Origin of the sequence: Rhodovulum sp. MB263 (assembly GCF_002073975.1) — a bacterium.
Classification (GTDB): Bacteria; Pseudomonadota; Alphaproteobacteria; order Rhodobacterales; family Rhodobacteraceae; genus Rhodovulum.
Genome location: NZ_CP020384.1, coordinates 391,552 through 844,953, shown reverse-complemented (window position 1 = coordinate 844,953; position 453,402 = coordinate 391,552). Strand labels below are relative to the sequence as shown.

The following is a 453,402-nucleotide window of genomic DNA, read 5'->3' as shown; positions in this document are numbered from 1 at the left end:
CATCGCTTGCGCTTCCGGCGTGTCGAGATATTCGGCTGCGTCGAAGCGGGTAGTTTCGATAGGCATGGTTGCTTCCTAAATTTCCTTGGCCATGGTCTTGGCCTTTTCGATGTCCCGGCGCTGGGAGCCTTTGTCGCCTCCGCAGAGCAGGATGATGATCGTCTCGCCCTGCTGGACGAAGTAGACGCGGTATCCCGGGCCGTAGGTGATCCGAAGTTCACCAATGCCGTCGAAGAACTTGGCGTCGCCCATGAGGCCAGCTTCAAGCCGGGCGATCCTGATCGCGATGCGGGCTTGCGCCGTGCGGTCTTTCAGCTTGCGAAGCCATTTCGAGAACTCGGCGGACTGGTGAATTTCGTAACCCATGAGTGAAATATAGATCACGCGCTCGGATCATGCAAGTATAAAGTGATCTAAAGGTCACATGCGCGCTCGCCCATAGCTCGCCCGTTTCGTCCCCCTCATTCCGAAGGGCGAGCAGGCCCGACATGCGGCAATGCCAGAGTCTGGCCGCCAACCATGCACCCCGATCAGACCGGGAGACCGAAATGACCGGAAGCAAGTGCGAATGCGGCGGGCTGATGGTCCTGGTGAGACGTCATCCGTTCAGCAGCATATGGCGGGAGGAGTGCACCTGCGGTCGCTGCGGGCCTTGGCGGTTCCGAGAGCCGATGGTCATCCCGGGCGGTAGAAGACAGCCCGCCAGGCGCGTCACCGGCGACAAGGGCTGAGCCATGGCAGGCCAGTGGCGCATGGGGGCTCCGCGCACATGCTCCATCTGCTTGTCTTCCAGCCAGGTTGCGAGATCGCCTGCGATGTAGGACGAGCCGTTGTCGCTGAGAAGTCGTGGCCGGTGTAGCACGGTCGGCTGGTCGCAACCGGACGCCTCCAGCGCGAGTTGGAGCGTGTCAGTGACATCTTCGACCCGCATGGTCTTGCAGAGCTTCCAGGCGATCACATATCGGCTGAAGTCGTCTAGGATGGTGCTCAGATAGTACCAACCCCATCCGGGGCGCGCGACCGAGACAGGCCCCGGCTGCGGAAGGGAGGCCACCGAGGCGGCTCAGGCCACCTGTTCGACAGCCGCGACCACCTTGCCCACGACCTCGATCAGCTGTGCGTCATCCTCGCATTCGGCCATGACCCGGATCAGCGGTTCGGTCCCGGATTTGCGGATCAGAAGCCGCCCATGCCCGTTCAGGCGCTTTTCGGCCGCGGCAATCGCCGCCTGCACCGGCGCAGTGGCCAGCGGGTCGGCCCCGGCGGCATAGCGGACATTCCTCAGCAATTGCGGCACCCGGTCGAACCGGCGCGCAAGCTCCGAGGCAGGACGCCCGGTCTCGACCATCGCCGCCAGGAACTGAAGCCCGGCCAGAAGCCCGTCGCCGGTGGTGCAATAATCGGTCATCACGATATGGCCGGACTGTTCGCCGCCGAGGTTCCATCCGCCCTTGCGCATCGCCTCGACCACGTAACGGTCGCCGACCGCCGTGCGCTCCAGCCGCAGCCCCTGCGCCGCCAGGTGCCGCTCGAGCCCGAGATTGGACATCACCGTCGCGACCAGCGTGCCATTGCGCAACCGCCCCTGGACGGCCCAGCGTTCGGCAAACAGCGCCATGATCTGGTCGCCATCGGCCACCGCCCCGGTCTCGTCGATGATCATCACCCGGTCGGCATCGCCGTCCAGACAGATCCCCAGATCGGCGCCATGGGCCACCACCGCCGCAGCCGCGGTATCGGTATGGGTCGAGCCGCAGTTCTGGTTGATGTTGAAGCCGTTCGGATCGGTGCCCACGGGCACGACCTCGGCACCGAGTTCCCACAGCACGGTCGGCGCCACCCGATAGGCCGCGCCATTGGCACAGTCGACCACCACCTTCAGCCCATCAAGCCGCAGCCCGTGCGGGAAGGTGGTCTTGAGAAATTCGCCATAGCGCCAGAGCCCGTCATCGATCCGCTTGGCGCTGCCGATATTGGCCGGCTGGCTCAGCGCGATCTCGCCGGCAAGAATCGCCTCGATCTCGGCCTCGGCCTCGTCCGACAACTTGAAGCCCGAGGGGCCGAAGAACTTGATGCCATTGTCCTCATGGGGATTATGGCTGGCCGAGATCATGATGCCGAGATCGGCGCGCATCGACTGGGTCAGAAAGCCCACCGCAGGCGTCGGCACCGGTCCCAGCAGCAAGACGTTCATGCCGGTCGAGGTCAGCCCCGCGGTCAGCGCGTTTTCCAGCATGTAGCCCGACCGGCGCGTGTCCTTGCCGATCACCACCCGGTGCCGGTTCAGCCCGTCGGTGCGGAAATAGCGCCCCGCCGCCTGCCCCAGGCGCAACGCCATGTCCGGCGTCATCGGATGGCTGTTGGCGCGACCGCGCACGCCGTCGGTGCCGAAGATCTGTCTAGTCATGGCCCACCTCAAGCCCCTTGACTGCCGCGTCGAGCCGCATCGCCTGTCGGGTCTCGGCCGCGTCATGCACCCGCACGATCTGAATGCCCTGCGCGATGGCGGCCAGCGCCACCGCGACCGAGCCCGGCCCCCGCGCCGCCGCCAGCTCGGCACCGCCGACGGTGCCGATGAAGCGCTTGCGCGACGCGCCCAGCAGCACCGGACAGCCCAGCCCGTGAAACAGGGCGATCCCGCGCAGAAGCGCCAGGTTATGCGCCAGGCTCTTGCCGAAGCCGATGCCCGGATCGACGACGATGCGCGAGGCCGGAATACCGGCCGCCAGCGCCGCCCGCACCCGCTCGACGAGGAAATCATAGACGTCCAGCAACACGTGATCGTAATGCGGGTCGTCCTGCATCGTGGCCGGGTCGCCCTGGGCATGCATCAGGCAGACCGCCGCGCCCGCCCGCGCTGTCACCCCCGCCAGATCCGGGTCGAAGCCCAGCGCCGCGACATCATTGACCATATTGGCGCCGGCCGCGAGCGCGGCCTCGGCCACCGCCGCCTTGCGGGTGTCGATCGAGACCGGCCGTTTGACCCCGGCGGCACGCAGCGCCGCGATGACGGGGGCGGTGCGCTCGATTTCCTCGGCGACCGAGACATCGGCCGCGCCGGGCCGGGTCGATTCGCCGCCGATATCAAGAATGTCCGCATGCTCGGCCAGCGCCCGGGCATGGGCCAGCGCCGCCTCTGGCCGGTCATGCTGCCCGCCATCGGAAAAGCTGTCGGGCGTGACGTTGAGAATGCCCATCAGCCGCGGGCGGTCCATGGTCAGCCCGGCGACAGCCGGACGCGGCGCGGTCAGCGCGAGGCGCCAGTCCTCGGGGATCGCGCGCGCCGGGACCAGCCGCGGCGGCTCGCCCCGCTCCAGCATCTCGGCCATTGCGAACCAGCCCCAACCTCCGGCCAGTGTCAGAGCCTCGGAGGGGCGGGCGGGATCGGTCTGTACGATGGGACGGAAATAGCTGCTCATGGAGCGTTGATCTGCCAAGCCGGGGCGCTTGGCAACCCGTCAGATCGCGCCTCCCGCGGCGCCGGGCGAAACATAGCGCACATCGAGCCCGGGCGCGGGATGCTCGGGGACATCCTCGCCAATGACCAGTACCGTCTCGGCGTGCAGCCCTGCTGCGAACCAGAGCGCAAGGGCCAGCGCGTCATGCGGCTCGGCAGAGGGGCTTTCGACCGCGTCGAGCACGATCTTCGAGGGCGCCCAGACGCTGATCTGGCCATGCTTCATCGCCCAGTCGATCTCGGTCCGGCTGCCCCGCACCACGCAACGCGGATCGCGCCCGGCCAGCACCCAGGCATTCTGCTCGATGGCCAGCAGATCGATCCGGCGCTGGACCAGCGGCGCCGTCGCCTGCGGCGCGGGCGTCTCGGCCGCCCCGACACACAGCACCAGCGGCCGCCCCCCGGCCTGCCAGCGGTCGAGCCAGGCGGGCAGCTCGGGCGCGGCCAGTGCGGCATTGGTCAGGAACACGACAAGCGGCGCGACCGAGGGCTCGGGCTCGGCCGCCACCGGCACCGGGCGCGGCAGATCGGGTGCACGGTCGCGCACGATCTCGACCCCGAGCGCGCCGGGCCCGCGGTCGAGCTTCTCGATCCGGATATAGGCCCGCATCGCCTGCGGCGCGGCCAGGATGCGCTCGGCGACCCGCTCGGCCAGGGTCTCGAGCAGGTTCAGCCGCTCCGAGGAGAGTTCGGCCGCGATCGCCTCGGCAATCATGTCATAGGACAGCACCCGGTCGACATCGTCGTCCAGCGGCGCCGGATGCGGCCGGACCTCGACCACGACATTGAACCGCACCCGCTGGGTCGAGCCGCGCTCGGCCTGAAAGGCCCCGATCTCGACCTCGGCGACATGGTCGCGCAGCGAGATCCGGTCGCGCAGCGGCCGGGCCGGATCCATGGCCTCGGCCCGTTCAGAAGGATGGGCAAAGGCAAGGCGGATGTCGTCTGTCATCTGGGTCTCCGGCATGCTGGCTTTCCTCATAGGCGGAAACGGGCGCGACGAACAGCCCGGCGGCCGGATGATACGGGATGCAACGGGGCGGGCGCTTCAGTTGGCCGCGACGGCAGCAGGCTGACGGTAGAACAGATGCTGGCCGATCGAGGCCGTCCGCGGCAGGCGTCGCGCCCAGCCCGGATCGACGCTGCGATTGTGGTAATGTGTGGCGCCGCCGGTCAGCGCCCGCGGAGCGCCATCAAGCATCAGGCGCGCGATCTTGCCCAGCCGCCGATAGGCCCGCTGATCCGAGATACGCTCGGCGCGGCCATCGCAGGTATAGGAAAACTGGCAGCCATGCAGCTTGCCGCTGCCCTGATGCACCACGCCGCAGACGCTGTCGGGGTAAAGCGGCGAGGCGACGCGGTTCAGGATCACCTCGGCCACGGCAAACTGACCCTTCACCGTCTCGCCGCGGGCCTCGAAATAAAGCGCCTCGCTCAGGCAGGTCCAGGAGTCGCCGCCCTTGGCAGCGGGTTGGGCATCGAGCCATTTCGGGTCATAGCGCCGGGCATCGCGGACTGTCGGGGAGGTGGCGAGGCGGTTGATCCGGCGCGAACCGAGCCTCTGAAGCCCCGCACGCTCGGCGCCGAGAAGCCGGGCGAGATTGTCGCCCAGAACCGCTGTCGGATCGTTCGACTGCGATCCCGTCATCTCCGACTGGCCCGCCGGAGCGACCAAAAGCAGGGCTGTAGCTGCCGCAATACCTGCGACCCGAACATTTACCCGACCCATTCTGCCCCTCATCGCTGGCCAGGGCCCTCACATGACCCTGGGGCGGGCCTCTACCCTCAAAGGGCCTAAATGTCCATCCGAGGGCCCATTTTGCAATCATTAGGCGATTAATTTGATGATTGCCGTCCTGCGGAAAAATTCGCTTCTGACGCGAAAACTGGCAACCAAGCCGTTGATTCAATAGCGCCCATGTTTTGGGCGTCGCGCTGTGCCCAGCGCCAGCTGTGCGGCGGCAAGTCGCGCAACGGGCACCCGGAACGGCGAGCAGGAAACATAGTCGAATCCGGCCTGGCGACAGAAGGCAATCGAATCTGCATTGCCGCCATGTTCGCCGCAGATCGACAGCACGACCTCGGGCCGGGCCTGCCGTCCGCGTTCGGCGCCGATGCTCAGAAGCTCGCCCACGCCCTCGGTATCGAGCACATGGAACGGGTCTTCGGCAAAGACCCCCTGCTTGACATAGGACCCCATGAAACGCCCGGCATCGTCGCGCGACAGCCCATAGGTCATCTGGGTCAGATCGTTGGTCCCGAAGCTGAGGAAGGCGGCATGCTGCGCGATATCGCCAGCCCGAAGCGCGGCCCTTGGCGTCTCGACCATCACCCCAAGCCGGTAGGCGAAATCGGCGCCGCGCTCGGTCCGCACCGCGGCAGCGAGCGAGTCGATCCGGGTCTTGACCAGTTCGACCTCGCGCATCGCCGAGACCAGCGGGATCATGATCTCGGGCACCACCGGCTGCCCCTTGCGGCTGACCTCGATCGTGGCCTCGAAGATGGCCCGGGCCTGCATGTCGTAGATCTCGGGCACGGCGATCCCGAGCCGCACCCCGCGCATGCCCAGCATCGGGTTGAATTCGGACAAGGCCTTGACCCGTCGGGTCACGTCGGACACCGGCAGGCCAAGCGCTTCGGCCAGCCCGTGGATCCCCTCGCGCGACTGCGGCAGAAACTCGTGCAGCGGCGGGTCGAACAGCCGGATGCAGACCGGAAGCCCCTGCATGATCTCGAAAAGCCGGATGAAATCGCTGCGCTGCATCGGCAGCAGCCGCTCCAGCACCGTGCTGCGGTCCTCGGGGCCGGCAGCAAAGATCATCTCATGCATGACCGTCAGCCGGTCATGTTCGAAAAACATATGTTCGGTGCGGCAGAGCCCGATCCCGTCAGCACCGAACCGGCGCGCGGTCTCGGCATCGGCGGGGGTGTCGGCATTGGCGCGGATGCCGATATCGCAGGCCGCCTCGGCCCAGCCCATCAGCGCATGGAACGCATCGTCGAGCGCGGGCGGCAGCATCTTGGCCTCGCCCAGCAGCGCCTGCCCGTTGGTGCCGTCAAGCGTGACGATATCGCCCTCATGCAGCTTGCGCCCGTCCGATGTGATCAACACGCCGTCGCGACGGTTCAGACGCATGTCCGAGACGCCGACGACGCAGGGAACCCCCAGCCCGCGCGCGATCACGGCGGCATGGCTGGTCATGCCGCCACGCTCGGTCATCACCCCCGCCGCCACATGCATGCCGCGAATATCCTCGGGCGTGGTCTCGCGCCGCACCAGGATGCAGGGCTCTCCGCGCGCGGCACTGGCCTGCGCCGCGGCCGAGCCGAAGACAAGCCGCCCCACCGCCGCGCCGGGGCTCGCGGCAATGCCCTGCGCGATCACCTGCCGCCGCCCGCCCGGATCGACCTGGCTGTGCAGAAGCTCGCTGACCGCGCGGGGCTCGATCCGGGCCAGCGCCTCCTCGCGGGCGATGATCCCCTCATCGGCCAGCATCACCGCGATCCGCACCGCGCTGCGCGCGCTGCGCTGCACCCGTACCGCGTCCAGCACCCAAAGCCGCCCGGCCTCGATGGTGAACTCGATCTGCATCTCTTCGCACAGATTGATCCGGCAGGTCTCGCCGTACCGCTTGAGCCGGGTGAAAAGCTCGGGGCAGCGATCCTCGAGCGCCGGGCCGCGCGGATCGCGGGTCAGGAACAGCGCTTGTTTCTGGCGGCTGACCGCATCGCGCCCCTGACTTTGCGCCAGATAGCGCCCGGTGATGCGCCGCTGTCCGGTGGTGCTGTCGACGAACTGGATCACCCCCGAGCCGCTTTCCCCGGGCCCCAGTCCCAGCGCCATCTGCTGCACCACAAGCCCCAGCCCCGCCTCGGCCGGCGCGCCCTTGGCCTGGCGCAGAAGCCGCGCCGTCGTGCCCTCCCAAGCCCGCGCCATCGAGCGCAGAACCTCCAGCAACTGCCGCGCCGGGTCTTGCGGAAACCGCTCTTCGGTTTCCTCGGCATAGGCTGCAAGGGCCGCCCTCACCGCCTCGGACGAGCATTCCTCGGCCTCGAACAGATCGGGATCGAGCCGCGCGACATGGACCGCATAGGCCTGGATGAACCGCAGATAGAGCGCATTGGCCGGGGTCTCGCCATGGCTTGCGCACAGCGCGGCATGGCGGGCGTCGTTCATGCCGATATTCAGGATCGAAGCCGGCCCGCCCCAGTCGGGGTCCTGCGAGCTGGGCCGCACGGAAACCAGAGGCGCCGCCCCGAAGACCGCCAGCAGCGCCTCAGCATCGGGCATCTGGCCCAGCGCGATCCGGTGTACGGCCTCGAAGGACAGCGCGACGGTACGCGGCACCGGCAGGTCGATACGCACCAGCCGCTGCAGGCACTTGGCCCGCCCGCCATGGCGGTCGGCGGCAATGGCCGCCTCCGGCGTTATCTCGGTAAAGTCAACGATATCCGTGAGTTTCCGCACCGCAGCATCCTTCCCCCCTGCTGCAGCATACGCCGATGACGGCGTCTGACAAGCAAAGCGTCACGACGCGGCACTCAGCCCTCGATCCGGGTCAGATCGGCCACGCGCCCACAGGTCGTCCGGATGCGGTGCAGAAGGTTCAGCCGATTGCGGCGGATGATCTCGTTGTCGGAATTGACCTGCACCGCCTCGAAGAAGGCATCGACCGGCCCCCGAAGCGCGGCCATGGCGGCCATGGCCTTCGCGAAGTCCTCGGCCTCCATCGCCGGACCGATGACCGCCTCGGCCATGTCGAGCGCATCGAAAAGCGCCCCCTCGGCCGGGTCCTCGGCGAATTTCCGGTCGGCCCCGAACGAGTATTCGACCCCGTCCTTTTCCTCGGCCTGGGTCAGGATGTTGTTAGCCCGCTTGAAGCCCTGCACCAGGTTTTCGCCATCCTCGGTGCCCAGCACCGCCTGCAGCGCCCCGGCCCGCCGGACCAGCAGCGTCAGGTCGTCATTGCCGGGCATGGCCAGACAGGCGTCGATCACGTCATGCCGGATGCCCTCGGCACGCAGGTGGACCTTGAGCCGGTCATGGAAGAAGGAGAGGAGGTCGGAAGATTTGCCGCTGAAATCACGCAGGTAATCGGCTCGAAGCCTATCATGTTCCTTATTCTGGCCTTCGATTTCATCTGCCAGCTCTGACAAATGCCGGCTCACCCAGGGCTTATCAGTTTGGAATTTCCTGAGAGCCGCTGCGGCTTCTTCCGCCCCGTAGGATGGAAACACTTTAGTCACGTCCATGAAATGACTTAGACGCCAATCCAGAAAGCCCTCAAGCTGGAGGCGCACGCCGTTCGATACAATCAGCCGGATCACCCCCAGCGCGGCGCGACGCAGCGCGAAGGGGTCTTTGGACCCGGTGGGTTTCTCGTCGATGGCCCAGAAGCCCGTCAGCGTGTCGATCTTGTCGGCCAGCGCCACGGCGACCGAAACCGGCGCGGTCGGGACCGCGTCGGAAGGGCCGAGGGGCTTGTAATGCATCTCGCTAGCCTCGGCGACCTCGGCGGGCAGGCCCGCGGCCTCGGCGTAATAGCGGCCCATCAGGCCCTGAAGCTCGGGGAATTCATAGACCATCTGCGAGGCCAGATCGAGCTTGGCGACCTTTGCCGCCTGTTCCGCCAGATCGGGATCGGCGCCGACCTTCGGCGCGATCTCACGGGCCAGCGCGGCGATGCGGCCGATCCGGTCCGCCTGGGACCCAAGCGCGCTCTGGAAGGTCACATGGGTCAGCGCCTCGCGCCACTTCTCCATGCCGGCCTTCGCAACGGCAAGGTCGTTGCCCCAGAAGAAGGCCGCATCCGACAGGCGCGCGGATAGCACTTTTCCGTTGCCCTTGAGGATGGTCTCGCCGTTATCGGCGGCTTCCCGGTTCGCGACTGTCACAAATCGAACAATCTGCCCCGTTTTCGGGTCCCTGACCGAGAAGAACTTCTGATGCTCCTTCATCGAGGTCTGAAGCACCTCGGGCGGCAGGTCCAGGAAGGCCTCGCCGATGGTGCCCATCAGCACCACGGGCCATTCCACGAGCCCCGCGACCTCGGTCAGAAGGCCCCTATCCTCGACCACCTCAAGACCCTGGGCGAAGGCCGCGTTGGTGGCGTCATGCCAGATCTGCTCGGCGCGTTCATCCTGATCGAGCATGACCTTCGCGCGCTTGAGCCTGACCGCGTAATCCTCGAAGCCCGTCACCCGGAATGGCTCGGGCGCCATGAAGCGATGGCCGCGGGTGGTGTCCCCCGCGCGGATGCCGTCGATCTCGAGCGGCACGATCTCGGCCCCGGCCTCGGTGGTCAAGAGGCACAGGATCGAGTGCAGCGGGCGCACCCAGCGCAGGTTGCCCGCGCCCCAGCGCATCGACTTGGGCCAAGGGAAATTACGGATCACGCCTTCCAGCACCTCGGCCACGATCTCGGACGCGTCGCGGCCGGGCTTCTCGATCAGCGCGACCCAGACCCGGCCCTTCTTGTCGTCGCGGGCCTGAAGCTGGTCCTGCGTCAGCCCGGTCGCGCGCAGGAAACCTGCGAGCGCCTTTTCCGGCGCATCGACACGGGGGCCCTTGCGCTCTTCCTTCAGGTCGGGACTGCGGGCCGAAAGCCCCTCGATGGCCAGAACCAGACGGCGCGGCGTCGACCAGACGCGGGCATGGGCATAGCTCAGACCGGCCTCGACCAGCCCGTCGGTCACCCGCTGGCGCAGCGCCTCGCGCGCCCCGGCCTGCATGCGGGCCGGAATTTCCTCGGAGAAGAGTTCGATCAGAAGGTCGGGCATGGGACGTCCCTAATTCGCGGCCTCGGGCGCATCGCCCGTCCAGCCGCCGGCTTTCGTTTCGACGAAGGCATCGGCACAGCGCTTGGCCAGCGCCCGCACCCGCCCGATATAGGCCTGGCGCTCGGTGACCGAGATCACGCCGCGCGCGTCCAGAAGGTTGAAGAAATGGCTGGCCTTTATGCACTGGTCATAGGCCGGATGGACCATGACGATGCGCTTGCCGCTGCGCGGGTCGTCGGCCGGCTGATCGAGGATGCGGGCGCATTCGGCCTCGGCCGCCTCGAAGAACTGCAGAAGCTTGTCGGTGTCGGCCACGTCGAAGTTCCAGCGGCTGTATTCCTCCTCGGTCTGGCGGAACACATCGCCGTATTTCAGTGCGATCGGCGCATCGGGATCGTTGAAGGGCATGTCCATCACATGATCGATGCCCAGCACATACATCGCCAGCCGCTCCAGCCCGTAGGTCAGCTCGCCCGAGACCGGATGGCAGTCATGGCCGCCAACCTGCTGGAAATAGGTGAACTGGCTGACTTCCATGCCGTCGCACCAGACCTCCCAGCCCAGCCCCCAGGCGCCCAGCGTCGGGCTTTCCCAGTCATCCTCGACAAAGCGGATGTCGTGATAGTCGAAGTCGATGCCGATGGCGGCCAGCGAGCCCAGATACAGCTCCTGCAGGTCGGGCGGGCTGGGTTTGATCAGAACCTGATACTGGTAGTAATGCTGCATCCGGTTGGGGTTCTCGCCGTAGCGCCCGTCGGTCGGCCGTCGCGAGGGCTGGACATAGGCCGCAGCCCAGGGCCGGGAGCCCAGCGAGCGCAGCGTGGTCGCCGGATGGAAGGTGCCCGCGCCCACTTCCATGTCGTAAGGCTGCAGGATCGCACAGCCCTTCGACGCCCAGTAGGTCTGGAGCCTGAGGATGATCTCTTGGAAACTGCGCGGTTTGCCGTCGCTCATGGCGCCTTGAATCCCCTGTCCCGGTGGATGACCGGGCCTCAATAGGCAAGCGATGCAACAGGGTCAATCAACCCGACACGAAAGGGTCTTGTTGACGTGCATTAAACGACGTTCCTGCTAGGGTCGCGACAGATTCGCCGCACCGGCGAAAACGGACTGGACGACAAGGTTTACAAGACTGATGAGATTTCTAGCAACGATCGCCTTCGTGCTCTTGGCGGCGATACCTGCCGCCGCGCAGGACCGCGCCTGGGTGCAGGTCGAGGCCCATCCGACGCTGCGCGAGACCGAAGAGCGTGCCCGCGCCTATGCGGCCACCCTCAAGGACGTGGGCGCCTACCGACTGAGTTCCGGCTGGTATTCGATTGCCGTCGGCCCCTATTCCACCACCGAGGCCGAAGCCGAGCTTGCCCGCTACAAGGCCGCAGGCCTTGTTCCCGCGGACACCTTCATCGCCGATGGCGCGAGTTATGAACGGCGGGTCTGGCCGGCCGGCGCCCGGATGCAGGACCCGGCCTCCGACAGCGCGGCCCCGTCCGCGACCGTGGCAGCCCCGGCAACGGCGGCTCCGGCCGCCGCCGCGCCCGCCGCGCTGCCCGACGAGACCCCGTTCGAGGCCCGCCAGTCCGAGGCCCGGCTTGACAGGACGGCCCGGCTGGAGATCCAGACCGCGCTGAAATGGGAAGGGGTCTACAGCTCGACCATCGACGCGGCCTTCGGCCCGGGCACCCGCCGCGCCATGGCCGACTGGCAATCGGCGCAGGGCTACGAGCCGACCGGCGTCCTGACCTCGCGACAGCGGGCCGAACTGGTCGACGATTACAAGGCACAGATCGCGCGCCTGGGCATGACCCCTGTCGACGAGCCCGAGGCCGGGATCCGGATCGAGATGCCGATGGGCCTTGTGAAGTTCGACCGCTACGAACCGCCCTTCGTGCATTATGCCAGCCGCGGCGACAGCGGGGTCACGGCGCTTCTGATCAGCGAGCGCGGCGACCAGTCGACCCTGTTCGGCCTTTACGACGTCATGCAGACGCTGGAAATCGTGCCGCTGGAAGGCCCGCGCGAACGCTCGTCGCGAAGCTTCACGCTGACCGGAAAGAACGACCGGCTGCAATCCTACACCCATGCCGAGCTGACCGGAGGCATGGTCAAGGGCTTCTCGCTGATCTGGCCCCCGTCTGCGGACCCCAAGCTGATGCAGCGCGCGGTGGCGATGATGAAGGACAGCCTCGATTCGGTGCCGAATGTGGCGCTTGACGACACGCTGGGCGAGGCCACGGAAGAGCAACGCGCCGACATGCTCTCGGGACTGGAGCTGCGCAAACCCGAGGCGACCCATTCGGGCTTCTTCGTCGATGCCAGGGGCGCGGTCCTGACCACGACCAACGGCCTTGAGGCCTGCCGCCGCATCACCATCGGCCCCGAGCTCGAGATGACGCTGGCCGCGACCGATGCCGCTCAGGGGCTGGCACTGCTCCGGCCCGGCCGGACGCTGGCGCCGATCGGCTTCGCCGAATTCGCACCGGGCGTGCCGCGGCTTCGAAGCGATATCGCGGTCGCGGGCTTTTCCTATGGCGAGGTGCTGGATCTTCCGGTGCTGACCTATGGCGTGCTGGCCGATCTCAAGGGGCTTTCGGGCGAAGAGAATGTCGACCGCCTCGAACTCGACGCGCTGCCCGGCGATACCGGAGGCCCGGTGCTCGACGCCTCGGGTGCAGTCATCGGCATGCTGCTGGCCACTCCCGACGGCGCCCGGCAACTGCCCGAGCAGGTGCGCTATGCGGCCGACGCCTCGGCGGTCGGGGCCTTCCTCACGGCCAACGGGATCGACCCCCGCAGCTCTTCGGCAACAGGCGCCCTGCCGCCTGCCGAACTGTCGCGCCGTGCGGCCGACATGACCGTTCCGGTCTCCTGCTGGAACTGACCCCTGAGGGCGGGGGCGGATTTCGGTCCGCCCCCGTTCAAACCTGCCACCTCCAGACCAGTCCCTTTCAGAACAGTCCAGACGCGCTCACTCGGGCCCGCTCATTCCCGCCGGTTCAGCCCCGCAGTTTCAGGCCCGCCAGAACTGCACGGTGAAGATCGCGAAGACCACCATCAGTTCGAGCCGGCCGACAAACATCGCCATCGACAGGATCCATTTGGCGATATCGTTCAGCCCCGCGAAATTGCCCGAAGGCCCGATCTTGTCGCCGAGCCCCGGCCCGATATTGCCCAGCGTCGTGGCCGCGCCCGACAGCGCCGTCGTCGCATCGAGCCCGGTCGCCCCCAGCAGCACCGAGACCACCCCGAGCGCCACCACGAAATAGACGAAGAAGGACATGACCGAGGACAGCACGTCCTCCTCGACCCGCCGCCCGTCATAGCGCGGCTGGAACATCCCGTGCGGCGCGTGGATCGACTTGATCTGGACCCGGATCGCCGAGAACAGAAGCTGATAGCGGAAGATCTTGATCGAACAGGCGGTCGATCCCGCACAGCCTCCGATCAGCCCGATGAAAAAGAACAGGATCACCGGCAGCGCGCCCCAGAGCTGATAATCGGTACTGGAAAAGCCCGTGCCCGAGATGATCGAGGTGACATTGAACACCCCCTCGCGGAACGCATGCTCATAATGATCGCCGTTGGCGAGCACCCGGAACGCCGCAATGACCAGCACGAAGGCGGTAATCACGCCGAGATAGGTCCAGATCTGGCTGTCGCGCAGGATCGGCCGCACCTGACCGGCCAGAAGCTGCACATAGCGCACGAAAGGCAGGCTCGCGAGCACCATGAAGACCGCGGCCACATATTCCGGCACGCCCTGATAAAGCGAGAAGGACGCGTCATGGGTCGAGAAGCCGCCGGTCGACACCGTGCTCAGCGCGTGGTTGAGCGCATCGAAGAGAGGCATGCCGACGACGACGAAGCACAGCATGCAGGCCACCGTCAGGAACAGGTAGATCCCGGAGATCTGCGCCGCGATCTCGACCGCGCGGGGCAAGACCTTGCCACCGGTCTCGAATGCCTCCGAGCGGAAGATCTGCATGCCGCCGACCTTGAGTTCCGGCAGGAACACCATCGCGACGACGATGATGCCGATGCCGCCGAACCATTGCAGCATCGAGCGCCATAGCAGCGTGCCGCGGGGCAGCGCATCAAGCCCGGTAAAGACGGTGGCCCCGGTCGTGGTCAGCCCCGACATCGCTTCGAAGAAGGCATCGACCGGACGCGCCTCGGGCAGGCCCAGCACGAAGGGGATGCCCGCGAAAAGCGGCAGCGCGAGCCAGACCGCCGAGGTCAGCAGGAAGGTCTGGCGGATCGACAGCCCGCCATCCGACCCGCTGGCACAGGACAGCGCCACCAGCCCGCCGGTCAGACCGGTCAGGAGCGCCGATTCCAGAAACGCGCTCCAGTTCGGGTTGCCGTCCCAGAGGTCGAGCGCCATCGGAAACAGCATGGTGGCGCCGAGTACAGCCACCAGGAGGCCGATCACATATCCAACGGGACGCAGGTCGAGCATGGGGCGCAGGCTTGGCCGCAGGACCTCGACCTGTCAAGCAGCCTCAGCGGCCGTGGACCAGCGTCGAGAACAGCTTGGGGTCGAGACTATCGGCCGCGAAGGTCTCGCCTTCGGTCAGGACGCTGACGGCATCATGGCTGTGCAGGCTCTCCTGATGGCTGGCGATCACGCGAAAATCGCCGATCCGCGGCTCGGTCAGCAGCGCCTCGGCAAACAGCCGGGCGGCATCCTCGACGAAGATCGGATTGGCCGCATTGAGCTCGGCGAAGGCCTGTTCGTCCTCGCGCTTGACCATCACCTGGGTCTCGGTCGGCACCGCCTGGCGGCAAAGATCGATCAGGTCCTCGAACCAGAGACAGTCGCCGCCGGGTTCGAGCGCGACCGAGATCCGTGCCACCGAGCGCTGCGAATGCGGCGTGGCCAGCTGACCGCGCTCGCGCCGCGCATGTTCGGAAAGTTCAAGCGAGCAGGGGCAGGTCGAGCTGTAGACATAGTCGAGATGCATGATCTGTCTGGTCACACCGGCGGATTCCACCAATTCCAGCGCGAAGTCGTAATATTGGAATCCGTCAAGTCCGGAGCGCAGCGACCGCACCTTCACCGGGAACGAGAAACGCATCATGATCCGCGCGTCGAAGCTGTCGAGATCGGCCTTGTAGCTGGCCAGCGCGGCTTCGATCACCTGAAAGCTGAAGGTCCGCTCGGCATGGGCATAGAAGCTGCGCATGATCCGGGACATGTTGATGCCCTTCTTCTCGGCCTCCAGACTGACGGTGCCGGTGACCGAGGTTTCCAGCGTCAGATCGCCATTGTCGCGGGTATGGAACCGGATCGGCAGGCGGAAGTTGGAAATCCCGACATGCTGGATCTGACGGCGCGCGCCGCGGATCAGGCTGGCCGGACCGTTCTGCAGATCGGGCAGGCTTGCCTTATAGGCCGCGTCGGCCTCGAACCGGTCCGGATAGGTCCGGCTCAGGGACGGATACTCGGGCACCGGCCGCCCCGGGCAAAGCGCCGACAGGGCCGGATCGAGGGTCTCGATCTCGCTCTCGGAAGCCGCTCCGGCCCAGTCGCGCAACAGCGCCAGGGCACGCTCCGCCTCTGCGCGCGTCGGTTCGCGGTCGATGTCGCGGCTGAAAACATTCATCGGGGTGTTCCCTTCTCGACCTCGCCATGCCTCCAAAATGGGCGCAAAGCGCGGAAAGTCCATGACGATGACCCAGATTTTACGACCGATTCTCCGGACCGGCCCCGCCGAAGACAGCTCCGGCCGGGGGCGTCGCGCTCAGATCCGGTCCAGCGCCGCGCGCAGATCGGCCAGCAGATCGGCCGGGTCTTCCAGCCCGACACTCAGTCGCAGAAGACCGGGCCCGATGCCCAGCGCGGCCTTGGTCTCGTCGCTCAGGCTTTGATGCGTCGTGGTCGCCGGATGGGTGATGATGCTTTTCGCATCGCCGAGATTGTTCGACAGGCGCCAGATCTCGAGCCCGTTCAGAAACCGGAAGGCGGCCTCCTTGCCGGCCGCGAGATCCAGCGCGAGAAGCGTGCCGCCCTCGGGGAAAAGCGCATGCCCCGGATGGCTGGCAAGCCCCGGATAGATCACCCGGGCAAAGCGCGGATCATTCTCGAGTTCTTCGGCGATCAGCCGCGCCCCGGCGGCCTGGGCGCGCACCCTCAGATCGAGCGTTTCAAGCCCCTTGAGCATGACCCAGGCATTGAACGGGCTGATCGCCCCGCCGGAATGCTTCATGTAGGTCTGCACCGGCCCGCGGATCACCTCGCGCGGCCCGAGGATGGCGCCGCCCAGACAGCGGCCCTGCCCGTCGATATGCTTGGTCGCGGAATAGACCACCAGGTCGGCGCCCTGCTCGAAGGCCCGCGAGAAGACCGGCGTCGCGAAGACGTTGTCCACGATCACCCTGGCACCCGCGGCATGGGCAATCGCGGCCACGGCGGGCAGGTCGACCACCTCGAGCACCGGGTTCGAGATCATCTCGAAGAAGACCGCGGCGGTCCCGGGCGTCACCGCCGCGCGCCAGGCCTCCAGATCGGTGCCGTCGACCAGCACCACCTCGACGCCGTAGCGGCCGAGAACCTCCTCGAGGATGTAGAGGCAGGAGCCGAACAGCGCCCGTGCCGCAACCACCCGGTCGCCCGCCTTCAGAAGCGCCATCAATGCGCCATTGACCGCCGCCATGCCCGAGGCACAGGCAAAGGCATCCTCGGCGCCCTCGATCATCGCCAGCCGGTCCTCGAAGATCGCGACCGTCGGATTGCCATAGCGGGCATAGATGAATTCGTCGCGCCCGGCCTTCTCGAACCGGGCCTCGGCGGCTTCGGCGCTGGGATAGTCGAAACCCTGGGTCAGGAAGAGCGCCTCGGACAGCTCTGCATACTGGCTGCGGCGCGCCCCTTCATGAACCGCCCGCGTGCGTTTCGTCCAGTCCCGTTCCATGGCGCACCTCCTGCGCAAAACAAAAAACCCCCACCGTCACAGACGCCGGGGGCAAGCTCCGACCTCTTTAGCGGTTTGTTTAACGTGGCCCGCAATCCGGTGAACAAATCGCCACGAGAGCATTGGGTATGCCCTCTCCGGCAGGGCGTCAAGCGTCGTCATGCAGCTTTAACAGCGGCTTCACGGGGCTGTTTCAGAGTTTTCGTATCGGTTGGCCGCACGGAACTTTCGGAGCGGACGGGATGCCCCTGATCCAGGTCAACGCCACCGGAGAACGGCCCGAACCCCAGGGCGGGACGGCACGGCTTGGTCCGCTGCTCGATCGCGCGCTGGCGGGGCTGGCGCCCCGCGCCCCGGTCGCGGTCCTCATCCACGGTCTCAAGTTCAGCCTCAGCGATCCGGCGCAAAGCCCGCACCGGCATATCCTGGCGCTCGCCCCCGAGGATCGCTGCTGGAAGGCGGTGTCCTGGCCGAGGGCGCTTGGCTTTACCGGGCAAGGCCGGGCCGAGGGGCTCTGCATCGCCTTCGGCTGGGAGGCGGGGCACAATGTCTGGCGGGCCTATGAGGAGGCGCCCCGGGCGGGTCTGGCGCTGGCCCGGCTGATCGAGGCGGTGCGGGAGCGCGCCCCCGGGCGCCGTGTCGATCTTCTCGCCCATTCGCTGGGCGCGCGGGTCGCGCTGTCGGCGATGTCGGGTCTTGCCGAGGGTGCGATCGGTCATGCGGTGCTGATGGCCCCGGCCGAATTCGCCCCGGCGGCGCGATCGGCGCTTGGCTCGGCCGCGGGGCGGCAGGCGCGGGTACTGAATGTCACCAGCGGCGAGAACGACCTTTACGACTGGCTGCTCGAACGCTTCGTGGCGCGGCGGGGCGACGGGCCGACGCTCGGGCGCGGGCTCGGCCGCACAGAGCCGAACTGGACCGATTTGCGCATCGACGATGCGGCGACGCTGGCGGCGCTGGCCCGGCTGGGCCATCCGGTCGCGCCGCCCGAGCGGCGGGTCTGCCACTGGAGCCCCTATGCCCGGCCCGGCATGCTGGAGCTTTACGCGGCGCTGATCCGGGGCGCCCTGCCCTACGATCTGCTCCGCGCCCGCCTTCCCGAGGCCCGGGCCGCGCGCTGGTCACGCCTTCTTGCGCTGCCCCGGGTCGCACTGCCCTTGCCCTTCGCCGGAAACGCCCCATCCTGAGCCGCGAAACGGAACGGGAGACGCGAATGACATCCGAGATCGAGCTTTACTACTGGCCCACGCCGAATGGCTGGAAGATTTCCATCGCGCTCGAGGAAATGGAGCTGCCCTATCGGCTGACCTTGGTCGATATCGGCGCGGGCGACCAGTTCAAACCCGACTTCCTGAAGATCGCGCCGAACAACCGAATGCCCGCCATCATCGACCCCGACGGACCGGATGGTGCGCCGGTCTCGATCTTCGAATCGGGCGCAATCCTGCAATATCTGGCCCGCAAGACCGGGCGCTTCTGCGGCCGGACCGAGCGCGAACGCATCGCGGTCGACCAGTGGCTGATGTGGCAGATGGGCGGGCTGGGTCCGATGGCGGGCCAGGCCCATCACTTCCTGAAATACGCCCCGAGCCTCGAGCCGCCGCAGGACCTGCCCTATGCCAAGGACCGCTACCGGGCCGAGGTCGCGCGGCTTTACGGCGTGCTCGACCGGCAGCTGGCGCAGGCGGAGTTCGTGGCGGGCGATTTCTTCTCGATTGCCGACATGGCGATCTGGCCCTGGGCCTCGAACTGGGAAGGACAGGAACAGAACCTCGATGACAAGCCGCATATGGCGCGCTGGCTGGAAAACGTGGGCACCCGTCCCGGGGTGCAGCGGGGCCGGGCGCTGGCGGCCGAGAAGAAGGCCGATCTCAGCACCGACCGCAAGGCGCAGGCCATGCTGTTCCGGCGGAGCTAGGCCCGACGAGCCAGCACCCGGAGGCAGGCCGGGGCCGGGCGAAAAATCTTCGTCGAAGATTTTTCGTCCCGCTCAGCCCTCGCGCCCTTTCTCCTCGAGGCCATAGCGCTTGAAGAGCCGCCCCTGTGCCATGAAGAAGCCGAAGATCGCGACGGTCAGCCCGAAGGTCTTGAAATTGACCCAGGCATCGGTCGACATCGTGCGCCAGATCGCCTCGTTCAGGACCGCGAGCCCGACGAAGAACAGCATCAGCCTCCGGGTCAGGATCATCCAGCCCGCCCGTTCCAGAGGCACTGCTTCCTCCAGCACATATTGCAGGTAGGATTTCCCGCGCAGAAGCCCGAAGCCGAGGACCGCGGCGAACAGCGCATAGATCGCGGTCGGCTTCATCTTGAAGAAGCGCTCGTCGTTCAGCCAGACCGTCAGCCCGCCGAACACAACGACCAGCACCGCCGTCGCGATCTGCATCTTCGAGACATGCCTGGTCAGCGCCCAGAGGATCGCCGTCGTGATCAAGAGAAGCGGAATGAACCCCGCCGTCGCCAGTATGAAGCCCTCGTATTCGGTGCCGGCGATGGTGAAGGTCCGGTCGCGTAGCCGCAGATAGGCGACGAAAAAGGCCACGATCGGCCCCAGTTCCAGCGCCAGTTTCAGCCCCGGATTGATCTTGCGCTTTTCGGCCATCGGCCTCAGCCTCCCATCTCGACAATCACCGCCCCGGCCGCGATCAGCGCCATCAGCGCCAGCCGCCGCGGCCCCACCTTCTCGCCCAGGACCAGCCAGCCGATCAAGGCCGCAAATACGGTCGAGGTCTCGCGCAGCACCGCCGCCTCGCCCACCTTGTCGAGCCGGGTCGCCATCATCACCGCGCCGAAGCTCAGGAAGGCCACGAGCCCGCCCGCAAAGCCCCGCAGCATCAGCGGCCCCGGCGCCGGGCGCCCGGCCATCTGCCGCCAGCGCATCAGCGCCAGCCAGGGCATCGTGCTCAGCCCGTCGATGAAGAAGAACCAGGCCAGGAAGGTGAAGGGATCCGCCGTCGCCCTGATGCCATAGGCATCGAAGGTGGTATAGGCTGCGACGAAGCCGCCGGTCAGCACCGCGAAGGCAAGCGCGGGTTTCAGCGTCTCGCGATCCGTCGCCCAGTGCCGCAGGTTGTAGACCGCAAGCCCGTAGATCCCGGCCAGAAGCACCGCGATGCCGAACCATTGCATCGGCCGGAAGACCTCGCCGAACAGCGCCCAGGCCCCGATCACCGTGAACAGCGGCCCGGTGCCCCGCACCACCGGATAGACGACCGTGTAAGCGCCCTTGGTATAGGTGTAGCCCTGGGCGAGCTTGTAGCCCAGATGGATCGCGAAGACGCCTGCGAAGATCGGCCACATATGCGGCTCGGGCCAGGGCACCACGAACAGCGCCACCGGCGCGGCCATGACACCGTAGGAGAAGTCGATCGCGCCGCGCGACAGCCAAGGATCGTGCCGTCCCTTCTGCAGCGCGCCGAAGACCGCATGCAGCACCGCCGCCGACAGCGCCAGAACCAGCGCCAGATCATGCCCGGCGGAGGTCCCCTCGACCGAGGCGATCCAGTCGGTCATCGTCGTCCGATCCCTCGCCCTGCCCCCCTGGGCGGGCTATCTGCCCATAGGGAAGGATCAGGAGGAAGGCAGATGCTGGACAATCTCGCAGCCGAGTTTTCCGAGCCGTTCGGCGGAATGCCGACGGAGGTCGCGATACTTCGGCTGGTCGCCGCGATGACGCTTGGCGGTCTGATCGGCTTCGAGCGCGAGCGGCGCGGCAAGCCCGCCGGGCTGCGCACCCATATGCTGATCGCGCTGGCCGCCTGCCTGTTCACGCTGATCGCGCTGCGGATGATCGACGCGGCCAGCGCGGGCGATGTCACGCTCCGGATCGACCCGTTGCGGCTGATCGAGGCGGTGACGGCGGGCGTGGCCTTCCTGGCCGCCGGGGCGATCATCACCAATCGCGGCGGCGTCCGGGGGCTGACCACCGGCGCCGGCATGTGGCTGGCGGGCGCCATCGGGCTGGCCTGCGGCACCGGGGCCCTGCCGCTGGCGGGACTTGCGACGCTGGTCGCCCTGATCGTGCTGGGGGTCGTCCGGCTGCTCGAATAGCGCGCTCCGCCCGGCGCGGCCTCAGTCATCGAGCCCGGCCAGCGCGTTGGCGAAATCCTCGGGCTCGAAAGGCGCCAGATCGTCGATCTGCTCGCCCAGACCGATGGCATGGATCGGCAGGCCGAAGCGGTCGGCCAGCGCCACCAGCACGCCCCCCTTGGCGGTGCCGTCGAGCTTGGTCATCACCAGCCCCGAGACATCGGCAAGCTTCCGGAAGGTCTCGACCTGGCTCAGCGCATTCTGGCCGGTGGTCGCATCCAGCACCAGCAGCGTGTTATGCGGCGCGGTCTCGTCGCGCTTGCGGATCACCCGCACGATCTTGGCAAGCTCCTGCATCAGGTCCTGCCGGTTCTGCAACCGCCCGGCGGTGTCGATCATCAGAAGGTCGGTGCCCTCGGCCTCGGCCCGGGCCATGGCGTCGAAGGCGAGGCTGGCCGGGTCGGCGCCCGGCGGCGCGGTCATCACCGGCACGCCTGCGCGTTCGCCCCAGACCTGAAGCTGTTCGACGGCGGCGGCGCGGAAGGTATCGCCCGCGGCCACGATCACCGACTTGCCCGCGTCGCGGAACTGGCTGGCGAGCTTGCCGATGGTGGTGGTCTTGCCCGAGCCGTTGACGCCGACCACCAGCACCACCTGCGGCTTCTTCGGATAAAGCGGCATCGGCCGCGCGACGGGCTCCATGATCCGACCGATTTCCTCGGCCAGCAGCGCCTTGATCTCATCGACCGACAGCCGCTTGCCGAACCGCCCCTCGGCCATGTTGGCGGTGACCCGCATCGCGGTATCGACTCCCATATCGGCCGAGATCAGCAGCTCTTCGAGGCTTTCCAGCATCGCATCGTCAAGCTCGCGCCGGATCACCGTCTTCTTCTGCCCGGACGTCTTCCGCTCCGGGGCCATCTCGTCGGAGCGCCCGAACACGCGCCCGAAAAAACCCCGGCGCGGCGCATCCGCCGCGGTCTCGTCGCCGCCCCCGTCTCCGGGGCCGGTCATATCCTGCCGAATTTCGTCCGGAGCCGCGGGGAGCAGATCCGAGGGCAGCTCGGCCGGAATGTCCGCCGGGATCTCCTCGGGCATCGAAGGCGGGACCTCATCGGGCCAGCCGGGCGCTTCCTGCGGCGGCTCGGGCGGGTGCTCGGAGGGTCCCGGCGGGATGTTCAGCGGCTCGGGATCGGGCACAGGCACCGGAGTCGGAGCCGGTTGCGGCTCGGGGTCCGGAACCGGAACGGGCTCGGGCGTCGGCGCCGGCTCCGGGGCGGGATCTGGGGCAGGGCCCGGTTCAGGCGCGGGTTCAGGTTGCGACCTCGGGTCAGGTTGCGGTTCCCCGGATCCGGGCGCGGAGACATGGGGCGCCGCCCCGGCAGCGCCCGAAACCAGCGGGCTCGGAGGGTCTTCTTCGCGCGGCGCCACCGGCTCCGGCCTGGCATCGGCCGCGGGAGTTGGCGCGTAAGCGTGTTCGGGAGCGGCGGGCGGGACCGGGGCCGAAGCGGTCTCGTCGGGACCGATGGCGGCGGATGCGGCCTCCTCTTCGCGCCCGCCATCGCGCACGATCTCTTCCAGACCCTGCTCGATCTTCGAGGACGACTTGCCGAGCCGCTGTCTGAGCTTGCTGAAAAACGCCATATCGTCTCCTGCGCCTCCCCTGTGAGACCCTGTCCTGACCTATGCGGAAACGCCCCGATATGGAAGGGGGCGCGCCCGGCGCCATCTTCGCCGCAGGCGCCCGCCGACGCCATGGTTCCCCCCGACGCACCCTGCCGATGCCCCTGCCCGCCGACGCAGCCCCCCGCGCGGCGGCGCTGGCGAACCGGGACCGGCTCTGGCAAAGTGAGGACAAGGACAGACCGGAGGATCCCCATGCGCCGCGCACCGACCGCCCTTCTTCTCGCCGCCGCCCTGCCCGCCCTGGCGGCCGGGCTGACCGCAGCCGAGGCCGCCGAGCCGATGTCTGGGGCCGCCTTCGACAGCTATGCCACGGGCAAGACGCTGTTCTATGCCTCCGGGGGCCGCGCCTACGGCGCCGAGCAGTATCTCAGCGGCCGCCGCGTCATCTGGACCTTCCTCGATGGCGACTGCGCCGAAGGCGTCTGGTTCGAGGCGGCCGGGCAGATCTGCTTTCGCTATGACCGCGACCCGGAAGATCCGCAATGCTGGAGCTTCTTCGAATCCGGTCGCGGGCTGATGGCGCGGTTCGAGAACGACCCGGAGCAGACCGAACTGATCGAGGTCAAGCAAAGCCGCGAACCGCTGATCTGCTCTGGCCCGCGCGTCGGCGTCTGAAACGGTTGCAGAGGGTGGTGCGTGAACCGTCGCGCCCTAGCAGGTTCCGCAAGGGCGAGCCGGCCCTGACCACCCGGAAGATGCCGTTCACCCCCTCCGGTCATCAACCCGCGCCACCCCGCGCGGCTTGTGCGGGAAAAGGGGCCGGATCACCTCCAATCCGAAGCCGGTCAGATCGAAACGTGCCATGCTCACCTCCGCTTTCGGAAGCGAAGCACTGACAGGCCGATCAGGGAATTCCGTTTATGGGGTCAGAGCCCAGACCGCGCGCCGGAGGGCCGGACGGCCGCAGATCAGAGCAGAGAGCCCTGTTCGGGCGGCTCGTCGCTCTTGCGGCTGCGGCGCGGCGGCCGGCCGCCGATGGCAAGACGCCCGTCCCGGAACTCGATCTCGAGCGCGCCTGCCTGTTCGGCCGCGGCCCGGCTCGTGATCACCTTTCCGCCCGTCCGCACCACCGCAAAGCCGCGCCGGAGCGTTTCCTCATAGCTGAGCCCCGCCCGCATCCGCTCGAGCGCCTCGAGCCGCGCGCGGTGCCGGTCGAGCCCGGCGCCCAGCGTCGCGCGGAGCCGCGCCTCGAGCCGGCTCAGCGCCTCGCGGCCGGTCTCGACGCGGCGCTGCAACAGCTCGGGCCGGACCCGGCGCGCGGTCTTGTCCAGCTCTGACGCTCGCAGCCGCCCAAGCCGCGCCAGTGCGGGCACGATCCGGGCCGCGCGCTCATCGGCGCGGCGGCGGTCCTCGGTCAGCCTGCGCCTCAGGCTGGCCGGCCGCAGCGCGGCCCCCGCCTCGGACAACCTTAACCGCTCGCGCGAGACCCGGGCCGACAGCGCCGCAGGCAGACGGTCGGCGGCACGGTCGAGCCGCTGGGCCGCGAAATTCAGAAGCGTCTCGGGGCGGGGCAGCGCGCGCGCCAGATCGGCCAGCCGCTGGCGCCGCTGCATCAGAAGCCGCCCAAGCGCCGCCGAGCGGCGCGCCTCCAGCCCGTCAAGCGCGGCGATCAGATCGAGCCTCACCGGCACCGCCATCTCGGCCGCCGCCGTGGGCGTGGGCGCACGCCGGTCGGCGGCATAATCGATCAGCGTGGTATCGGTCTCATGGCCCACCGCCGAGATCAGCGGAATTTGCGATGAGGCCGCGGCGCGCACCACGATTTCCTCGTTGAAGCCCCAGAGATCCTCGAGGCTGCCGCCGCCACGGGCCACGATCAGCAGATCGGGCCGCGGGATCGCGCCGCCCTCGGGCAACGCGTTGAAGCCCTGGATGGCGCGGGCCACCTCGGACGCGCAGGCCGCGCCCTGAACCGCGACGGGCCAGATCAGCACATGGCGCGGGAAGCGGTCGCCGAGCCGGTGCAGGATATCGCGGATCACCGCGCCCGAGAGCGAGGTCACGACCCCGATCACCCGCGGCAGATAGGGCAGCGCGCGCTTGCGTTCGGCCGCGAACAGCCCCTCGGCCGCCAGTGCCGCCTTGCGCTTCTCCAGCATTGCCATCAGCGCGCCGACGCCCGCGGGCGCGATATCCTCGATCACCATCTGATAGCGCGATTGCCCGCCGAACGTGGTCAGCCGCCCGGTGGCAATGACCTCCATGCCCTCCTCGGGCCGGGTCGCCAGCCGCTGCGCGGTGCCCTTCCAGATCACCGAGGCCAGAACGTTCCGGTCATCCTTGAGATCGAGATAGATATGCCCCGAGCGCGGCAGGCTGACCCGCCCGACCTCGCCGCGCACGCGGACATGCGAGAAGGCGCCCTCGACGGTGCGCTTCACCGCACCGGAGATTTCCGAGACGGTGAATTCGGGGGAATTGGGGCCGCCGGGGCCGGCATCGTCGATCAGGTCGGACATGGCCCCTTGGTGCCCGGAAATCGGGCGGCGTTCAACTGCCTCCGCGTCGCGCCCGACCGAAGGGCGGCTCAATGCGCGATGCGGACCTGCGCCAGCTCGCGCAGATAGACTGCAACGCCCCGGGGGCTTGCCAGATCGACCCGCATCGCGCCCCGGGTGCTCCAGACCAGATAATCGGCGCCCTGCACCAGCGCCGCCTCGGTCGCCGGGCCGAAGGCGCCGTCGATCCGCGCCGCGTAAAGCCCGACCTCGCAAAGCTCGGCCTGTACCGCCCGCCGCTCATCGGGGCCGAGCCGCTGAAAGCCGGTCTCGAGCAGATCGGCGCGGTAGGGCGCGGCCAACAATGCGCCGGGGATGGCGGTCGGGGCGAAGGCGATGGCGGGGCGGTTCATCGGGGCACCTCTGGAGCGGCGGTTGCGGATGGAGCGGGGGTTGCGGATCGGTCGGCCCTGGAACGTGGTGGGGCCATCGGGGATCGGTCGGACGGGACGTGCCTTTCGGCGAAACCGGTTAATGGAGCGTTTACCTTTCGGGTATCGCCTGTCGGCGGGGCATCGTTGCGAACAAAGCAAGACGTTTTCGCGGTCGCTTTCGGGGTGTGTGCGGGCTGCTTGCCCGGGACCGCCGCGCAGCCTACAAGGCGCCGGACGAGAGCTTGGCGAAAGGCGGCAGATGAACATCCTCATTCTCGGCGGCGGCGGGCGGGAACATGCGCTGGCCTGGGCGATCCTGCAGAACCCGAAATGCGACCGGCTGATCGTGGCGCCGGGCAATGCCGGGATCGCGGCGATCGCCGAATGCGCGACGCTCGATATCGAGGATGGCGGCGCGGTCGCTGCCTTCGCCGAGGAAAACGCCGTCGATTTCGTGGTGATCGGCCCCGAGGCACCGCTGGCCGCGGGCGTGGCCGACCGGCTGGAGGGCGCGGGCATCCTCTGCTTCGGGCCTAGCCAGGCGGCCTCGGCGCTGGAAAGCTCGAAAAGCTTCACCAAGGCAATCTGCGATGCCTGCAACGCCCCCACCGCAAGCTATGGCCATTTCACCGATGCCGCGGCCGCGAAGGCCCATATCCGCGAGACCGGCGCGCCGATCGTGGTCAAGGCCGACGGGCTGGCGGCCGGCAAGGGCGTGATCGTCGCCATGACCCTGGCCGAGGCCGAGGCCGCCATCGACGACATGTTCGGCGGCGCCTTCGGGGGCGCGGGAGCCGAGGTAGTGATCGAGGAATTCATGGAGGGCGAGGAAGCCTCGTTCTTCGTCCTTTGCGACGGCACCGACGTGCTGGCCATCGGCACCGCCCAGGACCACAAGCGCGTGGGCGAGGGCGATACCGGCCCCAACACCGGCGGCATGGGCGCCTATTCCCCGGCGCCGGTGATGACCGAGGCGGTCTGCGCGAAGGCGATGGAAGAAATCGTCCGGCCGACCGTGGCCGAGATGGCCCGGCGCGGCACCCCCTACAAGGGCGTCCTCTATGCCGGGCTGATGATCCGGGACGGCCAGCCCCGGCTGGTCGAATACAATGTCCGTTTCGGCGATCCCGAGGCCCAGGTGCTGATGATGCGGCTTGGCGGGCAGGCGCTCGACCTGATGCTGGCCTGTGCCGAGGGCCGTCTGGCCGGGGCCCGTGTAAACTGGGCCGACGATCATGCCATGACCGTGGTGATGGCGGCGAAGGGCTATCCCGGCGCCTATGAGAAGGGCTCGGTCATCGGCGGGCTCGACGCCCTGCCCGCCGACAGCTTCCGGATGGTCTTCCATGCCGGCACCCGCGCCGAGAACGGCAAGGTGACAGCGGCAGGCGGCCGGGTGCTGAACGTGACCGCGCGCGGCGCAAGCCTCGCCGAGGCGCGCGACCGGGCCTATGCGATGATCGACCGGATCGACTGGCCAGAGGGGGTCTTCCGGCGCGACATCGGCTGGCGGGCGCTTTAGCAGGGCGGCTGACAAACTCCATCAAGCACCGGATTTGGCCGGTCTGATCGACCTCTGGCTCGGGCGAGAGCTCTCGGCTCACCGAGATCGCGCCCGAGTGGGGGGATATATGCACCGCGCCAGCCGGGCCGGGACTTTTCCGGCAGCCTGTTCGCCCCCGCTCCGGCCTCAGATCAGCAGCACCAGCATCAGGATCGAGGCCAGCAGAAGCGCCATGCCGAGGATCTCGGCCGCGCGCAGCTTCTCGTGGAAGACCAGCACCGAGGCGAGGATCGAGAAGATCAGCTCGATCTGACCGAGGCTGCGGACATAGGCCGCGTTCTGCAGCGCGAAGGCGGTGAACCAGCCCGCGCTGCCCAGCATGCCCGTCGCGCCCACCGGCAGCACCGACCGCCATTTCCGCGCCACCCGGGCCAGCTCGCCGGGTTCGCGCCAGGCCATCCAGGCCGCCATGGCCAGCGTCTGCATCGCGGTCACGCAGCTCAGCGCCACCAGCGCCCGCATGAGCGGGTCGGCACTGTCGACCTGCAGCGTCGCACCGCGATAGCCGATGGCCGACAGCCCGAAGAACCCGCCCGCCAGAAGACCGAGCCCCAGCGCGCGCCAGGACATGCCGCCCCAGCCCCCCGGCGGGCGCGACAGCGCGATGACGCCCAGCACCCCGACGGCGATGGCCGCCATCCCCGGCGCCGAGACCGGCTCGCCCAGCAACAGCGCCGAGAAGGCCGCGACCTGGATCGCCTCGGTCTTGGTGAAGGCCATGCCGACCGCGAAGGAGCGCTCCGAGAACAGCGCCACGGTCGCGAAGGTGGCAATGATCTGCGCCAGCCCGCCGGTCGCGGCATGGGCCCAGAAGGCGGGCGCCATGCCGGGCAGCGCCTCGCCCCGCAGGGTCAGCAAGACGGCAAGCCCCAGAACCGCCAGCGGCGCCGCGAAGACGAAGCGCGAAAACGTCGCCCCGGCGGTCGAGAGGCCAAGCCCCTTCAGCCGCTTCTGCAGCATGAAGCGGACGGTCTGCACCGCCGCCGCCCCGATCGTCACGACCACCCAGAGATCCATGGACGTCCCCGATGCGCCCGCCCCGGTTCCCCGGCGCGCCGTTTGTTCCGCGCGGCCGGGACCCAGCCCGTTGCCCCGCCCGGTGTCTTCCCCGGGACCGTCGGAGCCGCTTTGCTCAGATCTGTTTTTCGGGCAGCTGCACGATCAGCCCGTCCAGCGCCTCGGTGACCTTGATCTGACAGGTCAGGCGCGAGCGCTTGGGATCGGTGGCATAGGCGAAATCGAGCATGTCGGCCTCCATGTCCTCGACCGGCGGCAGCCGGTCGACCCAGTCGGGATGGACATAGGCATGGCAGGTCGAACAGGCGCAGGCCCCGCCGCAATCGGCATCGATGCCGGGCACGCCATTGTCGCGGGCACCTTCCATCACGGTCAGCCCGTTGGCCACATCGATGACATGCTCGGTGCCATTATGTTCGATATAGGTGATCTTCGCCATGACTGCCCCTCGCATTCGGCTATCGGTCGGGGCCGGAATAATCGAGCTTTGCCGCTTTTTCCAGCGAAAGCGGAGCCGCTGGCCCCTGCCGCCGCCCGGCGCGTGCCGAAGGCATTTTCTTCCCCGCCACGCGATGGCATTGTCGCCCCGTCCAGTTCCGGAGACGCCGATGACGACCCAGCCCGCACCCCCTCCTGCCCACCTGACCCTCGACGATTGCGGCCCGGACGACCTGCCCGGCGTGCATGCGATCTATGCCGAGGCGGTCCGGACCGGCACCGCCAGTTTCGAGCTTGTCCCGCCCGAGCTTTCCGAGATGCGCGCGCGCTGGGAAAAGGTGACGAAAGCGGGCTTTCCCTGGCTGGTGGCGCGGGCCGGAGAGCGGGTCGCGGGCTATGCCTATGCCAATACCTTCCGTCCGCGTCCGGCCTATCGCGGCACGGTCGAGAATTCGGTCTATGTCGACGCGGCCTTTCGCGGACAGGGCGTGGGGCGGGCGCTGCTGGCGGCCTTGCTGGCGCGCTGCGAGGCGGCTGGGTTCCGGCAGATGGTCGCGGTGATCGGGGATTCGCAGAATAGGGGCTCGATCGCGCTGCACCGCGCGCTCGGCTTCGAAGATGCGGGCGTGCTGCGGTCGGTCGGCTGGAAACATGGCCGCTGGCTCGATTCCGTGGAGATGCAGAAACCGCTCGGGCCCGGCGACACCACTGCATTTGACGGCTTGTCCGGCGATTAGCCGCAACGGCGATGGAGCGGCAGCGCCGACGCCCCCGAACCGCTCCTGACGTGCGGCGGGGCGCCCCGGTTGTCCGGATGCTGCCCCCGGCCCGGCCTGTCGTCCCGGCTACAGGGGCAGTCTGCGGGGACAGACTACCGAGAAGGAACCAGCCCGGCACCACCAGCCGCCCCCGGCATCACCCGCAAGCCGTGCGAAAGGGCCGGACCGCCGATCCGGCGCTGAAAGGCCCCGCTCCCTGCTCTGAGACGACCATCCGGCCGGCCGGGAGCGCGGGAACGCGGCATCCCTTCCTTTGACAGTTTGCAACATCTGGTCCAGCGGACGCTCCTGAGGGAAGGGAAGCCGCAAAAGCACAGGCCGAAGCCCGCAATGCCCCCGACATATCGGGACGTAGCGGGAAGGAAGCCCATGACAGACATGTCCGACATGAAGCGTCGTTCCTTCCTGAAACGCAGCGCGCGGGCCTGCCGCATCGCCGAAAGCGGCACCCTGGCCGCGCCCGCCGTGCTGGCCGGGACACCAATCGTCGTGAAGATGCAGACCTCCTGAGGGGCATCGAACATCGGGGACGAATTTGCCCTCCTATTCAACCCGCTGTGTCGAGGAAATGTCGGACAGCTCGAGATCGACGCGTTCCCATGGGTGCCGTGGTTGCGGCCTTCCAGCTGAGGAATGCGGTCGATGACGGGATGCTCGACGCCTCGCATCCGATCTGCACCTATTGGTACGGCAAGAACAAGGCGACCTCGCTCTTCGGCTCCGAACCGGTCTTCGGCGGCTCTGCCAGCAGGATGCCGAGCTGGTTCCAGGAGGGTGGCGGCGACGAGCTGTTCCGCAAGCTGCCCCAGGACGTGATGGGGCTCGAGGTGATGAGCTTTCCGGTCTTTCCGATGCCCGCCCAGCCCTTCGGCTGGATCAGGGGCAAGGTCGGCACCCTAGCCGATCCGCAGGGCTTCAGGTTCCGCACGCTGGGGCTGGCCGCCATGCTGGCCGCGCTGCGATCCGGTCTTCGCCAGCGGCATCCTCTGCGTGGGCGCCTCCCCTGGCATCCTGATCTCGACCTCGCTCCTGCTGATCGTCGATGCCGCGGCCACCAATGCCTCGATCGCGCGCCTTTACGGCTGCGATCCTGCCCGGGCTGATGCCGGTCGGGCGCTATCTCGTCTATATCGTCGGCCGCTCGATCCTGCAGCCCTCAGCCGTGCCGCGCCCGACCGCGGCCGGGAACCCCGATAGGCCCGTCGCGCGGCTTCAATGGAGGATCGTGACCTGCTTCCTGCCGCTGGCGATGCTGATCGCGGCGGTGCCGGGCTCGATCATGTTCGGGCGGGCGGCACCAACCGAGGCGGCCCCGGCAGGCGGGCTGGCGCTGGCCCTCATCTGTCGCGCGCTCAGCTGGCGGCGGCTGCGCGAAAGCGTCTATCTGGCGTCCGCATCACGGCGATGGTCTGCGGGCCTTTCGTCGGCAGCCACACCTTCCCGGCGGTGGCCTCCTATCCCGGCGGCGGGCAAATGATCTGCCAGATCGTCGAGGGCCTGAACCTGACGCCGGTGCGGTTCCCGATCCTCGCCTGGCTTGTCATCGTCCTCCCGGGCGGGCCGCTTGACTGGCCCGAGATCGTCATCCTCTTCGCACCGAGTTTCCTGCCGCTGCCGGTGCATTTCGAGATCGACACGCTGTTCTTCGGCATCCTCGTCGCGCTGGACCTGCCGACGAGCTTCCTGACCCCGCCAATGGCGATGCCGGCCTGTTCCCTCAAGGACATCGCGCACGCCCGGGCTGCGGCTGCCCGGGATCGCCCGTTGCGTCATGCCGGTTCTCGCCTGCGTGCTGATCTCGATGGTGCTGATGTACGTCCTGCCGCAGATCGTCTACCTTCGGCCCGAACTGGTTTGCGGATGAGGGCGCGGGCATGAAGGATCTCGAGACGGCACTGGATCTGGGGGCGGTCGAGCTGCGCGACCGGCTGGCACGCGGCGCGCTGTCGGCGCTCGATCTGGTCGAGGCCTGCCTGGCCCGGATCGCCGCGCATGAGCCCGTGATCCGCGCCTGGACCTGGATCGACCCCGATCACGCCCGCGAACAGGCCCGGCGGCTCGATGCCCAGCGCGCCTCGGGACGGGCGCTGGGGCCGCTTCATGGGCTGCCGGTGGGGCTGAAGGACGTGATCGACACCGCCCGCATCCCGACCGGGAATGGCTGCGCGCTCGATGCCGGCCGGGTGCCCGCGCGCGACGCCTTCGTGGTCGAGCGGCTGCGGGCGGCCGGCGCGCTCATCCTCGGCAAGACGGTGACGACCGAGCTGGCCTTCCTGCATCCGGGCAGGACCCGGAACCCGCATAACCCTGCCCATACGCCGGGCGGCTCGTCCAGCGGCTCGGCTGCGGCGGTGGCCGATGCGATGGTGCCGCTGGCCATCGGCACCCAGACCGGCGGCTCGGTCATCCGCCCCGCGGCCTTTTGCGGCGTGACCGGGTTCAAGCCGACCTTCGGGGCGATCCCGCGGCGCGGGGTCTTGATGCAATCGCCCCATCTCGACACGGTCGGGGTCTTTGCCGCCGATCCGATGGGCGCGGCACTGCTGGCCGAGGCGCTGTTCGGCTTCGATGAGGCCGACCCGGCCACCAGCCTCACCCCGCCGCCGCGCCTGCTCGACACCGCCCGCAGCGCGCCGCCGCAGGCGCCTGTCTTCGCCTTCGTCAGGCCGCCGGGCTGGGAGCGGGCCGATCCCGACACCCATGCCGCCTTCGCCGAGCTGACGGCGGCCCTTGGCGATCAGGTCTTCGCCCTCGATCTGCCGCAGGCTTTCGAGACCGCCGCAGAGCAGCGCGCCCGGATCAACATGGCCGAGATGGCGCATCACTATTCCCGCTATGACCGCGACGGGCGCGATCTGCTTGGCGCCGAGACCCGCGACGCCATCGACAGGGGCGCAAGGATGCCCGCACGGGACTATCTGGCCGCGCTCGACTGGCCGAAGCTGCTGAATGCGGGGCTCGACGAGATCTTCGCACGCTGCGACGCGATCCTCTGCCCTGCGGCGCCGGGCCCGGCCCCCGAGGGCATCGGCACGACCGGCGATCCGATCTTCAACGGGCTCTGGACGCTCTGCGGCACGCCCGCGGTGACGGTGCCGATCCTGACTGCGGGGAACGGCCTGCCGATGGGGGTGCAGCTTGTCGGCCCGCGCGGCGACGATGCCCGGCTGCTGCGCAGCGCGCAATGGCTTTACGACTGGGCCGCCGGGGGCTGACCCCCGGCCCTGCAAGCGAGGGACCGCCTGCTGGCCGTCGAGGTGCCGCATCCCGACCTTCGGCAGGCGACCGGCCCTGCCCTTGCGCCGGTCGCGGCCGATCTGCTCCTCGCCGCCCGGTCAGGCCGCGACTGCCCCTTCGCAAGACCGCTCGATCGGGCCTCTTCCTATGACGAGACCGACAAATGCCGGATATGCCGCCCACCGGGTCGCATGCTAGCATCCGGGCAGGCCCAAGGTGGAGTCACGAGGAAAGCACGGGGGAGGATCGCGGGCCGCAAACGGGGAGAGTGCCCTGGAGGGAGGAGAGATGAAGACCACCTTGACCGGCGCGGCCGCATGGCTCGCCCTTGCGCTGCCCATCCTCGCGCAATCGACGGATGTGCCCGACAATCTGGAAAAGCTCGGTAATTTCCGCACGACCGGCACCACAGATTTCACCTATGTCGAGCAGGACGACCCCTATGCCGACGGGATCCGCCGCACGCTCGAGCGGATCACGCTGCCCGATGGCTTCCGGATCGGGCTTTACGCCGTGGTGCCCGATGCACGGCACATGGCGGTCGGACCGCAGGGCATCGCCACCTTCGTCGGCACCCGCAAGGACAAGGTCTGGGCGGTGACCGACCGCAACAAGGACCGCGTCGCCGACGAGGTGAAGGATTTCGCGCCCTCGCTGACATTTGCCATTCCGAACGGACCCTGCTTCTCGAAGGACGGCTTCCTTTATGTAGCCGAGCAGAACCGCGTGCTGCTGTTTCCGGCCGCCGAGTTCTTCTACGAAAGCCCCGATGTGGCGGCCTTCAGCCTGGTGCCGCAGGGCGCGCTGATCCCGCCCGGAGAGGAAAGCTACAACCACAGCGCGCGGGTCTGCAGGATCGGCCCGGATGGCAGGATCTATATCTCGCTCGGCCAGCCCTTCAATGTCGCGCCAAGGGACAAGCTTGAGCTTTACCGTGAACTGGGGATCGGCGGCATCATCCGGATGAATACCGACGGCACCGGGCGCGAGGTCTATACCCATGGCATCCGCAATTCCGTCGGGCATGATTTCGACCCGGCGACGGGCGATCTGTGGTTCACCGACAATCAGGTCGACGGTATGGGCGACGACATCCCGCCGGGCGAGATCAACCACCAGACCCGGATGGGCCAGCATTTCGGCTTTCCGTGGTATGGTGGGGGCGATGTGCGCACCGATGCCTATGCGGGCGAGGAGGTGCCCCATGAGGTGGTGATGCCCGCGGTCGAGACGGTCGCCCATGCCGCCGATCTGGGCATGACCTTCTATACCGGCGACATGTTCCCCGAAGAGTATCGCGGCGCGATCTTCTCGGCCCAGCACGGGTCCTGGAACCGGACCGAGCCGATCGGCGCGCGGGTCATGGTGACGCGCATCGCCGGGGATGGCAGCGCCCGCACCGAGCCCTTCGCCGAGGGCTGGATCGACGCCAATGGCGAATATCTGGGCCGTCCGGTCGATGTGGCCCAGCTTCACGACGGCTCGCTGCTGGTCTCGGATGACCTGGCGGGCGCGCTCTACCGGATCTGGTATGACGGGATGTGAGCCACCCCTTCCCGCCGGGGCGCAAAGGCAGAGCGGCTGACCCGGCCCTGAAGGCACGCGGATCCTGGCCGTCACGGCCCGGCGGGCCTGACCGAAGCCGCCCACCGCCCGCGGATCCGGGCCCGCGCCGGGCGCTCTGCTGCGCCTGGGCCCGGGATCGCCGGACAGGCTGCCCCCCGGATGATGAAACGGGGCATGCTAGGCCCTCAAACTGACCGGGAGCTGAAGAACCAAGGCCCTGATTGCACACAATGAATTGCGTTGTCCCCACCCCGGGGCAGGCGCAGTCTGCGCTCCGTCCCGGCGCCCTGAACGCGCCCGAGCCAGCAAGGAGACGGAAATGTCCGATACCAAAGCCAGCCCCCCCGCAACCACCGAAACCTATTCCTTCCGGCAGAAACTCGTCCATTGGGCCGTGGTCGTGCTGGTCGCCGCCCAGTTTCTTGTCTTCGACGCCATCGGCCGCGATTTCGGCCGCGGCATGAGAACCGGGGACTGGGTCTATTCGCCCGCCGCCACCGGCCATATCCTGTTCGGCTTCGCGATCCTCGCCCTGATGGTCTGGCGGCTCAAGCTGCGCCGCGACGAGGGGGTGCCCGCCCTGCCCGCCGCCGAACCGGGCTGGGCTGCGACGCTGGCACGCCTGAGCCATGCCGCCTTCTACCTGATGCTGCTGGCGATGCCGGTGGCCGGCGCGGTGGCCTGGTTCCGGCAATCGGGCAACGCGGCCGAGATCCACGAGGCCGCCGCCACCCTGCTGATCGCGCTGATCGCGATCCATGTCGCGGCTGTCGCGCTGCACCAGTTCCGGTGGAGAAGCAACATCCTGAGCCGGATGATGTGAGCCGGAACGCGCCTCCCGTGCCGACCTCTCCCTGACCGGCCGGGAGGCGCGGTCTGCGGCCCGATCTGCCCGCGGGCCATGCCCCTCCGCCCGGGCCTGTCTGCAGTCAGGGGATACCCAGACCGGCTGAGGCCTGTTTCAAGATCGAAAACCGAGGCTTTCCTTAGCCGAAGCCCCGTCCCGATGCCCTGTCCCGATGCGCAACGGGCGCTGCCCCCCTTGCTGGGGGGAGCGACAAATCGACAGCGGATCATACAGGATTTCGGGCGATGTTGGCGCTCGCGACGGGCCATGGTCATCCAGCCGCGCCGAGCCGGTCTGTCGCTCTGCGCGGCAGGCAGGCCCAGAGCCAGATCATCGCAAACTGGCACGAGCGTTTCAGGCGTCTCTGTCTGGCATGCCGGAGCCTCCATTCCCGGCCTCCGCTCCAACGGCGCAGGCAGGTCCGTGACCGGGGCGCTCATCGGGGAGGCTCCTCCGGTTCAGCCTGGATCGGCAGCCCTTCCAAGCCCCCCGATGGCCATCGAAAGCGATACCACGCTCCCGGAGATCACCCGAAGAGGTTCGCCATGGTGCCGCCATCGGTCCCAAGACCCTGGCCGACGCCTGCTCTCGGCAAGTCGCCAGTCTCGCCCGGACCAATGCCGCGACAAGGCTCGTTCCATGTGACAGACGCCGATGGGACAATGCCTGCCTCGCAGAGGTCCGGGCATGTCGTCTTGGGTCTCCGGTCGTCTCGGGAAGCCGTGCCGCTGCAGGCACCGAGCGGGTCGGATGCGGGACCGGGAGCCGGAGAGCATGACGCCCGTCCTTCAGGGGCGGCAGTCTGTGCCGGTGGGACGCAACCCCGATGACGGCGCCGGCTTCGCTGCGACCGGCCGGGCGCGGTTGCCTTGATCCGGTCTGACGATCCGTAGCCGTCTCGCCCTTGGTCACGTGGCGACCATGTGCCGGTCCTTTGGAAAAACGCGTCACTGGATCCTCTGCCGATCCTCCGTATTCCCGGCGCGGCATCGCGATCGTGCTGCTCTGCCGGCCCGCGTGGCGGTGGCACTGCCGTGACGCATTCGATCCGTCATGCGTCCGGCCAGTCGGACCCCTCCGGCCCGTCCGGCGACCGGATCTCCGGTCAAGCCATGGGATCAACCAGCTAGAGAACCTCCTCGAGCCGGTCCCATTCGGCGTCAGAGCCCGGCAGCCCGAGACGCAGCCAGCCCGAAGAATAGGGAAAGATCCGCGACCAGATCCATGACCGGGCCAGCCGGGCCTGGGCCTCGGCCGCATCCTCCGTCTCGTAGAGCCGAAACAGCGCCGTTCCGCCCAGCGGCCGCCAGCCCGCCGCTTCGGCCAGCCCGTCGGCGCGGGCCGTCTCGGCACTCAGACGCGCCCGGCTTTGCGCTTGCCAGCCCGCATCGGCCAGGGCCAGCGCGCCCGCCTCGAGCGCCGGTCCCGAGACCGCCCAGGGTCCGGCCCGGCCCGCCAGCCGCCCGATCAGCGCCTCCGGCCCCAGCGCAAAGCCGAGCCGGAGCCCCGCAAGCCCGTAGAACTTGCCGAAAGAGCGCAGCACCAGCACATTCCCGGGGCAGGCGCCGGGCAGCAGCGACAGCTCGGGATGCGGATCGGCGAAGCTCTCGTCGACGACCAGAACCCCGACGGTGGCGGCAATGTCATGCAGCGTCCCGGGCGAGAATCGCCGCCCGTCGGGATTGTTGGGATTCACGATCACCGCCAGCGCCGCCCCCGCGAGCGCCTCGGCCCCGGCAACGGTCTCGACCGCACGGCCCACCGCCTCGAAAGCGCCGCCATATTCGTTATAGGTCGGCCCCAGCACCCGCACCGCGCCCCTGGGCGCCAGCACCGGCAGCAGCTGGATCGCCGCCTGCGCCCCCGCCAGCGGCAACAAGGGCCAGACCGTGCCATAGGCGCTCTGCGCCGCGGCACAGAGGCGCTCGATCGCGGCCCGGCCCGGCAACTCGCACAGCGCCGCAGCCGAGGCGGGCGGCGCGGGATAGGGCACCCGGTTGATCCCGGTCGAGAGGTCGATCCAGTCGCCGGGCGAGCCGCCGAAACGTGCCATCGCCCCGGAAAGATCGCCCCCATGATCGCGCCCGTTCACCATGCCTTACCCTCCGAAACTCCAGACCAGCGCCGCCAGCCCCAGCGCCAGCCCCGCCATCGCCCTGACATAGAGCCAGAGCCCCCGCCACAGATCGCCCGGCCCCGGGTCGGGCGCATCCGCGTTCAGCCAGGGCTCGTCGCTGACCCGATCGCCATAGACCCGCGGCCCCGACAGCCGCAGGCCGAGCCCGCCCGCCATCGCAGCCTCGGGCCAGCCGGCATTGGGCGAACGATGCGCGCCCGCATCCCGCATCATCGTCTTCGCCGCCCGGACCGGATGCCCGGCCGCGAGGCAGAACAGCCCACCTGTCAGCCGCGCGGGCAGAAGATTGACCAGATCGTCAAGCCGCGCCGCCACCCGGCCGAAATCCTCGTAGCGCGCGTTGCGATGCCCGATCATGCTGTCGAGCGTGTTCACCGCCTTGTAGCCCGCGATCCCCGGCAGCCCCAGCAGAACGCCCCAGAAGACCGGCGCCACGACCCCGTCCGAGGCATTCTCGGCCAGGCTTTCAAGCGCCGCCCGCGCCAGCCCGGCCCGGTCGAGCTGCGCCGGATCGCGCCCGACGATCATCGAGACCGCCGCGCGCGCGCTCGCGATATCGCCCGCCGCCAGCGGCCTTGCGACCCGGGCCACATGGTCGAAAAGGCTGCGCGAGGCCACCAGCGGCGCGGCCAGGATGCCGGTCAGCACGGCACCCGCCCAGCCGCCCGGCAGGATAAAGGCCAGCGCGCAGGCCGGCAGCACCGCCGCCAGCAGCGTGAGCGCGACCGCAAGCGCGCCCCTCCGCCTGCGGGTCGCGGGCGCGTCGCCGGGCCGGTTCATCCGCACCTCGAGCGCAGCGATCAGCGCCCCGATCCAGGTCACCGGATGGCCGATCCGGGCATGAAGCCGGTCGGGCCAGCCCATCGCCGCCTCGATGGCCAGCGCCACCAGCATGGCCGCCGCGCTCATCGCCTGCCTCCGCCGGTCCGGAACCGAAGCACCTGCCCGAGCCCGGCCGCGCGCAGCGCCGCCTCGGATCCGGACGGGGCCGTGCCCGGCGCGAACAGAAGCCCCTGCGCGGTGCCGGTATGGGCCGCGACCACTCCCAGCGCGCCGAGGCGCCGGCCCAGATCCAGCAGCGGTGCCGGGTCGGGACCACCGCGCAGGGCATGGCAGCGACGCGCACTTTCAGAGGCCAGCCGCGCCCGCCCGGCCGGATCGGGCGTGACCCGCCAGGCCTCGACCAGATCCGTGATGTCGGCAAAGGCGGTATCGGCCGGATCGGTCCGCCGGCCCCCGCCGCAAAACCCGCCCACCACCTCGAAAGCGGGTTCCGGCGGCAGCCGACCCAGCACCCGTGCCGCGCGCGGCGCCCAGAGCAGGCGCCCGGGCGCGGGATACATCAGCGGATCTGTCGCGCCTTCCAGCGCGAGGCACAGAGCGGCTTCCTCTCCGGCCGAAAGCGCATGCGGGGCGAGGCAGCGGATCGTTGCCAGCAACGCTGCGGTCGAGGCCCCGGCCCCGCCGCCGGGCGGCATGCCCGCGCGAAGGCGAAGCCTGCCGGGCCCGGTCCCGAGACGGGCTGCAAGTGTCATGAGCTGCGCCCGGCTCAGGACGGGGCGCCCCCCCTGCCAGAGCCCCGGCATGCGCCCGGGCAGCCGGACCGCGCGCAACTCCAGCGCCGGACAGGGCACCGTCACCAAGGCCAGCGGCCCCCCGGCCCCCAGCCGCCCCTGCAGGAATTCACCGAAATGCCCGGCAACACGGGCGCTGCGGCGAATGTTGGCGGCGGGACGCCGGACAGAGGCAGAGGACAGGCAAACGGGCATCGAAACATCCGCGAGGCAGGACCGACCCTCGCAATGGCATTCCCTGAGAGGGGATGCAACGGCAGGACGTCACCGTCACCCCTGTCGCGGCCGCGAAACCGGCCCGGAAGACCGGAGCATCGCCCGGATCTGCCATCGGCCTGCCCGTCGGACTAATCGGCCTTCGCGATTGCCCCCGAATGTCCGAGCGCGCGCATTCCTCCGCGCGGTCTGTCCGAACAGGCTCCGGGCCCCGGCGCACCCACCCTGTGACCTCACCGACCGGGGCGCCGAGTTCCGAGCGCGGATGGGTTTTTGTCGTCATCGGTCAGAGGCATTTCGGTTGAGACACCGACAGATCGGATCGACCGCCTGTCGCCCCCTTGCGCCATCGGCATGACGGCCCGGTTCGACGACACCCCCTTTGCGAAGCGATCAAGTCGGGTCGCCCGGGAGAAGAGGCGAAAGACAGGCGACACTATATCAAGACGCGGTCGGAAACCCCGGATTTGTCGCCCTGAGGTTGCATCCGGGCATGGCGACTATGACCAGGACGGGATCAGGCGGCCCTCACCTTCGCTGCGCATTGAACAGACAGGAACGGAGGGAATCGACCTCAAGCGCTCTGACCGAAAGACGCTTTCTGACATCGAAAATGCGAAGAGCCGCTCCGGATATGACCCTGTCCGGGCGCCGCGCGACGTCGGAACGATACCCCGCAAGGCGGTGTAAACGCCGGAAACCGGCGCGCTAGAAACGATGCGTTGGAAATGGTAGCGGAGGAGGGATTTGAACCCCCGACACAAGGATTATGATTCCTCTGCTCTAACCAACTGAGCTACTCCGCCAAGAGTGCGCGCTGAGTAAGGGAGGCGGCCGGGGGCGTCAAGAGAAAATTCGAAGGAAATCCGGGCCGCGAGCCGCGTCATTCCGGCCGGGCGGATTCTTCGCGGTGCGGCTGTTGCTGCGGCCCGGTTAGGACACCGCCGGGCGCCGGGAGAAGCCTGCAATGACAAGCATGCCGCTCCGGGGCGGGCCGGAGGCTGTCAGCGCCTCCGGACGGCAAAGGTCGGCCCGGGCAGGTCCGCGACGCCCCTCGCCCGAAGAAGGGCGTGACGCCGGAAATCGTCATGGTCGGGCAGGAGAGCGAGAGCGACGGGTCCGCACCGGCAGCATGCCCATGGACCGGGTCGGCACCGCTCCGGGCAGGCCCCGGCCTGAATGCCCTGGGCCCGACATGGATAGGCCACGGGCCGCCCGGAGGCGCGCTTTGGGCCCGGTCACCGCAAACGACACGCGCTGCGTGCCTTCGGGCCCGCGCCAGCACCCTCCCGGTGCGCCAGCGTCGCCCCCGCCCGCAAGGCAGCGCCGGTCGACCGTTTCACGCCTGTGCCGTCCCGGTTGGTGACGCGCGGTCGCGCAGGGGGGCGCCGCTCGGCAAAGGCAGGCAAAGGATCGGACGCCGCCGCGAAAACCGCGATTTCGAAGGCTCCGGCCGCGTCTTCGGGATGAGGCAGCCGTCACCGGTCCCCACGGCGCGCGCCCGGGAAAGCCGCCGCGGCGATGCGATTGGCGACGGGCATGGGTCTTGTTCCGGGTCAAGGCGGGCGTCCCCCTCAGGGCCGGGGCCTTCCGCGGCGACAAGACAGACCCGGCCCGCAACGGCAGAGGACGGACGATGACGCGTCGGGGCAGCGGCCCAAAACGCATGGTCCTGCATCGCGCCCCGGCCAACCGGCGAAAGGCCGCAGGCTTCCGTCAGGTCACGGTTCCCGGCGCTTCGGCATCTCGCCCATGACGTGTAGGCTGGACGAACATATGCCGAAGAGGGAGGAGACCGAGATGCCGAACTGGCCGATTGCCCTGCTGCTCTGCGCTTTTGCCGGGGCAGCCATCGCACAGGAGGCGGCCGATGCCGTCGCGCCCGAAGCCGCTTCCACGACCGCGGCCGAGGCCTTTGCCGGGATCTCGCCCGAGGCCCGCGCCGCCTGGGACAGCCGCGAGGCGGGCCGCCCGACCGAAGCCCGGGACTGGATGGTCGCCGCCGCCAATCCGCTGGCGGTCGAAGCGGGCGCAGCGATCCTTGCCCGGGGCGGCAGTGCCGCCGATGCCATGGTCGCGGTGCAGACGGTGCTGGGGCTGGTCGAGCCGCAATCCTCGGGGCTTGGCGGCGGCGCCTTCTTGCTGTGGTACGATGCCGAAACCGGCGAGCTGACCACGCTTGACGGGCGCGAGACCGCGCCCCTGGCCGCGACGCCGCAATTGTTCCAGACCCCCGAGGGCGAACCGCTGGCCTTCTATGACGCGGTCGTGGGCGGGCGCTCGGTCGGAACGCCGGGCACGCCGATGCTGCTGGAAGAGGCGCATCGGCGCTGGGGCCGGATCGCCTGGCCCGATCTCTTCGAAGATGCCACCCGGCTGGCCGAAAAGGGCTTTCAGGTCTCGCCCCGGCTGGCAGAGCTGGTCGCCGGCGATGAGGCGCGCCTGCGCCGCCACCCCGCGACCGAGGCCTATTTCTTCCCCGGCGGCGCACCCATCGCCGCGGGCGCGACGCTCGTCAACCCGGCCTATGCCGACACGCTGCGCCAGATCGCGCGGGACGGCAGCCGCGCCTTCTATACCGGCGCCATCGCCGAGGATGTCGTCGCGGCCGTGCGCGGCGCCCAGGACAATCCGGGGCTGCTGTCGAGCATCGATCTGGCGCTTTACCGGGTGAAGGAACGCGCCCCGGTCTGCGCCCCCTATCGCGGGCACGAGATCTGCGGGATGGGGCCGCCCTCTTCGGGCGGGCTGACCCTGGGCCAGATCATGGGCCTGCTCGAACCCTACAATCTGGCGGCGCTCGGTCCCGAAGCGCCCGAAAGCTGGCGGCTGATCGGCGACGCCTCGCGGCTCGCCTTTGCCGACCGGGGCCGCTACATGGCCGATGCGGATTTCGTACCGGTGCCCGCGAAAGGGCTGCTCGACCCCGCCTATCTGGCCGAACGCGCCAAACTTCTGGAAGGCGACGACGCGCTGCCCGAGACCGCCCCCGGCAGGCCCGAATGGGATCATGCCGGGCTTTGGGCCGATGACCGCTCGATCGAGTTCCCCTCGACCTCGCATATCTCGATCGTCGATGCCGAGGGCAATGCGCTGTCGATGACCACGACCATCGAGAACGGATTCGGCTCTCGGCTCTTCGTGCGCGGCTTTCTGCTTAACAACGAACTGACCGATTTCTCGTTCCAGACCCATGAGGACGGCCGGCCCATCGCCAACCGGGTCGAACCCGGCAAGCGGCCGCGCTCGTCTATGGCGCCGACCATCGTGCTGACCGAGGGCAAGCCCTCGCTGGTGATCGGCAGCCCGGGCGGCAGCCGGATCATCGGCTATGTCGCGCAGGCCATCCTGGCGCATCTGGACTGGGGGATGGATGTGCAGCAGGCGGTGGCGATGCCGCATCTCGTGAACCGCTTCGGCGCCTACGATCTGGAAGCGGGCACATCGGCCGAGGGTCTTGCCGAGCCGCTGACAGCCCTCGGCTTCGAGGTCGGGGCGCGCGAGCTCAATTCGGGGCTGCATGCGATCTCGGTCAGGGACGGGCTGCAGGGCGGCGCCGATCCGCGCCGCGAGGGCATCGCGCTCGGCCGCTGAGACAGGCACCGGGATTGTGCGGGGGCCTTTGCCGGGCCGCCCGAGGAAAGCCGCAAGGGGCCAGGCCGCAAAGTGCCCCCCTTCGGGAAGCGTCGCGCGCTGCATCGCTTCGGAGAGAGGTTGCAAAGGCGCGCCAAAGCCTGGGCATGGCCGAGCCCCCACAAGATGCCCGCCTGTCAGACAGGGTCCGCGGCATCAGCTGAGGCGCCTGCGACCGGGTCCCGCTGCGATCCTTCGCGAACGGCGCCCCGCCCCGGGCGGCAGCCACATCGCGCAGAGCGAAATGCGAAAGCCTCTTTTCCTGCCCGGCCGCGCCGCTTATACTCTGTGCCATGGAACGCCACGGACATATCACATCCTTTGCCGCGCAGCCTGCGCGCGCGCTGTCCCTCGGCCTTCTTCTTCTCCTTAGCCGCCTCTGAGCGTGCCGAGAAGGCGCGACCGCTCAGAGGGTATTTTTCGCGCCGCATTCCCCAAGGCTAAAGAAGAGAGAGAATCTGTCATGAGCGAGAATTCGCACCAGGACCGCGTCCTGATATTCGACACCACCCTGCGCGACGGCGAGCAAAGCCCCGGCGCCACCATGACCCATGACGAGAAACTGGAAATCGCGGCGATGCTCGACGAGATGGGCGTCGACATCATCGAGGCCGGCTTCCCGATCGCCTCGGAAGGCGATTTCGAGGCGGTCAGCGACATCGCCAAACTGTCGAAGAACGCGGTGATCTGCGGGCTGGCCCGCGCCCAGTTCCCCGATATCGACCGCGCCTGGGACGCCGTCCGGCATGCCGCCCGGCCGCGCATCCACACCTTCATCGGCACATCGCCCCTGCATCGCGACATCACCGCGCTGACGCAGGACGAGATGGTCGAGCGGATCGAGGCGACCGTGGCCCATGCCCGCAATCTCTGCGACGACGTGCAATGGTCGCCGATGGATGCGACCCGGACCGAGCATGACTACCTCTGCCGCGTGGTCGAGACCGCGATCAGGGCGGGCGCCACAACCATCAACATTCCCGACACGGTGGGCTATACCGCGCCCCGCGAAAGCGCCAAGCTGATCGAGATGCTGCTGGAACGCGTGCCCGGCGCCGACGAGATCGTCTTCGCGACGCATTGCCACAACGATCTGGGCATGGCGACGGCGAACGCGCTGGCGGCAGTCGAGGCCGGTGCGAGGCAGATCGAATGCACCATCAACGGGCTTGGCGAACGCGCTGGCAATACTGCGCTCGAAGAGGTGGTGATGGCGCTGAAGGTGCGCAACGACATCATGCCCTTCCGGACCGGCATCGACACCACCCGGATCATGGGGCTGAGCCGCAAGGTCGCCACCGTCTCGGGCTTTCCGGTGCAGTTCAACAAGGCCATCGTCGGCAAGAACGCCTTCGCGCATGAATCCGGCATCCACCAGGATGGCGTTTTGAAGAATGCCGAGACCTTCGAGATCATGCGCCCCGCTGATATCGGGCTCAATGCCACGAACCTGGTGATGGGCAAGCATTCGGGCCGCGCCGCGCTGCGCTCGAAGATGAAGGAGCTGGGCTTCGATCTGGGCGACAACCAGCTGAAGGACGTCTTCGTGCGGTTCAAGGCGCTCGCCGACCGCAAGAAGGAAGTCTATGACGACGACCTGCTGGCACTGATGCGCGACAGCGATCTCGATGCAGAGCATGACCGCATCCAGGTCAAGTTCCTGCGGGTGATCTGCGGCACCGAGGCGCCGCAATCGGCCGACCTGATCCTCGCCCTCGACGGGGTCGAGCACCGGGTGACGGCGCAGGGCGACGGGCCCGTCGACGCCACCTTCGCCGCGGTGAAGAAGCTGGTCGAGCATGACGCGCATCTGGAGCTGTACCAGGTCCATGCCGTCACCGGCGGCACCGATGCCCAGGCCACGGTCAGCGTGCGGCTGTCGGAAGACGGCAAGATCGCGACCGGCCAGGCCTCGGACACCGATACCGTGGTGGCCAGCGCCAAGGCCTATGTGAACGCCCTGAATCGGCTGATGGTCCGGCGCGAGAAGACCAGGCCCGAAGAGAACCTGGCCGCGATCTGATCTGCGGCCCGACTGTCCGGGCGGTTGGCCACTGGCCGCCGCCCGGACAGGACGATATCGTAAAAATGCAATTCGGAATCGATGATATCGCCAAGCTGCGGGTATCAAATGTTCGATTAGTGAAAGCGGCGGAAATACGCTTCCAGCCAGAAGAATGCGCCCTTTACCGCGCCGCCGCCGACCGCCTATAACGTGGGCCGGTCCCGATGTCTGAATCGCGGACCCTGACTTCAATTGCGGGACCCCACGACATGGCAGGATTTGGCGGATTGTTCTCGTCGGACATGGCGATCGACCTCGGCACGGCGAACACGCTCGTCTATGTCAAGGGACGCGGCATCATCCTCAACGAGCCCTCGGTGGTGGCCTTCCACGTCAAGGACGGGCGCAAGCAGGTGCTGGCCGTCGGCGAGGATGCCAAGCTGATGCTGGGCCGGACGCCCGGCTCGATCGAGGCGATCCGGCCGATGCGCGAAGGCGTGATCGCCGATTTCGACGTGGCCGAGGAGATGATCAAGTATTTCATCCGCAAGGTCCACAAGCGCACCACCTTCACCAAGCCCAAGATCATCGTCTGCGTGCCCCATGGCGCGACCCCGGTCGAGAAGCGCGCGATCCGCCAGTCGGTGCTGTCGGCGGGCGCCCGCCGCGCCGGGCTGATCGCCGAACCCATCGCCGCGGCCATCGGTGCCGGCATGCCGATCACCGACCCGACCGGGTCGATGGTGGTCGATATCGGCGGCGGCACGACCGAGGTCGCGGTCCTGTCCCTGGGCGACATCGTCTATGCGCGCTCGGTGCGCGTCGGCGGCGACCGGATGGATGACGGCATCATCAACTACCTGCGCCGCCAGCAGAACATCCTGATCGGCGAGGCCACGGCCGAACGCATCAAGACCTCGATCGGCTCGGCGCGGATGCCCGATGACGGGCGCGGCGCGGTCATGCATATCCGCGGCCGCGACCTCCTGAACGGGGTGCCGAAGGAAATCGAGATCAACCAGGCCCAGATCGCCGAGGCGCTGGCCGAACCCGTGCAGCAGATCTGCGAGGCGGTGATGACCGCGCTCGAGGCCACGCCGCCCGATCTGGCTGCCGATATCGTCGACCGCGGCGTGATGCTGACGGGCGGCGGCGCGCTTCTGGGCGAGCTCGACCTCGCGCTGCGCGAACAGACGGGGCTTGGCATTTCGGTCGCCGACGAGTCACTCAATTGTGTGGCGCTCGGCACCGGCAAGGCACTGGAATACGAAAAACAGCTTCGGCATGTGATAGATTACGAAAGCTGAGCCCGGCCTGACCCGGGCAGGCCCCGCGCGCCGCAAGCGAGGCAGACTTGGCCGCAGATCGCAACGCCCAGATCGACTATGCCCGACCGATCCGCCGCATCCTGATCGGCGGGACGGTCTTCGTGCTGGTCGCATTGTTCGTGCTCTGGCGCATTGACAGCCCCAGGGTCGAACGGATGCGCGCCGCGCTGATCGACCGGGTCGTGCCCGGCTTCGAATGGGCGATGGCGCCGATCACAAGGGGCGCCGAGCTGGTCGAGGGGTTCCAGTCCTATGCCCGCCTCGCCGAACAGAACCAGGAGCTGCGCCGGGAGCTGCGCCAGATGAAGGCCTGGAAAGAGGCCGCCCTGCAGCTCGAGCAGGAAAACGCCAAGCTTCTGGATCTGAACAATGTGCGGCTCGACCCCAGCCTGACCTATGTGACGGGTGTTGTGATGGCCGATAGCGGCTCGCCGTTCCGGCAATCGGTCCTGCTGAACGTGGGCGCCCGCGACGGCATCATCGACGGCTGGGCCACCACCGACGGGCTTGGCCTGGTCGGCCGGGTCTCGGGCGTGGGCAAGACCACGGCGCGTGTGATCCTGCTGACCGATTCCAACAGCCGGCTGCCGGTGACGATCCAGCCCTCGGGTCAGCGCGCGGTGCTGTCGGGCGACAATTCCGCGGCCCCCGTCCTTGATTTTGTCGAGGACCCCGCCTTGGTGCGCCCTGGCGACCGGGTGGTCTCCTCGGGCGATGGCGGCGTGTTTCCGGCCGGTCTTCTGGTCGGCCATCTCGCGCTCGGCCGCGACCAGCGGCTCCGGGTGCGGCTTGCGGCCGAATATGACCGGCTCGAATTCCTGCGGGTGCTCAGAAGCCATGCCAATGAGAGGATCAGCGACCCTGGCGCGCTGGTGATCCCCGCCCCCGACCCCGGCCCCACCACGGCGACCGATCCCGGCGGAGATCCCGGCAATGGTTGACCCGACCACCCTCGACCGCTGGGTCTACCGGCTGGTCTTTCTCGGAATTGCGGTCATGACGGTGTTCGTGCTGATCCTGCCGCTCGAAGCCCGGCCTGGCCGCCTGCCCGCCCCCGACTGGATGCTGTGCCTGACGCTGGCCTGGCTGCAGCGCCGGCCCGATTACCTGCCCCCGTGGCTGATCGCGGGCGTCTTCCTGATGCTCGACATGCTGCTGATGCGGCCGCCCGGGCTGATGACGGCCCTAGTGCTGGTCGGCTCGGAATTCCTGCGCGGGCGCCAGCAGGTCTCGGTCGAAACCGCCTTCGGACCGGAATGGCTGGTGACCGCGGGCACGATCTTCGCGATCTTTCTGACCGAAGGGGTGGTGCTGGCCCTGTTCTCGGTGCCCGAGGCCGATTTCGGACGGCTGATGTTCCTGGCGCTGGCCACGGCGCTGGCCTATCCGCTGGTCGCCCTGGTATCACGCTATGCATTGGGGGTCCGCCGGGTGACGCCGGGCGATCTTGACCCGAGGGGGCTCGGAAGATGAAGCGATCGCAACGGGAAGCCGAGGAAAGCAGCCGCCGGATCGGCCGCCGCGCGCTGATCCTGGGCGGCGCGCAGGCGCTCTTTGCCGGGGTTCTGGCGCTCCGGATGCGGCAGCTTCAGGTGACCCAGGCGGCCGAATTCCGCATGCTGGCCGAAGAGAACCGGATCAACATCCGCCTGATCCCGCCCGCGCGCGGCATCCTCTATGACCGCCAGGGCCATGTGATCGCCGAGAACGAGCAGAATTACCGGATCGTCATCGTGCGCGAGGATGCGGGCGACCCGGAACAGGCGCTGGCGCGGCTGACCCGGCTGGTGCAGCTCGACGAGGAAACGGTCGAACGCGCGATGAAGGAGATACTCCGCCACAGCCCCTTCGTGCCGGTGACCATCGCCGACCGGATGCGCTGGGAAGAGGTGGCAAGCGTCGCGGTGAACGCGCCCGTGCTGCCCGGCATCTCCCCCGAGGTCGGGCAGTCGCGGCATTATCCGATGGGGCCGGATTTCGCCCATATCGTGGGCTATGTGGGCCCGGTATCGGACTATGACCTGTCGAAGCTCGAGGATCCCGACCCGCTGCTGCAGATCCCGCGCTTCCAGATCGGCAAGACCGGGGTCGAGGCCAGAGAAGAGGAGCTGTTGCGCGGCAAGGCCGGCACCCGCCGGATAGAGGTCAATGCCGCGGGCCGGGTGATCCGCGAGCTCGACCGGATCGACGGCCAGCCCGGATCGGACCTGCAACTGACCATCGATGCCGGTCTCCAGAACTTCATGCAGGCGCGGCTTGGCGAGGAAAGTGCGGCGGCCGTGGTCCTCGACCTGCAGCATGGCGACCTGCTGGGCATCGCCTCTTCGCCCAGCTTCGATCCCAACAAGTTCGTCCGGGGCATCTCGGTCGCCGATTACAGGGCACTGACCGAAACCCCGTTCCGGCCGCTCTCGAACAAGGCAGTGCAGGGCGCCTACCCGCCGGGCTCGACCTTCAAGCTGGTGACTGCGCTGGCGGCGCTGGAAGCCGGGGTCATCACCCCCGAGGAAACCGTCTGGTGCCCGGGCTTCCTGAAACTCGGCGGCAGACGGTTCCATTGCTGGCGCCGGGGCGGGCATGGTCATGTCAACCTCATGGAAAGCCTGCAGCAATCCTGCGACGTCTATTACTATGACATCGGCCAGCGCGTCGGGATCGACAATATCGCGGCGATGGCCCGCAAGCTGGGGCTTGGCGTGCATCACGATCTGCCGCTCTCGGCCGTGGGCGAAGGCCTGGCGCCGGACCGCGCCTGGAAACGCGCCCGCTACGGTCAGGACTGGCAGGTCGGCGACACGCTGAACGCCTCGATCGGCCAGGGCTACGTGCTGGCGACGCCGCTGCAGCTTGCGGTGATGTCCGCGCGGGTCGCCACCGGACGCGCGGTCACGCCGCGGCTTCTGCGCTCGGTCGACGGGGTCGAACAGCCCTCGGGCGCGGGGGCGCCGCTCGACATCAAGCCGGTCAACCTAGCCCGGATCCGCAACGGCATGGACGCGGTGGTCAATTCGCGCCGCGGCACCGGCCGGCGGTCGCGGGTGGTGGCCGAAGGCATGGCGATTGCGGGCAAGACCGGCACCAGCCAGGTACGCAACATCACTGCCGCCGAACGCGCCGCGGGGGTCTTTCGCAACGAGGACCTGCCCTGGGAGCGGCGCGACCATGCGCTGTTCGTGGCCTTCGCGCCGGTGGAGGCGCCCAGGGTCGCGGTCGCGGTCGTGGTCGAGCATGGTGGCGGCGGCTCGACCGCCGCCGCGCCCATCGCCCGCGACATCACGCTGCGCGCGCTTTATGGCAGGGTGCCGCCGGGCGATGCCTATCCCGAAAGCGACCGCTGGGAGGCCGAGCGACGGCTGCGCGATCTGCCGCTGCACGATCCCGGGTCGCGGTCCTCGGGCGGAAAGGGACGGGCATGAGCTATCTCGAATATAACGTCAAACGCGTGCCGACCGGCCTGTCGAAGGTGCTTTACGTCAACTGGGCGCTGGTCCTGCTTCTGACTGCCGTGGCCGGGATCGGCTTCATGATGCTCTATTCGGTGGCGGGCGGCCGGCTCGAACCCTGGGCCGACCCGCAGATGAAGCGCTTTGCGCTCGGGATGGCGGTGATGTTCGCCGTCGCCTTCGTGCCGATCTGGTTCTGGCGCAACATGGCGGCGCTGGCCTACGGGATCTCGGTCATGCTGCTCATCGCCGTCGATTTCTTCGGCTCCGTGGGGATGGGCGCGCAACGCTGGATCGATCTCGGCGTGGTCCGGCTGCAACCCTCGGAACTGTCGAAGATCACATTGGTGATGATGCTGGCGGCCTATTACGACTGGCTCGACATCCGCCATGTCTCGAAGCCGCAATTCGTCCTGCTGCCGGTTCTGCTGATCCTGCTGCCGACGGCGCTGGTGCTCAAGCAGCCCGATCTCGGCACGGCATTGCTGCTGACCGCGGGGGGCGGCATCATCATGTTTCTCGCGGGCGTGCACTGGGCCTATTTCGCGGCGGTGATCGCCGCGGGCGCCGGGCTTGTCACTGCAGTCTTCGCCAGCCGCGGCACGCCCTGGCAATTGCTGAAGGATTACCAGTTCCGCCGCATCGACACCTTCCTCGATCCCTCGACCGACCCGCTGGGCGCGGGCTATCACATCACCCAGTCGAAGATCGCGCTCGGCTCGGGCGGCTGGGCGGGCCGGGGCTTCATGCAGGGGACCCAGTCGCGGCTGAACTTCCTGCCCGAGAAGCATACCGACTTCATCTTCACCACCCTCGCCGAGGAGTTCGGCTTCATCGGCGGGATGTCCCTGCTGGCGCTTTACGTGCTGATCATCGTCTTCTGCATCTCGTCGGCGATGCAGAACAAGGACCGCTTCTCGTCGCTGCTGACGCTGGGGATCGCGGCGACCTTCTTCCTGTTCTTCGCCGTCAACATGTCGATGGTGATGGGGCTCGCTCCGGTCGTGGGGGTGCCCTTGCCGCTGGTCTCCTATGGCGGCTCGGCGATGCTGGTGCTGCTGGCGGCCTTCGGGCTGGTGCAGAGCGCGCATATCCACCGGCCGCGGGGGCGCTGATGCTCAGGATCCTGTTCTCGGCACCGACCGCACTCTGGGAGGAGTATCGCACTCCGCTGAGGCAGGCCCTCGCGGAAGCGGGCATTGCGGCCGAGATCACGACCGCGACCGAGGCGCCGGACGAGATAGACTATGTGGTCTTCGCGCCCCGGGGCGGACTGTCGGATTTCAGCCCCTTCACCCGGGCAAAGGCGGTGCTGAGCCTCTGGGCCGGTGTCGAGACCGTGACCGGAAACCCGACCCTGACCCAGCCGCTTTGCCGGATGGTCGATGCGGGCCTCGAGGAAGGCATGGTCGAATGGGTGACGGGGCAGGTTCTGCGCCATCATCTGGGGCTTGATCGCTACATTTGCGCGACCGGGCCGCATTGGGACCAGCGCGTGCCGCCCCTGGCGCGCGACCGGACGGTCGCGGTGCTGGGGCTGGGCGAGCTGGGCTGGGTCTCGGCCCGGGCGCTGGCCGCGCTCCGGTTCCGGGTGCTGGGCTGGAGCCGGACGCCCCGCGCACTGCCCGGGATCGAGTGCCGTCACGGTACGGACGGGCTGCGCCCGGTGTTGGAGGCGGCCGAGATCCTCGTGCTGCTCTTGCCCCGGACGCCGGAAACCGAGGGGCTGCTCGATGCCGAGCGGCTGTCCTGGCTGCCCGAAGGCGCGGTTCTGCTCAATCCGGGCCGGGGGGCGCTGATCGACGAGGCGGCGGTGCTGGCAGCGCTCGATGCCGGCCGGCTTGGCCATGCCACGCTCGACGTGTTCCAGACCGAGCCGCTGCCGCCCGATCATCCCTTCTGGCAGCATCCGCGGGTGACGGTCACGCCGCATGTCGCGTCGGAGACCCGCCCCGCCTCGGCATCGCGGGTGATCGCCGAGAATGTGCGCCGCGCGGAAGCGGGCGAGGCGCTTCTGTTCCGGGTCGACCGCGCGCGCGGGTATTGAGGCCACGCGATCTGGCCCGGGCGCTCCCGCCCCCGGCCTTGCGCGGGGGCTTGCGCGCCCCGCTTGTCCGGCCTTGGGCCGAGCCGCGCGCGAAGCGCGCGCGGCGCCTCCGGCGGGGGTATTTGAACCAAGAAGAACGGGCGGGCTAGAGCGGCCGACCCAAAGCCTGAAACGCCGGGGATTCCCATGAGCGCTGATCTGTGATTCATCCTGCTTGGGAGGATGGCTCATGTCATCACCTTTGCCGAATGCGCTGCGGGCGCAGTTTCAGAGATTGATTGAAGAAGGGTTAAGCGGGCGCGCTGCGGCGTTGCGTTTGAAGCTTTCGTCCGCCACAGGGGCGCGGTGGGGCCTGGCGATCCGGCAAACTGGACAGGCCAGAATTGCGCCGCAGGGCCGTCCCCGCGGCAAGGGCAAGCTTGATCCGTATCGCACCTTTCTGATCGATCAGGATGGCGACATGACCATGCCCGAACTGGCTGCTGCGCTGGCGGATGCCACCGGCGTTCAGGCTCACCCGGATACGATTGGCCGGTTCCTGCGCAAGCTTGGCGTCACGTACAAAGAAATACGTTGGTCGCGACCGAGCGACGCCACGCAAGGGTAAGAAATCAGCGCAACGATTGGATCGAGCACCGCCTGCCAGCCGTCTCGGCCCAACCTGATCGTGTTGTCTTCATTGATGAAACCTCCGTCAAGACAAACCTGACCCGGCAGCGTGGCCGGTCACAGCGGGGCGAGCGGCTGGTGATGGATGCGCCCTTCGGATCATGGGGACGCAGATCTTCATCGCGGGCCTCAGCACCGACGCGCCGATTGCACCTTCGGTCATCAAGGGGGCGATGGATGGCGAAGCCCTTGCAGCCTGCGTCGAGCAGGTTCCGGTCCCGGAACTGGAACCAGACACCGTTGTCATCCCGGACAACCTTGCCACGCACAAGAATGTCGCCGCCGCCAAAGCCGGATGCTGGTTCCTGCCGCCTTCCAGCCCCGAGCTGAACCCTACCGAGATGGCATTCTCCAAATTCAAGCACAGCTGCGCAGGATGGGCGCACGAAACGTCACTGATATGTTTCAAGCACTTACAGAAATCTGGACACCTCCGATAACCTCTCCGAACGGTGATCTGGAATGCTGAGACGGGCATTTGGGACTCGTCAGGGCGGAGCTACCGTTTGACGTGGATTGTCTCCGCTGGACTTCCGGGTCAGGAGGTCGCTGCTCGGCCGAGCAGCCAGCGCAATCGGCCCATGTTGTAGACCATGTTCGCCAAGGTGATTGCTGCCTTTGCCCGCTCGAACCCGATCGTTCGGATGAACAGTCCCATTCGGTCCTTCTGGTGGCCGAAGACGTGCTCCACCTTCGAGCGAACAACAGGCTTTCGACCGTTGGCCCGCGACGTCCTCTTCGACATCGGTCGAGCGCGGGGTTTCTTGCGATGGATCTCGCTCACCATGCCGTTGTCGGCAAGCCATGCTCAACTCCCAGCTACGAGATCAGTGAATCACGAGAGCACGCGCGCATCCAAGGTTTCCGGAGGCGTCCATCTGTGACCTCTTCTCACCGCAAGAGTGCTGGAACGACTTCAAGGCTGCCGGACATGTAGCAGGTTAAAGGACGGGTGCTTTAGCGCAGCCGCGGCGGCGCGTCGGGATCGGTCAGCGGGATTTCGGTTGCGGGCTCTGGCGCGGGCAGCTCGATCCGGAGGCCCAGCCGGGCGAGACGCGTGGCCATCGGCGCGCTGACGGGGAAGAAAGCCAGATCCAGCGCACCGGTCTCGAGCCCGCTGAAGCGGACCGCCTCGGAGACCGCGCGCGCCAGCGCGGGTTCGGCCCCCTTGGCCGGATCGAGGAAGGCGAGCAGCAGAGAGCTGGCCCCGTCCGGATGCCGGAGCCCCGCGAGCCAGGCGCAGGCGGCCAGCCCGCCCATGCCCGCAAGGCAGTTATCGAGCGCGGCGAGGAGCGGGGCGGGCAGATCGCCCGGCGGTGTCAGCGCCTCGGGGGCGAGATCAAGCGTCTCGGGCGTCGCGGTCAGCATATCGGCCCACCAGGCAACGGCTTGGGGCGGCAGGAGTTCGGCCGTCTCGCCGCCAAGATCGATGCCGAGCCCCAGGCCCTCGGCGCTCAGCATCGCCGCCAGCTTCCGGCCCGGCATCGCGGCATAGGGTGAGGGCGCACCGGTGAAATCGGTCAGCCGACCTTCGTCGGCGAAGGCCAGAACGACGCGGCCCTCATCGAGATCGAAGACCGAGGGTGCGATCCGGTCGTCGCCGGCCTCGCACTCGAGCAGCAGCACCAGTTCGGTGGCGGCGAGACGGCCGTAATAGGCCAGCCGCAGCGCCGGATCGTCGGGCGCAGCAGTCATTGCAGCATGGGCGCGGTCGAGCGGGGAAAGGGGCTGCGGAGCCGCGGGGGACATTTCGGCGGTCATGCGAGAACCTCTGCGACGCGCTGGCGGAGGACGGGCAGGAGCTCGGCCTCGAACCAGGGATTGCGTTTGAGCCAGGCGCTATTGCGCCAGGACGGATGTGGCAAGGGGAAGACTTGCGGCGCATGGGCGCGCCAGTCCCGAACGGTGGCAGTCACGCCCGGCCGGGCCGCGGCGCCGAGATGCCAGCGCTGGGCATAGCCGCCGATCAGCAGGGTCAGCGGCACCGGGCCGAGTGCCGCGAGAACCGCCCGGTGCCAGGTTTCGGCGCAGAGCGCCGGCGGCGGCAGATCGGCCCCCGCGTCGTCATAGCCCGGAAAACAGAAGGCCATCGGCAGCACCGAGACCCGGGAGAGGTCGTAGAAGGTCTCGTCGCCGATCTCCATCCAGCCCCGGAGCCGGTCGCCCGACGGATCGCAGAACGGCCGCCCGGCCTTGTGCACGCGCAATCCCGGCGCCTGACCGCAGACAAGGATGCGCGGCGCCGGGCCGAACCAGGGAACCGGGCGCGGCGCGTGGCCCGTTGCCGTTGCGGCGAAGCGCCCGGCACAGAGCCGACAGGCCGCGATGCGGCTGCGCAGAAGGTCGGGGGCGGTGGTCATGGCACCGACCTAGGGCATAACCGGCGGCCCGGCAATTCGCGGTCTCGGGCAATTCGCTGCCTCAGGCGAGGGCCTGCGGATCGGGCATCCCGCCTCCCGCGGGCGAGCACAGACCGGGTCGGCGTATTTCGGGGCGGCCAAATGACCGCCGGCCCGGTTGCCCCTGTCTCCGGCTTCGATTATGCCACCTTCAACGGAGCGAGAGAGGGGAACGGCGGGGGAATGTACCGAGTCTGGAATTTCGTGACTGCCTATTCGCTGTTGCTGATCGGGGGTGCCGTCACGGCGCTGTTCTGGGTCAACCTTCATCCGAATTCCTACCATGATTTTGTCGAATACGTCCTGATCGACGACTTCTTCATCGGTCATGCGCATGAGGTCGACGGCCATGTCAGCCGGACGCTGACCGTGCATTACCTCGTCAATGACCTGCTGATGGCCTTCTTCTTCGCCATCGCGGCCAAGGAGGTCTGGGAAGCGATCATCCTGCGCAACGGCTCGCTTCGCGGGCGCAAGGCGGCGACGCCGCTTTTCGCCACGCTGGGCGGCATGCTCGGCCCGATCGCCGTCTATCTCGGGCTTGCGGCGATCCTCGGTTCCTCGACATTCGACGCGGTCCATCGCGGCTGGGCGATCCCGACCGCGACCGATATCGCCTTTTCCTATCTGGTCGGGCGGATCGTCTTCGGCGCCGGGCATCCCGCTGTACGTTTCCTGCTGCTTCTGGCCATTGCCGACGATGCGGCCGGGCTGATCATCCTGGCGATATTCTACCCTTCGGGCGATCTGCAGCCCCTGTGGCTGCTGCTGTCGGGCGGGGCGGCGCTTGCGGTCTTCGTGCTGTTCAACTGGCTGCCGCGTCGGATGGATCGCGGCCGTCAGATGCGGCCCTGTTCAAGCTGGACCCGCCGCTATCTGGGCTTCTGGCCCTATGCTCTGGCGGGCGCCGCAAGCTGGTTCGGCTTTCAGGAGGCGGGTCTGCACCCGGCGCTGGGGCTGTTGCCGGTGGTGCCCGCGATCCCGCATGCCGACCGCGCCTTCGGCATCTTCTCGGAGGCCGAGCAGTATCTCACTGACCTGCTGAACCATATCGAGCACAATCTGAAGGTGCCGGTCGAGATCGTCCTGTTCTTTTTCGGGCTCTGCAATGCCGGGGTCGAGTTCTCGTCGATCGGCGTGCCGACCTGGCTGGTGCTGGCCGGGCTGCTGATCGGCAAGCCGGTGGGCGTGTTGCTGTTCGGCTGGCTGGCGGCGCGGCCGTTCAGGCTTGGCCTGCCGCAGGGCATGCGCACCGCCGATCTGCTGGTCGTGGGCTGCGTCGCGGCCATCGGCTTCACCGTGTCGCTCTTCATCGCCTCGGTCGCGTTCAGTTCGGGCGTCACCCTCGACGGGATCGACGTGCAGGAAGCCGCCAAGATGGGCGCGCTGTTCAGCTTTGTCGCGGCCCTGATCGCCATCGGCGCGGGCAAGCTGATGCGGGTTCGCAAGCAGAGCTGAACCTGCCTGCGGCCGATGGATCGGACAGCAGGACACCGCCCGGATGCATGGCCCCAGAGCCGGTCATACGGCATTGGCTGACGTTATCGGCAGGACAGCGCGGCGGCGCCCTTGTCCGCCCCTGAGCCGGCCCGACAGGGGCGGGCCTTTCGGCAGCACCGGAACGCGCAGAGATCTCACCCTCCCGCGCGGACTGCGGGACAGGCAGGCGAGGACGGGAAGAGCAGCCGAAGGCTGCGCATGACCTCCGGGCCCGGGGGCTCCACCCCCGCGAAAGAGACGATGACAGGCGGCAGCCCCCCTGCCCCGCCACGGATCGACAGTCCGAAGATCGCCAGAGCTGGCCCGACAACCGCCGGCCGCCCCCCGGGAGGCGGCCGATCCGCACGGCATCGAAAATACCGCGCTTGCCCTTTTGATCTTCGGCGGCATTTCCCCCATGATCCAGCAAACCGCTTCCATCCTTTGCGAACGAGTATCGGCCTGACATGAAACATATCGAGATCGGCGGCCTGCCCGTCGGAAATACCCGGCCCCTGACGGTGATCGCGGGCCCCTGCCAGCTGGAAAGCCTGGACCACGCCCTGATGATCGGCCGCGCCATGAAGGACGCCTGCGCCGCAGCCGGGGCGGGCTACGTCTTCAAGGCCAGCTTCGACAAGGCCAACCGCACCTCACTGTCGGGACGACGCGGCCTCGGCATCGACAAGGGGCTCGAGGTGCTGGCCGAGCTGCGCCGCCAGCTCGACGTGCCGGTCCTGACCGATGTTCACAGCCCCGAGCAATGCGCCCCCGCCGCAGAGGCCGTCGACGTGTTGCAGATCCCGGCCTTTCTGTGCCGCCAGACCGATCTTCTGCTGGCCGCGGGCGAGACCGGCGCTGCGGTCAATGTGAAGAAGGGCCAGTTCCTTGCCCCCTGGGACATGGCCAATGCCGTGGCCAAGATCGAATCGACCGGCAACCGGCGGATCCTTCTGACCGAGCGCGGCGTGTCCTTCGGCTACAACACCCTCGTCACCGACATGCGCAGCCTGCCGATCATGACGCGACTCGGTTATCCGGTGGTGATGGATGCGACCCATGCGGTGCAGCAGCCGGGCGGCCAAGGCGGCTCGAGCGGCGGGCAGCGCGAATTCGCCCCGGTGCTGGCCCGCGCGGCCGTGTCCCTTGGCGTGGCGGCGGTCTTCATCGAGACTCACGAGGCCCCCGACAGTGCGCCCTCCGACGGACCGAACATGATTCCGCTCGACCAGATGCCGGATCTGATCGCGACCCTGATGGCTTTCGACCGGCTCGCCAAGGCCCATCCTCTGTCGATCTGAGCAAAGGATGCCCGGACGCATTTTTTCGTCAAATTGGGCTTGAAGCCGGTCCGGGCATCCCGTATCTACGCCTCCACGTTGGGGCGTAGCCAAGTGGTAAGGCACCGGTTTTTGGTACCGCGCACCGTAGGTTCGAATCCTACCGCCCCAGCCAATTTCGTCTATTTGTGACGTTCGCCGAAGATTGGAACCTATCCGGTTCTACTTGGCATCTTGCTCGGGCAAGACTGGCATCTGCTGACATTCCGAATGTCTCACCGTCCAGAATCCCTCTGAACTGACAGACATTTGCGCGCGTATGATCTCGTCCCTAAACTGAGGTCTGACGAACACGGAGGGCATGGGTATGGCCAACTGGTATTCGGCCGACCTGCACTTCGGCCACCACCGCATCATCGACTTCTGCAAGCGCCCCTTCGCCTCAACCGCGGAGATGAACGCAGCCCTGATCGCCAACTTCCAGGCCTGCGTCGCGCACGATGATGACCTCTGGATTTTAGGAGATTTCGCCTTTGGCCGCGCTGATGATACGGCACAGTTCGAGAGCTGGTTTCACAGCCTCCCCGGCCGTAAGCATCTGATCATCGGCAACCACGACGATGAAGCGGTCATCTCTCTCCCATGGGCGAGCACCGAGTACATGGCCGAGATCCAGGACGGAGATCATAGCCTCGTCCTTTGCCACTATCCGATGATCACTTGGAACGGCGCACGCAGAGGCGCCCTGCAGCTGTTCGGCCACGTCCACGACCAATGGGCAGGCTCGCGAAACAGCATAAATGTCGGCGTCGACCAGTGGGATTTTCGACCGATCCAGATTGAGGAAATGGCAAAGCGGGCAGTTCCAGAACGCTCATGCGGGTTTGCGCGACCTTGGTCTTCGCGTCACGAGCCTTGGGTTTCGTCGCTTTCGGTGTTCCATCCATGGCAGGGTCCTCCTTTCCCAAAACAGCATGGAAGGAAGGTTATGTGGACAAATTGTACACTTAACCTTCTTGGCTAACGAATGACATTACGGTTTCGATGGGACGTCGCCCCATGTTTCGGTAACCCAGATGCGGGCGCTCGGTGTTGTAGTGGACGAGCCAGGCGTTGAGATCGGCCTGGAGGGCCTCGACAGTCTCGTAGAAGGTCTCGCGCATCGGCGGCAAGCCTTTTTTCGGAGTTGATCCGCTGCCTGCCCTGCGGCAGTTACAGCAGCTCAATGGAGAGCCCCCTTTCGTGAAGGGCCCCGACTGCTATTTCTCGAACATCGAAGTCACGGCGTTCGAATGCCTGCTGCTGATGCCGGGTGGCGGGTTCCGTGCAACGCGGGAAGGAACGGAAGAGGCCGGACAGAAAACGATCGGTTGGCAGAGAAAGCAGCGGACGCCGCCTGAGGACCTGAAAAGTCACGTGCGTCTTGATCTTGCCACTTGAACGAAATCGCTCCTGCTCTCCATCTGATTAACGTGATGGCTAAATACGCAGACATGGACCACAAAACCTTCTATCGGGGTGCGGCGCTGGACCGGCACAGGTTCGCGGCTCTGGCGAATTCAGACGGAAGCTACAGCCCGAACCGGCCGTTTTCCTCGAGCACCCATGTCGTGGAATTCGATCTGCGCACGGGCGCGTGGCAGGAGATTGCCCATCGCACGTGGTTCGGCGTGGGCGTCGCGCGATGGCAAGGCGCCGGAGCGGCCGGAGCGGCGGGGCTCATGGTGCTGTCGCAGCAGGGGGATGTGCTGGAAAGCGGCGAAGAAACCCGGGACAGTCGGCTTACCGATGGCCCGCTGGCCTGGATGGTCAGCATCGACTGCGTGGCCAGCGGACTTTATCCTGACCGGGACCTTGGAAGGACGCGAGTTCATCAACCACGATCCCACCCTGACGCGGCGACTGCGTCCTGTCGAGATTTTGGCCATGACGCCCGAAACCGATGGCCCCACCCTCCGAAATGCCATGACCAAGCTATTGGCGGGATCTGGCCTGACCGATGAAGGCCTGTTCAGCCTCGCGGAATTCATGCCGCTCACCTGAGAGAGCTCGTGGCCGGGATCCTGTGCGCTATCCTCAACGCCATTGCCGCGCTCATACCGACGGGACGACCGTCAGAGACCCAGCGCGCGCTCCCAGCGTGATATTCAGGACCGACGAATGTAACTCCCAGTCCGGGGTCCGGGGGCAAGGTCACCACCGCCGTCGAGACCGGCGCCGCGGTCTTCAGCCCCTCGAACATCAACAGGAAATAGAGCGCGAAGATCCCGCCCTGCACCAGAAAGCGTCAGGCCGCGCGGAACTGCTGCAGCCGCAGCCCCGATCACCGCCCCGGCCAGAAGGAAACGCAGCGCCGTCAGCGCCACCGGATCGATATCATTGACAATCAGGCTGCCGAAGCTGAACGCGCCTGCCACCAGCACCGAAAAGCCCAGCATCGCCAGATGGCCCCGAGCGCCTCGCCGCGCGGGACCGCGCCCAGACCCAGGGCCATCTCAGGGCCATTCCTTCGCCGCCTCCTTCAGCCGCGTGGTCAGCGACTGGACCTTGGCGGTGCGGTGCAGGTCGACATGGGTCACCAGCCAGAGCGGCACGTCCCATTCGGCCAGGGGCGGATGCATCTGCTCGAGCCCGGGCAGCCGCTCGGCCCACCAGACCGGCACGAAGCCGATCCCGGCCCCCGCCGCCACCGCCTCGACCTGCGCCCGCGCGTCGGAGGCGCGAAAGCCCACCCGCCGGGCCGGGACATTGGCCTTGAGCCAGCGGTTGAAAGGCGCCCGGTGATCCTCGTCGGACGGGCCGACATAGAAATGCGCACCGACATCCTCGCCCAGCCGGCCATGCGCGGCGACATAGGCGGCATTGGCGTAAAGGGCGTAGCGAAGGGTATAGAGCCTCTGCACGATATTGTCGGGCTCGTCGGGCTGCGATCCGGCCCGGACCGCGACATGGGCCTCGCCATATTCCAGACGATAAAGCCGGGAATCGGCCATAAGGCGCAGGGTCAGCTCGGGATGTTCGGCCTGAAAGCCCGACAGAACCGGCACCAGCAGCGGCGTCAGGCTGTCGACCGTGGTCACCGTCAGCTCGCCGGTCATAGCCGCGCCGCGGCCGCGCAGCCGTCCGGCAAGCTGGCTGAACTGATCGGCCGTGACCTGGGCCACCCGCAACAGCTCCTCGCCCGCCTCGGTCGGGGTATAGCCGCGGGCATGGCGCTGGAAGAGCTTGACCCCCAGCCTGTCCTCCAGCGCATCGACATGGCGGATCACGGTCGCATGATGCACCCCGAGCGCCTCGGCCGCACCGCTCACCGTGCCCCGACGCGCCACGTGATAGGCGGTGCGGATCTCATCCCAGTTGTCGACGTCCATGACGAAGGCTTCACCTGTGCAAAAATTCACAACTCCCGCGGATGCTGGGCAATTGCCAGAGCCGAAGCAAGGCCCAACTTGTCGAAATGCCCGACACCGGCGACCGGCCCGGCCCCGACTTGACTCCGGACGCCTTTCATGGCTTAAGCGGGCGCAATTCCGGTCGGTGCAACTCCGTCCGGTCCCGGCGTGTCGCCGGGATCGCCCCCCGTCAGCGAGGTTTCGCCCACGGGGGCAAATCGCGTTTGGCGCATTGCGACGCGCTGACAAATCGCGCCATCCCGGCCAGACTGTCGGGACAGGCAGAACGGTCGAAGGAGGGCCAGGGCCATGTTCGAAAGTCTTTCCGACCGCCTTTCCGGCGTATTCGACCGGCTGACCCGGCAAGGGGCGCTGAGCGAAGAGGATGTCGCGACCGCGCTCCGCGAGGTCCGCGTCGCGCTTCTGGAGGCCGACGTGTCGCTGCCGGTGGCGCGCGATTTCGTCAAGTCGGTGCAGGAGAAGGCCACCGGCCAGGAGGTGACCAAGTCGGTCACCCCGGGCCAGCAGGTCGTCAAGATCGTCCATGACGCGCTGGTCGATGTGCTGACCGGCGAGGGCGAGCCCGGCTACATGAAGATAGACAACCCGCCCGCGCCGATCCTGATGGTCGGCCTGCAGGGCGGCGGCAAGACCACCACCACCGCCAAGCTCGCGAAGCGCCTGAAAGAGATCAACGGCAAGCGCGTGCTGATGGCCTCGCTCGACGTGAACCGTCCGGCCGCGATGGAACAGCTAGCCGTTCTCGGCGTCCAGATCGGCGTCGACACCCTGCCCATCGTCAAGGGGCAGAAACCCGTCGACATCGCCAAGCGCGCCAAGCAGCAGGCGGCGATGGGCGGCTATGACGTCTACATGCTGGACACCGCCGGGCGCCTGTCCATCGACGAAGAACTGATGGCCGAGGTCGAGGCCGTCCGCGATGTCGCCACGCCGCGCGAGACGCTGCTGGTGGTCGACGGCCTGACCGGTCAGGACGCCGTCCACACCGCCGAGAATTTCGACGAGCGGATCGGCATCACCGGCGTCGTGCTGACCCGGATGGATGGCGACGGCCGCGGCGGCGCGGCGCTGTCGATGCGCGCGGTCACCGGCAAGCCGATCAAATATGTCGGTCTGGGCGAGAAGCTCGACGCGATCGAGGAATTCCACCCGGAACGGATCGCGGGCCGCATCCTCGGCATGGGCGACATCGTCAGCCTCGTCGAGAAGGCGCAGGCCACCATCGAGGCCGAGCAGGCCGAGCGGATGATGAAGCGCATGCAGAAGGGTCAGTTCAACATGAACGACCTGAAGATGCAGCTGGAACAGATGCTCAGGATGGGCGGGATGGAAAGCATCATGGGGATGATGCCCGGCATGGGCAAGATGCAGAAACAGGCCGCCGAGGCCGGTTTCGACGATTCCGTGCTGCGCCGCCAGATCGCGCTGATCAACTCGATGACCAAGAGGGAACGCGCCAATCCGCAGCTTTTGCAGGCCAGCCGCAAGAAGCGGATCGCGGCGGGCGCGGGGCTCGAGGTGCCGGAACTGAACAAGCTTCTCAAGATGCACCGGCAGATGTCGGACATGATGAAGAAGCTGGGCCAGAAAGGCGGCCGCGCCATGCTGAAAAAGGCTCTGGGCGGCATGTTCGGCAAGGGCGGCATGCCCGACATGGCCAATATGGACCAGGCCCAGATGGAAGAGGCCGCGCGCAAGATGGGCGCAGGCCTGCCGGGCGGGATGCCCGGCGGCATGGGCGGCGGCATGAGCCTGCCCCCGGGGCTCGGCGGGCTTGGCGGGTTCGGCAAGAAGAAGTGACGTGACCGCGGCGCCGATCATAGACACCGCGCGGCTTAGGCTGCGCCCGCACCGGACCGAGGATTTCGGCCCCTATGCGGCGCTGTTCGCCTCGGAGCGGGCGCGCTTCATGGGCGGGCCGCTGTCGCGCCGGCAGGCCTGGCAGCTCTTTGCCGCCGATGTCGGGCAATGGGGGCTGCTGGGCTTCGGCGCCTGGGGCGTCGAGCGCCGCGAGGATGGCGTGGCGGTGGGACAGGTGGCGCTGAACAGGCCCGACCATTTCCCCGAACGCGAGCTGGGCTGGCTGGTCTTCGACGGCCATGAGGGCCAAGGCTATGCCACAGAGGCCGCCGAGGCGGCCCGCGACCACGCCTTCGGCGCGCTCGGCTTCGACACGCTGGTCAGCTATGTCTCGCCCGAAAACCGCCGCTCTGTCGCGCTGGCCGAACGGCTTGGTGCGATGCCTGACCCGGTCGCGCCCCGGCCCGATCCGGGCGATCTCGTCTATCGCCACCGGTGCCCGGAGGCCCCGGCATGAAGATCGAGATCGTCTGCCCAGAGATTGAGACCGAGCGGCTGATCCTGCGCGGCCCCAGGGCGGCCGACTGGGACGCCCATGCCGCCTTCGCCACATCCTCGCGGGCACGCTATATCGGCGGGCCGTTCTCGCGGCGCGACGCCTGGACGAAATTCGCCGCGCGCTGGGGCCATTGGGCGCTCAATGGCTATGGCATGTTCACCGTCACCCGGAAGGGCTCGGACGCGGCCATCGGCGTGATCGGGCCGCATTTCCCCGAAGGCTGGGCGGAACCGGAACTGGGCTGGATCCTCTATCCAGAAGCCGAGGGTCAGGGCGTGGCGCGCGAGGCCGCGCTGGCCTGCCGCCGCTTCGCCTATGAAACGCTCGGCTGGACCACCGCGATCAGCTATATCGACAGCGACAATGAGCGCTCGCGCGCGCTGGCCGAACGGCTGGGCTGCAGCCTCGATGCCTCTGTCCCCCACCCGTTCGAGGAAGACTGCGTGGTCTACCGCCATCCGGGACCCGAGGCCGCGGCATGAGCGTGATGCCCGTCATCCCCGCGCTGAGCACGGCGCGCCTCACCCTGCGCGGCCCCGAACCGCGCGACTTCGAGGTGCTGCGCGCCTTCTATGCCTCGGAGCGCTCGGCCTTCGTCGGCGGGCCGAAAAGCCCCGAGGGCACCTGGCGCCAGCTTGCGGCCGAGATCGGCCATTGGGCGCTGCGCGGCTACGGGCGCTGGATGGTCACCGAAAAGGCCAGCGACCGGACCGTCGGCATGGTCGGGCTCTGGAACCCCGAGGGCTGGCCCGAACCCGAGATCGCCTGGGACCTGTTCGAGGGCTTCGAGGGCAAGGGCTATGCCACCGAGGCCGCCCGCGCCGCCCGCAGCTATGCCTATGAAACGCTCGGCTGGCCCACGGCGATCAGCCTGGTCAACCGCGCCAACACCGCCTCTGCCCGGGTCGCCGAGAGGCTGGGCGCGGTCCATGAGGGCGAGGTCCGCCACGAGACCTATGGCGCCATCGGCGTCTACCGCCACCCGGCGCCGGAGGCCTGCCGCTGATGGCCCATTCCGCGATCCCCGTTCTGGAAACCCGGCGGCTGGTCCTCAAGGGCCCCGCCCCCGGGGATTATCCGAATTTCGAGGCGACCTTCACCAGCTTCCGCGCGCGGTTCATGGGCGGGCCGCTCAGCGAATACGAATCCTGGATGCTCTATGCCGCCGAGATCGGGCATTGGCAGATCCACGGCTTCGGCATGTGGATGATCCATGACCGCGAGACCGGCGCGACGCTGGGCATGGCGGGCGGCTGGCATCCCAAGGGCTGGCCCGAACGCGAGATCGCCTGGGTGATCTGGCCCGGCATCGAGGGCCGGGGCATCGCGCTCGAGGCCGTCCATGCCGCGCGCAGCTGGTGCTATGACCGGCTCGGCTGGACCACCGCCGTAAGCTATATCGACCCGAAGAATGTCAGCTCGGTCCGGCTCTGCGACCGGCTGGGCGCGCGACGCGACGACAGCGCCCCCAGCATCGACAGCCATGACATCGTCTATCGCCATCCCCCGCCTGCCGAGCTTCGGGCAACGCCTCTTTCCGCCCGGATCGAGGCCGAGCTGGCCGGCCATATCGACCCCTCGTGCCAGCCGAAAGGAGCGCCCCTTGACTGACGACGCAAGCCGTGCCGCCGAGCTTCTCAAGGAGCACCGGGCCAGCATCGACCGGCTCGACGCCATCCTCGTCTACACCCTGGGCGAGCGCTTCAAGCACACCCAGTCGGTGGGCCGGCTGAAGGCCACCCACGGCCTGCCGCCCTCGGACCCGGCACGCGAGGACCAGCAGATCGCACGGCTCGAGGAGCTGGCCCGCCAGGCCGATCTCGATCCGGAATTCGCCAAGAAATTCCTGAACTTCATCATTCAGGAAGTGATCCGTCACCATATCGAACACCAGAAATAGGCAGACCCCTGCCGATCAAGCCAACGAACAGGAGAAACTGACATGGCTCTGAAACTTCGTCTCGCCCGCGGCGGCTCGAAAAAGCGTCCCTTCTACCGGATCGTCGTCACCGACAGCCGCATGCCCCGCGACGGCCGCTTCATCGAGAAGCTGGGCGTCTACAACCCGCTCCTGGCCAAGGACAGCGAAGAGCGCGTGAAGATGGATGTCGAGCGTGCGCAGCACTGGATCAGCCAGGGCGCCCAGCCGACCGACCGCGTTGCCCGGATGCTGGAAGCCGCCGGCGTTCTGACCAAGACCGAGCGCAGCAACCCCAAGAAGGGCGAGCCCGGCGACAAGGCCAAGAAACGTGCCGAGGAAAAGGCCGCCAAGGCCGCTGAAGCCAACGAGGCCGAATAAGCCATGGCCACCGGGACAGCAGCCCGGGCCGACCGGTTCGCGCCCGCCTTCCGCGACGAGCTCTTCGAGCTGATGCGGTGGCGGCGCGACGTGCGCCATTTCCGCACCGATCCGGTCGCGCCCGAGCTGCTCGACCGCTGCCTTTCGGCGTTCCGGCTGGCCCCGTCCGTGGGCCTGTCGGAACCCTGGCGGCTGATCCGGGTCGAAAGCCCGGCCGCCCGCGCTGCCGCGCGTGCCAATTTCGAGGCCGCCAATGCCGCGGCCCTCAAGGGCTATGAGGGCGAGAAGGCCGCGCTTTACCCACGGCTCAAGCTGTCGGGCATGGATCGCGCCCCGGTCCAGCTTGCCGTCTTCTGCGACGAGACCACGGCGCAGGGCGCGGGGCTCGGCGCCGCCACCATGCCCGAGATGCGGCGCTATTCGGTGGTGGCCGCGATCTCGATGTTCTGGCTTGCCGCGCGGGCCGAGGGGCTGGGGCTCGGCTGGGTCTCGGTGCTCGACCCCGACCGGCTTGCCCGCGATCTGGGCGCGCCCGAGGGCTGGAGCCTCGTCGCCTATCTCTGCCTCGGCTGGCCCGAGGTCGAACGCGACAACCCCGAACTGGAAGAGGTCGGCTGGGAAACCCGCGCCGCCGGCCTGATCGTCGAGGAGCGATAGGACATGACCGACAGGGTCTGCGTCGGCGCGATTTCCGGGGCTTTCGGGGTCCGGGGCGAGGTGCGGCTGAAAAGCTTCTGCGCCGATCCCGGGGCCATTGCCGATTACGCGCCGCTTTACACCGAGGATGGCAGCCGCAGCTTCGGGCTGCGGATCACCCGCGCGGTCAAGGAGGGCTTTGCCGCACGGATGTCCGGGATCGAGACCAAGGAAGAGGCCGATGCGCTGAAGGGCGTTCGGCTTTATGCCGACCGCGACCGGCTGCCCTCGCTGCCCGATGACGAATTCTACCACGCCGACCTGATCGGGCTGACCGTGGTCGACCCGGGCGGCAAGGTGCTGGGCACGGTGCGCGCCGTCCATGACCATGGCGCGGGCGATCTGCTCGAGATCCAGGGGCCGGGACTGACCTCGACCGTGCTTCTGCCCTTCACCAATGCCTGCGTACCGACCGTCGATCTTGCGGCGGGGCGTCTCATTGCGGATCCGCCCGAAGGGGTGTTCCCCTGAGCCTCACCCCAATCCGCTGACCAGGAGCGTCAAGCCCATGAACCTGCCCCAGATCTTTTACGCCGTGATCCTGTTCGGTGCCGTCCTCGGCGGCGCCACCGGAATCGATGCCTGGGTCATCGTCGTGATCGCAGCCCTTGCGGTCGTCGCCAACGTGTTCGACCCCACCGCCAGGCAGAAGCGCGCCGAGGACGGCAAGACCCTGACCAAGGCCCTGCCGATGATCGTCGTCAACCAGGTGATCTGGACCAACCTCGCCTTCCTGATCGGCCTGGGCGTCGCCTGGCCCTTCGGCGGCAGCATCGTCGCCCTGCCGGTTCTGGTGCCGCTGATCGTCTCGGCCATCGGCTGTGCCGGGGCGCTCGCCGCTGGCATGAAGCCCGGCCCGAAGGCCTGACCCCTCCGCCACCCCGGAAAACCCGAGAGAGACCGCCCATGACGGACAGACCCAAATCCCATGGGCGGCTTTCGATCTCGGCCAGCCTTCGCCCCGGCGACCTGATGTCCGACCGGCCGCGCCTAAAGGGCGCCTGGAGCGCGCGGGTCATCACGCTTTTCCCCGACGCCTTCCCCGGCATCCTCGGTCTGTCCCTGACCGGCAAGGCGCTCGATCAGGGGCTCTGGGCGCTCGAAACCATCGACCTGCGCCCCTTCGGCGAGGGCCGGCACCGCAATGTCGATGACACCCCCGCGGGCGGCGGCGCCGGCATGGTGCTGCGGGCCGATGTGGTGGCGAAGGCCTTCGACCGGGCCGCGCTCGGCACGCCCGGGGATCGCGGCCGCTGGCCGGTGATCTATGTCTCGCCGCGCGGGGCCCCCTTCACCCAGGCCACCGCCCGCCGCTTCGCCGCGGCCGAGGGCCTGACCGTGCTCTGCGGCCGGTTCGAAGGGGTCGACGAGCGCGTACTCGAGGAATACGCGGTCGAGGAAGTGTCCTTGGGCGATTTCGTCCTGACCGGCGGCGAGATCGCGGCCGAGGCGATGATCGACGCCACCGTGCGGCTGTTGCCGGGGGTGCTGGGCAATGCCGCCTCGACCGAGGAGGAAAGCCATTCCGCCGGGCTGCTGGAGCATCCCCACTATACCCGCCCCGCCGACTGGCGCGGCCGGGCCATTCCCGAGGTGCTGCTGTCGGGCAATCACGGTGCCATCGAGCGCTGGCGCCGCGACATGGCCGAGCGCCTGACCGAGGCCCGCCGCCCCGATCTCTGGGCCGCCTATCGGCGCAGGACCGACTAGATCGTCCCGCGCAGCGCAGGCCGCAAACAGCTTGATCGCCGCCCCTGCCTTGACTATACACCGCCCGTCCGGGGCTTTCGCGAGTCGGCCGGACCCTTTCTTTTTGGCCTCGCGTTTCTTCGACGCGGCCCGGGCCGGGGGAAGGATCACCGAACAGGAAACGCAACCTGATCTCTGGCGGGCGCCCCCGGATGGGACGAAGGCGGACCCGGACGAAGGCACAGAGCTCTGAGGCGGCAAGAAAACTTCGCGGATCCAAACCGCGAGCGAAACCGGAGACATGCGATGAACCTGATCGCGCAACTGGAGGCCGAGCAGATCGCCGCGCTCGGCAAGACCATTCCCGACTTCAAGCCGGGCGACACCGTCCGGGTGGGCTACAAGGTGACCGAGGGCACCCGCACCCGGGTGCAGAATTACGAAGGCGTGTGCATCTCGCGCAAGAACGGCCATGGCATCGCCGGCTCGTTCACCGTGCGCAAGATCTCCTTCGGCGAGGGTGTGGAACGGGTGTTCCCGCTGTTCTCGACCAATATCGACACGATCGAGGTCGTCCGTCGCGGCCGCGTCCGCCGGGCCAAGCTCTACTACCTGCGCTCGCGCCGGGGCAAATCGGCCCGGATTGCCGAAGACAGCAACTACAAACCCAAGGCGTAAGGAGCGGTCTTATGCGCAAGGACATCCACCCCGATTACCACGCCATCGAGGTCAAGCTGACCGACGGCACCATGATCACCATGAAATCGACCTACGGCAAGGAAGGCGACACTCTGTCGCTCGACATCGACCCCAGCGTGCACCCGGCCTGGACCGGCGGCAGCTCGCGCCTGATGGATACCGGCGGCCGCGTGTCGAAGTTCAAGAAGAAATACGAGGGTCTCGGCTTCTGAGCCACCCTGCGAAACGCATCGCGGAACGCCGTCCCTCGGGGGCGGCGTTTTCGTTTCAGGACCTCCGCCCCGCCCCAGCCTCGAACCCCTCCCCGTGATCCGTCCGGATCGGCCCATCGGCGCGATACCGGGCGCACCGTCCCGGCTTTTGCCGCAGAGCGTCTGCAGCTTGCTGCGCGGACCGGTCCCGCTGCGGAGCCTTGGGAGAGACCGGCCGCGCCCGCGTCGCTTATGCGGCGCGCCATCCTCGACACGGCCCTTCGCTTCGCCATTTTGCTCAGGCTGCAGCCGCGCCAGGCAGGTTTGCCCCGCCGGGCCAGAACCCGTCGCAAAAGATCGCTGCTGAAACTGTCTCCGAGACCGACAGCGCTCCGGACAGGCCAAACCCCCGGCAGAAACTCCGAATGGCGCCCGATCCGCGCGCGCGCCGGTCATGCCCCCCGCATGCGCGAGACCGGGATCGCCCCTCTTTCCGCGTTTCGCGCAGCCCGCAGCGCAGGGACCGCCGGGGCGGCGCGACCGCGTGGATGCCTGGCTTCGAGCCACCCCGGAACTGTCGATCGGACGACCGCCGCGATCCCGGCCCGACAGGACGCGATCTCGGCCCCGGGCATCGCTGGAAGGCTGCCTGAAGACATTCCCTCAAGGCCCCGCAGCGGCTTCCAATCCCTCCCCCCTCACCTTAAAGTGAGCGTGGGTCTCTCCGGCGAGGGGCCGGTCAGGAAGCGAGGTTGGCAGTGGCGCATATCATCGTCGTCGGCAACGAAAAGGGCGGCGCGGGAAAATCCACCGTGTCGATGCATGTGGCCACGGCGCTGGCCCGTCAGGGGTTCCGGGTCGGTGCGCTCGATCTCGACGTGCGGCAGCGTTCGCTGGGCCGCTTCTTCGACAACCGTTCGGCCTATATCGCCCAGAGCGGCGTCGACCTGCCCTCGGCCGAATTCCGCGAATTGCCCGAGATCGACCCCGCCGAGCTCGACGAGGGCGAGAACCTGCATGACCGACGCCTGTCCACCGCCATCGCCGAGCTCGAACGCGAGAAGGACTTCATCCTGATCGACTGCCCCGGCTCGCATACGCGGCTCAGCCAGGTGGCGCATACGCTGGCCGATACGCTGATCACGCCGCTCAATGACAGCTTCATCGATTTCGACCTGCTGGCGCGGCATGACGGCGGCACCGGCAAGATCCTCGGCCCCTCGATCTATTCGGAAATGGTCTGGAACGCGCGGCAGATGCGGGCGCAGGCCGGGCTGAAACCCATCGACTGGGTGGTGCTTCGCAACCGGCTGGGGGCGCAGCAGATGCACAACAAGCGCAAGATGGGCAAGGCGCTTGAAAACCTCTCGCGCCGGATCGGGTTCCGGGTCGCGCCCGGTTTTTCCGAACGGGTGATCTTCCGCGAGCTGTTCCCGAACGGCCTGACCCTTCTGGACCTGAAGGATACCGGCGTGACCAGCCTCAACATCTCGAACGTGGCCGCGCGCCAGGAGCTGCGCGACCTGATGGCAGCGCTGAAACTGCCCGAGGTCGAAGCGGTGGCCTGAGCCGGCCTGACGCCCTGCCCGGGCGCCGGCGGTTCTGCCCTTTCCGGCCTTCGGCACTGCCAAGGCGCGGGCCGATTTCGGAGCGGCACCGAAAACGCCCCCTTCTTCACGGGTCATGTCCGGCTGGCATGATCCGCAGCCGGAGGGGCCCCCTTCGGAACGGAACGATCACCCTTTCAACGAAACGACCCTGTCCGTTCGGAGCGACCCCAGGAAGGCCCGGTCGTGGCTGACCACGACCACCGCGCCGTCATAGCGGGCCAGTGCCGCTTCCAGCGCCTCGATCCCCTCGAGATCGAGATGGTTTGTCGGCTCGTCAAGAAGCAGAAGCTGTGGCGGCGGCGTCGCGCCGAGAACGCAGGCAAGACCCGCGCGCAGCTTTTCGCCGCCGCTCAGCCCCCCGGCGCGGCGCAGCGCATCCCTGGCGCGGAACCCGAACCGGGCCAGCGCGGTGTGGGCCGTTTGCGTCGTGGCCTGAGGGTTCAGATCGAGAAAGGTCTCAAGCAGCGTCCGGTCCGGATCGAGCATCCCGACATGCTGGTCCAGAAGTTCCCAGGGGACACAGACACGCGCCTGCCCCGCCACCGGCGTGAGCGCGCCGGTGATGAGCTTGAGAAGGGTGGTCTTGCCGCTGCCATTCGGTCCCGCGATCACGACGCGCTCGGGACCGGTGATGGTAAGCGAAAAGTCCCGGATCGCCGGAGCCGCCGCATCATGACCGCCGGTCACGCGGTCCATGACCAGGACGGTCCTGCCGGCCGGCAGGCCGCTCGGTGCGATCTCCATATGGAGCGGGGTCAACAGCTCGGTCTTCTCGCGGGCGGCGGAGAGGGCCTCCTGGGCCGCATCCATCCGGGCCTCGCGGAGGCGCGCCCCCGCGCCGCCGGAGGCTTCCGCGCGGCCCCTGGCAGCATCCATCATGATCTTTGGCTGATCCCCCTTCGCCCGTGACTTGCGGCCGCCGCTGTCCTTCCGGGCCTTGCGCTCGGTGGCCTGCTGCGCGCGGCGCGCGACCTCTGCCCGGGTCTTCTCCGCATGGGCTGCGTCCTGCGCCGCTGCGGCGCGCTCGCGGGCCTTCTGCTCGCGGAAGGCCATGTAATTGCCCCCGTATCTTGCCGCGCCGAGGGAGGTCAGCTCGACGATGGCATCCATCTCCTCCAGCAACTCGCGATCGTGACTCGCGACGATCGCTCCGCCGGTCCAGCCGCGCAGCAGCTCGATCACCGCACGACGCCCCGTGCGGTCGAGATTGTTCGTCGGCTCGTCCATGAGCAGGAAATCGGGCTCTGCCAGGATCAGCGCGGCCAGCGCCGCCCGACTGCGCTGCCCGCCCGACAGCGTGGCAAGCCGGGTCCGCGGACCGGCCGCGAGACCGACCTTGGCCAGCGCCGCCTCGATCCGGGCGGGCAAGGTCCAGTCCGCCGCGGCCAGCTCATCGGCGCTCGCCCGCCCCTGCTCGGCCCGGTCGATCACATTCAGGGCCTGACGCGCGCCCAGAAGATCGGCGATGGTCTCGTCGGGATGCTGCAGAGCCTCCTGGCGCATCATGGCAACCGAGCCGGTGATGCCGACCTGGCCGCCTGCCGGAGCCGCAGCCCCAGCGATCACGCGCAGAAGAGTGCTTTTCCCGGCACCGTTGAGGCCGACGAGACCAGAGCGCTCGCAGCCGAAGGTGAGATCGAGACCGGTGAAGAGCGGTGTGCCGTCAGGACGCGACCAGGACAGGCCGGAGAGCGAAACGGATGCAGGCATGGGACAGGACTTCTCGCAAGGAAACCGAAAGGGAGCGGGCTGCGAGCGTCATGTCCATGGGCGGGTGCATCTCCTGCGATGGGATGGCAGGTATTTACCAAAGCCGATGCGCTCTGGCAAGGTTCCGGGGGGGGGACTGCGCCGAGAGGGCTCGGGGCCGGGTCTCGACCGTCAAGAAGCGCCTCCCACCCGCGCAGCGGGTGCGGTCAGGGTGACTGACGAGTGGCGGCGGCAAAACCGGGCCGCGGCGCCGAGGCGCCCGACAGGGAAATCGTGATCGCAATGGGCAGGCGCCCCGACCGACCGCCGTGACCGTCCTCGCGGGGAAGGCTCAGCCGATGTCGTGGCCCGCGGCCCGGGCCGAGACTTCCTGCAGGCCATGCACCAGGAAGATGCCCATCAGGCCGTGATAGAGGATCGCGCCGCCCAGTACGTGCAGCATGTAGATCCAGCCCTCGGCAAAGGTCGAGATCACCACGACGACAAGCGCGCCCAGCGCCGATGCCGCCAGCGCCACCAGCATCGCGCGGCCGTTGGGCCCCAGCCTGCGGGCGACGATGGCGCGGCGCTCGAGCTCGGCCGCGCCCAGCAGCACAACCAGCGAGAAGCCGAGATACAAGGCGAAGACCTGCATCATCCCTGACATCCTTCTTTCTGCTCTCTGCGGCCGCAGCCGGTTGGGTCGGGGCCGCCCGTTCCGCAAGCGTTACCTCCGTCGCACGCATTTCGCAATGACGCGCTGTGCGCAGTCGCCAGGCAACCGGCCCCGACCCGGCCGGGCACGACCCAGCCGCCCCGACCCAGCCGGCTGCGACAGCCCGGAGCCTCAGGCGGTAGCGGCCGGCCCCGCGGCCCCGGTCTCGACCGCCTGGCGGGCATGGGCGACCAGATGGTCGAGAAAGGCCTCGGCCACGACCGAGAGATGCTTGCCGCGCGGATAGGCCACCTGCCATTGCCGCAGCAGCGGAAAGCCCGCCACGTCCAGCACCGTCAACGCGCCCGTCACCCCTTCCAGCGCCAGCGTGTCGCGCGACAGCGCCCCCAGCCCCAGCCCGCCGATCACCGCCTGCTTGATCGCCTCGTTCGAGCCCAGCTCCATCCGCATCGGCAGCGTGAGCCCCCGCGCCCGGAAGAAGCGTTCGACCGCCAGCCGCGTGCCCGAGCCGCGCTCGCGCAGAAGAAACGGCTCGCGCGCGACCCGCTCGGGCGGAATGCCGCGCTCGGCCGCCAGCGGATGGTCGGGCCGCGCGATCAGGACCAACGGATTGTCGGCAATGGCCGTCGCCACCACGTCGAGCCCCTCGGGCGGGGTGCCGAGAATGCACAGATCGTCCTCGCGGGCGGCGAGCCGGGCCAGCACCGCCTGGCGATTGGTGACCGTCAGTGCCACTTCGATGCCGGGATTGGCGTCGCAGAACTGGCCCAGGAGGCGCGGCAGGAAATATTGCGCGGTCGAGACGATGGCCAGCGTCAGCCGCCCCGCACGCAGGCCCCGCATATCGGCCAGCCGCATCTCCATCCGCCCGACCGCATCCAGCGTCTCGCGCGCGCCGTCGACCACCACGCGGCCCGCATCCGTCGGCTGCATCCGCTTGCCGATCCGGTCCAGAAGCGTGACGCCCAGACTGTCCTCCAGCTGCTTGACCTGGGTGAAGACGGCGGGCTGGGTCAGGTTCAGCTCTTCGGCGGCGCGGGTATAGCTTTGATGCCGGGCCACCGACAGGAACACCGACAATTGCCGCAGGCTGATCCGCATAATATGCAATTCCCTATCTTTAACCTAAAAACTATTCAGTTTTACAAAGGCATTCAAGCGCCCATAGTGCCGCCCAACGACAACATCCCGTCGGAGGAGCACAGATGGCCAAGACCTATGACGCCGGTGTCAAGGAATACCGGTCGACCTATTGGGAGCCCGATTACACGCTGAAGGACAGCGACATCCTCGCTGTCTTCAAGGTGATCCCGCAGCCCGGCGTCTCGCGCGAGGAAGCCGCGGCCGCCGTCGCCGCCGAAAGCTCGACCGGGACCTGGACCACGGTCTGGACCGACCTGCTGACCGATCTCGACTATTACAAGGGCCGCGCCTACGCCATCGAGGACGTGCCGGGCAGCGACGAGGCCTTCTATGCCTTCATCGCCTATCCGATGGACCTGTTCGAGGAAGGCTCGGTCGTCAACGTCTTCACCTCGATCGTGGGCAATGTCTTCGGCTTCAAGGCGGTGCGCTCGCTGCGGCTCGAAGACGTACGCTTTCCGCTGTGGTTCGTCGCCACCTGCTTCGGCCCGCCCCATGGCATCCAGGTCGAGCGCGACAAGATGGACAAGTATGGCCGCCCCCTTCTGGGCTGCACCATCAAGCCCAAGCTGGGGCTGTCGGCCAAGAATTATGGCCGCGCGGTCTATGAATGCCTGCGGGGCGGGCTGGACTTCACCAAGGATGACGAGAACGTCAATTCCCAGCCCTTCATGCGCTGGCGCGACCGGTTCCTGTTCTGCCAGGAGGCCATCGACAAGGCCGAGGCCGAGACCGGCGAGCGCAAGGGGCACTACATGAACGTGACCGCGCCCACCATGGAAGAGGTCTACAAGCGCGCCGAATTCGCCAAGGAGCTGGGCACGCCGATCATCATGTCGGATTACCTGACGCTGGGCTGGGCGGCGCATAACTCGCTGTCGAAATGGTGCCGGGACAACGGGCTGCTTCTGCATGTCCACCGCGCGATGCACGCGGTGCTGGACCGCAACCCCAATCACGGCATCAACTTCCGGGTGCTGGCCAAGATGCTGCGGTTGCTCGGCGGCGATCACCTGCATTCGGGCACCGTGGTCGGCAAGCTCGAAGGCGACCGGGCGGCGACGCTGGGCTGGATCGACCTTCTGCGCGACCGCCATATCAAGGAGGACCGCTCGCGCGGGATCTTCTTCGATCAGGACTGGGGCGCGATGCCGGGGGTCTTCCCGGTCGCCTCGGGCGGCATCCATGTCTGGCACATGCCGGCGCTGGTCTCGATCTTCGGCAATGACTCGGTCCTGCAATTCGGGGGCGGCACACTCGGCCACCCCTGGGGCAACGCGGCCGGGGCCGCGGCGAACCGGGTCGCGCTCGAGGCCTGCGTGCAGGCCCGCAACGAGGGCCGCGAGCTGGAAAAGGAGGGCAAGGAGATCCTGACCGAGGCGGCGAAACACAGCCCCGAGCTGAAGGTCGCCATGGAGACCTGGAAAGAGATCAAGTTCGAATTCGACACCGTCGACAAGCTCGACACCCAGCACCGCTGAGCGCCCGGAGGGAGAGAGAGAATGAGCAAGGTTCAGGACTACACCTCGCGGCTGTCGGACCCCGCGAGCCGCCGGATGGGCACCTTTTCCTACCTGCCCGAGATGGATGACGCGCAGATCCGCAAGCAGGTGGAATGGATCGTGAAACATGGCTGGAACCCGGCCATCGAACATACCGAGCCGCAATTCGCCAAGTCCAACTACTGGTACATGTGGAAGCTGCCGATGTTCGGGGAAACCGATGTCGACGCGATCCTGGCAGAACTGAAGGCCTGCCATGACGCGAACCCCGACAACCATGTCCGCCTGATCGGCTACAACAATTACAGCCAGAGCCAGGGCGCCAACATGGTCGTCTATCGCGGCACGCCGGTCTGACCGGCCGCCCTTGAAACAGCGCACCGCGCCCTGACCGGGCGCGGTCCCGACCAGTGCCGCATCATCCCCGGGGAGGACGGACCATGACCGACATGCTCGACCAGTACCGCGTTGCGGACGAGCCCTATTACCGGCCCGTCGCCGACGAGGTCGCGCTTTACGAGGCCGCCTATGCGGCGAAGATGCCGGTGATGCTGAAAGGCCCGACGGGCTGCGGCAAGACCCGCTTCGTCGAGCACATGGCCTGGCGGCTGGGCAAGCCGCTGGTCACGGTCGCCTGCAACGAGGACATGACCGCCTCGGACATCGTCGGCCGCTTCCTGCTCGAGCCCGAGGGCACGCGCTGGCAGGACGGCCCGCTGGCCTTCGCCGCGCGCCATGGCGCGATCTGCTATCTCGACGAGATCGTCGAGGCACGGCAGGACACCACCGTCGTCATCCACCCGCTGACCGACAACCGCCGCGTCCTGCCCCTTGAAAAGAAAGGGGAAATCTTGCGCGCGCATGAGGATTTCCACCTCGTGATCTCGTATAACCCCGGCTATCAGAGCCTGATGAAGGACCTGAAACAGTCCACCAAGCAACGCTTCGGCGCGCTCGATTTCAGCTATCCCGAGCATGCGACCGAGGTCGAGATCGTCACCCATGAGGCGGGCATCGATGCGACGGAGGCGGGCAAGCTGGTCTCGATCGCCGAACGCGCCCGCAACCTCAAGGGCCACGGGCTCGACGAAGGAATTTCCACCCGGATGCTGATCCATGCCGGCTCGCTGATGGCGCGCGGGATCGAGGCGCCCGCCGCCTGCCGCATGGCGCTGGTGCGCCCGATCACCGACGATCCCGACATGCGCGACGCGCTCGACGCCGCCGTCGCCACCTATTTCTGATCGCCATGGCGAGGCTCGAGGACTACGCAGAGCTGCTGGCCGATCTCGACGCGCCGCAGCGCGAGACGCTGGAAGAGCTCTGGCCCGAGGCGGTGCGCCTGCTCAGCCCGCGCGGGCTCGACAACTGGCTGAAGGGCACGGCGGCGCTGTCGCATATGGGGCGCGGCGATCACATCGTGCGCAGCTGGATCGAGACCGTGCCGACCGTCGCCCGCGATCTGGGCGAGGACATCATTCCCGATCTGGCGCAGGCCTGTCTGGGCTTTGCCTCGCGCACCTCGGGCGCGGTGATCGAACGGGTTCTGGCGACCGCCCCCGTGGCCTCGCGCCGCCTGTCGGACCCCGAGCTCTTCCGCGCCTATCTGCAACTCCTGAACCAGTTGCTGGCGCAGGCGCCGCGCGGCCTGCGACCGATGCTGGAGCATCTCGAAGAGCTGCTGAGCGTGCTGACGCTCGGTGGCCTGCGCCGCTGGGCCAGCTGGGGCGCCGAGGCGCATCGCACCGATTACGAAGAGCTGAGCCGCTATTTCGGCCTCGAAAGCGCGGAATCGCAGGCGATCCTGCAACGTGAGCGCAAGGGCACGCTGTTCGTCGACATCCACCGGCGGATCGGGATGTATCTGCGTGCGCTCTGGGGCCGCGATTTCCTGATGCGCCCGACGGCGGGCGATTTCGAGGCCCGCGAGGGAATCCGCCCCCATATCGCCGAGTATTTCCTGCATCTGCCAGACGCCTATGACGACTGGGAGGGCGTGCCGGGGCTCGACCTCTACCGCGCCGCCGCCGCCCATGCCGCCGCCCATGTCATGGTCACCACTGCGCCGCTGAAGGGCGACGAACTGAACGCGCTGCAACGCGCCTGTATTGGCCTGATCGAGGACGCGCGCGTCGAGGCTCTGGCCATCGCCCGCTTCCCGCGCCTGCGCGATCTCTGGCTGCAATTCCACCGCCCCGCCGCTGACGGGTCGATGACCGCGCGCTTCGGCCGGATCGCGCTGGCGCTGCTGGACCCCGACACGCCGCTGGAGGACGAGACCGCGGACTGGGTGCGGGCGGCTTTCGCCGGGGCCGATCCGGGCACCGCAGAGACATCCTTCGATCTGGGCCTGCAACTGGCGCATCGTCTGCGCAACGAGCCCTATTCCGCCTGGCGCGACGGGCAGGCCGCGCCCTATCGCGACGACAACCGTTATATCTGGGAATTCGAGGCAACGGTCGACTGGGAAAAGGGCGTCGCGCCCGAACAGCAGGTCCGCAAATATGTCTCGGTCTCGGAGATGGTGAACGAGGTCGAGGTCGAGACCGCGGGTGACGACGCCCAGGAGATCTGGGTTGCCGAGACCGAGCTGTTCGACGATGACGGCGTCTCGTTCAACGAGAAGGAGGGCAAGGCGCCCGTCGCGCCGCCCGTGCCCTATGACGAGTTCGACTACCGCATCCAGATGCACCGTCCGGCCTGGGCCATGGTGCAGGAAAAGCGCCCGCGCCTCGGCGATCCGGCCGATATCGACGCGATCCTGACCGAAAACCGCAAGCTGACCCAGCGGATGCGGCACCTGCTGGACGCGATGCAGCCGCAGGGCGTCCAGCGCATCCGCAGGCTCGAGGATGGCGACGAGATCGACCTGAACGCCGCGACCCAGGCGATGATCGATATCCGCATGGGGCGGCAACCCGACCCGCGGGTGATGATGCGGTCGGTTCGCAAGACCCGCGACATCGCGGTGATGGCGCTTCTGGACCTGTCGGAATCGACGAACGACCCGGTGACGGGGCAGGATCAGACGGTGCTGGACCTGACCCGGACGGCGACCGTGCTTCTGGCCGAGGCCATCGCCAAGGTGGGCGATGCCTTCGCGCTGCATGGTTTCTGCTCGGACGGGCGGCACAACGTCTTCTATGCCCGCTACAAGGATTTCGACCAGCCCTGGGGCGAGATCCCGAAGGCGCGGCTGGCGGGGATGGAGGGGCATCTCTCGACCCGCATGGGCGCCGCGATCCGCCATGCGGGGGCGCATCTGGGCCGCGTCGCCGCCGCAAAGAAGCTGATGCTGGTCATCACCGACGGCGCGCCCTCGGATATCGACGAGCGCGATCCGCAATATCTGCGCCAGGACGCCCGCGCCGCCGTGCAGGAGGTCGCCAAGACCGGCGTCATCCCGTTCTGCCTGACTCTCGACCCGCGCGCCGATCAATATGTCGCGCAGATCTTCGGGCAGCGGAACTTCCTGGTGCTGGAAAACATCGCCCGCCTGCCCGAACGCCTGCCCCAGCTTTACGCGGGCCTGACCCGCTAGGCCCTGCCCGGAGTCCTGCCCGCACTGCGCGCCTCTGCCCTAGCAGGCTGCAACGGCCTGTCGGCGGTCAGGGGCCTCCAGATCGGCGGATGTTCGGGTGAAGATCGAAAACCGAGACGAATTTGACCAGGCGCCCCCTTTGGCGAGGCGCAATGGGCCGCGGATCAGAGAGTGCCTTCCGAACCGGCAGAGCCCTTCGGTGGCATCGAAAATCAGGGGGAAGCGATAGCCCCCGTCCTTCCATCACCTCCGCCTTTATCCACAACCCGGCAAGGCCGCTATACGGCCGGACGGAACCAAGGCGAGAGATTGCCCCTTCCCAAGAGCATATACCGTAATTCAGCGGCATGCAGGCGACCGCAACGCGCTCGGCATGGCCGCATCGGTGCGGTCCTGCCCCGCCGAAGCGGCACGGCCCCGGTCCCGATCGGCAAGGTCCATCCCGCGCGGACGGCCGACTGGAGGACGGAGCTCGCGGCCGCTCGGCCGGCCCTCGGGCCGCTTCAGGCCCGGGGCGGCGCCGTTCTGGCAGGCGGCGGCGTCTCGGTCTCGGCAACGATGCCCCGCCACCCTGCCCGGCCCCCTTGCTTGTCGTCGCGCGGCATCCTCGGGGGCCTCCATCCTGCGCCTCGACGCCAATCGCGATCTCAACACCCCCGAAACCGGCGCCTCGGGCGTTCCGGGCGGGATCGCGCCGAGCGGTCCGGCGGGGCTTTGGAAGACGGGCCCCGGCGCCGCACCCCGGCAGATCGTCCTTGCCGGCACCCGCGATCTCGATCCGGTCGAACAGGCCCTTATCGAGCGTCGCGCCCCGGCATCGCCCCGACCGAATATGCCGTCGGGATATACCCTCTGGCACGAGCTGTCGCCTGACGCGCTGAACGTCTGAGCCCGGGTCATGGCCGGGTACCGCCTTCCGGGGCCTTCCGGGGCTCGGGATCGCCGAATTCCAGGCGAGTTGAAAGAGGGCGTCAGGCCGGTTTCGCCCGGGCCGCTGCCGGACGGAGGCGCTCGCCCCGCTGTTTCGGGCCTGAAGCCCCCGAGCGAAACGGAAAACCCCGCCCCGGCAGCGCGGCCGGGACGGGGCTTTGATGCGTGTCGCGGGGAAACTGGCCTCCGAGCGATTACTCTTCGGACAGCTTCGAGATATAGGCGTAGACGTCCTTGACCTCTTGCGGGTCGCGGGCGTTGTAGGTCATCAGACCGCGCGCCCGGGGATCGTCGAGATAGTCGCGCAGGTAGGCGGTCGGGTCTTCGGCATAGATCGAGACCTTTTCCTCGTCCCAGACCAGACCGGCTTCTCCGGCGGCCTTCATCGACTTGGAGTAGCGGAAGCCTTCGACCGTCCCGGCGGTGCGGCCCGGCATGCCATAGAGGTTCGGACCGACCTTGAGACCGCGACCGGCCAGCGTCTCGCCAGAGGGGCTGACGACGCTGTGGCAGGTGGCGCACTGGATGAAAGCCTTTTCGCCCTTGGCGGGATCGCCGGTCACCACGGCGGCCGGGGCGGCGGCGGGTTCCTCGGCAGCGGCAGGCTCTTCGGCGGCCGGTTCCTCGGCAGCGGGTTCTTCGGCGGCAGGCTCGGCGGCCGGTTCGGCAGCAGCTTCCTCGGTCGCATCGCCACCGATCACGGGCTCTTCGCTGCCGGTGAGCGCCTCGCGGGTGTCCTGCACCGCCTCGGTCACGGCCTCGCCCGCGCTGTCGGCCGCATCTTCGGCCGTCTCGACGGCAGCCGTCGCGGCATCAACCGCCTTCTCGGCAACGGTCGGCTCTTCGGAAGCGGGTTCTTCGGCGGCAGGCTCCTCGGCAGCCGGTTCTGCTGCAGCGGGCTCTTCAGCGGCCGGTTCCTCGGCAGCCGGTTCCTCGCTCGCGGCGGCCGCGATATTGCCGAACAGCTCTTCGACGCTTTCAGGGGCGGCGGCAGCCTTTTCGGTCGCGGCGGTCAGGGCCGAGGACTTGCCGGCCAGAGCAGCGGCGCGCTCTGCGAGATCGGCATATTCGGCGGCAAGCGCGGAGGCCTGCTCGGCCAGGGTCATCGCCGAGGCCGCGGCATCGGGCGTGGCGACGGGAGCGGCAGCCGCAGGCGCTTCGGCGGCGTCATCCGCAGCAGCAGTCTCCTCGGCGGCAGATTCCCCGGCAGCCTCGTCCTGGGCAGCAGTCGCCTCGGCGGCGGGGGCGGCGGCTTCCTCGGCAGCAGGCGCGTCGGCGGCTTCGGCAGCCGGTTCCTCGGCGGTGGCTTCCTCGGCTGCGGGCGCGGCGGCGACAGCGTCCTGGGTCGCGGCGGCATCCTCTGCGGCGGGAGCGTCAGCACCTTCTTCGGCGGCCGGAGCCTCGGCAACGGCTTCCTCGGCAACGGCTTCCTCGGCAGCAGGTTCCTCGGCAGCGGCTTCCTCGGCGACCGGGGCTTCGGCAGCTTCGGTGGCGGTTTCAGCAGCGGAGGCAGCAGGCGCCTCGGTCACAGCTTCTTCCGAAACAGCCTCGTCGGTAACAGCCTCGTCGGTAGCAGCCTCGTCGGCCGGCGCGGCCGCTTCGGCGGCGGGAGCCTCGGCGACCGGCGTCTCGATCACGGGCTCGCTCTTGGTTTCCTTGCCGCCACTGAAGCCGACAGCCGCGATCGCGATGCCAATCGCCGGCGCGGCGACGATCAGCCGGATCAGGTTATGCGAATTATTGGACATGGTTCATCCTTTTTTCGTTCCGCTGCCGACGGCCAGGACCACCCCGTCCGCGGCAGGACGTCCTCCTGCGGGTTCCGGCGGGAGCCCCTGATGCCTCCCGCAATCGGCCAGACGAACCGCCGGAGCGCCAAAGCACAGCCCGGCGCCCTTTGGCCGCCATGCGGGACCATACCCAACAGAGCGCATGATGGCAGCCTTTTGTCGCCGCCTGCGACTCTGCTACGCGGGGCTTGCCCCTTGTCAGACCGTATCGGCAGCCAACGACCGCGCAACCGGCAGGGTTTGCGCCGGATTTCGGCGGGTTCGCGCCTGATCGGACCGCGCGGAACGCAGCATTCCGGCCCCGAATCGACCCGTGGCTTCAACACGATTCCCCGGCAGGAAGTTCCGCGAAAACAGACAAATTGAATACCTGTTCTGCGCGGACTTCAGTCTGCCGTCAGGCTGAGGGCGTTTCCTGCGCCGACCGGCCCGATGATGCGGCCGGCGCAACGACCCAAAGGACGAACGCCCATGCGCAGCCTTCTCATGCGATATGCCACCCCCTCGACCATCGCGCTTTTCCTGGTCTCGCTGATCACCGGGATCGCGCTTTTCTTCCATCTCGGCCCCCGGGCCTTTCACGGCATCCACGAATGGCTCAGCATGGCGCTGATCCTGGGCTTCGGGCTGCATGTCTGGCGCAACTGGCGACCGATGCTGCGCTACCTGACGGGGCGCCCGCTGGCCCTGTCGCTGGCCGTCACGCTTCTGGCCTCGGCCGCCTTCTTCCTGCCGACTGGCGGCAGCGGCGGCGGGCGGCCTCCGGTCTTCGGGCTGGCGATGCAGGTGATGGCCCAGCCCCCCGCCACGGTAGCCCCGGCGCTCGGAACCACCGTCGAGGAGCTGACCGCCCGGCTTGACGCAGCGGGCTTTGCGATGAGCGATCCGGCCCGGCCGCTGAGCGAGATCGCGCGCGCCTCGGGCAGGTCTCCAATGGAGCTGGCACGGGTTCTGGCCGACCGGCCGCGCTGAGTCCCGCAAAAGCTGCGCAGCGCCCGCCAAGCGACGGGCGTTTCGCTGGCCCGGCAGCTCAGGCACAGGCAAAGCCCGGCCCGACCGGGGTTTCGCGGATCTCGCCGCCCTCGCGGTCGAGAAAGAGCGCCGACAGCCCCAGCCGCCGCGCCAGCGCCGCTCCGGCCGCGCTTCCCAGCACCATCAGCGCCGTCGCCCAGGCATCGGCCTCGATGCAACGCGGCGCCAAAACCGTGACCGATGCCGGGCTGTCGGCCAGCGGCGCGCCCCGCGCCGGATCCATGGTATGCGACAGCCGCCGTCCGCCCAGATCAACCCAGTGCCGGTAATCGCCCGAGCTCGCCACAGCTCCGGCCTCGAGTGCCAGCAGACCATGCAGCGCTCGGCACCCCGGATCGGGTCGCTCGAGCGCCACTGCCCAGGGCTGCCCGTCGGGCCGGGGCCCGAGCGCGCGCAGATCGCCATCGATGGCCAGAAGCGCACTTTCGACCCCGAAGCCCTGCGCCACCTCGGCCAGACGGTCAACGCCATGGCCCTTGGCGATACCGCAAAGATCGAGCGCAAGCGGTCCATGCTTGCGCACCCGCCGGTTGGCGACGTCGAGGTCCAGAAGCTCATGCGCCGGACGCCGCCGCAGGGCGAGCGCCGCACCGATCCGGGCCGGATCGGCGGGGGTGCCGGAAAACCCCCAGGCCGCGGTCGCATCGCCCAGCCCGATCTCGAAGGCCCCGCCCGAGGCCCGCCCGATGGCCAGCCCCATCGTCAGGACCGTCACCAGCCCCTCGGGCAGATCGACCCAGAGACCGGCCGGCGCCCGGTTCAGGCGCATCAAATCGCTGTCGGGGCGGCGGACCGACATCTCGGCCTCGACCGCCTCGACCGCCGCCGACAGGGCGGCCCGGAGCGGCGCAGGGTCGACCCCGGGCGCGGCATGCAGGAGCGCGGACCAGCGCGCCCCCATCGCCGGGCCGTTCAGCGCCAGCCGCCGCGTCGAGGCGGAGAGCTCAGTAGACATCCTCGACATAGCGCCCCTCCGCCTTCAGCCCGGACAGGCTCGCCTCGCGGCCCGACAGGATCTCGTCGAAGGCCTCGGCCACCCCCGCCGCCATCGCCCGCCCGCCGCAGACCATGACCTGCGCGCCCTGCCCGATCAGACCCGCCACCCGCTCGGCATCGCGGCGCAGAAGATCCTGAACATAGGCCCGCTCGGCACTGCGCGAGAAAGCGGTGGCGAGACCGGCCAGCCGTCCGTCGCGCATCCAGCGCGCCAGTTCGTCGCCATAAAGCAGATCGCTTTCGGCCGTGCGGGCACCGAAATAAAGCCGGATCGGCCGCCCGGAGCGATTGGCCCGCACGAAGCCCGCCAGAGGGCCGATGCCGGTCCCCGCGCCGATCAGGATCAGCGGCGCCCGGCCGGGCCCGGCATGAAAGCCGGGATTGGGCCGCAGGAAGGCCGTCACCGTCTGGCCCGGGGAAAGCTCGAAAAGCTGCCCCGAGCAGAGCCCGCCCGGATGCTTGCGCACGCAGATCTCGGCAAAGCCGTCCTCACTGCCCGAGGCCAGCGAATAATAGCGCGGGCGGGTGTCGCCCTCCGGCAGCACCGCCAGCAGATCGCCCGCGCGGAACGCGCCGAAGCCCTGCCCGGTCAGCCGCTGCCAGAGGCTTCTCCGCGGCAGGGCGAAGCGCAGGATCGCGGCCGGGGCCTGCACCTCGGCGCCATAGTCGCGGCGCGAGACCAGCCGCAGGCGCAGCGGCACGGGCGGGGCGACGGGCGGCGCCAACTCGAGCGCCAGTCCGAGCCGCTCGGCCAGCGCATGGCCCCAGCGCGCGAAATCTGCTGCCGACTGGCGGTCGACGCGGGCGGGCGGCATCAGTTCGGCCCAGCCCGCCGCGCGCGCGGCAGCAGCAACCTTGTCGGCATAGCCGCAGAAGGCGGGAAAGCTGCTGTCGCCGAAACCGAGCAGCGCGAAGGGTGCGGCGGGCGGAGCGGGCAGCGCCGCGAGCCGGTCGAGAAAGCCCCGCGCCGAACCCGGCGCATCGCCTGCTCCCGAGGTCGCGGCCAGGATCAGCACCTGGCGGGCAGAGAGATAGCGCGCGGGCGCAAACTCGGCCATCGGCGCCACATGCACCCGGCAACCGGCCCGGACGAGCCCCGCGCGCAAGGTCTCGGCAAAGCCCCAGGTGGTGCCGCCCTCGGAGCCGACCAGCAGGATCGTGTCGGCCGCCCCGGGCGCCACCGCCCGGACGCGGCGCAGTGCCCCGGGACCCAGCCGACGCCCCGCCTGCTGCACAAGCCCGGTCAGGCCCAGAAGCGGAACGCAGAGCGCCGACAGCCCGAGCATCAGCCCGAGCGCCGCCGCGCCGCGCCCGCTGTGAAGCCGGATCGCCAGCGCGCTCAGCCGCTCGGCCGCGCTGGCGGGCGTCCAGTCGAGCAGCACGCCGCTGAGCGGGTCGGCATGGCCGCTGCCCGCGACCGTCCGCAGCGTGAAAAGATCGCCCGGAACCCCCGGGCGCGGCAGCGCAAGCTGGCGAAGCTCGGCCGCGGGCAGATCCGCCAGCGAGAGCGTGACCGAGGCCGCAGGCGCGTGGGTTCGGGGCAGCAGATCGAAACTGTCCGCCGCCAGCCAGAGCCCGGTCAGCGCCGAAACCGCCAGCCCCGCCGCCGCGACGCGCCCCAGATCGAGATGGAGCCGCTGCCGCCAGAGCCCCCGCGCCGGAACGAAGAAGGCCCGGATGCCGCCCAGCCGCGGCACCGCCAGCGCCAGCCCCGACATCGTCAGGATCAGCATCGCGAGGCTCGCCGTCGCGACGACCAGCCGCCCGGCATCGCCCAGAAACAGCGCCCGGTGCAGATTGGTCAGCCAGAGCTGAAGCGGAGAACGCAGCGCCGGGCCGAGGATCTCGCCGCTCGCCCCGTCGACGTACCAGCGCGCGGCACTGCCCGCGTCGAAGGCATAGGCGGTGATCCGGCCCGAGGCCGAGACCCGGATCTCTTCGAGCCCGGGCACCGTCGACCCGAGCCGCTCGGCCAGATCGGCCACCGAGATCGCGGGCAGCGGCGGGGTGCCCAGCGCCTCGGCCGCAGGATAAAGCGACAGCGCCGCCCCGCTCAGGGCGGTCACCGACAGAAAAAGGGCGGCGGCAAGCCCGGCCCAGCGATGCAGCGGACGGATCATCGGAGCCTCCTCACATGTCGTAGGCGAAACTGGCGATATAGCCGCGCCCCGCGACCGGACGGCCCGCGCCCTCGGTCGTGAGCGGCAGCACGATCTCGGAGGGGCTGTCGCGCATGTCCTCGACGGCGGCGTCGATATGCAGCGCATAGCCCGCATCGAACAGCGCCCCGGCCAGATCGAGGCTGACGGTCAGGGTCCGACCCGCGCCGACGCTGGCGCCGGTGATGCCCTCGACCTCGGCGCTGTCGCCGCCGGTGGCCGCGGACCAGTCGGACAGGTGCTTGTAGTACTTGGCCTTGGCCCCGGCCATCCAGAGCGAGCCGACATAGGCGCCCGAGGCATCGGTGACGTAATAGGCCAGATAGGCGCCGTCACCGCCGTAATCGGCCAGTGTCGTGGTGAAGGTCACCTCGTCGCCAAGGGCCAGGCCCGGAGCGGTCAGGGCGGTGCTGACGGCGAGGGCGGTCGGCAGGGTCTTCATCTCTTGTCCTCCTGTCAGGTCGCGTTCAGTTGGTCCGGGCGCGCGGAGCGGCGCCATTGTCGAAAAGCCCGTTGGCAGGCGGGGTGCCGGGCGCAGGTGCCCGCATCGCCTGACCGCCGCCGCTGCGCCGGTCGCAATCGAAGCCGGGGGTGGAACAGCGGCCCTGATTGCGGTCCTGGCTCCGGTCCGGGCGCCGGTCGTCGTCGCGATCCCGGCCGACCCGGCCGTGATGGTCGTCGCCCCGGTGCCACAGGCCGCGATGGCTCTCATGCCGGGCGCCGCCCGCCAGACAGACGCCCGATCCGGCCTGCCGGGCCATGGGCCGGGACAGGTCGGGGCCAGTGGGGACGGTGAGGCCAGTGGGAGCGGCGGATTGCGCGACGGCCGCGCCGGACAGCCCGAGGGCCAGGCAGGCGGCAATGATGGGAAGCGAGATGCGGGTCATGTCGGTCTCCTTTTCGAAGGATGGTGTCGGTCGATGGTCCGGTTTTCGCCCCCGCGCCTGATCGTCGCCTGACGGAGCGGCAAAAACTGCTTCAGCTTCCCGTCAGGCGGGGCGCGCTATAAGCTCGGGCCGAAACAAGGACGACACGATGCGTATCCTGCTGATCGAGGACGATGGCGTGCTGGGGGCGGCGGTGGCCGACCAGCTGCGCGCCGATGGCCATGGCGCCGACTGGGCGACGCGGCTTGACGAGGCCGCCGACACGCTGGCGGTGGGCGCCTTCGATCTGGTGCTGCTCGACCTGATGCTGCCCGACGGGCGCGGGATTCCCTTCCTCAGGGCGATGCGGGCGCGGGGCGATGCCACCCCCGTGATCATCCTGACCGCGCTCGATCAGGTCTCGGACCGGATCGAGGGGCTGAATGCGGGCGCCGACGACTATATGGTGAAACCCTTCGATCTCGACGAGCTCTCGGCCCGGATCGGATCGGTGGCCCGGCGCTACGCGGGCAATCCGAACCCGCTGATCCATCTGGGGCCGCTCGAGATCGACCTGGCCGCCAAGGCGGTGCGGCGCGACGGCCGGCCGGTGGCGCTGACCCATCGCGAATGGGCGCTGTTCGAGGCCTTCGTGCAAGCGCCGGGGCGGCTGCTGTCCAAGGCGCAGCTCGAGGAGCGGCTCTATTCCTTCGATGACAGCATCGAGAGCAACACCATCGAGGTGCATGTCAGCCGCCTGCGCAAGAAGCTCGGCCGGGCCGTGATCGACACCGAACGCGGGCTCGGCTACCGGCTGGGCAGCCCGTGAGGGGGCCGCGCTCGCTGCAGGGCCGGCTGGCGCTGGCCGTGGGGCTGGCAGTGACCGTGCTCTGGATCGCCGCCGCCGGCGCGACGCTGCGCGAGCTGCGCCACGAGATGGACGAGGTCTTCGACAGCGCGCTGCGCGACGCCGCCCACCGGCTGCTGCCGCTGGCGGTCCGCGCCCATGAGGGCCGGCACCGTGACGAGGACGACCGCCATGACAGCCGCCGCAACCGGCATGCGCGCGACTGGTCCGAACGCATCCGCCAGTTCGACGGCGAGGTCGAGGATCTGAGCTATGTCGTGCGCGACCATGACGGCACGGTCCTGCTGATCTCGGAGGATGCCGATCCGGAGGGTTTTCCGCCCTACCACAAGAAAGGCTTCCGCCGGACCGCGACCCACCGGCTGTATTACGACAGGGCGCGCGACGAGGATGTGACCATTGCCGTGGCCGAGCCCCTGTCGCGCCGGGCCGAGGTCGCGCGCGAGATCGCCGCCAATCTGGCGCTGCCGCTGGTGGTGGTGATCCCGCTCAGCCTGCTGGCCATCGTGATCGCGGTCGGCACCAGCCTGCGGCCGGTGCGGGCGCTGCGCCAGTCGCTGGCCGAACGCGGCGCGCGCAATCTCTCGGCGCTTGGCGAGGGCACCCTGCCGAGCGAGCTGCGCCCGATTGTCGGCAGCATCAACGAGCTTCTGACCCGGCTGCGCGCCGCCTTCGAGGCCGAACGCAGCTTTGCCGCCAATGCCGCGCATGAGCTGCGCACCCCGGTCGCGGGCGCCATCGCCCAGGCCCAGCGCCTGCGCGCCGAAACCTCCGACAGCGCCGCCGCCGCCCGGGCAAGCGAGATCGAGACCACGCTGAAACGGCTGAACAGCCTGTCGGAAAAGCTGATGCAGCTGGCCCGCGCCGAGGGCGCGCGGCTGACGGCATCCGAACCCTCCGACCTGCGCCAGGTGCTGGACATCGTGGCAGGCGATCTCGAACGGCTGGGCCGGGCCGGGCGCATCGCGCTGTCGCTGCCCAAGGCGCCGGTCCTGTCCGATCTCGACCCCGATGCCTTCGGCATCCTCTGCCGCAACCTGATCGAGAACGCGCTGAGACATGGCTCCGGGCCGGTCGAGGTCGCCCTTACTGCCGAAGGCGTGCTGTCGGTCGGCAATGGCGGCGATCCGGTGCCATCCGAAGACCTGGCCCGGCTGACCGCGCGCTTTGCCCGCTCGAATGGCGGCGCCGAGGGGGCCGGGCTGGGGCTGGCCATCGTGCGCACCATCGCCGAACGGAGTTCCGGCCGGATCGAGCTGATCTCGCCGCGCCCGGGCCGGGCCGACGGGTTCGAGGCCCGGTTCACCCTGCCCCGGCCGCGCTAGGTTCCGGAACGGTGCCGCGTCGGATCCCGGTCAGGCGCGGGCAGTGGCCAGCGCCAGCCCGTCGACCACTGCGGTGAAGGCCTCCGAGCGGCGGATCTCGGCCCCCGGACAGGCGGCGCGGGCCTCGGTCTCGACCAGCCCCATCAGGCTCGAGCCGCCGACCAGAACCACCGCGCCGATCCGGTCGGGACGGGCCCGGGCCAGCATCAGCGTCTCGTAGATCGCCAGGCGCAGCGGCTCGCGATAGGGCGCGAGCGCCGCGTTCAGCGAGCCCGCAGTGACCGGCGCCCCGAGCCCGGGTTCGATCTGCCCCATCCCGATCCAGGCGGGCGCCCCGCCCAGGTTGGCGGCGATCTTGCCCGCCTCGACCGCGAAGGCCAGCTCATGGCCGAGCCGCACGTCGATCACATGGCCGAGCCGCGCCATCGTCGCCCGGTCGACCGCATGGCGCTCCATGTCCTCGACCGCGCGTTCGGTCTCGCGGTTATAAAGGAAGGGGATCATCGCCCAGGTCGACAGATCGACATAGATCGCCTTCGGCACCGGCAACAGACCATCGCCGAAGCTCCGGCGCAGCGCGCCGCCCAGCCCCAGCAGCGGCATCGCATGGGCCATCGAGACCGCATGGTCGAAATCGGTGCCGCCAAGCCTGATGCCGTGACTGGCCAGGATCTCGATACCGTCCGGACCGGCGCGGAACACCGAGAAATCCGAGGTGCCGCCGCCGATATCGACGATCAGCCCCAGCTCGTCGGGCCGGGCATCGGCGCGCGCGGCCAGCGCCGCCGCCTCGGGTTCGAACCGGAAGTCCACCTCGCGAAAGCCCGCGGCCTCGTAGCAGCCGCGCAGATCGGCCTCGGCGGCGGCGTCGCGGACCGGATCGGCGCTGTGGAAATGCACCGGGCGGCCCGACAGGACCCGCTCGAAGCGGGTGCCCGCAGCGGCCTCGGCCCGGGCCTTCAGCTCGGCCAGAAAGGCGGTGACGATCCCGGCCAGCGTCCGCCGCCTGCCGCCGATCGGGCGCGCCTCGTGGAAAAGCGGCGTGCCCAGCACGCTTTTCAGCGCCCGCATGTAACGCCCCTCATCGCCCGCGATCAGAGCCTCGGCGGCGGCCGATCCGATCCGCATCGGCGCCCGCTCGTCGGGAAAGAACACGGCGGTGGGCAGGGTCTCGGCGCCGGGCTCGATGGCCAGCCGGCGCACCCGGCCCGCCTCCAGAACCGCTGCGGCCGAATTCGAGGTTCCGAAATCGACGGCAAGCATGGCAGAGCTGGCGGGCATGGCGGGGATCCTTCCGGGGGCGGAGCCCGGCGCGCTATCAAAAACCCCGCCTCCCCGCAAGAGGCGCCGCGCCCGCCTAGAGACAAGGCTTGAGGCAAGGCTTGGTTTTCGCGCCCTCCGCAGGCATGATTTCCCCAGGCGAAGATATTTCAGGGAGGCATTTTCATGTCACTGGATCTGCTCGTCGCGGCACAGGGCATCGCGGCGGCCGAGCCCGAGCCCGGCCTGCCGCCCGATCGCCTGAGATTTACCCTCGAATACCGTGTCCCGCCCGATTGCACGGTCGAGCGCGGGCGCATGGCCAGGCTTCTGGGGGGCGAGTGTTTCAGCCTCGAGCCACTCGACGATCTGCTGCCCTGCTTTCTGGTGCTGCAATTTCCGGGCATCCGGCGACGGATCGCGCCCGAGACGCTTTTTGCCGCCGCCGACGCGCTGGCAGGAGAGATGGGGCTGGTCTCGGCGGTGCCAGATATCGGCGCCAGCTTCGTCGTCGCGCCCGACGACCCCGAACAGAAAGAAAGCGTGGCCGATGCCTTTCTCGCTTATACCTGCTGGGCCGCGCCCGACGAGACGCTGGCCGATGACTGGGCCATCGAGGCGATCAACGTCAAGCCGGTCTGGGCGCGCGGCATCACCGGGCGGGGCGTGCTGGTGGCCCAGCCCGATACCGGTGTGGCGGATCATCCCGAACTCGCGGGTCTGCTAAGTCTCGGCCAGGCCTGGAACACGCTGACGGCCACGGCCGACCCGACCGATCCGCTCTCGGAAGGCATGAGCAGCCCGGGCCATGGCACCGCAACTGCCTCGACCCTCGCAAGCCGCGCGCCGGGCCGGGTGTTCGGCGCCGCGCCGGGCGCCGAGGTGGTGCCGATCCGCTGCATCGACGCGGTGGTGCTGCGTCTCGACCCGACCCCGGTCGCCCGGGCGATCCTGCATGCGGTGCATATCGGCGCCGATGTGATCTCGATGTCGCTGGGCGGGGTGCTGTATTCGCGGGCGATGGCGGCGGCGCTGGAACGCGCGGCCGCGGCCGGCATCGTGATCGTCTCTGCGGCGGGCAATTGCGTGCAGCCGGTCACGGTCTATCCGGCACGCGACCCGAACGTGGTCGGGATCGCCGGAACCGACCATCTGGACCAGCCCTGGAAGGGCACCAGTCGCGGCAGCCGGATCGCGGCAGCCGCCCCGGCCGAGAATGTGCGGGTCGCGCGGCGCCGGCCCGGCGATGGTGGCCAGGGCACGACCGGGCCGGGTCAGGGCACGTCTTTCGCCGCCGCGCTGACCGCAGGCGTCGCGGCGCTCTGGATCGAGCATCACGGCCGCCAACCCCTGCGCGACGAAGCCGCCCGGATCGGCCTCACCGTCAACGACCTGTTCCGCACCGCTCTGAAGGCCACCGCGCGGCGGCCCGCGGACTGGCCAGCGGGCATGGGTGCCGGCGTCGTCGATGCCGATGCGCTGTTGCGGCTCGAGCTGTCGCGGATCGGGCCGCTTTCGGCCCCCGAAAGCGCTGCGCCGCCGCCGGAAGACGCGATCCTCGCCGCGCTGGACGACAGCTATGAGGAGATCGGGACCGGCGCGGGCGACTGGCCCCGGATCGGGGCCGAGGTGATCTATCTGCTGGGCGATGCCTGGCTGCGCGAGAACCGCGCCGCCGGGGTGCCGGTCGAGACCGCCGCCTGCCCGCGCCCGAGCCCGGGGCTGGTGCGGGCGATGCCCGGACCGGTGATGCGCGGACTGGCCGCGCGGCGGGATGCAGGCGCCTTCACCCCGCCCCTGATCGCGGCCACGGGCCCCTCGGCGCAATATGCGAAGTTGCTGGCGGCAGGCCGGCCCGGCACTGCGGAATCGAGCGTAAATCTGAGCGAAACCGAGGCCCGGGCGCGGCTTTCCGGCGAGGGCGCCGGGCGGCTGATGGCCCGGACCCGCACCTGCTTCGACCGGCTTCAGGCCTGCGGCCTCGGCGATCGCGACGCCCAGGCCCGGGTGCTGGAGGGCGCCGAGGGCGTGATCCGCATGGCCGCCGAGGACCGGCTGCACCAGCTCGACCTGCCCGGCCGGATCGCGCTCGAGGCGCTGGTCCGGGTTCAGGACCGCCCGGCCTTCCGGGTCACCGGCGGCAGCGTCGATATCGACGATCCGCTGGCGGGCGACTGGGCACCCTTTCTGGGGCTGGTGGCCGATCTGCCGGACTGGACCCGCTCGGTCGGGCGGATCGACCTCGACGGCACCCATATCGGCAGCGGCTTCCTGATCGCGGGCGGCCGGGTGATGACCAACCGCCATGTGCTGGAGGCCTGCGCCGACGAGCTGACGGGGCAGGGCGGAACGCTCTGGCGCTTCGACCGGGGCGCCGTCACCATCGACTTTTCCGAGACCGCCGATGGCAGCCAGCGCCATGCGCTGAGCGGCGTGGTCATGGCCGGGCCCGACCCGATCGGCGGCGTCGAGCGGCTTGGCCATCTCGACATGGCGCTGCTGAGCCTCGACGCCTCCGCCCCCGGCCTGCCCCGCGCGCTGCCGCTGGCACGGCAGATGGACGAGGCCGCCGAGATGGTGGTGATCGGCTATCCGGCACGGCCCGGGACCTCGGCCTTCGTCGATCCGGCGACAGGGGCGATCAGCCGCGAAATCGGCACCCGGCTGCGCGAGATCTTCGGCACCGATTACGGCCGCAAATATGTCGCGCCGGGCCAGGTCATGCAGGGACCGGGCCGGCTTCCGGGCGACAGCGAAGGCTGGGTTGTCAGCCATGACTGCACCACGCTCGGCGGCAATTCCGGCTCGGTCCTGGTGCAGTTCACCGCCACGCCCGCCGTGGCGGGGCTGCATTTCAGCGGCGCGCCGCTGACCGCCAACAAGGCCCATGCGCTGGGCCAGGTCGACCGGAGCCCGCTCGGGCCGATCCCCGGGGCGACCTGGCTTTAGCGCGCAAGGCCCGGCGCGGTTCCGTCCGCCGCGATCCCGAGGCGCCCCTTCGCGCCCCGGGCCTCGTGCGACATTTTCGAGGCTGCCTTGGGGCCGTCCTTCGGGGGCGCCTTGGGTGCAGTCCAGGGCGCAGTGCAAGGCACGGTCGCGGTCCCAGTCGCAGGCGGCACCCCTGAGACAGCTTGCCATGCGCGACCCACCCCGTGCTGCACATCGCCCTTTGCCCGGGCCGCGCGGCGGGCTGCCATACGAGCGTCCTCATCCGCGGCCGCCCGAGGCCCGAGGGACAGCCCTGCGGATGGGCCCCGCGGATGGCCCCTCCCCCTTCGCCTGCGTGCCCCGGATCGTCGGGCGGAGGGCCACACGCCGCGCGCGCAGGCCGTCCTCCTCCCGGCGGCTACCAGGCTGCTGAAAAAGGCAATTTGAAGCCGGGATCCTCGTCGACTTCGTTGGCCCCCGACGCGATCAAGATACTTCAGCGCGATGCGAGAGCCCGAAAGCGCGGTATTCAGTTCCCGGGCCGCTCAGCCTGAGACTTCTTCAGCCGCCAGCTAAGGCCGGCCTCTTCCTTCGACCGCACCCCTCTGCCGCTTCCGGCGGCCGAGAAGATGGCGAGGAGCGTCCACTCGGTCGAGATGCCGGGCATTGGCCGCAGGCCGACCGAGGACGGTCCCGGCGCCTGCTCGCCCCGGCCAGATGCCCGCGTCTGTAGCGTCCGACCGGGTCTCCTGCACCGGCCGTTCTGGCCGGAGGACGCCCGGACTGCCCGGCTTGCACTCGGGCCGACCGCCACAAGGGGGCCGGGGATCGGGGCGCGTTCCGAGCGGATCGAGCAGGGCAGCGGGCCGGAGGCCGGGGCCTAGATCGGCTCGATCAGTTCCGGCCCCTCGGCCCGGGTCGCGTTGACCGCCGGCCCGACCCGATGGAGCTGCAGCACCCCGTCACCGGCCGGGCGCATCAGCGCCGCCGCGCCATGCCCCGCCTCGCCCAGCCAGAGCGGCCAGTCGGCCGGCTCCAGGATCACCGGCATCCGGTCATGGATCTCGGCCATCCGCGCATTGGCCGCGATGGTGACGATGGCGCAGCTCGTCAGGCTGCGGCCCTCGCGCGCCCAGTCCTGCCAGATCGCGGCGAAGGCCAGCGGCGCACCATCTCTGCGGCTGGCATACCAGGGCAGCCGTGACCCTTGCGGCCCTTTCTGCCATTCATAAAAACCCGAGGCCGGGATCAGACAGCGCCGCTGGCGCGCGGCGGCGGCGAAGGCGGGCTTCCGCGCCAGCGTGTCGGCCCGGGCATTGATCAGGAGCGGCCCGTCGCCCGGGCTCTTGTACCAGCCCGGCAGGAAGCCCCAGCGCATCGGTCGGAGCCGCCTGAGCCCCTCGGCCGACGTGACCGCCCCGACCGTGTCGGTCGGGCAGATATTGAAGTCGGGACCGGCGGGCAGGTCATTGCCGGGCACCGCCCCGAAAGGCGCCGCCATCGCCTCTGCCGGCATCGTGATCGCGAACCGTCCGCACATGTGCCATGGAAGGCCCGGCGCGGAGGGACTGTCAACAGAGCCGCGCGCTCGGCGCAACCCAGCCGACCGCATCCATGCCCCCCCCTTGCCCTTGCAGAGCGCCGGGGGCTAGATGGGCGCGACCGTTTTCCTGTCCCAAAAGGCTTTGCCATGAACAAGACCCCCCCTGTCGATTTCAACGACCGGATGCTCTCTCTCGGACTTGCCCGGGTGTCGGAAGCTGCCGCAATGGCCTCGGCCAAACTGATCGGCCATGGCGACGAGAAGGCCGCCGACCAGGCGGCGGTGGACGCGATGCGGCGACGGCTGAACCAGCTGGACATCAAGGGCGTCGTTGTGATCGGCGAGGGCGAGCGCGACGAGGCGCCGATGCTGTTCATCGGCGAGGAAGTGGGCACCGGCGAGGGTCCGGCGGTCGACATCGCGCTCGATCCGCTGGAAGGCACCACGCTGACCGCCAAGGACATGCCGAACGCGCTGGCCGTGGTCGCGATGGGCCCGCGCGGCACCATGCTGCATGCCCCCGACGTCTACATGGAAAAGCTGGCCATCGGGCCGGGCTATCCCGAGAACCTGGTCACGCTCGACATGTCGCCCTCGGAACGGGTCAGGGTTCTGGCCGAGGCCAAGGGCGGCAGCGCCGATGACATCACCGTCTGTATCCTCGAACGGCCGCGCCATGAGGACCTGATCGCCGAGGTCCGCGCCACCGGCGCCGCGATCCGGCTGATCACCGATGGCGACGTTGCGGGCATCATGCATTGCGCCGACCGCGGCCGCACCGGCATCGACATGTACATGGGCTCGGGCGGCGCCCCCGAGGGCGTCCTGGCCGCCGCCGCGCTGAAATGCATGGGCGGGCAGATGTGGGGCAGGCTTCTGTTCCGCAACGATGACGAACGCAGCCGCGCGGCCAAGGCCGGGATCACCGATCTGAACCGGGTCTATGCCCGCGACGACCTGGTGCAGGCCGATGTGATCTTCGCCGCGACCGGCGTGACCGACGGCTCGCTCCTGCCGGGGATCAAGCGCGAGGTGGGCTATCTGACCTCGGAGACGCTGCTGATGCGCTCGAAGACCGGGTCGGTGCGGCGGATGTTCTACCGCAACCCCACCAAGTAAGGCATGACACGCGCATATCTCGGGGTCGAGGCTTCGGCCACCGGGCGGCGCTGGGTCGGCCCCTCGGAGGAAGAGATGCGCCAGGCCGAGGCTCTGGCGCAATCCACCCTGTTGCCCCCCGCCGTCGCCGCCGTGCTGGCCCGCCGGGAGGTGACGGCAGACACAGCCGCCGCTTTCCTCGACCCCACCCTCAAGGAGTTGCTGCCCGACCCGCGCGCGCTGCGCGACATGGGGCGGGCGGCCGAACGCGTCATCGCGGCGCTGACCGGGCGCCAGCGGATCGCGGTCTTTGCCGATTACGATGTCGATGGCGGCGCCTCGGCGGCGCTGCTGCTGGACTGGCTGCAGGCCATGGGGCACCGCGCCACGCTTTATATCCCCGACCGTATCGACGAGGGCTACGGCCCCAACGTGCCCGCGATGCAGGCCCTGGCCCGCGACCATGACCTGATCGTCTGCGTCGATTGCGGCACCCTCAGCCATGACGCCATCGCCGCGGCGGCTGGCGCCGATGTGGTCGTGCTGGACCACCACCTGGGCGCCGAGACCCTGCCGCCCGCGCTGGCCGTGGTGAACCCCAACCGGCAGGACGAGGATGGCAGCCTCGGCCATCTCTGCGCGGCGGGCGTCGTGTTCCTGCTGCTGGTAGAGCTGAACCGGCAGATGCGCGACGCCGGGATGCGCGGCCCCGACCTGCTGCAATCGCTCGATCTGGTGGCGCTGGCGACCGTGGCCGATGTGGCGCCGCTGGTCGGGGTCAATCGCGCGCTGGTGCGCCAGGGGCTGAAGATCATGGCCCGGCGCCAGCGCCCCGGGCTGGTGGCGCTGTCCGACGTGGCGCGGATGGACAGCGCGCCCAAGCCCTACCATCTGGGCTTCCTGCTCGGACCCCGTGTCAATGCCGGCGGTCGGATCGGACAGGCCGATCTGGGCGCGCGGCTGCTGGCCACCGCCGATCCGGACGAGGCCGCCGCGCTGGCCGAACGGCTCGACCAGCTCAACACCGAGCGCCGCGAGATCGAGGCCGGCGTGCGTGCCGCAGCCCTTGCGCAGGCCGAGGAGAGAGGCACCGACGGTCCGCTGGTCTGGGCCGCGGGCGAGGGCTGGCACCCGGGCGTCGTCGGCATCGTCGCGAGCCGCCTGAAGGAGGCCACCAACCGCCCCGCCCTGGTGATCGGCTTCGATGGCGACGAGGGCAAGGGCTCCGGCCGCTCGGTCTCGGGCGTCGATCTGGGCGCGGCGATCCAGCGGCTGGCCTCCGAGGGGCTTCTGGTGAAGGGCGGCGGCCACCGCATGGCTGCTGGGCTGACCGTCGCGCGCGACCGGCTCGAGCCCGCCATGGCGCGGCTTGGCGAGCTTTTGGCCCGGCAGGGCGCGGGCAGGATGGGGCCGGCCGATCTGCGGCTCGACGCGCTGTTGATGCCGGGCGCGGCCACGGTCGAGTTGATCGACGAGATCGAGCGCGCGGGCCCCTTCGGCGCGGGCGCCCCCGCCCCCCGCTTCGCCTTTCCCGACTGCGCCATCCTGCATGTCCGCCGGGTCGGCGACGCCCATCTCAAGCTGAGCTTCGGCGACGGTCTCGGCGCGCGTCTCGATGCCATCGCCTTCGGTGCCTTCGACGGCCCGCTCGGCCCGCTGATCGAGGCCCATGGCGGCGCCCGCTTCCACCTTGCCGGCCGTCTGGAGATCAATTCCTGGAACGGACGGCAGTCGGTCCAGCTGCGTCTGGAGGATGCGGCCCCGGCCGCCTGAGCCCGGCTGCGCGGGGTGGCAAAAATTTCTTTGCGGAAGGTCGAAAAAACCTCTTGCGCCCCCCCGCGGTTTTGCCTACTTACCGCGCCACGCACCGAGCTGGCCCGTTCGTCTATCGGTTAGGACGCCAGGTTTTCAACCTGGAAAGAGGGGTTCGACTCCCCTACGGGCTGCCATCCGGTGCAAAAAAGAACTGAAATCATTTAGTTTTTCTGTTTTTGTATCATAGATTTCAAGTGATACACTGTTCCTTGTGCTGTGACCCCCGATGTTCATCCAGCTGAAACCAGAGTCTTTTGCTGAATTTGGCGCGGTTGCGCCGACGGAGCAATGGGCGATCTGCGCAGCAGTTCAGTTGCGCGAAGCTGATCGCCCATTGCGTTGAGTTGGGCGGCGAAGGCCGCCGGGGCCTGATAACCGAGGGCCGAATGCGGTCGCTCGGTGTTGTAGATGTGGGTCCAGCGGGCGACAGCCGCGCGCGCATGGTCGATGCCGAAGAACAGGGTCTCGTTCAGCAGCTCGTCGCGCATCCGGCCGTTGAACGCCTCGCAGTTGCCGTTTTGCATGGGCTTGCCAGGCGCGATATAGTGCCACTTCACCTGCATCTTCTCGGCCCATTCGAGGATCGCGTTCGAGGTGAACTCGGTGCCATTGTCCGAGACGATCACACCTGGCTTTCCGCGCCGCGCGATCAGCGTTGTCAGTTCCCGGGCAACGCGGCGGCCGGAAATCGAGGTGTCGACGACCGCAGCCAGGCTCTCCTTGGTGACATCGTCGATCACGTTCAGAATGCGGAAACGCCGTCCGTCGGCGAACTGGTCTTGGACAAAATCGACCGACCAGCGAGCATTCGCCACAGCCTCGGTCACCAGCGGTGCCCGTGTGCCGATGGCGCGTTTGCGGCTGCGACGCCGCCGCACGGCCAGGCCCTCTTCTCTGTAGAGCCGCTGCGTGCGCTTGCGGTTCAGCACATGGCCATCGCGGCGCAGGATGACATGCAGGCGTCGATACCCGAACCTTCGGTGCGTCTCTGCGGCGGCACGCAGCACATCGCGCAAGGCAGCATCATCTGGTCGCCGATGCTGATACCGCACCGAGGACCGATCTGCCCCGATCACGGAACACGCCCGCCGCTCGCTCATCTCATAGCTCTGTTTGAGATGGGCGACGGCCTCGCGCCTGGCGGCGGGCGTCACCATTTTTTTGACAGCAGATCCTTCAGCGCGGTGTTGTCGAGCATCGTTTCGGCAAGCAGCCGCTTCAGCTTGGCGTTCTCGTCTTCCAGGGCCTTCAGACGCTTTGCTTCTGACGGCTCCATGCCGCCAAACTTCGCCTTCCAGGAATAGAACGTTGCGCTACTGATCCCATGCCTGCGACAGACCTCTGCCGTCTTAGCCCCTGCTTCCTGCTCACGCAGGATCGAAATGATCTGCTCTTCGGTGAACTTCGATCTCTTCATATCCGGTCCTCTCATTGGAACGGACTCTAGCATCAGATGCACGAGTTATCGGGGGGCACAGCACTTGCATGTTAATCACCCATGACCAGATTTTTCAGCTGCGCCGCGCGCGTGTAACGCTCGGCCTCTTGAAGGGTCTGGTGACCACGCCATACCATAATCGCATGCGCAGTTCCGCCCGCTTCAGCGATGGCTGTCAGTCGCGATTTTCGAAGGCCGTGTGCAGACTTTCTGATGCCTGCGGTCCGGGCTGATTCTGCGATAAGGTTGCCAAGCTCCTTCACCGACCGGACCTTGCCGTTTGCCTCCAGGAAGGTGACCCGCCAGATGTGACCTGCTGGGCATCTTTCACCTGGCTCAGCTCCACAACCCATCCACTTGCAAAAGCCGGAAGCACGCTATCCCATGGCACGTGTGCGGGACATGACGCTCCTGACCTGCGCGCCGGTCGCGCAGGCGCCGCAGAGCGTTGCACCGGCCGCGCCCTACACCCGCGCAGCCTTCGGCTCGGGCTGGACGGATCCGGACGGCGACTGCCTCGACACCCGGGCCGAGCTGCTGGCGGCTCGACTCTGACGCCCTCGGGCTGCGCGGTGCGCCATGGCCGCTGGTTCGCGCCCTATACCGCCGCGACGCGGCCGAAGGCACGGGCGATCCGTACCATTGGGGTCAGGTCGAAAGCGATTACCGGGGCAAGGTGCGCCTGAAGGTCAATAATGGCCGCGAGGATCAGGCGGCCGAGGCCCGCTATGTCGCGGCGGCGCGCGAATGGACCGAGGCGCATCGGCTGCGCGGCGTGGCCCATGTCTACTTCGAGGCCGATTACGACCGCGATCTCTTCCCCAGCGGCGCGCCCCAGATCCGCGTCCGCGCCCGCGGCAAGGGACGAGCGCCCGGCAACACTGAAGCGAACAGATTTTTCGGGGAACTATCCTGCGCAGGCCGGTGCGAACCCGGCGGACAGGGCCGCGACGAGGAAGGCCTGGCGCGCATCCTCAACGGAACTCATGCATTCCATAGCGGATTCAACCTTGGCAAGTGCCGTGTGTCGGGCCCCGTCCGAGACCGGCCATCTGCGACGCAGCCAGTAGCGGGCTTTCTCGATCGTTGCAAAGCGTTCGGTGTCGCCATCATGCGAGGTCATCAGCACCATGGGGTGGCCCCATTGGATTTCCATCATTCGTAAAGTCTTTCTTTTCAGGTGATCGCGGCCGGCGCATACGGGCAGGCATTGCTTCGCCACCCCGTGCCGCCCGGCGCGGAAACAGAAGGGGATCGCGCCGACCTCGTCCCGGTCGATACCCATCCATGCGGATAGGGTGCGCGGCACATCTGAGCGGAGACAAGTCTGGCTGCGATCAGCTCCGCCGTATCGGCGGAGCCGGGCATGCCAGGCGCTTCGGATGCCGCTGAGTTACGTCGGCAGAGCGCAGCCTTTGCCTGGTGCACTCTTCCAACGGGCACTTCAGGATCCTGAAGCTCATGCTGCTATTGCGGTGCAGGCGGAAACGCGAAGGCTGGATAGGCCCTGATGTTTCCCGCCTGAACCAGCGACACCCGCGAGCGCGTGTCGCTGCGAAGGCTTTACGCGAGCGCCAGGTTGCTGGCGGACTCGCGGCCGTCACGGCCGGTTTCGATGTCGAAGGTAACCTTCTGACCGTCTTCGATGTGGCTGATGCCTGCACGCTCGACGGCCGAAATATGAAGGAAGATATCCTTACTGCCGTGTTCCGGTTGAATGAAGCCGAAACCTTTGGTGCTGTTGAACCATTTCACGGTGCCATTGGCCATATCCGTGTTCTCCTAAAGTAATGCTGCCCACAGGATCGCGACAGCCCGGCAAAAGTCGATCCAAGTCGATCAACCGAAACCGGGTCAGCGGCAGCAGCATTTCGAAGAGAAAAAACGTTAGCGCTTCGTGTATGAAGGCCAAGGCCTGCCAATGCAAGGATTCTTTTCTTACGGCTGAACGCACCAAGCTTCCCTCACTTGTGATCCTCGGGGCTGAGCAACCTTCGATGGTCGCATTCGCCCGCCACTGAGCGCGTCGGTGAACTCAAGCAGACTCTCCCCCTGATGGCGAGGTACACTCTGCCGTGCGCCCATCACCCGCTGCCGATAGCGGCCACTCAGCGTTCACTCCCATCACCGGTGACGGCACTTAGACGCGAAAGCCCGCTTGCATCGTCAGCGACAACGGCACCGAGTTCACCAGCCGCGCCATCCTGAAGTGGGCCGACAAGAACGAGGTGCCCTGGCATTACATCGACCCGGGCAAACCGCAGCAGCACGCCTTCATCGAAAGCTTCAATGGCAGCCTGCGCGACGAGCTCTTGAACGAGGAGATCTTCGATAGCCTGGACGACGCCCGCCGGAAGCTGGCGCTCTGGCGCTACGATTACAACGCCGTCAGACCGCACTCGTCTCTGGGAAACAAGACGCCACTCGAAGCGCACCGGACGCTTGAGCAATTTGAGGGCCCCGCGCCCGGCGCGCTTGCCCAGAACGTCATGTGTGGATGGCTCCTGCATAGCAAGCGGGAAATGACTTTAATTCACCCATTCAGAGGAGGTCGTGTGTCCGGCCTGTTTGCGCGGCCTTGCAACCGCTGGCCCTGATGGCTTCCGCGGCCCGGGTCCCTGTCAACTTTGCGGGCTATAGCGCCCCGGACGTTCGGCGGGTTCTCCCGGTTTCGCGGCTGTGGGTGTCTCCATCATCTCGTCGGTCTTGCTATTCTATGTGTCGGGCTTCCCGCATCATGCACATGCACATGCACATGCAGGTCGCGGCGACCAGGCTTCCTCCCGTGTCAAGACGGCCCAGATGATCCTGGCCGTCTTGTTGGCCATGGCGATGGTTGCCAGCCGGAACGGCTTTCTCTCCAGCAGCTTTCTCAGCCACGGGTCTCCCTTGTCCGGCCGGACCTTCACCTGCATGGCGCGCGAGGTCATGCCGACCACGAGAAGTTTGCGCAGGTACTGATCCCCCATCTTCGTGATCCTGCCCAGCCTTTCCTTGCCCCCGCTGGAATTGTTCCTTGGTGTCAGCCCTGGCCATGCAGCAAACTCACGTCCGTTGCGGAACTGACGGCCGCTGCCGATGGTGGCGACGATTGCCGAGGCCGTAACCGGTCCGACGCCCGGAATGGTCTGCAGCAGTTTCATCCGGCGGTCCGCCCGCGCCACGGCCTGCAGCCGCAGGTCATGCCAGCGCACGAGGTAATCGGTCGACAGAAGCTGCCGGCAAAGGACGCGAATGACGTCCTGCCCGATCTCGGGAATGTCCGGCTCAGATCCGTCCAGGACATGCGGACCAGCCACCCATCCGCCAGTTCGGTGGTGACCAGCGCCTCCGGCACCCAGGCGACGCCATGCCCCTCGAGCACCATGAACTTCAGCGCTTCGGCCAAAGACGTTTCATTGATGTGGACGACATGCATGTCCGGCGTGCCGTCACGGCCACGCGCCAACGAACTCAGCCGGAAGAGGAACGACCCGCGTGAGTATTGCAAGAGCGGCAGACTCTGGCACGGCCGGTCGAGCGGGAAGTGCAGCGGGTTCGCCACCGCGGTCAGATTGTCCTGCCCGATGGTCAGATGCGGATACTGCACCGGGTCCAGCGCCAACGGCAGGCTGTCGTGGTGGTAGGTCAGCATGAAGTCATAACCGCCCTCGGTAAGCGCCTGAAGGCACTGCGCGTGGTTCTCGGGCAGCACCCTGCTGGACAGATCGCCCAGCCGCTGCCGCATCTGCGTCAGCCAGTTGGGCAGGAAGGTCATGGTCAGGCTATGCAGCGCCGCAATCGCAATCGTCACAGGGGCCAGCATCGCGCCACCGTGGCCGCCCAGCTTGGCCCGGCTCGCATGAAGCAGCTGGACGACTTCTTCGGCCGTTTCCTGAAAGGCGAGCCCACTCTCGGTCAGGGCGACGGGATAGGTCGACCGGTCGAGAAGCTCGGCGCCCACCCAGCTTTCCAGCGCACGGATACGGCGGCTGAAGGCGGATTGCGTGACATGCCGCTCCTCGGCCGATGCCGAAAAGCTGCGCGTCGCCGCGAGGCTGAGAAAGTCTTCAAGCCACTTGAGTTCCATGAGGCAGCTGCTCTTCCATTTACCCGAACCCGGCGCTCCGTCCCCACCGCGGCCCGATGCACCGATCGGTGCGCCTGCACCTCAGCGGGACTGCTCGAAACGGACGCTGCCTTGGGCTGTTTCACCAACAGGGACGATGCCAATGCCGTTCTCCACGCCGCGCTCGGTCAATACGACGGCGGCCAGAATTACAAGCACCACGAATGTCATCGCAACGATGGTGAACAGGCCGTTCCACGCAAGGGTGATCTGTGCGGGCTCGACCCCTAAGGCTCCGGCCAGGACGACCGAGCCCGTCGTGAACGGCGATGCCCCGAAGGCGACACCCCACCCCGCGGCAAGCGAAAATGCCAGCAGGTTCGGCTCCAGCGCCTCCGAGGGAATGGCGGTAAAGGTCCCGGCAATCAGCGAAGCTGCGACCAGAGGGTTGAGGCCCGCAGCCGAGAATACGGTAAGGGCGACGGCGACGCCGGGGTAAAGGACATAGCGATTTTCGACCAGGGGGCCCATCACCGCCTCCAACCAATCCTGCGGCAAGAGCGGTGCCACTGCGGCGGCCATGAACCCCGCGGCCCCCAGGGATGCGATCTCGGGGATCGCACGGACGAAATCGGTGTCCCGGCACATCCGCCCCCGTTGGGTGATTGCGCCCCGGACCGTCCCCCCCGCCTGTCGCGCCTGGAGCGCTGTCCACAGGACGCAGGCAATGATCGCCGCGATCATGACCGCGCTGAGTAGCGGGATGTCGAACACCAGGTGCAGCCCGCCGATCGCCACACACATGAAGGCGACGACCCCAAGCACCTCGATCAGCGCCGCCCAGCTCAACCGTAGTGCGGCGATATTGATGCAGGCCGGGTTCACTTCACGGTTGGCCGCGATCAAAGCCGTCAATGACACTGGCGCGAATTTTGAGAATGCCGCTGACATGAGAGCTTGGATGGATTCTGAGGCAGTCGTTGAACTTGGCCAAGACGCCGAGTGGCCAACGCCAGAGAGCCATGAGCTATGGCTGGATTTCACCACCAGCTATGTGCCCCCCGAGCGGAGTATCTGGAGTACGCAATCTGCAACCTTCGAAGCTGAATGGCTCAACCCAGAAAATGTGCCTGCGACTGGGGTGGCTGTAAAACTTGTCGATCATGGAAACGAAATTCTGATCCTTTCTGCCAAGATGGAAAAAATTGGTCGACTTGCCGAGCCGCTCATCATGATGTCGCAGGGCATAACCACAGCGCGAGTCGCGCCGGACAACCAATACCTTGATGTCGTCTACCACGGACCCGAAGACTTGAACCTGCTCGCGGCGTAATCCCCAAACTGACCGTAGCCATCCATGCCGTGAACGAATGCTCACCGCCCTTCGAGCCAGGGCGCATCGCCTTTCTGCGCCGGGCGTGAGGGGTATCTATGGGCCGCATAAAGCCACAATTCCCTTCCCAGAACTGTGACACTCCGTGTCTTCGTTGGTAGCTTTGAGCCCAGTACCCCAAGAAGTCCTCGGGGGGCGTCAATCAGGTCTGATCTCGCGCTGATGGCGCGCAAGAAGCGTGACCAGTCTCCGGCCGGAAATTACCTTCTGGCGCTTGAGGTGTATTAGGCCCCGTTCGACCGGGTCGAGTTCAACGTCGTCTCCACAGACGCGAGCAATGTTGTTGGCGTAGACATCGGCTCCGGTGACGGGCACCTGACATTTTCTCCGACGCTGATATCGGCTCAGGATCGTAGCGACAGCTTGCGTCGGCTGAATGGTCTTCATCGGAGTTCCCATTGCTTCTAAGCGACCTCGTGTCCAGGGTCTTACCATCGCAAGCCAGCCCCACTGCGCCATGCTCAGGCTCAGGCTCATACAGGGAGGGCGCAACGGCCCTCCGCCGGATCCGTCGCTTCATGCCACGAACCGCACATCCCCTTCATACACGAAAGGCGCCGGAGCGTCTGCCCCGGCGCCTCTATCATCGTCCTTCAGAGAGCAGCCCAGGGGCACCAGGCGGTACGTTTCGCCCTTGACACCCCTTGCGCAGACTTATGCTTCCGTTTGCGCATTCATCTGCTTTCTCTGACTGTGGCGCTCCACCTGACATTACCTATCAGCATCTAAAAAACTCTTTTCTTTTCAATTCGCTTTGGTCCCACCGGCACAGCTTATTGACACAAAATTTCATAATAAATGACCTTCATCCAAAGAGTTTGGTGCGGTTAAGGAGCGCAACTCCCTGCCTTCGCTGAGGAGCGGCAGAGCGTTCCGCGTTAGCCGGGGCAGTCATCTCGGCTGCCCAACCTCACAAGAACGGGCATCAGTCTCCTCATGCAGCATGCCTCGACATCCGAGATGAACGCCGCGTTGATCGCAAACTTCCAGGCCTGCGTCCGTCATGACGATGACCTGTGGATTCTGGGGGATTTCGCGTTCGGACGCGCCGAGGATACAGCACAGTTCGAAAGCTGGTTTCACAGCCTCCCTGGGCGCAAGCACCTGATCATCGGCAACCACGATGATGAAGCGGTGATCTCGCTACCCTGGGCAAGCACCGAGTACATGGCAGAGATCAAGGACGGCGATCAAAGCCTCGTCCTGTGCCATTACCCGATGATCACATGGAACGGCGCTCGGCGGGGTGCTTTGCAGCTCTTCGGCCATGTTCACGACCAATGGCCCGGCTCCCGCAACAGCGTGAACGTAGGCGTCGACCAGTGGGACTTTCGCCCCGTGCGGGTTTCCGACATCGTCAGTCGGGCTGCGAAACTGCCCGTAAACAAGCACTGGCATGATGTGGAGCACGGGAACGAGCTCAGTTGAAAGCGCTGCGCTTGGCAGGCAGCGCCCGTCGCACGCAGCCATTCCAACACGATGGAGGTCTTCTCCTCAGACGAATGATGCTCCCGCGTACGCCAGAAAATGTCCCTTTACCATCGCCTCAGCTTATTGGGGTCGGCATTATTGCTTTCTTGAGTTCCACTCCTTGGTGGCCTTGATGAGCCTAAAACCTCCGCTACACAGTTAAATCAGATATCTCAGAGGCGGAGAATGCGGTCAATCAATCATCGCCCGTCACGCCTTTTTTGTATGATCGACTAGTCAAGTGCTCCTTGACATTTTTGGCGCCCATCATTCGAGGCGAAGTATATATCTTAAGGGAACGTCAGTCTTATAGAACCCTCCCGAGTCCGCGCCCTACGAGAGCTGCTATTTCGCTTGGCCGATATGAGGCTGCGAGGAGGCTATTCTCCTCTTCACTCAAGCCATTCTCCAAACCATCCCATTCCATCCGGGTGGCAACTTCTGCAACCCGTTCAAGACTATCCAATAAGCGGGAATCATATTTTGGCTCTGGGCTCACAGGAAGCCATTCTGCACTTCCAGGATGGAGAACGCGGATAATGTCCACCGTGGCGCCGCCGAACCCACCCGCCAAGAAGACAGGCTGTTTATTTTCAAGAGAGAGCAAGACTTCTTCTACGATGCCAGGCATAGCGCCTTCAAAACCATCGCGTTTTCCACCGACTACAATGCGGGCGTCGGTGTTCTTTGCCATGTAATTGCGCAAGCCACTGAGCGCCATGGCCCTTTCTGTGGAAGAGAACTCGCTTACTGGCTGCTCATTCAGAGGGCCCTCCAGACGAACCCCATCGCTGTCCAAGAAGTGAATCTCACCAAAGAGACCAAGGAAGTCTTTCTGTTCGGCGATCTGTTCCTTGCTCATCGACCGATGAATGCTCCACGCCAAGCAAACCTTCAGAGGCCTGTCACGGCGACCATAGCGATGAAGTTCTTCGATGAGGAAAGTCGTGATGCCTTCGGGCTGCAAGTGCCCACCGTAATAGAGGTCACCGCCCGCGATGACAACGGAGCGCACGAGTTCTCCCAAGGTCATGCGGAAGTGGGTCTCAGTGAGGCCTAGACGATCGAGGTCCGGGCTATTCGAGACAGAAATTCCTAAGCGCTTGCCTTTCAAGGCATCTGCAGGCAGCAGTTCGGCCCTTTGCTTATCGTCGGCCACTTTAACCTCCTCTGGTCGCAAGCTGGCGTGGTGTCATTATGTCGATATCACGGCCCAGCTGTGTGCTCTTTGCATATTCTTGTAGTACCTCCCGCTCGGCCTCTCCGAGAGGCGGATCAGGATGCAGTATGCGCAAGGCACCCTCTGCCTCCCTCAGAACTCCGGACGCGAGCTGAGAGCCGATCCAATGGAGTAGGGTTAGCGGCTCGGGCGCATGGGGTGCCCACCAGGCTATATCCAGCTCCGGGCGCTCGCCGGATAGATCTTTTTGGTGTAGCCAGAGCGCCCTCTTAAGGCACTCGTCTACGAGCAGATTGAGGGCACGATAGACATCCCTTTTCTGCCAGCGGCCATCGACTTTTCGAACCGCCACTCGTGGGACATGATCCATCAGAAAGGAGCCGCGCTCCTCACCAAAGCCGATAGCGTCCATCATTATCACCGGCATGCCATTGGTTTTCGCCAAGGCAATTTCGCGCTGACACCACGAGCGGCTGGCGTAGAGATCGGTACGAATGGCCAGCATCGCGCTCTGACTAGCATTCCCTCTGAGCTCAGCATCCCAGTCAGAGCCTGGCTGAAGGTCACTGGCATCGAAATACTCGCGCAGCCGCGTATTCCCAATGACTTCACGCACTAAATCGACCAAGGCGTCAACGTCTTCACCTTCAGAGCTGCTATGACGCTTGGTGTGGCTAATGAAGGTTGTCAATCGATCCATCTCATCCGGCGAGACCAGCTGAGCTATTCCTTGCGTTAGATCGCGGCACAGCATGCTCAGTTGGCTTTCACCAAGCTGCTCAGGCCTCCCGGCAGCGACGAACTGATAGCCCCCCAAAATATCGCCTAACTTCGTACCATTCGTGGCACCGCCTGACAGCAAAAAGGGGTAGATTCCGATTTCACCGGGTGCTCGCGCCTGATCCTCTTGGAGCGCAGCGATGTATCGACACCAACTCGACGTTTCGTCCTCGACGCTAGCGGCGAGTTCTGTGCCAAGTAGAGGAACGATCACAGTGAACCTGGCCGGTCGGATACCGTTCGGAGCAGGATGAGCGCTATTGTAGATCGGCCTTGGTGCGGTTCCGGAGCCTTCCCAAGGCGTGCTGCGAAAGGAGACCTGAATCCCTCCCCCAATGACACCTGAGAATGTCGGGCCATGCATGAAGTGTTTGAATATCGCATCAGCCGTCTGGAGACCCGACGTATCCTGCGGATGCCAGACGATGAAAACTTCGATGATTGGCGGTAGCATCGATTTCCTTGACTATCGGACTTGATCTGAGCGCGCGCCGGACACATGATATCGTGGAAGTGACTGCGCGGACGTCAGCATGTAGTGTGAAGCAGAGGATACCATCAATGAGCAAGGGCAGCAAAAATGTTTTTATTAGCCACATCCACGAAGACGATGCAGGATTAGCCGATCTGAAGAATCTTCTGAAAAGTAAGGGGATGGAGGTCAGGGACGGCTCCATAAACTCAGACAAGCCCAACAACGCAAAATCTCCAGACTACATTAAATCTCAAATTCTTGCGCCCAGAATTGATTGGGCTAGCACACTTATAGTTTATATCACTCCGGAAACAAAAAACAGTGAGTGGGTGACTTGGGAGATCGAGCGGGCTCGTGAAAAAGGCAAGACCATCGTCGGTGTTTGGGAGCAGGGATCGAACGGTTGTGAAGTTCCGGAAGCGCTTGATGAGTACGGCGACGCGATCGTCGGCTGGAACGCTGATAGGATCATCGATGCGATTAATGGAGAATACGAGCGCTTTGAGGACCCAAAAGGTCAGCCTCTCCCACCCCGCGCTATTCGCCGCCATCCGTGCGCATGAGGGTATAGAATGAAAGCCCTCCACAGCTACGTTGTGCGCTTCGATAGTGGGTTTGCACCCAATCCATTTTATGGATTTTGCACTTTGGCAACCTGCAAGCCTAGCATCAGGCAGCATGCCGCTATTGGGGACTGGGTCGTTGGCACCGGCAGCAATCGCAAAGGGGTGCGACGTGGAGGGCATCTCGTCCATGCGATGAGGGTCCAGGAAGCATTGACATTCTTCGAGTACTGGAATGATCCACGCTTTTCTGGCAAAAAGCCCAATCTGCACAGCAGTTACCGGAAGGCATGCGGAGATAATATATACAGCCCTGACCCTGGCAACGGACGCTGGGATCAGCTCAACTCGTACCACAGCACCATGGATGGAAAGCCTGTTCAGAAGCATATTAACCGCGGCACCTCAGTGAACCGGGTTCTTATTTCCTCTGAATTCATCTATTTCGGTGCTGAAGGGCCGCTGATTCCTCAGGAATTACGCGATGCCGGCCTCATACACTCTGGGGTCGGGCGCAAGAAAATTTGCCACCAGGATGTGATAGATAGTTTTGAAGTTTGGTTAGCCGATCTTGGCATCCAAGGCTATCAAGGTCGACCATATGACATGATAGAAGAGGCACGAAAACGGAAATGATAAATTTAAGAAGCATGCCCCAGATTTCAATTTCTGATTACGAGAAATCCGTTGCGCTCACAGATCGTTTTACTGACGATGAGATTACGCCGATATTGCTCGGTCTTTTTGGTGAAGTCGGCAGCGTCATGAGCACTTCCAAGAAGCTTCATCGGGAGAAGGGCGCCTTTGAAGCTGGGTATCGACGCGACGTTGAAGAAGAGCTGGGCGACACGCTTTGGTATGTTGCTGCGCTTTGCAGGAGGCTCAAACTCAGCTTGTCCGAGCTTTTCGTTGAGGGGACTTCAGACGATCAGTTTGCCGCAGATATCACCGCAAATTCGGATCCAAGCGCCCCCATAGCACGTGTGATGACAGCAAAAGGCCTTGGACCACTCGACGACGTCTTATTAAAACTAGGAGAAGAATCCGCCCGACTTCTTGGCATCGAGTCTGATGAGAAGATTGCCAAGCCCATAATGATTGAATTTGTACGCGCCTACATTCAGGCCGTGCAGGCGTCAGGAGTGTCCTTCTCTGAAGTCTTGAAATCAAACATTCGAAAGTCTACTGGACGCTTCCTGAAACCGTCTCCAGAGTCTCTTCCTGACTTCGATTCCGGCTTTCCAACAGAGGAGCAACTTCCGCGTCGATTTGAGATAGAGATCACGCAAAGGTCGAATGGAAGAAGCTACCTTAGATGGAATGGAGTTTTTATCGGGGACCCGCTCACGGACAATATCGCGGACCCAGACGGTTATCGCTTTCATGACGTTTTCCATTTTTCGAACGCAGCCATTCTGCACTGGTCCCCGACCTTCAGAGCATTGATCAAACATAAGCGCAAGAGTGATCCCAATGTTGATGAGGCGCAGGACAGTGGCCGAGCAATTGTTGTCGATGAGGGCGTATCCGCCTACATCTTCGCGCATGCTAAAGCATTGAACTTCTTTGAAAATCAGACCTCCGTCTCCTTCGATTTACTGAAGGCTGTGAGCAACTTCGTTCGCGGTTACGAGGTTGAGAGATGCCCGCTTAATCTTTGGGAGACTGCCATCCTACAGGGGTATGGGGTCTTTCGTCAGATGCGTGAGAATAATGGTGGTATCGTGGTCGGAGATCGAGATAGGAGGACCATTGAGTACAGGCCGCTGAAAGGAACGTAGCTGTGAGCGCGGATGATATACTTAAGGCCTTAGAACACCTAGATTTTGAGAACACCTTCAACCCCTACTTCGAGCGATGCCCCGATCACGATTCCAAAGAAGCCCCTGAAATCAGGCGGTTTTATCTGCACGCAATGTTAGAACGCGCAGCCGTAGCCGATCTTGATGCTATCTGGGTCGGACGTGATCTCGGCTATCGTGGCGGCAGAAGAACCGGACTTGCTCTCACAGATGATGTCCATTTTTCGAGCCATTTGAGTCGCTGGGGTCTGGAGCCTGAACGGCCAACGTATGGAGAGCCAGTGGCAGAGCGGACCGCCTCGGTGATTTGGAATATCTTGCTTCAGGTTCAGGTGCCCATTTTTTTGTGGAATGTCTTCCCGCTCCACCCTTTCGAAGAAAATAAGCCATTCACTAATCGCGCCCATAACGCAAAGGAGCGAAGGGCTGGGACCGATATACTTGTTCACATCGTAGAGTATTTGAGGCCAAAACGTATAATCGCCGTTGGAAACGATGCCTATAAGGTTGTTTCCTCAGCGGTCTCGTGTGGGAATGTCTCAAAGGTTCGCCACCCCAGTTATGGCGGGCAAAGCGAGTTCTTGGCAACGATGGAGAGCCTATATGCGGATGTCATGGAAGACCTTGAGCCTGACCTGTTCTCCGCGATGCGGCGCAGTGAGTTGCATTTGCATTCCTAGGCAGCAACGCGTTCCTACCCTGTACACTCCCACCCTAGCAGGCTGCTGAAAAACTCCGGCGAAGTCGATTTCGACGCCAAGGCCCTTCATTTACTTCTCTCGTCGAGGTGATGAAAACTCGTCGCATCGGGACCTGACGAGCGAGGCGAGAGCTGCGCGTGTCAGACCTTTTTCAGCGGCCTGTTGGGAGACTCAGTGAAGGCCGGCGGAGAGTCTTGTCCCGATGCTTCCGAAACACTCCTCAAAGCGTAGCAATAGCCAGACGACCATGGCGTCGTCAGCGAAGTCCTCGGTCACTGCGGCGAAGATGTCGTCGATCTCGTCTTGGGTTTCGCGCTTCGCCAAGCTCGTCGCGTTGCGCACGAAGACCGCACGCCGGTACCCATCCTTGAAGGTCAGCCGCAAATCGAAATGATGGGGGTACACACCCCTCTGGCGACGGCAATAGTAGTAAACAGGGGCAAGCTGCACTTCCAGTCCATAGAGTTCGGGGCTGCGAAGGGCATCCAGGGCGACGGCGTATTCGGACTCGCCATCGAAATGGTAAACCTGCCGGATGCCGCCCGTCATCGGCGTTGCGAGAGCTGTCGACACACGCTTGACTGTGTCGCTTCGAGTCAACGGATTGCGGTCACCTGCATAGGGCAGAACCCCGTGGATCGGCGCCACCACCAGGGCTGGCTGTTCCTTCTTGGGTGCCGGTTGGTCCTGCAACCAGTCTTCGTAATTCGACATGCCGTCTCCGTTCCCGGAAACGAGGCGTTTCCGGGCTAGTCATCTTTTCATCCTGGAGCTCAGACCGCGCTTGCCCGGACCGTTCTCGGCCTCTAGCGTGGCAAGTGATACACGGGCGATCTTTGCCCCAACTTCCAGGCGCGCACCCGAGGGTGCGCGTTTTCTTTTGCGCAGAGCCTGGTCCTCATGGACCGCCGACCCTGCACATGGTGAAGGTCCGCGAATCCGCTGAAAATCCAAAACAGAAAAATGCGCCCGGCCTTCAAGGCTTTCGCTAAATTGGAGTCAACCCCCTGAAAATGCGAAAAAATATCCTCTAAATTTTCTTCAGATGACCACTTCGGGGGCCATCGGCGCCACGTTTCCGGGGCCTGCAGGACGAGCGCGGCCATGTTCTCGCAAGGTGATGAGCAGGACATCGCGAGAAGAAAGTTGCGATGCGTCTTGGAGTGATCATCCCCTGAGGCAACGAGGCTTCCACCAGCTCGCCCCAGAGCTGCACAGCGGGGACCGGTCGCCGCTTCTGCACCGCTGCCCAGACCTCGGCGGCTGGGGGCGTGTCGATGGGAGCCGCTGTTAAGGCGGTTTGGAGATCGGCGAGTTTGTTCCCTTGGCGGGGACAAACCAGCCAAATCGCAAACCTCGACATCCGGCCGCATAGAGAAAGGTGGCCGGGACCTTGGGGCCCGCGCCCTGTAGCGCGCTACCACTGCATCCGGACACTGCACGCTTGAGAACAAAGGTATGTCGCCGAAGTGACGTACAGCATTGCAGGCGACAAGTACTCGGAACCAGTCAATGCCACCTGGACGCGAAGGCTTCCCACCTAGGGAGCGTCTGATATGTCGGAGATGGAACTCGACCTCTGGATTTCGATGAAACTTGTATCGCGCCCACTGCCCGCCTTCCTGTCTGACCCCTTCCGCAAGCACCCGCGAGCGCTGGCACTCGAGGACGACACGATTGCGACGTCCGGCGGCGCGAATGCCAGGATTCACCTCTCGGAGATCACAGCAGCTCCCGTCGTGCAGCGTGGTCGTGTCTCAGCCCGCCTCACCCTAAATCTCGGCATCCAGCCCTGCGTCCTGCTGCCCGGGGTCCAGGAGGCCGCCGCCAGAGCATTCGCGCAAGCTGTCGAGACAGCCTGGTCAGGCTACAATCTTGCCCAGCTTTCCAAGGAAGACGACGCAATTGCGTCTCTGATGACGGCGATTGAGGGATTGAAGGCACCGGCGAGATATCCCGCCGCCTGCCTGGTAGCCCCGGCCGCAAGCCAGGCCGCCGACCTCGACGCCCGCGTCCTGAAGAAGCTCACCCCGGCAGCCCTGGGCGAGGAGACGATGGCGCGGCTGGCTCCGATCACGGAGCTCGCGCGTAATCCAGAGCAACTCCGCGATGCGGCGATCGCGGCCTTCGTCGACCAGCAGCTGACGGACTGGAAAGAGTTCTTCGATACCGTCGAGTCCATGCCGCTGACGCCGGAGCAGCGGCTGTCCGTCGTGGTCGACGAGGATGCAACGCTGGTCCTCGCTGGCGCGGGCTCGGGCAAGACCTCGGTCATCACCGCCAAGGCCGCCTATCTGGTGAAGGCCGGTATCAGGCAGCCGCATGAGCTTCTGCTCCTGGCCTTTGCCAAGGATGCCGCCACCGAAATGTCCGAGCGCATCGAGGCTCGGTGCGGCGTGCCGATCATGGCGCGCACCTTCCACGCCCTGGCCTACGAGATCATCGGCACGGTCGAGGGCGAAAAGCCGCCCCTCGCACCGACGGCGACCGACGACAAGGCCTTCCTCCAATTGATCAAGGACATCCTGCGCGACATCGTGAGCCGGATGGCCGACATCGCCGGAACCGTGGTGGGCTGGTTCGCCGGCTTCTTCGAAGACATCCCCAATGCATGGGACTACGACTCCGCCCACAAGTGGTATTCCGAGGTTGAAAGTCGGAACCTGCGAAGCCTGAAGGGCGACACCGTCGCCAGCTTCGAGGAGCTGATGATCGCCAACTGGCTGTACCTGAACGGCATCGCCTACGAATACGAGCCGACCTACGAGCACAAACTGGGCGGGACCGGCAGGCGCGCCTACACGCCGGACTTCCGGCTCACTGAGAGCGGCGTCTATCTTGAGCATTTCGGCGTCCGCAAGACGACGCGGAAGGACGGTTCGGAGGAGCTGACGACCGCCCCCTTCATCGACCGCGATGCCTACTTGGAGAGCATGGCGTGGAAGCGCCAGGTCCATGCCGAACACGAGACGATCCTGATCGAAACCTATAGCTGGGAGAACGAGGACGGCCGCCTGCTCGAGGCGCTGGCAGAGAAGGTCGCGCCGCATGTCACGCTCCGCCCGCGCCCGGCCCTCGAAATCTACGACAGCGTTACGTCCCTTGGTGTCGTGGACGGCTTCACCTCACTGATCGCGACCTTCCTGCGTCACTTCAAGAATGGTGGGTATCACCTGGATGATTGCGAGACGAAGGCCGCGACCCTGAAGATGGGCAAACGCGGCGAGGCCTTTCTCAAGATATTCGGGGCGGTGTATCGCGAGTATCAGGACAGGCTGGGCGAGCGCATCGATTTCGAAGACATGGTGAATCGCGCGACCGCGCTGGTGGAAAGCGGGCGCTACGACAGCCCATTCCGCCATATCCTTGTCGACGAATTCCAGGACATCTCGACCGGCCGGGCGCGGCTGATCCAGGCGCTCAAGAACCAGCATGCGGAGGCGAGGATATTTGCCGTAGGCGACGACTGGCAGTCCATCTACCGGTTTGCCGGATCCGACATCCACATCATGCGCAACTTCGGTCGCGAGTTCGGCGGCGTCTTCGCAGCGCACTCAGGTGTCCACCGCACGGTGGACCTCGGACGGACGTTCCGATCGGTCGACAAGATCGCCCTGGTCGCCCGGCGCTTCGTGCTTTGCAACCCGGCGCAGATCACCAAGACGGTTGTTCCTGCCGGCGAGGCAGAGCATCCCGCGATCCGGATCGCATGGACCCGGCGCGAGTCCGGCGACCAGGTACTGAACGAAACCCTGAAAGCTCTGGCGGCAGAGCCCGCTCCTCCCGGTCGCAAGGCCACGGTGCTCTTGCTGGGCCGTTACCGCTTTGTCGAGCCCGACATGCACAACCTCCGGCGGCGGCATTCGGACCTGACGATCACCTTCAAGACCATCCATGCCTCAAAGGGTCTGGAGGCCGACCACGTTATCCTGCTCGGCGCCGATAGCGCACGCATGGGCTTTCCATCGATGATCGTTGACGACCCCCTTCTCGCCCTTGTCTCGCCCGAAGCGGAACCTTTCGCCAACGCTGAAGAGCGCCGCGTGATGTATGTCGCCATGACCCGAGCGCGGAGCACGGTCACGATCTTGGCGTCCGAGGCACGCCCGTCAACTTTCGTCACCGAACTAATGAAAGATCCCGCCTATGACGTAGCCACCCCACGCGAGGCTCAGGAGCGCACTCACACCTGCGGGCAATGTGGCGGGCGCCTGCTATTTCTGCCCGGCGGTGAAGGGCCAGGCTGGTACCGCTGCGAGCACATCAAACACTGCGGCAACCGCATGCCCCCGTGCCCAGCTTGCGGCACCGGGCTTCCGGTTCGAAAGGAACCGAAAGGTGAGAAGATTTGCGGGGAGTGCGGAGCCGTCCAGGAGCCATGTCCGGAATGTACCGACGGCTGGCTCGTGGAACGCAAAGGACGATACGGGACCTTCCTGGGCTGCGTCCGTTTCCCAGATTGCACCGGAAAGTCGAAGAAGGAACGCCAAGTAGGCAAGCGAACAAGTGGCGAACTAGACGCCGGAAAGCGGCAGCGCCCTTTGGGCAAGCCCGGCCGGAGATAACGCTCAAACGCGGTGCAAGGGCGGGGAGCGGACCTTCGCGACCATTCCGAAGCATCGGCCGAGCTTCCCCGAACCGGACCTTCACCGCGCCCCAACGCCGCGTCGGCTGAATCCAGGAAGTCTGGGCGGACAGAGGCCCTACTAGGTTGACGCTACGTATCGCATAGGCTTCCTCAAAAGCTGCACTGGCTGCCTGAATTCCGGAGCCGGTAGGCGTCAGCCGCGCGAATTCTAGCTAAGAAGTTACCGCAATCAGCCAATGATTGCATTCAACTTTCGAAATTTCAATATGCCAAATCAATCTTCCCTACGTACCCATGCAGGAAGGACGTCCTAGCCATGGATGGAAGGCCGAAAGCTACGCATCCCAAGACCTGAGATGCGAAGGTGTAGGTCAGACAAAGCAGCATAAGAGTTCTGGAGCCAGACAGGAAACTTGGTAACTCTACCACGGCCTGCCGCCAGTTATCTTGGGTTCATCGATATTGCCTGCATTCGTCTGTGGCTGCTATATTTTACCGCAACCCAAGGATCGACTGTGGTGGGTCGCGCCCATCCGTTTGAAAAATCTATACAATGCTTAATAATTTTGAATTTCGGTGAAGAGAAATATTTATGGATTATTTGAGTAGGACTCTCTCCTGCCGTTCGGCGCGAGCATATTTGATCCAACCCCTCCATGTGAGCTATGTGCATAGCGCCCAGCAATTTGTCTGCGGCGCGGCTCAGGAAGACTGCTACCTGACCTCATCGCGCCATCCAAGTCCGTCAAATCGCGCACTACATCCATGTATCTTTCTCGGAGCGGCACACCCGCCTGGATAGCCTGATGCATCATGCCATTAAATGACGGCGCGGCCAGACCCGTCTCCACATTACGTATATACACCTTATCGCCCTCGTTAAACAAGTGGCGGTTTATCGTGAGAACACTGTCATTCTCAAAAAAGCCCCGATCCAGAAGAAATTGTGGCGGATCAATATGCCTCTCGGTCACGCCGACACCGGGGGTGCATCCGGCAACGTCCCCGTGACAGCCGGGCATCAACACTTCGGTCGCATGCCCGGGAAGCGCACTGGTCGAGGGGAAAAATAAACGAAACTCATCATCGGCAACCACATGATAGACAACTTCAGCCGACTCCTTTGTAATATTCAAATCAATCATGCTTTCGCTAGGGACGAGCCAACAAGTTGGTGTCAGAAGGCGATATAGACTGCAATAGGCGCTGGCGACTTCGGTGACTGGGTCCATCTCTTTCGCATTGCCCGGAATTCCAAAGCTTCCGACTGTGTCATACATTCCCAGAAACCGAACTTTTATCTTCGGTTGCCCCATTCCGGCGACAGCATTGCAGAAAACCCGTGCCGTAGCCGCTCCGCGTGAGAAGCCGAAGACATCGACCTGAACTGAGCGCAAATGCTCAATTCCACCGTATCTATTGATAAAGCTACGCAGCACTGCCGTGCCCTTTTGGAGTTTTTCCTCCAACCCACTACCGCCCATCCCGGTTGCGCCCGTATACGCACTGTCTGCGCCACCAACTTCGGTCCCAATGCCCTCCACATATGCCGAATGATAAACTGTATCAGGCCCGCCGCACGGAGCCCGGACCATGTCTTCATACCCGAAATACAGCAAAGAGAGACGATAAACATTGGTGTGAAAATTGTTGTAGCTTCCACCCATTTCGTCTGTTTGCTTCATGTTGAATGCAGTTACGTTGGCGGCATTGTTGAAGGTGCCATCAAAAAATATACCGACGTTAAGCGCAACGTTAGGGCAACTGGCAGAAAGCGCATCTACTCGGGCGTTAGCTTGCGGGGACGCGTCCGCCATGATCGCATCCGTCGCGTTGAAAATCGAGTCTGCCCAAGATCCATCGGCCATTGGTTGTCGTCCTTCCAAGGTTAATCTGCGCGCGTCATGATTTCAGTGTTGGGGGTCAGGGCAGGGACTGGTCGGGGGCGGCAGTGCCCTTTCTTTCTGATAGCGCTTGACGTCAAACACGACATCAAAGCTCCTACCGAATTCGTTAACCGGATCGCGGGCAACGGGCGGGGCCGGCGTACGTTGCGCACAGACCGAAGCAATGCGCGGGTAGTCCTCTGCTGCGATGGGGGCCATGCTGTTTGCAAGCCTCGCATTCAAATGCAAACGTTGCGCTGAAAGCGTATAGATGGAAACGGCACCATGCGCGCCGAAACGCAGAACAAGAGGGAGGTTAATTCCGTCATGTATCAATGCAAGTTGGTTGGCAAGATCTGAGGTTGTCAGCCGCACCTGCGCCTCATAGCTTCGCCCGCTGCGCAGTTCACGCCAGTGGATATCGAATACCAAATCATCGGCTGCGGGAAACGATACGAGCATTTGACGCCCCCCTCCTGGCACTGGATCATCTGAGCCGCCCTGAACAATTTGTTGCGGAAGAGGTTTGCCGTTGCCGCTAAGGTTAAGCAGGATCGGCCATCCTTTCGCGGCCTCTGTCGCAAGCGCTACATCGTAGGGCTGAGATGCACCAATCTTGTTCCACGCAACAAGAAATAGCGCAGCCAGAAGTGCTGTTGCACTTGCCCGCGCACCCCACGCAATGGCTCTATTTCGCGTCATGCGTTATGCTCCCGGATTGTGGTCATTTCTTTCAGGCGGTCAGCCAGCCCTTTCATTCGCTTGCTCTCATCGCCGGGGCCCGCCAGAACCGCCTCTATCTGCGCGCTATGTTCCGGCGTTTCAAAAGCCCACGGCAGGTGCAGGCGAAACAGGCAATAAGCATGGACATACTTCACTGTTACCAGACCGTAGCGGTTGCTTGCTTCATTGCACCAGCCCATGGCGTAGCTGCGCCAAGTGCGCCAGCCTGGACGCACGGCCCATTCCATGGCTGCCGCTTCGGGGCCTGCTGTCAGAACGGGGTTATCGTGCCACAGCGCCTCAGCAATTTGCAAAAACGCTTGTTCTCTGCGCATGATGGAAAGGTGGTGCAGCAGCCTCGTGCTCAATTGAGGCAACGGTTGCCCGGGATCCTCCATTCCAGAGGTCGGCTGCAGATAATGCAAAGAACGATGATCTGCAGCCCAAAGGAGCAGAGACATTGGCGCGATCAGCGACCTGAACAACGCATCCGCTTCGACTGATGCGCCCGCCTCAAGAAATCCGGGCTCCCAGAAACGCACATGAAACCACTTTCCTTCAGTGTCACGCAGTCGTGTGAAACGTCGTAGATGACGTCGCAGTGCCGAAAACTCCAGTTTTGTACGCAGGAATATTCCGGGCCTATACCGCCAGAGATGCCATGGCGCATCCGATAAGCTGAACAGCCGCCGCGTCATGCTATTATCCTCCGTCAGTGCTACCAGCCACGGAGCCCGATCACCAATTTCCTGAACTGCCTCTCCCTGAAATAGACACTGATGTGAAAGGCCCGAAGCTGCTAAGATGTCGGGCAAATCTGGCAAGCGGGCTGCATCAAGCACGGCATAGCATTGTTCAGGAGAATCAGTTTGTAGGCTCGCATTCGAAGTCACATCGAACAGAAGATCATCAAGCGGTTCTGGCACGTTTTTTGGGAGGGCGGCGCCGAACTGGCGACCCAAGGGGCAAAACTCTTCGATAACCTCGCTTTCACCAATCGAAGTGGAAATCTGGGATTGCGGAATTGCTTTCAGCGCAAGCCATATGTCGGTTTCATCTATCGTGTTTCTCGAAGAGCTCATGACTAGTCTCTCAGAATGTCTCGTAAAATTTGGTAATAAAGTCCACGCAGGCGCTTCCTGAGTGCAATGAGTACTATGGCGCAGTGTGTCAGGCTAGGGGCAGGACTCATGGCTACTAAAAACGGTTACTGGGAGCGCTATAGCTTATAGTGCCTACTTAACCTTCTTGGCTAACAAATGACATGACATTTTCGAGCGACCTGCGCCCCATGTTTCGACAACCCAAATGCGGGCGTTCGTTGTTGTAATGGACGAGTCAGGCGTCGAGATTGGCCTGGAGCGCCTCGACCGCCTCTTAGAAGGTCTCGCATTTTTCGCGAGAGAACTCCTCCAGCCCCGTGCCGTTGAACTACTCGACGAAGCCGTTGGTCTTCGACGTGTGGACCTTGGTGCGGCGATGCTCGATGGTGTTCAGATCGAGATGGAGTTCGTATGGGTGCTTTTCGGTACCGCAGAACTCGCGACCGTTATCCGTCAGCACGCCCTTATAGGCAGATCCAAGGGGGCTGCAACCGCGATGAAAGGCCGCTTCCGTGATCCGCTGCCGGATCGGGCTTGGGGGACCGAACGGCCGCTATCGGCAGCAAGCGCCCGAGCGGGCGGCCCAAGGGGCTCCAGCTCCATGCTGCGCCGCCGCAGGTCCGCTCCGAGCCCATTGCAGCCGTTTAGTCCTGGGCGTATCCCGCCAACATGAACACATGGCGCCCTGCATCCGGAATTCGCTTTAAGGCTTTGGGTCTGCACTGGCGAGGCAATCGGCTGCTCGCCTCCGAAGTATATGAGGACTCAGGGCGGCTAAAGGGTGTGCGCCCGCTTGGCGGTACGGTGGAGTTTGGCGAAACAGCACAGACCGCTGTCATCCGAGAGTTTCAGGAAGAACTTGGGATAACGGTGAAAATCGTTGGCAGCCCGACTTTCATTGAAAACATCTACGTTCACGAGGGGAGCCTCGGGCACGAGATGCTGGCAATTTTCGACGTGACGTTTCCGCCTGAGGCTTTCGCCGGACAGACCCGTATCGCGTTTCGAGAGGATAGCGGTGTGGAGTGTTTCGCCGAATGGTTTGCTCTAGAAGAGCTGGACGGTCCTGGACAGCCTCAACTCTATCCGACAGGTCTGAAGGCACTCCTGAAAAGCAAGCGATAAGCGGCAGCTCCGTCCCGCTCTCCGGACCTTGGCGGCCTGAGTGCATGTTGCAGCGGGGATGAACGGCCGCTTTCGTGAGCCGCAGGCAGTTCGGGCTTGGGGCGTCGAATGGCCGCTCACGGCAGGGAGCGCACGAGTCGCTGGCGGCAGGCGTTCAGGCGCTATGCCTCGCCTCCGCAGGTCCGCTACGAGCCCAAACTGACCAGAGCGCGCCAGACCGATTTTGCACGCGCAGCGACGCGCTCAGCGTATCGACCGGCAGTTCGTGAACACGGTGGGGTCTCAAACCATATCGCCGATCCCGAGTCCCACGAACCGGAGGAACAGCAGTTTGCCCCGGATCAGCCGTTCCGGAGCAATCGAGGGGCGTTCTCCGCTAACGTGGAGCCGACCGACCTCGGCATACAAGGCGCGCAGCGCATCGTTGACGATCGCCCTGATCTTGCTCAGCGGATGCCGCGCCGGGATGCACTCTTCGAAATCGATGTAGCGGAACAACGATCTCGCCACCTTGTCCGACCCGCGCACCGCAACCTCACCTCAGCGGTGGTGGCGGTGTTTCACGTTCCGAGAGTTACATCGAGGTCGGAGTTTTTCCGCGGCCTGCAAGTCTTAGGTGTCAGTCTGCTCATGCCCTCCTTCCATCACACTGGGTTTGCGAGTAATTCCGTTGTGGGCTTTGCGCAAGGGGACCTCGCCAAGGTCAAAAACTGGAAAAGGGACCATACTTGATAATTAAACCATCTCGACTTTGGCTGAGGCATGCCTGCCAAATATATCCATCACTTCGCTGATGGCGCATAATCGCCTTACCAATTTCGGTCGGTGCGTCAAACCAGGAGCGAAAGGTAACTCTTCTTTCACATGTGGCGGAGCCTACCGCACGTGAAAGAACAATTTTGGTGACACTTGGCCTTCCCATCGACAAAGAAATTAGCTCGCCGTAGTCTGCAATTAGATGTTTCCTGTAGGGCCCGGCGATCTCATAATAAACTCTCCTATCTTCGCTCCAGATGCTGTTATCATTCAATTTCATGCAAAAACGTGCGCCCGGCTCGCAGCCACCGGAGGAGGCTGGCCTCCGTGCCGATTGGAACGTTTCAATGAAAATTCCTTCTCTGGCGAGAGCGCCGGACACTCTCAGATGCTCTTCGAACTCTCCCACCTTAATTCGATCTTCCTGACCGTAGTGAGATCTATCGATCAGAACTGGAAGGCGCTGCAAGGAATTCACAAATTTAAGGATATCTGAATCAGACAAGCCGTATCCACCGGCTTCTTGAACCTCGGCTCCTTCAGAGGTCTCCCTGCCAAGCACGCCGCTTCCGGTAGGGATCGGACCAATTCCCGCGGGCTTATCTGCAATGCGCGTCCGATCCGAAACGTTCATTGTCGGGATCGTTCTTTCAGTCCCGCCAAACCTGTTGCCCAAATAGAAAACGCCGTCGTCTCCAACGGCGATAATCGCTGTGGGGCAACCGGCACTTCCACACATATATGTGTTCCTGACCACGAATACCTTCCGAGATCCCACAAAAATATCGGAGGGAAGTCGAGCCGAGCGGTAACTGTATTCCCGCACGGAACATGAAGTTTGGCAACCGCTTCGGATCATTTCTGGAATAATCTCAAGTAATTCCTCCGTTGAAAGCATCCTGTCCGCCAAGGCAGATGTTGTTAAGGCAGTCGACATCAATAGAGTCAGCCAGATCCGCGACATGTTGATCCCTTTCCGAATATCGCCAGATGCACATTATCCAAGCAGCTTGCCGTTGGACCTCAGAATTGCTCAGCCAGGCCACGCGAACAAGCGTTTTCCGCCCTGGATAGCGCTTGCCGGCGCCTCAACCGCATTGAGATCATGTGTCCACCTAATCTTATTTCCATGCTGTGGGGGGGGGGCGGTCATAGATGCGACGCTCTTGGATGCCATTACAACGGAGTATTGATGCCGACCTCATAACTGCGGTCCGAATGCCCGCTTCGTCCGGATCGTGTTGAAAACTCCGGCGGCGGTCGAGAGATCGCCTGCTTTTGGAATGCCACTCCCCATAGGGACAAAGAGGTCGGAATGCGAGACAGGGGCGCGAAAAACCGGAACCATCCCCCCCCCGACTGGATGCTCTGTGGTCCTAGAAAAGAGCTTTTCAACAGTTTCTCCGATCTTCGGACTCCAGCGGCTTGAGGGCGTGCCGCGGCGAGGATGAACGGTCACTTCTGTCATTTTCTGGCTGCTCAGGCTTGGAGCGCTGTACGTCGGCTATCGGCAGAGAGCGTCCGAGCGGGCGGCCCGAGGCGCTTAAACGCCTGGCGCCCTAGTCTGGGCGCTCGCTGCCGATAGCCGCCCTTGAAAAACTCGCTTGAGCGTCTGCAGGATGCCATATTTTGGGAAACAGTTCTCGGGGCCGTCGGGCCGCACCGGACGGCCTGCGGCACGCGTTCCATGCACCCGATGAAGGTCGCGCAGATCTACCGGAAGACGGGCAGTCCGGGGCCGTGCAGCACCTGCCTGATCACACCAAGATGGACAGCACGGTCCGCTCTCTCGGCGTCGAGCTGGAGGACGCACTGACCATCTCGAAACGCGTCAAGATCCGAAGGAGACGCGCCGGTGTTGCAGGCGGCATGTCACCGCATATTGCGCCGCGGGCGGCCGAAGGGCGTCTGGCACCGGCCGTCAGGCCGCGACCGGGAAGCCTTCCGGCTTGAAGCGAACCATGCTGTCGGGCCCGCGCGGACCGAGATCGTAAAGATGCGGCCGCGCCGCGAGATAAGCCCGCCAGGTTTGTTCAGGGAGGGCGCCGATCCTGATCCCGTGCTTGGAGTGCATGGTCGCCCCGAGGGTCGCCAGCCGCATCCCCGCGCCTTTCGTGCTGGCCGCGGCAATGATCGCGCGGATCTTCAGATCCAGATCGTCGACGGCCGGGGCGCTTGTCACCAGCCTGATCGACGAACCGGGATCGATCAGGACGAAGTCGGAACAGGCACCGCGAAACCCGCTGGGAGCCTTGCCCTCGCCAACGCCCGTGACCATGGCGCCATGCTCGCGCAGGCGATGGGCAAGATGGGTAAAATCGCCATCCGAACTGGCAATGACGAACCGATCGATCCCGCCAGACAGCGCCAATTCCATGGCATCGATCACCAGAAGCACGTCCGAGGCATTCTTCCCGGTGCCGGCGTGGATCATCCGGAAGCCGCAGGCGCCATGCCATTCGGAGGTGCGCCGGGCGTTGGTGTAGACCCTGACGACGGTCGGGCTTCCCTGCCGCGAGGCGATCGAGAGGATCCTCTCGGCAGGGAAGCCACTGATGTTGTCGCCATCGACCAAAACCGCCAACCGAGACATCAATGCAAATCCCCGATTTCATCGCATTTCACGGAAGACTGCCGAAACAATACGGCAAGATTTCGGCGCGTTGCGCCGGGGCCGGCGCATCGCCGGACGCTCACCTCGCCACGTCCGCGGCACCGCGAAATCCTGCCAGTCGTTTCCTGCCGATAGCCGCCGTTGAACGCTCCGGCCTCTGCTGTCTGTGAAGTCTCCTCTCCGAACCTTGGCAGCTTCAGGGCACGCTGCAGCAGTGATCAACTGCCGCTTTTGTGATCCGCCGGGGGAATGGGACCGAGGCGTCAAAGTCCGCAATCGGCAGGGAGCGCCCTGCGCGGCTCAGCGTGCGCTCGACGTTTTCTGCAATTTCGTGCCGTCCAGGGACGACGCGACGAAGCGCCTTCGCTTGCTACTCCCAACTGTCATCCAAGAAGCTCTTGAGATCGAAATCGGGGTCTCGCGCCCCCATGCGGTCAACCTGATCCTGGATCGGTCGCAGGCGTTCGAGCAGGTTCTGTCAAGCCCGTAAACGAACGAATTCGCGAAGCAGCTGCACTCGTAGCTCATGATACTCCGCAGTTTCCACATCGACATCGCAAATGGCCAAGAGCAACTCATGCATCCTCATCCCCGTCATCGAAACACTGACGCGGATCGATCCGGCGGAAATCCTCAGCGAGAAACGGGTTCAGTCCGGGGCCTACAGCTGTCCGCATGTGGTAGACCTCCGCGAAATGCTTCCTGGACGACAGACATGCCTCGAGGCCGTCGGCCCGGAGAGCACGCGTCAGCGCCTCGACGATGAACTGAGCGAGCAACCCGAACTCGTAGTCCGCCGCGTGCATGAGACGTGACGCGAACTCCGCCTCCCTGACATCGTCGTCACGCTGCACCTTCGCCCTGTCGCAGTAACGCGCCACAAGGCCAAGGACCTGAGGGCGGCATCGACGACCTCGATATGGAGGCGTGCGGCTGCCTTGTTCGACCGCCGCAATTCTCGGATGGTCGCTTCCCAAACGGCGAGCGAAGTTCCACGCGCATTCGGCAATCCAGCCGGAATGGTGTGCCATGCATCGACACGTTTTTCCAACTGAGGGAGGAATGCGACGCAGGGGTCATTGGAGCGGTTTACCTCGCCATTCTCCTCCGCTTCGAGAAAGCAATCGACGTAGAGCTGCTTGCGGAAGATCTCAGCTTTTTCGGCTGCGCCCATCCGGCTGATGAGCGCGCTGCTTCCTGAGCCGATGATGGTGTGAGCCGGGGCCGAAAGGCCCTGAACGGTTCGGGGCCTCCTTGAAGTCAAAAGGAGGATGACATGAAACTCGTTTCCCGATTTGAGGCGGCAGCGCTGAGCACCGCCGAAGACGAACTGGTGATACGTTCGCCGCGTCCCTAACCCAAAGCGGTTGGCCGCCCTCTACGGTGTGCCGCCGCGCCTTTCCAGCTATTCAATATCCTTGGGCAGTCTTTGCCCAATATCCATACGGTGGGCATAGAGCGCTTCGAGGATGATTGTGCCGCTCTCATCCAGCCGGAAGAAAACCGACACCGGGAAGTCCTTCAGGCCCCATTTGCGAAAGTCCTTGCCCTCAAGCTGGGTGTAGATCGCACAGGCCAGCGGCGTGGCGGCGATGAAGCCAATGCTGCTTTCAATCTGATCGACAAATTTCAGGGCAATGGCCGTGCCCGCGCGCTCGCGGTAGCTGGCCGTGATGTCGAGAAGCTGTCGTTTGAAGAGAGCACTGCGGACGATACGATTCATGGGCACCTATTCGCGTGCCGCCTTGCGGGCATCGGCAAGATCGCTGTTCGTCCAGTCGGAATAGTCGTTTTCACTTAAGGACTGCGCCAGCATGGCGTTGATCTGGCCGCGCTCCACGTCCTGGGCTTTTTCCATGTGCCTGCGGATCAGATCGCGGATGAACTCGCTCGGTGTCTCATAGAGCGCGCCCTTGCCGGTGATCTCACCGACATAGTGTGCCAGAGGGTCTGGCAGTGTGGTGTTTAGGCGCTTTACCATCTTGTTTTCAGATGCGTTTTCCATAGCGGCGCTCCTTTCAGCGTTGGAACCATTATCTCACATATGCGCGCCACACGTCAACTGAGCGCGCATTAAACGCGCAAACGCGTGCTGAGTGCCTCTTGAAAGATTTTTCTTGTCTTCGAATCTGAAGAAGGGAGCGTCCGCCGGAGGGGACGCAAATTTTCCCCTGCGTCAAAAAAGGCTTAGCTGCGCGTCATTCCAGCCCATGCGCGCAGCTTCATGCTCCAGCCATGCGGAGACAAAGGGGACCGCGCCGCCATGCTCGGCGACAATGCCGACCGGCAGGAAGTGCGAGCGATAGCCGGTTTCGGTGACGGGCAAGGCGACCTTGGACGACGAGAACCGGCTCCGTGACCTGGTTCACGCCAGCGGGAGTTGGTTCGCGCAGAAGACCGAACTCCGCCACCGCAGCGACCGGTTCCTCTGCGCGACGTTATGGACGGACTTCGACCTTCTGGGGGATCGGGAGGCCGCCAAGAACTTCGCCCCACGGTTCATGCGCGACTTCGACATGATCTCCATCGAAGTGCCCGGTCATGAGTTGCTTGACCCGGACGAGGTGCTGCCGCGCCGCATTGTCCCGATTACACCTGAGGACATAATCGCCGTGCATTGGGAACACCGCGCTTGGCTGGAAGAACGACTGGCGACCCCACATTTCGCCGGTAGTGGCAGGACCTTTGTTGTCACGCACCACGGCCCGCACAGTAGCGGACCTTTAAGGCTCTGCGCAGCATCGTCCAATGCCCTGAGGTCCGCTGTGCGGACGAAGCTGACGCTGGTCTATCCGCAGAAGTGCATCCCGAGCACTCAGGCGACGGCATTCGCGATGCGTATGTCCCTCCCAGGAGGTGCATCGAAAAGACGGCCGTATTCCCGAGTGAACTGCGTCACGCTAGCGTAACCGACCGTGTGGGCTGCCTGCGCGATCTTCGCACCCTCTGCCAGCATGAGCCGCCTCGCTTCAATCAGGCGAAGCTGCTTCTGGAACTGGAGAGGCGACAGGGTCGTGATGGCGCGGAAGTGCTTGTGGAACGCGGGCTCACTCATTGCGGCGGCCTCCGCGAGTTCCTCGACCCTGATCGGACGGGCGTACTCCCGCCGCAGGATATCGACCGCGCGCGCGATCCGTCCCGCGTGGCTGTCCGGCACCCCGAGCGCAGCGATGGCGGGGCCGTGAACCCCCATGAGAAGCCAGTAATGCAGCTCGCGCAGCAGGCCGTCGGCAAGGACCGAGAGGGCCTCGGGCCGATCCAGCAGGCGCGCAAGTCGAAGGGAGGCATCGATGACCTCTGTGTCAATCGGCTCCACCCTCACGGGCGGCGCTTTACCCGACCGCACGGAGACGGCCGGGCGCAATGCTCGCAGGATCGCGGGGTCGAGTTCGAGCACGAGCGCGTAGTAGGGTTCCGCGATGCTGGCGTGGGCGATCCGGCTGACTGTCGGGATATCCGCCGCGATGACCATCGCCTCCCCCGGCGCATATTCGAAGCTCGCGCCCAGCGTCGTCACACGCTTCCTTCCCTGCAGCAGCATGGCGATCACGGGCTTCTGGACGGCAACCATCAGCTCTCCCGGGTGCAGGGCACGCACTACGGACAGGCCCCGGGCCGGAGTCGGCGCCGAACCGTCGGGCCCGGCATTGGCGTCGGCGAACCGGCGGCAATGGACGAGCAACTGAGCAAGGGGCGAACTGCTTTGGGCAATGGTCATGCAATACCTTATGTTCTGGATTGGCCTGTCGGGGAAGGGAATAATGGAAACAGGCAAGTCTTGGCGAGGTTCAGGCAACTACAAGCGCCGGCGCGCTTTTATTTCAGAGTGACACCATGACACCCTGAAAGGACACTCCCATGAGCAAGATCGCTCTCGTCACCGGCGCCAATCGCGGCCTCGGTCGCAACACCGCTCTCGCCATCGCCAAAAGCGGCGGCGACGTCATCGTCACCTATCGGTCGAACGCCGGGCAAGCACAGGAGGTCGTGACCCTCATCCGCGAGATGGGGCGCCAGGCCGTGGCGCTGCCCCTCGACGTTGCCGACACCGCAAGTTTTCGGGCCTTCGTCGAAAGCCTGCGCTCGGATTTGCGCAACACTTGGTGCCGCGACAGCTTCGATCATCTCGTCAACAATGCCGGGCATGGCGAATTCGCCCTGATCGAGGAGACCACCGAAGCGCAGTTCGATCGCCTGTTCGCAGTCCATGTGAAGGGCGTCTTCTTCCTCGCTCAAGCCCTTCTGCCGCTCCTGGCCGACGGGGGGCGGATCGTGAATTTTTCGTCCGGCCTGACGCGGATCTCCTTCCCCGGCTTCGCGGCCTATTCGGCGGCAAAGGCGGCGGTCGAGATGCTCACGGTTTACATGGCGCGGGAATTCGGAGCGCGGGGCATCGCGGCAAACACGGTTGCGCCGGGCGCCATCGAGACGGATTTCGGCGGCGGACTGGTCCGCGACAACCCCGAGGTGAACGCTCAGTTCGCGGGGATGACGGCGCTCGGCCGCGTCGGGCTGCCGGACGACATCGGTCCGATGATCGCCAGCCTTCTGCGGGACGATAATCGCTGGGTGACTGCACAGCGCATTGAGGTGTCGGGCGGCCAGACGATCTGATCACCCTGCATGACGCGCCGGCTCCCTCGGCGCGTCATTTCACTGGCCGATTGCTGTGACCCCCGATGTTCATCCAGCTGAAACCAGAGTCTTTTGCTGAATTTGGCGCGGTTGCGCCGACGGAGCAATGGGCGATCTGCGCAGCAGTTCAGTTGCGCGAAGCTGATCGCCCATTGCGTTGAGTTGGGCGGCGAAGGCCGCCGGGGCCTGATAACCGAGGGCCGAATGCGGTCGCTCGGTGTTGTAGATGTGGGTCCAGCGGGCGACAGCCGCGCGCGCATGGTCGATGCCGAAGAACAGGGTCTCGTTCAGCAGCTCGTCGCGCATCCGGCCGTTGAACGCCTCGCAGTTGCCGTTTTGCATGGGCTTGCCAGGCGCGATATAGTGCCACTTCACCTGCATCTTCTCGGCCCATTCGAGGATCGCGTTCGAGGTGAACTCGGTGCCATTGTCCGAGACGATCACACCTGGCTTTCCGCGCCGCGCGATCAGCGTTGTCAGTTCCCGGGCAACGCGGCGGCCGGAAATCGAGGTGTCGACGACCGCAGCCAGGCTCTCCTTGGTGACATCGTCGATCACGTTCAGAATGCGGAAACGCCGTCCGTCGGCGAACTGGTCTTGGACAAAATCGACCGACCAGCGAGCATTCGCCACAGCCTCGGTCACCAGCGGTGCCCGTGTGCCGATGGCGCGTTTGCGGCTGCGACGCCGCCGCACGGCCAGGCCCTCTTCTCTGTAGAGCCGCTGCGTGCGCTTGCGGTTCAGCACATGGCCATCGCGGCGCAGGATGACATGCAGGCGTCGATACCCGAACCTTCGGTGCGTCTCTGCGGCGGCACGCAGCACATCGCGCAAGGCAGCATCATCTGGTCGCCGATGCTGATACCGCACCGAGGACCGATCTGCCCCGATCACGGAACACGCCCGCCGCTCGCTCATCTCATAGCTCTGTTTGAGATGGGCGACGGCCTCGCGCCTGGCGGCGGGCGTCACCATTTTTTTGACAGCAGATCCTTCAGCGCGGTGTTGTCGAGCATCGTTTCGGCAAGCAGCCGCTTCAGCTTGGCGTTCTCGTCTTCCAGGGCCTTCAGACGCTTTGCTTCTGACGGCTCCATGCCGCCAAACTTCGCCTTCCAGGAATAGAACGTTGCGCTACTGATCCCATGCCTGCGACAGACCTCTGCCGTCTTAGCCCCTGCTTCCTGCTCACGCAGGATCGAAATGATCTGCTCTTCGGTGAACTTCGATCTCTTCATATCCGGTCCTCTCATTGGAACGGACTCTAGCATCAGATGCACGAGTTATCGGGGGGCACAGCACCCCGTCTCGATTCTGTGCAGTGTGTGCTCTACGCCATACAATGCTTGGGTCTCAACCGATTGGGACACCTGCGAGATAGAATTAGATGACTATCCAAACACCTTAGTTGAGGCGGAGCCTGCGAGAGGGTACTTCAACGACTATGATGACTACGATCATGATTATTACGAATGGCTTGAGCAGCAGGAGCGGCCCCATAGGGAAATTTTCCGTACGCTCTGCCAGACACTCGACAATATTGAGGAACTTTGCCAGCTAAGGGTGGATGAACAACAGTCCAAGATTTTGAGAAGAATGCTGCTTGCTCAAAGCATCACGGCAATGGAGATCTTCTTTTCTGACACACTCATACCGGCGGCGGCTGCGAGCGTGGAAGTGCAAGAGCGGCTGCTGAAATCAAAGTCAATAGGAATTGGAGAGGCGCAATTTAGGCTTTCGGATGCCGCCGGAAAACCAGAGTTTGCGAAGGAGAAGCTGGTCAGCTATCTGCGTGCAGTTTCTTTTCATGACATAGCTAAGGTAGCCAAGCTCTTCCAGGTCGGACTCGGCGTCGACATACTTCCTAGGGAAGTGGAGTTGAAAAAAATAGAAACTGCAATCAAGCAACGTCACGATTGCGTCCATCGAAATGGTAAAGATCGAGAGACCGGCGGAGAACTAGAAATTTCTAACACTTGGCTCCTTTCTCTGACTGCAAGTTTGAGGAACATGCTTAGAGCTGTAGACGAAAAGGTCGAAGCTAAATACGCCCAATGAAAGGCTTCGACGTTCGCAGTAGAGGGGTGCGCTGCCATTTGTCACATAGAAGCTTCAAAATGTATGAGTTCGGAGCAGGTCCTGGGCGGCTCAGCGTTCTCCAAGCCAAGAGTGGGTGGGTCTACATGGCCAGGCGGCCCTTTCCGGACTTTCACTTAGGCCGAAAGCGCCGCAGCGCAGCTTCCCCGAAGCCGCCATTCACTACAATCGCAGTATGTAAACCTCGCCTAGAGGCCACCTCGCTTTGGACTTGGTGATTGGAAATCCCGACAGAGAGAGGGGCGTCAAGCCAGCTGGCAGGATGAACTGCAGCAATGACTGCGAGAACGCCCTCGAAGGGGGAAAGTGCTTGAGGCCAGCGTCGAGGAGGCACAGGATGCAGATCCATGCTCGGCCATCCCTGGGCGTGCTGAGGTAAAGCGTGTTCAGCGTGGACTGACGTTGCGCAAGCAAGAGATAGCAACAGCGCAATTTGGACCTATTCAGGCTACGCTCGCACGGTAGAGCGTTGAATTCGATACAGAAATCAGATTGACTGAGCGAGCTCCGAGAAGCAGCGAAAAAGAGGTCACGCATTGAAGTGGATAAATTGGATAAAGCTGGTTCTAAGAAATGGTGGCGATGTTCCTTCCATCACGCGGTTTGAGGGGGAGCTAGGGTGGGGCAGAATACGAGCTGTCCTAATACGCAATCCCATGGTCGGAGGTGACGAGGTCATTGCCAATTCCTTTTTGGAAGCAGGGGAACTCGTGTCATTTAAGAGAGGCGAAGATATCGTCAGTCAAGGCGACGTCGAGGATGATAGCGTCTACTTCTTACTTTCAGGTGCGGCGGATGTCTTCGTAAATGGAAAACGTCGCGATGACATCCAAAGAACAGCTCCGATCACTGTTGGAGAAATGTCGGCCCTTAACCCAGCCCAGAAGAGAAGTGCGACGGTTCGGGCAGCTTCAAGACAGCTTGTCGCTCTTAAAGTCGAGGGTGAGACGTTTCGAAAGGTCGTAGGAGAAAATAGAGAATTTCTTCGTCGCGTGCATGAGGACTTTTCTGGACGTGGAAGGCAAGCAATTTTGGCGACCGGAATTTCGCGTAGAACTTCAGGATGGAATTGGACGGTCATTTCTCTGACTGCTGGCGTGCTTTCAGCCGCAGCGATCTGGTATACCCTAAGGGTGGACGGAAATCCTGTTTTTGTTCGCGTGCTTTTGCCACTCGTTGTGGGTCTGACGATTTTCCTGCTTACTCTGCTGGCGGATCCCGTCTATCGGTTCTTTCGCTTGGGGACCTTGTGTGTAGGTGCGATCCTGGTCGACGAGGCGTTGCAGTGGCAGGTTCGAGGAAGCTTTATGGGGGCCGAATTTCAGTATCAAATCTCTTCAAGTGGGGACCCGCAGCAGGCAACGGCTCTGTTGGCCCCAATAGTTCTTGGCGCATTGGCCGCGTATCTATTTTGGATCGACACCACTAAGCGATAGAGATGCCAAGTGATTAGACCGCGGCGCTTCTTAGGTAAGGTAAGGCATGAGTATCAACGACGACATTTCTTCTGATGTTATGAGAATTAGAGACGCGGATTGGAATAAGAGGAGCGGCTCTAAAGTCCCCTCCCCTGGAGATGTTACTCTATCGAACGGTGCAGTTGAAATAGATGCAACATATCTATATGCCGATATGGCGAATTCGTCGCGCATGGCAAAGGAACTCGACCGGAGGGTTACGGCAAAAATTCTCAAATCTTTTCTTGCGTCCTCATCAAGATTGATAAGTCACTTTGGTGGAACCATCATGAGTTTCGATGGCGACAGGGTGATGGGGGCCTTTATGGGCGACGCCAAGAATAGCTCGGCAATAAAGTGCTCGTTCTCTATTGCATATTCAGTAACCCAACTTATCAGACCTAAATTTGAATCAAAGTATGACACAGTCAAGAACGCTGGTTTCAAAATCCGGCATGCAACAGGCGTTGATACTGGAACTGTGTTCGTGGTCCGGGGCGGTATCTACGGGAGTAACGAATTGATTTCAATTGGCAGGGCCCCAAATCTGGCTGCCAAACTGAGCGATCTGCGCGAGGGTGAATATACAACATTCGCCACGAAATCAGTTTACGACAGAACTAATAAACTCCAAAAGCAACGGCTTGATGGAAGTTCGGACATCTGGGAGAAACGTGATTGGGATTTCTGCGACGAGAATATCACGATCTATCGATCCAGTTATTGGCGAAAACCCGGTTCGAACTGATTTTTTTGGCCCGAAATGTGAAAGAGCTTCCCGAAAGGATAGGTGTCGGCCCTTCCCCAGAAAGGTGAGAGACTCGCGGTTGCAATGAATTCCCGCCCCCTTGTAGGTATGTCGAGTTCGGCGAAGCGAGCTTGGCGGAATGTCCGTTTTGGTTCTCAGTCTAGGGTGCGTGGGCACATGCAGAGAAGGTCCGGAATCCGCCCTTCGCGCCAGGGCAGGTCATCATGCAGCGCCGGACGTGAGCAATGACTATGGCCCCTTGAAGCAAACCATTCGCTCCCAAGAATGATGACGCTTCGTGTATTGGTATCTGGTTTTAAGCCCAGTACCCTGGGAAGCCCTCGGGAGGCGTCACTCCGGTCTGATCTCCCGCTGATGGCGAGCAAGAAGGGTGACCAGTCTTCGGCCGGAAATCACCTTCTGGCGCTTGAGGTGGATGAGGCCCCGTTCGAACGGGTCGAGGTCAACGTCGTCTCCACAGGCGCGAGCAAGGGTATAGGCGTAGACGTCTGTTGCTGTGACGGGCACCTGACAATTTTTCCGACGCTGATATCGGGCTAGGATCGCAGCGACAGCTTGCGTCGACTTAATGGTCTTCATCGGAGTTCCCACCGCTTCTAAGCGAACTCGTGTCCAGGGTCTCACCATCGCAAGCCGCCCCAATGCGCCATGCTCAGGCTCATACAGGGAGGGCACAACGGCCCTAAGCCGGATCCGCCGCTTCATGCCACGAACCGCACATCCCCTCCATAAGTAAAAGACGCCGGAGCGTCCGCCCCAGCGCCTCTATCACCGTCCTTCAGAGAGCAGCCCGGGGACACCAGGCGATACGTTTCGCCCTTGACACCCCTTGCGCAGACTTATGCTTCCGTTTGCGCATTCATCTGCTTTCTCTGACTTGAGCCTAGAGCATGATTACTGGCATTTCGAATAGCCACAGCTCATGCATGTTCTGCAACCTTCCACCATCCGTATCTCATAGGCACCGCAGCTCGGGCAGGACGGGCCGCGGGGGGTGTCGCCAACCGCCATCTCCTCGTATTTCGGATCGATCTTCAGGCCCTTGCCCTCGGCCTCGATGAAGCCGATGGTCACCAGATGGCGCTCGATCACGCCGCCGATGGCCGCAAGGATCGAGGGAATATACTTGCCCTGCATCCAGGCCCCGCCGCGCGGATCGAAGACGGCCTTCAGTTCCTCGACCACGAAGCTCACATCGCCGCCCCGCCGGAACACCGCCGAGATCATCCGCGTCAGCGCTACCGTCCAGGCGAAATGCTCCATGTTCTTCGAATTGATGAAGACCTCGAAGGGGCGGCGGCGACCGGCGATGACGATGTCATTGATGGTGATGTAGATCGCATGCTCGCTGTCGGGCCATTTCAGCTTGTAGGTGTTGCCCTCCAGCTCGTGCGGCCGGTCGAGCGGATCGGACAGATAGACGACATCGGCGCCGGTCTCGGCCTCGGGCGTCTTCTCCGAGCTCTCCGACACGCTCAGCACCGAGCCGGTCACGTCATTCGGCCGGTAGGTCGTGCAGCCCTTGCAGCCGGTTTCATAGGCCTGCATGTAGACGTCCTTGAAGGCATCGAAGGCGATGTCCTCGGGGCAGTTGATGGTCTTGGAAATCGAGGAATCGACCCAAGTCTGGGCCGCCGCCTGCATCCGCACATGCTCGGAGGGCGGCAGGGTCTGGGCATTCACGAAATACTCGGGCAGCTCGGCATCGCCGAACTTGTCGCGCCAGAGCTGGACGGCGTAGTCGACCACTTCCTCCTCGGTCCGGCTGCCGTCGCGCTGCAGCACCTTGCGCTTGTAGCTGTAGGCAAAGACCGGCTCGATCCCCGACGAGACATTGCCCGCGTAAAGGCTGATCGTCCCCGTGGGCGCGATTGAGGTAAGCAGAGCGTTCCGGATCCCATGCTCGGCAATGGCCGCACGCACATCGGCATCCATATGCGCCAGCGCACCGCTTCCGAGATATTGCTCGGCATCGAAAAGCGGAAACGCGCCCTTCTCCTTGGCCAGTTGCACCGAGGCCAGATAGGCGGCGCGGGCGATCCGGTGCAACCAGCGCGAGGTCTGACGCGCCGCCTCTTCCGAGCCGTACCGCAGGCCCACCATCAGCAGCGCATCGGCAAGCCCGGTGACGCCAAGACCGATCCGGCGCTTGGCCTTGGCCTCGTGACGCTGCGCGTCGAGCGCAAAGCGCGAGATGTCGACCACGTTATCCATCATCCGGACCGCGGTCGCGACCAGCGCCTCGAGCTCGGCCTCCTCGAGCGCTGCCCCCTCCTCGAAGGGGTTGGCGACAAGGCGCGCGAGGTTGATCGAGCCCAGCAGGCAGGCGCCATAGGGCGGCAGGGGCTGCTCGCCGCAGGGATTGGTGGCGGCGATGGTCTCGCAATAGGCGAGGTTGTTCATCTGGTTGATGCGGTCGATGAAGATCACGCCCGGCTCGGCATAGTCATAGGTCGCCTGCATGATCCGGTTCCACAGATCGCGCGCCTCGAGCGTGTGATAGACCTTGCCGCCGAATTGCAGATCCCAGGTGCCGTCAGCCTTCACCGCCTCCATGAAGGCATCGGTCACCAGCACCGAAAGGTTGAAGTTCCGCAGCCGTGCCGGGTCCTGCTTGGCGGTGATGAACTGCTCGATATCGGGGTGGTCGCAGCGCATCGTCGCCATCATCGCGCCGCGGCGCGAGCCTGCCGACATGATCGTGCGGCACATCGCGTCCCAGACATCCATGAAGGAGAGCGGCCCCGAGGCATCCGCCGCCACGCCCTTCACATCCGCGCCCTTGGGCCGGATCGTCGAGAAATCATAGCCGATGCCCCCGCCCTGCTGCATCGTCAGCGCGGCTTCCTTCAGCATGTCGAAGATGCCGGCCATGCTGTCGGGGATCGTGCCCATCACGAAGCAGTTGAACAGCGTCACAGCCCGGCCCGTGCCCGCGCCCGCGGTGATCCGGCCCGCGGGCAGGAACCTGAAATCCTCGAGCGCGGCAAAGAATTCCGCCTCGCGGGCATCCCGCTCCGCCTCGGGCTCGGCCTCGGCCAGCGCCCTGGCGATGCGGCGCCAGCTGTCCTCGACCGTCATGTCGACGGGCGTCCCGTCCGAGCCTTTCAGACGGTATTTCATGTCCCAGATCTGCTCGGCGATGGGGGCGGCGAAACGGCTCATTTGGGGATCCTCGGATGCGCGCGGAAGATTACTCGGCAAAGGAGGTCGGTGGGGTCGAGAGTACCGACGCTGTTCCTTGAACTCCGCAACAGATAGCTTAGTTTGGGGTCTCATCAACAGAATCTGGTGGATGCACGATGGCGAGGGGCCATGTCAATCTGGTAAAGCTCTGCGTCGGCGCAGAGCGGGTCGAGGACCTGATCGACTGGCAGGCCGCGCGCCGTGCCAGCCTGCCCGACGGGCTGCCCCGCCATGTCACCCGGATGTGGCCCAAACGCGCGGCCGAGCTGCTGGATGGCGGCGCGCTCTACTGGGTGTTCAAGGGCATGATCCTGGCCCGGCAGCGCGTGCTGCGGCTTGACGAGGTCACCGGCGAGGACGGCATCACGCGCTGCGCCATCGTGCTCGACCCCGAAGTGATCCGAACCGAGGCGGTGCCGCGGCGTCCGTTCCAGGGCTGGCGGTATCTCGAAGCGGGCGATGCGCCCCGCGATCTGCCCGCCGCCCGCGCCGAGGAAGACGAGCTGCCGCCGCAATTGATGGCCGCACTGGCCGAGATCGGGGTCAGGTAGACCGGACTTGCCTGCCGCTGCGGCAAGTTTGCACTGGCGAAACGCCGTCCAGGGACCGAAACCTGCACTTCAGGGCAATGGCCGCCTGCGAGGGGCGCGACAGCGAACACCAGGGGGACAGGCCGGTCGTTGCCCAGCCCGATGCACGGGCTCCCTGCGCACGCGCGCCCCGCAGCGGCAGCCGAGCCTAAGCATGGCCGCCGCGAGCCGGCCGTCAGGCCGCGAGCCCCAGGCGGTCCAGCATGGCATGCAAGTTGGTGCGGTCGATATCGCTGAACGCGGCGAGGCGCGACTTGAACAGCGTCGCCTGACTGCGATGGATCAGCCCGTCGGACAGGATCTTCAGGTGATTGGCCCGCAGCGTCTCGCCGGTCGAGGTGATATCGGCGATGGCTTCGGCGGTCAGGTTCTTGACCGTGCCCTCGGTCGCGCCCTGGCTGTCGACCAGCTGATAATCGGCCACACCCGCATCGCGCAGGAACACCCGCACCAGGCGGTGATACTTGGTCGCGATCCGCAGCCGGTGGCCATGAGCGGCCCGGAAGGCCGCCGCCGCCGCGTCGAGATCGTCCAGCGTATCGACATCGGCCCAGCAGCGCGGCACCGCGATGATCAGATCGGCAAAGCCGAATCCCATCGGCTCGAGTTCCAGCACCCGGTTTTCCCAGTCGGCGATCCGCTCCTGCACCAGGTCCGAGCCGGTCACGCCCAGATGGATCCGTCCCGAGGCCAGTTCGCGCGGGATCTCGCCCGCCGAGAGCAGCACCAGCTCGATCCCGTCCACCCCCTCGACCGCTCCGGAATATTCGCGTTCGGACCCGGTGCGGGCGATCGAGATGCCGCGTTCGGCGAACCAGTCGAAGGTCTTTTCCATCAGCCGCCCCTTGGACGGCACCCCGAGCTTCAGCGTCATGCCATCGCCTCCGTCAGAGACAGCACCAGTTCCGGCCGGACCACGCCGCCGACCGCGGGCACCTCGCGGCCGCGCCCCAGAATGCGGGTCAGCGCGTCATAGCGCCCCCCCGTGGCCACCGGCGGCAAGCCCGGCTGGCCCTCGGCATAGAAACCGAAGACGAAGCCGTCATAATATTCCATCGTGGTGCGGCCGTAGCTTGCCTCGAAATCCAGGAGATCGACATCGATCCCCTGCCCCGCCAGCGCATCCAGCCGCGCCTGCATCCGGTCGACCGCCGGGCCGATGGTCTTGAGATCCACCGCGATGTCGCGCAGATGCGCCAGCGCATTGACCGAGGTCTCGCGGATCGACAACAGATCCTCCAGGAGTTCCGTCTCGCCGGTCGAAACCGGCGGCTCGGCCGCATCCTGCACCAGCGCATGCAGCCTCTGGGCCACATCGGCGCGCGAGCGCAGTCCGATTTCCGGCGCGGCGGCATCCAGCACCGCCTCGATCCCATGGGTCTCGATCTCGGACAGCAGCCGCTTGCGGCTTTCCGGAAGCGGCATCCGCCCGGCGAAACGTTCCAGCAGCGCGCGGAAGCGACGCGGACGCCAGACATGGCGCCGCAGCGCCGCCTTGCGCTTGTCGGTGGTCGAAAGCCCATCGACGGCAGCAAGGATCAGCCCGATATCGCCGGTCGCGGCCCGCAGGTCGAGCGGCGATAGCGCCTCGGAAAACAGCGCAAAGACCTCGGCATCGGCATCGGCCGGGCTCTCGCCGCCGAAGAGCTCATAGCCCACCTGGATGTATTCGTTGGGCCGGGACGGGTCGCGCTCCTGCCGCCGGAACACCTCGCCGCAATAGGTATAGCGGGCCGGGTCGGCAGCACTGTCCATATGCATCTGCACCACCGGCACGGTGAAGTCGGGGCGCAGCATCTGTTCGCCCCGCAGCGCATCCGAGGTCACATAGGCCCGCGCCCGGATATCCTCGCCGTAAAGGTCGAGAAGGGTCTCGGCCGGTTGCAGGATCGCGGTCTGCACGGGCTCGGCCCCGGCCCCCCGGAAGAAGACATGCAGCCGTTCGGCCTGTGCGAGGATGCGGCCCTTGTCCCGCACCGCTCAGCCCTCGCCCTGCGCGAGCAGCCGCCGGACCTCGGCCACAAGATCGGCGCGCGCCGCCTCGAACTGGGCTGGCTGGGACTTCCATTCCTCGAGGCTGGCGCTTTCGGCGATCTTCGCGCCCAGCACCAGATCCTTGATCTGGACGACGCCGCGCGCCGCCTCGTCGCTGCCCTGGATGATGGCGACCGGCGATTGGCGCTTGTCGGCATATTTGAGCTGGTTGCCGAAATTCTTCGGATTGCCCAGATAGACCTCGGCGCGGATGCCCGCATTGCGCAGCTCGCCCACCATGGTCTGATACTCGGCCATCCGGTCGCGATCCATCACGGTCACGATCACCGGCCCGTCCATGCCGGCCCCGGCGCGGCCCTTGGCGCGCAGCGCCGCCAGCAGCCGGTCGACGCCGATCGAGACGCCGGTCGCAGGCACGTCCTGCCCGGTGAAGCGCTTGACCAGATCGTCATAGCGCCCGCCGCCCGCGACCGAGCCGAATTGCCGCGGCCGCCCCTTCTCGTCGAGGATCTCGAAGGTCAGTTCGGCCTCGAAGACAGGGCCGGTATAATAGCCCAAGCCCCGCACGACGGACGGATCGAGGATGATGCGGTCGGGGCCATAGCCCTGCGCGTCGAGCAGGGTCGCGATGGTTTCCAGCTCGTCGACGCCCGCGGTACCCATGGCCGAGCCCGCCACCAGCTCGCGCAGCCGCGCGCAGGTCCCGGCGCCGCTCTCGCGGCGGGCGGCCATGAAACCCATCACCACCTCGGCCTGCGCCTCCGACAGCTTCGCGCCGTCGGTGAAATCGCCCGAATCGTCCTTGCGGCCCTCGCCCAAAAGCGCCCGCACGCCCGCCTCGCCCAGCCGGTCGAGCTTGTCGATGGCGCGCAGCACGATGCCGCGTTCGGCCTCGAATTTCGAGGGATCGGCCGGGTCGAGCACGCCCGCGACCTCCATCACCCCGTTCAGGACCTTGCGGTTATTCACCCGGACGACATAGTCGCCGCGCGGGATGCCGACGGTTTCCAGCGCATCCGAGAGCATGGCGCAGATCTCGGCATCGGCGGCGACGCTCGCGGCGCCCACGGTGTCGGCGTCGCATTGATAGAACTGACGAAACCGCCCCGGCCCCGGCTTTTCATTGCGCCAGACCGGCCCCATGGCATAGCGCCGGTAGGGGCTGGGCAGATCGTTGCGGAACTGCGCCGCGACGCGTGCCAGCGGCGCGGTCAAGTCATAGCGGAGCGCGACCCAGTCGCTGTCCTCCTCCTGCCAGGCGAAGACGCCTTCATTCGGGCGGTCGACATCGGGCAGGAACTTGCCAAGCGCCTCGACGGTCTCGACCGCGGAGGTCTCAAGAGGATCGTAACCATAGCGGTGGTAGACCTCGGCGATACGGTCGAGCATCGCCTTTCGTTCGGTGACATCGATTCCGAAATAGTCGCGGAACCCCTTGGGCGTCTCGGCCCTGGGGCGGCGGGGTTTCTTGTCCTTGGCCATCGGTCTCTCGCCACTGCCTACGCGTCGCGCGGGGTCTAGCGGAAGGGGGGCCGGGGGGCAAGGTCGCGCAAGGTCCGGAGGACGCATGGAACGGGAACTGACCCTATTGGACAACCGGATCGACCGGCTGACGGGCGAACTTGCCGGGCTGAGCCGTGCCATAGAACAGCAGGGAAAGGAGATCGACCGGTTCCGCCATCTGGTGGCCACGACACTGGCCCGGGGCGCCGAACGCGACCGGCCATAAAGGTGCGAGGCCGGGCACCGATCCGGGCCGCCGGGACGGGGGCGGGCCTCGTGAAATGGGTATTTGCGCCAGGAAGAAGGCACCGGAGCACGACGTTCGGGACAGCTGGACACAGCGCTGCCGGAGGGCTTTGCTCCTGCCCGAGGCTGTTTTGACAAAAGGGGTTCGCCCCGCGCGGCAAGTATGATCGAAGCTGGTATCGGCGATGGAGACCAGCTTGGCACGCGCCCTTATGTCGGGCGAGGAATGGGCGTTCTTTGAGCGTTTCATCCTGACTGTCCGCGCGCCAAACGGGCGCAAACAGACCAGCCATCGCCTTGTTCCGGATGGAATTTTCCGGATCTCCCGCACCGGCGTGCCGTGGCGCGACCTGCCCGAAGCGTTTGGAGAATGGTCGAGCTCTCTCCCCGCTGAACGTCAAACGCCTCCACTACGACACCCCCTCGCCGACTTCATCTTGCGTCGGGGTCGACAGTCCACCGGACGGCCGCCTGTTCCCTCCTCACCGACAACTTCGCAAGCCGCCTCAAGACGCTCAGCGGTCTCACGCCCTACGAATACATCTGCAAAGTCCGGACCTCAGAGCCAGACAGATTCAATGTCGCTCGGATCCACCAGATGCCGGGACTGAACACCTAACAGGCCGCTGAAAAACTCCGGCTTTGCCTTGTTGCGCAAAGATCCGGCTTTTTTGCTGCTTATCGCAAGGCTGATGACGGACTGTCGGGGCTGACATCGGCCGGCCCGGCGAGAGGGCGCGGTGCGGATCATTTTCCAGGAGCCTGCCAAGGATAGGAAGGCGTCGGCAACTTTGCCGACCTTGGCAAGACTGCACCCGACCGGACGGGAAAGGGCGTGCCATCCTCGGCTTTCGTCGGCCGCGCGTATCGCCTTGCGGGCGCAGCGGCCCGCAGGCCCCACCGCGAGAACGGCCGACCCCGCCACCAGCCGCGGAGACAATCACGGGACCACCATCCCCGGCTACGAGCGGCGCCTATTCGGGGAGAATGGCGGCCCGGCTCAGACCTCTTCGACCATGGCGACACCGGGCAGGCTGCGCAGCGCGCCCTTGATCTGAGGATTGACCGGGTAGCGGTCGTTCAGCGTCATCCGGACCTCGCCGGGCAGGTCGGGGGCAAGCAGGCTGAATTCGATCGGGCCGCGACCGCCGCGCGCCCCGCTTTCGCCCCGTGCCCGGTCGAGCAGCGCCGCGACCGCCTCGACCGCAGCCTCGGTCTCGAGCACCACCTTGAGCCCGGTCACCCCGGCTTCGGCCACGACTTTATCGATCGGCTTCACCGACCGGCCCAGAAGCTTCAGTTGCTCGTTCTCCAGATTGGCCTCGACCTGGATCACCACATTCATGCCCGGCTCCAGCTGATCGCGCGCAACCTCGAGCACGTCCGAGAACAGCGTCACCTCGAACAGCCCCGTCGGGTCCGACATCTGCACGAAGGCGAAACGATTGCCCTTTGCGGACTTCCTCTCCTGCCGCGCGGCAACGGCGCCCGCCATCTGGACGAGGGCCGGTCCCGCCTTGGTCTTTTCCTCGACCTCGGCCTTGGTCATCACCTTCTTGCGCCTGAGCGCGGGCATGTAATCGTCGAGCGGATGCCCCGACAGGTAGAAGCCGATGGCCTTCTGTTCCTCTGCCAGGCGTTCGTTCGGTAGCCAGTCCGGGGTCTGCGCCAGACGCGGCTCGGGCAGATCCTCGCCCGCCTCGCCGAACAGCGAGACCTGCGCCGAGGCGCGCTGATCGTGGATCGCGGCCGAATAGCCCACCAGCGCGTCGAGGCTTTCGAAGACCCGGCGGCGGTTGCCATCGAGCGTATCGAAGGCCCCGGCGCGGGCCAGCATTTCCAGCGGCCGCTTGCCGACATGCTTCATGTCGACGCGCCGGGCGAAATCGAAGAGCGAGGCGAAGGGCCGGTCCTCGCGCGCCGCGACGATCATCTTCATCGCCTCGATCCCGACGTTCTTGAGCGCGCCCAGCGCGTAGACCAGTGCTCCGTCCTGAACGTCGAAGGTCGCGAGCGAACGGTTCACGCAAGGCGGCACGATTTCCAGATCGAGCCCGCGCCGAACCTCCTCGGCATAGACCGCCAGCTTGTCGGTCAGGTGGATATCGCAGTTCATGATGCCAGCCATGAACTCGACCGGATGGTTCGCCTTCAGCCAGGCGGTCTGGTAGCTGACCACCGCATAGGCAGCGGCGTGGGACTTGTTGAAGCCGTAATTCGCGAATTTCTCGAGAAGGTCGAAGACCTCGGTCGCCTTTTTCGCATCGACGCCGTTCTTCTTGGCGCCGTCCACGAATTTCGGACGCTCCGCGTCCATCGCCTCCTTGATCTTCTTGCCCATGGCGCGGCGCAGCAGGTCGGCGCCGCCCAGACTGTAGCCCGCCATCACCTGGGCGATCTGCATCACCTGTTCCTGATAGACGATGATGCCCTGGGTCTCGGCCAGGATGTGGTCGATGGTCGGGTGCACCGATTCGAGCGGTCTCAGCCCCTGCTTGACCTCGCAATAGGTGGGGATGTTCTCCATCGGACCGGGACGGTAAAGCGCCACCAGAGCGACGATGTCCTCGATGCAGGTGGGCTTCATGCGCCTCAGCGCATCCATCATCCCCGAGCTTTCCACCTGGAACACCGCGACCGTGCGCGCCGAGGAGTAAAGCTGGTAGGTCTTCTCGTCATCCAGCGGGATATGCCCGATATCCTCCTCGGCCCCGGGCGGCGGCTGGTACAGCACCGTGCCGTCGGCCGCCTGATGCAGCGACCGTCCGCCGCGATGGATCAGGTCGACCGCATTGCGGATCACCGTCAGCGTCTTCAGCCCGAGGAAGTCGAACTTCACCAGACCGGCCTGCTCGACCCATTTCATGTTGAACTGGGTCGCGGGCATGTCCGAGCGCGGGTCCTGGTACAGCGCCACCAGCTCATCGAGCGGCCGGTCGCCGATCACCACGCCCGCGGCGTGGGTCGAGGCGTTGCGCAAGAGCCCCTCGACCTGCTGGCCATAGGTCAGCAGCCTGTCGACGACTTCCTCGTTCTTCGCGGCCTCGCGCAGGCGGGGCTCGTCGGTCAGGGCCTGGGCAATCGAGACCGGCTTGACCCCTTCGACCGGGATCAGCTTCGACAGCTTGTCGACCTGGCCATAGGGCATCTGCAGCACCCGGCCCACGTCGCGCACCGCGGCCTTGGACAGGAGCGCGCCGAAGGTGATGATCTGGGCCACCTTCTCGCGGCCGTATTTCTGCTGCACGTAATGGATCACCTCCTCGCGGCGATCCATGCAGAAGTCGATGTCGAAGTCGGGCATCGAGACCCGTTCGGGATTCAGGAAGCGTTCGAACAGCAGCGAATAGCGCAAGGGATCGAGATCGGTGATGGTCAGCGCATAGGCCACCAGCGAGCCCGCGCCCGAGCCCCGCCCCGGCCCCACCGGAATGCCATGTTCCTTGGCCCATTTGATGAAGTCGGACACGATCAGGAAGTAGCCCGGGAACCCCATTCCCTCGATGATGTCCAGCTCGAACTGCAGCCGTTTCTCGTAATCCTCGACCGGCGCGGCATGCGGGATGACGGCCAGCCGGGCCTCGAGCCCCTCCCAGGCCTGGCGGCGCAGCTCCTCGACCTCGTCATCGGCGAAGCGCGGCAGGATCGGCTTGCGCTTTTCCGACTTGACCGCGCAGCGCCGCGCGATCTCGACGGTATTTTCCAACGCCTCGGGAAGATCGGCGAACAGCGCCGCCATCTCTTCGGGAGTCTTGAAATAATGCTGCGGCGTCAGCCGGCGGCGCGGCTGGGCCTGGTCCACATAAGCCCCGTCGGCGATGCACAGAAGCGCGTCATGGGCCTCGTACATGTCGGATTTGGGGAAATAGACGTCATTGGTCGCGACCAACGGCAGGTCCATGGCATAGGCCATCTCGACATGGCCGCGCTCGGTCTCGCGCTCGGCCTCGGTCGGCTGCCCGCCCTCGCCCGGATGGCGCTGAAGCTCGACATAAAGCCGGGTCGGAAAGGCCGCCGCCAGCCGGGTCAACAGTGCCTCGGCCTTCGGGCGCTGCCCGGCCCGCAACAGCCGCCCCACCGGACCGTCCGGGCCGCCACTGAGGCAGATCACCCCGTCCGCATGGTCCGCAAGCTCGTCGAGCGTCACCTGCGGCAACTGCCCGCCCGTATCGAGATAGAGACACGAGTTCAGCTTCATCAGATTGCCGTAGCCGGTCTCGTTCTGGGCCAGGAGCACGACCGGCGCGGGCGCGCGCGGGGCTTCGCCAGGCGCCGCCGGATCATAGCTGAGATCGACCTGGCAGCCGATGATCGGCTGGATCCCCGCGCCGGTCGCCATCACCGAGAATTCCAGCGCACAGAACATGTTGTTGGTATCGGTGACGGCAACGGCAGGCATGCCCGCCGCCGCGCAGAGACCGGGCAGTTTCTTGACCCGAACCGCGCCCTCGAGCAGCGAATATTCGGTATGAACTCGGAGATGGATGAATCGGGGCGCGGACATGGGCCGACCCTAGCGCTCCGCCGCGCCGGGCGAAAGCCTCAGACCGGCTCCAGAAACTCGATCCGGTTGCCGAAGGGATCGTCGATATAGAACCGCCGCATGCCCGGCAAAGCCCCGTCCCAGCGTGGCGCCAGCCCGGCGCGCTCCAGCCGGTCGGCCAGCGCGCCGAGACCGCGCACCTCCAGCGCCGGATGCGCCTTGCGCGCGGCAACAAAGGGCGTTTCCACCCCCAGATGCAGCCGCAACTCGCCGCGCCGGAACCAGACCCCGCCGCGCGCCGCCAGCGCCTCGGGCTTTTCCTCCTCCTCAAGCCCGAGCAGCGCAGCGTAAAAGGCCCGCGCCTCGTCCTCGCGGCCCTCGGGCATCGCCAGCTGAACGTGATGCAGCGCGTGCGGATACATGGCCTCCCCCGGTCCTTCCTTGCCCCGACATCCGCCAGCATAGGGCCGCGAGCCGCCCGCTGCCAAGTCGCGACGCCCCGAGGACCCGCATCGGTTGCACCTTTTCCGGGCAGATCCCGACATCGCCGCCCATCCCCGCCCGGTTTTTCCTTGCCAAGAGCCGCCCCGCCCGCTCTCCTGACCGACGCTCCCGCACAGGGCCGCCCCTTCTACGCCGCATCGAGGGGGCCCGGCCCGGGGACACCCGCAAGAACCCGGTAAGGCGGCGGAATCACGGCATGGACATCGCCTTTCTTCTGAACGGAGAAAGAGTGGCTTTGACGGGGGTTGCGCCCACCGCGACGCTGCTCGACTGGCTGCGCGAGGCCCGCGGCCTCACCGGCACCAAGGAGGCCTGCCGCGAAGGCGATTGCGGCGCCTGCACGGTGATGGTGACCGATGCCGGGGGCAGCCGCGCGCTCAATGCCTGCATCCTCTTCCTGCCGCAGATCCACGGCAAGGCGATCCGCACCGTCGAGGGGCTTGCCGCACCCGATGGCCGGCTGCACCCCGTGCAACAGGCCCTGATCGACCATCACGCCAGCCAGTGCGGCTTCTGCACGCCCGGTTTCGCGATCTCGATGGCCACCGCCCAGAAGACCGGCGAAACCGATCTCGATGCCGCGCTCGCCGGCAATCTCTGCCGCTGCACGGGCTATGCGCCGATCCTGCGCGCGGCCGAGGCCGCCCAGGGCGCCCCGGTTCCCGACTGGATCGACGAAGATGCCAATTTCTTCTTGGCCGAAATACCCTCGGGGGGGGCCGGTCCGCAGGACCGGCGGGGGGCGGACAGCCCCCCCATCTTCCGCCCCTCCGCCTTCCGCCCGGCCACGGCCGACGCGCTTGCCGCCTGGTACGACGCCCATCCCGATGCCACGCTGATCGCGGGCGCCACCGATATCGGCCTCCGGGTCACCAAGGGCCTGCAGGATCTCGGCAAGGTGGCCTTCCTGTCGGACTGCGAGGATCTCACCCGGATCGAGATCACCGAAACCGACATCCGCCTCGGCGCAGGCATCACCATCGCCCGGCTGCGCGAGGCGATGCGCGCATATCACCCGCATTTCGCAAGGATGCTGACCCGCTTCGGCTCGGCCCAGGTCCGGGCCGCCGCGACGCTCGGCGGCAATATCGCCAACGGATCGCCCATCGGCGACAGCCCGCCCGCGCTGATCGCGCTGGGTGCCACCCTTCACCTGCGCAAGGGCGAGACCCGCCGCACCCTGCCGCTCGAGGCCTTCTTCCTCGACTACCGCCAGCAGGACCGCGCGCCCGGAGAATTCATCGAGGCGGTGACGATCCCGCGCCAGCCCGACAGCCTGCGCTGCTACAAGCTCTCGAAGCGCCGCGATCAGGACATCTCGGCCGTGCTGGGCTGCTTCAACCTCGTCCTCCGCGAAGGTCGCATCGAGACCGCACGCATCGCCTTCGGCGGCATGGCGGGCATTCCGAAACGCGCCCGCGCGGTCGAGGCAGCACTGACCGGGCAGCTCTTCTCGCAGGCGACGATCGACGCCGCCCTGCCCGCCTTCGCCGCCGATTTCCAGCCGATGTCCGACATGCGCGCCTCGGCCGGATACCGGCTGCAGGCCGCCCGGAACATGCTGCTCAGGCTCCGGCACGAAAGCCGGAACGAGCCCGCCGATATCGACGAGGTCGCCCCGTGAGCGTGAAGAGCCCCCTGCCCCATGACGCGGCGCGCCTGCATGTGACCGGTACGGCGCGCTATCTCGACGATATACCGGCCCCCGCGGGCACGCTGCACCTGGCCTTCGGGCTGTCGCAGATCGCCCATGGCCGGATCCTCGCGATGGATCTGGCCCCGGTCCGCACCGCCCCCGGCGTGGTGGCGGTGCTCGGCCCCGACGATCTCGCCCCGATGCCCGACTGCTCGCCCTCGGCCCATGACGAGCCGTTGCTGGCCCCCGGAGAGGTCAGCTATTGCGGCCAGCCGCTTTTCCTGGTGATCGCCGAAAGCCACCTTGCCGCCCGCAAGGCCGCGCGGCTGGCCGAGATCCGCCATGAGGAATGGCCCGCGATCCTGACCATCGAGCAGGCGCTGGCCGCGAACAGCCGGTTCGAGGACGGGCCGCGGATCTGGGAACGGGGCGATGCGGCCGCGGCCATCGCGGGGGCTGCCCACCGGATCGAGGGCGTGATCGAGATCGGCGGGCAGGAGCATTTCTATCTGGAAGGCCAGGCTGCGCTCGCCCTACCGCAGGAAGGCGGCGACATGGTCGTCCATGCCTCGAGCCAGCACCCCTCCGAGATCCAGCACAAGGTCGCGGACGCGCTGGGGCTGCCTATGCATGCGGTCCGGGTCGAGGTGCGGCGCATGGGCGGGGCTTTCGGCGGCAAGGAGAGCCAGGGCAATGCGCTGGCCATCGCCTGCGCGCTGGCCGCGCGCGCGACCGGGCGGCCCTGCCGGATGCGCTATGACCGCGACGACGACATGGTCATCACCGGCAAGCGCCACGATTTCCGCATCGCCTATCGCGCCGGGGTCGATACCGAGGGCCGGATCGCGGGGGTCGACTTCCGGCATTACACGCGTTGCGGCTGGGCCCAGGACCTTAGCCTTGCGGTGGCCGACCGTGCGATGCTGCATGCGGATAATGCCTATTTCCTGCCTGCGCTGCGGATCGAAAGCCACCGGTTGAAGACCCATACCCAGTCCGCGACCGCCTTTCGCGGCTTTGGCGGACCGCAGGGGATGGTGGGCATCGAGCGGGTGATGGACCATGTCGCCCATGCGCTTGGCCGCGATCCGCTGCAGGTGCGCCGGATCAACTATTACGACAGTGCCCCGGACGCGGCGGGGGGGCTGTCCGCCAGGAAGAAGACGACCACGCCCTATGGGATGGAGGTCGAGGATTTCATCCTGGACGAGATGACCGCGGCACTGGCCGAACGCGCCGACTATGCCGCTCGGCGGGCGGCGGTGGCCGAGTGGAACGCGCGGCATGCGGTGCTCAAGAAGGGAATTGCGCTCACACCCGTGAAATTCGGGATTTCCTTCACGCTGACCCATCTGAACCAAGCCGGCGCATTGGTGCATGTCTATCAGGACGGGTCGGTGCAGCTGAACCATGGCGGCACCGAGATGGGCCAGGGGCTGTATCAGAAGGTGGCGCAGGTTGCGGCCCATGCCTTCGGGCTGCCGGTGGCGGCGGTGAAGATCACCGCGACCGATACCGGCAAGGTGCCCAACACCTCGGCCACTGCCGCCTCCTCGGGCAGCGATCTGAACGGGATGGCCGTCAAGGCCGCCTGCGACGAGATCCGTGACCGGATCGCCGCGCATCTGGCCGCCGAGCACCAGACCGACCCGGCGCAGGTTCGCTTCGCGGATGGAAGGGTGTTCGCGGGCGGCGCCGAGATGAGCTTTGCCGAGGCCGCGCAGCGCGCCTATCAGGCCCGGATCAGCCTGAGTGCCACCGGCTTCTACCGCACGCCGAAGCTGAGCTGGGACCGGATCGCGGGACGCGGACGGCCATTTCTCTATTTCGCCTATGGCGCCGCACTGAGCGAGGTGGTGCTCGACACCCTGACCGGCGAGAACCGGATCCTGAGGACCGATATCCTGCATGATGCCGGCGCCAGTCTGAACCCCGCGCTCGACTTCGGCCAGATCGAGGGCGGTTTCGTGCAGGGCGCCGGATGGTTGACGATGGAGGAACTGGTCTGGGACGCGAAGGGGCGGCTTTCGACCCATGCACCCTCGACCTACAAGATCCCGGCGGTGGGCGACCGCCCCGAGATCTTCAATGTGGCGCTGTGGGACGGCCCAAACCGGGAGGAAACGATCCACCGCTCGAAGGCGGTTGGAGAGCCGCCCTTCATGCTGGGCATTTCGGTCCTGATGGCGCTGTCGGATGCGGTCGCAGCCTGCGGCCCAGGTTATCCGGCGCTCGACGCGCCCGCGACGCCCGAGCGCCTGCTGGCCGCCATCGAGCGGGTGCGGGCATGAGCCTCGACCGGGACGCCCTTGCGCGGGCGGTCCGCGCCCGGGGCCGCGTCGCGCGGGTAGCCGTGGCTGAGACCCGCGGCTCGACCCCCCGCGAGGCCGGCGCATCGATGCTGGTCTGGGCGGAAGGCCAGCAGGGGACCATCGGGGGCGGCACGCTGGAATACGAAGCCACGGCCGAGGCCCGGCAGCTGCTGGCAGGCGGCGGCACGCGGGTTGCGCGGATCGCGCTCGGCCCGGGTCTCGGACAATGCTGCGGCGGCGCGGTCCTGCTGGTGACGGAAATCTTCACGCCTCGCGAGCTTGCCGCCCTGCCCGGGGATGCCCATGCGCGGCGGGTCGAGGGGCATGCCGAGATGCCCCTCGCGATCCGTCGGGCGCTGAGCGAGGCGCGGAGCGGCCTCGGCCCCCCGCCGGTCCTGCTGCGCGAGGGCTGGCTTCTCGAACCCGTCGCCCCGCCGACCCGTCCACTCTGGATCTGGGGGGCGGGCCATGTCGGCCGGGCGCTGGCGGCCGTGCTCGCTCCGCTGCCCGGCATCGGGATCACCTGGATCGACACCGCCGCCGCGCGCTTTCCGGCCGAGTTGCCCGAGGGCGTGCTGCCACGGGTCGCCCCCGATCCCGCCACCCTGGTGCCAGAGGCGCCCACCGGCGCGCACCATCTGGTACTGACCCATTCGCATGCCCTCGATCTCGCGCTCTGCCACGCGCTGCTCTGCCATGGCTTCGCTTCGGCGGGCCTGATCGGGTCGGACAGCAAATGGGCGCGGTTCCGGAGCCGGCTGGAGCAGCTTGGCCACACCCCTGCCGAAATCGCGCGCATCTGCTGCCCGATTGGGCAGAAGTCTTTGGGGAAACATCCTCAAGCCATTGCGATTGGCGTCGCGGCCGCGTTACTAAGCGAGGGCGTCGAAGGGATCGCAGCGAGGGACATCGCCGGGTGACAGCGCTATTGACAGTCGAGGGCCTGAGCAAGGCCTATCCCGGCGTGGTCGCCAATGACCATGTGGGCTTTTCGATCGGCGCGGGCGAGGTGCATGCGCTTCTCGGCGAGAACGGTGCCGGAAAATCCACCCTGGTCAAGATGATCTACGGGCTGGTGCAGCCCGATTCCGGCCGGATGACCCTGCGCGGCGCGCCCTATGCGCCCTCCGAGCCCAGCGCCGCCCGCCGGGCCGGGGTGGCCATGGTGTTCCAGCATTTCTCGCTGTTCGACGCGCTGAGCGTGGCCGAGAATATCGCGCTGGGGATGGAGACGCCGCCGCCGATGCGTCGGCTGGCCGGCCAGATCCGCGAGGTCAGCGAAACCTACGGCCTGCCGCTCAAGCCCGACCGGCTGGTGGGCGATCTTTCGGCCGGCGAACGGCAGCGGGTCGAGATCATCCGCTGTCTGCTGCAGGATCCGCGGCTGCTGATCATGGACGAGCCGACCAGCGTGCTGACGCCGCAGGAGGTCGAGATCCTGTTCGCGACGCTGAGGAAGCTGGCCGCCGAGGGCACCTCGATTCTATACATTTCGCACAAGCTGGAAGAGATCCGCTCGCTCTGCGACCGGGCGACGATCCTGCGGCTGGGGCGGGTGGTCGAAAGCTGCGACCCGCGCGAGAAAAGCGCCGCCGAACTGGCCGAGATGATGGTGGGCGCCAAGCTTGCCGTCCCGGCCCGCGCGGGCGGGGCGCCGGGAGCGGCGGTGCTCGAGGTGAAGGCGCTCAGCCTGCCCTCGCCGAGCCCGTTCGGGACCAGCCTGCGCGATATCTCCTTCACCGTCCGGGCGGGCGAGATCATGGGCATCGGCGGGGTCGCGGGCAATGGCCAGGACGAATTGCTCGACGCGCTGTCGGGCGAGGCGCCAGTCGGGCCTGAAACCGTCCTGCTGCATGGCCAGCCGATCGGCGCGCTGGGGCCGAGCCTGAGACGCCGGATCGCGGTTCTGGCCGCGCCCGAGGAACGTCTGGGGCATGCCGCGGCGCCCGACATGAGCCTGACCGAGAATGCGATGCTGACCGCCGCGATCCGGCAGGGGCTGGCCAGCCACGGCTTCCTGAAATGGCCCGCCGCCCGCGCCTTCGCCGAGCGGGTGATCGAGACCTTCGACGTGCGCACCCCCGGGCCGCAAAACGCCGCGCGCTCGCTGTCGGGCGGCAATCTTCAGAAATTCGTCATCGGCCGCGAGGTGCTGCAGCGCCCCGAGGTTCTGGTCGTGAACCAGCCGACCTGGGGCGTCGACGCCTCGGCCGCCGCCGCGATCCGGCAGTCGCTGCTGGATCTGGCCGCCTCGGGAACCGCGGTGGTCGTGATCAGTCAGGATCTCGACGAGCTGATGGAAATCTCCGACCGCTTCACCGCGCTGAACGAGGGCCGGATGTCGGCGCCGCGCCCGGCGCGGGGCCTGAGCCTCGAAGAGATCGGCCTGATGATGGGCGGTGCCCATGGCATGGAGGTGGCCCATGTGGCCGAGTGAGGAGACAGCCCCTTGATCAGGCTGGAGAAACGACCCTCGCCGTCGCGCGCCTGGACGGTCGCGACCCCGGTTCTGGCGGTGGCGCTGACCATGGTCGCGGGTGGCATCCTGTTTGCCATGCTGGGCAAGGACCCGGTCGCGGCAATCCGCACCATCTTCTGGGATCCGCTCTTCAATGCGCAATTCGCCAGCTATTCGCGGCCGCAGCTTCTGGTCAAGGCCGGACCGCTGATCCTGATCGCGATCGGGCTCAGCCTCGGCTTTCGCGCGGGTATCTGGAATATCGGCGCCGAGGGGCAATACATCATCGGCGCGCTTTGCGGCGCAGGCGTGGCATTGGCGCTTTATCCGCTTGAGTCCTTTATCGTCTTTCCGCTGATGGTACTGGCCGGAGGGCTGGGCGGCTGGGCCTGGGCGATGATCCCGGCGCTACTCAAGACCCGGTTCCGAACCAACGAGATCCTGGTCTCGCTGCTCCTGGTCTATGTCGCCGAGCAGATCCTGGCGGCGATGGCGCTGGGCCTGATGCGCAATCCCGAGGGCGGCGGCTTTCCCGGCAGCCGCAACCTGCAGCAATACCCCGCCGCCGCGAATACCGAGCTGATCGCGGGCACCGGCATGCATTGGGGCGTGGTCGCGGCCTTCATCGCGGTGATCGCGGCCTATGTGCTCCTGAACCGGCACATGCTGGGCTTCCAGATCCGGCTGACCGGCCAGTCTCCGCGTGCGGCCCGCTTTGCCGGGGTCAACCCGAACCGGCTGGTGGTGATCTGCCTCGGCGCCTCGGGCGCGCTGGCGGGGCTTGCCGGGCTGTTCGAGGTCTCGGGGCCCGCCGGGCAGGTCAGCATCGACTTCAACCAGGGCTATGGCTTCACCGCCATCATCGTCGCCTTCCTCGGCCGGCTGCATCCGGTCGGGATCCTGCTGGCCGGGCTTCTGATGGCGCTTACCTATATCGGCGGCGAACTTGCACAATTCATGCTTGGCGTTCCGGCCGCGGCGATCCAGGCCTTTCAGGGCATGCTGCTTTTCTTCCTGCTCGGGGTCGATGTCTTGTCCAATTACCGCATCCGGTTCGGCCGGCGGGGAGTTGCGTGATGGATCTTTCGGCAATCAATCCGGTCGTGCTGATCGCCTCGCTGATGGTCGCGGCGACGCCGATCCTGCTGGCCGCCCTCGGCGAGCTGGTGGTCGAGAAGGCGGGCGTGCTCAATCTCGGCGTAGAGGGCATGATGATCACCGGGGCGATCTGCGGCTTTGCCGCCGCGGTCGAGACCGGAAGCCCCGCCATCGGCTTTCTCGCCGCGATGCTGGGGGCGGCGCTGCTGTCGCTGGTCTTCGGGCTTCTGACCCAGGTGCTGATGTCGAACCAGGTCGCGACCGGGCTGGCGCTGACGCTGTTCGGGCTCGGCCTCTCGGCGCTGATCGGGCAACGCTATGTCGGCCTCAAGCCGCCCGCGACCGCGCGGCTCGATCTCGGCACGCTCTCCGATATTCCGGTCCTGGGCCGCATCCTCTTCTCGCATGATCTCGTGGTCTATCTCAGCCTTGCCCTAGTGGCCGCCGTCTGGGCCTTTCTGCGCTTCACCCGGGCCGGGCTGATCCTGCGCGCGGTCGGCGAGAACCATGACGCGGCCCATGCGCTCGGCTACAAGGTCGTGCGCATCCGGCTGGCCGCCATCGCCTTCGGCGGCGCCTGCGCCGGGCTCGGCGGCGCCTATCTCAGCCTCGTGCGGGTGCCGCAATGGACCGAAGGCATGACCGCGGGCGCAGGCTGGATCGCGCTGGCGATCGTGGTCTTCGCCTCCTGGAGGCCGACCCGGGTGCTGCTCGGGGCCTATCTCTTCGGCGGCGTCGCCGTGCTGCAGCTGAACCTGCAGGCGGCGGGCGTGGCCGTGCCCGTCGAGCTCTTGTCCGCTTCGCCCTATCTGGTAACGATTCTGGTTCTGGTCATCATGTCGGCCGATCGCGGCCGCGCGGCCCTGAACGCTCCGGCATCGCTCGGCCGGGTCTTCCACGCCTCGACCTGAGGCCGCCCAATCAGCAGGGGCCGACCGCGGCCCGCAACACCATCATCGGGAGTATCCATTCATGAAACTCAAAGCGATTCTGGCCGGTGCCGCGCTTGCCCTCGGGCTGGCCGGAGCGGCACAGGCCCAGGACAAGACCAAGATCGGCTTCGTCTTCGTCGGCCCGATTGGCGACGGCGGCTGGACCTACGAGCATAACCAGGGCCGGCTGGCGGTCGAGAAGGAATTCGGCGACAGGATCGAGACCGTCTATCAGGAAAGCGTCCCCGAAGGCGCCGATGCCGAGCGCGTGCTGACCCAGATGGCGCTGTCGGGGGCCAAGCTGATCTTCACCACCTCTTTCGGCTACATGGATCCGACCATCAACGTCGCCCGGAAATTCCCGGACGTGAAGTTCGAACACGCGACCGGCTACAAGCGCGCCGAAAATGTCGGCACCTATTCGGCCCGGTTCTACGAAGGCCGCGCCGTGCAGGGGCTGATCGCCGGCCGCATGACCAAATCGAACATCGTGGGCTATATCGCCTCCTATCCGATCCCCGAGGTCGTGCGCGGCATCAACGCGGCCTATCTCCATGCGAAGAAGGTCAATCCCGATGTCCAGTTCAAGGTGATCTGGGCCTATACCTGGTTCGATCCGGCCAAGGAGGCCGATGCCGCAACCGCCCTTATCGAACAGGGCGCCGATGTGATCCTGCAGCATACCGACTCGACCGCGCCGCAGGCTGCCGCCGAGAAGGCCGGCAATGTCATCACCTTCGGTCAGGCCTCTGACATGGCCGAATATGCGCCTTCGCCGCGGGTCTCCTCGATCATCGACAACTGGGCCCCCTATTACATCGAGCGCATCCAGGCCGTGCTGGACGGCACCTGGGAAAGCGACGACACCTGGGACGGGATCGGCCCCGGAATGGTCAAGATCGGCGAGATCTCGAGCGCGGTGCCCGAGGAGGTCAAGGCCGAGGCGCTGGCGCTGAAGGCCTCGCTCGCCAGCGGCGAGTATCATCCCTTCACCGGGCCGCTGAACAAGCAGGACGGCTCGCCCTGGCTGGCCGAAGGCGAAGTCGCCGATGACGACACCCTGCTCGGCATGAATTTCTTCGTCGAGGGCCTGACGGTCGAGATCCCGCAATAAGCCCGAAAGCCGCCGGGGCCGTCATGACAGCGGGAATTGTCATGACGTGCGGCCTCTCGGGGGCGCTAATGATGTGACCGTCCCCCGACGGCATCTGTGTGCCAGGTTGGGTCTGCGAAGATCCATATAGGAGGACGGTCCCGTCGGAGTTTATCGCGGCCGGGCCCACCCCGGGGAAGAATGTGTCCGGGCCCGGTGCCGGGCGAAGACTTCCAGCGACACCTTCGGCGTCTCAGGGACTTGACGACCAGAAGGGCTCAGAGGGTCGGGGCGCGCAAAAGGCTGCTGCCCCAGATCCGGACGCGGCACGTGGGCTGTTCGAGGATCTGGATGCAGAGCTGCAAGACCGATTGAACGAGATGATCGCCCGTCCGTCCCCCTCCGGACCCGGGATCGGCCCGGTATCGAACCGGTGCCCGGTTCGACGCCTAACCTCCTGAACTCGGCACTCCAACAGGAGAGGACGTCGCTGCGCTGACAAGCCTGTCGCCCGTTGCACATCAGAGAGGGACACTTCGTGGGAAGTGCGCCATTGCCGGCGGCCGGCGGACCTTGTGGCATGTCCTGTTCCAGCCCGCGCTGCTCGCCTCCCGTCACAACCCTGCACTCAAAGCCTCCGCTGACCATCTTCGTACAGCCGGAAAGCCTCACAAGGTCATCGTGACTGCGGTCGCGCGAAAGCGCGTCATCATCGCCAATGCACTGTATAAAAGGCGCCAGATCCGGCAGCCAGGGGCCACATGAGAGATACAGTTGCCAAGAAAACGCGGGCGCTCCGCCCATCAGCCCGAGACGACCCGGACTGCCGAAACCACAAGCGGCGCCAGGCAGACGTTCAGCAAACCCACCAGAACCATCACCAGCCCCGCCACCGAGCCTTCGGCCCGGCCGATCTGATGCGCCCGGGCGGTGCCCGCACCATGCGCGGCGACCCCCAGCAACGCGCCCCGCGCCAAGGCCGAACGCACCGGCAGCCAGGCCAGCACCAGATCGCCCAGCGCCGCGCCCAGAACGCCGGTCATCACAACGAAGACCGCCGTCAGGTCGGGCAACCCGCCGATATCGGCCGAAACCTCCATCGCGAAGGGCGTGCTGATCGACCGGGGCAGCAGGCTCAGCCGCAGACTCTGGTCCAGCCCGAAGAGGCTTGCCAGCCCCCAGCTGACCGCCACTGCCGTCGCGCTGCCCGCCACCATTCCGACCAGCAGCACCGGCCAGGTGCGCCGGATCAGGGCGCGCTGTTCATAGATCGGGACCGCGAAGGCCACGGTCGCGGGTCCCAGCATCAGCATCAGCCAGCCCGCGCCGCGGATATAGTCGCGATAGGTTTCGTGCAGCGCCAGCACCGTGATCGTCAGCAGCGCGGGCGCGACCGCCAGCGGCATAAGCCACCAGCGCGGCCAGCGCCGGTAGACCCGCTTGGCCAGAAGATAGAAGCCGACAGTCAGCAGCGACCAGCCCAAAACCGGCCCGAAGGGCTCAATCCAGTGCAGAAGGCTGTCCATCGCCCCCGATCCCCCAACGGCAGCACAGCTCGACCGTCAGCGCGGTCACCGCCATGACCGAAAGCGTCCCCAGGACGATGATCAGCAGGATCTGCAGACCAAGCAACCCGAGGAACTCCCGGTGGTTCAGCACCGCCAGAACGGCCGGCACGAAAAACAACAGCATCTCGGCCAGAAACCAGTTCGCGCCCCGCCGGAGCGTCCCCGTCCGCAGAAGCCCCGAACCGAGCAGCGCCAGCGCCGCCGCCATCCCCACCAGACCGCCCGGAAGCGACAGCCCGCTCAGCCGGACCGCAGCCTCTCCGGCCAGCCAGAAACCGACCAGAATGCCGATCTGCACCGTCAGGCTCCGCCGCACGGCAATGCGAAGCCGTCTCGTAAGAAGGCGCGTCGTCAAGATAAATCCTCCAGGGGGTCTGCCAGCGGGACATCCCCGCCAGGACTTCATGTGGGCAAATCGCGGCATTCTTCAAATGACTTGTTTGAATGTCATTCAGTCAATATTGGAATGGATATGGAATTCAGGACGCTCAGGGTCTTTGTCGAGGTGGTCCGTGCCGGAGGGTTCTCGGCCGCCACCGGGCGCGTGAATGCGACACAGTCAACGATCAGCAAGGCGGTGCGCCAGCTCGAGGACGAGATCGGCATGCCGCTGCTGATCCGCGGCCCTGCGGGGATCGCCCTTACCGCGGCGGGCGAGATCGTGTTCCAGCGCGCGCAGACCCTGCTGGCCGGACGCGAGACGCTGAAGACCGAACTGCAGGAGCTGGCCGGGCTGAAACGGGGGCTGTTGCGGATCGGGCTGCCGCCGATCGGGTCGAGCGAGCTTTTCGCGCCGGTTTTCACGCTTTACAGGCAGCGCTATCCCGGCGTCGACATCAAGCTGGTGGAGCATGGCAGCGACCGGCTGGAGGAGTTGCTGCGGGCCAGCGAGATCGACCTCGCCGCCTCGCTGCTGCCGGTATCGGAGGAATTCGACTGGCTGGCGATGCGGCGCGATCCGCTGGTCGCGCTGATGGCGCCCGATGCGGCGCTGGCGCAGGTGCCCGGGCCGCTCACCCTGGCCGATCTGCGCGACATGCCCTTCATCCTGTTCGACAGCGGGTTCGCGCTCAACCGGATCATCCGCGCCGCCTGCGCCCGGCATGGCTTCGAGCCCGAGGTCACGGCCCGCTCGAGCCAGATCGACTTCATCATCCGGCTGGCCGCGGCAGGGCTGGGCGTGGCCTTCCTGCCCCGGCTGATCGCCCGGGCGCGGGTGCATGTGCCGGTCGCACAGGTGCCGCTGGACGAACCCGGCACCGACTGGGCAATGGCGACGCTCTGGCGACGCGGCGCCTATCTGCCCCATGCTGCCCGCGCCTGGCTGGACATCGCCGCAGACGATCCCGCCGGGGCCGGCCCGGCGCCGTAGCCGGACGAGACCGCAACCGGAAATCCGTCGCGCCCGATGCGATCCGGTAGGTGGACGATCCTCGACCACCGGCCCCTGGGTTCTCTACGGAAAAACGACTGATCCCCGGTCTTCGGAGGCTCATTTGCCCCTGGGCTGCGCTGTACCCTTCGCGTCGCGCATTGCGCCCTGTCCGGGACAGGACCACGACACGACAGGCGCCCCCTCGGCAATATAAGCAGCAAAGCCCCCCCAAGACGGCTCCGACCGCTTCCGGCCCGGGCGCAGCGCATTGCCCGAGGAGAAACGATCAGTGGTGCGGACCGGCACGGTCAACGTCCATGCCCGCGCCCGCCTGCCGGGTTCGCGACCGTGGCCTCGACCGCCCCCGCCGCAAGCCGGCACCACATGAGGGCGGAAGCGGCACCCCGCAAGAAAAGGAGAAAAGGCCAACACTCCGCCACTGCCGATGAAATCCTGACGGGCGCCCCTCGCACGACGCGCTGGACGGATCGACCGCCCGCGATGCGCAGCCCGGTGGGCGCACCGCCAGTTTCGCCCGGTGTGGCGCCACACCTGAGGCGACAAGATTCGCACCTGGACCAGCCCTTGCCGCCGGGCCAGATGCAAAGCACACATAAGCGTCGACACGGCAGGGGCCGTGACGCGGCCCCCCAATGCCCTGCCGGGCTATCTCAGCCGCCGCAGCACCGCCATGCTGGCATAACCGTCGGGGATCATCCCGACCGCGCTCTGATAGGCCCGCAGCGCCGAGACCGTGTTCGGGCCGATCCGGCCATCGACCCCCCCGGTATCGAAACCGGCACGGGTCAGGCGTTCCTGCAGCTCCTTGCGCTCGGCCGAAGCCAGCGCCCGGTCGTCGCGCGGCCAGGAGCCCCGGATCGGGCCGCCGCCCTTCAGCCGGTCGGCCAGATGCCCCACCCCGATCACATAGGCGTCGGCCGGGTTATAGCGCGCGATCACGCGGAAATTGTCGAAGATCATGAAGGCCGTGCCGCGCGCGCCCGCGGGCTGCAGGATCGCCGCGCGGCCATAATCGCGGACCGCCCGGCCGTCCATGTCGCGCACCCCGAGACGCGCCCAGTCCGAGGGCATCCGCTTGACCGAACGGTCGGCCAGCCGGTGATCGAAGCCGCGCGGCAGCTGCACCTCGACACCCCAGGGCTGCCCTCTGGTCCAGCCGAAATGCGCCAGATAGGCCGCGGTCGAGGCCAGCGCGTCGGTCGGATCGTCCGACCAGATGTCGCGCCGCCCGTCGCCGTCGAAATCGACCGCATGGTCAAGATAGGAGGTCGGCATGAACTGGGTATGACCCATCGCGCCCGCCCAGCTTCCGGTCATGTGCCGGGCATCGGTATCGCCCGACTGGATGATCTTCAGCGCCGCCATCAGTTGGGCCTCGAAGAAGGCGGCGCGGCGCCCCTCATAGGCCAGCGTCGCCAGAGACGAGACGATCGGTGCCGAGCCGCGATAGCTGCCATAGGAGGTCTCCATGCCCCAGATCGCGGCGACGATCTCCTTGTCGACACCGTAGCGCGCCTCGATCCGGTCCAGCACCGCACCATATTGCGCCAGCGCCGCGCGGCCGTTCCGGACCCGGGTCTCGGACACCGCATTGTCGAGATAGTCCCAGATCGGCCTGACGAATTCCGACTGGTTGCGGTCGCGCCGGATCACGTCGGCCTGGAAGCTCGCGTCCGCGAAGGCCCGGTCGAAGACGCCCGGGCCGATGCCCTGCGCCAGCGCCCGGCCGCGAAAGCCCGCGACCCAGCCCGGAAAGCCCCGCGCCTCGTCGGCGACAGTGTCGGGCGCGCCCGTCCTGGCCAGCGCAGCGACAACGGCGGACCTGATCTCGGGTCGGGGGCTCTTGCTCATTTCCAGCGTGTCCGGGCGGGGCAAGGGGCGCGGCACGCGCTCCAGCATCGCATCGGCGGGTCCGCCCAAGCCAAGGGCAACCCCGAGGGCAACCCCAAGGCTTGGGGCCAAGGATCTGTATCGGGTCATCTGCTCGCACCTTTTATCAGGCTTTGAGCCAGTGTAGCGCAGGTCAACTCAACCGCAAAGCGGGGTTTCTGCGGACCGAGGCGCCGGGCCGCGCAGAGCCTGCCCGCGCCCTGCCGGCCCGCTCCTGCCGATCAGCGCCCTGCCCGTCAGCGCCGCGTCCGCTTGACCTTGCGCCTGACCTTGTCCGATTTCGCCTTGGACCGCGCCACCTTGCGCCGCACCGGCTTGCCCCGGCCGCGCCCGGGCCCGCGCGGCACCGCCCGGTCCTCGATCGACAGAAGCTCGAAGGTCAGGCCCCCGGTCACCGGCACCGCCTCGGCGAGGCGCACCGTCACCCGCTGGCCGATACCGATCACCAGCCCGGTATCGGCGCCCATCAGGGTCTGGGCATCGCGGTCGTGGTGGAAATATTCCCGGCCCAGCTCGCGGATCGGGATAAGCCCGTCCGCCCCTGTCTCGTCAAGCGAGACGAAGGCGCCGAACCGCGCGATCCCCGAGATCCGGCCGCCGAATTCGTTGCCCACCCGCTCGGAGAGATAGGCGGCGAGATAGCGATCGGTGGTGTCGCGTTCGGCCGCCATCGAGCGCCGCTCGGTCTCGCTGATATGCTTGGCAGTGGCCTCGAGCTCGTCGACATCCTCGGGGCTGAGCCCGTCCCGGCCCCAGCCATGCGCCGAGATCAGCGCCCGGTGCACGATCAGATCGGCATAGCGCCGGATCGGCGAGGTGAAATGGGCATAGGATTTCAGCGCCAGACCGAAATGGCCGAAATTCTCGGGGAAGTAATAGGCCTGGGTCATCGAGCGCAGCGTCGAGAGGTTGATCAGCTCGGAAAACTCGGTCCCCATCGCCTGATCGAGCAGGTCGTTCAGCTGGCGGGTATGCAGCACCTGCCCCTTGGCCAGCGTGAAGCCCGAGGCGCCCGCCACCTCGCGCAGCGCATCGAGCTTTTCGGGGCTCGGCTCTTCATGGACCCGGAACAGAAGCGGGCGTTGCAGCCGGGTGAGTTCCTCGGCGGCGGCGACATTGGCCAGCACCATGAATTCCTCGATCAGCCGGTGCGCATCCAGCCGGTCGCGGAACTTCACCGAGGCCACCTTGCCCTCGTCGGACAGTTCGATCCGGCGCTCGGGCAGGTCTAGATCCAGCGGCTGGCGCGCCTCGCGGGCCCGGATCAGCGCGCGATAGGCGGCGTAAAGCGGGTGGATCACCTCCTCGAGCAAGGGCGCGATGCGCTCCGAGGGCGTGCCATCCTCGGCCGCCTGCACCTCCTCATAGGCGAAGGCACCGGCCGATTGCATCAGCCCGCGGGTGAACCGGTGCGACAGCTTGTGGCCCGAGGCGTCGATCTTCATCCGGACCGCCATGCAGGCGCGCGGCACGCCCTCATGCAGCGAACACAGATCGCCCGACAGCCGGTCGGGCAGCATCGGCACGACCCGGTCGGGGAAGTAAGAGGAATTGCCCCGCCGCCGCGCCTCGCGGTCGAGCCGCGAGCCCGGGGTCACGTAATGGGCCACATCGGCGATGGCGACCCAGAGGATATACCCGCCCGGATTCGCCGGATCGTCATCGGGCATCGCCAGCACCGCATCGTCGCGGTCGCGCGCATCCGCCGGGTCGATGGTGACCAGAGGCAGCGAACGCAGATCCTCGCGGGTGCCCAGCCCGGCGGGCTTGGCGCGGTCGGCCTCGGCGATCACCTCGTCGGGGAAGTCGTCGGGGATGCCGCGCTGATGAATGGCGATCAGGCTGACCGCCTTCGGCGCGGTCGGATCGCCCAGCCGCTCGACGATGCGGGCCCTGGGCAGCCCCATCCGGCCGCGCGGCCCCGCCAGTTCGGCCTCGACCAGTTCGCCATCCTTCGCGCCATGGGTCAGGCTGGCCGCGACCGTCCATTCCTTGTCGGCGCCCTTGTCGATTGGGACGATCCGCCCGCCCTCGGTGGCCTTGCGGAAGATCCCCAGGATGCGTTTCGGGTTCGCGCCGATCTTGCGGATCAGCCGCGCCTCGTATTGGTGATCCTCGGCGCGGACCTCCTGCAGCTTGGCCAGGATCCGGTCGCCCTCGCCCAGCGCCGCATCGCTTTGCCGGGGTAGGTACAGCACCTTCGGCGCCGCACCCTCGCCATGCCATTCCAGCGGCCGGGCAAAAAGATCGCCATCGGCATTGGGCGCGAGGATCTGCAGCACTGTCACCGGCGGCAGCCGGTCGGGGTCGCGATAGCTGCGCTTGCGCTTTTCCAGATGGCCCTCGTCCTCGAGCTCCTTCAGCAGGCGCTTGAGGTCGATGCGGTCAGCCCCCTTCAGCCCGAACGCCTTGGCGATGTCGCGCTTGGAGGTCTGGCCGGGATGGGCGGCGATCCAGTCGAGGATCTCGGTCTTGGCGGGGATGCGGGTCATGGCCGAGACCTATCACGCAGCCCTTTCGCCGTCAGCCGGAAAGCGCGAGCGCCGGGACGAAACGGATCAGCCGAAATAACCCCCGAGGATGCGCGTATAGATCCGCTTCAGCTCTTCGATCTGGGCAGTCTCGACCCGTTCGTCGACCTGATGCATGGTCTTGCCCACCAGCCCGAATTCGACCACCGGGCACAGATCCTTGACGAAACGCGCATCCGAGGTGCCGCCCGAGGTGGAAAGCTCGGGACGGCGGCCGGTCTCGGCCTCGACCGCATCGGCCACCAGACCGGACAGCGGGCCCGGGGGCGTGACGAAGCTTTCGCCCGAGACCTTGATCTCGATCCCGATCTCGATGCCGGTCTCTTCGGTCACCCGGGCGGCCTCGGCGGTCAGCCAGTCGGCGAGGCTTTCCGAACTGTGCGCCTCGTTGAAACGGATATTGACGGTGGCCCGGCACTGGCCCGGAATGACATTGGTCGCCGGATTGCCGGTATCGAAGGTGGTCACGGCCAGCGTCGAGGGGTCGAAATGCCGGGTGCCCTGATCGAGGCTGTAGGCATCGAGCCGCTGCACCAGCCGTGCCAGCGCCGGGACCGGGTTCTGCGCGCGCTGCGGATAGGCGGCATGGCCCTGTATCCCCCGCGCGTTGAAATAGGCCGTCATCGAGCCGCGCCGGCCGATCTTCATCATGTCGCCCATGGCCTCTCGGCAGGTCGGTTCGCCGACGAGGCAGACAGCCATGTGTTCGCCCTCGGTCTGCATCCAGTCCAGAAGCGCGATGGTGCCGTCCGTGGCCTCGCCCTCTTCGTCGCCGGTCAGGGTCAGGACGACGGCACCGTCGGGCGGGGTATCGGTCACGAAATCGATGGCAGCGGCGACGAAGGCCGCGACGCCGGATTTCATGTCGGTCGCGCCCCGGCCCCAGAGCTGGCCGTCACGGATCTCGGCGCCGAACGGGTCGGCCGTCCAGGCGGCGGTGTCGCCCGCCGGCACGACATCGGTATGACCATTGAAACCGAAGGTCTTCTCATGGCCCTTCGCGCCCCAGCGGGCGAAGAGGTTCGCGGTGCCGTTCCGGTCGATCCGCCGGCACTGGAACCCGGCGGCCGCGAGCCGCTCGGCCAGCAACTCGAGCGCACCGCCTTCGGTGGGCGTGACCGACCGGCAGCGGATCAGCTCGGCGGTGAGGGCAACGGGGTCGGTGGAGGTGGTCATCGGCGGCTCCGGCTTTCGGTCGTCCCGAGCGATACCCCCGCGACAGCCATGCTGCAAGGCGACAGGACAGGGAGAGGGTCGGGGGCGCTGCCCGGCCGTCGCTTGCGGCCGATGCGCCCTTCCGGACCGAAGCCTCTAGATGGAGTGCATCCCAGACGCCGGGCATGAGGTGCGGACGCGTTTGGTGCGGAAAATCCTTGCGTCCTGCCCGGCAACGCCTTTCCTGGGCGCATGGTGAAGCTGGTCCTCCTTCATAAAGCCGACTCGATCTACGAGGACGAACCCGATATTGTCTACGATTTCCCAAGGCCCTACCTGAAGGCCGTCGAGGAAGCGGTCGGGGACTGGATTGTCTATTACGAGCCGGTCAAGGCCGGACCGCGCGGTTACTTCGCGGTGGCGAAGATCGGGCGCGTGATCCCGAAGCCCGGCGCCGAGGGCCGGTTCCTCGCGATGATCGCGCCTGGCAGCTTCCTTCCGTTCGACCGGGAGGTGCCGCGTCTGTTGAATGGCCGGCCGATGGAAGCCGCGCTGACCGACCCCGACGGGAGGCCGAAGAAAGGTGGTGCGCAGCAGCTCGCCGTGCGGCGGCTGGCCGAGGCGGATTTCGCGCGCATCGTCGATCTCGGACTGCCGCCGCAGCTCGAGCGGATCGAGGCGACGCGTTACGACCCGCAGCCGGCAGAGCTGGCCGAGGATGCCGGACTTTTCGAGCGCCCGGTGCTCGAGCGGCTGACGCGGAGGCCCTATCGCGACGTCGCTTTCCGCCGGAAAGTCCGCGCGGCCTACGGCTACCGATGCGCCATGTCCGGCCTGATGCTGCGGAACGGCGGCGGACGGCCCGAGGTTCAGGCGGCGCATATCCGGCCTGTCGAGAGACAGGGCAGCGACTCGGTGCGCAACGGGCTGGCGCTGTCGGGCACGTTGCACTGGATGTTCGACCGGGGCCTGATCTCGGTGGCAGAGGATTGCGAGACGATCCTCGTTTCGCACAACAAGGTCCCCGGCGACGTGTCGCGACGGTTGCTGGCGCCTGGCGGCAAGCTCGTCAGGCCCGAGGACGCGAGGAACGCGCCGCATCCGGAGAACCTGCGCTGGCATCGGGAAAACGTCTTCGGCCGCGGTTTGCCCGACGGACCGGCTCCATGGGAGGACCGCGCCTGAGGGGCAGTTCCGTAACGGGCCCCGGCGCCCGGCCAGATTGACGGTGCAGAGGCGATGCGACACGATCTTCTTCGCGCTCGCCCTCCTGCGAGACGAAATGGGCCCAGTTCTTGCCGCCGATGAGCCGCTCGTTCAGATGCGAGCGCGACCGCTCCATATCGCCCACGTCTCTGCCCTCGCGATGCGCCTCAAAGCCCCGCCTTTTCGCCGGCCAGGCGAACACGCATCTGTCGGCGTCAGGTGGACGCGTCACGCGGACGCCGGCCCCGCGCGCAGAGAATGGCCCGGAAAGAGTGCGGCAGATCTCGCCACGCTGCGGGTCACAGCCGACATCAGCCCCCAGCCAAATCATCGGCACATAAAGATAATCAACGGTCGAGCCGGGGGCGCTGCCCCCCGGACCCCCGGGGTATTTCGGCCAAGAAGAAGGATACCTGGGCGGCCGGGCTCAGGCGCTTTCGTCTTCGCCGAAGAAGGGATCCATCTGGGCGACGATGACCGCGTTCTCGGCCAGCGCGCGGGCCATCAGAGCCTCTTCCTCGGGGTCGATCTCATGACCCTGGGCGCGGCGTTCGGTCAGGGTGCCGTAGCCGGTCACGTCGAGCGGCGCGAGGCCTGCCTGTTTCAGCACGGCCACGGTCTCGCGCACGGCTTCGGGTTCGTCGACGCCCGAGGCGTAGCACATCAGCCCCGCCCCGGTAGCACCCTCGGGCAGGCCGTCATCGGGCTTGCGCCCGACCTCGACCAGCAGGGTGTAGACCTGCTGGCGGCGGCTGGGTTTCTCAGTCACGCAGCAGCTCGTTGATACCGGTCTTGGACCGGGTTTGCGCATCGACGCGTTTCACGATCACCGCGCAATAGAGGCTGACGCCGCCCTTCGAGGGCATCGAGCCCGCGACCACCACCGAATAGGGCGGCACCTCGCCATACATGACCTCGCCGGTCTCGCGGTCGACGATCTTGGTCGACTTGCCGATGAAGACGCCCATGCCGAGGACCGAGCCCTCGCGCACGATGCAGCCCTCGACCACTTCCGAACGGGCACCGATGAAGCAGTTATCCTCGATGATGGTGGGGCCGGCCTGCATCGGTTCGAGCACGCCGCCGATCCCGACGCCGCCCGAGAGGTGCACGCCACGGCCGATCTGGGCGCAGGAGCCGACGGTGGCCCAGGTATCGACCATGGTGCCCTCGTCGACATAGGCCCCGAGATTGACGAAGGAGGGCATCAAGACCACGCCCGGCGCGATATAGGCCGATTTGCGCACGACGCAGTTCGGCACCGCGCGAAAGCCTGCGGCGCGCCAGTCTGCCTGACCCCAGCCCTTGAACTTGCTGTCGACCTTGTCCCACCAGCCGCCATCCTGCGGGCCGCCCTCGTGATGCTCCATGTCCTTGATCCGGAAGCCCAGAAGCACTGCCTTCTTGGCCCATTGGTTGACATGCCAGTCGCCCGAGGCCTGCCTTTCGGCAACGCGCAGCGTCCCCTTGTCCAGCGCCTCCAGCGTGGCCTCGATGGCGTCGCGGGTCTCGCCCCGGGTGGCGGGCGTGATCGTGTCACGAGCCTCCCAGGCGGCCTCGATGGCCGTTTCGAGCTGGGCGTTGGACATGGGGGTAACCTCCCGTCAAAAGGTTTCTGGTCTCGTTGGCGGTCAGGCTATAGACGCTAGTTGCTCAACGCGCAATCCAAGCGAGATCCCCCATGCATGACGACGCCCGCCGCCCGCTCCGCGACGCCTTCCGCGATATCGAGAGCGCGCGGGAAACCCCCGACACACCGCAGACAGCCTCGCCCTCCTACCGGCTGGCCTTCGCCGACCCTGATTTCCTGTGCCGGGACGAGATGCGGCCGGTCAGGGTTCAGCTCGAGCTGCTGAAGCCCGATATCCTGATGCGCGAATACGGCATCGAAAGTACCATCGTGCTGTTCGGGGGCGCCCGCATCCCGGAACCCTCACAGCGCCACACCGCCCGGACCGAGACCCTGGCGGAGCTGTCGAAATATTATGACGAGGCCCGGGAATTCGCCCGGCTGATGACGCTGAAGGGGCAACAGGGCAAGCGGCTCGATCATGTCATCGCGACCGGCGGCGGGCCGGGGGTGATGGAGGCCGGAAACCGCGGCGCGGCCGATGCGGGCGGCGTGTCGATCGGGCTGAACATCGTGCTGCCGCATGAGCAGATGCCGAATGCCTATGTGACGCCCGAGCTCTGCTTCGACTTCCACTATTTCGCGATGCGCAAGATGCATTTCCTGCTGCGAGCCTCGGCCATCGCGATCTTCCCCGGCGGGTTCGGCACGCTGGACGAGATGTTCGAGGCGCTGACGCTGATCCAGACCCACCGAATGGACCCCGTGCCGTTTCTGCTGTTCGGCCGCGACTTCTGGGAGACGGTGATCAACTGGAAGGCGCTGGCCGAGGCCGGAACCATCAGCCGCGAGGATCTCGAGCTGTTTTCCTTCGTGGAAACCGCCGAAGAGGCCGTCGCGATCATCGAGGCCTGGACCCCGCCGCGCTAGCGCCGGAAGATCCGGCCGTCGACCGCCGCGAGGCCCAGCGCGATGCAGGCCATTCCGGCGCAATCGGTGGGGGCCAGCCGCTCGCCCAGCACCAGCCCGCCCAGCAGGACCGCCGAGACCGGGATCAGGAAGGTAACCAGCGACAGGCTGGTGGCCCCGGCGCGGGCGAGGATGCGGAAATACAGAAGATAAGCCAGCGCGGTCGACAGCACCGCCAGGCCCAGCACCGCGGCGCAGATGGCCGCACCGGGCATCGGCAGCGTCCAGGGCCGGTCGGCGATCAGCATCGCCGGGCTCAGCAAAAGCGTCGCGGCGCCGACCTGGCCTGCCGCCGTGACCAGCGGATCGCCCCCCATCCGGCGGAACCGCCGCCCGAAGACCGCCGCGCAGGCATAGGACAGCGCCCCGCCCAGCACCGCCAGCTGGGCCAGTGCATTCGTCCCGAGCCCTGCCAGCGCGTCGGGGCCGATCATCACGGCCACACCGGCCAGCCCGGCCGCGACCCCGCAAAGCTTCAGCCCGCCCGGCCTCTCATCGGTCAGCAGAAGACACGCCACCACCACGGTGAAAAGCGGCGTGGTTGCGTTAAGGATCGAGGCCAGCCCCGAGGCGATGCTGTGCTGTCCGGCCACGATCAGGCTGAACGGGATGACATTGTTCAGAAGCCCCATGCCGAGAAAGGCAGGCCAGACCCGGGGCGCGCGCGGCAGCACCCGTCCGGTTGCCGCGACCGCGCCCCACAGCACCAGTGCGGCCAGCGCCACGCGCAGCCAGACCAGCGTCAGGGTCGGCAGCTCGGCCACGGCGATGCCAACGAAAAGGAAAGACCCGCCCCACAGCACCGACAAGGCCAGAAGCATCGCCCATTCCGTCCGCCCCATGGTCAGGCGCTCTGCCGGCTCCGCGCTGGATGTCATCCCCTGCCCTCCTGCCGCTTTTCCGCAAACTGGCGCGGCAGGACCGGGCGCGCGCCCCGAAAGCTGCGGAAACCTACGACACGCGCAGACCCTCAGATCACGCGGTCAGTGGACGTCGGGGGCGTCGGGGCGGCGGACGATGCGTTCGGGCTCGGGCAGGCCGGCTTCGGCCGCGATCTGGAAGCGGTTCTTGCGGGCGCGTTCGGTCGCCGATTTCAGCTGGCCGCAGGCGGCCATGATATCCTCGCCCCGCGGCGTCCGGATCGGGCTGGCATAGCCCGCCTTGTAGACGATGTTGGCAAAGGCCTCGATCCGGTCCCAGTCAGAGCGCTGATAGGGCGCGCCGGGCCATTCGTTGAACGGGATCAGGTTGATCTTGGCCGGAATGCCGGAAATCAGTTTGACCAGCCGGCGGGCATCGGCATCGCTGTCATTCACGCCCTTCAGCATCACATATTCAAAGGTGATCCGCTCGGAATTCGAGAGCTTCGGATAGGCCCGGAGCGCGTCGAAAAGCTGGGCGATCGGGTATTTGCGGTTGATCGGCACGATCTTGTTGCGCAGCTCGTCGGTGGTGGCGTGCAGGCTGATCGCCAGCATGCAGCCGATCTCGTTGCCGGTGCGCGCGATTTCCGGCACCACACCCGAGGTCGAGAGCGTGATCCGGCGCCGCGAGAGGGAAATCCCCTCGCCATCCATCGCGATCAGCATCGCGTCGCGCACCGCCTCGAAATTGTAAAGCGGCTCGCCCATGCCCATCAGCACGAGGTTCGAAATCAGCCGGGTCTCGTCCTTGGGATGGCGCCCGGGTTTCGGCCATTCGCCCAGATCGTCGCGCGCCAGCATGACCTGGCCCACGATCTCGGCCGCGGTGAGGTTGCGCACCAGCCGCTGGGTGCCGGTGTGGCAAAAGGTGCAGGTCAGGGTGCAGCCCACCTGCGACGAGATGCAGAGCGTGCCGCGCCCGTCCTCGGGAATGTAGACCACCTCGACCTCATGGCCGCCCGCGATCCGCACCAGGTATTTGCGGGTGCCATCGGCCGAGACCGAACGGGTGACGATCTCGGGCAGCTCGATGACGAAACGGGCTTTCAGGAGGGCGCGGTACTCCTTGGCCAGGTTGGTCATGGCGTCGAAGTCGCGCACGCCCTTCTGGTAGATCCACTGCCAGAGCTGGTTGACACGCATCCTGGCCTGCGCCTCGGGCGTGCCGGCGGCGATCAGCGCCTCGAGCAGGCGCGGGCGGGTCAGCCCGACCAGATTGATCCGGTCGGTTTCCGGCAGCTTGCGGGGCAGCGTCAGCACATCCTGGACGATGGGCGCGGACATCGGAGGACTCCTGTTCGGGAACTGGCAGCCCTTACCAGAGTCGCGCCCGTTTTGAAAGGGTCGAGCGCAGGCAGGCTTCCCTGCGCGTCGGCGCGGCCGCGACGCGGGCACTTATTACAAAAACGTTACCGGGCTGTCATCCCCCCCGCCTAAACGCGGGCAGCGCCCTGACGCGGGGCAGGATTCATAGTTTGGAGAGACGAATGCGTCTTCTGTTCACCACTGCCGCCGGCATTCTGGCGGCCGGCTCGGTTCATGCCGCAAGCTGGACCCTTGCCAGCCATGCCGATTACGCCTTCCTCGACGAGAACCAGACCGGGCTTCAGATGACGCAGGGCATCGCCTGGAATGCCGGGGCCAATGAATGGGTCACCTCCTGGCAATTCGGCCTGGCCCGTTTCACCGAGGACTGGCAGCTCATCGAGGCCAGCGGCCGGTTCGATCCTGCAACCGGGCAGATCGTCAGCGGCATTCCCGCGGCGCTGGCCGATCGGGGATTCGACCATATCGGCGATTTCGAGATCAGGGACGGGATCGTCCACGTGCCGCTCGACAGCGCCGAGGACCATTACCGGAACGGTCATGTGGCACTCTTCGATGCCGCGACCCTGTCCTATACCGGCACGCTTCACGAGATGATGGGCGATCCGACCAACCGGCGCGACGATGTCGCCAGCTGGACCGCGATCGACCACGAGACCGGGCTGGGCTATGGCAAGGAATGGGCGCTTGGCGATACGCTCAACGTCTATGACGTGACCGACTGGAGCTATCTCGGCACGCTGCAGATGGATCAGGAGCTGAAACGCGTCCAGGGCGCCAAGGTTCTGGACGGGATGATGTACCTTTCCACCGATATCGACACGAAATCCGTCTACAGCCTCGATCTGGCGAACGGCCATGTCGAGGAGCTGTTCCGGCTCCCGGTCTTCGAGGGCGATATCCGGTTCGAAACCGAGGGGCTTGCCCTGCGCGAACTCGCCGATGGCAGCCTCGAGATGTTTGTCGAGATGGTGATCGACCCGGAGGCAGAGGACGGCCCGCTCGACGCCTATACACGCCTCTACCGCTACGTCCTTGAGAACGACCCGGCCCCGGTGCCGGTCCCGGCCACGCTGCCGCTGGTGCTGTCCGGGCTCGCGGCCTTCGGCCTCATCCGTCGCCGCCGGGCCTGAAACGCGACCGCCAGGGCATCCGTGCGATGCCCTGGCGACCGTCTCCCGGCACCGGCCGGATCAGTTGGCCGAGCAGCGGCGCGCCGCCTCGTCCATCGCCGCGGTGAAGCCGTAAAGCGAGAAGGTGTCGGTGGTCTTGGTCCCGCGCGAGGACATCCCCACCACCTCGGCCTCGGCACCGCGCTTCATCGCCTCGATGATCTTCGCGTCATCCGCCTTCGAGGCCGGCCAGGCCCATTCGCCTTCGGTGAAAAGGTCGAACTTGCTGTCGCCCACGCTCAGCGCCACGGTCGAGCCCGACTTGAACGGATAGCCGCCCGAGAAGGACACCTCGCCCTTGATGCCGTCGCCGGGACGGAAGGTCACGAACAGCAGGATCTCGCCGCGCCGGGCCGACACGACCTGGCCGCCACGGGTATTGACGGTCTTCTTCGGTGGCGACACGCTCCAGCATTCGGTGGGATTGGTCTCGACGAACACGTTCCAGTCGGTCTTGACCGCCACGTTGTTGGTCGATTCCTCCTGCGCATGCGCCGCTGTCACCGCCAACGCCAAAGCGCCGCCCGCGATGGCCGCTCTGAAAAGGGATGTCATCGTCTTACAGCCTCCAGCTGTCTTTGCCTCTCGGCCCGCCTTTATGGGGAAGCGTTTCCGGTGGCGCGGCAGGTCCGAACTCGATATGCGCAGCCTAGCCCAGCCACGCGCGGATGTGAAAGTCTTCATGGCACAAAGTCAACCGGACTTGAAGGGGAGCAGGACATGACGGCGGCCGTGGACATGGTCGAGGTGCTGCGCGGCGGGATGGTGGAATCGCGCCATCGCGGCCACGCGGCGATCTGTGACGGCACCGGGCTCGTTGCCGCCTGGGGCGATCCCGGGGCGCTGATCCTGCCGCGCTCCTCCTGCAAGATGCTGCAGGCCCTGCCGCTGGTCGAAAGCGGCGCGGCCGATGCCGCCGGGCTCGGGCCCGAACAGCTGGCGCTGGCCTGCGCCTCGCATCAGGGCGCGCCGCTGCATGTCGCGAAGGTCGCGGCCTGGCTGGCGGAAACCGGCCGATCCGAGGCCGATCTGCTGTGCGGCGTGCAGCCCACGCGCGACCGGAGCGAACGCGCGCGGATGATCCGCGCGGGCGAGAGCGCCTGCCAGCTTCACAACAACTGTTCGGGCAAGCATGCGGGCTTTCTGACCCTTGCCCGGCATCTGGGCGCGGGACCCGATTACATCGACCCCGACCACCCGGTGCAACGCGCGGTGCGCGCGGCCTTCGAGGAGATCACCGGGATGACGAGCCCGGGCTTCGGCATCGACGGCTGTTCGGCGCCGAATTTCGCCACCACCGTCACCGGGCTTGCCCGCGCGATGGCAGCCTTCGCCGCCGCCCGCCCCGATGCGGGCGACGCACGCGCCCGCGCCGCCGGCCGGCTGAGCGAGGCGATGCGGCGCCATCCCGATCTGGTCGCGGGCGAGGGCCGGGCCTGCACCGAGCTGATGCGCGCGATGGAGGGCCGGGTCGCGGTCAAGACCGGGGCCGAGGGCGTCTTCGTGGCCTTCCTGCCCGGGCGCGGCCTTGGCGTCGCGCTCAAGATCGAGGACGGCGCCACCCGCGCCGCCGAGGCCGCCATTGCCGGGCTTCTGGTCCATCTGGGGGCGCTCGACCCGGCCCATCCGGCCGCCCGCAAGCGGATGCTCGGCCCGATCGTCAACTGGCGCGGCATCGAGACCGGCCAGATGCGGCTGGCACCGGGCTTCGCCTGAACTGGGCCTTGCATGCGCCCCGCCACTGCGCTCTGATTGGGACGCAGACGTCCGAGGTGCCCTTTCATGACCGACCCCCTGATCGAGCGGCGCGCACGCCTGCTGGGCCCGAACGTGCCGACCTTCTACGACGAGCCCGTCCATATCGTCCGCGGCGAGGGGGTATGGCTCTGGGATGCCGCCGGACGGCGCTATCTCGACGCCTATAACAACGTCCCCCATGTCGGCCATTGCCACCCGAAGGTGGCCGAAGCCATCGCTGCCCAGGCCGCACGGCTGAACACCCATACCCGCTACCTGCACGAGACCATCCTCGATTATGTCGAGCGGCTGACGGCGACCCTCGGCCATGACCTGAGCCAGGCGGTGATGGTCTGCACCGGGTCCGAGGCCAATGACGTCGCGCTTCGCATGGCCCAGGCGGCGACCGGAAAGACCGGGCTGATCGCGACCGACAACACCTATCACGGCAATACCGCCGCGGTCAGCGCGCTCTCGACCCGGCGCCCGCCGATCGGCGGCTACCCGCCCCATGTGCGGCTGGTACCCGCCCCCGACAGCCTCGCCCCGCTTGGCGGCAGCGCCGAGGCCCAGCCCGAAGCCTTCGCCGCCAATGTCGCCCGAGCCATCGCCGAACTGGAAGAGGCAGGCCACGGCTTTGCAGGCTTCATGCTGTGCCCGTTCTTCGCCAATGAGGGCTTCCCGACGCTGGCCCCGGGCTTTCTCGATCCCACCGTCGAGGTGGTGCGGCAGGCGGGCGGGCTCATCCTCGCCGACGAGGTGCAGCCGGGCTTCGGACGGCTCGGCACCGCCTTCTGGGGCCATGAGGTTCTGGGCTTCGCGCCCGATGTCGTCACGCTCGGCAAGCCGATGGCCAATGGCCACCCGGTCGGCGCCGCCGTGACCCGCCCCGGGATCATGGCCGCCTTCCGCGGCGCCTTCGGCTATTTCAACACCTTCGGCGGCAACCCGGTCTCGATGGCCGCGGCGCTGGCGACCCTCGAGGTGATCGAGGAGGAGGGCCTGATGGAAAATGCCCGCGCGGTCGGCGCCTACGCGCTCGAACGTCTCTCGGCGCTCCGCCATCCCTGGCTGGCCGAGACCCGCGGCCGGGGGCTTTTCTTCGGCGCCGAATTCATCGACGAGACCGGTGCGCCCGCCACCGAATTCGCCATCCGGCTGGTCGAGGGGCTCCGCGCCGAGGGCATCCTCACGGGCCGGATCGGGCGCGCCATGAACACGCTCAAGTTCCGCCCGCCGATGCCGTTTTCGCGCGAGCATGCCGATCTCGCGCTCGATAGTCTCGAGCGTGTCCTGGCCCGAACGGAGGTGCCGCGATGACCGAGGCCGAAACCCTGTGCCTGGCCGAAGAGGCCGCCACCCATTGGGAGGGCTGCGCCGCGCCAAGGCTTCTGTCCCATCGCGAGAACGCGGTCTTCGCCGTCGCCCTGCCCGACGGACGCCGCGGCGTGCTGCGGCTGCACCGGCGCGGCTATCAGAGCGCCGATGCGATCCGCTCGGAACTGTGGTGGATGCAGGCGCTGGCCGAAGCCGGGGTGGCGGTGCCCTGCCCCGAAGCCACGCGTGACGGCGCGCTGCTCGCCCATCTCGAGGATGGCCGCGTCGCCTCGGTCCTGAGCTGGGTCGCGGGCACTCCGCTGTCCTCCGGCGCCCGGCCGCTCGAGGGCGGTGCCACCGCGCAACTGCGCCGCTTCGCGGAGCTCGGACAGGCGATCGGCAAGCTGCATGTGACCACCGACCGGCTGACCCTGCCGCAGGGCTTTTCCCGCCCGCATTGGGACATTGACGGGCTGCTCGGCCCCGCGCCGTTCTGGGGCCGGTTCTGGGACCATCCCGCTGCCAGCGAAGCCGAGGCGATCCTGCTTCAGGAAGCCCGGCGCTTTGCCCGTGAAAGACTGTCGGCCTATTCCGCCGCGGGCGGAGATCACGGGCTGATCCATGCCGATCTGATGCGCGAGAACGTGCTTTTCGACGGGCCCCGCGCCCATCTGATCGATTTCGACGATTGCGGCTTCGGCTTCCGGCTCTACGACCTCGGCACTGCGCTCGTGCCCAATCTGGAAGAGCCCGGGCTCGATGCCATCGCAACCGGCCTGCTCGAAGGCTATGCCACCGAACGCGGGCTGAACGATGCCGATCTGGCGATGCTGCCGGTCTTCGTCATGATGCGCACACTGGCCTCGGTCGGCTGGACCATGCCCCGGCTCACGCCCGACGACCCGCGCATCCGCGCCTATCTGAACCGCGCGATCCGGACCTCTCACGCGGTGATGGAAGGCCGTCCGCTGTTCCGGACGTTGTGAGCCGCCCAGACCGCACGCCCGCGGCCAATGGCGCGCCCTGGGTATTTAAGCCAAGAAGAAGCAGAGATACGCGCGCTCGTTCTTCTTGGTCCAAATACCCATGACGGGAGGCCTACCAAAGGCGGGCCGCCGGGATATCAGACCACGACCTCCATCGGCGCCTGCGCCCCGACGGCGAAGACCCGCTTGTAGCGTTCGATCTCGGCGGCGGGGCCCATCGCCTTGTTGGGATTGTCGCTGAGCTTGACGGTCGGCTGCCCGTTGGCGCTGACCGCCTTGCAGACCAGACTGAAGGGCGCCAGCGCGTCATCCGGCACGAGGCCGCGGAAATCATTGGTCAGCAGCGTGCCCCAGCCGAAACTGATCTTGGCCCGGCCCGCGAAGCGGTCATGCAGCTCGATGATCTTGTCGACATCGAGCCCGTCGGAAAAGATGATCAGCTTCTGGGTCGGGTCCTCGCCGCGCGCCTTCCACCAGCCGATGGCGGTCTCGGCGCCCTCGGCCGGATCGCCGGAATCGATCCGGATACCGGTCCAGCCCGCAAGCCAGTCGGGCGCATTCTCCAGAAAGCCGCGGGTTCCGAACGTGTCGGGCAGCATGATCCTGAGATTGCCGTCATGCTCCTCGTGCCAGTCCGCCAGCACCTTGTAGGGGGCCCGGGCCAGCTCGGCATCGGTCTTCGACAGCGCCGCCTGCACCATCGGCAACTCATGCGCGTTGGTGCCGATCGCCTCGATGTCATGGCGCATCGCGATCAGGCAGTTCGAGGTACCGGTGAAGCGGTCGCCCAGCCCCTCGATCATCGCCTGCACGCACCAGTCCTGCCACAGGAAGGAATGCCGGCGCCGCGTGCCGAAATCGGCGAGCTTCAGCCCGTCGAGCCCGCGCAGCCTTTCGATCTTTTCCCAGAGCTTGGTCATGGCCCGGGCATAGAGGACCTGCAGCTCGAACTTGCCCAGCCGCGCAAGCACCGCGCGCGAGCGCAGCTCCATCAGCACCGCCAGAGCCGGGATTTCCCACATCATGACATCGGCCCAGCGCCCCTCGAAGGTCAGCTCGTACTGGCCGTTGCGCTTTTCCAGCGTGTAGGGCGGCAGCCGCAGCCCCTCGAACCACTCCATGAAGTCGGGGCGGAACATCTGGCGCTTGCCATAGAAGGTGTTGCCCCGAAGCCAGGTCGACTCGCCGCGGGTCAGCCGCAGCGTGCGGATATGGTCGAGCTGCTGGCGCAACTCGCCTTCGTCGATCAGCTCGGCCAGCCGGATGTCGGTCGTGCGGTTGATCAGCGAGAAGCGGACCTGGGTCTCGGGATGGTTCCGATAGACCGACTGGCACATCAGGAGCTTGTAGAAGTCGGTATCCAGCAGCGACCGCACGATCGGGTCGATCTTCCACTTGTGATTGTAGACCCGGGTCGCGATATCGGCCATCGGTCAGGGCTCCAGAACGATATTGGCGTCCAGCATCGTGGTCCGCGCATCCTCGAGCGAGCCGTTGAGGTCGATCCCCCGGCAGGCGCCTTCGAGCACGGTCACGGCATAGCCCAGACGGTTGGCATCGAGCGCCGAGTAGAGCACGCAGAAATCGGTGGCGAGCCCGACCAGGGTGATCTTCTCGATCCCCTTCGCGGCGAGGTAGTCGTCGAGCCCCGTCGGCGTCTCGTGATCGTTCTCGAAGAAGGCCGAATAGCTGTCGACAGCCGGATCGGAGCCTTTCCGGACGATGTGATCGGCCTTCGAGACGTCGAGATCGGGATGGAAGGCCGCCCCTGCGCTGTCCTGGACGCAATGCACCGGCCAGAGGATCTGCGATCCATAGGGCATCTCGACCACCTCATAGGGCTTGCAGCCCTCGCGGCTCTCGGCAAACGAGCTGTGATCGGCCGGGTGCCAGTCCTGGGTGAACACCCGCAGCTGGAACTCGTCCAGAAGGGCGTTGACGCGCGGAATGATATCTTCGCCGCCGGCAACGGCAAGCGCGCCGCCGGTGCAGAAGTCGTTCTGGATGTCGACGACGATCAGGGCTTCGTTCGCGGGTCGCATGAGCGTTCCTCCGGTCTCGGTCGATCAGGGGTTAAGGGGCTGGTCCCGTCAGGTCAATGCCCTGCTCTTGCCACAGTCCCGTTGCCTGCGGCCGCGCCCGGCCATGGCTCCCACTCGCGCCTGAAGCGTAGCAGGCGCGCCCCGCATCTGTCGATGGTTGCGGCCGCCGGCTGGACGCAAGCCCGGAGACGGTTAGATTTAAGCTGGTGACAAGCTTGCGGAGCCCTGCCGATGCTTCATCTCGTGACGCCGTCCACCGTGACCAACCGGGCCATCATGCGGATCCGGAAAGTGCCGCGCCAGTTGATCGGGCACGGCATGGGACTGTTGCCGCATGGCTCGTTCGGGCGCGGGATCTTCTGGCGCATGGCGACCGAGATCTCCTTCCTGCGCTATTGCGCCGCGCTGACGCCGTTTCCCGTGGCGATGCTGCTCTTTCCCGAGGCAGCGCTGCCGATCGGGCAGTTCCCCGCCTTCATGTTCCTCGTGGTCTATCTGGTCGAATCGCGGGTGCTGTCGGTCGACAATGCCGAACGCCGCCACCGGCTGATGCCCGAGGAAGAGGCCGAACGCGGCGCCGACATCGCCCGCGCCCGCGGGCGCCAGATCCTGACCCGGATCGCGGCACGGCGCGGCCTGCGCAGCGGCGACCTGCATCTGGTGATCGAACAGTCCTCGCTGGCGCGCATCCCGCCGATAACGCTGGTCTCGCTGCAAACCGCGACGCCCGAGCCGCAGATCCTCGAGCTGGACGAGGAGGAACGCCAGCTGATCCGCGACACCCTGTTCGACGCCGAGTTCACCGAAGAGCGGATGCATGTGACCAGCCTCGCGCTGGGCCGCTTCCTGCATGACGTGACGCTCGACGCCCGCAGCGTCTCGGCCCATGCAAGGCTCGAGGCACTGGCCACGGCGTGACGCCCCGCCTGCCCAACCGGCCTGGACGGACCGACGCCCCCGAAGCGCTGCCGATCCCCCCATTGCGGTTTCCCGATGCGCCATTCCGCAGGTCCGCCCCGCCTGCATGGCCTTTCGCGTCTGCTGTTCCGGCAGTGGCGGCGAAGAGGGGCGGTGACGACGGATGCCGCCCGGAAACAACGCCCTTCAGAAAGCGGTAACCACTTAACCTGAACGAGATAGCCGCCCGCCGGGCCCGGACATAGGCTGAATTCGGCGAGAACCGCCCGCAGGGCGTCGGTCGCCCTCTTGCAGCGGCGGGCCCCTAGAGACGGAGCGAAGGATGGTCACCATGGTAAGTCTTCTGGGTGTCATGGCTGTCGGCGCCGATCGCGGCGCGGGGGCCTTGCCTCATGGCGAAGACGGAGCCGGCGACAGGGCCGGGCCGGATCGAGCAACCGACGCCCTGATCGCGGTGATGGACCTTCACGCCGCCCTGGGTGAAACCGCGCCCGAAATCGACGGCATGTCGCGTGCCGACGAGTTGCTGTTCTCCTGGCTGTCCGGCGGCCCGGATATCGACGATCTGCCCCCCCTCCCCGATCATGCCGGGGATCTGCTGGCCGGAGATGACGGCCACGATCCGGCCCGGGCCGGGCCAACCGCGGGACCGCGCCTTGCCGAGGCTCTTCCCGGTGCCGGGACCGGGCTCTTCTCGGTGCAGGATCTGTTCGAGGACGGAACGCCCCTGCCCACGGTGATCGACGATTACGACCAGAGCACCGATGCGCTCTTCGTGGTCTATGACAGCGCCGCCCATCCCGCCCCGGTCCTGTTGATCGATGCGACCGAAGTCGGGGACGGGGACGCCTTGATCCGCATCGACGGACAGCCCTTGGCCATCGTCATCGGGGCCGGAGACACGTTGCGGCTCGGGCATCTGAGCCTGGTGCCCGATACCATGCTAGCGGAGGTATTGGCCGCCGGAGCGTGAACCGACCGCCCCGGGCCGAGGCGGACCGGGCCATGGGCGCCCGCATCGCGCGCCGCAGGTTCCGCTTTCAAAATCCGCGAGAATCCCCTATATGCCCGCATCCGTCCCGCGCTGGGGCGGCCTTTCTCCAAGGGCCCTGCTGGACGACATCCCGGCTTGCGCCATCACCTTCTCAGACAAGGAGACCCCGATGTCGATCACTGCCGAAGAAAAAACCCGCCTGATCAAGGAATTCGGATCGAAGGACGGCGACACCGGTTCGCCCGAAGTCCAGATCGCGATCCTGACCAGCCGGATCACCACGCTGACCGAGCATTTCAAGACCCACAAGAAGGACAACCATTCCCGCCGTGGTCTGCTCAAGCTCGTCGCCCAGCGCCGGAAGCTTCTGGACTATCTCAAAGGCAAGGAAGAGGCCCGCTATCAGGACCTCATCAAGCGCCTGGGCATCCGCCGCTAAGACCGGCGCATGGCCTGAAACGGAAACCGCGCCCCTCGGGACGCGGTTTTTTTCATGTGTTTTCTCATGTCCCGAGACGCGGTTGCCCGCCCGGGTCAGCTGGCCAGTGCAAGACCCGTCAAGGTGCCGTCATAGTTGAATTCGGCCGCGAAGGCATGGGTCATCGGCGTTTCGCGGAAGCCGAGATCGAGCACCACTACATTGTCGTCGCGGGTCCAGACCGAACTGAGATCGAGCGCGGTCCAGAGCGCCTCGGCATCGATCCCAGACGGCGCGGCATCGCCGAACATCGCCCGGAAGACCTCGGGCGCGTTCTCATGCAGCCATGACGGAACATTGGCCGCCACTTCCTCGTAATTGTCGAGGAAATGCTCGCGCGCCTTTTCGATATGCCGTGGCAGCCTGTCGAGAAACTGCGCCAGCGCGGCCATCGCCTCGCGATCCTTCAGCGTCGCCAGCGCATCCAGGCTGGCCGGACGCACGATCCCGGGGCCCACCGGCAGCGTGGCCTGGCCGTCTTCCAGCGAAATTGTGCCGAATGCTTTCGTTTCCATGGGGTTAACTCCTGTATGCTCGCGCGGATATGTCGATGGTCCCTGATTTGCGGCCAGCATCCATGAAAATTCGATCTGCTCCAGACCTGAACTGGGCATATCCGGGTTTCGGCCCGTGCAACCCGGCACGCAATTCACCAGGACGGTCAAAAGGCCGGGACTGCCCCTGTCCATTAACGACTTCGTCCTTTCCAAACGGCGCGATTTTCCTTATGCCGCACGCATCTGAGACGTTGTGCCCGGACCCCGGCACTCGCGAACGATAGGAGGGGTCGGCGGCAATGGGGCCGCCATTTCAAACGGGAGACCCGGGAGGGCCCGGGAGTGCTCCCTTGCAGGATACGCTGAATGTTCAACGTGACGACCAAATCGATGCAGTGGGGGGAAGAGACCCTCACGCTGGAGACGGGCAAGGTTGCCCGTCAGGCCGACGGGTCCGTGATCGCCACCCTGGGCGAAACGACGGTCATGGCAAACGTGACCTTCGCCAAGGAACAGAAGGAAGGGCAGGATTTCTTCCCGCTCACCGTCCATTACCAGGAAAAATACTATGCTGCGGGCAAGGTGCCCGGCGGCTTCTTCAAGCGCGAGGCGCGGCCGTCCGAAAAAGAGACGCTGACCGCCCGCCTGATCGACCGTCCGATCCGTCCGCTGTTCGTGCCCGGCTTCAAGAACGAAGTTCTGGTGATGTGCACCGTGCTGTCCCACGATCTGGTCAATGACCCGGACATCGTGGCGATGATCGCCGCCTCCGCCGCGCTGACCATCTCGGGCGTGCCCTTCATGGGCCCGATCGCCGGCTGCCGCGTCGGCTTCGTCGACGGCGAATACGTGCTGAACCCCGATGTCGACGACATGCAGGGGCTGCGCAACAACCCCGATCAGCGCCTCGACCTGGTGGTCGCCGGGACCCGCGATGCGGTGATGATGGTCGAATCCGAAGCTTACGAGCTGACCGAGGCCGAGATGCTGGGCGCGGTGACCTTCGCCCATGAGAACATCAAGCCGGTCTGCGACCTGATCGTCAGCCTGGCCGAAGCGGCCGCGAAGGAACCCTTCGACTTCACCCCTCCGGACTATTCGGCGCTGTACGACGCCGTGAAGGCCGCCGGCGAAGACAAGATGCGCGCCGCCTATGCCATCACCGACAAGCAGGCCCGCGTCGCCGCGGTGTCTGCCGCCAAGGACGAGATCAAGGCCACGCTGAGCGAAGAGCAGCTGGCAGATCCGAATCTCGGCTCTGCGATGAAGAAGCTGGAATCGACCGTGCTGCGCTCGGACGTGGTCAAGCATGGCCGCCGGATCGACGGCCGCGCGCTGACCCAGGTGCGCCCGATCGAATGCGAAGTGGGCCTTCTGCCCCGGACGCATGGCTCGGCGCTGTTCACCCGCGGCGAGACCCAGGGCCTGATCGTGACCACGCTGGGCACCGGTGATGACGAACAGATCATCGACGCCCTGCACGGCAACTTCCGCTCGAACTTCCTGCTGCATTACAACTTCCCGCCCTATTCGGTCGGCGAAGTCGGCCGCGTGGGCAGCCCCGGTCGCCGCGAGATCGGCCATGGCAAGCTGGCCTGGCGCGCGCTGCAAGCGGTTCTGCCCGCGCCCACCGACTTCCCCTACACGATCCGCCTGGTCTCCGAGATCACCGAATCGAACGGGTCCTCCTCGATGGCCACCGTCTGCGGCGGCTCGCTGTCGATGATGGATGCGGGCGTTCCGCTGAAAGCCCCGGTGGCCGGTGTGGCCATGGGTCTGGTGCTGGAAGAGGATGGCGAATTCGCGGTCCTGACCGACATCCTCGGCGACGAGGACCATCTCGGCGACATGGACTTCAAGGTCGCGGGCACCGAGAAGGGCATCACCTCGCTGCAGATGGACATCAAGGTGGCGGGCATCACGCCTGCGATCATGGAGAAAGCCCTGGCCCAGGCCAAGGACGGCCGGATGCACATCCTCGGCGAGATGGCCAAGGCACTGACCGAAGCCGGCGATTTCTCGGCCTATGCGCCGCGGATCGAGACCATGACCATTCCCACCGACAAGATCCGCGAAGTGATCGGCTCGGGCGGCAAGGTCATCCGCGAGATCGTGGAAGTGTCTGGCGCCAAGGTCGACATCAACGACGATGGCGTGATCAAGATCGCCTCGGCCAATGGCGATGCGATCAAGAAGGCCTATGACATGATCTACTCGATCGTGGCCGAGCCGGAAGAAGGCAAGATCTACAAGGGCACCGTCGTCAAGATCGTCGATTTCGGCGCCTTCGTGAACTTCTTCGGCAAGCGCGATGGCCTCGTCCATGTCAGCCAGATCGAGAACCGCCGCCTGAACCATCCTTCCGACGTGCTGAAGGAAGGCCAGGAGGTCTGGGTCAAGCTTCTGGGCTTCGACGATCGCGGCAAGGTGCGTCTGTCGATGAAATGCATCGACCAGGCCACCGGCGAGGAAGCCCCCAAGGAAAAGGAAGCCGACGAATAAGGGCTTCGGAATATCCGGAAGAAAGGGGCGCGGTCCGCGAGGGCCGCGCCTCTTTCCGTTTCCCCCGGACCGATGCCGGGCTTTCCGGCCCGGGCAGGATCGGGTTTTCCCGGCAATGCTCCGGCTGAACATCCTGACCCGGACCATGCCGACACGATCTGTTCAGGCCCTTTTCACGGCCCTTTTCACGGCGCGAGCCCCTGTCGGCGGGCATACCGGACGGATGCAGCGCAGATCTCCCGCCGGGCACGTCCTGCATGCCATCCCAGCCCTCCCGGAAAATCCCCGGATCACAGCCAGCATGATGCTCTCTGCGGGTATGGCCGCAGACGGGCGCCGGACCATGGCCTGCGCCGGATCACCGCCGCGATACGGAAGGCGTGGCGGAAAGGCCCCGGTCTGCTAAGAGAGGGGCCGGGCCCGAGGCAGAGGGGAGCGACGCGCCGCAGGCCAGAGAGGCAAGAGGATCGGCAAGGGGGCACCTGCCGGAGACGGAGAGAACAATGCGTATCGATTATGATGCCCTGTCGCAAACGCTTGCGGCGCTGACCGAAGGCGAGACCGACACGGTGGCGCTCATGGCGACCATGGCCTGCGAGCTGCACCATGCCGATGACCGCTTCGACTGGACCGGTTTTTACCGCAATGTCGGTGCCGAAATGCTTAAGATCGGACCCTATCAGGGCGGACATGGCTGCCTGACAATCCCGTTCTCGCGGGGCGTCTGCGGCGCGGCAGCCCGCAGCGGCGAGGTTCAGATCGTCGACGATGTCCTGGCCTTTCCGGGCCATATCGCCTGCGCTTCGTCCACCCGCTCGGAGATCGTGCTGCCGGTCCATGACAGGACGGGCGCGCTTCTGGGCGTGCTCGATATCGACAGCGACCGACCGGCCGCCTTCGACGCGACCGATGCCGACGGTCTGGCCCGGCTCCTGGCCCAGACCTTCGCGCGGCGATGAGCCTCGGGGCCTGGGCCGTCTTCGCACTGTTCTGGGCGCTCTTCGTCACCACGCCGGGCCCGAACGCGGTCAACTGCATCACCAATGGCATGACCCACGGGCTGCCGCGCGCGCTTTGGGGCGTGGCGGCGATCCTGACCCAGGCGGCGCTGTTCCTGACCCTGTCGGCGGCGGGCATCACCGCGCTGATCGCATCCAGCCCCACGGTCTTTGGCTGGGCCAAGCTTGTCGGCGCGGCCGTGCTGATCTGGCTCGGGCTGCGGGGCTGGCGCAATGCCGCCATCGCGGTTGCCCCGCGCCCCGCCTCGGGCGCCTCGATCTATGGCCGCGCCTTCCTGATCGCGACGGTAAATGCCAAAAGCGTCGCGGGCTACCTCGCCGCCTTCTCGCAATTCGTCGAACCGGGCGTGCCGATCGCCCGGCAGATGACCGCCATCGTGCCGACCGCACTGACGCTGACGGCGCTGTCCTACAGCACCTATACCGCGCTCGGCGCCTGGCTCGGCAGGCTCGCGCTCGGGGCGGTGATGAATACCCGGCTCCGGCAGGTGCTGGCGGCCTGCTTCATCCTGTACGGGCTCCTTCTTGGCGCATCGGCGCTTTGAACCGCCCGCCGCGCGGCCCCGGCCGACCACGCCCGCCCATCGGGAACCCCATCCCGGTCAGGCCTTCCCGCCGCGGCCTTCCGCAACGGCCTCGCCCTTGACGATGCCATCCGGGGTCCAGAAAACGTCGCTCTTGCGCGCGGCACGGATCAGCGCCTTGTGGCGGCGCATCTTCTCGGGGTCGGCATAGCCGCGCGGATGGTCGAGATGGATCAGCGGCGCGGAATAGCGCAGATGCACGCCCGTCACCCCGGCATTGTTCAGCCGCACACCCAGATGCTTGTCCTGCCCGCCATATTTGATGGTCTCGTCATAGCCGTTGATCCTGAGCAGATCCGCCCGCCAGACCGAGGCATTGGCGCCGCAAAGCGCCCGCGTCACCGGCGAGAGCCGGTCGAGCACGGCCATGACCGGCACCGGAAACGGCCGGGTCTTGAGCCAGGTCGACAGCTTGCGGATCGCGCGATGTTCCGACAGCCAGCGGCGATCGAAGACAGTGCCGTCCTGCACCAGCCCGGGGGTGACGGCGGCGGTGGCCTCGGCATCAAGTCGGATCAGGCTGCCGGTCGCGAAGCGACCCGGCCGGGTCAGCGCCAGATGCCGCCCGACGAAATCTGGATGGATCAGCACATCGCCGTCGATGAAGACGATGATATCGGCCGTTGAGCTGGCAATGGCCTTGTTCAGGATCGCGCCCTTCTCGAAGCCGCGATCCTCGTGCCAGAGATGGCGGAGGGTCAGCTCGGGATGGCGCGCGGCGAAGGCGTCGATCACCGCCTTCGTCTCGGGGCCCGAGCCGTCATCGGCGACGCAGATGCTGCCGGGCGCGACCCGCTGGCAGGCCACAGACTCGAGGCAGAGCGCCAGCGACCGCGGATTGTTGTAGGTCGAAAGGATCAGTTCGGATCGCATCGCGGGCCCCCGGGGACGTGACGCCCCCCAGATAGGCGCTCCCCCCGGCAAAGCCAAGCGGGAGGAGCGGCCGGGCTCAGCCGGCGTGCTTGACCTTGCGCAGATAGGGGAAGATCTCCTCGACCTCGCCGAACTTCGCGCGCGCCTCCTCGGTCGAGACCGAGAGGCCAACGATCACGTCCTCGCCGGGGCGCCAGTTGGCGGGCGTGGCGAAGGGGCCGGTCTTGTTGGCCTGGATGGCGTCGAGAACCCGCAGGATCTCGTCGAAATTGCGCCCCACGGTCATCGGATAGATCAGCATCAGCTCGATCTTCTTGTCGGGATTGATGATGAAGGTGGTCCGCACCGTGGCGGAATCGTTCGGCGTGCGGCCGTCGGGCAGATAGGCCTCGGCCGGCAGCATGTCGTAAAGCTTGGCGACCTTCAGCCCCTCATCGGCGATGATCGGGAAGGAGGCGTCGCAACCGGCATGGGTCTCGATATCGGCCTTCCATTTCGCATGCTCTTCGACCGGGTCGACCGACAGGCCGATGATTTTGGCATTGCGCCTGGCGAACTCGCCCGTGAGCCGGGCGGCGGCGGCGAATTCGGTGGTGCAGACCGGGGTGAAATCCTTCGGATGCGAGAACAGGACGGCATAGCTGTCGCCGATCCAGTCATGGAAGCTGATCGGACCGTCGGTCGTCTCGGCGGTGAAATTCGGGGCGGTGTCGTTGATGCGCAAGGACACGGGCGGGGCTCCTTTCGAAATGAGAAACGCGTTCCGCTCTTTAGATAGGTTCCAGTTGCTGCATGTGCATCCCCTTTTTGCTGCAGCTGCAAAAGCGACATGTCGCAGGGGTGTCAGAACGGCGCCCGGGAGGTGAAATTCATGCCTGCGCCGCCATCGGGATGACGCAGCCGCAGCGCCTCGGCATGCAGCATCAGCCTGGGCGCCTCGCGCGCCGGGCCTTCGGCATAGAAGGGATCGCCGAGGATCGGATGGCCCAATGCCAGCATATGCACCCGAAGCTGATGGCTGCGCCCGGTTTTCGGAAACAGTCGAACCCGGGTCGCGGTCTCTTCATGGCGGACGACGCGCCAGTCGGTGATGGCCGGGCGGCCGTTCTCGGGGTCGACCATCTGCCGCGGCCGGTTCGGCCAGTCGACGATCAGCGGCAGATCGACGGTGCCGGTCTTGGGCTCGAGCCGTCCCCAGACCCGGGCGAGATAGGTCTTCTTCGTCTGCCGCTTTTCGAATTGCAGGCCCAGATGGCGCTGGGCATGGGGGGTCAGCGCAAAGACCATGACGCCCGACGTATCGCGGTCGAGCCGGTGCACGAGCAGCGTCTCGGGAAAGACCGCCTGCAGGCGCGCCAGCAGGCAATCGGCCAGATCGGGCCCCTTGCCCGGCACGGAAAGCAGGCCCGGGGGTTTGTTCACCACCAGAAGCTCGTGGTCGTGATGCAGGATCTCGAGCGGCGTGTCGGGGGGCGCATAGCTGTCCATGCGCCGCGCGGTAGCCGGTTCGGTCCGCCGGTGCAAGTTCCGAGCGCCGGACGGACGAAACACCGGGGATCGCGGCCGGTCCTCTCCTGCGCCGCGCAAGGGCTCACGCCCCTGCGCCTCGGGATGCCCCCTCCGTGACATCCGGAATTGCGTCACGCGGCGGTCGGGTCTCGCGGAATGGCCGCCCAAAGCGTCTTGGTCTGATCTTCCTGACCTGGCGCATCTCGCGGGTCTCACGCCCCGGCCCTGCCCTCGTGCCGGTCCTGTCACCTGGACCAGACCTTGTTGCGGAGCCCAATTTCGGAAGGCGCCCCCTTGCCCTTTCCACGAGGAATGCGGCTGTTCGCTCAGGCGGGACGCGTCCCGCGGGCGGGACTTTGGGCAGGGGCTTTGCAGGCGCCATGCAGTCCCTGCCGGGCCGTGTCGGGGCTCTTTCGCCTCTGGAGCTCTTTCCCGCCTTTGAGGATGTGACCGCCCCCCTGTAACCGGGCGATGAAATCGCTTAAGGCCTCAGGATACGGGGCAGCCGAGAGCCGGTAGCGCGCCCGGTGGCCGGGCGCAGGCGACCGACTGCAGGCGGCCTCAGGCGTCGGACCCGCCGGTCCCGGAAGCCCCGCCGATACGGGTCATGAAATGCCGGATGATCAGCGCATAAAGCGCCGCGCACATCGCCAGAGTTGCGAAAAGCTGCAGGATGACGAGGATGGGCGCCTGCGACAGCCCGGTCAGGACGATGAGGTTCAACAGGATGCCGACCCCGAAGATCATCAGGAAGAACGGCGGAATATGGCGGATGGCCTTCATGGGTCGCGAGCCTCTTTCTGTAGCCTTCCCGCAGCCTAGAGCGAAGCGCCGGGCAGGCCAAGGGGAGGCGGCATGCGTCTGACCGCGGAATTCTGGGTGCAGGCCTATCTGGCGCGGCTGAGGCTCGAGGGCATTCCGGCCTTCGTGGTGGCGCATGGCGACGACACGGCCGGGGCGGTTCTGGTCAAGCTCAACACGCTCGACGGGCAGGCCCGCGCCTTTCAGCGCGCCTTCGATCTGAGTTCGGGCGAGCGGCGCTGGATGGAGCTGGCCGAAGGCGACGAGGCCGGGGTCGATGCCGCCATCGGGCGCCAGCGCGGCTTCGATCCGGATCTCTGGGTGATCGAGGTCGAGGACCGTGGCGGCCGCCATCTGCTGGATGCCGACGGGCTTGCGTGACGGCACCGCTACGTCATGGGTATTTTCGCCAAGAAGAAGACCGAAGCGGGGGTGAGGCGGTGATCGAGTGGCGTGACGAGGGGGTGGTGCTGGCGATGCGTCCGCATGGCGAGAGCTCGGCCATCGTCGATCTGTTCACCCCCGGCCATGGCCGCCATCCGGGCGTGGTGCGGGGCGGTGCGGGGCGGCGGCTGGCGCCGGTGCTGCAGCCGGGCGCGCAGCTCTCGGTGGTCTGGAGGGCGCGGCTCGAGGATCATCTCGGCGCCTTCGCGGTCGAGCCGCTGCGCAGCCGGCTCGGCCATGTGATGGGCGACCCGGCGGCGCTGGCCGGGCTCGATGCGGTGACGGCGCTTCTGGCCTTTGCCCTGCCCGAGCGGGCGCCGCATCCCGCACTTTACGCCCGCTCGGTCGCGCTGCTCGATCTTCTGGGCGAGGACGGGGACTGGCCGCTGGCCTATCTGCGCTGGGAAATGGCCCTGCTGGAGGAGATGGGATTCGGGCTCGATCTCGGCCGCTGCGCGGTCACCGGCGCGCGCGACGATCTGGTCTTCGTCTCGCCGAAAAGCGGCCGCGCGGTCAGCCAGGCGGGGGCGGGCGACTGGGCCGACCGGCTGCTGCCGCTGCCGCCCTGCCTGATGGGCCAGGGAGCGGCGCTGCCCGGCGAGATTGCCGCAGGGTTGCGCCTGACCGGGCATTTCCTTTCGAAACGGCTGGCGCCCGCGCTGGGCGACCGGCCGCTGCCCGGGGCCCGGGCGCGACTGGCGCGGCTTCTGGCGCGCGCATCGGGTTGAGCGGTGCATTTGCTTTCCTGGGGCGCTGTGCTATCGACGCCGCCGAACGGATGTGAAGGGGCGGCCCGCATGGACGATCTCAGGCAGAAATATCTTGGCGCGATTGCCGATGCGGCCGACGAGCCGGCGCTGGAAGAGCTGCGGCTGCAGGCCGTCGGCAAGAAGGGCGAAGTCAGCCTGAAGATGCGCGAATTGGGCAAGATGACGCCCGAAGAGCGCCAGCAGGCGGGCCCGAAGCTGAACGCGCTGAAGGACGAGATCAATTCGGCGCTGGCGGCCAAGAAGGCGGCGCTGGCAGATGCCGCGCTGAACGAGCGGCTTCGGGCCGAATGGCTGGACGTGACGCTGCCCGGGCGACCGCAGCGGCAGGGCACGATCCATCCGGTGAGCCAGGTCACCGACGAGATCACCGCGATCTTCGCCGATATGGGCTTTTCGGTCGCCGAGGGGCCGCAGATCGAATCCGACTGGTTCAATTTCGACGCGCTGAACATCCCGCCCGAGCACCCTGCCCGGCAGGAGCATGACACCTTCTTCATGTCCCGTGCCGAGGGCGACAACAGTTCGCCGCATGTGCTGCGCACCCATACCTCGCCGGTGCAGATCCGCGCGATGCAGGAGACCGGCGCGCCGATCCGGGTGATCGCGCCGGGCCGGGTCTATCGCTGCGACTACGACCAGACCCATACGCCGATGTTCCATCAGGTCGAGGGGCTGGCGATCGGCCGCGACATCTCGATGGCCAACCTGAAATGGGTGCTGGAAGAGTTCTGCCGCGCCTTCTTCGAGGTCGAGGGGGTGGAGCTGCGCTTCCGCGCCTCGCATTTCCCCTTCACCGAGCCTTCGGCCGAGGTCGATATCCGTTGCTCCTGGGCGGGCGGCTCGCTGAAGATCGGCGAGGGCGACGACTGGATGGAGATCCTCGGCTCGGGCATGGTCCATCCCAAGGTTCTGAGCGCGGCAGGCGTCGACCCCGCTGAGTGGCAGGGCTTTGCCTTCGGCATCGGGATCGACCGGCTGGCCATGCTGAAATACGGCATTCCCGATCTGCGCGCCTTCTTCGACAGCGACCTGCGCTGGCTGCGCCATTACGGCTTCTCGGCACTCGACGTGCCGACGCTGCAGGGCGGTCTGAGCGCCTGATGCGAGCGGCGCGGCGTCAGCGCCGCGCCCGCACCCCGTCGAGCAGCCGGGCCGCCTCGTCATCCCCGACCGGAGCGAAATCGGCGTAATGGGCGGCCGTGCCGCGGAAATCGCGGGGGGCGTCCAGAAAGATCAGCCGGTCGGTCATCCCGCGCATCTTCCAGACCACCTCCTGCGGGCCGACCGGGACCGCCAGCCAGATCTCGAGCGGACCGCGATTGTGCAGCGCCCGCAATGCCGCGCGGACCGAGGCACCGGTCGCAAGCCCGTCGGCGACAAGGATGGCAGTGCGGCCCGAGACCTTTTCGGGCGCGCGGCCGCCCAGAATGCGGCGGCGCGCCTCGGCGATATCGGCAAAGCGGGCCTCGACCTCGGCTGCGAGATCGGCCTGGCTCAGTCCTGCGGCGGCAAGGATATCGGCCTCGAGGACGACCTCGCGCATGGCGCCATCGACCACCGCGCCCACCGCGCGCTCCGGATCGCCCGGCATCCCGATCTTGCGCACGAAGGTCAGATCGAGCGGACAGCCCAGCGCCTCGGCCACGGGGACCGCGACCGGCACGCCCCCCGGGGGCAGCGCCAGCAGCACGGGGTTTTCCGGGGCCGCGGCCAGAACCTTCTCGGCCAGCAGCCGTCCGGCCGCCTCGCGGGACTGAAACATCGCCTCGTCCTCCCTTGCGCGGTTCAGCGCCGGAGCGTGCCGCCCGTCGCCTTCTCGACCTTGGCCACGATCTTCTGGCCGACCGCCTCGATATCCTTCTCGGTCAGGGTCTTGTCGGTCGGTTGCAGCCGCACGGTGATCGCCAGCGACTTCTTGCCCTCGCCCAGCGCACCGCCGACGAATTCGTCGAAGACCCGGACCTCCTCGATCAGCGCCTTGTCGGCCCCGGCCGCGGCATTGACCACGTTGATCGCCTCGACGCCCGCATCCAGCACGAAGGCGAAATCGCGTTCGACCGCCTGCAGGTCAGAGACCGTCAGCGCATCCCGCGTGGCACTCTTGCGCCGCGGCATCGGCGGTTCCTCGACGAAGACGGTGAAGGCGACCGCTGGGCCCTTCACATTCATCTCGGCCAGCACCTTCGGATGCAGCTCGCCGAAGGTCGCGAGCACCTTCTTGGGCCCGAGGCAGATCCGCCCCGAGCGGCCCGGATGCCACCAGCCCGGCGCCTCGCGCAGGATCTGCGCCCTGGCGGGGGCACCGATGGCGGCCAGCACCGCCTCGCAATCGGCCTTGGCATCGTAGAGATCGACCGGCCGGCGCGAGCCATAGGGGTCGCGCGGCGCCGAGGCGCCGACCAGAAGCCCCGCCGCCTGGATATGCTGTTCTCCCGGTTCGGCGCCCTGGAAGGCGGGGCCGACCTCAAAGAGCGCCAGATCGGCGAAGCCGCGCGCCTGGTTCCGCGCCGCAGCCTGCAACAGCCCCGGCAGCAGGTCGGGCCGCATATGGCTCATCTCGGAGGAAATCGGGTTGTCCAGCGCCATCGCATCGCTGCCGCCGCCGAACAGGGCTGCACTGGCCCGGTCGACGAAGGAATAGGTGACGCATTCATTATAGCCAAGCGCCGCGCAGGTCCGCCGCGCGGCCGAAGAGCGACGCTGCATGGGCGTCAGGATCGCGGTCGGCACACCGGGCTGCGGCCGCGCCATCGGCCGGCCCTCGAGCCGGGTCAGCGAGGCGACGCGGGCCACTTCCTCGACCAGATCGGCCTCGCCTAGCACATCGGGGCGCCAGGACGGCACATGCGCCATGTCGCCCTCCATCCGGAAGCCAAGGGCCGTCAGCGTGGCGCGCTGGGTCTCGGCCGGGATCTCCATGCCGACAAGGCTTTCGACCCGGTCGGTATCGAGTCGATAGGCCCGCGCCATATCGGGGACAGCCCCCGCGACCACCACATCGGAGGCCTCGCCGCCGCAGAGATCCAGAATCATCCGGGTCGCGGCCTCGATGCCCTCGGGCGTCCAGGCCGGGTCGATGCCGCGTTCGAAACGGTAACGCGCATCCGAATTGATCTTCAGCGCGCGGCCGGTCATGGCGGTGCGGATCGGGTCGAAATAGGCGGCCTCGAGGAAGACATCGACAGTCTCTTCGGTACAGCCCGTCGCCTCGCCGCCCATCACGCCGCCCAGGCTCTCGACACCGGTCTCGTCCGAGATCACGGTCATGCCGGGCTCCATGACATAGGTCTTGCCGTCGAGCGCGAGGAATTCCTCGCCGCCCTCTGCGGCATGGACCCGGAGCCCCCCGGCGAGCCTGGCGATGTCGAAGACATGAAGCGGCCGGTTCATGTCATAGGTGAAGTAGTTGGTGATATCGACCAGCGCCGAGATCGGCCGAAGCCCGATCGCCCTCAGCCGCTGTTGCAGCCATTTCGGCGACGGTCCGTTCGTCACGCCGCGGATTGCACGGCCATAGAAGACCGGGCAGGCGCGCGCCTGGGTCTCGGGGGCGATGGTCACGGCAACCGGACAGGGGAAGCTGCCCGCAACCGGCGCGACCTCGACCGGTTTCAGCCGCCCGATCCCGCGCGCGGCCAGATCGCGTGCAACGCCATGGATGCCCAGCGCATCGGGACGGTTCGGCGTGATCGCGATCTCGATCACCGGATCGACCTTGGCCGGATCGTTCGCCGCCAGCCAGTCGACGAAGCTCTGCCCGACCTCGCCCGAGGGCAGCTCGATGATGCCGTCATGCTCGTCCGACAGCTCCATCTCGCGCTCCGAGCACATCATGCCATGGCTCTCGACGCCGCGGATCTTGCCGACCTGGATGGTGATGTCGAGGCCCGGAATGTACATGCCGGTATGGGCGATCACGACGGTGATACCCTCGCGCGCATTAGGGGCGCCGCAGACGATCTGTTTCTCGCCCTGCCCGGTCGCGACCTGACAGACGCGCAGCCGGTCGGCATCGGGATGCTGCTCGGCGCTGAGCACCTTGCCGATGGTAAACTCCTGCAAGGCCCGGGCCGGGTTCTCGACGCCCTCGACCTCGAGCCCGAGGTCGGTCAGCGCATAGAGGATCTCGTCGAGCGTGGCCTCGGTCTCGAGGTGCTCCTTCAGCCAGGACAGGGTGAATTTCATCGTGGATGAGCCTTCTGGGGTCGCGGGTCGGGCCTGTCTCTAGCCCAAAGGGCGCTCTTGCGAAAGGGCCAAGGCCCGACCGGGCATGGCGCCGCAGCCGGGCAGCATCGAGCCTGGGCTCCCGGCCCCTCTGGCCGATCCGTGCCGGCGCCCGCCCCTGCCCCGCCCCTGCCCCAAGGGCCAGGCAGCGGGATCTCGTCCCTTCCCGGTTCCCGCACCGCCGGGCGCGGCGGCGGCACCGCAGAGAACCACCTCTTCCATGCCATTCTCCGGTCATTTTCCCCATCTACGATTACCGGACGGTAAGAAATGGCGTCTAGCCTCGCCGACATGTCAGCAGGAGACAGGACGGCATGAAACTGCACTCCCAACTGCGCGGCGACGCTCTTCACATTGTCGTCGACGAGGAGAGGATCGATTCAGCGGTCGCCATCCGGTTCAAGGAAGCCGTGCGCGAACAGGCGGCCGATGGTCCTGCCCGGGTCGTCCTGGATCTCGGCCGCGTCGATTTCCTGGACAGCAGCGGCCTTGGGGCCGTGGTCTCGGTGATGAAACTGATCGGACCGGAGGGCAAGCTCGAGCTGTGCAACCTCACGCCGAATGTCGACAAGGTCTTCCGCCTGACCCGCATGGACCGTGTCTTCACAATCCATGACGACCCGGATACCGCCTTCCCCGAAAGGCAAGGCATCGCATGACCCTGTCGCGCGCGCCCCATGGCGAGGCGCCCCGGGCGGCAAGGAACGCTTCGTCCCGTCGGACCGCCGAAAGCCAGCCTCCGCTCATGGTCGAGGCCACCCCGCTTGGCGTACGGGCCGCCCTGCTGGAAATGCGGGCACGCTTCGGCCCGTCGATGCCCTTTGACGGCTCGCTCGGCATGGCCGAGACCGTGCTGGCCGAGGTGCTGAACAACATCGTCGAACATGCCTATTCCAAGGATCGCCGCGGCCCGATCGAGCTCCGCCTTGTCCGCGATGGGGTCTGGCTCCGGGTCGATGTGCGCGATTACGGTCGCCCGATGCCCGATGGCAGCCTGCCCGAGGCAGAGAGGACAGGCGCGGATATTCAGGCCGAGACCGCCCCGGAAGGAGGGTTCGGCTGGTTCCTGATCCGCGCCTTCGCACGCGACCTCGACTACAGCCGCAACGGCCAGCAGAACCGGCTGACCTTCTCCGTGCCGTTGAAAGAAGAAGGCTAGACCGCAGCACAGGCCGCAAAAAAACCGCCAAACCTCCCCCTGCAGGCCCAACTCCGATGAGACACTGCAATCGTAGCTGCAATTGGCTTCCCTCGGCGTCACGTTCAATATCAGCCCCCACCCAGAACGTGGCGCCGAGGTCTTTCCCGATCGGTCCTTGCCCCCAGTCGCGCATGATCAGAAGGCCCCCTTCCCCGTGAAGCCCGGCCTGGAGAAGACAGCGCATGAGGGTCGTTGCCGCATCGAGGACTTCAGGCCTTTCAAGGTCGTTGCGCCAGATCTCTGACCGTCGGGGGGTCCCATCGTGGCACCACGCGGTCAGACGAAAGACACAGGCAAACCAGCCCCCACCCGTCATCGCAGTCCGGTCCTGTTATCTCGCTTCGCGGCGCAGGCGCGGGTCAAAGTCGATCCGTTCGGGCAAGCAGACATCCTGGCGCGCGTCGCATGATGGCAGCGCCCTGCGCTGTGCTTGGCTGCGGCGATCCGTTTTGTCCGTGGGCCAGGGGCTTCGGCGAATTGCCGCCAATGCAGACTGCTGGAATGCGGCCGGCTTGCTGCATCTTGCCCCTTCCCCACCGGCCCCTCTCACGATGGGCAATGAGGCACTGACCGCCAGTGGCTCGGGGAGACAAGCGAATGGCATCGCGTTCCCGGGCTACGGCCGATCGCAGGCCCGCAAGCATGCTGCGGCGCCCCGACAGGCGCGGCGCAAGGTCCAGCGGCGATGGATCCCTCCCATTGTGCCCTCAAGACGCGGCCGTCCCAGGCCGAAACGACGACAGCCCGACCGCCCCGGTCCCGCCAAAGCAGGTCCCCGGAGAAGGTCGTTGGCGGCCATCAGCGGCAGAACCGCCGATGGCGCCGAAAACGCGCGACGCGGCCCGGCACCTCACGGGCGATCTTGGGAAGAGGCCTTTCTCGATGGCACAGGCCGCATAGCGCCACATGGACGCTGACGGCATCCTGCCCGGCGCGATGACAGAGCCCCGGGCAGAAGCGTTTCAATCGCGCATGACCGCCATCACGGCGCGGCCGATATCTTGCAGGGCACGGTTACGTGTCTGGGCATCGGCATCGACATCCGAGACGAAGATGGTGACGATCCAGGGGGAGGCGTCGACCGGTGTGACCAGCGCAACGAGGTTGCGCGTATGGGTGCCGCTGCCGGATTTGTCGAGGATCACCCAGCCCTCCGGCGCCTCGGCGCGCAACAGATTGCCGGTCACCCCGCCCTGGCTCATCCACGCCGCCAGCTGAGTGCGCGAAGACCGGGACAGGACATCCCCCAGCAGCAGCCCGCGCAGGGTTTCCGTCATGGCCGCCGGGGTCGTGGTGTCGCGCAGATCGGCGGCGTTGAAGGTATTCAGCGCGGGTTCGGTGCGGTCCAGCCGGCTGATCCTGTCCCCGGCGCTGCGGAAGAACCGGGTCACGGCCTGCGGACCGCCCAGATGCTCGATCAGCAGGTTTGCGGCCGTATTGTCGCTCATGTCGATCGCGGCGAGGCAAAGCTCGGCGATGGTCATTTCGCCACCAGCCCGTTTCTTCGCGACCGGCGCATAGTCCAGAAGGTCCGATTTCCGGACCGGCAGTTCGGTTTGCAGCGACAGCTCTCCGGCGTCGCGACGGGCCAGCACGGCCCCGCAAAGCGGAACCTTCATCGTGCTGTTCATCAGGAAGCGCTCGTTCTCACGATGCGTCCAGGACAGCCCCGAACCGGTATCCACCAGCGAAACGCCGACGCGGGCGCCAAGTCGGCTTTCCACCCGTTCGACGGTATCCGCGAGCGTTTCCAGAGAGGTTTGCGCAAGGGATGCGGAGGCCAGAGACAGGCCGAGAGTGAGCCCTGCCGCGACACGCGACAGGACGGATGCGGTAAAGCGCATGGGATCGTCCTTTTTGAGCTTCGCGCCTGAGGCGCTCGGGGAAAGACATCATGTGATGTCATGACGAACCTAATATTTCGGCTTGAACTTCTGCTTCAAACGACAAATCTTATAACCGGCCATTAGAACAGGTAATGCCATGGACCGCCCTGACCTGCCGCTCAATGCCCTGCGGGTCTTCGAGGTCGCGATGCGGCAGGGCAGCTTCACCAAAGCCGCGATCGAGTTGCGCGTGACCCAGGCCGCGGTCAGCCACCAGATCGCGCGGCTCGAGGATCTGCTCGGCGTCGTGCTGTTCCTGCGCACCTCGCAGGGGCTGGTCCCGACCGACGAGGGACGTCTGCTGTTCCCGGTGCTCGAACACGGGTTCGATGCGATGGCGCGGGTGCTGGAGAGAATTGGCGGGCGGCGCGATATCGAGGTGCTGAAAATCGGCGTGAACACGACCTTCGCGCTCGGCTGGCTGATGCCGCGGCTGGCGGCCTTTGCGCAGGCACATCCCGAGATCGATCTGCGGATCTCGACCAACAACAATCGCGTCGAGATCCTGCGCGAAGGTCTCGACATGGCGATCCGCTTCGGCACCGGTGGCTGGACTGGACATGACGCAATCCCGCTGATCGAGGCCCCGCTGACACCGCTCTGCGCTCCGGCAATGGCCGCACATCTGCTGCATCCGGCAGATCTCGGCCAGATGACGCTGCTGCGCAGCTACCGCAGTGCGGAATGGCCGGGCTGGTTCGAGGCCGCGGGCACAGCCTGCCCGCCGATCACCGGCCCCGTGTTCGACAGCTCGGTCGCGCTTGCCGAACTGGCCGCATCGGGGGCCGGCGCGGCGCTGCTGCCGGTCACGATGTTCGAAAGCTACATCGCGCAGGGCCGGCTGGCACAGCCCTTCGGTGTCACGCTCTCGGCCGGGCGCTACTACCTGGCCTGGCCGTCGGACCGACCTGCAACCCCGGGGATGCGCCTCTTCTCGGGCTGGCTGTCGGGCAAAAGCGCCTTGTAACCCCGCCCCCTCACAAGCGCAGGACCTCTGCATCAAGCCCCCAAGGCAAGCCAACGACGCTGAACTCACGCCCCGACCTCGCTGTCTTAGCCCTTGAACCAAGCGCAGTGAAACATGACGGTCCGCGCCCGGCGGCAGGGGCAGAGACAGTACCCCGCGCGGGAAAACCCGACAAAATCGCTCTTGTAATCGCAACCCGGATGGATTTACCGGCTTCTTGACGAGTTTGCCCGCTGATGGAGGCCCCCCCCGATGTCAAGAAAAGCGATCCTTGCGCTTGTAAGCGCTGTACTGGCGGGCTCTGGCATGGCGGTACAGGCCGCAACCGACTACCCCCTGACCATCGAGAATTGCGGCCAGAGCGTCACCTTCAGCCAGGCACCGCAAAACGCGGTGGCTCTGGGCCAGAACAGCGCAGAGATCATGCTGCTTCTGGGGCTGGAAGACCGGATGGCCGCCACCGCCTTCTGGCCGAATTCCGTGTTGCCCGAACTGGCAGAGGCCAATGACGGGGTCGAGGTGCTGACCGTCGAATTCCCGACCCTAGAATCCGTTCTGTCCAAGCAGCCCGATTTCGTTGCCGCCATGCTGACGACGCTGCTTGGCCCTGACAGCAAGGTCGCCAACCGCTCGGATTTCGACGAGCTTGGCATTCCGACCTACCTGTCGCCGAGCGCCTGTTCGACGACGCTCGATGTCGGCGATGCCTACGGCTCGCGCGACGAACTCTGGAACATGGAGCTGCTGTACAAGGAGATCGGGGACCTGTCCCGGATCTTCGATGTGCCTGAACGCGGACAGGCCGTGATCGAGGATTTCAAGATGCGCGAGGCGGCCCTGCGCGCGGAATTCGCCGGGAACGAGGATCTGACCTTCCTGTTCTGGTTCTCCAGCCCGTCGCCCGCCGATGATGCCTATCTCGGCGGCGGCAACGGACCCTCGGGCTATATCGCGGATATCCTCGGCGGGTCCAACGCCATCCGGACAGAGGCGGAATGGCCCGTGCTCGGCTGGGAAGGCATCATCGCGGCGGATCCGACCGTGTTCGTTGTGGCCCAGGTCGATCGCGATCGCTGGGATCTGGACACAGCCGAAAGCAAAATCGAATTCCTGACATCCGACCCTACCGTCAGCCGGATGGAGGCCGTTCGAAGCGGCCGGATCGTGGTCATGAGCGGCGCGGCGATGAACCCCGGCATCCGGACCCTTTACGGGGCCGAGCAGGTGGCCGAACAGTTGAAGGCGCTCGATCTGCCGTGATGTCCACCGACGTTTCAAAAGACGGGGCCGCGCGCCTCTCGGTCTTTCTCGGCCTGTCGCTCATCGCCCTGGTCTTCGCCATCGCCGCCGCAACCGCGCTTGGCGATTACAATATCCCCCTGCGGACGGTCTTCCTGTCGGTCACCAACGAGCTCGGCCTGACCGGTGCCGAGATCCCGCCGATCGAGCAGAGTGTCGTCTGGAACCTGCGCCTGAGCCGCGCGCTGGTGGCGGCCCTGTCCGGGGCGGGGCTGGCGATCTGCGGGGCGATCCTGCAGGCGCTGCTGCGCAACGCACTGGCCGAACCCTTCGTGCTGGGCGTGTCGGCGGGGGCCTCGACCGGGGCGGTCTGCGTGATCGTCCTGGGCATTGGCGCGGGCAGCCTGTCGCTGTCGCTGGGCGCCTTCGCGGGGGCTTTCGCAGCCTTCGCCCTCGTGGCGCTTCTGTCCAACGGCGCGACCAGCGGGCCGAACCACACGATCCTGGCAGGGGTCGCGGCCTCGCAGCTTTTCAATGCGCTGACCTCCTATATCGTCACGACCTCCGGCAATGCCCAGCAGGCGCGGGATGTGATGTTCTGGCTTCTGGGCAGCTTCGGCGGCGTGCGCTGGCCGGATTTCCAGCTTTTGCTGGTCGTGGTCATCGTCAGCCTCGCCATCTGCATCTGGATGGCACGCTCGCTCGACGCCTTCACCTTCGGCGACGAGGATGCCGCGGCCCTTGGCGTGCCGGTTGCCCGTATCCGACTGGCGCTGTTCGGCGTGACCGCGCTTCTGACCGCGACGATTGTCAGCATGGTCGGCGCCATCGGCTTCGTCGGTCTGGTCGTGCCGCATGCGGCCCGATATGTTGTCGGGCCCTTGCATATGCGGCTGCTGCCGGCCTGCGCGGTGGTGGGGGCGGTCTTCATGGTGATCGCCGACATCGCCTCGCGCATGATCGCGACACAGCAGACCGTGCCCATCGGGGTCGTGACGGCGCTGGTCGGCGTGCCGTTCTTCGCGATCATTCTTTACCGCGCGAGGCCGCAGGTATGAGCATTCTGGCCGAGAACCTGACCTGGGGCGTGAAGCGCAAGACCATCGTCTCGGACGTTTCGCTGAGGGTCGCCCCGGGCGAGACGCTGGGCCTGATCGGCCCCAACGGATCGGGCAAATCCTCCCTGTTGCGGCTGCTGGCGGGGCTGCGGCGCCCGCTGCGGGGCCGGGTCCGGATCAACGGGCAGGACATCGCCCATGTCTCCCGCAGGGCATTGTCGCGACAGCTGGCCTTTGTTCAGCAAAGTGCTGCCACCGACACCAATGTCACGGTGAGCGATGTCGTGCGGCTCGGGCGGACCCCGCATCGCTCGGCTCTGGCGGGCTGGTCCGAGACCGACGAGGCCGCGGTGACACAGGCGCTGGAACGCGTGGAAATGGCATCGCATAGGAAACAGGCCTGGCAGACCCTTTCGGGAGGCGAGCGCCAGCGGGTGCATATCGCGCGGGCGCTGGCGCAGACACCGCAGGTGATGTTCCTCGACGAGCCGACGAACCACCTCGACATTCACCACCAGATCGAAATATTGGCCATGGTCCGCGACCTCGATCTGACCAGCGTCATCGCCCTGCATGACCTGAACCTCGCGGCCATGTTCTGCGACCGGATTGCGGTTATCGAAGGAGGGGTCATGCGCGCCTGCGGCACACCGGATGTTGTCCTGACCCAGGACGTCCTGCGCGACGTGTTCAGGGTCACGGCGCATGTCTGCACCTATCAGGATGCGCGTCGGCCGCATATCCGGTTCAGCGCGGAATGAGACGGTCCGTATGGCGCGCGGCCCGGACCCTGGTCCGGATGATGGCAGAATGACGGACCGGTCGGTCTTCGCCGCACCCCGTCCTGCCGGCCGGAACGAGCGGCTGGGCATCACCTTGCGGGTGCTCTCGACCCTCGCATTTGCCATGATGGGCGTCTGCGTGAAGGCGCTTGGCGACGCCGTCCCGCTGGGACAGGTGGTGTTCTTCCGCTCGGCCGTGGCCCTGCTGCCCTTGATCGCCTTCCTGTGGTGGCGCGGAGAGTGGCCCCGCGGGCTGGCGACGTCCCGTCCCATGGGACATATCGGTCGCTGCCTGATGGGCGCGGTCGCGATGTTCACCTCCTTTGCGACGATCCGGCTCCTGCCGCTGGCCGAGGCGACGATGCTGTCCTATCTCGCGCCGGTGATGCTGGCCCTGCTGGGCTGGGCTCTGCTCGGAGAGAGGCCGAGCGCAGGCCGGATCGGCGGTGTCGTGCTCGGCCTTGCCGGAGCGGCGGCCTTCTGCCTGCCCGCCTTTGCCGGGGCCTTGCCCGACAGCGGCGCCCTGGGCGTGGCCCTGGGGCTTTTGACCGCGGCTCTGACGGCCGGTGCGCTGATCCAGGTGCGCCGACTGACACTGCTGGGCGAAGGCGCCGGAGCCATCGCCTTCTGGTTCGCCGTGGTCTCGGCCCTGATCGGCCTTGCGACACTGCCCTGGGGCTGGGTCTGGCCCGGTCCGGCAACACTCCTGCTGTTGATCGGAACCGGGCTGGCGGGCGGTATCGCCCATATCCTGATGACGCTGTCCTTCAGCCATGCCGATGCCTCGGCACTGGCCCCCTTCGAATATCTTTCGGTTCTGTGGGCCGTGGCGCTGGGTTTTGCCTTTTTCGCCGAACTGCCGGGCCTGGCCTTCCTGCTGGCAGGGCCATTGATCCTGACAGGCGCCTTCGTCGCCCGCCCGGCACGGCGGCAATAGTCCCCGCGAGCTTTGAAGGGCGGCGCCTGTCCTTCCGGCATCCGGACGCCCCTGCCCGGCTCGCCCCGAGCGCAACAGACCGCGCCGGAATAGCGGTTGCGGGCAAAGCCGATGAGGCAGGTCTTCGACCGCGCCGCGGATGCGGCAATAAAGCCACGGAAAAAGCCGTGGAGCGGTCCGGCGAGGCGGATCCGGGCTCCGGTCGCACCCGCGCGGGGCCGCTCCAGCCCGGCGCCGCTCGCCCCGAGCGCATCAGGCGGCGGGACCGCCAAAGGAAGGGCTTTCGTCGTTTCAGGACAGTGACGCCCCGACAGAACGGACAGGCCGCGAGCTCTCGAGGTAAGGTTTTCCGGAATGACGCCTGCGACCGGCAGGCAGTTGACCCGATAGGGGTTTCATGCTCTGTGCTCGGTCGCCGGTTTCCCGTTTGGGAATGAAAAGGGAATTCGCCGCGGGCCAGATGTCCCGCGAACCGAAACTGCCCCCGCAACTGTAGGCGGCGAGCGGCGGTCCGACAACGCCACTGGGCATCTGCCTGGGAAGGCCGGACCGGCGGACGACCCGTCAGTCAGGAGACCTGCCGGCATGAAACCACCATCAACCGGGCGGGGTTGCCCGGGGAAAGGGATGTTCATGCCCGGATCTTTCGGCCGTGCTCAGCCAGGCGCGTCTTGCGCCAGCCAAAGAACTGACATCCGCCCAGCCCGCAAACCCCGGGGCCCGGAAGCCAATTTCCGGAGAGTTTCCATGAACACCAAGACTGCCTTCCTTTCGGCGGCCCTTATGGTCTGCGCGGGCATGGCCCAGGCCACCGACTATCCCCTCACGCTGGAGAATTGCGGCCAGACCCTGACCTTCGACGCCGCCCCCGCGCGCACCGTCACCGTCGGCCAGGGCACGACCGAGATCCTTTACCTGCTGGGTCTCGCAGAGCGGGTGAAGGGCACCTCGGTCTGGTTCACCGATGTCCTGCCGCAATTCGCCGAGCTGAATGCCGGGATCGCGCGGCTGGCCGACAACGATCCCAGCTTTGAGAGCGTGGTGGCCGCGCGGCCCGATCTGGTGACCGTACAATACGAATGGCATATCGGCGCCCAGGGCATCGTCGCCACCCGCGAGATGTTCCATGATGTCGGCGTGCCGACCTACGTTCTGCCCAGCGACTGCGCCGGCAAGGATAACAGCCGCGGGTCGGACGGCACCCGGACCGAGATGTTCTCGACCGACTCGATCTACCGGTCGATCGAGGAACTGGCGCGGATCCACGATGTCGGGGAGCGGGGCGCGGAACTGATCGACGAGCTGAAGGCACGCGAGGCCGCAGCCATCGCACAGGCCCGGGCGCTGGATCTGCCCGAAACGGCCTCGGCGGTGTTCTGGTACTCGTCCGCCGAGATGGACATCGACCCCTATGTGGCCGGGCGGAAGGGCGCGCCGGGCTACATGATGCAGGAGCTCGGGATCGAGAATGTCGTGGCCTCCGACGAGGAATGGCCGACCGTGGGATGGGAGAGCATCGCCAGGGCCGACCCGACGGTGATCGTGCTGGCCGAGATGACGCGCCGCCGCTTTCCCGCCGACGATGTCGAGAAGAAGCTTGAGTTTCTCCGCACCGATCCGGTTGCGAAGGAAATGACGGCGGTCCGGGAAAACCGGATCGTGGTGATGGACGCCCAGGCGATGGATGCAACGGTGCGGGCGATCTACGGGCTGGAGGAGCTGTCCACGGCGCTGGCCGGATTCGATCTGAGCAAATGAGGTCCGGCGCCCGTCGGGCCCGCTGGCACTGGGGGTGGATCGCCCCCCCGGTGCTGCTGGCCGCGCTGATCGCCGGAACCGCGATCGGCGAGACCCGCATACCCGCCGCGACCGTGTTCCAGGTGCTGGGCAACAAGCTGTTCGGCACCCTCTACCCGGTTGCGCGGATCGACGAGGGCATCGTCTGGAACTACCGCCTCGCCCGCGCGGTGGTGGCGGCCGCCTGCGGGACGGGGCTCGCCCTGTCGGGCGTCGTGCTGCAGGCCCTGCTGAGGAATGCGCTGGCCGATCCCTATCTGCTGGGGATCTCCGCCGGGGCCTCGACCGGCGCGGTTGCGGTCACCGTCGCCGGGCTCGGCGCGGGCGCGCTCTCGCTGTCGACAGGCGCCTTCGCCGGGGCGCTTCTGGCCTTCGTCATGGTCGCGACCCTGGCGCGCGCGGCAGGCGGCGGCACCGGGCTGCAGGCCGCGGGCGTGATCGTACTGGCCGGGATTGCGGGGGCACAGCTCTTCAACGCGATGACCGCCTTCCTGATCGCGAAATCCGCCAATGCCGAACAGGCCCGCGGCATCATGTTCTGGCTTCTGGGAAATCTCTCGGGGGCGCGCTGGCAGGACAGCCTGATTGCCGTGCCTGCCGCGGCCTTGGGGCTTGGGGTCTGCCTCTGGCATGTGCGCAGCCTCGACGCCTTCACCTTCGGGGCTGACAGTGCGGCCTCGCTCGGCATCAACGTGCGCCGGGTGCAGGCGGTGCTGATCGGGACGGCGGCTCTGGTCACCGCGCTGATCGTGTCGCTGGTTGGCGCCATCGGCTTTGTCGGGCTGGTGATCCCCCATGCGATGCGGTTCCTGGTGGGCGGGCGGCACCGGCTGCTGGTGCCGGCCTCGGCGCTGGCGGGCGCGGTGTTCCTGATCGCGGCGGATATCGTCTCGCGCATCCTGATCCCGGGACAGGTGCTGCCCATCGGCGTGATCACCGCGCTGATCGGCGCGCCCGCCTTCGCGGCGATCCTGATCCGGGGGAGGGCCCGGAAATGATCCTGAGCGGGGAAGGCCTTGGCTGGCGGGTACAGGGGCGCGCCATCGTCTCTGACATCACGCTGTCGGTCATGCGCGGCGAAAGGTTCGGGCTGATCGGCCCGAACGGGTCGGGAAAGTCGAGCCTGCTGCGGATGCTGGCCGGTATCCGGGCACCAAGCGAAGGCGAGGTGCGGCTGGAGGGGCGCCCCATGAGCCGCCTTCCCCGCCGCGAGGTCGCGCAGCGGGTGGCGCTGGTGGAACAGCAGGCCGAAACGACCGAGCGGATCACCGTCCGCGACGCGGTCGAGCTGGGGCGCACGCCCTGGCTCTCGGCCCTGCATCCGTTCTCGGACGAGGACGAGGCCGCGGTCGAGGCGGCGCTGATCGCCGTCGGCATGCAGGATTTCGCCGCCCGCCACTGGCATACGCTTTCGGGCGGCGAGCGGCAGCGGGTCCATATCGCCCGCGCGCTGGCGCAGCGGCCCGGGCTGCTGATCCTCGACGAACCGACCAACCATCTCGATATCGGGTCGCGGCTGTCGATCATGGCCCTCGTGGAGCGGCTGCCGGTGACGACCATCGCCGCGCTGCACGACCTCAACGAGGCGATGGCCTTCGACCGGCTGGCCGTTTTGCAGGGCGGGCGGCTGATCGCGCTCGGCCCGCCCGGCGAGATCCTTGTCCCGGCGCTGCTGCGCGAGGTGTTCGGGGTCGAGGCCCATCTGTTGACGGATCCGGCGGACGGTGCCCGGGTTCTCCGTTTCAAGCCTGTTTGATGAAAGACGCAAATGATGCGAAGACTTGCTCTCTCTGTGCTGTTGCCCGCCATGATCCTCTCCGCCCCCTTCGCGGCGGCAAAGACGGTCGAGGTGAAGATGCTGAACCGCAACGCCTCGGGCCCGATGGTCTACGAGCCGGATTATCTGGTGATGGAGCCCGGCGATACCGTGCGGTTTCTCGCCACCGCGCCGGGCCATAATGCCGGAACCATCGACGAGATGCTCCCGGCCGGGGCAGAGCCCTTCAAGGGCCAGATCAACGAAGAGATCGAGGCGACCCTGACAGAGCCCGGCATCTACGGGATCAAGTGTTCGCCGCATTTCGCGATGGGCATGGTGATGCTGATCCAGGTTGGCGACCGGCCAGCGGCCGAGACGGATCTGCCCGCCGGGCTTCCGACGCGGGCCGACAGGCGCCTGCGCGAGATCATCGCCCGCCAGAACTCCGGGCAGGAACAGGCAGAACCGCAGACGTCCCCCGAGCCGGAGGCCGGGCCGGACACCGCGCCGGACACCGAGTGATCCGCCGCCACCGCGCCTGCTGTCCGCAAAGGCAGGAGTTCGCCGCAAGCGGGCGCGGTCTGTTTCCCTTCCCGGGCATCGGGCGCAAGGTCTCGCGGCCCGAACGCGCATAGCGGAAAGCCCGGGAGCCCGTCGAGATGCGCTTCGCCCACCCGAGGCGCATACCCGTGCCTCTCCGCCTTCACCACCGGACCCCGACTGGCGCCCGGGACGCGTTCGACAGAGCCGCAACCGTCCAGCCGCTCTGCAAGCTCGCCGAGCCACCGCGGCAGGATCGCCCGCGGCAAGCCCCGGCAGCGCGTCGCCCTGCAGGGTCGCGCGTCATTCGGCCGGAAGCCGCGCCCTCTTCGGAACAGACCCGGATATCGCGCCCGAAGGCCGCGTCGAGCTGTAAAAGCACCTGCATCGTCAACAGGCGCCGGCGGCGCTCGATCTGGCAGGGATAGCCGGGCGAGACGCCCGCCTCCCCTGAGCCTCCCCTTAACCAGGGGCGCCTCGGTCCGCCCGCAGGTCTTGCAAAGCGGCCACCGCATGCCGCCAAGGCCTCCCTCACACCAGCCACGTCCCGGAATTCGCAACCTTCGCATATCTCAGGAAAAACCTCGAAGGTCTTCGCATTTTCAGTACTTTTCAGGGTAAATCTCTCCGATTAAGCCAAATGAAACCTCCGGGAAATGCAAAGGTTGCGAATAATGGTTCCGTGCTCACCGCAGAATACAGGCACATCGACAGCCCCCACCCGGGTGACCGCGCTGATCTTTCCCGAGACGGTCAACCCCCACGGCACGCTCTTCGCGGGCGCGGGGCTTGCGATGATGAGCAAGGCCGCCTTCCTCGCGGCCAGCCGCCGCGCCCGCCGCATGGTGGTGATGGCGGGATCCGAGAGGATCGCGTTCCGCACCCCCGTCCTGCCCGGCGAGGCGCTGGAACTGACCGCCATCGTGACCCGCATCGGTCGAAGCTCGATGAGCGTCGAGGTGACCGGCGAGGCAGAAACACTGACGACCGGGGCGCGCCATCTGGCGATGACCGGCCGTTTCGAGATGGTCGCGGTCGACGAGACCGGACGTCCGACCCCGATAGCCATACCCACGGAGGAGAAGACCCGATGAAGGACGGAGCACCGCAGCTCGAGCTGCACCGGCTGCACATGCACAAATCGGCCGATGCACTGGCCCGCGAGGACCAGCTGGCCTGGAAACTGGCGGAACTCGCCGCCGATCCGGTCTCGGTTCCCGACGATACGGCCGGGATGATCGTGAACCGGGTGATCGACAACGCGGCGGTGGCGGCGGCCTCGGTGGCGCGCCGTCCCGTGGCCTCGGCCCGGGCGCAGGCGCTGTGCCACCCCTACAGGCGCGGGGCGACGGTCTTCGGGATGCCGCAGGACACCCGCGTCTCGCCCGAATGGGCGGCCTGGGCCAATGGCGTGGCGGTGCGCGAGCTCGACTTTCACGACACCTTCCTCGCGGCGGATTATTCGCACCCGGGCGACAATATCCCGCCGATCCTCGCGGTCGCCCAGCATTGCGGGCTGTCGGGCAAGGCGCTGCTGCGCGGCATCGCGACGGGCTATGAGATCCAGGTCAATCTGGTCAAGGCGATCTGCCTGCACGAGCACAAGATCGACCATATCGCGCATCTGGGCGTCTCGGCCGCGGCCGGGATCGGCACCGCGCTGAACCTGCCCAGAGAGGTGATCTACCAGGCGATCCAGCAGGCGCTGCATGTCACCACCACGACGCGGCAGTCGCGCAAGGGCGAGATTTCCAGCTGGAAGGCCTATGCCCCTGCCTTCGCGGGCAAGATGGCGATCGAGGCCGTCGACCGGGCGATGCGGGGTGAAGGCGCGCCCAGCCCGGCCTGGGAAGGCGAGGACGGCTTCATCGCCTGGATGCTGTCGGGCCCCGATGCGGTCTATCAGGTGCCGCTGCCCGGCAGGGGCGAGCCGAAACGCGCGATCCTCGAGACCTATACCAAGGAGCATTCGGCCGAGTACCAGAGCCAGGCGCTGATCGATCTTGCGCGCCGCCTGCGCGGCGAGATCGGCGATCTGCGCCAGATCGAGAGCATCGTGATCCATACCAGCCACCACACCCATCACGTGATCGGCACCGGCGCGAACGACCCGCAGAAGATGGACCCCACGGCCAGCCGCGAGACGCTGGATCACTCGATCATGTATATCTTCGCCGTGGCGCTTGAGGACGGCGCCTGGCATCACGAGGCATCCTATGCGCCGGAACGCGCCGCGCGACCCTCGACGGTCGATCTGTGGCACCGCATCTCGACGCTGGAAGATCCGGACTGGACGCGCCGCTATCACAGCCGCGACCCGCAGGAAAAGGCCTTTGGCGGTCGCGTGGTGGTGACGCTGAAAAATGGCCGGGTGATCGAGGACGAGATCGCACTGGCCGATGCCCACCCGCAGGGCGCCCGCCCCTTCGAGCGACCCAATTACGTCAAGAAGTTCCTGACGCTTTCCGAGGGCATGCTCGACGCAAAGGAACAGGACCGGTTCCTCAACGCGGCCGAGGGCCTCGCGGAGCTCCCCGAGGGCGGGCTGGACGCCCTGAATTTCACCGCCCTGCCGGAGAAACTTGGCACGCATTGCCCCAAGGGCCTTTTCGAGCGGAGCGGATCATGACCGGCATCATCAGGAAACCGAAGAAATCCGTCGCCCTCTCGGGCATCGTCGCGGGCAACACGGCGCTTTGCAGTGTGGGTCAGACCGGCAACGACCTGCATTACCGCGGCTATGACATCCTCGACATCGCCGAGGCCTGCGATTTCGAGGAGATCGCGCATCTGCTGATCCACGGGCATCTGCCCACGACGGCCGAGCTGACCGCCTACAAGGCCAGGCTCAGGCGCCTGCGCGGTCTGCCCGCCGCGCTGCGCCAGACGCTGGAGGCGATCCCGGCCGCGACCCATCCGATGGATGTGCTGCGCTCGGGCGTCTCGGCACTGGGATGCGTGCTGCCCGAGCCCCATGACCAGAACCCGGCCGCGGCGCGCGACATTGCCGACCGGCTGATCGCGGTCCAGGGCTCGATGCTGCTTTACTGGATGCATTACGCCCGGAACGGCCGCCGAATCGACGTCGAGACCGAGGACGAGACCGTGGCGGGGCATTTCCTGCACCTGCTGCATGGTGCGCCGCCCGGCCAGGATCATGTGCGCGCGATGCACACGACCCTGATCCTTTATGCCGAGCATGAATTCAACGCCTCGACCTTCACCGCACGCTCCATTGCGGGCACCGGGGCGGACATCTATTCGGCGATCACCGGGGCCATCGGCGCGCTGCGCGGGCCCAAGCATGGCGGTGCCAACGAGGCTGCCTTCGAGATCCAGAAGCGCTATGCCACACCCGACCAGGCCGAGGACGACATCCGCCGCCGTGTCGCCGCGAAGGAGGTCATCACCGGCTTCGGCCATCCGGTCTATACGGTTTCGGACCCGCGCAACGTGGTCATCAAACGCGTGGCCCGGCATCTGGCCGAGCATGAGGGCGCGACCCGGAGGTTCGACATCGCCGAGCGGATCGAGGAGGTGATGGCCGATGCCAAAGGCATGTTCCCCAATCTCGACTGGTTCTCGGCGGTGTCCTATCACCTGCTGGGCGTGCCAACCGAGCTGTTCACGCCGATCTTCGTGATCGCGCGCACGGCGGGCTGGGGCGCGCATGTGATCGAACAGCGCGCGGATGGAAAGATCATCCGCCCCTCGGCCAATTACATCGGCCCCGAGAACCGCCGCTTCCTGCCGCTCGACCAGCGCGGCGGGCTGCTGACCGATCAGACGGAGGCGTAAATGCCCTATCTCGTTGCAAACGACCTGCCCGACCTCCCGGCGCCCGCGCGGTTCCGCGCGGCTCTGGCCCGGCCCGGGATCTACCGCCTGCCGGGCGCCCATAACGGCATGGCCGCGCTTCAGGCCAAGGCCGCCGGGTTCGAGGGAATCTATCTGTCGGGCGCGGCCATGACCGCCCAGATGGGCCTGCCCGATCTCGGCATCATCACCGTCGACGAAGTGGCCTTCTTCATCCGCCAGATCGCGCGTGCCTCGGGCCTGCCGCTGCTGGTCGATGGCGATACCGGCTATGGCGAGGCGCTGAACGTCATGCACATGGTCCGGACCTTCGAGGAGGCGGGTGCTGCGGCCGTCCATCTCGAGGACCAGCTTCTGCCCAAGAAATGCGGCCATCTGAACGACAAGAAGCTGGCCCGCCCCGAGGACATGGCCGCCAAGATCGCCGCCGCCGCCCGCGCCCGGCGCGATCTTTTCATTATCGCGCGCACCGATGCAGCGGCCTCCGAAGGTCTCGAAGGAGCGGTCGTCCGCGCGAAGCTTTATGTCGAGGCAGGGGCCGAGGCGATCTTCCCCGAGGCATTGAATTCGGTCGAGATGTTCCGCGAGCTCCGCGCCCGGCTGCCCGGGGTAAAGCTTCTGGCCAACATGACCGAATTCGGCCGGACGCCTTCGTTGACGGCGGCCGAGTTCCAGGAGCTGGGCTATGACATGGTGATCTGGCCGGTCAGCTCGCTGCGCGTGGCCAACAAGGCCCAGGAGCGGCTTTACGCCGAGCTTGCGCGCTCGGGCTCTGCGGCCCGGCAGATCCCCGAGATGCAGACCCGCGCCGAGCTCTACGAGACGATCGGTCTGAACGCCTATGAGGCGCTCGACCGCTCGATCGTGGCCAGCGTGGTACCCCAGCCGGCCTGACCGGCAGGGGCAAAGACGGTCGGGGCAGTGAAGGCTCCGGCCCATCCAGCCCGGCGCACACAGAGGATGAAGGCGTTCGCCACCGCCTGGGAGCCAGCGTCCCGTCAGGCCGCGCCGGGTCGTCCGAGCACGTTGATATGAAGGCCATGACCGGCATCGCGCAAGGCCTCCATCACCTCGAACTGGTGCCGGATATCGAGCGCGGCGGTCGGCTCGTCGAGTAACAGGGCAACGGGATCGTGGGACAGCGATTGCGCCAGCACCGCAAGCTGGCACAGGCCGCCCGAAAGATCGCACAGAGAGGTTCCGGCACTTGCCCCCGCGGTCCGCGCGCGCCGCTCTGCCTGCGAAAGCCCGGGCATCAGAAGATCCTGAACGGTCGCCAGCGTGGCGCCACCGGTTCGAGCCCGCTGGCGACGGCCTGGGCACGCGCTGCGACCGCTGGCTGGCGCTCGAGGACGCCCATGCGGGCCAGACCATCGAGATCACTGCCGAACAGGCCGCCTTCCTCGAGAAGCAGAACCCGTGCTTCCGGGAAAGACACGTGGAATCAGGCACTCCCGGCGAGCTGCTCTCGGCCGACACGTTCTTCGTCGGCACGCTGAAGGGGATCGGCAAGGTCTATCTGCACGCGGTCGTCGACACCTTCGGCAGCTACGCCTTCGGCTTCCTGCACGTCTCCAGGCAGCCCGAGGCGGCGGTCGCGGTGCTGCACAACGACGTGCTGCCCTTCTACCGCGCCCTGGACCTGCCGGTGAAAGCGGTGCTGACCGAGCGAGCCATTGAAGGCGCCATTGGTTCGAGCCCAATGGCGAGCGGCCGCGAATTCTGCGGCACCGAAAAGCACCCCTACGAGCTCTATCTCGACCTCAACGCCATCGAGCATCGCCGCACCAAGGTCCGCACGCCGAAGACCAACGGCTTCGTCGAGCGCTTCAACGGAACGGTTCTGGAGGAGTTCTTCCGCGTGAAGATGCGCGAGACCTTCTACGAGACTGTCGAGGCGCTCCAGGCCGATCTCGACGCCTGGCTCGTCCACTACAACACCCAGCGCCCGCATCTGGGCTACCGCAACATGGGGAGACGTCCCATCGAAACCGTAATGTCATTCGTTAGCCAAGAAGGTTAAGTGTACACCTTATTGCACAATCGAAGGATCTTGCGCGGCAAGGTGATTGTCGTCGCAGGATATTGTCACGCCTTGAGAGCAGGAAATCGCACGCCCAAGCCGCCGAAGACCTTGGTCTCTTCGATTCAGAAACGACACCGAAAGAACACCTGATTTTATAAATCAGCGCGAATTCTCCAAATCCGTACATGACTTGTTTACAATAAATACCGGCGGAGCAGAAAAATCACCACATCGACCGCCTCGGCACGCAATCCCGTCTGCGCAACCTCAGCTTACATCTGGCGATTACGCTTTATTAGGCAGCCTCATTTAAATGAGATCCGGCGACACCGCGACGCATCTTCAGTCGTCGCGCGCCCCCTGTTGCTCCGTTCGATGTGCTCACATTGTTCGGTGCGCCCATGAGGAACGAGGCACGCATTGAAAAGACCCGGCGCCCTCCCCTATGTCTCGATCGGAATAGCCTCGCTCTGCATCAACGCGCTATCCTTGGCGGCGCCGCTTTTCATCCTGCAAGTTTACGACCGCATCATCCCAAATCACTCGGAAAATACAGCCGCCCTCATAGGGTTGGGCGTTCTTTGCGCCTTAGCACTTGAGACCGTTCTAAAGATCGCGCGGTCCAGAATTCTGTCGCCCCTTGCAACAGATTATGAAGTCCGGGCCAGCTGTGGCGCCGCACGTCATCTCTTTCACGCCGACCTGGCGGCATTTGAGCGTGTTTCGCCGGGCGCGCATATGGAGCGGCTCGCCGCCGTTGCTCAGCGACGCTTCAATGGGACCGGGCAAACGCTTCTGGCCATCTGCGATTTCCCCTTCCTGTTCGTTTTCATGTGGATGATCTGGATTCTGGGCGGTCCGGTGATCATCGCGCCTGCTCTCGGCGCCATTGCCCTGGCTGTTGCGGCAGCACCGGCAAACCGCTCTGCGCGAGAGGCTCTCGCCCGCGCGCTGTCTTTGGACGACCAGAGATACGATTTCCTGCTCAGCACGCTTTCAAGCCTGCCCTCGCTCAAGGTCGCCAATCTGGAACGCCCGGTATTGCGCCGATACGAGGCCCTTCAGAAGCGGCGCCTTGCAGCGCAGGGGGAGGCATTCACGGCCGATCAGCGGCTGACCGACCTGTCGCAACTCGTCGTACAGCTCTCGATCATCGGGGTCATCGTGCTGGGCAGTCTGCTGATATTGCAGGGCCATATGTCGATAGGGGGACTATCTGCCTCGACCTTGCTGGCAGGTCGTTTCCTGGCACTCATCAGAAACCTCATTCTTCTGGCTTCGCGCCTGCAGACATCCAGCATCGGGCGCGAGCAGATGGATGCGATTTTCAAAATCCCCGTCAGATCGGCTTCCTCCGGCATTCTGAACGCCAGTCAGGCACCGCCGAGGCTGAGCCTGCGCGGCGTCGTCTTCGACGATAACAATGGCAAGCGGGTGCTCGACGGCGTCAATCTGGACCTTCGGGAAGGTCATACAATCGGTCTTGTCGGAGACAACGGCAGTGGCAAGAGCATCCTGCTGGCCCTTGCCGCAGGCCTGTACTCCCCGACTGCCGGAGAGGTTCTCCTGGGCGGACATCCCCTATCCGACTATACCGACGAAAGCCTGCGCAGGACCATCTCGCTGGTGTCCCAGCAAGAGACCTTGTTCGCAGGCTCAATCCTCGAGAACATTTCGATGTTCGCCCCCGAACGCGTCGATGCCGCGCTCGGAGCCGCAGAGCGAACCGGTCTCACCGAGCTGATCAAGCCATTGCCGAAGGGCTTTGCCACGATCGTCGGCGACGACGCCGCCGACGGGTTGCCACGCGGTGTCGTGCAGCGCATCGCCCTTTGCCGGGCGCTGGCCCTGGACCCGCAGGTCCTGCTGTTCGACGACGCCAATTCGGCAATTGACGACCAGGGCGATGAAAAGGTCGCCGAGCTTTTTGCAGATATCCGCGAACGTTGTGCGATCCTTTTCGTCAGTCACAGGCCAAGCGTCCTGGGCCGCGCCGATGCGATCGTGCGGCTGGCAAACGGACGGATCAGCACCGTCGAGGGCACATTCTGATGGCAGATACCGGAACCGAAAGCCGATCCGGTGGGGCCAATGGGCCCTTGGCCCGTTTCGGGGCGCCCCCTGCCATGCATGCGCAAGGAAAGGCGCAGGACCCCGTCGACGAAACACTTGCCACCTGCCTGTATGACGCGCTGCGCGATCTCGGCTGGCGGGGCGAGCTTCGGGATCTGCGCCTGTCCTTCGCATTGGATCTCTCGGGCGACAGAGTGCTGGACACGCTCAACGCCGCTGCCCGGCTCGGCTTTGCGGGACATATCAGGCGCGGTCGGGTGTTTTCCGGCAAGGATCTGGCCCGCACAGCCCTCGGGCCGGGCGGCATGACGCAAGGCTTGCTGTTCTTGCCCCTCCGTGGAGAGCCTCGCTTTCTGCGGATGCGCACGGGCGATACCCGGGCCTCGGAGCGCCTGGGCAGGGGCACGCTCATTCGCTTTGAACGCGTCGAAACGCCTGCTTCGGAAATCGGGAAATCCTGGCTCGGCCGAAGACTGCGTGCGCAGCTTCCGCTGATCCTGCGCGCGCTGCTGCTGACGTTTTTCGCAAATCTGGCAGCGGTGGCGAACCCACTGTTCGTGATGGCGGTTTACGACAAGGTGGTGGTGTCGGAATCGACCGCCCTGCTCGCCTATCTTGCCGCTGGAGTGGTCGCCGCCGCCTGGATGGAAATGCTGATGCGTCGGCTCCGCGGTCGGATCATGAACCGCGCCAGCCAGCGGTTGGGATATATCGTCGGGAACGCGGTCTTCGGCCGAATACTGACACTGCCCAGTCGCACGACCGAGAGAGCGGGACTGTCGAGCCAGATTGCCAGAGTGCGCGACGTGGATCGAATCCGGGATCTGTTGCGCGGCCCGCTCGAGCAGGCACTGCTCGACACGCCCTTCACACTGCTTTTCATTGCCGCTGTCGCCATCGTCGGTGGCTGGCTGGCCCTGGTCCCGCTCTGCTTCATGATCCTGTTTGCAGCGCTGGCGGCGATCGGTGAGCGGCATATGCGTGGCCGTGGTGCGGAAGTTGCAAAGGCGAACGCTCAACGCCAGCTCGTGACGCTCGAAATGATGCATCGCATGCGTGCGATCCGGGCCGCGGGCGGCGAAACGGTTTGGCTGGAACGCTATCGCGACAGCGCGGCAAAGGCAGCCCGGGCGAGCGAGCGCAATACCACCTCGGCCCAGATTTTGGCAGCCATCGGCCAATCGCTTGGCACAGGAGCAGCTCTTGCGACACTCTTCGCGGGCATTTTCCTGGTGCTCGCCAATGCCATGACGACCGGCGGGCTGATCGCCAGCATGATGCTGGTCTGGCGCCTGATCGCGCCGGTTCAAAACGCATTCCTGGCAGCAACGCGAGTCGGTCAGCTGGTCGCATCCGCCCGCCAGATCGACCGGCTGATGGACACCGAGGCAGAGATCGCCCCTGGCGAAGGCGACGGCGAGCGGCCGCCGATCCGGGGAGAGATCGCCTTCAACCGCGTGACGTTCAGATATGGGCGCGAAACCGAACCGATTCTGAGCGGCGTGAGCTTCACCGCGCAGCCCGGAGAGATCATTGCCATTGTCGGTCGCAACGGAAGCGGAAAATCAACTCTGCTGAAGCTGATCGCCGGGCTATACGACGCGCAGGCAGGCAATATTCGCCTGGATGGCCGAGACCTTCGGCAATTCGACCCGACGCATCTGCGTCGAGCCATTTCCTACGTCCCGCAACTCCCAAGCTTTCATTACGGCACACTCCGCGAAAACCTCTTGATGGCAGAGCCGGAGGCCGACGAACCGGACATTGCCGAAGCGCTGCAGCTCGCAGACGCGGCGACAGCCGTAGCGGCATTACCCGAAGGCTTGGATACCTTCTATGATGCCCAGCTTGTCACCTTGCCTGTCGGCCTGCTTTCACGTCTGTCACTGGCGCGCATGTATCTTCGGAAGGCGCCTGTCGTTCTGTTGGACGAACCGGCGACGGGCATCGATTTCATGGGAGAATTCGCCTTCATCGGCGGACTGGAGCTGCTACGCGCTCGCGGCGCGACCGTACTTATCGTCACCCATAACCGCCAGCATCTCGGCATCGTGGACAAGATCCTGATGCTTGAGGATGGCACTGTACGCTTTTTCGGCTCGGCCGAAAAGGTGCGCGACCGAATTCCCAAGGGGTTGATCTGATGTCTGACGAAGAAAGCGCATCGACCGGGATGAAGAACGGGTTCGCCGTCGAGGATTTCGTCCGCGATACCGGCATCGGCCCTTTGACCCATGCCATGATCTGGACGATCGCCGGAGGTCTTCTTGCATTCCTGGCGTGGGCTGCAATTACGCCGGTCGACGAAATCGCCAAGGGTACAGGAGAATTCGTTCCCGCCGGTGCCGTGCGTTCGCTTGACCATCTGGAAGGCGGCATCGTGGAAGAGGTGTTGGTAAAGGAAGGCGAGGTCGTCGCCGAAGGCCAGCCATTGCTGCGATTGACCAGCACGGCGACCACCTCCAACCGTGACCAACTGATCACTCGGCGGACGACACTGCAACTGCAGGCCGAACGTTTCGCAGCCTTCGCCGAGGGGCGGCGTGCAAATTTTCATCGTTTCACAAACGACGACAAACTGATCGCGGAACAAGAACGCCTTTTAAATGCCCAGATTGGCGTCCGCGTTAGCCAGGAAAACGTTTTTCAGGAGCAGGTCACCGGATTGGAAGCACAGATCGAGGCGGTGGTTCTGCAGAAGGAAACCCTCGCCGAGGCATTGGCCCTGATTGACCGACAGGCCTCCATTCGCGAAGGGCTGGTCGGCAAGGGGTTGAACCCGCTCCTTCAACTGCTCGAGATACAGCGAGAGCAGACCATGGCGGTGGCGGAACTGCGCGAACTGGACCGTAGCATATGGTCCCTTCGCAACGAAATCTCGCAGGTCCACACCCGAATCAGTGAATTTCACGGACGCTTGCTCGAAGAAGCGCTTAACCAACTTCGAACCGCCAATGCAGAGCTTGCCGAGATCCGTGAGCAACTGACCGCTCAAAATGACAGGATCAAGCGACTGCTCATCGTGGCGCCGACGGCAGGTATTGTACAAGAGCTCGCCGTACGCACCGTTGGTGGTGTGCTGAAGCCCGGCGAGACAGCCGCGAGACTGGTACCATTGGATGACGAACTGATCGCAGAGGTTCAGATTTCACCGCGCGACATAGGATTTGTTCGGGTCGGCCAGGCGGTGAAACTGAAGGTCATTGCCTTTGATTTCAGCCGCTACGGACATGTCTATGGAGAGATCTCGAGCATATCGCCCAGCACATTCCTGGACGCCAACAAAGTGCCATATTACCTATGCCGCATACATTTAGATTCTCGCCAGATTGGCTCAGAAGATGAAGCGCGCCACTTTCTTCCTGGAATGACGATTCACGCCGAAATTTTGACCGGGAAAAAGACCATTCTTCAGTATTTTTTAAAGCCGCTCTACACAATAGTCGATGGTACGCTGGGGGAAAGGTAACCCAGGGTTCTGGGGAAGCGTTTGATGGCTGAGGGTGAAAATACTGCGGATCCTCCACTTGGGACAGAGAATGACGCGTTGAGCGCTCAGGTTGCACGGCCTGGCCGCGAGCGCGTCGAAGTTATCGAACGCCCTGTAGACGCAAACGCGGCCATACGTGCCGTCGATGACCGCAGCCTGTCTTTGATCCATCGGGGCGAGGTCGAAGAGCCAACCCTGCTCCGCGCGCCCGCTCCCGCCTCCGTCGGCGAGCCCTTGGCAGAGACCATCGAGGCTTGGCGCGCAGGCGAGACGACAGCCATGTCAGTCTCCGATCTCGGGCCGGTGCCGTTCTTTTCATGGGGTGCCCCCGCCAGCGGGGCCTCGTTTGCCACGATTGGACTCCCTAGTAATGCACTCTCTGGCGGCATGTCGAACGTCGTCGATGGCATGAACGTTGAGGATGCTACCCCTTTCGATATGGCCGAGTTCGCCGCACAATCGGTCCAGACTGTTGACACAATTCCCCCGGCCATACCGGCCGACAGCGTTGAATTTCCCAACGAGGACATCTCCGCCGACGATAGCCCTGTCACCCCGGTCGTCGATGCGCCCGACCTCACCGTCGCGCCCGCCACCGGGGCCGAGGACGGCGCCATCGCCCTCGATCTCTCCGCCGCGCTGATCGACCCCGCCCCGGGCGAGAGCCTCGCCCTCACCCTGGCGGGCCTGCCAGAGGGCGCCACCCTCTCGGCCGGCACCGACAATGGCGATGGCAGCTGGACGCTCGCCCCCGAGGATCTCGCCGGGCTCACCCTCACCCCGCCGCCCGATGTCCATGGCGATCTCGCGCTCTCCGTCACCGCCGTCGCCAGCCTCGGCTCCGACAGCCGCAGCGTCACCGCCCCGCTCGCGGTCACCGTCACCCCGGTCGTCGATGCGCCCGACCTCACCGTCGCGCCCGCCACCGGCGCCGAGGACGGCGCCATCGCCCTCGATCTCTCCGCCGCGCTGATCGACCCCGCCCCGGGCGAGAGCCTCGCCCTCACCCTGGCAGGCCTGCCAGAGGGCGCCACCCTCTCGGCCGGCACCGACAATGGCGATGGCAGCTGGACGCTCGCCCCCGAGGATCTCGCCGGGCTCACCCTCACCCCGCCGCCCGATGTCCATGGCGATCTCGCCCTCTCCGTCACCGCCGTCGCCAGCCTCGGCCCCGACAGCCGCAGCGTCACCGCCCCGCTCGCGGTCACCGTCACCCCGGTCGTCGATGCGCCCGACCTCACCGTCGCGCCCGCCACCGGCGCCGAGGACGGCGCCATCGCCCTCGATCTCTCCGCCGCGCTGATCGACCCCGCCCCGGGCGAGAGCCTCGCCCTCACCCTGGCAGGCCTGCCAGAGGGCGCCACCCTCTCGGCCGGCACCGACAATGGCGATGGCAGCTGGACGCTCGCCCCCGAGGATCTCGCCGGGCTCACCCTCACCCCGCCGCCCGATGTCCATGGCGATCTCGCCCTCTCCGTCACCGCCGTCGCCAGCCTCGGCCCCGACAGCCGCAGCGTCACCGCCCCGCTCGCGGTCACCGTCACCCCGGTCGTCGATGCGCCCGACCTCACCGTCGCGCCCGCCACCGGCGCCGAGGACGGCGCCATCGCCCTCGATCTCTCCGCCGCGCTGATCGACCCCGCCCCGGGCGAGAGCCTCGCCCTCACCCTGGCAGGCCTGCCAGAGGGCGCCACCCTCTCGGCCGGCACCGACAATGGCGATGGCAGCTGGACGCTCGCCCCCGAGGATCTCGCCGGGCTCACCCTCACCCCGCCGCCCGATGTCCATGGCGATCTCGCCCTCTCCGTCACCGCCGTCGCCAGCCTCGGCCCCGACAGCCGCAGCGTCACCGCCCCGCTCGCGGTCACCGTCACCCCGGTCGTCGATGCGCCCGACCTCACCGTCGCGCCCGCCACCGGCGCCGAGGACGGCGCCATCGCCCTCGATCTCTCCGCCGCGCTGATCGACCCCGCCCCGGGCGAGAGCCTCGCCCTCACCCTGGCAGGCCTGCCAGAGGGCGCCACCCTCTCGGCCGGCACCGACAATGGCGATGGCAGCTGGACGCTCGCCCCCGAGGATCTCGCCGGGCTCACCCTCACCCCGCCGCCCGATGTCCATGGCGATCTCGCCCTCTCCGTCACCGCCGTCGCCAGCCTCGGCCCCGACAGCCGCAGCGTCACCGCCCCGCTCGCGGTCACCGTCACCCCGGTCGTCGATGCGCCCGACCTCACCGTCGCGCCCGCCACCGGCGCCGAGGACGGCGCCATCGCCCTCGATCTCTCCGCCGCGCTGATCGACCCCGCCCCGGGCGAGAGCCTCGCCCTCACCCTGGCAGGCCTGCCAGAGGGCGCCACCCTCTCGGCCGGCACCGACAATGGCGATGGCAGCTGGACGCTCGCCCCCGAGGATCTCGCCGGGCTCACCCTCACCCCGCCGCCCGATGTCCATGGCGATCTCGCCCTCTCCGTCACCGCCGTCGCCAGCCTCGGCCCCGACAGCCGCAGCGTCACCGCCCCGCTCGCGGTCACCGTCACCCCGGTCGTCGATGCGCCCGACCTCACCGTCGCGCCCGCCACCGGCGCCGAGGACGGCGCCATCGCCCTCGATCTCTCCGCCGCGCTGATCGACCCCGCCCCGGGCGAGAGCCTCGCCCTCACCCTGGCAGGCCTGCCAGAGGGCGCCACCCTCTCGGCCGGCACCGACAATGGCGATGGCAGCTGGACGCTCGCCCCCGAGGATCTCGCCGGGCTCACCCTCACCCCGCCGCCCGATGTCCATGGCGATCTCGCCCTCTCCGTCACCGCCGTCGCCAGCCTCGGCCCCGACAGCCGCAGCGTCACCGCCCCGCTCGCGGTCACCGTCACCCCGGTCGTCGATGCGCCCGACCTCACCGTCGCGCCCGCCACCGGCGCCGAGGACGGCGCCATCGCCCTCGATCTCTCCGCCGCGCTGATCGACCCCGCCCCGGGCGAGAGCCTCGCCCTCACCCTGGCAGGCCTGCCAGAGGGCGCCACCCTCTCGGCCGGCACCGACAATGGCGATGGCAGCTGGACGCTCGCCCCCGAGGATCTCGCCGGGCTCACCCTCACCCCGCCGCCCGATGTCCATGGCGATCTCGCCCTCTCCGTCACCGCCGTCGCCAGCCTCGGCCCCGACAGCCGCAGCGTCACCGCCCCGCTCGCGGTCACCGTCACCCCGGTCGTCGATGCGCCCGACCTCACCGTCGCGCCCGCCACCGGCGCCGAGGACGGCGCCATCGCCCTCGATCTCTCCGCCGCGCTGATCGACCCCGCCCCGGGCGAGAGCCTCGCCCTCACCCTGGCAGGCCTGCCAGAGGGCGCCACCCTCTCGGCCGGCACCGACAATGGCGATGGCAGCTGGACGCTCGCCCCCGAGGATCTCGCCGGGCTCACCCTCACCCCGCCGCCCGATGTCCATGGCGATCTCGCCCTCTCCGTCACCGCCGTCGCCAGCCTCGGCCCCGACAGCCGCAGCGTCACCGCCCCGCTCGCGGTCACCGTCACCCCGGTCGTCGATGCGCCCGACCTCACCGTCGCGCCCGCCACCGGCGCCGAGGACGGCGCCATCGCCCTCGATCTCTCCGCCGCGCTGATCGACCCCGCCCCGGGCGAGAGCCTCGCCCTCACCCTGGCAGGCCTGCCAGAGGGCGCCACCCTCTCGGCCGGATGATCGCCGCTGTCGCGGCCGACGGCTCTACGACCTGGTCCCTGAGCGCGGCCGATCTGGAGGGCTTGACCCTGATCCCGCCCGCAGGGTTCACAGGCGATTTCGATCTGGAAATTGTGGCCATTGCCAGCGATCCGGTCGGCGGCGTCGCGTCCACCACCCTTTTGCTGCCGGTGACAGTCTTTGCAGACGAGCCTTCGCTGCCACCGCCGTCGCAGGTGATCGCGCTGAACGGATTGACCACCCAGGAAGACACGGCCGTGGCGCTGGAGCTCGGACAAGCCTTCCTCGATGCCACCGGCTTCTCGAACCTGAATTCCGCGACGATTTCCGGCTTGCCGGAAGGAACGACCCTCTCTGCCGGCGAGTTGCAACCGGACGGAAGCTATCTGGTTTCCGCAGCGGACCTCGAGGGGCTCTTGCTGACGCCTCCCAATGACTCGGATGTCGACATGCGCATCGCCGTCCGCTTCGAGCTCACGGATGGCGCCGAGGTCAACGCGGCTTTCGATCTGCAGGTGGAGGCCGTGGCCGACATGCCGACGGTCACGATCACCGGCGCCTCGAGCGATGACGTCTCGATCATTCCCTTCAATATCGGGGGCGGACTGAGCGATGTCGACGGGTCAGAGACACTGACGCAGTTCGTGTCCGGCCTGCCGGAAGGCGCACGCCTGTCGGCAGGCACTTATGCGGGCGATGGCCTCTGGTCATTGACGCCAGAGGATCTGGCGGGGCTGACATTGCGCCCCCCGACAGATTTCTTTGGCAGCTTCGGCTTCACGACGACAGCCGTAGCCACAGAATCCAGCAATGGCGACGTGGCTGTCTGGAACCAGAACGTCACCGTGACTGTCTCGGGAGGGCAGGAAGGAGAGGTCTGGCAGAGCTATGACGTACGCGGAGAGGAAGACACGCCAATAGATCTGGGGAGCTTTCTGCTCCTCTTCGATCTGGCCGGGCTCGCTTCCATCAGTATCGCGGGCGTGCCGGAAGGCGGGACATTGTCGGGCGGCTATCTCGATGAAAACGGCGACTGGATCATCGCCGTCAGTCTGCTTGCAAACCTGACCTATACGCCGCCCGAGCATGATGCTTCCGACGTCACGTTGACGGTTGTCGGCAAGATTCTGTCCTTTCCGATCACCCTTGCTCGCATCGATGTTCTGGTTGACGCGGTCGCGGATGCGCCCGACCTGTCGGTCGGCGCGCCCGACGGGGTCGAGGATCAGGCGCTGAGCCTGACCGTCGCCGGCGCGCTCATCGACACCGATGGTTCCGAGACCCTGTCCTTCGCCGTTCTCGGGTTGCCCGAGGGCGCGGTGCTGAGCGCGGGAACGCGCGACCCGGCAAGCGGGACCTGGATCCTGACAGCCGAGGATCTTTCCGGTCTCACCCTGACGCCGCCTCCCGATTTCAGCGGCCAGCTGACCTTTGACGTGAGAGCGATCTCGCTGGAAGACGAGGGTGACGCGGCCATCACGACAGAGACGATCTCGATCGCAATCGCGCCCCTGACCGATACCGCCTCGCTCATCGTCCAGGCCGCGCAGGGGGATGAGGACCAGCCCATCCCCCTGAGCATAGCATTGAGCTCGGGCGATACGGACGGGTCGGAAAGCGTGACCTCCATCGTGATCTCGGGCCTGCCTGACGGAGCGGTACTGAACGCCGGAACCGATCTCGGCGGGGGCCGTCATGCGCTGCTTCCAGAGGATCTCGCCGGCCTGACGATCACGCCGCCGCCCAACTTTTCGGGACAGTTCGAGCTGCAGATCGAGGCGACATTGCAGGATGGCACCGCTGATCCCGTCTCGGTTTCAAGCTCGGTAACGGTAACGGCGGCACCGGTCGCGGACGCGCCGATCCTGATTGTGGTCGACGCCCTCGGTGTCTTCGACGCACCGGTGGATCTGAACATCTCGGCCGCCACGGTCGTGCCGGACGGGACAGAGGCGCTTTCCATCACTCTGAGCGGACTGCCCGAAGACGCCTATCTTACGGCCGGACGCAACATCGGCGGCGGGGTCTGGTCGCTCGAAACCGGACAGCTCGACGGATTGCAGCTTCTTCCGCCAGCGGACTGGTTCGGCACATTATCCCTGACCGTCGATGCCTATGCCACAATCCCCGGTACGGGCGACATCGCCCAAACCACGGCGACCTTCGATGTCCAGGTTCCCGAGCCTGCCCCCGTGCAGGTATCGGTTGCAATCGCTCCCGACTTCACGATCGACAGTATCGACAGCGTATCCCGGGTCGTCGTCACACTGACGGAGGATGTGCTTTTCCCCGACGATACCCTTGCCCTGTCCGACGAAGCGGCCTCCGATCCGGTGCTGTCAGCTGCCCTGAGCGAAGGGGCTCCCAGCCTGCGCTTCGAAAACGACGGGCGGGACGCGATCCTCGAGGGCGACGCGCCAGTGGAGATTTTCGAGCAATTGGTGCGCGGCCTGCAGTTGCAGACCTTCTCGGATCAGGGCGGCAGAACGGTCTCGATCGATGTGTACGATGCCGCCGGCGATCTCGCCCCGTTCGAGTCCGAAAGCCTGACCTTGAGGCCGAACGAACCCGCCGCGTCGTCCGACCCTGGCGATCTCGCCAGCACAGATGCAAGCTTCGACGTGACATCCGATCCGATGAGCCCGAGTTGGGACTCGGGCGGCGATGCCCAGGATCCGCTGCCAGCGGAGGATCCTGCACCTTCCCAAGACATGACGGCCTAGCAGGGAGGCACGGATGGAAATTCTTGTCGTCGACGACGACGATCTGATCCGGGAACTGATCATCCACAGCATAGGGCAGCTCGGCCATATTCTGCACGCAGCGGATAGCGCCGAGAATGCCCTGAACCAAATTCAGGCCGGCCTGAACGTGGATCTGGTGATCAGCGACTGGATGATGCCCGGGATGACAGGCGTCGATCTTTGCGCCGAGATCCGCCGTAAAGCGAGGCAACGGCACGTCTTTTTCCTGCTTCTGACCGCGCGCGAAAGCCGCGAGGACTACCTGTCGGCCATGGAGGCCGGCGCCGACGACTTTCTGGTCAAGCCCTTCGATCCGGAAATGCTGGCCGCCAAGGTCCGTGCAGCTGAACGCATATTCGACCTGCAAACCCAGCTGGCGCTCAGCAACACGCAGTTGACGCAAAGCAACCAGGAACTCGACGACGCCATTCGCAAGCTGAGGAACGACATCAACGCAGCCGCCAAGCTTCAACTTGGATTACTGCCACCTGACAAGGTGCGTTTTGGCCGTTTCAAGATGTCGGCCGCCTTGCTGCCATCCTCTGCGGTGTCGGGAGATCTCTACAATTATTTCAGCCTGGGCGACGAAACCTTCGGGCTCTATTCGCTCGACATCGCCGGACATGGCGCACGCGCCGCGATGATGACCTTCGCGATTTCCCGCTACATCATCGACCTGGGGGTCGTCAGCAATTTCGAACAGTCTCGGACTTTAAGCAGCTATGTGCAGGAATTGAACGAGATCTTCCAATCCATCCCGCCGGACAACGACTATTTCACGATGCTGCTGGCGACGGTCTCGGCAGATGAGAAAATGCGGGTGTGCCAGGCCGGACATCCTCACCCGATCGCCACGCCGATCGACGGCGGCCCGCCTTTTCCGCTGGGCGAGGGCGGATTCCCGGTAGGGCTGCAGGAGGGCGTCTCATATGAGGAATTCCTCGTGGATCTCAAACAGATCCACCGGGTCGTCTTCTATACCGACGGCATCACCGAATGCGGTGGCCCGAACGGAGAATTGTTCGGCGTCGAGCGCTTTCAGCGGCTGTTGCATGAGGCGGCGAGCAGTCCCCTGGATGACGTCGTTCCGGCTGTCAAGCAAGCGATGGTAGACTGGCATGGAAGCGACGAATTCGATGACGATATCTCAATAATTGTCCTCGAGAATTGCAAGGCAACGTCGGAGGTCCCATGATCAAAACCGAAACCTTAGCTGGAGTGGTCATCTTCGTGATCGACACGCAGCGCCTGGACGCAAGCAATGCGACTGCCTTTCACTCGCAGTTGTCACCGCTGATCAAGGGCCACGACCGGATCATACTGGATTTCACCTCCGTGGAATTCATGGATTCAACCGGGATTGGCGCGCTCGTCGGCGTCACCAAGGGAAAAGACACTGACGCACGCATTGCCATGTGCGGCCTGACCCCGGCAGTCGAGACAATCTTCAAGCTGCTGCGCATGGACATGTTTTTCCTCGTTGCCGCCGATCGCTCCGATGCCATCGCGCTGCTCGAAGCCTCCTGACGGGCGCGCGACATGCCCGGTCGCTTCATATTGAAGTACGATTTCCTGGAAGCTCCCCGAATCTGGGACGCTATATGCCACGAAGTCAGCGAAAATTATTCGCCGGACGAGCAGATACGACTTCGTCTTGGCATGACCGAGATCATCAACAACATCGTTGAGCACGCTTCCACTGGGCGGGAGGATGCGCGGTTCTCCCTTCGGGTTCTGAAACTTGACGGGCGACTGTTTTTATGCCTGTCGCATGAAGGCCCCGCTTTTGTGCCGTCGCCGGAGGCCATGGACCCCGACAAAGTGCTTGCAAGTGAGCGAACCCGCGGACGCGGCCTGTGGCTCATCTCTCAGTGTTTCACGGAGGTGAGGTATCGCGATCGCGGCCTCACGCAAAGGATTATCGCGCGACTATAGCCGCTCAATCGACGCCAGATCAGAACGCATCGGATAGCGATAGAGGCGAACCTTAAGAGATCAAACATGTTTGCCGGCGATTATGCTGCCGTTCAGATGATGCGGGACGCCTCCAAATGAGCTTTCTCAGGCCCAGAAAATCCCTGCCCAGGCATCCGGTGATGGCGGGCATGATCGTCTTCCTGATCGTCCTGGCGGCTGCCAACGGGGCGATCACCATAGAGAAGCGGGCTCTGCTGGAGGCGGAACGCGATCTGGTGGCTCAGGAGGTCATGACGTTTTCAGCTCGTTTGCAGACAGAGATCAACTCGAACGTATATCTTGCAAACGGACTCATTGCATTCATCACGGCAAGCAAGTCCGTCGACCCACAGGAGATGAAAGCGGCAATGGCGTCACTACACGGGGCGGGACGCAACATTCGCAATATCGGCATGGCCCCCGGAAACCGTATCAAATACGTATTCCCCGCACCCAGCAATTCTTCCGTCATCGGCCTGTATTATCCCGACATCAAGGAACAATGGCCCGCTGTAAAAAAAGCCATTGACAGAAAGACAACTATTGTGACCGGACCTCTCAACCTCAAGCAAGGCGGTGTTGGCCTGATAAGCCGGACACCGGTATTTCTTGGGGACGGCTCCTATTGGGGTATTCTGAGCCTGGTTCTGGACGCGGAGAGCGTGTTTGCACAGGCTGGCATGCTCCCTCTTGAGAACCACCTGGATATCGCTCTGCGCCTGAAGGCTGACGATGGCGATCCGGGTCGGGTCTTCAGAGGTCAGGAACAGCTTTTCGCACCGACCTCCATCTTACGAGACATCGTTCTGCCGGGGCTGGTTTGGCAAATCGCGGCCACACCACGCGGTGGGTGGACACACAGCCTCGGTCATTTGCAACTGCTTCGAGGACTTTCCTTGCCACTGGCCCTGTTTCTCGGAGCGCTGGCGACAGGGCGCCAACGCCAGGTACTGAACCTGGCCCGTACTGAAAGGCGTCTGGCTTCGGTGGCAAAGGCGATCCGCGATGCAATCGTGGTCGTCGACGAATCCGGAGAGGTCGTCGAACTGAACACCGCAGCCGAGACCATGTTCGGCAGGTCGGCCGCGCAAACCAAATCGATGCCCGTCTCCGAGATATTCCCGGTCGAGGCAGTCCTGGCCAACCCCTCCACCCCGTCAATTGTGCAGGGCCGGCGAGCAGACGGTACGGAGCTTTGTCTTGAGATCAGCTCAAGCAGCGTTGAGCTGCAGGGCACATCAAAGACCATCTACTCGATCCGCGACGTCGGCGATCGCATGGCGATAGAAAATGCCCTGAGACAGAGCGAAGAGCGTTTCCGCAATATCACCAGTCAGGTTCCCGGCGTAATCTACCAATGGCAGGAGGGCCCGGGGACCCGCCACGGTTTTACCTATGTCAGCCCCCGCTCTTACGAAATTCTCGGCCTTGAAGCAGACGCTCTTGTCGAGGATTGGAGCTTGTTTCAAATCCATCCTGACGAAATCGATGCCTGGGTCGCGAGCATCTCGCATTCGATATCGACTGGCGAAGACTGGCAATTCGAAGGCCGCTTTCTGCGTGACGGCGAAACTCGATGGTGGCGCGCCTTCTCAAGACCTCAGCGCGCCGCCGACAGCCCTGATGATACCGTCATCTTCACTGGCGTGATATTCGACGTGAGCAGTGTCAAGGCTGCCGAGCAGGCTCTGATCGCCAAAGAGCGGGAGCTGGCAGTCGTTCTCGAGAGTGCGCTGGACGGGATCATTTCCATTGACATGCGTGGAGTGATCCTTTCCGCAAACGCCGCGGCGGCACGAATATTTCAATATCGCGCTGCAGAACTCGTCGGCCAGAACGTATCGATTCTGATGCCCGAGGCGGTCGCCAGAAAGACTGGAGCCTATTCGGAGACCGAGTCGCTGGGCGTCATACGGAAGGTCGTCGGCATGTCGCGAAGGCTGACGGGACGACGCCGAAATGGCGAAGAGTTTCCCGTCGAGCTAAGCGTCTCTGAGATGATGACCGAGTTCGGTTCCGCCTATACGGGCGTCTTGCGCGACATCACCGATCGCGTCGCGGCGGAACGTGAGCTGGAGGCGGCGCGCCTCGGCCTCGAGCAGAAAGCCAACGATCTGGAAATTCTGGCAGATCAGCGAGACCGCGCCCGCCGGGACGCGGAGCGCGCCAGCGAAGCAAAATCGAGCTTCCTCGCCGTCATGAGCCACGAGTTGCGCACACCAATGACTGGAATCCTGGGCATCGCCGACTTGCTGCTTGCGGAAACCCAATCGGTTCGCCATCGCAACTGGATCGACACGTTGCGACGTTCAGGGGTGAACTTGCTTGCCCTGCTCGACGACATTCTCGATTTCTCGAAGATCGAAGCGGGCAAGCTCAGCCTCGAGGCGATCGCCTTCCTGCCGGATACCGTGATCGCAGATATTTACGAGCTGCTGTCCGGCACCGCGCAGAAAAAGGGGCTGGATTTCAGGATTGAGCATCGGATATCTCCATCGCCGACGCTCATGGGCGATCCGATGCGGCTGCAGCAGATATTGCTGAACCTGACCACAAATGCCTTGAAATTTACCGACAAGGGCAGGGTAACTCTGAGTTTGAGCGGTGCCGAAAAGCTTCCGGACGGACGGTGGCGCGTGGAATTCGAGATTGCGGATACCGGCATCGGTATTCCATCCGATCTTCAGGCGAATTTGTTCCAACCCTTCACACAGGCCGAGGCCTCGACCACACGCCGTTTCGGCGGTACCGGATTGGGGCTGGCGATCTCGGGACGCCTGGCGCAAGCGATGGATGGCGAAATCAACGTTAGCAGCGTCGAGGGAGAAGGCTCTGTTTTTCGGCTGACGATCAGTTTGCCCGAGGCGACCGAGGCAACGAACAACATCACTCATCCCGCACACATCGCGCTGGAACCTACCCATGGCAAACCTCTTAACATCCTGATCGCAGAGGATAATGAGACCAATCGCCTCCTGCTGAACGACGCCCTCGAGATGTGCGGTCACACGGTTTCCACAGTCGAAAATGGCGCCGAGGCTGTCACTGCAGTTAAAGAGGGTGATTTCGACGCTATCATCATGGACATGCAGATGCCGGTGATGGACGGTATGACCGCAGCCCGAGTGATCCAAGCGGAGAACGAAAATGGGCCTCCGATCATTTTGCTGACAGCCGATGCGCTTGCTCGGCAGAGTTTCGAAAAAGAAAAAGCATTCTCGGCAGTCCTGACCAAACCCATAGACTGGAATAAACTTTTTTTCGTTCTGGGCAAATTCACGGGAGGATCCGATGAATTATCGGCCACCACGCAGCAGCACGATATGCCATCCAATTTTATCGGAATTCCGACGAATAATTCTGATCTACGCGAAAAAGTCTCCGCAACCGAACCGCCTACACTTTCACTGGAATGGCTAGATGTCTTACGTCAGACGATACCACCCGATCGCGTCCGCTCTATCTTTGCTTCTCTGATTGAAAAGTTGGACCTCCAGTCGCAAGACCTGCGTGCTCGCCTTGATGACGGCGATCTTGAAGGAGTCGAACGCACGCTGCACAGCCTTCTGGGATTGAGCCGTCAATTCGGTTTAGGACGGGTCTCCGCATGTTGCCAGAAGATATCCATTGCTTCGAAGTCAGAGAGCATTGCAAGCCAAAGCTCCTTGCTAAAACAGTTCGACACTGAGATCTCATCGGCCCGTAAAGCTCTCGAAGCACATATTTCTAGCCCACCTCAGTCCTCTTCATGATGTCTTGGTCTCGTCTTGTGCCTGTTTCCCTGGGCGGATCTGCCCCTCGGTCACAGTGACGAGTAAACTAGGCTGCAGCCCCATTGATTTCAGGCATTTGGCATGATTCAGGCTCCGCAAGGAGACCTGATCGATGAGCAATCTTTACTGGCTGAGCGATGCACAGATGGAACGCCGGAAGCCGTTCTTTCCCAAGAGCCATGGTAAGCCCCGCGTCGATGATCGTCGCGTCCTCATCGGCATAATCTTCATCAATCGCAATGGGTTGCGTTGGTGCGATGCGCCGAAGGAATACGGCCCGACGAAGACCCTCTATAACCGTTGGAAGCGCTGGAGGTGAGTGGTTGAACGCCATTGGTTCGAGAGAAGCCACGAACACGGGGTTGTACACTTAACCTTCTTGGCTAACGAATGACATTACGGTTTCGATGGGACGTCGCCCCATGTTTCGGTAACCCAGATGCGGGCGCTCGGTGTTGTAGTGGACGAGCCAGGCGTTGAGATCGGCCTGGAGGGCCTCGACAGTCTCGTAGAAGGTCTCGCGCATCTTCACGCGGAAGAACTCCTCCGGCACCGTGCCATTGAACCGCTCGACGAAGCCGTTGGCCTTCGGCGTGCGGACCTTGGTGCGGCGATGCTCGATGGCGTTGAGGTCGAGGTAGAGCTCGTAGGGGTGACGCTCGGTGCCGCAGAATTCGCGGCCGCTCGCCATTGGGCTCGAACCAATGGCGCCTTCAATGGCTCGCTCGGTCAGCACCGCTTTCACCGGCAGATCCAGGGCGCGGTAGAAGGGCAGGACGTCGTTGTGCAGGACTGCGACCGCCGCCTCGGGCTGCTTGGAAACGTGCAGGAAGCCGAAGGCGTAGCTGCCGAAGGTGTCGACGACCGCGTGCAGATAGACCTTGCCGATCCCCTTCAGCGTGCCGACGAAGAACGTGTCGGCCGAGAGCAGCTCGCCGGGAGTGCCTGATTCCACGTGTCGTTCCCGGAAGCACGGGTTCTGCTTCTCGAGGAAGGCGGCCTGTTCGGCAGTGATCTCGATGGTCTGGCCCGCATGGGCGTCCTCGAGCGCCAGCCAGCGGTCGTAGCGCGTGCCCAGGCGTCGCCAGCGGGCTCGAACCGGTGGCGCCACGCTGGCGACCGTTCAGGATCTTCTGGATGGTGATCGAGGAGACCCGCACGCCCTCGAGCGCCAGCATCGCCTCGAAGCGGTTGCAGCCATAGGCCGGATGTTCGAGCGCCAGCGCCTTGATCCGCTCGACCGTCTCCGGCGGGGTCGTTTGAGGGTGGGTCTTGTGGATCGGCGGCAGGTCCTTCAGCCCCTCGAAGCCCGTTCTCGGGCTTACGCGGCGCCACCGGCGCCACGGTCCCTCAAACCCAAAACCGACGTTTCCACTCGTAGAAGCTGGTGCGGTCCATGCCGCGCTGGCGACAGGCCTCGGCCACGTTGCCGAGTTCTTTCGCCAGTTCCAGAACGCTCATGCGGGTTTGCGCGATCTTGGTCTTCGCGTCACGAGTCTTGGGTTTCGTCGCTTTCGGTGTTCCATCCATGGCGGGGTCCTCCGTTCCCAAAATAGCATGGAAAGAAGGTTAAGTGGACACATATTCTCATGTTACTCTGGAGCTATGCCCGATTTCAGATCACGGAGCCTGATCAGGCAGCGCGGGTATCGGGTTCGCGCACGGCCACACCGTCAGTGAATCTGGCGCCTTCGATGACCTGTGGCAACGGACCCGCCATGGTCTGCACCACTTGAGTGGTGCGGTTTGAAAGTTATTGGATGAAGGGCCTCTGGTCCATCGGGAGGGCGGCCGCAGGGTCCGGCCGGCCGCGACGCGGACCGGGGGACTCCGCCTTGATGCCGTAATCCCCCACCTTGGTGCACAGATGCCATTGGGGGCGGATACAGCATCAAGGCCCATTCAGGGGTTTCCCATCTGCCGGGAGGTCTTCTTCAAGATGGAAAACGGAGGCGATCTTGGGCGGGCGGACGCTGATAAACATGCAATGGGCGCGGATCATGGGGCATCTGCCGGGACGCGATGGGCTGCCGAGGCGGCGCCGACAATCGATGGTTTGTAGATGCAGGGCTGTGGCTGGCGCGGACGGGCGCGCCTTGGCGGGATCTGCCACCCGCCTTCGGCAAGTTTAAGGGAACGCAGGCGCGGGGCCGCAGATGGGCGATGGCGGAGGGAGCGCATTTTCAATGAGACGGGCGTGGAACCCGACTTCGAATACGCCCTCATCGACAGCGCCGTTTGCAAGGCCCCTGCGGGTACGAGAGACAGAGGGGGCTCAGGGGATCGGGCGTTCGCGTGGCGGCCCCATGCCACCGCCGATGTTCCGGGGCGCCCGCTGCGGCCGATCCCGACCGCCGGACAGCGCGACGAGTGCCTGCAGGCTGCGGCGCTGATCGACGGGGCCGCGGGCCTTTGCCACGTCATCGCCGATGGCAGGCGCTCTGCGCAGGAAGATCGCAGACGGGGGCGAGGCCGAGGCCCAGATCCAGACGAACCCGCCCCGCGCGGTCGGGCCCCTCCCCGCTCCCGACCTCCATGCTGAACGCCCCAAAGCCGAGAATTCCTATTGCCAGATCAATCGCTTCCGCCGGATCGGCTTGCGATGCGAAAAACACCCTCAAGCTTCATGGGGCTCGTCTTCCTCGTCTCGGCACTCGATTGTCTCGGATAAAGGAAGACAGGGCCTGAAGGCGCCGGGCCGTCACTCGGCCCGTTCGATCCGCACGAAAATCCCGCGCTCGGCGACCCAGACCCCGTAGGACGACACAACCTGCGCCTGGGTCAATCCGTCATGATTGGCGGGCGCCGTTTCCGGAGCCAGCTCGCGCGAGGGCCAGAACCAGGCGCCGCAGGGCCTGCGCGCACCGCAGGCGACGCGCCCTGCCTCGGCGAAGGCGGCCTCGTCCCGCGGACCGCCGCACACCACCACCGACACGATCCGGGAGCTGTCCACGATCGCGCATTGCGACGGCATCTCGGCGGAAACGGTCTGTTGCGCGACCTCCTGGGCCTGCAGTCCGGTCGCCGAGATCAGTCCCGCAACGGCTGCCAGAGCATATCGAACCATCGGATTTCGACTCCCCCACTTGCGGCAGGCCCTGCCCGAGGCCAAGTTTGCCATCCCTCATCGCGACAACTATAACCGTCCCGACATCAGAAAGGTATCTGCAAGTGACCGAGAAACGACATGTCCGCGTGCTGATCATCGGGTCGGGCCCGGCGGGCTATACCGCTGCCGTCTATGCCGCGCGCGCGATGCTGGAGCCGGCTCTGATCCAGGGCATCCAGCCCGGCGGCCAGCTCACCATCACCACCGAGGTCGAGAACTGGCCCGGCGAGACCGAGATCCAGGGTCCCGATCTGATGGTCAAGATGGAGGCCCATGCCCGCGCCATGGGGGCCGAGATCGTCTCGGACTACATCTCGCGGCTCGACCTGTCGAAACGGCCCTTCACCGCCTTTGCCGACAGCGGCACCACCTATACCTGCGACGCGCTGATCCTCGCGACCGGCGCCCAGGCGAAATGGCTGGGCCTGCCCTCGGAAGAGAAGTTCAAGGGCTTCGGCGTCTCGGCCTGCGCCACCTGCGACGGCTTCTTCTATCGCGGGCAGGAGGTCGCGGTGATCGGCGGCGGCAATGCAGCCGTGGAAGAGGCGCTTTTCCTGACCCGCTTCGCCTCGAAGGTGACGCTGATCCACCGCCGGGGCGAGCTGCGCGCCGAGAAGGTGCTGCAGAAGCGGCTGTTTGCCAATCCAAAGGTCGAGGTGCTGTGGAACCACGCGCTTGACGAGGTGACGGGCACCGACGCCCCGCTGGGCGTCGAGGGCATCCGGGTCCGCCATGTCGAGACCGGCGAGACCCGCGAGATCGCCTGCAAGGGGGTCTTCATCGCCATCGGCCATGCGCCTGCCTCGGAACTGGTCAGCGACCAGCTCGAGACCCATATGGGCGGCTATGTCGTGACCGCGCCCGATTCCACCGCGACCTCGATCCCCGGCGTCTTCGCCGCGGGCGACCTTACCGACCACAAGTACCGCCAGGCGGTGACCTCGGCCGGCATGGGCTGCATGGCCGCGTTGGAGGTCGAGCGTTTCCTGGCCGAGGCCGGGCTCGACGAGGGCAAGGAGACAAGCCTGCCGCTGGGCTACGGGGCCGAAGTTCCGCAAGACGCATGATCGCCTTTCGGGGCCTCGTCTGGCGGCTGATCGCGGCCGAGCGGGCGGAGGCACCCTGCGCCCCCGTCTCAAGCCCCGAGGGCCGGTTTCATCATTCCGGCGAGGCCGTGCTTTATGCCTCGCTCACGCCCGAGGGCGCGGGCGTGGCCATCGCCCGCTACCTGACACCGGACGCCCCGGCGCGGGCGCTGGTCCCGCTTGCGGTCGCGGCCGACCGGATCGTCGATCTGCGCGCCCTGCCCGACCCCACCCGCGCCTCGGTCGTCTGGCAGGATCTGCGCAGCGCCGGGGCGCCCTCTCCGACCTGGGCGTTTTCCGATGCCGCGCGGCGGGACGGCGCCCAGGGGATGCTTTACCCCTCGCGCAGCCGCCCCGACCTGACCCATCTGGTGCTGTTTGACCCGGCTCCGCCGCTCGTGCGCGCTGCGGGCCCGGCACGGGCCTGGCCCTGAGCCACCGCCCCGTTCCGGGGCCCGCGCGCGCGGCGCTCCGGCGTTTCGCCGGGGCCGCGACAACCGGGAAGATGGTCCGCCATCGGCGGAAAAGCGACGCGGTCGGCCTTTTTCCCCGAATTGCCGAGCCGCCGCTTGCACCGCGCGCAGATTGCAGGCTAAGCCCCGGCCATCCGGGCTGCCCGGCCCGCACCGCCGCGTATTTTGGTTGAACCATCAGGTCCCGTCATGTCGATTTCAAACCTCGCCCCGATCCCCGAACTGTACGTTTCCCACGAGAGTGCCCAGAAGCTGAAGGCGGAGGCCGGGGAGCTTCCGAGCTGGGATCTGACGGCACGGCAGATCTGCGATCTCGAACTCCTGATGAATGGCGGGTTCAACCCGCTGAAGGGCTTCCTGAGCCAGGCCGACTATGACAGCGTCGTGGAACGGATGCGTCTGGAGGACGGCACACTCTGGCCGATGCCGATCACCCTGGATGTCTCGACCGAGTTTGCCGACGGGCTGGAAATCGGCCAGGACATCGCCCTGCGCGACATGGAGGGGGTGATCCTCGGCACGATGACGGTCACCGACCGCTGGGAGCCCGACAAGCATCGCGAGGCCGAGAAGGTGTTCGGCGCCGACGACATCGCCCACCCGGCGGTGAACTATCTGCATCACACCGCGGGCCGGATCTATCTGGGCGGGCCGGTCACCGGAATCCAGCCGCCCGTGCATTACGATTTCCGCGCCCGCCGCGACACCCCGAACGAACTGCGCGCCTATTTCCGCAAGCTGGGCTGGCGCCGGATCGTGGCGTTCCAGACCCGCAACCCGCTGCACCGCGCGCATCAGGAACTGACCTTCCGCGCCGCCCGCGAGGCCCAGGCGAACCTCCTGATCCATCCGGTCGTGGGCATGACCAAACCGGGCGATGTCGATCACTTCACCCGGGTGCGCTGCTACGAGGCGGTGCTGGACAAGTACCCGCAATCGACCACCACGATGAGCCTTCTTAACCTCGCGATGCGGATGGCGGGCCCGCGCGAGGCGGTCTGGCACGGGCTGATCCGCAAGAACCACGGCTGCACCCATTTCATCGTCGGCCGCGACCATGCCGGCCCCGGCAAGAACTCGGCCGGCGAAGATTTCTACGGCCCCTATGACGCGCAGGAGCTGTTCAAGGAATACGAAGACGAGATCGGCCTCGAGATGGTGCCGTTCAAGCACATGGTCTTCGTCCAGGAGCGCGCCCAGTACGAGCCCGCCGACGAGATCGAAGAGGGCGTGACCGTTCTGAACATCTCGGGCACCGAGCTGCGCCGTCGCCTGGCCGAGGGGCTGGAGATCCCGGAATGGTTCTCCTTCCCCGAAGTGGTCTCCGAGCTGCGCCGGACCCGTCCGCCGCGGGCGAAACAGGGGTTCACCGTCTTCTTCACCGGGCTTTCGGGCTCGGGCAAGTCGACCATCGCCAATGCGCTCATGGTCAAGCTGATGGAGATGGGCGGGCGTCCGGTGACGCTTCTGGATGGCGACGTGGTGCGCAAGCATCTGTCTTCCGAGCTGGGCTTCTCGAAGGAGCATCGTGACATCAACATCCGCCGGATCGGCTATGTCGCCTCCGAGATCACCAAGAATGGCGGCATCGCTATCTGTGCGCCGATCGCGCCCTATTCGGCGACGAGACGGGCGGTGCGCGAGATGATCGAGGCCTATGGCGCCTTCTGCGAGGTGCATGTGGCCACGCCGCTGGAGGAATGCGAGAAGCGCGACCGCAAGGGGCTCTACAAGCTTGCCCGCGAAGGCAAGATCAAGGAATTCACCGGGATCTCGGACCCCTATGAGGCCCCGGCGGATCCCGAGGTCGCGGTCGACACGACCGGCATCGACGTCGACAACTGCGCCCAGCAGGTGATCCTCAAGCTCGAACAGATGGGCCTGATCGCCGGCCGCTGAGGACTGCTGCTGAAGCCCGCGGGAAAAAGCCCGCAGGGACAGGACAGCGACGCGCCGCCCCGAAAGGGCGGCGCGTCTGCGTTTCGGGCCGGCGGGGCGCTGCCTCGCGACCGCCGTCCCGCGTGACATCTCGCCGGACCTGTCGGGTGCCGACGGGGCGACCGCGCCGCTTTCGCCTCCGGGCATGCGGCAAGCGCGTGTGGGGGGTATTTTCGCCAAGAAGAAGGGCCCACCTGACCCGCCCCGCCTGATCCAGGCTGCCCCGGGCCGGGCCGAAAGGCTGCTGTCCCATCCGCAGGGGCGGGGAGAGGCATCCGTTCTTTTCGAGCCGCTCTTGTTGCCCAGTTCCGGACGATGGCCTAATGCTTGGGCAGAACCGGGAACAAGGGAGTTCCGATCCGATGAGCGAAGACCGTCCGTACGGGTTCGATACGTTGCAGATCCATGCCGGGGCCAAGCCCGACCCGGCCACCGGCGCCCGCCAGGTGCCGATCTACCAGACCACCTCCTATGTCTTCCGCAACGCCGAGCATGCGGCGGCGCTGTTCGGGCTTAAGGAAGTGGGCTTCATCTATTCGCGGCTGACCAACCCGACCGTGCAGGTTCTGGCCGAGCGGGTGGCGGCGCTGGAAGGCGGCGCGGGCGCGGTCTGCTGTTCCTCGGGCCATGCGGCGCAGATCATGGCGCTCTTCCCGCTGATGGCGCCGGGCCGCAACGTGGTCGCCTCGACCCGGCTTTACGGCGGCACGGTCACCCAGTTCAGCCAGACCATCAGGCGCTTCGGCTGGTCGGCCAGGTTCGTCGATTTCGACGATCTCGACGCGGTCGCGGCTGCCATCGACGACGATACCCGCGCGGTGTTCTGCGAGTCGGTCGCCAATCCGGGCGGCTATGTCACCGATCTCGACGCGATCTCGAAGATCGCGGACGCGGCCGGGCTGCCGCTGATCGTCGACAACACCTCGGCCACGCCCTATCTCTGCCGCCCGATCGAGCATGGTGCGACGCTGGTCGTGCATTCTGCCACCAAGTATCTGACCGGCAACGGCACGGTGACTGGGGGCGTGGTGGTCGATTCCGGCAAGTTCGACTGGTCGGCGAGCGACAAGTTCCCCTCGCTCTCCGAGCCCGAGCCCGCCTATCACGGGCTGAATTTCCACGCGACCTTCGGGCCCGCCGCCTTCACCTTCCATTCGATCGCCGTGGGGCTGCGCGATCTCGGGATGACGATGAACCCGCAGGGCGCCCATTACACGCTGATGGGGATCGAGACCCTCAGCCTGCGGATGGAGCGTCACTGCGCCAATGCGGTCAGGGTCGCAGGCTGGCTCGAGGCCCATCCCAAGGTGGCCCGCGTCACCTATGCCGGGCTGCCCTCCTCGCCCTATGCCGAGCGTGCGAAACGGATCTGCCCCAAGGGCACCGGCGGGCTGTTCACCTTCGCGCTGAAGGACGGCTATGACGCCTGCGTCAGGTTCGTCGATGCGGTGCAGCTGTTCAGCCATGTGGCGAACCTGGGCGATACCCGGTCGCTGGTGATCCATTCGGCCTCGACCACCCATGCCCAGCTGACCGAAGAGCAGCAGATCGCCGCGGGCGCCAATCCCGATGTGGTGCGGGTGTCGATCGGGATCGAGGATGCCGATGACCTGATCGCCGATCTCGAGCAGGCTCTGGCGCAGATCTGAGCCCGTAAGCCGACCGCGCCCGAACCCGGACGCGGTCGGCCTCCTGCGCCTTACTCGGCCGCGTCGCCGAGTTCGAAGACCATCGTCACCGTCGCATCGAGTGCAAGCTCGCCCTCGGCCATCGGCATAGAGTCGGCCATGGATTCAAACGACATCTTCATCCGCATCGGCATCGGCTGGCTCGCCCCCTGCTCGACGATCGAGACCAGCGAGCCGAGGCTCTGCCCCGAGGCGGAGGCGAACAGCTCTGCCTTGCGCCGTGCCTCGGCCACCGCGGCCCGACGCGCCTCGTCCAGGACCGGTCCGGGTTCCTGCAGGCCGAAGCTCAGACCGTCGAGCGTGTTGGCGCCGGTCCCGATCACCGTGTCGAGCAACGGCCCGAGCCCGTCCAGTTCCCGCACTCTCACGGTCACCCCGTTGGCGGCACTGTAGCCGGTGATCCGGGGACGCTTGCCATCCGCGCGGTCGCCCCAGACCGGCGACAGGTTCAGCCCCGATGTCTGGATGTCGCGCGCCTCGATACCCGCGGCCTGCAATTCGGCCATCACCCGGCCGAGATCGTCCGAAACCAGGGCCATGGCCTCGGCCGCGGTGTCGGCCTCATGACCGACGCCCAGCCTCAGCGTCGCCATGTCGGGCGTTGCGGTCGCGGTGCCGGTTCCGGTGACGCTCAGTTCGGGGGCGGCATCGGCCGCGATCGGCGCGACCAGCGCCGAAACGACAAGGGCAAGCGGGGCAAGAGGGACAAGACGCATGAAAACTATCCTCGTTCTTTCTGTCATCCTTAATTGGTCTTCGAACAGACCGGGACAAGACGCCCCCGGCTCCGACATGCCGTGCCCCCTTCTTCCGGTCGGCGGTTTCCTGCTATAGTCCGCAGGATCGAGCTATGGGACCGGGGCATAACCGGTGTAGAGAGCCGCAATGAAACCAGATTTCGCGCTGACGCTCGCCGAGGACGGGATCGGCCTTCAGCACCGCGCCAAGGCGGGCTGGCGGTCTCTGGGCGAGGTGTCCCTGCACGACCCGGGCCTGGTCCAAACGCTGCGCCTTCTGCGCGCGACCGCGGGCAACCTTGCCGAGGGCCGGCCCCTGGTCGCGCTGGTGATCCCCGACAGCCAGATCCTTTACACGGAGCTTCCGGTCGAGGGCGAGAGCCGGGCCGCGAAACGTGCGAGCCTTCTGCGCGGGCTTGACGGGCTGACGCCCTATCCGGTCGAGGAGCTGGTCTTCGACTGGCAGGAGACCGGCGGCAGGGCCCGGCTGGCGGTGGTCGCACGCGAGACGCTGGCCGAGGCCGAGGCCTTCGCGCAGGCCCATCAGTTCGATCCGGTCAGTTTCGTGGCCCGGCCGCCCGCCGCGCAATTCGAGGGCGAGGCATCCTTCGGCCCGACCGCCGCAGCCGCAACGCTGCTGGCAGCGGACGCACCGGCGGCCCCCGAGGCCAGACCGGACAAGGCCCCGCGCCCCGTCCCCGAGGCAAAGCCCGTGCCGGAGGCCAAAACAGCCCCCGAGGCCGCCCCCGCTTCCGGTGCAGAGGCCGCGCTCAAGACAAAGCCGGCAGCCAAGGCCGGCACCCCACCCAAGGCAGCCCCCACCCGGGAGGCAGAGCCTGCCCCAAAGGTCGTCTCCACCCAAAAGACAGGGCCCGCGCAAAGAACAGAAACCCGAGCGCAGGCCAAGCCCGCACCTGCCCCCGGGGCGCAGGACAAACAGGTTGCACCACCGCCTGCGCCTGCCGTCGATCCAGCCCCGGCGGCCGTCTCCGTGCCTGCACCCCCGGCTGCCAGTCCGACTCCATCGGCGCCAATCTCACCTGTCCCCGCCTCTCCTTCCGCCCCCCGCCCGCCACAAGCGGAGGCCCCCGCCGGGACGGAACAATCCGCAGCGCGCCCCGCTGCGGGGACCGGGCGCCGCCCTACCGGGTCGGTCCGTCCGGAGCCGCAGCCGATGCGCGGGCTCGACCTGAGCGCCGCCGCGCGCCCCTCGGCCGGGCCGGAGCCGATGCAGATCGTCAAACTGGGCGGGGCGGGGATTGCGGTCGTTGCGGCCGTCGCCCTGGGGGCGATCCTGCTGCCTCGGGACCCGACACCCGCTCCGGATACCGGCACCACCGCGGGTCTTGCCCCGCCCTCCGGGGCAGAGCGCTCGCAAGCCGGGGCACCGGACCGGCAACCGCCTGCCGAGCCTTCCTCGGGGCGCGCGTCCGGTGACGCGCCGCACCAGCAGGCAAGCGGCAACGCACCGCGTGCCGATAGCGCCACCCCGGACTCGCCCGTGCCGGCGCCGCTGTCAGAAGCCGAAGCGCTCGAGGCCTATGCCAGTACCGGGATGTGGCAGCGCGCCCCGGACCCGATGAGCGCACCGGCGCAGGACCGGATCGGAGATCTGTATGTCTCCGACATCGATCGGGCGGTCCGGCCGCCCGAAGCCGGCATGCTGCCCGATCCGCAGATTGCCCGCAGAGACGACCAGCCGCTGCCGATGCAGGCCGACCCGCCCGGGCCCGACCAGACCTTCGAACTCGACGAACACGGTCTGGTCGAGGCCACGCCCGAAGGCGCGCTGACACCGGATGGCGTGACCGTGTTCCGCGGCAAGCCTGCGGCGGTGCCGCGGGCCCGTCCCGCCGATCTCGTGCCCGAACCCGAGCCGATTGCGGTGCCCGCTCCCGGCGATACCGCCGATGGTGCCGAGATTACCACCGATGGCGTTCCGGTCTACGATGTCCGGCCCGAAACGACCCCCCCGGGCCGCCCCGGCGATCTGGGCCCGCCGGCCGGAACGGCCGCCGACGCGCCCGAAGATCCGCATGTCGACGCTCCAGACGACCGCGCCGAAGCCCTGGGCGACGACGCCCCAGCGGCCCAGAACGCGGCGCTCCCCCAGGAGAGCGCTCCGCGGCCATCGGCGCGCCCTGCGCCTCAGACGGCCGAGGCGCCGCCGCCCGCAGTGGTCGCGGCCGACCCCGCCCTGGCCGCCCGGATCGCAAGCTACTCGCCCCGCACCCGGCCCGCATCCGTTCTGGCCCGGGCCGAAAACCCGGCCACCGCTGTTCCCGGCACGCATCCGCGGGCACGGCCAGAAGACCTGGCGCCCGCGCCCGCCACCGATGCCGCTGTGACGGCCGCACTGGAAGACCTCGCCGACGGCGAGGACGAGGCTGCGGACTCCGACGAACTGCCCGACAACGCGCTCAGCGCCTCGCTCCGCCCGGCCTCGCGCCCTTCGGATTTCGAGGACAGGACGGTGCAGGCCGTTGCAGCCCCGGTGCAACCGGCCATTCCCACCGCCGCATCGGTCGCCCGGCAGGCCACCCTGCCCGATGCCATCAATCTTCGTAATCTCAACCTGATCGGCGTCTACGGAACCTCGGCCGACCGCCGCGCGCTGCTGCGGCTGCCCTCTGGCCGCTTCGTGAAGGTCAAGGTCGGCGACACCGTCGATGGCGGCCAGGTCGCGGCCATCGGCGAAACCCAGCTGCGCTATGTCAAGCGCGGCCGCAATATCGTACTGGACCTGCCGGGCGGCTGAGCGCGCGCTCCCGGCCCCAGCTTTCCTGCCTGCGCCCCCGCCGGGACGCCGCCCCCTTCCTCACTCATGCTTGACCGAGACGCTCTCGGACCCGAGGATTCCAGACGACATGGACAGCTTTCTGCTTCCCGCCCTGATCTGCCTTGCCGCAGCGGTGATCGCCGTTCCCCTCGCCGCGCGGCTAGGGCTCGGATCGGTTCTGGGCTATCTCGCGGCCGGCATCGCCATCGGCCCGTCGCTCGCCCTTCTCGATGCCGAAGTCGAGGACATCCGCCATGTCGCCGAATTCGGCGTGGTGCTGATGCTGTTCCTGATCGGCCTCGAGCTAGAGCCGAGAACGCTCTGGCGGATGCGCACCCGGCTGGTCGGGCTGGGCGGCCTTCAGGTGACGCTGACCACGCTGGCGATCATGGCCGCCGCGATCCCGGCGCTGGGGCTCGACTGGCGTCCGGCGCTGGCGGTGGGGCTGGTCTTCGCCCTGTCCTCGACCGCGATCGTGCTTCAGACCCTGTCCGAGAAGGGTCTGATGCCCACCAATGGCGGGCGGGCGAGCTTTTCGGTGCTGCTGGCGCAGGATATCGCGGTGATCCCGATGCTGGTGGCGCTGCCCTTGCTGGTCGCGGCGCCGAAGGCCAGGATCGCGCCCGACGGCTCGGTGATACGCCCGGCGATCGAGGCCGCACCGCATGGCGGCAGCTTCTCGCTGGTGGCGGGCCTGCCCGCCTGGGGCGTGGCGCTGGTGACGCTGGGCGCGGTGGCGGCGGTGATCCTCGCCGGGCATTACCTGATCCGTCCGGTCTTCCGCTTCGTCAACATGGCGCATCTGCGCGAGATGTATACCGCGCTGGCGCTGCTTCTGGTGATCGGCATCGCGGTCCTGATGGGGATGGTCGGGCTCTCGCCCGCGCTTGGCACCTTCCTCGCGGGCGTGGTGCTGGCCGATTCCGAATTCCGCCACGATCTGGAAAGCAATATCGAGCCGTTCAAGGGCCTGTTGCTGGGGTTGTTTTTCATCACCGTGGGCGCGGGCATCGACTTCAAGGTGCTGCTGGCCGACCCGGCCGGGATCTTCGCGCTGGCGCTTGGGGTGATGGTCGTCAAGGGGCTGGTGCTGGCGGTGCTGGGCCGGCTCTTCGGGCTGAAGGGGCGCGACCGCTGGCTGTTCACCCTGGGCCTGGCCCAGGCCGGTGAATTCGGCTTCGTGCTCCTCGGGCTTGCCGTCCAGCAGGACGTGCTGTCCCAGCGCCTGACCCAGACGCTCCTGCTGGTGATCGCGCTGACCATGCTGATGACGCCGCTTTTCTTCTTCGTCTACGAGATGCTGTCGAAGCGCTTCGCGGTGGCCGGGATCGGGACCGACCGCGCCCCCGACCGGATCGACGAGCGCAACCCGATCCTGATCGCCGGGATCGGCCGGTTCGGACAGGTGGTGCAGCGCATGCTGCAGATGTCGGGCTATCCCGCGACCATGCTCGACGACGACCTCCCCACCATCAACCTGATGCGCAAATTCGGCATCAAGGGCTTCTTCGGCAACCCGACCCGGCCCGAGACGCTGATGGCCGCGGGGCTGGGCACGGCGCGGGTCTTCGTGGTGGCCCTCGACGATCCGGCGGCCACGACGCGGGTGGTGCGCTATGCCCGGGGGGTGCGGCCCGATCTGACCATCATCGCCCGCGCCCGCGACCGCGCCCATGTCTACGAGCTTTACCGCGCCGGGGCCGACAAGATCGTGCGCGAACTGTTCGACAGCTCGCTCCGCGTCGCGCGCTATTCGCTCGAGGCGATGGGGCTGAGCGCGACCGAATCCCGCGAGCGCGAGAGCGCCTATTACGATTTCGACCGCCGGATGGTGCGCGAGCTGGCCGATCTGTGGAAACCGGGCGTGCCGGCCGAACGCAACGAGCCCTATCTGCGCCGCGCCCGCGAGCTGAATGGCGAGCTCGACACCGCGCTGCTGTCGCGGCGGGCAAGACGGCGCGCGGCAGAAGAGGCGACCGCAGAGGGGATTGCGACGGAGAAGGCGGCAGCCGAAGGGGCTGCTGCAGAGGCGGCGGCCGAATCCCGGGACTGAACCGGCACAGCCTCGGCCATCATGATCGGGATCGGTCGGCCCGATCCGGGTGGGGCCCCTGCAGCCGGTCGGCCGCTCCCGTGCCCGGCAGGAGCGCCCGGTTTTCCGTCAGTTCGCCCCGGGGCTCCGGGACCGGGACCGGGACCGGGACCGGGACCGGGAACGCATCGGGCCCCGCGCCCCGGCCTGGCAATCGCCGCGCCGAATCCGATCGACCGCGATCCTGCCCGGGGACAGCCTTTCGGACCAACACATGAGGAAATGCAGGCAGGGGGCGCGCGCCCATTTCCCGCAACTCGGCCCAACTTCAGTGAAAAGCGATACCGGAGATCATCAGCCGGTGCAGCGAGCCTGGCTAAGAGAGCCGCCCGCCCCTCGAGGCGACGCTGTGGCGGATGAGCTCAAGCCCCCCCCCGGCCAGCGCCGGATCCTCCGCCGCCAGCCGTCGGGGGCGCACGTTCATGTGGCCCTCCAGGCTCAGACGCGGCCCGGGGCGTAGAGGCCCTCATAGATCGGGGCCAGCGTCGCGTGCTCGAAGAGCGAGGAGACGCTGGTGCCTTGCCAGATGTTCATGATCGCCTGCGCGAACAGCGGCGCGGTCGGCACGATGCGGATATTGGGCGTGGCAAGGACGGCCTCGGTCGGCTGGATCGAATCGGTCACCACCACCGATTTCAGCTGCGAATTGCGGATGCGTTCGACCGCGGGGCCGGACAGCACGCCATGGGTGATATAGGCATGCACCTCCTTGGCGCCGGCCTCGATCAGCTTGTCGGCAGCCTTGCAGAGCGTCCCGGCGGTGTCGCAGATGTCGTCGACGATGAAGCAGATCTGCCCCTCGACATCGCCGATCACGGTCATCTCGGCCACCTCGCCCGGGCGCACCCGGCGCTTGTCGACGATGGCCAGCCCCGACCCGATCCGCTGCGCCAGTTCGCGGGCGCGGGTCACGCCGCCCACATCGGGCGAAACCACGGTCGTCTGGGGGGCGAGCCCGTTGAATTCATGCGCGATGTCGAGCGCGAAGATCGGCGAGGCATAGAGGTTGTCGACCGGGATGTCGAAGAAGCCCTGGATCTGGGCAGCGTGCAGATCCATCGTCAGCACCCGCTCGATGCCGGATTCGGTGAGCAGGTTCGCGACCAGCTTGGCGCTGATCGGCGTGCGGGCCTTGGTGCGACGGTCCTGACGGGCATAGCCGAAATAGGGGATCACGGCAGTGATCCGCGCGGCCGAGGAGCGGCGCAGCGCATCGGCCATGATCATCAGTTCCATCAGGTTGTCATTGGCCGGGTTCGAGGTCGGCTGGATCACGAACATGTCCTCGCCGCGGACATTCTCGTAGACCTCGACGAAGATCTCCTGGTCGTTGAACCGTTCGACCCGGGCGTCGACCAGGTCGACATTGATGCCCCGATGCATCGACATCCGCCGGGCAATGGCAGAGGCAAGCGGACGGTTGGCGTTGCCCGAAATCAGTTTCGGTTCGTGAATATTGTGCATGGGGAGTGTCTCCGGCGGCGGCCGATTCGCGCGTGTAACGATACGTTGACAGCGCTTAACACCGAGCTACGGTCTTGAAAACCTTATGAGGGAAGGGGCGTCACGATGGCCCATATCGACTATTACTTCACTGTGATCTCGCCATACGTGTATCTGGCAGGCAACCGGCTGGAAGAGATCGCGGCCCGCCATGGCGCGACACTCACCTACAAGCCCGTTGATATAATAACGCTTTTTTCCCGTACCGGCGGCACGCCCCTGCCCCAGAGGTCCGACGCGCGCAAAGCCTACAGATTGCAGGAGCTGCGCCGGCAATCGGCGAAAGCCGAGTTGAAACTGTCCCTCGCGCCCGCGCATTTTCCCACCAATCCGGCGCCCGCCGCCTATGCCATCATTGCCGCGCAGGCAGCCGGTGGCGGCGATCTCGGGCAATTGGTTCATGCGCTGGCGCGCGCCTGCTGGGCCGAGGACCGCGACCTGGCCCAGGACGAGGTCATTCGCGACTGCCTGCAGGCGGCGGGGTTCGATCCGGGGCTTGCCGACCGGGGGCTGCTGGCAGGGGCCGAGACCTATGCCGCCAATCTGGAAGAAGCGACCGCCCGGGGTGTCTTCGGCTCGCCCTTCTACATCACCGATGACGACGAGCGGTTCTGGGGCCAGGACCGGCTCGACGATCTCGACCTGCATCTCGCGGGAAAGCTCTAGCGCGCCCCGGGTCCGGCCCCGGATCAGACCTCAAACCGGGGCGCGCGCGGCTCAGTCGCCCCGGACGATGGCCAGAAGCGCGTCGACCTCTTCGTCGGTCGTGCACCAGGAACAGACCAGCCGCGCCGGCAGGGGGACATCGCCCGGGCCGTCCAGCGACTGGTCCATCGGCCAGAAGTAATACTGCGCCCCGGCCGCATGGGCGCGGCGATGTGCCTCACGCGGGAAGGCGGCGAAGACGGCATTGGCCTCGGTCGGGTGCAGCAGCGTCGCGCGGTCAAGCGCGGCAAGCCCCTCCGACAGCCGGGCCGCCGCATCATTGGCCCGCGCCCCCAGCTTCAGCCAGAGCCCGTCCTTGAGATAGGCGGCCATCTGCGCCGACAGATAGCGGTGCTTCGAGAAGAGATGCCCGCCCCGCTTGCGCCGGAGCTCGAATTCCCAGGCATGGGCCGGATCGAACAGCACCACCGCCTCGACCCCCATGCAGCCATTCTTGGTGCCGCCGAAGGACAGGACGTCGATGCCCGCTTTCCAGGTCATCTCGGCCGGGCTGGCGCCGGTCGAGACCAGCGCATTGGCAAAGCGCGCGCCGTCCATGTGGACCGGCAGGTCGTATTCTGCCGCGACCGCAGTCAGGGCGGCGACCTCGGCGGCGGAATAGACCGTGCCGAGCTCGGTCGCATTGGTGAGCGAGACCGCGCCGCGCTGGACATTGTGCACACCCGCCCGGGCGGCATGGGCGATGGCCCCGTGCAGCGCCTCGGGGGTCAGCTTCGCATCGGCGCCCTCGACCAGCGTCAGCTTGGCACCGCCGGTATAGAATTCCGGCGCGCCGCATTCGTCTTCCTCGATATGCGCGTTGCGATGGCAGAAGACCGTGGCCCAGGACGGACAAAGCAGCGCCAGCGACAGCGCATTGGCGGCAGAGCCGGTCGCGACCAGATAGACCTCGGCCTCGGGCGCCTCGAAGGTCTCGCGGATCATCGCGCGGACATCGGCCATGATCGCGTCACTGCCATAGGACATGGCATAGCCGTGATTGGCCCCGATCAGGGCATCCAGGATCTGCGGCGGCACCGGCGACGTGTTATCCGAGGCAAAATGCATGGCTGTTACAGCTCCTCTTCGATGAGGTGATCTTCCCAGTCCTCGAGCGGAACATCGAATTCCGGAATGGTCCAGCCCTGAACCGACTTCCCGGCCTCGTGCACGCTTTGGGGATCGCCCGAGACCAGAGGATGCCAGTCGGCCAGCCCGCGCCCCTCCCAGAGCCGCCGATAGGCACAGCTCGCGGGCATCCAGTAGACGACCTCGCCCAGCGTCTTCGGCGACAGCACCACGCATTCGGGCACGATGCTCTTGCGGATCGCGTAATTGGCACAGCGGCAGGTGCTGTCATCCAGCAAGCGGCAGGCGATGCGGGTGAAGACGACCTCGCCGGTATCGGCATCCTCGAGCTTGTTCAGACAGCATTTGCCGCAGCCGTCGCAGAGCGCCTCCCATTCGGCGGGCGTCATCTCCTTCAGCGCCACGCGCTCCCAGAATCGCGGGCGCAGCTTTTGCGGATCGGTCTTGCGGGGCCGGCGCGCCACCGGCTCAGTCCCGCGCGAAGGGCAAGGGACGATCGCCGGTCAGGATCGCCCGGGCCCGGCTGCAATCGGCATCCATCTGCGCGACCAGCGCATTCAGGCTGTCGAATTTGGCCTCGTCGCGCAGGAATTCGACCAGTGCGACCGACAGGTGGGTGCCGTAGAGATCGCCCTCGAAATCGAAGAGATAGCTTTCGCAATTCGGGACATTCTCGCCGAACATCGGTCGGATCCCGATCGAGGCGGCGCCGTCATAACAGCCCTGATGCGGCCCAGAGAGCACGTCGACCCTGACCGCATAGACGCCGAAGCGGGGCCGGTGCAGGCCGCGGATCGACATGTTTGCCGTCGGGAAGCCCAGATCGCGGCCGCGCGCATCGCCATGCAGCACCTCGCCTTCGATCCGGTGCCAGTGGCCCAGCATCGCGGCGGCATCTCCCGGGCGTCCCTCGCTCAGCGCGTGGCGGATCGAGGTCGAGGAGACCTCGCCCACATGGTTCGACAGAAGCGGCACGGCGGTGACGCCGAACCCCATCCCGGCGCCGAACCGCGTCAGGTCCGCGACGGTGCCGGCGCGCCCCTTGCCAAAGCAGAAATCCGCGCCGACGACGACATGGGACAGCCCCAGACCGTCGACGATGACCTGCTGCGCGAAGGCTTCGGGCGAGAGCCCCGCGAGACGCGCGTCGAAGGGCAGTTCGTACAGGTGATCGATCCCCAGCTTGGCCAGCCGGTTGGCACGGGCCTCGGCATTCATCAGCCGGAACGGGGGCGCGTCGGGGGCGAAGAACTCGCGCGGATGCGGCTCGAAGGTCAGGATGCCCAGCGGCACGCCCAGGCGCTCTGCCTCGGTCCGGGCCGCCTCGATCACCACCCGGTGGCCGAGATGAACGCCGTCGAAATTGCCGATAGCGACCGCGGCGCCGCGGTCGCCCGTGGCGTTTCCGGTCCAGGAGGCAAAGGTCTGCATGGCCCCCGATTGCACCGGAGGCCGGGCCGCGTCAATCGAATTTCTTGCTGGGCGCCAGCACCACGGCCTCGCCCTTCAGAACCGGCTTGCCGTCGACCAGGCAGCGACAATCCAGCGTCACCCGACGGCGCGCATGGTCGATGCTCTTGACCTCGACCTCGGCCAGCACCATGTCGCCGGGACGCACGGGCGCCATGAATTTCAGGGTCTGGCCCAGATAGATCGTGCCATGGCCCGGAAGCTGTTCGCCGATCACCGCCGAGATCAGGCTGGCGGTCAGCATGCCATGGGCGATCCGGCCCTCGAAGATCGTCTCCATCGCGTAATCGTCGTCCAGATGTACCGGGTTGCAGTCGGTCGAGACCTCGGCAAACATCTCGATATCGCGGTCGGTCACCTGCTTGCGCAGATGGCGGCACATACCGATCTCGAGTTCCTCGATACAAATCGTTCCGCGTGGCATGTTGTCGAGCATTCCCGGCCCCCGGTGGATCATGTTGCACCGCAGCATAGCGAAGATATCACCCTGCCGCAATGCAGGAGGGTAATTTTTCGCCACAAAGCGGAACCAGAAAGCAACTTTCTTGCGTCGGGAGTTTCATCATTTCACCCGGCCAGCGCCCGACCTGCAGGGGCATGCTGGGCCGGAATGCCGGGCAAGGCAAGGGCCATGTCAGGAAAAGGCCAGGGCGCGCAAGCTCTTGCGCGCCCCGGACAGGGCCGGGCACAAGGACCCGAGCGAACGGGACCGGGATCAGCGCAGGAAGCCGATGGCGTAGGTCGGGCTGGCCATGTGCTGTTTCAGGAAGGCGTCAAGCCGTTCGGGGTCGGGCTGGTGCCGGGTCTCGGTCTCGGCCGCGGCGAGCCCGCCCGAGATGAAGAGCGAATCGAGATCCTCGCCGATGGCACCCGCGATGTCGGTACGGATGCCATCGCCGATGCACAGGATCTCGGAATCGGACACATCTGCGAATTCGGCCAGCCGTTGCCGGGCCAGATCGTAGATCGGCGGCTGGGGCTTGCCGAAATAGAGGCTCTCGCCGCCCATCCTGGTATAAAGCTCGGCGATGGCGCCTGCGCACCATTCGCGGGTCTCGCCCCGGTCGACCACCAGATCGGGGTTGGCGCAAAGCAGCTTGAGCCCCTTCTGCTTGGCATACAGCAGTTGCGGGCGCAGCACGTCCGGATCGGCATGCGAATCGAACGGGCCGGTGCAGACGATGCCCTCGGCCTCTTCCAACGGGACCCGCTCGATCTCGACCGGGTCGCGAACGATGCCGATCGGGTCGAAGAAGGTCAGGTCGAAATCGATGCCGATGAAATAGACCCGCTTGCCGACAATGCCGCGGAACAGCGCGGCCCGGGCACTGTCGCCAGAGGTGGCGATGGTGTCCCAGCTGTCGCGGGCGACGCCGATCTCCTCGAGCTGGCCCTCGACCGCCTTGCGGTGGCGCGGCGCATTGGTCAGCAGCACCACCTTGCCGCCCTGGGCACGGTAGCGCTGAAGCGCTGCGACGGCCTCGGCGAAGGGCTCGCGCCCGTTATGCAGGCAGCCCCAGAGATCGACGAAGAGAGCCTTGTAGCGGGACGAGACCTCGTCGAGGCTCTCGATGATCGGTGTCATGGGCGCATTTCCTTGAAAGCAGGGAGGCGCCGGATGCGGCGCCTCCGAAACTCGTATCAGCGGTCAGAGTTGCAGATTCGGGATGATCTGCTTCTTGCGGCTGACGATGCCCGGCAGCACCACGGTGTCGCCCGCGACAGTGGCGGCAAAGCTCTTCTCGGCCACCGCCTTGACCAGCTCGTTCGGCACCAGAAGCGTGGCCTCCTGCCGGAGAATATCGACGACGAAGAGCAGAACCTGATCGGCGCCATCCTCTTCGGCCACGCCGGTCATCGCCTGCATCAGGCTGTCCTTGCGGTCGAGCACGGTCTTGGGCGAGGTGGTTTCCAGCACCGAGACGCGGAATTTCTTGCCCGCGACCTCGTATTGCTTGGAATCCATCCGCAGCAGTTCGGCATCCGAGAAGGCCGAGACGTCGGATTTGGCCGCGAACATCTCGGCAGCATAGTCCGGGATCGAGATATCGAGCTCGGCGGCGAGCCGTCCGGCGACGGCGGTATCGGCAGGCGTCGTCGTCGGCGAGCGGAATTCCAGCGTGTCGGACAGGATGCAGGACAGCATCGCGCCCTTGATATTGTCTGGCATCTTCGCCGCGTCCTCGCCCATCAGATCGAACATGATGGTGGCGGTGCAGGCGACGGGGCGCACGGTGATCTCGATCGGCGAGCGGGTCTTCAGCCCACCCTGCAGCAGGTGGTGGTCGATGATCGCGAGCACGTTGGCCTCGTTGATCCTCGAGGGCAGCTCGGCGACGTTGTTGGTATCGACGATCACCACATCCTCGCCCGGGGCGACATCGGCGATGATCTCGGGCTGCTCGAAGCCCCAGCGCTCCAGAACGAACCGGGCTTCGGTATTGGGCGTGCCCAGCAGCTTGGCCTCGGCAGCCATGCCCTTGATTTCGGAAAGGTACCAGGCCCAGATCAGCGGCGAGCCGGTGGAGTCGGTGTCGGGGGCCTTGTGGCCGATAACCTTGATCGTCATGTCATGTGCCCAATTTGCGGATGTCTGAGGTCGGCGCCCTTATAGAAGCGGCGCGCGCAGTTGTCACCCGGGCCCGCACACCCTTTCTGCGCTGCAGCATGAGCGGACGGCGCCTTCCCGCGCCGAGCCTCTGCCATCCTGGCGTCGTGGCGCCAAGGAAGCGTTCGGACTTTGTTCGTGCCCGGTTCGCTGCCCGTTCGCGGTATCTCCGCGCAGGTGCCAAGCGGCCTCGGGCAGGCGTTTTTTTCGCAATTTTTTCGCCGGGCCGATGCTTGACAGCCAGTCGCGGCTTTCCTATCTCCGCCTCATTAGCACTCACCGGGTGCGAGTGATAAAACCTCGGCACCCAGAACCAAGGAGCGTTCGAACATGGCATTCAAACCTTTGCACGACCGGGTTCTCGTTCGCCGCGTCGAAAGCGATGAGAAGACCAAGGGCGGCCTGATCATCCCCGACAGCGCCAAGGAAAAACCGGCGGAAGGCGAAGTGATCGCCTGTGGCGAAGGCGCCCGCAAGGATTCGGGCGAGCTGATCGAAATGGCGGTCAAGGCCGGCGACCGCGTTCTCTTCGGCAAATGGTCGGGCACGGAAGTGACGATCGAGGGCGAAGAGCTGCTGATCATGAAGGAAAGCGACATCCTCGGCATCATCGCCTGAGCGGTTCGCCCTTAGAAACAACCAGATAACCAGGAGCAAGCGATATGGCTGCCAAGGACGTCAAGTTCGATACCGATGCGCGCAACCGCATGCTGAAAGGCGTGAACATCCTCGCCGATGCGGTCAAGGTCACCCTGGGTCCGAAGGGCCGCAACGTGGTGATCGAGAAATCCTTCGGGGCGCCCCGGATCACCAAGGACGGCGTGACCGTCGCCAAGGAAATCGAGCTGGAAGACAAGTTCGAGAACATGGGCGCGCAGATGGTGAAGGAAGTCGCTTCCCGCACCAATGACGAGGCCGGCGACGGCACCACCACCGCGACCGTGCTGGCTCAGGCCATCGTCAAGGAAGGCACCAAGGCCGTGGCCGCGGGCATGAACCCGATGGATCTGAAGCGCGGCATCGACATGGCCACCGCCAAGGTCGTCGAGGCGATCAAGGCCGCTGCCCGTCCGGTCAACGATTCCGACGAAGTCGCCCAGGTCGGCACCATCTCGGCCAACGGCGAAGCCAATATCGGCCGCTTCATCGCCGATGCGATGCAGAAGGTCGGCAATGACGGCGTGATCACCGTCGAAGAAAACAAGGGCATGGAAACCGAAGTCGAAGTCGTCGAAGGGATGCAGTTCGACCGCGGCTACCTCTCGCCCTACTTCGTGACCAACCCCGACAAGATGGTCGCCGAGCTGGACGACTGCATGATCCTGCTGCACGAGAAGAAACTCTCGTCGCTGCAGCCGATGGTTCCGCTGCTGGAATCGGTCATCCAATCGCAAAAGCCGCTGCTGATCATCGCCGAGGATGTCGAAGGTGAAGCGCTGGCGACCCTCGTCGTCAACAAGCTGCGCGGCGGCCTGAAGATCGCTGCCGTGAAAGCCCCCGGCTTCGGCGACCGCCGCAAGGCCATGCTGCAGGACATCGCGATCCTGACCGGTGGCCAGGTGATCTCGGAAGATCTCGGCATGAAGCTCGAGAACGTCACGATGGACATGCTTGGCCAGGCCAAGAAGGTCACCATCACCAAGGACGAGACCACCATCATCGACGGCCATGGCGACAAGGCCGAGATCGAGGCCCGCGTTTCGCAGATCCGTCAGAACATCGAGGAAACCTCCTCGGACTATGACCGCGAGAAACTGCAGGAACGTGTTGCCAAGCTGGCCGGCGGCGTTGCCGTCATCCGCGTCGGCGGCATGACCGAAGTCGAGGTGAAAGAGCGCAAGGACCGCGTCGACGACGCCCTGAACGCGACCCGCGCCGCGGTGCAGGAAGGCGTGATCGTCGGCGGCGGCGTGGCCCTGGTGCAAGGCGCCAAGGTGCTTGACGGCCTGACCGGCGACAACAGCGACCAGAATGCCGGTATCGCCATCGTGCGCCGCGCGCTCGAGGCCCCGCTGCGTCAGATCGCCGAAAACGCCGGTGTCGACGGTGCCGTCGTTGCGGGCAAGATCCGCGAAAGCGGCGACACCCATTTCGGCTTCAACGCCCAGACCGAAGAATATGGCGACATGTTCAAGTTCGGCGTGATCGACCCGGCCAAGGTGACCCGGACCGCTCTGGAAGACGCGGCCTCGGTCGCGGGCCTGCTGATCACCACCGAGGCGATGGTGGCCGACAAGCCCGAGCCGAAAGGCGCTTCCGCCGGCGGCGGCATGCCCGACATGGGCGGCATGGGCGGCATGATGTAATCTGCCCTTGCGAATATCGGGAAGGGGTCGCTGCGGCGGCCCCTTTCTCTTTCTTGCGCCAGGCGCCCGCGATGCCCGCTGCACCAGCATCCGCGACAGCCCGGCCCCTTCCCTCTCCGCCCGAATTTGCTAGGCTCGCCCCATGACCATCCGCCCAGCGACCGCCTCCGATTACGGCCCCATTTCCCGGCTGCTCGATGCTGCATTCGGCCGCGCCGACGAATCCCGCCTGGTCGAGACGCTGCGGGCGCAGAAGGCCATGGCGCGCGAATGGCTGCTGGCCAATGACAAAGAAGAGATCCGGGCCTATCTGGCGCTGGTCCATATGGTCGCGCCGCGCGGCTGGTACGCGCTGGCGCCGGTCGCGGTGACGCCGGGATCGCAGGGGCTGGGCCTCGGCGGACGTCTGATCCATGCCGCGCTCGAAGTGGTCGAAGGGCCGGTGGTGGTACTGGGCGACCCGGGCTATTACACGCGCTTCGGCTTTTCCGTGGGCCGTGCCGCCAATCTGGTCTCGCCCTACCCTCTCGACGTGACCGCCATTTACGAACCGGATCCGAGCGGCCCGCCGCCTCTGGACCGACTGGTCTATGCACCGGCCTTCGGGGCCTGAGCGCAGCGGCGCCGCAACGCACCCTGCCCTCGCACGAGACCGCATCTCCAAACGACCTCCCGCCGCCCTGCGCGCGCCCGTTCATCTGCATGTCCGATTGTCCGTTTTCAAAAGCGGAAGAACAATTAAATTGTTCATGAAGATTAACAGACAAAGCGAAATCGGCCCTCATATCTTCGGCCACACGCCGCATATTGACTTGCACCGGCAAAAGGCGCTTAATTAAATTAAATTAAAAAAGTATTTATCAACGAGTCGCCTTTCTTTCCAGCTGTCTTTTTGCGCGCTCCGGAAAATTTTCCGTGCGGGGACCACGTCATTTTTGATGGCGCGCATTTCCGTTTTATGGGGGTCATCCGATGTTCACGAATGGGAACGACCAAGAAACAATCCTGCCGTCCGGCAATGCGCAGACATTCGATGCGCAGGGCGGCTTCGATACCGTCGCGACAGATGCCACCTCCACTCCCGGCAGACTGAGCGGCACTCTGCCGGGCGCGGCCCGGTCCCCGAGCCACAATTCGGTCAGCCTGAGCATCGCGAATGTCGAACAGGTAATGGTGATCGGAAGCGCGGGCAATGACGCGATCACCGGCGAAGACGGCAACGACACCCTGCTTGGCGGCGCAGGCAATGACAAGACCCTGGCCCGGAGCGACGGCACGGGCATGGGTGGTACGGGCTTGGGCGGCACGGGCAGCGACACGTCCTATCTCGTTTCGGTACCGGACAGCAGCCAGAGCATCGACCTCGCCACCGGAACCGGCGTCACCACGTGGAGCGGTTTCGAGCCGACCGGCGTCGTCCTCTCGGCCCGCGGGAACGATGTCCTTGCGGGCTTTCTGCTGACCGATATGGACGGGGACGGCTGTCTTCATCTCGACTATTCCGGAACCGATCCCAGCAGCCGGACGGCGCTTTCCGTCAATCTCGACGTCTATGGCGGGACCGTCCATCTCAGCGATTCCAGCAGCGAAAGCTACGGCATCTACGGCTTCAACGAATTCGACATCATGGGCTCTGCTGGCAATGACCTGATTGATATCTCGGACTCCGACGGAGGGACGGTCGACGGCGGGGCCGGGAACGACACGATCTGGGGCGGTTACGAGCCATCGATCCTTTATGGCGGTGACGGGCACGACCAGATCCACGGTTGTTCCGATTACGATATCCTGCATGGCGGCAACGGAAATGACAGCCTTTACGGATATCTCTATTCGGACTCGGAACTCTGGGGCGACGATGGCGACGACTATCTCGACTCGGGCGACAGCGATGGCGAGCTGCATGGCGGGGCCGGCAATGACACGCTGATCGCTGGCGAAGGCGCCCCCTTGCTCGATGGCGGCCCCGGCGATGACTATATCTACACAGAGCTTGGGCAAGACGACATAGACGGCGGCACAGGGAATGACACTCTGGTCATAGCGGCGCCGTATTACCCCATCGACTACGATCTCGACATCAGCCAGGGCGGGGGCATCAGGGGCATCGAATACGCCGATATCACGCTTGCCGACGGCAACGATACCATCCGGCTCGGCATCGCCTCGGCCTATATCGCCGAGACCGACGGCACCGATCATCTGATCCTCGACTATTCCGAGACGGATGAAAGGGGCCGTACGGCAACATCGGTCCATTTCGATCTCGCGGCAAATGAAAGCACGGCGACGCTGAGCGACAGCAGTACCATCTCCTGCAATCTCGACCTCGACATCTTCACCGTGACCGGCTCCGGCGGCCATGACTGGATCGACGGCAGCATCGCGACGCAGGCCTGCACCTTCGCGGGCGGCTCCGGCGCCGACACCCTTCTGGGCGGCAGCGGCGCCGACACCATCACCGGCGGCGGCGGCAACGACACGATCGAGGGCGGGGCCGGCAATGACCGGCTCGAGGGCGGCTATGGCAATGACAGGATCGACGCGGGCACGGGCAACGACATTCTCATCGGCGGGGCCTGGGACGACACCCTGAACGGCGGGGCCGGCAACGACACCTTCCTCTATGGCGCCGGGGCGAACGGCTATGACATGGTCGATGGCGGCACGGGCTCTGACAGCCTCCTCGCCACGGCCGATAATGTCACCATCGGCCTCGGCGGGCTTGTCGGCGTCGAGATCGTCGATGCCGACGGGCATGCCGGCGTCGTGCTGCAAGGCTCTGCCGGGCACAACCTGCTGGACCTCTCCGCGACCACCCTGAGCGGGATCGAAAGCATCGACGGCGGATCGGGCCGCGACACCATCATCGGCAGCGCCGGGGCCGATGTGATCATCGGGGGCGCGGGCGGCGACATCCTGACCGGCATGGCCGGAGCCGACATCTTCGAGTTCAATGAAGCAAGCCACAGCAAAGGCAGCAATACCGACCGCATCACCGATTTCACGACGGGAGAGGACCTGTTCGACCTTTCGGGGATCGACGCGAATTCGGGGCTGGCCGGAGACCAGGATTTCGATTTCATCGGCACGGCGGCATTCAGCGGCACCGCGGGCGAGTTGCGGGTGGATCTGACCTCGCTGCCCGGCATGACGGTGATCCTGGCCGATATCACCGGCAACGGGGCTGTCGATCTCGAGATCCGTCTCGACGGGCTGCACAGCCTCGCGGCCACCGATTTCCTGCTGTGAGCCTTCCGCGCGCGGAAGGCACGGCAACCGGAGCGGCGCGCGGGAAAACAGTCCTGGGACTGCTATCCCCGGCGCGCCGCTCTGCCGAGGGTCGAGCCCGGTCGGGCACTGTTCTTTCCCCCGCCGCCGGTCGCCTTGCGATCCCCGGTCCCGCCCGCGTGCTGACCGCCGCAGTCACGACGCGGCCCCGTCGAGGCGCGCCGCCCATGACCCTGCCGGTCCCGGGATCTCGGCTTTCGGGCTTCGCCTGGGCGACCGGCTGATCTCGTGACGGACGTCTGGTCATCCGCAGGTGAACGGCAGGGCCCGGCCGATGGCCGGAGACGATGCCGCCGCCGCATCCCTGCCCCGGCGCTTTCCCGATCGCGGCCGTCCGGCGACGTTCTCCGGATCTGGCCTGTCGGGCCGGGTCCGGCGGCTGTGCCTTGCCGATACGCGGCTCAGTCACCCGCAGGCACTGGAATGGCGGCGGTTTTCCATCTACGATCCCTGCAACGAGGCCGGACGCGCCATCGGGCCCGTCGCGGAGATGGCCGCCTCGGGCACAGTGTCGACGCCCGATCCGGACCGGCCCTGAAACCCCTGGACGGGAGCCCGCTTGCACTGGCCCGTTGACATGCCCCCAGATCAGATCCCGTTCCGGCCCCGGTCAGTATCGGCATCACGGCCCTCATGCCGGGCCAGTTATCTTTCCTCGGCGGATAGGCCTCCGGCCCCGCCCGTTGTCTGTCATCTTGTGAAAAAGGAACATTTCGAATGCAGAACCGGCAAGTGACGAAAGCGGTTTTCCCCGTGGCGGGTCTTGGGACGCGTTTTCTTCCCGCGACGAAATCGATTCCGAAGGAGATCATGACGCTGGTGGACCGGCCGCTGATCCAATACGCGATCGACGAGGCGCGGGCGGCCGGGATCACCGATTTCATCTTCGTGACCTCGCGCGGCAAAAGCGCGCTCGAGGATTATTTCGACCACGCCCCGCATCTGGAGGACTCGCTGCGCTCGAGGGGCAAGGACGATCTGCTGGAGATCCTGCGCAGCACCGACATGGAAAGCGGCGCGATCGCCTATATCCGCCAGAAGATGGCGATGGGGCTGGGCCATGCGGTCTGGTGCGCGCGGCGGCTGATCGGCAACGAGCCCTTCGCGGTGATCCTGCCCGATGACGTGATCGCGGCCGAGACGCCCTGCCTGCAGCAGATGACCGAGGCTTATCGCGAGACCGGCGCAAACATGGTGGCGGCGATGGAAGTGCCGCCCGAGAAGGCCTCTGCCTATGGCATTCTCGATGTCGCGCGGGACATGGGCGACAGGGTGCTGGTCAAGGGGATGGTCGAGAAGCCGAGCCTCGAGGAGGCGCCCTCGAACCTGGCGGTGATCGGGCGCTATATCCTGACGCCGAAGGTGCTGCACAATCTCGACCAGAACCTGCGCCACGAGCGGTTCGGCGCCGGGGGCGAGCTGCAGCTGACCGACGCCATCGCAGAGGAGATCGACGGGCAGGGGGTGTACGGCTACCGCTTCACGGGGCAGCGCTTCGATTGCGGCTCGAAGGCCGGGTTCCTGCAGGCGACGGTATCCTTCGCGCTGGCGCGGCCCGAGCTGAAGGGCGAGTTCGAGGACTACCTGCGCGCCCGGTTCGCCCGGCCGGAGGCGGCGGAATAGGGCGATGGCGCATGTTCTGGTGACGGGCGGGGCGGGCTATATCGGCGCCCATGCCTGCAAGGCGCTCGCGCGCTCTGTGGCGCCCGGGACGGGGTGACGCCGGGCGAGGCCAGCGCCCTGTCGGGACCTGTGTCCGGCCGGAACCGGGATCGGCCGGCCGGCGCCCCGCCCGGAGCTTCCGCCCATGATCGGGGACGCCCGGGCTGGATCCCGGTCGTAAGCATGTCGCAGGGGGCCACAGGGGGCCGGATCGGCGGAGGGGCCGGGCCGCGCCCTCAGACGGGCGGCAGGACGACATCCGCCGCCAGCCGTTCGATCCGGTCGGGGCTTTCCAGAAGATCGGCCAGCGTCAGCGACTCGATCAGCAGCAGATAGGCGTAGAAGACCTGTCCGAACAGCCTGCGGATCCGGCAGCTTTCCTCGTCCTCGCAATCGTCGCAGGGCTGATAGGCCCGACGCGAGAGGCAAGGCAGCGGCGCGATCGGCCCGTCGACCTCGCGCAGCAACTCGCCGATCGAGACCTGGCGCGGTTCCTTGATCAGCAGATACCCGCCCGACCGGCCCCGGCGCGATCCGAGATAGCCCGTACGCTTGAGATCGAGCAGGATATGTTCCAGAAACCGCTTGGGCGCGCCCGAGCGCTGCGAGATCTGTTCGATGGTCAGCGCCTCACCCGCCCCGGCAGCCTCTTCCGCAAGCGCGATCAGAGCCTTCAGGGCATATTTTGTCTTCTGGGTGATCATTTGTCACGAATACGGGCGAAACCGGCGCTGATCAAGCGAAGGAATCTTCTGCCCTCCGCAGCCCCCCTGTTCTGAAAGGCGGAATAATCCCTATCAATTCAATACCCTGAACGGTAGCCGGCGAGCCTCTTCCAGCGCTGGCGGCAAGGCTTTTGTGGCCTCTGGTGGACAGCGCGCTGACCCGCCGGGGAATTCTCTTCTCGGAAACCACGAAGGACAGGAGGATTTATCACGACATCCCCTGTAGACTTGACGGGCCACAATGGGGGATTCGCACCATGCAGCCAACTCAGCGCTTGGGTTTCGGCGGGCTTGTGACGATGAGGCGGCGCAACGCGGGTGCGTTGTTCATCTTTCTGCTCGCCTATCTGGCCCTCTTCGCGTTCATCCTGACGCCGGAAAGCCTTTGGATCATGCCGCCCTCTGCCGCCGGCCAAAGCCAGGGCACCGGACATTAGCACCAACAGACCGAGCCGCCGCGCACCATGCGCGTAAGGCGGCCGTTTAAAATGGGGGGACGAAATCGGCGGCCTGTCGGGCGGGCCCTGCCGGATCTTCGGGTTTTCGCGCGGTATCGAGCCCGAGAGCGGGGTCGGTGCCCTTTTCCCCTCTTTCGGCGGCCGCCCCGTTTCCGCGCGCAATCGGACGGAGCAAGTGGCGCTTCTGGCAATATCCCATCGCAGACAGGACTGATGCCGAAGCGAACCCTGCTGCGGCTCTCGCCCGGAGCACCGGTCTTTCTCCGCGACCCCGGGCCCAGCGATGCCGGCAAGGCCCGGGCCTACGCGATGTGCGCCCGGAATGGCCCGGCTTCTGCCCCGGATCTTACGCAGCTCACGCCGCTGCCCATGCGGTGGCGGTCCGGGCTGACCCGCCGGGCACAGCGGATGACCGGCGCCATACCGAAGGGCGCTCCGGCACCCGGCCGGACGTCGCGGGGCAACGGCCGCGGGCTTCGAGCAGCCGGCCCGACAGAGGCTCGTGCATGACCGGCTGTCAGGTCACGACAGGGAAGCAAAAGCGCGCCCGGACCTGCGCGCGCCGGTCAGACGCATCGCTAAGGAACCGCTTCCACAGAAACCCGATCTAACCTATCGTATTTAACCTGAATAAATGCGCCCATCGGAAGGTCCGTCCGGATGTCGCTCGACCAGATCGTCGTTCTTGCCCTGCTTGCCATTGTCTTTCTCAGTTTCGTGAAGGAAACATATCCGCCCGAAGTGACCGCGCTCGCGGCCTCGGCCGCATTGCTCGCCACCGGGATCATCGAGACCGGCGATTTCCTGACCGTGTTCGGGTCGAGCGCGCCGATCACCATCGCGATGATGTTCATCATCTCGGCAGCACTTGAACGCACCGGCGTGCTGGCCACGCTTGGCGATTTCATGACCGCGCGGGCCGGAGGCTCGTATCTTCGCGCGCTCTTCCTGATGATGATCGTGACGGTGCTGGCCTCGGCCTTCATGAACAACACCCCGGTCGTGATCCTGCTGACGCCGGTGATGATCTCGGTCGCGGCCAGCCTGGGCGTCGCGCCCTCTCGCCTGTTGATGCCGCTGTCCTTCGCGGCGATCTTCGGCGGAACGCTGACCCTGGTCGGCACCTCGACCAACATCCTGATGAGCGGGGTCGCGAAAGAGACCGGCCAGCCGCCGATATCGATGTTCGAAATGACCCTGCCCGGGCTCATCTTCGCCGTGGTGGGCATGACCTACATGGCCCTCGCCGGACGCTTCCTGCTGCCCGACCGGCAATCCCTGGCGCATCTGATGGGCCGCGAATCCAGGCGCCGCTTCCTTGCCCGGCTGCTGATCCCGGCCGGATCGCGCTATATCGGCAAGCGGCTCGAGGACCTGCCCTTCAACACCGCCGAAACCCGTATCCTCGACGTGATCCGCGGCGAGGTCTCGATGCGGCGCAGCCTCGACAAGCTGGTGCTGGAGCCCGGCGACCGGCTGGTCCTGAAAACGGGCACCGGCGAGATCCTCGGACTGAAGGAAAACGGCCAGGTGGCGTTCCGCGACCTCTCGGACCGGGGGGTCGAGCCCGTGACCGCCGACCAGACCGTGACGCTCGAGGCCAGCATCGGTCCGAATTCGATGCTGCGCGGCCGGCCGCTGAGCGAGTTGCGGCTGCGCCGCCGCTATGGCGTCTATGTCATGGCCGTGCATCGCGCGGACCGCAACCTGTCGGAGCGGGCCGACAACATCCGCCTGCAATTCGCCGACACGCTGCTGCTGGAGGGCCCGCCCGAAGGGCTTCGTCGGCTGGTCGAGGATGGCGGCGTGATCAATCTATCGGCGCCCACCGAACGGCCGATGCGGCGATCCAGGGCGCCCATCGCCATCGCCACGATGGTGGCGGTCGTCGGGCTTGCCGCCCTGGAGGTGATGCCCATTGCCGGGCTTGCGGTGATCGGCGCGGTTGCGGTGATGCTGACCCGCTGCGTCGATCCCGAAGAGGCGTTCAACGCCATCGACTGGCGGATCCTGTTCCTGATCTTCGGCATGCTGGGGCTCAGCAAGGGCATGGAGGAGACCGGCACCGCACAGCTGATCGTCGACTGGGTGGTTGGGCTCATGGGCGGGTTCGGGCCGCTGGCGATCCTGGCGGCGGTCTATGTGCTGACCAGCGCGCTGACCGAGATGATCAGCAACAACGCGGTGGCGGTGCTGGTCGGTCCCATCGTGATCGGGCTGGCAACCCAGCTGGGGGTCGATCCGCGCCCCTTCATCATGGCGGTGATGTTCGCGGCCTCGGCCAGTTTCGCCACGCCCATCGGCTATCAGACCAACACCTTCGTCTATGGCGCGGGCGGCTACCGGTTCCGCGATTTCCTGAAGGTCGGCCTGCCGCTGAACATCATCTTCGCCGTGCTCGCGGTCGGGGTGATCCCACTGTTCTTCCCGTTCTGAACGGGGACCAGACGGGGCGGCTCAGACCGCCTCGACCTCGATCGTGACATGCGAGAGGCGGCCCAGATGCGCCAGCCGCCCGCGATATTCGGCCGCCGGGCGCGGATGCTCGTCCGAGATCGCGACGATGGCGCCGCGATGGCCGGGACCGAGCTGCCAGACATGCAGGTCGACCACCCGGGCGCCGTCGGTCTCGATGGCCTCGCGGATCTTCTGCGGCAGCGTCTCCGAACGCGGCACGAAATCGACCAGCACGCCGCCGGCATCGCGCATCAGTCCGAAGGACCAGCGCGCGATCAGGATCGCCCCCAGCATGCCGATGATCGGGTCGAGCCAGACCCAGCCGAAGGCCCGCCCCGCGACCAGCGCGGCAATGGCAAGGACCGAGGTCAGCGCATCGGCCAGCACATGCAGATAGGCCGCGCGCAGGTTGTGGTCGACCTCGTGGTGGTGGTCGTGCGAGTGATGCCCGGCCTGCGCCCCATGGTCGTGGGCGTGGTGGTGATCGTGGCCATGCCCATGGCTGTGCGCATGCGGCCCCTGATGCAGCAGCACCGCGCTGCCGATATTGACCAGAAGGCCGATGACCGCGACGAAGATCGCCTCGCCGAAATGGATGCCGACCGGATGCACCAGCCGAACGAGGCTTTCCCAGCCGATCATCAGCGAGACCACGCCCAGCACCACCGCACTGCCGAAGGCCGCCAGATCGCCCAGCTTGCCGGTGCCGAAGGTGAAGCGCGGGTCATGGGCGTGACGACGCGCGAACATGTAGGACAATGCGGCAATGGACAGCGCCGCGGCATGGGTCGCCATGTGCCAGCCATCGGCCAGAAGCGCCATCGAGCCGAATACCGTGCCCGCCGCGATCTCGATCACCATCATCGTCGCGGTGATGGCGATCACCAGCCAGGTGCGCCGCGCATTGCGGTCGTGATCGCTGCCCAGAAAGACATGGTCGGGGCCGCCGGGGCCGCGCGGATGGCAGAGCGCCGCGCCGCCCTCCGCGTCATGGGAATGATGATGCGAGTTCTCGGAAGGGGCGTGGTCATGCATGATCCGGCCTATTTCAGATAGGTGCGAAGGACCGAGGCAAGCTCCGCGCCACCCTGTTCGCGGCCGGTCTCGTCCTCGACCAGAATGACGTGATGGCGCAGGTGATCCTCGATCAGTTCCTGGGTCAGCCCGGCAGTGGCGCCGCGCACAGAGGCCACGAGCTGCAGGATCGCGCCGCATTCCTTCTCGGCCTCGATGGCCCGCTCGATCGCCTCGATCTGCCCCTTCAGTCGGCGCACCCGCGCCAGAAGCTTTGGCTTGTCCTTGGTAAGATGCGACATTCATCCACCTCGATAGGTATAGGGGCTATCCCTATCAGACCCAGCTCCGGAAATCAATCCGGGCCCCGCAATTTTTACATTCCATTTCTTGAATTGATGGGCCGCAGCCACTAGCTCGGGCCGAACAGCCCTCGCCCCGAAAGGAGACCCGCCATGACCCTCGACCGCGCCGTGATGATGTTCGCGGGCGCGATGATCCTTCTGTCGCTTGCCCTCGGCAGCTGGGTGTCGCCCCTCTGGTACCTGCTGACCGCCTTTGTCGGGCTGAACCTGATGCAGGCCTCGGTCACGGGCTTCTGTCCCGCCGCGATGCTGTTCAAAAAGCTCGGGATCCGACCCGGAACCGCATTTCGCTGAGCCCCTGCTGCGGCACCTCGTCCGGGCCCTGCGGGCTGTGCCCGGCCCTCCGGCGCGCTAGATAGGCGCGGCAGACGGGGGAGACGGCCCATGCTCTTATCACTTTCCGGCATCGGCAAGGCCTACGAGACCGGGGGAACCCGGATCGAGGTGCTGTGCGGTGTCGATCTCGCGCTGGCCCGGGGCGAGACGGTCGCGCTGACCGGCGAATCCGGGTCCGGCAAAAGCACGCTTCTGCATCTCTGCGCCGGGCTCGACCGCGCCGATCGCGGCCGGATCGCCGTTGACGGGCAGGATCTGACCGACGCTTCCGAACCTCGCCTCGCCGCGCTCAGGCGCGAGACGGTGGGGCTGGTCTTCCAGCAGTTCAACCTGATCCCCTCGCTCGACGTGGCCGCCAATCTCGCCTTCCAGGCCCGGCTGGCGGGGCGCCACGATCCGGACCGGGTCGCGACACTGGCCGACCGGCTGGGTCTGTCGGGGCTTCTGTCGCGCTATCCAGAACAGCTTTCGGGCGGCCAGCAGCAACGCGTGGCCATCGGCCGGGCGCTGGCGATCCGGCCCGCGCTGCTGCTGGCCGACGAGCCCACCGGCAATCTCGACGAGGCCACCGGCGACGCGGTCATGGACCTGATGCTCGACCTGGTGACCGAGGCGGGTGCGGGGCTTCTGATGGTCACCCATTCGCCCCGGCTCGCCGCGCGGCTGGGACGGCGCGCGCATCTTGCGGGCGGGCGGCTCGCGGCATGATCCGGACCGCCATTACCGCGCTTCTGTCGCATTGGCGGCGCCACCCGCTGCAACTGGCCGGGCTCTTCCTCGGGCTCGCGCTGGCGACCGCGCTCTGGTCGGGGGTGCAGGCGATCAATGCCGAGGCGCGGCAAAGCTATGACCGCGCGGCGGCAGTGCTGGCGCAGGACCGGCTCGACAGCCTCGTCGCCCGCGACGGTCAGCCGATCGGCCAGCAGGTGTTTGCGGATCTGCGCCGCGCGGGCTGGCTGGTCTCGCCGGTGCTGGAAGGGCGCTGGTCAGAGCGCGGCCCGTCCCTCCGTATCCTCGGGGTCGACCCCTTCACTCTGCCTGCGGACAGCCTGCCCGAAACCGTCGCCGATGAAAGCCGCTCGGGGGCCTTCCTCTCGGCCGAGGGCCTTGCCTTCGCCGCCCCCGAGACCGTGGCCGGGCTGACTGAAGGCGGCGCCCGGGGCCTGCCGCCGCTGGCCGCGGCCCCGGGGATGGCGCCCGGCCTTCTGCTGGTCGATATCGGCACCGCCCAGCGCCTCGTGCGGGCCGAGGGCAAGATCAGCCGCCTGCTGATTGCGCCCGAGCAGCCCTTGCGCCAGAGCCCCCTGGACGAGGTCGCACCCGGGCTGATCCGCCAGAGCCCGGCCGAGCAGGCCGATATGGGCGCGCTGACCGGCAGCTTTCATCTCAACCTCACCGCCTTCGGCTTCCTGTCCTTCGCGGTCGGGCTGTTCATCGTCCATTCCGCCATCGGCCTCGCCTTCGAGCAGCGCCGCCCGGTCTTCCGCACGCTCCGCGCCCTCGGCCTGCCGCTGCGGGCGCTGGTGGGCCTGCTCGCGGCCGAGGTGATGGGCTTTGCCCTGGTCGCCGGGCTGGCGGGCATCGCGCTGGGCTATGTCATCGCCGCAGCACTCCTGCCCGATGTGGCGGCGACACTGCGCGGCCTTTACGGCGCAAGCGTCTCGGGCAGCCTGTCGCTGCGCCCCGAATGGGCCGTCGCGGGTCTGGCCATGGCACTGGCGGGCGCGGGGGTCGCGGCGGCGCAAAGCCTCTGGCGGCTGGCGCGGATGCCGGTTCTCGCCCCCGCCCAGCCCCGCGCCTGGAGCCGCGCCTCGGCCCGCGCCCTCGCCTGGCAGACCGGGCTTGCCGGGATGCTTGCGCTGATCGCGCTGAGAGCTGCCGTCAGGGGCGAGGGGCTGGTGGGCGGTTTCGTCCTGCTCGGGGCGCTTCTGCTGGCCGCGGCGCTGGCCCTTCCGGGCGCTCTGGCGGTGGCGCTGGCTTTCGGCGAACGGCTCTCGAAGGGCGTCATCGCACAATGGTTCTGGGCCGATACCCGCCAGCAGCTTCCGGGCCTGTCGCTGGCGCTGATGGCGCTGCTGCTGGCGCTTTCGGCCAATATCGGCGTCGGCACCATGGTCTCGAGCTTCCGGCTGACCTTCACCGCCTGGCTCGACCAGCGCCTGCCATCGGAACTTTACGTCACCGCCCGGACCGAGGACGAGGCCCTGCGCCTGGCCGAATGGCTGACCCCGCGCAGCGACGCGCTGCTGCCGATCTGGAAGATCGACGGCGCCTTGCTCGGCCGTCCGGGCGAGGTCTACGGCGTTGCCGATCACCGCACCTATCCCGATCACTGGCCGATGATCCTTGGCGACGCCTCGGTCTGGCAGGCCCTCGCGCGCGGCGACGGCGTCATCGTCAATGAACAGCTCTGGCGCCGTGCAGGTCTGAGCCTCGGCGATCCGGTGACGCTTCCGGGCGGCGCGATCCGGCCGCTGATCGGGGTCTATGCCGATTACGGCAACACCAGGGGCCAGGCGATCCTGGGCATCGCCGATCTGCTGGCGCTGTATCCCGGGATCGACCGCCGCCGCTATGCGATCCGCACCGATCCGGCCAATGTGCCCGCGCTCCGCAGCGCCATCGATGAGGATTTCGGCCTGCCCCCCGACAGCATGATCTCGCAACAGGAGGTCAAGCAGGTCTCGCTGATGGTGTTCGAACGCACCTTCGCCGTCACCGCCGCGCTGAACGTGCTGACCATGGGCGTGGCGGGCTTTGCGATGTTCATGAGCCTGCTGACGCTCTCGACCATGCGCCTGCCGCAGCTGGCCCCGGTCTGGGCGCTGGGGCTGACCCGCGGCCGCCTCGCCCGGCTGGAACTGCTCCGCGCGGTGCTCCTGGCGCTTCTGACCATGGCGCTGGCGGTGCCGGTCGGGCTGCTTCTGGCCTGGGTGCTGCTGGCGGTGATCAATGTCGAGGCCTTCGGCTGGCGTCTGCCGATGCATCTCTTCCCGCAGGACTGGCTCTGGCTCGGCGCGCTGGCGCTGATCGCGGCGGGGCTGGCCGCCGCCTGGCCCGCCTGGAAGCTCGCGCGCCTCGCCCCGGTCCATCTGCTGAAGGTATTCGCCGATGAACGTTAAGGCCCTGATCTGCGCGCTGTTCCTGCCCTTGCCCGCTCTGGCGCAGGGCTTTGCCGGGCTCGGCGGCGCGGCCGATGGCTATGCCCTGCCCGACCCGGCCGCCCGCTTCGAGTTTCCCCGCGATCATGGTGCCCATCCCGGGTTCCGCATCGAATGGTGGTATGTGACCGCCAATCTCGAGGGCGAGGACGGCAGGCAATACGGCATCCAGTGGACGCTGTTTCGCAGCGCGCTGGCGCCCGGCGAGCCCGGCACCGGCTGGCAGACCCGGACCGCCTGGATGGGCCATGCCGCCGTCACCTCGGCCGACACCCATAAAAGCGCCGAGCGGCTGGCCCGGGGCGGCATCGGGCAGGCGGGCGTGACCCTTGCCCCCTTCCGCGCCGAGATCGACGACTGGCATCTGCTCAGCACAGCCGGGCCCGGCGCCGATCCGCTATCGGCCGCCCGGCTCGGCGCCAGTGGCACGGGCTTTGCCTATGATCTCGAGCTCGTCGCGACCGGGCCGCTGGTGGCTCAGGGCGCGCGCGGCTATTCGGTCAAGTCGCGCGACGGGCAGGCCAGCCATTACTATTCGCAGCCCTTCTACCGCGCCGAGGGCCGCCTGATCTTCCCCGACCGCACCGTCCGCGTCACCGGCCGGGCCTGGCTCGACCGCGAATGGTCGAGCCAGCCGCTCGCAGCCGACCAGACCGGCTGGGACTGGCTGTCGCTGCATCTCGACGGCGGCGCCAAGCTGATGGCCTTCCGGCTGCGGGGCGCACGCGACGACTTTCTCACCGGCACCTGGATCGCCCCCGACGGCACCCCCACGCCGCTGACCCCTGGCGCGGTCGAGATGGTCCCGGAGGCCGAAACCGAGGTTGCCGGGCACAGTATCCCGACGCTCTGGCGTGTTCGCCTGCCCGCGCGCGGGCTCGACATCACCGTCACCGCGCTGCAACCAAAGGCCTGGAACGAAACCCGGGTGCCCTATTGGGAAGGCCCGGTCACAGCGCGCGGCAGCCATCCGGGCGAGGGTTATCTGGAAATGACCGGGTACTGAGCCGATGAGTCCCCGCGCCCATCTGGTGCTGATCGGCGGTGGCCATGCCCATGCGCTGGTGCTGCGCGGGATGAGGCAGCGCCCCGACCTCTCGGTGACGCTGATCGACCCGGCGCCGAGGGCCGCCTATTCGGGCATGCTGCCGGGCTTCATCGCGGGCCATTATCCGCGCGCGGCACTCGAGATCGACCTCGCGCGGCTGACCCGCGCCGCCGGGGCGCGCTTCGTCATCGGCCGCGCCGAGGGGCTCGACCGGGCCCGCCGCCATGTGCTTGTCGCCGGGCAGGCGCCGGTGCCCTATGACATCCTCTCGCTCGATATCGGCATCACCTCCGATCTGCCCGACCTGCCGGGCTTTGACGATCACGCGGTCCCGGCCAAACCGCTCGGGCACTTCGCCGATCGCTGGGCCGGGTTCCTTGCCGGGGTCGCGGCGGGCCATGCCACGCCCCGCGTCGTGGTGATCGGGGCGGGCGTGGCCGGGGTCGAGCTGGCGCTGGCCGCCCGCCACAGGCTGGCAAAAGGCGGCGCCGCGCCCGAACTGACACTGATCGAGGCCTCGGACGAGATCCTGCACGACCTGCGCCCCGGTGCCCGCACGGCCCTTCTCGAGGCCCTTGCCCGGGCCGGGATCGCGCTCCGGACCGGAAGCCGGGTTGCACGGATCGGCCCCGGGGGCGTGACGCTTGCCGACGGCGAGAGCCTGCCCGCCGCCTTCGTCATCGGCGCGGCAGGCGCCCGGCCGCAGGGCTGGCTGGCCGAAACCGGGCTCGCCCTTACGGAGGGCTTCGTGACGGTCGACAGGACCCTGCGCTCGGTCTCGGATCCGAGGGTCTTTGCCGCGGGCGATTGCGCCCATCTCTCGCATGCGCCACGGCCCAAGGCGGGCGTCTTCGCGGTGCGAGAGGCGCCGATCCTGGCCCGAAACCTGATCGCGGGGCTGACCGGCGGCCGGATGCGCGCCTACCGGCCGCAGCGGCGATATCTCAAGCTGATCTCGATGGGCGAAAAGCGCGCCGCCGCCGACCGGCAGGCGCTGCGGATCGAGGGCCGCTGGGTCTGGCACTGGAAGGACCGGATCGACCGCGGCTTCATGCGCCGGTTCCAAGACCTGCCGCCCACCGGATGCCCCTGAGCCCGCCCCGGCCCTCCCGATTACTGCAAGACCTCCCGACAGCGCGCTCCGGCAAAGCGCCCGGTGCGCCATCGGCCTGCCGCCCCGAAGCCGCGCGATATGCCGCGCAGGTCCGGCTCTCGGGTCATGCCGGACGGGAAAAATCACCCGGCAAGGCAGCCTTCGGGAAGCGGATCGGCGGCAAGGCCGCTGGCGCGGTAAACTGCAAGCCCTAGCACTTCGTGCAAGAAGAGGGTCAAGAGGCCGAGGTTTTCCGGCAGGCCCGGGCTGGCGCGAAATCCGGGCGCAGTGCGGAAATCGACCGGATAGGGCAGGATGCCGCGCCAGCCCGCGGCGCAGAATGTGGCAACGGCACGACGCATGTGAAAGGCCGAGGTGACCAGCACCCAGTTGCCCGGCCGGTCGGGCACCAGCTCCACCGCCAGCCGCGCGTTCTCGGCTGTGGTGCGCGAGGCGTCCTCGAGGATCAGCCGCGATGGGTCGAGCCCGGCTCGCAGCAGCAAAGCCGCCGCCACATTCGCCTCGGGGATCGCGGCCGGATGAATCCGGCCGCTGCCGCCGGTGAACAGCACCGGCGCCTCGGGGAAACGCCGCACCACCGCAAGCACGGCAAGAAAGCGATCGCCCGCCTCGTTGACGGTTGGCTGAGCGCGCGCCACCGAAATCGTCGGCTCCTCGCCGCCGCCAAGAACGACGATGCCCGCGACCGGACGGCCCTCGATGGCGGGCACCGGATAGGCAGCCTCGAGGCGAGCCATGGCGCGGGGCGCCAGCGGCGTCAAGCTCAGCGCCAGCAGCGCGATCAGGACGAGCCCGAGAACCGCGCGCCCGGCCCCGAACCGTCGGCGCCAAAGCAGCAGCAGCCCGAAACCGAGGCTGACAAGGATCAGCGTGTCGGGGCGCAGCAGCGCCCGGCAGAGCTTTGAGGCGACGAAGAAGACGTCGCCCCAAAGGTCTTACCCGTCGAGCCCGAAACCCCGGCGGCCGACCGCCACATAGGCCTCGAACCCGGCCTGCCGCACATCCTCGGGCGGGTAGATGTTGCGCAGATCGGCCAGCCGCGGCACCGCCATGAGCCTGGACATCTGGCCGAGATCGAGCGCGCGGAACTCGTTCCATTCGGTCAGGATGACCAGTGCATCGGCCCCTGTCGCCGCGGCATAGGGATCCTCGAGCCAGTCGACGCCGGGCAGCAGCTTCTCGCCTTCGCGCCGCCCCTGCGGATCGACCACGCGGACCTTCGCGCCGCCGCCCACCAGGGCGGGCACGATGGTCAGCGAGGGCGCCTCGCGCATGTCGTCGGTATTGGGCTTGAAGGTCACCCCCAGCACCGCCACGGTCTTGCCGTTGACGCTGCCGCCACAAAGATCGACCAGCTTGTCGACCATCCGCCGCTTGACCCGGTCATTGACCTCGATCACCGTCTCGGTGATGGCGCAGGGCGAGGCATGATCCTGCCCGATCCGGGCCAGTGCGTTGGTATCCTTGGGGAAACACGAGCCGCCATAGCCCGGCCCCGCATGCAGGAACTTGTTGCCGATCCGGCCGTCCAGCCCCATGCCCTTGGAGACCGCCTTGATGTCGGCGCCGACCTTCTCGCAGAGCATCGCCATCTCGTTGATGAAGGTGATCTTGGCCGCAAGGAAGGCGTTGGCGGCATATTTGATCATCTCGGCCGATTCCAGATCGGTATAGACGACCGGGAATTCGCGCAGGAAGAGCGGCCGGTAGATATCGGCCATCACGGCGCGGGCGCGTTCGGCCTCGACCCCCACCACGACCCGGTCGGGCCGCATGAAATCGTCGATGGCGGCGCCTTCGCGCAGGAATTCGGGGTTCGAGGCGACGTCGAACTCGGCCGCCGGATTGGCCTTCGCCACCACCTCGGCCACCTGCCGGTTGGTGCCGACCGGCACCGTCGACTTGGTGACGATGACGCAATAGCCCGTCAGCGCCATGGCGATCTCTTCGGCGGCGGCCATCACATAGCTCAGATCGGCATGGCCGTCGCCGCGCCGGGTGGGCGTGCCGACCGCGATGAAGACGGCATCGGCGCCGGCCACCGCCGCCGCCAGATCGCCGCTGAAGGACAGCCGCCCCGCCGCCACGTTACGCGCCATCACCGCCTCGAGCCCGGGCTCGTAGATCGGCACCTCGCCCCGCATCAGCATCTCGATCTTGCGCGGATCCTTGTCGATGCAGACGACCTCATGCCCGAAATCGGAAAAACAGACACCCGACACCAGCCCGACATAGCCCGTGCCCACCATCGCGATCTTCATGCGCAGCCTCCTCGAAAACCGTTGCAAAGGCGCATGCGACGGCGCGGAGCGCAAGTCAACATCGCTTTGCCGCGCGGATCTCCGCTTGTGGACAGGGCGGACACAACCCCTTCACGGAATTGACAAACGGCGGCGAGGACGGTTTCTGGGCCCGGCAGGCGGACGACGCCTGCGGAAACGCGCATGACATCGACAGACCCACCGCTGGGCCCTGCCCTTCTGACCCTTGCCACCGGCGCCACCGGCGCGGCGCTTGCCGCGCTGCTGCATATGCCTGCGCCATTCATCACCGGCCCCGCGCTGAGCGTGACCCTCGCCGCGCTTGCGGGGCTGCGCGCCGATCTGCCCCGCGTCTTCCGCGATGCCTGCTTCGTGGTCCTCGGCGTCAATCTCGGCGCCAGCGTCACCCCCGAGGCGATCGACACCGCGATCCACTGGCCGCTGAGCCTCCTCGTGCTGGCGATCTCGGTACTGACGATCATCGGGCTTGGCGCGCGGCTCCTGCGTCGCCTGTTCGGCTTCGACCGGATGAGCGCGCTGCTGACCGCAACCCCCGGACATCTGAGCTTCGTGCTGAGCCTGTCGACCGACCTGCGCGCCGATCTGCCGCGGGTGACGATGATCCAGACCGTCCGCGTGCTGGCACTGATCCTGCTGGTGCCGTTCCTCGCGCCGCTTCTGGGCCAGGGCGATCTGCCGGTCGTGCCGCCGCAGACGGCGCCGCCGATGCCGCTCCGGGGGCTGCTGGCATTGCTCGCCCTGTCGGGCGCGGCCGGGCTCGCGCTCGACCGGCTGCGGGTTCCGGCCGGGCTTTTGCTGGGCGGGATGGGGCTTTCGGCGCTTGGCCATGCCACCGGGACGATCCAGGGCACGGTTCCCGTCTGGCTGTCGGTGCCGGCCTTCATCGCCATGGGCACGCTGATCGGCACGCGGTTCTCGGGCGTGACCCCGCGCATGCTGCTGCAGTCCCTGGGCGCGGCAAGCCTGCTGACCGGTTTCGCCGCGCTGGTCTCGCTGGTCGCGGCGGCGCTGGTGGCCAAGCTTCTGGGCCTGCCGATGCTGAGTGCGCTTATCGCCTTCGCCCCGGGCGGGCTCGAGACGATGATGGCGATGTCGCTGCTTCTGAACGCCGATCCGGCCTATGTGACCACGCATCACGTGTTCCGCCTGCTGATGCTGACGGTCGCGCTGCCGCTGCTGGTGGCCCGGACCCGGGCCGTCATCGCCCGCGAGGCCGCCGCCGCGCCAACGGACAAGGCCCCGGATTAGAGCCTCGGGCTGTCGCCTCTGGCCTGCGCAAGGGGTAAGGCCCGACTGGCTATTCGCGCGCGCGCAGTACCCGGGCCGGCCGTGCCGCCAGCGGCCGCCAGGCGAAGGCAAGCCCCGCCAGCAGCGTCGCCAGCGCACCACCCAGGACGATGGCCAGCGCCGAGACCGGCTCGAAGCGGTAATCGCCCTCCATCACGAAGCGCATCACCGCCCAGCCCGCGACCCCGCCCGCGAAGATCGCGACGGTCCCCGCCGCCGCCCCCAGCATCGCCGAACGCAGCGCGAAATAGGCCAGGATCTGGCCCCGCACCGCGCCCACCGTCTTCAGCACCGCCGCCTCGAAGATCCGCGCCCGCTGACCGGCCGCGGCCGCGCCGATCAGCACGATCACCCCGGTCACCAGCGTCGCCGAGGCGCCATAGGCGATGGCAGCGGCAAGGCCCGACAGCACCTCGGCCACCCGGTCGAGCGCATCCTTGATCCGGATCGCGGTGATGTTGGGATAGGCCGAGGCAAGATCGCGCAGGATCGCCGCCTCGGCCGATGGCTCGGCATAGATCGTGGCGATATGGGTATGCGGCGCCCCTGCGACGGCGGCCGGATCCATCGTCATCACGAAGCCGATGCCCGCGGTCGAGAAATCGACCTCGCGGAAGCTCGTCACCGTCGCGGTGATGTCGCGGCCGAGGATGTTGACGGTGATCTCGTCACCAAGCTTCAGCCCGATCTCGCCGGCCTCCTCGCGGGCAAAGCTGACCTGCGGCGGCCCGTCATAGCCGGGAGGCCACCAGAGCCCGTCGGTGACGACGGTGTTTTCCGGCGGCCGGTCGGCATAGGTCACGCCCCGGTCGCCCCGCACCACCCAGTGATCGCCCGCCACCTCGCGCGCGGGACGGCCGTTGATCCGGGTCAGAACGCCGCGCAGCATCGGCGCGGTCTCGACCCGGCTGACACCAGGATCGCGCCCGAGCCGGGCCAGGAACCCGTCAAGCTGGCCGGGCTGGATGTCGACCACGAAATAGGAGGGGGCACGTTCGGGAAGCTCCTGCCGGATCGCGCTCCGGAGGTTCGAATCGATCTGACCGATGGCGGCAAGGATCGACAGCCCAAGCCCCAGCGACAGTACCACCGAGGCGGTCTCGCCCCCCGGCCCGCCGACCGCGCCCAGCGCCAGCCGCAGCGCAGTGCGCCCGCGCAAAACCCGCGCCCGGGCCGCGACACGCGCGATCCGGCGAAGCCCCGCCGCGGCCAGCACCAGAAGGCCCAGCGCGCCGAGAATGCCCGCCGCTGCCCAGAACGCCAGTTTCGGCACGCCCGAGAACCAGGCCGCTATCCCGATCAGCGCCAGCGCCAGAAACACCGTCGCCGCGATATAGCGCGGCCGCGGCCAGGCCCGGATCCGCCCCGAGGCATCGCGAAACAGCGCCGCCGCCCGCACCTCCTCGGTCCGGGCCAGCGGCCAGAGCGTGAAGAGGAGCGCGGTCAGAACGCCGTAAAGCGCGGCTTCTGCCAGCGGCCCGGCATGGACCGTGAACTCGGCCGGAACCGGCAGCTGCGCGGCGAGGAAAGGCCCGGCCGCCAAGGGCAGCAGCGCGCCCAGCCCGAGTCCAAGAAAGATGCCAAGCCCGGCCAGCGCGCCGATCTGCATGAGATAGGCCGCGAGGATCGTGCCGCCCTCGGCGCCCAGCGTCTTCAGGATCGCCACCACCTCGGTCTTGCCGTCGATATAGGAGCGCACCGCCGCCGAGACGCCGACACCGCCCACCGCCAGCCCGGCCAGCCCGACCAGCACCAGGAACGAGGCCATGCGGTCGACGAAGCGGGTCATGCCGGGCGCGCCGTTCCGGGCATCCCGCCAGCGCACGCCCCGATCGGCAAAGCGGCTCTCGGCCGCGCGCTCGAGCGCGGCGATGTCATGGCCGGGCGGCAGTTTCAGCCGGTACTTGACCTCGTAAAGCGTGCCCGGCGCCAGCAGCCCCGAGGGCTCGAGCGCGGCCTTGCGCAGGATCAGCCGCGGTCCCAGCCCGAAGCCGGCGCCTGCCCCGTCGGGCTCGCGCAGCAAGACCGCGGACAGCCTGTAATCGGCGGTTCCCAGCCGGAAGCTGTCGCCCGGCACAAGGCCCAGCCGGTCGGCCAGCACCCGCTCCATCACCGCGCCATTGCCCGCGATGGCCTCATCCAGCGGTATCGGCGGGTCCAGCACGACCTGCCCGTAAAGCGGATAGGCATCGTCGACCGCCTTGACCTGGGTCAGCCCGCGTTCGGTCTCGCCATCGCGCACGACCGCCACCATCGAACGGAAATCAACCACTTCCGACAACGCCGCCGACACGCCCTCCATCCAGGGGCGTTCCTCCTCCGAGGCAAAGCGGTAGGTCAGCGTCATCTCGGCATCGCCGCCCAGAAGCGCCGCGCCCTCGCGGGTCAGCCCGGCCTCGATGCTTTCGCGGACCGAGCCCACCGCAGCGATGGCCGCGACGCCCAGCGCAAGACAGGCGAGAAAGACATAGAAGCCGCGCAGCCCGCCGCGCAGCTCGCGCCGGGCGATCCGGGCCGCGACCGCAAGGCTCATTCCGCCGCCCTCTGCGCGGCTTCGCCTGCGATCCGCCCGTCGGCCAGCTCGATCACCCGGTCGCAGCGCGCGGCCAGATCGGCGGCATGGGTCACCAGCACCAGCGTCGCGCCATGACGGTCGCGCAGCCCGAACAGAAGCTCCATGATCGCCGCGCCATTGGCGCCGTCGAGATTACCGGTGGGCTCGTCGGCCAGAAGCAGATGCGGGCGCGGCGCGGCGGCGCGGGCCAGCGCCACGCGCTGCTGCTCGCCGCCGGACATCTGGCTGGGATAATGGTCGATCCGGGCGCCGAGCCCGACCGCGCGCAGCTCGTCGCGGGCCCGCTCGAAGGCGTCGCGATGACCCGCCAACTCCAGCGGCGTCGCCACGTTTTCCAGCGCGGTCATGGTCGGGATCAGGTGGAAAGACTGGAACACCACGCCCATATGTTCCCTGCGGAACCGGGCGAGCTGGTCCTCGTTCATCGCCGTAAGATCGCGGCCCAGCGCCGTCACCCGACCCGCGCTGGCCCGTTCGAGCCCGCCCATCAGCATGAGGAGAGACGACTTGCCCGATCCAGACGGACCGACCAGCCCCAGGGTCTCGCCCGGCGCCACGTCGAGCGAGATGCCATGCAGGATCTCGACCGGGCCGGCATTGCCGGCGAGCGTCAGCGTCACGTCGCTGAGCGAAAGAATCGGGTCTGCCATCGCGCGGTGCCTCCATTGCCTGCCCTCCCCCCGATATGGGGCGGCCGCCCGCGCCCTCAACCTGAGCGTGGCATTGATGCTGGCACTGGGCCTCTCTGCCGGCGCCGGACCCGCCCGCGCCGAAATCACCCTCGCCGCCCTCGGCGACAGCCTGACCCAGGGCTACGGCCTGCCGCAGGAAGAGGGATTCGTGCCCCAGCTTCAGGCCTGGCTGAGAGCGCAGGGCGCCGATGTCACGGTTCTGAATGCCGGGGTCTCGGGCGACACCACGGCGGGCGGGCTGTCCCGGATCGGCTGGACGCTCACGCCCGAGGTCGACGGGCTGATCGTGGCGCTTGGCGGCAACGATCTGTTGCGCGGCATCGACCCGGCCGCCTCGCGGGCCAATCTCGACGCGATCCTGACCCGGGCCGAGGCCGCGGATGTGCCGGTCCTGCTGGTCGGGCTCGATGCGCCGGGCAATTACGGGCCTGAATTCAAGGCCGCCTTCGACGCCATGTATCCCGAACTCGCCAGGGCCCATGACACGCTTTATTTCCCGAATTTCCTCAAGGGCCTGACCGATCTGCCCGACCGCGGCACGGCGATGGCGCGCTACATGCAGGATGACGGCATCCACCCCTCGGCCGCAGGCGTGAAACTGATCGTCGAGGCGATGGGGCCGAGCGTGCTCGAACTGGTCGACCGCGCCGGGGCCGGCGCCGGGGGCTGAGTCTGGGCCAAAGACGGGATCTGAGCGGACCGGGACCGCGATCCTGCACCGAAAGGCGCGGCTTTTGACAGGTCTGCCCTGCCCCGTCCGGCTTCAGCCCTCTGGCCAAGCCCGCCCGCTTGGCGTTAGGTGAAGGCCGATTGACGGAGGCGCATTTGGACCCGATCCCCTATCTCACCGACCTTCTCGGCCCCGCCCATGTGCTGACCGGCGAGGATACAAGACGTCACGCCCATGACTGGACCGGCAAATACAAGGGCACGCCCGCCGCGCTGCTGCGCCCGGCCGACCGCGACCAGCTTGCCGCCATCGTGACCTTCGCCGCCCGGAACCGGCTGGCGCTGGTGCCGGTCGCGGGCAATACCGGGCTTGCGGGCGGGGCCTATTGCGATGGCGCGCTGATGGTCTCGGTCGAACGGCTGAACCGGATCCGCGAGATCAACCCCCGCGCCCGGACCGCAACGGTCGAGGCGGGCGTGATCCTGTCGCAGCTCCATGACGCGGCCGAGGCCCGGGACATGGTCTTTCCGCTGACATTTGGCGCCCGCGGCTCGGCGCTCATCGGCGGCGTGCTCTCGACCAATGCCGGCGGCTCGAACGTGGTGCGCTATGGCAGCACGCGCGGGCTCTGCCTCGGGCTCGAGGCGGTGCTGCCCGACGGTCGGGTGATGGATGTGATGAGCCCTCTGCACAAGGACAATACCGGGCTCGACCTCAAGGATCTGATGATCGGCGCCGAGGGCACGCTGGGGATCATCACGGCGGCCGTGCTAAAGCTTTTCCCGCGCCCCCGCGCCTATGCCACCGCCATGGTCGCGGTCAGCGATCTGGATGCCGCGCTCGATCTCCTGAACCGGCTGCAGGAGGCCACGGGCGGCGCCGTCGAGGCCTTCGAATACATGCCCGACGACTACATGCGCCAGCTGTTCCGGCTGCGCCCCGAGATGCGCCCGCCCTTCGACCGCACCTATCCGGTCAGCCTCATGGTCGAGATCGGCGCCACCGCACCGCGCGATGCCACGCCCGGGCCCGATGGCAGGCTGCCGGTGGTGCAGCTTCTGGAAGACACGCTGGCCGAAGGCTTCGAGCGCGGCGAGGTGCTGGACGCCGTCGTCGCCCAGAACGAGACCCAGCGTCAGGAGATCTGGGCCCGGCGCGAGATCTCGGCCGAAATCTGCTTCTCTGCCCCGCATGTGGTCGACAACGACATCGCGCTGCCGCTCGACCGGGTCGGCACCTTCCTCGGGCGGATGGCCGCGCGCCTGCCGCAGATCGATCCGGGCGCCGAAAGCGTCACCGTGGGCCATCTGGGCGATGGCAACCTGCATTACACGGTCTGGGCCAGTTCGGGCAGCGCCGATCTCAAGGAAGCGCTCCGCGAGGCGGTCGAGGACGAGGTCGCGGCGCTCGATGGCAGCTTCTCGGCCGAACACGGGATCGGGCTGTCGAAACTCTCGACCATGGCACGGCGCAAGAACCCGGTGGCGCTGGACGCCATGCGCCGGATCAAGGCCGCGCTCGACCCCGAGGGCATCATGAATCCCGGCAAGCTGGTGCCGCCCGCCCGGGACTGACGGCGCGGCCTTGAAACGGAAAACGCCCGGCCTTGCGGCCGGGCGCTGCTATCGTCCCGATGGCTCCTGCCGGGGCTCAGTCCCAGTCGAAGAAGCCCTCGCCCGCCTCTTCGCGCAGCTTCTTGCCAAGCGCAAAGCCCATCTCGGCCGCATCCTCGATGGGGGCGCGATCCTCGCCCGCGATCCGCTCCGAGCCGTCGGGACGCAGGATCTCGCCCCGAAGCCAGAGATTGCCGCCCTCGTGCAGCGCAAGCCCGCCGATCGGCGTCTCGCAGGAGCCGTCCAGCGCGTCGAGGAAGGCGCGTTCGCAGGCCATCATCTCGCCCGTCGCCTTGTCATGCAGCGCCTCCAGCAGGTGACCGGCCAGCGCGTCGTCGACACGCCGTTCGATCCCGATAGCGCCCTGCGCCACGGCCGGCAGCATCTCTTCGGGTTCGATGGTCGAGCTTGCGACCTCTTCCATGCCCAGACGGTTCAGCCCGGCCATCGCGAGGAAGGTCGCCTCGGCCACGCCATCTTCCAGCTTCTTCAGCCGGGTCTGCACATTGCCGCGGAATTCCACCACCTTCAGGTCGGGCCGGTAGTTCAGCAGCTGCGAGCGGCGCCGCAGCGACGAGGTGCCGACGACAGCGCCCTCTGCCAGATCCTTCAGCGATCCGGCGGTCTTCGAGATGAAGGCGTCGCGGTAATTCTCGCGCGGCAGGAAGGTGTCCAGCACCAGCCCCTCGGGCTGCTCGACCGCCATGTCCTTGGTCGAATGGACCGCGATGTCGATCTTGCCGCCCAGCATGGCGTCCTCGATCTCCTTGGTGAAGAGACCCTTGCCGCCAATCTCCTTCAGCGCCCTGTCGAGCACCCGGTCGGCAATGGTGTTGATCACCACGATCTCGAAGGCATCCTCCGGCAGATCGAAGGCCTTCATCAGCCGTTCGCGGGTTTCATATGCCTGGGCCAGCGCCAGCGGCGAGCCGCGCGTGCCGATCTTCAGGGGTGAAGCGGGGGAAGGAAGTGTGATAGCCATGCCCAAACCTCTAATCGCGTCACGTCGTCCTGACAACTCGGCCTGTCTTGACATGCTGACGCAAGCAGGGGACGACGGGCCGCACACATAAACGGGGACGACGATGGCGGAAACTAAAAAACTGCTGCGGGCACTTTCCGGAGAGACGATGGACGTGCCCCCGGTCTGGCTCATGCGCCAAGCGGGGCGCTATCTTCCTGAATACAAGGCCACCCGCGCCGAAGCGGGCGACTTTCTGTCGCTGTGCTACAACTCGGAGCTTGCGGCCGAGGTGACGCTGCAGCCGATCCGCCGCTACGGCTTCGATGCCGCCATCCTGTTCGCCGACATCCTGCTGCTGCCGCAGGCGCTGGGCGCCGAGCTGTGGTTCGAAACCGGCGAAGGCCCGCGCATGTCGACGATCACCGGTCCCGAGGGGCTGAAGGCGCTGAAGGGCAAGGACGACATCCACGACCACATGGCCCCGGTCTACGAGACCTGCCGGATCCTGTCGCGCGAGCTGCCGAAAGAGACCACGCTGATCGGCTTTGCCGGCGCGCCCTGGACGGTGGCGACCTACATGATCGCCGGTCGCGGCACCAAGGACCAGGCGCCGGCCCATGCGCTGCGTCAGGAGGACGAGGCGACCTTCGCGGCGCTGATCGAGCTGTTGACCGAGGCCACCATCGAATACCTGTCGAAACAGGTCGAGGCGGGCTGCGAAGTGGTCAAGATCTTCGACAGCTGGGCCGGATCGCTGAAGGGCGAGGCCTTCGACAAATACGCGCTGGAACCCGCCAAGCGGATCATCGCCGAGATGAAGGCGCGGCATCCGGGCCTGCCCTGCATCGCCTTCCCGCGCGAAGCAGGCGACAAATATGTCGGATTCGCCAGGGCCACCGGCGCCGATTGCGTCGCGCTCGACAATTCGGTCTCGGCCGAATGGGCGGTCGAGAACGTGCAGAAGGACGGCTGCGTCCAGGGCAACATGGACCCGAAACTGATGGTCACGGGCGGTCAGCAGCTGATCGACGAGACCAAGCGCATCAAGGAGGCCTTCTCGAAAGGCCCGCATATCTTCAACCTGGGCCATGGCATCACCCCCGATGCCGATCCCGAGAATGTGACGATGATGCTGGAGGCTCTGCGCGGCTGACGCGCAGTCCATTGGGACTCCGGGAAAACCTTGCAAACGCCCGCGCGGAATTCTCCTGTGCGGGCGTTTCCAAAACGATGCTTCTCCTCCGTCCGGATTGAAGCGCAGGGGCCGGACCGCTAGCTATAGCGCAATTGTGCTCCCAGTTTGCCCGGGGATCCATGGCCCTGCCCTCGAGAGATCACTCCGTTTCCGATGCGCGCCTGCGCGCGGTCGACGTGGCCATCGCGCTGATGCAGGCGCGGGGAGAGGCCGATTTCACCATGGCCGAGCTGGCCGCTGCGGCAGGCCTGACCGAGGCCCGGCTTGCGGCGGAGTTTCCCGATCGCGACGCGCTGCTTGCCGAGTTGCGCCGGGTCTCCTACGACCGGCTTGCCGACCGCCGCTCCGCGCTTTACGCGGCACCTGGCGGCGATCCGGCGGCACGGCTGATGCGGGGCGGGCAGGATTATCTCGACTTCGCCCGCGCCAATCCTGCGCTTTACCGGCTGATGTTCTGCTCCCCCGGCAGCGGCGGCATCTCCCGGATCATTGCCGAGGCCATGCCCGCCGAGGCGCTGGACGCGCTGACCGAAGGGGTGCGGCGCTGCCAGCGGCAGCGCGGCCGACGCACCGATAAGGCCCATGAACTGGCCTTCCTGTACTGGACCACGCTGCATGGCGTGGTGGTGCTGGCCCTCGACGCCGGCGACACGGTCGAAGGCTCCGCCGAGGCAGACAGGCATTGGGCAAAGGCTGCGGCCAGCTTTGCCAGGCTGACCGAGCTGATCTGCGCCTCGAGCGACGGCTGAGCCCGCGGCTCAGTCACGCCTTTTCCACGGGGGCCCGCCCGCTCAGGGCCAGCTGGCAAGCGGCGGCATGCTCATCAGCACCGCTTCCGGATCATGCCCGGTCTCGAGCCCGAATCGCGTGCCTCGGTCGTAAAGCAGATTGTATTCGGCATAGAGCCCGCGATGGGCAAGCTGGGCGGCGCGGTCCGCCTCGGTCCAGGGCGTCCGGGCGCGGCGTTCGACCAGCGGCAGGAAGGCGGGCAGGAAGGCGCGGCCGACATCCTGGGTGAAGGCGAAATCCGCGGCCCAGTCGCCCGAATTCAGATCGTCGAAGAAGATCCCGCCGACGCCGCGGGCGCGGCCGCGATGCGGAACGTGGAAATACTCGTCGGCCCAGGCCTTGAAGCGCGGGTAATGGGCCAGGTCGTGACGGTCGCAATGCGCCCTCAGCACACCGTGAAAGGCGGCCGTGTCCTCGTCGCGCGGCAGGCAGGGGTTCAGATCGGTGCCGCCGCCGAACCACCAGCCATGCGGGGTCCAGAACATCCGGGTATTGAGATGCACGGCCGGAGCATGCGGGTTCTGCATATGCGCGACGAGGCTGATGCCCGAGGCCCAGAAGCGCGGATCCTCCCGCATGCCCTCCAGCCCCTTGCGCGCCGCCATCGCCGCCTGCGCCTTCGGGTTCAGCGTGCCATGGACGGTCGAGACATTGACCCCCACCTTCTCGAAGATCCGGCCGCCGCGCATCACGCTCATCAGACCGCCGCCGGCATCCGAACCGTCCTCGGACTTCCGGCGGGTCTCGGTCACCTCGAAACGGCCCGGCTCGCGCCCGGCCATCGCTTCGGGCGCGAGGCCCTGCTCCAGCGCCTCGAAGGCGGCAACGATCTCGTCTCGCAGGTTACGGAACCAGGCGGCAGCCTGCGCTTTGCGGTCATCGAACAGTTCGGTCATCGCGCCTCTCTCCCTGTGGTGGCAATCAGCTATCAGCTTATCTCCGTCCGCGCCACCATGCCGCATGGTTCCGTTATCGCGCCGGGCGACGTAAGATGGGCCATCCCTCCAGGAGAGTTTCCATGCGTGCGCTTGCCCTCTTGTTCCTTCTCCCTCTGGCCGCCTGTGCGACCCCGCGCCAATCCTGCGAGAACGCGGCGCTTTACGATCTGCGCGTGCTCGACAAGCTGATCCGGCAGTCCGAGCAGACCATCGCCCGCGGCTTCGGCTATCGCCGCGAGCCCTATGAGCGCAGCCGGCTGGATTTCTGCTATGGATCGCGGCTGGGGCGGAATCCGGCAGCGGGCTTCACCTTCTGCGACTGGCCCGAGCTCGGCGTGCGCGAGGTTCCGGTGGCGGTCGATCTGGCCGCGGAGCGGCGCAATCTGGCCGAACTGAAGGCCAAGAGGGCCGAGACCGAGCGGCGCGCGGCCCGCGCGCTTGCCGATTGCGCCGCGCGCTATCCGGCCCATCCGAAGGACTGACCTTGCCCGCGGGCTGCGGCGGGACCGAAGATCAGTCTCGGGGCGATCAGTGCGCGGGGCTGCCCACCGGGTCGATCAGCGTGCGCCCGCCATCGACGGCAAGGATCTGCCCGGTCATGAACTGCGCCGCGTCGGAAGACAGGAACTGCACCGTTTCGCTCAACTCAGACGCCTTGGCGATTCGCCCCAGCGGCGTGTGGTTGCGGATCTCGTTGCGATAATCCGGCTGATCCTTGAGGATGTTCTGAAGGCTGGCCGACATCACCGAGCCGAAGGCCACGCCATTGACCCGAATCCGGTGCGGCGCCAGCGCCACCGCCATCGAGCGGGTCAGCTGTTCCAGCGCCGCGCAGCTGACCGAATAGGCCAGAAGCTCGCCATGGGTCCGGGTCGCGGCGATCGAGGACATGTTGACGATGGCCCCGGCCTGGCCCTCGGTCTGGCCTGCCTCGCCGGCCTGCCGGATCATCCGCCGCGACACGATCTGGCTGAGCCGCAGCGAGGTCATCACGTTCTGCTCCATCATCACGTCGAACCCGTCATTGTCGGGGTCGAGCGGATCCGACAGCACCATCTGCCGGCTGGCATTGACCAGGATGTCGATCCGGTCGAAGGCGTCGATGGTGGCTGAGAGCAGGTTGGCGATGGTCAGCCGCTCGCGCAGATCGCCCGCGAAATAGCGCACCTTGCTTTCGGTCTCGGCATTCTTGCCGCATTCATCGACGAGCCGGGGCTCGTCGCGGTCGGCGAACATAACATTCGCACCGCGATCAGCGAAATGCCGGGCGATGGCCAGCCCCAACCCGTTGGCCGCGCCGGTCACGATCGCAGTCTTTCCCTGGATGGAAAAGGACATGAGAGGGGCCTCCTGATTCGGGGCGCAACACTATGCGATTTCAGCGGGGCCGACGAGACGGCCGCCGCGCAAGCAGCAATTTGAACCCGGCCTCGGCCCCGATTTCACGGGTTTCTCCGAAAAGCCCGGCCAGATCGCGTTCATAGGGCAGATGCCGGTTGGCGACGATCAGCGCCTGCCCATGCGGCGCCAGCAACCGCGCCGCCGCCGCCAGGAACGCCCGGCCAAGCCCCGGATCGGCGGCACGCGAGACATGGAAGGGCGGGTTCGTCAGCACCGTGTCGAAGCCGCGCTCGGCCTTGAAGGCCGTCGCATCGGCCCAGTGGAACCGGGCGCGCGGATCGGTGACATTCCCGCGCGCGCAGCTCAGCGCGGCATGATCGGCCTCGATCAGATGCATCTCGGCAATGCCCGGATGCGCGGCCAGCGCCTCGGCCGCGACATAGCCCCAACCCGCGCCCAGATCGGCGACCCGTCCCTTGAGCGGCGCCTGCAGCGCCCCTACCAGAAGTGCCGAGCCGCGATCGATGCTATCGGCCGAGAAGACGCCGGGCAGGGTCCGGTAGCGCCCGACGATCAGCCCGCCCTCGCCCGGCAGCCAATGGGCAAAGGCCGCAGGCTCGGCCGCGACGGCAAAGGTCTTGCCATGCGCCTTGGCGAAGGGGGCCGAGGGCTCGGCCCCGCCCTTGCGCAGTGCCTTCAGCAGGCTGTCGACCCCGTCGGTCTTGGCGCCGTCGACCAGCACCGGCCCGCCCCCTGTCAGCGCCAGCGCCTCGGCCAGCCGGGCCTGCGCCGCGGCCTTGGCGCGCGGCAGCACCACCAGCGCGGCCGCGAAGGCGCCCTCGGGCGCCACCGCCACATCCCAGCCGCGCGCGGCCCAGGCATCGTGATCGGGGGCAAAGCCCTGCACGATCTGCACGCGGTCCTTCGGCAGGGCCGAAAGATCGGCATCGGCCGGGGCGTCGAACACGGCGATCCGCCCGTCGGGCGGCACGGAAACGGCGCCGCTCTGCAGCGCCAGGGTCAGTCTCGAGACGGTCATGGGCGGGCTCTGGCCCTACTCCTTTTCCATCGTGCATTGCAGGGGGTGCTGGTGGCGGCGGGCGAAATCCATCACCTGCGCGACCTTGGTCTCGGCCACCTCGAAGCTGAACACGCCCACCACGGCGACCCCTTTCTTGTGCACGACCAGCATGATTTCGAAAGCCTGGGCGTGGCTCATTCCGAAGAACCGCTCGAGCACATGCACGACGAATTCCATCGGGGTGTAGTCGTCGTTCAAAAGCAGCACCTTGTAAAGCGGTGGCCGCTTGGTCCTGGGTTTGGCCTTGGTGATGACCCCGGTCTCGCCTTCGGGGTCGCCACTGTTGTCGGCCATCATGAGAAGATCGCTCGTCACGGGGTCCGGGCTCCGGCGAAGGTGATGGTATTCGGTTCAGATCACTTTATATATGCGGGCAACCCGTCCTGAAAAGGGGCGCAGGGACGCGCGGGACAACGCGAATGACCGGACGGATCACCACAATCGGTTTCGATGCCGACGACACGCTCTGGCAGAATGAACGGTTCTTCCGGCTGACCCAGGCGCGATTCGCCGAGCTGCTCGCCGATTACGCACCGCCCGAGCCCCTGATGGCGCGGCTGCTCGAGGCCGAGCGGCGCAATGTCGGACATTACGGATTCGGCATCAAGGGCTTCGTGCTGTCGATGATCGAGACCGCCATCGAGGTCACCGAAGAGCGGGTTCCCGCCACCGTGATCCGCGAGCTTCTCGCCGCCGGGCAAGAGATGCTGCGCCATCCGATCGAACTCATGCCCGAGGCCCGCGAAGCCATTCTCGCGCTGTCGGCAAGCCACCGTATCCTTTTGATCACGAAGGGAGACCTGCTCGATCAGGAACGCAAGCTGGCACAGTCAGGGCTGGGCGATCTGTTCGACGGCGTCGAGATCGTCAGCAACAAGACCGCGCCCCGCTACGGTGCCATCTTCGCCCGCCACGGTGAGGGCGCCGCACAGGCGATGATGGTCGGCAATTCGCTGAAATCCGACGTGATTCCCGCCATCGAGGCCGGCGCCTGGGGCGTTTTCGTGCCGCATGACCTGACCTGGGAGCTGGAACATGCCGAGCCGCCCCGGAGCCATGCACGCTTTGCCGAACTGACCCATCTGGGCGAATTGCCGGACCTGATCGCCCGGCTGGGCTGACATGTTGTGCCTGCGCCGGGCCAGACCGCGACATGTTGCAATGCCGCAGAAGCGGCGCCGATACCTTTGAAACACGGGTGTTTTCCCCCTTTCCTCAACGTGGTAGGGTTGGTGCGGAACGGGACCGCCCATAATAAAAATCCGGGCGGCGAGAGGCAGTGAAAAGGCAGACACACGTGAGACGAGCGAGTCTGTGCGTTCGGCGCGCGCTTCTATTTGCAATCCTTGCAATCGGCATGACGATGACCGCGTCCGGGCTCCGGGCTGCGCCCTCGGCCGCCTTCGTGGTCGATGCGCGCACCGGCGAGGTCCTGCATGCAAAGAACGCCGATACCCGGCTGCATCCGGCCTCTCTGACCAAGATGATGACGCTCTATATCGCCTTCGAAGCGATCGAGCATGGCGAGATCTCGCCCGAGACCATGGTCAAGATCTCGTCCCATGCCGCCTCCGAACCGCCCTCCAAGCTCGGGCTGCGGGCCGGCCAGAGGATCAAGTTCAAATACCTGATCCGCGCCGCCGCGATCAAATCGGCCAATGATGCCGCCACCGCCATCGGCGAGGCGCTGGAAGGCTCCGAGGCCGCCTTCGCCCGGCGCATGAACCGCACCGCCCGGGCGATGGGCATGAACCGGACTACCTTCCGCAATGCCAATGGGCTGACCGAAGAGGGCCATCTGTCGACCGCCCGCGACATGACCATCCTGGCCCGACATATCGTGTATGACTACCCCGGCTACTACAACATCTTCTCGCGCACCAATGACGACGCGGGCATCCGGCAGGTCTACAGCACCAATCGCCGCTTCCTTGGCAGCTATTCGGGCGCCGATGGCATCAAGACCGGCTATACCAATGCGGCGGGCTACAACCTCGTTGGCTCCGCCCGGCGCGGACAAGAACGCATCATCGCCACCGTGATGGGCGGGCGCAGCACCGCGGCCCGCAATGCCGAAGTCGCCAAGCTGCTCGATCTCGGGTTCCGCAAGGCGCCCACACGCGTCGCGATGCGGATGCCGCAAAAACCGCCCTATCTCACCGGCCCCGCCCGGCTCGCGCCGGTGCCCCCGGTCGGCAACGCCCCGGCCGTGGCGTTGCTGGCCCGCTCGCTGCGCCCGCAGGCCCGGCCCGGCATTCCGGCCCCGAGCGACGAGATGATCGCCGCCCTCGCCGCCGATGTCAGCACCGCAGTCTCGGCCGCGAAGGCCGAACTGACCGTGCCCGCCGCCGCACCCGCAGCCCCGGAAGCCTCTCCTGCCGCGCTGGCCGCCTCGCTCCTTCCCCGTGCCCGACCCGGCCGCGCGCAGCCGCCCGCGACACCCGAAAACGCCCCGGCCGGCGCCCCGTCACAGATCGCCGCCGCTGCGGCCGACACGCCGCCGACGCTCGAACTGGCCTCGGCCGATGCCACCCTCCAGACCGAGATCGTCTCGCGGCTGTCCTCGTCGGGCGGGCGCTACTGGGGCATCAATGTCGGCAATTACGGCTCGCGCTATCAGGCCGAACGGGTGCTGCTGCGCACCGCCCTGCAGGAAATGGGCATTCTCGACAATGCGCTGCGCAAGGTGGTGCAGGGCCGCCGCGGCTTCGAGGCCAATTTCGTCGGCATGACCGAAGCCGAAGCCGATCAGGCCTGCCGGCGGCTGCAATCGCATGGCGCGGCCTGCAACACCTTCGGCCCGCCCTCCTGAGCCGCCGCATGACCGCCTATGCGCTGCCGCCACCCCCCGTGCCATCGCTGGCCATCGCGGGCGATACCGCCCGCTTCCCGGTACGGCGGATCTTCTGTGTCGGCCGCAACTATGCCGAACATGCCCGCGAGATGGGCGCCGACACACGCGAACCGCCCTTCTTCTTCACCAAACCCGCCGATGCGCTGGTCGAAGACGGCGCCGACTGCCCCTACCCGCCCGCCACGACCGCGCTGCATCACGAGGCAGAACTGGTGATCGCGCTGGGACAGGGCGGCGCCGACATCCCCGCCGAGACCGCCCTGTCGCATGTCTGGGGATATGCCCCCGGCAACGACCTGACCCGGCGCGACCTGCAGGACGCGGCCAAGGCCGCCCGCCGACCTTGGGACATGGCCAAGGGCTTCGATGGCTCGGCGGTCTGCGGCGCGCTCGTCCCCGCCATCCGGATCGGCCACCCCTGCCGCGGCCGGATCCTCTGCCATGTCGAGGGCCAGCTCCGCCAGGAGGGCAATCTGGCCGACATGATCTGGTCCGTCCCCGAGATCGTCTCGCATCTGTCGCGGCTGGTCGCGCTGGCCCCCGGCGATCTGATCTATACCGGCACGCCCGCGGGCGTCGGACCCGTCGGACGTGGCCAGAGCTGCTCGGTCGAGATCGAGGGGCTCGGCCGGGTCACGACCCGTTTCTCCTGAGCCGGCTTCTTCTTGGAAAAATACCCCCGGGGGTCCGGGGGCAGGCAGCCCCCGGCGCCGCGCGCTGTCCTCAGGCCTCAGGGCCTCGGATGCTCGTCCCAGTCATCGTTCAGGATGCGACGGGAATCGCCTTCCGGGTCCTCGAACTGATGCGACCTGAGTGCCCAGAAGAAGGCGCCCAGCCCGAGCCCTCCGAGGAACAGCGATACAGGAATGAGATAGGCGATGATCTGCACGGGTCTCTACCTCAGCCGCAGGGCGTTCAGCGATACGGTGATCGACGAGGCCGACATTGCCAGCGCCGCCGCCAGAGGCGTTGCCAGCCCGACCAGCGCAACCGGGACCGCGATCAGGTTGTAAAGCGCCGATATCCCGAAATTCTCGCGGATCCGCCGCGTGGCCCTGCGCGCCGTCGTGACCGCGCCCCCGAGCGGCGCCAGATCGCGGCCCAGCAGCACGATGTCAGAGGCCACCCGCGCCGCATCGAGTGCGCTCGCGGGCGATATCGAGACATGTGCCGCTGCAAGCGCGGCGGTGTCGTTCAGCCCGTCCCCCACCATCAGCACGCGCCGACCCTCTTCGCTGAGCGCCTGAACCGCGGCGGCCTTGTCCTCGGGCAGCGCCTCGGCCTGCCAGTCCGGGATCCCGAGCCGCGCCGCCAGATCCGCGACCGGTCCCGGCGCATCGCCCGAGACCAGCCGGACCTTCAGGCCCAGGGCCACCAGCTCGGCCACCGCCGTCTCGGCACCGGGACGCAGCCGGTCGGCGAAGGTGAAGGCCAGGGGCGGCCGTAGCCCGACCCGCAACCAGGAGGCGGTCTCGGCGCCCGATGCCGCCTCGGCGCCGACCCAGGCGGCGCGGCCGAAACGCACCGTCTCGCCCCCGAGCGTCCCCTCGACCCCGTAGCCCGGCACCTCGCGGATATCGCTTACGTGCGCCGGATGCAGCCCCGCCTTGAGCGCCGCCTCGGCCAGCGCGCGCGCCAGCGGATGGGCCGAGCCCTCGGCCAGCGCCAGCGCGATTTCCAGATCGCGGCGGGCGTGATCGCCCAGATTGGTCGGCTCGGGCGCGCCAAGGGTCAGCGTGCCGGTCTTGTCGAAGACCACGGCATCGACCTCGGCCAGACGTTCCAGCGCGGTGCCATCCTTGATCAGCAGCCCGCGCCGGAACAGCCGCCCCGAAGCGGCCGTCGTGACCGCGGGCACGGCAAGCCCAAGGGCACAGGGGCAGGTGATGATGAGCACCGCGACCGCGATATTCAGGGCCAGGCGGATATCGCCGCCCGATATCCACAGCCAGGCCAGAAAGGCCAGCAGCGACAGCAGATGCACGCCCGGCGCATAGACCCGTGCCGCACGGTCGGCGAGCGAGGTATAGCGGTTGCGCGAACTTTCGGCGACGGCAACCAGATCGGCCATGCGATGCAGCGAGCTGTCCTGCCCGGCCGCGGTCACGCTCACGGCCAGCGGGCCGGTCAGGTTCACCTCGCCCGCGCTCAACGCAGTGCCCGGCCCGGCAAAGGCGGGCAGGGTCTCGCCGGTCAGAAGCGAGCGGTCGATCTCGGACCGGCCCTCGGCCACGACCCCGTCGACAGGAACCCGCGCGCCCGGACGCACCAGAACCACATCGCCGACCGCGATCTCGGCAATAGGCACCGTCTCTTCGCCCGCTTCGGTCCGGCGCTGCGCCCGCGGCACCTCGAGCGCGGCCAGTTCCTCGGCAGCCGAGCGCGCCACGGCACGGGTGCGATGGTCGAGATAGCGCCCCGCCAGGAGGAAGAAGGTCAGAGACAGCGCCGCGTCGAAATAGGCATGCTGGCCATGCTGCGCGGTCTCGTAAAGCGACATCCCGGCCGCCAGAAGGATGGCCAGCGAGATCGGCACATCCATGTTGAGCCGCCCGTGCCGCAGCACGGCAAAGGCGTTCCGGAAGAAGGGTTGGGCAGCGAAGACGATGGTCGGCAGAGCGATCATCGCCGAGACCCAGTGGAAGAGATCGCGCGTGGCACCTGCGGCGCCCGACCAGACCGCCACCGACAAGAGCATCACGTTCATCATCGCAAAGCCCGAGACGGCAAGCCGCATCAGGATGTCGCGCCCCGCCTTGTCGGTCGCGGTTGCCGCGATCACGCCGGGATCGAGCTCATGCGCCTCGTAGCCGATGGCCGCCAGCACCGCGATCAGCCGGTCGGCAGTGACGTCGGGCCCGGCCTCGACGGCGACGCGTTTCAGCGTCAGGTTCACCCGGGCGTTCAGAACGCCAGCCGTGCCGTTCAGCGCCCGCTCGACCGCCGAGATGCAGGCCGCGCAATGGATCGTCGGCAGCGACAGGAAAAGGCGTGCCTCCTTCGGAGCTGCGGCCGCAGCATCGGCCAGCGTTTCGGCCGAGGGCGCGACCGCGCAGGCCGGGCAGGCCGCCGGACGCATCTGCATCTCGGCGCTCATGTCCTAGCCGTCCACGTGCAGTTGCAGACGCTGCCGGAAGGGCGTGCCATCCTCCGCCGTGGCGGAGACACGAACCGTCCAGAAGCCCCCGTCCAGATCTATCGGCGCCGAGAAGGCGCCGTTGTAATAGACCATCCTGGGCGTCCTGTCGTCGCGCACGCTGGTTGCGCGACCGATCAGAATGTCGAGACCGCGGACCTCGACCGGATTGCCGGCCTCGTCCTCGAAGCGCAGTGCCAGCACCTTCTCGGCCTCGTCATAGTCGATGCTGGTGGTCCAGCCCAATGCCTGCTGCTCGTGCAGATGGGTGTTGAACTCCTGGCTCGCGACATAGGAATTGGCAACTTCCAGACCGGGGAAGGTATGCACCGCCTGATAGGCCAGCGTCAGGTTGACGCCCACCACCACCGCGAAGGCGGCAACGGTAAAGATGAGGACCTTCCGCCCGGTCAGTTCCTTGCCCTTCATTTCATCCCTCTCCCGTTGAACACAGTGTCGTCATAGGTCCGCTCCGCCTCCGCGAGCCCCTCGAGCCAGATCCGGACATCGGAGGTCGCGGCATTGGCGGCGGCGCTGCCCGCCGGGGCGACGATATAGACCCGCTTCAGAAGCGTCTCGTCGGCCGGCACCGTGAAGGTTGCGTCCTCGGCGCCCTCGACCGAGATCGAGAAGCCCTCGACCGGGGTCATGCTCAGCTGGAAGGCGCGATCCTCGCCATGCATGTTGCGCACCCGGACGTCATAGGTATTGCGGATCGAGCCGTCCGACATGGTGACGAAGATCGGGTTTCGGACCGGCGCGACGGTCATGCCGATATCGGGCCGGATGAACAGCGCCACAACGAGCCCCACGCCCACGGCCGACCAGAGCAGGGTGTAGAAGATGGTGCGGACCCGGAAGATATGCCGCCAGACCGCCTTCGCGGGCGTGCCCGCGCGCTCGCGCGCCTCGTCCGACAGCGCCATGTAATCGATCAGGCCGCGCGGCTTGCCGACCTTGTCCATCACGTCATCACAGGCGTCGATGCACAGCCCGCAGGTGATGCAGGCCAGCTGCTGGCCGTCGCGGATGTCGATCCCCATCGGGCAGACATTGACGCAGGCATTGCAATCGATGCAGTCGCCGAGCTGCGCCGCGCCCTCGGCCTTGCGGTGCTTGCCGCGCGGCTCGCCCCGCCATTCGCGATAGCCGATGGTCAGCGTGGCCTCATCCATCATCGCCGCCTGGATACGCGGCCAGGGGCACATGTAGACGCAGACCTGTTCGCGCATGAAGCCGCCCAGGATGAAGGTCGTGAGCGTCAGGACCAGGATCGTCGAATAGGCCACCGCATGGGCCTGAAAGGTGACGAGGTTCCACATCAGGGTCGGCGCGTCGGCGAAATAGAAGACCCAGGCCCCGCCGGTGGCCACGGCGATCGCGAGCCACAGCCCCCATTTGGTCAGCCTGAGCCGCCATTTCCTGACATCCCAGCGCGCGTTCCAGAGCTTGACACGCTTGTTCCGGTCGCCCTCGACCCAACGCTCGACGAGGATGAACAGGTCGGTCCAGACCGTCTGCGGGCAGAAATAGCCGCACCAGACCCGACCCAGCGCCGAGGTGAAGAGAAACAGGCCGAGACCCGCCATGATCAGCAACCCGGCGACGAAGTAGAATTCGTGCGGCCATATCTCGATCGTGAAGAAGAAGAAGCGGCGGTTGGCAAGGTCGATCAGCACCGCCTGATCGGGCAGGTTCGGACCGCGATCCCAACGGATCCAAGGCAGCAGGTAATAGATGCCGAGACAGATGGCGAGAAGCCACCATTTCAGGCTGCGGTACTTCCCCGACACACGTCGCGGAAAGATCGGTTCGCGGGCAGAATAAAGGCGGTCGGGGGTCTGGTCTGTCGAGCTCACGCGCTCTCTCCGTTCGGGCTGCGGGCCGGGGCCTGCGGCGTGCCTCTCGCGGGGTCGCGTCGCGCTCCGGGCCCTCGTTCTGCGATAGCTAGATCCTGTCTGGCCCCAAGGAAAGCGCCGAGGCGTTCACTTCTGGGGCAGATTGCAGTCTGGCAGACGGCGAATCAGACAAGAGGATTCATGAGAACTGGAAAAACTCTAATTCTGTGCGCGGACGCACAGGGCTCTGTCAGGGAACGCGCTGGACGCTTGATCGGGGGTCGGCGACTATAGACACCGGCCCCCGTGGAAACGCGCGAACAGGATGGGGGCCGGTGCCATCGACCGGGGGCCACGGCCCCCGGAAGACGTTTAGTCACTCGCCGCCGCCCAACTGGTGGACATAGACCGCAACGGCCTTGCGCTCCGTCTCGCTGAGACGTTCCTTCCAGGTCGGCATGACCCCGAAGCGCGCTTTCGTCACCGTCTCGGTCAGCGTCGCGACGTCCCCACCGTAAAGCCAGATCGCGTCCGTCAGATTCGGCGCGCCTACGGTGCGGTCGCCGTGGCCGTCCTCGCCATGGCATGCAGCACAGTTATCAAGGAACACCGTTTCACCCTGACTTGCCAATGCGGCATCATGTTCCTGTCCGGAAATTTGCCGGACATATTGCACCACCTCGTCGATTTCCTCGCTGCTCAGCAGCCCGTCGGTGCCGAACGAGGGCATCTGCGACCAACGCGCATCCGGATTGTCCTCGTTCCGCACGCCATGGGTCACGGTGAAGTAGATATCCTCAAGCTTACCGCCCCAGAGCCAGTCATCGTCCAGCAGGCTGGGATAGCCCTGCCCCTGCACGCCGGCCGCGCCCGAGCCGTGGCACTGGGCGCAGTTGGTGCGGAACACCGAAGCGCCGCCCTGCACCGCGTAGTTGTAAAGTGCAGGATCGGCCTCGATCGCCGCCGGATCTTCCATCGAGGCCGCAGCCAGCCGGCTCGAAAGCTCGGCATTGCGGTCTTCGAATTCCTTGATCTCGACCTCGACATTCGCCCGGGTCGAATAGCCCAGAAGCCCGGGTGTCGCCCCGTTCACCAGCGGCCAGGCCGGGTAGAGGATCGAGTAGATCAGGGCATAGGCGACGCAGGCATAGAAGGTCCAGAGCCACCAGCGCGGCAGCGGATTGTTCAGCTCTTCGATGCCATCCCAGCTATGGCCGGTGGTGCCGACCTCGCCGGGCTTGGTGTTGTGATCGCTCGAACTCATGTCCGCGCCTCCTTATGGCACGTCGCACCGTCCTCGGTGCCTGCAGGTTGGTCTTCATACCGGAACGGGATGTTGGCCGTATCGTCGTGGCCCTTGGCGCTGCCCGGGCGGAACGCCCAGACAACCACGCCGATGAAGAACAGGGTGAGTGCCAGCAACATCCAGCTGTCGGCGAATTCGCGCATGAGGGAATAGGTTTCCATTGGCCTCCCCCTCAGCGGCTCGCATCCGGCTCGAAGGTCGAGAAGTCGACCAGCGTGCCCAGCATCTGCAGATAGGCGATCAGCGCATCCATCTCCGAGATGCCCTCATTGCCGTCGAAATTGCGCACCTGCGCCCCCGGATAGCGTTCGAGAAGACCGTCCACGCCATCGGCATAGGGGTCGATCTGAGCGTTGAAGTCCGAAACCGCGTTCTCGATCATCTCGTCGGTATAGGGCACGCCCACTGCACGATGGGTGCGCAGCTTGTCGGCGATATGCTCGGGGTCGAGCATGCGCCGTTCGAGGAAGGCGTATTTGGGCATCACCGATTCCGGCACCACCGATTGCGGATCACGCAGGTGGTGGACATGCCAGGCATCGGAATAGCGCCCGCCGACCCGGGCCAGGTCGGGCCCGGTCCGCTTGGACCCCCACTGGAACGGGTGGTCATACATCGACTCGGCCGCCAGGCTGTAATGGCCGTAGCGTTCCACCTCGTCGCGCATCGGCCGGATCATCTGGCTGTGGCAGACATAGCAGCCTTCGCGCACGTAGATGTCGCGCCCCTCCAGCTCCATCGGCGAGTAGGGGCGCATGCCCTCCACCTTCTCGATGGTGTTCTGCAGGTAGAAGAGCGGGGCGATCTCGACCAGACCGCCCACGGTCACGACAAGGAAGCTGAACACCAGAAGCAGCGATGCGTTCTTCTCAAGGATCTTGTGTTTTTCGAGAATTGCCATTGGCTGCGTTCCTTATTCAGCCGGGGCCGCAACGGGCGCCGGCTGCTTGGCGGGCGCGGAGGTCGCGGTCTTCCAGATGTTGTAGCACATGATGACACCGCCAGCGACATAGAGGGCCCCACCGAGGGCGCGGACGATATACATCGGGTGCTTGGCCGCGACGGTGTCGGCGAAGGAGTTCACCAGGAACCCTTGCGCGTCGACTTCGCGCCACATCAGGCCTTCCATGATGCCGGTGACCCACATCGAGGACGCGTAGAGCACGATGCCGATGGTCGCGAGCCAGAAGTGCCAGGACACCAGCGCGGTCGAGTAGAGCCGCTCCTTGTTCCAGAGCCGCGGCGCCAGGAAGTAGAGCGCGCCGAAGGTGATCATGCCGTTCCAGCCCAGCGCGCCGGAATGCACGTGACCGATGGTCCAGTCGGTATAATGCGACAGCGAGTTGACCGCGCGGATCGACATCATCGGACCCTCGAAGGTCGACATGCCGTAGAAGCCGACGGCGACGACCATCATCCGGATGATCGGGTCGGTGCGGATCTTGTCCCAGGCGCCCGACAGCGTCATCAGGCCGTTGATCATGCCGCCCCAGGAGGGCATCCACAGCATGACCGAGAACACCATGCCCAGCGTGCCGGCCCAGTCCGGCAGAGCGGTGTAGTGCAGATGGTGCGGACCGGCCCAGATATACATGAAGATCAGCCCCCAGAAGTGGATGATCGACAGTTTGTAGCTGTAGACGGGACGCTCGGCCTGCTTCGGCACGAAGTAGTACATCATGCCCAGGAAGCCTGCGGTCAGAAGGAAGCCCACCGCGTTATGGCCGTACCACCATTGCGTCATGGCGTCCTGCACGCCCGAGAAGACCTGGACCGATTTCGAGCCCCAGATCGACACCGGAAGGCTGAGATTGTTGACCAGGTGCAGCATCGCCACGGTGACGATGAAACTGAGATAAAACCAGTTGGCGACGTAGATATGCGGCTCTTTCCGCTTGACGACGGTGCCGAGGAAGATCGCCAGATAGACCAGCCAGACGACCGTCAGCCAGATGTCGACATACCATTCGGGTTCGGCATATTCCTTGGACTGGGTCGACCCGAGCACATAGCCGCTCGCAGCCAGCACGATGAAGAGCTGATATCCCCAGAACACGAACCAGGCGAGGTTGCCGCCCCAGAGCCGCGCCGCGCTGGTGCGCTGCACGACATAGAACGAGGTGGCCAGAAGCGCGTTGCCCCCGAAGGCGAAGATCACGGCCGAGGTGTGCAACTGACGCAGCCGGCCGAAATTCATGTACCCGCTGGCCCATTCGAAATTCAGGCCCGGGAAGGCCAACTGGCTGGCAATGAACGTGCCGGCGGCAAAGCCGACCACGCCCCAGAAACAGGTCGCGATGACACCCGCCCGCACGACGTCATCCATGTAGCCGGTCGTGTCGACAACCGGCTTCGGCGCACCGAGTCCCCGCACCGTCCAGGCGGCAAGACCGCCGGCGACGAGCAGGATGATCACCGCGTGCACCATGTATGCCATGTCGCGGGCCATGAACGCGGCAACCGCGGCGAGCACCGCGATCACGCCCAGGGCGGCGATCTTAACGTAGTCCCACATTGAGAGTCCCTTCGTCTTTCGCCGACCGAACCGCCTTCGGCCGACTCCCTCACGATACCGTGACGTATTCTATGGTATGCACGGATATGCTTTGATCCAAATCAATCTCTCTTTAGCTTGTCCAATTCAAGCTTGATCTTGGTCAAAGCCTTGGAAGATCGTGGCGATTTAATGTCGCCGCGACGTCACTACCGACGCGAAGGAGTATTGCGGTGGGCTACAAGACCATCCTAACCATCATTACCGAAACGGACATTGCCGACTCGGCCCTCGAACCGGCGATCACCCTGGCGGCCCGCGAGGAAGCGCATCTCGACATTCTCTGCCTCGGTGTCGACCGAACCCAGACCGGTTATTACTACGCAGGCACCAACGCCTTCATCCAGCAGGAGACCCTGCACAAGGCGCAGGAAGAGGCCTCTGCGATCGAAGCGGCGGTCAAGGCCCGGATGGCCCGCGAAAGCGTCACCTGGAGCAGCGAGGCCGCGGTGGCCCAGATCGCCGGGCTCAGCCATCTGGTCGCGCAGCGGGCGCGGTTCTCCGATCTCGTGATCATGCCCCGCCCCTATGGCGAAGGCCGCGGCATCGAGGATGAGGCGGCGACCGAGGCGGTCCTGTTCGACGGTCATGCGCCGCTTCTGGTGGTTCCGGCCGGGGCCGATACCGCCCATATCGGCCGCAAGATCGTGATCGCCTGGAACCAGAGCCAGGAAGCGATGGCCGCCATCAAGGAAGCCCTGCCGCTGATGCAGGCCGCCGAGGTGGTCAATATCGCGGTGGTCGATCCGCCGAAACACGGCCCCGACCGCTCGGACCCCGGCGGCGCGCTGTCGCAGATGCTGTCGCGCCATGGCGTCAAGACCGAGATCTCGGTGCTGGCCAAGACCATGCCCCGGGTCTCGGACGTGCTGCAGCGTCACGCGACGGATATCGAGGCCGACATGATGATCATGGGCGCCTACGGTCACTCGCGGTTCCGCGAGGCGATCCTGGGCGGCGCGACCCGCGGCATGCTTGAAAAGACCGCGATCCCGGTCCTGATGGCGCACTGAGCCGACGCGGACAGTTCCGGCCTGGGACAGGGTCTCAGGCCGGGTATCAGAATATCACACCGGCATGCCGCCGTCATTGTCGTCGCCGGTCTCGCCCAGCAACATGTCGAAATCGGGAACCGTCACATGGCGCTTGCCTTCCAGCACGATCACCCCGTCGCGCTTCAGCGCCGAGATCTGCCGGCTGACGGTCTCGAGCGTGAGGCCGAGATAGTCGGCCATCGCCTCGCGCGTGAGCGGCAGGTCGAACACGATCCGGCCACGGGTCGGCCCCAGCCGCAGCACGGCGTCGCGCCGGGCGATGATTGCCAGCAGGCTCGCGATCTTCTCGCGCGCGGTCTTGCGGCCCAGAAGCAGCATCCATTCCCGCGCCGCATCCAGTTCGTCCAGCGTCATCTCGAGAAGCCGCTGGCCGATATGCGGCGTGCGGATCATCAGCTCTTCGAACGGCTTGCGCCGGAAGCAGCACATAGTGAGCTGCGTCGTCGCTGTCACGTCATAGGCGGCAAGGTCGCGCCCGGGACGGCCGACGAAATCGGAAGGCAGCAGAAGCCCCACCATCTGGGTGCGGCCATCTTCCATGGTCTGGGTCAGGGTGGCGATGCCCTCCACGACCGAGCCCACGAAATCCATCCGGTCGCCGGACCAGACCACGCTCTGGCCTGCATCGAAGGTGCGGTAATACTTGATGGCCTCAAGCGCCTCCAGTTCATCGGCTTCGCAGCGCGCACAGACGGCACGATGGCGAATCGGACACTCGAAACACTCGGTATTCACAACGGAGGTGTCGGTAACGGCCATTCCGTTTCCCATTTTGACTTCGATCAAGGAGAGGTTCCTTGGGTAGACTTAACGCTAGTCGAATGAGCACAGAATCGCAACTCACCCGTCTCGGTCTATTCGACGCCAAGGTGCCACGGTACACCAGTTACCCCACGGCACCGCATTTCAACGCGTCGGTAGACGATGGAGACTTCGCCGGCTGGATCGGCCAGATCGAGCCCGGTTCGCAGATTTCCCTGTATCTCCACGTGCCGTTCTGCCGCCGGCTGTGCTGGTTCTGCGCTTGCCGGACCCAGGGCACCCGGTCCGACGCGCCGGTCGAAGCGTATCTCGAGACGCTGAAGACCGAACTCGCGATGCTGGGCAAGCGGCTGCCCGAGGGCGTCACGCTGTCGCGCCTGCACTGGGGCGGGGGAACGCCGACGCTGCTGTCGGCCGACATGATGAAACAGCTTACCGAGGCGATCTTCGCCGTCGCGCCGATGCACGAGCAGGGCGAGTTCTCGGTCGAGATCGACCCGAACGAGATCGACGAGGCCCGGCTCGACGTGCTGGCCAGGGCGGGCATGAACCGCGCCTCGATCGGCATCCAGGACTTCGACCCGCAGATCCAGTCGGTGATCGGCCGGATCCAGAGCTATGACATCACCCGCGACGCGGTCGATCTGATCCGCTCGAAGGGCATCAGGTCGCTCAACGCCGACATCCTGTACGGCCTGCCGCATCAGTCGAACGAGCGGATCGCGGAATCGGTGCAGAAGCTGATGTCGCTCTCGCCCGACCGGGTCGCGCTTTACGGCTATGCCCATGTGCCCTGGATGGCCCGGCGCCAGTCGATGATCCCGACCGAGGCGCTGCCGACGCCGGAAAGCCGGCTGAAGCTTTACGAGACCGCCAAGGAACTGTTCCTGTGGGACGGCTATCGCGAGATCGGCATCGACCACTTCGCGCGGCCCGAAGACGGGCTGGCCCGGGCGCTGGAGGCCGGCGAGCTGCGCCGGAACTTCCAGGGCTATACCGACGACACCGCCGCGGCGCTGATCGGTCTGGGCGCCTCCTCGATCTCGCGCTTCCCGCAGGGCTATGCGCAGAACCTGTCGGGCACCTCGGATTACACCGCGCGCATCCGCGACGGCCGCTTCGCCACCGGCCGGGGGCATGTGTTCACCGAAGAGGACAAGATGCGTTCGCGCATGATCGAGGCGCTGATGTGCGATTTCCACATCTCGACCGCCGAGATCACCGAGACCTTCAGCATCTCGAAATCCGAGCTGAACGCCATGTTCCAGGAGGTCGCCGACCGCTTCGCCGGGTTCATCGATCTCACCAATGACGGGCTGACGGTGCCGGAACACGGCAAGCCGCTGACCCGGATGATCGCCCGCGGCTTCGACGCCTACGACCTGTCGAAAGCCGGCCACAGCTCGGCGATCTGACGCTTTCAGGCGGCGCCCGGGTCTTCCCCGGGCGCCGCGAAGGCCGCCCGCATCAGGGTGCGCGTATACTCCGTCTTCGGCGCCTCGAAGACCTCGTCAACCTCCCCCGCCTCGACGATCTCGCCCAGCCGCATCACGGCCACCTTGTGCGACATCGCCCGCACCACGCGCAGGTCGTGGCTGATGAAGAGATAGGCCAGATCGTATCTGCGCTGCAGATCGCGCAGCAGGTCGACGATCTGCACCTGCACGGTCATGTCCAGCGCCGAGGTCGGCTCGTCCAGCACCACCATGCGCGGCCGCAGTATCATCGCCCGGGCGATGGCGATGCGCTGGCGCTGCCCGCCCGAGAATTCATGCGGATAACGATGCATCATGGCAGGATCGAGCCCGACCTCGGTCAGGATCTGCGCCACTTCCTCGCGCGGGCTGCGCCCGGATTGCGCGCCGTGCACGCCCAGCCCCTCGGCCACGATCTGTTCGACCGTCATCCGCGGGCTGAGGCTGCCGAACGGGTCCTGGAACACGATCTGCATGTCGCGCCTCAGCGGCCGGATCTGGCGCGATTTCAGCCCGTCGATGGCGCGCCCCTGAAAGACGATCCGCCCCTCGGACGAGATCAGCCGCATGATCGCCAGCGCCAGCGTGGTCTTGCCCGAGCCCGATTCGCCCACGATCCCCAGCGTCTCGCCCGCCCGGACCGCGATATCGGCGCCGTTCACCGCCTTCACATGGCCCGTGGTCCGGCGCATGAAACCGCGCTGGATCGGGAACCAGACCTTCAGCCCTTCGGTCCGCACCACCTCGGGCGCGTCTCGCTTCAGCGGATCGGGGCCGCCCACGGTCGCCGCGGCCAGCAGCTTGCGCGTATAGGGATGCTGCGGCGCGCGGAAGATCTCGGCGGTGGGGCCGGTCTCGACGATCTCGCCATCCTTCATCACGCAGACCCGGTCGGCAATGCGGCGCACCACGTTCAGATCATGGGTGATGAAGAGAAGGCTCATGGTCTCTTCGCGCTTGAGCTCGGCCAGCAGCTCGAGGATCTGCGCCTCGATGGTGACGTCGAGCGCCGTCGTGGGCTCGTCCGCGATCAGCAGGTCGGGGCCGTTGGCCAGCGCCATGGCAATCATCACCCGCTGGCGCTGCCCGCCCGACAACTGGTGCGGATAGGCGCCCAGCCGGCTTTCGGGATCGCGGATACCGACCCGCTCCAGAAGCTCGAGCACCCGCGCGCGGGCGGCGGCACCCGTCAGTCCCTGATGCAGCGCCAGGCTTTCGGTGATCTGCTTTTCCAGCGTGTGCAGCGGATTGAGCGAGGTCATCGGCTCCTGGAAGATAAAGCTGATATCGTTGCCCCGGACCTGCCTCAGCCGCTTCTCGGGCGCCTTGGCGAGTTCTTCGCCCTCATAGATCACCGAGCCCGAGACCGTCGCCGCGCCGGGCAGCAATCCCACGGTCGAGAGCGCGGTCACCGACTTGCCCGAGCCGGATTCGCCCACCAGCGCCACCGTCTCGCCGCGCCCGACCTCGAAGCTGACGCCCCTGACCGCGACCTGCTGGCGGCCGTCTTGCTGGAACGAGACGCGCAGATTGTCGACCTTGAGAACCGGGCTCATTGGAAGGTCTTTCGGGGATCGAAGGCATCGCGCACGCCCTCGAAGATGAAGACCAGCAGCGACAGCATGATCGCGAAGGTGAAGAAGGCGGTGAAGGCAAGCCAGGGCGCCTGCAGGTTCTCCTTGGCCTGCAGCGTCATCTCGCCCAGCGAGGGCGCCGAGGCGGGCAGGCCGAACCCGAGGAAATCGAGGCTCGCGAGCGTGCCGATGGTGCCGGTGATGATGAAGGGCAGCATGGTCAGCGTCGCGACCATGGCATTGGGCAGCATGTGGCGGAACATGATCTTCCAGTTGGAGACGCCCAACGCGCGGGCGGCGCGGACATATTCGAAATTGCGCGCGCGCAGGAACTCGGCCCGCACCACGCCCACCAGGGCGGGCCAGCCGAACAGCGCGGTGAGAAACACCAGCAGCCAGAAGCTTCGCCCCAGCACGGCGAAGAGGATGATGATGATGTAAAGCTGCGGCGTCGAGGTCCAGATCTCGATGAAGCGCTGGAAGATCAGGTCGGTCAGGCCGCCGAAAAAGCCCTGCACCGCCCCTGTCACGACTCCGATGACCGAGGCGATGCCGGTGACCATCAGCGTGAACAGAATCGACAGCCGGAAGCCGTAGATCACCCGGGCCAGCACGTCGCGCGTGGTGTCGTCGGTGCCCAGCCAGTGCTGCGCATCGGGGGCCGAGGGCGCGGTGCCGTCGATATTGTTGACGGTGTCGTAGCTGTAGGGGATCGGCGGCCAGAGCATCCAGCCCTTCTCGATCGTCTCACCGTCGACGACGCCGTCCTGCGCATCTTCGATCACGCCCTCGGGGTCGTCCCAGCAGGCCTCGAGCCCGCCCGAGACGATCAGGCACTGGATCTCGATATCGCGATAGACCGCCTCGGTGCGCAGGTCGCCGCCGAAATCGGTCTCGGGATAGAAGCTGTAGACCGGAAAGAAGCTATCGCCGCGATAATTGACATAGATCGGCTTGTCATTGGCCAGAAGCTCGGCAAAGAGCGACAGCCCGAAGATCACGGCGAAGATCATCAGCGACCAGTGGGCGCGGCGGTTGCGCTTGAAGTTGCGCCAGCGCCGTTGGTTCAGGGGCGAAAGCCAGGCCATGTCAGGTCTCCCGGCTTTCGAAATCGATCCGGGGATCGACCAGCACATAGGTCAGATCGGACAGGATGCCGACCAAGAGCCCGATCAACCCGAAGACGTAAAGCGTGCCGAAGATCACCGGATAGTCCCGCTGGAGCGCGGCTTGAAAACCTAGCCGCCCCAGACCGTCGAGCGAGAAGATCGTCTCGATGATGATCGAGGCGCCGAAGAAGACGCCGATGAACATGCCCGGAAAGCCCGCGATCACGATCAGCATGGCGTTGCGGAAGACATGGCCGTAAAGCACGCGCCCCTCGGACAGGCCCTTGGCCTTGGCGGTGACGACATATTGCTTCTTGATCTCGTCGAGGAAGGAATTCTTGGTCAGAAGCGTCAGCGTGGCAAAGCTGGAAATCGTGGTGGCGACGACCGGCAGGGTGATGTGCCAGAAATAGTCGAGGATCTTCGCAGGCCAGCTGAGCTCGGCCCAGTTCTCCGAGACCAGCCCCCTCAGCGGGAACCATTGCAGGTAGGAGCCGCCCGCGAACAGCACCAGCAGAAGCACCGCGAACAGGAAGCCCGGGATCGCATAGCCGATGATGATCGCCGCCGAGGTCCAGGTATCGAAGGATGTCCCGTCCCGCACCGCCTTGCGGATGCCCAGCGGGATCGAGACCATATAGGCGATGAGCGTCGACCAGAGCCCAAGGCTTATCGAGACCGGCATCTTCTCCAGCACCAGGTCGACCACCGAGACCGACTGGAAATAGCTTTGCCCGAAATCGAAGCGGGCATAGTTCCAGATCATCGTCAGGAAGCGTTCCAGCGGCGGCTTGTCGAAGCCGAATTCCTTCTCCAGCTCGGCGATGAAATCGGGCGGCAGGCCGCGCGCGCCGATATATTTGTCGGTCGGGCTGCCGCCGCCACCGCCCCCGCCAAGCGCGGCACCGGTATCGCCGCCGCCGCCGGCAAAGCCCGAAAACACATCGCCCTGGCCCTCGATCTTGGCGATCACCTGTTCGACGGGCCCGCCCGGCACGAACTGGGTCAGGGTGAAGTTGATGATCATGATGCCCAGAAGCGTCGGCACGATCAGCGCGAGACGACGCAGGATATAGGCGCCCATGCCCGGCCTACCTCAACGCGCCAGAGGCATGCAGCCGGTCCGCCGCCGCCTGATCGAACCACCAGAAGTCAAGCTCGCCCACCTGCAGCGGCGGCAGCGTCTCGGGATGGCGGTACATGTCGTAATAGGCGACCCAGCTCTTGTCGTTGAACCAGAGCGGAATGTCGAAATGCTGCGACCGCAGAACCCGGTCGAGCGCATGGACGCGGGTCTTCATGCCCTCGAGCGTATCGGCCGCGACAACCTCGTCGATCAGCCGGTCGACGGCCGGGCTGCGCAGCCGCATCAGGTTGCGCGAGCTGTTATCGGCGGTCTTCGAGCCGAACCATTGCGACAGCCCGCTCGACGGTTCGAACCCCATCACGAAGCCCTGATTGGCAAGATCGAACATCCCGGCGCGCCGCCGTTCGACATATTGCGCGGTATCGACGCGCTCCAGGCGGCCGTTCACGCCCAGCATCCTGAGATTCTCGAGGAAGGGGTTGATGGCGCGGTCGAATTGCGGATCGCGCTGGATGATGACCAGCTCCAGCGGCTGGCCGTCCTTGCGCCTTATGCCATCGTCGCCCGCAACCCAGCCCGCCTCGTCCAGCAGTTTCGAGGCCGCGCGGATGATCCGGCGCGAGGGGCGGTAGGTATCGGCGTCATGATCGGGCGGGCTCGCCACCTCCTCGGTCAGGATCGACGGCTCCAGCAGGCCCTCCTCGACCAGCGGCTGCAGGATCGCGGCCTCGTCGACCCCGGGCGTGCCGGAGGCCGCCAGATCGGTGCCCGACCAGAACGATACCGGCTGGGTGAAATAGCCGTAGAACAGCGTCTTGTTCGACCAGGCGAAGTTGAACATCATCTCGACGGCGCGACGCACCCGGATATCCTGCCACTTGGCGCGGTCGAGGTTGAAGACCCAGCTCAGCCGGGTGCCGACATTGCCGTCGGGAATTGCCTCGCGCAGCACGTCTCCGCGCTCGATGCCCGGGAAGTCATAGCCCGTGGCCCAGGTCTTCGAAGAGTTCTCGGTCCGGAAGGTATAGGCGCCCGACTTGAAGGCCTCGAAGGCGGCATTGCTGTCGGCGAAATACTCGACCCGGATCCGGTCGAAATTGTAGCGCCCGATATTGAAGGGCTGCTCGGCCCCCCAGAAATCGGGATTGCGGCGATAGACGACGCGGCGGTTGTAATCGAAGCTGTCCAACACATAGGCGCCGGTCGCCATGAAGGGCGTCTTGGTGCTCTGGTCGAGCCGGGCGCCGGTTTCCTCGAACCAGGCCTTCGAGAAGGCCGGGGTGCCGCCCGCCAGCCCGATCCGGTCGCGCATCGGGGTCACGTCGTTGAAGGTGAACTTGATCCGGTGCGGGCCCAGCACCTCGATCGGGCCGAAATAGGCCTCGACCAGACGGCGGTATTCGATGATCCCCTGTTCCAGGAACAGCTTCTGGGTGAAGGCGATGTCCTCGGCCGTCATCGGCGTGCCGTCCTGGAAGGTGACGTCGTCGCGCAGGTTGAAAATCACCCAGGACAGATCCTCGGGATATTCGATCGAGGTGCAGAGATAGCAATACATCGCATAGGGGTCGTCGGCGGTCGAGGTCATCAGGCTTTCGGTGCCGATGGTGTTCAAAGCCGCCGGCACGCCCATGCGCGAATACTGGTTGAAGCTGTCGAAGGTGCCCGGCGCCCAGATCGAGATCTCGCCGCCCTTGGGCGCGTCGGGATTGACGTAATCGAGATGGGCCATGTCGGGGCCGTATTTCGGCGCGCCCAGCGCCGAATAGGCGAAGCTCTCGACGACCTTGCCGCCCGACATGCCGGTCGCGACCTCCTCGGCCGGGGCCTGACCGGCGCCAAAGGTCAGAACCAGCGCCAGCACGGGTGCCAGAAGCGGCCTCGGGACCGGTCGGGCGGCGGCGGCCCGGGCGGCACGGTGCGGATGGCGGCGGGGCGTGGGCATCGGCAAACTCCCTGTCTTCTGCGGTCGGACGGACGCAAGACCTTGCCCTAGCTAATGGCCCCGGCACCGCAGGTTCAAGTTGAGAATACGTGAGAGCGCTGCAATCAACCGGGGCGGGCCGAGGCTCAGAACCCGCGCCGGGCCTTCAGCGCCGCGCTGATCGTGCCATCGTCGAGATAGTCGAGCTCGCCCCCGATCGGCACGCCCTGCGCCAGCGAGCTGAGCCGGATCCCGGTCCCGGCCAGCTCGTCGGCGATGTAATGGGCCGTGGTCTGGCCGTCGACGGTGGCGTTGAGCGCCAGGATCACCTCCGAGATGCCCTCGCGCCCGACCCGTTCGACCAGCTCGGGAATGCGCAGATCGTCGGGCCCGACCGAGTCGAGCGCCGAGAGCGTGCCGCCCAGCACGTGATAGCGGCCCCTGAAGGCCCCGCCCCGCTCCATCGCCCAGAGATCGGCCACATCCTCGACGACGCAGATCTCGCCATTGCCGCGAACCGGATCGGCGCAGATCTCGCAGGTATCGGCGGTGGTGATATTGCCGCAGACCGCGCATTCATGCACCGCCTCCCCGACCTTGCGCATGGCCTCGGCCAGCGGCAGCAAGAGGACTGCGCGCTTCTTGACCAGATGCAGCACCGCACGACGGGCCGACCGGGGCCCAAGCCCCGGCAGCCGCGCCATCAGCTCGATCAGCCTGTCGATCTCGTCCGGGCGACTCATTTCCAGGCCATCGGAAACAGATCGGAGTAACAACGCCAAAACAAATCTGGATCCTTCTTGTGCTGAGCTGCTGGCAAAATGTCTCCCCGAATACGCTTTGCGTCGCGGAAATGACCTGCAAGAAAGCAGTACAACGCGACAAAAAGGAAGATGAGCCCTAGCCCAGCTATACTATTCACCACCTGCGCTGCAGGTCCGCTCGAGCTACAACCAACCCATCCAAAGAGAAGCGAGATCCCCAAGTACGCGCAAATCTGTTCCAGATATGCTTTGCGCGCCTCGGAGATCACCACTTCAGCAATCTCTCCACTCATAAGGAAGCTTGGAGGCATCCTCTGGGCCGTAGAGAAGCATTTAGTCAGACCGGCAGGCCCAGCCCCGGAGGCAGACCCATTTCCTCGGTCAGCTTGCGGGTCTCTTCCCTGGTCTTTTCCATCGCCTTTTCCTGGGCGTCCTTGATCGCCGCCAGGATCAGGTCCTCGACCACTTCCTTCTCGTCGGCATTGAAGATCGACGGATCGATCGACAGCGCGGTCAGCGTGCCCTTGGCGGTCGCCGTGGCCTTCACGAGGCCCGCGCCGCTTTCGCCCTCGACCATCGTGGTCGCCAGCGTTTCCTGAAGCTGGGCCATCTTGCCCTGCATCTCGCCCGCGGCCTTCATCATCTTGGCCATGTCGCCAAGACCGCCCAATCCCTTCAACATGCGTGTCTCCTTCGCCTGTTATGCGTTCAGTCGTCGTCCTCGAACGGGTCCCATTCCTCTTCGACCTCGGGCAGGGCCTCGGCCGCCGCCTCGGCCGCCAGGACCTCGGGCGGCTTTATGTCGATGATTTCGGCCCTGGGAAAGGCGGCAAAAACGGCGCGGACCAGAGGATGCTCGGCGGCCTCGGCGCGACGCGCGGCCTCGGCCGCGTTGCGGACCTCGTCGATGCTGGGCGCGCCGCCCCTGGCCACGACCGAAACCGCCCAGCGCGCGCCGGTCCAGCTCTGCAGCCGCTGCCCCAGCCGCTGCGCCAGATCGGACGGTGCAGAAGGCCCGGGTTCGAACTCGATCCGGCCGGGCGAATAGCTGACCAGCCGCACCCCCGCCTCGACCTCGACCAGAAGCACCATGTCGCGATTGGCGCGGATCAGATCGACCACCGCCTCGAAACTCGGGTAAAGCGCAAGCGTCTGCTCGGGCGCGCGGGCCAGTGCGGTGACGGCACCGCCGCCCGAGGGCGCGGCATGGACCGGACCGCTCCGGACCTGACCCTGCATCCCGCCGCCGCCATTGTCACCGCCGCCCGAGGGGGCCGGACCGGTGGGAGGGTTCTCCTGCAGCTTCCGGACCAGATCCTCGGGGCTTGGCAGGGTCGAGACATGGGTCAGCCGGATCACCGCCATTTCGGCCGCCATCATCGCGTTGGGCGCCATCGAGACCTCTTCCAGCGCCTTCAGCAGCATCTGCCACATCCGCGTCAGAACCCGCATCGACAGCCGCTCGGCCATGGTCCGGCCGCGGGCACGCTCATCGGGGCCGACGGTCGGATCGTCGGCCGCCTCGGGGGTGATCTTGATGACGCTGAGCCAGTGGCTGATCTCGGCCAGATCGCGCAGCACCGCCAGCGGATCGGCACCATCGGCATATTGCCCGGCCAGTTCGCCCAGCGCGCCGGCCGCATCGCCCGCCATGATCATGTCGAACAGATCGAGCACCCGTCCCCGGTCCGCGAGCCCCAGCATGGCGCGGACCTGATCGACCCCGGTCTCGCCCGCGCCGTGAGAGATCGCCTGATCGAGCAGGCTCATCGCGTCGCGGACCGAACCCTCGGCGGCGCGGGTGATCAGCCCCAGCGCCTCGTCGGTGATCGGCGCGTTCTCGAGCCCCGCGATCTTGCGCAGATGACCGATCATCACCTCGGGCTCGATCCGGCGCAGGTCGAAGCGCTGGCAGCGCGACAGCACCGTCACCGGCACCTTGCGGATCTCGGTCGTGGCGAAGATGAACTTCACATGGGCGGGGGGTTCCTCGAGCGTCTTCAGCAGCGCGTTGAACGCGCTGGTCGACAGCATGTGAACCTCGTCGATGATGTAGATCTTGTAGCGCGCCGAGGCCGCCCGGTAGGCCACGCTGTCGATGATCTCGCGGATGTCGTTCACGCCGGTGCGCGAGGCCGCGTCCATCTCCATCACGTCGACATGGCGCCCCTCGGCGATGGCCCGGCAATGCTCGCATTCGCCGCAGGGCTCGGTGGTCGGGCCGCCCTGCCCGTCAGGGCCGATGCAGTTCATGCCCTTGGCGATGATCCGGGCGGTCGTCGTCTTGCCGGTGCCGCGGATGCCCGTCATGATGAAGGCCTGCGCGATCCGGTCGGCGGCAAAGGCGTTCTTGAGGGTCCGCACCATCGCATCCTGGCCGATCAGATCGGCGAATGTGGCGGGGCGGTATTTTCGCGCCAGCACCTGATAGGCGGTGCCCTCTGTCTCGGCCATGGATCCCCTCGAAGTCACGTATTCGTGCCACAGGGTAGGCTCTGGCCCCGGCCGCGTCCAGCGGATCACGGAGCAGACCCCGCTCAAGGGGCCGTTGGACGGCATCACATAGCTCTGCCCTTTTGGTCAGAAGCGTTGCCTCTGACCGGGCGACCTACGCCGAAGCGGCCATTCCCTGCGGCTGGCGCGAGCGTCGGCAGTGCGGGACGAAGCTGCCGTTCTCGCTGCAAATAGTCATGTCCGCTTCCGGTCGTTCGAGGGAAAGCAATCGGGAACAGGTTTTGGAGGAACAAAAGCTCTGGGAAAACTGATGACAGCGCGGCTCGTGCTTGTCTGTAGATCGGTCAACACATAGGTTGGTGTCATGAAAGAGATCGACTTGAGTGCGCGACGGCGCGAGATCATCCGTCAATACTTCCGCTACGTCGATACAGGCGACGGTCGTATCCTTGACCTGTACACCGACGATGTAGAGTTGCTGTTCCCCAAGTTTGGTCGAACACGCGGGAAGGACGCGATGCGCACCTTCGGTGCGCGAATGTCTGCAATGCTTGGTAGACTGGAGCATGACATCGAGGGCTTGGCCTTTGTAGAGGCCGGTAATACGATTGTCGTTGAGGGTCGGGAGTGGGGCGAAATGGCAGATGGAACGCCGTTTCCTGATGGCGAAATTTCACAGGGCCTGTTTTGCAACGTCTTCGAATTCGAGGGTGAGCTTATTAAGGCGGTTCGGGTTTACGTGGACCCTGATTTCACAAGCGCGGATCAATCAAGGATCAGTGCTTTGCGCTGATCCTTGAGTATCCCTCCCATTTTTCAAGCGTCTTCGGAAAAGGTCGTTGCGATTACGAATCGCCAGCCTGTCGCCAATCTGGTCCGCAAGCGGACCGGAAGCGCTGACACCCATAGCAGACCTAGCTTCCTCGCGCAGCGTCAAACGGTAAGGGCTCGCTGCCGACCTTCGCCGCACGCTGCCTGAACGGCAGCTTCGGGCGCTGACGAGCGCCACGCGACCCGTGAGAGGCAAACCTTTCTGACGAGAGAGGTAATCTCGGCGCGGAGCCGAGCTTCCGCATTTCTGTTTTCAAACGATATTTCCCCCGCCTGAGAGGCAGGACTTTGTGCCTCCTGCCAGCTGTCGGCGTTTCTCCCGCTGCCCGCACCGATGGCGCAGGCGATGGGGCACGGCAAGATCCCCCGCAACAGCTTGTCCATCAGCTCAGGCGGGGCAGATACCACATCCGCCACTTGCGACGGAGATCCGAGCGGTACCCGAGATGCGAAGGGAAGAGAAGGTGAGAGGCTGGACAGCGGCCCGAACGGGGCTCGTTACGGCTGCTTCCTTCCGGACCTGACCGGGTTGGCGAGGCGCTCGCCCGCGCCAACCTCTCGGGGTTTTACATAGACGTCACGATGCGGATTCGCAAGCCCCGGGCCGCGGCGGGCCGCCGCAGGAAAGACGGGATCAGCTGCGTTTGCGGTCGGCCGGATAGACGCCCAGGATGTCGACATGCGAGGTGAAGTAGTCGAGCTCCTCGAGCGCGCGGGCGACATGAGGATCGTCGGGATGGCCCTCGATATCGGCGTAGAACTGGGTGGCGGTGAAGGAGCCGTCGACCATGTAGCTTTCCAGCTTGGTCATGTTGACGCCATTGGTCGCGAAGCCCCCCATCGCCTTGTAAAGCGCGGCGGGAATGTTGCGCACCCGGAAGACGAAGGTGGTCATCATGCCCAGATCGCCCCGGCGGCTGCGGTCGGGCGCGCGCGACATCAGCAGGAAGCGCGTGGTGTTCTTGTCGTGATCCTCGATATGGCGGGCCAGAACGTCGAGCCCGTAGATCTCGGCCGCCAGATCGCCCGCCAGCGCCGCGACCGTGGGATCGCCCGCCTCGGCCACCTGACGGGCCGAACCCGCGGTGTCGGCCGCGGTCACGCGGTGGATGTCATGCGCCTGCAGGAAGTCGCGGCACTGGCCCAGAAGCACGGTATGGCTCATCGCGCGGCGAATATCCGCCAGCGCCGCGCCCGGCACTGCCAGCAGGTTGATATGAACCCGCACGAAGGCCTCGCCGACGATATGCAGCCCCGAATCCGGCAGCAGCTGGTGGATGTCGGCGACCCGCCCATAGGTCGAGTTCTCGACCGGCAGCATCGCCATTTCGGCCGCGCCGCTGCGCACCGCCTCGATCACGTCCTCGAAGGTGCGGCAGGGCAGCGCCTCCATGTCGGGACGGGCATCGTGGCAGGCCTGATGCGAATAGGCCCCAGGCTCACCCTGAAACGCGATACGACTGCTCATCGAGGACTTTCCCCTGGACCGGACGACTTAATGGTCATGCAATACCTTCGGGGAATACTGCTTGCCAAGACTGAGGGGAAGCACATAGGAACGTCCCCGGGAAAACATGGGAATATTCTAATGCTGAAGAAGGTGAGCTTCACGAAGCTTCTGGGCTCGGCCTCGGGGGCTCTCTTGGTGTTCGCGCTCGTCGATCGCGCGGGCGGACTTTATTTCTCGAATCCCGGGCTGGACAAGCCGGCCTATGTGGTGATCGAGGAAGAGCCCGCGACCCCGGCCGAACCGGAGCAGGAGCTGACCTTCGAAGAGCGGATGGCCCAGGCCGACGCGGCCGCGGGCAAGCGCGTCTTCAACCAGTGCAAGTCCTGCCACCGTGTCGAAGAGGGCGCGAATGCGGTCGGACCGTCGCTTTACGGCGTGGTCGGGCGTCCGGTCCATAGCGCCGAGGGCTTCTCTTATTCCGACGCCTTCGCCGGGCTCGAGGGCAGCTGGACGGCCGAGCGTATCGACGCCTTCATCACCTCGCCGCGCGATGTGGTTCCGGGCACCGCGATGACCTTTGCCGGGCTCAAGGATCCGCAGGACCGCGCCAATGTGATCGCCTATCTCGAATCCGTGGTCGAGTAGACCGTCCCCGGACGGCCCTGCCCCGGCAGGGCGCCAGAAATGCGAACGGGCGGCCCGCGATGCGGTGCCGCCCGTCTTCATTCAAGCGCTCCGGCTCAGCGGCGCGGATCGTCGTCGTCCTCGTCTTCCTCGTCGTCGCGGTCGGGCAGGTTGAAGAAGCTGTCGGCATCCGGCACCGAGCGGTCCTCTTCCTCGTCGGGATCCGGACGCGTCAGCGAGAAGGTCTCGAGCCCGGAAATCGCGGTCGGCAGCCGCGGCTCGGTGCCCATCTCCAGCGACTGCTCGGTCGAGACCAGCTTGCGGCGCTCGTCATCGGTCATCAGATCGCCCTCGGCGGCCCGTTTGCGGGCGGCTTTCTGCACCGCCGAGTCAAGCTCGGACTGCTTGCAGAGGCCCAGCGCCACCGGATCGATCGGCTGGATGTTCGAGATGTTCCAGTGGGTGCGCTCGCGGATCGACTGGATCGTCGGCTTGGTGGTGCCAACCAGCTTGGCGATCTGGCCATCGCTGAGCTCGGGGTGGAACTTCACCAGCCACAGGATCGAGGCCGGACGGTCCTGCCGCTTGGACAGCGGCGTATAGCGCGGGCCGCGACGCTTTTCCTCGCCGACCGCAGCCGGGTTGAACTTGAGCCGCAGCTTGTAAAGCGGGTCCTTCTCGGCCTTGTCGATTTCGGACTGGTCGAGCTGATTATTCGCGACCGGGTCGAAGCCGCGCACGCCGCCCGCCACGTCGCCATCGGCGATGCCTTGCACTTCAAGCTCGTGCAAGCCGCAGAAATCGGCAATCTGCCGGAAGCTCAGCGTCGTGTTGTCGACCAGCCAGACAGCAGTGGCCTTGGCCATGATCGGTTTGTTCATCGGCCTTCTCCTCTCGTGCGACGATAGCGCTCCCCGGGCCGGGAAACGGCTGCGCCGGATTGGCGCGGTTCCTCGTTTTCGGGGAAGTTTGAGCGTATATAGTGGCCGACGCGCCCGGAGAAAAGAGAAAATGCGCTGTCTGGCCATACTGCTCCTGTCTGCGACCCTGGCCCGCGCCGAGGAGGACGTGGCCGGGCGTTTCGATTATTACCTGCTGTCGCTGAGCTGGGCACCAAGCTGGTGCGCGGCCGGGGAAGCCACCGGGGAAGCCTCTGGGGAAGCTTCCCGGAGCGCATCGCGGCAAAGCCCGCATTGCGCGCCGGGCGGCGGCGCGGGCTGGGTTCTGCACGGGCTCTGGCCGCAATACGAACGCGGCTGGCCAAGCCATTGCCGCAGCACAGAGGCCGATCCGTCGCGCCGCCAGATCGCGCGCCTGGCCCGGCTGACCGGCAGCTCCCGCGCCGCCTGGCATCAATGGAAAAAGCACGGGCGCTGCTCGGGTCTCTCGGCGGGCGACTATGTCGCTGCGGCAGGCCGGGCCAATGCCGCCGTGTCGCGTCCTTTGGCCTTTGGCAGGCTGACCGCCCCGGTCAGGCTTCCGGCCGGGGTGGTGGAAGAGGCCTTCCTGCAGGCCAATCCGGGCCTTCTGCCCGACATGCTGACCGTGACCTGCAAGGCCGGACGCATCCAGGAGGTCAGGATCTGCCTGACCAAAGAGCTGAAACCCCGGCTTTGCGCCCCGGACACGGTCGAGGATTGCAACCTGCGCGACGCGCTGATGCCGCCGCCGCGCTGATGCGCGCAGCCCGGGAAACGGCCCTGAAACGCGGCATGACGAGGTCTTTCCCATGGCGGCACGCCCGGGCCTTGCGGGTCCGGGGCGCAGCGGCCCGGGCCGGAGACCTCAGGCGATCTTCAGGACGATCTTGCCGATATGCGCGCTCTGCTCCATCCGGGCATGGGCAAGCGCGGCCTCGGCCAAGTCGAATTCGCTGTCCATCACCGGGGCGACGCGGCCAGAGGCCAGAAGCGGCCAGACCTTTTCGCGCAGCTCGGCGGCGATCCGGGCCTTGGCAAGATCCGATTGCGGGCGCAGGGTCGATCCGGTGATGCTCAGCCGCCGCATCATCACATGGGCGAAGTTGAGCGTGACCTTGGGTCCCTGCAAAAAGGCGATCTGCACCAGACGGCCCTCATCGGCCAGCGCCCGTACATTGCGCGGCAGATAGTCGCCCCCGACCATGTCGAGAATCAGATCGGCCCCACCCTCGGATTTCAGCACCTCGACGAAATCCTCGGCCCGGTAGTCGATCGCCCGTTCCGCGCCCAGCGCGCGGCAGGCCGCGCATTTCGCCGGGTTACCGGCGGTGGCGAAGACCCGCGCCCCGAAGACAGCGGCAAGCTGGATCGCGGTGGTGCCGATCCCGGACGAGCCGCCATGGACGAGAAACCGCTCGCCCGCCCTCAGCCCGCCGCGCATGAAGACATTCGACCAGACGGTGAAGAAGGTCTCGGGCAGGCAGGCGGCCTGTTTCAGCCCCATCCCCTCGGGCACCGGCAGCGCATGGGCCGCGGGCGTCGCGACATAATCGGCATAGCCCCCGCCCGGCAGCAGCGCGCAGACCTTGTCGCCGGGTGCAAGCCCCGTCACCCCCTCGCCCAGCGCCACGACCTCGCCCGCCCCTTCCAGACCGGGCAGATCCGAAGCCTGCGGCGGCGGCGCATAGGAGCCCGCGCGTTGCAGCGCGTCGGGCCGGTTGACCCCGGCATAGGCCAGCCGGATCAGCACCTCGCCCGGCTGCGGCACCGGCACCGGGCGCTCGGTCGGGCGCAGCACCTCGGGGCCGCCGGGCTCGGCGATCTCGACCGCCCGCATCACGGCGGGCAGCATCATGTGCGCCCCGTCACGCGCGCACCCAGCGCGCCGGGAAGCCCGCCCTTGCGCCTCGGCCCCTGTGGCGGGCGGATCTGGCGGGCAAGCCAGTTCGGCCCCAGCAGGAAGGGCTTGAGAAGGGGCGACTTGTTGACCTGCGCCTTGACCTTCTCGACCTGCATCACATCGCCGATGCGGCGGTCGAGGAAGGCGCTTGTCTCGGCATGATCGGGGCTTTCATCGCCCAGCCAGTACAGCACGGTCGCGCCATAGACCGCCGCCAGCGAGGCACGCTTGGTGTACCAGTTGACATCCTCCGAGCTGTCGCCGAGCGCCGTCCAGATCCGGTCGGCGGTGCCCCAGACGAGGCGCGAGCCCTCGGCGGCATGAAGCGGCAGCGCAAAGAGCGTGGCGCCCCGGCGTACCGCTTCCTTGTCCTCGGCCGCGTCCAGCCGGCAGCGCACCGCCAGTGCCACCCGGTCGCGGAAGCGCATCGCCGACAGATCGGTTTCGGTCAGGCGGCGCACCATCTCATCGTCGCCGCGCAGATGATAGGCCACCGCCAGATCGACCGCGCCGCGCGGGCAGGCGGCCCGTGCCAGGGCCGGATCGACGCCGGACTCGGCGACCGCGGCGCGGAAGGCAGCCTCGCTCCAGCCATCGAACGGAACGTGGATCAGCGCGGCATCCAGAAGCTCCTGGGTGATGGTGTCCATGCCTCGGGGCGTGTCGGTCATGCTGGGCCTCCTTTCGACGGCCCCTCTATAGACAAGTTCGCCCGCTTTTGCTATACGGACCCTTCCTGCAGAATTCGGAAACTCTAGCAAGAAAGGTGGTGACAACCACATGCAGGTCAGCGTTCGCGACAACAATGTCGACCAGGCGCTTCGGGCTCTGAAGAAGAAACTTCAGCGCGAAGGCGTGTTCCGCGAAATGAAGCTCAAGCAGCATTTCGAGAAACCGTCCGAGAAGAAGGCGCGCGAGAAGGCGGAAGCCGTCCGCCGTGCGCGCAAACTGGCGCGGAAGAAGGCCCAGCGCGAAGGTCTTCTCTAAGACCGTCGACAATGGCGAACCGGGGTTTCGGCCCCAGTGCGACGACCCCCGAGGCCCTGCCCGGGGGTTTGTTGTTTCCGGCGGGCCGCTCAGCCCGCAGCCTCAAGTCACCCCCTCAACCCGCCGCCTCGGCCTCGATCCGGCGGGCGAGCCGGGCCAGCCCTGCCTCCATCTCCTCGGCCAGTTTGCCGCGGGCAAGTTTCAGCGTCTGCATCAGCACCCGCCCGCCCAGCGTCCTCGGCCCGAGATCGATGGCGACGCTCAGCCGGGTCAGCCCCTCGGCCAGGGCCGCAAGCTCGACGATCCCCTCGGCGCCAAGCCCGCTCGAGGCCGCGCCGAGACGCAGCGCGCTGGGCGGCGCGTAATCGGTCAGCTCGGCCTCGATCTCGCGATGCGCGCCATGAAAGTGAAGCCGGATCGTCCAGGCAAGGCCCGGCCCCGGACCCTCGGGCGCGCCCTCATGGCGGGCAACATCGCCGCCGCGGGTCTCGATGGCCCGCTCGAAGCGGGCGAAATCCGTCAGGCGGGCAAACACCTGCTCGATCGGTGCCGAAATGTCTTCTTGGCAGCTCAATATCATCTGCGGGCGCCCCCTTCGCGCGCTCTTTGGCTCAGTCCAGCCGGTCGGCCAGCCACATCCGGATCAGGAAACCGGCAATCGCCCCCGGCCGGGGCGGCAGCATGTCGGTCCGTTCGCCCGCCAGCACCCCCAGCATCTCCTCGCGGCTGACCCAGCGGGCGTCGTCGATCTCGGCCGGATCGGGCGTGATCCGGTCGGTCTCGGCCTCGGCCCAGCAGCCCAGCATCAGCGAGGCGGGAAACGGCCAGGGCTGGCTTGCAAGATACCCCACCTGCCCGATCCTGACACCGGTTTCCTCCGCCACTTCGCGTCGCACCGCCGCCTCGACCGTCTCGCCCGGTTCGACAAAGCCAGCCAGCAGCGAGAACATGCCCTCGGGCCAGCCCGGCGACCGCCCCAGCAAGACCCTGTTGCCGCGCCGGACCAGCATGATGACCACCGGATCGGTGCGCGGGAAATGCGGCGCGCCGCAGCCCGGGCAATGCCGCTGCCAGCCCGCCTCGGCCGGCCGGCTCGGCTGACCGCAGCGCGCGCAGAAACCATGCCCGCGATGCCAGTCGAACAGGCCCTTGGCGGTGGCGGCCAGTTCGGCCTCGACCGGCGCAAGCGCCGTCATCCCGCCCCGCAGCTCGCGGAAGCTCAGATCCTCGGGAAACTCGGGATGGCGCTGTTCGGACGGGTCGCGAAACAGCCCCAGCGTTTCGGGCATCTCGGCAGGCACCCAGTCCGACAGGTCGAGCGCGAATCTCGCGCTCCCACCGGACAGCCCCAGAAAGACAGCCTCCGCGCGCCGCCCGTCCAGAAGCGGATGCGCCGAAGGCACCCAGCCCAGCCCCTCCGGGCCGAACAGCGGCTTGCCGCGCCAGAGCGGCAGAACCTGCGCCCCGGGCCAGGCCCCGGCAAGCCAGGCGGCATCGCCGCGCCGATGGGCGGCACGGTCAAGCCCGCCCCCTCCGAATGTCACCTGTTCGGCAAGACGCATTCATGCTCCTTCATTCCGGTCGGACACGAGCGGGCTAGCCGCGCGAAAACCGGGCGCGTTGCAACCGCATTGCGTGAATCCTGTGTCCCCACGCCTCCGGTATCCCTATAGTGGCTCTGGCCGGTGATGGTTGCATTCCATCCCCGTGTCAAAGCCATATCCCGGCCGGCCGCAGAGGCGGCCATTCCGGCGTCGCGTCGCATCCCCGCGCCCGCTGACCGGCCGGCCTATCTGCAGGGGCCTCCTTGATCGCGCCGCACACCTTCTCTGTTCCTCCCGCCGCCGATCGCGTGCATCTGCGGCTGCTGGAGACGTCCGACCTGCATGTGCATGTCTTTCCCTATGACTACTATACGGACCGGCCCGTCGACACGGCCGGTCTGGCGCGTACCGCGACGCTGATTGGCGCGCTGCGCCGCGACGCCCCCAATGCGCTTCTGTTCGACAATGGCGATTTCCTGCAAGGCAATCCGATGGGCGATTACATCGCCCATGAGCGCGGCCTGCGGCCGGGCGAGCTGCATCCCGTGATCGCGGCCATGAACACGATCGGCTACGATGCCGCGACGCTTGGCAATCACGACTTCAATTACGGGCTCGAGTTTCTCCTGAACGCCATCGCCGAGGCGCAATTCCCGGTGGTCTCGGCCAATCTGCTGCCCGGCCCGCTGGCCCCGCCCGGTCTGACCCGCCTGCCGCGTCATGCCCTGCTCGAGCGAAGCGTGACAGATGGCGCTGGCCGCAGGCACCGGCTTCGGATCGGCGTGATCGGATTTCTGCCGCCGCAGATCGCGATCTGGGACCGCAGGCATCTGGAAGGCCGGGCCGAGGGCGGCGACATCGTCTCTGCCGCGCGCGAGCTGGTGCCGCGGATGCGGCGCGACGGGGCCGATCTGGTGGTGGCGCTGGCCCATTCGGGCATCGGCGAGCCAACGCATGTCGCCCGTCAGGAAAATGCCTGTCTGCCGCTGGCCCGCATCGAGGGCATCGACGCGATCCTGAGCGGGCATCAGCATCAGGCCCTTCCCGGCCCGGATTTCGCGGGCATCGCCGGTGTCGACAGCGAGACCGGATCGATTCACGGCAAGCCCGCCGTGATGCCCGGCTTCTGGGGCTCGCATCTCGGCGTGATCGACCTTCTTCTCGAACCTGCAGCCGCGGGATGGCGCGTGGCCGAGCATCGCAGCGCGCTTCATCCCATCGCCAGCCGCCGGACCGACCGCAGCGCCGGGCCCGCCGCCCCCCGGGTCCCCAGCGACCCGGCCGTGCTGGCCGCCGCCGCGCGCGCCCATGCCGAAACCCTGGCCTATACCCGCCGCCCGGTCGGCCGGACCGAGATCCCCCTGCACAGCTATTTCGCGCTGGTGGCCGAGGATGCCTCGGTCAAGATCGTCGCCGATGCCCAGCGCTGGTATGTCGCCAAGAAGCTGAAGGGCACCCGTCATGAGGGTCTGCCGCTTCTGTCGGCGGCGGCGCCCTTCAAGGCCGGCGGCCATGGCGGCCCCGATTACTACACCGATGTGCCTGCGGGCGATATCGCGATCCGCAATGTCGCCGATCTCTACCTCTATCCCAACATGGTCCGCGCCCTGCGGGTGAGCGGGGCACACTTGCGCGGCTGGCTCGAGCGCTCTGCCGGGATCTTCAACCGCATCCAGCCCGGCTCTGCCGACCAGCTTCTGCTCGACCCCGACTTTCCCTGCTACAATTTCGACGTGATCGACGGGCTGGAATACCGGATCGATCTCAGCCAGCCGCCGCGATACGGCCCGCATGGCCGTTTGCTGAACCCGCGCGCATCGCGCATCGCCGGACTTACCTGGAACGGCAGCAGGGTCACGGACGGCATGGAATTCGTGATTGCTACCAACAGCTTCCGCGCCGGCGGCGGAGGCGGGTTTCCGGGCACCGGCCCCGGGACCGTCATCCTCGAGGCGCCCGACACCAATCGCGACGTGATCGTGCGCTATATCGCCGAGCGGGGCAGCGTGGCGCCGCGGACGGTTCCCACCTGGCGCTTTGCCGACATGCCCGGCACCAGCGTGCTGTTCGATACCGGCCCCGCCGCGCGCCGCCATCTCGGCACGCTAGACCGGCTTGCGCTGAGCCCGGCGGGCACAAGCCCCGACGGTTTCGCCCGGTTCCGGATCAGCCTGTGACAGCGCAACGCCCACGACCTGCGGCGATTGCAGAGGATCGGGAGCGCGCGATCACCGCCCCCCGCCGTTCCAGGCAGGCCACCTGCATGCCCTGCCGGCGTGCCCGCAACCGGCCGTCCGTAGCCCCCTTGTCGGGGTCCTGCCCGTCGGCTCTTGCACGGGAGAGCGCTTGCGGCAGGGACGCGCAACCGCCGCAACAGGTCTTCGGCACGATGACGGAGAGCCGGTGCGGGCAGTCGACGCTTTTCCGCTCGGGCGGCCACGCCTGCCTCCGGGAGATCACGCCTCTTTCGGTTCGCCCTGACCATAACCGCCCGAGAATTGCGCAATCGCCTCGGCCAGTTCGGTCTCGCTCAGCACCGGCGGGGGGGCGATCGTGAGCGCGCCGTGATATTGCCGGGCCAGGGCCTCGACCTCCACGGCCAGCCACATCGCCTTGTCGAGATTGGCCTCGGCCGCGATCATGCCGTGATGCGCCATCAGACAGGCCTTGCGCCCCTCGAGCGCCTCCAGCACCAGATCGGACAGCGCCTGGGTCCCGAAGGTCGCATAAGGCGCGCAGCGAATGTCGCCACCGCCCGCCGCCGCCACCATGTAATGCACCGCCGGGATTGGCTTGTGCAGAATGGCCAGCATCGTGCAATAGGGCGCATGGGCATGCACCACCGCATTCAGATAGGTGCGGCTGCGCAGGATATCGAGATGGAAGCGCCATTCCGAGGAGGGCCTGCGCGTGCCATGGGCGGTGCCGTCCATCTCCAGGAAGACGATGTCATCGGACCCCAGCACGTCATAGGGGATCGAGCTCGGCGTGATCAGCAGTCCCGACCCGTGGCGGACACTGATATTGCCCGACGTCCCCTGGTTCAGCCCGACCGTATTCATCCGGCGGCAGGCCGCGACGATCGCCGCGCGCTTGTCCTTCTCGTCGTTCATCCCGCTCTCCTGCTTTCTGCCCCTGCCCTATAGCGGCAGCGCGGTGGTCTTGAACACCGTCCGCAGCGCAAAGGAGGATTGCATCCGCGCCACGCCGGGCAGCCGGGTCAGGTAGCGCCGGTGGATGCGGGCGAAATCCTCGCTGTCCTCGGCGGCCACCTTCAGCAGGTAATCCGCATTCCCCGCCATCAGGTGGCATTCCAGCACATCGGGCACCCGCGCCACCGCCTTCTCGAAGGCGGCCAGCGTCTCGTCGGCCTGCCCCGACAGCGTGATCTCGACAAAGACGGTGGTTCGGCGCCCCATCTTGCGGGCATCGAGCAGCGCGACATAGTCGCGGATGAAGCCGCCCTCCTCCAGCCGCTGCACCCGGCGGTGACAGGCCGAGGCCGAAAGGTTCACCCGTTCGCTCAGCTCGGCATTCGAAATCCGGCCCTGCTTCTGCAGGACCCGCAGCAATCGAAGATCGGTCTCGTCCAGCGCCATCTCTTGCATGATCCTTCGACGATCTGGCAGGATAATGCGCGGATCTTGCATCAAGAGCAGGGGCACTGCACGCAAAACCGATGCGATCCGGTCCGACCTGCGGCATTCTGCCCCGAGGAGAAGGAGACCTTATGCATATCGGATGCCCCAGAGAGATCAAACCCCAGGAATTCCGCGTCGGCCTGACGCCCGATGCCGCCCGCGAAGCCAGGGCGCATGGCCATGCCGTTCTGGTCGAGACCGGTGCCGGGCTCGGCGCGGGCTTCGAGGATGCCGATTACATCGCGGCCGGCGCCGAGATCGCGGCGACCGCCGAAGAGGTCTTCACGCGCGCCGAACTGGTGGTGAAGGTCAAGGAGCCGCTTGCCGAGGAACGCCGGCACCTGCGCGAGGGACAGGTCCTGTTCACCTATCTGCATCTCGCGCCCGACCCCGCCCAGACCCGCGATCTGCTCGCCAGCGGCGTCACCGCCATCGCCTATGAGACAGTGACCGACGACCGCGGCGGGCTGCCCCTGCTGGCGCCGATGTCCGAGGTCGCGGGACGGCTCGCGCCGCAGATGGGGGCCTGGGCGCTGCAGAAGGCCAATGGCGGGCGCGGCGTGCTGATGGGCGGCGTGCCCGGCATCGGTCCGGCCGAGGTGCTGGTCATCGGCGGCGGCGTGGTCGGCACCCATGCGGCGCGGATTGCGGCCGGGATGGGCGCCCATGTCACCGTGCTCGACAAGTCGCTGCCCCGGCTGCGCCAGCTCGACGAGATCTTCGGCGGCCGGGTGACGACCCGGCATTCATCGGCAGCCACGCTGGCCGCGCTTCTGGACCGGGCCGACATGGTCGTGGGCGCAGTGCTGATCCCCGGGGCGACGGCGCCCAGGCTGGTAAGCCGGACCGATCTGGCGCGGATGAAGCCCGGCGCGGTGCTGGTCGATGTGGCAATCGATCAGGGCGGCTGCTTCGAGACCTCGCGCCCGACCACCCATGACGATCCGGTTTTCGAGGTCGACGGCATCCAGCATTACTGCGTGGCCAACATGCCCGGCGCGGTGCCGCGCAGCGCGACGCTGGCGCTGGGCAATGCAACCATGCCGTTTCTGCTGGCTCTGGCCGACAAGGGATGGCGCGAGGCCTGCACCGACGATGCCCATCTGCTGGCCGGGCTCAGCGTCCATGCCGGGCATCTGACCTGTTATGCGGTCGGAAAGGCACAGGGCATCGACGTGCTGTCGCCGCATCTGGCGCTGAAAGCCTGATCCCCCACGCGCAGTCGGGCGCGCCCCGCAGGCGCACCGGCCCCCATGGCATCGTTTGCGCGAATGGACTGTGTGTGGGGGGCGGTCATTCCCCGGACAGAGGTCTTCGGCGGCCTCTGTGACCGGTCTGCTCGGTCGGTAGCGATGGAAGACGGCGGGGCGGAGCAGGCGTTCCGCCCGCCGCTCGATGCCCCGCACCCCTGCCGCCGGAACGCCCGGCCCGGCCATGGCGGCGCGTTGCCCCCCCCGATCCGGGCCATTGCGCCGATCACAGGCGTCGCCTGCGTCCATCGCCCCGATCTCCCGCTTGGGCGGGACCCTGACCGGGCCGCTCCGGCAGCATCGGCGCGGTGCTGGCTCGGCCGGTGCCGGACCCGGCCGCGACAGCCCGGACAGAGGCATGGCGGCTCTTGTCGCGGCAGAGCAGGCTGACCTCCGGCGCCGCCGGGCCGCCGTTGCCGAGCAGGCCTGTCGCCCGGCGGCGGCTCCCGGACCGTCCCGGGATCGAACCCGGGTCGCGCGCGGCCTCAGGCCGGAATTGCGAAACGACCGGGGCGCGATCCTGCATGTGGCACCCGCCCGGTGCCCCCGGCCTTCCCGCCATCCCGCGGAATTTGCGACCTCCCGTCAGCCCTCATGGCCCGCGGAAGCCCGTCACCGGGCCAGAAGTCCCTCAGTCCGGAGACCATCCTGCCTCGTGCCTCCGGCCGGTCGGGCGCTTCCGGCATGGCGCACTTTCAGCATTGGCATGGCGGGCGGCAGCTTCTACCCTGCGGGTCGGTATCGGTTCGGGAGGGGTTCATGCGCGATTTCCAGTTGCCGGGGCGTTCGGCGGTATTTGCAACGAACGGGATGTGCGCGACCTCCCATCCGCTGGCGGCCAAGGTCGCGGTGCAGATGCTAGAGGCAGGCGGCAATGCCGTCGATGCGGCCATCGCGGGCGCGGTCCTGCTGGGGATCTGCGAGCCGCAGATGACCGGTATCGGCGGCGATTGTTTCGTGCTGGTCAAACCCGCAGACGAGGACCGCATCATCGCGCTGAACGGCTCGGGCCGGGCGCCGGCAGGGCTGGAGGCCGCCCGGCTTCGCGACCGGGGCCTTGGCGCCATGCCGACCGACAGCGCCGATGCGGTGACGGTGCCGGGCGCCGTCGATGCCTTCTGCCGGTTGTCGAAGGACTGGGGCCGGATCGGGCTCAAGGCCAGCCTCGCCCCCGCCATCCATTATGCCGAAACCGGCGTGCCGGTCGCGCCCCGCACTGCCTTCGACTGGGCCCGCGCCGCCGACCACCTGACGGGCGCCGCCCGCGATTTCTACCTGCTGGGCGGCCAGGCGCCCCGGCCGGGGCAGATCTTCCGGGCGCCGAAACAGGCAGAGGTGCTGCGCCGGATCGCGATGGACGGCCGCAAGGGCTTTTACGAGGGCGAGGTGGCCGAGGACATGGTGGCCTCGCTGACCGCGCTGGGCGGCTGCCATACGCTGGAGGATTTCGCCGCCACCGCCTGCGATTACGGCAGCCCGGTCAGTGGCAGCTACAAGGGCGTCGAGCTGGTCGAGCATCCGCCGAACGGCCAGGGCGCGACCGCGATCCTGATGGCGAACATCCTGGCGAATTTCGATCTGCCCGCGATGGACCCTCTCGGCGCCGAGCGCGCCCATATCGAGGCCGAGGCGGCAAAACTTGCCTATGACGCGCGGAACCGCTTTGTCGCCGATGCCGCCCATATGAGCCGGCTCGATCACATGCTGGCCCCCGACACGGCGGCCAAGCTCGCCGCGCTGATCGACCCCGACCGGGCGATGGCGAGCCCGGCGCAGCTCTCGGAATCGGTCCACAAGGAAACCATCTACATCACCGTGGTCGACCGCGACCGGATGGCGGTGTCGCTGATCTATTCGATCTTCCACAGCTTCGGCTCGGGCCTCGCCTCGACGAAATTCGGCATCAATTTCCAGAACCGGGGCGCGGGCTTCAGCCTGACCGAAGGCCATCCGAACGAGGCCGGAGGCGGCAAGCGGCCGATGCATACGATCATCCCGGCGATGCTGAAGAAGGACGGCAAGCTGATCATGCCCTTCGGGGTGATGGGCGGGGCCTATCAGCCCAACGGCCATGCAAGGGTGCTGACCAATATCGTCGATTACGGCATGCATCCGCAGCAGGCGCTGGACGCGCCCCGCAGCTTTGCCGATAAGGGCGAGCTGCTGGTCGAGCGCGGCTATGCCGACGCGGTCCGCGCCGCGCTGGCCTCCAGGGGCCATGCCGTGGCGATGCCGCCCTCGGCCATCGGCGGGGCGCAGGCGATCCTGATCGACGACGAAACCGGCGTGCTGCAGGGCGCCTCCGACCCGCGCAAGGACGGCTGCGCGCTGGGATACTGATCAGATGAGACGGGCGTGCCAGGCGGCGACGGTCAGTTCAGCTGAAATTGCAGCGGATACTGCCCGTCCTCGAATTCGCCGAACAGGTCCGAGAGGTCGGGATGATCGACCGGCTCGCCGGTCTCGTCAGCCACGAGGTTCTGCTCCGAGACATAGGCCACGTAATAGCTGTGATCGTTCTCGGCCAGCAGGTGATAGAAGGGCTGGTCCTTCGCGGGACGACCTTCCTCGGGAATCGCGGCATACCAGTCCTCGGTATTCGAGAACATCGCATCCACGTCAAAGACCACGCCACGAAACGGATGCTTCCGGTGACGGACCACTTGACCCAGATGATATTTCGCGTGCGCTTTAAGCATGCCGTTGGAACCCCCGACTGTGCACCATAATCCCGCCGATACGCCCTTGTCCATGCGGCACCGCGCTACCCGGGGAAACAGTCCGTGAACCTTTTACTTACAGTGCTCGAGATTGTCGCCCCGGTTTTTCTACTGGCATCAGTGGGTTTCCTATGGGTTCGGTTCGGAAACGAGTACCGTGTCCAGTTCGTGACTCAACTCACGATGACCCTGTCGGTTCCCTGCCTGATCTTCACCGCGCTGATGAAGACCGAGATCGAGCCGCAGGCCCTGACCGCGATGTCGCTGGCCGCAGCCGCAGCCTATGGTGTGGTGACGATCCTCTGTCTCGCCGTCGTGCGGCTTGCCCGGCTTGACCGGCGGACCTATCTCGCGCCGGTCATCTTCGGCAATACCGGCAATATCGGCCTGCCGCTTGCGCTGTTCGCCTTCGGCGAGCGCGGCTTCGACTATGCGGTCGTCGTCTTCGCGGTGATGGCGATCTATTCCTTCACCTTCGGGGTCTGGCTGGTTGCGGGCGGCGGCTCGCCGTTGAAGGCGCTGAAAGAGCCGCTGGTCTGGGCCACCGCGCTGGGCGGACTGTTCCTGTGGCAGGGCTGGCAGACCCCGGCCTTCCTGACCAATACGCTGAGCCTGATCGGACAGATCGCGGTGCCGCTGATGCTGATCACCATGGGCGTGGCCATTGCCCGGCTGCATCCGGGGCACCTGCCCCGCGCGGTCTGGCTGAGCCTCGTCAAGCTTGCGATCTGCCTCGGCGTCGCGGCCGGGATCGGGCTGTGGTTCGGGCTCGACCGCGTGGCTCTGGCCGTGCTGGTGCTGCAGATCTCGACCCCGGTAGCGGTCACCTCCTATCTTCTGGCCGAGAAATACGGCGCCGATGCCGATGCGGTGGCCGGGCTGGTCGTGGCCTCGACACTGCTCTCGGTGCTCGCGCTGCCGCTGACGCTGGCGGTTCTGCTCTGAGCCCGCCCGGCTGCGCGAGGCTCCGCTTAGGCGTTTTACGCCCCGTGGAATTAATCTATGATGGGACAAAACAAGACCACCACGGCAGAACATACATACGGGCAAACGAGAGGCAGATGGGCAGGTTCCTCCTCATCGCTGCATGTCTTTTTCTTGTGGCATGCGGCGACAAATCTCCGCCACGCAATCTGGAAGACGCCTGCGCCATCGCGCGCGAGCGGCCGAAATACATGCGCGCGATGGAGCGCAGCGAGCGCCGCTGGGGCGTTCCGGTACCGGTGCAGATGGCGGTCATCCACCAGGAAAGCAAGTTCGTGGGCAATGCCCGCACGCCGCATCGCTTCGTGCTGGGGATCATCCCGATGGGGCGGCAGAGCTCGGCCTATGGCTATGCCCAGGCCATCGACGGCACCTGGGACATGTACCGGACCGGTACCGCCAATCGCGGCGCGCGACGCGACAACATCGCCGACGCGACCGATTTCATGGGCTGGTACATGTCCGAATCGCGCAAGAAGCTGGGCATCCCGCTCAGCGATGCGCGCAACCAGTACCTTGCCTATCACGAGGGCCATGCCGGCTTTGCCCGGCGCAGCTACCAAAGCAAGGCCTGGCTGATGGCGGTCGCCAACCGGGTCGAGGACCGGGCCCAGCTTTACTACGCCCAGCTCATCACCTGCCGCCGCTGACAGGGGGTGCCCCGCCCCGGCGGGGCTGCCTCAGCGCTTCATCCGGTCGGCGGTTTCCTGGACGATGTTGAACATCCGCGCGCCAAGCGGCATGCCGGTCTTCAGCTCGCCCAGAACCACGGTGGTCTGGCTTCCGGTCTCGTCGGTGATGATCCATTGCCGGAGCTCGACCGGGTCATTGGTGAAGACCAGCGTGATGGTGCCGTAATCGGGATGCTCGGGATCCTGCGCGACGACGCGGGTCGAGCTGCCGTCCTCCTCATGGCCCACCACCATCCGGGCGCGGCCCAGATCGACATTGCGGTCGAGGATCAGGTTCAGCGGCGTGCGCTTCAGCGGATACTGTTCGGGCGGCTGGTTCGACTTGTCGTCATAGACCGCGACCTGCCCGCCGCCTGCCAGCACCAGCGCCTTTTCGGGCGGCGCATATTCGAACCGCGCCCGGCCCGGGCGCTTGATCGAGAGCGTCCCGGTCGAGATCGAGCCATCGGCATTGATCTGGGTGAAATCGGCCTGCGCGGTCTGGAAGCCGTTGAGATAGGCCGAAAGCGTCGAGAGCGGGATCGGTGCGGCAAGCGCGGAACTGGCCGACATCAGGGCCGCGAGGGCCAGGGAAAGACGAAGCGGTTTCATGGCTGCCAATCTAGAGCGCCCGGCCGGGCTTTTCACCCGCCCGGCCGTCACGATCAGGCGATCCGCCGCTCATGCCTGCTCGGGCACGAGGATCTCGCGCTTGCCGACATGGTTGGCGGCGCTGACCACGCCCTGATCCTCCATCTGCTCGACGAGGCGCGCGGCCTTGTTGTAGCCGATGGCCAGCTTGCGCTGGATATAGGAGGTCGAGCATTTGCGATCCTTGATCACGATCGCCACGGCCTGATCGTAAAGCGCATCCTCGCTGTCGGTATTGCCGCCCAGCCCCAGCACCAGGTCGATATCGCTTTCCTTGTCCTCGTCCGGTCCCTCGACCACGCCACCGACATAATCCGGCGGGCCGAAAGCCTTGAGGTAGTTGACGATCTCCTCGACCTCCTCGTCGCTGACGAAGGGCCCGTGCACGCGCGACAGGCGTCCGCCGCCGGCCATGTAGAGCATGTCGCCCATGCCCAGAAGCTGTTCGGCGCCCTGTTCGCCCAGGATCGTGCGGCTGTCGATCTTGCCGGTCACCTGGAAGCTGATCCGGGTCGGGAAGTTGGCCTTGATCGTGCCGGTGATGACATCGACCGAGGGCCGCTGGGTCGCCATGATCAGGTGGATGCCCGAGGCCCGCGCCATCTGCGCCAGACGCTGGATGCAGGCCTCGATCTCCTTGCCCGCGACCATCATCAGATCGGCCATCTCGTCGACGATGACGACGATATAGGGCAGCGTCTTGGGCAGAAATTCCTCGGTCTCGAAGACGGGCTCGCCGGTCTCGTCGTCAAAGCCGGTCTGCACCGTGCGCTTGAACATCTCGCCCTTGGCCATCGCGTCGCGCACCCGGCCGTTATAGCCCTCGATGTTGCGCACGCCCATCTTGGACATCTTGCGATAGCGTTCCTCCATCTCGCCCACGACCCATTTCAGCGCGACGACGGCCTTCTTGGGGTCGGTGACGACTGGCGAGAGCAGATGCGGGATGCCGTCATAGACCGACAGTTCCAGCATCTTGGGGTCGATCATGATCAGCCGGCATTCATCGGGCGTCAGCTTGTAGAGCAGCGACAGGATCATGGTGTTGATCGCGACCGACTTGCCCGACCCGGTCGTCCCAGCGATCAGCAGGTGGGGCATCTTTGCCAGGTTCGTCACCACCGGATCGCCGCCGATATCCTTGCCCAGCGCCAGCGGCAGCCGCATCGCGCTGTCGCCGAAATCGCGCGCCGACAGGATCTCGCGCAGCACCACCTTCTCGCGGCGGGCATTGGGCAGCTCGATCCCGATCACGCTGCGCCCCGGCACGGTCGAGACCCGCGCCGACAGCGCCGACATGCTGCGCGCGATGTCGTCGGCCAGGCCGATCACCCGGCTGGCCTTGAGGCCCGGCGCCGGTTCCAGTTCGTACATGGTGACCACGGGGCCGGGCCGGACCGAGACGATCTCGCCCTTCACGCCGTAATCGTCCAGCACGTTCTCCAGCATGCGCGCATTCTCTTCCAGCGCCTCTTCGCTGAGATAATGCCGCTCGATAGTCTCGGGATTGGTCAAAAGCGACAGCGGCGGATGCTGGTAGCCCTCTTCCGATTCGTCGAATTGCAGCCCCGGCTGGGCCTCTTCGCGGGCGCGGCGCGACGACACCACCGGCTTGCGCAGGCTCTGCTCGACCACCCGGCGCGGCTCGGGCAGCGGGATCGCGGGGGCCGGAGCGGCAGGAGCGGCCGGGGTGGAGGGGGCGGCGGCGTAATCCGCGGTGGGCAGACCGGTCTCGAACGGGTCCTCCTCGTCGAAATCGTCGATCTCGGGTACATCGATCCCCATGCCCGGATCGGGCGCCTGCGGCACGGTCAGGGCGGCCGGGCTGCGCACCACCGGCGGCTCGGGACGGAACCCCGTCGGCGGCACCGGCGCAGCGCGGCCCGAGCGCGCGCGGACGACATCGGCGATGCGCGCCCGGATGCGCTCTTCGGAGGCCGGGGTCATCGCCACCTCGTCATCCTCATCGTCGATCAGATCGGGATCGGCGCGACGGCGGAACACCGGCAGCCGCGCGAACAGACCGGAACGGGCGGGCGCCCCGTCCTCATGACGGTCGTCGTAGCGGTCGTCGTAATCGTCGCAATCCTCGGGTTCCGCGACGGTCTGGCGGCGCCCGGCGCGCGCGCTCCGGCGCGCCTGCAGATCCTCGCCATAACGCACCGCGCCCTGCAGCGCCCCGCGTACCCCGCGCCCGGTTGCGGCCCGCACCGCGGCATAGCTGAGAATGAGGCCCAGCAGCACAGCCCGGCCAAAGCGCCGGATCTCGTCGCGGTCGACACCGCAGACGAACAGCCCCAGCGCCAGCGTGCCCAGCCAGACCAGCGCCGAGACCAGCTTGAGCCCGACGATGGTGCCGATCGGGACCAGCCCCAGCACCGCGCCCAGCACGGTATCGCCGAACAGCCCGCCCATGCCGAAGCTGTGGGTCCAGTCCGGCGTCGGCACATTGGTCGCGGCATAGACCGAGGCCAGGCAGACGAGGAAGGGCGCGAAGATCACCCGCGACAGCGCCCGTTCCTCGCCCCAATGGGTCACGAGACGCAGGCCCCAGGCCGCGGGCACCGCAACCAGCGCCCAGCCGCCATAGCCCACGACGATATAGACCGGCGAGGCGATCGAGGCGCCGAACCGGCCCAGCAGGTTCCGGGCCGGGGCGTCGGTGGCCGAGAACCAGCTCGGATCGTCGGTGACGTAAGATCCCAGCGTCAGCGCCAGCAGCACCGCAGCCAGCATCAGCCCGATGCCCAGCAGTTCCTTGCCCCGGCGCTCGATGGCGGCCTGGGTGGTCTGGTCGAGAAGGGGTTCGCGCCGTTTCATCTGATAGGAAGCCATGCCCTCGCCCTTTTCAATCGTACAGACAGCCGCGCAGCCGGACCAGCGCGGCACGCATTTCATCTTCGGCGGCAACCATGGCCACGCGGATATGGCCCGCGCCCGGGTTGGTGCCGTCGACATCCCGCGCCAGATAGGCGCCGGGCAGGACCCGCACCCCGGTCTCGCGCCAGAGTTTCAGCGCCGCCGCCTCGCCATCGGCGACCGGCAACCACAGGAAGAACCCCGCTTCCGGAGCCCGATACCCCGCCACGCCCCCGAGGATCTCATCGGCAATGGCATATTTGTGCTGATACCGCGCCCGGTTCGCCGCGACATGGGTCTCGTCGGCCCAGACCCGTTCGGCCACCCGCTGCAGCGGCAGGGGCAGCGGAGCCCCGGCATAAGACCGAAGCTGCTTGATCCGGCCGATGCTGCCCGGCCCGCCGGCAGCAAAGCCCGAACGCAGCCCCGGCAGGTTCGAGCGTTTCGACAGGGAATGGAACGCGACCACCCGCTCGGGATCGGCGCCAAGCTCGGCCGCCACGCTCAGCGCGCCCGGCGGCGGGCTGTCGCGGTAGATCTCGGAATAGCACTCATCGGCGAAGATCCGGAAATCGTGTTTCTCGGCCAGCCGGATCAGATCGGCCCAATAGCCGCGGTCGGCCACGGCGCCCTGCGGGTTCGAGGGCGAACAGAGATAGGCGATGGCGACACGGTCCAGCAGCTCGGGCGCGAGCGCGCCGTAATCGGGCAGAAAGCCGGTTTCGGCGGTCGCGGGCACATAGACCGGCTCGGCCGCCACTGCCAGCGCGGCCACCGCATAGACCTGATAGAACGGGTTCGGCGTCAGGATCACGGGCCGGGCGCCCGCTTTCGTCTCGGGGCAAAGCGCAAGCGCGGCGTTGAACAGCCCCTCGCGGGTACCGTTCAGCGTGGTGACCTGGGTCCCGGGGTCGAGTGTCACGCCATAGCGGCGCCCCACCCAGCCCGCGATGGCCGCGCGCAGCTCGGGCGTGCCCTCGTTCGGAGGGTACTTGCCGAATTCATGGACATGCTCGGCGACGACACCGGCGACCCAGTCGGGAAAGGCGTGCCGGGGCTCGCCGATGGTCATGTGCACCGGCACGCCGCCGGGCTCATGGACGTCGAGAAGACGCCTGAGTCGCGGAAACGCGTAATCCGGTAGGTTCGAGAACCGCTCGGGAAAGGTCATGGACCCCTGTCTTGTCTGTCTTACTGCCTCGGTTCGAAGTCGTCTGAGCGCTCCGATTGCGGATCACGATAGACCCTCGCCGCGCCGGGGTCCAGAAAGCCCGGCGCGCGCAACCCGTTGCCGGGCAAAGTTGTGGCATTTAGGTCAGGGCACGTTCCGCCGCCGCGCCGATCCGCAACAACCGCTCTTCCGACATCGGCAGCCCCATGAAGGAGATCCCCGTCGCCGGCACCCCGGTCGGCAGGGTGAGAACCGCGCCGCCCATCAGGTTCCCGATCCGGGTGTTGCGCAGCGCCAGAAGGTTCTCGGCCATGAAGAAGTCGGGATCGGCCAGCAGCCGCTCGACATCGGGCGGCAGGATCGGGCAGGTCGGCATCAGCACCGCATCGAAGCCGGACACCCGCCGGGCCCATGTCGCGCGCAACCCCTCGAGCGTCTGCCAGGCGGCAACGTAATCGGCGCCCGAGAAGGCGCGCCCGCTGCGGAAGCGGTCCAGGACCGGCGGATACATCTTGTCGGGGTCGGCCTCGATCCTGTTGCGCCAGGTGCCATAGGCCTCGGTCGCGAACAGCACCCCGGCCAGCGCCAGCGCCTCGGCAACCTCGGGCGCCTGCTGCCGGACGATGGTCGCGCCCTCCTCAGCGAGCCGCTCCAGCGCATGGTTGAACCCGGCCCGGGGCGCATCGCGCAGACCGTCGAAGGCCGCCGTTTCCAGCACCATGAACCGCAGGCCCTCGAGACGCGCCCCGGCCAGGTCGGCAGCCCGGCCGCCCTCGAGCGCCGCCAGCAGCAGCGCCGCATCCCCGACATTGCGCGCGAGCGGACCCACGGTATCGAATTTCGGGCAGAGCGGCACGACGCCCTTCAGCGAGATCCGCCCGGCGGTGGTCTTGAGCCCGACCAGGTCGTTCCAGACCGCCGGGATGCGCACCGAGCCGCCGGTATCGGACCCGATCGCGCCCGCCGCCAGACCGAAGGCCACCGAGGCCGCCGCCCCCGAGGAGGATCCGCCCGGCGCCCCCTTGGGCGCGTTGATGCAGGGCGGCGTGGCCGTGACCGGATTGACGCCGAGCCCCGAGAAGGCCAGTTCGGTCATATGGGTCTTGCCAAGGCAGACCAGCCCGCCCGCACTCGCCGTCGCCAGCACCTCGGCATCGCGCCCGGGCACCCGCCCTTGCAGCAACGCCGCGCCCGCCTCGGTCGCGATGCCCGCGCTGTCGAAGAGATCCTTCCACGAGATCGGCACCCCGTCGAGCGGCCCGAGCCGCATTCCCGAGCGCGCCCGTTCGCGCGCCGCCCCGGCCTCGGCCAGCGCCCGTGCCCGGGTCGTGCGGGCATAGATCCGCTCGCCAAGCGGATGGCCAGAGATCCCGGCGAGAAAGCACTCCGTCAGATCGACCGGGTCGATTTTGCCCGTCCCGATACCGCGACCAAGATCGCCCGCACTCATCCCCAGCCAGTCACTCGCCATCCGCAATCTCCCTCACCCGATATCTGCGCGACGCTAACGGCACCGGGACTTATGGACAATCCCGGGAAGACCGCCATATTCACGCCATGACCTACGATTCCGAGATCCTGATCGTCGGCGGCGGGCTCAACGGCCCGGCGCTTGCGCTGGCCCTGGCCCGGGCCGGGCTGACCGTGACCGTGATCGACGCCCTGCCCAGCGCCGAGCGGACCGATGACCGCTTCGACGGGCGCTCCTATGCGCTGGCGCTGGGCTCGACCCGGCTGCTTTCGGCCATCGGGATCTGGCCAGGACTCGTCCATCGCGCCCAGCCGATCCTCGAGATCGTCGCCTCGGACGGGCGGGCGGGCGAAGGTGCTGCGCCCTTCTTCCTCGATTTCCACCATGGCGAGATCGAGGAAGGCCCGATGGGCCACATGATCGAGGACCGCCATCTGCGCCGCGCGATGCTGGAGGCGCTGGAGGCCGAGCCCCGGATCACGACCCTGTCGGGCGAGACCGTTCTGGCGCAGGAGACCGGCGCGACCGGGGCGACGGTGACGCTGGCCTCGGGCCGGCAGCTTCGCGGCCGGGTGCTGGTCGGCTGCGACGGGCGCCGGTCGGGCACCGCCCAGCGCGCGGGCATCCGCCGCACGGGGCATGATTACGGCCAGACCGCGCTCGTTTGCGCCATCGCCCATGAGCACCCGCATAACGGCACCGCGCATCAGTTCTTCATGCCGCCGGGGCCGCTGGCGATCCTGCCGCTGCCCGGCAACCGCAGCTCGATCGTCTGGAGCGAGCGCCACGCCCAGGCCGCCGCGATCCAGGCGCTGGATGACGACGCCTATCTCGAGGTGCTGCGCCCCCGCTTCGGCAACTTCCTGGGCGAGATCGCGCTGGAAGGCACGCGCTTCACCTATCCGCTGAACCTGACGCTGGCCAATGCCTTCTGCGCGCCGCGGCTGGCGCTGGTCGGCGATGCCGCGCATGGGGTGCATCCCATCGCGGGCCAGGGGCTCAATCTGGGGCTTCGCGACGTGGGCGCGCTGGCCCAGGTGCTGGTCGAAGCGAAACGGCGGGGCGAGGATATCGGCGCCATCGACGTGCTCGAACGCTACCAGACCTGGCGGCGCTTCGACACCACCCTGATGGCGGCCGGGACAGATACAGTCAACGCACTGTTCTCGAACGACAACCCTCTGCTGCGGCTCGGCCGCGATCTGGGTCTGGGTGCGGTCGCGGCGCTGCCCGGCCTGCGCCGCCGCTTCATCCGCGAGGCGGCCGGGCTGACCGGCGGCCTGCCACGGCTGATGACCGGACGGCCGCTCTAGGCCGCGGCCGGTCCTTTTCCGAAGATCGAACGAACGAAAGCGCCCGGCCGAAAGGCCGGGCGACTGGTATCGGGTTTTGATCGGGCAGGTCTGTGTCTGGCTTACGCGGGCTGCGCCGCGCCGCGATTGCGCCGCCAGATCGAGAAGTTCAGCGCCCAGGCATAGCTGGTCCAGACCACATAGGGCGCGATCAGCAGCCCCGCGAACATGTCGGTCTGGTAGAACGAAACCGCCATGGCCAGGACCGAGATCCACATCCCGCAGAGAACGACCAGTGCCGCCCCCGGTCGGTGCAGGCCGAAGAAGACCGGCGACCAGAGCGTGTTGAAAGCAACCTGCAAGCCCCAGATCGCCAGCGCGTAGGCAAGCAGCGGGCTGCCCGAGATCGCGACGCGCGTCGCGGCATAGGCCATGCAGATGTAAAGCACGAACCACGCCACCGGAAAGAGCCAGTTCGGCGGGGTCCATTTTGGTTTGTCGATGCGGTCATACCAGCCGTCTGGCGAGAAGAACGCACCTGTCGCGCCCGCCGCATAGGTGGTCGCGAGGAATATTCCGAAGAGGGGCCAATCGATCATCATGTACCTTAAATAGCCTTGCGGCGATATTGTTCCAATGTGGCACCGCGTCTCGCGCGCTCGCGCGCCTCGAGCTGGGCCAGGATCGCGATGATCTCTCCGGCCCGGCCCTCGCCCCATGGGTTGTCCGATGGCCGCCGAATCGCGGTCGCCTCGACCAGATAGGCGCATTCGGGCAGCGGCTTGCCGTACAGCACCGCCGAGCGCGGCATCACGCTGGCCGTCAGGGCCTGGATCGAGGACCAGATCAGCCAGCCGAGCTTCTGCCTCTTGTTGGTATAGGCGCGGCGGGTGATGTTGTCGTAATCGGCGCGGCGCACCTCGCGGCCGATGGCGGCATAGATGTTGCGCGCGGCAAAGATGCCCGGACGGCAGGCGAAAGGCAGCTCGGCCACGCCCGGCTCGGACCGGAAATACAGCCGGTTGGCATCGGCCAGCAGCTTCTGGGTCAGGCGCCGGATGCTGGGCGAGGGCTGCGGCCGGGCCAGGAATTCCTCGACATCGAGCCCGACCTCGTTCATCCATTGCAACGGCAGGAAGAAGCGGCCCTCGGCCGCGTCCTCGCCGACATCGCGGGCGATATTGGTCAGCTGCATCGCGACGCCCAGATCGCAGGCCCGTGCCAGCGCATGCGGATCGCGGACCCGCATCAGCACCGCCATCATCACGCCGACCGCCGCCGCGACCCGGGCCGAATAGGCATAGACCCCCGACAGCGTTTCATAGCGCCGCCCCATCGCGTCCCAGGCCATGCCCTCGAGCAGCGCCTCGGGCAGGGTGCGCGGCATCTCGAACTCGTCGACCACTGCCGCGAAGGCCCGGTCGCAGGGCGCGTTCCGGGGCTGGCCGCGATAGATCAGGTCCAGCCGCTCGCCCAGCATCAGGACCGCAGCCGACTTGTCATGGGTCAGATCGACCGCATCGTCGGTCAGCCGGCAGAAGGCGTACAGCGCCAGCGACGGGTTGCGGACCCGCGCCGGCAGCAGCTTCGAGGCCGCATGGAAGGAATAGGACCCGGTCCGGATCGAGTCCTCGCAATGCTTCAGATCGGCCGGATCGATCATCTCAGCCTGCCGTGACGCTGTCCGCATCGGGCACGAGCTTGGCCATCACCTCGGCCGAGGTGACGACGCTGGGCAGGCCCGCGCCGGGATGGGTGCCTGCACCCACCAGATAGAGGCCCTCGACCTCCTCGCTGATGTTGTGCGGACGGAAATTGGCGCTCTGGAAGATCCGGGGCTCCAGCGAGAAACCCGCGCCATAGGGCGAGAGATAGCGCGCCTGGAAGGTGTCCGGGGTGAAGACGAGGCTGGTCGAGACATGCTGGCCGAGACCCGGCAGCAGCCTCTCTTCCAGAACCGCCTGCACCGATTGGCGGTAGCTTTCGGCCCGGGCCTTCCAGTCGACGGGCGTGTCGCAATGCAGGTTCGGCACCGGCGACAGCGCATAGAATGTGTCGTCGCCCTCCGGCGCGGCCGAGGGGTCGGTGACCGTCGGCCGGTGGATGTAAAGGCTCATGTCCTCGGCCAGCTCTTCGGGCCGGAAGAAGATGTCCTTCAAGAGTCCCTTGTAGCGCGGCCCGTTCATCACGGTGTGATGGCCCACATCGGCCCATTTGCCACGGGTGCCCCTGGTGCCGAAATACCAGACGAACAGGCCCATCGACCAGCGTTTCCTGGCCAGGCTCTCGTCGGTCCAGCGCCAGCGGCGGGTATTGCGCAGAAGGTGGCTGTAGGTGAAGCCCGCATCGGCATTCGAGACCACGACATCGGCGTCCAGCACCTCGCCCGAGGCCAGCCGGACACCGGTCGCGCGGTGCTTCTTGACGACGATCTCGTCGACCTCGGTCTTCATCCGCAGGGTGCCGCCCTGCCCCTCGATCACCCCGGCCATGGCCTTCGCGAGCGCAGCGACGCCGCCCATCGCGTAATGCACGCCGAATTCCTTCTCGAGATAGCTGACGAGGATGTACATCGAGGTGACGTTCAAGGGGTCGCCGCCGATGAACAGCGGATGGAAGGACAGCGCCATGCGCAGGCGTTCGTCCTTCACCCGGCTCGCGGCATGGGCATAGACCGAGCGGTCGGCGCGCAGCTTGCCGAAGATGTGCAGGACCTTCACCAGGTCCTTCCATTCGTTCATCGGACGGCGGCCGAGCCCCTCGAAGCCGAACCAGTAGCGCTTTTCGGCATCCTTCAGGAACCGGTCATAGCCCGCCAGGTCGTCGGGCGAGATCCGCGCCACCTCGGCCCGCATCTTCTCGGTGTCCTGCTGCGCCCGGAAACGCTCGCCATCGGCGAAGACGATCTCGTAGAACGGGTCCATCGGCGCCAGCGTGACATCCCGGTCGAAATCGCGCCCGCAGGCGGCCCAGAGCTCGCGGAAGACCTGCGGCACGGTGACGATGGTCGGCCCCAGATCGAAACGGTGCCCATCCTGCCAGATCGCCGAGCCGCGCCCGCCGGGCACATCGAGCTTGTCGACGACCGTCACCCTGTAGCCCTTGGCGCCAAGACGCATCGCTGCGGCCAGCCCGCCCAACCCGGCTCCGATTACAACGGCGTGCGGACGACCCGCCCGAACAGCTTCATCCGCCAGGGCGGGATCTACTCGTGTCATCATGTCGCTAGGTTAAACCTGTCTAGTTTAGTTTACAATGCTTCTACCGGATACGCGCCGGGGGCGGCAGGTTCCTTGCGGTCGCACCCCGAAGAGCCCAGAAGATGACCGACAGCCGGTTTAGGAGAGTCGCAAATGCAAGTCGTCACCATCAGTTTTTTCCGTTATGACAACTGGGCTTCGCGCCTCGAAGCGCTGAGCCAGATGGCCCGCGGGCGCTTCGCGCTGAAGGCGGTTCCGGGGCTGGAATTCTTCAAGCTTCTGGGCACCGGTTCGGATGAAGGTTTCAACCCCCGCCCCAATGTCGACGTCAACGCGATTCTCTGCGTCTGGCCCGACATGGCCACCGCCAAGGCGGGCCTGAAGGGCTCGATCACCCACCGGACGCTGCGCGACCATTCCTGCGAGACCTATACGATCTACCTCACCCCCACCTCGGCCCGCGGCATGTGGTCCGGGGTCGAGCCGCTGAAGGTGACCGAAAAGGCCGAAGAGGGCCCGCTGGCGGTCCTGACCCGCGCCACCGTCAAACTGCCGGTCGCGCTGCAGTTCTGGAAGCATGTGCCGCAGATCCAGAAGGAGGTCGCGGCCGATCCGACCTGCGTCTTCCACATGGGCCTGGCCGAAGTGCCCTGGGTGCAGCAGGTGACCTTCTCGCTCTGGCAGGGCACCGGCACCATGGCGGGCTTCGCCCATGGCCAGACCCCGCATGGCCACGCGATCCGGGCCGCCTATGGCGATCACTGGTTCAAGGAAGACCTTTATGCCCGCTTCAAAATCCTCGAGGAAGAGGGTACGTGGGAAGGCGGCAGCCCGATGGCCAAACTGAAATCGGACTCCAGACCGGCCGCTCCGGCCCCTGCCGAGCCCGCCGCGACCGAGAAACCCGCGGCCCAAGCGCCCGCGAAGCCCAAGAAAGCTCCCAGGAAGTCCCGGGGGTCCAAGAAATCGAAAGTGTCCGCATGACTCAACCCTTTCCCTTCTCCGCCATCGTCGGCCAGGAGGAGATGAAGCAGGCGATGATCCTCACGGCAATCGACCCGGGGATCGGTGGCGTTCTGGTCTTCGGCGACCGCGGAACCGGCAAATCGACGGCCGTGCGCGCGCTGGCGGCGCTGCTGCCACCGATCCAGGCGGTCGCGAGCTGCCCGGTCAACTCGCCCGCGCTAGACCAGTGCCCGGACTGGGCGCATCTGACCTCGACCGAGATCGTCACCCGGCCGACGCCCGTCGTCGACCTGCCGCTCGGCGTGACCGAGGACCGGGTGGTCGGCGCGCTCGACATCGAGAAGGCGCTGACCAATGGCGAGAAGGCGTTCGAACCGGGCCTTCTGGCGCGCGCCAACCGCGGCTATCTCTATATCGACGAGGTCAACCTTCTCGAGGACCACATCGTCGATCTTCTGCTCGACGTCGCCCAGTCGGGCGAGAACGTGGTCGAGCGCGAGGGTCTGTCGATCCGGCACCCGGCGCGCTTCGTGCTGGTCGGCTCGGGCAACCCCGAAGAGGGCGAGCTGCGGCCGCAGCTTCTCGACCGCTTCGGGCTGTCGGTCGAAGTGACCTCGCCCAAGGATATCGACACCCGGATCGAGGTGATCCGCCGCCGCGACACCTACGAGATGGATTACGAGGGCTTCATGGAAAAATGGCGCCCCGCCGATGCCGAGCTGCGCGAGAAGATCATCGCAGCCCGTGCCCATCTCAAGACCATGGCGAGCGACGAGGCGGTTCTGCGCGACTGTGCCGAGCTGTGCCTGGCGCTGGGCTCTGACGGGCTCAGGGGCGAGCTGACGCTTCTGAAGGCCTCGCGCGCGCTGGCGGCCTTCGAGGGCGCCGATGCGGTCACCCGGGCGCATGTGCGCAAGGTCGCGCCGTCGGCGCTGCGCCACCGCCTGCGCCGCGATCCTCTGGACGAGGCCGGGTCCACCACCCGCGTGGGCCGTGTGGTCGAGGAGGTGCTGGGTGAGCCTGCCTGACGGCCTCTGGACCCGGGTCGAGATCGGCCTGAACGCACTGGCCGTCGATCCGGCCGGGCTGGGGGGCCTGTGGCTCCGCGCCCGGTCGGGGCCGGTGCGCGACCGGGTGATCGAGGCGCTGCCCGCCCTGCCCCTGCCGCTCAAGCGCCTGCACCCCTCGATCGGCGACGAGCAGCTGTTCGGCGGCATCGACCTGACCGCGACGCTGTCCTCGGGCAAGCTGGTCGAACGCGCGGGGATCCTGGCCGAGCCGGCGATCCTGGTCCTGCCGATGGCCGAACGCACCCAGCCCGGGCTGGCCGCAAGGCTGGCCGGGGCGATGGATCAGGGCAGCGGGCATTGCCTGATCGCCATGGACGAGGGCGCCGAGCCGCAGGAGACCCTGCCCGCGGCGCTGACCGACCGGCTGGCGCTGCATCTCGATCTCGACGCCCTGCCCTGGGGCCAGACCGAGCGCATCGCGATGGATACCGAGGCCCTGGCCGCAGCCCGCGCCCGGCTGCCCGGCGTTCGGGCCGGGACCAGCGTGCTGGAAGACCTGACCGTGCTGGCCGTGCGTCTGGGGATCGACTCGCTGCGCGCCCCGATGCTGGCCCTGAAGGCCGCCAAGGCACTGGCCGCGCTTGCCGGCAATGACGAGGTCGATCAGGACGACCTGACCGCCGCCGTCCAGCTGGTGCTGGCGCCCCGCGCGACGCAATTCCCCGAAGAGGAACCGGCCGAGGACGACCAGCCGCCGCAGGACGACCCGCCCCCGCCCGAACCCGAGCAGGGCGACAAGGACCAGGACGAGGGCGAAAGCCAGTCGCTGGACGAGTTGCCGCTTCAGGACATCCTGCTCGAGGCCGCAAAGGCCACGCTTCCGGCCGATCTGCTGGCCAATCTCGCCGCGCAGAAGGCGCAGCGTGCGGGCGGCGGCATTTCCGGCGCCGGCGCCAAGCGCAAGGGCAACCGGCGCGGCCGGCCGATCCCGGCCCGGCGCGGGCGGCTCGATACCGGTGCCCGGCTCGACGTGATCTCGACCCTGCGCGCGGCCGCGCCCTGGCAGACCATCCGCAAGCGCGAATCGAGCTTCGAGCGGTCCCTGCATATCCGGACCGACGACTTCCGGATCAAGCGCTTCGAGGAGAAATCCGACCGGCTCCTGATCTTCGTGGTCGATGCCTCGGGCTCGGCGGCGATGACCCGTCTGGCCGAGGCCAAGGGCGCGGTCGAGCTGCTGCTGGCCGAGGCCTATGCGCGGCGCGACCATGTCGCGCTGGTGGCATTCCGGGGCGAGGCGGCCGAGCTTCTGCTGCCGCCGACCCGCTCGCTGGTCCAGACCAAGCGGCGGCTCGCGGCCCTTCCGGGCGGGGGCGGCACACCGCTCGCGGCCGGGCTGAAGACCGCGCTGGAACTCGCGATCCAGTCCAAGGGGCGGGGCATGACACCGACCGTCGCGCTGCTGACCGACGGGCGGGCGAATATCGCGCTCGACGGGACCGCAAACCGGACGCTGGCGGCCGAGGATGCGACGCGGATGGCGACCGCACTCCGGGTCAACGGCTATCCCGCCATGGTGATCGACATGGGCCAGCGGCCCGAACGGTCGCTGAAGGCGCTGGCCGAGACCCTGGGCGCGCCCTATATCCCGCTGCCGCGAGCCGATGCCAACCGGCTCTCGACCGCCGTATCGGCCGCGCTCGACGCCTGAGGAGACGCATGGACTGGGACCGGGACGGATATGACTGGCCGAACCGGGACTTCTCCCGGTTCGTGCGTCACCGCCCCCATTACTGGCACCTGCAGGAAGCGGGCGACGGGCCCGTCGTGCTGTTGCTGCACGGCACCGGCGGCGCGACCCATAGCTGGCGCGATGTCTTCCCGATCCTGGCCCGGCACTATCATGTGGTCGCGCTCGATCTGCCCGGTCAGGGCTTCACCAGGCTGGGCGCCCGCCAGCGCTGCGGGCTCGACGCCATGAGCCGGGACATCTCGGCGCTGCTCGACGGCGAGGGGCTGCTGCCCGACGCCATCGTCGGCCATTCGGCAGGTGGCGCCCTCGCGCTTCGGATGGTGCGCGACCTGAAACGACCACCCCGGGCGCTGGTCGGGATCAACGCCGCGCTGGAAGGGTTCAGGGGGGCGGCGGGCTTCGTGTTCCCGATGATGGCGCGGATGATGGCGCTGAACCCGTTCTCGGCTTCGGAAATCTCGCGCTGGCTCGGCACGGCCGCCGGCGTCGAATACATGATCGCCGGGATCGGCAGCAGGATCTCTCCCGAGGGGCTCGCGCTCTACCGCCGGCTGGTGGCCGACCGCCACCATACCGACGCGACGCTGGCCATGGTGTCGCAATGGTCTCTGGACGGGCTCTGGTACGACCTGCCCGGGATCGACCTGCCGACGCTTCTGATCGTGGGAGAGGACGATCGCGCGGTGCCGGTCGCGGGCTCGGTGCGCGCGGCGGCACGGCTGCCGCAGGCCGAGCTTGCGCGCTTCCCCGGGCTCGGCCATCTGGCCCATGAAGAAGCCCCCGAGGCGGTCACCGCACGGATCGAGACCTTCCTCGCCAGCCGGATCTGAGCGGCAGCGTTCCGCGCGACAGGCCGGGCGCAGCAAAAAGGCCGCCGGGGCGACCGGCGGCCGTTTCGCGTGATAGCGTGAGCTTATTCGTGGGTGCCGAAGCTCGCGATATAGGCGAAGACGTCACGGATTTCCTGTTCCTTGACGCGCTGGTTGGTCATCAGCCCGCGCCCCTTCGGATCCTCAGTGTAAGTGCGCAGGAAATCGGTCGGATTCGGCACGTATTTGACCAGTTCGTCCTCGGTCCAGACCAGCCCCTTTTCCCCGGCTTCCTGCATCAGCTTGGAATAGCGGAAGCCATCGATGGCGGCGGCATGGCGGCCGGGCATCTTGAAGAGGTTCGGACCAACCTTGGCATTGCGCCCCGCAACCACCTCGCCCGCATCGTTCTCGACGATATGGCAGGTCTGGCAGACCTTGTTGAAGACCTTCTCGCCGGCGGCCGCGTCACCCGTCACATCGACGGCCAGAGCCGGACCGGCGATCAGGGCCGCAGCAGCGGCAGCGAATGTGAATTTCGAAATCATGGGTCTCTCCCTGACTCAGCTGAACCGGTGCATACCATGGAACGCAGGTCTCGGAAGGTCAATCGATATGGGTTGCTAAAGAAAGGGTTTCCGATCAGTGGATTGGTCCCGAGCGGCCGTGAGCCCGCACAAGCCGGGCACGCGCCTTCGGCTTTCCTCCAGTTCCGGATCGGACGCGCCCGGAGGCCGCTCCGGGCCGATTCGCAAGCGACAGGCGAGTCAGGTCCGGCTCATGTCCTTCGAGGGCATCTTGTCCTCCCCGACGCGCGGCTTGCGCTCGGGCAGCATCCAGCGCCAGAGCCGCTCGTCGGGCAACGGCAGCACCATCAGCCAGTGTTCCAGCAACGCCAGCGCCGTGATGGCGGTCAGCAGCGCAAAGCCCACCTTGTCATGCGGGTCGCCGACCGCGAACAGCCGCTCCATGAAACAGGCCACCGCGAAGGTCAGTCCCGAGATCGAGATCGGGAACAGCCAGTTCAGCCGCGAGATCTTGAAATGGCTGGGCAGATGCGCCAGCGGCGTCGGCAGGAACTCGACATTGATCTTGGGCACGCCGAGAAACAGGTTCAGCTTGGCCGAGATCCGCGCGAAGAACAGGATGATGAAGGTCCAGACCCCGACCCCGTTTGCCGAGTCGTGGCTGGTGACCAGCATCGCGAAGAGGATCACCACCAGCAGCGTCTCGTGATAGGCGATGGTGCCATAGGCGCGCATGAACCGCTCCCAGCCGCGCGCATGCGGATGACAGCGGGTCGTGTTCGGCCCGGTGATGACGCCGGTGAGGAAGGCCAGCTCCACCCAGCCCCAGATCGCGATCGCTGCGAGAAAGGCCAGATAGGCGGTCGCCACGGTCTCGAAATGGCGGGTCACCTCGAACAGCCAGACCCCGCCGCCCAGAAGCGGCAGGGCCATGATCGTCGCCCGAAGATGCGCCAGGCGCCCCCGGTGCTCGGCGCGGCGCACGACGATCAGGATTGCCCCGGTCGAGAACCACCAGATGAAGAAGGCGGCCAATGCCGCGAACCACGCCGTTGCGATCAATAGACTGGCTCCAGACGGGTCGAGGCCGGCACCTCGTGCCTTTGCGCCGGAATGCTCAGAAGCGACAGGAATGCCCAGGCCGCCCGCGCCGAGCCCGCCCATTGGGCAAGCTTGCCGGCCGCGCCGCCGCGTTTGCGCGCGGCGTCGATGGCGACGCTGGCCTCCTGCAGCGCCGTCAGCCCCTTCGCCCAGCGCGGATGGTCGATATCGAGCGTGATCGGGAAGATCTGTTTCGACAGGTCCGAGGTCTTGCGGAACACCTCATGGCCGTACCAGTCGGTATCGACGCCCAGCGCCTTGTGGAAGGCGGGTCGCTGGTGATCGCGCACATGCATTGTGGCAAAGACCGCGGTCAGGAAGAACTTGATCCACAGGACATTGACGCCCGAGGTCAGCTTGGGGTCGGTCTTCATCAGAAGCGCGAAGGCCTCGCCATGGCGGAACTCGTCATTGCACCACTCGCGGAACCACTTGAAGATCGGATGGAACCGCCTTTCGGGATGCTCTTCGAGATGGCGGAAGATCGTGATGTAGCGGGCATAGCCGATCTTCTCGCTGAGATAGGTGGCGTAGTAGATGAACTTGGGCCGGAAATAGGTGTATTTCTTCTTCTGGGTCAGGAAACCCAGGTTCACGGCGATCCCGGCCTCGCGCAGCGCGTCGTTGATGAAGCCCGCATGGCGCGCCTCGTCGCGGGCCATCAGCTGGAACAGCTCGGTCACGTCATGGTTCGAACCGCGCCGCTTCATCTCCTTGTAGAGCACGCAGCCCGAGAATTCGGCGGTGCAGGAGCTGATCAGGAAGTCGATGAACTCCTTCTTCAGCTCGGGTTCCATCCCGTCCCAGTCGACATGGTCCCAGGTTTCGTCTTTCCTGAAATGGCCCTTGTTGGGATCGGCTTCCATCTCGGCGATGAGCGCGTCCCAGTCGGCCCGGACCGGGCTGACGTCGATGGCGTCGAGCGCCTCGAAATCGGTGGTGTAGAAGCGCGGCGTCAGCAGCGTGTCCTGCATGGCGACGGCGGTCGCGGTCTCGCTGTCCAGAACGGCCTGCTGTTCCTGGATCGCAAGGCCTTCCTCGACGGTGGTGGCATCGGCGGTATGGACGTTCACAGCTTCACCTCCTCGGAAAAGGAGAATTCGCAAAGCTCCATGAATTCCAGATCGCCCGTCAGTCGCGTCCAGAGACGTTCAAGCGGGGTCGCCCGGGTGATGATGGCGGTGCGGTCCTCCCTGACCACCTCGCCATAGGGGGCCATGATCTCGGGGCCCTGCACCAGCACTTCGTCGCCCGGATGCACGACGGCTCCGTTATTGAACCGCACATGCGCATGCAGGCTTTCGAACTTGTGCGAGACCTCAACCGTACAAGGTGCGGTCTCCTTCCTTCGGGTGAAAATTCCCATCTTTCGGTTCCCTGTTTTTGAGTGTGGAGGGCATGTTCCCGATCCCTCCGGTCAGTCCAGCAGCCGCGCGAAGGCTGCGGTATTGTCGGCGCCGAAACCGACCAGTTCGGCACGCCATCCTGTCTGGTCGTCATACAGAGAAATGCGCCCGTCCTTGAACCGGACGAGGCGGACCGGCGCGTCGACCGGCACGCCGGCCTGCTTGCGCTTGAGCTCGAGCGCCCGCCAGACCCCGGCCACGAAGCCGCCCTCGTTGGGGGCGAATTCGAAGACCTGGTTGCCCTCGGTATCGTAGACCTTGGCCGAGCCGTCGATCCTGGCGTCGATCACGATCTGGCGCTCCACCGCCACCGGGGCCCCGGCATCGGGCAGCGCGTCGAGCGGCCGGTCGGTCAGCCGCGCATAGCTGACCAGGATCAGCGCGAAGAGGGCGACCCCGAACATACCCTTGATCAGGATCGGCGGGATCTTCTCTCCGTGGTCGTAAGGGCCTGTATGCCTGTTATTTCGAGCCATATTCTACTCCGCTGCAACCGTGTCATCGGCATCGACGCGCGTGAGACGGGGCTCGGAGAGCCGCGTCTGGGCCGCGTCGGCAATCAGTCGGGCGACCTTCGCCGCGTCAGGGATACAGCGGAACGCGGGCTCGGTGCGGGCCATCCGCCAGGGACGGATATGGGGCCAGCACAAGAGATACGAGAACTTGGTCGTTCCCATCAATTCGAAGGCGATGGTGCCGCTCCCGGACTTGCGCAGATCGAGATTGGCATTGCCGATCTGGGTATAGGGCAGGTTCAGCGTCATATCGAGCGCCGCCCCGATGCGAAGCGCCACACGACGGTTGGTGACGGTATAGACCGTGGCCCTTGCCTGGACGAAGGCCGTGACCACCAGCAGCAGGCAGACCACGGCCCCCAGGACCAGGAAGAACGAGGACGCGACCGCCGCCTGCGACCAGGGCATGGTCTCGGCGGCGACGATCATGCGCCACAGGAAGAGGATGACGAAATAGCCGCCCACCCAGTAGAGCGCGAGGCTCTCCCGGGCGAGCGCCCACCAGCCGGGTCGGCCCTGCCAGAGGATATGTTCCCCCTCGGGCAGGCGTTCCGGCAGTCCCTTGATGGGTTCGGCGGCGAAATCGTCGTCGGACATTGCGTCCCTTCCTCAGAATTGCGGTTCGAGCCGCTCGGCGGGGTCGGCATACAGCTTGCCGCCCGCGTAATAGGCACAGACCTTGTCTTCTTCGAGCTTGGTGATCTGGGTCGTCGACTTGATGGTCGGAACGGCGGCGAAATGCTTGCCGTAGATCGAATGGACCGAGACCTCGGGCTTGAACCAGCCGATCTTGGCCAGCTGCATCGGCAGCATCCGGCGACCGCCGCCATGCTCGGCGTCGAGTTCCAGCTCGAGATAGCGCACCAGCTGTTCGGGTTCGTCGACCCACATGTCGACCACGCTGCCGACCTTCTCGCCGTCGCCCGCGATCACCGGCATGCCGCGCGGGTCGCGACCGGCCGAGACCTTGAAGGTCTTCAGCGCCGAAAGCGGCTGGATCTTGGGATGGCCGCGGCCGTCAAGCTCGGGCTCGTCCTTGCGCGCGCACCAGGCAGCCGGGCCCACGCCGTCGACCATCGGGTCGCCGGTCGGCTCCAGCGGATAGCCGTTGCTCTTGGTGACCTTCTTCAGCGCCAGATCCGCGTTGCGGGGGTCGGTCTGCATGTCGGGCACGGTCTTTTCGCCCTGGCCATGCGGCAGCTTGAAGGTCTTGGCCGCGGGCAGCGGGAACATGCCCTGGTTCGGCGCGGCATTCCCCATCTCGTCTTCCAGCGGGTAGCCCTCATGCATGTTCATGCGTTGAAGGTAGAAGATCAGCCCAGCGAAGAACAGCCAGAACGCCCAGATGGACAGACTGGCGATATCGAAGTTTCCGAAAAAAGCGTTGACCATGGGTATCGGTCCTCCGGGTCAGGTTGGGAAGTCGGCCAGCCCGATCTTGGCCGAGGAATCCCTGTTGGGATGGTTGTTGCGGTCCTGTGGGCGCACAAGCGGCCCCAGAACCATGAGTGTCACGAAGAGAAGGACGATCTCAATGTGGTAGACCGCCGCGTATCCGGTGGCCGGCGTGTTGAGCCCCTCGCCCAGAACGCCCGCCGTCGCGAGATGGCCGATTCCGTCGCGCAGGGCCCCGCCCAGCGCCACGGCCAGCCCCGAGGCGGTCGCCTGCGCCGCGCCCCAGGCGCCAAGCGCAAGGCCGCGGCCGGCGAAATCCCGGACCGGCAGCGCCATCGCCGCGGTCAGGGTCGAGACCGAGAACAGGCCGCCGCCGAAACCGATCAGCATCGCGCCGAGGAAGAACAGGAGGCCCGAATGCAGCGGCCCGGCAAAGATCACCAGGGTGAAGGCGACGATGCCGCCGAGAATGCCGAGCGCCCCCATCCGGTGCGAGTTCATCCCCTGCCCGAGCCAGCGCGCCGCGAGCCCGAAGCCCACCAGCGCCCCGAAGGCCCAGAGCGCGGTCAGAAGCGTGGTCGAGGAGACCGACAGCCCAAGGATCTGCCCGCCATAAGGCTCGAGCAGGACGTCCTGCATCGAGAAGGCCAGCGTGCCGAGGAAGACCACCGCCAGCAGCCGTCCGGCGCTGCCGCCGCGGATGAAGTCGCGCCAGGCATCGCCGAAGCCCGGCTGCGGGGCCTCGCGCTCTTCCTTCGACATCGGGCACATCCGCTCCTGTTTCCAGAGCGCGACGACGTTGAGCAGGATGGTGACGACGGCCGCGCCCTGCACCACCCGGATCAGCCGGATCGACGAGAAATCGCGCAGGAGCCAGCCGATGACGATGGACGAAATCCCCATCCCCAGCAGGAACATGACGTAAAGCAGCGCCACGACCCGCGGCCGGGTCTCGTCGGTGGCGCGGTCGGACGCCAGCGCCAGGCCCGCGGTCTGGGTCATATGGAGCCCCAGCCCCGTCATCAGGAAGGCGATGGCGGCAAAGACCTCGCCCGCCCAGGTCGGCCCCAGCGTCTGGTCGCCCGACAGAAGCAGCAGCGAAAACGGCATGATCGCCAGCCCGCCCATCTGCCAGAGCGTGCCGAACCACATGTAGGGGACACGCTTCCAGCCGATGGCCGATCTGTGATTGTCCGACCGGAAGCCCATCAGCGCGCGGAAGGGCGCGACCAGAACCGGCACCGCGATCATCATCGCCACGACGATCGCGGGCACCGAAAGCTCGACGATCATCACCCGGTTCAGCGTGCCCAGAAGCATCACCGTCGCCATCCCCACCGAGACCTGGAACAGCGACAGCCGCAGCAACTCGTTCATCGGCAGTCCGTCCGAGGCGGCATCGGCGAAGGGCAGGAACTTCGCCGACAGCTTCGTCAGGGGATGAGGCTTCTTGCTCATCTTTCAAGCTCCATGGCCTGGCTGATATAGAACCCCTTGGCGACCCGCGCGACGGCGCGCAGCCGCCCCTTTACGCCCGCCTTGCGCAAGGCACCCGCGATGCGGACCTCGGAATGCGGAATGATCCGGGGCGAGCGGTCCGAGCGGGGGAAGAGCTTGCCCGTCACATGCATGACGCTCAGCAAGGGCGTCTTCGGCGCGACGGTGAAGACGATCTTGCCGCGGGTCCGGGGCGCAAGCTTGCCCAGGGCCTCGGCGATGTCGCGGGCCTGGTAGTGGATCAGGCTGTCCATCGCCATGACATAGTCGAAACGCCCCAGCCGTTCGCCCAGCATGTCGCCCGCCACGAAGGTGATCTGGCGATGATACTTGTCGGGGATCCGGCTTTTCGCCACGTCGAGGAGGCTTTGCGAGATGTCGCAGGCCACCACCTCGGCGCCGCGCTGGACCAGCTCGAGCGTCATCGGCCCGGCGCCGCAACCGGCATCGAGCACCCGGCACCCGGTCAGGTCGTCGGGCAGCCGCGCCAGCATCGCGGCGCGCATCTGGTCGCGCCCCTCGCGCACCGTCTGCCGGATGCGCGACACCGGGGCATCCGAGGTCAGATGCTCCCAGGTCTTGGCCGCCGTGCGGCCAAAGTAGGTCTCTAGTCGTTCCCGGGTACGGGCGTAGCTGTCCATCAATCGAACCCAAGCAATTCAAAGATTTCCCGGTCGGGCAGCGGATGCGGCGCCAGGGGCTCGGTCCCGGCCCAGAGCAGCTCCGCCAGCCGCACGTATTCGGCACGGCACTGCACGATATCCTCGTCATCGGGCATCTCGAACAGCGTCTTTTTCATCAGCCGCGAGCGCCGGATCGCATCGACCAGCGGCATATGCGCGATACGGTCGAAGCCCACCCGGCTGCAATACTTGTCGACCTGGTCGGTATCTTCCGACCGGTTCGCGATGCAGCCGGCAAGCCGCACGTTGTAGTTCTTGGACTTGGCCTGCACCGCGGCGATGATCCGGTTCATGGCGTAGATCGAATCGAAATCGTTCGCGGTCACGATCACCGCCCGGTCGGCATGCTGCAGGGGCGCAGCGAAACCGCCGCAGACCACATCGCCCAACACGTCGAAGATCACCACATCGGTGTCTTCCAGCATGTGGTGCTGTTTCAGCAGCTTGACGGTCTGGCCCACGACATAGCCGCCGCAGCCGGTGCCCGCGGGCGGGCCGCCCGCCTCGACGCACATCACGCCGTTGAAGCCCTCGACCATGAAATCCTCGGGGCGCAACTCCTCGGGGTGGAAATCCACCTCCTTGAGCACGTCGATCACCGTGGATTGCAGATGCCCCGTCAGGGTGAAGGTCGAATCATGCTTGGGATCGCAGCCGATCTGCAGAACGCGCTTGCCCAGCATCGAGAAGGCCGCCGACAGGTTCGACGAGGTCGTCGACTTGCCGATCCCGCCCTTGCCATAGACCGAAAAGACCTTGGCCCCCTCGATCTTCATCGTTTCGTCCTGATGGACCTGGACGGAGCCTTCGCCGTCTTCGCCCTTCAGCACAGGAATTTCGTCTCTGGGGCTCATTGGTTCCCTCCGTTCGCGGCTTATTCCGCCGCCACTATGCCTTCGAGCCGGTCTTCCAGTTCGTCGGCCGCCGCCTGAAGCGCGGCAAGAGTTTCGGCGTCGGGTTGCCAGTAATTGCGGTCATGGGCTTCGAGAAGGCGGTTCGCCATCCGGGCCGATGCCGCAGGGTTGAGGCTGGCCAGCCGTTTTCTCATGTCTTCGTCGAGGACGAAGGTTTCCGACAGCCGTTGATACACCCAGGGCTCCACCTGGCCGGTTGTCGCCGACCATCCGAGGGTGTTGGTGACCTGCGCCTCGATCTGGCGCACGCCTTCATGCCCGTGCCTGAGCATGCCTTCGAACCATTTCGGGTTGAGGCTGCGCGAGCGGGTCTCGAGCGCGACCTGGTCCTGAAGCGTGCGCACCTTGCCCTCGCCCCGGGTCTGATCGCCGATATAGACGGCCGCGTCCTGCCCGCCGCGGGCGCGTTTCACCGCCCGCGCGATGCCGCCCAGCGTGTCGAAATAGTGGTCGACCGTGGTCACGCCGAGTTCCACGCTTTCGAGGTTCTGATAGGCGACATCGACATCCTTCAGCGTCTGCTGAAGCAGCGCCGCATTGGCCCTGGACTTGCCGTCGCGCCCGTAGGCGAAGCTTTTCCGCGCCTCATAGGCATCGGCCAGCTCGTCCTCGTCGCCCCAAGCGCCGCTGTCGACCAGCCCGTTGACGTTCGAGCCATAGGCGCCCTCGGCATTCGAGAAGACCCGCAGCGCCGCGGTTTCCATGTCGACACCCATCTTCTCGGCATGGGCCAGCGAATGGGCACGGATGAAGTTCTGCTCGACCGGCTCATCGGCGGTGGCGGCCTTCCAGGCGGCCTCGGCCAGCATCCGGGTCTGCAGCGGCAGAAGATCGCGGAAGATGCCCGAAAGCGTCATCACCACATCGACCCGCGGCCGGCCGAGTTCATCCAGCGGCACCAGATCGGCGCCCGCCAGACGGCCGTAATTGTCAAAGCGCGGCTTCGCCCCCATCAGCGCCATGGCCTGGGCGATGGGGCCGCCATCGGATTTGATGTTGTCCGAGCCCCACAGCACCATCGCCACCGAACGCGGCAGGGTCGCATGGGCATCCAGAAGCTTCTGCGCCTGTTTCGCGCCTTCCAGCATCGCGAACTGGGTCGGCATCCGGAACGGGTCGAAGGCGTGGATGTTACGCCCCGTCGGCAGCACATCGGCCGAGCGGATCAGGTCGCCCCCGGGCACCGGCTTGATGTAGCGCCCGCCCAGCGCGCGCATGATCGCGGGCAGTTCGGTATCCTGCTGCAGCCAGTAATCGACCTTCTCGCGGGTCTCGGCATCGGTATCGGTCATCACCCGCAGATGCTCGGCCCGTTCCTCGGGCGTCGCCGTGCGGCCGACCACATGCAGCCCGTCGGGGATCAGCGCATCCTCGGTTTCCAGAAGCTTCAGCCAAAGCTGCTCGGGCGGGGTGCCGGTCATGTCGACGGCATCGGCCTGGGCCGCGATCAGCTCTTCCAGATCGGCCTGCTCGGGCGAGCCGGGCTCGGTCTGGCGCCAGCGGGTCAGGCTGTCCTTCAGTTCCTGCAGGCCCTTGTAAAGCCCCGAGGCCGCGAGCGGCGGCGTCAGGTGGGTGATCGTCACCGCGTTCGAGCGGCGCTTGGCCAGCGTCGCCTCGGAGGGGTTGTTCGAGGCATAGAGATAGACGTTCGGCATGTCGCCGATCAGCCGGTCGGGCCAGTCGCGGAAGCACATGCCCGCCTGCTTGCCCGGCATGAATTCCAGCGCGCCATGCATGCCGAAATGCAACAGCACATCGGCGCGGAAGCTGTTCTTGAGCCACAGATAGAAGGCGCTGAAGGCATGGGTCGGGGCAAAACCCTTCTCGAACAGAAGCCGCATCGGGTCGCCCTCGTAGCCGAAGGTCGGCTGCACGCCCACGAAGACATTGCCGAATTCGCGGCCCAGCACGAAGACGCCGCGCCCGTCCGACCGGATCTTGCCCGGGGCCGGGCCCCAGACGGATTCGATCTCGGACAGCCAGGGCGTGCCGCGCACCAGATCGTCGGCCGGCACATGGGCGGCGACGTTGCCCTCCTGGCCATAGGTCTTGGCATTGCCCTCGAGGATCGCCGTGCGCAGCTCGTCGACCGTGGCGGGCAGCGCACCGGTCTCGTAACCCTCGGATTTCATCCGGTGGAGCGTGTTGAAGAGGCTCTCGAAGACCGACAGATAGGCGGCGGTGCCGATCGCGCCCGCATTCGGCGGGAAGCCGAAGAGGATGATGCCGACCTTGCGGCTTTCGGTTTCCGAGCGGCGCAGCCGGGCCAGCCGCTCGACCCGCGCGGCCAGCATCGCGACCCGTTCCGAACAGGCCGACATCTGCTTCGATTCGCCCTTGTGGCTGCAATCCTTCGGGCAGCCCTTGCAGCCCTCGGCGCCATGGCGGCCGCCGAAGACGGTGGGCGAGATCGCCCCGTCCAGTTCCGGCAGCGCGATCAGCATGGTGGTCTCGACCGGACCGAGCCCGCCCGAGGAATCGCTCCATTGCCCCAGCGTCTGGAATTCCAGCGGATGGGCGGCCATGTAGGGCACGTCGAGCCCGCTCAGCACCTCGACCGCCGCGTCGCTGTCATTATAGGCCGGACCGCCGATCAGGCTGAACCCGGTCAGCGAGACCAGCGTATCGATATGCACGCTGTCTTCGCCGGTGAAATAGGCGGCGATGGCCGGCCGGGCATCAAGCCCGCCCGCGAAGGCGGCTATCACACGGATGCCGCGTTCCTCGAGTGCATGGATCACCGCGTCGTAATGGGCGGTATCAGAGGCGAGGATATAGGAGCGCATCAAAAGGATGCCGACCGTCGCCACCGGCGCCCCGGGCTGCGGCAGATCCTTGATGTCGGTGGTGATGCGATGCGGGATGTCGGGATGGTAAAGCCCGGTCTCGGGATATTCGATCGGGGCCTCGGAAGAGCCGCCGCGCCAGGAGGCGTCCTTGGCATAGCGCGAGATCAGAAAGCGCACCATCTGCTCGACATTGTCGTCGGACCCGCCCAGCCAATATTGCATGACCAGGAACCAGGCGCGCAGATCCTGTGCCTTGCCCGGCAGATACTTCAACATCTTGGGCAGGCGGCGCAGCATGGCCATCTGCTTCTCGCCGCCGGTCTTGAGCTGGCCATTGTCGTCCCGGGTATTGCCGCGCAGCTTCTTCAGAAGCTTCATCGGCCCCGAGGCGGGCTTGGACATGTCCAGATCGCCCATCCGGGTCAGTTGCACGATCTGCTTGTCGGCGATGATGCCGATCATCGCGTCGCAATCGTCGCGCCGGGCCTTCAGCTCGGGCAGGATCGCGTTGATATGCTCCTCGATGAACAGAAGGTTCACCAGGATGATGTCGGCATTCAGAACGTCATCCTTGGCCCGAACCAGCTCGCCCGGGTTTTCCGACCAGGTCGCGGCGGCATGAACCGTCACCCGAAGCCCGGGGAAGTCCTCGGCAAGACGCTCGGTCACCCGCTCGCAAGGACCCGCCGAATGCGAATCCAGCGTGACGATGACTACTCGATACCCTGGGTAATGACGTTCATCGCGCATAATGGGCCTTCGCCTCGTACAAGGTTTCGACACTGATCTCGTGCACGCCCTTCTCGAGCGCGAACTTCTCGGTATTGCGTTTGGCCTTGCCGCGGACAAAGAACGGGATCTTCTTCAGTTCCTTTTCGGCCGCGCTCAACCAGACGATCTCGCCCTCGGCCGGGGCCGCCGCGGCGGCCGCTTCCTGATCGGCATCCGGTTCGGCCTCGATCGCCCTGGCCTTGGCCGCACCGCCATGATGCGAGGCGCCGGCATCGTCGTGGAACTCGAAATCCTCGCGGAACATGTGCAGAAGGTGTTCCTCGAGCCCCATCACCAGCGGATGGACCAGCGTGTCGAAGATCACGTTGGCGCCCTCCCAGCCCATCTGCGGGCTGTAGCGGGCGGGGAAGTCCTGAACGTGCACGGGCGCCGAGATCACGGCGCAGGGAATGCCCAGCCGCTTGCCGATATGACGCTCCATCTGGGTGCCGAGGATCATCTCGGGGGCCAGCGCCTCGATGGTCTGTTCGACCTCGAGATAATCGTCGCTGATCAGCGCCTCGACGCCGAACTCCTTGGCGAGCTTGCGGATATCGCGGGCAAATTCGCGGTTGTAGCACCCGAGCCCGACCACCTCGAAGCCCATCTCGTCGCGCGCGACCCGGGCCATGGCCTTCACATGGGTGGCATCGCCGAACAGGAAGACACGCTTGCCGGTCAGGTAGGTCGAATCGACCGATTGCGAATACCAGGGCATCCTGAGGCGGGCATCGTCGGCCTTCGGCTCGACGCCCGCGATCCCGGCCACCTCGGCGATGAAATCGCGGGTCGCGCCGACGCCGATCGGCACCGTCTTGGTATAGGGCTGGCCGAGCGTCTTCTCCATCCAGCGCGCCGCGGTCTCGGCATGCTCGGGATACATCAGCACGTTGAAATGCGCGGCCCCCATCCGGGCGATATCCGCGGGCGTGGCATTCATGGGCGCGACCACATTGACCGAGATGCCCATCTCTTCCAGCAGCGCCGTCACCTCGGTGATATCGTCGCGATGGCGGAAGCCGAGCCCCACCGGCCCGATCAGGTTGGCCGAGACATGGGCCGTGCGCTCCATCGGGCGCGCGATGGCCTTGACGATCTGGTAGAAGGTCTCGTCCGAGCCGAAATTCTCCTTGCGCTGATAGCTCGGCAGATCCAGCGGGATCACCGGGATGCCCAGATCCAGCGTCGCGGCCATGCCCTCGGGGTCATCCTGGATCAGCTCGGCGGTGCAGGACGAGCCCACGATCATCGCCTGCGGCTGGAACCGGTCGAAGGCATCGTGCAGCGCGGTCTTGAACAGATTCGCCGTGTCCGCCCCCAGATCGCGCGCCTGGAAGGTGGTGTAGCTGACCGGCGGGCGATGGTTGCGCCGCTCGATCATGGTGAACAGCAGGTCGGCATAGGTGTCGCCCTGCGGCGCGTGCAGCACGTAATGCAGCCCCTTCATCGCGGTCGCGACGCGCATCGCGCCGACATGGGGCGGGCCTTCATAGGTCCAGACGGTCAGCTTCATGCCGCGCCCTCCAGCCCGGCCAGAATGGCGCGACGGCGCACCGGACGGGCAAAGAGACCGGCCAGATCGCCGGCCTGTTCGTAGAAATGAACCGGGGTGAAGACGAGCTCGATGGCCCATTTCGTCGTCAGGCCCTGTGCCTCGAGCGGGTTTGCCAGCCCCAGCCCGCAGACCGTCAGGTCGGGCCGGGCGGCGCGGCAGCGGTCGAGCTGCAGATCGACATCCTGGCCTTCCGCGATCACCGGGCCTTCGGCCAGCAGATCGAGATCGGGACCGACGATCTGCTTGTTTATGAAGGGGGCGCCCACCTCGACGGCCCGCATCCCGCATTCGCGGGTCAGGAAGCGCGCCAGCGGAATTTCCAGCTGGCTGTCAGGGAAGAAGAAGATCGACTTGCCGTCCAGGGTCTCGGCGGCGGCAGCGACGGCCTTGCGCGCCCGGGCGCGGGGCGCCTCGGTGACCCTCTCGAAGGTGTCGGGCGAGACGCCGAATTCCTGCGCCACGGCCCAGAGCCAGGCGGTGGTGCCCTCTTCGCCGAAGGGGAAGGGCGCGGAGAGGATACGCGCGCCACGCCGTTCCAGATGGGCGGCGGTCTCGTTCAGGAAGGGCTGGGTCAGGGCCACGACCGTGTTCGGCCCCACGCCGGGGGTCTCGGCGGCACGATGGGCGGGCAGGCAGCGGACGGGCTTGACGCCCATCGCCCCGAGCAGGCTCAGCGCCTGATCCTCGACCACATCGGGCAGGGCGCCGACCATCAGCAGCTGGCGCTCGTCGGTTGCGGGCAGGGTCGGCACCATGGTCGCGAGGCAGGCATCCTCACCCTCGGTGAAGGTCGTCTCGATGCCCGAGCCGGAATAGTTCATCACCCGCACATGCGGCGCATGACGCTCGGTCAGCCGTTCGGCCGCGCGGTGCAGGTCGAGCTTGATCACCTCGGACGGGCAGGAGCCCACGAGAAACAGCTGCTTGATATCGGGACGGCGCGCCAGCAGCCGGTCGACCTCGCGGTCGAGCTCGGTATTGGCGTCGGCCAGCCCCGCCAGATCCTTTTCCTCGAGGATCGCGGTGCCAAAACGCGGCTCGGCGAAGATCATCACGCCGGCAGCCGATTGCAGCAGATGCGCACAGGTGCGCGAGCCGACGACGAGGAAGAAGGCGTCCTGCATCTTGCGATGCAGCCAGATGATGCCGGTCAGACCGCAGAACACCTCACGCTGGCCGCGTTCCTTCAGGACGGGCGCGTTGCGACATCCGGCGGCCGGAGGGGCGGGGGCGAATCCGGTCATGCAGAGACCTCCGAGGCCTCGCCCTGCAGGCGGGCCATGCGCAGCTTCCAAAGGAACTGCCCGGCATTGACGACATAGGCGGCATAGGCGGCCAGCGCGATCAGCATCTGCCCGGTCGGCCCGACCGACCCGCTCAGCACCGTCCAGAGATAGAGCGTGTGCAGCGAGATCACCGCCATCGAGAACACGTCTTCCCAGAAGAAAGCGGGCGCGAACAGGTACTTGCCGAAGACGACCTTTTCCCAGATCGCCCCGGTGACCATGATGGTGTAAAGCACGAAAGTCTTGATCACGATCGAGATCGTGGCGGCCTCGTAGCCCGCTCCGGTCGCAAGGTACCGCAGCACGAGCACCAGCGAGACCAGGAAGACCAGGAACTGCAACGGCGCAAGCACGCCCTGCACGAGGGTCCATTTCGTTTCGTCGCGACGGCGACGTTCTTCCGGCGTATAGAGTTGGACCGGCCTGACGGCGGTTCCCACGTGTTCCGGCATCCTCCGACTCCCTGACAGACGGTGGCTTGGGCCTCAAGTTAGACCTGCGACGCAGAAAGTGTCAATTGTAATTTACACTCTCTCCGTTTACACTGATCTCGATCCAAGGGATGTAAAGGGCTTGGTGCAGGCCTGAAAAGTCAATATATTTCATAGGACTTACCTGCGCCTCCTTGATTCCTCCGGCCATGAGGGCAAACAAGTGTCAATTGACTTTGACAACGCTGGACAGTCCCGGAGCCCCGCCGCGGCGCGGTCTTCTCGAATCCGCCGGGCCCGCGCTGGCCGGGGGCCCTGTCATGGCTGAACCTCAGAAGTCGATAGCACCGCGCGCCCAGGCAGGTCCGCAGACAGCGCGCCACGGCGATGTCGAGACCCTGGCGGCCCAGGTGCTCTCGGCGCTGGCGCATCGCTCCGGCAGCGGGGACGCGGCGCTCGACCCCGCGCTGCTGGCCGAGTTCTGCGCCGACCTGCTGGGCGGCGACCGCTCGATCGGAACCCGGTCTCTGGCCACGCTCCGGCGCCGCGGCACTCCCCCCACTGCCATCATCGACGGCTATATCCCCGCCGCGGCCCGCGAACTGGGCGAGCGCTGGCTCAGCGACGATCTCAGCTTTGCCGATGTCACCATCGGCGCAGCCCGGTTGCAGGCGATGCTGCGCGAGCTGGGCGCGGCCAATGCCGCCGACATGCTGGCCGCCTCCGACGCGCCCAATGTGCTGATGATCGTGCCGCATGAGGAATATCACACGCTCGGCGGCATGACCGCCGCGAACCAGATGCGGCGGATGGGCGCCTCGGTCTGCCTCGCGCTCGGCCAGACCGAGGAGGAAATCCTGCAAAAAGCCATGGCACGGAAGTTCGATCTGGTTGCGATTTCGGTATCCTGTCGTCAAAAGCTCGATTCGGCGCGTCGGCTTGTCTCTGCCCTGCACCGGGTTCTGGGCAACGAGGTCCCTGTCGTGATCGGCGGCCGGGTCGCCGACGGGGCCGATGATATCTGTGCCCTGACCGGGGCGGATGCCGTGACGTCGGATGCGCATGAAGCGCTTCGCCTCTGCCGGACAGGGGCTCTGCGGGCGCCTGGCGCCGCGCGGACAGGACAGGACCAGTGACGGGGAGGCGGCCGGACCGGCCGTATATGGACGCGTGACGTCAAGGGGCAGCAAATACTGGAACAGCGGCGCGATTCCCCTGATCGCGCCCGAGATGCTGGGCGAGATCATCGCCACGGCCAGCGATATCGCGCTCGTGATCTCGCCCGAGGGCCGGATCCTGTCGGTGATGGTCAACAAGGACCATCACGCTCATGGCCGGATCGATCACTGGGACGGCCGCGACATCCGCGACGTTCTGACCTCGGACAGCCGTCCCAAGCTCGAGGCGCGGCTCGAGCTGTTCGCACAGGGGGGCGACATCGCCAGGCCGGTCGAACTGAACCATGCCGATGGCGAGGGCTGGTCCTTTCCGGTGCGCTATTCCTTCCATGCCATCGGGCCCGACGGCAGCACGCTTCTGATGCTGGGCCGCGACCTGCGCCCCATCGCCGAGATGCAGATGCAGCTCATCGAGGCGCAGATGGCGCTCGAACGCGATTACGAGACCCAGCGCGAATATGACACCCGCTACCGCGTTCTCACGGAAGCCACCCGCGACGCCTTCGTCTTCATCGGCACCAGGTCGGGCCGGGTGGTCGATGCCAATCCCGTGGCCTGCGATCTTCTGGATGTCGAGCGGACCGAGCTGATCGGCAATGCCTTCGCTCAGGAGTTCGAGGGCCGGCGCCGCGCCGAATTCGTCGAGGCGCTGACCCGGGCGACGATGTCGCCCGAAGCTCATCCGATCGCGCTGGAGACCCGCCGCAGCCGGATCCGGATCCAGCTGCATCCGATCGCCTTCCGCGCCGCGGGCGAACCGCTGATCCTGTGCCGGCTCGATCCCGCCGAAGAATCCGAGCCGAATGGCGGCGAGATGGGCGAGACGCTCCTGGCCTTCTACCGTCAGGGCGTCGACGCGCTGGTCTTCACCGACCCGCAGGGCGTGATTCTCGCGGCCAATGACAGCTTCCTCGGGCTGGCCGACGCGCCCCATGCGGGCGCGGTCAAGGGCCGCTCGCTTGGCGACTATCTGGTGCGCGGCAGCGTCGATCTGAGGGTGCTGGTGGAAAACGCCACCCGCAGCGGTCAGATGCGGATGTTCGCCACCAAGCTGTCGGGCGAATACGGCACCCAGGTCTCGGTCGAGATCTCGGCCACCTATCTCAAGGAGCAGGCCAGCCCCTGCATCGTCTTCGTGATCCGCGATGCCAGCCGCATGGAGAGCGTGCGCAAGCCCGGCGTCGCCGTCTCGGATGACGCGATGCGCTCGGTGATGGAACTGGTGGGCTCGGCCAACCTCAAGGACATCGTCGCCGAGACCACCGATGTGGTCGAGAAGATGTGCATCGAGACCGCCGTGGAGCTGACGCGCAACAACCGCGTCGCCGCCGCCGAAATGCTGGGGCTCTCGCGGCAGAGCCTTTACGTGAAGCTCCGGAAATACGGGCTGCTGAACAGAGACGGGGGCGATCACTGACGCGCCGCCCCCGGGGGAAGGAAGACGTGCCCGGCGCGCCGGGCCAGGAGAGCCTGCAAGACGACATGACAGACATTTCCAACATGCCGAACCGGCGCCTGCCGGAACCCGCTGCCATGGTGACGCTGATCAAGCCGATCACGTGGTTTCCCCCGATGTGGGCCTATCTCTGCGGAACCGTGTCCTCGGGGGTGTCGCCGCTCTCGAAACCGGGTCTCGTGCTGCTGGGCATCGTGCTGGCGGGCCCCGTCGTCTGCGGCATGAGCCAGGCGGCGAATGACTGGTGCGACCGGCATGTCGACGCGATCAACGAGCCCTACCGCCCGATCCCCTCGGGCCGCATTCCGGGCCGCTGGGGCTTCTACATCGCCTGCATCATGTCGCTTCTGGCGCTGGTGATCGGCTGGCAGCTTGGCCCCTGGGGCTTTGTCGCCACCATCCTCGGCGTTGCCGCGGCCTGGGCCTATTCGGCCGAACCGGTCCGGCTGAAGAAATCGGGCTGGTGGGGGCCGGGGCTCGTGGGCATCTCCTATGAAACGCTGCCCTGGTTCACCGGCGCGGCGGTGCTGTCGGCGGGCGCGCCCTCGATCTATGTGGTCGTGATCGCGCTGCTTTACGGCATCGGCGCCCATGGCATCATGACGCTGAACGATTTCAAAGCGCTGGAAGGCGACCGCCAGATGGGCGTGAACTCGCTGCCCGTCACCATGGGCCCGGAAAAGGCCGCCTGGGTCGCCTCGGTGGTGATGGCGGTGCCGCAGGCGGTGGTGATCGCGCTACTGGTCCTGTGGGACCGGCCGTTCCACGCGGCGGGCGTGACCGCCGTGCTGCTGGTGCAGTTCTGGGCGATGTCGGTGATGATGAAGGACCCCAAGGGCAAGGCGCCCTGGTATAACGGCGTCGGCGTCGTGCTGTATGTGTCCGGCATGATGATCTCGGCCTTCGCGATCCGCTCGCTCGGAGGCGCGTGATGACGCTGAGCTGGCTGCAGATCGTCCGGCTGGGCCTGGTGCAGATGTGCCTGGGCTCGGTGGTGGTGCTGACCTCCTCCACCCTGAACCGGCTGATGGTGGTCGAGCTGGCGCTTCCGGCGGTGCTGCCGGGGCTTCTGGTGGCGCTCCATTACGCGATCCAGATCACCCGGCCGAGCTGGGGCTTCCTGTCGGACACGCGCGGCCAGCGCACCCGCTTCGTCATTCTGGGCATGATCATCCTGGCGCTGGGTGGCTATCTCGCCGCGACCGGCGTCGTGGTGATGGAAAACCACTATGGGCCGGGGCTTGCGCTTTCGATCCTCGCCTATGCGCTGATCGGCATCGGCGTCGCAGCCTGCGGCACCTCGCTGCTGGCGCTCCTGGCCACCGCCACCGCGCCCGAGCGGCGCGCGGCCGCCGCCACCATCACCTGGCTGATGATGATCGCGGGCATCGGCATCACCGCCAGTCTGATCGGCGCTTTCCTCGACCCCTATACGCCTGCGCTCCTGCTGGAAATCGTGACCGTGGTCACCCTGGGCGCGGTCGTTCTCACGACGCTGGCGGTCTGGGGCATCGAGAAGCGCGTCGTCACCCATCGCGAGCCCGACGAGATGCCGTTCTGGAAGGGCATCGGCGAGGTCTGGGCCGAGCCCCGCGCCCGCATCTTCACGCTGTTCGTGTTCCTGTCGATGGTCGCCTATTTCATGCAGGAACTCATTCTCGAGCCCTTCTCGGGCCTCGTCTTCGACTTCACGCCGGGCCAGTCGACCTCGCTGTCGGGCGCCCAGCATGGCGGCATCTTCCTCGGCATGGTCGTGGTCGGCATCGGCAGCTCGGTCCTGCGGATCTGGGCCCTGCGAAGCTGGGTGATCCTCGGCTGTCTCGGCTCGGCCGTGGCGCTGGCCAGCATCGCGGCACTCGGACATTTCGGCCCGCATCTGCCGCTGACGCCGGCCGTGGTGCTGATGGGCTTCTTCAACGGCATCTTCACCGTCGCCGCCATCGGCGCGATGATGGCGCTTGCGGGCGAGGGCCGCGACGGGCGCGAGGGCACGCGGATGGGGCTCTGGGGCGCGGCGCAGGCCATCGCCGCGGGCTTCGGCGGCCTCATCGGCGCCGCTGCCGCCGACGGTTTGCGCCAGATCATGGACGACGCACCCGCTTTTGGCGTGGTGTTCCTGACCGAAGCGATCCTCTTCCTGGCCGCTGCTGCAATGGCCCTGAGGATCATGGATGGACATCGACCCACAACGGAAAATTCAGGTCTTGTGCCAGGGGAGTAAGACAAGATGATCTATGACGTTGTTGTCGTCGGAGGCGGCCCCGCCGGGGCTACGGCCGCCGAGGACCTCGCCCGTTCGGGCAAGAAAGTCGCGCTGCTGGACCGCGAGGGCCGCATCAAGCCCTGCGGCGGCGCGATCCCGCCGCGGCTGATGCGCGATTTCAACATCGCCGACGAACAGCTCGTGGCCAAGATAGACACCGCGCGGATGATCTCGCCCTCGGGCCGTTTCGTCGACATCCCGATCGAGAACGGTTTCGTCGGCATGGTCGACCGCAAGGATTTCGACCCGTTCCTGCGCGCCCGCGCCGAACGCGCCGGCGCCACCCGCTTTACCGGCACCTTCCTCCGGATCGAGCGCGAAGAGGAAAAGACCTTTCTCGTCTTCCGCGACAAGCAATCGAAGGAAGAGGTCAGGCTCCAGACGAAATTCGTCATCGGCGCCGACGGGGCGCGCTCGGACGTCGCCCGCGCCGAGGTGCCCGGCGGCGACAAGATCCCCTATGTGATCGCCTATCACGAGATCATCGACGCGCCGATGGCGGTGGGCAACTACGCCCCCAACCGCTGCGACGTGATCTATGACGGCCGGATCAGCCCCGATTTCTACGGCTGGGTCTTCCCGCACGGGCATACCTGTTCGGTCGGCATGGGCACCGGGGTCGACGGCTTCGATCTGAAACAGGCCACCGCCGATCTGCGCAGGATGGCAGGCCTCGATCAGGCCGAGACGATCCGCAAGGAAGGCGCGCCGATCCCGCTTCGTCCGATGGACAAGTGGGACAATGGCCGCGATGTCGTGGTGGTGGGCGATGCCGCGGGCACCGTGGCGCCCAGCTCGGGCGAGGGCATCTATTACGCGATGTATGGCGGGCGCGTCGGCGCCGCGGCGGTCTCGGCGGCGCTGGCCTCGGGCCGGGCCTCGGATCTGAAGCTTGCCCGGCAGATGTTCATGAAGGACCACAAGAACACCTACAAGGCGCTGCAGGCGATGCAGGACGCCTATTACCACAGCGACGAACGGCGCGAACGCTTCGTGTCGCTCTGCCACGACGTGGACGTGCAGACGCTGACCTTCGAATCCTACATGAACAAGAAGCTGACCAGGAAACGCCCGCTTGCCCATATCAAGATCGGCATCAAGAACGTCGCCCACCTGACGGGCCTCGTCTCGCCGCAATACACATGAGCGAAATGATCCCGGCCTGGGTGAACGGCGAGCTGACCCCCGTCGAGAAGCTGGAGGCCCACCAGAAGGGCCTCCGCCACAAGGCGATCTCGGTCTTCGTGATGGATGGCGACCGCGTGCTGATCCAGCGCCGCGCGCTGGGCAAGTATCACACGCCCGGCTTCTGGGCGAATACCTGCTGCACACATCCGCGCTGGGACGAGGACTCCAAGACCTGCGCCAACCGGCGGCTGGCCGAAGAGCTGGGCATCACCGGCCTGACGCTCGAGTTCCGCGAGCAGGTCGAATACCGCGCCGAGGTCGGAAACGGGCTGATCGAGCATGAGCTGGTCGACATCTTCGTCGCCGAAGCGGGGCCGGAGCTGACATGGGATCTGAACCCTGACGAGGTGATGGATGCCCGCTGGATCGCGCTGGACGATCTGGCGCGCGAGGCCCGCGAGACCGAGGGCGTCTACACGCCCTGGCTGCGGATCTACCTGGACAAGCACAGCGCCGCGATCTTCGGCGCGCTGGCTTCGGCCTGAGCGACCGGACCGGGGCGCGCAGACGCGCATCCCGGTCCCCGCGCCTATCCCTTCCGGAAGAAAAGCCCTGCCGCCGGCAGGATCGCATGCTGGATGACAGGGACCAGCACCAGCCCGACGACAATCCCGACCACACCGTCCAGCGCCGCCGTCACCGTCCATTCGACGGCGCCGCCAAGCGACAGCACCGAGGCCGCCGCGACGGCGACGTGGTGGATCAGCTCCTGCGGCATGTGCCAGCCCAGCTGATGCGCGCCATGGACCAGGATCGAGCCCCCGACCCAGATCATCGCCGCCGTGCCCACCACCAGCAGCAGCGTCATCACCTTCGGCATCGCCCGCACGATGCCCACGCCCAGGCTGCGGGTCGCGGCCAGCCGGCCCTTCTCGGCCATCGCCAGCCCGATATCGTCGGCCTTCACGATCAGCCCGACCGCGCCATAGACCACGACGGTGATCAGCGCCCCCGCCAGCGCCATCGCCCCGGCCTCCATCCACAGGGTCATGTGCTCGGGCATCGCCGCCAGTATGATCGTCATGATCTCGGCCGAGAGGATGAAATCGGTCTTGATCGCCCCCCTGACCTTGGCCTCTTCCAGGCGCGCCGCCGAGAGCGGCAGATCGGACCCGGCCTCTGCATGTGCCTCATGCGGGCCCAGCGCATGCAGCACCTTCTCGACTCCCTCGAAGCACAGATAACAGCCGCCCAGCATCAATAGCGGCGCGATCGCCCAGGGCGCGAATTGCGACAGCAGCAGCGCGAGCGGAAGCAGAATCACCAGCTTGTTGAACAGCGACCCGCGGGCGATGCTCCAGACGATGGGCAATTCCCGCGCCGGACTGAACCCGCGAAGGTATTTCGGCGTCACCGCCGCATCGTCGATCACCGCCCCTGCCGCCTTGGACGACGCCTTCACCGCCTGTCCCACCACGTCGTCGACCGATGCCGAGGCCACCTTGGCGATCGCCGCCACATCGTCGAGCAGTGCCAGTAATCCACTCATTCTCTTCGCCTGCCCCGCCTCTTGTCCCTGCACCCTGCGAGGCGACAATAGCGCGCCGCCGCGTCGCGGCAAAGGCCGGGCCGCATCTTGCGCCGCGTTGTCAGCAAGGCCGGAGATGCACGGTCCGAAACCGCCAACTGCCCCTCATGGCTAAGTTTCTCATTGACGCAACTGCCTCCATTGTCGTTGACTTTAACAAAGACTAATAACAACCAAGACGCGATCTTCCGAGATCACATACCGGGACGATCAGGGAGAATTCCATGGACTCCGACCAGCGCCAGCCGGCCGAATCCTTTCCCGTGCCGATCGGCAACGTGATCTGCGGCCCCCTGCCCGAAGCCAGTCTGCGCTCCATCGCCCAGGAGGCGCTGATGCGCGTCGCGCGCCTGCCCGCCCGACAGGCGCCCCTGCCCGAGCCGCCCACGCCCGCCGAGATCGAGGCGCTGTGCGCCGCACTCTCGACCGGCAGCCTCGAACAGGCGCGCGGGATAATCGACGATCATATCGCCCGGGGGCGGGACAAGGCCTGGATCGCCGAGGGCCTGCTGCCCGAGGCCGCGCGGCTGATGGGGCGGCGCTGGGAAAGCGACGAGGTCAGCTTCATCGAGGTCGGTCAGGCGGTCGGCCGCCTGCAGCGTCTGTTGCGAGAGCTCCGCGCCGAAGCCGGCCCCCGCCCGCGCGGCCTGATACGGCGCGCGATCTTCGCCACGCCCGAGACCGAGACGCACACCTTTGGCGTGATCGTCGCCGCCGACGCCTTCCGTGAACGGGGCTGGGAAATCGATCTGTCGCTGTCCGAGACGCCGGACCGGCTGATCGCCGATCTCACCCGGTCGCAGGTGCCGCTGCTGGGCCTGTCCGCCTCCAGCCGCCGCTCGGCGACGCCGCTGATCCAGTTGCTGGCCGAGCTCCGGACCGCGCTCCCGAAACTCCGGGTGATGCTCTGCGGAACGATCCTCTCGACCAATCCCGAACTGGCCCGCCAGATCCCCGCCGACGAACGCGCCGCCGATCTGGGCAGCGCGCTCCTGGCCGCCGACCGGCTGCTGCTCGACAGCCAAGCCTGAGCAGTCGTGAGCGCCCCGTCCTGCGCAGTGCGGCGCCCTCGACAACAGGCGGAACCGGCGGCGGCAATGCAGCAGGGGCGGGTCGCGATCCGGTCTCGGGCGGTCGGACAGCGCCTCAGCGCCGCGCCCGCGGTCAAAACGGCGCAGCGTCACGAGGCAGGGTTCGGGCTGGCATATTGACGAAGCCCTCCCTGCCGGGCAGCGTCGGATCTCAGCAAGGGGGCTGTTCTCAGTTTGAAAGTGGGATGGGAACGTCGCGGGATTCGTCGCCATCAGCCGGATCCGAGATGACCGGGGGACAGCTGGACGCCTTCGCCATAAGCGACTTCGCTGCGGCCGTTCTGATGGAACGGATCGTGCGCGGGGCTTATGAGACGAAAACCTCGAGCGAGATCCAGCCGCTGCAATGGTCGATCCTGCGCTATCTCGACCGCTGCGCCGAGGACCGCTGCACGCTGACCCTGATCACGGGCTTTCTCGGCCTGACCCATGCGCCGGTCAGCCGGGCGGTCAGGACCATGCGCGACCGCGGCCTGGTGCGCCAGCGCAGCCATCCGCGAGACGCCCGCAGCACGATCATCTCGCTGACCGATGCGGGCCGGGACGCGCTGGAACTCGACCCGATCCGAAAGATCGCGCTTCTGGTCTGCACGCTTCCCGATGCGGACCGCAGCGCGATCAAGCGCGCCCTGCGCTCGATCTCGGTCGACCTCTCCTCCTGAGAACCGCCAATACCGTCGGGCACGACGGGACCGCCGGGCGACGGAAGCTCTTCCCACATCTGCCGGGCAGCACCTTCGCGCCCAGCCGAGCGGCGGGCATAGACAGCGTCCCGGCCCGCATCCGCACCGGCTGCCCGGTGGCCTCGTGGCCGTCCCGCACGGAGCGCACCGACCCTACGGCCCGCAACGCCGGGCCCGAAGATCGGGGCTTCCCTCCGCGCTGGACTTTGCCGCATCGCTGACCGAAGCTCGGACCGATGCCATCGGTCCTTTTCGCGCATGAGAATTTCCCGGCCCAGTTCGGCGGCATCGCCGGCTATCTGGCCACGCGGGGCTGGAACGTGGTCTTCGCCACCGCCGCCGAAGCCTTTCCCCGCGACCGGCTGGTGCGGCTTGCCGAAACCGGGCTCCGGGTGATGGGCTATGCCCGGCACCGCGACGTCGCCCCGGACACGCATCGCTACCTGCACGGGACCGAACGCGCGGTTCTGAACGGGCAGGGCCTAGCCCGGGCCGCGATCCGCCTGCGCCGGCAGGGCTTTAAGCCCGATCTGGTGGTCGCGCATTCGGGCTGGGGCTCGGGCAGCTTCGCGCGGGTGGTCTGGCCAGAGGCCCGCTTCGTGCCCTATCTCGAATGGTGGTACAATTACCCGCCCGTCGACATGGAGGCCGAAACCGGCGAGGCGGTCGAGGATCGCCATGCCGCCACGCTCTGCCGCAACCTGCCCTTCCTGCTGGACCTGCAAGCGGCCGACGCGATCCTGGTCCCGACCGAATTCCAGCGCGACCAGTTGCCCGACTGGCTCGCGGCGCGCGCGACCGTGCTCCATGACGGGGTCGATGTCGAGGCGCTGATCCATCCGCCCGCCGACGAACCGCCCTTCACGCTCGACGGCCTGCCCGAGGCCGCGCCTCTCGTCACCTATGCGACGCGGGGCATGGAGCCGATGCGCGGCTTTCCCGGGTTCATGGCCGATCTGGCCCGGCTGCAGGCCGGGGACGAAAAGGTGCATGCGGTCATCGCGGGCGAGGACAAGGTGCATTACGGCAGGCGCCTGCCCGAGGGCGACAGCTGGAAGACCCGCGCCCTGGCCGCGCATGACTTCGACAGGGGGCGGCTCCATTTCACCGGGCTTCTGTCGCCCGGCCGCTACCGGGCGCTCCTGCGCCGCTCGGACGCGCATGTCTACCTGACCCGGCCCTTCGTGCCCTCCTGGTCGCTGCTCGACGCGATGGCCGCCGGCTGCCCGCTGGTGGTGTCGGATACCGCGCCGGTGCGCGAGCTGGTGCCGCCCGATGCCGCCCGCTTCGTCGATTTCGAGACCCCGGGCGAGATCGCCCGCGGCATCGCCGCCATCCTGGCCGGGCCTGCCGCCGCGCGCACCATGGGCGGGCGCGCCCGCGACCATGCCGCCAAGCATTACGCCCAGAGCGTGCTGTATCCCAGGCGCGAGGCCTTCTTCCGGGCGGTGATCGAGGGGCGGGGCCTGCCCGGTCAGTAGCTCTGGGCGCGGCGGAGGCGGTGCATCTCGTTGGACCGCGCCATCGCCTCGCCCAGCGTCCGCACCCCCGCAACCTCCAGCATTCCCAGCATCTGGCGGAACACCTCGGCCGTCGCCATCGCATCGCCCAGCGCGGTATGGCGGTTCCGGGCCTCGAGCCGCACCCCGAAACGGGCCGCCAGCGCATCGAGGGTATGATCCTCGGCATGCGGATAGAGCGCCGCCGACAGAAGCACGGTGCACAACACCGGATGGTCGAAGCGAAGCCCCAGCCGGTCCTCCTTCATCTTCAGGAAGGTCATGTCGAAGGCGGCGTTATGGGCGACCAGAACAGCCCCCTCGCAAAAGGCGTGAAACCGCCGCCCCGCCGCGACCACGTCGGGCCCGCCCCGCACCATCGCGTCGTCGATGCCATGAACCGCCGTCGAGGCCGCCGGAATATGCCGCCCCGGATTGACCAGGCTGTCGAAGACCTCGCCGCGCAGGATGCGGCCATTGACGATCCGGACCCCGGCGATCTGCACGATCTCGTCGCCCTGCCGCGGCGCAAGGCCGGTGGTCTCGGTGTCGAAGACGACGAAGCGCAGCTCGGCGAGCGGCCGGTCGGCCAGCGCGCCTGCGGCGGGCGGCGGCAGCGAGAAGTCGTAGAATTCCGGACGCGGATCGGCCGGCGTCAGCAGCGGTGCCGTGGCAGCGGTCAGCGGCAGCAGCAGACGGTGGCCGGTCTCGGTCGGCTCCGCCCAAAGCTCGGTGCCATGGCTCTCGAGCGCGTCGCGGCCGAGATATTCGCCATAGCCCGCCGAGAGCGGCGCCGAGAGCCAGCGGTCAATCTGCCCGTCGCCGACCGGCGGACCGCGCCAGTGCAGCTCAAGGCAGACCTCGCGAGCCTCGGGCACAGCGCGCAGGACGAAACCGTCGCGCCGGCCATCGGTGCGCAGCCCCTCGATCACTCGGGCCAGAAGCTCGGAAATCGCGAAGCCGTCGCAGCGGATGAACTGACGCGCGCCCTCGAAACGCAGATCTCCGGGCAGCCGCGCGGTCAGCGCATCGAAGATGTCGTCCGAGGCGACGGCGGGCATCGGCCAGCGCCGGGTGGTGGCGGTGCCGTAGCGGTCGGCGAGCTGGTTCATCCGGTCGACCAGCATCGCCTGTTCGCCGCGGAGCCGGGCAAAGAAGGCCGCGCGCATCTCGTCAGCCATCTCGGGATCGGCTTCGATGGCATCGGACAGCGCACCGATGGCGGCGGTCGGCCGCCTTATCCCCTCGAGCATGGTGTTGAACAGATGGTCGAGCTCGGCATGCGCCTCGAGGTCCTCGGTCGCATCGTGGAAGATCAGCACATAGCCCGCGCGCTGGCCCGCGACCGCGACCGGGCTGACCCGCGCCATCAGGAAGCGCTCGCCGCTGGCGGTGGCGGCCAGGAACCGTTCCGCCTCGACCTCGCCGCGGGCGGCCCGCGCTCCCATCCGGTCGAGCGCATGGGTCAGCGGCTCGGGCCTTAGAAGGGCGGTCAGCGGCCGGTCGAGCCCCAGATCGCCCAGAAGCCCGAGCGCGGCGCGGTTATACAGCATGACCCGGTGATCGGGCGTGGCCACGACCACCCCTTCGGCCAGATCGCGCAACAGCGCCTCGAACATCGCCTTTTCGCGGTTCAGCGCGGCGGTCCGCTCGGCCACGGCCCGGTCCTGGGCCTCGCGGGTGGCGGCCAGCGCGTCATGGATCGCATTGGCGGCGGGGGCGAGCGCGCCCAGATAGCGCGCGGGCGCCTCGTCGATATCGGCCGCGACATCGACCCGGGCCCGGGTCTGCAGATCGGCGGCCAGCGCCTGGATCGGCCGCACCACATTCGCGTCGAACAAAAGCCCGATCCAGGCCGCAAGCCCCAGCAGCCCGCAGCCCGCCACCATCCCCGCGATCACATAGCCGTCGGCCGGACCGCCCGCGCGGGCATGGCCGAACCAGAGCCCCAGCACCAGCACCGCCATGCCGCCCAGTGCCAGCGCCGCGAAGAACAGCGCGAAACGAAGTCTCAGCCCCAGTCGCTCATTCAGTCGCTCATGCATCCATGTCTTCCCCCAGCAACGCGCGGATCTGGGCCGTCAGATCCGCAGTCGCGAAGGGTTTCCTCAGGAACGCATCCGCACCCAGCGCCAGCCCCTTGCGCCGCTCGACCTCTCCACCGCGCGCCGTCATCATCAGGACCTTAACATGTTTCAGGCCCTCGTTCTGCCGCATGATCTGGCAGACCTCGTAGCCCGAGCGTTCGGGCAGCATCACGTCGAGCACCACCAGATCGGGGCGGTCCTCCTCCATCGCCCTCAGCGCGGCATCGCCATCGGTCACGCGGCGGGTGTCGTAGCCCTGCCGCGAGATCAGGAATTCCAGCGCAAGCGCGATGCCATCCTCGTCCTCGACCAGCAGAACCGACTTCTCGCCCATGCCCCCGCTCCTAATCCTGCGGCACGCAGATCGCCCGCAGCAGCGGATCGTGGGGGCCGAGCGGCTGCCAGTCGGCCACCGAGGGATCGGTCAACGTGGCATCGCTGACCTCGGCCCGGGCGGGCGCGGCACAGTCGATCAGCACCATGACCGTGCGCGCGGCATGCCAGCGCGCCAGCAGGTAAAGCTCGACCAGCCGGACATCGGGCGCGTCGGGCCGGGACTGCGCCCCGACCAGATTGGCGGCCATCACCCGCGTGGTGACCGGGGCAAGCAGCGTCCAGGGCTTCCAGGCAATGGACTGATCGATATGGGTGACCTCGACCACGCCCTCGGGCAGGCTGGCCACGGTCCGCGTGCCCCAGGTGTATTCCGACCAGAGCGCATAGGCGAACATCGCCAGCGCCGCCGCCAGCGGCACCGCGAAGCGCGGCAGGCGGCGGCCGGTCAGCCGGTTCACAACCAGCACAAGCCCGCCCGTGCCGATCCCGGCAACGATGATCGCGATCAGTTCGATATACATGGCCTACCCCATCACGCCCCGGCCCTGCCCGGCCGAGGACTGCATTGTCTTGATCACCATGAACGCGTCGCGCAGGTGGTTGCGTTCCAGCTCGGACAGTTGCGCTGGCGGCATGAAATTGTCGGGCCTCTCGCCTGCCCGGATCTGCGCCGCCTGATGCCTCAGCCGGGTCTCGGCGATAAAGTCATAGGCGTCGATCAGATCATGCGCGCCCGCCTTCGAGATCACGCCCGCCTCGCGCGCCGCCTCGAGCCGCTCGCGGGTATTGACCGCCATCAGCTCGCCCCTCAACGCATAGACCCGGCCCAGATCGACCACCGGCACGACGCCCGAGAGTTTCAGATCGACCATGTCCTTGTGCTCGCCCGAGCGGATCAGGGCAAAGCCGCGCAAAAGCCCCAGAGGCGGCGTGTGTTTCAGCGAGTTCGACACCATATGCGCGACGAAGATGGAATTCCTGCGGGCCATGGCCAGGGTCTCGGCCTGCAGATCGCGAAACAGCGCGGTCTCGCCATGGATCGGACGCAGGTCGAACATCACCGAGGCCAGCATCTGCGCCTGATTGTCTGGCTGGGCGATCCAGCCCGCGAAATAGTCGCGCCAGACCCGGCGCGGCTGACGCCAGCGCGGGTTGGTCGCCATCATGTCGCCCGGGCAATAGACGAAGCCGCAGGCGTGCAACCCGTCCGAGACGAAGGCCGCCAGCGCCTGGAAATAGGCGTCCTGCCCGGGTGCGAGCCCATCGTCGAGGATCAGGCAATTGTCCTGATCGCTCTGCCCGGTCTGCTCGCGCCGGCCCTGGCTGCCGCAGGCCAGCCACAGATAGGGCACCGGCGGCGGGCCCAGTTCGGCCTCGGCCAGGACCAGAAGGCGCCTTGTGATGGCATCGGTGATGTCGGTGATCCGGCGGGTGATGGCGCTGGCCCCTGCCCCGGCGCTGACGAGCTGCGCGAGAAGGCTCGGCACCTGCGCCACGACGCGGGCCATCTCGGCCGCGCTGTCCGCATCGACAATCTCGGCGATCATGTGGCTGGCCGTCGCCGCCTGCTGGCGGAACAGATCGGTGCGCCCGATCAGCCCGACGATGCGCCCGCCCTCGGCCACCGGCAGATGGCTGATATTGTGATCGGCCAGCCGCATCAGCGCATCGAGCCCCAGCGCCTCGGGCGCGATGGTGATGAGATCCGAGGTCATCACCCGGGCCACGGGCGTGGCGCCGTCCAGCCCCTCGGCCAGCACCTTGTGGGCCAGGTCGCGCACGGTGACGATGCCCGCGGGCGACTCGCCCTCCATCAGGATCACCGACGAGATCCCCTTGTCGCGCATCAGCCGCGCCACGTCGCGGACCGTGCCCCCGACCGGGCAGGTCACCGGCCCCTTCGTCATCAGATCCGACACTTTCAGCGCGGTCAGCCCGGCCGCATCGGCACCGCTGCCGGCGGGCCGCGCCGGAGAGGCACGCTGAAACCATGCGGCAAAGGCCGGGACCTCGTCGATGAGATCGTAGAACCGCTCTTTCGGCAGCCGGATCAGCACCGCATCCCCGGCCACCCGCGCGGTCAGCGTCGCCCGCCCCAGCCGCAACAGCCCGCGCTCGCCGATCACATCGCCCGGGCCGCGCAGCGCAAGCGGGCCCGAGCCATCGGTCTCGATCTCGACGCTGCCGCTTTCGATCACCAGCAACGCCTCGAGCCGCTCGCCCTCGTATGACAGGGTCTGCCCGGCCTCGGCCGCGATCCGGGTCAGGCTGGGGCCCAGCGCCTCCAGAGCCGCCGCGGGCACCATATCGAAGGGCGCATAGCGGGTCAGGCTGGCCAGGATATCGGCCTCGGGGTCGGGCATGGCTCTGCTCCTGCACGGGCAGCGGGGTCGTTCAAACTACCTAAAAGGAATCCCTCGCCGTCAATACACGGCTCGGCGGGAAAGGCGGACGGGGGCGGAAACCCGCCCCTGTCCTTTGCCGTCAGTGATCGGTCGCAGCACCGGCCCCGCGCGGCACGCGGATGCTTTCGACCAGCTCCACCACCTCGCGCGGCGGCGTCCGGGTCACGGCCGAGACCCCGAAGGCGACCGCGAAGTTCAGCGCCGCGCCAACCGCGCCGATCGAGAGCGGCGAGATGCCGAACAGGTAGTTCTCGGGGACATCCGCGAAGGTGGCGGTCCCGGGGATGAAGAACCAGCCCTTGTAGAGGAAGATGTAGATGGCGGTGAAGACCAGCCCGACAAGCATCCCCGCGATGGCGCCTTCCTTGTTCACGCGCTTGGAGAAGATCCCCATCATCAGCACCGGGAAGATCGTCGCCGCGGCCAGACCGAAGGCCAGCGCCACCACCTGCGCGGCAAAGCCGGGCGGGTTGAGGCCAAGCCAGGTGGCGATCAGGATCGCGCCGGTCATCGAGATCCGGGCGGCCAGCAACTCGCCCTTCTCCGAGATCTTCGGATTGATCGCTCCCTTGATCAGGTCATGCGAGATCGCCGAGGAAATCGCCAGGAGCAGCCCCGCCGCGGTCGACAGCGCCGCCGCCACCGCGCCCGCGGCCACCAGCGCGATCACCCAGGAGGGCAGCGCAGCGATCTCGGGATTGGCCAGCACCATGATGTCGTTGTCGATCCTGATGACCTCATTGCCCTGCCAGCCGCGCTCGGCCGCCAGTGCCTGCATCTCGGGGTTCTTGTCGTTGTAATACTGGATCCGACCGTCGCCGTTCAGGTCTTCCATATGCAGCAGGCCGGTCTGTTCCCAGGTCTTCACCCAGTTCAGCCTGGGATCGGTCTGGATCGCCTCGAGGCTGACCGCATCGCCGTCCAGCGCATTGCCGGTGACCGCATTGGGCCACATCGTGGTGGTCAGGTTCAGCCGCGCCATCGAGCCCACGGCCGGGGCCACGGTGTAAAGCAGCGCGATGAAGACCAGCGCCCAGCCCGCCGAGGTGCGCGCATCGGCCACTTTCGGCACGGTGAAGAAGCGGATGATGACATGCGGCAGGCCCGCGGTGCCGATCATCAGCGACATGGTGAAGAGGAACATGTTCAGCATGTTCGGGGTGTCGGCGGTATAGGCGGTGAAGCCTAGCTCGGTGACCACCTCGTCGAGCTTGGCAAGCAGGGCCTGCTCGCCCCCACCCGGCGCGTAAGAGCCGATCAGCCCGAGCTGGGGCAGGAAGGACCCGGTCAGCGCCAGCGAGATGAAGATCGCCGGAATGGTATAGGCAATGATCAGCACCACATATTGCGCCACCTGGGTATAGGTGATGCCCTTCATGCCGCCGAACACCGCATAGGCGAAGACGATGGCCGCGCCGATGTAAAGCCCGGTATCGGTAGAGACCTCGAGGAAGCGCCCGAAGGTCACGCCGACGCCGCGCATCTGTCCGATGACATAGGTGATCGAGATCACGATCAGGCAGACCACGGCCAGCAGCCGCGCGCCGCCCGAATAGAAGCGGTCGCCGATGAATTCCGGCACGGTGAACTTGCCGAACTTGCGCAGATAGGGCGCCAGCAGCAGCGCCAGCAGCACATAGCCGCCGGTCCAGCCCATCAGGAAGGCCGACTGGGTATAGCCGCCACCGGGTGCCAGCGCGATGATCCCGGCCATCGAGATGAACGAGGCCGCCGACATCCAGTCGGCCCCGGTCGCCATCCCGTTCAGGACCGGGTGAACGCCCCGTCCCGCAGCATAGAATTCCGCGGTCGAGCCCGCCCGCGCCCAGATCGCGATGCCGATATAGATGGCGAAGGTGAGGCCGACGAAAATGAGATTGAGGGTAAACTGATCCATCTGGTCCGGGCTCCCTTACTCATCCACGCCGTATTTGCGATCCAGCCCGTTCATCAGCCAGGCATAGACGAAGATCAGCACCAGAAAGACGTAGATCGAGCCTTGCTGGGCGAACCAGAAGCCCAGATCGGCGCCGCCGATCATGATGCCTTCCAGCGCCGGCCGGAGCACGATGCCCAGACCGAAGGATGAGACCGCCCAGATCACCAGGCAGACGAGAATGATGCGCACATTGGCGCGCCAATAGGCAGAGTCCTGTCCGGACATTGGGTTCCTCCCTTAATGTCGGTTTGAAAGGTCCGGCAGCCCACCTCCCGATGCGGGCGGCCGGAAACGTGATGCTTGGTGGGGCGCGGCGTGACGCGCGCCCCTGACCGCGGGTCAGCCCCGGTTCATCCTGTTGCCGATGAGCTCCTCGACGACGGAGGGGTCGGCGAGGGTCGAGATGTCGCCGAGGGAGCCGAAATCGTTCTCGGCGATCTTCCTGAGGATGCGGCGCATGATCTTGCCCGAGCGGGTCTTGGGAAGGCCCGGGGCCCATTGGATGATGTCGGGCTTGGCGATCGGGCCGATCTCGGTGCGGACCCATTTCTCGAGCTCCTTGCGGAGCGCGTCGGTCGCCTCGATCCCGTTCATCAGCGTCACATAGGCGTAGATGCCCTGGCCCTTCAGCTCATGCGGATAGCCCACCACCGCGGCCTCGGCCACCGCCTGGTGGGCGACAAGGGCCGATTCCACCTCGGCCGTGCCCATCCGGTGGCCCGAGACGTTGATCACGTCATCGACCCGGCCGGTGACCCAGTAATAGCCGTCGGCATCGCGCCTGCAGCCGTCGCCCGAGAAGTAATAGCCCTTGTAATGGCTGAAATAGGTCTCCTGGAAGCGGTCGTGATCGCCCCAGATCGTGCGCATCTGCCCGGGCCAGCTGTCCTTGAGGCAGAGCACGCCCTCGGCCTCGGTGCTGTCGATCTCGCGGCCCGATTCCGGCTCCAGCACCACCGGCTGCACCCCGAAGAAGGGCCGGGTCGCCGAGCCGGGCTTGGTCGGGGTGGCGCCGGGCAGCGGCGTCAGCAGATGGCCGCCGGTCTCGGTCTGCCACCAGGTGTCGACGATCGGGCAGCGGCCCTGGCCGATATGGGTGTTGTACCATTCCCAGGCCTCGGGGTTGATCGGCTCGCCGACCGAGCCCAGCACCTTGAGGCTCGAGAGATCGTATTTCTCGACCCACTCGGTACCCTGGCCCATCAGCGCCCGGATCACGGTGGGGGCGGTGTAGAACTGGTTGACCTTCAGGTCCTGGCAGATCTGCCAGAACCGGCCCGCATCGGGATAGGTCGGCACGCCCTCGAACATGACGGTGGTCGCGCCATTGGCGAGCGGGCCATAGACGATGTAGCTGTGGCCGGTGACCCAGCCGACATCGGCGGTGCACCAGAACACGTCGCCCTCGTGATAGTCGAAGGTGTATTCATGGGTCATCGCGGCATAGGCGAGATAGCCGCCCGAGGAATGCACCACGCCCTTGGGCTTGCCGGTCGAGCCCGAGGTGTAGAGGATGAAGAGCGGATGCTCCGCGGCCAGCTCGCGCGGCGGGCAGTCGGGGCTGGCATGCTCCATCAACTCGAGAACGTCCACATCCCGCCCCGGAATCCAGGTGGTCTGGTCGCCGGTATGCTTGACGACCATGCAGCGCACCTTGTCCGAGCAGTGCAGAAGGGCCGCATCGGTATTCGACTTCAGCGCGGTCTTGCGCCCGCCCCGGGGGGCGGTATCTGCGGTGATGACGACCTTGGCGCCGCAATCGTTGATCCGGTTCGCGAGACCATCGGCCGAGAAGCCCGCGAAAACCACCGAATGGATCGCCCCGATCCGGGCGCAGGCCAGCATCGCATAGGCCGCTTCGGGGATCATCGGCATATAGATGACCACGCGGTCGCCCCGCATCACGCCCTGGCTCAGCAGGACATTGGCCATCCGGTTCACCTTCTCGTGCAGCTCGCGATAGGTGATGTGCCGGACCGGCGCGTCGGGCTCGTCGGGCACGAAGATGATCGCATCCTGATCGCCCCGGGTCTTCAGATGGCGGTCGATGCAGTTCGAGGCCACGTTCAGCGTGCCGTCCCGGAACCAGTGGATCTCGACCTCGCCCATCCGGAAGTTCGTGTTCTTCACCTCCGTATAGGGCTTGATCCAGTCCAGACGCTTCCCGTGCCCGCCCCAGAACCCCTCGGGATTCTCGACGGAGTCACGGTACATCGCCTCGTATTTCGCCGAATCGATATGCGCCCCGGAGACAAAATCCGGATCCGGCGCATGCATCGCCGCCGCAGCCTCGCCGGGTTTCGTCATCTCGGTCATACTCTGTCCTCCTCACGGTCAAGCCCCTGGCGGGGAATGGCCACCCGCCTCCTCATCCTGTGCTTGTTTACCAAATCCTGTAAAAAATGAACGCCCCATCGCTGAAACCCGGAAAGAATTGTGAAATGAGTGACGCGGGAAAAGAAAATCTTGTCAACTTTTTGACAAGCCCCGCACAGGCCCCGGCGCTTGCAGCGGCGCAGGCGCTTCCTATATCGGCGACAGATCACCACGACATATGGCATGACCAAGATGGGATATTTCCGGACGGCACTTCTGATGGCGGCTCTGACCGCCGTCTTCATGGGCCTCGGCGCGATGCTCGCGGGCAGCACAGGTGCGATGATCGCCCTTGCTGTCGCGGCCGCGATGAACCTTCTGACCTGGTGGAACTCGGACGCCATGGTCCTGAGGATGAACAACGCCCGGCCCGCGACCGGAGCGGACGGGGCCGAGCTTCAGCAGATCGTGACCGGGCTTGCGCGCGGGGCGGGCATGCCGGTGCCCAAGGTCTATCTGATCGACAGCGACCAGCCGAACGCCTTCGCCACCGGGCGCAGCCCCGAGAATGCGGCGGTGGCCGCCACCACGGGCCTGCTGGCCCGGCTGTCGCGCGAGGAGGTCGCGGGCGTGATGGCCCATGAGCTGGCCCATATCCGGAACCGTGACACGCTGATCATGACCGTCACCGCCACCTTCGCGGGGGCGATCTCGATGCTGGCGAATTTCGCCTTCTTCTTCGGCGGACGGCGCGAGGGCGGCGGCGGCATCATCGCCACCATCGCCATGGCCCTGCTGGCGCCGATGGCCGCGGCGCTGATCCAGATGGCGATCAGCCGCAGCCGCGAATACGAGGCCGACCGGATCGGGGCCGAGATCTGCGGCCGGCCGCTCTGGCTGGCCTCGGCGCTGACCAAGATCGAGGCGCTGGCCGCGCGGATCGACAATGTCGCGGCCGAGCGCAACCCGGCCACGGCGCATATGTTCATCATCAACCCGCTGCATGGCGGAGCCCGCGACAAGCTGTTCTCGACCCATCCGAATACCGCGAACCGGGTCGCGGCGCTGCAACGGATGGCCGGGCACGCCGCGCCCGCCATGAGCCCCCCGACCGCGCCCCGCCCGATCCGTCGCGCGCCGCGCGGGCCCTGGGGCTGAGCATAGCCCCCGCTCAGCGCGAGCGGACCTCGAGGCTGAAGCTGCGGGCGGCGTCGCCAAGCCCGGCCGGCGCGGCCGGGAAACGGCCGGCCTGACGCACCGCCGCCAGCGCCAGCCCGTCAAGCCGGGCATTGCCGGAAGAACGCACCACCCGCACCGAAACCAGCGCGCCCCGGGCCGAGACCGTCAGTTCGACCAGCGCCGTGCCCCGTCCCGCGCCCTCGGGAACCCGGCGCTGGATGCGAGCCCGGATCGCGGCCCCCCATTCTGCCATCAGCGTGGCGACGCGGCCCGGATCGCGGGTGGCGACGGTGGCCTCGCCGGCCCTCCCCCGCGCCGCGCCCCCGGCCCCGGCCGCCTTTTGCGCCTGCTGCGCCTCGGAGCTTTGCGACGCCGCGGCGCGGACCGCCTGCTGCGTCGCGGGCTGGGGCTTCGGCGCGGGTTTCGCATCGGGACGCTCGGCCGGGCGGGGCGTATCGGCCCGGGCCTGATGCACCTCGGGTTTCGGATCGGGGTCGGGTTTGGGGTCGGGTTGGTGTTCGGGCGGCGGCGGCTCGGGCGCGGTCAGGGCGGCAAGACGCGGCAGATCGGGACGGCGCGGCGCCGGGGCCGTCAACTCTGGCACAGGCTCGGGGGGCAGAAGCTCGGGCGGGGCTTCGGGCGGCGGCGGCGCCTCGGGCGCGGGCAGGGCCTGGGGCGGCGCGGGCGGGCTGTCCCATTCCGAAACCTGGCGGGCAATGGCGGCCGTCGCCGCGGCCAGCGTGGCGAGATCCTCGCCGCCGCTGCCCGCGGCGCTGATCCCGGGCGCCTCATCCCCGGGCCAGAGCGCCAGATGCAGCACGAGCGCCAGACCGCCGAAGGCCAGAACTTCGAGCCCACCCCGCATGTCAGCGTGCGGCCGCGACCAGCTCGACAGGGGACACCCCTTCGGCGGCAAGCCGGGCCAGCACCCGCGCGACGACCGCGCCCTCGGCGGCACGATCCGCCCGGACGGCCAACGGCCCCTCGCGCGGCACCTCGGCCAGGGCGGCATAGACGGCCTCGTCCCGCGCATCACCATAGGCAAGCATGCCGTCAGCGGCGACCAGAAGTGCCGCGTCCGCCTCGGGCGGGCGGTCGGAGACGGCCTCGGGCGGCTCTATCTCGATCGGCTCTGGCGGCGCGAGCCGCGCGCCGATCAGAAAGAAGATCAGCAGCAGAAACACCACGTTGATCATCGGAACGACGCTTTCCCGGGCCGGGCGCGGAGCGGGCATGGCCAGGCGCATGAGCTTACTCCACCAGGATCGGCTGGCTGTAGCCGGCGGCCGACAGGGTCTCGATCACCTCGATCACCCGCTGCAGCTCGGCGCCGTCGCGCGGACGCAACACGACCGGATCGGAAGGCCCGGAGACCAGCGGTGCCAGCGCCCCGGCCAGGGCATCAAGCGGCGTCTCGACCCCGTTCAGCGCCAGCGTCTCGGGGCCGATGTCGATCAGCCGGGGCGGGCCGGACCACTCGGCACTGCCGCCCGCGCCGCCCGCGACCGGCAGTGCCACCTCGGCGCCCATCCGCGCGGCCAGCATGAAGAAGACCAGAAGCAGGAACACGACATCGACCATCGGCGTCAGGCTGGGTCGCCGCCGGGCCGCCGCAGGTTGCAGCCCGAGGCTCATTCCGCAGCCGCCCGGAGCGCCGTCCGGCCCGGCCCGCCCCGGGTCAGGACGCGGGTCGCGGCATCCTCGATATCGACCCGCGCAGATTCTGCGACACTTTCGAACCAGGACAGCGCAACCGAAGCCGGGATCGCCACAGCCATGCCCGCCGCGGTGGTCAGAAGCGCCTCCCAGATGCCGCCTGCCAGCGCCGAAGGATCGGCCCGCGCCCCGGTTTCCTGCAGGGTCTTGAAGGCCGCGATCATGCCCAGCACGGTGCCGAGAAGACCGATCAGCGGGGCGATGGTCGCGATCAGATCCAGCGCGCGCAGCCCGGAGCGCGCCCGGGTCAGCGCGCCCGTGGCGACGCGGGCGACCTCTTCGCGGGCGGTGGTGGCATCAAGCTCGGGGTCGAGCCGGGCCTCGATCGCGGCCCGCACAGCGACGCCGCGCAGGCCCGAACGTCCGTCCAGCGCGGTGCGGGCGCGCCAGATATCGCCTTCGAGCCAGCCCGCGACAGCGCGTTCCGCCGCCGCCCGCGACCAGGCACCGGCCCAGGCAAGGCGCCAGAGCTTCCACAGGATCAGCGCCACCGTCAGCACCGAAAGCGCGGCGATGGCCCAGATCGCCGGGCCGCCCCTGTCAAGAAACTCGGCGATTGCGGCGGTCTTGTGGGTCAGGTCCATGGCAGGGTCTCCGTCATTTCAGGCCTCCATTTCAGGCCTCGTTCGGGCCGTTCGGGCATCATTCGGCAGCAATGGGACCGCTGGCCTGAGGCAGAAGGTAAAGTCCGGCGGCAGGCAGCGCGTTCACGCGCAGCGGGCACAGATAGGCCCGGCTGAGAAGATCGTCGCACAGCACCTCGGCAGGCGCGCCCTGCGCCATCAGCCCGCCGCCCGACATCAGCGCCACGCTGTCGGCGAACATCGCGGTGAGGTTCAGGTCATGCATGACGGTGACGATGCCGCCGCCCCGGTCGGCGAAGTCGCGGACGATCCTCATCACCTGAAGCTGGTGACCGATATCGAGGGCCGAGACCGGCTCGTCGAGAAACAGCCAGCGCGGCTGGCCATGGGCGGTCGGATGCCAGACCTGCGCCAGCACCCGGGCCAGCTGCACCCGCTGCTGCTCGCCGCCCGACAGTTCCTGATAGGAGCGCGGCTCGAAGCCCGCCAGACCGACCCGCGCCAGCGCCTTGGACACCAGATCGGGCTCGGCCGCCTCGATGCCGCCCATCAGGCCCAGCCGGACCACCTCGGCGGCGGTGAAGGGAAAGGCCATCGGCGTGGCCTGTGGCAACACCCCCCGAAGGGCTGCGAGCACCCAGGGCCTTAGGGAGGCGGGATCGTGGTGGTTCAGCCGGATCCGCCCGTCATGGGAGAGTTCACCGGTGAGTGCTCGCAGAAGGGTCGTCTTGCCCGAACCGTTCGGGCCGACGATGGCGGTGATCTGTCCGGGCCGCGCGCGGAAATCGACCCTGCTCAGGATCTCGCGGCGGCCCAGACGGATGGTGATATCGGTGGCCTCGAGCATCGCTCAGATCTCCAGCAGGCCGCGGCGACGCAGCAGGATCCACAGGAAGACCGGCCCGCCGAGAATGGCGGTGACGATGCCGATGGGCAGTTCGGCCGGCGCGATCAGGCTGCGGGCGATCATGTCCGCACCGATCAGCAGGGCCGCGCCCAGCAGGGCGGCATTGACCAGCAGCGGGCGGTGATCGGGCCCGGTCGCGAGGCGCAGCAGATGCGGCACGACGATGCCGACGAAGCCGATGCCGCCGCTGACCGCGACCGCGGCCCCGGTGGCGCCCGCCACGGTCAGAACCGCCACGGTCTTGAGCCGCTGCACCGGGATGCCGACATGCGCGGCGGCGGCCTCGCCCAGCGCCAGCCCGTTCAGCCCCCGCCCCAGCATCGGCGCGGCGACAAGCGCCAGGATCATCAGCGGCGCGGCGGCGGCAAGCTTGGTCCAGGTGGCCCCGGCAAGCGAGCCGAGCTGCCAGAAGGTCAGGTCGCGCAGCTGCGCGTCATCGGCCATGTAGACCAGAATGCCCGAAAGCGCCCCGGCCAGCGCCCCGAGCGCGATGCCTCCCAAAAGCATGGTCGCGATCGACGTCCGACCGCGCCGTGTGGCGATCCCGTAAAGCAGAAGCGTCATCGCCCAGGCCCCTGCGAAAGCAGCCAGCGGCACCAGGTAATAGCCCAAAGCGCCCGCGATGGCCGCCGGCAGCAGCCCGCCCAGAACGATGGCCGAGATCGCGCCCAGTCCCGCTCCTGCGCTGATGCCGACCAGTGCCGGATCGGCCAGCGGGTTGCGGAAGAGGCCCTGCATCACCGCGCCCGAAACCGCCAGCGCCGCGCCGACCAGGGCGCCCATGGCAAGCCGCGGCAGGCGGATCTCGAACAGAACGACCCGGTCGGCCAGCGCGATCTCGCGCCCCGCCGCCATGTCGGCCAGAACCGTCCAGGGCATGGTGCCCGCGGCGCCGACGGCAAGGCTTGCCGCAGAGATCGCCACCAGCGCCAGTGCCAGCAACACCGTCAGCCGCCAGGCACGGGGGGCGCGGTCCCAGTGCGGGGCGGGGCCGGAGTGTTCGGGCGAAACTGCGACCACCGGCTCAGCTCCCCGCGCGGTCGAGCGCGGCCGCCAGATCGCGCACCGCCTGGGCCGTGCGCGGACCGAAGCCCAGAAGGTAAAGCCCGTCCATCGAGACCAGCGCGCCACGGGCGGCGGCGGGCGTGGTGCGGACCGCCGGCAAGGCCAGCACCTCGGCCTCCAGATCCTCGGCCCCCGCGCGCGACATCATCAGGATCACGTCGGGGGCGGCCCGGGTGACGGCCTCGTCGGTAAGCGGCTTGTAGCCCTCGAAGCCGGTCACGGCATTCACCCCGCCCGCAAGCCGGATGATGCCGTCGGCGGCGGTGTCGCGCCCGCCCGCCAGCAGCCGCCCGCCCTGTACGGAAAGGACGAACAACACCCGCCGCGCGGGGCCCTCGGCGGCCTGCGCGACAGCGGCATCGAGCGCGCGCCCCACATCGGCGGCGAGGAGCGCGCCCTTTTCAGGCACACCCAGCGCATCGGCAACGGTCTCGATCTTGGCAACCACCGCCTCGCGGTCATAGCCGTCGGGCACCTCGACGAAGGGGATCGTGGCGGATTTCAGCAGATCGACCGCCTCGGGCGGACCCGCCCCCTCTTCGGCCAGGATCAGGTCGGGGGCGACCGACAGCACGCCCTCGGCCGAGAGCCCCCGGACATAGCCCAGATCGGGCAGGGCGGTCACGGCCTCGGGCCAGCTCGAGGTGGTGTCGCGCCCGACCAGCCGGTCGGCCTCGCCCAGCGCCGCGACGATCTCGGTCACGGCGCCCCCAAGCGAGACCACGCGCTCGGCCGCCCCTGCGGGCAGCGCGGCCAGGACCGCGACCGTCAGGGCGACAAGCGGGCGGATCATACCGCCACCTCGAGCCCCGGCAGCGCCGCGACGATCTCGCCCCAGGGCCCCGTGTGATCGACCTCGCCCACGCGCATGCCGAAGGCCTGCAGGATCAGCATGCCATCGGCATCGAAGGCCTCGACCGAGATCGCCGGGCCGCGACGGGTGGGCTTGGTGACGGCCCAGACCTCGGCCACGCGATCGGCGCGCAGATGCAGGTTGAAGCCCGGATCCAGGATGTTCAGCCAGGGGCCTGTCGGCTTGACCGTGGCGATCGGGCCAGAATGGATCTCGATGCAGCCCCGGTTGCCGACGAACATCATGAAGGGCAGCGCCTCGTCGGCCAGCGCGTTCAGAAGCCCGTGCAGACAGCCGGGCGACAGCGGCCGGACATAGGGCGCGCCCGCGATCCGGTAGGCCCCGAGCCGGTTCATCTTCAGCTTGCGCACCATCTGCAGGAATTGATGGGTGTCGGTCAGCCGGTCCCATTGCGCACGCAGCGTCGCTTCGGCTTCGGGCCGGATCAGGGCGGGCTCGACCGGGCTGCGGGGATCGAGCGCCAGGCTGTCGGACTGGTCCTCGAGCCGGAGCGCCGCCACCAGATCCTGCCAGGCCCCGGCATCCGAGCCGTCGCGCAGATGGATCTTGTGCACCGCATCCCCGGCCGCATCGAAGATCTGGAGCGAGCGGCGCGCCTTGCCGCCCTTCTCTTCCTCGACGGCGAAGCCATGGACCCAGTGGCGGGGAAAGATCCTGAGATCGATGGCCGGGCTCAGCACCATCGCGGCATGATCGCCGGGCGTGTAATCGCCATAGGTGCCGACCTTCTCGATCACCGCGCTGTCATTGCGGGTCAGCGCCATCACCTCGCCGAGGCCGGGCATCGCCTGCATCAGCGCATCGGGATGAGCGGCGATCCGGGTCACGCCTCGGCCGGCCTCGGCGGCCAGGAGCTCGGCCTCGGCCAGCCCCAGCCGGTCGGCCAGATCGCGCGACCGCGCGGTCGATTTCTCCTGCCGGATCGACCGGATCTGCTCTGGCGACATCGGCTTGCCGTCTCCCATGGGAGCCCCTTTCGGACTGTTCGTGATGCTGCGCGGTCTGGCCTGGGCCATGCCCTAGGGGCATCCCAGCTTGCTGGATCGCATGGGCCGTTCCCGCGGCCCTCATTGTTGACAGAAACTATCAGATTTCATAACCGATGCAAGACCGTCCTGCGAGGGATCGCCGACGGATCTGCCACCGAACATGCGCCAGCCTTTTGCAAGCCATGAAAACTTTCGTGACCTGACAAAGGGATGAACATGACGGTACGACATATGACCGTAGGCCTGCTGGCCTGCGGCACCGCGATTGGTCTGGCCTGGCCCGCGACCGCACAGGAAAGCTTCAGCCTCGACCCGGTGATGCTCGGCCAGAGCAAGCGCGAGGTGCGCACCGATACCGCGATCTCGGAAACCGTTGTCGACGAAGAGGAAATCGAGGACCGGCAGGCCACCACCATCGCCGAACTGGTCGATTCCGTGCCGGGCGTGTCGCTGATCAACGGCACCACGCCGCAAGGTTCGGGCATCAACATCCGCGGCTTCGGCGCCACCTCGAGCTATGGATCTGACCAGAAGGTCGCGATCCAGGTCGACGGGGCCTCGGTCGGGTCGGAAGAACTCTACCGGATCGGCACCCAGCTTTTCACGGACCCCGCGCTTTACAAGGAAGTCACCGTGATCCGGGGCACCGCCGGGACCTTCGAATACGGGTCCGGCATCATCGGCGGGCTGATCCGGCTGGACACCAAGGACGCCTCGGATTTCACCGGCGGCGAGCCGGGCTTCAAGCTGCGCCAGACCCTGCAATATGGCACCAATGGCGATGCCTGGGCGTCCTCGACGATCTTCGCCTGGCAGCCCGACGAGAACCTCGAATTCCTGGGCAACTACACCTATCGCAGCCAGGGCGTGCAGAAGGACGGCGACGGCAATGGCATCGGCGATGACGGCTTCGACCTGCCCTCATGGATGCTGAAGGGCAAATACACCTTCGGCGAGGCGCGCGAGCATTATGTCAAGCTCAGCTATTCCGACACCAGTTCCGACCAGAAGGACGTGCCCTACGACACTTTCGGAACGACGACCGACATGTTCGGCAATGTCGACCGCAAGATCCGCTCGAAGACCGCCGTTCTGGAATACGGATTCAATCCGGCCGGCAACGATCTTATCAACCTGACCGCCACCCTCAGCTATGCCGAGCAGAAGATCGATCAGGACTACGTGCCGGGCAGTTCGAGCTGCGAGACCACATTCTGCGGCATCCCCTTCCCGCCCGGCGGCTTCGCTGCCACCAATGCCGATCACCGCTACGAAACGACCAAGCTGACCGTCAGGAACCAGGCCATGTTCCAGACCGGCCTGCTGGACCATGACCTGCGCATGGGGGTCGAATATATCCGCAAGGAACGGCTCGATGCCGCTTCGGCCCCGGGCGGCACCGACCGGCGCCGGGCGCTGTTCGTCGTCGACGACATCTCCTTCGGCGGTCTGACGCTGACCCCGGCGCTGCGCTACGAGAGCCAGGATATCGGTGGCGACAGCTATGCCGATTACGACAATGACGCGCTGATGGGCGGGCTGTCGGCGCGCTATGCCTTCGGCAATGGATGGGCGGTCTTCGGCGGCGCCGCCTATACCGAGAACCTGCCCATCATCGACGATCTCGACACCCCCGCCTACATGACCCGCAGCGAAAAGGCCCGGACCTACGAGCTGGGCTTCTCCTACGACCGCGGCACGGTCTTTGCCGATGGCGACGATCTGGCACTGAAGCTCACCGCCTATCACACCACGGTCTGGGACATCACCTCCTATACCACCGACATGATGGTGCCGATCACCGATGCGCGGATGAAGGGGCTGGAACTGGAGGCGGCCTACAGCCTGCCTTCGGGCCATTATGTCGACCTCAATGCCGATATCGCGCGCGGCGAGATCACCACGCCGGGGGTCCCGGACGACTGGGAAGGCACGCCCGCAGACCAGGTCCGGGTGACGCTGGGCCGGAAATGGGGCGACACCCTGGACCTGAGCTGGGAAGTGGCGCATGCGGCCGAGATGAACCGGTCTGCCGAGCCGTCGGGGTCGAGCACGGTCCACAACCTGCGCGCCACCTGGCGACCGCAGGACGGGGTGTTCAAGGGCACCGAGATCCGCGCCGGCATCGAGAACGCCTTCGATCTAGACTACACGCCGCATCTGGCGACCCGGCCCGCGCCGGGGCGGACCTTCAAGCTGACCCTGGCCAGGACCTTCTGAGCCCCGGCCGTGCCGCCCCCGCGGCCGGCCCCCTGCCCCCGGCCCGCTGCCGGGGGTGCCTCGCGGATCGCGGCGCCCGACCGGAGCCCCGCGCGCCGCACCGCGAGGCCCGGCGGGGGCCGGTCAGGGACCCGCCCGCACCCTCAGGGCGGGTCCGCATCCGGCGAAGCCGGATCAGCCGCAGCTCTGCCAGCAGAGCTGCGGCAAGAAGTGTGACGGCGTCGCCATCCGCCTGTCGAACCTCCTCCCGGGCAGGCCGTATCCGACTATCGGCGTGGCATCGGGCCCGGTCGGGCGGGACGGCTCGGCGAACGGGCCATCGGGCGGCAGCAGGGTATTTCTGGCGGTCTACTTCGGGCGGCGGCGGGCCGGACCGGGAATGCGGCCGGCCCCGGACCCTGGACCGCGAGATGCCGGACCGCGACATTCGAGGACGAATCGAGCAGCCCCGGCGCGTCATGGGTCCGGGTCCGGTGCCGTCCTGCTGCCTGATCCCGGCAAGGAAGACCTTCGGCCAGGCCTCGTCGCCCCGGGCATACCGGATCGCGGGATCATCCTCCGGGCACCGGGCCATTCCCATCGCCACGCGGCGGAAGACCCGGCAGATGCAAAGCGGGCTCTGCGCGTCGGGGTCGTCGGCGGGCAGCCCGCTCTGGCCGGGTTCATCGCTGCCGGGTCCGAGACAGGCCCCCGGCCGCAGGATCGGGACGGCCTGAAAATCGAAAACTCTCTCGCTCGACTCGGGATCGGCTTTCACCTAGGTATTCTTCCCGGCACCCTCGGAAACCAGCGGGTCGGGATCGGGAGAAACGCCATTGGGGTTTCCGGCGACGGCCTGATACTGCATCGACCGGACCCCGCCTTCGGCGCGCGCGCCGAAGACCGTGGCAAAGGCCAGCGCCGGGACCGGGCTGCGGATCAATTACACCCTCTGGGCGCGGAAACCGTCCGGATCGGTGCCGATAATTCGGGGCGGGCCGCCCTCGGGGAATTCGTCGACCCTGACCACCTCGGCGGGCATGCCATCGCTGTCGAAATGAACGCTCATGGGCGAGATATCCTGCGGCCCTTCCTCGAAATGACCGCCCGCCACGTCGCGCCACTGCCTGCCCGGATACGCGAACATAACAGGCCCCGGATCGGTCTGCCCGGCATGGGCAGCGAGAATGATCGAGACCCGGGGCGGATCATTGCCGAGCACCGAGCGGATGCCCTCCCCGGCCGCCGGGCGCATCGTCGGCATCCGCAGGTCCCGGCGCAGCGAACCCGAGAGCTCGCTTTCGGGCCACCCTTCGCCCGCCATGCCGGACGCGCCGCCGGTCAGCGTTTCGATACCGAAACTCGCCTTCCCCGCCGACAACGCAGCCGCCAGGATCCGCCTGCTCCACGGCATTGCGGATCGTGGCCTGGAAGCCCTCGCGGCGGAAACGGTCATGGAGCAGTCCCTCCGGGTCCTGGCGGCTGGCGCGACTGGCCGCGGGCCAGCATGGCGCGGTCGTGCCTGGCGTGCAGCCACGTGCGTCCCTCATTGGCGCCGAGGAAACCGACCGCCATGCCTCCGGCGATCTGAATGCCCAGGACGGCGGACGGGAAAAAGACGACAAGCGCGCCCCGCACTCATCGCCGCCGAAGCTGCGAAGCCGCCCCTGAGGGAGCGCAAGATATCTTCGCCACGCTGAGGCATCCGTTCTCGGCCCTGCCCGGCGCCTCGCCCCGGCTTACGGCGCCCCCCTGCCTTGCGCTTGCGGTGGCACCCCGCGCATGGGCTGCCGCTATGGGCGCGACAAGCTGCGATTCGCCCCGCGCGGGACAGAACTTCGCCTTGATGCGGCACCAATGGGCCCAAGTCGGGCCAGGCGGGTGGCATTCCGGAACAGGTCTGCCGGTCTGTCCCGGCCTGGCCGCACCGGCACCCCGATGAGCGGAAATCCGACCATCTGCCCGCTCCTCCGTCCCCCGGCGGGAACCCGAAGCGGGACCGGGCGTTCTTTCAGCGATGGACATGGCGGCCCGAGACCGCTGCCGGTCCACCCCAAAAGAACGGAGAAAAACGATGATTCGCACTTCGCTTCTGGCCGCGCTGCTTGGCGCGACGATCGCCGCCCCGGCGCTGGCCGAGGACATGCCGACGATCAAGTCGATCGATGTCGAAACCTCGCTGACCGATCTCAACAACCCGCAGGCCGCCGCCTACTGGAAGACGCTTGACGAGGATCTGGAGGCCGCCATCGCCTCGCAACTGGTCGGCCGTCTGGGCGACACGGGCATGGACATCAAGATCGACATGAACGAGGTCGAACTGGCCAATTTCTTCCAGGAGCAGATCGGCGCCGCCGACAACCAGCTTTCGGGCACGGTCAACGTGATCGACATGGAAGACAATTCCAACTTCGAGACCTTCGATCTGACCGTCAAGATGAACCAGATCATGCCGATGCTGCCCGAAGGAACCGACGTCACCGTGATAACGCCCACCAGCGAAGAGGTCTATGTGGCGCTGGTGGCCACCTTCGCCCGCGCTGTCGTCGACCATATCGACGGCTGACCCACCAGGACCTGATCGGGGCGCACCGCCGCCTCCGCCACGACCGGCCGACCGGCCCCCCCCCGGGGGCCGGTCGTTTCGCGGGAACGCGGATGCTCCGCCCCTGCCGGCCTGCCGACCCTGAGGGGTCAGAACAGGAACCCGTCGATCTCGCCGTCACCCGCCGCCCCGGCAGGCGCCTCCTCGGCTTCGTCCCCGGGCGAGGGCAGCCCCAGCACGGCATCATGCAGGCGCCGCTCTCGCTGCATCGTGTATAGCCGCCGCAGACCGGCCAGCAGATCGCCGAAGGCCGCCACCTCTTCGGTGGACGGCGCGCCCTGTGCCCCGCCCAGCCGCGCGACGCGTTCGGGCCAGCCATCGCCGCTGGCACCGACGCTCTGCGCCTGCCCGGCGGTCTGGTCCAAAAGGGCGATGGTGCGCGGGCAGGCCTCGGCCAGGGTCGCCCCATGTGCCCTGAGCCGGTCGAGCACGGTTTCGAGCTGAGCGGCCGCGACCGCCGGATCGCCCTCGACCCCGCGCCCTTCGGCGGCACGGCGCCGCGCATCGACCACGGTCTTCTGCGCCCCGTCGAGGATCTCGCGGATGCGCAGCGCCGCCGCGCTGGTCTCGGCCGCGATGCCGCTGAGTTCCCTTGCAATGACCCGCAAGCCGCTGGCCCGGTCGCCAAGCCCGCTGCACCGGATCGCCATGTTCAGCCCCAGAAGCCGCACATCGTGCTCGGTGCGTTCCAGCACCTCGATCCGCGCCATCATCTGCTGCATCGCATCGGCCGCGCCTTCGCCCAGACGGCGGGCGGTCTCCCGGTTGCGGGCATCGTCCTCCAGCAGCGGACCGATCGAGCGCAGATCGCGCACCAGCGCGGCCAGCGCCTCGCCGCTCGCGGCCAGCGTCCGCCCGGCCCGTTCGGTGCCGGCACGCAGCACCGCGTCGGCATCGACCCGCATCGCCTCGAGCGCGGCGACGAACTGCGCCAGCTCGGCGGTGAAATCCTCATGCGTCGCGCGCAGCTGCGCGGCCGCGAGCGGCCCCAGCAGCGCCGCCAGCCGCGGCGCCTCTGTTCCGGCCGCGCCAAGCCGGGCGAGGATCGCCTCGACATGTTCAAGCCGCTGCCGTGTCATGTCGCCCGTCTGCACCGCCGCGACCGCCCGGCCGACCTCGGCACCGATGCCCGCCGCCAGCACCGCCGACTTGCCCGCATGTTCGGCCGCCTGCGCCCGCTGCGCCTCGAGGCTCTGCAGATCCGCATCCAGCCGGTCGCGGATCGCGGCCATGGTCCGGCAATGATCGCGGCTGAACTCGGCCTGGCTGCGGCGGATCCCGGCGACGCTGCGACAGACCCGCTCATGCACCTCGGCAATCGAGCGCACCGCCCCCAGCGCCTCGGCCGCGATCCCCGCCATCTCGCCGGTAAAGGCGTTCAGATCGTTCTGTTCCGCGCCGATCCCGGCCGCCACGATCCGGGCATTGACGGCGACAAGGCTCAGAAGACGGATCGACGCCTCCATCTGTTCAAGCGGCCGCCGTACCTCCCTGGTGGTCTCATCCAGCCGGGCGATCTCGGCATCGCCGCTGGCAATGCCCTCCAGCACCCGGCCGACCTCCTCGCGCAACAGACCGATCTGCCCGATCCCGCCAAGGAAGGCCTCGCCCTCAAATTCCAGAGCCATGTCGCGATGCGCATCCGCAATATCGGAAAGCAGCCGCGCGCCCGACATCAGCCCGTTTCCCATCGCCAGGAAGGCCTGCTCGATCGTCTCGCGCGGCCCGGCGATGGCCGCCGCGAACCGCCCCGAGGCGATCTCGGCAAGGGTTTCGTGGGCCATAGTTTGGGGGGCCAGGGCTTCGGCGACCATGGCTTCGGCGAGAGGGAGAGCCGCCGGTTCCGGCCGCCACAACCGCGCCGTTGCCGCGCTCATTTGCCTGCCCCGCAGGGGGCGGGCGTCGCGCCGAATTGCAGGATCGCGGGCGCGATGCGCGAAAGCGGCAGGACCCGGCCCGCCGCGCCGCGTTCGACGGCCTCGCGCGGCATGCCGTAGACCACCGAGCTTTCCTCATCCTGGGCGAAGGTCGCGGCACCGGTCTCGCGCATTTCCAGAAGTCCCTGCGCGCCATCCTCGCCCATGCCGGTCAGCAGGATCCCCGCCGCACCGCTGCCGAGCTGCTGTGCCGCCGAGCGGAACATCACGTCGACCGAAGGCCGGTGCCGGCAGACCGGCGGTCCGTCGAGAATAGTCACCCGCGCATGCGCGCCGGCCCGCGCGATGGTCATGTGACGGTTGCCCGGCGCGATCAGCACCTGACCGGGCAGGATCGGATCGCCGTCGCGGGCCTCGCGCACGCTCATCGCACAAAGCCCGTCGAGCCGCCGGGCAAAGGCCGCGGTAAAGCCCTCGGGCATGTGCTGGACGATCACGACCGGCGGGCAATCGGCCGGCAGGGCCTCGAGCACCTCGCGGATCGCCTCGGTCCCGCCGGTCGAGGCCCCGATGCAGACGATCCGTTCGGCACTGGCCCGGGCCGGGCCGCGCCCGGGCCGGGGCGGCAGCACCGCATCGGCGCTGAGCTTCTTCTCGACCTGCATCCGCCGGGCCCGCACCGGCCGGAGCCGTGCCTGGGCCGCGGCACGCGCAGTGTCGCAGATCATCATCCGCGAATGCTGCAGGAACTCGACCGAGCCCATCCGGGGCTTGGTCACGACATCGACCGCGCCCGCCTCCATCGCCGCCATCAGCGCGGCCGAGCCCTCTTCGGTCAGGCTCGAGCAGATCACCACCGGCAGCGGGCGCTGGGCCATGATCTTGCGCAGGAAGGTCAGCCCGTCCATGCGCGGCATCTCGATATCGAGAAAGATCACGTCGGGCAGCTCGCGGCCGATCCGCTCGGCCGCGGCATAGGGATCGGCGGCGGTGCCCATGACCTCGAGACAGGGGTCGCTGGCAATGATGTCGCTGAGAACGCGCCGCACCGAGGCGGAATCGTCGACGATCAGGACACGCCATTTCCTGCCGGGAAGGCTGGATTGGCCGGTAAAGCCGGATTGGAAGGTCATCGCATCCTCACAGAACCTGAAACGTCGCCGGGGCGAGCTGGCGCAAGGGCAGCTCGTTTCCGACCGAACTTTCGGAATGGCCGAGAAACAGGAACCCGCCCGGCCGGATATGGCGGATCAGCCGTCCGACCACGGCGATCTGCACCTCGCGCTCGAAATAGATCAGGACATTGCGCAGGAAGATCGCGTCGAAATCGGCATCGACGGCATATTGCGCCTCCATCAGGTTGAGCCGCGCGAAGGAGACCCGGGCGCGCAGCTCGGGCACCACCCGCAGCTCCTGGCGGGCCGGGTCGCGCGCCTGCATGAAATAGCGTCGGCGCATCGGCTCGGGCACCGGCGCTGCGAACGCGCTGGGATAGATCGCCATCCGGGCCTGGGCCAGCACCGCGGTCGAGATGTCGGTGCCCAGAACGGTGAAATCGAAGCCCGGGCCCCGCGCCGCCGCATCGGCCAGCACCATGGCGATGGTATAGGCCTCGGCCCCGATCGAGCTGGCCGCGCTCCAGAGCTTCAACCGCGAGGGCCGGCCGCGCCGCGCCAGCATCGCCTCGAGCCCGGGACCGGCCAGAAACCGGAAATGGTCGGGCTCGCGGAAGAAATCGGTCTTGTTGGTGGTGACCACGTCGATCAGGTGCAGGGTCTCGCGGTCGAGCCCGCCCTCGTCGAACAGGAAGCGGCAATAGGCGGCGAGGTCCGGCTTGCCGCAGGCGCGCATGCGCCGTCTCAGCCGCGCCTCGACCATGGTCCGTTTCGAGGGCGGCAGCCGGATGCCGGTCTGGCGGTTCACCAGCGCGGCGATGCGCGCGAAGCTCTGGTCGTCGATGCGGTCGCCGGTTTCGGCGCAGCCGGTCTGCAAAAGGGCAAGCGAAGAGGCGGACATGTCGGTCTCCGTGAAACCAGAGGGCGCGGTCGGGCCGGATCCCGGCCTCAGGGGCAGGCGGCAGCGGCGGGCAGGTCGTCCGCGGCGAACAGGCGGTCGAGGTCGAGAACGGTCACGAAGGCGCCGTTCCGGCGGCCGACGCCTGCCACGAACTCGGTGCGCCAGGAGGCGCCCAGATCGGGCGGCGCCTCCATCGAGCCGGTATCGAGCTCGGTGACCTCGAACACCCGGTCCGTCTTCAGCCCGATCCGACGCGGCACCTCGCCGATACGGGCATCGAGCACCATGATCCGGGTGCTGTGGCTGTCCTCGGCCGCCGTCAGCGCCAGCCGGGTGCGCAGATCCATCACCGGCACGCTCTGGCCGCGCATGTCGATCATGCCCAGAAAATCGGCCGGCGCATGCGGCATCGCCGCGATCGGCTGGGTTTCGAGGATCTGCTGCACCCGTTCGACGGGCACGGCGAAGAGACAGTCGGCGGCGCCGAGCGTCACATATTGGGTCTGATCGGCCATTCTGATCTCCGGGGATGTTCGGGTCCCGGCCGCACGCTCCGGCGGCCGGGACGAGGAAGGCGGGACGGCTCAGACCGCGCCAGGGCGCAGGAACTGTCCGTCGATCTCGTCATCGCCGCCCATGTCGAGCATGAAGCCTCCGGCCGCGGCCTTGTGCGAAGGGGCGGGATGGCGGCGGCCCGGGGCGGTGAGGGTCCGGCGGATCGCCTCCTCGACCGGCGAGCTGTCGGCCCGGCCAGCCCGGGACGCCCCCGCAGCATGGGCTCCGCCGCGCCCGGCCAGTTCATCGAGCGCCAGCCGGAAATAGCCGATCACCTGCTGCAGCTGGCCGGACTGGCTTTCCAGCTCTTCGGCGGTCGAGGCCATCTGTTCGGAGGCCGAGGTATTCTGCTGGGTCACCTTGTCGAGCTGCTGGATCGCGACGTTGATCTGGGCGGCCCCGGCATTCTGCTCCTGGCTGGCATTCGAGATCTCGGCCACCAGTTCGGAGGTGCGCTGGATGTCGGGCACCAGCCGGGTCAGCATCTCGCCGGCCTGCTGCGCGGCCTTGACCGTGTCGCCCGAGAGGCCCGAGATCTCCTGCGCGGCGGCCTGGCTGCGCTCGGCCAGCTTGCGCACCTCGGAGGCCACCACCGCAAAACCGCGCCCGTGTTCGCCGGCCCGCGCCGCCTCGACCGCCGCATTCAGTGCCAGAAGATCGGTCTGACGGGCGATTTCCTGCACGATCAGGATCTTCTCGGCGATGGTCTCCATCGCCCTGACGGCCTTGCCCACGGCCTCGCCGCTGCTTTTGGCATCGCCCGCCGACTGGCGCGCGATCTTCTCGGTCTGCGCGGCATTGTCGGCATTCTGCTTGATATTGGCGGCCATCTCTTCCATCGACGAGGACACTTCCTCGGTCGACGCCGCCTGCTCGGTGGCGCCCTGGCCCAGCTCTTCGGCCGCGGCCGACATCTCCTGGCTGCCCGAGCCCACATTGCGGGCCGAGACCGCGACCTCGGTGATCACTTCCCTCAGCTTGGCCACCATGTCGCGTGCCGCCGCCAGCAGGCTGTCGCTGTCGCCCGCGCGGGTCACCACAGCGACTTCGAGATTGCCGCCCGCGATCTCGCGGATCACGTCGCGGGCATAGTCGGGCTCGCCGCCCAGCGCCCGGGTGATGTTGCGGATCAGGAAGATGGCAGTGCCGATGCCGACGAGAAGCGCCAGCGCGATCATCCCGAACACCACCTTCTGCGAGGTCGCATAGGCGATGTCGCCCTCGGCACTGGCCGATTGCGCGCCGTTCGAACTGAAGGCCACCAGTTGCGTCAGATCGGCCGTGACCGTGTCGAACTGCGCCAACGAGTCGCTCATCTGGCGGCTCGCCAGGTCCTTCTGGTTGCTGCGCGAATAGTGCAGGATCCGTTTGGAATTCTCGAGATAGCTCGCGAGCTTGTCATTGAACCGCGTGTAAAGCTGACGTTCCTCGGGCGCGATGATCAGAGCCTCATAGGCGGCGCCGCTGGCGTCGAGCTGACCCCGGATGCTGTCGATATGGGTCTCGATCCGTTCGAATTCGGAGTCGCCGGTGGCCAGAACATGCGCATACTCGTAGGCGCGATACCTGGCCATGATCGTGTCGAGCTTGCGCACTTCGTCGACGCTGGGCAACCAGTTTTCGGCGATGATCGTCGACTGCGCGTTGATCCGGTTCATCTGCAGGATCGCCACGCCCCCCAAAAGGCTGATCAGCAGCAGCAGGGCGCCGAAGGCGAGAGAGAGCTTTGCTCTGAGGGATAGGTTCATTTCACTGTCCTTTCGTCCGTGGCGAAGGACGGATCGCGATCCCCCTTCGATCCGAAGATCCGGCCCATGTCCGGGATGATTATGAAGTCGTCGCCATGCCTGCCGATGCCGCGCAGGAATTCGGCGGGCCAGCGCATGCCGACCTTCGGCGCCTCCTCGACGGAAGCCTCCGAGATCTCGGTCACGTCATGCACCTTGTCGGCGATGATCCCGACCAGGGTCGGTTCGCCGTCGAGGTCGATCTCGGTGACGACGATGCGGGTATCGGCATCGGGCGGCGTGCGCTCCATGCCGAACATCACCCGCAGATCGGCAAGCGGCACCACCTTGCCGCGCACATTGATGACACCGTTCACGAAGGCCCGCGCATTTGGCACCTCGGTCACCGGACCCATGTCGAGGATCTCGCTCACGGTCTCGGCGGGAAGCGCGAATACCTCGCCCCGAAGCCCGATGGTGAGCGCGCGCATTGAGGCAGGCCCGCCCTCCTTGCCAGCGCCGTCCTGCCCGATGCCGTCCTTACCGGTGCCGTCCTTGTCAGCGGGGCTCATGCCACCCTCCCCAGTTGTTCGCCGCGCAGACGGCTTTCACGGGCCTGGCCGAAGCCCACGAGGGCGCCGACATCGAGGATCATCGCCACCGTGCCGTCGCCGAGGATGGTCGCGCCCGAGAAGGTCTCGACATCGGCATGAAGCTTCGACAGCGACTTGATGACGGTCTGGCTGTTGCCGATGATCTGGTCGACCACCAGCCCGACCCGCGCCTCGCCCGCCGAAACGATCACCACCTTCTGGTGTTCGGCCCGTTCGGCCCGGGTGCCGAACAGCTCGCGCAGCCGCAGGAACGGCACCAGCCGCCCTCGGATGTTCAGGAAGTTGCGCCCGGTGGCCCTGCCCTCCTGCGCGGCGGACAGCTCGACGCATTCCTCCACCGCCGAAAGCGGGATCGCATAGCGCCCGGCCCCGACCTGCACCAGCATGCTTTCGATGATCGCCAGCGTCAGCGGCAGCCGCAGCGTCGCCACCGTGCCCTGGCCGGGCGTGCTGGTCAGTTCGATGGTTCCGCGCAGCCCCTCGATGGTGCGCTTGACCACATCCATGCCGACCCCGCGCCCCGAGATCGAGGTGACCTCCGTCGCGGTCGAGAACCCGGGATGGAACACGAGCTGGAACAGCTCCTGCTCGGTCAGCTTCTGCTCGGGCGTCACGAGGCCGTTCTGCTCGGCCTTGGCGCGGATCCGGACCGGGTCGAGCCCGGCGCCGTCATCGGCGATCGAGATCGCCACCTCGGCCCCGGTATGGGCGGCCGAGAGCCGTACCCGGCCGCGGGCGGGCTTGCCGGCATGGCCGCGCGTCCCGGGCGCCTCGACGCCATGGTCGATGGCGTTGCGGATCAGGTGCACCAGCGGATCGGCAAGCCGCTCGATCATGGTCTTGTCAAGCTCGGTCTCCTCGCCGCTGGTGACGAAGTCGATCTCCTTGCCAAGCTCGCCCGACAGGTCGTGCACCAGCCGCCGGAAGCGCGAGAACAGCGTGCCGATCGGCACCATGCGGATGCCCATCGTGGTGTCGCGCAGGCCCGAAGAGAGCCTTTCAAGCTCCTCGACCACGGCCTTGAGGTTCAGATCGCCCCCCGCGCCCGCGATCTGGGCCAGCCGCGACTGGGCGATCACCAGTTCGCCGACCCGGTCCATCAGCTCGTCCAGCCGCTCGGCCGGAACCCGGAGCGAGGAGGCCGCCCGGCCCTCCGCCTCGCGCCCGCGCCGGATTGCCCCGGCAGGCTCTGCCAGGGGCGCCGCATCGCCGGAGGTTTCCTCCGTGGCCTCCGGCGGTTGCAGCGGCTCTAGCGTCAGCTCCATGCCCTCGCGCAGGAACAGGAAGACATCGTCGATCTGTTCGGACGAGATCCCGGCCTCGAAACGGGCCTCCCAGTCCAGATAGGTGCCGGTCGGGTCGATCTCCTCGAGCCCGGGCAACCGGTCGGTCAGCGCGACGATGCCGCTGGCCCCCAGCTCGCGCAGCTCGTCCAGCAGCAAAAGCGGGTCGGTCCCGAAGGCGATGGCATCGGGCGGCAGCCGGAACCGCAGCCGAACGCCGTCAGGGCCTGTCCCGGGGGATGTCTCGGGGCCTGTCTCGGCGGCCTCTGCCGCTCCGGCGGGCGCAGTTCCCGCCCTGGTATCGACGATGTCGCGCAGCGCCGCGAGGATCGGGGCGCCCTCGGCGGCATGCCGGCCCGGCGCGCCGATCAGATCGGCGATATGGTCCCTTGCCGCCAGCGCGATCCTGACCAGGCCCGGGCTGATCGCCGCCCTGCCCTTGCGGACACGGTCGAAGGCGGTCTCGAATTCATGCACGAAGCCGGCCACCTCGTCATAGCCGAACATCGCACCCGACCCCTTCAGCGTATGCAGGGCGCGGAAGCTGGCATCGACCAGCGCGCCGTCGCCCGGGTCCTGCTCGAGATCCAGAAGCGTCTGTTCCAGCGTGTCGAGAAGGTCGCGCGCCTCCTGGCGGAAGGTCTCGGCGGGATCTGAGGACAGGGTCATGCTCCGGCCACCTTTCTGACGACCGCCAGCAGCTGATCCTGCCTGAAGGGCTTGGCGATCCAGCCGGTGGCGCCCGCCTCCCTGGCCTCGCGCTTCAGCCCGTCATCGGTCTCGGTGGTCAGAAACACGATGGGCACACCCGCGCTCGTGCCATGGCTGCGATACTTGCGGATGAAATCGAGCCCGTTCAGCCGGGGCATGTTCAGATCGGTGATGACCGCGTCGATCCGGTTGGCGACGGCCTTGTCATAGCCGTCCGCCCCGTCGACCGCCTCGATCACGCGGTAACCGGCCGTGGTGAGGGTATGCGCCACCATTTGCAGGATCGACGGCGAATCGTCGATGGCGAGGATCGTCTTTGACATGGCAATTCTCCAGAAGCGAAGGGGGCCCGGATCAGGCGGCCGGGGCCTGTCCGGGCAGGTCGAGACCCGCCCTCTCGAAGGCGGTCGCGCAGGCACCGCCTGGCGGAGCGATCAGGGTGAAGGACCGGCCCTGCCGCGCCGCATCGCGCGCGGCCGCGGCCAGGATCTGAAGGATCGCCGCATGCATCCCGGTCGCGGCGGATGTATCGACGCGAATGGCGCCGTCCCCGCTCAGGGCGGCCAGCAACCGGTCGCGAATGCCGGCGGCGTCACGCGGGCCGAGCTCCTGCGCGAGGCATACCTCTCCCGGTCCGATCTCGTCGGTTTTTTCGGGGTCCATTTCCGTATCTCCGTCCAGGCTCCAGGAATAAACGAGGCGTGGGCCCCGTTCTGTTTCCGAACACTGGCGTTCTGGCCGAGAAGCACGGCGGCGCCAAACAGCGATTTGGAGGAATTTTAAAGGCTTTCCCCAAAAATGCCTGAATCACTCCTCGTCCGGTAAGACCTGGCACATGACGCTGGGTAAGCCGAATCCGGAGACCGGAGGCAGGTTGAGAGAATTTCAATTCGAATGCGCCGCACTTTTTCCGCAGGGCGGTCGGTGACGTCACGGCGCATGCCCGAAGCTGTCATGAAGCCCCAGGATCCTGTCCGGGGAGGCCACGGATTCGCCGCAATTGGAAAATCCCGTGCAAAGCCTTAATTGCAAAATGCATCCTGTGACGTTGCGTTCTGCAACCCCTCGCGATCTGGACGCCGCACGGGTTACGATTTGTTTCCACCTGTGGCGAAGTCGGGGCATTCTGCATGGAGTGGCCACAATCTTCGGAAGAAACCTGCCATGCAATTTGCGAAGATCTGCTTCCGGCGCCGTTTATCCCCCGAATGACCACCGGCATCGGCCTTCTTTGGCAGGACCAGCCGAATCGCTTGCTCGCAACCGGGGCCCTTGCGGGGCGAATTCGGCGCCGGGCCGCCCCCGGGAGGGCGCGCGCTCCGGGAGCTTCGTGACGGGCGCGGCGTGACAGGCGCGGCGGGCGGCCCCTGTCGGACCAATGCGGGAAGGGCATCGGACCCCTGCATGGCCGATGCCGCACGGGCGCAACAGGATCCGCGCGCTCCGGCCCGCGTCACGCGGTTGTCTTCTCGGACCCGGCGCCCCGCCAGACCCAGCCCCGGTCAGGGACATTGCCCCCGGCCAGGGCACGGGTCGACCTGGATCGGGCGACAGGGACCGGTCGGCGGCTTGTCCGGCTGTTGTCCCGAAAATCGGAACAGGACCCGCCCGGAACGGCGTTCCGTGGCCGAACGGGCGGGATCCGGTCGCCCTGACGACCGGGTTTCTGTCTCATCGGACCCGTTCGCCGCAATTTACACCATGTTATATTGACGCATCTCGCAACATCAACGAAGGTCCGGCCGCTGATCCAGAAGGAGACACCCCCGATGCTGAGACGTTCGTTCCTGTCCGCCGCGGCTGCCGCGCTGACGCTTGGCGGCCCCGCCGCCCTGGCCGCCGATCTCGACGGCATGAAGCCCGTCACCCTGCGGCTGGCCCATGTGGTGAACGAGCAGGACGCCTATCAGGTGGCTGCCGTGGCCTTCCGCGATCTCGTCGCCGAACGCAGCGACGGCAAGATCTCGGTCGAGATCGTACCCAATGCCACGCTGGGCGACGAGCGCACCCTGCTCGAAGGCATGCAGATCGGCAGCGTCGACATGGGGCTGATCACCAACGGGCCGGTCGCCAATTTCGTCGAGGAAATGGCGGTGTTCGAACTGCCCTTCCTGTTCCCCTCGGACGAGGCCGCCTACAGGGTGCTCGACGGCGAGATCGGGCAGGAGCTTCTGGACCGGCTGGCCGATGTCAATCTCAAGGGCCTCGCCTATGCCGAGCGCGGCTTCCGCAACCTCACGAACTCAAAGCGCCCGGTGGCGACGCCGGCCGATCTCGACGGGCTGCGCATCCGGGTGATGGAGAACCCGGTCTATACCGACAGCTTCCGGGCGCTGGGCGCCAATGCCATTCCGATGGCCTGGACCGAGGCGCTGACGGCGATGCAGCAGGGCACCATCGACGGCCAGGAAAACCCGATCAACGTGGTCTATTCCTTCAAGCTGAACGAGACCCAGACATACATGACCCTGACCCGGCACACCTATGCGCCCGCGATCTTCGTGATGGGCATGCCGGCCTGGTCGAAACTGCCCGGGGCGGCGCAGGAGATCGTGCTGCAATCGGCGCGCGACGCGGCCGCGGCCGAGCGCGCCTTCAACGCCGAAACCGAGGCCGAGCAGCTTGCCGAGCTGAAGGCCGCCGGGATGGAGGTGAATGAAAGCCCCGACCTCGCCGCCTTCCAGCAGGCCGTGGCGCCGGTCTACGAGAAATACGGCAAGAAATTCGGCGACATCCTGACCCGGATCCAGGCGGAACTGAACTGACGTGCTGAACTTCCTCGGCCGGATCGACCGCGCGATCGGCGCCATCCTCGCCCCCGTGATCGCGGCGGGCATGGCGGCGCTGATCGGCGTCATCACCTTGCAGATCGTCTCGCGGGTGGCCTTCACCGCGGTCGGCTGGACCGAGGAGGTCGCACGCTTCCTCTTGATCGGGCTGACCTTTCTGGGCGCTGCACTCGCCTGGCAGCGGCATCGCCACATTGCCGTCGGCGTACTGATCGAACGCCTGCCCGACCGGGCGCAGAAGCTGGCCACCGCGCTGGCGCTGGTCATCGCGGTGGCCTTCCTGATCAGCCTGGCCTGGGTCGGCCAGACCTACATGACGATGCAGAGCTTCCAGAAATCGGCCGCGCTGCGGCTGCCCATGAGCTATGTCTACGCCATCGTGCCGGTCAGCGCGGGGCTGATGGCCTGGCTGGCGGCAACCGATCTGATGCGTCTTTTGCTGACAGGCGCGCGCCCCGATGCCGGGGAGCCGGTGGAATGAGCCTGCTTCTCTTCGGCCTGTTTTTCCTTCTCCTGATCCTCGGCCTGCCGGTCGCGCTGGCAATCGGCGGCGCGACCATGGTCGCGATGCAGGCCGGCGGCGTGCCGCTGCTGGTGCTGCCGCAGCAGATGTTCTCGGGCATCAATTCCTTCGCGCTGGTCGCAGTGCCGATGTTCATCCTCGCAGGCGACATCATGGCCGAGGGCAAGGTCAGCGCCCGGCTGGTGGCGCTGGCCGATGCGCTGATCGGCTTCCTGAAAGGCGGCCTTTCCATCGTCTCGGTGCTGGCGGCGATGTTCTTCGCCGCGATCTCGGGCTCGGGGGCGGCGACGACGGCGGCGGTCAGCTCGACGCTCGTACCCGAACTCACCCGCAAGGGCTATGACCCGGCCTCGGCCGCCAGCCTGATCGCGGCGGGCGGCACCATCGGCGTGGTGATCCCGCCCTCGGTGCCGATGATCATCTATGCGGTGATCGCGCAGGAATCGGTCTCGGAGCTGTTTCTGAGCGGCGTCCTGCCCGGCATCGCCATGGGGGCCGGGCTCATGATCGTCGCGCTGGTGCAGGGCCACCGGCGGGCCTATCCCAAGGGCGCACCGTTTTCGCTGAACACCATCCGGCGCAGCTTCGTCTCGGCCTTCTGGGGGCTTATGACGCCGGTCATCATCCTTGGCGGCATCTTCTCGGGCATCTTCACCCCCTCCGAGGCGGCGGTCATCGCGGTCAATTACGCGATCCTCGTCTCGCTCTTCGTCTATCGCGACATGGGGCTGAAGGACATCTACCGGCTGATGGTCCGCTCGGGCGTGACGACCGCCGTCATCATGTTCGTGATCTCGGCCTCGGCCGCGCTCAGCTGGGCCCTGTCGAACTGGCAGGTGCCCGCGCAGATCGGGGCGCTGGTGCTGTCTGTCTCGGACAGTCCGATGGTGGTTCTGGCGATGATGCTGGTCCTGATCCTCGTCACCGGCGTCTTCATCGAGACCGCCTCGGCGCTGATCATCCTGACGCCCCTGCTGTTGCCGCTGGCGCTTCAGATGGGCGTGGACGCGGTCCATTTCGGGGTGATCCTCGTCGTCGGCCTCGCCATCGGGATGATCACGCCCCCGGTCGCGATCAACCTCTATGTCGCCTCATCGGTCACCGGGCAGGGGCTCGAGCGTATCGCGAAGGCCGTGCTGCCCTATCTGGCCGTGCTGGTCGCAGTCCTGCTGCTTGTGACCTATCTGCCGGTGCTCGTGGGCTGAGACCGGCCGGCGGCGGGCTCAGGCCCGCCGCAACCGTCTCAGGCCCGGCGCGGGCCAAGGCACCTGGCGCCCCTTCTCTGCAAGACGGGACTACCCCGTAGCGCGCAGGGCGGATAGAGCCCCGGCGCACCCCATTGTGAAATATCGTAAAACAAGCGCCCGCGTCCGGAGCGCGACAGGACAGGCGCCGATCTGTGAAGGTCGCCCCCGGCGAAACCGGAAGGCCGCGCGACCGCTTCGGAGCATCCGCACGATCAGGCCGGATCAGGCCCGGAAGACCGGAAAAACGGAGGGCGGACGGGTCGGGCAAAATCGCCGCAATCCGCCCGGCCGCGCATGGAGGACCGAGGCGGACGGGCGCGGAAGAATTGCCCGAAAGCGACAGCATTTGTCGCAAATGGCATTCTTCTGTTGGCAAAATGCCGGTTTTCCCATACACCCGGGGTCCGTTGCGATATTTGATTTACAGAAGAATGCCGTCCCTCCCGGGATCGGCCTTGCCTGCCGGTGGCGGTCTGTCGCCGTGCGGCGCCCTCTGCGGCCGGTCCGGCCCCCATCGCACCCCTGCAACCGCCCTGCCCGATCGCTCGGGCCTGCCGGCGGCAGATTATTTTCACCTACCAAGACGGAGCACCCGATGACACGAGCAACCGCAATTGCCGCCATCCTTGCCGCCCTTGCCGTTCCCGCCATGGCCAAGGCCGACTGCGGCGAGGTCTCGATCGCAGAGATGAACTGGGCCTCGTCCGCCGTCGTGACCAATGTCGAGAAATTCCTGATGGAACAGGGCTATGGATGCAGCGTGACGGTCGTCCCCTCCGACACCATCCCGGCCCTGACATCGATTGCCGAGAATGGCGAGCCCGACACCGTATCCGAACTGTGGCTGAACTCGGCCGGCGAGGCCTATACGAAGCTCGAGGCCCAGGGCAATGTCAAACGGCTGGGCAAGGCGCTCAATCCCGGTGGGGTCGAGGGCTGGTGGATCCCCGACTACCTCGCCGAGGAACATCCCGAGCTGAAGACCATCGAGGGCGTTCTGGCGCATCCCGAATGGGTCGGCGGCACCTTCAACAACTGTCCCGACGGCTGGGGCTGCCGGGTCGTGAACGACAACCTGATCCCGGCCTTCGACCTGGAAGGCCATGGCTTCAAGGTCTTCAACCATGGCTCGGGCGAGACGCTGGCGACCTCGATGGCCTCGGCCTATGAGAAGAAGGAACCCTGGTTCGGCTATTACTGGGCGCCGACCGCCGTGCTGGGCAAGTACAACATGGTGAAGGTCGATCTCGGCGGCATCGACGAGGCCGCGCATGAGGCGAACCAGAACCCGAACAACCCCGATCCCAAGGTCTCGGACTTCCCGGCCGCACCGGTGCTGACCGTCGTCACCGCCGATTTCGCCGACCGCGAACCCGAGATCGCGGAGATGCTGAGCAAGGTCAGCTTCGATGTCGACGACATGAGCGCCGTCATCGCCTGGATGGACGAGAACAACGCCTCGGCCGAGGAAGGGGCTGTGCATTACCTGACCCAGCATACCGATGTCTGGTCGACCTGGATCAACGACGCCGCGCGCGAGAAGCTGTCGGCGCTGCTGAACCGCTGACCCTGACGGGCAGCTTTCTGTCGGACGGGCCTGTGCCTTGCGGGCCCGTCCTGCCGTTTCGCGACGGGCCGCCCTGCGGTCCGGCCAAGGAGACCTTACCATATGGCAAGCTATGATTTCATATTCGACGGGCTCGGCCTGCGCGACTGGTGCGACGGCGGCGCATCCTCGGCGCCGATGTCGATGGCAGACCTGCTGGGCCAGGCCCGCGGATCGGCCCAGCCAGCCACCTCGCTCTGGGACCTGCCCTTTCCCTCGATGGACGCGCTGAACGACGCCTGTCCGGCCTTTCCGCAGGCCCGCGAGCTGACCAAGGGGCTCGAGACCGGCTTCCTGTCGATCAAGGACGGGCTCAGCGTCGTGCTCGACCCGCTGACCCAGCCGCTGAGCTGGGCGCTCGAAGGCGCGCTGTGGCTGTTCCAGACCTCGCCCTGGTGGATCATGATCCCGCTGATCCTCTTGGTCGTGCGCCTGGTCGCGCGGTCCTGGGGGCTGGTGGCCTTCGTGGCCGCCTGCATCGGCTTCCTGGCCTTCATCAACCATTACGACTACGCGATGCAGACGCTGGCGATCATCTTCGTCTGTGCCTTCATCTGCGTGCTGGTGGGGGTGCCCATCGGCATCGCCATGTCCCGAAGCGACAATTTCCAGCGGATCGCGATCCCGATCCTCGACATGCTGCAGACGCTGCCGCCCTTCGTCTACCTGATCCCGCTGATCTTCCTGTTCTCGGTGACCGAGCCCAAGCTTTATGGCATCGCGGTGATCGTCTACGCCATCGTGCCGGTGGTCCGGCTGACCAATCTCGGCATCCGGCTGGTGGACAAGGAAGTGATCGAGGCCGCCGACGCCTTCGGCATGACCAAACGCCAGAAGCTCTGGGGGGTGCAGATCCCGCTGGCGCTGCCCAATATCATGGCCGGCGTCAACCAGACCATCATGATGAGCCTCGCCATGGTCGTGATCGCCTCGATGGTCTCGGCACCGGGTCTGGGCGTGCTGGTGCTGCGCGGCATCCGCAATCTCGAACTGGGCGTGGGTCTGGTCTCGGGGCTCGGGATCGTGCTGCTCGCGGTGATGCTCGACCGCGTCACCAAGGCCGCGCTCGCCCGCGTCAACGCGGCACAGAAACAGTGAGGGCCGTTCGATGAGTGACGATATCAAGATCGCGATCCGCCGCCTCTACAAGATCTTCGGCGCCGACCCGCAATCGGTTCTGCCGATGGCCCGGTCCGGGATGGACAAGGCCGAGTTGCTGGAGACCCATCACCATGTGCTGGGCCTGAGGGACATCAATGTCGACATGCGGGCCGGCGAGGTGACGGTGATCATGGGGCTGTCGGGCTCTGGCAAGTCGACCCTGATCCGCCACCTGAACCGGCTGATCGAGCCCACGGCGGGCGAGGTCATCGTCGATGGCGAGGACGTGCTGGCCTATGACGAACCCAGCCTGCGCGAGCTGCGCCGCGTGCGGATGTCGATGGTGTTCCAGAAATTCGCGCTTCTGCCGCACCATACCGTTCTCGAGAATGCCGGCACGCCGCTGGCGGTGCGGGGCCAGCCCCGCTCGGCCTGGGAGGACGAGGCGCGGCAATGGCTGAACCGGGTCGGGCTCGAAGGGCAGGACAACCAGTTCCCGCACCAGCTCTCGGGCGGCATGCAGCAGCGGGTGGGCATCGCCCGCGCGCTGACCTCGAATGCCGATATCATGCTGATGGACGAGGCCTTCTCGGCGCTCGATCCGCTGATCCGGACCGACATGCAGGATCTGTTGCTGGAGCTGCAGGCCGAGCTGCACAAGACCGTGGTCTTCATCACCCACGATCTCGACGAGGCGCTGAAGCTGGCCGATCATCTGGTGATCCTGAAGGATGGCGAGATCGTGCAACAGGGCGAGCCGCAGGAGATCCTGATGCATCCGAACGATCCCTACATCATCGACTTCATCTCCGACATCAACCGCGCCCGGGTGCTGCGGGTGCGCTCGGTGATGCGACGCAGCGAGGCGCCGCAACCGGGGCTCGCGGGCGAGGTCGATGCCGATGACAATCTGGAATCGGTGATCGCGCTGTCGGGCGGCGACACGGCGCTGTCCTACCGGGTGATGCGCCGCGGGCAGCAGGTGGGCATCCTGTCGGTCAAGGATCTGGTCCGGGCGCTGGTACCGACCGCAGCCACAGATGCGGGCGTCCGCGCCCGCGCCAGCTGAGAACCGCCGCGTCCGCCCGATGACAGGCGGGCGCGGCGCGGTACGACCCGGCCGCGGCGCTCAGACCGCGCCGAGGAAGGCTGCCAGCGCCTCGACATCCCTTTCGGTCAGATCGAGCCGCCTGAGCAGCGGCGAGGCGGTCGCGGCGCCGGCCTCGACCGCATCCGGATCGGCGGGCAGCCGCGCCGAGCGGCCGCCGCCGATGGCATAAAGCCGAATCAGCCCGGGCAGATGCGGGAACAGCCCGTTATGCATGTAGGGCCCGGTATCCGAGACATGGCGCAGGCTCGGGGTCCGGAACCGGCCCGCATCGTCGGGCTGACCGGTGACGGAGTAGCGGCCCAGATCCTCGAACTTGCGGCCGAGATAGGACAGTCCCAGATCGTGGAATTCGCCGTCGCTGAGCAGCGGCCCGAAATGGCAGTTGGCACAGCGCGCCCGGGTGCGGAACAGATGCAGCCCGCGCAGCTCGAGATCGCTGAGCGCGCGGCGGTCGCCCGACAGGAACCGGTCAAGCCGGGTGGGCCGGTCGAGATATTTCTGGAACTCGGCCAGTGCGGCCACGATCCGCTCCAGCGTCACCTCTTCCGAGCCGAAGGCGGCGCGAAACATCGGGGCATAACCGCCCCGGCCCGCCAGCCGCGGCGCGATGGCGCCGAGATCGTCATTGGCCATCTCGAGCGGGTTGGACAGCGGGCCCAGCGCCTGCGCCTCGAGGGTGCCTGCGCGGCCGTCCCAGAACAGCGGCAACCCCGCGCCCGCAACATGCAGCGCGGGGGCATTGCGCGGCCCCTCCTGCCGGTCATGACCTTTCGAGCGGGGCAGCCCGTCGCCCCAGCCGAGGCGACGGTTATGGCAGCTTTCGCAGGCGATCTGGCCCGAGGCCGAGAGCCCCGGATCGACAAAGAGCGCCGCGCCCAGCGCCCGCCGCGCCGCAGCCGGGCTGCCCGGCTGGGGCAGGGACGGCAGGGCGCGGGGGGCCAACTCGACATAATCGACGCCCGGGTCGATCTCGGGCAGGGGCCAGGTCTCGGGCGGACCGGCATAGGCGGCGCGCAGATCCTCGGGGCCAAGCCGCAGCGGCGCCGTCATGACCGCCAGCGCCAGCCCCGCCGCCGCGAGGCAAAGCCCCAGCCGCAGGACCTTACCAGCTATAGGTCGTGCCGACATAGAGGCTCCTCCCCGCCATCCAGGGGTTCTTGTCGGTGGCCCGCCGGTTGCCGATATCGTCGAAGAGGTTTGCCACCTTGATGTTCAGATCGAGATTGCCCGAACGCAGCCGCGCCATCCGGACCCGGGCGGTGAGGAAGGTCGAGACGGCGGCGTCGAATTCGTAATCCTCGTAGATGTCATGCCGCTGCGACCCGTATTCGGGGTTCTCGAAGGTGCCATCCTTGTCGGTATCGAGCGCAGCGGTATAGCCGAAGGCCACATCCGCCCCAATCCCCAGCGCATAGCGCCCGTTCTTCCAGCTGGAATTCAGCTCGACCGTGGTCCGGATCGGAATGTCGAGATTGCCGGTCACCGCGCCGAATTCGGCACCGGTATAGGATTTGCCATCATACCAGATGAAATCATCGACCTCGCCGAGATCGCCGAAATAGGTGTTGTTCGAGCTCTCGCGCCGGGCCCAGACCCCCGAGGCATAGAAGGACACCCCGTCAAGCGCGCCCCGCCGCGTCTTCCAATCGCGCTGATATTCCAGCGAAACCGACTGGTATTCATTGGTGCCGTCATTGGTCAGGCTGTTCTTGAATTTCGTGCTGTCCGAGGACCGGGCGAACTGGTCCTTGCCCTGTCGGTCGATCAGCTTCAGCCGCCAGGCACCGCCGGTCCAGGCATCGCGGTAAAGGAAGCTCAGCGAGGCCTCGTCGACATAGGGTGTCTTCAGCCCGCTCTGGTTGTAGGAATAGCTGCCGAAATCCGTGATGAACTCCCAGTCGCCGACCTCGCCCGTGGTGTCGTCATGGTCGCGCCGATAGCGCACGCCCCGGGGCAGCGCGTCATGGATGGCATAGGCCATGTAATCGTCGCTGTAATAGCGGTTCGCGCCGAGGACGACCGAGAAATCGGGCGACGGCTGCCAGCCAAGCGACAGCCGCGGTGCCAGAACGGCATTTTCCAGCACGTCGTCATAGCTGAAACGGGCCCCGGCACGCAGGTCGAAATCGCCGAAGCGCTGATCGAGTTCGAAGAAGGCCTCGGCGACATTCGCGTCGACCTTGATGTCATAGGGTTTCTGGATATGGAGATTCTTCAGATACTGGTCCGGCAGACAGGCCGGGTCGCCCGCGGGGCAGATGTAGTCGGGGCCGCCGAGGTGCATAACCGGCCCGGTATAGGACACGAAACCGTCGCCGCTCCGATCCGCCTCGATGCGTTCGACATGGGCGCCAAGCTTGAAGCTGCCGCGCCAGACATCGCCGGTGACAAGCATGCCCAGACGGTTGCGCAGATCCGAGTAATAGCGGCTGCCATAGCCGCCCTTTCTGCAGCCATAGTAATCCTCGGCCGATCGCGCCGCTTTCGGGGTGTCGCACCAGTCGTCGAAGGCATCCGTATAAAAGGATGTCCCCCTCTTTTCGCTGAAATAGGACCCGTACCAGCTGTAGAACTCGTTCTGCTCGGTGACGTTGCTGGCCTCGTTGTCCTGATGCAGCGCGGTCAGCTTCAGCGTCACGTTGGACAGTGCCGCAGGGCCCAGATCGAAGGCGCCCAGATGACGGGTATAGGCCAGGTCGGTCGACAGGCTGCGGGTCTTGACGTCGATATGCAGATCGTCGGAATAGGGCGAATCCCAGTCCTGGTTGTAATCGGTCAGGTAGCCGTTCAGCTCGAGCCGGTCGCCATTGTCGAAGTCATGCGCAAGGCCCAGACGCCAGAAATCGCTGCGGCTGTCATTATCGGCCCGCCCCGACAGATATTGCGGGTGCTTGTCCTTGCTGGTCTGGGCATCGCGGCGCCCGAAGCCGAAGATCAGCGCGGTATTCTCGCCAAGCGGCTGGTTCAGAAGCAGCGAGATCTCGCGCTTGGTGAAATCGGGCTTGGCGGTTCCGTTCGGATTGTCGCCGCTGTCGGTGCCCAGATGATAACGGACCAGATCGTCGCTCTGGAACCGGAAGCTCAGCTTGCCCGAGGCGCGGCGGGTCGAGGCTTCGGCCAGCTTGTAATCGACGACGCCGCCCTGAAAGCCGCCATATTCGGCCGAAACGTTCGAATCGTAGACCTCGACGCTTTCGACCATCGCGGAGGGCACGAACTGGGTCTGCGAATGCAGCCCGTAGAAGGCATACATATTTGGCGCGGAATCCTCTCGGCTCAGCTCGGTCGAGCTGTAAGGGCTTTCGTTGCCGGTGACCGAATTGATGCCGATGCCGTTCAGCATGATGTTGTTCTCGGTCACGCGCCCGCCCGAGATCGAGAACTCCAGCGGCTTGAGATCGAGGATGTCGTCGCCGTTCTCGCCTGCATCGGTGTCGGTATCGTTGCGGTACTGCACGTTGGGCAGGCTGGTCAGCGCGGTATTGGCATCGCCCGATCCGTCGCCGCGCACCTCGACCGAGCCCTTGCCCAGCGCGGTGCGGCCGCTGTCATTCGGGTCGCCGGTCGCGATCTCGGTCCCGGTCTCCTCGGTTTCGGCCAGCGTGACCGGGTCGAGCGTGAAAGCATCTTCGGCCGAGGCCACCGCAGGCAGCCCGGCCAGCGATAGCAATGCAGCGCCGGCCCGCAATACGGGCCGGGTGGTTTTTGCAGTCATCCGTTTCTTTCCCCCAAACGGGACCGCTCCGGGCGGTCCCTCCTTCTGGTCTCAGGGCTGGCGAAACGCTGGCTGCTGCGATGCCGCGCACCAGGGTGTGGGCGACTCGCGCCCTCCGCTTATATTTCCTTATTAAAATTATCAACTAAACGTGCGGCCCTTTTGAAAAGGACCCCACGTCACTTTTGCCTGCACTTTCGTCTGGGCTATGGAAAGCGGACCGTCAGTGCAGCGGACGACGCGACCGACCGACCCACTGATAGACCGCGTCGCTCATCCCCGCGAGCGGCGCGCAGCTCTTGGAACAGCCGCAGCACCCCTTGCCGCAACCGCCTTCAGGCGCCTCGGTCAGGCAGCGCAGCATGCCCTTCTGAACCAGCACCTCGACCATGCCCCGGATCGCCTCGGGATCGGTATCGAAACGGTTCGCCAGTTCCTGCAGCGAGACCTTTCCGGTCTCGGCGCAGTAGCTGCGAATGTCGGAAAGTACCATTTTCAGCCTCCTCAGGCGGTCCGTGCCGCGGCATCGCCCGGGCCCCGGGGGGTCGAGGCGATCCGCATCGCCACCAGCACCGCCACGAAGATCGCGAGGATGCCGATAATCCAGGCCGAGGCCTCGGCCGGATGGGTGGCCAGCCGGCTCGACTGGTAGGTGATGACGCCGGTGCCATAGGCAAGGCCCGTGGTCCAGGACAGCGCGAACAGCGTCCACCTGGTGCCGGTCTCGCGCCAGATCGCGCTCGTTGCCGCAACGCAGGGCGCATAGAGCAGGATCACCAGCAGATAGGCCAGCGCCCCGGCAGTGCCGTCGAAGCGCGCCGCCATTTCGCCGAAGATGCCCGTCGCCACGCCCTGTTCTTCGGCCGCGAGCGCCTGATCTTCGACATCGCCGATATTCAGGCCCAGCGGGTCGGCAAGGCTTCCGGCGGCATCGGCGATATTGGCGGGGATCGAGGCCAGCGCCTCGCCGATCCCGGCCATCACGCTGAACGGTTCGTCGGCGCCGTCCCCGTCATCGGCCATCTGGCCGTAAAGCGCGTTCAGCGTACCGACGACGGCCTCCTTGGCGAAGATCCCGGTGAAGAGCCCCACCGTGGCGGGCCAGTTCTCTTCATGCAGGCCCATGGGCTCGACCACGGGCGTGATGCCACGGCCGATCGAGGACAGGACCGAGGCGTCGGTATCCTCGTTGCCGAAGGAGCCGTCGGTCCCCAGCGAGTTCAGGAAGCCCAGCACAACGACGACCGCGACGATCATCTTGCCGGCCTTGAACAGGAACGCCTTCAGCCGGTCCCAGCTGGTGCGCAGCACCGATTTCACGGTCGGGATGTGATAGGGCGGCAGCTCCATGATCAGCGGCGAGGTCGCCCCGCGCAGAAGCGTGTTCTTCAGCACCAGCCCGGTCAGGATCGCGGCGAGGATGCCGATGACGTAAAGCAGGAAGACGATGTTCTGCCCGCCCACGGGGAAGAAGGCCGCTGCGAAAAGGGCATAGACCGGCAGCCGGGCGCCGCAGGACATGAAGGGCGCCATCATCACCGTCATGATCCGGTCGCGCCGGTTGTCGAGCGTGCGCGTGGCCATCACCGCAGGAACGGTGCAGCCGAAGCCCAGGATCATCGGGATGAAGGACTTGCCCGGAAGGCCGATGGCGCGCATCGAGCGGTCCATCACGAAGGCGGCCCGCGCCATGTAGCCCGAATCCTCGAGGAAGGTCAGGAACAGGAACAGGAAGCCGATCACCGGAATGAAGGTCGCGACGGTCTGGATACCGGCCCCGACCCCGCCCGGCAGCACCGCGATGGCCCAGGCCGGCGCGCCGATATCCGCCATCACCTCGGACGGCCAGTCGACCAGCAGCGTGCCCGCCAGAATGTCGAAGAAGTCGATGAACGCGCTCGCGAAATTGATCGCGAAGAGGAACATCACATACATGATCAAGAGGAAGATCGGAATGCCCAGCACCCGGTTCAGCACCACGCTGTCGATCCGGTCCGAGAGGCTGCGCGAGATCCGGCTGGTGCGGCGCACCGCGCTGCGCGCCAGCCCGTTGGCGAAACCGTAGCGGGAATCGGCCAGCAGGATGTCCATGTCCTCGTCGAGCAGGTCCTCGACCTTCAGCCGCGCCGCCTCGGCCTCGGCCGCCAGCGCGGGCGGCACCATGGCCAGCGCCGCGGCATCGCCGTCCAGCAGCTTGACCGCCAGCCAGCGCGGATCGACGCCCTTGTCGGTCGCGACCGGCGCGGTCGCGGGGACAAGTCCGGTCAGCGCCTCCTCGACCGCGGGGGGATGGGTGACGGTGGCCGTCGGCGGCTCGGGGGCGGCGGCGGCGGCGACGATGGCGTCCTTCAGCGCCTCGACGCCCTTCTTGCGGGCGGCGACCAGCGGCACCACCGGGCAGCCCAGCCGCTTGGCCAGCGCCGCCGGGTCGATCCTCAGGCCGTTCTCCTCGGCCATGTCCATCATGTTCAGCGCGATGATCGTCGGCACCCGCATCTCGACCAGCTGCGCGGTCAGGTAGAGGTTGCGCTCGAGATTCGAGGCATCGACGATGTTGATCACCAGATCGGGCTCGCCCGACAGGATATAATCTCGGGCAATCGACTCATCGAGCCCGGTCTCGGAGATGCTGCCCAGCGAATAGGTGCCGGGCAGGTCGACCACGGTGACCTCGGCGCCCTTGTGGGTGAAGACGCCCTCCTTGCGGTCGACGGTGACGCCCGCCCAGTTACCGACGCGCTGGCGCGACCCGGTCAGGGCGTTGAAAAGGGTGGTCTTGCCGCAGTTCGGGTTGCCTGCGGTGGCGATGGTGAACGAACTCATTGGTCGACAGCCTCCAGCGTGAGCAGCGCGAATTCATCCTTGCGCAGCGACAGCGCGAAGCCGCGGACGCGGATCTCGATCGGATCGCCCATCGGGGCGATCCGCGTCACGGTCAGTTCGGTGCCCGGGGTCAGCCCCATGGTCAGAAGGCGTTCGCGCCCGGCCCGGTCGCCGCGCACATATCCCTTGACCCGGGCCGTCTTCCCGGTCGTCGGCAGAATGCTGTCCATCTCAAAAGTCTCTTTCGTCTTGCGGATCTTCATTGGCTGGCGTGACCATGATCTTGCCCGCCAGCCCCTGTCCCAATGCCAGCCTCGCATCGCCCAGACCGATCAGCATGGGGCAGCCGCCGCCGCGCTGCAGGATACGCACCCTGGCGCCCACGGTCAGACCGAGATCGATCAGCCGGTGATGCACGCCCCGCCCCGGGCGCAGCGCCACCACCCGCAGCCAGACCCCCTCATCGGCCAGCGCCAGCGGACAGGCGTCGGGCCCGGCCACGCAATCCTCCGGGCGGCCATTGGGATTGGAACAGGGCTGGCCGGTGGCATGGCGGCATTCGCCATGCGGATGGTCGTGTCCATGCCCCCGGGCCCGGCCATGCCCCTGCCGCGCCCCATGGCCGTGGCAATCGCCGTGGTCATGCATCTGCGGCGCCTCGCCCCCCTCTCCGGAAGCGGTTCCGAAGCAGGGCTCGTCCGGGGATTGCAGACCACCCGATTGCAGGTCGTCATGGGCTTCCCGGTCGTATCTGGCTGGCTTCATGTCTTGCGACCTTTCTGCGGCGAGCGGCATAGCCGAGTGTTATCGTCGGGAATTCCGCGCTTCCAGTTTCGTTTCGTTGATCTGCATCAAGACAACCCCGTTCTTGAGGGATTTTCTCAAGAAAACCGGGAAAATCGACGAAACACCGTGGCGGAATGCCGCAAAAGCCGGCTGCCGAAAAGCCTGAAAAGGCAGCATTCCGACATAGCCGGTCTGCGGCTGCCGAAGGGTCAACCGACAGCCCGAACCGCCGTCGTCCCCGGACCGGCGGAGCGGGAATCACCCCCGCGGACCGCGACGACGCCCCGCCAGAACCAGCATGGCGGGTATCGCCCCCCCTTCACGCTGTCAGCCGCCGCCGGGATCGGCTGGGTCGCGGCCTGACTGCCGCGTGGACCCGATATCCGGCTTCGTGACGAGATGGTGCAGGAGGTCGAGCCCGGGGGGCCGGGGCCGACCCGGTCGTGCTGTCGGTCAAGGTCTCCCAGGTCGCGCACGGACTGGACCCGGCCCGCGCCTTCCGCCGTCGGGGCCTGCCGGTGGTGTCGGGCGCCACCCATGTCCCGCGCGCGCCCGAGATCTTTCTCGGCCGGGCCAATTGCCGGGGGGATCGGCGCGTTCGGAACCCCGGCGCCGGACTGCGCCGCCGGCCTGGTGACGGACGAACTGAACCCCGAATACCGCTGCGACAAGGCCGATATGGCCGCCATGCCCCTGCCCCGTTGCGATCTTCACTCCAAGGACCGGGCGATAGCGGGCGTGGTCCAGACCGGCCGGGCCGGTCTTTCGAGCGCAGCTTCTGCAACCTGATCCACCTGTATCGGCCGCAGGCAGCGCCACAAGCCCCCGAAAAGATGTCAGCCGAGCCTGGCCAGCTTTACGATCCGTCCTATCGCGAGGTCTCGCCCAGCGATGACACCTTCACCGGAAACCGGCACTTGCCGGAGACGCTGATCGGCTGGAACGGCGGCGCGGGGCGCGACCCGGTACGGTTCTCGACCCAGATCTCGATCGACGCCGCGCGCGATGTCGGCCGGCCGGCGCTGTGCAACCGGGCCGTGCTTCGCCAGGTCTTCGTCGGGCTCGAAACCTCCGTTCCCGCGGCACTGGCCAAGGCCAACAAGCGCCAGAACCCGCATGCCGACCGGATCGGGGGATGCGGCAAGCAGGTGGCGGCGGGGATGACCTTCCGGCGCGGGCTGATCGTCGAGGCCGACACCCACCGGGTCAGCGCCGCGGGCACCCGGCTGACCGACATGCCACCCGAGCAGATCACCCGCGAAGAGCTGGCCAAGGACCGCGCCAGGTTGAAGGCCGCACCCCCTGCTCCCGATACAGCGCTGCTCCGGTTCGATGGCCATGCAAGAATATTGGGCCCCCTTCCAGGCCATGGGCCGCACCGCCCGGGTCACGCCGCTGGCCCATAGTCCGGGCGGACCGGGGGCAGATGCGGCCGATCTGGCGATGCCCGAGAGGATGCCTGAGGTCATCGGCAAAGACGGGCCTGCCTTGATCCTGTCGGGCGGCTGCGCGCTGCACTCCTCCTATAACCCGGGTCGAGAGCGTCTTCGTGCCGCCCTGCCCGGCCAATGACGGCAATGTCGTCGACGCCGCCCTCCTGGCCTGGATGGATGACACTGCGGGCCCCCTCGTATTCCCTTCGGCGGCGGTTCGGCCGTCCTCGCCGCGCCGCCGCGGCGGGCCATGTACTGAGCGATCTCGCCGGGGGCTCGGCCGAGGCGGCGGCGGGACTTTTGGCGCAAGGCCGCATCCCCGGCGTGATGCGCGGCCGGGCCGACTTCGGGTCGCGCGCTTGGCAACCGCTCGATCCTGGCCGATCCGAGGCCTGCAGGCATGAAGGACGCGATCAATGCACAGAGGAAGCGACGCGGGCCCGACCGGCCCTTTGCCCCGGTCGCAGCCGTGGCCGATCCCGCGGACTGGTTCGAATGCCCGCAGCCCTCGCCCTGGATGTCGATGACGCTGCCCTGGCGCCCCGGGATGCGCGACCGGGTGCCCGCCGTCGTGCATGATGATGGCACCGGGCGGGGACATGCGGTCGGCCCCGACAGCGCGCGCTGGATGACTGATCCGGTTGCGGCCTTCGGGCGCGAGGCCGGCATGCCGGTGGCGCTGAAGACCCGCTTCGACATCATGGGCAAGCCGATCCTGCAGTCGGTCGAAGACGCGCTGGGGATGTCGGCGACCACCGGACCCGAGGCGGTCCCGACAGGGGATGTCCTGCTCGAGATGCCCCTGCCCTCGCAAGCAAGGCCGCGCGCCCCGCCTCAGTCCCGCACCGCCACGATCAGCCCGTCGGGCTGGTGTGGCGGGGCCGGGTCGCTGTGCACAAGGCGCCAGTGCCGGGCCAGAAGTGCGCGGCACTCGTCGAAGAGATCGTCGCCATGGGTGCCGACGATCCAGCGTCGCACACGCGCGGCCTGCCCGGCCTCGACGATCCGCCGCAACAGCGCCAGTTCGGCCCCCTGCACGTCGAGCTTGGCCAGATCGACCGGTCGCGCCTCGGCCGCGAGCAGCGCCGCGATGTCATGGGCCGCGACCCGCAGCCCGCCCCCGGCCGCCACACGGGACGAGAAATCGGCCGCCTCGAAGCAGACCTCGCCCTCGGCCATATCGGCGGCGGCCTCGATCAGCCGCACCCGGCCGGGCGCGATCCCGTTCAGCGCCAGGTTCTCGCGGATCGCGGCGGCATGCTCGGGCAGCGGCTCGAGGGCCACGGCCTCGGCGCCGGGCCGCTCGCGCAGCAGCAGCAGCGTGTAATAGCCGATGCCGCAGCCGATATCGTAGACCAGCGGGTCGGGAGAAGCGATCTCGCCCAGGAGCGTCAGGAACCAGTGTTCCTCGACCGGCTCGTGCAGATTGCCCGCCTGCGCCTTCACATAGCGGTTGACCTGGTGGTCGAGCACATGTCGCCGGAAAACCCGGACCCCGTTTCCGAAACTGTAGATGTCGTCCTTCATGGGGCTGTCCTTTCCGGAGCCCGCGACGGCCCTTGCTCAGAGCGGCGGCACCGAGAATGTCGCGATCTGCGAATGCGGCCAGTGAAAGCCGTCATAGATCGTCACGTTCTCGGCCCCGATCGCCTCGAGGAACGTCTCGTCGAAACTGTGCAGATGCGGCTTTATCCGGGTCTCGGGGTCCTCGCGGAACGGAATCGAGATCACCACATGCTCGCGCGCAAGGCGGCGCAGCTGCATCAGGAACGGCTCGGGCTCGAGCACATGTTCGAGGCAATGCGAGCAGAGCACGATATCCCACTGCCGGTCGTGGATCTCGAAGATATCGGCCACCAGATATTCGAGTTGGGGACGCAGCGCGCGGCACAGCCGCGCCATCCGGGGGTCGATATCGAGCGCGGTCACGGTGCATTTGAGGCGCGAATAGCTGTCCGGGCTCAGCACCGTCGCCAGGAACTCGGTTCCCGAGCCGGTACGCGCCCCGACATCGAGCAGGGTCTTGATATGATAGCGTGTCGGATAGAGCCGCTCGAACAGCGGCATCAGCTCGGCCATGAAGGCCATGCTTTGCGGGTTCTGCTTCTTGGTGAAGAAGTCGTAATCGACCTCCGCCTCTTCAAACAGCCCGGACAGGTCGCGGCTGGCAAGTGTCGTGTCCAAGTCGCCGTCCTCCTTGCGGATGAAATCCTGAGCGGTGCGAGGCCTGCTTTCGCCAGAGCGGCGATCCGGCCGACAGGCCGCGTGCCTCGCGTAAAGGAACATACTGGTACAAAACCATACTATTTTAGGTTGTCCGCCTGCCATGAGGCAAGCGCCGTCTCTGCCTGAAGGGCGGAGAGTTCCAGAAAGGCGCCGACGATGTGGTAAAGGCTGCTGGTGCGGGCCGGTTCCGCAAGCGGGCGGCCGCCTTCGGCGAGGTTTTCCCACCAGCTTCCGGGCAGCGGATGGTCGAGAAAGCGCAGCAGGCCCCGGCAGGCCTCGGCGGCCCGCGCCCGCGCCGTCCGGGCCGCGTCCGGCGTCCCGGCCAGACGCGCCCGCAAGGCCCAGGCCTTGATCCGCTCGGTCTGGGGCCAGAGCCGGGCGGTCGGCTCCGCCATTGCCAGCGCAGGGTCGAGCAGGCTCGCGGCGAGTCCGTCGGCATTCAGCCCCCGCGTCTCGGCCAGATCGATCAGCCCAAAGCCCGCCGCCCGGGCCTCGGCCCGGCCCCGCAGCGTGCCCCAGCGCAGCAGGAGCCAGCCCCATTCATATTGATGCCCGGGCTCGACCGCATTCTCCGCGCCGGGCGCGATCTGCCAGTCGCCGTCGAAAAGCTCGCGCAGCGCCCCGGTCGCGGGATCGAGGAAGCGCGCCAGACAAAGCCCGGCAATCTCGTCGGCCAGCGCCTCGAAACGCGGATCGCAGGGCCCGGTCGCCAGCCATTCGAGACTGGCCTCGAAAAGATGCATATGCGGATTGGACCGAAGCGGCAGCCTGCGCGGCATGGCCTCTTCGAAGCCGGCCCCGGGATGCCGCCAGCCGGCTTCGAGCCGGGTCAGGATCTGCGTCGCGAATGCACGGGCCCGGATGCGCGGCAGCACCGCCCCGGGCGCGGCCGCCAGCGCGAAAAGACAGAAAGCGATATCGTAGAGATCGTAGCCTTCGGGCCCGCCCGCCAGCGGCGCGATCCGCCCGTCTGGCCGGATATGGGCGCCAAGCAGCATGTCGCGGGCATGTCCGGCCAGCCGGATGCTGTCGCCGCCGAGACCGGCCCCGGCAAGCCTTGAGAAGGCGTAAAGCTGGCGCGCCGCGACCCGGGCCCGGCGCGGCATCGCGACCGGATGCCCGTCCACCGCGATGCGTTCGTGAAAGCCCCCGGCCGCATCGCGCACCCGTCGCGCCTGAAACGGCAGCGCCCGGGTCCCGATCCAGTGCCGGAAGGCGGCCAGCGGCGCGGCCACGGGATCGGATCCGGTCTCGTGCGGCCCGGGGGGGCGGATCAGCTCGAAGGCAGGGGGCTCGACGGGCGGGATCATACGGGGCCTCCCCGGCTGCGCAGCAAGCGCTCGACCAGCCGGTCGAGATTGCCGCCGGTGAACAGGACACCCTCGAGCCCGGCCGCCCGGGCCGCCTGCATGTCGCTGTCCTTGTCACCGATCATCGCGCTGCGCGCCCAGTCGATGGGCCAGCGCTCCTTCAGTTCCAGCAGCATGCCGGGGCCGGGCTTGCGCCGGTCCGAGACCATGGCCAGCGCCGGCACGCGGCCATCGGGATGGGTCGGGCAATGGCGCTCGTCATCGATATGGGCGCCCGCCGCCGCCAGCTCGCGATGCATATGCGCGCGAAGCGCCAGGTAATCGGCCTCGGTATAATAGCCCTTGGCGATGCCTGCCTGGTTGGTGGCGACGAAGGCGTACCAGCCCGCCTCGTTGACCCGGCGCACCGCGGCAATGGCGCCTTCGGTCCAGTCGAGCCGGTCGGGATGGCCGACATGGCCGTGGTCGAGATTGAGCACCCCGTCGCGGTCGAAGACGATGGCCGGACGCCGCCTTTGCGCCGGAACGAGTCGCTGCGCCGCCTCGAAATCCTCCGGCACGCCGATGTCGAGGAAGAACCCGGCCCGCTCGATCCCGGCCAGCAGCCCCTCGGCCGCAAGGCGCGGCAGCACCTCGGCCTCGAGCGAGCCCTCCTCGACCAGATGCGCGACGATCCCGCGCGAGAAGCAATAGACGCCGCCATTGATCAGCGCGGGGCTAGTTTCGGGAACGGTGGTCTCGGCGCCGCGCGGCGCAAAGGCGCTCAGCCGCCCGTCCTCGAGCCTGACGGTGCCGTAGCGGCCCGCCTCGGCCACACGGCGCAGCGCAAGCGCCCCCAGAAGGCCCGGCCGCGCGGCCTGGGCCGCCGCCAGATCGGCCAGAAGGATGTCGAACCAGCTGTCGCCGTTCAGCATCAGGAACCGCTCGTCCAGACGGTCGCGCGCCTGCCAGAGCGCGCCCGAGGTGCCCGCAGGCCGGGCCTCGCGGGCGACCTCGATCCCGACCGGGCGGGGCAGGCTGACGGGCAGGTCCCGGGCGAAGGCCTCGATCCGGTCGGCCGCGAAGGCCGCCAGCAGCAGCACCCGCTCGACCCCCTGCCGCGCCAGCTCGGCGATCAGGACCGCCAGGAAAGGCATCCCGCCGACCGGCAGGAGGGGCTTGGGGCATTGCGCGGTCAGCGGCCCGAGCCGGGTGCCCAGACCGCCGCAGAGGATCACCGCCTGGCGCGGCAGGGGCGAGCTCAGCGCCGGCATGGCATCTGCCAGCTCTGACAGCCGGCCTCGGTGAAAACGACCGGGGCGGCATCGCCGTCGATCTCGCGCAGGGCCGCGATCAGGCCATGACGGCGCGGCGGATCGACGAGGAAGAACATGAAACCGCCGCCGCCCGCGCCCGAGACCTTGCCCGCCTCGGCGCCATGGGCCAGCGCATGGGCAAACATCTCCTCGATATGAGGCGAGGAGACGGACTTGGCGGTGGCCTTCTTGGCCAACCAGGAATTGTGCAGGATCGCCGCCAGCCCGTCGAAATCGCCGGTCATCAGCGATCGCTTCATCTGGATGCTGTCGGATTTCAGGCTGTGCATCGCCTCGACGGCGGCACGGTCCGCTTTCTGCACGCTGGCGGTCTGGCGTTCTATGATATCGGCGGAATGGCGCGACACGCCGGAAAAGCAGGTCACCAGACGGCTTTCCAGCTCGTTGAGAATGTCGCGAGGAATGCGCAGCGGGTTGACGATCACCCGGTCGCCCGCCAGGAACTCGATGAAGTTCACGCCCCCGAAGGCCGCGGCGTACTGGTCCTGCTTGCCGCCCGCGAGACCCAGATCGAGGCGTTCGATCTCATAGGCCAGATGCGCCACGTCATACTGGCCGAGCGGCGCCCCGAGATGGGCGCGGAAGGCATCGACCAGAACCACCACCAGCGCCGAGGAGGATCCGAGCCCCGACCCCGCCGGCGCCTCGACATTGGTCTGGATCGTGGCGCCGAAGCGGCGGCCACCATTGAACTCGGCCACCATCCGTTCATAGACACCGCGATGAAGCGCAAGCCGCGCCCCGGACAGGTCGTCATCGGGCCCGTAGCTCTCGGAAAGCCCGAGATCATTGGCGATGAAGGCGATACGGCCATCGGTGCGGGCCTCGATCGAAGCGAAGGCGAAGCGGTTGATCGTGACATTCAGAACCGCCCCGCCATAGAGATCGCAATAAGGCGACAGGTCAGTGCCCCCGCCGGCAAGACCAAGGCGCAGCGGCGCGCGGGCGCGGGTGGTCAGGGGACGGTCGGACACAGCCCGGACTCCTGATAAAGGGCAAAGAGGGGGTGGGCGCGCAGGGCCGGGAAATCCTCGAGCGCGGCAAGGATCGCGCCCAGATCGGCAGCGAAACCGGGGCTTTCGAAGGGCAGCGTCCCGGTCGCGGCATCGGTCAGCCGGATCTCGCCCACCAGCCCTTCAAGCGTCGCGTTATAGTCGCGCCCGGCCCGCAGCTGCGCCTGCCGCCCGGCCCCGACCCGCCAGGGCGCGCGGAAATCGGACCGGGCGGCGGCCAGCGGTTCGAGCGCGCGAGCAAGCCGCAGGGAGTGCAGCCCGGCGCCATTGGCCAGCAGCTTGAAGCCCAGAAGGCTTCCGCCCAGCCTGGGGTTTTCGCTCTGGTACCGGTCGCCGCCGAAATCGGGCAGACCGGCCGTGGCAAGGAAATCCTGCACCACGTCGCCCTCGGCCAGCCGGCTGCAGTCGTAAAGCCGCCAGTGGCAGCGATTGGCGAATGTCTCCCAGCGCGCGACGAAGCGCCCGAGCTGCGGATTGAAGCCCCGCTCGAACTCGAAGAAGCCGGAATACAGGCCGGCCTTCTTGACCTCCTGGGCATAGGCGCTGAGCGCATAGTCGAGATATTCGCGCAGATAGCAGACCATCTCGACGTAATGGTCGCGGCAGAGCACGCGCAGCGCCGCGAAATCGAAGCAGTTCTGGAACGCCTCGCTGGTTAGTACCAGCGTATGCCCGCCTTCGGCCGCCCCGGCCAGCCGCGCCCGCCAGCCATCGGCGGCATCGGCGCGGCGCCGGGCCTCCTCCACGGGGCCGGAGCAGCAGTCCAGCGCGATCCTGTGATGGGCGGCACGGTCGGCCGGTTCGGCCTCGGGCCCCTCGTCGCCGCCGAAATCGGGCACGACGATGCCCTCTCGGGCATAGGCCGCGCGGTGCCCGGCCAGATAGCGCTGCACCGCCGAGGTCCCGGTCTTGTGGCGACCGATATGAAGCACGAGCCGCCGGATCATGGCGCTTTGCGAAACCACATCAGGGTGCGCTTCATGCCGGTTCCGGCGATCACCCCGATCTCGAAGGAATCCACCATCTCGACCAGATCGCAGCCGAATTCAGCGAACAGGTACTCGACGGTGGTGATGCTCAGCGCCCAGAAATTGCCGTTTCCCTTGCGGTGCCAGTTGATGAACTTGCAGTCGTACTTGTCGGCCCCCTCATAGGTCATGGTCTCGAGCAGGACCTCGCCGCCGGGCTTCAGCGACAGGCAGGTGTTTTTGACCCCGCTCCAGACATCGTGAAGGTGATAGAGCAGGCCGCAATGCAGGATGAGGTCATAGGTTCCGTGGGCCACGAAGCTGTTGGCATCGGCCGTCCGGAAATTGCAGGGCGCCCCGCAGAAGGCGGCAATGGCCGAGCCGCGTTCGACCGCCTGCTGGTGAAACTCGACGCCATCGACCCGGCAGCCGAGATATTTCGCCATGAAGACAGAGTTGTAGGCCTCGTTGAACCCCAGATCCAGAACGCGCTTGCCGGCGAAGCGCGCCAGATCGGCCCGGGCATGGAAGCGCCGCAGCTTGGCCATGCAACGCGGGTTCGGCACCTGGTCGTTCTGTGGAAAGGTCTCGGTTGTGACGCCGTTCGAAAACCGGAACACCGACCGCCAGGGCGACTGCGCGGCGCAGAAGGCCTCGGTCGCTTCGATGCTGCGATCGGTCGCGATGTAGAGAACGTCATCCTTCAGCCGGTCGGCGATCTCGGCTGAAAGGGTATGAGACAGGTTCGTCATGTGATCTCACCTTCCCGGTTGGCGCCCGAAGGCGTTGCGGAGGGTCTCAGCGGTAGCGGTCGTAAAGGGCGTAATCCGAGGCGTTGGCCATCACCGTGCGGGCCAGCAGATCGGCCGGAAGCGAACGTTCGAGCGCGGCCAGTTCCTCTCGCCAGTCCTCGACCGGCCGGGTCTGGTTGGCCAAGGCACCGGACAGCCGGAAACCGGGGACATGGCGCGCGACATTCGCCTCGATCCGGGCGGCCGAGGCCTCGAAATCCTCGACGATGCCGACCCCGGTCAGGGAGTCGATCTCGTCGAGCCGCTCGGTCGCGACACGGATATCGCCGATATGGCGGGGATGATCGTTGGTGAAGGGGCTGTGGCTGCCGTCTTCCGCCATCGACAGGACGCAGGTCTGGTAGTTCTTGCCGTTATACATGCCGATGAAGCCCGCAAGCCATTCGGGGAAGCCCACGCTTCGTGCCATTTTCCCGACCGGCGTGTCCCTGTGCGCCTTCGAGATCGCCTCGAAGCGGTAGACCGAGGCCAGCCGCAACAGCGGATGGCGCAGGAACACGATGGGCAGGGCCGTGATCCCGGCACATCTGTGCACGGTCGGCACGAAGGTATGGCAGGAAAAGCCGCGCATGCCGGGATGGGCGCGCAGCACCTGCCGGACCAGCGCCGCGTTGAAGGCGGGCGCCCTGCAAAACCGCCGATCCTTGTCCAGCTCGATGAAATTCCCGTCACCGACGGCATTACGGATCGCAAGATCGACGCTGGTGCCCGCATTCTTGTAGACGTGGTAATGCACCAGGACGACCGGCGCGGCCTGGACAACGGCATCGGCGGCAAAGGCGGCTTTTCGGCGTCTGTTCAGGATCATGCCTCGCATCCTTCCGAAAGCGCCGCCCCGCGGGCCGAGGCCGGGACAGGCGGATGGCCCACACTCCCGGTGAAGCCGGAGAACTCCGCCGGGATCGTGGTCAGGCCCCGTTCGAAACCGGCCGGATCGAGGATGCGGCTATCTGTTTCCGGCCCGATTTCGCGACCCGCGCCGAACATGTCGCGCAGGACCCGGTTCCGGGAGGTTTTGCGCCGCGGCCGCTCTGTCCTGTCCCGATCCGGATCGATCCGGCCGCGACGACGCGCAGGGGCCTGCGGCAGGGCCAGCATCGGCACATCTTGGTCCGGCGCAGGCATGTTCGCGATCAGCCTGAATGCCGGAAGGGTTTCCGAAACCGACAGGCTCGGGTCCATGGCCGGCAGGCCGGGCGCCAGCGGCAAGTCCGCAATGGCGATGAAATCCGCGATCACGTCACCGTCGATCGGGCGGCCGCGGTCGCAAGGGCCCCGGGCCGAGCGACGGGAATTGGCCTTCCCCCGCGCGACGAAGACGGCAATGTCGAAGGCGGAATGGCTTTCGGGATCGGAGAAATCGCTGGAAAGCGCGCTGGCCTTGACGGTCCGGGCATCGGACCGGGCCAGATGGGCCAGATTGGTCAGGTCCTCGCGCCGGGAACAGATCGTCTCGATCCCGACCCCGTCAGCCCCGCCGGCACGCAGGTCCGGATGCGGGACAGTCCGAAACCCCTCGCTGCTGAGGATCAGGGCATGCGCCTCCGCGACCCCGTCCCGAAAGGCGGGACGCAGCGCCGCGAGCTTCTGGCGAAGCTGCCCGCGCGGGCCGTTCAGGCGGCGCGCCGGATCGCGCTGTCCTGCCTGCGCACGCCTGTTTCCCGCCGATCGACCGTACCCCGCCACCGGATTGCAGCCCCCTGCCCCGGACAACCCTGCCCTGCGGTTTTCAGGGCAAAGCCGAAGCCCGGTAGTCCCGGTCTCGTATCGGCCGATATGCAGGATCATGCGTCGGGTCATTCTCATCTCACATGGTCGAAAACACCGATTTGCCCCCTGGCCAGAGCCGCGATCAGCGGATGGCTGGCGACCCGATCGAACTCTGCGAATTTCGGCAGGATCGTTTGCATGTCCCGTTCCAGGCTGGTGAGATCGAAGATCCGGTTCCCTGCCTCGAAATCGACTTCCGGAACCTCGCCGAAAAGATCTCTCAAGGTCCGGTTGCAGGAATTGCCCCCCCGCATCCGTTGTTGCGTGGGAAGATCCACGTGGATCGGCCCGCGGAAACGTGCATGCGCCATTGCCAGATCATTCATCGGCGCTCCGAATTCGCGCATATGCAGCCCCAGCATGTTCAGCAGCAGCTTGAAACCGAGCAGATTGCCCGAGATCGTCAGGTTCGACTCGGACGCGTTCTGCGGCGGCTGCAAAGGCAAACCCGCCGTGGCAACGAAATCCGCGATCACATTGCCCTCGATCAGCCTCGCGCGATCATAAAGCCGCCATTTGCAACGCCGGGCGACCTGCCCCCAGATCATCATGAAACCGGGCAGACCGAGACCGAAACGTTCCTCGAAGAAGGTGAAATCGGTGGCCAACCCCGACCCCTTGATTTCCTGGGCATAGGAACTGGTCACATAGGCGAGATATTCGCGCAGATAGCAGATCGTCTCGATCTCGAACCCGTCCAGAAACTCGGCAAGAAGGTCCAGATGCGCGACATTCTGGAACCCCTCGCTGCTGAGGATCACGGTATGGGCGTTCCTGACCTCGTCGAGAAAGGCCGGACGCAGGGCCATCAGCCGCTGTCGCACGATGTCGCGCGGTCCCATCAGACTGCGGGCCAGGCCATGATGCGCGCACTGGTCCTCGCGGGACTGACCGGGCGACAGGTCGCGCCCCGACCGGGGATAGCAGAACCCGGCCTTTTCCAGCTCTGCCCCGCGGCTTTCAAGGAAAAGCTGGAGCCCGGTGGTCCCGGTCTTGTGCCGGCCGATATGCAGGATCGCGCGTCGGGTCATTTTTCTCTCATATGGTCGAAAGCGAAGCATTTTTCAGCAGGTCGAAATCCGGCTCGGCCCGGGGAACGACCCTGTCCCTGTAGGTCCAGTTGAAATAATCGGGGATCGTTCCGGCATAGCTGCCCGGCACCCAGTACTCCGACAGCTTCTGGAAATCCGCGCGGAACAGGTCGTCGAAAAGATCGGACTGGTAACCGGCACTGAATTCGCGGGTCCAGATCTCCTGCGCCTCCATGCAGGCGGCGGCGGTTGCAGGATCCATGTCCTTTATGATCTCATGCCCGCGATCATTGCAGATATAGAACTGTCCGGCCGGCAGATACGCCTCGTCCCCCGCGCTGTTGCGAATGCAGACATTCTCATCCCGCGCATAATAATATCGCGGATGCCCCCTGCCGTTGGAAACCCTGGGAATTTCCGCACCGCGGCGCGTGTTCGGTGCATCAAAGCCGGTCCGGTCGAGAACGAAATCGTAAAAGCGATCGAAGGCAGCCGCGTCCTCCTCGAGAAAGAAGAACATGACATTATCCCGGCCGAAGCTGTCGACATAAAAGCCCACGATGTCCGACAAGAGGCAGCCGATCAGCTGATCGGACCGAACAGCCTCATCGAAAGTCTTGCGATAGGGATCCGACAGGCAACGCGAGTCCGCCGAATGCCGCTCCTGCCCGAATCTTGAATAAGGCTGAAGAAAATGATGGTAAGCCGACATGCTGCGCGACACGGGTTCGCGGATGGTGAAAACCACGAACGGGTTTTCGACGCTCTTCCGGATTCTCTCCACAATGCTCTTGTGCCAGGAAGGCTCGATGACTGTCGTGTAGCCCGGACTGAATTCGAACCTCAGGGCACCGGCATCATTCCCGTCGACGTCGAAGACATTCTCATAGGGGAAATCGCGATCCTTCGCGAAGAAGGAATACTCCTTTCCTTCGCGCGGCCCGTAGCAGTGCTTTATGTTATGAAACAGGAAGTCCAGTAATGTCGTTCCCGACTTTCCCGGCCCGGGGCATATCAATGCTGACTTCATTTCCTCAGCCTCCCGTTTCTTGCTACCGCACCAGCCGGACCGCGCCCTCGGCCACGCGGCCGCGCCAGTAGTCCAGGAGGTCGCGCATCGTCGTCTCGAAGGGAATTTCGGGCGCCCAGCCGGTATGGGCGCGGAACTTGGCGGTATCGGGCACCTGCAGGTCGGCATCGATCGGGCGCAGGCGCTCGGGATCGGTCTCGACCCGGATGCTGTCGCGCGCCGACGAGAGGCCGATCAGATGCTCCAGCATCTCGCGGATGGTGCAGGTATGCTCGCCGCCGATATTGTAATAGGCAGCGGGCAGCGGCTTCACCGTCACCAGCATGTAATAGGCCCGCACCGCGTCGCGCACATCGGCGAAGGTGCGCAGGCTGTCGAGATTGCCGACCCGGATCACCGGAGGAATGGCATTGGCCTCGATCAGCGCGATCTGCTTGGCGAAGGACGATTCCGCGAAGACATCGCCCCGGCGCGGCCCGGTATGGGTGAACATCCGCGTCGTCATCACCTTCATGCCATAGGCCTCGCCGTAGAACCGGCCGATGAGATCGGTGCCCACCTTCGAGATCGCGTAGGGCGAGGCCGGGTGGAAGGTGCATTCCTCGTCGATGGGCAGCTTGTCGCGTGGGACCCGGCCGAAGACCTCGGAAGAGGCGCAGACATGCACGACCGCCCCGGGCACCGTCCGCTTGATCGCTTCCAGAAGGCGCGAGGTGCCCTCGACATTGGTGTCATAGGTCTCGAGCGGGGCCTCGAACGAGGTCTTTGGATAGGATTGCGCGGCCAGGTGGAAGACATAGTCGGGCCGGGCCTCCTCGACCGCGTGCAGCAGCGAAAGCGAGTCGCGCAGATCGCCATGCACGAGGCGCAGCCGGTCGCGCTGGTTGATGCGGTCGGTCAGATGGGCGATGTTGTCCATCGGGCTGCGCCAGCGGGCCATGCCGGTGATGTCCCAGTCGGTCTCGGCCAGCAGGAAATCGGTCAGGTGAGAGCCGACCATTCCGGTGATCCCGGTTATCAGCGCGCGCTTGGGCATTCAGGGCAACCTCGTCTCGACTGGTTCCGGAACGGAAGGGGCGGCGGCGAGCATCCAGCTCAGGGTGTCGGCCAGCCGATAGCGCGGCACATGGCCGAGGCGCCGGGCCCGGGCGGTGTCGCAGGCCTGAAACCGCATGTCGCCCGTGCGGATGAAGCGTTCGTCGCGGCGGATCTCGGGGGCGTGGCCGCTGATTCGGGTCAGGGTTTCCAGGATCTCGGCAATGGCCGTGGCCCGCCCGCTTGAGACATTGACCGCGTCGAGGCTGCGCGCGGGGGCATCGAGCGCGCGGGCCAGAATATCGGCGGCATCGCGGATATCGACGAAATCGCGGGCGATGGCGGTGTCGCCCATGGCGATCTCGGGGGCGCGCTCGGCAAAGGCCCGGACCAGCTTCGGCACCAGATAGCGCGGGTTCTGCCCCGCCCCCATGCAGTTCGAGGGCCGCGCGATCGTGATATCGAGCCGGTCGCGATACCAGCCCGCGAAGACCTCGGCCAAAAGCTTCGAGGCACCGTAATGGTTGGGCGGCTGTTTCGGGTCGGTCTCGCGCTGGGGCGCGGGCCCGCTGTCGCCATAGACGCTGGTGGCGCTGACCAGCAGGAACCGGCCCGGCAGCCCGGCCGTCGCGGCGGCCTGCAACAGCCGCTCGGTCAGGAAGGCGTTCGTCTCGTAGAAGGCGCGGGGATCGCCGCCCGCGGGGTTCGATTCCGCGGCCAGATGCACCAGATCGGTGACGCCATGACCGGCAAGCCAGGCGGCCAGCGTCCCGGGATCCGAGAAATCGGCGGCGGCGCGCCCCATCGGCACGGTCTGCCAGCCCCGCGCGGCCAGGACCGGAACGAGATGGCCGCCGACGAAACCGCCGGGGCCGGTCACGGCGCAGACCCGCGTGCCAGCACCGCTCATCTGGGCTTCTCGGCCACGAACAGGGCCTGACCGGGGCCGAGATAGCCGAATTCGCGCGACCAGTAATGAAAGATGAAGGGCCGCCGGAACCCGGCCTCGCGCAGCATGTCCATCACGTCCCAGCCGAAATGGCGGAAGCACAGCGCGCCGCCCTCTTCGTCGACCGGGTTGCCGTGGATCTCGGCGGGCAGGTGATGGACGATGCGGCCGTCGGACGCGAGCTCGGCGCGGATCGTGCTGGGATAGCGGTCGAGATGTGCGGGCACGCTGAAGATCAGGGTGCCGCCCGGTTCGAGCACCCGGAATGCCTCGGCGAAGGCGCGCTCGGGATGCGGCACATGTTCGAGCACGTCGAAGCTGAGCAGGTAATCGAAGCTTTCCGACTGGAAGCTCAGCGCCTCGAAATTCTCGTTCCGGACCCCCTCGAACATGCCGCCCTTCGGCACGCGGTTGCCGAAATACTCGCTGCCGGTCAGCCGGGAGAACCGGCGGGCCAGCACATCGTAAAGCACGGTTTTCTGTTCGGTGATGTAGATCCGGCTGTCCGGCGCCGGATCGAATTCCTGCAGGAACAGGTGAACCGAGGCGCGCACGCGGTTGGGCAGGCCGCAGGAGCGGCAGGCGACATGCTCGCGCCAGTTCGGAACGGGGATGCCCTCGGCATCGGTCGCGCCGCTGTAGAGAAAGCTGGTCACCATCGGATGGTGGCCGCCGCAGACCGCGCAATAGCCCGGAAACTCGAACGCCTCGCGGCCGTCCCTGGGTGTCAGAACGGCCTCGGTCGTGCGGCGGCTCTCGATCTCGCGGGTCTCGGCCGTCAGAAAGCCGAGATACTGCTCCATGGTGAAGGCCTGCCGCGCGAGCAGGAAGGACTCGGGCCTGCTCCATGAGGTCGCCCCGCCATCGCCGGGCGTGTGCTCATTGCTGCCCGCCGCGCCGTTCCAGAAGAAGGCATAGGGCATCTGCCTGAGCCGCCGGTTCTCGGGCGCCGTCAGCCTTGCGCGGTAGCGCCGGACCAGCGGCCCGTAACCGAACGAGTTCGAGATGTAGAACATGCCGCTATGGCGCGACAGCTGCTCGACATCCTCGAGGATGATACCGCTGTAATGCACGAAGCGGAGCGGCTGGCCGTTGCATTGCAGCGCGCTGTCGGGGCCGTGGATCCGGCGTTCGTGCAGGTTCCAGTAGGCGACATTGTAGCCCGGATGGCGCAGCACATGGACATTGTCGAGAAAGCCCGGCAGCAGATCCATCCATTTCTGGTCGACGAAGATGCCGCGCGGCAGGTCGATGATGCACTGGTCGACCATCCGCCGCGCCCACCAGCGGACCACATCGGCCACTGCCTCGGTTGCGCGAAGCGCAATGAAGCCGAGATTGTAGATCCCGTAGCGCAGGAAATGGTCGTCCTCGAACTCGGCGCGTTCGGCCGGTTTCAGGACATGCGGCGTCAGCACCGCCGAAGCGCCCGCATCGAGAGCCCCGGCGACCTCGATGAGCGGGCTGAAAAGCTCGATATCGGGATCGAGATAGACCACATGGGGCGCCTGCTCTGCCGCCTCTGCCCGGCTCTGGGAGAATTCCCTCAGGAAGCAGTAGGGTTTGATCGCGGTGCAGAGCTCGGTGATGTTGTAGGTCCGGATCATCCGCTCGAGCGCGGGAATGCCCAGCACCTCCAGCGGCGCGACAGTCATCCCCAGCGCCTCGGGGTCGTAGCCCATGTCGCGATCGCAGAGATAGACGGTGAAAACCGCGTCGGGATGGGCGCGACGCACGCTGTCGCAGAGGATCCGCGCCCCCGGCAGGAAATTCCGGGCACAGATGGTGAAGAAGCGCAGCGCAGTCCCGGTCCCGGCCCCGGTCTCGGGGACGACACGAAGATACGGAGCGGCCATGGTCCCGTCCTTCATGCCGAGACCTCGTCGAGCAGCGCATTCAGTTTCGCCGCGACCGCGCGACGCGAATAGCGGGCCTCGCAGAAATCGTATCCGGCGCGGCTCATTCGGGTCCAGAGCATCTCGTCTCCATGAAGGCTGAGAACGGCCTCGGCAAAGGCCTCGGGGGTATCGGCGACGAGGATGTCGCGACCGGCCTGCAATCCCATGCCCTCGGCCGCCAGCGAGGTCGCGACGCAGGGCACGCCATGAGAGAGGCTGGTGCCGATCTTGCCCTTGATGCCCGCCCCGTAGCGCAGCGGCGCCAGGCTCAGCCGCACCTGTTCGAGGGCCGCGCCCAGATCGGGCACGAAGCCCAGCGCCTCGACCCCTTCGGGCAGGCGGTCCCGCAGCCGCGCGGGGAAATGCGGTCCGACGATCTTCAGCACCATCTCTGGATCGCGGGCCCGGATCGGCGCCCAGAGCTCATCGAGAATGTATTCGACCGCGTCGATATTGGGATGATGCGCAAAACCGCCGATGAACATCAGCCCCCGGCGCTGGCTGTATCCCGCCCTGGGCGGGCTGAACTCGTTGACCATCGGGATCAGGTGCAGATTGGCATGGCCGAGCGTCGGCGAAAGCTCGTTCATCTCGGCCTCGGACAGAAGGATCGTCGCATCGCAACGCTGAATGATGTCGCGTTCACGGGCGAAGGTGGTCTGGGCCGCGAAGGCACGCGCGGTGCTTCCGGCGATCCGCGCCTCGCGCAGCTCGCGCAGGCCGTGCAGATCGACGGTGTTGAACACCAGCCGCGCCTGCGGAAACCGGGCGCGGGTCCGCTCGACGAATTCGCCGCCGGCATAGATCCGGGTCAGCAGGAAGGAGAGCCGGTCATATCCCGCGGCGGCGATATGCTCGCAGGCCTGGGCATAGTTGCGCACCACCGGATCGGTCAGGCAGACCACGCCGCGCGCCGCCAGCGCCAGCGCATAGGGGTTGTCCCACATCCGCCGGGCGGTGCTGTAGAACACCACCTCGGCGCCGCGCTCGAGAAAGATGTCGATAAAGTTCGACGCGGTGACCGAACCGGCATCCTGATCGGGCATCGGCGGCACGCTGTCGACGAAGATCACGGCGTCGGCCGGCCCGGGATTGTTCGGCAACCTGCCGTCATCGGCTTTCGCCGGTTCCGGCGGCTCGGAGGGCTCGTCATCCGACAGGACCAGGGCGCAGCCCTGCACCGCGAAGACCGGCCGGCCGGACCCTGCCAGCGGGGCCGCGAGCCGGACGATGGCCTCGGTCATGCGAGGCCCGTCCTTGCCCCGGACCCGGGCCGCGGCATCGCGCAACGCCTCGACCCGGGCGAGGCCGAAGCCCGGATCGAGCATCGCCGAGGGTTTCAGCCGGAACTGGAACGGATCGAGGAAATGGGCATCGCGCCCCAGCGCCACAAGGCCCTCCTGGCCTGCCCGCACCCGGAAGCCGGAGCGCCAGAGCCGACCGTCGCCCCGGACCAGCGAGGCCCCGGCATGGGCAAGCACGGGATCGTGCCGCAAGGCCGCCCCGAGGAAATGCCAGGCCGAGATCGCGGGCGAGAAGGCGACCTCCCACAGCCCCACGAATTCGCCATCGAGCCCCTTCAGCACGGCCTTCAGATCGGCCAGTGCGGCATCGGCGGTGCGGTTCCAGTATCGCAGCCGGTCGCGCCCCTTGCCCCGGCGCCGCCCGGCACTCGGGCTCAGCACATGGACCGTGCCGGTGGTCAGGGCCAGCGCCTGCTGGATGCGATCGGCCGGTACATCGCCCGTGCCATCGCAGAACAGCACAAGCGGAAAGCTCACCGGGCCGGGCGCGATCCCGTAGGGAAAGCCGCGCCCCATCAGCGTATCGGGCAGCCTGGTCAGGTCGAGCCGCCGCAGCTGCGAGGCCGCGATACAATCGAGCGGCGTGAACAGGCCGGAGAATTTCAGCACCGGCATCTCGCCGGAAGAACTGCCCCCGTCGCCAGGGTCATGCGAGATGACCCGGCCCTCGGCGCGGCCGAACCTGACCCAGTGATAGAACGGGTTCAGGCCTGCATCGCGGACATCGGGATTGATCTCAAGATAGCTCATCCCGTCGAAATCGGGACGGGGATTGCGGCCTTCCCGGGCACCGTAGCGCACGTAATGCACCAACGGCTTCATTCCTGTTTCGGCGACATCGGGGTATTGGGTCAGATACCAGCGGGCATCGAAATCGCGGGCGATCGCACGAATGACTTTCGAATTGCGCAGCGCCGCGCCGACTCGTCCGATCGGTGAAACCATGGTCGATCCCTTGCGGGCTATCGCCGGATCATTCGCCTCTCGGTCAAAGGCTCACTCGATAACAGGGAATTCAACATCGCACGAGAAGGCGACACATACAGGAAATCCGGAACACGTGCCCGTAAACAAACTTTCCTATTTCGATTAATTCATACACGTTCGCCCAGGAGGTTTCAATTCAATTACCAAAGCAACGCTTGCTTGTGCGGATCGTCGCCAGCGACGCGACGGCTCCCCCTCCCGTGAGTTGCCTTGGCCATGGCCATCAGCTACCACGGGGAGACTGCTGAACGAAGACGGGCTGACATGACGACCTCACGGCTCGCGGCCACGCGGCGGGTACTCAAGACATTTTTCTGGATGCGGATGCGCGGGCGCCGGAAGGGCATCGCGCTGCCATTCGACCATGATCGCCCGGGTCAGCTGGATCTGCAGACAGCAGACGGCGTCATCCGGATCTCGGCAGGTGCCGCGCGCATCGCGCGGGTCGGCTCCGAGGCCGCGACGATGCTGCTGGCCCCCGATGCGGAAGGCAGGATCAGGCACGATCTTCCAGGCATGCGCTTCCTGACCTGGCACGATGTCCGAAGTGGCCAGGAAATCCGGGTGCCGCTGTTTCGGGCCCGCGATTACGCCTTCGGCGGCCTGCGCGCCGCGCTCAGCCTCATCCTGTTCCCGTTTCGTCACAATGCCGATCTCATCGGCTATTTCCTCAGGGGCGACAGCGCCGCCGGCGACCGGCTGGAACGCGCGCTGCTGCCGCAGCTTGTCGATGCGGACCATATGCCCGAGGCAGGCACGGAGCTTGTCGGCGACTGCCCGATGCCCCCCCTGACCGAGCCCGTCGACATCGTGCTGCCGGTCTATAACGCGGTCGAGGTGCTGACGCTCTGCCTCGAGCGGATCGCCGCCAACACGGCGGAGCCGCACCGGTTGATCCTGATCGACGACGCCTCGCCCGACCCGGGGGTGCGGCCGCTGCTGGAAGATTTCGTCCGCCGCCATCCGCAGGCGCGGCTTCTGGTCAATCAGCAGAATCTGGGTTTCATCGGCACCGTCAATCGCGGCCTTGCCGAGGCGCGGGGCCATGTCGTGCTGCTCAACAGCGATGCGCTGGTGCCGCCGGGCTGGCTGACCCGACTGATGGCCCCGATCCTCGACGATGCCTCGATCGCCTCGGTGACGCCCTTGTCGAACGATGCCGAGATCTTCGATGTGCCGGTCGAATGCCGGCCCCGGCCGCTGGGCCCGGGCGAAGCCGAGGCCGCCGATCGCGCGGCCGCCCGGCTGAACTGGCGCCGGGCACTCTGCGAGGCGCCGGTCGGCGTGGGCTTCTGCATGGCGATGGCCCGGCACTGGCTCGACCTGCTGCCCGAGCTGGATACCGCCTTCGGCCGCGGCTATGGAGAAGAGGTCGACTGGTGCCGCAAGGCCGCAGCACTGGGCGCGCGCCATGTCTGCGCCGCGCATCTCTTCGTCGAACACCGTTCGGGCAGCTCGTTCGGCGCCGAGAAGGCCGAGCGTGTGCGTGCCAACAACCGGCTGATCTCGAACCGCTATCCGGGTTACGACCTGATGGTGCAGCAATTCCGCGACAGCGACCCGCTGGTCGGCCCGCGCCTCGCGGTCGGGATCGGCATGCTCGGGCGCGGCGCGCTCCGGATCTATCTGGCGCACCGACTGGGCGGCGGCTCCGAGCTTTGGCTGCAGGCCCGGCTCGAGGAGGTACTGGTCGAAGACGCCGCGGCGCTGGTCCTGCGCGACGCGCCCGGCACCGACCGGCTTCAGGTCGAGCTTTACTGCCGCGAAGGGGTCACCCGGGGCCTGCTGGACGCCTCCGATCTGGCCGCGATGCTGGCCGGTCTCGACGCCCGGCATCTCATCTATTCCAACCTCGTCGCGTCCGAGGACCCGCTGGGGCTCATGCAGCAGGCGCTGTCCTGGCTTGCGCCCGGCGACCGGCTGTCGGTGCTGTTCCACGACTTCCTGCCGCTTTGTCCGTCCTACACGCTGATCGGCAGCAAGGGCCGGTTCTGTGGCCTGCCCGGGCCCGAGGCCTGTCAGTCCTGCTATGCCCGGCTCGCCGTCACCTCGGGCAGGCGCCCCCCCGAAATCGCGACATGGCGCGCGGGCTGGCGCAGGGTGATGGAGCGTGCCGACGAGCTGATCGTCTTCTCCGAGGACAGCCGCAACCACCTGACCCGGATCTGGCCCGGGCTGGCCGGACGGATCGTGCTGCGGCCGCACCGGCCCGACCACCTGCCGCGCCGGGTCGTCCCGCCACGGGACGCTTCGCTGACAGTGGGTGTGCTGGGTGCCATCGGCCATAACAAGGGCGCAGGCATCCTCCGCGATCTGGCCGAAAAAGCCGCACCCGATCTCGGAATCGTGGTGATCGGCAAGATCGACCCCGCCTTCGCCCATCGCCGCATCCGCGTTCACGGCGCCTACGGGCGCGACGAGATCGCCGATCTGGCCGAGAAATACCGCATTGGCTGCTGGCTGATCCCGTCGATCTGGCCCGAGACCTTCTGCTTTGCCGCGCATGAAACGCTCGCGACCGGCCTGCCGGTCTTCGTCTACGACATCGGGGCGCAGGCCGGCGCGGCGGCGGCGGCGATCAACGGCCATCTGTTGCCGCTGGGCTGCGAGGGCGAGGCGCTCGACCGCCACCTGCGGCGGCATCTGGGCGCAGGCATCGCGATGCCGCCCGCACTGTCGGCCTGAGCCCGGCAGAACAACCGACAAAGACAAGAACAGCCAGGAGAGCAGATGAGTACTGTTACCGTTTCCATTGGAGACCTGACCGGCAAGGGTGTCGAGGTTCTGCCGCGCGGCTCGTCGAAGCTCAGGATGCCACGCCGCACCCGGCTCGAGGCGCCCTGCAGCCTGAAATGGACGCAATACGAGTTTTCGATCGAGCTTGGCGCCTTCTCCTATCAGGTCTCGGGCTATTGCTTCGCCGCGCGGATCGGGCGCTATTGCTCATTCGGCGAAGAGGTGCAGATCGGCCGTCAGGACCATCCGCTGACCTGGGCCTCGACCAGCCCGATGTTCTACCTGCATGACCGGGTGTTCGAACTTGGCAACGGTTTCGCGGGCTCGGCCGAGTATCACGATTACCGCTTCGTCAATGGCAAACCGCCGACCAGGGCCAAGATCACCACCATCGGCAACGATGTCTGGATCGGCCATGGCGCCATGATCCGGGCCGGGGTGACCATCGGCGACGGCGCCATCGTGGCCGCGCGTTCGGTCGTGGCGCGCGACGTGCCGCCCTATGCGGTGGTCGCGGGGAACCCTGCCGTGATCAAGAAATACCGCCTGCCGCCCGAGCAGATCGAGTTGATGCAGCGCGCGCAGTGGTGGCGCTTCGCCCCCTGGCAGATGACCCATCTCGACGCGACCGATCCCGCGGCCTTTGCCGAAGGCGTGCTGCAGATGACCGACACGCCCGAATTCCGGCCCGATGTGATCGATCTCGGGAGCGGCGCAGCATGAGCCCGATCGTCTTCCTGCATATTCCGAAGACAGCGGGTCAGGGCATCCATGCCACGCTCGAGGCACTGGTGGGCGGCCCCGAGCATGTCTCGCCGGTCCGGGTGCATACCCAATGCCCGGACGGATCGCAGTTGCCGCCCGGTTACGATCTCTATTCCGGCCATATCGACTGGACCGAGCTCGGGACCCTGCCGCCCGATCGCTTTGCCTTCACCGTGCTGCGCGACCCGCGCGAACGGATCGCCTCTTTCTACTTCTTCCTGCAGAAAGAGGCCCGGGCACTGTCGCCCGAGGCTCTGGCGCATCCCGCGAATACCGGCAAGCGCGCGGCGCTCGAGCTTTCGGCCGACGACTATTTCTTCGGCGGCACGCCCGCCTGGCAGAACTTCGTGCGCGATCACTACGACAATTTCTATACTTCCTATCTGGCGACGCGGCGGATGCGGGGACGCCAGCGGCTGCGCAAGCTGACTGCGGCCGAGCGGCTGGACCTGGCGGCGCAGGGCGCGGCGGCGCTTCAGGGGATCTACGAGGTCAACCGGCTGCAGCGGCTGGAAGCCGATCTTTCGGCGCGGTTCGGCAAGCCGGTGGAACTGGCCGGGCGGATCGTCAATGCCGGCGAACATGCCCCGGACGAACGGCGCTGGCCCAAGCTCCTTGACCGGTTCGAACACGACGCCTCGGCCGCGCGGCTTGCCGAATTCGTCTCTCTCGACGAAAGGCTGATGGCCGAGCTGCTCTCGTCCCGCGTATCTTGATCGGCTGACGCCGGCAGGTGACACGGTCTTTCCTCCGGGCCCGGAACGGCGGCGGCCCCGGGCCTCCGGAAGGAGGAAAGCCAGGCTGGTGCGGGACGCGCTGGCCGAAGGCCCCGAAGCCGCGCTGCCACCTGTACAAAGCGGTGATCGCACGCGCGTCCGACCGCGCCTATACCCGGCCATTGCGGGGTGCGGCGGCCCGCAGGCTCTGGCACGTCGACGCCGTCGAGACCTGGGGAGGCAGAGACCGCCGACCGCGTTCCCGGCCGGATCTGGATCCTTCAGGCCCGGTTTTCCACCTGGCAGGCACTGGACGATCCCGAAGCCGCGCTCGCGCTCCTGCCCGACGCCCCGCTGGCGCCGACGCTTCTGGATCGCATGGGGCCACCGGCTGCTGCTACGGCTGCAGCGGCCACCGGCCGGATCGCCGCAGAGCGGTAACCCGGCCTTGTCTAAAAGGTCCGCCGCGGCGACCTTTCCGGACACGTCTTCCGGCATTGCGCGGCGTGGCATCCCAACCGGGAGCGCATCCGCTCCGAAATCGTGGCCGTAATCGGCGAATGGACGCGCACCGAACGGATCTGCACGCGCCTGCTAAAGTGCCAGGGACCGGATAAATCGCGGCTTTATCTGCGGGCACGCGCCAGTCTCGCGATGGGCCGCACCGGGGCGCCCGACAGCGTGCTGACGCGGCTGCCGGTACTCGATCCGGCGCATTTCCGGGGCGGCGAACAGACGGCCACGCACTGTCTGGCCTCTGGCCGGACAGAGGACGATCTCGCAGGGCTCCAAACGTCCCGACAGCACCCGCGTGCGATATCGATGTCACCTAATATGCGCGACCTCGAGCTGACCTTAAGTCACGATGCCGCCCCCCTGCGACGGCCGTGGAAACGCAGGCCGCGGAGAGGGGCAGGCGTTTCCCTGCTGGGGACCGCCCCGCCCACGCTTTCCCGGCGGGGATATCGGCGGGCCCGGCCCTTAGCAGATGGGGTGGATGGCTCCCGTCCCCGGCGTCGCAATGCGCCATACTGCAGGTGTCAGAACCTGCAACTGAGAGGAGCCACGCCATGCAAGTTAGCACTGTCGGCTTCGACCTGGCCAAGAACATCTTTCATGTCCACGGAGTTACCGCGATCGGAGAGGTTGCCTTCAACCGACCTTTGCGCCGGGCGCAGGTGCTGGCGTTCTTCGGATGACTGTCGCCCTGCCTCATCGGCATCGAAGCCTGCGCATCGAGCCACCACCGGGGCCGCGAGCTTGCGAAGCTCGGCCATACTGTCCGGCTGATGCCGCCGATGTATGTCAAACCCTGCGTGAAACGGGGCAAGTCCGACGCTGTCGATGCAGAAGCCATTTGCAAAGCCGTGACACGGCCGACGATGCGTTTCGTCGAGATCAAATCCGAGGACCAGCAGGCGCTCTTGTCTCTGCACCGCGCACGCGACTTCGTGGTTCGACAGCGCACCCAGTTGATCAACATGCTCCGGAGCCTGGCCGCGGAGTTCGGCATCGCCATCGCCCGGGGCGTCGCGCGGGCCATCGATTTTGCGAAAGGGATCATCGAGGGCAAGCAGCCGGGGTTGCCCGAGCTCGCCCGGGACGTCCTGCGGGTCCTCAGCCGACAGCTGGTCGATCTGCACAATCGCCTCGGCTGGTACGAGATCACGATGCGTATTCAGGCCCGCCTCAGCCGCCAGGCGCAACTCCTGCAGACCATTCCCGGCGTCGGGCCCGTCACGGCCTCGGCCGTGGCCGCTACGATCGGGTCGGGCCGCCAATTCCGGAGCGGTCGAGAGTTTGCGGCGTGGCTTGGCCTGACACCGCGCAATCATTCCAGCGGCGGTAAGGAGCGGTTGGGAAAGATCACCAAGATGGGTGACCGATCCCTGCGCCAGCTTATCGTCGTCGGAATGACATCGCGCGTGCGACAGGTCGCCAATCATCCGGAACGCGCCGATCCATGGCTGACGAAGCTGTTGCAGCGAAAGCCAGCCCGGCTCGCGACCGTGGCCATGGCAAACAAGACGGCACGGATCATGTGGGCCGTTCTGACCAGGGACGCGCCCTGCAAACCACACGCGGCGTAGCCCGCCGAGTGCTCGAGAGATAGCAAGACCGACGATGTGATGGTGTACCCTTCAGCCGCAACGATCAGGACGCTCCGCCGAATGTCCCGGGCGAAATTGCCCGCAAAGCAGTTAGGAACCTGATCTGCGGATCCCATCAGGGCCAGCGGTGCCAACCGCACAAACAGGCCGGACACAAGACCGCTTCTGAAAAGGTACACGCAGTCTCATTTACATCTTGCTAGGCGGGAGCCAGCCACACAGGACATTCGGTCGCCGCGCCTCAGGGATCGCGCAACCATGGCGTTTCGGTGACGGCCAGCAGCAGGCCCTCGGGGCTGAGAAAGCGCGTCACCTTCTGGCCCCACGGCTCCTGCCTGTTGGCGACCAGAAGCTGACAGCCCCGAGCCAGCAACGCTTCGGTGGCCTTGGCGATATTCTCGACATCGAATTCCAGCCATGCCTGCGGCGTCGGCAGATCGGCGGGCCACTCGTCGAGGCCGAAACAGGATTGCGCGGCCTGCACAAGCGGCCAGAGCGCGAAATGTCGGCATCCGCTCAATGCGCCATCCTCGGTCAGAAGATAATCCTTGTTCTCGCCATGGGACTTAAGCGGCAGGCCCAGTGTCTCGACATAAAGCGCGCGGCTGCGCGCGGGATCCGTGGTGATCGGCCCGAAACCGGCAACGAAAAGCACCCCAAGCCCTGAAAACGTACGGTTCATCTCTGTCTCCCCCATCTGCGCCCGGTCGCATCATCTGCGGATATGCCGCGTTCCGCAAAGGATAACCGCCCGGTCCCGAAGCTCCGGTCTCGGCCCCGAGGCCGGACCTGCGCCCCGGAAGGGTCGCCCCTCTCCCACAGCGGCGCCCCGCTGCGGGCAATGGGCGGACTGTCGCCGGGGTTCAGCCCGGTGCCGCAGCGACAGCCCGGGGATCGACGAGATCCATGCCCAGAAGATCGGACCAGAGCCGCTGCTGGCGACCGCAGGCATCCTCGGCGATCAGCGCAGAGCGGTTGCGGGCCGCGAGGGCGCGGGCCTCCTCCGGCGCCTCTGTCAGCCGCTCGATCGCGGCGATCCAGGCCTTCGGATCCGGCGGCAAGGCCAGACAGCGGCCCGCCGCCGCAGCAGCACGTCCCTCGGCCCAGGCCTCGGCTCCCAGCACCGCCGCACCGGTCATCGCGTATTCGCCGAGCTTGCTGCCCGAGCGCGCGGCGTTGAAGCCACGCGCCGCGAAATGCGGCACCAGCCCGATATCGGCCCGGGCCTTCCGCAGCCAGGCCAGATAGTCGGCCCAGCCGCGGGCGGGCAGGATGTCGACGCGGGGATGGCTCCGGACCGGGGCGGGCAGGTCGAGATTGCCCGAAACCGTCAGGCCCAGCGCCGGCCGGCGGTCGAGCAGCGCCAGCAGCGGCGCCCAGAGCGGCGCCGCGTCGCGGGCATGGCTGCGCCCCATGATCAGCGCGATCCGCCGCAGCGGGGCTGCCTGCAGGGGCGCGGGCATCTCTGCCACGGGCCAGGCCGGGGCGGTCGCGATCACGGTCTTTCCGGGCTGCCGGGCGCGCCATTGCGCGACCAGCGCCGGACTGGTCGCGACCACCGCCTCGGCAGCAGCGCCGCAACGCAGGGCGGCGGGCAGTTCGAGCGCCGCGAGCTTGGCACGATAGGCGCGCGGCAGGGCCCGGTCCCGAATCCCGGCCAGGATGTCGTCATCGATCAGATAGATCAGGCGGCGATAGCGCGGCAGCAGGCAGAGCCCCGCGAGGTGGCGCATGACGACCAGCGTGTCGCCCGCGAGAAACACCGTCGGCGCCAGCTGCCGGACCCGGCCCGCCGCGATGGCCCCGGCAAGGGAAAAACCGAAATAGAGATCGGCCGTCGGCGATTGCGGACCGGCCAGGAAACGGGGCTGGCCGAAGACCGGCCCAGGGCTCACGACGCGATGGACTTGCGATAGGCGGCAAGCCCCTCCTCGAGATCCTCGAAGAACCAGCCATCGCCGTCCTGCAACAGCAGCGCCGAGTTGCAGTAGTCGCGCAGCGTCCCCTCGGAATGCGAGACCATGATCACCTGCACCCGGTCCAGCCGCTCGGCGAAGGTGCGCTGCGCCTTCTTGCGAAAGGCCGCGTCGCCGACTGCGGTGATCTCGTCGACCAGATAGCAGTCGAAATTGGTGGCGAGGCTGACCCCAAGCGCCAGACGCGCCTTCATGCCCGAGGAATAGGTCTGCAGCCGGGCATCGAAATAGGGTCCGAGATCGCAGAAGGCCTCCACTTCCTCGACCAGATCGTCGCTGTCGGCGCCATAGATCCGCGCCACGAAGCGCGCATTCTGCCGTCCGGTCAGCGCCGGGTGGAAGCCGCCTGAAAAGCCCATCGGCCAGCTGATCCGACCCCGGCGCCGGATCTCGCCCTGATCGGGCTGGAGCGTGCCCGCGACCATCCGCAGGAAGGTCGACTTGCCCGCGCCGTTGCGCCCGATGACCGCCACCCGGTATTTTTGCGGCAGATCGAGCGTCAGCCCGCTGAGGATCCGGCGGCGCCCGCCGCCCGGCAACCGGAAGGCCTTTTCCACGGCACGGAATTCGAGCATGGCTCAGCCCCGGTCGCGGATGTTGTAATAGACCAGCAGCACCGTGGCATAGGCCGCCAGGGAACAGATCAGGACCAGCAGGATCAGCAGCCAGCGCTGCGGATAGATGCTGTCCTCGGCCAGGGTCGGCGGGATATGTACCGCCAGATAGCGGCTGGTGCGGCGGGCCTCGGCGCGGGCCTGTTCCGCCGAGGCGAGCGCGGCGGTATAGGCCTGCTGCGCGAATTCGAGATCGACCAGCAGTTCCTCATAGGAGCCGATCACGTCGACCAGCGAGGTCGGGCCCGAGGTCGACTTGCCGATCCGGCGGCGTTCCTGGTCGATCTGGCTGCGCACCGCCTCGATCCGGCGGTCGATCCGCTTGACGCGCTGATCCTCCTGACCGGCGAATCCGGCGATGGTCTCGCGTTCGACCAGCGCGCTTGCAAGCTGCGATTCCAGCGCCGCGATCACCCCCATCTGCGACTCGGCCACCTCGGTCGGGTCGATGATGTCGTTCTCCAGCCGGAACACCCGCACATTGCGGCGGATCTCGCGCAGCATCGCCTCGGCTTCCTCGACATCCTCGAGCGCGAAGCGGATCGCATCCTGCCGCGCGATGCGGCTGAGATCGTCGACCATGAAACCGCTTTCGGTCAGGATCTCCTTGGCGACGCTCTGGGCATCCTCGGGCGTGAAGGCGCGCACCTGCAGCGACAGCACGCCGGTCGAGGGGTCGACCGCGACCTTCACCATGCGCCGCCAGTAATCGAGCTTGTCCTCGCGCGAGGCATCGTCTTCCAGCGAGAAGACCGGATCGAGCGAGGGCTTGCCGTAAAGCGCCCCCAGATCGAGCGTGGCATCGACCTTCTGGATCAGCGGCTGCGAGCGGATGAAATCGTAAAGGATCTGCGAATCCGACGAGGAGGAGGACCCGACCTGGGTGAAGGCGCTGAGCGCCTCGAGCGGGTTCGAGAAATCCTCGGAGCGGACCGAGAAGGCCGCCTCGGAATGATACTGGTCGGCAGCGAAAAGCCACAGGTAAAGCGCGGTCAGCAGGGTCGGCAGGACGACCGTTGCCAGGAATCCGAACCGCATCACCCGATGGCGGGTCTGCGCCCGGGTCTCCGCCTTGTCGGAAACCGCTCCGGTGACGCGCTGGCCACCCTCGATATTGGAAGATATTTGCACGGTACAGCCCAGCTACCGGAATTGAGCGGGTAATGGTAGATGAAAGCTCCGGCGACGCAACGCCAGAGTGAACAACCCTCGTCGAGGAGGTCGCATGTCCCTGTTCCACCCACGGCCCGGTCCCGGCTGGCGCCTGCCCTCGCTGCGCGTCTTCGGCGCATTGGTGATCCGCGAGATGATCACCCGCTACGGCAGGTCTCCGGGGGGCTATGTCTGGGCGGTGCTGGAGCCCGCCGGCATGATCGCGATCCTGGCCCTGGCCTTCTCGCAATTCATCCACACGCCGCCTCTGGGCGAAAGCTTCATCCTGTTCTACGCGACCGGCTATCTCCCGTTCCACGCCTATTCCGAGATCGCGGGCGGGGTCAGCAATTCGGTCGTGGTGAACCGGCCGCTGATGCATTTCCCGATCGTGACGCCGCTCGACGCGGTGTTGGCACGGTTCTTCCTCTCGTTCCTGACCATCGTCATCGTCTGCGTGCTGGTCTTCTCGACCCTGCTTGTCATCACCGACGACCCGGTGCGGCTGCAACTGGGCCCGCTCTTCGCCGCCATCGGCTCGGCAGCGCTGCTGGGGCTGGGGGTCGGCACGCTGAACGCGGTGATCTTCGCCTTCGTGCCGCTCTGGCAACGGGTCTGGAACATCATCAACCGGCCGCTCTTCATCCTGTCGGCGGTGTTCTTCACCTATGAAAGCTTGCCCAGGGACGCACGCGAGATCCTGTTCTGGAACCCGATCGTGCATTGCGTCGGCGAAGCCCGCAAGGCGTTCTATCCGGTCTACGAGGGCAATTACGTCGTGCTCGGCTTCCCGCTCGGGGTGGCGGCCTTCTGCTTCCTCGTCGGCGGCTTCCTGCTGCTGCGCAACCGAAGCGCCGTGATCGACGTCTGAACACGGTCCCCGGACCCCGGGATTCGGCTTCGGGATTCGGCCTCGGGGGGGGAGGAGGGACCGCAGACGGGGCGGAGGAGGCCTCCGCCCCGCAACGATGCCGGGCTCAGAGCGGCAGGCGCTGACGCACCAACGTCGTCCAGTAGGAACAGCCCCAGCCGATGGCCTCGTCGTCGAAATCGTAGCGCGGGTGGTGCAGGCCCTGGCTCGGCCCGTTGCCGATATTGATCAGCGCGCCCGGCACCTCGTTCAGCATGAACGAGAAATCCTCACCGCCGAGCGTGGGCGGCATGTCGGTGGTGACAGCCGCCTCTCCGGCCACCGCACGCGCGGCCTCTGCCGCAAGCGCGGTCTCGGTCTCATGGTTCACCGTCACCGGGTAATGGCGGATGTAGTCGAGCGTTCCGGTCGCACCGAACCCCGCCGCGACACCGGCCACGGTCTCGGCCAGGCGGGCCTCGATATGGTCGCGAACCTCCTCGCGCAGCGCCCGCACCGTCCCGGTCAGCGTCACCTCGGCCGGGATCACGTTGAAGGCATTGCCGCCCTGGATGGTGCAAAGCGAGATCGTGGCGCTATCGATCGGATCGACGGTCCGCGCGATGATCGCCTGCACCGCCTGGATGACCGCCGCCGCCGCCGGCATCGGATCGACCGACAGATTCGGCCGCCCGGCATGGCCGCCGCGCCCGGCGACGGTGATCCGGATCTCGTCGACCGAGGCCATGATCGGGCCCGGAGCGATGGTGAACTGCCCGACCGGCAGGCCGGGGCGGTTGTGCATCCCGTAGACCTCGTCGCAGGGCCAGCGCGCGAACAGCCCGTCCTCGATCATCGCCTTCGCGCCCGCGCCGCCCTCTTCGGCGGGCTGGAAGATCACGATCACGGTGCCGTCGAAAGCCCGGCTGTCGGCCAGATGCCGCGCCGCGCCCAGAAGCATGGTCATGTGACCGTCATGGCCGCAGGCATGCATCCTGCCCGGCACGCTCGAGGCCCAGTCGGCGCCGGTCTCCTCGTGGATCGGCAGCGCGTCCATGTCCGAGCGCAGCCCGATGGTCCGCCCCGAGACGTTGCTCTGGCCGCGGATCACGCCGACGACGCCGGTCCGGCCGATGCCCTCATGCACCTCGTCCACCCCCGCCGCGCGCAGCGCCTCGGCGACCCGGGCCGAGGTCCGGGGCAGGTCGTAAAGCAGCTCGGGATTGCGGTGCATGTCATGGCGAAACGCCACCAGTTCGGGGATGTGTTTCGCGACCCAGTTCTCGACGGCCATGCCTCAGTCCTTCTTCATCCGGTAACGGAAATCGCAATGGCTCGCCCCTTTCATGATGGTCTGGGTGCGGGTCATCTCGATCTCGGGGTTGTAGCCGATGCAGAAATCGCCATCGCGGTTGCACGAGAGCAGATGCCCGATCTCGCCCAGCCCCATCTCGCGATACATCTCGGCATAGCGGCAGCGGGTAACGTTGAAATCCATCTTCTCGGCCGAGGTCTCGATCGGCTCGATGGACAGCGCGTCTTCCTTCGTCCAGTTCGGCATGATCGCCGCGAAATCCTCGAGCGTCGGCGGATGGTCGAGATCGGCGGCCAGCGCCTTGCCCTGTTCGATGGCCGAACGCGAGCAGGTCTCGCCGATCACCGCCTCGGCCTCGGCCCGGCCCGCGCGTTCCGAGATCACGTCGAAGACATGTTTCAGGATCATCGCCTCGATACGGCGACGTTCGAGGATGGGTAGGTCTTTCATTTTCCTGGCTCCTCGCTCAGAGTTCGGGTTCCTTGAGGTCCTTGCGCCGCAACAGCGCCAGATAGGCGGGCGCGATCCGGGTCAGCAGGGCGTGATAGGGGAAGGCCTGCGGCTCGGTCACCGGCAGCGCCAGCCCGCGCGGGTCCTCGCCCGCGACAGCGCGCGCCATCTCGCGCCCGAGCGCGGTGCCCAGCGCCACGCCGCGCCCGTTGCAGCCGACCCAGGCCCAGCCGTCGGGGCCGAGATTATGGACCTTGGGGAAACGGTCCCAGTTCATCGAGAGATACCCTGACCAGACATGGGTCATCTTCGGCAGGCCGAGATCCGGGAAGGCCTCGGACAGGTTCCGCGCGGCCTTGGCCTCGGCCCGGGCGGCATCGTTCAGCCCGGCGATGATGGCGGCCCCCGTGATCAGCCGGTTGCGCGCGTCATAGCGGAAGAAGCGCAGATCGCCCCGGGTGTCCGACACGGCCTGCCGCCCCGGCAGGATCTTCCGGCGAAGATCCTCGCCCAGCGGCTCGGTCGCCATCTGCCAGGAATGGACCGGGATGAAACTCCGCGCCATCTTCGGCGCAAGCCCCGCCGCCAGCTTGCCGGTATAGGCGTTGCTGGCGAGGATCAGGGCACGCGCCCGGACCTTGCCGGTCGCGGTCGCCGCAACCCATTCGGCGCCCTGCCGCTCGACCCATTTCACCGCGCTTTGTTCGTGGATCACCGCACCATGGCCTTCGGCGGCGCGGGCCAGTTCGCGGGCCAGCGCCAGCGGGTTGATATGCCCGCCCGTGGGCGCATACATCCCGCCATGCCAGAAGTCGGTGCCCAGCAGCTCGGCGGTCTGCTTCGCGTCCTTCAGAGACACGTCGAAACCGAACCGCTTCCACGCCTCGACCCGCTTCTCGCTGAGCCGGACCCGGCCCGGCGAATGGGCGGGCTGGAACCAGCCGGTCTGTTCGGCCTCGGCCTTCAGCCCCTCGCGGCGGACGATGTCGAAGAGAAGCCCGGCCGAGCCGCCGATCAGCTCGGCAAAACGCCGCCCGGTCTCGCCGAAACGCGCGACCCAGGCATCGGGCTCGGCCGCGGTCAGGGTCGGGATCACCTGGCCATTGTTGCGCCCCGAGGCGCCCCAGCCGACTGCCCGGCCCTCCAGCAGCACCACATTGCAGCCCTCGCGCGCCAGATGCAGCGCCGCCGACAGCCCGGTGAAGCCGCCGCCGATGATGACCGTATCGGCCTCGATCGTACCTTGCAGAGCCGCAGCGGGGACGCGCCCGGGCGCGGTATCGGCCCAGAGCGAGGGCGGGAAGGTCACGGGATCGGTCATGCAGGGGTCTCCTCGTCGGTCAGGGCGGCGGCGGCCTCCTCGGGCAGCCAGAACCAGCGCAGGGCCTCGTCATCGGCATCCAGATCGGTTCCGGCAGCCGCTTCGGCCTGCGTCCGCCCGGTTTGGGCCAGACGCGCGGCCTCGGCAAGGCAGGTCTCGAAATCGGGGGGCTCCGGGGTGTCCGGCGTCTCGGCCCAGAGCGCGGCAAGGCTTTCGGGCGCGGGGCTGCGCGCGCCGTCCAGGGCACGCCAGACGCCGTGTTCGACATCGAGCCGGTACAGCGGCAGCAGCGCCAGCCCGTTCCGCGCGATGAAGACCAGCGCGCGGGCCAGCCGGTCGACATCCTCGTCCGAGAAGAAGTAGTTCACCCCCAGCCGCACCCAGCCGGGCCGGAACGCGGTATGGCCGCGCGCCACCGCCTCGGAGAAACGCTGGCTGCGATCGTCGTCGATCTGCAGCAGATGGTGGCCATAGGGACCGGCGCAGGAACAGCCGCCACGGGCCTGGATGCCGAACAGATCGTTCAGAACCGCCACGACGAAACCGTGATGCAGATGCCGCGCGCCGATGCGGATGTTGAACGAGAAGATCCCCAGCCGGGGCGCGTTGCGCGGCCCCAGAAGCTCGATCCCCGGCTCGGCCGACAGCGCGGCATCGAGGCGCGCGCGCAGCTCGCCCTCGCGGGTCTCGATGGCCTCGGCACCAAGCTCGGTCTTCAGCGCCATCACCATGCCGGCGCGGATATTGCCGACGATCGAGGGCGTGCCTGCCTCTTCGCGCGCCTCGACGCCGTCGATATAGCATTGCCCGGCGGCGCTGACGAAGCTGACGGTGCCGCCGCCCACCACGGTCGGCCGCGCCGCGGCCAGAAGCGCGCAATCGGCGATCAGCAGGCCCGAGGCGCCGGGACCGCCCGGAAACTTGTGCGGGGAAATCAGCGCCGCGTCGATCCGGTCGCCCGCGCCGGGCGCGCTTTCGGCCAGCCGGATCGCGACATAGGGGGCGGCGGCGGCGAAATCGATGACGCACCAGCCGCCCGCCGCGTGCAGAAGCCGCGCGACCGCGCCGATATCGGTCCGGATGCCGGTCACGTTCGAGGCCGCCGAGAAGGCCCCCAGGATCAGCCCGGCCCCGGCATGGGCCGCGATCTCACGCTTTAGCGTCTCAAGGCAGAGCGTCCCCGCCGCATCCAGCGGTATCCGCACCAGCTTCGCCCCGCTTTCGCGCCAGGGCAGGTCGTTCGAGTGATGTTCGTAGGGGCCGACGAAGACCACCGCATCGGGGCCGAGCCGGCCGGCCGGCACCCCCATCTGCAGCGCCCGGACCAGCTTGTCGGTGGCCGCGGTGCTGCCCGCGCCGCAGAACACGACGGCATGGCCGTCATCGGCGCCCATGCCCTCGCGCACCGAGGCCCGCGCCAGTTCGCGCAGCTCGGTGGTGCGCCGCCCGGTGAAGGAGGTCTCGGTATGGGTATTGCCGTAATAGGGCAGCACATGCTGCCGGATCGCGTCCTCGACAAAGCCGAGCGCCCGGCCCGAGGCCACGTAATCGGCATAGATCAGGGCGCGCGGACCGAAGGGACCGGGAATGGCGGTGCCCTCCCCGATCAGGGCGCGGCGGATGTCATCGAATTGCAGAGACATGGGAAGGTCCTTCAGGCGGCGTCCGTCTCCAGGCTGGGCGGGGTCCACCCGCGGCCCGGGATCGAGGCCAGAAGCTGTTGCGTATAGGGGTGGCGGGGATCGGCAAAAAGCTCGGCGGTGATGCCGGTCTCGACGATCCGGCCCTTCTGCATCACGATCACCCGGTCGCAGAGCTGGGCCGCGACCCGCAGGTCATGGGTGACGAAGAGAAGCGACAGATGCAGCCGGTCGCGCAGATCGGCCAGAAGCCTCAGCACCTGCGCCTGCACCGAGACGTCGAGCGCCGAGACCGGCTCGTCGGCGACGATCACCTTCGGCTCCATCGCCAGGGCCCTCGCGATGCCGATCCGCTGGCGCTGCCCGCCCGAGAATTCATGCGGATAGCGGGTGGCGGCGGCGGGCGACAGCTCGACCAGCTCCAGCAATTCGCGGGCGCGGGCGCGGGCGGCCCGGGGCTCGGCGCCATGGACGATGGGCCCCTGGGCGATCAGGTCCTCGACGCGCTTTCGCGGGTTCAGCGAGGCCATCGGGTCCTGGAACACCATCTGGATATGGCGCCGCATCTCGCGCAGCTCGCGCGGAGAACAGGCCAGCAGGTCGGTGCCGTCGACCTCGACCGCGCCGCAATCGGATTCCAGCAACCGGGTCACGATCCGCGACACCGTGGTCTTGCCCGAGCCGCTTTCGCCGACGACACCCAGCGTCTCGCCCCGGCGCAGCGTGAAGGACAGGTTGTCGACCGCCTTCACGGGGGCGCGCTTGCCCGAGATCAGGCTGCCGCGCGCGGCGAAGGTCTTGACCAGCCCCTCGGCCTTCAGGACCACCGGCGCGGCGTCGAAATCGCGCGGCGCGGGCGGCACCAGCGCCGGGATCGCCCCGATCAGCGCACGGGTATAGGGGTGCCGCGGCCGGTTCAGGACCTCGGCGGCGGGGCCCTGTTCGACCATCTCGCCCTTGCTCAGCACCACCACCCGGTCGGCGATCTCGGCCACGACGCCGAAATCATGGGTGATGAAGAGGATGCCCGCGCCTTCCTTCTCCTGCAGCTCGCGGATCAGCTTGAGGATCTGCAGCTGGGTGGTGACGTCGAGCGCGGTGGTGGGTTCGTCGGCGATGATCAGCTTCGGCTCGCAGGCCAGCGCCATCGCGATCATCACCCGCTGCCGCTGCCCGCCCGAGACCTGATGCGGATAGGCGTTGAAGACCGAGGGCGGGTCGGGGATATGCACCAGATCGAGCAGTTCCAGCACCCGCGCGCGGCGCGCCTTGCGGCCCAGCCGGGTGTGCAGCCGCAGCACCTCGTCGATCTGCCAGCCCACGGTCTTCTGCGGGTTGAGCGCGGTCATCGGCTCCTGGAAGATCTGGGCGATGCGGTCGCCGCGGATCTGCTTCATCTCGCGTTCGGACAAGGCCAAGAGGTCCTGGCCCTCGAAGCGGATCGTGCCTTCGGCGACGCGGACATGGGGTTCGGGCAGAAGCCGCATGATCGCTCCTGCGGTCAGCGACTTGCCGGACCCGCTTTCGCCGACGAGGCAGACGATCTCTCCGGGGCGCACGCTCAGGTCCAGCCCGGCCAGCGCGAAGGGCCGGTCCGCGCCCTTGGGCAGGGCGATCTTGAGGCCGCGTATGTCGAGAACGGGATCGGTCATTGTTTCTTCTGCCTCGGATTGAGCGCATCGTTCAGCCCCTCGCCCAGAAGCGAGAAGGACAGAACCGTCAGCACGATGGCGATGCCGGGAATGACGGCGCAGTACCAGTCGGTGCGCAGGACCGCGCGCCCCTGCCCGATCATGTTGCCCCAGCTGGCATAGTTGGGATCGCCCAAGCCCAGGAAGGCCAGCGCGCTTTCCAGAAGGATCGACAGCGCCATGATGACCGAGGCGTAGACGATCACCGGCGGCAGCGCGTTGGGCAGGATCTCGCGAAAGATCAGCGCCCCGTTCGAGACGCCCAGATTGCGCGCCGCATCGACGAATTCGCGGCTGCGCAGCGACAGGAACTCGGCCCTGACCATCCGCGCGGGCGCGGTCCAGGACACGATGGCGATGGCCAGCGTGATATATTCGATGGACGAGCCCAGGATCGCCACCAGCGCCAGGAGCAGCACGAAATTGGGAATGGTCTGGAACGCCTCGGTCACCCGCATCAACACATCGTCGACCCAGCCGCCGAAGAAGCCCGAGACCGCGCCCACGACGACGCCGATGCCGATCGACAGGAGCGTCGCCAGCACGCCCACCAGAAGCGAGATCCGGGCGCCGTGGAACAGCTGGGCCAGGATATCGCGCCCCAGCTGATCGGTGCCCAGAGGCACGGCCCAGTCGGTGAAGGGTTTCGTCAGCGGATCCCCCGCCCGGCGCAGCGGGTCGGTGGGCTCGATCAGCCCGGCCGTGGCCGCCATCACCAGCACGGCCCCGAACAGCACCAGCCCCAGCAGGGCGGCGCGGTTGCGGGCGAAGCGGCGCCAGAGCGCAACGGCAGGGGCGGGTTCGGCGCGCGGCAGGTCGGTGGTCGCGGCGGTCATTTCAGGGCGATCCTTGAATCGAGGCGGGCATACAGCAGGTCGGTGAGGAAGTTCACGATGACGACGATGATGGCGCAGAGGAAGATGATCCCCATCAGCATGTTCATGTCGCGCTGGATCACCGACTGATAGGCCAGCTGGCCGAGGCCCGGCAGCGCGAAGATGGTCTCGACCACCACCGAGCCGCCCAGCACGGTCGAGAATTGCAGTCCCAGCAGCGTGACCACCGGCAACAGCGCGTTGCGCATGATGTGATGCACCATCAGCCGGGTCTCGCCCGCGCCCTTGGCCCGCGCGGTCCGCACGAAGTCGAGATCGGCGACCTCGAGCACGCTGGCCCGCATCAGCCGCAGATAGAAGCTGAGGTAGATCAGCGACAGCGCGGCCGTGGGCATGATCAGGTGCAGCGCGACATCGAAGACGTAATCCCAGCCGGTATAGAAGGCCGCGACATCGGTCAGCCCGCCGACCGGCAGCCATCCCAGCTTGACCGAGAACAGCAGGATCATCATCAGGGACAGAAAGAAGCTGGGCGTGGCGTAGAAGACCAGCCCCAGCGTCGAGATCGCGTTGTCGGTCAGCGAATAGGCGCGCCGGGCGGCGATGGCGCCGAGGCCCACGCCGATCGAGAACGCCAGCGAAAGCGAGGTGCCCATCAGCATCAGCGTGGTGCCGAGCCGTTCCCACAGGATCGCCGAAACCGGCTGTTCATAAACGAAGGACCAGCCGAAATCGAACTGGATCAGCTTGGCCATGTAGCGCCCGAGCTGGACCCAGACCGGCTGGTCGAGCCCATATTCGGCGCGGAGCCGGGCGATATAGGCGGCATCGGCACCGCCCATGTCGCCGACCAGCGCATCGACGGTATCGCCGGGCGCCAGTTTCAGCAGCAGGAAGGTGCCCACCATGATCAGGATCACCACCGGCACGGCCTGCAGAAGCCGCCGCAGCGCGTAGGTGAGGACTTGGGTCAGTTGCATGTCGAGGGGTCCGGGGGAGCTTTGGGATGGGGGCTGGCGGTCGCGGCCGTCTGGACGGGCAAGGCCGGGCTCGAACGCCCGGCCTCCTGTTTCAGCAGATCAGTGCTCGATCCAGAGATCGTACCAGCTCGACGAGATCCAGCGCGGATTGTTGTGATGGTTATGAAGCTTCTTCGAGGTGACCGAGATGAAGGGATGCTCGATGGCGAAGATCACCGGCAGCTCTTCCATCGCCTTCGCCTGGATCGCGTGATAGTCGGCCGCCCGTTCCGCGGGGTCGAGCTCGGCCTGGGCCTCGTCGATCATCCGGTCCATCTCGTCGGATTTCCAGCCGAACTGGTTCGACCAGGGCGTACCTGCGGGCGAGCCCGAGCGCAGCCAGACCATGGTCGAGACCGCCGGGTCAGAGCGGAACTGGTGCCAGCCATTGGCCGTGTCGAAATCGTGGTCGCGATAGACCCCGTTCAGGAAGCCCGGCGCATCATTGGTCAAGATCTCGACATCGATGCCGATCTCTCCCATCGCCTGGGCGAAATATTCGGCCCAGAGCTGGGTATATTCGCCCCAGGGCGCGGGCCGGTGGCGCAGCCTGAAGCGGATGCCGTCGGGGCCCGCCGGATAGCCCGCCTCGTCGAGCATCTGCTTCGCCAGCTCGGGGTCATAGGCATAGGTGGTCACGTCATCGGTGTAATTGGCCCCGCCCGTCGAGGGGATCGGCCCGCGCCCCGGCTTGGCGTAACCGCGCATGATGGTCTTGATCGCATAGTCGATGTCGAGCCCGTGATAGATCGCCTGCCGCACCTTCAGATCGGCGAGGATCGGGTTGCGGTGATTGAACTCGACGGTCGAATGGGCGACGTTGTTCTCGTAGCCCCTGGTGCCGACATCGAAACCGTCCATCTGCGAGAACCGCTCGATATCGGCCATCGACAGGCTGTTGGTGCCGGATTCGTGGATCTCCCCGGCCTCCATCGCCGCCGCGGCCGCCGACTTGTCGGGGATGAAGCGCCAGACGATGCGGTCGAGATAGGGGTATTCCGCGCCGCGCCAGTAGTCTTCATTGCGCTCGGCGATGACATATTGCCCGCGCTTGTACTCGACGAACCTGAACGGCCCCGTCCCCACCGGCGCGGTATTATGCGGGTTCCGCATGATGTCGGTGCCCTCGTAGAGATGCCTGGGCACCGGATGACCGAGATCGGGCATCGCAGCGACGAAGAGGTCCAGCGGCATCGGCTGCGAATAGTTGAACACGGCGGTATGGGGATCGGTGCAGTCGACCGACTCGAGGTATTGCTGCAGCGTCGAGGAATAGTTGAGCAGCGGCTTCCACAGCTCCATCGCCGAGAAGGCGACGTCGTCGCAGGTGAAGGGCTTGCCGTCATGCCAGTTGACGCCCTCGCGCAGGTTGACGGTGATATGCAGCCCGTCTTCGGTCGAGGACCAGTCCGTCGCCAGCACGCCCACCGGGCCGTCATAGGACTTGTCGATCAGCGGCTCCATGATCTTGCCGGTGATGTTGTAGACCCCGGTCGAGGCGCGGAGCGCAGGGTTCAGCACACGCTGTTCCGACACCATGTGAACGATGGCGGTCCCGCCGCGCTGAGGCTCTTCGGCCGCCGCCGGACCTGCAAGCGGACCTGCAAGGCCCGCAAGCGCGGCCCCGGCCAGAAGCCAGATTTGCGCCGATCTGCTGGTCGTCATCATGTCGATTTCCCCGTTATTCCCGTTTTCATGCCCGTTCCATAGTCGGGGCGCCCGCGTCCCCACCGCCGAAAGCGTCCGCCTGCCCAAAAAGCGGCAACCCGACAGCGACGTCAATGCACTTTTTGCGCTACAATCCGCTTTCACGAAAGAATATCCTACTTTTTACACTATAATGTGCGAAACTATTCCTGCCTGCTCGCAGAAAGGGCGAACGAATATGCAGAATTCCGTATGGATCACGGGCGCCGGTTCCGGAATCGGCGCGGCCATGGCGCGGGCCTTTGCCGGGGCGGGCTACCGGGTCGCGCTGACCGCGCGTTCGGAAGACCGCCTGACCGCGCTTGCAGAGGATCTCGGCAATGCCGGCGCGTCTGTGAGGGTCTTTGTCGGCGATGTCACCGACCGGGCGCGCATTCTCGCAATTGCCGACGAGATCGTCCAGTGGGCAGGACGGATCGACGTGCTGTGCAACAATGCGGGGCTGAACCTGCCGCTCCGGCGCTGGGACGAGCTTGACTGGGACAGTTGGGACCGGGTGATCGCCACCAATCTCACCGGCGCGCTGAACGTCATCGCCGCGGCGCTGGGGCCGATGCGGCGGCAGCGATCGGGGGTGATGATCCATACCTCGTCCTGGGCCGGGCGGTTCCACGCGCCGGTGGCGGGCGTGCCCTATGGCGCCTCGAAACATGCGCTGACCGATCTCAGCGCCAGCCTCAACGCGCAGGAGGGCGCAAACGGCATCCGCTCGACCGCGCTTTGTCCCGGCGAGGTGGCGACGCCGCTGCTGAACGCCCGGCCCGGCTTCGACCCGGCCCGCGCGGCCGAAATGATCCAGCCCGAGGACATGGCGGCACTCGCGCTTCATGTCGCGGGCATGAACCCGAATGTCGCGATACATGAAATCACCCTTGCGCCGGTACAGCGCACCGCGTGCTGAATGACCCGCCGAACCGAAGGAGCTCGCATGACCCATCCCGTCAAAGGCGTCGATCACGTCTTCCTCATGGTCGAGGATCTCGACCGCTCGGCCGAGCTTTATCGCAGGCTCGGCTTCACGCTGTCGCCGAAGGGGCTGCACAGCGCAGCCAAGGGCACCGCGAATTACACCCTCATGTTCCCCGAGGACTATATGGAGCTTCTGGGCATCGTGACGCCGACCGAGGGCAACGCGCCCCGGCGCGCGGCCCTGGCGCGCGAAGGCGAGGGGCTGCGCGCCGTGGCCTGCCGGATCGAAGATGCCGAGGCCGCGAAGACGGCGCTGGCCGGGCTGGGCATCGCGACCGGCGAGGTCGGGCATTTCGAGCGGCCGGTACCGCTTCCGGGCGGCGGGACCGGGCGCGCGGCCTTCTCGACCGTCGCCTTCGCCGAGGAGGAGCTGCCCTTCGGCATCGTCTTCATGTGCCAGCACCGCACCCGCGAGACGGTCTGGCTGCCCGAGCTTCTGACCCATCCGAACCGCGCCTGCGGTCTGGCCGAGATCGTCGCGCAAAGCGCCGATCCCGAGGCTGCCGCGCAGCGTCTGGCCCGGCTTTATGCCCATGGCCGGGTCACGCCCGCCGAAGGCGGCTTCCGGGTCGAGACCGGCCCGGCCTCGGCCCCCATCCTCTGCCTGACCGGCAGCGCGCTGGCCGGGTACTTCCCCGGCCTCGAGCTGTCCGCCGTCCCCGCCGAGGGGTTTGCCGGGCTTGCGCTTCATTCCGAAGACATCGCGGCCACCGCGGCCTGCCTTGCCGCGGCCGGGCTTTCGCCGGTCCGGACCGCGCGCGGGATCGCGCTGGCGCCCTCCGACTGCGCCGGGGCGGTACTGGAGTTCCGGCAGAGATGAGCACCGGCCGCAGGACCCGCGGCGCCGACCGGAAATCGGCCGAGCTGCCGGAATTCGACGAGATCGACCGCAAGATCCTCGAGATCCTGCAGCGCGATGCCGATCTCGCGGTGAACGCGCTGGCCGATATCGTGGGGCTGAGCCCCACGCCCTGCTGGCGGCGGGTCAAGCGGCTGGAAGAGGCGGGCGTGATCAAGGGGCGGGTGGCGCTCGTGGATCATGCCCGCGCCAATGTGGGCATGACCGTCTTCATCGGCATCACCGCGCCCAGGCACGAAGCGGCCTGGCTGAACCGGTTCCGGGCGCTGATCGACGACCTGCCCGAGATCGTCGAGGCCTACCGGCTGACCGGAGCGACGGATTACATCCTGAAAGTGGTGGTGCCCGACATCTCGACCTATGACCGGGTCTACAAGACGATGATCGAGCGGCTCGATTTCTCGCAGATCAATTCCTCGATCTCGATGGAAGAGCTGAAATTCACCACAGCGGTGCCGAGCACCTATCTCTGAGGGCCCGCGCCCGATCCGGGCACGCCCCCCCCCCCACAGCGCCCCGTGCCGGTTGAAACGCCCGCGCCTTCATGAAAGCCTCGGGCGGGGCACAGGGCGTCCAGAAGCCAGAAGACAGCCCTGCCCCGACAGGATGACAGGAAGGACCGCACATGCCCC

Annotated in this window: 406 protein-coding genes, 3 tRNA genes, 1 other RNA gene, 17 pseudogenes and 2 riboswitches (2 of these 429 cut by a window edge); of the genes and pseudogenes, 201 read left to right on the top strand and 226 right to left on the bottom strand. The window is 66.7% G+C overall.

Annotated features, from left to right (window positions below; genetic code table 11):
- The 10 genes and pseudogenes from B5V46_RS04050 to B5V46_RS04005 form a co-directional block, all read right to left on the bottom strand.
- Positions 1–66: the 5' end (the start) of an addiction module antidote protein gene (locus tag B5V46_RS04050; RefSeq protein WP_080615410.1), read on the bottom strand. Its footprint begins 222 nt before the window's first position; 66 of the gene's 288 nt are visible here — the first part of the coding sequence; its start codon is at positions 64–66; its stop codon lies off the left edge, out of view.
- A gap of 9 nt (positions 67–75) precedes the next feature.
- Positions 76–366, bottom strand: coding sequence for a type II toxin-antitoxin system RelE/ParE family toxin (locus B5V46_RS04045; protein WP_080615408.1), 291 nt, complete (start codon positions 364–366; stop codon positions 76–78).
- Positions 367–754: 388 nt separating this feature from the next.
- A pseudogene (locus B5V46_RS04040) lies at positions 755–1,009 on the bottom strand (DDE-type integrase/transposase/recombinase); the annotation flags it as partial.
- A gap of 54 nt (positions 1,010–1,063) precedes the next feature.
- Positions 1,064–2,407, bottom strand: coding sequence for a phosphoglucosamine mutase (gene glmM, locus B5V46_RS04035; protein WP_080615407.1), 1,344 nt, complete (start codon positions 2,405–2,407; stop codon positions 1,064–1,066).
- Positions 2,400–3,419 carry a dihydropteroate synthase gene (gene folP / locus B5V46_RS04030; RefSeq protein WP_080615406.1) on the bottom strand — a complete coding sequence of 340 codons (1,020 nt, stop codon included), beginning with the start codon at positions 3,417–3,419 and terminating at the stop codon, positions 2,400–2,402. Before folP ends, glmM begins: the two co-directional genes overlap by 8 nt.
- Positions 3,420–3,458: 39 nt before the next feature.
- Positions 3,459–4,409: a dihydroneopterin aldolase gene (locus B5V46_RS04025; protein ID WP_080617940.1), complete on the bottom strand. Its 951-nt coding sequence runs from the start codon at positions 4,407–4,409 to the stop codon at positions 3,459–3,461.
- A 96-nt stretch (positions 4,410–4,505) separates the two neighbouring features.
- On the bottom strand, positions 4,506–5,105 hold the full coding sequence (locus B5V46_RS04020) for a cell wall hydrolase (RefSeq protein ID WP_231119219.1): 600 nt from the start codon (positions 5,103–5,105) through the stop codon (positions 4,506–4,508).
- 258 nt (positions 5,106–5,363) lie between these two features.
- Complete coding sequence (locus B5V46_RS04015; RefSeq protein ID WP_080615404.1) at positions 5,364–7,925, bottom strand: putative PEP-binding protein; 2,562 nt, start codon at positions 7,923–7,925, stop codon at positions 5,364–5,366.
- Positions 7,926–7,999: 74 nt separating this feature from the next.
- Entirely contained in the window at positions 8,000–10,237 is a 2,238-nt protein-coding gene (glyS, locus tag B5V46_RS04010; RefSeq protein ID WP_080615403.1) for a glycine--tRNA ligase subunit beta, read from the bottom strand.
- 9 nt (positions 10,238–10,246) lie between these two features.
- A complete protein-coding gene (locus tag B5V46_RS04005; RefSeq protein WP_080615401.1) occupies positions 10,247–11,191 on the bottom strand; it encodes a glycine--tRNA ligase subunit alpha in 945 nt (314 codons plus the stop codon).
- Between the two features lie 181 nt (positions 11,192–11,372).
- Between B5V46_RS04005 and B5V46_RS04000 the strand changes: the two genes are divergently transcribed.
- Positions 11,373–13,118: a serine protease gene (locus B5V46_RS04000; protein WP_155773932.1), complete on the top strand. Its 1,746-nt coding sequence runs from the start codon at positions 11,373–11,375 to the stop codon at positions 13,116–13,118.
- 129 nt (positions 13,119–13,247) lie between these two features.
- Here B5V46_RS04000 and B5V46_RS03995 read toward each other — a convergent pair whose 3' ends face one another.
- The 3 genes from B5V46_RS03995 to metZ all read right to left on the bottom strand — a co-directional run bounded on the left by B5V46_RS03995 (position 13,248) and on the right by metZ (position 17,151).
- Positions 13,248–14,696, bottom strand: a complete 1,449-nt coding sequence (locus B5V46_RS03995; protein ID WP_080615398.1) for a TrkH family potassium uptake protein — start codon at positions 14,694–14,696, stop codon at positions 13,248–13,250.
- Between the two features lie 43 nt (positions 14,697–14,739).
- The gene (gene folE2 / locus B5V46_RS03990; protein WP_080615397.1) at positions 14,740–15,843 is read right to left on the bottom strand and encodes a GTP cyclohydrolase FolE2; all 1,104 of its coding nucleotides are present in this window, start codon (positions 15,841–15,843) and stop codon (positions 14,740–14,742) included.
- Positions 15,844–15,981: 138 nt separating this feature from the next.
- Positions 15,982–17,151, bottom strand: a complete 1,170-nt coding sequence (gene metZ / locus B5V46_RS03985) for an O-succinylhomoserine sulfhydrylase (protein WP_080615395.1) — start codon at positions 17,149–17,151, stop codon at positions 15,982–15,984.
- Between the two features lie 46 nt (positions 17,152–17,197).
- Positions 17,198–17,276, bottom strand: a riboswitch (SAM riboswitch).
- A 117-nt stretch (positions 17,277–17,393) separates the two neighbouring features.
- Between metZ and B5V46_RS03980 the strand changes: the two genes are divergently transcribed.
- Together B5V46_RS03980 and B5V46_RS03975 are read left to right on the top strand one after the other, a co-directional pair.
- The gene (locus B5V46_RS03980) at positions 17,394–18,338 is read left to right on the top strand and encodes an alpha/beta hydrolase (protein WP_080615393.1); all 945 of its coding nucleotides are present in this window, start codon (positions 17,394–17,396) and stop codon (positions 18,336–18,338) included.
- Between the two features lie 26 nt (positions 18,339–18,364).
- On the top strand, positions 18,365–19,069 hold the full coding sequence (locus B5V46_RS03975) for a glutathione S-transferase N-terminal domain-containing protein (protein ID WP_080615392.1): 705 nt from the start codon (positions 18,365–18,367) through the stop codon (positions 19,067–19,069).
- Positions 19,070–19,141: 72 nt separating this feature from the next.
- On the opposite strand, the gene B5V46_RS03970 is transcribed toward B5V46_RS03975, so the two are convergent.
- Entirely contained in the window at positions 19,142–19,753 is a 612-nt protein-coding gene (locus tag B5V46_RS03970; RefSeq protein ID WP_080615391.1) for an inner membrane-spanning protein YciB, read from the bottom strand.
- Positions 19,754–19,758: 5 nt separating this feature from the next.
- Positions 19,759–20,664 carry an EamA family transporter gene (locus B5V46_RS03965; RefSeq protein WP_080615390.1) on the bottom strand — a complete coding sequence of 302 codons (906 nt, stop codon included), beginning with the start codon at positions 20,662–20,664 and terminating at the stop codon, positions 19,759–19,761.
- Between the two features lie 72 nt (positions 20,665–20,736).
- Here B5V46_RS03965 and B5V46_RS03960 point away from each other — a divergent pair, with 72 nt between their 5' ends.
- On the top strand, positions 20,737–21,201 hold the full coding sequence (locus B5V46_RS03960) for an MgtC/SapB family protein (RefSeq protein WP_080615388.1): 465 nt from the start codon (positions 20,737–20,739) through the stop codon (positions 21,199–21,201).
- Positions 21,202–21,222: 21 nt separating this feature from the next.
- Here the strand turns inward: B5V46_RS03960 and ftsY are convergent, their stop codons facing one another.
- A complete protein-coding gene (ftsY, locus tag B5V46_RS03955; RefSeq protein ID WP_080615386.1) occupies positions 21,223–22,824 on the bottom strand; it encodes a signal recognition particle-docking protein FtsY in 1,602 nt (533 codons plus the stop codon).
- A gap of 234 nt (positions 22,825–23,058) precedes the next feature.
- Here ftsY and B5V46_RS03950 point away from each other — a divergent pair, with 234 nt between their 5' ends.
- Positions 23,059–23,481, top strand: a complete 423-nt coding sequence (locus B5V46_RS03950) for a hypothetical protein (protein ID WP_080615384.1) — start codon at positions 23,059–23,061, stop codon at positions 23,479–23,481.
- Here B5V46_RS03950 and B5V46_RS20385 read toward each other — a convergent pair.
- From B5V46_RS20385 to B5V46_RS03940, 3 genes and pseudogenes are all read right to left on the bottom strand, one after another.
- Positions 23,462–23,670, bottom strand: a pseudogene (locus B5V46_RS20385) (transposase); the annotation flags it as partial. The gene B5V46_RS03950 and the pseudogene B5V46_RS20385 overlap by 20 nt on opposite strands.
- A 104-nt stretch (positions 23,671–23,774) precedes the next feature.
- Positions 23,775–25,325, bottom strand: a complete 1,551-nt coding sequence (gene xseA, locus B5V46_RS03945; RefSeq protein WP_080615383.1) for an exodeoxyribonuclease VII large subunit — start codon at positions 25,323–25,325, stop codon at positions 23,775–23,777.
- A gap of 68 nt (positions 25,326–25,393) precedes the next feature.
- Positions 25,394–25,717: a peptidoglycan-binding protein gene (locus B5V46_RS03940; RefSeq protein WP_080615381.1), complete on the bottom strand. Its 324-nt coding sequence runs from the start codon at positions 25,715–25,717 to the stop codon at positions 25,394–25,396.
- Between the two features lie 280 nt (positions 25,718–25,997).
- Here B5V46_RS03940 and purD point away from each other — a divergent pair, with 280 nt between their 5' ends.
- The gene (gene purD / locus B5V46_RS03935; protein WP_080615380.1) at positions 25,998–27,260 is read left to right on the top strand and encodes a phosphoribosylamine--glycine ligase; all 1,263 of its coding nucleotides are present in this window, start codon (positions 25,998–26,000) and stop codon (positions 27,258–27,260) included.
- A 168-nt stretch (positions 27,261–27,428) separates the two neighbouring features.
- On the opposite strand, the gene B5V46_RS03930 is transcribed toward purD, so the two are convergent.
- Together B5V46_RS03930 and B5V46_RS03925 are read right to left on the bottom strand one after the other, a co-directional pair.
- Positions 27,429–28,319 carry a DMT family transporter gene (locus B5V46_RS03930; protein WP_080615378.1) on the bottom strand — a complete coding sequence of 297 codons (891 nt, stop codon included), beginning with the start codon at positions 28,317–28,319 and terminating at the stop codon, positions 27,429–27,431.
- Between the two features lie 115 nt (positions 28,320–28,434).
- Positions 28,435–28,758, bottom strand: coding sequence for a 2Fe-2S iron-sulfur cluster-binding protein (locus B5V46_RS03925; protein WP_080615377.1), 324 nt, complete (start codon positions 28,756–28,758; stop codon positions 28,435–28,437).
- 169 nt (positions 28,759–28,927) lie between these two features.
- Here B5V46_RS03925 and B5V46_RS03920 point away from each other — a divergent pair, with 169 nt between their 5' ends.
- The 8 genes from B5V46_RS03920 (at position 28,928) to B5V46_RS03900 (ending at position 35,162) form a co-directional block, all read left to right on the top strand.
- Positions 28,928–29,494 carry a GNAT family N-acetyltransferase gene (locus B5V46_RS03920; protein WP_080615376.1) on the top strand — a complete coding sequence of 189 codons (567 nt, stop codon included), beginning with the start codon at positions 28,928–28,930 and terminating at the stop codon, positions 29,492–29,494.
- A 411-nt stretch (positions 29,495–29,905) separates the two neighbouring features.
- Positions 29,906–30,046 (top strand): hypothetical protein, encoded by a 141-nt coding sequence (locus B5V46_RS19580; RefSeq protein ID WP_155773931.1) that lies wholly within the window; start codon positions 29,906–29,908, stop codon positions 30,044–30,046.
- An 89-nt stretch (positions 30,047–30,135) separates the two neighbouring features.
- Complete coding sequence (locus tag B5V46_RS20380; RefSeq protein ID WP_231119218.1) at positions 30,136–30,639, top strand: hypothetical protein; 504 nt, start codon at positions 30,136–30,138, stop codon at positions 30,637–30,639.
- Positions 30,594–31,013, top strand: a complete 420-nt coding sequence (locus B5V46_RS20375) for a hypothetical protein (RefSeq protein WP_231119333.1) — start codon at positions 30,594–30,596, stop codon at positions 31,011–31,013. The genes B5V46_RS20380 and B5V46_RS20375 overlap by 46 nt, the downstream gene beginning before the upstream one ends.
- The gene (locus B5V46_RS20370) at positions 30,941–31,414 is read left to right on the top strand and encodes a TRAP transporter large permease subunit (protein WP_231119280.1); all 474 of its coding nucleotides are present in this window, start codon (positions 30,941–30,943) and stop codon (positions 31,412–31,414) included. Before B5V46_RS20375 ends, B5V46_RS20370 begins: the two co-directional genes overlap by 73 nt.
- Positions 31,411–32,751, top strand: a complete 1,341-nt coding sequence (locus B5V46_RS03910) for an amidase (protein WP_080615374.1) — start codon at positions 31,411–31,413, stop codon at positions 32,749–32,751. The genes B5V46_RS20370 and B5V46_RS03910 overlap by 4 nt, the downstream gene beginning before the upstream one ends.
- A 310-nt stretch (positions 32,752–33,061) precedes the next feature.
- Positions 33,062–34,318, top strand: coding sequence for a sorbosone dehydrogenase family protein (locus B5V46_RS03905; protein ID WP_080615373.1), 1,257 nt, complete (start codon positions 33,062–33,064; stop codon positions 34,316–34,318).
- A 340-nt stretch (positions 34,319–34,658) separates the two neighbouring features.
- On the top strand, positions 34,659–35,162 hold the full coding sequence (locus B5V46_RS03900; protein WP_080615372.1) for a cytochrome b: 504 nt from the start codon (positions 34,659–34,661) through the stop codon (positions 35,160–35,162).
- A 1,150-nt stretch (positions 35,163–36,312) separates the two neighbouring features.
- Here B5V46_RS03900 and cobD read toward each other — a convergent pair.
- The 4 genes from cobD to B5V46_RS03880 all read right to left on the bottom strand — a co-directional run bounded on the left by cobD (position 36,313) and on the right by B5V46_RS03880 (position 39,919).
- The gene (gene cobD, locus B5V46_RS03895) at positions 36,313–37,281 is read right to left on the bottom strand and encodes a threonine-phosphate decarboxylase CobD (RefSeq protein WP_080615370.1); all 969 of its coding nucleotides are present in this window, start codon (positions 37,279–37,281) and stop codon (positions 36,313–36,315) included.
- Positions 37,282–37,284: 3 nt separating this feature from the next.
- Positions 37,285–38,232: an adenosylcobinamide-phosphate synthase CbiB gene (gene cbiB / locus B5V46_RS03890; protein ID WP_080615368.1), complete on the bottom strand. Its 948-nt coding sequence runs from the start codon at positions 38,230–38,232 to the stop codon at positions 37,285–37,287.
- Entirely contained in the window at positions 38,229–39,092 is an 864-nt protein-coding gene (locus B5V46_RS03885; RefSeq protein WP_080615366.1) for a hypothetical protein, read from the bottom strand. The genes cbiB and B5V46_RS03885 overlap by 4 nt, the downstream gene beginning before the upstream one ends.
- A gap of 750 nt (positions 39,093–39,842) precedes the next feature.
- Positions 39,843–39,919 (bottom strand) — tRNA-Met (locus tag B5V46_RS03880).
- 994 nt (positions 39,920–40,913) lie between these two features.
- On the opposite strand from B5V46_RS03880, the gene ggt reads away from it, so the two are divergent.
- The 10 genes from ggt (at position 40,914) to B5V46_RS03830 (ending at position 52,678) form a co-directional block, all read left to right on the top strand.
- Positions 40,914–42,707 carry a gamma-glutamyltransferase gene (gene ggt, locus B5V46_RS03875; protein WP_080617939.1) on the top strand — a complete coding sequence of 598 codons (1,794 nt, stop codon included), beginning with the start codon at positions 40,914–40,916 and terminating at the stop codon, positions 42,705–42,707.
- A gap of 502 nt (positions 42,708–43,209) precedes the next feature.
- Positions 43,210–44,769, top strand: a complete 1,560-nt coding sequence (locus B5V46_RS03870) for a 2-isopropylmalate synthase (protein WP_080615365.1) — start codon at positions 43,210–43,212, stop codon at positions 44,767–44,769.
- 251 nt (positions 44,770–45,020) lie between these two features.
- Entirely contained in the window at positions 45,021–46,058 is a 1,038-nt protein-coding gene (locus B5V46_RS03865) for a rod shape-determining protein (protein WP_075786827.1), read from the top strand.
- Positions 46,059–46,105: 47 nt separating this feature from the next.
- Entirely contained in the window at positions 46,106–47,020 is a 915-nt protein-coding gene (gene mreC / locus B5V46_RS03860; protein WP_080615363.1) for a rod shape-determining protein MreC, read from the top strand.
- On the top strand, positions 47,013–47,552 hold the full coding sequence (locus tag B5V46_RS03855; protein ID WP_080615361.1) for a hypothetical protein: 540 nt from the start codon (positions 47,013–47,015) through the stop codon (positions 47,550–47,552). Before mreC ends, B5V46_RS03855 begins: the two co-directional genes overlap by 8 nt.
- Positions 47,549–49,495: a penicillin-binding protein 2 gene (gene mrdA, locus B5V46_RS03850; protein ID WP_080615359.1), complete on the top strand. Its 1,947-nt coding sequence runs from the start codon at positions 47,549–47,551 to the stop codon at positions 49,493–49,495. The genes B5V46_RS03855 and mrdA overlap by 4 nt, the downstream gene beginning before the upstream one ends.
- Positions 49,492–50,637, top strand: a complete 1,146-nt coding sequence (rodA, locus tag B5V46_RS03845) for a rod shape-determining protein RodA (RefSeq protein ID WP_080615357.1) — start codon at positions 49,492–49,494, stop codon at positions 50,635–50,637. The genes mrdA and rodA overlap by 4 nt, the downstream gene beginning before the upstream one ends.
- Positions 50,634–51,569 carry a glyoxylate/hydroxypyruvate reductase A gene (locus B5V46_RS03840; RefSeq protein WP_155773930.1) on the top strand — a complete coding sequence of 312 codons (936 nt, stop codon included), beginning with the start codon at positions 50,634–50,636 and terminating at the stop codon, positions 51,567–51,569. Before rodA ends, B5V46_RS03840 begins: the two co-directional genes overlap by 4 nt.
- A 229-nt stretch (positions 51,570–51,798) precedes the next feature.
- The gene (locus tag B5V46_RS03835) at positions 51,799–52,176 is read left to right on the top strand and encodes a helix-turn-helix domain-containing protein (protein ID WP_080615354.1); all 378 of its coding nucleotides are present in this window, start codon (positions 51,799–51,801) and stop codon (positions 52,174–52,176) included.
- A 163-nt stretch (positions 52,177–52,339) separates the two neighbouring features.
- Positions 52,340–52,678 carry a transposase gene (locus B5V46_RS03830; protein WP_080615352.1) on the top strand — a complete coding sequence of 113 codons (339 nt, stop codon included), beginning with the start codon at positions 52,340–52,342 and terminating at the stop codon, positions 52,676–52,678.
- A 98-nt stretch (positions 52,679–52,776) separates the two neighbouring features.
- Here the strand turns inward: B5V46_RS03830 and B5V46_RS03825 are convergent, their stop codons facing one another.
- From B5V46_RS03825 to B5V46_RS03815, 3 genes are all read right to left on the bottom strand, one after another.
- Positions 52,777–53,025 carry a hypothetical protein gene (locus B5V46_RS03825; protein ID WP_155773929.1) on the bottom strand — a complete coding sequence of 83 codons (249 nt, stop codon included), beginning with the start codon at positions 53,023–53,025 and terminating at the stop codon, positions 52,777–52,779.
- Positions 53,026–53,195: 170 nt separating this feature from the next.
- Entirely contained in the window at positions 53,196–53,987 is a 792-nt protein-coding gene (locus B5V46_RS03820; RefSeq protein WP_080617938.1) for an SseB family protein, read from the bottom strand.
- Between the two features lie 8 nt (positions 53,988–53,995).
- Positions 53,996–54,598, bottom strand: a complete 603-nt coding sequence (locus tag B5V46_RS03815) for a uracil-DNA glycosylase family protein (protein WP_080615350.1) — start codon at positions 54,596–54,598, stop codon at positions 53,996–53,998.
- Positions 54,599–54,820: 222 nt separating this feature from the next.
- Here B5V46_RS03815 and B5V46_RS03810 point away from each other — a divergent pair, with 222 nt between their 5' ends.
- From B5V46_RS03810 to B5V46_RS03795, 4 genes are all read left to right on the top strand, one after another.
- Positions 54,821–56,095, top strand: a complete 1,275-nt coding sequence (locus B5V46_RS03810) for a Na+/H+ antiporter NhaA (RefSeq protein WP_080615349.1) — start codon at positions 54,821–54,823, stop codon at positions 56,093–56,095.
- A gap of 488 nt (positions 56,096–56,583) precedes the next feature.
- A complete protein-coding gene (kdsA, locus tag B5V46_RS03805; RefSeq protein ID WP_080615348.1) occupies positions 56,584–57,417 on the top strand; it encodes a 3-deoxy-8-phosphooctulonate synthase in 834 nt (277 codons plus the stop codon).
- 79 nt (positions 57,418–57,496) lie between these two features.
- A tRNA-Gln gene (locus B5V46_RS03800) sits at positions 57,497–57,571 on the top strand.
- A gap of 186 nt (positions 57,572–57,757) precedes the next feature.
- The gene (locus B5V46_RS03795) at positions 57,758–58,420 is read left to right on the top strand and encodes a metallophosphoesterase (RefSeq protein ID WP_231119216.1); all 663 of its coding nucleotides are present in this window, start codon (positions 57,758–57,760) and stop codon (positions 58,418–58,420) included.
- Here B5V46_RS03795 and B5V46_RS19575 read toward each other — a convergent pair.
- Positions 58,404–58,559: pseudogene (locus B5V46_RS19575) on the bottom strand (integrase core domain-containing protein); the annotation flags it as partial. The gene B5V46_RS03795 and the pseudogene B5V46_RS19575 sit on opposite strands and share 17 nt — an antisense overlap.
- A 79-nt stretch (positions 58,560–58,638) precedes the next feature.
- Here B5V46_RS19575 and B5V46_RS19570 point away from each other — a divergent pair.
- Positions 58,639–58,836: a hypothetical protein gene (locus B5V46_RS19570; protein ID WP_155773928.1), complete on the top strand. Its 198-nt coding sequence runs from the start codon at positions 58,639–58,641 to the stop codon at positions 58,834–58,836.
- Between the two features lie 414 nt (positions 58,837–59,250).
- On the top strand, positions 59,251–59,439 hold the full coding sequence (locus B5V46_RS03790; RefSeq protein WP_080615347.1) for a hypothetical protein: 189 nt from the start codon (positions 59,251–59,253) through the stop codon (positions 59,437–59,439).
- Between the two features lie 104 nt (positions 59,440–59,543).
- Here the strand turns inward: B5V46_RS03790 and B5V46_RS19565 are convergent, their stop codons facing one another.
- On the bottom strand, positions 59,544–59,834 hold the full coding sequence (locus B5V46_RS19565; RefSeq protein WP_155773927.1) for a hypothetical protein: 291 nt from the start codon (positions 59,832–59,834) through the stop codon (positions 59,544–59,546).
- Between the two features lie 57 nt (positions 59,835–59,891).
- Positions 59,892–60,767, bottom strand: coding sequence for a LysR family transcriptional regulator (locus B5V46_RS03780; protein ID WP_080615345.1), 876 nt, complete (start codon positions 60,765–60,767; stop codon positions 59,892–59,894).
- 330 nt (positions 60,768–61,097) lie between these two features.
- Between B5V46_RS03780 and ffh the strand changes: the two genes are divergently transcribed.
- The 14 genes from ffh (at position 61,098) to B5V46_RS03710 (ending at position 70,310) form a co-directional block, all read left to right on the top strand.
- The gene (ffh, locus tag B5V46_RS03775; protein ID WP_080615344.1) at positions 61,098–62,609 is read left to right on the top strand and encodes a signal recognition particle protein; all 1,512 of its coding nucleotides are present in this window, start codon (positions 61,098–61,100) and stop codon (positions 62,607–62,609) included.
- A gap of 1 nt (position 62,610) precedes the next feature.
- Complete coding sequence (locus tag B5V46_RS03770; protein WP_080615343.1) at positions 62,611–63,126, top strand: GNAT family N-acetyltransferase; 516 nt, start codon at positions 62,611–62,613, stop codon at positions 63,124–63,126.
- Complete coding sequence (locus B5V46_RS03765) at positions 63,123–63,650, top strand: GNAT family N-acetyltransferase (protein ID WP_080615341.1); 528 nt, start codon at positions 63,123–63,125, stop codon at positions 63,648–63,650. Before B5V46_RS03770 ends, B5V46_RS03765 begins: the two co-directional genes overlap by 4 nt.
- Complete coding sequence (locus B5V46_RS03760) at positions 63,647–64,174, top strand: GNAT family N-acetyltransferase (protein WP_369822809.1); 528 nt, start codon at positions 63,647–63,649, stop codon at positions 64,172–64,174. The genes B5V46_RS03765 and B5V46_RS03760 overlap by 4 nt, the downstream gene beginning before the upstream one ends.
- Positions 64,174–64,779: a GNAT family N-acetyltransferase gene (locus B5V46_RS03755; protein WP_080615339.1), complete on the top strand. Its 606-nt coding sequence runs from the start codon at positions 64,174–64,176 to the stop codon at positions 64,777–64,779. Before B5V46_RS03760 ends, B5V46_RS03755 begins: the two co-directional genes overlap by 1 nt.
- Entirely contained in the window at positions 64,772–65,068 is a 297-nt protein-coding gene (locus B5V46_RS03750; protein ID WP_080615338.1) for a chorismate mutase, read from the top strand. The genes B5V46_RS03755 and B5V46_RS03750 overlap by 8 nt, the downstream gene beginning before the upstream one ends.
- Before the next feature lie 42 nt (positions 65,069–65,110).
- Positions 65,111–65,467 (top strand): 30S ribosomal protein S16, encoded by a 357-nt coding sequence (rpsP, locus tag B5V46_RS03745; RefSeq protein ID WP_080615337.1) that lies wholly within the window; start codon positions 65,111–65,113, stop codon positions 65,465–65,467.
- A gap of 3 nt (positions 65,468–65,470) precedes the next feature.
- Entirely contained in the window at positions 65,471–66,124 is a 654-nt protein-coding gene (gene bluB / locus B5V46_RS03740; protein WP_080615336.1) for a 5,6-dimethylbenzimidazole synthase, read from the top strand.
- Positions 66,125–66,127: 3 nt separating this feature from the next.
- Positions 66,128–66,634 carry a ribosome maturation factor RimM gene (gene rimM, locus B5V46_RS03735; RefSeq protein WP_080615335.1) on the top strand — a complete coding sequence of 169 codons (507 nt, stop codon included), beginning with the start codon at positions 66,128–66,130 and terminating at the stop codon, positions 66,632–66,634.
- Positions 66,635–66,671: 37 nt separating this feature from the next.
- Positions 66,672–67,031 (top strand): hypothetical protein, encoded by a 360-nt coding sequence (locus B5V46_RS03730; RefSeq protein WP_080615334.1) that lies wholly within the window; start codon positions 66,672–66,674, stop codon positions 67,029–67,031.
- A 38-nt stretch (positions 67,032–67,069) separates the two neighbouring features.
- Positions 67,070–67,873 carry a tRNA (guanosine(37)-N1)-methyltransferase TrmD gene (gene trmD, locus B5V46_RS03725; protein ID WP_080615333.1) on the top strand — a complete coding sequence of 268 codons (804 nt, stop codon included), beginning with the start codon at positions 67,070–67,072 and terminating at the stop codon, positions 67,871–67,873.
- A gap of 285 nt (positions 67,874–68,158) precedes the next feature.
- Positions 68,159–68,530 carry a 50S ribosomal protein L19 gene (gene rplS / locus B5V46_RS03720; RefSeq protein WP_080615332.1) on the top strand — a complete coding sequence of 124 codons (372 nt, stop codon included), beginning with the start codon at positions 68,159–68,161 and terminating at the stop codon, positions 68,528–68,530.
- An 11-nt stretch (positions 68,531–68,541) separates the two neighbouring features.
- The gene (gene rpmE / locus B5V46_RS03715; RefSeq protein ID WP_080615331.1) at positions 68,542–68,763 is read left to right on the top strand and encodes a 50S ribosomal protein L31; all 222 of its coding nucleotides are present in this window, start codon (positions 68,542–68,544) and stop codon (positions 68,761–68,763) included.
- A 737-nt stretch (positions 68,764–69,500) separates the two neighbouring features.
- The gene (locus B5V46_RS03710; RefSeq protein ID WP_080615330.1) at positions 69,501–70,310 is read left to right on the top strand and encodes a division plane positioning ATPase MipZ; all 810 of its coding nucleotides are present in this window, start codon (positions 69,501–69,503) and stop codon (positions 70,308–70,310) included.
- A gap of 168 nt (positions 70,311–70,478) precedes the next feature.
- Here the strand turns inward: B5V46_RS03710 and B5V46_RS03705 are convergent, their stop codons facing one another.
- The 3 genes from B5V46_RS03705 to B5V46_RS03695 form a co-directional block, all read right to left on the bottom strand.
- Entirely contained in the window at positions 70,479–72,062 is a 1,584-nt protein-coding gene (locus B5V46_RS03705) for an ABC-F family ATP-binding cassette domain-containing protein (protein WP_080615329.1), read from the bottom strand.
- A gap of 331 nt (positions 72,063–72,393) precedes the next feature.
- Complete coding sequence (locus B5V46_RS03700) at positions 72,394–72,699, bottom strand: hypothetical protein (protein WP_080615328.1); 306 nt, start codon at positions 72,697–72,699, stop codon at positions 72,394–72,396.
- Between the two features lie 189 nt (positions 72,700–72,888).
- On the bottom strand, positions 72,889–73,818 hold the full coding sequence (locus B5V46_RS03695) for a LysR family transcriptional regulator (RefSeq protein ID WP_080615327.1): 930 nt from the start codon (positions 73,816–73,818) through the stop codon (positions 72,889–72,891).
- Positions 73,819–73,922: 104 nt separating this feature from the next.
- On the opposite strand from B5V46_RS03695, the gene B5V46_RS03690 reads away from it, so the two are divergent.
- From B5V46_RS03690 to B5V46_RS03675, 4 genes are all read left to right on the top strand, one after another.
- Positions 73,923–75,341, top strand: coding sequence for a form I ribulose bisphosphate carboxylase large subunit (locus tag B5V46_RS03690; protein WP_042456572.1), 1,419 nt, complete (start codon positions 73,923–73,925; stop codon positions 75,339–75,341).
- Between the two features lie 21 nt (positions 75,342–75,362).
- Complete coding sequence (locus B5V46_RS03685) at positions 75,363–75,719, top strand: ribulose bisphosphate carboxylase small subunit (protein WP_042456575.1); 357 nt, start codon at positions 75,363–75,365, stop codon at positions 75,717–75,719.
- 83 nt (positions 75,720–75,802) lie between these two features.
- Complete coding sequence (locus B5V46_RS03680) at positions 75,803–76,606, top strand: CbbQ/NirQ/NorQ/GpvN family protein (RefSeq protein WP_080615326.1); 804 nt, start codon at positions 75,803–75,805, stop codon at positions 76,604–76,606.
- Positions 76,607–76,611: 5 nt separating this feature from the next.
- Positions 76,612–78,903: a nitric oxide reductase activation protein NorD gene (locus tag B5V46_RS03675; protein WP_080615325.1), complete on the top strand. Its 2,292-nt coding sequence runs from the start codon at positions 76,612–76,614 to the stop codon at positions 78,901–78,903.
- Positions 78,904–80,027: 1,124 nt separating this feature from the next.
- Here the strand turns inward: B5V46_RS03675 and B5V46_RS20365 are convergent.
- The gene (locus B5V46_RS20365) at positions 80,028–81,581 is read right to left on the bottom strand and encodes a cytochrome c family protein (protein ID WP_231119215.1); all 1,554 of its coding nucleotides are present in this window, start codon (positions 81,579–81,581) and stop codon (positions 80,028–80,030) included.
- Between the two features lie 513 nt (positions 81,582–82,094).
- Here B5V46_RS20365 and B5V46_RS03665 point away from each other — a divergent pair.
- Positions 82,095–82,595, top strand: a complete 501-nt coding sequence (locus tag B5V46_RS03665) for a DUF4405 domain-containing protein (RefSeq protein WP_080615324.1) — start codon at positions 82,095–82,097, stop codon at positions 82,593–82,595.
- Between the two features lie 58 nt (positions 82,596–82,653).
- Here the strand turns inward: B5V46_RS03665 and B5V46_RS03660 are convergent, their stop codons facing one another.
- Genes B5V46_RS03660 through B5V46_RS03645 form a run of 4 tightly spaced genes read right to left on the bottom strand, consistent with a single transcriptional unit; the run spans position 82,654 to position 86,697 of the window.
- Positions 82,654–83,610 (bottom strand): FAD:protein FMN transferase, encoded by a 957-nt coding sequence (locus tag B5V46_RS03660; RefSeq protein WP_369822808.1) that lies wholly within the window; start codon positions 83,608–83,610, stop codon positions 82,654–82,656.
- Entirely contained in the window at positions 83,600–85,771 is a 2,172-nt protein-coding gene (locus tag B5V46_RS03655) for a PepSY domain-containing protein (RefSeq protein ID WP_080615322.1), read from the bottom strand. Before B5V46_RS03655 ends, B5V46_RS03660 begins: the two co-directional genes overlap by 11 nt.
- 10 nt (positions 85,772–85,781) lie before the next feature.
- The gene (locus tag B5V46_RS03650) at positions 85,782–86,252 is read right to left on the bottom strand and encodes a DUF2271 domain-containing protein (RefSeq protein ID WP_080615321.1); all 471 of its coding nucleotides are present in this window, start codon (positions 86,250–86,252) and stop codon (positions 85,782–85,784) included.
- A gap of 25 nt (positions 86,253–86,277) precedes the next feature.
- Complete coding sequence (locus B5V46_RS03645) at positions 86,278–86,697, bottom strand: hypothetical protein (protein WP_080615320.1); 420 nt, start codon at positions 86,695–86,697, stop codon at positions 86,278–86,280.
- 148 nt (positions 86,698–86,845) lie between these two features.
- Here B5V46_RS03645 and B5V46_RS03640 point away from each other — a divergent pair, with 148 nt between their 5' ends.
- Both B5V46_RS03640 and B5V46_RS03635 read left to right on the top strand, forming a co-directional pair.
- Positions 86,846–87,505 carry a response regulator transcription factor gene (locus B5V46_RS03640; RefSeq protein WP_080615319.1) on the top strand — a complete coding sequence of 220 codons (660 nt, stop codon included), beginning with the start codon at positions 86,846–86,848 and terminating at the stop codon, positions 87,503–87,505.
- Positions 87,502–88,869, top strand: coding sequence for an ATP-binding protein (locus tag B5V46_RS03635; protein WP_080615318.1), 1,368 nt, complete (start codon positions 87,502–87,504; stop codon positions 88,867–88,869). Before B5V46_RS03640 ends, B5V46_RS03635 begins: the two co-directional genes overlap by 4 nt.
- A 30-nt stretch (positions 88,870–88,899) precedes the next feature.
- On the opposite strand, the gene B5V46_RS03630 is transcribed toward B5V46_RS03635, so the two are convergent.
- On the bottom strand, positions 88,900–90,150 hold the full coding sequence (locus tag B5V46_RS03630) for an Hsp70 family protein (RefSeq protein WP_155773926.1): 1,251 nt from the start codon (positions 90,148–90,150) through the stop codon (positions 88,900–88,902).
- Positions 90,151–90,315: 165 nt separating this feature from the next.
- On the opposite strand from B5V46_RS03630, the gene B5V46_RS03625 reads away from it, so the two are divergent.
- A complete protein-coding gene (locus B5V46_RS03625) occupies positions 90,316–93,078 on the top strand; it encodes a S8 family serine peptidase (RefSeq protein WP_080615317.1) in 2,763 nt (920 codons plus the stop codon).
- 859 nt (positions 93,079–93,937) lie between these two features.
- On the opposite strand, the gene B5V46_RS03620 is transcribed toward B5V46_RS03625, so the two are convergent.
- Complete coding sequence (locus tag B5V46_RS03620; protein WP_080615316.1) at positions 93,938–94,597, bottom strand: SOS response-associated peptidase; 660 nt, start codon at positions 94,595–94,597, stop codon at positions 93,938–93,940.
- A gap of 150 nt (positions 94,598–94,747) precedes the next feature.
- Between B5V46_RS03620 and glpX the strand changes: the two genes are divergently transcribed.
- The 3 genes from glpX (at position 94,748) to B5V46_RS03605 (ending at position 97,647) form a co-directional block, all read left to right on the top strand.
- The gene (gene glpX, locus B5V46_RS03615) at positions 94,748–95,719 is read left to right on the top strand and encodes a class II fructose-bisphosphatase (RefSeq protein WP_080615315.1); all 972 of its coding nucleotides are present in this window, start codon (positions 94,748–94,750) and stop codon (positions 95,717–95,719) included.
- A 3-nt stretch (positions 95,720–95,722) separates the two neighbouring features.
- The gene (gene recJ / locus B5V46_RS03610; protein ID WP_080615314.1) at positions 95,723–97,471 is read left to right on the top strand and encodes a single-stranded-DNA-specific exonuclease RecJ; all 1,749 of its coding nucleotides are present in this window, start codon (positions 95,723–95,725) and stop codon (positions 97,469–97,471) included.
- 101 nt (positions 97,472–97,572) lie between these two features.
- Positions 97,573–97,647 (top strand) — tRNA-Glu (locus tag B5V46_RS03605).
- Positions 97,648–97,743: 96 nt separating this feature from the next.
- Here the strand turns inward: B5V46_RS03605 and B5V46_RS03600 are convergent.
- The gene (locus B5V46_RS03600) at positions 97,744–98,811 is read right to left on the bottom strand and encodes an IS3 family transposase (protein ID WP_231119277.1); all 1,068 of its coding nucleotides are present in this window, start codon (positions 98,809–98,811) and stop codon (positions 97,744–97,746) included.
- Positions 98,778–98,930: pseudogene (locus B5V46_RS20360) on the bottom strand (transposase); the annotation flags it as partial. The gene B5V46_RS03600 and the pseudogene B5V46_RS20360, both read right to left, overlap by 34 nt.
- Before the next feature lie 405 nt (positions 98,931–99,335).
- Between B5V46_RS20360 and B5V46_RS20145 the strand changes: the two are divergent.
- Positions 99,336–99,506 (top strand): hypothetical protein, encoded by a 171-nt coding sequence (locus B5V46_RS20145; RefSeq protein ID WP_196774328.1) that lies wholly within the window; start codon positions 99,336–99,338, stop codon positions 99,504–99,506.
- Between the two features lie 43 nt (positions 99,507–99,549).
- Here the strand turns inward: B5V46_RS20145 and B5V46_RS20140 are convergent, their stop codons facing one another.
- The 3 genes from B5V46_RS20140 to B5V46_RS03585 form a co-directional block, all read right to left on the bottom strand.
- Positions 99,550–99,735 (bottom strand): hypothetical protein, encoded by a 186-nt coding sequence (locus B5V46_RS20140; RefSeq protein ID WP_080615313.1) that lies wholly within the window; start codon positions 99,733–99,735, stop codon positions 99,550–99,552.
- Between the two features lie 123 nt (positions 99,736–99,858).
- Positions 99,859–100,074 carry a DUF982 domain-containing protein gene (locus B5V46_RS03590; protein ID WP_231119278.1) on the bottom strand — a complete coding sequence of 72 codons (216 nt, stop codon included), beginning with the start codon at positions 100,072–100,074 and terminating at the stop codon, positions 99,859–99,861.
- A gap of 440 nt (positions 100,075–100,514) precedes the next feature.
- Positions 100,515–100,721: a cold-shock protein gene (locus B5V46_RS03585; protein WP_080615311.1), complete on the bottom strand. Its 207-nt coding sequence runs from the start codon at positions 100,719–100,721 to the stop codon at positions 100,515–100,517.
- A 380-nt stretch (positions 100,722–101,101) separates the two neighbouring features.
- Between B5V46_RS03585 and B5V46_RS03580 the strand changes: the two are divergent.
- A pseudogene (locus tag B5V46_RS03580) lies at positions 101,102–101,548 on the top strand (integrase core domain-containing protein); the annotation flags it as partial.
- A gap of 138 nt (positions 101,549–101,686) precedes the next feature.
- Here the strand turns inward: B5V46_RS03580 and B5V46_RS03575 are convergent.
- The 3 genes and pseudogenes from B5V46_RS03575 to B5V46_RS03565 all read right to left on the bottom strand — a co-directional run bounded on the left by B5V46_RS03575 (position 101,687) and on the right by B5V46_RS03565 (position 103,905).
- Positions 101,687–102,250, bottom strand: coding sequence for an IS110 family transposase (locus B5V46_RS03575; protein ID WP_369822807.1), 564 nt, complete (start codon positions 102,248–102,250; stop codon positions 101,687–101,689).
- Positions 102,251–102,282: 32 nt separating this feature from the next.
- Positions 102,283–103,020: pseudogene (locus B5V46_RS03570) on the bottom strand (LysR family transcriptional regulator); the annotation flags it as partial.
- A gap of 81 nt (positions 103,021–103,101) precedes the next feature.
- Positions 103,102–103,905: a hypothetical protein gene (locus B5V46_RS03565; RefSeq protein WP_155773924.1), complete on the bottom strand. Its 804-nt coding sequence runs from the start codon at positions 103,903–103,905 to the stop codon at positions 103,102–103,104.
- Here B5V46_RS03565 and B5V46_RS03560 point away from each other — a divergent pair.
- Entirely contained in the window at positions 103,892–104,332 is a 441-nt protein-coding gene (locus tag B5V46_RS03560; RefSeq protein WP_155773923.1) for a hypothetical protein, read from the top strand. The genes B5V46_RS03565 and B5V46_RS03560 overlap by 14 nt on opposite strands.
- A 198-nt stretch (positions 104,333–104,530) precedes the next feature.
- Here the strand turns inward: B5V46_RS03560 and B5V46_RS19550 are convergent, their stop codons facing one another.
- Positions 104,531–104,779, bottom strand: coding sequence for a hypothetical protein (locus B5V46_RS19550; protein WP_155773922.1), 249 nt, complete (start codon positions 104,777–104,779; stop codon positions 104,531–104,533).
- Positions 104,780–105,328: 549 nt separating this feature from the next.
- Between B5V46_RS19550 and B5V46_RS03555 the strand changes: the two genes are divergently transcribed.
- Positions 105,329–105,820 (top strand): metallophosphoesterase, encoded by a 492-nt coding sequence (locus B5V46_RS03555; RefSeq protein WP_231119214.1) that lies wholly within the window; start codon positions 105,329–105,331, stop codon positions 105,818–105,820.
- Positions 105,821–106,169: 349 nt separating this feature from the next.
- Here the strand turns inward: B5V46_RS03555 and B5V46_RS19545 are convergent, their stop codons facing one another.
- Positions 106,170–107,021, bottom strand: coding sequence for a hypothetical protein (locus B5V46_RS19545; RefSeq protein WP_155773921.1), 852 nt, complete (start codon positions 107,019–107,021; stop codon positions 106,170–106,172).
- 1 nt (position 107,022) lies between these two features.
- A complete protein-coding gene (locus B5V46_RS19540) occupies positions 107,023–108,276 on the bottom strand; it encodes a TIR domain-containing protein (protein ID WP_155773920.1) in 1,254 nt (417 codons plus the stop codon).
- Positions 108,277–108,383: 107 nt separating this feature from the next.
- On the opposite strand from B5V46_RS19540, the gene B5V46_RS03540 reads away from it, so the two are divergent.
- From B5V46_RS03540 to B5V46_RS03525, 4 genes are read left to right on the top strand one after another with little or no spacing between them, the layout of a single operon-like run.
- Positions 108,384–108,860 (top strand): TIR domain-containing protein, encoded by a 477-nt coding sequence (locus B5V46_RS03540; protein WP_080615303.1) that lies wholly within the window; start codon positions 108,384–108,386, stop codon positions 108,858–108,860.
- Positions 108,861–108,869: 9 nt separating this feature from the next.
- A complete protein-coding gene (locus tag B5V46_RS03535; RefSeq protein WP_080615302.1) occupies positions 108,870–109,496 on the top strand; it encodes a hypothetical protein in 627 nt (208 codons plus the stop codon).
- A 14-nt stretch (positions 109,497–109,510) separates the two neighbouring features.
- On the top strand, positions 109,511–110,641 hold the full coding sequence (locus B5V46_RS03530) for a nucleoside triphosphate pyrophosphohydrolase family protein (RefSeq protein WP_080615301.1): 1,131 nt from the start codon (positions 109,511–109,513) through the stop codon (positions 110,639–110,641).
- 2 nt (positions 110,642–110,643) lie between these two features.
- Positions 110,644–111,342: a uracil-DNA glycosylase gene (locus B5V46_RS03525; protein ID WP_080615300.1), complete on the top strand. Its 699-nt coding sequence runs from the start codon at positions 110,644–110,646 to the stop codon at positions 111,340–111,342.
- 192 nt (positions 111,343–111,534) lie between these two features.
- Here the strand turns inward: B5V46_RS03525 and B5V46_RS03520 are convergent, their stop codons facing one another.
- A complete protein-coding gene (locus B5V46_RS03520) occupies positions 111,535–112,077 on the bottom strand; it encodes a hypothetical protein (RefSeq protein WP_231119213.1) in 543 nt (180 codons plus the stop codon).
- An 842-nt stretch (positions 112,078–112,919) separates the two neighbouring features.
- Between B5V46_RS03520 and B5V46_RS03515 the strand changes: the two genes are divergently transcribed.
- Positions 112,920–115,928 (top strand): UvrD-helicase domain-containing protein, encoded by a 3,009-nt coding sequence (locus B5V46_RS03515; protein ID WP_231119212.1) that lies wholly within the window; start codon positions 112,920–112,922, stop codon positions 115,926–115,928.
- A gap of 613 nt (positions 115,929–116,541) precedes the next feature.
- Here the strand turns inward: B5V46_RS03515 and B5V46_RS03510 are convergent.
- From B5V46_RS03510 to B5V46_RS03500, 4 genes and pseudogenes are all read right to left on the bottom strand, one after another.
- On the bottom strand, positions 116,542–117,819 hold the full coding sequence (locus B5V46_RS03510; RefSeq protein ID WP_080615299.1) for a DUF2235 domain-containing protein: 1,278 nt from the start codon (positions 117,817–117,819) through the stop codon (positions 116,542–116,544).
- Between the two features lie 42 nt (positions 117,820–117,861).
- A complete protein-coding gene (locus B5V46_RS19535; RefSeq protein WP_155773919.1) occupies positions 117,862–118,539 on the bottom strand; it encodes a hypothetical protein in 678 nt (225 codons plus the stop codon).
- A complete protein-coding gene (locus B5V46_RS03505; RefSeq protein ID WP_080615298.1) occupies positions 118,536–119,642 on the bottom strand; it encodes a DUF4123 domain-containing protein in 1,107 nt (368 codons plus the stop codon). Before B5V46_RS03505 ends, B5V46_RS19535 begins: the two co-directional genes overlap by 4 nt.
- 157 nt (positions 119,643–119,799) lie before the next feature.
- Positions 119,800–120,143: pseudogene (locus B5V46_RS03500) on the bottom strand (integrase core domain-containing protein); the annotation flags it as partial.
- 189 nt (positions 120,144–120,332) lie between these two features.
- Here B5V46_RS03500 and B5V46_RS03495 point away from each other — a divergent pair.
- A complete protein-coding gene (locus tag B5V46_RS03495) occupies positions 120,333–120,788 on the top strand; it encodes an NUDIX hydrolase (RefSeq protein ID WP_075788443.1) in 456 nt (151 codons plus the stop codon).
- 285 nt (positions 120,789–121,073) lie between these two features.
- On the opposite strand, the pseudogene B5V46_RS03490 reads toward B5V46_RS03495, so the two are convergent.
- The 8 genes and pseudogenes from B5V46_RS03490 to B5V46_RS03455 all read right to left on the bottom strand — a co-directional run.
- Positions 121,074–121,316: pseudogene (locus tag B5V46_RS03490) on the bottom strand (IS5/IS1182 family transposase); the annotation flags it as partial.
- A gap of 175 nt (positions 121,317–121,491) precedes the next feature.
- Positions 121,492–122,508: a hypothetical protein gene (locus tag B5V46_RS19530; RefSeq protein ID WP_155773918.1), complete on the bottom strand. Its 1,017-nt coding sequence runs from the start codon at positions 122,506–122,508 to the stop codon at positions 121,492–121,494.
- Between the two features lie 957 nt (positions 122,509–123,465).
- Complete coding sequence (locus B5V46_RS03480; RefSeq protein WP_231119211.1) at positions 123,466–124,137, bottom strand: NYN domain-containing protein; 672 nt, start codon at positions 124,135–124,137, stop codon at positions 123,466–123,468.
- 596 nt (positions 124,138–124,733) lie between these two features.
- Positions 124,734–125,189, bottom strand: coding sequence for a hypothetical protein (locus tag B5V46_RS19525; RefSeq protein WP_143540896.1), 456 nt, complete (start codon positions 125,187–125,189; stop codon positions 124,734–124,736).
- Between the two features lie 374 nt (positions 125,190–125,563).
- Positions 125,564–125,881, bottom strand: coding sequence for a type II toxin-antitoxin system RelE/ParE family toxin (locus tag B5V46_RS03470; RefSeq protein WP_075782377.1), 318 nt, complete (start codon positions 125,879–125,881; stop codon positions 125,564–125,566).
- 6 nt (positions 125,882–125,887) lie between these two features.
- Positions 125,888–126,163 carry a hypothetical protein gene (locus B5V46_RS03465; RefSeq protein ID WP_075782378.1) on the bottom strand — a complete coding sequence of 92 codons (276 nt, stop codon included), beginning with the start codon at positions 126,161–126,163 and terminating at the stop codon, positions 125,888–125,890.
- A 171-nt stretch (positions 126,164–126,334) separates the two neighbouring features.
- Positions 126,335–126,484, bottom strand: a complete 150-nt coding sequence (locus B5V46_RS20135; protein ID WP_196774327.1) for a hypothetical protein — start codon at positions 126,482–126,484, stop codon at positions 126,335–126,337.
- Between the two features lie 489 nt (positions 126,485–126,973).
- On the bottom strand, positions 126,974–127,876 hold the full coding sequence (locus tag B5V46_RS03455) for an AraC family transcriptional regulator (protein ID WP_080615293.1): 903 nt from the start codon (positions 127,874–127,876) through the stop codon (positions 126,974–126,976).
- 140 nt (positions 127,877–128,016) lie between these two features.
- On the opposite strand from B5V46_RS03455, the gene B5V46_RS03450 reads away from it, so the two are divergent.
- On the top strand, positions 128,017–128,772 hold the full coding sequence (locus tag B5V46_RS03450; protein ID WP_080615292.1) for an SDR family NAD(P)-dependent oxidoreductase: 756 nt from the start codon (positions 128,017–128,019) through the stop codon (positions 128,770–128,772).
- 69 nt (positions 128,773–128,841) lie between these two features.
- Here the strand turns inward: B5V46_RS03450 and B5V46_RS03445 are convergent, their stop codons facing one another.
- Positions 128,842–129,909, bottom strand: a complete 1,068-nt coding sequence (locus tag B5V46_RS03445) for an IS3 family transposase (protein ID WP_231119277.1) — start codon at positions 129,907–129,909, stop codon at positions 128,842–128,844.
- A pseudogene (locus B5V46_RS20355) lies at positions 129,876–130,028 on the bottom strand (transposase); the annotation flags it as partial. The pseudogene B5V46_RS20355 and the gene B5V46_RS03445, both read right to left, overlap by 34 nt.
- Here B5V46_RS20355 and B5V46_RS19520 point away from each other — a divergent pair.
- From B5V46_RS19520 to B5V46_RS03430, 3 genes are all read left to right on the top strand, one after another.
- Positions 130,009–130,848: a hypothetical protein gene (locus tag B5V46_RS19520; RefSeq protein ID WP_155773916.1), complete on the top strand. Its 840-nt coding sequence runs from the start codon at positions 130,009–130,011 to the stop codon at positions 130,846–130,848. The pseudogene B5V46_RS20355 and the gene B5V46_RS19520 sit on opposite strands and share 20 nt — an antisense overlap.
- 695 nt (positions 130,849–131,543) lie before the next feature.
- A complete protein-coding gene (locus tag B5V46_RS03435) occupies positions 131,544–132,323 on the top strand; it encodes a cyclic nucleotide-binding domain-containing protein (protein ID WP_080615290.1) in 780 nt (259 codons plus the stop codon).
- 46 nt (positions 132,324–132,369) lie between these two features.
- Positions 132,370–133,092: an adenylate/guanylate cyclase domain-containing protein gene (locus B5V46_RS03430; protein ID WP_080615289.1), complete on the top strand. Its 723-nt coding sequence runs from the start codon at positions 132,370–132,372 to the stop codon at positions 133,090–133,092.
- A 351-nt stretch (positions 133,093–133,443) separates the two neighbouring features.
- On the opposite strand, the gene B5V46_RS19515 is transcribed toward B5V46_RS03430, so the two are convergent.
- Positions 133,444–133,692, bottom strand: coding sequence for a hypothetical protein (locus tag B5V46_RS19515; RefSeq protein WP_155773915.1), 249 nt, complete (start codon positions 133,690–133,692; stop codon positions 133,444–133,446).
- Between the two features lie 315 nt (positions 133,693–134,007).
- A complete protein-coding gene (locus B5V46_RS03425; protein WP_080615288.1) occupies positions 134,008–136,278 on the bottom strand; it encodes an adenosylcobalamin-dependent ribonucleoside-diphosphate reductase in 2,271 nt (756 codons plus the stop codon).
- Positions 136,279–136,415: 137 nt separating this feature from the next.
- Here B5V46_RS03425 and B5V46_RS03420 point away from each other — a divergent pair, with 137 nt between their 5' ends.
- Positions 136,416–136,850 carry a DUF1489 family protein gene (locus tag B5V46_RS03420; RefSeq protein WP_080615287.1) on the top strand — a complete coding sequence of 145 codons (435 nt, stop codon included), beginning with the start codon at positions 136,416–136,418 and terminating at the stop codon, positions 136,848–136,850.
- A 214-nt stretch (positions 136,851–137,064) separates the two neighbouring features.
- Here the strand turns inward: B5V46_RS03420 and hisG are convergent, their stop codons facing one another.
- Genes hisG through hisS form a run of 3 tightly spaced genes read right to left on the bottom strand, consistent with a single transcriptional unit; the run spans position 137,065 to position 140,366 of the window.
- The gene (gene hisG, locus B5V46_RS03415; RefSeq protein WP_080615286.1) at positions 137,065–137,763 is read right to left on the bottom strand and encodes an ATP phosphoribosyltransferase; all 699 of its coding nucleotides are present in this window, start codon (positions 137,761–137,763) and stop codon (positions 137,065–137,067) included.
- On the bottom strand, positions 137,760–138,866 hold the full coding sequence (locus B5V46_RS03410) for an ATP phosphoribosyltransferase regulatory subunit (protein WP_080615285.1): 1,107 nt from the start codon (positions 138,864–138,866) through the stop codon (positions 137,760–137,762). The genes hisG and B5V46_RS03410 overlap by 4 nt, the downstream gene beginning before the upstream one ends.
- A gap of 3 nt (positions 138,867–138,869) precedes the next feature.
- On the bottom strand, positions 138,870–140,366 hold the full coding sequence (gene hisS / locus B5V46_RS03405) for a histidine--tRNA ligase (RefSeq protein WP_080615284.1): 1,497 nt from the start codon (positions 140,364–140,366) through the stop codon (positions 138,870–138,872).
- An 85-nt stretch (positions 140,367–140,451) separates the two neighbouring features.
- On the opposite strand from hisS, the gene B5V46_RS19510 reads away from it, so the two are divergent.
- The 3 genes and pseudogenes from B5V46_RS19510 to B5V46_RS19505 all read left to right on the top strand — a co-directional run.
- Positions 140,452–140,613, top strand: coding sequence for a hypothetical protein (locus B5V46_RS19510; RefSeq protein WP_155773914.1), 162 nt, complete (start codon positions 140,452–140,454; stop codon positions 140,611–140,613).
- Between the two features lie 205 nt (positions 140,614–140,818).
- A pseudogene (locus tag B5V46_RS03400) lies at positions 140,819–141,013 on the top strand (transposase); the annotation flags it as partial.
- 110 nt (positions 141,014–141,123) lie between these two features.
- Positions 141,124–141,252, top strand: a pseudogene (locus B5V46_RS19505) (IS481 family transposase); the annotation flags it as partial.
- On the opposite strand, the gene B5V46_RS20130 reads toward B5V46_RS19505, so the two are convergent.
- From B5V46_RS20130 to B5V46_RS03390, 3 genes are all read right to left on the bottom strand, one after another.
- The gene (locus B5V46_RS20130) at positions 141,193–141,402 is read right to left on the bottom strand and encodes a hypothetical protein (protein WP_196774412.1); all 210 of its coding nucleotides are present in this window, start codon (positions 141,400–141,402) and stop codon (positions 141,193–141,195) included. The pseudogene B5V46_RS19505 and the gene B5V46_RS20130 sit on opposite strands and share 60 nt — an antisense overlap.
- A gap of 231 nt (positions 141,403–141,633) precedes the next feature.
- Positions 141,634–145,137 carry a DNA polymerase III subunit alpha gene (dnaE, locus tag B5V46_RS03395; protein WP_080615283.1) on the bottom strand — a complete coding sequence of 1,168 codons (3,504 nt, stop codon included), beginning with the start codon at positions 145,135–145,137 and terminating at the stop codon, positions 141,634–141,636.
- Positions 145,138–145,175: 38 nt separating this feature from the next.
- Complete coding sequence (locus tag B5V46_RS03390) at positions 145,176–145,538, bottom strand: VOC family protein (RefSeq protein WP_080615282.1); 363 nt, start codon at positions 145,536–145,538, stop codon at positions 145,176–145,178.
- A gap of 278 nt (positions 145,539–145,816) precedes the next feature.
- Here B5V46_RS03390 and xdhA point away from each other — a divergent pair, with 278 nt between their 5' ends.
- The 8 genes and pseudogenes from xdhA to B5V46_RS20780 form a co-directional block, all read left to right on the top strand.
- Complete coding sequence (gene xdhA, locus B5V46_RS03385; RefSeq protein ID WP_080615281.1) at positions 145,817–147,244, top strand: xanthine dehydrogenase small subunit; 1,428 nt, start codon at positions 145,817–145,819, stop codon at positions 147,242–147,244.
- Positions 147,241–149,547: a xanthine dehydrogenase molybdopterin binding subunit gene (gene xdhB / locus B5V46_RS03380; protein WP_080615280.1), complete on the top strand. Its 2,307-nt coding sequence runs from the start codon at positions 147,241–147,243 to the stop codon at positions 149,545–149,547. Before xdhA ends, xdhB begins: the two co-directional genes overlap by 4 nt.
- Positions 149,544–150,488, top strand: a complete 945-nt coding sequence (gene xdhC, locus B5V46_RS03375; RefSeq protein WP_080615279.1) for a xanthine dehydrogenase accessory protein XdhC — start codon at positions 149,544–149,546, stop codon at positions 150,486–150,488. The genes xdhB and xdhC overlap by 4 nt, the downstream gene beginning before the upstream one ends.
- Positions 150,485–152,005 (top strand): ABC transporter ATP-binding protein, encoded by a 1,521-nt coding sequence (locus tag B5V46_RS03370; protein ID WP_080615278.1) that lies wholly within the window; start codon positions 150,485–150,487, stop codon positions 152,003–152,005. The genes xdhC and B5V46_RS03370 overlap by 4 nt, the downstream gene beginning before the upstream one ends.
- Before the next feature lie 12 nt (positions 152,006–152,017).
- Positions 152,018–153,103 carry an ABC transporter permease gene (locus tag B5V46_RS03365; RefSeq protein ID WP_080615277.1) on the top strand — a complete coding sequence of 362 codons (1,086 nt, stop codon included), beginning with the start codon at positions 152,018–152,020 and terminating at the stop codon, positions 153,101–153,103.
- Complete coding sequence (locus tag B5V46_RS03360) at positions 153,103–154,035, top strand: ABC transporter permease (RefSeq protein ID WP_080615276.1); 933 nt, start codon at positions 153,103–153,105, stop codon at positions 154,033–154,035. Before B5V46_RS03365 ends, B5V46_RS03360 begins: the two co-directional genes overlap by 1 nt.
- A 61-nt stretch (positions 154,036–154,096) precedes the next feature.
- On the top strand, positions 154,097–155,170 hold the full coding sequence (locus B5V46_RS03355; RefSeq protein WP_080615275.1) for a BMP family ABC transporter substrate-binding protein: 1,074 nt from the start codon (positions 154,097–154,099) through the stop codon (positions 155,168–155,170).
- Between the two features lie 459 nt (positions 155,171–155,629).
- Positions 155,630–155,914, top strand: a pseudogene (locus B5V46_RS20780) (IS110 family transposase); the annotation flags it as partial.
- 38 nt (positions 155,915–155,952) lie between these two features.
- Here the strand turns inward: B5V46_RS20780 and B5V46_RS03345 are convergent.
- Both B5V46_RS03345 and B5V46_RS03340 read right to left on the bottom strand, forming a co-directional pair.
- Positions 155,953–156,675: an LrgB family protein gene (locus tag B5V46_RS03345; protein ID WP_080615273.1), complete on the bottom strand. Its 723-nt coding sequence runs from the start codon at positions 156,673–156,675 to the stop codon at positions 155,953–155,955.
- Positions 156,650–157,072, bottom strand: a complete 423-nt coding sequence (locus B5V46_RS03340; protein WP_196774325.1) for a CidA/LrgA family protein — start codon at positions 157,070–157,072, stop codon at positions 156,650–156,652. Before B5V46_RS03340 ends, B5V46_RS03345 begins: the two co-directional genes overlap by 26 nt.
- Before the next feature lie 111 nt (positions 157,073–157,183).
- Between B5V46_RS03340 and B5V46_RS03335 the strand changes: the two genes are divergently transcribed.
- Entirely contained in the window at positions 157,184–158,089 is a 906-nt protein-coding gene (locus tag B5V46_RS03335; RefSeq protein ID WP_196774324.1) for a LysR family transcriptional regulator, read from the top strand.
- 669 nt (positions 158,090–158,758) lie between these two features.
- Here B5V46_RS03335 and B5V46_RS03330 read toward each other — a convergent pair.
- From B5V46_RS03330 to dapE, 3 genes are all read right to left on the bottom strand, one after another.
- Entirely contained in the window at positions 158,759–160,093 is a 1,335-nt protein-coding gene (locus tag B5V46_RS03330) for a lytic murein transglycosylase (RefSeq protein ID WP_080615271.1), read from the bottom strand.
- A gap of 146 nt (positions 160,094–160,239) precedes the next feature.
- Positions 160,240–162,495: a ribonuclease R gene (gene rnr / locus B5V46_RS03325; RefSeq protein WP_080615270.1), complete on the bottom strand. Its 2,256-nt coding sequence runs from the start codon at positions 162,493–162,495 to the stop codon at positions 160,240–160,242.
- 66 nt (positions 162,496–162,561) lie between these two features.
- Positions 162,562–163,710, bottom strand: coding sequence for a succinyl-diaminopimelate desuccinylase (dapE, locus tag B5V46_RS03320; protein ID WP_080615269.1), 1,149 nt, complete (start codon positions 163,708–163,710; stop codon positions 162,562–162,564).
- A gap of 231 nt (positions 163,711–163,941) precedes the next feature.
- Between dapE and B5V46_RS03315 the strand changes: the two genes are divergently transcribed.
- Entirely contained in the window at positions 163,942–164,874 is a 933-nt protein-coding gene (locus B5V46_RS03315) for an HNH endonuclease (protein WP_080615268.1), read from the top strand.
- A 448-nt stretch (positions 164,875–165,322) separates the two neighbouring features.
- Here B5V46_RS03315 and B5V46_RS03310 read toward each other — a convergent pair whose 3' ends face one another.
- Positions 165,323–165,664, bottom strand: coding sequence for a hypothetical protein (locus B5V46_RS03310; protein ID WP_080615267.1), 342 nt, complete (start codon positions 165,662–165,664; stop codon positions 165,323–165,325).
- Positions 165,657–166,484 carry a 2,3,4,5-tetrahydropyridine-2,6-dicarboxylate N-succinyltransferase gene (gene dapD / locus B5V46_RS03305; RefSeq protein ID WP_080615266.1) on the bottom strand — a complete coding sequence of 276 codons (828 nt, stop codon included), beginning with the start codon at positions 166,482–166,484 and terminating at the stop codon, positions 165,657–165,659. The genes B5V46_RS03310 and dapD overlap by 8 nt, the downstream gene beginning before the upstream one ends.
- Positions 166,485–166,576: 92 nt before the next feature.
- On the opposite strand from dapD, the gene B5V46_RS03300 reads away from it, so the two are divergent.
- The gene (locus tag B5V46_RS03300) at positions 166,577–167,395 is read left to right on the top strand and encodes an LOG family protein (protein ID WP_080615265.1); all 819 of its coding nucleotides are present in this window, start codon (positions 166,577–166,579) and stop codon (positions 167,393–167,395) included.
- On the opposite strand, the gene B5V46_RS03295 is transcribed toward B5V46_RS03300, so the two are convergent.
- Together B5V46_RS03295 and rlmN are read right to left on the bottom strand one after the other, a co-directional pair.
- Positions 167,392–168,312, bottom strand: a complete 921-nt coding sequence (locus B5V46_RS03295; protein ID WP_231119210.1) for a DMT family transporter — start codon at positions 168,310–168,312, stop codon at positions 167,392–167,394. The genes B5V46_RS03300 and B5V46_RS03295 overlap by 4 nt on opposite strands.
- 105 nt (positions 168,313–168,417) lie before the next feature.
- The gene (rlmN, locus tag B5V46_RS03290; protein WP_080615264.1) at positions 168,418–169,641 is read right to left on the bottom strand and encodes a 23S rRNA (adenine(2503)-C(2))-methyltransferase RlmN; all 1,224 of its coding nucleotides are present in this window, start codon (positions 169,639–169,641) and stop codon (positions 168,418–168,420) included.
- A gap of 203 nt (positions 169,642–169,844) precedes the next feature.
- On the opposite strand from rlmN, the gene B5V46_RS03285 reads away from it, so the two are divergent.
- Entirely contained in the window at positions 169,845–170,816 is a 972-nt protein-coding gene (locus B5V46_RS03285) for a VPLPA-CTERM sorting domain-containing protein (protein WP_080615263.1), read from the top strand.
- 60 nt (positions 170,817–170,876) lie between these two features.
- Here B5V46_RS03285 and B5V46_RS03280 read toward each other — a convergent pair whose 3' ends face one another.
- Entirely contained in the window at positions 170,877–171,410 is a 534-nt protein-coding gene (locus B5V46_RS03280) for an invasion associated locus B family protein (RefSeq protein ID WP_080615262.1), read from the bottom strand.
- 165 nt (positions 171,411–171,575) lie between these two features.
- On the opposite strand from B5V46_RS03280, the gene B5V46_RS03275 reads away from it, so the two are divergent.
- The 3 genes from B5V46_RS03275 to B5V46_RS03265 all read left to right on the top strand — a co-directional run bounded on the left by B5V46_RS03275 (position 171,576) and on the right by B5V46_RS03265 (position 174,895).
- Positions 171,576–172,571 (top strand): asparaginase, encoded by a 996-nt coding sequence (locus tag B5V46_RS03275; RefSeq protein ID WP_080615261.1) that lies wholly within the window; start codon positions 171,576–171,578, stop codon positions 172,569–172,571.
- 66 nt (positions 172,572–172,637) lie between these two features.
- On the top strand, positions 172,638–173,912 hold the full coding sequence (locus B5V46_RS03270) for an aspartate aminotransferase family protein (protein WP_080615260.1): 1,275 nt from the start codon (positions 172,638–172,640) through the stop codon (positions 173,910–173,912).
- The gene (locus B5V46_RS03265; RefSeq protein ID WP_080615259.1) at positions 173,909–174,895 is read left to right on the top strand and encodes a phosphotransferase enzyme family protein; all 987 of its coding nucleotides are present in this window, start codon (positions 173,909–173,911) and stop codon (positions 174,893–174,895) included. Before B5V46_RS03270 ends, B5V46_RS03265 begins: the two co-directional genes overlap by 4 nt.
- A gap of 137 nt (positions 174,896–175,032) precedes the next feature.
- Here B5V46_RS03265 and pncB read toward each other — a convergent pair whose 3' ends face one another.
- Together pncB and pncA are read right to left on the bottom strand one after the other, a co-directional pair.
- Positions 175,033–176,325, bottom strand: coding sequence for a nicotinate phosphoribosyltransferase (gene pncB, locus B5V46_RS03260; protein ID WP_080615258.1), 1,293 nt, complete (start codon positions 176,323–176,325; stop codon positions 175,033–175,035).
- A gap of 3 nt (positions 176,326–176,328) precedes the next feature.
- Positions 176,329–176,937: a bifunctional nicotinamidase/pyrazinamidase gene (gene pncA / locus B5V46_RS03255; RefSeq protein WP_080615257.1), complete on the bottom strand. Its 609-nt coding sequence runs from the start codon at positions 176,935–176,937 to the stop codon at positions 176,329–176,331.
- 231 nt (positions 176,938–177,168) lie between these two features.
- Between pncA and B5V46_RS03250 the strand changes: the two genes are divergently transcribed.
- The 3 genes from B5V46_RS03250 to rpsO all read left to right on the top strand — a co-directional run bounded on the left by B5V46_RS03250 (position 177,169) and on the right by rpsO (position 179,288).
- Complete coding sequence (locus B5V46_RS03250; RefSeq protein WP_080615256.1) at positions 177,169–177,855, top strand: hypothetical protein; 687 nt, start codon at positions 177,169–177,171, stop codon at positions 177,853–177,855.
- 331 nt (positions 177,856–178,186) lie between these two features.
- Positions 178,187–178,828 (top strand): hypothetical protein, encoded by a 642-nt coding sequence (locus B5V46_RS03245; RefSeq protein WP_155773912.1) that lies wholly within the window; start codon positions 178,187–178,189, stop codon positions 178,826–178,828.
- A gap of 190 nt (positions 178,829–179,018) precedes the next feature.
- Entirely contained in the window at positions 179,019–179,288 is a 270-nt protein-coding gene (gene rpsO, locus B5V46_RS03240; protein WP_080615254.1) for a 30S ribosomal protein S15, read from the top strand.
- 95 nt (positions 179,289–179,383) lie between these two features.
- Here rpsO and B5V46_RS03235 read toward each other — a convergent pair whose 3' ends face one another.
- Complete coding sequence (locus B5V46_RS03235) at positions 179,384–179,842, bottom strand: hypothetical protein (RefSeq protein WP_080615253.1); 459 nt, start codon at positions 179,840–179,842, stop codon at positions 179,384–179,386.
- Between the two features lie 348 nt (positions 179,843–180,190).
- Here B5V46_RS03235 and pnp point away from each other — a divergent pair, with 348 nt between their 5' ends.
- The 3 genes from pnp to B5V46_RS03220 all read left to right on the top strand — a co-directional run bounded on the left by pnp (position 180,191) and on the right by B5V46_RS03220 (position 183,890).
- Positions 180,191–182,326 carry a polyribonucleotide nucleotidyltransferase gene (gene pnp, locus B5V46_RS03230; RefSeq protein ID WP_080615252.1) on the top strand — a complete coding sequence of 712 codons (2,136 nt, stop codon included), beginning with the start codon at positions 180,191–180,193 and terminating at the stop codon, positions 182,324–182,326.
- A gap of 503 nt (positions 182,327–182,829) precedes the next feature.
- A complete protein-coding gene (locus B5V46_RS03225) occupies positions 182,830–183,285 on the top strand; it encodes a GAF domain-containing protein (RefSeq protein ID WP_080615251.1) in 456 nt (151 codons plus the stop codon).
- Positions 183,282–183,890, top strand: a complete 609-nt coding sequence (locus B5V46_RS03220) for a LysE family translocator (RefSeq protein ID WP_080615250.1) — start codon at positions 183,282–183,284, stop codon at positions 183,888–183,890. Before B5V46_RS03225 ends, B5V46_RS03220 begins: the two co-directional genes overlap by 4 nt.
- A 57-nt stretch (positions 183,891–183,947) precedes the next feature.
- Here B5V46_RS03220 and B5V46_RS03215 read toward each other — a convergent pair whose 3' ends face one another.
- The 4 genes from B5V46_RS03215 to B5V46_RS03200 all read right to left on the bottom strand — a co-directional run bounded on the left by B5V46_RS03215 (position 183,948) and on the right by B5V46_RS03200 (position 187,094).
- Positions 183,948–184,802 (bottom strand): glycosyltransferase, encoded by an 855-nt coding sequence (locus B5V46_RS03215; protein WP_080615249.1) that lies wholly within the window; start codon positions 184,800–184,802, stop codon positions 183,948–183,950.
- 76 nt (positions 184,803–184,878) lie between these two features.
- Positions 184,879–185,532 (bottom strand): peroxiredoxin, encoded by a 654-nt coding sequence (locus tag B5V46_RS03210; protein ID WP_080615248.1) that lies wholly within the window; start codon positions 185,530–185,532, stop codon positions 184,879–184,881.
- 113 nt (positions 185,533–185,645) lie between these two features.
- A complete protein-coding gene (locus B5V46_RS03205) occupies positions 185,646–186,290 on the bottom strand; it encodes an RluA family pseudouridine synthase (RefSeq protein WP_080615247.1) in 645 nt (214 codons plus the stop codon).
- A 582-nt stretch (positions 186,291–186,872) separates the two neighbouring features.
- The gene (locus tag B5V46_RS03200; protein WP_080615246.1) at positions 186,873–187,094 is read right to left on the bottom strand and encodes a hypothetical protein; all 222 of its coding nucleotides are present in this window, start codon (positions 187,092–187,094) and stop codon (positions 186,873–186,875) included.
- Between the two features lie 72 nt (positions 187,095–187,166).
- On the opposite strand from B5V46_RS03200, the gene B5V46_RS03195 reads away from it, so the two are divergent.
- From B5V46_RS03195 to pheS, 3 genes are all read left to right on the top strand, one after another.
- Complete coding sequence (locus B5V46_RS03195) at positions 187,167–187,493, top strand: DUF1491 family protein (protein ID WP_080615245.1); 327 nt, start codon at positions 187,167–187,169, stop codon at positions 187,491–187,493.
- Between the two features lie 62 nt (positions 187,494–187,555).
- A complete protein-coding gene (gene recO, locus B5V46_RS03190; RefSeq protein WP_080617932.1) occupies positions 187,556–188,284 on the top strand; it encodes a DNA repair protein RecO in 729 nt (242 codons plus the stop codon).
- Between the two features lie 69 nt (positions 188,285–188,353).
- Positions 188,354–189,427 carry a phenylalanine--tRNA ligase subunit alpha gene (gene pheS, locus B5V46_RS03185; protein ID WP_080615244.1) on the top strand — a complete coding sequence of 358 codons (1,074 nt, stop codon included), beginning with the start codon at positions 188,354–188,356 and terminating at the stop codon, positions 189,425–189,427.
- A 16-nt stretch (positions 189,428–189,443) separates the two neighbouring features.
- On the opposite strand, the gene B5V46_RS03180 is transcribed toward pheS, so the two are convergent.
- Positions 189,444–190,088 carry a phosphoribosyltransferase gene (locus tag B5V46_RS03180; RefSeq protein ID WP_080615243.1) on the bottom strand — a complete coding sequence of 215 codons (645 nt, stop codon included), beginning with the start codon at positions 190,086–190,088 and terminating at the stop codon, positions 189,444–189,446.
- 23 nt (positions 190,089–190,111) lie between these two features.
- The gene (pheT, locus tag B5V46_RS03175; RefSeq protein ID WP_080615242.1) at positions 190,112–192,511 is read right to left on the bottom strand and encodes a phenylalanine--tRNA ligase subunit beta; all 2,400 of its coding nucleotides are present in this window, start codon (positions 192,509–192,511) and stop codon (positions 190,112–190,114) included.
- 353 nt (positions 192,512–192,864) lie between these two features.
- On the opposite strand from pheT, the gene B5V46_RS03170 reads away from it, so the two are divergent.
- Together B5V46_RS03170 and B5V46_RS03165 are read left to right on the top strand one after the other, a co-directional pair.
- Positions 192,865–193,209: an STAS domain-containing protein gene (locus B5V46_RS03170; protein ID WP_080615241.1), complete on the top strand. Its 345-nt coding sequence runs from the start codon at positions 192,865–192,867 to the stop codon at positions 193,207–193,209.
- Complete coding sequence (locus B5V46_RS03165) at positions 193,206–193,709, top strand: ATP-binding protein (protein WP_080615240.1); 504 nt, start codon at positions 193,206–193,208, stop codon at positions 193,707–193,709. The genes B5V46_RS03170 and B5V46_RS03165 overlap by 4 nt, the downstream gene beginning before the upstream one ends.
- A gap of 1,004 nt (positions 193,710–194,713) precedes the next feature.
- Here the strand turns inward: B5V46_RS03165 and bla are convergent.
- The gene (bla, locus tag B5V46_RS03160; RefSeq protein WP_080615239.1) at positions 194,714–195,595 is read right to left on the bottom strand and encodes a class A beta-lactamase; all 882 of its coding nucleotides are present in this window, start codon (positions 195,593–195,595) and stop codon (positions 194,714–194,716) included.
- A gap of 139 nt (positions 195,596–195,734) precedes the next feature.
- Between bla and B5V46_RS03155 the strand changes: the two genes are divergently transcribed.
- The 13 genes from B5V46_RS03155 to prpB all read left to right on the top strand — a co-directional run bounded on the left by B5V46_RS03155 (position 195,735) and on the right by prpB (position 209,426).
- A complete protein-coding gene (locus B5V46_RS03155) occupies positions 195,735–196,604 on the top strand; it encodes a LysR family transcriptional regulator (RefSeq protein WP_080615238.1) in 870 nt (289 codons plus the stop codon).
- Positions 196,605–196,856: 252 nt separating this feature from the next.
- On the top strand, positions 196,857–197,864 hold the full coding sequence (locus B5V46_RS03150; RefSeq protein ID WP_080615237.1) for an ABC transporter substrate-binding protein: 1,008 nt from the start codon (positions 196,857–196,859) through the stop codon (positions 197,862–197,864).
- Positions 197,864–198,901: an iron ABC transporter permease gene (locus tag B5V46_RS03145; protein ID WP_080615236.1), complete on the top strand. Its 1,038-nt coding sequence runs from the start codon at positions 197,864–197,866 to the stop codon at positions 198,899–198,901. The genes B5V46_RS03150 and B5V46_RS03145 overlap by 1 nt, the downstream gene beginning before the upstream one ends.
- The gene (locus B5V46_RS03140) at positions 198,898–199,662 is read left to right on the top strand and encodes an ABC transporter ATP-binding protein (protein WP_080615235.1); all 765 of its coding nucleotides are present in this window, start codon (positions 198,898–198,900) and stop codon (positions 199,660–199,662) included. The genes B5V46_RS03145 and B5V46_RS03140 overlap by 4 nt, the downstream gene beginning before the upstream one ends.
- Positions 199,663–199,711: 49 nt before the next feature.
- Complete coding sequence (locus tag B5V46_RS03135; protein WP_080615234.1) at positions 199,712–200,620, top strand: DMT family transporter; 909 nt, start codon at positions 199,712–199,714, stop codon at positions 200,618–200,620.
- 399 nt (positions 200,621–201,019) lie between these two features.
- Positions 201,020–201,220: riboswitch (cobalamin riboswitch) on the top strand.
- A gap of 147 nt (positions 201,221–201,367) precedes the next feature.
- On the top strand, positions 201,368–202,378 hold the full coding sequence (locus B5V46_RS03130; protein ID WP_080615233.1) for an ABC transporter substrate-binding protein: 1,011 nt from the start codon (positions 201,368–201,370) through the stop codon (positions 202,376–202,378).
- A complete protein-coding gene (locus tag B5V46_RS03125) occupies positions 202,375–203,415 on the top strand; it encodes an iron ABC transporter permease (RefSeq protein ID WP_080615232.1) in 1,041 nt (346 codons plus the stop codon). The genes B5V46_RS03130 and B5V46_RS03125 overlap by 4 nt, the downstream gene beginning before the upstream one ends.
- Positions 203,412–204,173, top strand: a complete 762-nt coding sequence (locus tag B5V46_RS03120; protein WP_080615231.1) for an ABC transporter ATP-binding protein — start codon at positions 203,412–203,414, stop codon at positions 204,171–204,173. The genes B5V46_RS03125 and B5V46_RS03120 overlap by 4 nt, the downstream gene beginning before the upstream one ends.
- Positions 204,174–204,224: 51 nt before the next feature.
- The gene (locus B5V46_RS03115; RefSeq protein WP_231119209.1) at positions 204,225–204,698 is read left to right on the top strand and encodes a pseudoazurin; all 474 of its coding nucleotides are present in this window, start codon (positions 204,225–204,227) and stop codon (positions 204,696–204,698) included.
- A gap of 743 nt (positions 204,699–205,441) precedes the next feature.
- Positions 205,442–205,810: an acyl-CoA thioesterase gene (locus B5V46_RS03110; protein WP_231119208.1), complete on the top strand. Its 369-nt coding sequence runs from the start codon at positions 205,442–205,444 to the stop codon at positions 205,808–205,810.
- Positions 205,807–207,345 carry an MmgE/PrpD family protein gene (locus tag B5V46_RS03105; protein ID WP_080615228.1) on the top strand — a complete coding sequence of 513 codons (1,539 nt, stop codon included), beginning with the start codon at positions 205,807–205,809 and terminating at the stop codon, positions 207,343–207,345. Before B5V46_RS03110 ends, B5V46_RS03105 begins: the two co-directional genes overlap by 4 nt.
- Complete coding sequence (gene prpC, locus B5V46_RS03100; RefSeq protein WP_080615227.1) at positions 207,342–208,514, top strand: 2-methylcitrate synthase; 1,173 nt, start codon at positions 207,342–207,344, stop codon at positions 208,512–208,514. Before B5V46_RS03105 ends, prpC begins: the two co-directional genes overlap by 4 nt.
- Complete coding sequence (gene prpB, locus B5V46_RS03095; protein WP_080615226.1) at positions 208,515–209,426, top strand: methylisocitrate lyase; 912 nt, start codon at positions 208,515–208,517, stop codon at positions 209,424–209,426.
- 104 nt (positions 209,427–209,530) lie between these two features.
- Here prpB and B5V46_RS20125 read toward each other — a convergent pair whose 3' ends face one another.
- Complete coding sequence (locus B5V46_RS20125) at positions 209,531–209,788, bottom strand: ATP-binding cassette domain-containing protein (protein WP_080615225.1); 258 nt, start codon at positions 209,786–209,788, stop codon at positions 209,531–209,533.
- A gap of 53 nt (positions 209,789–209,841) precedes the next feature.
- Between B5V46_RS20125 and B5V46_RS03085 the strand changes: the two are divergent.
- The 11 genes and pseudogenes from B5V46_RS03085 to B5V46_RS03035 form a co-directional block, all read left to right on the top strand.
- A pseudogene (locus tag B5V46_RS03085) lies at positions 209,842–210,555 on the top strand (integrase core domain-containing protein); the annotation flags it as partial.
- A gap of 423 nt (positions 210,556–210,978) precedes the next feature.
- A complete protein-coding gene (locus B5V46_RS03080) occupies positions 210,979–212,610 on the top strand; it encodes a peptidase domain-containing ABC transporter (RefSeq protein WP_080615224.1) in 1,632 nt (543 codons plus the stop codon).
- Positions 212,610–214,775, top strand: coding sequence for a peptidase domain-containing ABC transporter (locus tag B5V46_RS03075; protein ID WP_080615223.1), 2,166 nt, complete (start codon positions 212,610–212,612; stop codon positions 214,773–214,775). Before B5V46_RS03080 ends, B5V46_RS03075 begins: the two co-directional genes overlap by 1 nt.
- On the top strand, positions 214,775–216,100 hold the full coding sequence (locus B5V46_RS03070) for an HlyD family type I secretion periplasmic adaptor subunit (RefSeq protein WP_080615222.1): 1,326 nt from the start codon (positions 214,775–214,777) through the stop codon (positions 216,098–216,100). Before B5V46_RS03075 ends, B5V46_RS03070 begins: the two co-directional genes overlap by 1 nt.
- 408 nt (positions 216,101–216,508) lie before the next feature.
- Positions 216,509–219,811: a hypothetical protein gene (locus B5V46_RS03065; RefSeq protein WP_080615221.1), complete on the top strand. Its 3,303-nt coding sequence runs from the start codon at positions 216,509–216,511 to the stop codon at positions 219,809–219,811.
- Positions 219,808–222,534 (top strand): hypothetical protein, encoded by a 2,727-nt coding sequence (locus B5V46_RS03060; protein ID WP_080615220.1) that lies wholly within the window; start codon positions 219,808–219,810, stop codon positions 222,532–222,534. The genes B5V46_RS03065 and B5V46_RS03060 overlap by 4 nt, the downstream gene beginning before the upstream one ends.
- A gap of 13 nt (positions 222,535–222,547) precedes the next feature.
- Positions 222,548–223,750, top strand: coding sequence for a PP2C family protein-serine/threonine phosphatase (locus tag B5V46_RS03055; RefSeq protein ID WP_080615219.1), 1,203 nt, complete (start codon positions 222,548–222,550; stop codon positions 223,748–223,750).
- Complete coding sequence (locus tag B5V46_RS03050) at positions 223,747–224,082, top strand: STAS domain-containing protein (RefSeq protein WP_080615218.1); 336 nt, start codon at positions 223,747–223,749, stop codon at positions 224,080–224,082. Before B5V46_RS03055 ends, B5V46_RS03050 begins: the two co-directional genes overlap by 4 nt.
- A gap of 12 nt (positions 224,083–224,094) precedes the next feature.
- The gene (locus B5V46_RS03045) at positions 224,095–224,490 is read left to right on the top strand and encodes an ATP-binding protein (RefSeq protein ID WP_080615217.1); all 396 of its coding nucleotides are present in this window, start codon (positions 224,095–224,097) and stop codon (positions 224,488–224,490) included.
- Positions 224,491–224,606: 116 nt separating this feature from the next.
- Positions 224,607–228,263 carry a PAS domain S-box protein gene (locus B5V46_RS03040; protein ID WP_080615216.1) on the top strand — a complete coding sequence of 1,219 codons (3,657 nt, stop codon included), beginning with the start codon at positions 224,607–224,609 and terminating at the stop codon, positions 228,261–228,263.
- A gap of 133 nt (positions 228,264–228,396) precedes the next feature.
- Positions 228,397–228,597, top strand: a pseudogene (locus B5V46_RS03035) (transposase); the annotation flags it as partial.
- Positions 228,598–228,654: 57 nt separating this feature from the next.
- Here B5V46_RS03035 and B5V46_RS03030 read toward each other — a convergent pair.
- Positions 228,655–229,814 (bottom strand): annotated as a pseudogene (locus B5V46_RS03030) (integrase core domain-containing protein).
- Positions 229,815–230,306: 492 nt separating this feature from the next.
- Here B5V46_RS03030 and B5V46_RS20775 point away from each other — a divergent pair.
- Positions 230,307–230,474: a transposase gene (locus tag B5V46_RS20775; RefSeq protein ID WP_080615214.1), complete on the top strand. Its 168-nt coding sequence runs from the start codon at positions 230,307–230,309 to the stop codon at positions 230,472–230,474.
- 511 nt (positions 230,475–230,985) lie between these two features.
- Here the strand turns inward: B5V46_RS20775 and B5V46_RS03020 are convergent.
- Positions 230,986–231,351 (bottom strand): hypothetical protein, encoded by a 366-nt coding sequence (locus B5V46_RS03020; protein WP_080615213.1) that lies wholly within the window; start codon positions 231,349–231,351, stop codon positions 230,986–230,988.
- Between the two features lie 104 nt (positions 231,352–231,455).
- Between B5V46_RS03020 and trxB the strand changes: the two genes are divergently transcribed.
- The 4 genes from trxB (at position 231,456) to B5V46_RS03000 (ending at position 236,538) form a co-directional block, all read left to right on the top strand.
- The gene (gene trxB, locus B5V46_RS03015) at positions 231,456–232,460 is read left to right on the top strand and encodes a thioredoxin-disulfide reductase (protein WP_080615212.1); all 1,005 of its coding nucleotides are present in this window, start codon (positions 231,456–231,458) and stop codon (positions 232,458–232,460) included.
- Positions 232,457–232,912, top strand: a complete 456-nt coding sequence (locus tag B5V46_RS03010) for an RES family NAD+ phosphorylase (protein ID WP_080615211.1) — start codon at positions 232,457–232,459, stop codon at positions 232,910–232,912. The genes trxB and B5V46_RS03010 overlap by 4 nt, the downstream gene beginning before the upstream one ends.
- A 228-nt stretch (positions 232,913–233,140) precedes the next feature.
- On the top strand, positions 233,141–234,850 hold the full coding sequence (locus tag B5V46_RS03005) for a bifunctional sulfate adenylyltransferase/adenylylsulfate kinase (protein ID WP_080615210.1): 1,710 nt from the start codon (positions 233,141–233,143) through the stop codon (positions 234,848–234,850).
- A gap of 401 nt (positions 234,851–235,251) precedes the next feature.
- Complete coding sequence (locus B5V46_RS03000; RefSeq protein WP_080615209.1) at positions 235,252–236,538, top strand: O-acetylhomoserine aminocarboxypropyltransferase/cysteine synthase family protein; 1,287 nt, start codon at positions 235,252–235,254, stop codon at positions 236,536–236,538.
- Positions 236,539–236,588: 50 nt separating this feature from the next.
- On the opposite strand, the gene B5V46_RS02995 is transcribed toward B5V46_RS03000, so the two are convergent.
- Complete coding sequence (locus tag B5V46_RS02995; RefSeq protein WP_080615208.1) at positions 236,589–237,293, bottom strand: SIMPL domain-containing protein; 705 nt, start codon at positions 237,291–237,293, stop codon at positions 236,589–236,591.
- A 169-nt stretch (positions 237,294–237,462) separates the two neighbouring features.
- Here B5V46_RS02995 and B5V46_RS19490 point away from each other — a divergent pair, with 169 nt between their 5' ends.
- Positions 237,463–240,072, top strand: a complete 2,610-nt coding sequence (locus B5V46_RS19490; RefSeq protein ID WP_155773908.1) for a hypothetical protein — start codon at positions 237,463–237,465, stop codon at positions 240,070–240,072.
- A gap of 109 nt (positions 240,073–240,181) precedes the next feature.
- Positions 240,182–242,146 carry a cation:proton antiporter gene (locus tag B5V46_RS02970; protein ID WP_080615203.1) on the top strand — a complete coding sequence of 655 codons (1,965 nt, stop codon included), beginning with the start codon at positions 240,182–240,184 and terminating at the stop codon, positions 242,144–242,146.
- Between the two features lie 477 nt (positions 242,147–242,623).
- On the opposite strand, the gene B5V46_RS02965 is transcribed toward B5V46_RS02970, so the two are convergent.
- Complete coding sequence (locus B5V46_RS02965) at positions 242,624–243,649, bottom strand: ribose-phosphate pyrophosphokinase (RefSeq protein ID WP_080615202.1); 1,026 nt, start codon at positions 243,647–243,649, stop codon at positions 242,624–242,626.
- A gap of 105 nt (positions 243,650–243,754) precedes the next feature.
- Here B5V46_RS02965 and B5V46_RS02960 point away from each other — a divergent pair, with 105 nt between their 5' ends.
- Complete coding sequence (locus B5V46_RS02960) at positions 243,755–244,354, top strand: 2-hydroxychromene-2-carboxylate isomerase (protein WP_080615201.1); 600 nt, start codon at positions 243,755–243,757, stop codon at positions 244,352–244,354.
- A 51-nt stretch (positions 244,355–244,405) separates the two neighbouring features.
- On the opposite strand, the gene B5V46_RS02955 is transcribed toward B5V46_RS02960, so the two are convergent.
- The 6 genes from B5V46_RS02955 to B5V46_RS02930 all read right to left on the bottom strand — a co-directional run bounded on the left by B5V46_RS02955 (position 244,406) and on the right by B5V46_RS02930 (position 249,521).
- The gene (locus B5V46_RS02955; protein WP_080615200.1) at positions 244,406–245,461 is read right to left on the bottom strand and encodes a low specificity L-threonine aldolase; all 1,056 of its coding nucleotides are present in this window, start codon (positions 245,459–245,461) and stop codon (positions 244,406–244,408) included.
- A 5-nt stretch (positions 245,462–245,466) separates the two neighbouring features.
- Positions 245,467–245,946, bottom strand: coding sequence for a YcgN family cysteine cluster protein (locus B5V46_RS02950; protein ID WP_369822806.1), 480 nt, complete (start codon positions 245,944–245,946; stop codon positions 245,467–245,469).
- A gap of 4 nt (positions 245,947–245,950) precedes the next feature.
- Positions 245,951–246,913: a bifunctional riboflavin kinase/FAD synthetase gene (locus tag B5V46_RS02945; RefSeq protein WP_080617930.1), complete on the bottom strand. Its 963-nt coding sequence runs from the start codon at positions 246,911–246,913 to the stop codon at positions 245,951–245,953.
- 31 nt (positions 246,914–246,944) lie between these two features.
- Positions 246,945–247,388, bottom strand: coding sequence for a MaoC family dehydratase (locus tag B5V46_RS02940; protein ID WP_080615199.1), 444 nt, complete (start codon positions 247,386–247,388; stop codon positions 246,945–246,947).
- Between the two features lie 279 nt (positions 247,389–247,667).
- Positions 247,668–248,537: a TIGR01459 family HAD-type hydrolase gene (locus B5V46_RS02935; RefSeq protein WP_080615198.1), complete on the bottom strand. Its 870-nt coding sequence runs from the start codon at positions 248,535–248,537 to the stop codon at positions 247,668–247,670.
- A 63-nt stretch (positions 248,538–248,600) separates the two neighbouring features.
- Positions 248,601–249,521 (bottom strand): manganese-dependent inorganic pyrophosphatase, encoded by a 921-nt coding sequence (locus B5V46_RS02930; protein WP_080615197.1) that lies wholly within the window; start codon positions 249,519–249,521, stop codon positions 248,601–248,603.
- Positions 249,522–249,890: 369 nt separating this feature from the next.
- Between B5V46_RS02930 and groES the strand changes: the two genes are divergently transcribed.
- The 7 genes from groES (at position 249,891) to B5V46_RS20770 (ending at position 256,877) form a co-directional block, all read left to right on the top strand.
- On the top strand, positions 249,891–250,178 hold the full coding sequence (gene groES, locus B5V46_RS02925) for a co-chaperone GroES (RefSeq protein WP_042459131.1): 288 nt from the start codon (positions 249,891–249,893) through the stop codon (positions 250,176–250,178).
- Between the two features lie 44 nt (positions 250,179–250,222).
- Positions 250,223–251,866, top strand: coding sequence for a chaperonin GroEL (gene groL / locus B5V46_RS02920; RefSeq protein WP_080615196.1), 1,644 nt, complete (start codon positions 250,223–250,225; stop codon positions 251,864–251,866).
- A gap of 142 nt (positions 251,867–252,008) precedes the next feature.
- Positions 252,009–252,479 (top strand): GNAT family N-acetyltransferase, encoded by a 471-nt coding sequence (locus tag B5V46_RS02915; protein WP_080615195.1) that lies wholly within the window; start codon positions 252,009–252,011, stop codon positions 252,477–252,479.
- Positions 252,480–252,838: 359 nt separating this feature from the next.
- Entirely contained in the window at positions 252,839–255,118 is a 2,280-nt protein-coding gene (locus B5V46_RS02910) for a calcium-binding protein (RefSeq protein WP_080615194.1), read from the top strand.
- Positions 255,119–255,431: 313 nt separating this feature from the next.
- Positions 255,432–255,695 carry a hypothetical protein gene (locus B5V46_RS02905; RefSeq protein WP_080615193.1) on the top strand — a complete coding sequence of 88 codons (264 nt, stop codon included), beginning with the start codon at positions 255,432–255,434 and terminating at the stop codon, positions 255,693–255,695.
- Between the two features lie 179 nt (positions 255,696–255,874).
- The gene (gene galU / locus B5V46_RS02900) at positions 255,875–256,780 is read left to right on the top strand and encodes a UTP--glucose-1-phosphate uridylyltransferase GalU (RefSeq protein ID WP_080615192.1); all 906 of its coding nucleotides are present in this window, start codon (positions 255,875–255,877) and stop codon (positions 256,778–256,780) included.
- Between the two features lie 4 nt (positions 256,781–256,784).
- On the top strand, positions 256,785–256,877 hold the full coding sequence (locus B5V46_RS20770; RefSeq protein WP_369822805.1) for an NAD-dependent epimerase/dehydratase family protein: 93 nt from the start codon (positions 256,785–256,787) through the stop codon (positions 256,875–256,877).
- Positions 256,878–257,055: 178 nt separating this feature from the next.
- Here B5V46_RS20770 and B5V46_RS02895 read toward each other — a convergent pair whose 3' ends face one another.
- Entirely contained in the window at positions 257,056–257,523 is a 468-nt protein-coding gene (locus B5V46_RS02895) for an Rrf2 family transcriptional regulator (protein ID WP_080615191.1), read from the bottom strand.
- Positions 257,524–257,687: 164 nt separating this feature from the next.
- Here B5V46_RS02895 and B5V46_RS19485 point away from each other — a divergent pair, with 164 nt between their 5' ends.
- Positions 257,688–257,981 (top strand): hypothetical protein, encoded by a 294-nt coding sequence (locus B5V46_RS19485; RefSeq protein ID WP_155773907.1) that lies wholly within the window; start codon positions 257,688–257,690, stop codon positions 257,979–257,981.
- Between the two features lie 681 nt (positions 257,982–258,662).
- Positions 258,663–260,438, top strand: coding sequence for an SLC13 family permease (locus B5V46_RS02890; RefSeq protein ID WP_080615190.1), 1,776 nt, complete (start codon positions 258,663–258,665; stop codon positions 260,436–260,438).
- 21 nt (positions 260,439–260,459) lie between these two features.
- On the opposite strand, the gene dmeF is transcribed toward B5V46_RS02890, so the two are convergent.
- On the bottom strand, positions 260,460–261,494 hold the full coding sequence (gene dmeF / locus B5V46_RS02885) for a CDF family Co(II)/Ni(II) efflux transporter DmeF (protein ID WP_080615189.1): 1,035 nt from the start codon (positions 261,492–261,494) through the stop codon (positions 260,460–260,462).
- A gap of 8 nt (positions 261,495–261,502) precedes the next feature.
- Positions 261,503–261,775, bottom strand: a complete 273-nt coding sequence (locus B5V46_RS02880) for a metal/formaldehyde-sensitive transcriptional repressor (RefSeq protein ID WP_080615188.1) — start codon at positions 261,773–261,775, stop codon at positions 261,503–261,505.
- Between the two features lie 153 nt (positions 261,776–261,928).
- Between B5V46_RS02880 and B5V46_RS02875 the strand changes: the two genes are divergently transcribed.
- From B5V46_RS02875 to B5V46_RS02855, 5 genes are all read left to right on the top strand, one after another.
- Positions 261,929–262,132 (top strand): DUF2892 domain-containing protein, encoded by a 204-nt coding sequence (locus B5V46_RS02875; protein WP_080615187.1) that lies wholly within the window; start codon positions 261,929–261,931, stop codon positions 262,130–262,132.
- 90 nt (positions 262,133–262,222) lie between these two features.
- The gene (locus B5V46_RS02870; RefSeq protein ID WP_080615186.1) at positions 262,223–262,882 is read left to right on the top strand and encodes an ABC transporter ATP-binding protein; all 660 of its coding nucleotides are present in this window, start codon (positions 262,223–262,225) and stop codon (positions 262,880–262,882) included.
- Positions 262,879–265,296: an FtsX-like permease family protein gene (locus B5V46_RS02865; protein ID WP_155773906.1), complete on the top strand. Its 2,418-nt coding sequence runs from the start codon at positions 262,879–262,881 to the stop codon at positions 265,294–265,296. The genes B5V46_RS02870 and B5V46_RS02865 overlap by 4 nt, the downstream gene beginning before the upstream one ends.
- On the top strand, positions 265,286–266,341 hold the full coding sequence (locus B5V46_RS02860; protein ID WP_080615185.1) for a lipocalin-like domain-containing protein: 1,056 nt from the start codon (positions 265,286–265,288) through the stop codon (positions 266,339–266,341). Before B5V46_RS02865 ends, B5V46_RS02860 begins: the two co-directional genes overlap by 11 nt.
- 4 nt (positions 266,342–266,345) lie before the next feature.
- Positions 266,346–267,476, top strand: coding sequence for an FAD-dependent oxidoreductase (locus tag B5V46_RS02855; protein WP_080615184.1), 1,131 nt, complete (start codon positions 266,346–266,348; stop codon positions 267,474–267,476).
- A 143-nt stretch (positions 267,477–267,619) separates the two neighbouring features.
- Here B5V46_RS02855 and B5V46_RS02850 read toward each other — a convergent pair whose 3' ends face one another.
- A complete protein-coding gene (locus B5V46_RS02850) occupies positions 267,620–268,234 on the bottom strand; it encodes a YdcF family protein (protein WP_231119206.1) in 615 nt (204 codons plus the stop codon).
- A gap of 198 nt (positions 268,235–268,432) precedes the next feature.
- Positions 268,433–269,758: a UDP-glucose/GDP-mannose dehydrogenase family protein gene (locus tag B5V46_RS02845; RefSeq protein WP_080615182.1), complete on the bottom strand. Its 1,326-nt coding sequence runs from the start codon at positions 269,756–269,758 to the stop codon at positions 268,433–268,435.
- A gap of 183 nt (positions 269,759–269,941) precedes the next feature.
- On the opposite strand from B5V46_RS02845, the gene B5V46_RS02840 reads away from it, so the two are divergent.
- Positions 269,942–271,027 carry an AbrB family transcriptional regulator gene (locus B5V46_RS02840; protein WP_080615181.1) on the top strand — a complete coding sequence of 362 codons (1,086 nt, stop codon included), beginning with the start codon at positions 269,942–269,944 and terminating at the stop codon, positions 271,025–271,027.
- 49 nt (positions 271,028–271,076) lie between these two features.
- Here the strand turns inward: B5V46_RS02840 and B5V46_RS02835 are convergent, their stop codons facing one another.
- Positions 271,077–273,599 carry an ABC transporter permease gene (locus tag B5V46_RS02835; RefSeq protein ID WP_080615180.1) on the bottom strand — a complete coding sequence of 841 codons (2,523 nt, stop codon included), beginning with the start codon at positions 273,597–273,599 and terminating at the stop codon, positions 271,077–271,079.
- Positions 273,596–274,291 (bottom strand): ABC transporter ATP-binding protein, encoded by a 696-nt coding sequence (locus B5V46_RS02830; RefSeq protein ID WP_080615179.1) that lies wholly within the window; start codon positions 274,289–274,291, stop codon positions 273,596–273,598. Before B5V46_RS02830 ends, B5V46_RS02835 begins: the two co-directional genes overlap by 4 nt.
- A 76-nt stretch (positions 274,292–274,367) precedes the next feature.
- On the opposite strand from B5V46_RS02830, the gene B5V46_RS02825 reads away from it, so the two are divergent.
- Together B5V46_RS02825 and B5V46_RS02820 are read left to right on the top strand one after the other, a co-directional pair.
- Positions 274,368–275,003: an arylesterase gene (locus tag B5V46_RS02825; protein WP_231119205.1), complete on the top strand. Its 636-nt coding sequence runs from the start codon at positions 274,368–274,370 to the stop codon at positions 275,001–275,003.
- A gap of 155 nt (positions 275,004–275,158) precedes the next feature.
- Positions 275,159–276,577: an FAD-binding oxidoreductase gene (locus B5V46_RS02820; protein ID WP_231119204.1), complete on the top strand. Its 1,419-nt coding sequence runs from the start codon at positions 275,159–275,161 to the stop codon at positions 276,575–276,577.
- A gap of 76 nt (positions 276,578–276,653) precedes the next feature.
- Here B5V46_RS02820 and hemC read toward each other — a convergent pair whose 3' ends face one another.
- A complete protein-coding gene (gene hemC / locus B5V46_RS02815; RefSeq protein ID WP_080615177.1) occupies positions 276,654–277,598 on the bottom strand; it encodes a hydroxymethylbilane synthase in 945 nt (314 codons plus the stop codon).
- Between the two features lie 103 nt (positions 277,599–277,701).
- Here hemC and hemE point away from each other — a divergent pair, with 103 nt between their 5' ends.
- Together hemE and B5V46_RS02805 are read left to right on the top strand one after the other, a co-directional pair.
- On the top strand, positions 277,702–278,733 hold the full coding sequence (gene hemE, locus B5V46_RS02810) for a uroporphyrinogen decarboxylase (RefSeq protein WP_080615176.1): 1,032 nt from the start codon (positions 277,702–277,704) through the stop codon (positions 278,731–278,733).
- A gap of 161 nt (positions 278,734–278,894) precedes the next feature.
- Positions 278,895–279,524 (top strand): TetR/AcrR family transcriptional regulator, encoded by a 630-nt coding sequence (locus B5V46_RS02805; protein ID WP_080615175.1) that lies wholly within the window; start codon positions 278,895–278,897, stop codon positions 279,522–279,524.
- A 42-nt stretch (positions 279,525–279,566) separates the two neighbouring features.
- Here B5V46_RS02805 and hemF read toward each other — a convergent pair whose 3' ends face one another.
- A complete protein-coding gene (gene hemF / locus B5V46_RS02800) occupies positions 279,567–280,460 on the bottom strand; it encodes an oxygen-dependent coproporphyrinogen oxidase (RefSeq protein WP_080615174.1) in 894 nt (297 codons plus the stop codon).
- Between the two features lie 122 nt (positions 280,461–280,582).
- Between hemF and B5V46_RS02795 the strand changes: the two genes are divergently transcribed.
- Positions 280,583–280,984 (top strand): hypothetical protein, encoded by a 402-nt coding sequence (locus tag B5V46_RS02795; protein ID WP_080615173.1) that lies wholly within the window; start codon positions 280,583–280,585, stop codon positions 280,982–280,984.
- A gap of 46 nt (positions 280,985–281,030) precedes the next feature.
- Here the strand turns inward: B5V46_RS02795 and B5V46_RS02790 are convergent, their stop codons facing one another.
- The 3 genes from B5V46_RS02790 to clpS are packed head-to-tail and all read right to left on the bottom strand — an operon-like array spanning position 281,031 to position 283,221.
- Positions 281,031–281,840 (bottom strand): SDR family NAD(P)-dependent oxidoreductase, encoded by an 810-nt coding sequence (locus B5V46_RS02790; RefSeq protein ID WP_080615172.1) that lies wholly within the window; start codon positions 281,838–281,840, stop codon positions 281,031–281,033.
- A gap of 40 nt (positions 281,841–281,880) precedes the next feature.
- Complete coding sequence (locus B5V46_RS02785) at positions 281,881–282,882, bottom strand: class I SAM-dependent methyltransferase (protein WP_080615171.1); 1,002 nt, start codon at positions 282,880–282,882, stop codon at positions 281,881–281,883.
- A 15-nt stretch (positions 282,883–282,897) separates the two neighbouring features.
- Positions 282,898–283,221: an ATP-dependent Clp protease adapter ClpS gene (gene clpS, locus B5V46_RS02780; protein WP_369822828.1), complete on the bottom strand. Its 324-nt coding sequence runs from the start codon at positions 283,219–283,221 to the stop codon at positions 282,898–282,900.
- 122 nt (positions 283,222–283,343) lie between these two features.
- Between clpS and B5V46_RS02775 the strand changes: the two genes are divergently transcribed.
- The 3 genes from B5V46_RS02775 to B5V46_RS02765 all read left to right on the top strand — a co-directional run bounded on the left by B5V46_RS02775 (position 283,344) and on the right by B5V46_RS02765 (position 286,431).
- On the top strand, positions 283,344–284,045 hold the full coding sequence (locus B5V46_RS02775; RefSeq protein WP_080615170.1) for an HAD family hydrolase: 702 nt from the start codon (positions 283,344–283,346) through the stop codon (positions 284,043–284,045).
- 236 nt (positions 284,046–284,281) lie between these two features.
- Complete coding sequence (locus B5V46_RS02770; RefSeq protein WP_080615169.1) at positions 284,282–285,736, top strand: D-alanyl-D-alanine carboxypeptidase family protein; 1,455 nt, start codon at positions 284,282–284,284, stop codon at positions 285,734–285,736.
- 8 nt (positions 285,737–285,744) lie between these two features.
- Positions 285,745–286,431: a fumarylacetoacetate hydrolase family protein gene (locus B5V46_RS02765; protein ID WP_080615168.1), complete on the top strand. Its 687-nt coding sequence runs from the start codon at positions 285,745–285,747 to the stop codon at positions 286,429–286,431.
- Positions 286,432–286,508: 77 nt separating this feature from the next.
- Here the strand turns inward: B5V46_RS02765 and ccoS are convergent, their stop codons facing one another.
- From ccoS to ccoN, 8 genes are all read right to left on the bottom strand, one after another.
- A complete protein-coding gene (ccoS, locus tag B5V46_RS02760; RefSeq protein WP_080615167.1) occupies positions 286,509–286,667 on the bottom strand; it encodes a cbb3-type cytochrome oxidase assembly protein CcoS in 159 nt (52 codons plus the stop codon).
- A 6-nt stretch (positions 286,668–286,673) separates the two neighbouring features.
- Positions 286,674–288,875, bottom strand: coding sequence for a heavy metal translocating P-type ATPase (locus tag B5V46_RS02755; RefSeq protein WP_080615166.1), 2,202 nt, complete (start codon positions 288,873–288,875; stop codon positions 286,674–286,676).
- 3 nt (positions 288,876–288,878) lie between these two features.
- Positions 288,879–289,343, bottom strand: coding sequence for a FixH family protein (locus B5V46_RS02750; RefSeq protein WP_080615165.1), 465 nt, complete (start codon positions 289,341–289,343; stop codon positions 288,879–288,881).
- Complete coding sequence (gene ccoG / locus B5V46_RS02745; protein ID WP_080615164.1) at positions 289,340–290,773, bottom strand: cytochrome c oxidase accessory protein CcoG; 1,434 nt, start codon at positions 290,771–290,773, stop codon at positions 289,340–289,342. Before ccoG ends, B5V46_RS02750 begins: the two co-directional genes overlap by 4 nt.
- A gap of 355 nt (positions 290,774–291,128) precedes the next feature.
- Entirely contained in the window at positions 291,129–292,016 is an 888-nt protein-coding gene (ccoP, locus tag B5V46_RS02740; protein WP_080615163.1) for a cytochrome-c oxidase, cbb3-type subunit III, read from the bottom strand.
- A complete protein-coding gene (locus B5V46_RS02735; protein WP_080615162.1) occupies positions 292,013–292,219 on the bottom strand; it encodes a cbb3-type cytochrome c oxidase subunit 3 in 207 nt (68 codons plus the stop codon). Before B5V46_RS02735 ends, ccoP begins: the two co-directional genes overlap by 4 nt.
- An 11-nt stretch (positions 292,220–292,230) precedes the next feature.
- Entirely contained in the window at positions 292,231–292,959 is a 729-nt protein-coding gene (gene ccoO, locus B5V46_RS02730; RefSeq protein WP_080615161.1) for a cytochrome-c oxidase, cbb3-type subunit II, read from the bottom strand.
- 12 nt (positions 292,960–292,971) lie between these two features.
- On the bottom strand, positions 292,972–294,573 hold the full coding sequence (gene ccoN, locus B5V46_RS02725; protein WP_080615160.1) for a cytochrome-c oxidase, cbb3-type subunit I: 1,602 nt from the start codon (positions 294,571–294,573) through the stop codon (positions 292,972–292,974).
- 212 nt (positions 294,574–294,785) lie between these two features.
- On the opposite strand from ccoN, the gene B5V46_RS02720 reads away from it, so the two are divergent.
- Positions 294,786–295,625, top strand: coding sequence for a universal stress protein (locus B5V46_RS02720; protein WP_080615159.1), 840 nt, complete (start codon positions 294,786–294,788; stop codon positions 295,623–295,625).
- Positions 295,626–295,679: 54 nt separating this feature from the next.
- Here B5V46_RS02720 and fnrL read toward each other — a convergent pair whose 3' ends face one another.
- Entirely contained in the window at positions 295,680–296,426 is a 747-nt protein-coding gene (gene fnrL, locus B5V46_RS02715) for a transcriptional regulator FnrL (RefSeq protein WP_080615158.1), read from the bottom strand.
- A 62-nt stretch (positions 296,427–296,488) separates the two neighbouring features.
- Between fnrL and hemN the strand changes: the two genes are divergently transcribed.
- Positions 296,489–297,844 (top strand): oxygen-independent coproporphyrinogen III oxidase, encoded by a 1,356-nt coding sequence (gene hemN / locus B5V46_RS02710; RefSeq protein WP_080615157.1) that lies wholly within the window; start codon positions 296,489–296,491, stop codon positions 297,842–297,844.
- Positions 297,845–297,849: 5 nt separating this feature from the next.
- Here the strand turns inward: hemN and B5V46_RS02705 are convergent, their stop codons facing one another.
- From B5V46_RS02705 to B5V46_RS02675, 8 genes are all read right to left on the bottom strand, one after another.
- Positions 297,850–299,460, bottom strand: a complete 1,611-nt coding sequence (locus B5V46_RS02705; protein ID WP_080615156.1) for an ABC transporter ATP-binding protein — start codon at positions 299,458–299,460, stop codon at positions 297,850–297,852.
- Entirely contained in the window at positions 299,457–300,566 is a 1,110-nt protein-coding gene (locus tag B5V46_RS02700) for an ABC transporter permease (RefSeq protein ID WP_080615155.1), read from the bottom strand. Before B5V46_RS02700 ends, B5V46_RS02705 begins: the two co-directional genes overlap by 4 nt.
- A 1-nt stretch (position 300,567) precedes the next feature.
- Positions 300,568–301,671 (bottom strand): microcin C ABC transporter permease YejB, encoded by a 1,104-nt coding sequence (locus B5V46_RS02695; protein WP_080615154.1) that lies wholly within the window; start codon positions 301,669–301,671, stop codon positions 300,568–300,570.
- A gap of 7 nt (positions 301,672–301,678) precedes the next feature.
- Entirely contained in the window at positions 301,679–303,619 is a 1,941-nt protein-coding gene (locus B5V46_RS02690; RefSeq protein WP_080615153.1) for an extracellular solute-binding protein, read from the bottom strand.
- A gap of 125 nt (positions 303,620–303,744) precedes the next feature.
- Positions 303,745–304,341, bottom strand: coding sequence for a recombination mediator RecR (gene recR, locus B5V46_RS02685; protein WP_080615152.1), 597 nt, complete (start codon positions 304,339–304,341; stop codon positions 303,745–303,747).
- Positions 304,338–304,655 carry a hypothetical protein gene (locus B5V46_RS19480; RefSeq protein WP_155773904.1) on the bottom strand — a complete coding sequence of 106 codons (318 nt, stop codon included), beginning with the start codon at positions 304,653–304,655 and terminating at the stop codon, positions 304,338–304,340. The genes recR and B5V46_RS19480 overlap by 4 nt, the downstream gene beginning before the upstream one ends.
- Positions 304,656–304,699: 44 nt before the next feature.
- On the bottom strand, positions 304,700–305,044 hold the full coding sequence (locus B5V46_RS02680) for a YbaB/EbfC family nucleoid-associated protein (RefSeq protein ID WP_080615151.1): 345 nt from the start codon (positions 305,042–305,044) through the stop codon (positions 304,700–304,702).
- A gap of 26 nt (positions 305,045–305,070) precedes the next feature.
- Complete coding sequence (locus B5V46_RS02675; RefSeq protein WP_080615150.1) at positions 305,071–306,816, bottom strand: DNA polymerase III subunit gamma/tau; 1,746 nt, start codon at positions 306,814–306,816, stop codon at positions 305,071–305,073.
- Between the two features lie 364 nt (positions 306,817–307,180).
- On the opposite strand from B5V46_RS02675, the gene B5V46_RS02670 reads away from it, so the two are divergent.
- Entirely contained in the window at positions 307,181–307,609 is a 429-nt protein-coding gene (locus B5V46_RS02670) for a nuclear transport factor 2 family protein (protein ID WP_060833959.1), read from the top strand.
- Between the two features lie 500 nt (positions 307,610–308,109).
- Here the strand turns inward: B5V46_RS02670 and ffs are convergent.
- Both ffs and B5V46_RS02660 read right to left on the bottom strand, forming a co-directional pair.
- Positions 308,110–308,208: signal recognition particle sRNA small type (gene ffs / locus B5V46_RS02665), an RNA gene on the bottom strand.
- 73 nt (positions 308,209–308,281) lie between these two features.
- Entirely contained in the window at positions 308,282–309,115 is an 834-nt protein-coding gene (locus B5V46_RS02660) for a prephenate dehydratase (protein ID WP_080615149.1), read from the bottom strand.
- 120 nt (positions 309,116–309,235) lie between these two features.
- On the opposite strand from B5V46_RS02660, the gene B5V46_RS20715 reads away from it, so the two are divergent.
- Positions 309,236–309,742 (top strand): cytochrome c family protein, encoded by a 507-nt coding sequence (locus tag B5V46_RS20715; protein ID WP_080615148.1) that lies wholly within the window; start codon positions 309,236–309,238, stop codon positions 309,740–309,742.
- A gap of 95 nt (positions 309,743–309,837) precedes the next feature.
- On the opposite strand, the gene B5V46_RS02650 is transcribed toward B5V46_RS20715, so the two are convergent.
- Positions 309,838–310,602 (bottom strand): DUF1013 domain-containing protein, encoded by a 765-nt coding sequence (locus B5V46_RS02650; RefSeq protein WP_080615147.1) that lies wholly within the window; start codon positions 310,600–310,602, stop codon positions 309,838–309,840.
- A gap of 130 nt (positions 310,603–310,732) precedes the next feature.
- Between B5V46_RS02650 and B5V46_RS02645 the strand changes: the two genes are divergently transcribed.
- On the top strand, positions 310,733–311,398 hold the full coding sequence (locus B5V46_RS02645) for a ribonuclease T (RefSeq protein ID WP_080615146.1): 666 nt from the start codon (positions 310,733–310,735) through the stop codon (positions 311,396–311,398).
- Between the two features lie 108 nt (positions 311,399–311,506).
- Here B5V46_RS02645 and B5V46_RS02640 read toward each other — a convergent pair whose 3' ends face one another.
- Positions 311,507–312,496 carry an NAD(P)H-quinone oxidoreductase gene (locus B5V46_RS02640; protein ID WP_080615145.1) on the bottom strand — a complete coding sequence of 330 codons (990 nt, stop codon included), beginning with the start codon at positions 312,494–312,496 and terminating at the stop codon, positions 311,507–311,509.
- Positions 312,493–313,212, bottom strand: coding sequence for a COQ9 family protein (locus B5V46_RS02635; RefSeq protein ID WP_080615144.1), 720 nt, complete (start codon positions 313,210–313,212; stop codon positions 312,493–312,495). The genes B5V46_RS02640 and B5V46_RS02635 overlap by 4 nt, the downstream gene beginning before the upstream one ends.
- Positions 313,213–313,321: 109 nt before the next feature.
- On the opposite strand from B5V46_RS02635, the gene rpsU reads away from it, so the two are divergent.
- Entirely contained in the window at positions 313,322–313,528 is a 207-nt protein-coding gene (gene rpsU, locus B5V46_RS02630; protein ID WP_042458983.1) for a 30S ribosomal protein S21, read from the top strand.
- 115 nt (positions 313,529–313,643) lie between these two features.
- On the opposite strand, the gene B5V46_RS02625 is transcribed toward rpsU, so the two are convergent.
- On the bottom strand, positions 313,644–314,102 hold the full coding sequence (locus B5V46_RS02625; RefSeq protein WP_196774323.1) for an SRPBCC family protein: 459 nt from the start codon (positions 314,100–314,102) through the stop codon (positions 313,644–313,646).
- Between the two features lie 37 nt (positions 314,103–314,139).
- Positions 314,140–315,090, bottom strand: a complete 951-nt coding sequence (gene nudC / locus B5V46_RS02620) for an NAD(+) diphosphatase (RefSeq protein ID WP_080615142.1) — start codon at positions 315,088–315,090, stop codon at positions 314,140–314,142.
- A gap of 245 nt (positions 315,091–315,335) precedes the next feature.
- On the opposite strand from nudC, the gene B5V46_RS02615 reads away from it, so the two are divergent.
- A complete protein-coding gene (locus tag B5V46_RS02615) occupies positions 315,336–317,249 on the top strand; it encodes a bifunctional 2',3'-cyclic-nucleotide 2'-phosphodiesterase/3'-nucleotidase (RefSeq protein ID WP_155773903.1) in 1,914 nt (637 codons plus the stop codon).
- 279 nt (positions 317,250–317,528) lie between these two features.
- Here B5V46_RS02615 and B5V46_RS02610 read toward each other — a convergent pair whose 3' ends face one another.
- Both B5V46_RS02610 and B5V46_RS02605 read right to left on the bottom strand, forming a co-directional pair.
- Positions 317,529–318,185, bottom strand: a complete 657-nt coding sequence (locus tag B5V46_RS02610; RefSeq protein WP_080615141.1) for a class II aldolase/adducin family protein — start codon at positions 318,183–318,185, stop codon at positions 317,529–317,531.
- Between the two features lie 27 nt (positions 318,186–318,212).
- Positions 318,213–318,671, bottom strand: a complete 459-nt coding sequence (locus B5V46_RS02605) for an Lrp/AsnC family transcriptional regulator (RefSeq protein ID WP_080615140.1) — start codon at positions 318,669–318,671, stop codon at positions 318,213–318,215.
- Between the two features lie 131 nt (positions 318,672–318,802).
- Between B5V46_RS02605 and ald the strand changes: the two genes are divergently transcribed.
- Together ald and B5V46_RS02595 are read left to right on the top strand one after the other, a co-directional pair.
- Positions 318,803–319,921 carry an alanine dehydrogenase gene (ald, locus tag B5V46_RS02600; RefSeq protein WP_080615139.1) on the top strand — a complete coding sequence of 373 codons (1,119 nt, stop codon included), beginning with the start codon at positions 318,803–318,805 and terminating at the stop codon, positions 319,919–319,921.
- 801 nt (positions 319,922–320,722) lie between these two features.
- Positions 320,723–322,303, top strand: coding sequence for a gamma-glutamyltransferase family protein (locus B5V46_RS02595; RefSeq protein ID WP_080615138.1), 1,581 nt, complete (start codon positions 320,723–320,725; stop codon positions 322,301–322,303).
- A gap of 32 nt (positions 322,304–322,335) precedes the next feature.
- On the opposite strand, the gene hspQ is transcribed toward B5V46_RS02595, so the two are convergent.
- The gene (hspQ, locus tag B5V46_RS02590) at positions 322,336–322,662 is read right to left on the bottom strand and encodes a heat shock protein HspQ (RefSeq protein WP_080615137.1); all 327 of its coding nucleotides are present in this window, start codon (positions 322,660–322,662) and stop codon (positions 322,336–322,338) included.
- An 84-nt stretch (positions 322,663–322,746) separates the two neighbouring features.
- Between hspQ and B5V46_RS02585 the strand changes: the two genes are divergently transcribed.
- Positions 322,747–323,628: an AEC family transporter gene (locus B5V46_RS02585; RefSeq protein WP_080615136.1), complete on the top strand. Its 882-nt coding sequence runs from the start codon at positions 322,747–322,749 to the stop codon at positions 323,626–323,628.
- Between the two features lie 116 nt (positions 323,629–323,744).
- On the top strand, positions 323,745–324,317 hold the full coding sequence (locus B5V46_RS02580; RefSeq protein ID WP_080615135.1) for a lytic transglycosylase: 573 nt from the start codon (positions 323,745–323,747) through the stop codon (positions 324,315–324,317).
- Positions 324,318–324,347: 30 nt separating this feature from the next.
- On the opposite strand, the gene B5V46_RS02575 is transcribed toward B5V46_RS02580, so the two are convergent.
- From B5V46_RS02575 to B5V46_RS02560, 4 genes are all read right to left on the bottom strand, one after another.
- Positions 324,348–324,950 (bottom strand): outer membrane lipoprotein carrier protein LolA, encoded by a 603-nt coding sequence (locus B5V46_RS02575; RefSeq protein WP_080615134.1) that lies wholly within the window; start codon positions 324,948–324,950, stop codon positions 324,348–324,350.
- Positions 324,951–325,019: 69 nt separating this feature from the next.
- Positions 325,020–327,824 carry a DNA translocase FtsK gene (locus B5V46_RS02570; protein ID WP_080615133.1) on the bottom strand — a complete coding sequence of 935 codons (2,805 nt, stop codon included), beginning with the start codon at positions 327,822–327,824 and terminating at the stop codon, positions 325,020–325,022.
- A gap of 13 nt (positions 327,825–327,837) precedes the next feature.
- Entirely contained in the window at positions 327,838–329,019 is a 1,182-nt protein-coding gene (locus tag B5V46_RS02565) for an aminotransferase class I/II-fold pyridoxal phosphate-dependent enzyme (RefSeq protein ID WP_080615132.1), read from the bottom strand.
- Positions 329,020–329,158: 139 nt separating this feature from the next.
- On the bottom strand, positions 329,159–330,490 hold the full coding sequence (locus B5V46_RS02560) for an amidase (RefSeq protein WP_231119203.1): 1,332 nt from the start codon (positions 330,488–330,490) through the stop codon (positions 329,159–329,161).
- 86 nt (positions 330,491–330,576) lie between these two features.
- On the opposite strand from B5V46_RS02560, the gene B5V46_RS02555 reads away from it, so the two are divergent.
- Complete coding sequence (locus B5V46_RS02555; protein WP_080615131.1) at positions 330,577–331,803, top strand: FAD-dependent monooxygenase; 1,227 nt, start codon at positions 330,577–330,579, stop codon at positions 331,801–331,803.
- Positions 331,804–331,904: 101 nt separating this feature from the next.
- On the opposite strand, the gene B5V46_RS02550 is transcribed toward B5V46_RS02555, so the two are convergent.
- From B5V46_RS02550 to B5V46_RS02540, 3 genes are read right to left on the bottom strand one after another with little or no spacing between them, the layout of a single operon-like run.
- Entirely contained in the window at positions 331,905–332,384 is a 480-nt protein-coding gene (locus B5V46_RS02550) for a TspO/MBR family protein (RefSeq protein WP_155773902.1), read from the bottom strand.
- A gap of 5 nt (positions 332,385–332,389) precedes the next feature.
- A complete protein-coding gene (crtB, locus tag B5V46_RS02545) occupies positions 332,390–333,445 on the bottom strand; it encodes a 15-cis-phytoene synthase (RefSeq protein WP_080615130.1) in 1,056 nt (351 codons plus the stop codon).
- A 1-nt stretch (position 333,446) separates the two neighbouring features.
- On the bottom strand, positions 333,447–335,003 hold the full coding sequence (locus B5V46_RS02540) for a phytoene desaturase (RefSeq protein WP_080615129.1): 1,557 nt from the start codon (positions 335,001–335,003) through the stop codon (positions 333,447–333,449).
- 132 nt (positions 335,004–335,135) lie between these two features.
- Between B5V46_RS02540 and B5V46_RS02535 the strand changes: the two genes are divergently transcribed.
- From B5V46_RS02535 to bchO, 4 genes are read left to right on the top strand one after another with little or no spacing between them, the layout of a single operon-like run.
- A complete protein-coding gene (locus B5V46_RS02535) occupies positions 335,136–335,966 on the top strand; it encodes a hypothetical protein (protein WP_080615128.1) in 831 nt (276 codons plus the stop codon).
- Positions 335,963–336,976 (top strand): magnesium chelatase ATPase subunit I, encoded by a 1,014-nt coding sequence (bchI, locus tag B5V46_RS02530; protein ID WP_080615127.1) that lies wholly within the window; start codon positions 335,963–335,965, stop codon positions 336,974–336,976. The genes B5V46_RS02535 and bchI overlap by 4 nt, the downstream gene beginning before the upstream one ends.
- Positions 336,969–338,669 carry a magnesium chelatase subunit D gene (locus B5V46_RS02525; protein ID WP_080617924.1) on the top strand — a complete coding sequence of 567 codons (1,701 nt, stop codon included), beginning with the start codon at positions 336,969–336,971 and terminating at the stop codon, positions 338,667–338,669. Before bchI ends, B5V46_RS02525 begins: the two co-directional genes overlap by 8 nt.
- Before the next feature lie 8 nt (positions 338,670–338,677).
- Positions 338,678–339,541: an alpha/beta fold hydrolase BchO gene (gene bchO, locus B5V46_RS02520; protein WP_080615126.1), complete on the top strand. Its 864-nt coding sequence runs from the start codon at positions 338,678–338,680 to the stop codon at positions 339,539–339,541.
- Positions 339,542–339,624: 83 nt separating this feature from the next.
- Here bchO and B5V46_RS02515 read toward each other — a convergent pair whose 3' ends face one another.
- From B5V46_RS02515 to bchF, 14 genes are all read right to left on the bottom strand, one after another.
- A complete protein-coding gene (locus tag B5V46_RS02515; RefSeq protein ID WP_155773900.1) occupies positions 339,625–340,068 on the bottom strand; it encodes a cytochrome c family protein in 444 nt (147 codons plus the stop codon).
- A 219-nt stretch (positions 340,069–340,287) separates the two neighbouring features.
- Positions 340,288–341,109 carry a putative photosynthetic complex assembly protein PuhE gene (puhE, locus tag B5V46_RS02510; protein WP_369822804.1) on the bottom strand — a complete coding sequence of 274 codons (822 nt, stop codon included), beginning with the start codon at positions 341,107–341,109 and terminating at the stop codon, positions 340,288–340,290.
- A complete protein-coding gene (acsF, locus tag B5V46_RS02505; protein WP_080615124.1) occupies positions 341,106–342,221 on the bottom strand; it encodes a magnesium-protoporphyrin IX monomethyl ester (oxidative) cyclase in 1,116 nt (371 codons plus the stop codon). The genes puhE and acsF overlap by 4 nt, the downstream gene beginning before the upstream one ends.
- Complete coding sequence (locus tag B5V46_RS02500; protein WP_080615123.1) at positions 342,218–342,514, bottom strand: hypothetical protein; 297 nt, start codon at positions 342,512–342,514, stop codon at positions 342,218–342,220. Before B5V46_RS02500 ends, acsF begins: the two co-directional genes overlap by 4 nt.
- Positions 342,515–342,565: 51 nt before the next feature.
- A complete protein-coding gene (puhC, locus tag B5V46_RS02495; protein ID WP_080615122.1) occupies positions 342,566–343,030 on the bottom strand; it encodes a photosynthetic complex assembly protein PuhC in 465 nt (154 codons plus the stop codon).
- 3 nt (positions 343,031–343,033) lie between these two features.
- Positions 343,034–343,666 (bottom strand): photosynthetic complex putative assembly protein PuhB, encoded by a 633-nt coding sequence (gene puhB / locus B5V46_RS02490; protein WP_080615121.1) that lies wholly within the window; start codon positions 343,664–343,666, stop codon positions 343,034–343,036.
- A 12-nt stretch (positions 343,667–343,678) separates the two neighbouring features.
- Positions 343,679–344,461: a photosynthetic reaction center subunit H gene (gene puhA, locus B5V46_RS02485; RefSeq protein ID WP_080615120.1), complete on the bottom strand. Its 783-nt coding sequence runs from the start codon at positions 344,459–344,461 to the stop codon at positions 343,679–343,681.
- An 18-nt stretch (positions 344,462–344,479) separates the two neighbouring features.
- Entirely contained in the window at positions 344,480–345,922 is a 1,443-nt protein-coding gene (locus tag B5V46_RS02480) for a PucC family protein (protein ID WP_080615119.1), read from the bottom strand.
- Complete coding sequence (gene bchM / locus B5V46_RS02475) at positions 345,919–346,602, bottom strand: magnesium protoporphyrin IX methyltransferase (protein ID WP_080615118.1); 684 nt, start codon at positions 346,600–346,602, stop codon at positions 345,919–345,921. The genes B5V46_RS02480 and bchM overlap by 4 nt, the downstream gene beginning before the upstream one ends.
- The gene (bchL, locus tag B5V46_RS02470; RefSeq protein WP_080615117.1) at positions 346,602–347,498 is read right to left on the bottom strand and encodes a ferredoxin:protochlorophyllide reductase (ATP-dependent) iron-sulfur ATP-binding protein; all 897 of its coding nucleotides are present in this window, start codon (positions 347,496–347,498) and stop codon (positions 346,602–346,604) included. The genes bchM and bchL overlap by 1 nt, the downstream gene beginning before the upstream one ends.
- A 20-nt stretch (positions 347,499–347,518) precedes the next feature.
- Positions 347,519–351,097, bottom strand: a complete 3,579-nt coding sequence (locus tag B5V46_RS02465; protein WP_080615116.1) for a magnesium chelatase subunit H — start codon at positions 351,095–351,097, stop codon at positions 347,519–347,521.
- Complete coding sequence (gene bchB, locus B5V46_RS02460) at positions 351,087–352,631, bottom strand: ferredoxin:protochlorophyllide reductase (ATP-dependent) subunit B (RefSeq protein WP_080615115.1); 1,545 nt, start codon at positions 352,629–352,631, stop codon at positions 351,087–351,089. The genes B5V46_RS02465 and bchB overlap by 11 nt, the downstream gene beginning before the upstream one ends.
- Positions 352,628–353,917 (bottom strand): ferredoxin:protochlorophyllide reductase (ATP-dependent) subunit N, encoded by a 1,290-nt coding sequence (locus B5V46_RS02455; protein ID WP_080615114.1) that lies wholly within the window; start codon positions 353,915–353,917, stop codon positions 352,628–352,630. Before B5V46_RS02455 ends, bchB begins: the two co-directional genes overlap by 4 nt.
- Positions 353,914–354,411, bottom strand: coding sequence for a 2-vinyl bacteriochlorophyllide hydratase (gene bchF, locus B5V46_RS02450; protein ID WP_080615113.1), 498 nt, complete (start codon positions 354,409–354,411; stop codon positions 353,914–353,916). The genes B5V46_RS02455 and bchF overlap by 4 nt, the downstream gene beginning before the upstream one ends.
- A gap of 299 nt (positions 354,412–354,710) precedes the next feature.
- On the opposite strand from bchF, the gene B5V46_RS02445 reads away from it, so the two are divergent.
- The 6 genes from B5V46_RS02445 (at position 354,711) to idi (ending at position 360,960) form a co-directional block, all read left to right on the top strand.
- Positions 354,711–355,526 (top strand): B12-binding domain-containing protein, encoded by an 816-nt coding sequence (locus B5V46_RS02445; protein ID WP_196774322.1) that lies wholly within the window; start codon positions 354,711–354,713, stop codon positions 355,524–355,526.
- A gap of 34 nt (positions 355,527–355,560) precedes the next feature.
- Positions 355,561–356,985, top strand: a complete 1,425-nt coding sequence (gene ppsR / locus B5V46_RS02440; RefSeq protein WP_080617922.1) for a transcriptional regulator PpsR — start codon at positions 355,561–355,563, stop codon at positions 356,983–356,985.
- A 65-nt stretch (positions 356,986–357,050) separates the two neighbouring features.
- Positions 357,051–357,956, top strand: coding sequence for a chlorophyll synthase ChlG (gene chlG / locus B5V46_RS02435; RefSeq protein WP_080617921.1), 906 nt, complete (start codon positions 357,051–357,053; stop codon positions 357,954–357,956).
- On the top strand, positions 357,956–359,245 hold the full coding sequence (locus tag B5V46_RS02430) for a BCD family MFS transporter (protein WP_080615111.1): 1,290 nt from the start codon (positions 357,956–357,958) through the stop codon (positions 359,243–359,245). The genes chlG and B5V46_RS02430 overlap by 1 nt, the downstream gene beginning before the upstream one ends.
- Before the next feature lie 6 nt (positions 359,246–359,251).
- Positions 359,252–360,433, top strand: a complete 1,182-nt coding sequence (locus B5V46_RS02425; RefSeq protein WP_080615110.1) for a geranylgeranyl diphosphate reductase — start codon at positions 359,252–359,254, stop codon at positions 360,431–360,433.
- Positions 360,430–360,960, top strand: coding sequence for an isopentenyl-diphosphate Delta-isomerase (idi, locus tag B5V46_RS02420; protein ID WP_080615109.1), 531 nt, complete (start codon positions 360,430–360,432; stop codon positions 360,958–360,960). The genes B5V46_RS02425 and idi overlap by 4 nt, the downstream gene beginning before the upstream one ends.
- Positions 360,961–361,004: 44 nt before the next feature.
- On the opposite strand, the gene B5V46_RS02415 is transcribed toward idi, so the two are convergent.
- A complete protein-coding gene (locus B5V46_RS02415; RefSeq protein ID WP_080615108.1) occupies positions 361,005–361,964 on the bottom strand; it encodes a DUF808 domain-containing protein in 960 nt (319 codons plus the stop codon).
- A gap of 263 nt (positions 361,965–362,227) precedes the next feature.
- Between B5V46_RS02415 and B5V46_RS02410 the strand changes: the two genes are divergently transcribed.
- From B5V46_RS02410 to B5V46_RS02400, 3 genes are all read left to right on the top strand, one after another.
- Positions 362,228–363,034 (top strand): B12-binding domain-containing protein, encoded by an 807-nt coding sequence (locus B5V46_RS02410; RefSeq protein WP_080615107.1) that lies wholly within the window; start codon positions 362,228–362,230, stop codon positions 363,032–363,034.
- A gap of 287 nt (positions 363,035–363,321) precedes the next feature.
- Entirely contained in the window at positions 363,322–363,756 is a 435-nt protein-coding gene (locus B5V46_RS02405) for a MarR family winged helix-turn-helix transcriptional regulator (protein ID WP_196774321.1), read from the top strand.
- A 257-nt stretch (positions 363,757–364,013) separates the two neighbouring features.
- Positions 364,014–365,258, top strand: a complete 1,245-nt coding sequence (locus B5V46_RS02400) for a glycosyltransferase (protein ID WP_080615105.1) — start codon at positions 364,014–364,016, stop codon at positions 365,256–365,258.
- On the opposite strand, the gene B5V46_RS02395 is transcribed toward B5V46_RS02400, so the two are convergent.
- The 7 genes from B5V46_RS02395 to acs form a co-directional block, all read right to left on the bottom strand.
- A complete protein-coding gene (locus B5V46_RS02395; protein WP_080615104.1) occupies positions 365,252–367,321 on the bottom strand; it encodes an exonuclease domain-containing protein in 2,070 nt (689 codons plus the stop codon). The two genes, B5V46_RS02400 and B5V46_RS02395, sit on opposite strands and share 7 nt — an antisense overlap.
- Positions 367,314–367,697, bottom strand: coding sequence for a response regulator transcription factor (locus tag B5V46_RS02390; protein WP_080615103.1), 384 nt, complete (start codon positions 367,695–367,697; stop codon positions 367,314–367,316). Before B5V46_RS02390 ends, B5V46_RS02395 begins: the two co-directional genes overlap by 8 nt.
- 10 nt (positions 367,698–367,707) lie before the next feature.
- Positions 367,708–368,220: a hypothetical protein gene (locus tag B5V46_RS02385; protein ID WP_080615102.1), complete on the bottom strand. Its 513-nt coding sequence runs from the start codon at positions 368,218–368,220 to the stop codon at positions 367,708–367,710.
- Between the two features lie 3 nt (positions 368,221–368,223).
- Positions 368,224–370,062, bottom strand: a complete 1,839-nt coding sequence (locus B5V46_RS02380) for a DUF294 nucleotidyltransferase-like domain-containing protein (protein WP_080615101.1) — start codon at positions 370,060–370,062, stop codon at positions 368,224–368,226.
- A 121-nt stretch (positions 370,063–370,183) separates the two neighbouring features.
- The gene (locus tag B5V46_RS02375) at positions 370,184–372,001 is read right to left on the bottom strand and encodes a sodium:solute symporter family protein (RefSeq protein WP_080615100.1); all 1,818 of its coding nucleotides are present in this window, start codon (positions 371,999–372,001) and stop codon (positions 370,184–370,186) included.
- A 15-nt stretch (positions 372,002–372,016) separates the two neighbouring features.
- On the bottom strand, positions 372,017–372,268 hold the full coding sequence (locus B5V46_RS02370) for a DUF4212 domain-containing protein (protein ID WP_080615099.1): 252 nt from the start codon (positions 372,266–372,268) through the stop codon (positions 372,017–372,019).
- Positions 372,269–372,382: 114 nt separating this feature from the next.
- A complete protein-coding gene (acs, locus tag B5V46_RS02365; protein WP_155774137.1) occupies positions 372,383–374,320 on the bottom strand; it encodes an acetate--CoA ligase in 1,938 nt (645 codons plus the stop codon).
- A 291-nt stretch (positions 374,321–374,611) separates the two neighbouring features.
- On the opposite strand from acs, the gene htpX reads away from it, so the two are divergent.
- Positions 374,612–375,517: a zinc metalloprotease HtpX gene (htpX, locus tag B5V46_RS02360; RefSeq protein WP_080617919.1), complete on the top strand. Its 906-nt coding sequence runs from the start codon at positions 374,612–374,614 to the stop codon at positions 375,515–375,517.
- Positions 375,518–375,530: 13 nt separating this feature from the next.
- Here the strand turns inward: htpX and B5V46_RS02355 are convergent, their stop codons facing one another.
- The 8 genes from B5V46_RS02355 to B5V46_RS02320 are packed head-to-tail and all read right to left on the bottom strand — an operon-like array spanning position 375,531 to position 381,649.
- Positions 375,531–376,403: an energy transducer TonB gene (locus B5V46_RS02355; protein WP_080615098.1), complete on the bottom strand. Its 873-nt coding sequence runs from the start codon at positions 376,401–376,403 to the stop codon at positions 375,531–375,533.
- Between the two features lies 1 nt (position 376,404).
- A complete protein-coding gene (locus tag B5V46_RS02350; protein ID WP_080615097.1) occupies positions 376,405–376,785 on the bottom strand; it encodes a biopolymer transporter ExbD in 381 nt (126 codons plus the stop codon).
- Positions 376,786–376,789: 4 nt separating this feature from the next.
- Positions 376,790–377,173: a biopolymer transporter ExbD gene (locus B5V46_RS02345; RefSeq protein ID WP_080615096.1), complete on the bottom strand. Its 384-nt coding sequence runs from the start codon at positions 377,171–377,173 to the stop codon at positions 376,790–376,792.
- The gene (locus B5V46_RS02340; protein ID WP_080615095.1) at positions 377,170–377,838 is read right to left on the bottom strand and encodes a MotA/TolQ/ExbB proton channel family protein; all 669 of its coding nucleotides are present in this window, start codon (positions 377,836–377,838) and stop codon (positions 377,170–377,172) included. Before B5V46_RS02340 ends, B5V46_RS02345 begins: the two co-directional genes overlap by 4 nt.
- A gap of 58 nt (positions 377,839–377,896) precedes the next feature.
- Positions 377,897–378,685 carry a heme ABC transporter ATP-binding protein gene (locus B5V46_RS02335; RefSeq protein WP_080615094.1) on the bottom strand — a complete coding sequence of 263 codons (789 nt, stop codon included), beginning with the start codon at positions 378,683–378,685 and terminating at the stop codon, positions 377,897–377,899.
- 3 nt (positions 378,686–378,688) lie between these two features.
- Positions 378,689–379,765: an iron ABC transporter permease gene (locus tag B5V46_RS02330; protein WP_080615093.1), complete on the bottom strand. Its 1,077-nt coding sequence runs from the start codon at positions 379,763–379,765 to the stop codon at positions 378,689–378,691.
- 4 nt (positions 379,766–379,769) lie between these two features.
- Positions 379,770–380,603, bottom strand: coding sequence for a hemin ABC transporter substrate-binding protein (locus tag B5V46_RS02325; RefSeq protein ID WP_080615092.1), 834 nt, complete (start codon positions 380,601–380,603; stop codon positions 379,770–379,772).
- A complete protein-coding gene (locus B5V46_RS02320) occupies positions 380,600–381,649 on the bottom strand; it encodes a hemin-degrading factor (RefSeq protein WP_080615091.1) in 1,050 nt (349 codons plus the stop codon). The genes B5V46_RS02325 and B5V46_RS02320 overlap by 4 nt, the downstream gene beginning before the upstream one ends.
- A gap of 255 nt (positions 381,650–381,904) precedes the next feature.
- Between B5V46_RS02320 and B5V46_RS02315 the strand changes: the two genes are divergently transcribed.
- Complete coding sequence (locus B5V46_RS02315) at positions 381,905–383,893, top strand: TonB-dependent receptor plug domain-containing protein (protein WP_231119201.1); 1,989 nt, start codon at positions 381,905–381,907, stop codon at positions 383,891–383,893.
- Positions 383,894–384,650: 757 nt separating this feature from the next.
- Here B5V46_RS02315 and B5V46_RS19475 read toward each other — a convergent pair.
- The gene (locus B5V46_RS19475) at positions 384,651–384,815 is read right to left on the bottom strand and encodes a hypothetical protein (RefSeq protein WP_155773899.1); all 165 of its coding nucleotides are present in this window, start codon (positions 384,813–384,815) and stop codon (positions 384,651–384,653) included.
- Entirely contained in the window at positions 384,816–385,253 is a 438-nt protein-coding gene (locus B5V46_RS19470; RefSeq protein WP_196774320.1) for a hypothetical protein, read from the bottom strand.
- Between the two features lie 693 nt (positions 385,254–385,946).
- Here B5V46_RS19470 and B5V46_RS02305 point away from each other — a divergent pair.
- Complete coding sequence (locus B5V46_RS02305; protein WP_080615089.1) at positions 385,947–386,438, top strand: hypothetical protein; 492 nt, start codon at positions 385,947–385,949, stop codon at positions 386,436–386,438.
- A gap of 128 nt (positions 386,439–386,566) precedes the next feature.
- Here B5V46_RS02305 and B5V46_RS02300 read toward each other — a convergent pair whose 3' ends face one another.
- From B5V46_RS02300 to B5V46_RS02260, 9 genes are all read right to left on the bottom strand, one after another.
- Positions 386,567–388,261 (bottom strand): hypothetical protein, encoded by a 1,695-nt coding sequence (locus B5V46_RS02300; protein ID WP_155773897.1) that lies wholly within the window; start codon positions 388,259–388,261, stop codon positions 386,567–386,569.
- A gap of 89 nt (positions 388,262–388,350) precedes the next feature.
- Entirely contained in the window at positions 388,351–389,487 is a 1,137-nt protein-coding gene (locus B5V46_RS02295) for a chemotaxis response regulator protein-glutamate methylesterase (RefSeq protein ID WP_080615087.1), read from the bottom strand.
- A 7-nt stretch (positions 389,488–389,494) separates the two neighbouring features.
- Entirely contained in the window at positions 389,495–390,370 is an 876-nt protein-coding gene (locus B5V46_RS02290) for a protein-glutamate O-methyltransferase CheR (protein WP_080615086.1), read from the bottom strand.
- A gap of 47 nt (positions 390,371–390,417) precedes the next feature.
- Positions 390,418–390,885 (bottom strand): chemotaxis protein CheW, encoded by a 468-nt coding sequence (locus B5V46_RS02285; RefSeq protein WP_080615085.1) that lies wholly within the window; start codon positions 390,883–390,885, stop codon positions 390,418–390,420.
- 69 nt (positions 390,886–390,954) lie between these two features.
- Positions 390,955–392,673: a methyl-accepting chemotaxis protein gene (locus B5V46_RS02280; RefSeq protein WP_080615084.1), complete on the bottom strand. Its 1,719-nt coding sequence runs from the start codon at positions 392,671–392,673 to the stop codon at positions 390,955–390,957.
- Positions 392,670–393,224, bottom strand: a complete 555-nt coding sequence (locus tag B5V46_RS02275; protein WP_196774319.1) for a chemotaxis protein CheW — start codon at positions 393,222–393,224, stop codon at positions 392,670–392,672. The genes B5V46_RS02280 and B5V46_RS02275 overlap by 4 nt, the downstream gene beginning before the upstream one ends.
- On the bottom strand, positions 393,221–395,218 hold the full coding sequence (locus tag B5V46_RS02270; protein ID WP_080615082.1) for a chemotaxis protein CheA: 1,998 nt from the start codon (positions 395,216–395,218) through the stop codon (positions 393,221–393,223). Before B5V46_RS02270 ends, B5V46_RS02275 begins: the two co-directional genes overlap by 4 nt.
- The gene (locus B5V46_RS02265; RefSeq protein WP_080615081.1) at positions 395,215–395,583 is read right to left on the bottom strand and encodes a response regulator; all 369 of its coding nucleotides are present in this window, start codon (positions 395,581–395,583) and stop codon (positions 395,215–395,217) included. Before B5V46_RS02265 ends, B5V46_RS02270 begins: the two co-directional genes overlap by 4 nt.
- Positions 395,584–395,614: 31 nt before the next feature.
- Positions 395,615–395,923 carry an STAS domain-containing protein gene (locus B5V46_RS02260; RefSeq protein WP_080615080.1) on the bottom strand — a complete coding sequence of 103 codons (309 nt, stop codon included), beginning with the start codon at positions 395,921–395,923 and terminating at the stop codon, positions 395,615–395,617.
- A gap of 1,106 nt (positions 395,924–397,029) precedes the next feature.
- On the opposite strand from B5V46_RS02260, the gene B5V46_RS02255 reads away from it, so the two are divergent.
- The 6 genes from B5V46_RS02255 to B5V46_RS02230 all read left to right on the top strand — a co-directional run bounded on the left by B5V46_RS02255 (position 397,030) and on the right by B5V46_RS02230 (position 403,595).
- Entirely contained in the window at positions 397,030–398,025 is a 996-nt protein-coding gene (locus B5V46_RS02255) for a TRAP transporter substrate-binding protein (protein WP_155773896.1), read from the top strand.
- Between the two features lies 1 nt (position 398,026).
- Positions 398,027–398,530 (top strand): TRAP transporter small permease, encoded by a 504-nt coding sequence (locus B5V46_RS02250; RefSeq protein WP_231119200.1) that lies wholly within the window; start codon positions 398,027–398,029, stop codon positions 398,528–398,530.
- Positions 398,527–399,777: a TRAP transporter large permease gene (locus B5V46_RS02245; RefSeq protein ID WP_080615079.1), complete on the top strand. Its 1,251-nt coding sequence runs from the start codon at positions 398,527–398,529 to the stop codon at positions 399,775–399,777. The genes B5V46_RS02250 and B5V46_RS02245 overlap by 4 nt, the downstream gene beginning before the upstream one ends.
- 637 nt (positions 399,778–400,414) lie before the next feature.
- The gene (locus B5V46_RS02240) at positions 400,415–401,386 is read left to right on the top strand and encodes an ABC transporter substrate-binding protein (RefSeq protein ID WP_080615078.1); all 972 of its coding nucleotides are present in this window, start codon (positions 400,415–400,417) and stop codon (positions 401,384–401,386) included.
- Between the two features lie 102 nt (positions 401,387–401,488).
- Positions 401,489–402,523, top strand: coding sequence for a proline/glycine betaine ABC transporter permease (locus B5V46_RS02235; protein WP_080615077.1), 1,035 nt, complete (start codon positions 401,489–401,491; stop codon positions 402,521–402,523).
- Positions 402,524–402,533: 10 nt separating this feature from the next.
- Positions 402,534–403,595, top strand: a complete 1,062-nt coding sequence (locus B5V46_RS02230) for a glycine betaine/L-proline ABC transporter ATP-binding protein (RefSeq protein ID WP_080615076.1) — start codon at positions 402,534–402,536, stop codon at positions 403,593–403,595.
- A 60-nt stretch (positions 403,596–403,655) separates the two neighbouring features.
- Here the strand turns inward: B5V46_RS02230 and B5V46_RS02225 are convergent, their stop codons facing one another.
- The 6 genes from B5V46_RS02225 to B5V46_RS02200 form a co-directional block, all read right to left on the bottom strand.
- Positions 403,656–404,765: a cytochrome-c peroxidase gene (locus B5V46_RS02225; protein WP_080615075.1), complete on the bottom strand. Its 1,110-nt coding sequence runs from the start codon at positions 404,763–404,765 to the stop codon at positions 403,656–403,658.
- Positions 404,740–407,352, bottom strand: coding sequence for a Plug domain-containing protein (locus B5V46_RS02220; protein WP_080615074.1), 2,613 nt, complete (start codon positions 407,350–407,352; stop codon positions 404,740–404,742). The genes B5V46_RS02225 and B5V46_RS02220 overlap by 26 nt, the downstream gene beginning before the upstream one ends.
- A gap of 223 nt (positions 407,353–407,575) precedes the next feature.
- Positions 407,576–407,845 carry a FeoC-like transcriptional regulator gene (locus B5V46_RS02215; RefSeq protein WP_080615073.1) on the bottom strand — a complete coding sequence of 90 codons (270 nt, stop codon included), beginning with the start codon at positions 407,843–407,845 and terminating at the stop codon, positions 407,576–407,578.
- Between the two features lie 11 nt (positions 407,846–407,856).
- On the bottom strand, positions 407,857–410,175 hold the full coding sequence (gene feoB, locus B5V46_RS02210; protein WP_080615072.1) for a Fe(2+) transporter permease subunit FeoB: 2,319 nt from the start codon (positions 410,173–410,175) through the stop codon (positions 407,857–407,859).
- Entirely contained in the window at positions 410,172–410,405 is a 234-nt protein-coding gene (locus B5V46_RS02205; RefSeq protein WP_080615071.1) for a FeoA domain-containing protein, read from the bottom strand. The genes feoB and B5V46_RS02205 overlap by 4 nt, the downstream gene beginning before the upstream one ends.
- Position 410,406: 1 nt before the next feature.
- Complete coding sequence (locus B5V46_RS02200) at positions 410,407–410,823, bottom strand: FeoA family protein (protein ID WP_080617915.1); 417 nt, start codon at positions 410,821–410,823, stop codon at positions 410,407–410,409.
- Here B5V46_RS02200 and B5V46_RS20115 point away from each other — a divergent pair.
- The 4 genes and pseudogenes from B5V46_RS20115 to B5V46_RS20765 all read left to right on the top strand — a co-directional run.
- Positions 410,794–411,324, top strand: a complete 531-nt coding sequence (locus B5V46_RS20115; protein WP_196774318.1) for a hypothetical protein — start codon at positions 410,794–410,796, stop codon at positions 411,322–411,324. The genes B5V46_RS02200 and B5V46_RS20115 overlap by 30 nt on opposite strands.
- A 174-nt stretch (positions 411,325–411,498) precedes the next feature.
- Entirely contained in the window at positions 411,499–411,750 is a 252-nt protein-coding gene (locus B5V46_RS02195; protein ID WP_080615070.1) for a hypothetical protein, read from the top strand.
- A 44-nt stretch (positions 411,751–411,794) separates the two neighbouring features.
- Positions 411,795–412,367, top strand: a complete 573-nt coding sequence (locus B5V46_RS02190; protein WP_080615069.1) for a hypothetical protein — start codon at positions 411,795–411,797, stop codon at positions 412,365–412,367.
- Between the two features lie 391 nt (positions 412,368–412,758).
- A pseudogene (locus B5V46_RS20765) lies at positions 412,759–413,175 on the top strand (carbamoyltransferase C-terminal domain-containing protein); the annotation flags it as partial.
- A 53-nt stretch (positions 413,176–413,228) separates the two neighbouring features.
- Here B5V46_RS20765 and B5V46_RS02175 read toward each other — a convergent pair.
- The 15 genes from B5V46_RS02175 to B5V46_RS02105 form a co-directional block, all read right to left on the bottom strand.
- Positions 413,229–413,921 (bottom strand): FkbM family methyltransferase, encoded by a 693-nt coding sequence (locus B5V46_RS02175; protein ID WP_080615067.1) that lies wholly within the window; start codon positions 413,919–413,921, stop codon positions 413,229–413,231.
- A gap of 36 nt (positions 413,922–413,957) precedes the next feature.
- Positions 413,958–414,578 (bottom strand): bifunctional 2-polyprenyl-6-hydroxyphenol methylase/3-demethylubiquinol 3-O-methyltransferase UbiG, encoded by a 621-nt coding sequence (locus B5V46_RS02170; RefSeq protein WP_196774317.1) that lies wholly within the window; start codon positions 414,576–414,578, stop codon positions 413,958–413,960.
- 119 nt (positions 414,579–414,697) lie between these two features.
- The gene (locus B5V46_RS02165; protein ID WP_080615065.1) at positions 414,698–415,930 is read right to left on the bottom strand and encodes an AGE family epimerase/isomerase; all 1,233 of its coding nucleotides are present in this window, start codon (positions 415,928–415,930) and stop codon (positions 414,698–414,700) included.
- Complete coding sequence (locus B5V46_RS02160; RefSeq protein WP_080615064.1) at positions 415,927–417,183, bottom strand: HAD-IIIA family hydrolase; 1,257 nt, start codon at positions 417,181–417,183, stop codon at positions 415,927–415,929. The genes B5V46_RS02165 and B5V46_RS02160 overlap by 4 nt, the downstream gene beginning before the upstream one ends.
- Positions 417,171–418,220, bottom strand: a complete 1,050-nt coding sequence (locus tag B5V46_RS02155; RefSeq protein ID WP_080615063.1) for a dehydrogenase — start codon at positions 418,218–418,220, stop codon at positions 417,171–417,173. Before B5V46_RS02155 ends, B5V46_RS02160 begins: the two co-directional genes overlap by 13 nt.
- Positions 418,202–419,206, bottom strand: a complete 1,005-nt coding sequence (locus tag B5V46_RS02150) for a hypothetical protein (protein ID WP_080615062.1) — start codon at positions 419,204–419,206, stop codon at positions 418,202–418,204. The genes B5V46_RS02155 and B5V46_RS02150 overlap by 19 nt, the downstream gene beginning before the upstream one ends.
- Positions 419,203–419,979, bottom strand: a complete 777-nt coding sequence (locus B5V46_RS02145) for a bifunctional 2-polyprenyl-6-hydroxyphenol methylase/3-demethylubiquinol 3-O-methyltransferase UbiG (protein WP_080615061.1) — start codon at positions 419,977–419,979, stop codon at positions 419,203–419,205. Before B5V46_RS02145 ends, B5V46_RS02150 begins: the two co-directional genes overlap by 4 nt.
- A 46-nt stretch (positions 419,980–420,025) precedes the next feature.
- Positions 420,026–420,847: a hypothetical protein gene (locus B5V46_RS02140; protein WP_080615060.1), complete on the bottom strand. Its 822-nt coding sequence runs from the start codon at positions 420,845–420,847 to the stop codon at positions 420,026–420,028.
- The gene (locus B5V46_RS02135; protein ID WP_155773894.1) at positions 420,844–421,839 is read right to left on the bottom strand and encodes a hypothetical protein; all 996 of its coding nucleotides are present in this window, start codon (positions 421,837–421,839) and stop codon (positions 420,844–420,846) included. The genes B5V46_RS02140 and B5V46_RS02135 overlap by 4 nt, the downstream gene beginning before the upstream one ends.
- 2 nt (positions 421,840–421,841) lie before the next feature.
- Entirely contained in the window at positions 421,842–422,840 is a 999-nt protein-coding gene (locus tag B5V46_RS02130) for a hypothetical protein (RefSeq protein WP_080615058.1), read from the bottom strand.
- A 7-nt stretch (positions 422,841–422,847) separates the two neighbouring features.
- Complete coding sequence (locus B5V46_RS02125) at positions 422,848–423,870, bottom strand: hypothetical protein (RefSeq protein WP_155773893.1); 1,023 nt, start codon at positions 423,868–423,870, stop codon at positions 422,848–422,850.
- Positions 423,871–423,892: 22 nt separating this feature from the next.
- Entirely contained in the window at positions 423,893–424,906 is a 1,014-nt protein-coding gene (locus tag B5V46_RS02120) for a GDP-mannose 4,6-dehydratase (protein ID WP_080615056.1), read from the bottom strand.
- Positions 424,907–425,815, bottom strand: a complete 909-nt coding sequence (locus tag B5V46_RS02115) for an NAD(P)-dependent oxidoreductase (RefSeq protein WP_080615055.1) — start codon at positions 425,813–425,815, stop codon at positions 424,907–424,909.
- On the bottom strand, positions 425,812–427,725 hold the full coding sequence (locus B5V46_RS02110; RefSeq protein ID WP_080615054.1) for a class I SAM-dependent methyltransferase: 1,914 nt from the start codon (positions 427,723–427,725) through the stop codon (positions 425,812–425,814). Before B5V46_RS02110 ends, B5V46_RS02115 begins: the two co-directional genes overlap by 4 nt.
- Positions 427,722–430,001, bottom strand: a complete 2,280-nt coding sequence (locus B5V46_RS02105) for a glycosyltransferase (RefSeq protein ID WP_080615053.1) — start codon at positions 429,999–430,001, stop codon at positions 427,722–427,724. The genes B5V46_RS02110 and B5V46_RS02105 overlap by 4 nt, the downstream gene beginning before the upstream one ends.
- 306 nt (positions 430,002–430,307) lie before the next feature.
- On the opposite strand from B5V46_RS02105, the gene B5V46_RS02100 reads away from it, so the two are divergent.
- The 4 genes and pseudogenes from B5V46_RS02100 (at position 430,308) to B5V46_RS02085 (ending at position 436,350) form a co-directional block, all read left to right on the top strand.
- The gene (locus B5V46_RS02100) at positions 430,308–432,728 is read left to right on the top strand and encodes a glycosyltransferase (protein WP_196774316.1); all 2,421 of its coding nucleotides are present in this window, start codon (positions 430,308–430,310) and stop codon (positions 432,726–432,728) included.
- Positions 432,729–432,773: 45 nt separating this feature from the next.
- Positions 432,774–433,502 carry a CatB-related O-acetyltransferase gene (locus tag B5V46_RS02095; RefSeq protein ID WP_080615051.1) on the top strand — a complete coding sequence of 243 codons (729 nt, stop codon included), beginning with the start codon at positions 432,774–432,776 and terminating at the stop codon, positions 433,500–433,502.
- Positions 433,499–434,260 carry a sulfotransferase family 2 domain-containing protein gene (locus tag B5V46_RS02090; protein WP_080615050.1) on the top strand — a complete coding sequence of 254 codons (762 nt, stop codon included), beginning with the start codon at positions 433,499–433,501 and terminating at the stop codon, positions 434,258–434,260. The genes B5V46_RS02095 and B5V46_RS02090 overlap by 4 nt, the downstream gene beginning before the upstream one ends.
- A 1,070-nt stretch (positions 434,261–435,330) precedes the next feature.
- Positions 435,331–436,350 (top strand): annotated as a pseudogene (locus tag B5V46_RS02085) (IS110 family transposase).
- A gap of 262 nt (positions 436,351–436,612) precedes the next feature.
- Here B5V46_RS02085 and B5V46_RS02080 read toward each other — a convergent pair.
- From B5V46_RS02080 to B5V46_RS02065, 4 genes are all read right to left on the bottom strand, one after another.
- Positions 436,613–437,053: a VOC family protein gene (locus tag B5V46_RS02080; protein ID WP_080615049.1), complete on the bottom strand. Its 441-nt coding sequence runs from the start codon at positions 437,051–437,053 to the stop codon at positions 436,613–436,615.
- Between the two features lie 181 nt (positions 437,054–437,234).
- On the bottom strand, positions 437,235–438,266 hold the full coding sequence (locus B5V46_RS02075; protein ID WP_080615048.1) for a hypothetical protein: 1,032 nt from the start codon (positions 438,264–438,266) through the stop codon (positions 437,235–437,237).
- Entirely contained in the window at positions 438,263–438,922 is a 660-nt protein-coding gene (locus B5V46_RS02070; protein ID WP_080615047.1) for an ABC transporter ATP-binding protein, read from the bottom strand. The genes B5V46_RS02075 and B5V46_RS02070 overlap by 4 nt, the downstream gene beginning before the upstream one ends.
- A gap of 3 nt (positions 438,923–438,925) precedes the next feature.
- Positions 438,926–440,092: a hypothetical protein gene (locus tag B5V46_RS02065; protein WP_155773892.1), complete on the bottom strand. Its 1,167-nt coding sequence runs from the start codon at positions 440,090–440,092 to the stop codon at positions 438,926–438,928.
- Positions 440,093–440,186: 94 nt separating this feature from the next.
- Between B5V46_RS02065 and B5V46_RS02060 the strand changes: the two genes are divergently transcribed.
- Positions 440,187–440,984, top strand: coding sequence for an ABC transporter permease (locus B5V46_RS02060; RefSeq protein ID WP_080615045.1), 798 nt, complete (start codon positions 440,187–440,189; stop codon positions 440,982–440,984).
- 106 nt (positions 440,985–441,090) lie between these two features.
- On the opposite strand, the gene B5V46_RS02055 is transcribed toward B5V46_RS02060, so the two are convergent.
- The 8 genes from B5V46_RS02055 to B5V46_RS02020 form a co-directional block, all read right to left on the bottom strand.
- The gene (locus B5V46_RS02055; RefSeq protein ID WP_080615044.1) at positions 441,091–442,257 is read right to left on the bottom strand and encodes a M20 aminoacylase family protein; all 1,167 of its coding nucleotides are present in this window, start codon (positions 442,255–442,257) and stop codon (positions 441,091–441,093) included.
- A gap of 3 nt (positions 442,258–442,260) precedes the next feature.
- Complete coding sequence (locus B5V46_RS02050; protein WP_080615043.1) at positions 442,261–442,728, bottom strand: L-2-amino-thiazoline-4-carboxylic acid hydrolase; 468 nt, start codon at positions 442,726–442,728, stop codon at positions 442,261–442,263.
- 16 nt (positions 442,729–442,744) lie between these two features.
- Complete coding sequence (locus B5V46_RS02045) at positions 442,745–444,049, bottom strand: FAD-binding oxidoreductase (protein WP_080615042.1); 1,305 nt, start codon at positions 444,047–444,049, stop codon at positions 442,745–442,747.
- Positions 444,046–445,692 carry an aminotransferase class V-fold PLP-dependent enzyme gene (locus B5V46_RS02040; protein ID WP_080615041.1) on the bottom strand — a complete coding sequence of 549 codons (1,647 nt, stop codon included), beginning with the start codon at positions 445,690–445,692 and terminating at the stop codon, positions 444,046–444,048. Before B5V46_RS02040 ends, B5V46_RS02045 begins: the two co-directional genes overlap by 4 nt.
- Positions 445,693–445,703: 11 nt before the next feature.
- Positions 445,704–447,341, bottom strand: coding sequence for an ABC transporter ATP-binding protein (locus tag B5V46_RS02035; protein ID WP_075789659.1), 1,638 nt, complete (start codon positions 447,339–447,341; stop codon positions 445,704–445,706).
- Positions 447,338–448,216: an ABC transporter permease gene (locus tag B5V46_RS02030; protein WP_080615040.1), complete on the bottom strand. Its 879-nt coding sequence runs from the start codon at positions 448,214–448,216 to the stop codon at positions 447,338–447,340. Before B5V46_RS02030 ends, B5V46_RS02035 begins: the two co-directional genes overlap by 4 nt.
- Complete coding sequence (locus B5V46_RS02025; RefSeq protein WP_080615039.1) at positions 448,213–449,196, bottom strand: ABC transporter permease; 984 nt, start codon at positions 449,194–449,196, stop codon at positions 448,213–448,215. Before B5V46_RS02025 ends, B5V46_RS02030 begins: the two co-directional genes overlap by 4 nt.
- Before the next feature lie 99 nt (positions 449,197–449,295).
- Positions 449,296–450,903 (bottom strand): ABC transporter substrate-binding protein, encoded by a 1,608-nt coding sequence (locus B5V46_RS02020; RefSeq protein ID WP_196774315.1) that lies wholly within the window; start codon positions 450,901–450,903, stop codon positions 449,296–449,298.
- Positions 450,904–451,120: 217 nt separating this feature from the next.
- Between B5V46_RS02020 and B5V46_RS02015 the strand changes: the two genes are divergently transcribed.
- The 4 genes from B5V46_RS02015 to B5V46_RS02000 form a co-directional block, all read left to right on the top strand.
- On the top strand, positions 451,121–451,843 hold the full coding sequence (locus tag B5V46_RS02015; protein WP_196774314.1) for an SDR family oxidoreductase: 723 nt from the start codon (positions 451,121–451,123) through the stop codon (positions 451,841–451,843).
- Positions 451,844–451,870: 27 nt separating this feature from the next.
- Positions 451,871–452,731: a VOC family protein gene (locus B5V46_RS02010; protein WP_080615037.1), complete on the top strand. Its 861-nt coding sequence runs from the start codon at positions 451,871–451,873 to the stop codon at positions 452,729–452,731.
- Positions 452,728–453,243, top strand: coding sequence for an Lrp/AsnC family transcriptional regulator (locus tag B5V46_RS02005; RefSeq protein WP_080615036.1), 516 nt, complete (start codon positions 452,728–452,730; stop codon positions 453,241–453,243). The genes B5V46_RS02010 and B5V46_RS02005 overlap by 4 nt, the downstream gene beginning before the upstream one ends.
- 152 nt (positions 453,244–453,395) lie before the next feature.
- Positions 453,396–453,402: the start of an aldehyde dehydrogenase family protein gene (locus tag B5V46_RS02000; RefSeq protein WP_080615035.1), read on the top strand. 1,502 nt of this gene lie beyond the right edge of the window; 7 of the gene's 1,509 nt are visible here — the first part of the coding sequence; it begins with the start codon at positions 453,396–453,398; the stop codon falls past the right edge of the window.

What these genes read in the sequence shown, in the direction of transcription:
- B5V46_RS04045 (WP_080615408.1), bottom strand. Translation starts at nt 366, where the DNA reads ATGGGTTACGAAATTCACCAGTCCGCCGAGTTCTCGAAATGGCTTCGC.
- glmM (WP_080615407.1), bottom strand. Translation starts at nt 2,407, where the DNA reads ATGACTAGACAGATCTTCGGCACCGACGGCGTGCGCGGTCGCGCCAAC.
- folP (WP_080615406.1), bottom strand. Translation starts at nt 3,419, where the DNA reads ATGAGCAGCTATTTCCGTCCCATCGTACAGACCGATCCCGCCCGCCCC.
- B5V46_RS04025 (WP_080617940.1), bottom strand. Translation starts at nt 4,409, where the DNA reads ATGACAGACGACATCCGCCTTGCCTTTGCCCATCCTTCTGAACGGGCC.
- B5V46_RS04020 (WP_231119219.1), bottom strand. Translation starts at nt 5,105, where the DNA reads ATGACGGGATCGCAGTCGAACGATCCGACAGCGGTTCTGGGCGACAAT.
- glyS (WP_080615403.1), bottom strand. Translation starts at nt 10,237, where the DNA reads ATGCCCGACCTTCTGATCGAACTCTTCTCCGAGGAAATTCCGGCCCGC.
- B5V46_RS04005 (WP_080615401.1), bottom strand. Translation starts at nt 11,191, where the DNA reads ATGAGCGACGGCAAACCGCGCAGTTTCCAAGAGATCATCCTCAGGCTC.
- B5V46_RS04000 (WP_155773932.1), top strand. Translation starts at nt 11,373, where the DNA reads ATGAGATTTCTAGCAACGATCGCCTTCGTGCTCTTGGCGGCGATACCT.
- B5V46_RS03995 (WP_080615398.1), bottom strand. Translation starts at nt 14,696, where the DNA reads ATGCTCGACCTGCGTCCCGTTGGATATGTGATCGGCCTCCTGGTGGCT.
- folE2 (WP_080615397.1), bottom strand. Translation starts at nt 15,843, where the DNA reads ATGAATGTTTTCAGCCGCGACATCGACCGCGAACCGACGCGCGCAGAG.
- metZ (WP_080615395.1), bottom strand. Translation starts at nt 17,151, where the DNA reads ATGGAACGGGACTGGACGAAACGCACGCGGGCGGTTCATGAAGGGGCG.
- B5V46_RS03980 (WP_080615393.1), top strand. Translation starts at nt 17,394, where the DNA reads ATGCCCCTGATCCAGGTCAACGCCACCGGAGAACGGCCCGAACCCCAG.
- B5V46_RS03975 (WP_080615392.1), top strand. Translation starts at nt 18,365, where the DNA reads ATGACATCCGAGATCGAGCTTTACTACTGGCCCACGCCGAATGGCTGG.
- B5V46_RS03970 (WP_080615391.1), bottom strand. Translation starts at nt 19,753, where the DNA reads ATGGCCGAAAAGCGCAAGATCAATCCGGGGCTGAAACTGGCGCTGGAA.
- B5V46_RS03965 (WP_080615390.1), bottom strand. Translation starts at nt 20,664, where the DNA reads ATGACCGACTGGATCGCCTCGGTCGAGGGGACCTCCGCCGGGCATGAT.
- B5V46_RS03960 (WP_080615388.1), top strand. Translation starts at nt 20,737, where the DNA reads ATGCTGGACAATCTCGCAGCCGAGTTTTCCGAGCCGTTCGGCGGAATG.
- ftsY (WP_080615386.1), bottom strand. Translation starts at nt 22,824, where the DNA reads ATGGCGTTTTTCAGCAAGCTCAGACAGCGGCTCGGCAAGTCGTCCTCG.
- B5V46_RS03950 (WP_080615384.1), top strand. Translation starts at nt 23,059, where the DNA reads ATGCGCCGCGCACCGACCGCCCTTCTTCTCGCCGCCGCCCTGCCCGCC.
- xseA (WP_080615383.1), bottom strand. Translation starts at nt 25,325, where the DNA reads ATGTCCGACCTGATCGACGATGCCGGCCCCGGCGGCCCCAATTCCCCC.
- B5V46_RS03940 (WP_080615381.1), bottom strand. Translation starts at nt 25,717, where the DNA reads ATGAACCGCCCCGCCATCGCCTTCGCCCCGACCGCCATCCCCGGCGCA.
- purD (WP_080615380.1), top strand. Translation starts at nt 25,998, where the DNA reads ATGAACATCCTCATTCTCGGCGGCGGCGGGCGGGAACATGCGCTGGCC.
- B5V46_RS03930 (WP_080615378.1), bottom strand. Translation starts at nt 28,319, where the DNA reads ATGGATCTCTGGGTGGTCGTGACGATCGGGGCGGCGGCGGTGCAGACC.
- B5V46_RS03925 (WP_080615377.1), bottom strand. Translation starts at nt 28,758, where the DNA reads ATGGCGAAGATCACCTATATCGAACATAATGGCACCGAGCATGTCATC.
- B5V46_RS03920 (WP_080615376.1), top strand. Translation starts at nt 28,928, where the DNA reads ATGACGACCCAGCCCGCACCCCCTCCTGCCCACCTGACCCTCGACGAT.
- B5V46_RS19580 (WP_155773931.1), top strand. Translation starts at nt 29,906, where the DNA reads ATGACAGACATGTCCGACATGAAGCGTCGTTCCTTCCTGAAACGCAGC.
- B5V46_RS20380 (WP_231119218.1), top strand. Translation starts at nt 30,136, where the DNA reads ATGGGTGCCGTGGTTGCGGCCTTCCAGCTGAGGAATGCGGTCGATGAC.
- B5V46_RS20375 (WP_231119333.1), top strand. Translation starts at nt 30,594, where the DNA reads ATGCCTCGATCGCGCGCCTTTACGGCTGCGATCCTGCCCGGGCTGATG.
- B5V46_RS20370 (WP_231119280.1), top strand. Translation starts at nt 30,941, where the DNA reads ATGGTCTGCGGGCCTTTCGTCGGCAGCCACACCTTCCCGGCGGTGGCC.
- B5V46_RS03910 (WP_080615374.1), top strand. Translation starts at nt 31,411, where the DNA reads ATGAAGGATCTCGAGACGGCACTGGATCTGGGGGCGGTCGAGCTGCGC.
- B5V46_RS03905 (WP_080615373.1), top strand. Translation starts at nt 33,062, where the DNA reads ATGAAGACCACCTTGACCGGCGCGGCCGCATGGCTCGCCCTTGCGCTG.
- B5V46_RS03900 (WP_080615372.1), top strand. Translation starts at nt 34,659, where the DNA reads ATGTCCGATACCAAAGCCAGCCCCCCCGCAACCACCGAAACCTATTCC.
- cobD (WP_080615370.1), bottom strand. Translation starts at nt 37,281, where the DNA reads ATGGTGAACGGGCGCGATCATGGGGGCGATCTTTCCGGGGCGATGGCA.
- cbiB (WP_080615368.1), bottom strand. Translation starts at nt 38,232, where the DNA reads ATGAGCGCGGCGGCCATGCTGGTGGCGCTGGCCATCGAGGCGGCGATG.
- B5V46_RS03885 (WP_080615366.1), bottom strand. Translation starts at nt 39,092, where the DNA reads ATGCCCGTTTGCCTGTCCTCTGCCTCTGTCCGGCGTCCCGCCGCCAAC.
- ggt (WP_080617939.1), top strand. Translation starts at nt 40,914, where the DNA reads ATGCCGAACTGGCCGATTGCCCTGCTGCTCTGCGCTTTTGCCGGGGCA.
- B5V46_RS03870 (WP_080615365.1), top strand. Translation starts at nt 43,210, where the DNA reads ATGAGCGAGAATTCGCACCAGGACCGCGTCCTGATATTCGACACCACC.
- B5V46_RS03865 (WP_075786827.1), top strand. Translation starts at nt 45,021, where the DNA reads ATGGCAGGATTTGGCGGATTGTTCTCGTCGGACATGGCGATCGACCTC.
- B5V46_RS03855 (WP_080615361.1), top strand. Translation starts at nt 47,013, where the DNA reads ATGGTTGACCCGACCACCCTCGACCGCTGGGTCTACCGGCTGGTCTTT.
- mrdA (WP_080615359.1), top strand. Translation starts at nt 47,549, where the DNA reads ATGAAGCGATCGCAACGGGAAGCCGAGGAAAGCAGCCGCCGGATCGGC.
- rodA (WP_080615357.1), top strand. Translation starts at nt 49,492, where the DNA reads ATGAGCTATCTCGAATATAACGTCAAACGCGTGCCGACCGGCCTGTCG.
- B5V46_RS03835 (WP_080615354.1), top strand. Translation starts at nt 51,799, where the DNA reads ATGTCATCACCTTTGCCGAATGCGCTGCGGGCGCAGTTTCAGAGATTG.
- B5V46_RS03830 (WP_080615352.1), top strand. Translation starts at nt 52,340, where the DNA reads ATGGGGACGCAGATCTTCATCGCGGGCCTCAGCACCGACGCGCCGATT.
- B5V46_RS03825 (WP_155773929.1), bottom strand. Translation starts at nt 53,025, where the DNA reads ATGGTGAGCGAGATCCATCGCAAGAAACCCCGCGCTCGACCGATGTCG.
- B5V46_RS03820 (WP_080617938.1), bottom strand. Translation starts at nt 53,987, where the DNA reads ATGTCCCCCGCGGCTCCGCAGCCCCTTTCCCCGCTCGACCGCGCCCAT.
- B5V46_RS03815 (WP_080615350.1), bottom strand. Translation starts at nt 54,598, where the DNA reads ATGACCACCGCCCCCGACCTTCTGCGCAGCCGCATCGCGGCCTGTCGG.
- B5V46_RS03810 (WP_080615349.1), top strand. Translation starts at nt 54,821, where the DNA reads ATGTACCGAGTCTGGAATTTCGTGACTGCCTATTCGCTGTTGCTGATC.
- kdsA (WP_080615348.1), top strand. Translation starts at nt 56,584, where the DNA reads ATGAAACATATCGAGATCGGCGGCCTGCCCGTCGGAAATACCCGGCCC.
- B5V46_RS03795 (WP_231119216.1), top strand. Translation starts at nt 57,758, where the DNA reads ATGGGTATGGCCAACTGGTATTCGGCCGACCTGCACTTCGGCCACCAC.
- B5V46_RS19565 (WP_155773927.1), bottom strand. Translation starts at nt 59,834, where the DNA reads ATGCTGGGCTTTTCGGTGCTGGTGGCAGGCGCGTTCAGCTTCGGCAGC.
- B5V46_RS03780 (WP_080615345.1), bottom strand. Translation starts at nt 60,767, where the DNA reads ATGGACGTCGACAACTGGGATGAGATCCGCACCGCCTATCACGTGGCG.
- ffh (WP_080615344.1), top strand. Translation starts at nt 61,098, where the DNA reads ATGTTCGAAAGTCTTTCCGACCGCCTTTCCGGCGTATTCGACCGGCTG.
- B5V46_RS03765 (WP_080615341.1), top strand. Translation starts at nt 63,123, where the DNA reads ATGAAGATCGAGATCGTCTGCCCAGAGATTGAGACCGAGCGGCTGATC.
- B5V46_RS03760 (WP_369822809.1), top strand. Translation starts at nt 63,647, where the DNA reads ATGAGCGTGATGCCCGTCATCCCCGCGCTGAGCACGGCGCGCCTCACC.
- B5V46_RS03755 (WP_080615339.1), top strand. Translation starts at nt 64,174, where the DNA reads ATGGCCCATTCCGCGATCCCCGTTCTGGAAACCCGGCGGCTGGTCCTC.
- rpsP (WP_080615337.1), top strand. Translation starts at nt 65,111, where the DNA reads ATGGCTCTGAAACTTCGTCTCGCCCGCGGCGGCTCGAAAAAGCGTCCC.
- bluB (WP_080615336.1), top strand. Translation starts at nt 65,471, where the DNA reads ATGGCCACCGGGACAGCAGCCCGGGCCGACCGGTTCGCGCCCGCCTTC.
- rimM (WP_080615335.1), top strand. Translation starts at nt 66,128, where the DNA reads ATGACCGACAGGGTCTGCGTCGGCGCGATTTCCGGGGCTTTCGGGGTC.
- B5V46_RS03730 (WP_080615334.1), top strand. Translation starts at nt 66,672, where the DNA reads ATGAACCTGCCCCAGATCTTTTACGCCGTGATCCTGTTCGGTGCCGTC.
- trmD (WP_080615333.1), top strand. Translation starts at nt 67,070, where the DNA reads ATGACGGACAGACCCAAATCCCATGGGCGGCTTTCGATCTCGGCCAGC.
- rplS (WP_080615332.1), top strand. Translation starts at nt 68,159, where the DNA reads ATGAACCTGATCGCGCAACTGGAGGCCGAGCAGATCGCCGCGCTCGGC.
- rpmE (WP_080615331.1), top strand. Translation starts at nt 68,542, where the DNA reads ATGCGCAAGGACATCCACCCCGATTACCACGCCATCGAGGTCAAGCTG.
- B5V46_RS03705 (WP_080615329.1), bottom strand. Translation starts at nt 72,062, where the DNA reads ATGCCTGCATCCGTTTCGCTCTCCGGCCTGTCCTGGTCGCGTCCTGAC.
- B5V46_RS03700 (WP_080615328.1), bottom strand. Translation starts at nt 72,699, where the DNA reads ATGATGCAGGTCTTCGCCTTGTATCTCGGCTTCTCGCTGGTTGTGCTG.
- B5V46_RS03695 (WP_080615327.1), bottom strand. Translation starts at nt 73,818, where the DNA reads ATGCGGATCAGCCTGCGGCAATTGTCGGTGTTCCTGTCGGTGGCCCGG.
- B5V46_RS03690 (WP_042456572.1), top strand. Translation starts at nt 73,923, where the DNA reads ATGGCCAAGACCTATGACGCCGGTGTCAAGGAATACCGGTCGACCTAT.
- B5V46_RS03685 (WP_042456575.1), top strand. Translation starts at nt 75,363, where the DNA reads ATGAGCAAGGTTCAGGACTACACCTCGCGGCTGTCGGACCCCGCGAGC.
- B5V46_RS03680 (WP_080615326.1), top strand. Translation starts at nt 75,803, where the DNA reads ATGACCGACATGCTCGACCAGTACCGCGTTGCGGACGAGCCCTATTAC.
- B5V46_RS03675 (WP_080615325.1), top strand. Translation starts at nt 76,612, where the DNA reads ATGGCGAGGCTCGAGGACTACGCAGAGCTGCTGGCCGATCTCGACGCG.
- B5V46_RS20365 (WP_231119215.1), bottom strand. Translation starts at nt 81,581, where the DNA reads ATGTCCAATAATTCGCATAACCTGATCCGGCTGATCGTCGCCGCGCCG.
- B5V46_RS03665 (WP_080615324.1), top strand. Translation starts at nt 82,095, where the DNA reads ATGCGCAGCCTTCTCATGCGATATGCCACCCCCTCGACCATCGCGCTT.
- B5V46_RS03660 (WP_369822808.1), bottom strand. Translation starts at nt 83,610, where the DNA reads ATGTCTACTGAGCTCTCCGCCTCGACGCGGCGGCTGGCGCTGAACGGC.
- B5V46_RS03655 (WP_080615322.1), bottom strand. Translation starts at nt 85,771, where the DNA reads ATGATCCGTCCGCTGCATCGCTGGGCCGGGCTTGCCGCCGCCCTTTTT.
- B5V46_RS03650 (WP_080615321.1), bottom strand. Translation starts at nt 86,252, where the DNA reads ATGAAGACCCTGCCGACCGCCCTCGCCGTCAGCACCGCCCTGACCGCT.
- B5V46_RS03645 (WP_080615320.1), bottom strand. Translation starts at nt 86,697, where the DNA reads ATGACCCGCATCTCGCTTCCCATCATTGCCGCCTGCCTGGCCCTCGGG.
- B5V46_RS03640 (WP_080615319.1), top strand. Translation starts at nt 86,846, where the DNA reads ATGCGTATCCTGCTGATCGAGGACGATGGCGTGCTGGGGGCGGCGGTG.
- B5V46_RS03630 (WP_155773926.1), bottom strand. Translation starts at nt 90,150, where the DNA reads ATGCCCGCCAGCTCTGCCATGCTTGCCGTCGATTTCGGAACCTCGAAT.
- B5V46_RS03625 (WP_080615317.1), top strand. Translation starts at nt 90,316, where the DNA reads ATGTCACTGGATCTGCTCGTCGCGGCACAGGGCATCGCGGCGGCCGAG.
- B5V46_RS03620 (WP_080615316.1), bottom strand. Translation starts at nt 94,597, where the DNA reads ATGTGCGGACGGTTCGCGATCACGATGCCGGCAGAGGCGATGGCGGCG.
- glpX (WP_080615315.1), top strand. Translation starts at nt 94,748, where the DNA reads ATGAACAAGACCCCCCCTGTCGATTTCAACGACCGGATGCTCTCTCTC.
- recJ (WP_080615314.1), top strand. Translation starts at nt 95,723, where the DNA reads ATGACACGCGCATATCTCGGGGTCGAGGCTTCGGCCACCGGGCGGCGC.
- B5V46_RS20145 (WP_196774328.1), top strand. Translation starts at nt 99,336, where the DNA reads ATGGCACGTGTGCGGGACATGACGCTCCTGACCTGCGCGCCGGTCGCG.
- B5V46_RS20140 (WP_080615313.1), bottom strand. Translation starts at nt 99,735, where the DNA reads ATGGGCCACGCCGCGCAGCCGATGCGCCTCGGTCCATTCGCGCGCCGC.
- B5V46_RS03590 (WP_231119278.1), bottom strand. Translation starts at nt 100,074, where the DNA reads ATGACCTCGCATGATGGCGACACCGAACGCTTTGCAACGATCGAGAAA.
- B5V46_RS03585 (WP_080615311.1), bottom strand. Translation starts at nt 100,721, where the DNA reads ATGGCCAATGGCACCGTGAAATGGTTCAACAGCACCAAAGGTTTCGGC.
- B5V46_RS19550 (WP_155773922.1), bottom strand. Translation starts at nt 104,779, where the DNA reads ATGAAGACCATTCAGCCGACGCAAGCTGTCGCTACGATCCTGAGCCGA.
- B5V46_RS03555 (WP_231119214.1), top strand. Translation starts at nt 105,329, where the DNA reads ATGCAGCATGCCTCGACATCCGAGATGAACGCCGCGTTGATCGCAAAC.
- B5V46_RS19540 (WP_155773920.1), bottom strand. Translation starts at nt 108,276, where the DNA reads ATGCTACCGCCAATCATCGAAGTTTTCATCGTCTGGCATCCGCAGGAT.
- B5V46_RS03540 (WP_080615303.1), top strand. Translation starts at nt 108,384, where the DNA reads ATGAGCAAGGGCAGCAAAAATGTTTTTATTAGCCACATCCACGAAGAC.
- B5V46_RS03535 (WP_080615302.1), top strand. Translation starts at nt 108,870, where the DNA reads ATGAAAGCCCTCCACAGCTACGTTGTGCGCTTCGATAGTGGGTTTGCA.
- B5V46_RS03530 (WP_080615301.1), top strand. Translation starts at nt 109,511, where the DNA reads ATGCCCCAGATTTCAATTTCTGATTACGAGAAATCCGTTGCGCTCACA.
- B5V46_RS03520 (WP_231119213.1), bottom strand. Translation starts at nt 112,077, where the DNA reads ATGTCGAATTACGAAGACTGGTTGCAGGACCAACCGGCACCCAAGAAG.
- B5V46_RS03515 (WP_231119212.1), top strand. Translation starts at nt 112,920, where the DNA reads ATGTCGGAGATGGAACTCGACCTCTGGATTTCGATGAAACTTGTATCG.
- B5V46_RS03510 (WP_080615299.1), bottom strand. Translation starts at nt 117,819, where the DNA reads ATGGCCGATGGATCTTGGGCAGACTCGATTTTCAACGCGACGGATGCG.
- B5V46_RS19535 (WP_155773919.1), bottom strand. Translation starts at nt 118,539, where the DNA reads ATGACGCGAAATAGAGCCATTGCGTGGGGTGCGCGGGCAAGTGCAACA.
- B5V46_RS03505 (WP_080615298.1), bottom strand. Translation starts at nt 119,642, where the DNA reads ATGAGCTCTTCGAGAAACACGATAGATGAAACCGACATATGGCTTGCG.
- B5V46_RS03495 (WP_075788443.1), top strand. Translation starts at nt 120,333, where the DNA reads ATGAACACATGGCGCCCTGCATCCGGAATTCGCTTTAAGGCTTTGGGT.
- B5V46_RS19530 (WP_155773918.1), bottom strand. Translation starts at nt 122,508, where the DNA reads ATGTCGCGGATCTGGCTGACTCTATTGATGTCGACTGCCTTAACAACA.
- B5V46_RS03480 (WP_231119211.1), bottom strand. Translation starts at nt 124,137, where the DNA reads ATGTCTCGGTTGGCGGTTTTGGTCGATGGCGACAACATCAGTGGCTTC.
- B5V46_RS19525 (WP_143540896.1), bottom strand. Translation starts at nt 125,189, where the DNA reads ATGGCACACCATTCCGGCTGGATTGCCGAATGCGCGTGGAACTTCGCT.
- B5V46_RS03470 (WP_075782377.1), bottom strand. Translation starts at nt 125,881, where the DNA reads ATGAATCGTATCGTCCGCAGTGCTCTCTTCAAACGACAGCTTCTCGAC.
- B5V46_RS03465 (WP_075782378.1), bottom strand. Translation starts at nt 126,163, where the DNA reads ATGGAAAACGCATCTGAAAACAAGATGGTAAAGCGCCTAAACACCACA.
- B5V46_RS03455 (WP_080615293.1), bottom strand. Translation starts at nt 127,876, where the DNA reads ATGACCATTGCCCAAAGCAGTTCGCCCCTTGCTCAGTTGCTCGTCCAT.
- B5V46_RS03450 (WP_080615292.1), top strand. Translation starts at nt 128,017, where the DNA reads ATGAGCAAGATCGCTCTCGTCACCGGCGCCAATCGCGGCCTCGGTCGC.
- B5V46_RS03435 (WP_080615290.1), top strand. Translation starts at nt 131,544, where the DNA reads ATGGTCGGAGGTGACGAGGTCATTGCCAATTCCTTTTTGGAAGCAGGG.
- B5V46_RS03430 (WP_080615289.1), top strand. Translation starts at nt 132,370, where the DNA reads ATGAGTATCAACGACGACATTTCTTCTGATGTTATGAGAATTAGAGAC.
- B5V46_RS19515 (WP_155773915.1), bottom strand. Translation starts at nt 133,692, where the DNA reads ATGAAGACCATTAAGTCGACGCAAGCTGTCGCTGCGATCCTAGCCCGA.
- B5V46_RS03425 (WP_080615288.1), bottom strand. Translation starts at nt 136,278, where the DNA reads ATGAGCCGTTTCGCCGCCCCCATCGCCGAGCAGATCTGGGACATGAAA.
- B5V46_RS03420 (WP_080615287.1), top strand. Translation starts at nt 136,416, where the DNA reads ATGGCGAGGGGCCATGTCAATCTGGTAAAGCTCTGCGTCGGCGCAGAG.
- hisG (WP_080615286.1), bottom strand. Translation starts at nt 137,763, where the DNA reads ATGACGCTGAAGCTCGGGGTGCCGTCCAAGGGGCGGCTGATGGAAAAG.
- hisS (WP_080615284.1), bottom strand. Translation starts at nt 140,366, where the DNA reads ATGGCCAAGGACAAGAAACCCCGCCGCCCCAGGGCCGAGACGCCCAAG.
- B5V46_RS19510 (WP_155773914.1), top strand. Translation starts at nt 140,452, where the DNA reads ATGGAACGGGAACTGACCCTATTGGACAACCGGATCGACCGGCTGACG.
- dnaE (WP_080615283.1), bottom strand. Translation starts at nt 145,137, where the DNA reads ATGTCCGCGCCCCGATTCATCCATCTCCGAGTTCATACCGAATATTCG.
- B5V46_RS03390 (WP_080615282.1), bottom strand. Translation starts at nt 145,538, where the DNA reads ATGTATCCGCACGCGCTGCATCACGTTCAGCTGGCGATGCCCGAGGGC.
- xdhA (WP_080615281.1), top strand. Translation starts at nt 145,817, where the DNA reads ATGGACATCGCCTTTCTTCTGAACGGAGAAAGAGTGGCTTTGACGGGG.
- xdhC (WP_080615279.1), top strand. Translation starts at nt 149,544, where the DNA reads ATGAGCCTCGACCGGGACGCCCTTGCGCGGGCGGTCCGCGCCCGGGGC.
- B5V46_RS03360 (WP_080615276.1), top strand. Translation starts at nt 153,103, where the DNA reads ATGGATCTTTCGGCAATCAATCCGGTCGTGCTGATCGCCTCGCTGATG.
- B5V46_RS03355 (WP_080615275.1), top strand. Translation starts at nt 154,097, where the DNA reads ATGAAACTCAAAGCGATTCTGGCCGGTGCCGCGCTTGCCCTCGGGCTG.
- B5V46_RS03345 (WP_080615273.1), bottom strand. Translation starts at nt 156,675, where the DNA reads ATGGACAGCCTTCTGCACTGGATTGAGCCCTTCGGGCCGGTTTTGGGC.
- B5V46_RS03335 (WP_196774324.1), top strand. Translation starts at nt 157,184, where the DNA reads ATGGATATGGAATTCAGGACGCTCAGGGTCTTTGTCGAGGTGGTCCGT.
- B5V46_RS03330 (WP_080615271.1), bottom strand. Translation starts at nt 160,093, where the DNA reads ATGACCCGATACAGATCCTTGGCCCCAAGCCTTGGGGTTGCCCTCGGG.
- rnr (WP_080615270.1), bottom strand. Translation starts at nt 162,495, where the DNA reads ATGACCCGCATCCCCGCCAAGACCGAGATCCTCGACTGGATCGCCGCC.
- dapE (WP_080615269.1), bottom strand. Translation starts at nt 163,710, where the DNA reads ATGACCACCTCCACCGACCCCGTTGCCCTCACCGCCGAGCTGATCCGC.
- B5V46_RS03315 (WP_080615268.1), top strand. Translation starts at nt 163,942, where the DNA reads ATGGTGAAGCTGGTCCTCCTTCATAAAGCCGACTCGATCTACGAGGAC.
- dapD (WP_080615266.1), bottom strand. Translation starts at nt 166,484, where the DNA reads ATGTCCAACGCCCAGCTCGAAACGGCCATCGAGGCCGCCTGGGAGGCT.
- B5V46_RS03300 (WP_080615265.1), top strand. Translation starts at nt 166,577, where the DNA reads ATGCATGACGACGCCCGCCGCCCGCTCCGCGACGCCTTCCGCGATATC.
- B5V46_RS03295 (WP_231119210.1), bottom strand. Translation starts at nt 168,312, where the DNA reads ATGACATCCAGCGCGGAGCCGGCAGAGCGCCTGACCATGGGGCGGACG.
- rlmN (WP_080615264.1), bottom strand. Translation starts at nt 169,641, where the DNA reads ATGTCCGCGCCCATCGTCCAGGATGTGCTGACGCTGCCCCGCAAGCTG.
- B5V46_RS03285 (WP_080615263.1), top strand. Translation starts at nt 169,845, where the DNA reads ATGCGTCTTCTGTTCACCACTGCCGCCGGCATTCTGGCGGCCGGCTCG.
- B5V46_RS03280 (WP_080615262.1), bottom strand. Translation starts at nt 171,410, where the DNA reads ATGACATCCCTTTTCAGAGCGGCCATCGCGGGCGGCGCTTTGGCGTTG.
- B5V46_RS03275 (WP_080615261.1), top strand. Translation starts at nt 171,576, where the DNA reads ATGACGGCGGCCGTGGACATGGTCGAGGTGCTGCGCGGCGGGATGGTG.
- B5V46_RS03270 (WP_080615260.1), top strand. Translation starts at nt 172,638, where the DNA reads ATGACCGACCCCCTGATCGAGCGGCGCGCACGCCTGCTGGGCCCGAAC.
- B5V46_RS03265 (WP_080615259.1), top strand. Translation starts at nt 173,909, where the DNA reads ATGACCGAGGCCGAAACCCTGTGCCTGGCCGAAGAGGCCGCCACCCAT.
- pncB (WP_080615258.1), bottom strand. Translation starts at nt 176,325, where the DNA reads ATGGCCGATATCGCGACCCGGGTCTACAATCACAAGTGGAAGATCGAC.
- pncA (WP_080615257.1), bottom strand. Translation starts at nt 176,937, where the DNA reads ATGCGACCCGCGAACGAAGCCCTGATCGTCGTCGACATCCAGAACGAC.
- B5V46_RS03250 (WP_080615256.1), top strand. Translation starts at nt 177,169, where the DNA reads ATGCTTCATCTCGTGACGCCGTCCACCGTGACCAACCGGGCCATCATG.
- B5V46_RS03245 (WP_155773912.1), top strand. Translation starts at nt 178,187, where the DNA reads ATGGTAAGTCTTCTGGGTGTCATGGCTGTCGGCGCCGATCGCGGCGCG.
- rpsO (WP_080615254.1), top strand. Translation starts at nt 179,019, where the DNA reads ATGTCGATCACTGCCGAAGAAAAAACCCGCCTGATCAAGGAATTCGGA.
- B5V46_RS03235 (WP_080615253.1), bottom strand. Translation starts at nt 179,842, where the DNA reads ATGGAAACGAAAGCATTCGGCACAATTTCGCTGGAAGACGGCCAGGCC.
- pnp (WP_080615252.1), top strand. Translation starts at nt 180,191, where the DNA reads ATGTTCAACGTGACGACCAAATCGATGCAGTGGGGGGAAGAGACCCTC.
- B5V46_RS03225 (WP_080615251.1), top strand. Translation starts at nt 182,830, where the DNA reads ATGCGTATCGATTATGATGCCCTGTCGCAAACGCTTGCGGCGCTGACC.
- B5V46_RS03220 (WP_080615250.1), top strand. Translation starts at nt 183,282, where the DNA reads ATGAGCCTCGGGGCCTGGGCCGTCTTCGCACTGTTCTGGGCGCTCTTC.
- B5V46_RS03215 (WP_080615249.1), bottom strand. Translation starts at nt 184,802, where the DNA reads ATGCGATCCGAACTGATCCTTTCGACCTACAACAATCCGCGGTCGCTG.
- B5V46_RS03205 (WP_080615247.1), bottom strand. Translation starts at nt 186,290, where the DNA reads ATGGACAGCTATGCGCCCCCCGACACGCCGCTCGAGATCCTGCATCAC.
- B5V46_RS03200 (WP_080615246.1), bottom strand. Translation starts at nt 187,094, where the DNA reads ATGAAGGCCATCCGCCATATTCCGCCGTTCTTCCTGATGATCTTCGGG.
- B5V46_RS03195 (WP_080615245.1), top strand. Translation starts at nt 187,167, where the DNA reads ATGCGTCTGACCGCGGAATTCTGGGTGCAGGCCTATCTGGCGCGGCTG.
- pheS (WP_080615244.1), top strand. Translation starts at nt 188,354, where the DNA reads ATGGACGATCTCAGGCAGAAATATCTTGGCGCGATTGCCGATGCGGCC.
- B5V46_RS03180 (WP_080615243.1), bottom strand. Translation starts at nt 190,088, where the DNA reads ATGTTTCAGTCCCGCGAGGCGGCCGGACGGCTGCTGGCCGAGAAGGTT.
- pheT (WP_080615242.1), bottom strand. Translation starts at nt 192,511, where the DNA reads ATGAAATTCACCCTGTCCTGGCTGAAGGAGCACCTCGAGACCGAGGCC.
- B5V46_RS03170 (WP_080615241.1), top strand. Translation starts at nt 192,865, where the DNA reads ATGAAACTGCACTCCCAACTGCGCGGCGACGCTCTTCACATTGTCGTC.
- B5V46_RS03165 (WP_080615240.1), top strand. Translation starts at nt 193,206, where the DNA reads ATGACCCTGTCGCGCGCGCCCCATGGCGAGGCGCCCCGGGCGGCAAGG.
- bla (WP_080615239.1), bottom strand. Translation starts at nt 195,595, where the DNA reads ATGCGCTTTACCGCATCCGTCCTGTCGCGTGTCGCGGCAGGGCTCACT.
- B5V46_RS03155 (WP_080615238.1), top strand. Translation starts at nt 195,735, where the DNA reads ATGGACCGCCCTGACCTGCCGCTCAATGCCCTGCGGGTCTTCGAGGTC.
- B5V46_RS03150 (WP_080615237.1), top strand. Translation starts at nt 196,857, where the DNA reads ATGTCAAGAAAAGCGATCCTTGCGCTTGTAAGCGCTGTACTGGCGGGC.
- B5V46_RS03145 (WP_080615236.1), top strand. Translation starts at nt 197,864, where the DNA reads ATGTCCACCGACGTTTCAAAAGACGGGGCCGCGCGCCTCTCGGTCTTT.
- B5V46_RS03140 (WP_080615235.1), top strand. Translation starts at nt 198,898, where the DNA reads ATGAGCATTCTGGCCGAGAACCTGACCTGGGGCGTGAAGCGCAAGACC.
- B5V46_RS03135 (WP_080615234.1), top strand. Translation starts at nt 199,712, where the DNA reads ATGACGGACCGGTCGGTCTTCGCCGCACCCCGTCCTGCCGGCCGGAAC.
- B5V46_RS03130 (WP_080615233.1), top strand. Translation starts at nt 201,368, where the DNA reads ATGAACACCAAGACTGCCTTCCTTTCGGCGGCCCTTATGGTCTGCGCG.
- B5V46_RS03125 (WP_080615232.1), top strand. Translation starts at nt 202,375, where the DNA reads ATGAGGTCCGGCGCCCGTCGGGCCCGCTGGCACTGGGGGTGGATCGCC.
- B5V46_RS03120 (WP_080615231.1), top strand. Translation starts at nt 203,412, where the DNA reads ATGATCCTGAGCGGGGAAGGCCTTGGCTGGCGGGTACAGGGGCGCGCC.
- B5V46_RS03115 (WP_231119209.1), top strand. Translation starts at nt 204,225, where the DNA reads ATGATCCTCTCCGCCCCCTTCGCGGCGGCAAAGACGGTCGAGGTGAAG.
- B5V46_RS03105 (WP_080615228.1), top strand. Translation starts at nt 205,807, where the DNA reads ATGAAGGACGGAGCACCGCAGCTCGAGCTGCACCGGCTGCACATGCAC.
- prpC (WP_080615227.1), top strand. Translation starts at nt 207,342, where the DNA reads ATGACCGGCATCATCAGGAAACCGAAGAAATCCGTCGCCCTCTCGGGC.
- prpB (WP_080615226.1), top strand. Translation starts at nt 208,515, where the DNA reads ATGCCCTATCTCGTTGCAAACGACCTGCCCGACCTCCCGGCGCCCGCG.
- B5V46_RS20125 (WP_080615225.1), bottom strand. Translation starts at nt 209,788, where the DNA reads ATGCCCGGGCTTTCGCAGGCAGAGCGGCGCGCGCGGACCGCGGGGGCA.
- B5V46_RS03075 (WP_080615223.1), top strand. Translation starts at nt 212,610, where the DNA reads ATGGCAGATACCGGAACCGAAAGCCGATCCGGTGGGGCCAATGGGCCC.
- B5V46_RS03070 (WP_080615222.1), top strand. Translation starts at nt 214,775, where the DNA reads ATGTCTGACGAAGAAAGCGCATCGACCGGGATGAAGAACGGGTTCGCC.
- B5V46_RS03065 (WP_080615221.1), top strand. Translation starts at nt 216,509, where the DNA reads ATGTCGAACGTCGTCGATGGCATGAACGTTGAGGATGCTACCCCTTTC.
- B5V46_RS03060 (WP_080615220.1), top strand. Translation starts at nt 219,808, where the DNA reads ATGATCGCCGCTGTCGCGGCCGACGGCTCTACGACCTGGTCCCTGAGC.
- B5V46_RS03055 (WP_080615219.1), top strand. Translation starts at nt 222,548, where the DNA reads ATGGAAATTCTTGTCGTCGACGACGACGATCTGATCCGGGAACTGATC.
- B5V46_RS03050 (WP_080615218.1), top strand. Translation starts at nt 223,747, where the DNA reads ATGATCAAAACCGAAACCTTAGCTGGAGTGGTCATCTTCGTGATCGAC.
- B5V46_RS03045 (WP_080615217.1), top strand. Translation starts at nt 224,095, where the DNA reads ATGCCCGGTCGCTTCATATTGAAGTACGATTTCCTGGAAGCTCCCCGA.
- B5V46_RS03040 (WP_080615216.1), top strand. Translation starts at nt 224,607, where the DNA reads ATGAGCTTTCTCAGGCCCAGAAAATCCCTGCCCAGGCATCCGGTGATG.
- B5V46_RS20775 (WP_080615214.1), top strand. Translation starts at nt 230,307, where the DNA reads ATGGGCTGCCGAGGCGGCGCCGACAATCGATGGTTTGTAGATGCAGGG.
- B5V46_RS03020 (WP_080615213.1), bottom strand. Translation starts at nt 231,351, where the DNA reads ATGGTTCGATATGCTCTGGCAGCCGTTGCGGGACTGATCTCGGCGACC.
- B5V46_RS03010 (WP_080615211.1), top strand. Translation starts at nt 232,457, where the DNA reads ATGATCGCCTTTCGGGGCCTCGTCTGGCGGCTGATCGCGGCCGAGCGG.
- B5V46_RS03005 (WP_080615210.1), top strand. Translation starts at nt 233,141, where the DNA reads ATGTCGATTTCAAACCTCGCCCCGATCCCCGAACTGTACGTTTCCCAC.
- B5V46_RS03000 (WP_080615209.1), top strand. Translation starts at nt 235,252, where the DNA reads ATGAGCGAAGACCGTCCGTACGGGTTCGATACGTTGCAGATCCATGCC.
- B5V46_RS02995 (WP_080615208.1), bottom strand. Translation starts at nt 237,293, where the DNA reads ATGCGTCTTGTCCCTCTTGCCCCGCTTGCCCTTGTCGTTTCGGCGCTG.
- B5V46_RS19490 (WP_155773908.1), top strand. Translation starts at nt 237,463, where the DNA reads ATGAAACCAGATTTCGCGCTGACGCTCGCCGAGGACGGGATCGGCCTT.
- B5V46_RS02970 (WP_080615203.1), top strand. Translation starts at nt 240,182, where the DNA reads ATGGACAGCTTTCTGCTTCCCGCCCTGATCTGCCTTGCCGCAGCGGTG.
- B5V46_RS02965 (WP_080615202.1), bottom strand. Translation starts at nt 243,649, where the DNA reads ATGCACAATATTCACGAACCGAAACTGATTTCGGGCAACGCCAACCGT.
- B5V46_RS02960 (WP_080615201.1), top strand. Translation starts at nt 243,755, where the DNA reads ATGGCCCATATCGACTATTACTTCACTGTGATCTCGCCATACGTGTAT.
- B5V46_RS02955 (WP_080615200.1), bottom strand. Translation starts at nt 245,461, where the DNA reads ATGCATTTTGCCTCGGATAACACGTCGCCGGTGCCGCCGCAGATCCTG.
- B5V46_RS02945 (WP_080617930.1), bottom strand. Translation starts at nt 246,913, where the DNA reads ATGCAGACCTTTGCCTCCTGGACCGGAAACGCCACGGGCGACCGCGGC.
- B5V46_RS02940 (WP_080615199.1), bottom strand. Translation starts at nt 247,388, where the DNA reads ATGCTCGACAACATGCCACGCGGAACGATTTGTATCGAGGAACTCGAG.
- B5V46_RS02935 (WP_080615198.1), bottom strand. Translation starts at nt 248,537, where the DNA reads ATGACACCGATCATCGAGAGCCTCGACGAGGTCTCGTCCCGCTACAAG.
- B5V46_RS02930 (WP_080615197.1), bottom strand. Translation starts at nt 249,521, where the DNA reads ATGACGATCAAGGTTATCGGCCACAAGGCCCCCGACACCGACTCCACC.
- groES (WP_042459131.1), top strand. Translation starts at nt 249,891, where the DNA reads ATGGCATTCAAACCTTTGCACGACCGGGTTCTCGTTCGCCGCGTCGAA.
- groL (WP_080615196.1), top strand. Translation starts at nt 250,223, where the DNA reads ATGGCTGCCAAGGACGTCAAGTTCGATACCGATGCGCGCAACCGCATG.
- B5V46_RS02915 (WP_080615195.1), top strand. Translation starts at nt 252,009, where the DNA reads ATGACCATCCGCCCAGCGACCGCCTCCGATTACGGCCCCATTTCCCGG.
- B5V46_RS02910 (WP_080615194.1), top strand. Translation starts at nt 252,839, where the DNA reads ATGTTCACGAATGGGAACGACCAAGAAACAATCCTGCCGTCCGGCAAT.
- B5V46_RS02905 (WP_080615193.1), top strand. Translation starts at nt 255,432, where the DNA reads ATGGCCGGAGACGATGCCGCCGCCGCATCCCTGCCCCGGCGCTTTCCC.
- galU (WP_080615192.1), top strand. Translation starts at nt 255,875, where the DNA reads ATGCAGAACCGGCAAGTGACGAAAGCGGTTTTCCCCGTGGCGGGTCTT.
- B5V46_RS20770 (WP_369822805.1), top strand. Translation starts at nt 256,785, where the DNA reads ATGGCGCATGTTCTGGTGACGGGCGGGGCGGGCTATATCGGCGCCCAT.
- B5V46_RS02895 (WP_080615191.1), bottom strand. Translation starts at nt 257,523, where the DNA reads ATGATCACCCAGAAGACAAAATATGCCCTGAAGGCTCTGATCGCGCTT.
- B5V46_RS02890 (WP_080615190.1), top strand. Translation starts at nt 258,663, where the DNA reads ATGTCGCTCGACCAGATCGTCGTTCTTGCCCTGCTTGCCATTGTCTTT.
- dmeF (WP_080615189.1), bottom strand. Translation starts at nt 261,494, where the DNA reads ATGCATGACCACGCCCCTTCCGAGAACTCGCATCATCATTCCCATGAC.
- B5V46_RS02880 (WP_080615188.1), bottom strand. Translation starts at nt 261,775, where the DNA reads ATGTCGCATCTTACCAAGGACAAGCCAAAGCTTCTGGCGCGGGTGCGC.
- B5V46_RS02875 (WP_080615187.1), top strand. Translation starts at nt 261,929, where the DNA reads ATGACCCTCGACCGCGCCGTGATGATGTTCGCGGGCGCGATGATCCTT.
- B5V46_RS02870 (WP_080615186.1), top strand. Translation starts at nt 262,223, where the DNA reads ATGCTCTTATCACTTTCCGGCATCGGCAAGGCCTACGAGACCGGGGGA.
- B5V46_RS02865 (WP_155773906.1), top strand. Translation starts at nt 262,879, where the DNA reads ATGATCCGGACCGCCATTACCGCGCTTCTGTCGCATTGGCGGCGCCAC.
- B5V46_RS02860 (WP_080615185.1), top strand. Translation starts at nt 265,286, where the DNA reads ATGAACGTTAAGGCCCTGATCTGCGCGCTGTTCCTGCCCTTGCCCGCT.
- B5V46_RS02855 (WP_080615184.1), top strand. Translation starts at nt 266,346, where the DNA reads ATGAGTCCCCGCGCCCATCTGGTGCTGATCGGCGGTGGCCATGCCCAT.
- B5V46_RS02850 (WP_231119206.1), bottom strand. Translation starts at nt 268,234, where the DNA reads ATGGCTCGCCTCGAGGCTGCCTATCCGGTGCCCGCCATCGAGGGCCGT.
- B5V46_RS02845 (WP_080615182.1), bottom strand. Translation starts at nt 269,758, where the DNA reads ATGAAGATCGCGATGGTGGGCACGGGCTATGTCGGGCTGGTGTCGGGT.
- B5V46_RS02840 (WP_080615181.1), top strand. Translation starts at nt 269,942, where the DNA reads ATGACATCGACAGACCCACCGCTGGGCCCTGCCCTTCTGACCCTTGCC.
- B5V46_RS02835 (WP_080615180.1), bottom strand. Translation starts at nt 273,599, where the DNA reads ATGAGCCTTGCGGTCGCGGCCCGGATCGCCCGGCGCGAGCTGCGCGGC.
- B5V46_RS02830 (WP_080615179.1), bottom strand. Translation starts at nt 274,291, where the DNA reads ATGGCAGACCCGATTCTTTCGCTCAGCGACGTGACGCTGACGCTCGCC.
- B5V46_RS02825 (WP_231119205.1), top strand. Translation starts at nt 274,368, where the DNA reads ATGCTGGCACTGGGCCTCTCTGCCGGCGCCGGACCCGCCCGCGCCGAA.
- hemC (WP_080615177.1), bottom strand. Translation starts at nt 277,598, where the DNA reads ATGGCTATCACACTTCCTTCCCCCGCTTCACCCCTGAAGATCGGCACG.
- hemE (WP_080615176.1), top strand. Translation starts at nt 277,702, where the DNA reads ATGGCGGAAACTAAAAAACTGCTGCGGGCACTTTCCGGAGAGACGATG.
- B5V46_RS02805 (WP_080615175.1), top strand. Translation starts at nt 278,895, where the DNA reads ATGGCCCTGCCCTCGAGAGATCACTCCGTTTCCGATGCGCGCCTGCGC.
- hemF (WP_080615174.1), bottom strand. Translation starts at nt 280,460, where the DNA reads ATGACCGAACTGTTCGATGACCGCAAAGCGCAGGCTGCCGCCTGGTTC.
- B5V46_RS02795 (WP_080615173.1), top strand. Translation starts at nt 280,583, where the DNA reads ATGCGTGCGCTTGCCCTCTTGTTCCTTCTCCCTCTGGCCGCCTGTGCG.
- B5V46_RS02790 (WP_080615172.1), bottom strand. Translation starts at nt 281,840, where the DNA reads ATGTCCTTTTCCATCCAGGGAAAGACTGCGATCGTGACCGGCGCGGCC.
- B5V46_RS02785 (WP_080615171.1), bottom strand. Translation starts at nt 282,882, where the DNA reads ATGACCGTCTCGAGACTGACCCTGGCGCTGCAGAGCGGCGCCGTTTCC.
- clpS (WP_369822828.1), bottom strand. Translation starts at nt 283,221, where the DNA reads ATGATGGCCGACAACAGTGGCGACCCCGAAGGCGAGACCGGGGTCATC.
- B5V46_RS02775 (WP_080615170.1), top strand. Translation starts at nt 283,344, where the DNA reads ATGACCGGACGGATCACCACAATCGGTTTCGATGCCGACGACACGCTC.
- B5V46_RS02770 (WP_080615169.1), top strand. Translation starts at nt 284,282, where the DNA reads ATGACGATGACCGCGTCCGGGCTCCGGGCTGCGCCCTCGGCCGCCTTC.
- B5V46_RS02765 (WP_080615168.1), top strand. Translation starts at nt 285,745, where the DNA reads ATGACCGCCTATGCGCTGCCGCCACCCCCCGTGCCATCGCTGGCCATC.
- B5V46_RS02755 (WP_080615166.1), bottom strand. Translation starts at nt 288,875, where the DNA reads ATGAGCGCCGAGATGCAGATGCGTCCGGCGGCCTGCCCGGCCTGCGCG.
- B5V46_RS02750 (WP_080615165.1), bottom strand. Translation starts at nt 289,343, where the DNA reads ATGAAGGGCAAGGAACTGACCGGGCGGAAGGTCCTCATCTTTACCGTT.
- ccoP (WP_080615163.1), bottom strand. Translation starts at nt 292,016, where the DNA reads ATGAGTTCGAGCGATCACAACACCAAGCCCGGCGAGGTCGGCACCACC.
- B5V46_RS02735 (WP_080615162.1), bottom strand. Translation starts at nt 292,219, where the DNA reads ATGGAAACCTATTCCCTCATGCGCGAATTCGCCGACAGCTGGATGTTG.
- ccoO (WP_080615161.1), bottom strand. Translation starts at nt 292,959, where the DNA reads ATGGCAATTCTCGAAAAACACAAGATCCTTGAGAAGAACGCATCGCTG.
- ccoN (WP_080615160.1), bottom strand. Translation starts at nt 294,573, where the DNA reads ATGTGGGACTACGTTAAGATCGCCGCCCTGGGCGTGATCGCGGTGCTC.
- fnrL (WP_080615158.1), bottom strand. Translation starts at nt 296,426, where the DNA reads ATGGCCGTTACCGACACCTCCGTTGTGAATACCGAGTGTTTCGAGTGT.
- hemN (WP_080615157.1), top strand. Translation starts at nt 296,489, where the DNA reads ATGAGCACAGAATCGCAACTCACCCGTCTCGGTCTATTCGACGCCAAG.
- B5V46_RS02705 (WP_080615156.1), bottom strand. Translation starts at nt 299,460, where the DNA reads ATGAGCCCGGTTCTCAAGGTCGACAATCTGCGCGTCTCGTTCCAGCAA.
- B5V46_RS02700 (WP_080615155.1), bottom strand. Translation starts at nt 300,566, where the DNA reads ATGGCCTGGCTTTCGCCCCTGAACCAACGGCGCTGGCGCAACTTCAAG.
- B5V46_RS02695 (WP_080615154.1), bottom strand. Translation starts at nt 301,671, where the DNA reads ATGGGCGCCTATATCCTGCGTCGTCTCGCGCTGATCGTGCCGACGCTT.
- B5V46_RS02690 (WP_080615153.1), bottom strand. Translation starts at nt 303,619, where the DNA reads ATGCCCACGCCCCGCCGCCATCCGCACCGTGCCGCCCGGGCCGCCGCC.
- recR (WP_080615152.1), bottom strand. Translation starts at nt 304,341, where the DNA reads ATGAGTCGCCCGGACGAGATCGACAGGCTGATCGAGCTGATGGCGCGG.
- B5V46_RS19480 (WP_155773904.1), bottom strand. Translation starts at nt 304,655, where the DNA reads ATGAGTGGAGAGATTGCTGAAGTGGTGATCTCCGAGGCGCGCAAAGCA.
- B5V46_RS02680 (WP_080615151.1), bottom strand. Translation starts at nt 305,044, where the DNA reads ATGTTGAAGGGATTGGGCGGTCTTGGCGACATGGCCAAGATGATGAAG.
- B5V46_RS02675 (WP_080615150.1), bottom strand. Translation starts at nt 306,816, where the DNA reads ATGGCCGAGACAGAGGGCACCGCCTATCAGGTGCTGGCGCGAAAATAC.
- B5V46_RS02670 (WP_060833959.1), top strand. Translation starts at nt 307,181, where the DNA reads ATGAAAGAGATCGACTTGAGTGCGCGACGGCGCGAGATCATCCGTCAA.
- B5V46_RS02660 (WP_080615149.1), bottom strand. Translation starts at nt 309,115, where the DNA reads ATGAGCAGTCGTATCGCGTTTCAGGGTGAGCCTGGGGCCTATTCGCAT.
- B5V46_RS20715 (WP_080615148.1), top strand. Translation starts at nt 309,236, where the DNA reads ATGCTGAAGAAGGTGAGCTTCACGAAGCTTCTGGGCTCGGCCTCGGGG.
- B5V46_RS02650 (WP_080615147.1), bottom strand. Translation starts at nt 310,602, where the DNA reads ATGAACAAACCGATCATGGCCAAGGCCACTGCTGTCTGGCTGGTCGAC.
- B5V46_RS02645 (WP_080615146.1), top strand. Translation starts at nt 310,733, where the DNA reads ATGCGCTGTCTGGCCATACTGCTCCTGTCTGCGACCCTGGCCCGCGCC.
- B5V46_RS02640 (WP_080615145.1), bottom strand. Translation starts at nt 312,496, where the DNA reads ATGATGCTGCCCGCCGTGATGCGGGCGGTCGAGATCGCCGAGCCCGGC.
- B5V46_RS02635 (WP_080615144.1), bottom strand. Translation starts at nt 313,212, where the DNA reads ATGACCGACACGCCCCGAGGCATGGACACCATCACCCAGGAGCTTCTG.
- rpsU (WP_042458983.1), top strand. Translation starts at nt 313,322, where the DNA reads ATGCAGGTCAGCGTTCGCGACAACAATGTCGACCAGGCGCTTCGGGCT.
- nudC (WP_080615142.1), bottom strand. Translation starts at nt 315,090, where the DNA reads ATGCGTCTTGCCGAACAGGTGACATTCGGAGGGGGCGGGCTTGACCGT.
- B5V46_RS02610 (WP_080615141.1), bottom strand. Translation starts at nt 318,185, where the DNA reads ATGAACGACGAGAAGGACAAGCGCGCGGCGATCGTCGCGGCCTGCCGC.
- B5V46_RS02605 (WP_080615140.1), bottom strand. Translation starts at nt 318,671, where the DNA reads ATGGCGCTGGACGAGACCGATCTTCGATTGCTGCGGGTCCTGCAGAAG.
- ald (WP_080615139.1), top strand. Translation starts at nt 318,803, where the DNA reads ATGCATATCGGATGCCCCAGAGAGATCAAACCCCAGGAATTCCGCGTC.
- B5V46_RS02595 (WP_080615138.1), top strand. Translation starts at nt 320,723, where the DNA reads ATGCGCGATTTCCAGTTGCCGGGGCGTTCGGCGGTATTTGCAACGAAC.
- hspQ (WP_080615137.1), bottom strand. Translation starts at nt 322,662, where the DNA reads ATGCTTAAAGCGCACGCGAAATATCATCTGGGTCAAGTGGTCCGTCAC.
- B5V46_RS02580 (WP_080615135.1), top strand. Translation starts at nt 323,745, where the DNA reads ATGGGCAGGTTCCTCCTCATCGCTGCATGTCTTTTTCTTGTGGCATGC.
- B5V46_RS02575 (WP_080615134.1), bottom strand. Translation starts at nt 324,950, where the DNA reads ATGAAACCGCTTCGTCTTTCCCTGGCCCTCGCGGCCCTGATGTCGGCC.
- B5V46_RS02570 (WP_080615133.1), bottom strand. Translation starts at nt 327,824, where the DNA reads ATGGCTTCCTATCAGATGAAACGGCGCGAACCCCTTCTCGACCAGACC.
- B5V46_RS02565 (WP_080615132.1), bottom strand. Translation starts at nt 329,019, where the DNA reads ATGACCTTTCCCGAGCGGTTCTCGAACCTACCGGATTACGCGTTTCCG.
- B5V46_RS02560 (WP_231119203.1), bottom strand. Translation starts at nt 330,490, where the DNA reads ATGGCGAGTGACTGGCTGGGGATGAGTGCGGGCGATCTTGGTCGCGGT.
- B5V46_RS02555 (WP_080615131.1), top strand. Translation starts at nt 330,577, where the DNA reads ATGACCTACGATTCCGAGATCCTGATCGTCGGCGGCGGGCTCAACGGC.
- B5V46_RS02550 (WP_155773902.1), bottom strand. Translation starts at nt 332,384, where the DNA reads ATGATGATCGATTGGCCCCTCTTCGGAATATTCCTCGCGACCACCTAT.
- crtB (WP_080615130.1), bottom strand. Translation starts at nt 333,445, where the DNA reads ATGATCGATCCGGCCGATCTGAAGCATTGCGAGGACTCGATCCGGACC.
- B5V46_RS02540 (WP_080615129.1), bottom strand. Translation starts at nt 335,003, where the DNA reads ATGATGACACGAGTAGATCCCGCCCTGGCGGATGAAGCTGTTCGGGCG.
- B5V46_RS02535 (WP_080615128.1), top strand. Translation starts at nt 335,136, where the DNA reads ATGCAAGTCGTCACCATCAGTTTTTTCCGTTATGACAACTGGGCTTCG.
- bchI (WP_080615127.1), top strand. Translation starts at nt 335,963, where the DNA reads ATGACTCAACCCTTTCCCTTCTCCGCCATCGTCGGCCAGGAGGAGATG.
- bchO (WP_080615126.1), top strand. Translation starts at nt 338,678, where the DNA reads ATGGACTGGGACCGGGACGGATATGACTGGCCGAACCGGGACTTCTCC.
- B5V46_RS02515 (WP_155773900.1), bottom strand. Translation starts at nt 340,068, where the DNA reads ATGATTTCGAAATTCACATTCGCTGCCGCTGCTGCGGCCCTGATCGCC.
- B5V46_RS02500 (WP_080615123.1), bottom strand. Translation starts at nt 342,514, where the DNA reads ATGGGAATTTTCACCCGAAGGAAGGAGACCGCACCTTGTACGGTTGAG.
- puhC (WP_080615122.1), bottom strand. Translation starts at nt 343,030, where the DNA reads ATGGCTCGAAATAACAGGCATACAGGCCCTTACGACCACGGAGAGAAG.
- puhB (WP_080615121.1), bottom strand. Translation starts at nt 343,666, where the DNA reads ATGTCCGACGACGATTTCGCCGCCGAACCCATCAAGGGACTGCCGGAA.
- puhA (WP_080615120.1), bottom strand. Translation starts at nt 344,461, where the DNA reads ATGGTCAACGCTTTTTTCGGAAACTTCGATATCGCCAGTCTGTCCATC.
- B5V46_RS02480 (WP_080615119.1), bottom strand. Translation starts at nt 345,922, where the DNA reads ATGAGCAAGAAGCCTCATCCCCTGACGAAGCTGTCGGCGAAGTTCCTG.
- bchM (WP_080615118.1), bottom strand. Translation starts at nt 346,602, where the DNA reads ATGGACAGCTACGCCCGTACCCGGGAACGACTAGAGACCTACTTTGGC.
- bchL (WP_080615117.1), bottom strand. Translation starts at nt 347,498, where the DNA reads ATGAGCCCCAGAGACGAAATTCCTGTGCTGAAGGGCGAAGACGGCGAA.
- B5V46_RS02465 (WP_080615116.1), bottom strand. Translation starts at nt 351,097, where the DNA reads ATGCGCGATGAACGTCATTACCCAGGGTATCGAGTAGTCATCGTCACG.
- bchB (WP_080615115.1), bottom strand. Translation starts at nt 352,631, where the DNA reads ATGAAGCTGACCGTCTGGACCTATGAAGGCCCGCCCCATGTCGGCGCG.
- B5V46_RS02455 (WP_080615114.1), bottom strand. Translation starts at nt 353,917, where the DNA reads ATGACCGGATTCGCCCCCGCCCCTCCGGCCGCCGGATGTCGCAACGCG.
- bchF (WP_080615113.1), bottom strand. Translation starts at nt 354,411, where the DNA reads ATGCCGGAACACGTGGGAACCGCCGTCAGGCCGGTCCAACTCTATACG.
- B5V46_RS02445 (WP_196774322.1), top strand. Translation starts at nt 354,711, where the DNA reads ATGGCTGAACCTCAGAAGTCGATAGCACCGCGCGCCCAGGCAGGTCCG.
- chlG (WP_080617921.1), top strand. Translation starts at nt 357,051, where the DNA reads ATGACAGACATTTCCAACATGCCGAACCGGCGCCTGCCGGAACCCGCT.
- B5V46_RS02430 (WP_080615111.1), top strand. Translation starts at nt 357,956, where the DNA reads ATGACGCTGAGCTGGCTGCAGATCGTCCGGCTGGGCCTGGTGCAGATG.
- B5V46_RS02425 (WP_080615110.1), top strand. Translation starts at nt 359,252, where the DNA reads ATGATCTATGACGTTGTTGTCGTCGGAGGCGGCCCCGCCGGGGCTACG.
- idi (WP_080615109.1), top strand. Translation starts at nt 360,430, where the DNA reads ATGAGCGAAATGATCCCGGCCTGGGTGAACGGCGAGCTGACCCCCGTC.
- B5V46_RS02415 (WP_080615108.1), bottom strand. Translation starts at nt 361,964, where the DNA reads ATGAGTGGATTACTGGCACTGCTCGACGATGTGGCGGCGATCGCCAAG.
- B5V46_RS02410 (WP_080615107.1), top strand. Translation starts at nt 362,228, where the DNA reads ATGGACTCCGACCAGCGCCAGCCGGCCGAATCCTTTCCCGTGCCGATC.
- B5V46_RS02405 (WP_196774321.1), top strand. Translation starts at nt 363,322, where the DNA reads ATGACCGGGGGACAGCTGGACGCCTTCGCCATAAGCGACTTCGCTGCG.
- B5V46_RS02400 (WP_080615105.1), top strand. Translation starts at nt 364,014, where the DNA reads ATGCCATCGGTCCTTTTCGCGCATGAGAATTTCCCGGCCCAGTTCGGC.
- B5V46_RS02395 (WP_080615104.1), bottom strand. Translation starts at nt 367,321, where the DNA reads ATGCATGAGCGACTGAATGAGCGACTGGGGCTGAGACTTCGTTTCGCG.
- B5V46_RS02390 (WP_080615103.1), bottom strand. Translation starts at nt 367,697, where the DNA reads ATGGGCGAGAAGTCGGTTCTGCTGGTCGAGGACGAGGATGGCATCGCG.
- B5V46_RS02385 (WP_080615102.1), bottom strand. Translation starts at nt 368,220, where the DNA reads ATGTATATCGAACTGATCGCGATCATCGTTGCCGGGATCGGCACGGGC.
- B5V46_RS02380 (WP_080615101.1), bottom strand. Translation starts at nt 370,062, where the DNA reads ATGCCCGACCCCGAGGCCGATATCCTGGCCAGCCTGACCCGCTATGCG.
- B5V46_RS02375 (WP_080615100.1), bottom strand. Translation starts at nt 372,001, where the DNA reads ATGGATCAGTTTACCCTCAATCTCATTTTCGTCGGCCTCACCTTCGCC.
- B5V46_RS02370 (WP_080615099.1), bottom strand. Translation starts at nt 372,268, where the DNA reads ATGTCCGGACAGGACTCTGCCTATTGGCGCGCCAATGTGCGCATCATT.
- acs (WP_155774137.1), bottom strand. Translation starts at nt 374,320, where the DNA reads ATGCATGCGCCGGATCCGGATTTTGTCTCCGGGGCGCATATCGATTCG.
- htpX (WP_080617919.1), top strand. Translation starts at nt 374,612, where the DNA reads ATGGGATATTTCCGGACGGCACTTCTGATGGCGGCTCTGACCGCCGTC.
- B5V46_RS02355 (WP_080615098.1), bottom strand. Translation starts at nt 376,403, where the DNA reads ATGCGGGGTGGGCTCGAAGTTCTGGCCTTCGGCGGTCTGGCGCTCGTG.
- B5V46_RS02350 (WP_080615097.1), bottom strand. Translation starts at nt 376,785, where the DNA reads ATGCGCCTGGCCATGCCCGCTCCGCGCCCGGCCCGGGAAAGCGTCGTT.
- B5V46_RS02345 (WP_080615096.1), bottom strand. Translation starts at nt 377,173, where the DNA reads ATGAGCCTCGGGCTGCAACCTGCGGCGGCCCGGCGGCGACCCAGCCTG.
- B5V46_RS02340 (WP_080615095.1), bottom strand. Translation starts at nt 377,838, where the DNA reads ATGGACCTGACCCACAAGACCGCCGCAATCGCCGAGTTTCTTGACAGG.
- B5V46_RS02335 (WP_080615094.1), bottom strand. Translation starts at nt 378,685, where the DNA reads ATGCTCGAGGCCACCGATATCACCATCCGTCTGGGCCGCCGCGAGATC.
- B5V46_RS02325 (WP_080615092.1), bottom strand. Translation starts at nt 380,603, where the DNA reads ATGATCCGCCCGCTTGTCGCCCTGACGGTCGCGGTCCTGGCCGCGCTG.
- B5V46_RS02320 (WP_080615091.1), bottom strand. Translation starts at nt 381,649, where the DNA reads ATGGGAGACGGCAAGCCGATGTCGCCAGAGCAGATCCGGTCGATCCGG.
- B5V46_RS02315 (WP_231119201.1), top strand. Translation starts at nt 381,905, where the DNA reads ATGACCGTAGGCCTGCTGGCCTGCGGCACCGCGATTGGTCTGGCCTGG.
- B5V46_RS02305 (WP_080615089.1), top strand. Translation starts at nt 385,947, where the DNA reads ATGATTCGCACTTCGCTTCTGGCCGCGCTGCTTGGCGCGACGATCGCC.
- B5V46_RS02300 (WP_155773897.1), bottom strand. Translation starts at nt 388,261, where the DNA reads ATGGCCCACGAAACCCTTGCCGAGATCGCCTCGGGGCGGTTCGCGGCG.
- B5V46_RS02295 (WP_080615087.1), bottom strand. Translation starts at nt 389,487, where the DNA reads ATGACCTTCCAATCCGGCTTTACCGGCCAATCCAGCCTTCCCGGCAGG.
- B5V46_RS02290 (WP_080615086.1), bottom strand. Translation starts at nt 390,370, where the DNA reads ATGTCCGCCTCTTCGCTTGCCCTTTTGCAGACCGGCTGCGCCGAAACC.
- B5V46_RS02285 (WP_080615085.1), bottom strand. Translation starts at nt 390,885, where the DNA reads ATGGCCGATCAGACCCAATATGTGACGCTCGGCGCCGCCGACTGTCTC.
- B5V46_RS02280 (WP_080615084.1), bottom strand. Translation starts at nt 392,673, where the DNA reads ATGAACCTATCCCTCAGAGCAAAGCTCTCTCTCGCCTTCGGCGCCCTG.
- B5V46_RS02275 (WP_196774319.1), bottom strand. Translation starts at nt 393,224, where the DNA reads ATGAGCCCCGCTGACAAGGACGGCACCGGTAAGGACGGCATCGGGCAG.
- B5V46_RS02270 (WP_080615082.1), bottom strand. Translation starts at nt 395,218, where the DNA reads ATGACCCTGTCCTCAGATCCCGCCGAGACCTTCCGCCAGGAGGCGCGC.
- B5V46_RS02265 (WP_080615081.1), bottom strand. Translation starts at nt 395,583, where the DNA reads ATGTCAAAGACGATCCTCGCCATCGACGATTCGCCGTCGATCCTGCAA.
- B5V46_RS02260 (WP_080615080.1), bottom strand. Translation starts at nt 395,923, where the DNA reads ATGGACCCCGAAAAAACCGACGAGATCGGACCGGGAGAGGTATGCCTC.
- B5V46_RS02255 (WP_155773896.1), top strand. Translation starts at nt 397,030, where the DNA reads ATGCTGAGACGTTCGTTCCTGTCCGCCGCGGCTGCCGCGCTGACGCTT.
- B5V46_RS02245 (WP_080615079.1), top strand. Translation starts at nt 398,527, where the DNA reads ATGAGCCTGCTTCTCTTCGGCCTGTTTTTCCTTCTCCTGATCCTCGGC.
- B5V46_RS02240 (WP_080615078.1), top strand. Translation starts at nt 400,415, where the DNA reads ATGACACGAGCAACCGCAATTGCCGCCATCCTTGCCGCCCTTGCCGTT.
- B5V46_RS02235 (WP_080615077.1), top strand. Translation starts at nt 401,489, where the DNA reads ATGGCAAGCTATGATTTCATATTCGACGGGCTCGGCCTGCGCGACTGG.
- B5V46_RS02230 (WP_080615076.1), top strand. Translation starts at nt 402,534, where the DNA reads ATGAGTGACGATATCAAGATCGCGATCCGCCGCCTCTACAAGATCTTC.
- B5V46_RS02225 (WP_080615075.1), bottom strand. Translation starts at nt 404,765, where the DNA reads ATGTCGGCACGACCTATAGCTGGTAAGGTCCTGCGGCTGGGGCTTTGC.
- B5V46_RS02220 (WP_080615074.1), bottom strand. Translation starts at nt 407,352, where the DNA reads ATGACTGCAAAAACCACCCGGCCCGTATTGCGGGCCGGCGCTGCATTG.
- B5V46_RS02215 (WP_080615073.1), bottom strand. Translation starts at nt 407,845, where the DNA reads ATGGTACTTTCCGACATTCGCAGCTACTGCGCCGAGACCGGAAAGGTC.
- feoB (WP_080615072.1), bottom strand. Translation starts at nt 410,175, where the DNA reads ATGAGTTCGTTCACCATCGCCACCGCAGGCAACCCGAACTGCGGCAAG.
- B5V46_RS02205 (WP_080615071.1), bottom strand. Translation starts at nt 410,405, where the DNA reads ATGGACAGCATTCTGCCGACGACCGGGAAGACGGCCCGGGTCAAGGGA.
- B5V46_RS20115 (WP_196774318.1), top strand. Translation starts at nt 410,794, where the DNA reads ATGGCCGTGGCAATCGCCGTGGTCATGCATCTGCGGCGCCTCGCCCCC.
- B5V46_RS02200 (WP_080617915.1), bottom strand. Translation starts at nt 410,823, where the DNA reads ATGCATGACCACGGCGATTGCCACGGCCATGGGGCGCGGCAGGGGCAT.
- B5V46_RS02195 (WP_080615070.1), top strand. Translation starts at nt 411,499, where the DNA reads ATGTCCCGCGCGCGCCCGAGATCTTTCTCGGCCGGGCCAATTGCCGGG.
- B5V46_RS02190 (WP_080615069.1), top strand. Translation starts at nt 411,795, where the DNA reads ATGTCAGCCGAGCCTGGCCAGCTTTACGATCCGTCCTATCGCGAGGTC.
- B5V46_RS02175 (WP_080615067.1), bottom strand. Translation starts at nt 413,921, where the DNA reads ATGAAGGACGACATCTACAGTTTCGGAAACGGGGTCCGGGTTTTCCGG.
- B5V46_RS02165 (WP_080615065.1), bottom strand. Translation starts at nt 415,930, where the DNA reads ATGATCCCGCCCGTCGAGCCCCCTGCCTTCGAGCTGATCCGCCCCCCC.
- B5V46_RS02160 (WP_080615064.1), bottom strand. Translation starts at nt 417,183, where the DNA reads ATGCCGGCGCTGAGCTCGCCCCTGCCGCGCCAGGCGGTGATCCTCTGC.
- B5V46_RS02150 (WP_080615062.1), bottom strand. Translation starts at nt 419,206, where the DNA reads ATGATCCGGCGGCTCGTGCTTCATATCGGTCGCCACAAGACCGGGACC.
- B5V46_RS02145 (WP_080615061.1), bottom strand. Translation starts at nt 419,979, where the DNA reads ATGACGAACCTGTCTCATACCCTTTCAGCCGAGATCGCCGACCGGCTG.
- B5V46_RS02140 (WP_080615060.1), bottom strand. Translation starts at nt 420,847, where the DNA reads ATGATCCTGAACAGACGCCGAAAAGCCGCCTTTGCCGCCGATGCCGTT.
- B5V46_RS02135 (WP_155773894.1), bottom strand. Translation starts at nt 421,839, where the DNA reads ATGACCCGACGCATGATCCTGCATATCGGCCGATACGAGACCGGGACT.
- B5V46_RS02130 (WP_080615058.1), bottom strand. Translation starts at nt 422,840, where the DNA reads ATGACCCGACGCGCGATCCTGCATATCGGCCGGCACAAGACCGGGACC.
- B5V46_RS02125 (WP_155773893.1), bottom strand. Translation starts at nt 423,870, where the DNA reads ATGAAGTCAGCATTGATATGCCCCGGGCCGGGAAAGTCGGGAACGACA.
- B5V46_RS02120 (WP_080615056.1), bottom strand. Translation starts at nt 424,906, where the DNA reads ATGCCCAAGCGCGCGCTGATAACCGGGATCACCGGAATGGTCGGCTCT.
- B5V46_RS02115 (WP_080615055.1), bottom strand. Translation starts at nt 425,815, where the DNA reads ATGAGCGGTGCTGGCACGCGGGTCTGCGCCGTGACCGGCCCCGGCGGT.
- B5V46_RS02110 (WP_080615054.1), bottom strand. Translation starts at nt 427,725, where the DNA reads ATGAAGGACGGGACCATGGCCGCTCCGTATCTTCGTGTCGTCCCCGAG.
- B5V46_RS02105 (WP_080615053.1), bottom strand. Translation starts at nt 430,001, where the DNA reads ATGGTTTCACCGATCGGACGAGTCGGCGCGGCGCTGCGCAATTCGAAA.
- B5V46_RS02100 (WP_196774316.1), top strand. Translation starts at nt 430,308, where the DNA reads ATGACGACCTCACGGCTCGCGGCCACGCGGCGGGTACTCAAGACATTT.
- B5V46_RS02095 (WP_080615051.1), top strand. Translation starts at nt 432,774, where the DNA reads ATGAGTACTGTTACCGTTTCCATTGGAGACCTGACCGGCAAGGGTGTC.
- B5V46_RS02090 (WP_080615050.1), top strand. Translation starts at nt 433,499, where the DNA reads ATGAGCCCGATCGTCTTCCTGCATATTCCGAAGACAGCGGGTCAGGGC.
- B5V46_RS02080 (WP_080615049.1), bottom strand. Translation starts at nt 437,053, where the DNA reads ATGAACCGTACGTTTTCAGGGCTTGGGGTGCTTTTCGTTGCCGGTTTC.
- B5V46_RS02070 (WP_080615047.1), bottom strand. Translation starts at nt 438,922, where the DNA reads ATGCTCGAATTCCGTGCCGTGGAAAAGGCCTTCCGGTTGCCGGGCGGC.
- B5V46_RS02060 (WP_080615045.1), top strand. Translation starts at nt 440,187, where the DNA reads ATGTCCCTGTTCCACCCACGGCCCGGTCCCGGCTGGCGCCTGCCCTCG.
- B5V46_RS02055 (WP_080615044.1), bottom strand. Translation starts at nt 442,257, where the DNA reads ATGGCCGTCGAGAACTGGGTCGCGAAACACATCCCCGAACTGGTGGCG.
- B5V46_RS02050 (WP_080615043.1), bottom strand. Translation starts at nt 442,728, where the DNA reads ATGAAAGACCTACCCATCCTCGAACGTCGCCGTATCGAGGCGATGATC.
- B5V46_RS02045 (WP_080615042.1), bottom strand. Translation starts at nt 444,049, where the DNA reads ATGACCGATCCCGTGACCTTCCCGCCCTCGCTCTGGGCCGATACCGCG.
- B5V46_RS02040 (WP_080615041.1), bottom strand. Translation starts at nt 445,692, where the DNA reads ATGTCTCTGCAATTCGATGACATCCGCCGCGCCCTGATCGGGGAGGGC.
- B5V46_RS02035 (WP_075789659.1), bottom strand. Translation starts at nt 447,341, where the DNA reads ATGACCGATCCCGTTCTCGACATACGCGGCCTCAAGATCGCCCTGCCC.
- B5V46_RS02030 (WP_080615040.1), bottom strand. Translation starts at nt 448,216, where the DNA reads ATGACCGCCGCGACCACCGACCTGCCGCGCGCCGAACCCGCCCCTGCC.
- B5V46_RS02025 (WP_080615039.1), bottom strand. Translation starts at nt 449,196, where the DNA reads ATGCAACTGACCCAAGTCCTCACCTACGCGCTGCGGCGGCTTCTGCAG.
- B5V46_RS02020 (WP_196774315.1), bottom strand. Translation starts at nt 450,903, where the DNA reads ATGATGACGACCAGCAGATCGGCGCAAATCTGGCTTCTGGCCGGGGCC.
- B5V46_RS02015 (WP_196774314.1), top strand. Translation starts at nt 451,121, where the DNA reads ATGCAGAATTCCGTATGGATCACGGGCGCCGGTTCCGGAATCGGCGCG.
- B5V46_RS02010 (WP_080615037.1), top strand. Translation starts at nt 451,871, where the DNA reads ATGACCCATCCCGTCAAAGGCGTCGATCACGTCTTCCTCATGGTCGAG.
- B5V46_RS02005 (WP_080615036.1), top strand. Translation starts at nt 452,728, where the DNA reads ATGAGCACCGGCCGCAGGACCCGCGGCGCCGACCGGAAATCGGCCGAG.